Source organism: Bacillus sp. FSL M8-0166 (genome assembly GCF_038008825.1).
GTDB lineage: Bacteria > Bacillota > Bacilli > Bacillales > Bacillaceae > Bacillus > Bacillus safensis.
Genome location: NZ_JBBOZZ010000001.1, coordinates 1147558 through 1608930, shown reverse-complemented (window position 1 = coordinate 1608930; position 461373 = coordinate 1147558). Strand labels below are relative to the sequence as shown.

At 41.3% G+C, this 461373-nt stretch carries 475 protein-coding genes, 2 tRNA genes, 1 pseudogene, 8 riboswitches and 2 other annotated features (2 of these 488 cut by a window edge); of the genes and pseudogenes, 400 read left to right on the top strand and 78 right to left on the bottom strand.

Features of this window, described 5'->3' with window-relative positions:
- Together metC and NSS92_RS08560 are read left to right on the top strand one after the other, a co-directional pair.
- Window positions 1–576: the 3' end of a cystathionine beta-lyase gene (gene metC, locus NSS92_RS08565; protein ID WP_340867339.1), read on the top strand. The gene continues 603 nt to the left of window position 1, outside the view; only the last 576 of its 1179 coding nucleotides appear in the window; the start codon falls outside the window, past its left edge; the stop codon is at window positions 574–576.
- 132 nt (window positions 577–708) lie between these two features.
- Window positions 709–781 (top strand) — tRNA-Val (locus NSS92_RS08560).
- 116 nt (window positions 782–897) lie between these two features.
- Here the strand turns inward: NSS92_RS08560 and NSS92_RS19460 are convergent.
- Both NSS92_RS19460 and NSS92_RS08555 read right to left on the bottom strand, forming a co-directional pair.
- Window positions 898–1065, bottom strand: a complete 168-nt coding sequence (locus tag NSS92_RS19460) for a tyrosine-type recombinase/integrase (RefSeq protein ID WP_445661651.1) — start codon at window positions 1063–1065, stop codon at window positions 898–900.
- Between the two features lie 264 nt (window positions 1066–1329).
- Window positions 1330–2295: a hypothetical protein gene (locus tag NSS92_RS08555; RefSeq protein ID WP_340867338.1), complete on the bottom strand. Its 966-nt coding sequence runs from the start codon at window positions 2293–2295 to the stop codon at window positions 1330–1332.
- A gap of 332 nt (window positions 2296–2627) precedes the next feature.
- On the opposite strand from NSS92_RS08555, the gene NSS92_RS08550 reads away from it, so the two are divergent.
- Window positions 2628–2700: transfer RNA gene (locus tag NSS92_RS08550), tRNA-Val, on the top strand.
- 89 nt (window positions 2701–2789) lie between these two features.
- Here the strand turns inward: NSS92_RS08550 and NSS92_RS08545 are convergent.
- Window positions 2790–3212, bottom strand: coding sequence for a stress protein (locus tag NSS92_RS08545; RefSeq protein WP_340867337.1), 423 nt, complete (start codon window positions 3210–3212; stop codon window positions 2790–2792).
- Between NSS92_RS08545 and NSS92_RS08540 the strand changes: the two genes are divergently transcribed.
- The 4 genes from NSS92_RS08540 (at window position 3203) to NSS92_RS08525 (ending at window position 7238) form a co-directional block, all read left to right on the top strand.
- Complete coding sequence (locus NSS92_RS08540) at window positions 3203–4033, top strand: sialate O-acetylesterase (protein WP_340867336.1); 831 nt, start codon at window positions 3203–3205, stop codon at window positions 4031–4033. The two genes, NSS92_RS08545 and NSS92_RS08540, sit on opposite strands and share 10 nt — an antisense overlap.
- Before the next feature lie 125 nt (window positions 4034–4158).
- On the top strand, window positions 4159–4818 hold the full coding sequence (gene catA / locus NSS92_RS08535; protein ID WP_340867335.1) for a type A chloramphenicol O-acetyltransferase: 660 nt from the start codon (window positions 4159–4161) through the stop codon (window positions 4816–4818).
- A 195-nt stretch (window positions 4819–5013) separates the two neighbouring features.
- Window positions 5014–6132: a Rap family tetratricopeptide repeat protein gene (locus NSS92_RS08530; RefSeq protein WP_340867334.1), complete on the top strand. Its 1119-nt coding sequence runs from the start codon at window positions 5014–5016 to the stop codon at window positions 6130–6132.
- Between the two features lie 275 nt (window positions 6133–6407).
- A complete protein-coding gene (locus tag NSS92_RS08525; RefSeq protein WP_340867333.1) occupies window positions 6408–7238 on the top strand; it encodes an SMI1/KNR4 family protein in 831 nt (276 codons plus the stop codon).
- A 42-nt stretch (window positions 7239–7280) separates the two neighbouring features.
- Here NSS92_RS08525 and NSS92_RS08520 read toward each other — a convergent pair whose 3' ends face one another.
- Window positions 7281–7529: a DUF2651 family protein gene (locus tag NSS92_RS08520; RefSeq protein ID WP_340867332.1), complete on the bottom strand. Its 249-nt coding sequence runs from the start codon at window positions 7527–7529 to the stop codon at window positions 7281–7283.
- Window positions 7530–8067: 538 nt separating this feature from the next.
- Here NSS92_RS08520 and NSS92_RS08515 point away from each other — a divergent pair.
- Window positions 8068–8964 carry a macrolide 2'-phosphotransferase gene (locus tag NSS92_RS08515; protein WP_340867331.1) on the top strand — a complete coding sequence of 299 codons (897 nt, stop codon included), beginning with the start codon at window positions 8068–8070 and terminating at the stop codon, window positions 8962–8964.
- Window positions 8965–9216: 252 nt separating this feature from the next.
- On the opposite strand, the gene NSS92_RS08510 is transcribed toward NSS92_RS08515, so the two are convergent.
- Complete coding sequence (locus NSS92_RS08510; RefSeq protein WP_324290781.1) at window positions 9217–10122, bottom strand: LysR family transcriptional regulator; 906 nt, start codon at window positions 10120–10122, stop codon at window positions 9217–9219.
- A gap of 112 nt (window positions 10123–10234) precedes the next feature.
- Between NSS92_RS08510 and NSS92_RS08505 the strand changes: the two genes are divergently transcribed.
- From NSS92_RS08505 to NSS92_RS08485, 5 genes and pseudogenes are all read left to right on the top strand, one after another.
- A complete protein-coding gene (locus NSS92_RS08505) occupies window positions 10235–11392 on the top strand; it encodes an MFS transporter (protein ID WP_340867330.1) in 1158 nt (385 codons plus the stop codon).
- A gap of 41 nt (window positions 11393–11433) precedes the next feature.
- Window positions 11434–11853 (top strand): GNAT family N-acetyltransferase, encoded by a 420-nt coding sequence (locus NSS92_RS08500; protein WP_087977363.1) that lies wholly within the window; start codon window positions 11434–11436, stop codon window positions 11851–11853.
- Window positions 11854–11982: 129 nt separating this feature from the next.
- Window positions 11983–13115: pseudogene (locus NSS92_RS08495) on the top strand (response regulator aspartate phosphatase).
- Window positions 13105–13236: a hypothetical protein gene (locus tag NSS92_RS08490; RefSeq protein ID WP_267586051.1), complete on the top strand. Its 132-nt coding sequence runs from the start codon at window positions 13105–13107 to the stop codon at window positions 13234–13236. The pseudogene NSS92_RS08495 and the gene NSS92_RS08490 overlap by 11 nt, the downstream one beginning before the upstream one ends.
- Before the next feature lie 249 nt (window positions 13237–13485).
- Window positions 13486–13935 carry a GyrI-like domain-containing protein gene (locus tag NSS92_RS08485; protein WP_267586052.1) on the top strand — a complete coding sequence of 150 codons (450 nt, stop codon included), beginning with the start codon at window positions 13486–13488 and terminating at the stop codon, window positions 13933–13935.
- A gap of 55 nt (window positions 13936–13990) precedes the next feature.
- On the opposite strand, the gene NSS92_RS08480 is transcribed toward NSS92_RS08485, so the two are convergent.
- Window positions 13991–14338 carry a YunG family protein gene (locus tag NSS92_RS08480; RefSeq protein ID WP_340867329.1) on the bottom strand — a complete coding sequence of 116 codons (348 nt, stop codon included), beginning with the start codon at window positions 14336–14338 and terminating at the stop codon, window positions 13991–13993.
- 144 nt (window positions 14339–14482) lie between these two features.
- Between NSS92_RS08480 and NSS92_RS08475 the strand changes: the two genes are divergently transcribed.
- Together NSS92_RS08475 and alr are read left to right on the top strand one after the other, a co-directional pair.
- Entirely contained in the window at window positions 14483–15094 is a 612-nt protein-coding gene (locus NSS92_RS08475; RefSeq protein WP_340867328.1) for a GlsB/YeaQ/YmgE family stress response membrane protein, read from the top strand.
- Window positions 15095–15276: 182 nt separating this feature from the next.
- Entirely contained in the window at window positions 15277–16458 is a 1182-nt protein-coding gene (alr, locus tag NSS92_RS08470; RefSeq protein ID WP_340867327.1) for an alanine racemase, read from the top strand.
- A 69-nt stretch (window positions 16459–16527) separates the two neighbouring features.
- Here the strand turns inward: alr and NSS92_RS08465 are convergent, their stop codons facing one another.
- Window positions 16528–17640 (bottom strand): NAD(P)-dependent alcohol dehydrogenase, encoded by a 1113-nt coding sequence (locus NSS92_RS08465; protein ID WP_340867326.1) that lies wholly within the window; start codon window positions 17638–17640, stop codon window positions 16528–16530.
- A 209-nt stretch (window positions 17641–17849) separates the two neighbouring features.
- On the opposite strand from NSS92_RS08465, the gene NSS92_RS08460 reads away from it, so the two are divergent.
- The 5 genes from NSS92_RS08460 to hag (NSS92_RS08440) all read left to right on the top strand — a co-directional run bounded on the left by NSS92_RS08460 (window position 17850) and on the right by hag (NSS92_RS08440) (window position 23806).
- Window positions 17850–18470 (top strand): TetR/AcrR family transcriptional regulator, encoded by a 621-nt coding sequence (locus tag NSS92_RS08460; protein WP_024424970.1) that lies wholly within the window; start codon window positions 17850–17852, stop codon window positions 18468–18470.
- Between the two features lie 394 nt (window positions 18471–18864).
- Entirely contained in the window at window positions 18865–20346 is a 1482-nt protein-coding gene (locus tag NSS92_RS08455; protein ID WP_340867325.1) for a Kelch repeat-containing protein, read from the top strand.
- A gap of 230 nt (window positions 20347–20576) precedes the next feature.
- On the top strand, window positions 20577–21479 hold the full coding sequence (hag, locus tag NSS92_RS08450) for a flagellin Hag (protein WP_267586058.1): 903 nt from the start codon (window positions 20577–20579) through the stop codon (window positions 21477–21479).
- A gap of 266 nt (window positions 21480–21745) precedes the next feature.
- The gene (gene hag, locus NSS92_RS08445) at window positions 21746–22618 is read left to right on the top strand and encodes a flagellin Hag (protein ID WP_214755248.1); all 873 of its coding nucleotides are present in this window, start codon (window positions 21746–21748) and stop codon (window positions 22616–22618) included.
- 288 nt (window positions 22619–22906) lie between these two features.
- Window positions 22907–23806, top strand: a complete 900-nt coding sequence (gene hag / locus NSS92_RS08440) for a flagellin Hag (protein ID WP_060596062.1) — start codon at window positions 22907–22909, stop codon at window positions 23804–23806.
- A gap of 33 nt (window positions 23807–23839) precedes the next feature.
- On the opposite strand, the gene NSS92_RS08435 is transcribed toward hag (NSS92_RS08440), so the two are convergent.
- Complete coding sequence (locus NSS92_RS08435) at window positions 23840–25312, bottom strand: NAD(P)/FAD-dependent oxidoreductase (protein WP_340867324.1); 1473 nt, start codon at window positions 25310–25312, stop codon at window positions 23840–23842.
- A 216-nt stretch (window positions 25313–25528) separates the two neighbouring features.
- On the opposite strand from NSS92_RS08435, the gene NSS92_RS08430 reads away from it, so the two are divergent.
- Window positions 25529–26353 carry a methyl-accepting chemotaxis protein gene (locus NSS92_RS08430; protein ID WP_267586060.1) on the top strand — a complete coding sequence of 275 codons (825 nt, stop codon included), beginning with the start codon at window positions 25529–25531 and terminating at the stop codon, window positions 26351–26353.
- A 36-nt stretch (window positions 26354–26389) separates the two neighbouring features.
- Here NSS92_RS08430 and NSS92_RS08425 read toward each other — a convergent pair whose 3' ends face one another.
- Window positions 26390–26761: a DUF5412 domain-containing protein gene (locus NSS92_RS08425; protein WP_340867323.1), complete on the bottom strand. Its 372-nt coding sequence runs from the start codon at window positions 26759–26761 to the stop codon at window positions 26390–26392.
- A 242-nt stretch (window positions 26762–27003) separates the two neighbouring features.
- Here NSS92_RS08425 and NSS92_RS08420 point away from each other — a divergent pair, with 242 nt between their 5' ends.
- On the top strand, window positions 27004–27627 hold the full coding sequence (locus NSS92_RS08420; RefSeq protein ID WP_340867322.1) for a poly-gamma-glutamate hydrolase family protein: 624 nt from the start codon (window positions 27004–27006) through the stop codon (window positions 27625–27627).
- Between the two features lie 29 nt (window positions 27628–27656).
- Here NSS92_RS08420 and NSS92_RS08415 read toward each other — a convergent pair whose 3' ends face one another.
- Window positions 27657–28205, bottom strand: a complete 549-nt coding sequence (locus NSS92_RS08415) for an ImmA/IrrE family metallo-endopeptidase (RefSeq protein ID WP_048238591.1) — start codon at window positions 28203–28205, stop codon at window positions 27657–27659.
- Window positions 28206–28515: 310 nt separating this feature from the next.
- Between NSS92_RS08415 and NSS92_RS08410 the strand changes: the two genes are divergently transcribed.
- Window positions 28516–29415: an N-acetylmuramoyl-L-alanine amidase gene (locus NSS92_RS08410; RefSeq protein ID WP_340867321.1), complete on the top strand. Its 900-nt coding sequence runs from the start codon at window positions 28516–28518 to the stop codon at window positions 29413–29415.
- A 218-nt stretch (window positions 29416–29633) separates the two neighbouring features.
- Here the strand turns inward: NSS92_RS08410 and NSS92_RS08405 are convergent, their stop codons facing one another.
- The 5 genes from NSS92_RS08405 to NSS92_RS08385 all read right to left on the bottom strand — a co-directional run bounded on the left by NSS92_RS08405 (window position 29634) and on the right by NSS92_RS08385 (window position 32992).
- The gene (locus NSS92_RS08405; RefSeq protein WP_008358858.1) at window positions 29634–29804 is read right to left on the bottom strand and encodes a type II toxin-antitoxin system SpoIISB family antitoxin; all 171 of its coding nucleotides are present in this window, start codon (window positions 29802–29804) and stop codon (window positions 29634–29636) included.
- Window positions 29779–30549 (bottom strand): type II toxin-antitoxin system SpoIISA family toxin, encoded by a 771-nt coding sequence (locus NSS92_RS08400; protein ID WP_340867320.1) that lies wholly within the window; start codon window positions 30547–30549, stop codon window positions 29779–29781. Before NSS92_RS08400 ends, NSS92_RS08405 begins: the two co-directional genes overlap by 26 nt.
- A gap of 146 nt (window positions 30550–30695) precedes the next feature.
- Complete coding sequence (locus NSS92_RS08395; RefSeq protein ID WP_017359158.1) at window positions 30696–31694, bottom strand: inorganic phosphate transporter; 999 nt, start codon at window positions 31692–31694, stop codon at window positions 30696–30698.
- Window positions 31695–31709: 15 nt separating this feature from the next.
- Window positions 31710–32327 carry a DUF47 domain-containing protein gene (locus tag NSS92_RS08390; RefSeq protein ID WP_024426775.1) on the bottom strand — a complete coding sequence of 206 codons (618 nt, stop codon included), beginning with the start codon at window positions 32325–32327 and terminating at the stop codon, window positions 31710–31712.
- Window positions 32328–32533: 206 nt separating this feature from the next.
- A complete protein-coding gene (locus NSS92_RS08385) occupies window positions 32534–32992 on the bottom strand; it encodes an ASCH domain-containing protein (protein ID WP_267586065.1) in 459 nt (152 codons plus the stop codon).
- A 227-nt stretch (window positions 32993–33219) separates the two neighbouring features.
- Here NSS92_RS08385 and ggt point away from each other — a divergent pair, with 227 nt between their 5' ends.
- From ggt to NSS92_RS08295, 18 genes are all read left to right on the top strand, one after another.
- Window positions 33220–34971: a gamma-glutamyltransferase gene (ggt, locus tag NSS92_RS08380; RefSeq protein WP_340867319.1), complete on the top strand. Its 1752-nt coding sequence runs from the start codon at window positions 33220–33222 to the stop codon at window positions 34969–34971.
- 260 nt (window positions 34972–35231) lie between these two features.
- Window positions 35232–36269: a sulfate ABC transporter substrate-binding protein gene (locus NSS92_RS08375; RefSeq protein ID WP_340867318.1), complete on the top strand. Its 1038-nt coding sequence runs from the start codon at window positions 35232–35234 to the stop codon at window positions 36267–36269.
- A gap of 11 nt (window positions 36270–36280) precedes the next feature.
- Window positions 36281–37126, top strand: a complete 846-nt coding sequence (gene cysT, locus NSS92_RS08370) for a sulfate ABC transporter permease subunit CysT (RefSeq protein ID WP_340867317.1) — start codon at window positions 36281–36283, stop codon at window positions 37124–37126.
- A 5-nt stretch (window positions 37127–37131) separates the two neighbouring features.
- Window positions 37132–38001: a sulfate ABC transporter permease subunit CysW gene (gene cysW / locus NSS92_RS08365; RefSeq protein ID WP_340867316.1), complete on the top strand. Its 870-nt coding sequence runs from the start codon at window positions 37132–37134 to the stop codon at window positions 37999–38001.
- A gap of 15 nt (window positions 38002–38016) precedes the next feature.
- Window positions 38017–38748, top strand: a complete 732-nt coding sequence (locus NSS92_RS08360) for a sulfate/molybdate ABC transporter ATP-binding protein (protein ID WP_340867315.1) — start codon at window positions 38017–38019, stop codon at window positions 38746–38748.
- Window positions 38749–38980: 232 nt separating this feature from the next.
- Window positions 38981–39448, top strand: a complete 468-nt coding sequence (locus tag NSS92_RS08355; RefSeq protein ID WP_041105930.1) for a PTS sugar transporter subunit IIA — start codon at window positions 38981–38983, stop codon at window positions 39446–39448.
- Between the two features lie 53 nt (window positions 39449–39501).
- A complete protein-coding gene (locus NSS92_RS08350; RefSeq protein WP_024426780.1) occupies window positions 39502–40875 on the top strand; it encodes a PTS galactitol transporter subunit IIC in 1374 nt (457 codons plus the stop codon).
- 19 nt (window positions 40876–40894) lie between these two features.
- A complete protein-coding gene (locus NSS92_RS08345) occupies window positions 40895–41173 on the top strand; it encodes a PTS sugar transporter subunit IIB (protein WP_003212259.1) in 279 nt (92 codons plus the stop codon).
- 61 nt (window positions 41174–41234) lie between these two features.
- A complete protein-coding gene (locus tag NSS92_RS08340) occupies window positions 41235–41681 on the top strand; it encodes a hypothetical protein (RefSeq protein WP_340867314.1) in 447 nt (148 codons plus the stop codon).
- Complete coding sequence (locus NSS92_RS08335; RefSeq protein WP_340867313.1) at window positions 41678–42709, top strand: alcohol dehydrogenase catalytic domain-containing protein; 1032 nt, start codon at window positions 41678–41680, stop codon at window positions 42707–42709. Before NSS92_RS08340 ends, NSS92_RS08335 begins: the two co-directional genes overlap by 4 nt.
- Before the next feature lie 180 nt (window positions 42710–42889).
- Entirely contained in the window at window positions 42890–43873 is a 984-nt protein-coding gene (pdhA, locus tag NSS92_RS08330; protein ID WP_267586071.1) for a pyruvate dehydrogenase (acetyl-transferring) E1 component subunit alpha, read from the top strand.
- Between the two features lie 31 nt (window positions 43874–43904).
- A complete protein-coding gene (locus tag NSS92_RS08325; protein ID WP_267586467.1) occupies window positions 43905–44885 on the top strand; it encodes an alpha-ketoacid dehydrogenase subunit beta in 981 nt (326 codons plus the stop codon).
- A 17-nt stretch (window positions 44886–44902) separates the two neighbouring features.
- Window positions 44903–46228, top strand: coding sequence for a dihydrolipoamide acetyltransferase family protein (locus NSS92_RS08320; RefSeq protein WP_340867312.1), 1326 nt, complete (start codon window positions 44903–44905; stop codon window positions 46226–46228).
- Between the two features lie 12 nt (window positions 46229–46240).
- Complete coding sequence (gene lpdA, locus NSS92_RS08315) at window positions 46241–47623, top strand: dihydrolipoyl dehydrogenase (protein WP_340867311.1); 1383 nt, start codon at window positions 46241–46243, stop codon at window positions 47621–47623.
- Between the two features lie 25 nt (window positions 47624–47648).
- The gene (locus tag NSS92_RS08310; RefSeq protein ID WP_340867310.1) at window positions 47649–48350 is read left to right on the top strand and encodes an SDR family NAD(P)-dependent oxidoreductase; all 702 of its coding nucleotides are present in this window, start codon (window positions 47649–47651) and stop codon (window positions 48348–48350) included.
- A complete protein-coding gene (locus tag NSS92_RS08305) occupies window positions 48328–49113 on the top strand; it encodes an SDR family NAD(P)-dependent oxidoreductase (protein ID WP_340869957.1) in 786 nt (261 codons plus the stop codon). The genes NSS92_RS08310 and NSS92_RS08305 overlap by 23 nt, the downstream gene beginning before the upstream one ends.
- Before the next feature lie 93 nt (window positions 49114–49206).
- Window positions 49207–50163 (top strand): sugar-binding transcriptional regulator, encoded by a 957-nt coding sequence (locus tag NSS92_RS08300; RefSeq protein WP_024426787.1) that lies wholly within the window; start codon window positions 49207–49209, stop codon window positions 50161–50163.
- 63 nt (window positions 50164–50226) lie between these two features.
- Complete coding sequence (locus NSS92_RS08295) at window positions 50227–50556, top strand: bh protein (RefSeq protein ID WP_142944588.1); 330 nt, start codon at window positions 50227–50229, stop codon at window positions 50554–50556.
- 173 nt (window positions 50557–50729) lie between these two features.
- Here NSS92_RS08295 and NSS92_RS08290 read toward each other — a convergent pair whose 3' ends face one another.
- Window positions 50730–52055, bottom strand: coding sequence for an APC family permease (locus tag NSS92_RS08290; protein WP_267586075.1), 1326 nt, complete (start codon window positions 52053–52055; stop codon window positions 50730–50732).
- A gap of 329 nt (window positions 52056–52384) precedes the next feature.
- Between NSS92_RS08290 and NSS92_RS08285 the strand changes: the two genes are divergently transcribed.
- Window positions 52385–53341, top strand: a complete 957-nt coding sequence (locus tag NSS92_RS08285; RefSeq protein WP_340867309.1) for a ring-cleaving dioxygenase — start codon at window positions 52385–52387, stop codon at window positions 53339–53341.
- A 33-nt stretch (window positions 53342–53374) separates the two neighbouring features.
- On the opposite strand, the gene NSS92_RS08280 is transcribed toward NSS92_RS08285, so the two are convergent.
- Window positions 53375–54682: a S1C family serine protease gene (locus NSS92_RS08280; RefSeq protein WP_340867308.1), complete on the bottom strand. Its 1308-nt coding sequence runs from the start codon at window positions 54680–54682 to the stop codon at window positions 53375–53377.
- 169 nt (window positions 54683–54851) lie between these two features.
- Between NSS92_RS08280 and proG the strand changes: the two genes are divergently transcribed.
- The 10 genes from proG (at window position 54852) to NSS92_RS08230 (ending at window position 65451) form a co-directional block, all read left to right on the top strand.
- A complete protein-coding gene (gene proG, locus NSS92_RS08275; protein ID WP_267586077.1) occupies window positions 54852–55676 on the top strand; it encodes a pyrroline-5-carboxylate reductase ProG in 825 nt (274 codons plus the stop codon).
- Window positions 55677–55865: 189 nt separating this feature from the next.
- On the top strand, window positions 55866–56690 hold the full coding sequence (locus tag NSS92_RS08270; RefSeq protein ID WP_251215598.1) for a M55 family metallopeptidase: 825 nt from the start codon (window positions 55866–55868) through the stop codon (window positions 56688–56690).
- 18 nt (window positions 56691–56708) lie between these two features.
- Complete coding sequence (locus NSS92_RS08265; protein WP_041116384.1) at window positions 56709–57644, top strand: ABC transporter permease; 936 nt, start codon at window positions 56709–56711, stop codon at window positions 57642–57644.
- Window positions 57641–58603, top strand: a complete 963-nt coding sequence (locus NSS92_RS08260; RefSeq protein ID WP_024424622.1) for an ABC transporter permease — start codon at window positions 57641–57643, stop codon at window positions 58601–58603. Before NSS92_RS08265 ends, NSS92_RS08260 begins: the two co-directional genes overlap by 4 nt.
- Window positions 58604–58610: 7 nt before the next feature.
- Window positions 58611–59621 (top strand): ABC transporter ATP-binding protein, encoded by a 1011-nt coding sequence (locus NSS92_RS08255; RefSeq protein ID WP_340867307.1) that lies wholly within the window; start codon window positions 58611–58613, stop codon window positions 59619–59621.
- Complete coding sequence (locus NSS92_RS08250) at window positions 59621–61243, top strand: peptide ABC transporter substrate-binding protein (protein ID WP_340867306.1); 1623 nt, start codon at window positions 59621–59623, stop codon at window positions 61241–61243. Before NSS92_RS08255 ends, NSS92_RS08250 begins: the two co-directional genes overlap by 1 nt.
- 315 nt (window positions 61244–61558) lie before the next feature.
- Window positions 61559–62500: a S66 peptidase family protein gene (locus NSS92_RS08245; RefSeq protein ID WP_267586080.1), complete on the top strand. Its 942-nt coding sequence runs from the start codon at window positions 61559–61561 to the stop codon at window positions 62498–62500.
- Complete coding sequence (locus NSS92_RS08240) at window positions 62497–63576, top strand: mandelate racemase/muconate lactonizing enzyme family protein (protein ID WP_340867305.1); 1080 nt, start codon at window positions 62497–62499, stop codon at window positions 63574–63576. Before NSS92_RS08245 ends, NSS92_RS08240 begins: the two co-directional genes overlap by 4 nt.
- Entirely contained in the window at window positions 63576–64493 is a 918-nt protein-coding gene (locus tag NSS92_RS08235) for a C40 family peptidase (RefSeq protein WP_267586082.1), read from the top strand. Before NSS92_RS08240 ends, NSS92_RS08235 begins: the two co-directional genes overlap by 1 nt.
- Entirely contained in the window at window positions 64483–65451 is a 969-nt protein-coding gene (locus tag NSS92_RS08230) for an ABC transporter ATP-binding protein (protein ID WP_024426800.1), read from the top strand. Before NSS92_RS08235 ends, NSS92_RS08230 begins: the two co-directional genes overlap by 11 nt.
- Before the next feature lie 38 nt (window positions 65452–65489).
- On the opposite strand, the gene NSS92_RS08225 is transcribed toward NSS92_RS08230, so the two are convergent.
- The gene (locus tag NSS92_RS08225) at window positions 65490–66371 is read right to left on the bottom strand and encodes a dimethylarginine dimethylaminohydrolase family protein (protein ID WP_267586083.1); all 882 of its coding nucleotides are present in this window, start codon (window positions 66369–66371) and stop codon (window positions 65490–65492) included.
- Between the two features lie 179 nt (window positions 66372–66550).
- On the opposite strand from NSS92_RS08225, the gene NSS92_RS08220 reads away from it, so the two are divergent.
- The 5 genes from NSS92_RS08220 (at window position 66551) to NSS92_RS08200 (ending at window position 69434) form a co-directional block, all read left to right on the top strand.
- The gene (locus NSS92_RS08220; RefSeq protein WP_008346212.1) at window positions 66551–67072 is read left to right on the top strand and encodes an acyl-CoA thioesterase; all 522 of its coding nucleotides are present in this window, start codon (window positions 66551–66553) and stop codon (window positions 67070–67072) included.
- Between the two features lie 115 nt (window positions 67073–67187).
- The gene (locus NSS92_RS08215; RefSeq protein ID WP_267586084.1) at window positions 67188–67514 is read left to right on the top strand and encodes a PadR family transcriptional regulator; all 327 of its coding nucleotides are present in this window, start codon (window positions 67188–67190) and stop codon (window positions 67512–67514) included.
- A 4-nt stretch (window positions 67515–67518) separates the two neighbouring features.
- Window positions 67519–68277, top strand: a complete 759-nt coding sequence (locus tag NSS92_RS08210; protein WP_340867304.1) for an HAAS domain-containing protein — start codon at window positions 67519–67521, stop codon at window positions 68275–68277.
- 105 nt (window positions 68278–68382) lie between these two features.
- Entirely contained in the window at window positions 68383–68871 is a 489-nt protein-coding gene (locus NSS92_RS08205) for a small multi-drug export protein (protein WP_267586086.1), read from the top strand.
- A 17-nt stretch (window positions 68872–68888) separates the two neighbouring features.
- Window positions 68889–69434 (top strand): GNAT family N-acetyltransferase, encoded by a 546-nt coding sequence (locus NSS92_RS08200; protein ID WP_267586087.1) that lies wholly within the window; start codon window positions 68889–68891, stop codon window positions 69432–69434.
- A gap of 18 nt (window positions 69435–69452) precedes the next feature.
- Here NSS92_RS08200 and NSS92_RS08195 read toward each other — a convergent pair whose 3' ends face one another.
- Window positions 69453–70496 carry a bifunctional transcriptional activator/DNA repair enzyme AdaA gene (locus tag NSS92_RS08195; protein WP_267586088.1) on the bottom strand — a complete coding sequence of 348 codons (1044 nt, stop codon included), beginning with the start codon at window positions 70494–70496 and terminating at the stop codon, window positions 69453–69455.
- 246 nt (window positions 70497–70742) lie between these two features.
- A complete protein-coding gene (locus NSS92_RS08190; protein WP_267586089.1) occupies window positions 70743–70877 on the bottom strand; it encodes a YrzI family small protein in 135 nt (44 codons plus the stop codon).
- A gap of 208 nt (window positions 70878–71085) precedes the next feature.
- Window positions 71086–71195, top strand: a riboswitch (guanidine-I (ykkC/yxkD leader).
- Between the two features lie 66 nt (window positions 71196–71261).
- Between NSS92_RS08190 and NSS92_RS08185 the strand changes: the two genes are divergently transcribed.
- Both NSS92_RS08185 and NSS92_RS08180 read left to right on the top strand, forming a co-directional pair.
- Complete coding sequence (locus tag NSS92_RS08185; RefSeq protein WP_267586090.1) at window positions 71262–71591, top strand: DMT family transporter; 330 nt, start codon at window positions 71262–71264, stop codon at window positions 71589–71591.
- Window positions 71588–71902: a DMT family transporter gene (locus NSS92_RS08180; protein ID WP_087975553.1), complete on the top strand. Its 315-nt coding sequence runs from the start codon at window positions 71588–71590 to the stop codon at window positions 71900–71902. The genes NSS92_RS08185 and NSS92_RS08180 overlap by 4 nt, the downstream gene beginning before the upstream one ends.
- A 194-nt stretch (window positions 71903–72096) precedes the next feature.
- Here NSS92_RS08180 and NSS92_RS08175 read toward each other — a convergent pair whose 3' ends face one another.
- Window positions 72097–72282 carry a hypothetical protein gene (locus tag NSS92_RS08175; RefSeq protein WP_024424637.1) on the bottom strand — a complete coding sequence of 62 codons (186 nt, stop codon included), beginning with the start codon at window positions 72280–72282 and terminating at the stop codon, window positions 72097–72099.
- Window positions 72283–72443: 161 nt separating this feature from the next.
- Between NSS92_RS08175 and purU the strand changes: the two genes are divergently transcribed.
- The 6 genes from purU to NSS92_RS08145 all read left to right on the top strand — a co-directional run bounded on the left by purU (window position 72444) and on the right by NSS92_RS08145 (window position 78010).
- Window positions 72444–73346 (top strand): formyltetrahydrofolate deformylase, encoded by a 903-nt coding sequence (gene purU / locus NSS92_RS08170; RefSeq protein ID WP_024424638.1) that lies wholly within the window; start codon window positions 72444–72446, stop codon window positions 73344–73346.
- A 43-nt stretch (window positions 73347–73389) separates the two neighbouring features.
- Window positions 73390–73608: a binding site (T-box leader), on the top strand.
- Between the two features lie 55 nt (window positions 73609–73663).
- Window positions 73664–74761, top strand: coding sequence for a glutamate 5-kinase (gene proB / locus NSS92_RS08165; protein WP_041085058.1), 1098 nt, complete (start codon window positions 73664–73666; stop codon window positions 74759–74761).
- Between the two features lie 12 nt (window positions 74762–74773).
- On the top strand, window positions 74774–76021 hold the full coding sequence (locus NSS92_RS08160; protein ID WP_267586091.1) for a glutamate-5-semialdehyde dehydrogenase: 1248 nt from the start codon (window positions 74774–74776) through the stop codon (window positions 76019–76021).
- 124 nt (window positions 76022–76145) lie between these two features.
- Window positions 76146–77282, top strand: coding sequence for a Rap family tetratricopeptide repeat protein (locus NSS92_RS08155; RefSeq protein ID WP_340867303.1), 1137 nt, complete (start codon window positions 76146–76148; stop codon window positions 77280–77282).
- The gene (locus tag NSS92_RS08150) at window positions 77272–77406 is read left to right on the top strand and encodes a phosphatase (protein WP_111291289.1); all 135 of its coding nucleotides are present in this window, start codon (window positions 77272–77274) and stop codon (window positions 77404–77406) included. Before NSS92_RS08155 ends, NSS92_RS08150 begins: the two co-directional genes overlap by 11 nt.
- Window positions 77407–77581: 175 nt before the next feature.
- Window positions 77582–78010: an organic hydroperoxide resistance protein gene (locus tag NSS92_RS08145; protein ID WP_024424643.1), complete on the top strand. Its 429-nt coding sequence runs from the start codon at window positions 77582–77584 to the stop codon at window positions 78008–78010.
- A gap of 32 nt (window positions 78011–78042) precedes the next feature.
- Here NSS92_RS08145 and NSS92_RS08140 read toward each other — a convergent pair whose 3' ends face one another.
- The gene (locus NSS92_RS08140) at window positions 78043–78489 is read right to left on the bottom strand and encodes a MarR family winged helix-turn-helix transcriptional regulator (RefSeq protein WP_025092313.1); all 447 of its coding nucleotides are present in this window, start codon (window positions 78487–78489) and stop codon (window positions 78043–78045) included.
- Between the two features lie 161 nt (window positions 78490–78650).
- Here NSS92_RS08140 and NSS92_RS08135 point away from each other — a divergent pair, with 161 nt between their 5' ends.
- Entirely contained in the window at window positions 78651–79067 is a 417-nt protein-coding gene (locus NSS92_RS08135) for an organic hydroperoxide resistance protein (protein WP_340867302.1), read from the top strand.
- Between the two features lie 56 nt (window positions 79068–79123).
- On the opposite strand, the gene NSS92_RS08130 is transcribed toward NSS92_RS08135, so the two are convergent.
- The 3 genes from NSS92_RS08130 to NSS92_RS08120 all read right to left on the bottom strand — a co-directional run bounded on the left by NSS92_RS08130 (window position 79124) and on the right by NSS92_RS08120 (window position 83436).
- Entirely contained in the window at window positions 79124–79594 is a 471-nt protein-coding gene (locus tag NSS92_RS08130; protein ID WP_251215581.1) for a nucleoside deaminase, read from the bottom strand.
- 139 nt (window positions 79595–79733) lie between these two features.
- The gene (gene metE / locus NSS92_RS08125; RefSeq protein ID WP_340867301.1) at window positions 79734–82022 is read right to left on the bottom strand and encodes a 5-methyltetrahydropteroyltriglutamate--homocysteine S-methyltransferase; all 2289 of its coding nucleotides are present in this window, start codon (window positions 82020–82022) and stop codon (window positions 79734–79736) included.
- Window positions 82023–82172: 150 nt separating this feature from the next.
- A riboswitch (cobalamin riboswitch) is annotated at window positions 82173–82364 on the bottom strand.
- A gap of 112 nt (window positions 82365–82476) precedes the next feature.
- Window positions 82477–83436 carry a S8 family peptidase gene (locus tag NSS92_RS08120; protein ID WP_024424648.1) on the bottom strand — a complete coding sequence of 320 codons (960 nt, stop codon included), beginning with the start codon at window positions 83434–83436 and terminating at the stop codon, window positions 82477–82479.
- Window positions 83437–83878: 442 nt separating this feature from the next.
- Here NSS92_RS08120 and NSS92_RS08115 point away from each other — a divergent pair, with 442 nt between their 5' ends.
- The 7 genes from NSS92_RS08115 (at window position 83879) to NSS92_RS08085 (ending at window position 90070) form a co-directional block, all read left to right on the top strand.
- The gene (locus NSS92_RS08115) at window positions 83879–84565 is read left to right on the top strand and encodes a response regulator transcription factor (RefSeq protein WP_340867300.1); all 687 of its coding nucleotides are present in this window, start codon (window positions 83879–83881) and stop codon (window positions 84563–84565) included.
- Between the two features lie 3 nt (window positions 84566–84568).
- A complete protein-coding gene (locus NSS92_RS08110; RefSeq protein ID WP_340867299.1) occupies window positions 84569–85918 on the top strand; it encodes an ATP-binding protein in 1350 nt (449 codons plus the stop codon).
- Between the two features lie 66 nt (window positions 85919–85984).
- Window positions 85985–86674, top strand: coding sequence for a PepSY domain-containing protein (locus tag NSS92_RS08105; RefSeq protein WP_340867298.1), 690 nt, complete (start codon window positions 85985–85987; stop codon window positions 86672–86674).
- A 93-nt stretch (window positions 86675–86767) separates the two neighbouring features.
- A complete protein-coding gene (locus NSS92_RS08100) occupies window positions 86768–87286 on the top strand; it encodes a PepSY domain-containing protein (RefSeq protein ID WP_340867297.1) in 519 nt (172 codons plus the stop codon).
- Window positions 87287–87362: 76 nt separating this feature from the next.
- Window positions 87363–87503 (top strand): hypothetical protein, encoded by a 141-nt coding sequence (locus tag NSS92_RS08095; RefSeq protein WP_003212346.1) that lies wholly within the window; start codon window positions 87363–87365, stop codon window positions 87501–87503.
- A 130-nt stretch (window positions 87504–87633) separates the two neighbouring features.
- Window positions 87634–87798, top strand: a riboswitch (M-box (ykoK) riboswitch).
- A 208-nt stretch (window positions 87799–88006) separates the two neighbouring features.
- Window positions 88007–89365 carry a magnesium transporter gene (gene mgtE / locus NSS92_RS08090; RefSeq protein WP_142944617.1) on the top strand — a complete coding sequence of 453 codons (1359 nt, stop codon included), beginning with the start codon at window positions 88007–88009 and terminating at the stop codon, window positions 89363–89365.
- 306 nt (window positions 89366–89671) lie between these two features.
- On the top strand, window positions 89672–90070 hold the full coding sequence (locus NSS92_RS08085) for a hypothetical protein (RefSeq protein ID WP_340867296.1): 399 nt from the start codon (window positions 89672–89674) through the stop codon (window positions 90068–90070).
- Window positions 90071–90104: 34 nt separating this feature from the next.
- Here the strand turns inward: NSS92_RS08085 and NSS92_RS08080 are convergent, their stop codons facing one another.
- Window positions 90105–90434, bottom strand: a complete 330-nt coding sequence (locus NSS92_RS08080; protein WP_024424656.1) for a MerR family transcriptional regulator — start codon at window positions 90432–90434, stop codon at window positions 90105–90107.
- 192 nt (window positions 90435–90626) lie between these two features.
- Between NSS92_RS08080 and NSS92_RS08075 the strand changes: the two genes are divergently transcribed.
- The 3 genes from NSS92_RS08075 to NSS92_RS08065 all read left to right on the top strand — a co-directional run bounded on the left by NSS92_RS08075 (window position 90627) and on the right by NSS92_RS08065 (window position 91807).
- Window positions 90627–90782: a hypothetical protein gene (locus NSS92_RS08075; RefSeq protein WP_087975683.1), complete on the top strand. Its 156-nt coding sequence runs from the start codon at window positions 90627–90629 to the stop codon at window positions 90780–90782.
- A 38-nt stretch (window positions 90783–90820) separates the two neighbouring features.
- Window positions 90821–90985: a hypothetical protein gene (locus NSS92_RS08070; RefSeq protein ID WP_041106000.1), complete on the top strand. Its 165-nt coding sequence runs from the start codon at window positions 90821–90823 to the stop codon at window positions 90983–90985.
- Between the two features lie 357 nt (window positions 90986–91342).
- Window positions 91343–91807 (top strand): MarR family winged helix-turn-helix transcriptional regulator, encoded by a 465-nt coding sequence (locus NSS92_RS08065; RefSeq protein ID WP_095408317.1) that lies wholly within the window; start codon window positions 91343–91345, stop codon window positions 91805–91807.
- 234 nt (window positions 91808–92041) lie between these two features.
- On the opposite strand, the gene NSS92_RS08060 is transcribed toward NSS92_RS08065, so the two are convergent.
- A complete protein-coding gene (locus NSS92_RS08060) occupies window positions 92042–94462 on the bottom strand; it encodes a bifunctional diguanylate cyclase/phosphodiesterase (RefSeq protein ID WP_340867295.1) in 2421 nt (806 codons plus the stop codon).
- Window positions 94463–94708: 246 nt separating this feature from the next.
- Between NSS92_RS08060 and NSS92_RS08055 the strand changes: the two genes are divergently transcribed.
- From NSS92_RS08055 to NSS92_RS08040, 4 genes are all read left to right on the top strand, one after another.
- Window positions 94709–95323 carry a DedA family protein gene (locus NSS92_RS08055; protein WP_267586106.1) on the top strand — a complete coding sequence of 205 codons (615 nt, stop codon included), beginning with the start codon at window positions 94709–94711 and terminating at the stop codon, window positions 95321–95323.
- Window positions 95324–95400: 77 nt separating this feature from the next.
- A riboswitch (yybP-ykoY riboswitch) is annotated at window positions 95401–95571 on the top strand.
- A gap of 31 nt (window positions 95572–95602) precedes the next feature.
- Window positions 95603–96394 carry a TerC family protein gene (locus NSS92_RS08050; protein WP_411353395.1) on the top strand — a complete coding sequence of 264 codons (792 nt, stop codon included), beginning with the start codon at window positions 95603–95605 and terminating at the stop codon, window positions 96392–96394.
- A 215-nt stretch (window positions 96395–96609) separates the two neighbouring features.
- Window positions 96610–97365 carry an RNA polymerase sigma factor SigI gene (gene sigI, locus NSS92_RS08045; RefSeq protein ID WP_340867294.1) on the top strand — a complete coding sequence of 252 codons (756 nt, stop codon included), beginning with the start codon at window positions 96610–96612 and terminating at the stop codon, window positions 97363–97365.
- Complete coding sequence (locus tag NSS92_RS08040; RefSeq protein WP_340867293.1) at window positions 97362–98522, top strand: anti-sigma factor domain-containing protein; 1161 nt, start codon at window positions 97362–97364, stop codon at window positions 98520–98522. Before sigI ends, NSS92_RS08040 begins: the two co-directional genes overlap by 4 nt.
- A gap of 39 nt (window positions 98523–98561) precedes the next feature.
- Here NSS92_RS08040 and NSS92_RS08035 read toward each other — a convergent pair whose 3' ends face one another.
- Window positions 98562–98756, bottom strand: coding sequence for an alpha/beta-type small acid-soluble spore protein (locus NSS92_RS08035; RefSeq protein WP_024424662.1), 195 nt, complete (start codon window positions 98754–98756; stop codon window positions 98562–98564).
- Window positions 98757–98879: 123 nt separating this feature from the next.
- A complete protein-coding gene (locus NSS92_RS08030) occupies window positions 98880–99596 on the bottom strand; it encodes a DUF1836 domain-containing protein (protein WP_048238697.1) in 717 nt (238 codons plus the stop codon).
- 279 nt (window positions 99597–99875) lie between these two features.
- On the opposite strand from NSS92_RS08030, the gene htpX reads away from it, so the two are divergent.
- From htpX to NSS92_RS08005, 5 genes are all read left to right on the top strand, one after another.
- Window positions 99876–100775: a protease HtpX gene (gene htpX / locus NSS92_RS08025; protein WP_024424664.1), complete on the top strand. Its 900-nt coding sequence runs from the start codon at window positions 99876–99878 to the stop codon at window positions 100773–100775.
- Between the two features lie 144 nt (window positions 100776–100919).
- A complete protein-coding gene (locus tag NSS92_RS08020) occupies window positions 100920–102266 on the top strand; it encodes a TrkH family potassium uptake protein (RefSeq protein ID WP_142944626.1) in 1347 nt (448 codons plus the stop codon).
- Window positions 102267–102363: 97 nt separating this feature from the next.
- Window positions 102364–102882 (top strand): DUF421 domain-containing protein, encoded by a 519-nt coding sequence (locus NSS92_RS08015; protein ID WP_267586110.1) that lies wholly within the window; start codon window positions 102364–102366, stop codon window positions 102880–102882.
- Between the two features lie 6 nt (window positions 102883–102888).
- Window positions 102889–103053 (top strand): hypothetical protein, encoded by a 165-nt coding sequence (locus tag NSS92_RS08010; RefSeq protein ID WP_340867292.1) that lies wholly within the window; start codon window positions 102889–102891, stop codon window positions 103051–103053.
- Window positions 103046–103219 (top strand): hypothetical protein, encoded by a 174-nt coding sequence (locus NSS92_RS08005; protein WP_267586111.1) that lies wholly within the window; start codon window positions 103046–103048, stop codon window positions 103217–103219. Before NSS92_RS08010 ends, NSS92_RS08005 begins: the two co-directional genes overlap by 8 nt.
- A gap of 225 nt (window positions 103220–103444) precedes the next feature.
- Here NSS92_RS08005 and NSS92_RS08000 read toward each other — a convergent pair whose 3' ends face one another.
- A complete protein-coding gene (locus NSS92_RS08000) occupies window positions 103445–104464 on the bottom strand; it encodes an acyltransferase family protein (protein WP_041116436.1) in 1020 nt (339 codons plus the stop codon).
- 293 nt (window positions 104465–104757) lie between these two features.
- On the opposite strand from NSS92_RS08000, the gene NSS92_RS07995 reads away from it, so the two are divergent.
- The 3 genes from NSS92_RS07995 to NSS92_RS07985 all read left to right on the top strand — a co-directional run bounded on the left by NSS92_RS07995 (window position 104758) and on the right by NSS92_RS07985 (window position 107688).
- Window positions 104758–106968: a PAS domain-containing sensor histidine kinase gene (locus tag NSS92_RS07995; RefSeq protein ID WP_267586113.1), complete on the top strand. Its 2211-nt coding sequence runs from the start codon at window positions 104758–104760 to the stop codon at window positions 106966–106968.
- 1 nt (window position 106969) lies between these two features.
- The gene (locus NSS92_RS07990) at window positions 106970–107461 is read left to right on the top strand and encodes a methylated-DNA--[protein]-cysteine S-methyltransferase (RefSeq protein WP_267586114.1); all 492 of its coding nucleotides are present in this window, start codon (window positions 106970–106972) and stop codon (window positions 107459–107461) included.
- A gap of 89 nt (window positions 107462–107550) precedes the next feature.
- Window positions 107551–107688: a hypothetical protein gene (locus NSS92_RS07985; protein WP_185907584.1), complete on the top strand. Its 138-nt coding sequence runs from the start codon at window positions 107551–107553 to the stop codon at window positions 107686–107688.
- Between the two features lie 24 nt (window positions 107689–107712).
- Here the strand turns inward: NSS92_RS07985 and mtnA are convergent, their stop codons facing one another.
- Together mtnA and mtnK are read right to left on the bottom strand one after the other, a co-directional pair.
- Window positions 107713–108774, bottom strand: a complete 1062-nt coding sequence (mtnA, locus tag NSS92_RS07980; protein ID WP_267586115.1) for an S-methyl-5-thioribose-1-phosphate isomerase — start codon at window positions 108772–108774, stop codon at window positions 107713–107715.
- A gap of 6 nt (window positions 108775–108780) precedes the next feature.
- Window positions 108781–109974, bottom strand: a complete 1194-nt coding sequence (gene mtnK / locus NSS92_RS07975; protein WP_340867291.1) for an S-methyl-5-thioribose kinase — start codon at window positions 109972–109974, stop codon at window positions 108781–108783.
- Window positions 109975–110054: 80 nt separating this feature from the next.
- A riboswitch (SAM riboswitch) is annotated at window positions 110055–110212 on the bottom strand.
- Between the two features lie 164 nt (window positions 110213–110376).
- Between mtnK and NSS92_RS07970 the strand changes: the two genes are divergently transcribed.
- The 6 genes from NSS92_RS07970 (at window position 110377) to NSS92_RS07945 (ending at window position 115424) form a co-directional block, all read left to right on the top strand.
- A complete protein-coding gene (locus NSS92_RS07970; protein ID WP_340867290.1) occupies window positions 110377–111567 on the top strand; it encodes a pyridoxal phosphate-dependent aminotransferase in 1191 nt (396 codons plus the stop codon).
- 44 nt (window positions 111568–111611) lie between these two features.
- A riboswitch (SAM riboswitch) is annotated at window positions 111612–111713 on the top strand.
- 102 nt (window positions 111714–111815) lie between these two features.
- A complete protein-coding gene (mtnW, locus tag NSS92_RS07965; RefSeq protein WP_340867289.1) occupies window positions 111816–113036 on the top strand; it encodes a 2,3-diketo-5-methylthiopentyl-1-phosphate enolase in 1221 nt (406 codons plus the stop codon).
- Entirely contained in the window at window positions 113037–113732 is a 696-nt protein-coding gene (locus tag NSS92_RS07960; protein ID WP_267586119.1) for a 2-hydroxy-3-keto-5-methylthiopentenyl-1-phosphate phosphatase, read from the top strand.
- A complete protein-coding gene (locus tag NSS92_RS07955; protein WP_267586120.1) occupies window positions 113696–114334 on the top strand; it encodes a methylthioribulose 1-phosphate dehydratase in 639 nt (212 codons plus the stop codon). The genes NSS92_RS07960 and NSS92_RS07955 overlap by 37 nt, the downstream gene beginning before the upstream one ends.
- Before the next feature lie 16 nt (window positions 114335–114350).
- On the top strand, window positions 114351–114881 hold the full coding sequence (locus tag NSS92_RS07950) for a 1,2-dihydroxy-3-keto-5-methylthiopentene dioxygenase (protein WP_267586121.1): 531 nt from the start codon (window positions 114351–114353) through the stop codon (window positions 114879–114881).
- 300 nt (window positions 114882–115181) lie between these two features.
- The gene (locus NSS92_RS07945; RefSeq protein ID WP_034322108.1) at window positions 115182–115424 is read left to right on the top strand and encodes an aspartyl-phosphate phosphatase Spo0E family protein; all 243 of its coding nucleotides are present in this window, start codon (window positions 115182–115184) and stop codon (window positions 115422–115424) included.
- A gap of 46 nt (window positions 115425–115470) precedes the next feature.
- Here the strand turns inward: NSS92_RS07945 and NSS92_RS07940 are convergent, their stop codons facing one another.
- On the bottom strand, window positions 115471–116976 hold the full coding sequence (locus tag NSS92_RS07940) for an ATP-binding protein (protein WP_267586122.1): 1506 nt from the start codon (window positions 116974–116976) through the stop codon (window positions 115471–115473).
- 204 nt (window positions 116977–117180) lie between these two features.
- Between NSS92_RS07940 and NSS92_RS07935 the strand changes: the two genes are divergently transcribed.
- A complete protein-coding gene (locus NSS92_RS07935) occupies window positions 117181–117636 on the top strand; it encodes a MarR family winged helix-turn-helix transcriptional regulator (protein ID WP_267586123.1) in 456 nt (151 codons plus the stop codon).
- A 223-nt stretch (window positions 117637–117859) separates the two neighbouring features.
- On the opposite strand, the gene motB is transcribed toward NSS92_RS07935, so the two are convergent.
- The 3 genes from motB to NSS92_RS07920 all read right to left on the bottom strand — a co-directional run bounded on the left by motB (window position 117860) and on the right by NSS92_RS07920 (window position 121899).
- Window positions 117860–118633, bottom strand: a complete 774-nt coding sequence (gene motB / locus NSS92_RS07930; RefSeq protein ID WP_340867288.1) for a flagellar motor protein MotB — start codon at window positions 118631–118633, stop codon at window positions 117860–117862.
- Window positions 118626–119420, bottom strand: a complete 795-nt coding sequence (motA, locus tag NSS92_RS07925; RefSeq protein WP_024424680.1) for a flagellar motor stator protein MotA — start codon at window positions 119418–119420, stop codon at window positions 118626–118628. Before motA ends, motB begins: the two co-directional genes overlap by 8 nt.
- A 376-nt stretch (window positions 119421–119796) precedes the next feature.
- The gene (locus NSS92_RS07920; protein ID WP_340867287.1) at window positions 119797–121899 is read right to left on the bottom strand and encodes an ATP-dependent Clp protease ATP-binding subunit; all 2103 of its coding nucleotides are present in this window, start codon (window positions 121897–121899) and stop codon (window positions 119797–119799) included.
- A 244-nt stretch (window positions 121900–122143) separates the two neighbouring features.
- On the opposite strand from NSS92_RS07920, the gene NSS92_RS07915 reads away from it, so the two are divergent.
- From NSS92_RS07915 to queF, 5 genes are all read left to right on the top strand, one after another.
- A complete protein-coding gene (locus NSS92_RS07915; RefSeq protein ID WP_340867286.1) occupies window positions 122144–123187 on the top strand; it encodes a YkvI family membrane protein in 1044 nt (347 codons plus the stop codon).
- Between the two features lie 71 nt (window positions 123188–123258).
- Window positions 123259–123303: riboswitch (PreQ1 riboswitch) on the top strand.
- 159 nt (window positions 123304–123462) lie between these two features.
- Window positions 123463–124119, top strand: coding sequence for a 7-cyano-7-deazaguanine synthase QueC (gene queC / locus NSS92_RS07910; protein ID WP_024424683.1), 657 nt, complete (start codon window positions 123463–123465; stop codon window positions 124117–124119).
- Entirely contained in the window at window positions 124120–124560 is a 441-nt protein-coding gene (gene queD, locus NSS92_RS07905; protein WP_142944640.1) for a 6-carboxytetrahydropterin synthase QueD, read from the top strand. It begins immediately after the preceding gene.
- Window positions 124553–125284, top strand: a complete 732-nt coding sequence (queE, locus tag NSS92_RS07900; protein WP_267586128.1) for a 7-carboxy-7-deazaguanine synthase QueE — start codon at window positions 124553–124555, stop codon at window positions 125282–125284. The genes queD and queE overlap by 8 nt, the downstream gene beginning before the upstream one ends.
- 15 nt (window positions 125285–125299) lie before the next feature.
- Window positions 125300–125797 (top strand): preQ(1) synthase, encoded by a 498-nt coding sequence (gene queF / locus NSS92_RS07895; protein ID WP_003211403.1) that lies wholly within the window; start codon window positions 125300–125302, stop codon window positions 125795–125797.
- Between the two features lie 488 nt (window positions 125798–126285).
- Here the strand turns inward: queF and NSS92_RS07890 are convergent, their stop codons facing one another.
- Window positions 126286–126654 (bottom strand): winged helix-turn-helix transcriptional regulator, encoded by a 369-nt coding sequence (locus NSS92_RS07890; protein ID WP_340867285.1) that lies wholly within the window; start codon window positions 126652–126654, stop codon window positions 126286–126288.
- 167 nt (window positions 126655–126821) lie between these two features.
- Between NSS92_RS07890 and NSS92_RS07885 the strand changes: the two genes are divergently transcribed.
- Both NSS92_RS07885 and NSS92_RS07880 read left to right on the top strand, forming a co-directional pair.
- Window positions 126822–127568 carry an SDR family NAD(P)-dependent oxidoreductase gene (locus tag NSS92_RS07885; RefSeq protein WP_340867284.1) on the top strand — a complete coding sequence of 249 codons (747 nt, stop codon included), beginning with the start codon at window positions 126822–126824 and terminating at the stop codon, window positions 127566–127568.
- 401 nt (window positions 127569–127969) lie between these two features.
- On the top strand, window positions 127970–128188 hold the full coding sequence (locus tag NSS92_RS07880) for a hypothetical protein (protein ID WP_267586131.1): 219 nt from the start codon (window positions 127970–127972) through the stop codon (window positions 128186–128188).
- 124 nt (window positions 128189–128312) lie between these two features.
- Here NSS92_RS07880 and NSS92_RS07875 read toward each other — a convergent pair whose 3' ends face one another.
- On the bottom strand, window positions 128313–128501 hold the full coding sequence (locus tag NSS92_RS07875) for a YkvS family protein (RefSeq protein ID WP_003211747.1): 189 nt from the start codon (window positions 128499–128501) through the stop codon (window positions 128313–128315).
- Between the two features lie 167 nt (window positions 128502–128668).
- On the opposite strand from NSS92_RS07875, the gene NSS92_RS07870 reads away from it, so the two are divergent.
- From NSS92_RS07870 to NSS92_RS07845, 6 genes are all read left to right on the top strand, one after another.
- Complete coding sequence (locus NSS92_RS07870; RefSeq protein WP_340867283.1) at window positions 128669–128863, top strand: hypothetical protein; 195 nt, start codon at window positions 128669–128671, stop codon at window positions 128861–128863.
- Window positions 128864–129170: 307 nt separating this feature from the next.
- The gene (locus NSS92_RS07865; protein WP_267586132.1) at window positions 129171–129821 is read left to right on the top strand and encodes a cell wall hydrolase; all 651 of its coding nucleotides are present in this window, start codon (window positions 129171–129173) and stop codon (window positions 129819–129821) included.
- A 113-nt stretch (window positions 129822–129934) separates the two neighbouring features.
- The gene (locus NSS92_RS07860; protein ID WP_340867282.1) at window positions 129935–131251 is read left to right on the top strand and encodes a polysaccharide biosynthesis protein; all 1317 of its coding nucleotides are present in this window, start codon (window positions 129935–129937) and stop codon (window positions 131249–131251) included.
- A 54-nt stretch (window positions 131252–131305) separates the two neighbouring features.
- Entirely contained in the window at window positions 131306–131794 is a 489-nt protein-coding gene (stoA, locus tag NSS92_RS07855; protein ID WP_324290814.1) for an endospore biogenesis thiol-disulfide oxidoreductase StoA, read from the top strand.
- A 289-nt stretch (window positions 131795–132083) separates the two neighbouring features.
- Window positions 132084–134003 carry a heavy metal translocating P-type ATPase gene (locus NSS92_RS07850; protein WP_340867281.1) on the top strand — a complete coding sequence of 640 codons (1920 nt, stop codon included), beginning with the start codon at window positions 132084–132086 and terminating at the stop codon, window positions 134001–134003.
- Window positions 134004–134107: 104 nt separating this feature from the next.
- Window positions 134108–135202 (top strand): M24 family metallopeptidase, encoded by a 1095-nt coding sequence (locus tag NSS92_RS07845; RefSeq protein WP_267586135.1) that lies wholly within the window; start codon window positions 134108–134110, stop codon window positions 135200–135202.
- Window positions 135203–135256: 54 nt separating this feature from the next.
- On the opposite strand, the gene NSS92_RS07840 is transcribed toward NSS92_RS07845, so the two are convergent.
- On the bottom strand, window positions 135257–135400 hold the full coding sequence (locus NSS92_RS07840; RefSeq protein ID WP_162842493.1) for a hypothetical protein: 144 nt from the start codon (window positions 135398–135400) through the stop codon (window positions 135257–135259).
- A 93-nt stretch (window positions 135401–135493) separates the two neighbouring features.
- Here NSS92_RS07840 and NSS92_RS07835 point away from each other — a divergent pair, with 93 nt between their 5' ends.
- The 10 genes from NSS92_RS07835 (at window position 135494) to NSS92_RS07790 (ending at window position 147050) form a co-directional block, all read left to right on the top strand.
- Window positions 135494–136483 carry a LacI family DNA-binding transcriptional regulator gene (locus NSS92_RS07835; protein ID WP_340867280.1) on the top strand — a complete coding sequence of 330 codons (990 nt, stop codon included), beginning with the start codon at window positions 135494–135496 and terminating at the stop codon, window positions 136481–136483.
- 55 nt (window positions 136484–136538) lie between these two features.
- Window positions 136539–137393, top strand: coding sequence for a glucose PTS transporter transcription antiterminator GlcT (gene glcT / locus NSS92_RS07830; RefSeq protein ID WP_286037393.1), 855 nt, complete (start codon window positions 136539–136541; stop codon window positions 137391–137393).
- 202 nt (window positions 137394–137595) lie between these two features.
- Window positions 137596–139695: a glucose-specific PTS transporter subunit IIBC gene (gene ptsG / locus NSS92_RS07825; RefSeq protein ID WP_095408349.1), complete on the top strand. Its 2100-nt coding sequence runs from the start codon at window positions 137596–137598 to the stop codon at window positions 139693–139695.
- 93 nt (window positions 139696–139788) lie between these two features.
- Entirely contained in the window at window positions 139789–140055 is a 267-nt protein-coding gene (locus NSS92_RS07820) for a phosphocarrier protein HPr (protein ID WP_003211078.1), read from the top strand.
- On the top strand, window positions 140055–141773 hold the full coding sequence (gene ptsP / locus NSS92_RS07815; protein ID WP_340867279.1) for a phosphoenolpyruvate--protein phosphotransferase: 1719 nt from the start codon (window positions 140055–140057) through the stop codon (window positions 141771–141773). The genes NSS92_RS07820 and ptsP overlap by 1 nt, the downstream gene beginning before the upstream one ends.
- Window positions 141774–141888: 115 nt before the next feature.
- The gene (locus NSS92_RS07810; protein ID WP_003211490.1) at window positions 141889–142116 is read left to right on the top strand and encodes a transcriptional regulator SplA domain-containing protein; all 228 of its coding nucleotides are present in this window, start codon (window positions 141889–141891) and stop codon (window positions 142114–142116) included.
- Window positions 142117–142198: 82 nt separating this feature from the next.
- A complete protein-coding gene (splB, locus tag NSS92_RS07805; protein WP_267586138.1) occupies window positions 142199–143227 on the top strand; it encodes a spore photoproduct lyase in 1029 nt (342 codons plus the stop codon).
- 113 nt (window positions 143228–143340) lie between these two features.
- Window positions 143341–145302 (top strand): methyl-accepting chemotaxis protein, encoded by a 1962-nt coding sequence (locus NSS92_RS07800; RefSeq protein ID WP_340867278.1) that lies wholly within the window; start codon window positions 143341–143343, stop codon window positions 145300–145302.
- A gap of 73 nt (window positions 145303–145375) precedes the next feature.
- Entirely contained in the window at window positions 145376–146164 is a 789-nt protein-coding gene (locus tag NSS92_RS07795) for an SDR family oxidoreductase (RefSeq protein WP_340867277.1), read from the top strand.
- 13 nt (window positions 146165–146177) lie between these two features.
- Window positions 146178–147050: an NAD(P)-dependent oxidoreductase gene (locus tag NSS92_RS07790; protein WP_267586141.1), complete on the top strand. Its 873-nt coding sequence runs from the start codon at window positions 146178–146180 to the stop codon at window positions 147048–147050.
- A 110-nt stretch (window positions 147051–147160) separates the two neighbouring features.
- On the opposite strand, the gene NSS92_RS07785 is transcribed toward NSS92_RS07790, so the two are convergent.
- Window positions 147161–147961, bottom strand: a complete 801-nt coding sequence (locus tag NSS92_RS07785) for a CAP domain-containing protein (protein ID WP_340867276.1) — start codon at window positions 147959–147961, stop codon at window positions 147161–147163.
- A 337-nt stretch (window positions 147962–148298) separates the two neighbouring features.
- Between NSS92_RS07785 and NSS92_RS07780 the strand changes: the two genes are divergently transcribed.
- The gene (locus NSS92_RS07780) at window positions 148299–150425 is read left to right on the top strand and encodes a peptidoglycan D,D-transpeptidase FtsI family protein (RefSeq protein WP_267586143.1); all 2127 of its coding nucleotides are present in this window, start codon (window positions 148299–148301) and stop codon (window positions 150423–150425) included.
- A 156-nt stretch (window positions 150426–150581) separates the two neighbouring features.
- Complete coding sequence (locus NSS92_RS07775) at window positions 150582–152411, top strand: PAS domain-containing protein (protein WP_340867275.1); 1830 nt, start codon at window positions 150582–150584, stop codon at window positions 152409–152411.
- Between the two features lie 25 nt (window positions 152412–152436).
- Here NSS92_RS07775 and NSS92_RS07770 read toward each other — a convergent pair whose 3' ends face one another.
- Entirely contained in the window at window positions 152437–153606 is a 1170-nt protein-coding gene (locus tag NSS92_RS07770) for an aminotransferase A (protein ID WP_142944656.1), read from the bottom strand.
- A gap of 293 nt (window positions 153607–153899) precedes the next feature.
- On the opposite strand from NSS92_RS07770, the gene NSS92_RS07765 reads away from it, so the two are divergent.
- Complete coding sequence (locus NSS92_RS07765) at window positions 153900–154784, top strand: cation diffusion facilitator family transporter (protein WP_340867274.1); 885 nt, start codon at window positions 153900–153902, stop codon at window positions 154782–154784.
- A 59-nt stretch (window positions 154785–154843) separates the two neighbouring features.
- On the opposite strand, the gene NSS92_RS07760 is transcribed toward NSS92_RS07765, so the two are convergent.
- Window positions 154844–154996, bottom strand: coding sequence for a hypothetical protein (locus NSS92_RS07760; RefSeq protein ID WP_162842519.1), 153 nt, complete (start codon window positions 154994–154996; stop codon window positions 154844–154846).
- A 301-nt stretch (window positions 154997–155297) separates the two neighbouring features.
- Between NSS92_RS07760 and NSS92_RS07755 the strand changes: the two genes are divergently transcribed.
- From NSS92_RS07755 to NSS92_RS07745, 3 genes are all read left to right on the top strand, one after another.
- On the top strand, window positions 155298–155837 hold the full coding sequence (locus NSS92_RS07755) for an RDD family protein (RefSeq protein WP_024424707.1): 540 nt from the start codon (window positions 155298–155300) through the stop codon (window positions 155835–155837).
- A 125-nt stretch (window positions 155838–155962) separates the two neighbouring features.
- Complete coding sequence (locus tag NSS92_RS07750; RefSeq protein ID WP_340867273.1) at window positions 155963–157273, top strand: MFS transporter; 1311 nt, start codon at window positions 155963–155965, stop codon at window positions 157271–157273.
- Window positions 157274–157346: 73 nt separating this feature from the next.
- Window positions 157347–158255 carry a chemotaxis protein gene (locus NSS92_RS07745; RefSeq protein ID WP_142944660.1) on the top strand — a complete coding sequence of 303 codons (909 nt, stop codon included), beginning with the start codon at window positions 157347–157349 and terminating at the stop codon, window positions 158253–158255.
- A 36-nt stretch (window positions 158256–158291) separates the two neighbouring features.
- Here the strand turns inward: NSS92_RS07745 and NSS92_RS07740 are convergent, their stop codons facing one another.
- The gene (locus NSS92_RS07740; RefSeq protein WP_008356877.1) at window positions 158292–158753 is read right to left on the bottom strand and encodes a YkyB family protein; all 462 of its coding nucleotides are present in this window, start codon (window positions 158751–158753) and stop codon (window positions 158292–158294) included.
- A 178-nt stretch (window positions 158754–158931) separates the two neighbouring features.
- Window positions 158932–159849 carry an AraC family transcriptional regulator gene (locus NSS92_RS07735; protein ID WP_340867272.1) on the bottom strand — a complete coding sequence of 306 codons (918 nt, stop codon included), beginning with the start codon at window positions 159847–159849 and terminating at the stop codon, window positions 158932–158934.
- A 114-nt stretch (window positions 159850–159963) separates the two neighbouring features.
- On the opposite strand from NSS92_RS07735, the gene NSS92_RS07730 reads away from it, so the two are divergent.
- A complete protein-coding gene (locus NSS92_RS07730; RefSeq protein ID WP_340867271.1) occupies window positions 159964–160875 on the top strand; it encodes a DMT family transporter in 912 nt (303 codons plus the stop codon).
- Between the two features lie 136 nt (window positions 160876–161011).
- On the opposite strand, the gene NSS92_RS07725 is transcribed toward NSS92_RS07730, so the two are convergent.
- The 4 genes from NSS92_RS07725 to NSS92_RS07710 form a co-directional block, all read right to left on the bottom strand.
- Window positions 161012–161227 (bottom strand): hypothetical protein, encoded by a 216-nt coding sequence (locus NSS92_RS07725; protein ID WP_075622942.1) that lies wholly within the window; start codon window positions 161225–161227, stop codon window positions 161012–161014.
- 280 nt (window positions 161228–161507) lie between these two features.
- The gene (locus NSS92_RS07720) at window positions 161508–162785 is read right to left on the bottom strand and encodes an MFS transporter (RefSeq protein ID WP_034281582.1); all 1278 of its coding nucleotides are present in this window, start codon (window positions 162783–162785) and stop codon (window positions 161508–161510) included.
- A gap of 73 nt (window positions 162786–162858) precedes the next feature.
- Window positions 162859–163356 (bottom strand): L,D-transpeptidase family protein, encoded by a 498-nt coding sequence (locus NSS92_RS07715; RefSeq protein WP_172880053.1) that lies wholly within the window; start codon window positions 163354–163356, stop codon window positions 162859–162861.
- Between the two features lie 156 nt (window positions 163357–163512).
- On the bottom strand, window positions 163513–164370 hold the full coding sequence (locus NSS92_RS07710; protein WP_340867270.1) for a metallophosphoesterase: 858 nt from the start codon (window positions 164368–164370) through the stop codon (window positions 163513–163515).
- 138 nt (window positions 164371–164508) lie between these two features.
- Between NSS92_RS07710 and fadH the strand changes: the two genes are divergently transcribed.
- The 15 genes from fadH (at window position 164509) to NSS92_RS07635 (ending at window position 175738) form a co-directional block, all read left to right on the top strand.
- Entirely contained in the window at window positions 164509–165273 is a 765-nt protein-coding gene (fadH, locus tag NSS92_RS07705; protein ID WP_251215540.1) for a 2,4-dienoyl-CoA reductase, read from the top strand.
- Window positions 165274–165337: 64 nt separating this feature from the next.
- Window positions 165338–166558 (top strand): EAL domain-containing protein, encoded by a 1221-nt coding sequence (locus NSS92_RS07700; RefSeq protein ID WP_203129740.1) that lies wholly within the window; start codon window positions 165338–165340, stop codon window positions 166556–166558.
- Window positions 166559–166988: 430 nt separating this feature from the next.
- Window positions 166989–167885, top strand: a complete 897-nt coding sequence (locus NSS92_RS07695) for a manganese catalase family protein (RefSeq protein ID WP_034281589.1) — start codon at window positions 166989–166991, stop codon at window positions 167883–167885.
- Window positions 167886–168069: 184 nt separating this feature from the next.
- A complete protein-coding gene (locus NSS92_RS07690) occupies window positions 168070–168312 on the top strand; it encodes a YkuJ family protein (RefSeq protein ID WP_003212254.1) in 243 nt (80 codons plus the stop codon).
- A 144-nt stretch (window positions 168313–168456) separates the two neighbouring features.
- Entirely contained in the window at window positions 168457–168972 is a 516-nt protein-coding gene (locus NSS92_RS07685; RefSeq protein WP_340867269.1) for a ribonuclease H-like YkuK family protein, read from the top strand.
- A gap of 149 nt (window positions 168973–169121) precedes the next feature.
- Complete coding sequence (gene abbA / locus NSS92_RS07680; protein ID WP_003210802.1) at window positions 169122–169313, top strand: antirepressor AbbA; 192 nt, start codon at window positions 169122–169124, stop codon at window positions 169311–169313.
- A 146-nt stretch (window positions 169314–169459) separates the two neighbouring features.
- Window positions 169460–169903 (top strand): cyclic-di-AMP-binding protein CbpB, encoded by a 444-nt coding sequence (cbpB, locus tag NSS92_RS07675; protein ID WP_267586149.1) that lies wholly within the window; start codon window positions 169460–169462, stop codon window positions 169901–169903.
- A 96-nt stretch (window positions 169904–169999) separates the two neighbouring features.
- On the top strand, window positions 170000–170881 hold the full coding sequence (locus NSS92_RS07670; RefSeq protein ID WP_340867268.1) for a LysR family transcriptional regulator: 882 nt from the start codon (window positions 170000–170002) through the stop codon (window positions 170879–170881).
- 87 nt (window positions 170882–170968) lie between these two features.
- The gene (locus tag NSS92_RS07665) at window positions 170969–171391 is read left to right on the top strand and encodes a DUF4275 family protein (RefSeq protein WP_340867267.1); all 423 of its coding nucleotides are present in this window, start codon (window positions 170969–170971) and stop codon (window positions 171389–171391) included.
- A gap of 186 nt (window positions 171392–171577) precedes the next feature.
- Window positions 171578–172054 carry a flavodoxin gene (locus NSS92_RS07660; protein WP_340867266.1) on the top strand — a complete coding sequence of 159 codons (477 nt, stop codon included), beginning with the start codon at window positions 171578–171580 and terminating at the stop codon, window positions 172052–172054.
- Window positions 172044–172937, top strand: a complete 894-nt coding sequence (locus tag NSS92_RS07655) for a WD40/YVTN/BNR-like repeat-containing protein (RefSeq protein WP_142944674.1) — start codon at window positions 172044–172046, stop codon at window positions 172935–172937. The genes NSS92_RS07660 and NSS92_RS07655 overlap by 11 nt, the downstream gene beginning before the upstream one ends.
- A gap of 16 nt (window positions 172938–172953) precedes the next feature.
- Window positions 172954–173412, top strand: coding sequence for a flavodoxin (locus NSS92_RS07650; protein WP_411353397.1), 459 nt, complete (start codon window positions 172954–172956; stop codon window positions 173410–173412).
- Between the two features lie 109 nt (window positions 173413–173521).
- Window positions 173522–174232 (top strand): 2,3,4,5-tetrahydropyridine-2,6-dicarboxylate N-acetyltransferase, encoded by a 711-nt coding sequence (gene dapD, locus NSS92_RS07645; protein ID WP_060699234.1) that lies wholly within the window; start codon window positions 173522–173524, stop codon window positions 174230–174232.
- Window positions 174233–174266: 34 nt separating this feature from the next.
- Window positions 174267–175445, top strand: a complete 1179-nt coding sequence (locus tag NSS92_RS07640) for an N-acetyldiaminopimelate deacetylase (RefSeq protein ID WP_340867265.1) — start codon at window positions 174267–174269, stop codon at window positions 175443–175445.
- Window positions 175446–175495: 50 nt separating this feature from the next.
- Window positions 175496–175738 carry a YkuS family protein gene (locus NSS92_RS07635; RefSeq protein ID WP_024424725.1) on the top strand — a complete coding sequence of 81 codons (243 nt, stop codon included), beginning with the start codon at window positions 175496–175498 and terminating at the stop codon, window positions 175736–175738.
- Window positions 175739–175760: 22 nt separating this feature from the next.
- On the opposite strand, the gene NSS92_RS07630 is transcribed toward NSS92_RS07635, so the two are convergent.
- Complete coding sequence (locus tag NSS92_RS07630; RefSeq protein ID WP_095408368.1) at window positions 175761–176570, bottom strand: mechanosensitive ion channel family protein; 810 nt, start codon at window positions 176568–176570, stop codon at window positions 175761–175763.
- A 272-nt stretch (window positions 176571–176842) separates the two neighbouring features.
- On the opposite strand from NSS92_RS07630, the gene ahpA reads away from it, so the two are divergent.
- The 3 genes from ahpA (at window position 176843) to rok (ending at window position 178979) form a co-directional block, all read left to right on the top strand.
- Window positions 176843–177385 carry a biofilm-specific peroxidase AhpA gene (ahpA, locus tag NSS92_RS07625; protein ID WP_003211758.1) on the top strand — a complete coding sequence of 181 codons (543 nt, stop codon included), beginning with the start codon at window positions 176843–176845 and terminating at the stop codon, window positions 177383–177385.
- A gap of 82 nt (window positions 177386–177467) precedes the next feature.
- Window positions 177468–177926 (top strand): TlpA family protein disulfide reductase, encoded by a 459-nt coding sequence (locus NSS92_RS07620; protein WP_024424727.1) that lies wholly within the window; start codon window positions 177468–177470, stop codon window positions 177924–177926.
- 480 nt (window positions 177927–178406) lie between these two features.
- Window positions 178407–178979 (top strand): transcriptional regulator Rok, encoded by a 573-nt coding sequence (rok, locus tag NSS92_RS07615; RefSeq protein ID WP_024426871.1) that lies wholly within the window; start codon window positions 178407–178409, stop codon window positions 178977–178979.
- Window positions 178980–179025: 46 nt separating this feature from the next.
- On the opposite strand, the gene NSS92_RS07610 is transcribed toward rok, so the two are convergent.
- Window positions 179026–179943, bottom strand: coding sequence for a sigmaE regulated sporulation protein (locus tag NSS92_RS07610; RefSeq protein ID WP_267586154.1), 918 nt, complete (start codon window positions 179941–179943; stop codon window positions 179026–179028).
- Between the two features lie 84 nt (window positions 179944–180027).
- Here NSS92_RS07610 and NSS92_RS07605 point away from each other — a divergent pair, with 84 nt between their 5' ends.
- The 6 genes from NSS92_RS07605 to moaD are packed head-to-tail and all read left to right on the top strand — an operon-like array spanning window position 180028 to window position 184165.
- Entirely contained in the window at window positions 180028–180612 is a 585-nt protein-coding gene (locus tag NSS92_RS07605; RefSeq protein WP_340867264.1) for a molybdenum cofactor guanylyltransferase, read from the top strand.
- Between the two features lie 29 nt (window positions 180613–180641).
- On the top strand, window positions 180642–181658 hold the full coding sequence (locus tag NSS92_RS07600) for a thiazole biosynthesis adenylyltransferase ThiF (RefSeq protein WP_340867263.1): 1017 nt from the start codon (window positions 180642–180644) through the stop codon (window positions 181656–181658).
- A gap of 12 nt (window positions 181659–181670) precedes the next feature.
- Complete coding sequence (locus tag NSS92_RS07595) at window positions 181671–182945, top strand: molybdopterin molybdotransferase MoeA (protein WP_340867262.1); 1275 nt, start codon at window positions 181671–181673, stop codon at window positions 182943–182945.
- A complete protein-coding gene (gene mobB / locus NSS92_RS07590; RefSeq protein WP_203129749.1) occupies window positions 182927–183451 on the top strand; it encodes a molybdopterin-guanine dinucleotide biosynthesis protein B in 525 nt (174 codons plus the stop codon). The genes NSS92_RS07595 and mobB overlap by 19 nt, the downstream gene beginning before the upstream one ends.
- The gene (locus tag NSS92_RS07585) at window positions 183448–183939 is read left to right on the top strand and encodes a molybdenum cofactor biosynthesis protein MoaE (protein ID WP_267586158.1); all 492 of its coding nucleotides are present in this window, start codon (window positions 183448–183450) and stop codon (window positions 183937–183939) included. Before mobB ends, NSS92_RS07585 begins: the two co-directional genes overlap by 4 nt.
- Entirely contained in the window at window positions 183932–184165 is a 234-nt protein-coding gene (moaD, locus tag NSS92_RS07580) for a molybdopterin converting factor subunit 1 (protein ID WP_117730140.1), read from the top strand. Before NSS92_RS07585 ends, moaD begins: the two co-directional genes overlap by 8 nt.
- Before the next feature lie 47 nt (window positions 184166–184212).
- Here the strand turns inward: moaD and NSS92_RS07575 are convergent, their stop codons facing one another.
- Complete coding sequence (locus NSS92_RS07575; RefSeq protein WP_048238818.1) at window positions 184213–184590, bottom strand: Rok-like winged helix domain-containing protein; 378 nt, start codon at window positions 184588–184590, stop codon at window positions 184213–184215.
- 517 nt (window positions 184591–185107) lie between these two features.
- Between NSS92_RS07575 and NSS92_RS07570 the strand changes: the two genes are divergently transcribed.
- From NSS92_RS07570 to lepB, 8 genes are all read left to right on the top strand, one after another.
- Window positions 185108–185734 (top strand): YIP1 family protein, encoded by a 627-nt coding sequence (locus NSS92_RS07570; protein WP_340867261.1) that lies wholly within the window; start codon window positions 185108–185110, stop codon window positions 185732–185734.
- 9 nt (window positions 185735–185743) lie between these two features.
- Entirely contained in the window at window positions 185744–186850 is a 1107-nt protein-coding gene (locus NSS92_RS07565) for an efflux RND transporter periplasmic adaptor subunit (protein ID WP_340867260.1), read from the top strand.
- The gene (locus tag NSS92_RS07560) at window positions 186847–187548 is read left to right on the top strand and encodes an ABC transporter ATP-binding protein (RefSeq protein WP_203129753.1); all 702 of its coding nucleotides are present in this window, start codon (window positions 186847–186849) and stop codon (window positions 187546–187548) included. The genes NSS92_RS07565 and NSS92_RS07560 overlap by 4 nt, the downstream gene beginning before the upstream one ends.
- The gene (locus NSS92_RS07555; protein WP_203129754.1) at window positions 187535–188728 is read left to right on the top strand and encodes an ABC transporter permease; all 1194 of its coding nucleotides are present in this window, start codon (window positions 187535–187537) and stop codon (window positions 188726–188728) included. The genes NSS92_RS07560 and NSS92_RS07555 overlap by 14 nt, the downstream gene beginning before the upstream one ends.
- A gap of 319 nt (window positions 188729–189047) precedes the next feature.
- Window positions 189048–189803, top strand: a complete 756-nt coding sequence (locus NSS92_RS07550; RefSeq protein WP_340867259.1) for a DeoR/GlpR family DNA-binding transcription regulator — start codon at window positions 189048–189050, stop codon at window positions 189801–189803.
- On the top strand, window positions 189800–190711 hold the full coding sequence (pfkB, locus tag NSS92_RS07545) for a 1-phosphofructokinase (protein WP_340867258.1): 912 nt from the start codon (window positions 189800–189802) through the stop codon (window positions 190709–190711). Before NSS92_RS07550 ends, pfkB begins: the two co-directional genes overlap by 4 nt.
- 13 nt (window positions 190712–190724) lie before the next feature.
- Window positions 190725–192617, top strand: a complete 1893-nt coding sequence (locus tag NSS92_RS07540; protein WP_340867257.1) for a PTS fructose transporter subunit IIABC — start codon at window positions 190725–190727, stop codon at window positions 192615–192617.
- 210 nt (window positions 192618–192827) lie between these two features.
- A complete protein-coding gene (gene lepB, locus NSS92_RS07535; RefSeq protein WP_029706712.1) occupies window positions 192828–193400 on the top strand; it encodes a signal peptidase I in 573 nt (190 codons plus the stop codon).
- 63 nt (window positions 193401–193463) lie between these two features.
- On the opposite strand, the gene NSS92_RS07530 is transcribed toward lepB, so the two are convergent.
- On the bottom strand, window positions 193464–193739 hold the full coding sequence (locus NSS92_RS07530) for a hypothetical protein (protein WP_041084975.1): 276 nt from the start codon (window positions 193737–193739) through the stop codon (window positions 193464–193466).
- 143 nt (window positions 193740–193882) lie between these two features.
- Between NSS92_RS07530 and NSS92_RS07525 the strand changes: the two genes are divergently transcribed.
- A complete protein-coding gene (locus tag NSS92_RS07525) occupies window positions 193883–195502 on the top strand; it encodes an ABC-F family ATP-binding cassette domain-containing protein (protein ID WP_142944692.1) in 1620 nt (539 codons plus the stop codon).
- A gap of 37 nt (window positions 195503–195539) precedes the next feature.
- On the opposite strand, the gene NSS92_RS07520 is transcribed toward NSS92_RS07525, so the two are convergent.
- The 3 genes from NSS92_RS07520 to mreBH all read right to left on the bottom strand — a co-directional run bounded on the left by NSS92_RS07520 (window position 195540) and on the right by mreBH (window position 198093).
- A complete protein-coding gene (locus NSS92_RS07520) occupies window positions 195540–196772 on the bottom strand; it encodes an aminopeptidase (RefSeq protein WP_340867256.1) in 1233 nt (410 codons plus the stop codon).
- 107 nt (window positions 196773–196879) lie between these two features.
- Complete coding sequence (locus NSS92_RS07515) at window positions 196880–197011, bottom strand: protein YkpC (protein WP_003210922.1); 132 nt, start codon at window positions 197009–197011, stop codon at window positions 196880–196882.
- Between the two features lie 74 nt (window positions 197012–197085).
- Window positions 197086–198093: a rod-share determining protein MreBH gene (gene mreBH, locus NSS92_RS07510; RefSeq protein WP_142944694.1), complete on the bottom strand. Its 1008-nt coding sequence runs from the start codon at window positions 198091–198093 to the stop codon at window positions 197086–197088.
- A gap of 276 nt (window positions 198094–198369) precedes the next feature.
- Between mreBH and NSS92_RS07505 the strand changes: the two genes are divergently transcribed.
- From NSS92_RS07505 to ade, 5 genes are all read left to right on the top strand, one after another.
- Window positions 198370–198648: an AbrB/MazE/SpoVT family DNA-binding domain-containing protein gene (locus NSS92_RS07505; protein ID WP_017359400.1), complete on the top strand. Its 279-nt coding sequence runs from the start codon at window positions 198370–198372 to the stop codon at window positions 198646–198648.
- A 133-nt stretch (window positions 198649–198781) separates the two neighbouring features.
- Window positions 198782–200092, top strand: coding sequence for an ATP-binding protein (locus NSS92_RS07500; protein ID WP_340867255.1), 1311 nt, complete (start codon window positions 198782–198784; stop codon window positions 200090–200092).
- A 4-nt stretch (window positions 200093–200096) separates the two neighbouring features.
- Window positions 200097–200933 carry a gamma-glutamylcyclotransferase gene (locus NSS92_RS07495; protein WP_267586165.1) on the top strand — a complete coding sequence of 279 codons (837 nt, stop codon included), beginning with the start codon at window positions 200097–200099 and terminating at the stop codon, window positions 200931–200933.
- Window positions 200934–200970: 37 nt separating this feature from the next.
- The gene (locus NSS92_RS07490; RefSeq protein ID WP_008345123.1) at window positions 200971–201639 is read left to right on the top strand and encodes a potassium channel family protein; all 669 of its coding nucleotides are present in this window, start codon (window positions 200971–200973) and stop codon (window positions 201637–201639) included.
- A gap of 260 nt (window positions 201640–201899) precedes the next feature.
- On the top strand, window positions 201900–203630 hold the full coding sequence (ade, locus tag NSS92_RS07485; RefSeq protein WP_340867254.1) for an adenine deaminase: 1731 nt from the start codon (window positions 201900–201902) through the stop codon (window positions 203628–203630).
- 90 nt (window positions 203631–203720) lie between these two features.
- On the opposite strand, the gene rnjA is transcribed toward ade, so the two are convergent.
- Window positions 203721–205388, bottom strand: a complete 1668-nt coding sequence (gene rnjA, locus NSS92_RS07480; protein ID WP_012009818.1) for a ribonuclease J1 — start codon at window positions 205386–205388, stop codon at window positions 203721–203723.
- Between the two features lie 5 nt (window positions 205389–205393).
- On the bottom strand, window positions 205394–205603 hold the full coding sequence (locus NSS92_RS07475) for a DNA-dependent RNA polymerase subunit epsilon (protein ID WP_008345114.1): 210 nt from the start codon (window positions 205601–205603) through the stop codon (window positions 205394–205396).
- 397 nt (window positions 205604–206000) lie between these two features.
- Here NSS92_RS07475 and NSS92_RS07470 point away from each other — a divergent pair, with 397 nt between their 5' ends.
- Window positions 206001–206780, top strand: coding sequence for a Cof-type HAD-IIB family hydrolase (locus NSS92_RS07470; RefSeq protein ID WP_142944698.1), 780 nt, complete (start codon window positions 206001–206003; stop codon window positions 206778–206780).
- A 39-nt stretch (window positions 206781–206819) separates the two neighbouring features.
- Here NSS92_RS07470 and def (NSS92_RS07465) read toward each other — a convergent pair whose 3' ends face one another.
- Both def (NSS92_RS07465) and NSS92_RS07460 read right to left on the bottom strand, forming a co-directional pair.
- The gene (gene def / locus NSS92_RS07465) at window positions 206820–207377 is read right to left on the bottom strand and encodes a peptide deformylase (protein WP_024424751.1); all 558 of its coding nucleotides are present in this window, start codon (window positions 207375–207377) and stop codon (window positions 206820–206822) included.
- 111 nt (window positions 207378–207488) lie between these two features.
- Complete coding sequence (locus NSS92_RS07460) at window positions 207489–207683, bottom strand: YjcZ family sporulation protein (protein ID WP_267586469.1); 195 nt, start codon at window positions 207681–207683, stop codon at window positions 207489–207491.
- A gap of 233 nt (window positions 207684–207916) precedes the next feature.
- Between NSS92_RS07460 and NSS92_RS07455 the strand changes: the two genes are divergently transcribed.
- The 5 genes from NSS92_RS07455 (at window position 207917) to lpdA (NSS92_RS07435) (ending at window position 213958) form a co-directional block, all read left to right on the top strand.
- Entirely contained in the window at window positions 207917–208585 is a 669-nt protein-coding gene (locus NSS92_RS07455; protein ID WP_340867253.1) for a YkyA family protein, read from the top strand.
- A gap of 409 nt (window positions 208586–208994) precedes the next feature.
- Window positions 208995–210110 carry a pyruvate dehydrogenase (acetyl-transferring) E1 component subunit alpha gene (gene pdhA / locus NSS92_RS07450; RefSeq protein WP_024424754.1) on the top strand — a complete coding sequence of 372 codons (1116 nt, stop codon included), beginning with the start codon at window positions 208995–208997 and terminating at the stop codon, window positions 210108–210110.
- Between the two features lie 3 nt (window positions 210111–210113).
- The gene (gene pdhB, locus NSS92_RS07445; RefSeq protein ID WP_012009824.1) at window positions 210114–211091 is read left to right on the top strand and encodes a pyruvate dehydrogenase complex E1 component subunit beta; all 978 of its coding nucleotides are present in this window, start codon (window positions 210114–210116) and stop codon (window positions 211089–211091) included.
- Window positions 211092–211200: 109 nt separating this feature from the next.
- Window positions 211201–212541, top strand: a complete 1341-nt coding sequence (locus tag NSS92_RS07440) for a dihydrolipoamide acetyltransferase family protein (protein WP_003211261.1) — start codon at window positions 211201–211203, stop codon at window positions 212539–212541.
- Between the two features lie 4 nt (window positions 212542–212545).
- A complete protein-coding gene (gene lpdA, locus NSS92_RS07435; RefSeq protein ID WP_039178233.1) occupies window positions 212546–213958 on the top strand; it encodes a dihydrolipoyl dehydrogenase in 1413 nt (470 codons plus the stop codon).
- Between the two features lie 125 nt (window positions 213959–214083).
- Here the strand turns inward: lpdA (NSS92_RS07435) and NSS92_RS07430 are convergent, their stop codons facing one another.
- Window positions 214084–214464, bottom strand: coding sequence for a hypothetical protein (locus NSS92_RS07430; protein WP_223250976.1), 381 nt, complete (start codon window positions 214462–214464; stop codon window positions 214084–214086).
- 316 nt (window positions 214465–214780) lie between these two features.
- On the opposite strand from NSS92_RS07430, the gene NSS92_RS07425 reads away from it, so the two are divergent.
- The gene (locus NSS92_RS07425; protein ID WP_003212464.1) at window positions 214781–214900 is read left to right on the top strand and encodes a GapA-binding peptide SR1P; all 120 of its coding nucleotides are present in this window, start codon (window positions 214781–214783) and stop codon (window positions 214898–214900) included.
- Between the two features lie 43 nt (window positions 214901–214943).
- On the opposite strand, the gene NSS92_RS07420 is transcribed toward NSS92_RS07425, so the two are convergent.
- Window positions 214944–216416 carry an aminotransferase class I/II-fold pyridoxal phosphate-dependent enzyme gene (locus NSS92_RS07420; protein WP_340867252.1) on the bottom strand — a complete coding sequence of 491 codons (1473 nt, stop codon included), beginning with the start codon at window positions 216414–216416 and terminating at the stop codon, window positions 214944–214946.
- Window positions 216417–216606: 190 nt separating this feature from the next.
- Here NSS92_RS07420 and NSS92_RS07415 point away from each other — a divergent pair, with 190 nt between their 5' ends.
- Window positions 216607–216876, top strand: a complete 270-nt coding sequence (locus NSS92_RS07415; RefSeq protein ID WP_340867251.1) for a UPF0223 family protein — start codon at window positions 216607–216609, stop codon at window positions 216874–216876.
- A 227-nt stretch (window positions 216877–217103) separates the two neighbouring features.
- On the opposite strand, the gene NSS92_RS07410 is transcribed toward NSS92_RS07415, so the two are convergent.
- Window positions 217104–217739 (bottom strand): DUF1054 domain-containing protein, encoded by a 636-nt coding sequence (locus tag NSS92_RS07410; protein ID WP_340867250.1) that lies wholly within the window; start codon window positions 217737–217739, stop codon window positions 217104–217106.
- A 287-nt stretch (window positions 217740–218026) separates the two neighbouring features.
- Between NSS92_RS07410 and NSS92_RS07405 the strand changes: the two genes are divergently transcribed.
- The 6 genes from NSS92_RS07405 (at window position 218027) to NSS92_RS07380 (ending at window position 222256) form a co-directional block, all read left to right on the top strand.
- The gene (locus tag NSS92_RS07405; protein WP_340867249.1) at window positions 218027–218215 is read left to right on the top strand and encodes a hypothetical protein; all 189 of its coding nucleotides are present in this window, start codon (window positions 218027–218029) and stop codon (window positions 218213–218215) included.
- Between the two features lie 133 nt (window positions 218216–218348).
- Complete coding sequence (locus NSS92_RS07400; protein ID WP_340867248.1) at window positions 218349–219155, top strand: inositol monophosphatase family protein; 807 nt, start codon at window positions 218349–218351, stop codon at window positions 219153–219155.
- A gap of 111 nt (window positions 219156–219266) precedes the next feature.
- A complete protein-coding gene (locus NSS92_RS07395) occupies window positions 219267–221192 on the top strand; it encodes a hypothetical protein (RefSeq protein WP_340867247.1) in 1926 nt (641 codons plus the stop codon).
- On the top strand, window positions 221182–221445 hold the full coding sequence (locus tag NSS92_RS07390) for a hypothetical protein (RefSeq protein WP_340867246.1): 264 nt from the start codon (window positions 221182–221184) through the stop codon (window positions 221443–221445). Before NSS92_RS07395 ends, NSS92_RS07390 begins: the two co-directional genes overlap by 11 nt.
- The gene (locus tag NSS92_RS07385) at window positions 221445–221963 is read left to right on the top strand and encodes an RNA polymerase sigma factor (RefSeq protein ID WP_267586177.1); all 519 of its coding nucleotides are present in this window, start codon (window positions 221445–221447) and stop codon (window positions 221961–221963) included. The genes NSS92_RS07390 and NSS92_RS07385 overlap by 1 nt, the downstream gene beginning before the upstream one ends.
- Window positions 221960–222256: an anti-sigma factor family protein gene (locus NSS92_RS07380; protein WP_041117283.1), complete on the top strand. Its 297-nt coding sequence runs from the start codon at window positions 221960–221962 to the stop codon at window positions 222254–222256. Before NSS92_RS07385 ends, NSS92_RS07380 begins: the two co-directional genes overlap by 4 nt.
- Before the next feature lie 43 nt (window positions 222257–222299).
- Here the strand turns inward: NSS92_RS07380 and NSS92_RS07375 are convergent, their stop codons facing one another.
- A complete protein-coding gene (locus tag NSS92_RS07375) occupies window positions 222300–222935 on the bottom strand; it encodes a hypothetical protein (RefSeq protein WP_034281643.1) in 636 nt (211 codons plus the stop codon).
- Window positions 222936–223210: 275 nt separating this feature from the next.
- Window positions 223211–223390 carry a DUF5325 family protein gene (locus NSS92_RS07370; protein ID WP_340867245.1) on the bottom strand — a complete coding sequence of 60 codons (180 nt, stop codon included), beginning with the start codon at window positions 223388–223390 and terminating at the stop codon, window positions 223211–223213.
- Between the two features lie 113 nt (window positions 223391–223503).
- Between NSS92_RS07370 and typA the strand changes: the two genes are divergently transcribed.
- A complete protein-coding gene (typA, locus tag NSS92_RS07365) occupies window positions 223504–225342 on the top strand; it encodes a translational GTPase TypA (protein WP_095408397.1) in 1839 nt (612 codons plus the stop codon).
- A gap of 96 nt (window positions 225343–225438) precedes the next feature.
- Window positions 225439–225720 carry a YlaH-like family protein gene (locus NSS92_RS07360; protein ID WP_044334035.1) on the top strand — a complete coding sequence of 94 codons (282 nt, stop codon included), beginning with the start codon at window positions 225439–225441 and terminating at the stop codon, window positions 225718–225720.
- Window positions 225721–225751: 31 nt separating this feature from the next.
- Here NSS92_RS07360 and NSS92_RS07355 read toward each other — a convergent pair whose 3' ends face one another.
- Together NSS92_RS07355 and NSS92_RS07350 are read right to left on the bottom strand one after the other, a co-directional pair.
- Window positions 225752–225982 (bottom strand): YlaI family protein, encoded by a 231-nt coding sequence (locus tag NSS92_RS07355; protein WP_445661634.1) that lies wholly within the window; start codon window positions 225980–225982, stop codon window positions 225752–225754.
- Window positions 225983–226074: 92 nt separating this feature from the next.
- Window positions 226075–226692: a YhcN/YlaJ family sporulation lipoprotein gene (locus tag NSS92_RS07350; RefSeq protein ID WP_340867243.1), complete on the bottom strand. Its 618-nt coding sequence runs from the start codon at window positions 226690–226692 to the stop codon at window positions 226075–226077.
- A 140-nt stretch (window positions 226693–226832) separates the two neighbouring features.
- On the opposite strand from NSS92_RS07350, the gene NSS92_RS07345 reads away from it, so the two are divergent.
- A complete protein-coding gene (locus NSS92_RS07345) occupies window positions 226833–228155 on the top strand; it encodes a PhoH family protein (RefSeq protein ID WP_340869949.1) in 1323 nt (440 codons plus the stop codon).
- 15 nt (window positions 228156–228170) lie between these two features.
- On the opposite strand, the gene NSS92_RS07340 is transcribed toward NSS92_RS07345, so the two are convergent.
- Window positions 228171–228653: a hypothetical protein gene (locus NSS92_RS07340; protein ID WP_048238850.1), complete on the bottom strand. Its 483-nt coding sequence runs from the start codon at window positions 228651–228653 to the stop codon at window positions 228171–228173.
- 120 nt (window positions 228654–228773) lie between these two features.
- Here NSS92_RS07340 and glsA point away from each other — a divergent pair, with 120 nt between their 5' ends.
- The 5 genes from glsA to NSS92_RS07315 all read left to right on the top strand — a co-directional run bounded on the left by glsA (window position 228774) and on the right by NSS92_RS07315 (window position 236591).
- Window positions 228774–229703 (top strand): glutaminase A, encoded by a 930-nt coding sequence (glsA, locus tag NSS92_RS07335; protein WP_267586180.1) that lies wholly within the window; start codon window positions 228774–228776, stop codon window positions 229701–229703.
- A gap of 122 nt (window positions 229704–229825) precedes the next feature.
- Window positions 229826–230107 carry a YlaN family protein gene (locus NSS92_RS07330; RefSeq protein WP_003212509.1) on the top strand — a complete coding sequence of 94 codons (282 nt, stop codon included), beginning with the start codon at window positions 229826–229828 and terminating at the stop codon, window positions 230105–230107.
- A 210-nt stretch (window positions 230108–230317) separates the two neighbouring features.
- Window positions 230318–231529 carry a putative lipid II flippase FtsW gene (gene ftsW, locus NSS92_RS07325; protein WP_340867242.1) on the top strand — a complete coding sequence of 404 codons (1212 nt, stop codon included), beginning with the start codon at window positions 230318–230320 and terminating at the stop codon, window positions 231527–231529.
- Between the two features lie 79 nt (window positions 231530–231608).
- Complete coding sequence (gene pyc, locus NSS92_RS07320) at window positions 231609–235055, top strand: pyruvate carboxylase (protein WP_340867241.1); 3447 nt, start codon at window positions 231609–231611, stop codon at window positions 235053–235055.
- A gap of 99 nt (window positions 235056–235154) precedes the next feature.
- Window positions 235155–236591 carry a cryptochrome/photolyase family protein gene (locus NSS92_RS07315; RefSeq protein ID WP_340867240.1) on the top strand — a complete coding sequence of 479 codons (1437 nt, stop codon included), beginning with the start codon at window positions 235155–235157 and terminating at the stop codon, window positions 236589–236591.
- A 37-nt stretch (window positions 236592–236628) separates the two neighbouring features.
- Here NSS92_RS07315 and NSS92_RS07310 read toward each other — a convergent pair whose 3' ends face one another.
- A complete protein-coding gene (locus NSS92_RS07310; RefSeq protein WP_142944712.1) occupies window positions 236629–237552 on the bottom strand; it encodes a COX15/CtaA family protein in 924 nt (307 codons plus the stop codon).
- Between the two features lie 393 nt (window positions 237553–237945).
- Between NSS92_RS07310 and cyoE the strand changes: the two genes are divergently transcribed.
- The 6 genes from cyoE (at window position 237946) to ctaG (ending at window position 244117) form a co-directional block, all read left to right on the top strand.
- Window positions 237946–238863: a heme o synthase gene (cyoE, locus tag NSS92_RS07305; RefSeq protein ID WP_034281660.1), complete on the top strand. Its 918-nt coding sequence runs from the start codon at window positions 237946–237948 to the stop codon at window positions 238861–238863.
- 279 nt (window positions 238864–239142) lie between these two features.
- Window positions 239143–240210 carry a cytochrome c oxidase subunit II gene (coxB, locus tag NSS92_RS07300; protein WP_024426909.1) on the top strand — a complete coding sequence of 356 codons (1068 nt, stop codon included), beginning with the start codon at window positions 239143–239145 and terminating at the stop codon, window positions 240208–240210.
- A gap of 174 nt (window positions 240211–240384) precedes the next feature.
- Window positions 240385–242256 (top strand): cytochrome c oxidase subunit I, encoded by a 1872-nt coding sequence (gene ctaD / locus NSS92_RS07295; protein ID WP_034281664.1) that lies wholly within the window; start codon window positions 240385–240387, stop codon window positions 242254–242256.
- Window positions 242256–242876, top strand: coding sequence for a cytochrome c oxidase subunit III (gene ctaE, locus NSS92_RS07290; RefSeq protein WP_024424780.1), 621 nt, complete (start codon window positions 242256–242258; stop codon window positions 242874–242876). The genes ctaD and ctaE overlap by 1 nt, the downstream gene beginning before the upstream one ends.
- Window positions 242877–242878: 2 nt before the next feature.
- Complete coding sequence (gene ctaF / locus NSS92_RS07285; RefSeq protein ID WP_024426910.1) at window positions 242879–243208, top strand: cytochrome c oxidase subunit IVB; 330 nt, start codon at window positions 242879–242881, stop codon at window positions 243206–243208.
- A 30-nt stretch (window positions 243209–243238) separates the two neighbouring features.
- The gene (gene ctaG, locus NSS92_RS07280) at window positions 243239–244117 is read left to right on the top strand and encodes a cytochrome c oxidase assembly factor CtaG (RefSeq protein ID WP_267586184.1); all 879 of its coding nucleotides are present in this window, start codon (window positions 243239–243241) and stop codon (window positions 244115–244117) included.
- A gap of 229 nt (window positions 244118–244346) precedes the next feature.
- Here ctaG and NSS92_RS07275 read toward each other — a convergent pair whose 3' ends face one another.
- On the bottom strand, window positions 244347–244712 hold the full coding sequence (locus NSS92_RS07275; RefSeq protein ID WP_039178290.1) for a YugN family protein: 366 nt from the start codon (window positions 244710–244712) through the stop codon (window positions 244347–244349).
- Window positions 244713–244873: 161 nt separating this feature from the next.
- Between NSS92_RS07275 and NSS92_RS07270 the strand changes: the two genes are divergently transcribed.
- From NSS92_RS07270 to coaD, 9 genes are all read left to right on the top strand, one after another.
- Window positions 244874–245296 (top strand): CBS domain-containing protein, encoded by a 423-nt coding sequence (locus NSS92_RS07270; protein ID WP_034663862.1) that lies wholly within the window; start codon window positions 244874–244876, stop codon window positions 245294–245296.
- Between the two features lie 122 nt (window positions 245297–245418).
- Entirely contained in the window at window positions 245419–246462 is a 1044-nt protein-coding gene (locus NSS92_RS07265) for a CAP domain-containing protein (RefSeq protein WP_024426913.1), read from the top strand.
- Window positions 246463–246572: 110 nt separating this feature from the next.
- Window positions 246573–246986, top strand: a complete 414-nt coding sequence (locus tag NSS92_RS07260) for a YlbD family protein (protein ID WP_024424279.1) — start codon at window positions 246573–246575, stop codon at window positions 246984–246986.
- Window positions 246987–247005: 19 nt separating this feature from the next.
- Entirely contained in the window at window positions 247006–247254 is a 249-nt protein-coding gene (locus tag NSS92_RS07255; protein ID WP_039178297.1) for a YlbE-like family protein, read from the top strand.
- Between the two features lie 70 nt (window positions 247255–247324).
- On the top strand, window positions 247325–247735 hold the full coding sequence (locus NSS92_RS07250; protein WP_340867239.1) for a hypothetical protein: 411 nt from the start codon (window positions 247325–247327) through the stop codon (window positions 247733–247735).
- 57 nt (window positions 247736–247792) lie between these two features.
- Window positions 247793–248242 (top strand): YlbF family regulator, encoded by a 450-nt coding sequence (locus NSS92_RS07245; RefSeq protein WP_007499807.1) that lies wholly within the window; start codon window positions 247793–247795, stop codon window positions 248240–248242.
- 65 nt (window positions 248243–248307) lie between these two features.
- Window positions 248308–248580 (top strand): YlbG family protein, encoded by a 273-nt coding sequence (locus tag NSS92_RS07240; protein ID WP_048238857.1) that lies wholly within the window; start codon window positions 248308–248310, stop codon window positions 248578–248580.
- A gap of 310 nt (window positions 248581–248890) precedes the next feature.
- Window positions 248891–249448 (top strand): 16S rRNA (guanine(966)-N(2))-methyltransferase RsmD, encoded by a 558-nt coding sequence (gene rsmD / locus NSS92_RS07235; RefSeq protein ID WP_411353399.1) that lies wholly within the window; start codon window positions 248891–248893, stop codon window positions 249446–249448.
- Window position 249449: 1 nt separating this feature from the next.
- A complete protein-coding gene (gene coaD / locus NSS92_RS07230) occupies window positions 249450–249932 on the top strand; it encodes a pantetheine-phosphate adenylyltransferase (protein WP_024426917.1) in 483 nt (160 codons plus the stop codon).
- Between the two features lie 13 nt (window positions 249933–249945).
- Here the strand turns inward: coaD and ylbJ are convergent, their stop codons facing one another.
- Window positions 249946–251154 (bottom strand): sporulation integral membrane protein YlbJ, encoded by a 1209-nt coding sequence (ylbJ, locus tag NSS92_RS07225; RefSeq protein WP_324290791.1) that lies wholly within the window; start codon window positions 251152–251154, stop codon window positions 249946–249948.
- Between the two features lie 156 nt (window positions 251155–251310).
- On the opposite strand from ylbJ, the gene NSS92_RS07220 reads away from it, so the two are divergent.
- Together NSS92_RS07220 and NSS92_RS07215 are read left to right on the top strand one after the other, a co-directional pair.
- Window positions 251311–252090, top strand: coding sequence for a patatin-like phospholipase family protein (locus NSS92_RS07220; protein WP_340867238.1), 780 nt, complete (start codon window positions 251311–251313; stop codon window positions 252088–252090).
- 4 nt (window positions 252091–252094) lie between these two features.
- Window positions 252095–253123 (top strand): SepM family pheromone-processing serine protease, encoded by a 1029-nt coding sequence (locus NSS92_RS07215; RefSeq protein WP_340867237.1) that lies wholly within the window; start codon window positions 252095–252097, stop codon window positions 253121–253123.
- Window positions 253124–253160: 37 nt separating this feature from the next.
- Here NSS92_RS07215 and NSS92_RS07210 read toward each other — a convergent pair whose 3' ends face one another.
- Window positions 253161–254408, bottom strand: coding sequence for a nucleotidyltransferase (locus NSS92_RS07210; RefSeq protein ID WP_340867236.1), 1248 nt, complete (start codon window positions 254406–254408; stop codon window positions 253161–253163).
- 206 nt (window positions 254409–254614) lie between these two features.
- Between NSS92_RS07210 and NSS92_RS07205 the strand changes: the two genes are divergently transcribed.
- The 3 genes from NSS92_RS07205 to gerR all read left to right on the top strand — a co-directional run bounded on the left by NSS92_RS07205 (window position 254615) and on the right by gerR (window position 256007).
- Window positions 254615–255133, top strand: coding sequence for a YceD family protein (locus NSS92_RS07205; RefSeq protein WP_019743276.1), 519 nt, complete (start codon window positions 254615–254617; stop codon window positions 255131–255133).
- Between the two features lie 21 nt (window positions 255134–255154).
- Window positions 255155–255328, top strand: a complete 174-nt coding sequence (rpmF, locus tag NSS92_RS07200) for a 50S ribosomal protein L32 (RefSeq protein ID WP_008354700.1) — start codon at window positions 255155–255157, stop codon at window positions 255326–255328.
- Window positions 255329–255467: 139 nt separating this feature from the next.
- Entirely contained in the window at window positions 255468–256007 is a 540-nt protein-coding gene (gerR, locus tag NSS92_RS07195; RefSeq protein WP_267586188.1) for a sporulation-specific transcriptional regulator GerR, read from the top strand.
- Window positions 256008–256053: 46 nt separating this feature from the next.
- Here gerR and NSS92_RS07190 read toward each other — a convergent pair whose 3' ends face one another.
- Window positions 256054–256533: an N-acetyltransferase gene (locus NSS92_RS07190; protein WP_007499784.1), complete on the bottom strand. Its 480-nt coding sequence runs from the start codon at window positions 256531–256533 to the stop codon at window positions 256054–256056.
- Window positions 256534–256743: 210 nt separating this feature from the next.
- Between NSS92_RS07190 and NSS92_RS07185 the strand changes: the two genes are divergently transcribed.
- The 59 genes from NSS92_RS07185 to NSS92_RS06895 all read left to right on the top strand — a co-directional run bounded on the left by NSS92_RS07185 (window position 256744) and on the right by NSS92_RS06895 (window position 319178).
- Complete coding sequence (locus NSS92_RS07185; protein ID WP_340867235.1) at window positions 256744–257643, top strand: 2-dehydropantoate 2-reductase; 900 nt, start codon at window positions 256744–256746, stop codon at window positions 257641–257643.
- Between the two features lie 65 nt (window positions 257644–257708).
- Entirely contained in the window at window positions 257709–259328 is a 1620-nt protein-coding gene (gene bshC, locus NSS92_RS07180) for a bacillithiol biosynthesis cysteine-adding enzyme BshC (protein ID WP_340867234.1), read from the top strand.
- A gap of 128 nt (window positions 259329–259456) precedes the next feature.
- Entirely contained in the window at window positions 259457–259888 is a 432-nt protein-coding gene (gene mraZ, locus NSS92_RS07175) for a division/cell wall cluster transcriptional repressor MraZ (RefSeq protein WP_111911459.1), read from the top strand.
- 66 nt (window positions 259889–259954) lie between these two features.
- Window positions 259955–260887, top strand: coding sequence for a 16S rRNA (cytosine(1402)-N(4))-methyltransferase RsmH (rsmH, locus tag NSS92_RS07170; RefSeq protein WP_267586191.1), 933 nt, complete (start codon window positions 259955–259957; stop codon window positions 260885–260887).
- Between the two features lie 37 nt (window positions 260888–260924).
- The gene (gene ftsL / locus NSS92_RS07165) at window positions 260925–261272 is read left to right on the top strand and encodes a cell division protein FtsL (protein WP_267586192.1); all 348 of its coding nucleotides are present in this window, start codon (window positions 260925–260927) and stop codon (window positions 261270–261272) included.
- A gap of 7 nt (window positions 261273–261279) precedes the next feature.
- On the top strand, window positions 261280–263430 hold the full coding sequence (locus NSS92_RS07160) for a penicillin-binding protein (RefSeq protein ID WP_340869946.1): 2151 nt from the start codon (window positions 261280–261282) through the stop codon (window positions 263428–263430).
- A 128-nt stretch (window positions 263431–263558) separates the two neighbouring features.
- Complete coding sequence (locus NSS92_RS07155) at window positions 263559–265478, top strand: stage V sporulation protein D (RefSeq protein ID WP_267586193.1); 1920 nt, start codon at window positions 263559–263561, stop codon at window positions 265476–265478.
- 211 nt (window positions 265479–265689) lie between these two features.
- A complete protein-coding gene (locus tag NSS92_RS07150) occupies window positions 265690–267165 on the top strand; it encodes a UDP-N-acetylmuramoyl-L-alanyl-D-glutamate--2,6-diaminopimelate ligase (RefSeq protein ID WP_267586194.1) in 1476 nt (491 codons plus the stop codon).
- Window positions 267166–267300: 135 nt separating this feature from the next.
- The gene (gene mraY, locus NSS92_RS07145; protein ID WP_003211854.1) at window positions 267301–268275 is read left to right on the top strand and encodes a phospho-N-acetylmuramoyl-pentapeptide-transferase; all 975 of its coding nucleotides are present in this window, start codon (window positions 267301–267303) and stop codon (window positions 268273–268275) included.
- The gene (murD, locus tag NSS92_RS07140) at window positions 268276–269631 is read left to right on the top strand and encodes a UDP-N-acetylmuramoyl-L-alanine--D-glutamate ligase (RefSeq protein ID WP_340867233.1); all 1356 of its coding nucleotides are present in this window, start codon (window positions 268276–268278) and stop codon (window positions 269629–269631) included.
- Window positions 269632–269690: 59 nt separating this feature from the next.
- A complete protein-coding gene (spoVE, locus tag NSS92_RS07135) occupies window positions 269691–270791 on the top strand; it encodes a stage V sporulation protein E (protein ID WP_024424259.1) in 1101 nt (366 codons plus the stop codon).
- 198 nt (window positions 270792–270989) lie between these two features.
- On the top strand, window positions 270990–272084 hold the full coding sequence (gene murG, locus NSS92_RS07130; RefSeq protein WP_340867232.1) for an undecaprenyldiphospho-muramoylpentapeptide beta-N-acetylglucosaminyltransferase: 1095 nt from the start codon (window positions 270990–270992) through the stop codon (window positions 272082–272084).
- A gap of 31 nt (window positions 272085–272115) precedes the next feature.
- Window positions 272116–273027, top strand: a complete 912-nt coding sequence (gene murB / locus NSS92_RS07125) for a UDP-N-acetylmuramate dehydrogenase (protein WP_048239598.1) — start codon at window positions 272116–272118, stop codon at window positions 273025–273027.
- 126 nt (window positions 273028–273153) lie between these two features.
- Complete coding sequence (locus NSS92_RS07120; RefSeq protein ID WP_048239600.1) at window positions 273154–273933, top strand: cell division protein FtsQ/DivIB; 780 nt, start codon at window positions 273154–273156, stop codon at window positions 273931–273933.
- Window positions 273930–274619, top strand: a complete 690-nt coding sequence (locus NSS92_RS07115; protein WP_024424255.1) for a DUF881 domain-containing protein — start codon at window positions 273930–273932, stop codon at window positions 274617–274619. Before NSS92_RS07120 ends, NSS92_RS07115 begins: the two co-directional genes overlap by 4 nt.
- Before the next feature lie 20 nt (window positions 274620–274639).
- Window positions 274640–275365 carry a DUF881 domain-containing protein gene (locus NSS92_RS07110; protein ID WP_340867231.1) on the top strand — a complete coding sequence of 242 codons (726 nt, stop codon included), beginning with the start codon at window positions 274640–274642 and terminating at the stop codon, window positions 275363–275365.
- A complete protein-coding gene (locus NSS92_RS07105; RefSeq protein WP_003210988.1) occupies window positions 275365–275733 on the top strand; it encodes a small basic family protein in 369 nt (122 codons plus the stop codon). Before NSS92_RS07110 ends, NSS92_RS07105 begins: the two co-directional genes overlap by 1 nt.
- 159 nt (window positions 275734–275892) lie before the next feature.
- Window positions 275893–277215 (top strand): cell division protein FtsA, encoded by a 1323-nt coding sequence (gene ftsA, locus NSS92_RS07100; RefSeq protein WP_267586200.1) that lies wholly within the window; start codon window positions 275893–275895, stop codon window positions 277213–277215.
- A 33-nt stretch (window positions 277216–277248) separates the two neighbouring features.
- A complete protein-coding gene (ftsZ, locus tag NSS92_RS07095) occupies window positions 277249–278394 on the top strand; it encodes a cell division protein FtsZ (RefSeq protein ID WP_024424252.1) in 1146 nt (381 codons plus the stop codon).
- Between the two features lie 304 nt (window positions 278395–278698).
- A complete protein-coding gene (locus tag NSS92_RS07090; protein ID WP_340867230.1) occupies window positions 278699–283015 on the top strand; it encodes a S8 family serine peptidase in 4317 nt (1438 codons plus the stop codon).
- 250 nt (window positions 283016–283265) lie between these two features.
- Window positions 283266–284195, top strand: a complete 930-nt coding sequence (spoIIGA, locus tag NSS92_RS07085; protein ID WP_340867229.1) for a sigma-E processing peptidase SpoIIGA — start codon at window positions 283266–283268, stop codon at window positions 284193–284195.
- Between the two features lie 58 nt (window positions 284196–284253).
- The gene (sigE, locus tag NSS92_RS07080; RefSeq protein WP_007499746.1) at window positions 284254–284973 is read left to right on the top strand and encodes an RNA polymerase sporulation sigma factor SigE; all 720 of its coding nucleotides are present in this window, start codon (window positions 284254–284256) and stop codon (window positions 284971–284973) included.
- Window positions 284974–285116: 143 nt separating this feature from the next.
- Window positions 285117–285896, top strand: a complete 780-nt coding sequence (gene sigG, locus NSS92_RS07075; RefSeq protein ID WP_041084927.1) for an RNA polymerase sporulation sigma factor SigG — start codon at window positions 285117–285119, stop codon at window positions 285894–285896.
- Between the two features lie 150 nt (window positions 285897–286046).
- Window positions 286047–286985, top strand: coding sequence for a sugar-binding transcriptional regulator (locus NSS92_RS07070; RefSeq protein ID WP_340867228.1), 939 nt, complete (start codon window positions 286047–286049; stop codon window positions 286983–286985).
- A gap of 244 nt (window positions 286986–287229) precedes the next feature.
- The gene (locus NSS92_RS07065) at window positions 287230–288474 is read left to right on the top strand and encodes an NAD(P)H-dependent oxidoreductase (protein ID WP_340867227.1); all 1245 of its coding nucleotides are present in this window, start codon (window positions 287230–287232) and stop codon (window positions 288472–288474) included.
- 12 nt (window positions 288475–288486) lie between these two features.
- Window positions 288487–288918, top strand: coding sequence for a transcriptional regulator GutM (locus NSS92_RS07060; RefSeq protein ID WP_024424247.1), 432 nt, complete (start codon window positions 288487–288489; stop codon window positions 288916–288918).
- Between the two features lie 18 nt (window positions 288919–288936).
- Entirely contained in the window at window positions 288937–289467 is a 531-nt protein-coding gene (gene srlA / locus NSS92_RS07055) for a PTS glucitol/sorbitol transporter subunit IIC (protein WP_003210918.1), read from the top strand.
- A 13-nt stretch (window positions 289468–289480) separates the two neighbouring features.
- Window positions 289481–290491: a PTS glucitol/sorbitol transporter subunit IIB gene (gene srlE, locus NSS92_RS07050; protein ID WP_048239606.1), complete on the top strand. Its 1011-nt coding sequence runs from the start codon at window positions 289481–289483 to the stop codon at window positions 290489–290491.
- A 26-nt stretch (window positions 290492–290517) separates the two neighbouring features.
- Window positions 290518–290874 (top strand): PTS glucitol/sorbitol transporter subunit IIA, encoded by a 357-nt coding sequence (locus NSS92_RS07045; RefSeq protein ID WP_007499733.1) that lies wholly within the window; start codon window positions 290518–290520, stop codon window positions 290872–290874.
- A gap of 129 nt (window positions 290875–291003) precedes the next feature.
- Entirely contained in the window at window positions 291004–291780 is a 777-nt protein-coding gene (locus NSS92_RS07040; protein WP_267586203.1) for an ABC transporter ATP-binding protein, read from the top strand.
- A 79-nt stretch (window positions 291781–291859) separates the two neighbouring features.
- Window positions 291860–292096, top strand: a complete 237-nt coding sequence (locus NSS92_RS07035) for a YlmC/YmxH family sporulation protein (protein ID WP_008344958.1) — start codon at window positions 291860–291862, stop codon at window positions 292094–292096.
- 211 nt (window positions 292097–292307) lie between these two features.
- Window positions 292308–293171 (top strand): peptidoglycan editing factor PgeF, encoded by an 864-nt coding sequence (gene pgeF / locus NSS92_RS07030; protein ID WP_445661633.1) that lies wholly within the window; start codon window positions 292308–292310, stop codon window positions 293169–293171.
- 6 nt (window positions 293172–293177) lie between these two features.
- Window positions 293178–293867, top strand: a complete 690-nt coding sequence (locus NSS92_RS07025; protein WP_340867225.1) for a YggS family pyridoxal phosphate-dependent enzyme — start codon at window positions 293178–293180, stop codon at window positions 293865–293867.
- A gap of 1 nt (window position 293868) precedes the next feature.
- Window positions 293869–294327, top strand: a complete 459-nt coding sequence (gene sepF / locus NSS92_RS07020) for a cell division protein SepF (RefSeq protein WP_024424241.1) — start codon at window positions 293869–293871, stop codon at window positions 294325–294327.
- A gap of 6 nt (window positions 294328–294333) precedes the next feature.
- Entirely contained in the window at window positions 294334–294615 is a 282-nt protein-coding gene (locus NSS92_RS07015) for a YggT family protein (RefSeq protein ID WP_340867224.1), read from the top strand.
- A gap of 53 nt (window positions 294616–294668) precedes the next feature.
- The gene (locus tag NSS92_RS07010) at window positions 294669–295445 is read left to right on the top strand and encodes a YlmH family RNA-binding protein (RefSeq protein ID WP_340867223.1); all 777 of its coding nucleotides are present in this window, start codon (window positions 294669–294671) and stop codon (window positions 295443–295445) included.
- A gap of 26 nt (window positions 295446–295471) precedes the next feature.
- Window positions 295472–295966, top strand: coding sequence for a DivIVA domain-containing protein (locus NSS92_RS07005; protein ID WP_008344947.1), 495 nt, complete (start codon window positions 295472–295474; stop codon window positions 295964–295966).
- A gap of 59 nt (window positions 295967–296025) precedes the next feature.
- Window positions 296026–296263 (top strand) — a binding site (T-box leader).
- Between the two features lie 59 nt (window positions 296264–296322).
- Window positions 296323–299088 (top strand): isoleucine--tRNA ligase, encoded by a 2766-nt coding sequence (ileS, locus tag NSS92_RS07000; protein WP_340867222.1) that lies wholly within the window; start codon window positions 296323–296325, stop codon window positions 299086–299088.
- 160 nt (window positions 299089–299248) lie between these two features.
- The gene (locus NSS92_RS06995) at window positions 299249–299623 is read left to right on the top strand and encodes a TraR/DksA family transcriptional regulator (RefSeq protein ID WP_024424237.1); all 375 of its coding nucleotides are present in this window, start codon (window positions 299249–299251) and stop codon (window positions 299621–299623) included.
- A 94-nt stretch (window positions 299624–299717) separates the two neighbouring features.
- Complete coding sequence (gene lspA, locus NSS92_RS06990; protein WP_024424236.1) at window positions 299718–300185, top strand: signal peptidase II; 468 nt, start codon at window positions 299718–299720, stop codon at window positions 300183–300185.
- Complete coding sequence (locus tag NSS92_RS06985; RefSeq protein ID WP_340867221.1) at window positions 300182–301096, top strand: RluA family pseudouridine synthase; 915 nt, start codon at window positions 300182–300184, stop codon at window positions 301094–301096. Before lspA ends, NSS92_RS06985 begins: the two co-directional genes overlap by 4 nt.
- Window positions 301097–301266: 170 nt before the next feature.
- Window positions 301267–301809: a bifunctional pyr operon transcriptional regulator/uracil phosphoribosyltransferase PyrR gene (gene pyrR / locus NSS92_RS06980; protein ID WP_024424234.1), complete on the top strand. Its 543-nt coding sequence runs from the start codon at window positions 301267–301269 to the stop codon at window positions 301807–301809.
- A 155-nt stretch (window positions 301810–301964) separates the two neighbouring features.
- Complete coding sequence (locus tag NSS92_RS06975) at window positions 301965–303293, top strand: uracil-xanthine permease family protein (protein ID WP_340867220.1); 1329 nt, start codon at window positions 301965–301967, stop codon at window positions 303291–303293.
- A gap of 130 nt (window positions 303294–303423) precedes the next feature.
- The gene (locus NSS92_RS06970) at window positions 303424–304347 is read left to right on the top strand and encodes an aspartate carbamoyltransferase catalytic subunit (protein ID WP_267586208.1); all 924 of its coding nucleotides are present in this window, start codon (window positions 303424–303426) and stop codon (window positions 304345–304347) included.
- Entirely contained in the window at window positions 304331–305617 is a 1287-nt protein-coding gene (locus NSS92_RS06965; RefSeq protein WP_340867219.1) for a dihydroorotase, read from the top strand. The genes NSS92_RS06970 and NSS92_RS06965 overlap by 17 nt, the downstream gene beginning before the upstream one ends.
- Entirely contained in the window at window positions 305614–306708 is a 1095-nt protein-coding gene (locus NSS92_RS06960) for a carbamoyl phosphate synthase small subunit (protein WP_267586210.1), read from the top strand. The genes NSS92_RS06965 and NSS92_RS06960 overlap by 4 nt, the downstream gene beginning before the upstream one ends.
- Window positions 306693–309908 carry a carbamoyl-phosphate synthase (glutamine-hydrolyzing) large subunit gene (gene carB, locus NSS92_RS06955; protein ID WP_267586211.1) on the top strand — a complete coding sequence of 1072 codons (3216 nt, stop codon included), beginning with the start codon at window positions 306693–306695 and terminating at the stop codon, window positions 309906–309908. The genes NSS92_RS06960 and carB overlap by 16 nt, the downstream gene beginning before the upstream one ends.
- Window positions 309905–310681, top strand: coding sequence for a dihydroorotate dehydrogenase electron transfer subunit (locus NSS92_RS06950; protein ID WP_340867218.1), 777 nt, complete (start codon window positions 309905–309907; stop codon window positions 310679–310681). The genes carB and NSS92_RS06950 overlap by 4 nt, the downstream gene beginning before the upstream one ends.
- Window positions 310675–311607, top strand: coding sequence for a dihydroorotate dehydrogenase (locus NSS92_RS06945; protein ID WP_340867217.1), 933 nt, complete (start codon window positions 310675–310677; stop codon window positions 311605–311607). The genes NSS92_RS06950 and NSS92_RS06945 overlap by 7 nt, the downstream gene beginning before the upstream one ends.
- Window positions 311579–312283: an orotidine-5'-phosphate decarboxylase gene (pyrF, locus tag NSS92_RS06940; RefSeq protein WP_142944750.1), complete on the top strand. Its 705-nt coding sequence runs from the start codon at window positions 311579–311581 to the stop codon at window positions 312281–312283. Before NSS92_RS06945 ends, pyrF begins: the two co-directional genes overlap by 29 nt.
- A gap of 7 nt (window positions 312284–312290) precedes the next feature.
- The gene (gene pyrE, locus NSS92_RS06935) at window positions 312291–312929 is read left to right on the top strand and encodes an orotate phosphoribosyltransferase (RefSeq protein ID WP_340867216.1); all 639 of its coding nucleotides are present in this window, start codon (window positions 312291–312293) and stop codon (window positions 312927–312929) included.
- Between the two features lie 169 nt (window positions 312930–313098).
- Window positions 313099–313201: riboswitch (SAM riboswitch) on the top strand.
- A gap of 116 nt (window positions 313202–313317) precedes the next feature.
- A complete protein-coding gene (locus NSS92_RS06930) occupies window positions 313318–313422 on the top strand; it encodes a DUF2292 domain-containing protein (protein ID WP_369810469.1) in 105 nt (34 codons plus the stop codon).
- A gap of 45 nt (window positions 313423–313467) precedes the next feature.
- Window positions 313468–314169 carry a phosphoadenylyl-sulfate reductase gene (locus NSS92_RS06925; RefSeq protein WP_340867215.1) on the top strand — a complete coding sequence of 234 codons (702 nt, stop codon included), beginning with the start codon at window positions 313468–313470 and terminating at the stop codon, window positions 314167–314169.
- Between the two features lie 13 nt (window positions 314170–314182).
- Window positions 314183–315247 (top strand): inorganic phosphate transporter, encoded by a 1065-nt coding sequence (locus NSS92_RS06920; protein ID WP_267586216.1) that lies wholly within the window; start codon window positions 314183–314185, stop codon window positions 315245–315247.
- 57 nt (window positions 315248–315304) lie between these two features.
- The gene (sat, locus tag NSS92_RS06915) at window positions 315305–316441 is read left to right on the top strand and encodes a sulfate adenylyltransferase (RefSeq protein WP_340867214.1); all 1137 of its coding nucleotides are present in this window, start codon (window positions 315305–315307) and stop codon (window positions 316439–316441) included.
- A 14-nt stretch (window positions 316442–316455) separates the two neighbouring features.
- Window positions 316456–317049 carry an adenylyl-sulfate kinase gene (cysC, locus tag NSS92_RS06910; RefSeq protein ID WP_340867213.1) on the top strand — a complete coding sequence of 198 codons (594 nt, stop codon included), beginning with the start codon at window positions 316456–316458 and terminating at the stop codon, window positions 317047–317049.
- A 29-nt stretch (window positions 317050–317078) separates the two neighbouring features.
- Window positions 317079–317834: a uroporphyrinogen-III C-methyltransferase gene (gene cobA, locus NSS92_RS06905; RefSeq protein WP_095408444.1), complete on the top strand. Its 756-nt coding sequence runs from the start codon at window positions 317079–317081 to the stop codon at window positions 317832–317834.
- A gap of 74 nt (window positions 317835–317908) precedes the next feature.
- Complete coding sequence (locus tag NSS92_RS06900; RefSeq protein ID WP_340867212.1) at window positions 317909–318694, top strand: sirohydrochlorin chelatase; 786 nt, start codon at window positions 317909–317911, stop codon at window positions 318692–318694.
- Window positions 318675–319178: a precorrin-2 dehydrogenase/sirohydrochlorin ferrochelatase family protein gene (locus NSS92_RS06895; protein ID WP_340867211.1), complete on the top strand. Its 504-nt coding sequence runs from the start codon at window positions 318675–318677 to the stop codon at window positions 319176–319178. The genes NSS92_RS06900 and NSS92_RS06895 overlap by 20 nt, the downstream gene beginning before the upstream one ends.
- Window positions 319179–319217: 39 nt before the next feature.
- On the opposite strand, the gene NSS92_RS06890 is transcribed toward NSS92_RS06895, so the two are convergent.
- Window positions 319218–320927: an Rqc2 family fibronectin-binding protein gene (locus NSS92_RS06890; protein WP_340867210.1), complete on the bottom strand. Its 1710-nt coding sequence runs from the start codon at window positions 320925–320927 to the stop codon at window positions 319218–319220.
- Between the two features lie 165 nt (window positions 320928–321092).
- Here NSS92_RS06890 and NSS92_RS06885 point away from each other — a divergent pair, with 165 nt between their 5' ends.
- The 17 genes from NSS92_RS06885 (at window position 321093) to spoVM (ending at window position 338660) form a co-directional block, all read left to right on the top strand.
- The gene (locus NSS92_RS06885; protein WP_340867209.1) at window positions 321093–323768 is read left to right on the top strand and encodes a calcium-translocating P-type ATPase, SERCA-type; all 2676 of its coding nucleotides are present in this window, start codon (window positions 321093–321095) and stop codon (window positions 323766–323768) included.
- Between the two features lie 83 nt (window positions 323769–323851).
- On the top strand, window positions 323852–324727 hold the full coding sequence (locus tag NSS92_RS06880; RefSeq protein ID WP_267586224.1) for a YicC/YloC family endoribonuclease: 876 nt from the start codon (window positions 323852–323854) through the stop codon (window positions 324725–324727).
- Between the two features lie 76 nt (window positions 324728–324803).
- Entirely contained in the window at window positions 324804–325073 is a 270-nt protein-coding gene (remA, locus tag NSS92_RS06875) for an extracellular matrix/biofilm regulator RemA (RefSeq protein ID WP_008344898.1), read from the top strand.
- 9 nt (window positions 325074–325082) lie between these two features.
- Entirely contained in the window at window positions 325083–325697 is a 615-nt protein-coding gene (gene gmk / locus NSS92_RS06870; protein ID WP_024424214.1) for a guanylate kinase, read from the top strand.
- A gap of 3 nt (window positions 325698–325700) precedes the next feature.
- A complete protein-coding gene (gene rpoZ, locus NSS92_RS06865; RefSeq protein ID WP_003211647.1) occupies window positions 325701–325904 on the top strand; it encodes a DNA-directed RNA polymerase subunit omega in 204 nt (67 codons plus the stop codon).
- A 117-nt stretch (window positions 325905–326021) separates the two neighbouring features.
- On the top strand, window positions 326022–327239 hold the full coding sequence (gene coaBC, locus NSS92_RS06860) for a bifunctional phosphopantothenoylcysteine decarboxylase/phosphopantothenate--cysteine ligase CoaBC (protein WP_267586225.1): 1218 nt from the start codon (window positions 326022–326024) through the stop codon (window positions 327237–327239).
- Complete coding sequence (priA, locus tag NSS92_RS06855; protein ID WP_340867208.1) at window positions 327236–329644, top strand: primosomal protein N'; 2409 nt, start codon at window positions 327236–327238, stop codon at window positions 329642–329644. The genes coaBC and priA overlap by 4 nt, the downstream gene beginning before the upstream one ends.
- A gap of 15 nt (window positions 329645–329659) precedes the next feature.
- A complete protein-coding gene (def, locus tag NSS92_RS06850) occupies window positions 329660–330142 on the top strand; it encodes a peptide deformylase (RefSeq protein ID WP_267586227.1) in 483 nt (160 codons plus the stop codon).
- A 5-nt stretch (window positions 330143–330147) separates the two neighbouring features.
- A complete protein-coding gene (fmt, locus tag NSS92_RS06845) occupies window positions 330148–331101 on the top strand; it encodes a methionyl-tRNA formyltransferase (RefSeq protein WP_095408454.1) in 954 nt (317 codons plus the stop codon).
- Window positions 331088–332431, top strand: a complete 1344-nt coding sequence (gene rsmB / locus NSS92_RS06840) for a 16S rRNA (cytosine(967)-C(5))-methyltransferase RsmB (RefSeq protein WP_340867206.1) — start codon at window positions 331088–331090, stop codon at window positions 332429–332431. The genes fmt and rsmB overlap by 14 nt, the downstream gene beginning before the upstream one ends.
- Window positions 332432–332434: 3 nt before the next feature.
- Window positions 332435–333517 carry a 23S rRNA (adenine(2503)-C(2))-methyltransferase RlmN gene (gene rlmN / locus NSS92_RS06835; RefSeq protein ID WP_267586229.1) on the top strand — a complete coding sequence of 361 codons (1083 nt, stop codon included), beginning with the start codon at window positions 332435–332437 and terminating at the stop codon, window positions 333515–333517.
- A 3-nt stretch (window positions 333518–333520) separates the two neighbouring features.
- Window positions 333521–334291 carry a Stp1/IreP family PP2C-type Ser/Thr phosphatase gene (locus tag NSS92_RS06830; RefSeq protein WP_324290794.1) on the top strand — a complete coding sequence of 257 codons (771 nt, stop codon included), beginning with the start codon at window positions 333521–333523 and terminating at the stop codon, window positions 334289–334291.
- Window positions 334285–336240: a Stk1 family PASTA domain-containing Ser/Thr kinase gene (gene pknB, locus NSS92_RS06825; protein ID WP_340867204.1), complete on the top strand. Its 1956-nt coding sequence runs from the start codon at window positions 334285–334287 to the stop codon at window positions 336238–336240. Before NSS92_RS06830 ends, pknB begins: the two co-directional genes overlap by 7 nt.
- A 12-nt stretch (window positions 336241–336252) precedes the next feature.
- On the top strand, window positions 336253–337149 hold the full coding sequence (gene rsgA / locus NSS92_RS06820; RefSeq protein ID WP_267586231.1) for a ribosome small subunit-dependent GTPase A: 897 nt from the start codon (window positions 336253–336255) through the stop codon (window positions 337147–337149).
- Between the two features lie 3 nt (window positions 337150–337152).
- The gene (rpe, locus tag NSS92_RS06815) at window positions 337153–337803 is read left to right on the top strand and encodes a ribulose-phosphate 3-epimerase (protein ID WP_039178465.1); all 651 of its coding nucleotides are present in this window, start codon (window positions 337153–337155) and stop codon (window positions 337801–337803) included.
- 60 nt (window positions 337804–337863) lie between these two features.
- Window positions 337864–338508 carry a thiamine diphosphokinase gene (locus tag NSS92_RS06810; RefSeq protein ID WP_340867202.1) on the top strand — a complete coding sequence of 215 codons (645 nt, stop codon included), beginning with the start codon at window positions 337864–337866 and terminating at the stop codon, window positions 338506–338508.
- A gap of 71 nt (window positions 338509–338579) precedes the next feature.
- Window positions 338580–338660, top strand: coding sequence for a stage V sporulation protein SpoVM (gene spoVM / locus NSS92_RS06805; protein ID WP_008354550.1), 81 nt, complete (start codon window positions 338580–338582; stop codon window positions 338658–338660).
- Between the two features lie 69 nt (window positions 338661–338729).
- Here spoVM and rpmB read toward each other — a convergent pair whose 3' ends face one another.
- Window positions 338730–338918 (bottom strand): 50S ribosomal protein L28, encoded by a 189-nt coding sequence (gene rpmB / locus NSS92_RS06800; protein ID WP_003212514.1) that lies wholly within the window; start codon window positions 338916–338918, stop codon window positions 338730–338732.
- A gap of 271 nt (window positions 338919–339189) precedes the next feature.
- On the opposite strand from rpmB, the gene NSS92_RS06795 reads away from it, so the two are divergent.
- The 85 genes from NSS92_RS06795 (at window position 339190) to NSS92_RS06375 (ending at window position 424720) form a co-directional block, all read left to right on the top strand.
- Window positions 339190–339552: an Asp23/Gls24 family envelope stress response protein gene (locus NSS92_RS06795; RefSeq protein ID WP_008344871.1), complete on the top strand. Its 363-nt coding sequence runs from the start codon at window positions 339190–339192 to the stop codon at window positions 339550–339552.
- 15 nt (window positions 339553–339567) lie between these two features.
- The gene (locus tag NSS92_RS06790; protein WP_340867201.1) at window positions 339568–341241 is read left to right on the top strand and encodes a DAK2 domain-containing protein; all 1674 of its coding nucleotides are present in this window, start codon (window positions 339568–339570) and stop codon (window positions 341239–341241) included.
- Between the two features lie 148 nt (window positions 341242–341389).
- Window positions 341390–342052, top strand: coding sequence for an L-serine ammonia-lyase, iron-sulfur-dependent subunit beta (sdaAB, locus tag NSS92_RS06785; RefSeq protein ID WP_267586235.1), 663 nt, complete (start codon window positions 341390–341392; stop codon window positions 342050–342052).
- Between the two features lie 20 nt (window positions 342053–342072).
- On the top strand, window positions 342073–342975 hold the full coding sequence (gene sdaAA / locus NSS92_RS06780; RefSeq protein ID WP_024424200.1) for an L-serine ammonia-lyase, iron-sulfur-dependent, subunit alpha: 903 nt from the start codon (window positions 342073–342075) through the stop codon (window positions 342973–342975).
- Window positions 342953–345001, top strand: a complete 2049-nt coding sequence (gene recG / locus NSS92_RS06775; protein WP_340867200.1) for an ATP-dependent DNA helicase RecG — start codon at window positions 342953–342955, stop codon at window positions 344999–345001. Before sdaAA ends, recG begins: the two co-directional genes overlap by 23 nt.
- 112 nt (window positions 345002–345113) lie before the next feature.
- Window positions 345114–345680, top strand: a complete 567-nt coding sequence (gene fapR, locus NSS92_RS06770; RefSeq protein WP_024424199.1) for a transcription factor FapR — start codon at window positions 345114–345116, stop codon at window positions 345678–345680.
- Between the two features lie 15 nt (window positions 345681–345695).
- A complete protein-coding gene (gene plsX, locus NSS92_RS06765; RefSeq protein WP_095408464.1) occupies window positions 345696–346694 on the top strand; it encodes a phosphate acyltransferase PlsX in 999 nt (332 codons plus the stop codon).
- A gap of 15 nt (window positions 346695–346709) precedes the next feature.
- Window positions 346710–347654, top strand: coding sequence for an ACP S-malonyltransferase (gene fabD / locus NSS92_RS06760; RefSeq protein ID WP_340867199.1), 945 nt, complete (start codon window positions 346710–346712; stop codon window positions 347652–347654).
- Window positions 347654–348397 carry a 3-oxoacyl-[acyl-carrier-protein] reductase gene (gene fabG, locus NSS92_RS06755; RefSeq protein WP_048239680.1) on the top strand — a complete coding sequence of 248 codons (744 nt, stop codon included), beginning with the start codon at window positions 347654–347656 and terminating at the stop codon, window positions 348395–348397. Before fabD ends, fabG begins: the two co-directional genes overlap by 1 nt.
- Window positions 348398–348478: 81 nt before the next feature.
- Entirely contained in the window at window positions 348479–348712 is a 234-nt protein-coding gene (acpP, locus tag NSS92_RS06750) for an acyl carrier protein (RefSeq protein ID WP_034317822.1), read from the top strand.
- A 181-nt stretch (window positions 348713–348893) separates the two neighbouring features.
- Entirely contained in the window at window positions 348894–349637 is a 744-nt protein-coding gene (gene rnc / locus NSS92_RS06745; RefSeq protein WP_008344850.1) for a ribonuclease III, read from the top strand.
- A 105-nt stretch (window positions 349638–349742) separates the two neighbouring features.
- Window positions 349743–353303, top strand: a complete 3561-nt coding sequence (gene smc / locus NSS92_RS06740; protein WP_340867197.1) for a chromosome segregation protein SMC — start codon at window positions 349743–349745, stop codon at window positions 353301–353303.
- A 21-nt stretch (window positions 353304–353324) separates the two neighbouring features.
- Window positions 353325–354311 (top strand): signal recognition particle-docking protein FtsY, encoded by a 987-nt coding sequence (ftsY, locus tag NSS92_RS06735; protein ID WP_024424194.1) that lies wholly within the window; start codon window positions 353325–353327, stop codon window positions 354309–354311.
- A gap of 143 nt (window positions 354312–354454) precedes the next feature.
- Window positions 354455–354787 carry a putative DNA-binding protein gene (locus NSS92_RS06730; RefSeq protein WP_012009935.1) on the top strand — a complete coding sequence of 111 codons (333 nt, stop codon included), beginning with the start codon at window positions 354455–354457 and terminating at the stop codon, window positions 354785–354787.
- A gap of 13 nt (window positions 354788–354800) precedes the next feature.
- The gene (gene ffh, locus NSS92_RS06725; RefSeq protein ID WP_058014005.1) at window positions 354801–356141 is read left to right on the top strand and encodes a signal recognition particle protein; all 1341 of its coding nucleotides are present in this window, start codon (window positions 354801–354803) and stop codon (window positions 356139–356141) included.
- A 105-nt stretch (window positions 356142–356246) separates the two neighbouring features.
- The gene (rpsP, locus tag NSS92_RS06720) at window positions 356247–356519 is read left to right on the top strand and encodes a 30S ribosomal protein S16 (RefSeq protein ID WP_008344841.1); all 273 of its coding nucleotides are present in this window, start codon (window positions 356247–356249) and stop codon (window positions 356517–356519) included.
- Complete coding sequence (locus tag NSS92_RS06715; protein ID WP_034317804.1) at window positions 356519–356764, top strand: KH domain-containing protein; 246 nt, start codon at window positions 356519–356521, stop codon at window positions 356762–356764. The genes rpsP and NSS92_RS06715 overlap by 1 nt, the downstream gene beginning before the upstream one ends.
- A gap of 103 nt (window positions 356765–356867) precedes the next feature.
- Entirely contained in the window at window positions 356868–357254 is a 387-nt protein-coding gene (locus NSS92_RS06710; RefSeq protein ID WP_197197840.1) for a YlqD family protein, read from the top strand.
- Between the two features lie 8 nt (window positions 357255–357262).
- The gene (rimM, locus tag NSS92_RS06705; protein ID WP_267586240.1) at window positions 357263–357787 is read left to right on the top strand and encodes a ribosome maturation factor RimM; all 525 of its coding nucleotides are present in this window, start codon (window positions 357263–357265) and stop codon (window positions 357785–357787) included.
- Entirely contained in the window at window positions 357784–358518 is a 735-nt protein-coding gene (gene trmD, locus NSS92_RS06700) for a tRNA (guanosine(37)-N1)-methyltransferase TrmD (protein WP_340867195.1), read from the top strand. The genes rimM and trmD overlap by 4 nt, the downstream gene beginning before the upstream one ends.
- A 137-nt stretch (window positions 358519–358655) precedes the next feature.
- A complete protein-coding gene (rplS, locus tag NSS92_RS06695; protein ID WP_008344834.1) occupies window positions 358656–359003 on the top strand; it encodes a 50S ribosomal protein L19 in 348 nt (115 codons plus the stop codon).
- A 90-nt stretch (window positions 359004–359093) separates the two neighbouring features.
- Window positions 359094–359942, top strand: a complete 849-nt coding sequence (gene ylqF / locus NSS92_RS06690) for a ribosome biogenesis GTPase YlqF (RefSeq protein WP_024424188.1) — start codon at window positions 359094–359096, stop codon at window positions 359940–359942.
- Between the two features lie 76 nt (window positions 359943–360018).
- A complete protein-coding gene (locus tag NSS92_RS06685; protein ID WP_144470474.1) occupies window positions 360019–360783 on the top strand; it encodes a ribonuclease HII in 765 nt (254 codons plus the stop codon).
- A gap of 26 nt (window positions 360784–360809) precedes the next feature.
- Complete coding sequence (locus tag NSS92_RS06680) at window positions 360810–362549, top strand: glycosyltransferase (protein WP_340867193.1); 1740 nt, start codon at window positions 360810–360812, stop codon at window positions 362547–362549.
- Window positions 362546–362821 carry a FlhB-like flagellar biosynthesis protein gene (locus tag NSS92_RS06675; RefSeq protein ID WP_047202155.1) on the top strand — a complete coding sequence of 92 codons (276 nt, stop codon included), beginning with the start codon at window positions 362546–362548 and terminating at the stop codon, window positions 362819–362821. The genes NSS92_RS06680 and NSS92_RS06675 overlap by 4 nt, the downstream gene beginning before the upstream one ends.
- A gap of 176 nt (window positions 362822–362997) precedes the next feature.
- Window positions 362998–364158: an ADP-forming succinate--CoA ligase subunit beta gene (gene sucC, locus NSS92_RS06670; RefSeq protein WP_024426972.1), complete on the top strand. Its 1161-nt coding sequence runs from the start codon at window positions 362998–363000 to the stop codon at window positions 364156–364158.
- Window positions 364159–364180: 22 nt separating this feature from the next.
- Window positions 364181–365083: a succinate--CoA ligase subunit alpha gene (sucD, locus tag NSS92_RS06665; protein ID WP_007499624.1), complete on the top strand. Its 903-nt coding sequence runs from the start codon at window positions 364181–364183 to the stop codon at window positions 365081–365083.
- A gap of 63 nt (window positions 365084–365146) precedes the next feature.
- The gene (gene dprA, locus NSS92_RS06660; protein WP_340867191.1) at window positions 365147–366049 is read left to right on the top strand and encodes a DNA-processing protein DprA; all 903 of its coding nucleotides are present in this window, start codon (window positions 365147–365149) and stop codon (window positions 366047–366049) included.
- A 193-nt stretch (window positions 366050–366242) separates the two neighbouring features.
- The gene (topA, locus tag NSS92_RS06655; protein ID WP_340867190.1) at window positions 366243–368318 is read left to right on the top strand and encodes a type I DNA topoisomerase; all 2076 of its coding nucleotides are present in this window, start codon (window positions 366243–366245) and stop codon (window positions 368316–368318) included.
- A 70-nt stretch (window positions 368319–368388) separates the two neighbouring features.
- Window positions 368389–369693, top strand: coding sequence for an FADH(2)-oxidizing methylenetetrahydrofolate--tRNA-(uracil(54)-C(5))-methyltransferase TrmFO (trmFO, locus tag NSS92_RS06650; RefSeq protein WP_340867189.1), 1305 nt, complete (start codon window positions 368389–368391; stop codon window positions 369691–369693).
- A gap of 62 nt (window positions 369694–369755) precedes the next feature.
- Window positions 369756–370673 carry a tyrosine recombinase XerC gene (gene xerC, locus NSS92_RS06645; protein WP_340867187.1) on the top strand — a complete coding sequence of 306 codons (918 nt, stop codon included), beginning with the start codon at window positions 369756–369758 and terminating at the stop codon, window positions 370671–370673.
- 14 nt (window positions 370674–370687) lie between these two features.
- On the top strand, window positions 370688–371233 hold the full coding sequence (gene hslV / locus NSS92_RS06640; protein ID WP_024424181.1) for an ATP-dependent protease subunit HslV: 546 nt from the start codon (window positions 370688–370690) through the stop codon (window positions 371231–371233).
- 16 nt (window positions 371234–371249) lie between these two features.
- Window positions 371250–372650, top strand: coding sequence for an HslU--HslV peptidase ATPase subunit (gene hslU / locus NSS92_RS06635; RefSeq protein ID WP_041108980.1), 1401 nt, complete (start codon window positions 371250–371252; stop codon window positions 372648–372650).
- Between the two features lie 34 nt (window positions 372651–372684).
- Complete coding sequence (codY, locus tag NSS92_RS06630) at window positions 372685–373464, top strand: GTP-sensing pleiotropic transcriptional regulator CodY (RefSeq protein WP_041108981.1); 780 nt, start codon at window positions 372685–372687, stop codon at window positions 373462–373464.
- Between the two features lie 288 nt (window positions 373465–373752).
- Complete coding sequence (gene flgB, locus NSS92_RS06625) at window positions 373753–374142, top strand: flagellar basal body rod protein FlgB (protein WP_012009952.1); 390 nt, start codon at window positions 373753–373755, stop codon at window positions 374140–374142.
- The gene (gene flgC / locus NSS92_RS06620) at window positions 374142–374594 is read left to right on the top strand and encodes a flagellar basal body rod protein FlgC (RefSeq protein WP_024424179.1); all 453 of its coding nucleotides are present in this window, start codon (window positions 374142–374144) and stop codon (window positions 374592–374594) included. Before flgB ends, flgC begins: the two co-directional genes overlap by 1 nt.
- A gap of 11 nt (window positions 374595–374605) precedes the next feature.
- Window positions 374606–374923, top strand: coding sequence for a flagellar hook-basal body complex protein FliE (gene fliE, locus NSS92_RS06615; RefSeq protein WP_076839565.1), 318 nt, complete (start codon window positions 374606–374608; stop codon window positions 374921–374923).
- Window positions 374924–374972: 49 nt separating this feature from the next.
- Window positions 374973–376565, top strand: a complete 1593-nt coding sequence (fliF, locus tag NSS92_RS06610; RefSeq protein ID WP_340867185.1) for a flagellar basal-body MS-ring/collar protein FliF — start codon at window positions 374973–374975, stop codon at window positions 376563–376565.
- An 11-nt stretch (window positions 376566–376576) separates the two neighbouring features.
- Window positions 376577–377593, top strand: coding sequence for a flagellar motor switch protein FliG (fliG, locus tag NSS92_RS06605; RefSeq protein WP_034281776.1), 1017 nt, complete (start codon window positions 376577–376579; stop codon window positions 377591–377593).
- Window positions 377586–378350, top strand: a complete 765-nt coding sequence (fliH, locus tag NSS92_RS06600) for a flagellar assembly protein FliH (RefSeq protein WP_267586249.1) — start codon at window positions 377586–377588, stop codon at window positions 378348–378350. The genes fliG and fliH overlap by 8 nt, the downstream gene beginning before the upstream one ends.
- Window positions 378347–379663, top strand: coding sequence for a flagellar protein export ATPase FliI (gene fliI, locus NSS92_RS06595; RefSeq protein ID WP_041117382.1), 1317 nt, complete (start codon window positions 378347–378349; stop codon window positions 379661–379663). The genes fliH and fliI overlap by 4 nt, the downstream gene beginning before the upstream one ends.
- 8 nt (window positions 379664–379671) lie before the next feature.
- On the top strand, window positions 379672–380115 hold the full coding sequence (gene fliJ, locus NSS92_RS06590) for a flagellar export protein FliJ (RefSeq protein WP_267586250.1): 444 nt from the start codon (window positions 379672–379674) through the stop codon (window positions 380113–380115).
- A gap of 12 nt (window positions 380116–380127) precedes the next feature.
- Entirely contained in the window at window positions 380128–380829 is a 702-nt protein-coding gene (locus NSS92_RS06585) for a MotE family protein (RefSeq protein WP_340867184.1), read from the top strand.
- The gene (locus NSS92_RS06580) at window positions 380830–382158 is read left to right on the top strand and encodes a flagellar hook-length control protein FliK (protein WP_340867183.1); all 1329 of its coding nucleotides are present in this window, start codon (window positions 380830–380832) and stop codon (window positions 382156–382158) included.
- On the top strand, window positions 382158–382604 hold the full coding sequence (gene flgD, locus NSS92_RS06575) for a flagellar hook assembly protein FlgD (RefSeq protein ID WP_267586253.1): 447 nt from the start codon (window positions 382158–382160) through the stop codon (window positions 382602–382604). Before NSS92_RS06580 ends, flgD begins: the two co-directional genes overlap by 1 nt.
- A 17-nt stretch (window positions 382605–382621) precedes the next feature.
- A complete protein-coding gene (gene flgG, locus NSS92_RS06570; protein WP_024426979.1) occupies window positions 382622–383413 on the top strand; it encodes a flagellar basal body rod protein FlgG in 792 nt (263 codons plus the stop codon).
- Between the two features lie 37 nt (window positions 383414–383450).
- Window positions 383451–383666: a flagellar FlbD family protein gene (locus NSS92_RS06565; RefSeq protein ID WP_230030151.1), complete on the top strand. Its 216-nt coding sequence runs from the start codon at window positions 383451–383453 to the stop codon at window positions 383664–383666.
- On the top strand, window positions 383663–384091 hold the full coding sequence (fliL, locus tag NSS92_RS06560) for a flagellar basal body-associated protein FliL (protein WP_267586254.1): 429 nt from the start codon (window positions 383663–383665) through the stop codon (window positions 384089–384091). The genes NSS92_RS06565 and fliL overlap by 4 nt, the downstream gene beginning before the upstream one ends.
- Before the next feature lie 33 nt (window positions 384092–384124).
- Window positions 384125–385123, top strand: coding sequence for a flagellar motor switch protein FliM (gene fliM, locus NSS92_RS06555; protein WP_024424167.1), 999 nt, complete (start codon window positions 384125–384127; stop codon window positions 385121–385123).
- Window positions 385113–386237, top strand: a complete 1125-nt coding sequence (gene fliY / locus NSS92_RS06550; protein WP_267586255.1) for a flagellar motor switch phosphatase FliY — start codon at window positions 385113–385115, stop codon at window positions 386235–386237. Before fliM ends, fliY begins: the two co-directional genes overlap by 11 nt.
- Before the next feature lie 27 nt (window positions 386238–386264).
- Window positions 386265–386627, top strand: coding sequence for a response regulator (locus tag NSS92_RS06545; protein ID WP_007499584.1), 363 nt, complete (start codon window positions 386265–386267; stop codon window positions 386625–386627).
- A gap of 18 nt (window positions 386628–386645) precedes the next feature.
- Window positions 386646–387305, top strand: coding sequence for a flagella biosynthesis regulatory protein FliZ (fliZ, locus tag NSS92_RS06540; protein WP_340867182.1), 660 nt, complete (start codon window positions 386646–386648; stop codon window positions 387303–387305).
- On the top strand, window positions 387298–387963 hold the full coding sequence (gene fliP, locus NSS92_RS06535; protein WP_008354479.1) for a flagellar type III secretion system pore protein FliP: 666 nt from the start codon (window positions 387298–387300) through the stop codon (window positions 387961–387963). Before fliZ ends, fliP begins: the two co-directional genes overlap by 8 nt.
- Window positions 387964–387979: 16 nt before the next feature.
- Entirely contained in the window at window positions 387980–388249 is a 270-nt protein-coding gene (gene fliQ, locus NSS92_RS06530) for a flagellar biosynthesis protein FliQ (RefSeq protein WP_003211206.1), read from the top strand.
- Between the two features lie 6 nt (window positions 388250–388255).
- Window positions 388256–389035 (top strand): flagellar biosynthetic protein FliR, encoded by a 780-nt coding sequence (gene fliR / locus NSS92_RS06525; RefSeq protein WP_025092585.1) that lies wholly within the window; start codon window positions 388256–388258, stop codon window positions 389033–389035.
- Window positions 389032–390120, top strand: a complete 1089-nt coding sequence (gene flhB, locus NSS92_RS06520) for a flagellar biosynthesis protein FlhB (RefSeq protein ID WP_340867181.1) — start codon at window positions 389032–389034, stop codon at window positions 390118–390120. Before fliR ends, flhB begins: the two co-directional genes overlap by 4 nt.
- A gap of 29 nt (window positions 390121–390149) precedes the next feature.
- Window positions 390150–392183: a flagellar biosynthesis protein FlhA gene (gene flhA, locus NSS92_RS06515; protein ID WP_267586259.1), complete on the top strand. Its 2034-nt coding sequence runs from the start codon at window positions 390150–390152 to the stop codon at window positions 392181–392183.
- Entirely contained in the window at window positions 392183–393301 is a 1119-nt protein-coding gene (flhF, locus tag NSS92_RS06510; protein ID WP_340867180.1) for a flagellar biosynthesis protein FlhF, read from the top strand. Before flhA ends, flhF begins: the two co-directional genes overlap by 1 nt.
- Entirely contained in the window at window positions 393295–394200 is a 906-nt protein-coding gene (locus NSS92_RS06505; RefSeq protein WP_324290815.1) for a MinD/ParA family protein, read from the top strand. Before flhF ends, NSS92_RS06505 begins: the two co-directional genes overlap by 7 nt.
- Window positions 394197–395270 (top strand): protein-glutamate methylesterase/protein-glutamine glutaminase, encoded by a 1074-nt coding sequence (locus NSS92_RS06500; RefSeq protein WP_267586262.1) that lies wholly within the window; start codon window positions 394197–394199, stop codon window positions 395268–395270. The genes NSS92_RS06505 and NSS92_RS06500 overlap by 4 nt, the downstream gene beginning before the upstream one ends.
- A gap of 5 nt (window positions 395271–395275) precedes the next feature.
- Window positions 395276–397306, top strand: a complete 2031-nt coding sequence (locus NSS92_RS06495; protein ID WP_340867179.1) for a chemotaxis protein CheA — start codon at window positions 395276–395278, stop codon at window positions 397304–397306.
- A 24-nt stretch (window positions 397307–397330) separates the two neighbouring features.
- A complete protein-coding gene (locus tag NSS92_RS06490; RefSeq protein WP_024424157.1) occupies window positions 397331–397792 on the top strand; it encodes a chemotaxis protein CheW in 462 nt (153 codons plus the stop codon).
- 12 nt (window positions 397793–397804) lie between these two features.
- Window positions 397805–398431 (top strand): chemotaxis protein CheC, encoded by a 627-nt coding sequence (locus tag NSS92_RS06485; RefSeq protein ID WP_142944798.1) that lies wholly within the window; start codon window positions 397805–397807, stop codon window positions 398429–398431.
- Complete coding sequence (locus NSS92_RS06480; RefSeq protein ID WP_048239726.1) at window positions 398431–398931, top strand: chemotaxis protein CheD; 501 nt, start codon at window positions 398431–398433, stop codon at window positions 398929–398931. The genes NSS92_RS06485 and NSS92_RS06480 overlap by 1 nt, the downstream gene beginning before the upstream one ends.
- A gap of 24 nt (window positions 398932–398955) precedes the next feature.
- Window positions 398956–399723, top strand: coding sequence for a FliA/WhiG family RNA polymerase sigma factor (locus tag NSS92_RS06475; RefSeq protein WP_024424154.1), 768 nt, complete (start codon window positions 398956–398958; stop codon window positions 399721–399723).
- A gap of 21 nt (window positions 399724–399744) precedes the next feature.
- Entirely contained in the window at window positions 399745–400284 is a 540-nt protein-coding gene (locus tag NSS92_RS06470) for a hypothetical protein (protein ID WP_024424153.1), read from the top strand.
- Between the two features lie 155 nt (window positions 400285–400439).
- Window positions 400440–401174 carry a 30S ribosomal protein S2 gene (gene rpsB, locus NSS92_RS06465; RefSeq protein WP_024426991.1) on the top strand — a complete coding sequence of 245 codons (735 nt, stop codon included), beginning with the start codon at window positions 400440–400442 and terminating at the stop codon, window positions 401172–401174.
- A 90-nt stretch (window positions 401175–401264) separates the two neighbouring features.
- Window positions 401265–402146: a translation elongation factor Ts gene (gene tsf / locus NSS92_RS06460; RefSeq protein WP_340867178.1), complete on the top strand. Its 882-nt coding sequence runs from the start codon at window positions 401265–401267 to the stop codon at window positions 402144–402146.
- Window positions 402147–402280: 134 nt separating this feature from the next.
- A complete protein-coding gene (pyrH, locus tag NSS92_RS06455; RefSeq protein WP_008344767.1) occupies window positions 402281–403003 on the top strand; it encodes a UMP kinase in 723 nt (240 codons plus the stop codon).
- Window position 403004: 1 nt separating this feature from the next.
- Window positions 403005–403562, top strand: a complete 558-nt coding sequence (gene frr, locus NSS92_RS06450; protein WP_340867177.1) for a ribosome recycling factor — start codon at window positions 403005–403007, stop codon at window positions 403560–403562.
- Window positions 403563–403690: 128 nt separating this feature from the next.
- Complete coding sequence (locus NSS92_RS06445; protein WP_142944801.1) at window positions 403691–404473, top strand: isoprenyl transferase; 783 nt, start codon at window positions 403691–403693, stop codon at window positions 404471–404473.
- Between the two features lie 12 nt (window positions 404474–404485).
- A complete protein-coding gene (locus NSS92_RS06440; protein WP_024424148.1) occupies window positions 404486–405280 on the top strand; it encodes a phosphatidate cytidylyltransferase in 795 nt (264 codons plus the stop codon).
- Window positions 405281–405319: 39 nt separating this feature from the next.
- Window positions 405320–406471 (top strand): 1-deoxy-D-xylulose-5-phosphate reductoisomerase, encoded by a 1152-nt coding sequence (gene dxr, locus NSS92_RS06435; protein ID WP_340867176.1) that lies wholly within the window; start codon window positions 405320–405322, stop codon window positions 406469–406471.
- Between the two features lie 6 nt (window positions 406472–406477).
- Window positions 406478–407743 carry an RIP metalloprotease RseP gene (rseP, locus tag NSS92_RS06430; RefSeq protein WP_095285177.1) on the top strand — a complete coding sequence of 422 codons (1266 nt, stop codon included), beginning with the start codon at window positions 406478–406480 and terminating at the stop codon, window positions 407741–407743.
- A gap of 80 nt (window positions 407744–407823) precedes the next feature.
- Complete coding sequence (locus NSS92_RS06425) at window positions 407824–409521, top strand: proline--tRNA ligase (RefSeq protein WP_340867174.1); 1698 nt, start codon at window positions 407824–407826, stop codon at window positions 409519–409521.
- A gap of 73 nt (window positions 409522–409594) precedes the next feature.
- Entirely contained in the window at window positions 409595–413908 is a 4314-nt protein-coding gene (locus NSS92_RS06420; RefSeq protein ID WP_411353401.1) for a PolC-type DNA polymerase III, read from the top strand.
- A 427-nt stretch (window positions 413909–414335) separates the two neighbouring features.
- Window positions 414336–416186 (top strand): glycoside hydrolase family 9 protein, encoded by a 1851-nt coding sequence (locus NSS92_RS06415; RefSeq protein ID WP_340869936.1) that lies wholly within the window; start codon window positions 414336–414338, stop codon window positions 416184–416186.
- Between the two features lie 33 nt (window positions 416187–416219).
- Window positions 416220–418325 (top strand): glycoside hydrolase family 48 protein, encoded by a 2106-nt coding sequence (locus NSS92_RS06410; protein WP_340867173.1) that lies wholly within the window; start codon window positions 416220–416222, stop codon window positions 418323–418325.
- Between the two features lie 81 nt (window positions 418326–418406).
- Window positions 418407–419636, top strand: a complete 1230-nt coding sequence (locus NSS92_RS06405) for an endo-1,4-beta-xylanase (RefSeq protein ID WP_267586268.1) — start codon at window positions 418407–418409, stop codon at window positions 419634–419636.
- 24 nt (window positions 419637–419660) lie between these two features.
- Window positions 419661–420791 carry a glycoside hydrolase 5 family protein gene (locus NSS92_RS06400; protein ID WP_340867172.1) on the top strand — a complete coding sequence of 377 codons (1131 nt, stop codon included), beginning with the start codon at window positions 419661–419663 and terminating at the stop codon, window positions 420789–420791.
- Window positions 420792–421062: 271 nt separating this feature from the next.
- A complete protein-coding gene (locus tag NSS92_RS06395) occupies window positions 421063–421656 on the top strand; it encodes a hypothetical protein (protein ID WP_267586270.1) in 594 nt (197 codons plus the stop codon).
- Window positions 421649–421942, top strand: a complete 294-nt coding sequence (locus tag NSS92_RS06390) for a winged helix-turn-helix domain-containing protein (RefSeq protein WP_205184991.1) — start codon at window positions 421649–421651, stop codon at window positions 421940–421942. The genes NSS92_RS06395 and NSS92_RS06390 overlap by 8 nt, the downstream gene beginning before the upstream one ends.
- Window positions 421943–421963: 21 nt before the next feature.
- A complete protein-coding gene (locus NSS92_RS06385) occupies window positions 421964–422857 on the top strand; it encodes an ABC transporter ATP-binding protein (protein ID WP_340867171.1) in 894 nt (297 codons plus the stop codon).
- 256 nt (window positions 422858–423113) lie between these two features.
- Window positions 423114–423860, top strand: a complete 747-nt coding sequence (locus NSS92_RS06380; protein ID WP_267586272.1) for an ABC transporter permease — start codon at window positions 423114–423116, stop codon at window positions 423858–423860.
- Window positions 423861–424000: 140 nt separating this feature from the next.
- Window positions 424001–424720: a pentapeptide repeat-containing protein gene (locus NSS92_RS06375; protein WP_340867170.1), complete on the top strand. Its 720-nt coding sequence runs from the start codon at window positions 424001–424003 to the stop codon at window positions 424718–424720.
- A 327-nt stretch (window positions 424721–425047) separates the two neighbouring features.
- Here the strand turns inward: NSS92_RS06375 and NSS92_RS06370 are convergent, their stop codons facing one another.
- The gene (locus NSS92_RS06370) at window positions 425048–425173 is read right to left on the bottom strand and encodes a plantazolicin family TOMM peptide (protein ID WP_080701195.1); all 126 of its coding nucleotides are present in this window, start codon (window positions 425171–425173) and stop codon (window positions 425048–425050) included.
- Between the two features lie 427 nt (window positions 425174–425600).
- Here NSS92_RS06370 and NSS92_RS06365 point away from each other — a divergent pair, with 427 nt between their 5' ends.
- From NSS92_RS06365 to NSS92_RS06275, 19 genes are all read left to right on the top strand, one after another.
- Entirely contained in the window at window positions 425601–426299 is a 699-nt protein-coding gene (locus NSS92_RS06365) for a hypothetical protein (protein ID WP_340867169.1), read from the top strand.
- A 24-nt stretch (window positions 426300–426323) separates the two neighbouring features.
- Window positions 426324–427304 carry a TOMM precursor leader peptide-binding protein gene (locus NSS92_RS06360; protein ID WP_267586275.1) on the top strand — a complete coding sequence of 327 codons (981 nt, stop codon included), beginning with the start codon at window positions 426324–426326 and terminating at the stop codon, window positions 427302–427304.
- A 2-nt stretch (window positions 427305–427306) separates the two neighbouring features.
- Complete coding sequence (locus tag NSS92_RS06355) at window positions 427307–428653, top strand: YcaO-like family protein (protein WP_340867168.1); 1347 nt, start codon at window positions 427307–427309, stop codon at window positions 428651–428653.
- Between the two features lie 24 nt (window positions 428654–428677).
- Complete coding sequence (locus tag NSS92_RS06350; RefSeq protein ID WP_039178635.1) at window positions 428678–429487, top strand: SagB/ThcOx family dehydrogenase; 810 nt, start codon at window positions 428678–428680, stop codon at window positions 429485–429487.
- 4 nt (window positions 429488–429491) lie between these two features.
- Window positions 429492–430166, top strand: coding sequence for a CPBP family intramembrane glutamic endopeptidase (locus NSS92_RS06345; RefSeq protein ID WP_267586278.1), 675 nt, complete (start codon window positions 429492–429494; stop codon window positions 430164–430166).
- 25 nt (window positions 430167–430191) lie between these two features.
- Window positions 430192–430998, top strand: coding sequence for a class I SAM-dependent methyltransferase (locus tag NSS92_RS06340; protein WP_340867167.1), 807 nt, complete (start codon window positions 430192–430194; stop codon window positions 430996–430998).
- Window positions 430999–431704: 706 nt separating this feature from the next.
- Complete coding sequence (gene rimP, locus NSS92_RS06335) at window positions 431705–432178, top strand: ribosome maturation factor RimP (RefSeq protein WP_003211398.1); 474 nt, start codon at window positions 431705–431707, stop codon at window positions 432176–432178.
- 32 nt (window positions 432179–432210) lie between these two features.
- Window positions 432211–433326: a transcription termination factor NusA gene (nusA, locus tag NSS92_RS06330; RefSeq protein WP_024424140.1), complete on the top strand. Its 1116-nt coding sequence runs from the start codon at window positions 432211–432213 to the stop codon at window positions 433324–433326.
- 15 nt (window positions 433327–433341) lie between these two features.
- Entirely contained in the window at window positions 433342–433626 is a 285-nt protein-coding gene (rnpM, locus tag NSS92_RS06325) for an RNase P modulator RnpM (RefSeq protein WP_024424139.1), read from the top strand.
- Window positions 433619–433921: a YlxQ family RNA-binding protein gene (locus NSS92_RS06320; protein ID WP_024424138.1), complete on the top strand. Its 303-nt coding sequence runs from the start codon at window positions 433619–433621 to the stop codon at window positions 433919–433921. Before rnpM ends, NSS92_RS06320 begins: the two co-directional genes overlap by 8 nt.
- 19 nt (window positions 433922–433940) lie before the next feature.
- On the top strand, window positions 433941–436061 hold the full coding sequence (gene infB / locus NSS92_RS06315; protein ID WP_251215444.1) for a translation initiation factor IF-2: 2121 nt from the start codon (window positions 433941–433943) through the stop codon (window positions 436059–436061).
- The gene (locus tag NSS92_RS06310; RefSeq protein WP_024424137.1) at window positions 436058–436336 is read left to right on the top strand and encodes a DUF503 domain-containing protein; all 279 of its coding nucleotides are present in this window, start codon (window positions 436058–436060) and stop codon (window positions 436334–436336) included. The genes infB and NSS92_RS06310 overlap by 4 nt, the downstream gene beginning before the upstream one ends.
- Before the next feature lie 17 nt (window positions 436337–436353).
- Window positions 436354–436704 carry a 30S ribosome-binding factor RbfA gene (gene rbfA, locus NSS92_RS06305; protein ID WP_007499525.1) on the top strand — a complete coding sequence of 117 codons (351 nt, stop codon included), beginning with the start codon at window positions 436354–436356 and terminating at the stop codon, window positions 436702–436704.
- A gap of 68 nt (window positions 436705–436772) precedes the next feature.
- Window positions 436773–437702, top strand: coding sequence for a tRNA pseudouridine(55) synthase TruB (truB, locus tag NSS92_RS06300; protein WP_340867165.1), 930 nt, complete (start codon window positions 436773–436775; stop codon window positions 437700–437702).
- Window positions 437703–437719: 17 nt separating this feature from the next.
- Window positions 437720–438685, top strand: a complete 966-nt coding sequence (ribF, locus tag NSS92_RS06295; RefSeq protein WP_267586282.1) for a bifunctional riboflavin kinase/FAD synthetase — start codon at window positions 437720–437722, stop codon at window positions 438683–438685.
- 140 nt (window positions 438686–438825) lie between these two features.
- Entirely contained in the window at window positions 438826–439095 is a 270-nt protein-coding gene (gene rpsO / locus NSS92_RS06290) for a 30S ribosomal protein S15 (RefSeq protein WP_008354438.1), read from the top strand.
- 181 nt (window positions 439096–439276) lie between these two features.
- A complete protein-coding gene (gene pnp / locus NSS92_RS06285) occupies window positions 439277–441394 on the top strand; it encodes a polyribonucleotide nucleotidyltransferase (RefSeq protein ID WP_048239754.1) in 2118 nt (705 codons plus the stop codon).
- A 124-nt stretch (window positions 441395–441518) separates the two neighbouring features.
- Complete coding sequence (locus NSS92_RS06280) at window positions 441519–442472, top strand: polysaccharide deacetylase family protein (RefSeq protein WP_267586283.1); 954 nt, start codon at window positions 441519–441521, stop codon at window positions 442470–442472.
- A gap of 33 nt (window positions 442473–442505) precedes the next feature.
- Window positions 442506–443738, top strand: a complete 1233-nt coding sequence (locus NSS92_RS06275) for a M16 family metallopeptidase (RefSeq protein ID WP_107163675.1) — start codon at window positions 442506–442508, stop codon at window positions 443736–443738.
- 51 nt (window positions 443739–443789) lie between these two features.
- Here the strand turns inward: NSS92_RS06275 and NSS92_RS06270 are convergent, their stop codons facing one another.
- Window positions 443790–444053, bottom strand: coding sequence for an acyl carrier protein (locus tag NSS92_RS06270; RefSeq protein WP_251215440.1), 264 nt, complete (start codon window positions 444051–444053; stop codon window positions 443790–443792).
- A gap of 170 nt (window positions 444054–444223) precedes the next feature.
- Here NSS92_RS06270 and NSS92_RS06265 point away from each other — a divergent pair, with 170 nt between their 5' ends.
- The 3 genes from NSS92_RS06265 (at window position 444224) to NSS92_RS06255 (ending at window position 448802) form a co-directional block, all read left to right on the top strand.
- Window positions 444224–445144, top strand: coding sequence for an aminoglycoside phosphotransferase family protein (locus tag NSS92_RS06265; protein ID WP_340867164.1), 921 nt, complete (start codon window positions 444224–444226; stop codon window positions 445142–445144).
- A 173-nt stretch (window positions 445145–445317) separates the two neighbouring features.
- Entirely contained in the window at window positions 445318–447087 is a 1770-nt protein-coding gene (locus NSS92_RS06260) for an ABC transporter ATP-binding protein (protein ID WP_267586285.1), read from the top strand.
- Entirely contained in the window at window positions 447084–448802 is a 1719-nt protein-coding gene (locus NSS92_RS06255) for an ABC transporter ATP-binding protein (protein ID WP_340867163.1), read from the top strand. The genes NSS92_RS06260 and NSS92_RS06255 overlap by 4 nt, the downstream gene beginning before the upstream one ends.
- On the opposite strand, the gene NSS92_RS06250 is transcribed toward NSS92_RS06255, so the two are convergent.
- Entirely contained in the window at window positions 448789–449049 is a 261-nt protein-coding gene (locus NSS92_RS06250; RefSeq protein WP_185907591.1) for an acyl carrier protein, read from the bottom strand. The two genes, NSS92_RS06255 and NSS92_RS06250, sit on opposite strands and share 14 nt — an antisense overlap.
- Before the next feature lie 101 nt (window positions 449050–449150).
- Here NSS92_RS06250 and NSS92_RS06245 point away from each other — a divergent pair, with 101 nt between their 5' ends.
- Genes NSS92_RS06245 through NSS92_RS06230 form a run of 4 tightly spaced genes read left to right on the top strand, consistent with a single transcriptional unit; the run spans window position 449151 to window position 453107 of the window.
- The gene (locus NSS92_RS06245; RefSeq protein WP_340867162.1) at window positions 449151–450164 is read left to right on the top strand and encodes a hypothetical protein; all 1014 of its coding nucleotides are present in this window, start codon (window positions 449151–449153) and stop codon (window positions 450162–450164) included.
- Between the two features lie 19 nt (window positions 450165–450183).
- Window positions 450184–450762: a CYTH domain-containing protein gene (locus NSS92_RS06240; protein ID WP_267586288.1), complete on the top strand. Its 579-nt coding sequence runs from the start codon at window positions 450184–450186 to the stop codon at window positions 450760–450762.
- Between the two features lie 6 nt (window positions 450763–450768).
- Window positions 450769–451914, top strand: coding sequence for a nucleotidyltransferase domain-containing protein (locus NSS92_RS06235; protein WP_340867161.1), 1146 nt, complete (start codon window positions 450769–450771; stop codon window positions 451912–451914).
- A gap of 23 nt (window positions 451915–451937) precedes the next feature.
- Window positions 451938–453107: a hypothetical protein gene (locus NSS92_RS06230; RefSeq protein ID WP_340867160.1), complete on the top strand. Its 1170-nt coding sequence runs from the start codon at window positions 451938–451940 to the stop codon at window positions 453105–453107.
- Here NSS92_RS06230 and NSS92_RS06225 read toward each other — a convergent pair.
- A complete protein-coding gene (locus NSS92_RS06225; protein ID WP_340867158.1) occupies window positions 453104–454186 on the bottom strand; it encodes a serine hydrolase domain-containing protein in 1083 nt (360 codons plus the stop codon). The two genes, NSS92_RS06230 and NSS92_RS06225, sit on opposite strands and share 4 nt — an antisense overlap.
- Window positions 454187–454292: 106 nt before the next feature.
- Between NSS92_RS06225 and NSS92_RS06220 the strand changes: the two genes are divergently transcribed.
- The 8 genes in view from NSS92_RS06220 to NSS92_RS06185 are tightly spaced (at most 24 nt apart) and all read left to right on the top strand, a layout consistent with a single transcriptional unit that may run on beyond the window.
- Window positions 454293–455525, top strand: a complete 1233-nt coding sequence (locus tag NSS92_RS06220) for a methionine adenosyltransferase (RefSeq protein WP_340867157.1) — start codon at window positions 454293–454295, stop codon at window positions 455523–455525.
- A gap of 5 nt (window positions 455526–455530) precedes the next feature.
- Window positions 455531–456565, top strand: coding sequence for a hypothetical protein (locus NSS92_RS06215; protein WP_340867155.1), 1035 nt, complete (start codon window positions 455531–455533; stop codon window positions 456563–456565).
- A 14-nt stretch (window positions 456566–456579) separates the two neighbouring features.
- Window positions 456580–457131, top strand: a complete 552-nt coding sequence (locus NSS92_RS06210) for an AAA family ATPase (protein WP_340867154.1) — start codon at window positions 456580–456582, stop codon at window positions 457129–457131.
- Window positions 457132–457135: 4 nt separating this feature from the next.
- Complete coding sequence (locus tag NSS92_RS06205) at window positions 457136–458125, top strand: phosphotransferase enzyme family protein (protein ID WP_267586294.1); 990 nt, start codon at window positions 457136–457138, stop codon at window positions 458123–458125.
- Complete coding sequence (locus NSS92_RS06200; protein ID WP_252058071.1) at window positions 458122–458850, top strand: SDR family NAD(P)-dependent oxidoreductase; 729 nt, start codon at window positions 458122–458124, stop codon at window positions 458848–458850. The genes NSS92_RS06205 and NSS92_RS06200 overlap by 4 nt, the downstream gene beginning before the upstream one ends.
- A 14-nt stretch (window positions 458851–458864) precedes the next feature.
- On the top strand, window positions 458865–459638 hold the full coding sequence (locus tag NSS92_RS06195) for an SDR family NAD(P)-dependent oxidoreductase (RefSeq protein ID WP_340867152.1): 774 nt from the start codon (window positions 458865–458867) through the stop codon (window positions 459636–459638).
- Window positions 459639–459653: 15 nt separating this feature from the next.
- A complete protein-coding gene (locus NSS92_RS06190; RefSeq protein WP_267586296.1) occupies window positions 459654–460460 on the top strand; it encodes a histidinol-phosphatase in 807 nt (268 codons plus the stop codon).
- Between the two features lie 24 nt (window positions 460461–460484).
- Window positions 460485–461373, top strand: the 5' portion of a protein-coding gene (locus tag NSS92_RS06185) for an inositol-3-phosphate synthase (RefSeq protein WP_267586297.1). It continues 194 nt past the right edge of the window; only the first 889 of its 1083 coding nucleotides appear in the window; it begins with the start codon at window positions 460485–460487; the stop codon falls past the right edge of the window.

The window sequence follows — 461373 nt, the reverse complement described above, 5'->3', positions numbered from 1 at the left end:
TTAAGCGGCCACAGTGATGTGCTGTCAGGCTTAGCCGTGGTGAAAGATGAGAAGCTGGGAGAGGAACTCTATTCGCTGCAAAACTCCTTCGGTGCGGTCCTTGGCGTGCAGGATTGCTGGCTTGTGTTAAGAGGGTTAAAAACCCTTCAGGTCAGATTAGAAAAAGCAAGCCAAACGGCCTTTGAACTAGCTTCATTTCTAAAAGAACATCCTGCGGTGAAAAAAGTATACTATCCAGGCTTAGACGATCATCCTGGGGCACACATTCAGCGCAAGCAAGCAAGCGGAGCAGGAGCCGTTCTCTCATTTGAACTAGAAAACCAAGCGGCTGTCAAAGAATTGGTGGATGCCGTCACATTACCTGTATTCGCCGTCAGCCTCGGCGCCGTTGAATCGATTCTGTCATATCCAGCCAAAATGTCACATGCGGCTATGCCAAAAGAAGAAAGAGAAAAAAGAGGGATTACAGATGGGCTGCTTCGTTTAAGTGTCGGAGTTGAAAATGGAGAAGACCTCAAACGCGACTTCAAACAAGCACTCGATCAACTAAAGCCCGTCCTTGTGAACCAATCATAAAGAAGGAGAAAAAAAAGCCGGCACAGCCGCCGGCTTTTTGACCTTTTTTGAACAAAACCATTGACGACTTAATATGATGGTTATATAATAGAGACTGTCAGTAACAGAAAGCCCAGAACTGATACATAACCCGATTCCGTAGCTCAGCTGGGAGAGCGCTACCTTGACAGGGTAGAGGTCGCTGGTTCGAGCCCAGTCGGAATCATACCGTTAAGAAACCGTAAGTTCTTGATATATAAGGACTTACGCTTTTTTTATTTTATTCTCATATTAGTTACGGTCTATTGATCACATATTCTGTCAAAAAATTAACAGTTGTTCTTAGATTAACTTGATGTTTTCGCCTTGTTGTAATAGCAAGCTTGCATGCATATGTCTTAACTCATGGAAGCGGATTTGTGAAAGGTTTGCTTTACTAATAAGTTTATTGAATGTACTAAGTAAGTTTCTAAGATTGATTGTTTGCCCCTTACAGGTGCAAATAACAATGTCATGGTCAATTTAATTATTTCTATAAACAAGTTTGTTTGCGATATTCTTTTTTCTTTGGTGTTTAAGAGCGGAAATGGTAATAGTGTCCAAATCGATGGAACGGTTGATACTTTTATGTATATGTCAACGGGATTTGGAGGAAGGGAAAATGTCGCAAATTAATCATTCCTGTTTCTCTGTCTATTTCACAACATCCACCTTTTCTTTATGAAGCAAAAAGCTACTCTATGAGAGTAGCCAAATTGTTTTATGTCATTGAAATTATTCTGATGCTCTTTTATTAACGATTTGAGTTAAGGCTTCATCACTTAGCCTATTATTATTTGTCCCTCTCAACGTATGTCCAATTGTATCTCTGAAATTCCTAATCAAGCCCCTATTCGCTAAAGTACTCTTAATGGCATATTCTTTACGGGTTAGCCCTTCATCAGTGATTTCATTCTTTATAATAGTTTCATTCTTGGGTGGAAAGGGAACTATTTTTTTGTGTTTCTTTACGAATTTTTTCCTAACTAAAGGTGTATCATTATCGAGGTGATATTGTTTCCTCCATATATAAACCGACTTAGTAAGATATTCTTCAACAGAATACAAGTATCTCTGGACAACAATTGATTTTGGAACCAGTAACAATAGCTTATCCTTTACTATAAGTGCTCTAGTCCGTACTTGCTTCCAACTTAATGTTTCAATATCCCAAGCAACACCAATTTCGATAGGTTCAGGAGTTAATTCCAAACCATATATTTCGCTTTGTTCGATCGTATATTCAGCTAGTTTTTCCCTTAATAAGTTAGTCACAAGATCGGACATTCTATCTTCAGCAAAGTCTTTAACAAAGATGTTTAAATCTGTATAATTCGTAATCAAATCTTCGGCTAATAGACCTTGATCTATAATGTGGTTAAAAACCTCAATTAATTTTTCTGGAGAAGTCCCTTTACCTTTGGAAAATCCCCTAGACACACCTAATTTAGTTTCATTTGGTTCATGAGCGTTGATTAATAGTGCCTCTGCCCCCGCCTTATTGTCATTTCTATACAAATTGAAAATTTGATCAAAAAAACTATTGATTATTGCCGATGATTCTTGAAACCAATCCTCCTCTTGCACATCAATTTGTGAAGGATCAATATAAAGTGGTACATCTTTATCAATTAAACCATCTAAAAAGTCTAAATCACTCTGTGTAAGATCTTCAAGTTCGAAATACTGACTAAATTTCATCTTAATACCTCTTTTCTATAATTAGGCTACTAAAATAATAATTCGACAATATTCCCCAAACCCCTTCATTAAATAACAAGAAATAACAAAAAATATTTGAAGATAAGTTATATCCTTCCCTTTCCGCCATCTTTACAATTTATTTTTAAAAATAAAGGTGGACATATAGGTCGAAAATAGGGAACTTTGGTAATAAAATTAATAGATTATTAAAAAATTTATAGAAAACCTTTTACATAAAATTTAAGAAGAGAAATTTTTATGGTCACAGCTTGGTCACCGAGCTGTGACCAAATTTATAAAGTTTTAAGTTTATATTAAATAACCTCCATGATTCTGTAGCTCAGCTGGGAGAGCGCTACCTTGACAGAGTAGAGATCGCTGGTTCGAGCCCAGTCGGAATTATCAGTTAAACCTTTGCTACGCAAGGGTCAGTAGCCAGTAAGACATTTGTTTTCCTCCTAATAGAAAAAGAAACTAAAACAAATATGAAATTATTTTATTTCCTCATCCATCACTTTCTTATATTTTTCAAACTCAGAATCCTTCATTTCTCCGTTCATTTGTAATAGGAAATTCCCTTTTGAATATGTGTGAGAGAAGAACATAGATCCAGCATTGCCCAACCCATCATAATAAGATTTGGCTTGGTTAAGGTCAGTTTCATTTCCAAATTTAAAAATCCTTCCACCAGCATTTTCACCTAAAGAAGGAATGAGAATCCTTTTTCCTTCTTCTCTTATATTGCCAAATTCTTTTTGTTTAAGATCCGTTGGTTTTTCTGCTTCAAGCCCAGCACTTTTGAAAGCTTCAATAAGATTGTTTGTGGTGAGCTGTTTTTTAGTAGATGCTGCACTGCTACAAGCTGTTAACAATTTGATAAAATATTTAGTGGAGGGGGAAAGGTATGAAGTCATTTTTACTAATTGGACAATCTAATATGGCGGGTCGAGGCTTTAAGCATGAAGTGCCGCCAATTTATAATGAAAGAATCATGATGCTGCGAAATGGAAGATGGCAAATGATGACTGAACCTATTCATTTTGATAGGCCAGTAGCTGGTGTAGGACTGGCGGCTTCCTTTGCGGAGGCTTGGTGTAAGGATCATGAAGGAGAGAAGATTGGCCTTATTCCTTGTGCAGAGGGTGGCAGTTCCATTGATGAGTGGTCACAGGATGGAGCATTATTTCGTCATGCAGTAAATGAAGCTAAATTTGCAAAGGAAAATAGCGAATTGGCAGGGATATTATGGCATCAAGGAGAAAGTGACAGCCAAGATGGGAAATACAAAGAATACGATGAAAAAATACTAAGATTATTTAATGAACTAAGAGCTGAATTATCCGTACCTAACATTCCGCTTGTGATAGGAGGTTTGGGCGATTACTTGGGAAAGGCAGCATTTGGCGCAGGATGTGTGGAATATCAACTGATCAACGAGGAACTGCAAAAATATGCACATCATAACGAAAATTGTTATTATGTTACTGCCAAAGGCCTTGCATCTAACCCAGACGGAATTCACATCAATGCGATGTCCCAGAGAATATTTGGTATAAGATATTATGAAGCATTTAGAAAAAAAGAACATATACATGAGCCAATAACAAATGAAAATGAGTTAGTGAATGAATGTCATAATAGAATGAATACCTCAGCGGAGAAAACATATATAGCACTAGAAAAATTCACGTTGGGCAAGATGACTTACGAAGAGTTGCTGCAGGCTTTATCGTAGGCAAAGCTCATGGTAGACTTTGATTGGACAGTAACATGTCATATCTCTTGAAAGGATGATTGTGGTGGTGAAAGCAGATAAAGTTTCCTCCTGAATAAATGAAATTACATTCAGGAGGAGATAAAATGTTTAAACAAATAGACGAAAATTATACGAGAAAAGAGCACTTTCATCATTATATGACGTTAACCCGATGCTCATATAGCCTGGTGATCAATCTAGATATCACGAAATTGCATGTAATATTAAAAGAAAAAAAGCTAAAAGTATATCCTGTGCAAATTTATTTGTTAGCAAGAGCTGTGCAAAAAATTCCCGAGTTTCGGATGGATCAAGTGAACGATGAACTTGGTTACTGGGAGATTCTCCATCCTAGTTATACAATTCTAAATAAAGAAACAAAGACGTTTTCAAGTATTTGGACGCCTTATGACGAAAACTTTGCTCGGTTTTATAAAAGCTGTGTGGCCGACATTGAAACATTTAGCAAAAGCAGCAGCCTATTTCCGAAACCCCATATGCCAGAAAACATGTTCAATATTTCAAGTCTGCCGTGGATTGATTTTACTTCTTTTAACCTTAATGTATCTACAGATGAAACTTATTTACTGCCGATTTTTACGTTAGGCAAATTTAAGGTGGAAGAAGGAAAAATCATATTGCCAGTCGCCATTCAAGCACATCATGCTGTTTGTGACGGCTATCATGTCGGTCAATATGTGGAATATTTGAGGTGGCTTATAGAACATTGTGAAGAGTGGTTAAACGAGGCATTGTATAATTAATTTTCAAAAGGTGTAGTCATTTGATTTTTAGAAAAAGGCAGACTTTGCAGAGTCTGCTTTTTCTGTTGTGAGAAGAAATGTGTAAAATCGCGGTTACTCAATTGTTCTTTTTGCGGTTTCTTTTCGGTGCCTTGTAAACTCATGCATGTGATAATAAATGTAATATAAGGGAAATTAATGGAAGGGGAATGAGGGATGGAGAAAGTTCTTTCTTCACATGTTGGTGTGAAAATAAATGAATGGTATAAAATGATTCGGCAATTCAGTGTACCCGATGCAGAGATTTTGAAAGCTGAGGTAGAACGAGAAATTGAGCGAATGGAAGAGGATCAAGACCTGCTCATTTACTATCAATTGATGTGTTTTCGACATCAGCTTATGCTCGATTATATTAAACCTTCAGAAAAACGATCGCCTGCTGTTTCTGATTTGGTTGATAAAATCGAAAATTCAAATCATCAACTTTCTGGTATGCTGCAATACTATAATGCTTTTTTTAGAGGAATGTATGACTTTAGTAAGAAAGAATACATACAGGCTATCCAATATTATAAGATCGCTGAAAGGCAGCTCGCACTGGTTGTCGATGATATTGAGCAAGCGGAGTTCCACTTCAAGGTGGCTGAAGCCTACTATATTATGAAACAAACTCATGTTTCTATGCATCATATTATAAAAGCCTTAGACATCTATAAGCAGCATGAACAATATAAAGTTCGCCAAATACAAAGCTTGATTGTTATTGCAGGAAATTATGATGATTTCAAGCGATATGACAAGTCGTTAGAGCATCTAAATACAGCTTTTTCTATAGCAGAAGAGCTCGCCGATAATATGTTAATTGCTAAAATTCTATTGAACATAGCGAATACATATGATCGACAACAAAAGTACACTGAAGCAATCATACGCTACAGAGAAGTTTTAGACATTATTACACCACGAAGTATCGATATAAAACCAATCACCCTATTTAGTTTAAGTTGGTCGTTGTATAAGTCTAGTCAACATGATGAAGCCGCTCCACTCGTAGAAGATGGTCTTAAGTGCTCCTTAGAGATAAATGATTCGTTGTGTTTGATGTTATTTAAAGCTTTAAAAGCGATTTATATAGATGCTAATGAGAAAGCAATTCAAGAGGTGCTAAATTATTTTGATGGAAAGCAACTATATGTCTATGTAGAGGCTTTTGCTCAAAGTATAGGATTATCTTCTGAAAAAAAAGGGGACTTTGAAAAAGCTGCCGAATATTACAGAAAGGCTCTTAAAGCTCAAAATGATATTCAAAAAGGAGAGTGTCTGTATGATTATTAAAAAATTACTAGTCATTGTATCCATTGTATTGTTAAGTGTTTCAACAGTAGAAACTTTAAGAAACATTGAAACAAAATCAATTCGGAATACAACTATGGAGGAACAACAAAAATCAAATCGAAACACGACTATGATTGATCGAAATACAACCTCTGAAAACGTATAGACAAGATTAAAACAGACTTTAATAGTCTGTTTTTTTATGAAGTAGAATGAGCAAATGAACAGTTGGTCAATGTTATACTTATCTCAATAGATATAGGGAGGTCCCCACTTTGAAACCATTTTGGGAGAAAGAAGAAGAGAGTCCTTTCACGTTAGAAAAGATAGATGAGGAAAAAATTCGTGAGGCAGAGGGAACACTTGGTGTCACTTTACCTGATACATATAAAAAGCTCATTTTAGAATGGAACGGTGGCTTTACAGTTCGCAATGCTTTTCCAACCGAAAAGCCGAATTCATGGGCTGAGGATCATGTTCAATTTGACCATTTAAGAGGAATCGCCAAAGATGATGGCATCATGAATAGTCCCCAGTTAAGTGATGAATTGGAGCTGCCTGAGGGACTTGTATTCATCAGCGGAGAAGAAGATACATGGATCGCAATGGATTATCGAGAAACGAAGGAACATCCTCCTATTCACTATTTTGATTTAGAGATGGGAGTGGATTTTAAGCTGGCGGATACTTTCGATGAATTTATTGAGCAGTTATATACAGCTGAAGACGCCATGGTCGAGGTAGTAGAGATTGATGAGGAATCCTCGGATTTGTATGTCAGTAAAGAAGAGCTTGAACAAATTTTTGAAAGACAAGACCTTCGTCAGCAGAATCTTTTTAAAATGGCACATTATCCGATGGAAAAAACAGAAGAGATCGAATGGTTTTTCAATCGTATGAAACAATGCATCCAACAGATAAAAGATCAACATGTTTTGTATGAAGCAGCGACAACGATTCACTCCATCCTTCTGTTAAACCCGGAGATGCAAAGAAATGACCTTATCAATCAAGAGCTGAAAGAAATAGCGGAGTTTCTAGAAAATAGTGGTGAGCCTAATACCGCTTTTTTGGGAGAAGACATTCATCCAGTGAAAAAACGATAGTGAAAGAATAAAAGCCCCTGAAAAGGGCTTTTAAAATGTAGTTTAAGACCTCTTTTTATTTAAAGTTTTCATGATGAATAATGCGATATATGAAGCAATGAATGAGCCTAAAGTGTAAACAACTGACCACCCTAAGAAAGAGACATTAAAAAGTGTAAATGTCAGGATGAGTAAAATGATAAAGCTCACAACTGGCATGAAATAAATCTTTTGTACAATCAATGTGACGATAAAAGAAGCGATGATCATACTGACTGGAAGCAAGCCGAATGCGAATTCTAAATGAGTCATACCAATTCTCCCTTTATATGACTTAGCTACATTTGAGTTTCATAAATTATTAGACAAAAGAATTAATAACCATATCATAACATGAATAAATACAATTATTTCATTTTATGCAATTTAATAAAATGTCTGGGGTTATAAATCCTTTATTTTGTCATCTTATTGAAAGTCATATTTAAATAAAGTATAGTAACTTTATATGACAAAGAGGAGGATGGTTAAAGATGATGCATGCAGGAAGATTACGCCAGCAAACTTTGAACAATCAGTAATTTCATATGTTCAAAGGCTCTGTTTTCATCAAACGGAGTAAACGGGGTAGTCTGCACATTTTTAATGATCTTCAGCGGGAAAGTATGCAATTTCACTAGAAGACAGGCAGATAATTGTTCTGTCTTTTTTGTATGTTTTTAACATACAAAGAAAGGCATAAGTCTAGCTTTGTTTACTCTGACCACATAAAGTAGCCTTTTGTGGTTTTTTGTGATGATATTCTTGATGCCTATTGATCATGACTAAATGAGCAATTGGAGGAATGAATATGAATAGACTAGAATTAAAACAGTTAGCCAATCATCACGGATTAGAAATTTCAGAGAATACCATTAAAATAAATGAATCAGGTGTTGATTTTCGTGTCGCGCATGTCGAAGATTTACATGGTGATCAATGGATATTAAGAGTGCCTCGCAGACCTGAATCAATGAAACATACCTTACAAGAAAAAAAGACATTAGATCATATTAGAAAACAGGTTCAATTTCAGGTCCCTCAGTGGTCTATCTTTACAGAAAGTCTGATTGCTTATAAACAATTAGAGGGGGTACCGGCGGCTAGTATTGATGTGGAGAAGCAATCATATGTGTGGAGTTTTGATCAAACGAAAGTACCGCAAGCTTATTATGAATCATTAGGAAGAGTTTTAGCGAATGTACATTCCTTAGATCAACAGCCATTTAAAACGATCGGTGTGGAGATGCTCAGTGCTCATGAATTAAGAGGAACAATGAAACAGCGAATGGAACGTGTCAAATCGCAATACACCATTAACAGCGGTTTATGGGAGCGCTGGCAAGAATGGCTAGCTAAAGATTCTTTATGGCCGCCTTTCGTGGGAGTGAAGCATGGAGATTTGCATCCTGGCCACATTCTGATTGATGAAAATCAATGTGTGACGGGTGTGATTGATTGGTCTGAAGTGGGGGTTGGTGATGTATCTGCAGACTTTTTGTCGCATCAACTTCTCTTTGGGAAAGAAGGGTTAACAAAACTTATCCATGCGTATGAAAAAGCAGGCGGGAGAACTTGGCCAGGAATGGATGAACATATAATAGAACTTCTGACGACAAGTGCGATCACTGTGGCCGAGTATGCACAGAGATCAGGATTGAAAGATATGCATGAAACTGCAGCATACATGTTGGCAAACGAAAGCTAATCAATCAGAATGAATCCAAAAAAAGCCCCTAAAAAGGGCTTTTTTTAATCTAAATCATGAAAAAACTGTTTGAGTTGATCAATGAAAACTGATTTGGATTTTCCTTTTTTATAAATGAACTCGATATTGATGTTGAACAAATGATTCAGCATCTTCGTATGTGAAGTTTTCCCAGGATTGAAATTTTGCAATTGTGGGATTTGCTCGAATGTAAATATGCTGTTTGCATTCTTCATGTGTTAACCTCACTTTTTAATTTGTTCTTGATTTGAAAAAGTCTATCAGCCATTCAGATAGCTGCTGCTGTGCTTTGCTGACAAATCGATCTGCATAATAAATTAATTCCAAGTGACGGACAGGTGCTGGCTCAGCAATAGGAATCGAAACAATATTGGGCCACGTCGAATGTTGTTTTAGTAATCCTCTTGGCTGAATGGTTGCACCGATTCCCGCTTCAACCAGCTGCAATAGCGAAAACGCGGACCCAACCTCCATGACAGTGTCCAGTTCAACACCCTGTTCTTTACATACGTCATCTACTAAATCCCTTCCTAGATATCCCTTCGGATACATGACCAACGCATGCTGAGTCAGCTCTTTTAATGTCACTTCGCTCTTTTGGGCCAAATCACTTTCTGAATGAACAAATAATTCGTAGGGCTCACTTCCAAGTGGAATTTGAACGAGCCGCTTATCCGCAGGCCCTCGCAGTCCGATGCCGAGATCCACTTTATGCGAAAGGACTTCGTCACGAACGAAGATATTTGAATATGCCTTCAGATTGGTTTCGGGATAAAGTGTTTTAAATTCTACAAAAAGTGGAACCAGCTGAAAATCAAGATCGGAGGGGAGTACTGCGAGACGCACGGTTCCTCGTTTTTCTGATAATAGTTCTTTCATCGCATTTTTTGCATCTCTTTCAGCTTGAAGCATTTTCATGCCATATTGATAAAGCAGCGAACCAGCTTCGGTAGCAACGACCTTTTTGCCGATTCGATCAAAGAGCGGCATCCCAACTTCTGCTTCAAGCAGTCGAATTTGCTGGCTAAGTGTAGGCTGTGATATGCCTAGCTGCTCAGCAGCCTTTGTAAAATGCAAATGGTTGAATACAGCCATAAAATAGGTAATATGCCGGGTATCCATATGTCCACCTTTCATAAATGATAGTTTTTTTCTATCATCATAATACGATTTATTGTATTGATCAATGAATGCAGCAGATTTATACTCAAAGTAACCTTAACAAGATGAGAGAGAAAGAAGGGTATTGATGAAAAAAATATATTATTTAGCCGCTTTATTTTTAGCGGCATTAAACTTACGTCCGATCATTACTTCCGTGGCTTCCATGATGAGCATGATTCAATCAGAGCTTGGCGTAAACGCACTGACAGCTAGTCTTTTAACCACTTTGCCTGTTCTTTGTATGGGAATATTTGCTCCTGTTGCGACGATACTCAGCCGGCGGTTTGGTTTAGAAAGAACGCTGTTTTTCTCGATTCTTCTTATCACGATTGCCACCGCACTGCGTGGGACAAGCCAATCGGTTGCTATACTGCTCATGACTGCGTTTGCAGGGGGTGTAGGGATTAGCTTCGCGGGTCCTTTATTGTCTAGTTTTATTAAAAAATATTTCCCGAGAAATCCTGGTATCGTCAGTGTGTATTCAATTTCGATGACGATAGGTGCAGCGCTTGCTTCCGGCTTCACGATTCCAATTTATCTACGCAGTCAGCATCATCTTCCATTTGCATTGTCCTGCTGGGCTATTCTAGGGGTGGTTGCACTTATTCTATGGGTAGGTTTAGTTCGCAAAAATGAGCAGAGTGATCATATAACGTTGCCGTTAAAATTGCCGCTGAGAAACAAAAAGGCCATTCAATTCACCTTGTTCTTTGGCTTTATGTCTAGTATGTTTTATTCTTTGACGGCATGGATTTCACCGATTGCTCTTAGTTTCGGAAACAGTCCGCAATACGCTGCCATGCTCTTGACCATATTTACACTCATTCAGATTCCAGTGGCACTACTCGTTCCAGCGGTCGTTACTCGATTAGGAAAACCGAAATTATTTCTCGTCTTATGCAGTCTGTCTGAGCTGATTGGTCTCATCTTTCTTCTCCTGCCAATGCCGATCTTGCCAGCTGTCATTTTCCTAGGTATGGGTGCAGGTGGATTATTTCCTTTAGCGCTCATGTTACCGATTATAGAGACGCGTACTCCAGAGGAAGCCGGAACTTGGTCCGCCATGTCGCAGATGGGCGGGTATATCATGGGAGGATTCGGTCCGTTTTTCATTGGCTTGGTTTTCGATCTAAGCGGACATTTTTATGCTTCCATTGTGGCAATGCTTGTCATCGTCTCGTTAATGATTGGCGTTCAGTTATCAATGAAACTTGGTAGAAAAGAAGGAGAAGTGTCGAGTTAAATAATGCTGCTTCACATTTCAATAAAAATGGGGGAATTCTATTGCTCATTCGAGAGGCAAAAACGATCGATTATCCACAATTAAGACAAATCTATTTAGAATCCCGACGCCAGAGCTTTCACTGGCTCAATACAGAAGAACTCAATCTGCAAGATTTTGATCAAGATACGCAGGAAGAGCAAATTTTCTTAGCTGAGGAGAACAATAAAATCCTTGGATTCATTTCTCTATATGTACCAGATCGTTTTATTCACCTCTTGTTTGTACATCCAGAAGCTGCTGGTCAAGGGGCTGGCGATCTGCTGCTCAAACAAGCGATAAAAGTTTTGGGAACACCGGTCACCCTCAAATGTGTCTCCGAAAATCACAAAGCTTTATCTTTTTATCAAAAAAGAGGGTGGAAGGCTGTTGTAGAAGAAGGAGAACCTGGGGCGGAATACTGGGTGCTTATTTATGAATAGAAGTCATTTTATTTTATCATTTTCACGGCCCTTTATTGGGCCTTTTTGCGGTTTCTTTTCGGTGTCGAATGGTACATAAAATGATAATATATGTCATTATAGGGAAAATAGAGGAAGGGGTAAGGGCTGATGGAGAAAGTGCTTTCTTCTCACGTCGGTTTGAAAATCAATGAATGGTATTATCATATTCAAAGATTTAACGTACCGGACGCCGAAGCATATAAAGAGGAAATCAAATCAATGCTTGATCATATGGAAGAAAATCAAGATTTATTATTGTATTTCTCACTCATGGAGTTCAGACATAAATTAATGCTTGATTACTTGAATCCTTTAGAAAATGGGAAAGAGCGGGCCAACTTCAAGGAACTCGCAATGAAGATCAAAAGGGACCAAGAGAAATTAACAGGATTACTCGAGTATTACTTCAATTTTTTCTTCGGCATGTACGAATTTGAAAATTATGAATACCTAAATGCAATTACCTTCTATAAACGGGCAGAAAAAAAGCTGTCTCTTGTCAGTGACGATATTGAACGGGCCGAGTTCAATTACAAGATGGCTGAAATCTATTACCACATGAAACAAACCACATGTCCATGCACCATATCGCACAGGCGATAGAATGCTATCGAGAAAAAGATACATACACAGTAAGAGAAATACAATGTTCTTTTGTGATCGGATTAAACTATATAGATATGGGCTGCCCCGAAAAAGCAATACCCCATTTTCAACACGCACTAGAAAAAGCCGCCGACAACTCAACAAAACGATTAAAAGGATCAGCACTCTATAATTTAGGGTTGAGTTATTTTCATAACAATAACCTTTCAATGGCAATTAAATATTTTAATGAATCTATTCATTCGTTTAAAGAACAGGGATATGAGCATTTAAGCAAAATCCTTGATCCGCTGGTCATGTTGACAAAATCATACTTTAAAGATAATCAGAGTGATTTAGGTTTATATGCATTAAACTATGGGATCGAGTTAGCTGAAAAATTAAAGGATGATATTTTTATAAATACATTCATTATGTTGAAATCACTATATATAGATAACAATGTGAATCGTATAACAGAGTCAATGGCTTATTTGGAATCAAAGTCTTTTTTTGCAAATCTTGAAGATTTAGCGAAAGATGCAGCGAAGCATTATAATAAAGCAGGAGATATAGAACGCTCAAACGAATTTTACGAGAAGATTCTATATTTCCAACACCAAATTAAAAGGGGAGACTGTCTTTATGAAATTTAAGTCAGTAGCAACCGTATTTATAATTGTCAGTGTGTTAGGTGCTTTTAGCTATGTTTCGGCAAACGATATCCATAATGAAGCCCAAAGAGGACATACATCTAGTATCGGTTATTTTGCTTAAACTAAAAGAGCCTTTTTAATGGCTTTTTTGGTTTTCAATGTGCTAAGCCTTCAAAAAATGAATCGTAATAGAAAGGGAGCGGCCGTTGTCCGTTCTTTTTTGTTTTAAAGATTCAAATATTGAAAAATATGTATTTTCCATCATACACTACATTATTTTTAATATCCTACTGCATTATATTTTAAAGGATGTTACCGTTGTTTGTAAGGAATGATTGGCCAGTCTTCCAATACGAGTTGGAGGGAAATCATGAATTACAAAATTGAAATGTTAACGAATATGAAAATGGTGTATATGAGAAATATAGGGTCATATGGTAGCAAAGAGAATTTTGAGATGATGAAGAGATTTAAAAAATGGATCAAGCAACATCATTTAAATGATGAATTAAAGGAATATGGTATATATGGTGTTCCTCAAGATGATCCCAGAAAAATTCCAGCAGAAAAATGCAGATACGACCTCATGTTTATGACAAATAGAGATTTTTCAAAAGATCAAATGGTTCAGACTGGTCATTTTGAAGGAGGAAAGTATGTTGTGTTTACGGTGACACATACAACCGAAAAAGTGAATTTGTTTTTGAGACAATTGCCTCAAATGATCCAAAACAATCAATTAAACATGCGAAAGGCACCTATTATAGAGCGATATAGAGAAGAAGAAGGCGTGTGTGAATTCTTACTGCCTATCTTTTAAACACTTTATCAAACTGCAATGAAAACAGACCTCTTATGGTCTGTTTTCATGAATATTATATGTTTAAATATTCTACGACTCGTTCCTTTAAATAACGATACTGATCCTCATTCGTATCTTGAAATGCTTCTTCTCGATTTGAAGGTAGATCCATATAAACGATTTCCTCTGAGAATTGTGAAGAAGTAAAGTCGATTCTTATTCCATTCACTACATTGTAAAAGTGCCATCCGTTGGGTAATGCGGTCTTGTTTATTTTTCCGCCTAAAAGATCATGTACGACTAAAGAAGTGACACCACATTGTCCGTTTGCCGGGTTGTCTTTACTCCATTTTGAACTAGATTGAGAAGACCATGCTTTATAAAGAGCATCAATGATTTCGTCTGTCGTGTAGAGATTCATTATAAAAATCCTTTCTATATAAAAAGTGAAATGAATGTAGTATCTGTTTAGTCTATAGTAGATTTTTTTTCAATCAAAATCCAGATGCTATACTATGATTAAATCAATATTAACAATGAAGGGTCATGACAGGAGGAGCATGGTGTGATATTCATCATAGGCATTGTAATTGCTTTTATTGTTGCTATTTTAGGCTTTACTGTTTTCGTAAATGTAGGTAATGGGTTGGGAACGGTTTTTAGCATCATAGGCGCAATGGTCATTTTATGGATAGCAGGAAGGCTGCAAAGACAAAAAGAAAAGAATGATCCAAACATATTATTAGATAAAATGATGATGCTTTTTCAAGAAGACGGTTTTCAGGCTTCAACATACATCTTTTCACAAAATGTTGATAAAGGCTTTGCCATTGATGATGAGCGAAAGAAAATGCGCTTTATTACACATCAACCAGGCGGCTCATCTCGAAAATTCAGGTTTGAAGTCACTGAGCTTTCCTTGAAAGAGTTGAAACAAGTTGACATGTTAGAAGATGGTATACCGATTAAATATTCTACTGAGAGTGATAATAATGAAGAGATCTCGACACTTGAATTAAGATTAACTATGAATGATCAGGAATCATCAACGATTACGATCAACTTCCTGCAATTTGATGTGCCAGTTCGTAAGAGCGACGCCGAATATTTGACTGAACGAGAAAATCTGGAGGAAATTTATCATGAAATTGATTCAATGATGAAATCTGCGGATTAATGAAATGACTGTTCATAAAGAAGAAATCACAATTTGATGTGGTTTCTTTTTTTATGTCAATCAAGACAAAGCTGGTTCAGTCATTGCGGTTGAATGTTTTTCTCAAAAATGAATAAAGATAGACTAGACACGAAAACGAACATTGATATCAAAATGACTCATGTGATGAGGAGGAAACATACATGCAAAAGCTTTGCAGGGAAGTCTGGATTGAGGTTAATCTTGACGCGATAAAAAGAAATATCGAAGCCATTCAAGCGCATATTCCAAGGAAAAGTAAGATCATGGCTGTGGTGAAGGCGAATGCTTATGGACACGGTTCAGTGGAGGTAGCGCGGCAGGCATTAGAAAGCGGTGCGACAGAGCTTGCAGTTGCCAGCTTGGAAGAAGGCATTGTATTGCGAAGAGCAAAAATTGAAGCACCGATTCTGGTCCTTGGATTTACCCCGCTCGACTGTGTGAAAAGGGCTGCAGCTTGGAGAATTGATCTCTCCGGCCTACGTGAAGACTGGATTGTTCAAGCAAATGAGATCTTAGCGGAAGAAGAAAGTCAGCATCGCCTGGGGATTCATGTCAATGTCGATACGGGGATGGGACGATTAGGTGTACGGACAAAGGAAGAGTTGTTAGCAGTGGTAGAGGCGCTTGAAGAGAGTGAAAACCTGAGATGGGATGGAATATTTACGCATTTCTCCACTGCGGATGAGCCTGATCCTGATTTCACACTGTTGCAGCACAGCATTTTTATTGATTTTCTTCGTTTCTTAAAAAAACAAGGCATTACACTGCCCACGGTACATATGAACAATACAGCGGCTGCTATCGCGTTTCCTGAATTTAGCGCAGATATGATTCGGCTCGGCATCGGGCTATATGGACTGTATCCCTCGCAATACATTGAGAGTTTAGACGCTGTTAAGCTAGAGCCCGCTCTTAGTTTAAAAGCAAGGATTGCGTTCGTGAAGGAAATGGTGACTAAGCCAAGGACCGTCAGCTATGGGGCAACCTATGTAGCAAAACCTGATGAAGTCATTGCGACCATACCGATCGGTTACGCAGATGGGTACTCACGTGCTTTATCCAATCGAGGATTTATGCTTTTCCGCGGAAAACGAGTGCCGATTGCTGGCCGAGTCACAATGGATATGACCATGATCAGTTTAGGAGAAATGAAAGCAAAGCAAGGCGAGGAAGTCGTTATTTACGGCCGTCAAAAAGGCGGAGAAATTTCTGTCGATGAAATCGCCGAAATGCTCAATACGATCAACTACGAAGTCATCGCCACCTTAAGCCGCCGCGTTCCAAGATTTTACCGTCGAGGCGGGAAGATTATTAAAATATCGACGCCGGTGATGTATGTGTGAGTTCAATTTAAGCAGACTGCAAAATTCGATTAGCCCCCTTTACATGGCAAGGGGGCTAACTTTCACGACTTAAGCACGATACTCTTTATCTAAAATAAGAATTGGTTTAATCGTAGATCCATTTTTAGAATCTTCAAAGGCTTGTTCAATATCTTCTAATTCGTAGAATTTTGCTAGTTTCTCAACTGGGAATTGTCCATTTTTAAAGAACTTCACTAGTTTAGGAATAAGTAGTTGCGGAACAGCATCCCCTTCTATCACACCTTTTAATGTGAGAGCATTGAGCATTAGGTCATTTGTTACATTAAATGTTAAATCACGCTTTCCTACTGCTACTGTTGCACAAGTCCCTTTGACACGCAGGCAATGAAGGGCAGCTAGAGTGACTTCTGGTACACCAGTTGTTTCAAATGAGTAATGTGCACCTTTGCCTTCTGTTATTTCCTTAATTTTTTCAGCTGGATTCTCATGCTTACTGTTGATGATATGTGTTGCACCTAATTCTTTTGCTAACTCAAGGCGGCTATCATGTATATCAACGGCAATAATCGGATCACAGCCAGCGATTTTTGCTGCCATTAACCCACTTAAACCAACAGCGCCTGTACCGAACACTACAAAGCTTGTACCTGGTGCTGGAGCAAGTGAATTTAAGACAGTACCGCTCCCGGTCATTAAGCCGCAGCCGAATGGTCCTAAATAACGCAAATCGGTTTCTTTGTCTACTTTCACTACATTTTTCTCATCAACCGTAGCATATGTACCAAAAGACGATTGACCAAAAAATTGCGATACATCTTGATGATCATGTGTATGAAGTGGCGTTTCATTATGCTTATTACGACCAGAGAAATTCAAAGGCATCATGTTCTCACATCCACCTGCGTTCCCATCTAGACAATTATGACAATGACCACAATAAGCGAAGCCTAGTACAACGTGGTCTCCTTCTTGAACGGTTGTGACATTAGAACCTGCTTTGACTACAATGCCAGAGCCTTCATGTCCTAATACAGCAGGACGTGGGACAGGAAGCGTTCCATCTAATACTGTCGCATCAGTATGACAGACGCCAGATGCAACAATTTTGACAAGCACTTCATCTGCTTTTGGGTCATCTAGTAATAACGTTTGTTTCTCGAAATCTTTTTCATTTGTTGTGACCATCGCTTGAATTTCCATATCATGTGCCCTCACTTTGTATAGTATAATATTTAATAAAGTTAGATCAAATGTCACAAAAAATTCATTTCTTTATGACTAATTTGATTGTAGGTCGAAAGATTTTTCGTTTCAATCAGCAAAAAAACTTTTTTGTATAGGTTTTCAACACACAGGAATTTATGTATCTCTAATCAACATTTTTTAAAAAGTGTCTAAAGGAGGGGCCAATGATCAAAAAAGAGGATCGCCGTGTTGAGCGAACAAAAGAAACACTTCGGCAAACATTCAAAATACTAGTAAAAGAAAAAGGATATTCGCACGTAAAAGTAAAGGATATTGTGGAAAATGCAAACTATAATCGGACGACGTTTTATGTGCATTATGAAAGTAAAGATGAACTAGCAGCAGATTTTATTTATCGGGAAATGGAAGATTTCGAATATGAATTTTGTAAGCCGACTCGTGAAAATCCCCTGTTAGACTTAACTCGCATGAAACCAGAGGGCACCTATGTATTTCAATATATCGTCGAAAATCGCGACTATTATGATTTATTAGTTATGGAAGATCGCATCCCGCAAATACAAGAACAATTGCTTAAGAAAATACAATACATCTTCCAAAATAGAATGTCGTTTGTGAGTGATCAGTATGCAGAAATCAACGACAGTTATTTTATCCAATATCGTTCATACGGCATCTTTGGTTTTATCATTGAATGGATTAGAAATGACTACAATGCGTCCCCCTCTGAAATGGCACGCCGCATTATCAATTTATTATATAATCAATCCTCACTCATGATTGAGCTGAATGGCGATGAACCGATTATTAAACGTGATGCTTAGAACATATCTTCACCACACAATATATTTAGATGATTGAATGAATGACTTTTGATGTTGAGTCAATTGATTTATTAAATGAGAGTGAAGCCCCTAAATTTTCATTGAAGAAGATGTAAAATTATATTTTTGCATTTGAGGTACTCATGTGCTTTATCGAATTAAGAATTTAAGCTTTTGGTGCAAAAAAGATAAAGTAAGCCTGAGAGGTCTTCATTTGCGTTTATCGAAAGATATATTCAGAGAGAAAAATACAGATAAGTTTGATATATGTAGAAAGATATTAATAGAAATGTGTGCATCCTGAATTTATGATGGGACACAATTGTAAAATTTAAATGTTATTACAAATATGTCGATAAAAGGAGGGATATTTAAGATTTGGAGGAATGAAATAATGAAAAAAGGTTTATTCTTAGTGCTTTTGACTATTTTTATGATGGTCACAATTCATCCGTTAAAAGCTCATGCTGCTGAAACAAATGGGTGGACGAAGCGAGCGGACTTACCGGAAGAGCGTATCGGAGCAAGCGTAGGAGTAGTTGAGGGAAAAATATATGTATTCGGTGGAGCAAGTCAGCAGTCTAAATTCAACAATTCGACATATATGTATGATCCTAAAACTGATTTGTGGTCAGAAAAAGCAAGTATGCCTAGATTAAGAACAGGAGCTGCCTACGCAACAGTAGGTAAAAAAATCTATGTTATTGGCGGTCTTACTGATACAACTAAAACAGTTCACAAAACCATCGATGTTTATGATACGGAACTAGATCAATGGACAGAAGAACCAATTAAGATGCCTGAGAAATTTATATATACATCTTATATAACTGGTTCCTTAAGAGCAGTTACAGTTGGAGAAAAAATTTATATAGTAGCATCTTTATCAAGCTCTCAAGTAAATTTTTATTCCTATGATACGGTAAGTGGAGAGTGGGAAAGCTTAGATAATTCTCAATTAGCTCCTCGTCAGGGTAGAAGTATTTCAGAGATAAATGGAAAGTTATATATTGCTGGTGGTGAGGCTAATGTTAGCCGAGCGAATGATAAAGATATATTAGAATATGATATGGCGCTAGGGAAGTGGCAACGGTTAAAGGATGTTCAATTAAATTCTTTTGCATATGAAGCTGCTTATGTGACATACAATCATAAATTATTTACAATTGGCGGTCAGCGAATTGGAGATAGATCGAGTAAATTACTAAAACAAGTTCAGATATTTGATCCACAAACTAGTCAAGTCAAAGATTCCTTATATGAAATTCCTGAAGGTAGAGTTGGATCTGTGGCAGTTATTGCTGATGATCAATTATATGTTATTGGTGGAAGAGATTATGCTGAATCAATTGGTAGTCATTCTGTCAAAAACAATTTTAAATCTGTTATTTCTATTCCATTAAAAGATCTGCAAAAAGTGTCAAAGGATCAGGATGAAACAAAACCAGGTGATGGTTCAACAGAAGAACCAAAAGATCAGGACGGAACAAAGCCAGGTGACGACACAACCGAAGAACCGAAAGATCAGGACGGAACAAAGCCAGGTGACGGCACAACCGAAGAACCAAAGGATCAAGACGGAACAAAACCAGGTGATGGCACAACTGAAGAACCAAAGGATCAAGATGGAACAAAGCCAGGTGAAGAAGCAACAAAAGGTATACTTTCAATTACCATGATAAACGGGCTGCAAAAGGATTATCTGCTCTCAATGAAAGAAATCAACGATTTTCTTAACTGGTATAAAGAAAGAAGCTTTGGAATTGGTATGAACTTCTATGAAATCAATGATGAACACAATAAAGGTCCTTTCACAAGTAAGAAGGATTACGTCGTGTACCAAAATATCTTAATGTTTGATATCAAGCAATACTGAAATTCATAAATGATAAAGCTGCTGATAAGAGATCAGCAGCTTTAATTTTTATAAAATTGTTAAAATTAGGATTAACGTCATGAAAAAATGTGATATCTTTTAAAAAATCTGCTAAACATCCTATAACCACATCCGATAATAGAATTGTCAGGGTTGATAAGCCCTAGAATAAAGGACTTTTTTCAGACAAGGACGTCTGTCAGGTCCCACATACATGGAGGTAATAGAAAATGAGAATTAACCACAATATCGCAGCACTTAACACATTAAACCGTTTGTCTGCAAACAACGGTGCGAGCCAAAAGAACATGGAGAAACTTTCTTCTGGTCTTAAAATCAACCGTGCAGGAGATGACGCAGCAGGTCTTGCGATCTCTGAAAAAATGCGTGGACAAATCCGCGGATTAGAAATGGCGTCTAAAAACGCACAAGACGGTATCTCTCTTATCCAAACAGCTGAAGGTGCATTGACTGAAACTCACTCAATCCTTCAACGTGTTCGTGAACTAGTTGTACAAGCTGGAAACACTGGTACACAAGATGGAACTGACCTTGGTGCAATTCAAGAAGAAATCAACAATCTAGTTCAAGAAATTGGTAACGGTACTGATAAAAATGGTATCTCTGACCGTACTGAGTTCAACGGTAAAAAGTTGTTGAATGGTGATTTTGCTGATGGTACAGCTACATTAACTTTCCAAATTGGTGCAAACAAAGCTCAAAAATTAGATGTAAATATCGAAGCAATGTCTTCTGACAAACTTGGTGCTACTCAAGCAGATGGAACTCTTGTAGCTGGACAAGCGATCTCTAACCTTGATGTTACACAATTCGCTGCTCCTACACCAACACTTACATTTGATCAACAACTAGACATCGTAGATGGTGCAATCAAACAAGTTTCAGATCAACGTTCTAAACTAGGTGCGGTTCAAAACCGTCTAGAGCACACAATCAACAACCTTGGTGCTTCTGGTGAAAACTTAACAGCTGCTGAGTCTCGTATCCGTGACGTTGACATGGCGAAAGAAATGAGTGAGTTCACAAAGAACAACATTCTTTCTCAAGCGTCTCAAGCAATGCTTGCACAAGCGAACCAACAGCCACAAAACGTACTTCAATTACTACGTTAATGACAGGCCCCTTATGGGGCTTTTTTGTTCGTATTCATTAATAAAGGCTATATGATAATCATTTGAACGAATAACAGAATTGAAATCTTTATAAAACTAAATAGTGAATAAAGATATATAAAATTGATCAATAAATATGAAAGAATGTTAAACTTCCTGTGAAATAATCCGATAAAAGAATTGTCAGGGTTGATAAGCCCTAGAAACAAGGACTTTTTTCAGACAAGGATGTCTGTCAGGTCCCATATACATGGAGGTAATAGGAAATGAGAATTAACCACAATATCGCAGCACTTAACACATTAAACCGTTTGTCTGCAAACAACGGTGCGAGCCAAAAGAACATGGAGAAACTTTCTTCTGGTCTTAAAATCAATCGTGCAGGAGATGATGCAGCAGGTCTAGCAATCTCTGAAAAAATGCGTGGACAAATCCGCGGATTAGAAATGGCTTCTAAAAACGCACAAGACGGTATCTCTCTTATCCAAACAGCTGAAGGTGCATTGACTGAAACTCATGCAATTCTTCAACGTGTTCGTGAACTAGTGGTTCAAGCTGGAAATACTGGTACACAAGATGGAACTGACCTTGGTGCAATTCAAGAAGAAATCAGTAACCTTGTCAAAGAGATTGGCGGCGGTACGGATGGAAATGGTATTTCTGATCGTACTGAATTCAACGGTAAAAAATTGTTGAATGGTGACTTTGAAACAGCTACATTAACTTTCCAAATTGGTGCAAACAAAGCTCAAAAATTAGATGTAAACATCAAAGCAATGTCTGCTGATAAACTTGGAACAGACCCAGCTGATGCTACTAAAACAGTGTCTGCTATTAAAGTAACTGATTTTGCAACTACTAGCTTCGATGATCAACTAGATATCGTTGATAATGCAATTAAACAAGTTTCAGACCAACGTTCTAAACTAGGTGCGGTTCAAAACCGTCTAGAGCACACAATCAACAACCTTGGTGCTTCTGGTGAAAACTTAACAGCTGCTGAGTCTCGTATCCGTGACGTTGACATGGCGAAAGAAATGAGTGAGTTCACAAAGAACAACATTCTTTCTCAAGCGTCTCAAGCAATGCTTGCACAAGCGAACCAACAGCCACAAAACGTACTTCAATTACTACGTTAATGACAGGCCCCTTTATGGGGCTTTTTTTTATGTTGTTTTTTCTTCGAATTTCCTCCAGTCTTATGATTCTTAAATCCCTCTGATAAATCATGAAAAATGACCTTTAAATTTGGCATACTCTAGCGAAACGATCATAGTGAATGAGACTTTATCCTTATTTATTCCTTTTTTGTTAAACATATTCCATTAAGGTTCGATAAATGGATTGTAAGGCTTACAAAAAAATTCTAATTTAGAACTTTTGGATAAGGACGTCCAATTGGTTCAAACACATGGAGGTCATTTAACATGAGAATTAACCACAATATCGCAGCACTTAACACATTAAACCGTTTGTCTGCAAACAATGGGGCAGGACAAAAGAACATGGAGAAGCTTTCTTCTGGTCTTAAAATCAACCGTGCAGGAGATGACGCAGCAGGTCTAGCAATCTCTGAAAAAATGCGTGGACAAATCCGCGGATTAGAAATGGCGACGAAAAATGCACAAGACGGTATTTCTCTTATTCAAACCGCTGAGGGAGCATTGACTGAAACTCACTCAATCCTTCAACGTATTCGTGAACTAGTTGTACAAGCTGGAAACACAGGTACTCAGGATGATACAGATCTAGGTGCGATTCAAGAAGAAATTGATGCGCTAGTTCAAGAAATTGGTAACGGTACAGATAAGAACGGTATTTCTGACCGTACTGAATTCAACGGAAAGAAACTTCTTGACGGTACTTTTGCTGCTGAGCCAGAAGGCGGAGAAGCGAAGAAACTAACTTTCCAAATTGGAGCTAACGGTGCGCAGCAATTGTCGGTTCATATTGAAGCAATGTCTGCTGATAAACTTGGAGTTGAGGATAAAACAGTTTCTACTATTAAAGTAACTGATTTCGCCGAAATTGCAGCAGATGAAGAAGGTGGATTTAACGACCAATTAGCAATCATTGATGGAGCCATCAAACAAGTTTCAGATCAGCGTTCTAAACTTGGTGCAGTCCAAAACCGTCTAGAGCACACAATCAACAACCTTGGTGCTTCTGCTGAAAACTTAACAGCTGCTGAGTCTCGTATTCGTGACGTTGACATGGCGAAAGAAATGAGTGAGTTCACAAAGAACAACATTCTTTCTCAAGCGTCTCAAGCGATGCTAGCACAAGCAAACCAACAGCCACAAAACGTACTTCAATTATTACGTTAATGAAAAAGCCCCATTAAAGGGGCTTTTTTTATTTCAATTGAATGACAGCAAGTGCTCTAGACGAAAATCAGGAACCGCTTCATGGAAAAAAGCTCGGTTGTCTTCATCGTTCTTTTGATCCCATTGCTTCCACCATTCGGCGGTTTCTCCAGAGGTGTCAGCTTGAATCATGTTGTGCAGCTGTTCTAAGTTAATGATTTCTCTCGGTTCTGTTAAGAAAGAATGCATCCGGTGATACGCCTCAAGACATTCAGGCTGTTTTGTGACAATGGCGTATTGTACGTAGCGATTTAAAAATTCTTGTACGAACGTCAAGTGGGGGATGGTTGTTTCTCCTTTTAACTCGACGCCGTCCCACGCCATATCAGCAATCGCACAAAGCCACCAGCCAAGTTCACTCGCGTGCTGCATTTGTTGTAATGCGTCCTTTTCAAAGGATAGCCGCTCATTTTTTTGTGCTTGTTTGAGCATACGGTCAAGTGTTTGTGCTTCAAGAGCTGCTTTGGTCATGCCCTGTCCATGAATGGGATCTAACGTACACAAGGAATCGCCCATCACCAATAATCCACTTGGCCAATCCTGCATTTGTTCATAGTGATGTCTTACGCAAGAAGGGACTCTAAATCCTTTTGGTTTTGTAAAGGGCGTTAAATGGGTGATGGCTTCTGCTATCGCGGGATGAGTCAGTGCAGCGGTTTCTGAATCAAATTGAGCATCATCCGTTGTTGGATAATGTGAACCGCCAGCTGTAGAAAGAAGAACAGCTACTAAATCATGATCTACCCGTTCAAACAGTCCTGTTGGGATTTGTTTATGAGGCTGTCCAACTACGACCATTGATTGCAGGTATGGCGCACCTGGAGGTATTTGGTAGTATCTTGTGCTGTAGCCTAGAAACACACTTAACTCATCAGTCTGTGGTAAGGTCAATCCAGCGTCTTTCAGCCATTTTGGCAATTTAGACATTCTTCCAGACGTATCAATCACTAAGTCTGCTTTCATTTCATGAATGCTTCCAGGCTTTATTTGCCGGTCCTTCACAATGAGCCCCATGACCTGATTTGTTCCTTCTTTAAACTGAAGCGAGATGGCTTCATGTTTTTCTAAAAATTGCACACGTTCCTCTTTTAACATTCTTTGCATCAACACCCACTCTAGCATCGCGCGTCTTGTGACGGCGGTTTCTTCTGTATCAGTGAGCGTTAACTCGCCATCTTTTGTGATAAATCGAGAGGTTTGATGCATTGTATTAAATCCGTCCATTGCCAGTAACTCTTTTGTATAACCAGGGAATAGACGTTCAACGATTTGCTTGCCAAGTGGCAGCATTCTATGTGGATGAAAGGCTTGAGGAGTGCCGAGACGATTCTCAGGAGAGTCTGGCAGTTCATCCTTTTCAATCATCAATACTTGATGATAATACGTTGATAAAATTTTTGCAGCGAGCATCCCGGTGATACCTCCGCCAATGACGATTGCCCGCTCATATTTCATGCGTTGTGTCACAACATGCGCCTCCAATGAATACATAAAATGGTTACATGACCATTTCATCATATGTTGATTGATTAATTATAGCAAATTTACGTTTGAATATAGAAAGGAAAAGTATTGCTTTTTACTCGTAAATATGAAAATTTTCTTCAATTATCATTATTATTTTTAAAAGTAACTATTAATTTAAGAAGAACGACCGATAAACTATATAAGGGGGTAGAAAAATTGGATATACTACAGAGTATTGTGACAGCAGCACCTTATATGATGCAGATTTTAAAAAACGAAGTGACGATGGGTGTCATTGATCGAGAGAAATTCTTGCTGTATTTGCCATCGAAAGATGTGGATTTTCAAATTCGAGCTGGAGAACTCATTAAGCCAGATGATTTAAATATGAAAAAAGCGCTCAGAGGTGAGACATCAAGTATGTTTGTGCCTGAATCGGTTTACGGAATACCATTAAATGCAATGGGTCTGCCAATTTTTGATGAAAATCAACAAGTTATCGGCGCACTCGCTTTAGGTTTTCCGATAAAAAATCAATTAGAGCTTGAAGCATATATGGAGTCATTAAATGACATCATTCATAGTATTCAAGAAAAGGTGCATGTGGTGGCGGCGCATTCAGAGGAGCTTTCTGCGACAAGTGAGGAAATGACCTTACAAACGCAGCAAACACTTGAAAGCTCGAAAAAAACATCCGATATTACAAAAATGATTAAAGGTATTTCGAAACAGACGAGTTTGCTAGGATTGAATGCGTCAATCGAAGCAGCCAGGGCAGGAAAAGAGGGTGCTGGTTTTAGTGTTGTAGCAAGTGAGGTTCAAAAGCTTTCAAGTGAAACTTCACGTGCAACAGAAAACATCGAAAGCTCATTGCAAGGAATTTCCTCCAATATACATACATTACTTGAGAGTATGGGGCATATGAAAGGTTCATCAGCAGAGCAAGCTTTACTTGTGACAGAGTTTAGCGAAATCGTGGAACGATTGACAATCGTAAGTAAAGAAATGAAAGAATTCATGCAGCATGTAATGTCAACGTAAAAAACGAATCCAAAAGGGATTCGTTTTTTTGATGCGCTATTTTCTTTTGTTCCGATCAAAGCGATAATCGTATGTTTCTCCCTTTACCACATTTAAAAATTCATGCCCAATTTGAACAAGCTGTCCATTTTTCCATTTGATGAGGGGGTCTTTATCAGGGTATTTCCAGTAAATCGTTTTCTTTCGGTGGGTGAGTTTGTTTTCAATTTCTGCTCTAACTGCGTTCTCCTTTAGTTTCCCTCCGCTATGTTGATAGGTATTGATGATATATGTTCCGTCAGGTGATGTCATCGAGCGGATAAAGGTTCCGTGAGATACGCCTTGAAGAGAAAAGCATTTCCAGTAAATGATGCCAGCGAAGCTAAGGAATAAGATGACAAGGGTGATGGTAGTTTTCTTCTTTAACATGAATTCCTCCAGATGTAGATCACAATATTTCTAATTTATGAGAGAGAATGCAAAAAGATTCATATAGTCCAAAAGTTCTATTCTTTTCAATTATCGGTCATTTTTTCTCAAAATTCAACAGATAGCCGTAAAGATAAGGAAAATTTAAGGATGTTTCATGTCGATAGATCGTTCGAAATCCCTTTACAAAAGAATTTGAGATCAGTAGACTTATGCTCATATAGAGAAATGGGGAAGATGGAATGACGCAAATCATTGATACATATCAAAGTTATGAAGAGCTTTCCGCTCATGAAAGAGAAGGAATCGACTATCAAATTCTTCATGAGTGGAAAGGTGACCAGCTTTTAATTTTGTCCCCTCATGCCGGAGGAATTGAATCTGGCGTGAGTGAGCTCATTCATGAAATCGCAAGTGATGATTCTATGTATTTATTTGAAGGCCTTAAAGTGAAAGGCAATCATGTGCTTCACATTACAAGCACACGTTTCGATGAGCCGGTGTGCCTTTCTCTAGTGCATACCCATCACTATACGTTTGCGCTCCATGGCTACGGGGAAACAGAGGAGCTTCAAACATTAGTGGGCGGTACAGACAGAGAAAGAGCGGCAGAAACAGTGAAACGTTTAACGCTTCATGGATTTCCCGCAGTGCTGCTATCTGAATCTGATCGCTATTCTGGAACACATCCTCACAATATTAATAATCAATGTCTGACCGGAAAAAGTGTACAACTTGAAATCAGTCAGGCGCAAAGAAGAGCATTCTTTCAAGACTTCAGACGGCGCTATCGACGTGAAACGCAAAATGAGCAATTTTATCGGTACACAAATGTACTCAAGCAAGTATTAAACCTTTATGAATAAACTCCTGTTGTGCCCTATGCAGAAGAGGCTTACGTTTGATAAACAGCTTCTTTTTCCGCGACCTTTTCGGCTTTCATTAAATAAGATGTAAACTCTTGTTGGAAGCGAATGCCTGCTTTCCGCTGTTCGAATAAGGCCAGCCGCTTTTCAGCAAAAGCCCAGGTGACGTGAAATGTTTGCGCAATGTGCAAAATGGCTTGCTGCCGAAGGCTTGGAAGCTTCATTTTCAGCAGCATAAAGGTCGGTACACAAAAGTGATACATGAATTGTTTTGCCTGAAACTCTTGCAGTTCTCGAAAGAGTTTGTGCATCTTGAAATGATTGCCTGCATGCTTCAGCACATGACAAAGCTCGTGAGCAAAATCCTGCCATTGTTCCTCTGAAGATAGAGATCTGTTTAATATAATACTGTAAAGACCTTGATGCTTGATCATCATGCTGCCAGTATCCTCATAATGTACCCATACATGAAATTCAGAAGCGATCCTTTGCATGTCTCTATAAGCAGGACCGCTTATTTGTAATTTGGCATATAACCGCTTAATCTCTTCTTCTAAATGGGTTAAAAAACCAGTCATTTAAAAACCTCCAAGCAAACGTATGTTCTATTTTTGACGTAAAAGAAAAGTCCATATAGGACTAAATAGCTAATGAAGCTATTGCTTACTTTTAATATCGGCTTATTTTTAACAATTTTAACATAAAATCAAGGAAAAATGGAATTAATTCCTGTTTTTTTCTTCATTTTTGCGTTTTCCACTACTAAAAAGAGTGGATTGAATTCAAATTTTACCATAGTCTTCTCACTAAAACAAACACATGTTGTCTTACGAACGCCACCAATTGATGAGAAAGATCAATTCAATCTAGTAAAAGGGAGTGCATAACATGGTAGAAATTTATCAAGATTTTATTCCAGTTGGAAACGGAAACCGCCCGGGATACGCCATGACACCGATGTATGTGACGGTGCATAACACAGCAAACACGTCAAAAGGAGCGGATGCGAAAAGTCATGCGGCATATGTAAAACGCCCAACGACAGAGGTGAGCTGGCACTTTACAGTGGATGATCATGAAATATTCCAGCATCTGCCGTTAAATGAAAATGGCTGGCATGCAGGGGACGGACAAGGGAATGGTAACCGAAAGTCGATCGGCATTGAAATTTGTGAAAATGAAGATGGGAATTTTCAGCAAGCGGTGATACATGCGCAATGGCTCATCCAAAAGCTGTTAAAGGAACATAACATTCCACTAGCTAATGTGGTCACACATCAGCATTGGTCTGGAAAAGCATGTCCACGCTTGCTTCTCGCTACATGGGATGAATTTAAAAAAGGAATTGAAACGGCAGGAGATCCGGAGACGGTCATCACGTATGTCGTCAAAAGCGGGGATACATTAACGAGTATTGCTAAAGCTCATGACGTCACAGTTCAAGAACTACAGAAGTGGAATAACATTAGCGACCCGAACAAGATTCAAATTGGACAGGTTCTCAAAATTTATCGAAACGATGGAAAAATGATGTATGAGCTGCCAGATGGGATTTTAAAGGTGACTTCCCCTCTAACGAAAGGAGAGCACGTACGCCTCGTCCAAAAAGCGCTTGCTGCAGTTTATTTTTATCCTGATAAAACGGCTGCAGATAAAGGCATCGATGGTGTTTACGGGGAAAAAACGGCGAATGCCGTGGCACGCTTTCAGCTGGTGAACGGGCTGACAAGTGATGGGGTATACGGCCCTAAAACGAAGGAGAAGCTGCTTAAACTGTTAAATCAGTGAGTGTTTCTGTTTGTATGATTGGATGGCTGTTTCACTTTTTTCAATTAATCGCCTAGTATATGGGGAAGGCTGATATTCGGCAAACTGAACATATCTCAGTTGTTTGATTTTCTTTTTCATTTTGGCACCTCAATCGTTGCAGCGTATGGTGTATTGTATGCAAGTCTACGTAAAAATGGAATCAGGACGCGGATTTCGTTCCGCGTCCTTTAGTGTAATCAAGCCTTTTTGTTTTTATACTCATCCAGAAGCTGTTCATTCTTTTTAAAAATTCGCTCAGTATGGGGGCTTACCTTGTAATCGGCCATACTGATATGGCGTTTTTTCTTTAAAATCTTAAAAGGGTTTTTCTTGCGATTGTTGTTATCCCCTTGAAGTGCGTGGTCCATCTTCATCACCTTCCTCTTCGTCAGGCAAGATTAGGTCATAAATTGTTGTAAGTGATGTCATTAATAAATAATCGAACTCCGTGACAATTTCATCGGAGGTGAGCTTAATGACAAAGTGAGCATCTGCTACAGAAAATGGGATGAGCACCAAATGACCGAAATCATCGTAATATACTTCCTGCCTGTCAAGCTTCGCCTGAATGAGAGCCCGCTGGTCAAGTGGCCGAAGCAGGTCGTCTTTTTGTTCCTGCATATCGTATGGACAAAGCACCGCTTGAATATTCATCTTGTCGGCAAAAGAATAAATAAGCCGCTCAATTCCCTCTATATATGCCTCTACACTTCCATAATATACATGGATCGGTTCATTTTTCAATAGGTATTGGTACGTTTTTAGTTTATTGAGGTAAGAATGAAGCAAATCGTTATTTTGTTCAAGGAGTTGATGGGTGTCGGTTTCCAGCTCATGATTTCCGAGTTTCTTTATATAGGAGCTGAGAAAGATGAAAGCATCGGTTAATGCGAAAAAAACGGCAATGATCAAGTAGTGCATCCAATCGGTGAAGATCGAAGAAGGGTCATTTGTCCAGTACACAACAGCACCAGCTACATAAATCCAATACCACGTTTTACGAATGGCAAACATCTTTTCTTTTACTTTTTGTTCAAAGCGCCATACTGCAAATACATACACAGCAAGAGCACCTAGCAATAACCATACGGTCAATTGAAAAAATAATAGCATGTTCTTCTCTCCCATAGACAGATGAATACTTGTTTATTTCTATGGATATGATTGGAAAACCTGCTTCATGAAAAAATGTCCTGCAGGTAAAAGGTGTTTGAGTGTGCAGACAAATAAAAAAAGACCTGTCAGACAGGTCTTTGAGATTAGAGAATCGCATTTAACACGAAGTATATAAGAGCTCCTAGAGTTCCTGAAATCGGTAATGTGATGACCCAAGTGACAAGCATACGTTTTGCCGTACCCCAGTTTACCCCTTTGACTCTGTGTGCAGAACCTACACCTAGAATAGAAGATGAGATAACGTGAGTGGTACTAACAGGTAAGTGAATAAACGTCGCACCGAAGATAATAGCTGCACCCGTTAAGTCGGCAGATACTCCGTTTACTGGACGAATTTTCATAATTTTACCGCCGACTGTTTTGATAATCTTCCAGCCGCCAATTGAAGTACCTAGTCCCATTGCAAGCGCACAAGAGAATTGTACCCAGAAAGGAATGTCGTCTGTTGTATGCAAATTACCTGCAATTAAAGCCATCGTAATAATACCCATCGCTTTTTGCGCATCGTTTGTTCCATGGGTATACGATTGCAGTGCAGCCGTTAAAATTTGAACACGTCGGAATTGTTTATTTGTTTTTGCGAGATTGTTGTTTCTAAATATAATTTTGATAATGGTATACACGATATATCCCAATACGAAAGCCAGGATAGGTGAAAGCAAAAGTGCTTGAATGATTTTAATGAATCCCGAATAGTTTAAAGCGCCAAAACCGGCAGAGGCAATAACAGCTCCTGCAATTGATCCGATTAGTGCATGTGAAGAACTACTCGGAATCCCGTAATACCAAGTAAGCAAGTTCCATGTGATGGCGGCAATTAAAGCAGCCAAGATCACAACAGAGCCGTTTTGAAGTGTAAATGGATCTGCGATGTCTTTTGTAATGGATTTTGCCACACCTGTAAATGTCATTGCTCCTAAGAAGTTCATGAACGCTGCCATGATGATCGCATGTCTAGGCTTTAATGCTTTCGTTGAAACTGAAGTCGCAATGGCATTTGCTGTATCGTGAAACCCGTTAATGAAATCAAAAGCAAGTGCACAAATGACAATAAGTATGGTAAGGATGAGTAATGTGTCCATGTTTAACTAACCCCGTTACGCATTCTTCATAATGATTGTTTCTAGATTGTTGGCAACACTTTGACAGGAATCAGCGATTTCTTCAAGTGTTTCGTAAATTTCTTTGTATTGAATCACCTTAATTGGATCTGTTTCTTTTCCAAACAAGTTCTTTAATGATTTACGATGAAGATTGTCACAATTATGTTCAATCTCTTTGATCTTGATTGCGTGCGGATGAATATCTTTCAAGCGATTTTCAGCTAGTAAATCAATTGTGATTAAAATTTCTTTCGCACACTCTCTGATGTAGTGGCTGAATTTGTCGATATGTTCGTCAGAGCTTGTGATTGAGTAAATTTCTAATGTCGCTGAAAAATGCTCAATTCCATCTAAAACATCATCGAGGCTATTCGTCAATTGAAGAATGTCTTCACGTTCAATCGGTGTAATAAAGGCTTTGTTCAGCTCTTTAATCATGGTATGAACATGATTATCACCTTTTGTCTCATATTCCTTCAATGTGTCAGAAAATTCTTTCAGAGTGGTTTGATTTGTTACTTTATAGCTAACAAAATACTCAGCAGTTTCATCTAAATTTTTAGCAATCTCCGTTAACAAGACGGAAAACTTGTCTTTTTTCCTTTTTAACATGTAAAAACCCTCCATTGTATAAATGAGACAATGCACACATCAAATAATTATATATTCTTTTGTCGAAAAAAAACAGGTGTAGTCGAAAATTTCTTCACTTTTTCTATTTGATCTTATTCTGACCTAAAGATGTGATCTCAACACACCTTTTTCTAAAAGGGGAAAAGCAACGAAAAAAGCGGGCCATTTTTGGCACCGCTTATAGGCTAAGAAGCCGAATGAATCAGCTTAAACCGTTCACAAACAAGAAGCATATCCTCTTTGAAATCTAATCCGTATGATTGGAGTGCTTCTGTGAAAAATTCTTTATGTTCTCTATACCAATAGTCATAAGATAAATCGCCTTCACCTTCTGCTTGTGCAAATGATTCGGGGACTTCATTCATTGGCATGACATCTACATGTGTGATTTCAATGATGGCTTTTGGTTCTTCCTGGCTGTCCAAAATGACTGCATATTGTCCAGGTTTTGGAAGCGGCTCCTGTTCCTTTTCATAAAACAGGTATCCAGAACAAGTGGCTGTTTTTTTTCCTTGCTTTACAAGATCAAGCAAATGATCAGAATCTGAGCCGAATGCCCACGCTGAAACAAACGCGTCAGCAGGTGCTTTTTCTGATCTCTCTTTCCAATAATCTTCCCAAAATAATCTGCTTTTGTTGTTCACCGTTTTTCCCCCTCTTTGTTGTATTTATTATACCTTGAAGCCGAATGGTTGGAAATGATGTGTCTTTATTCCTAATGAGTAAGTGTGTCATATGTTTTGAAAATCAATGTTCGATTTGGGAAATGTAGGATGATAGGATGAAAATTTTTGAAATTTTAGAATAATCTATTGTATTCTGGTCAAGAAGTCGGTAAGGTCAAAGTAAGAATATGGAAGGGGTGTTGTTCATGAAACGCATTTCTCTAACTGTTTTGTCCATATGTCTGTTTGTTTTCTCGTTTTTTCTGCCAGTCAGCCAAGTCAATGCGAACGAATCACATGGGAGTAAAGTAGCTGTTGGTAAAGATGGTATGGTGGCTACTGCTCACCCGCTGGCATCAGAAGTAGGTGCTGATGTATTGAAGAAAGGTGGAAACGCAGTCGATGCTGCTGTTGCCATCCAGTACGCACTGAATGTGACAGAGCCAATGATGTCTGGAATTGGCGGCGGTGGTTTTATGATGGTTTATGATGGAAAGACAAAAGAAACATCCATCATCAATAGTAGAGAACGAGCACCACAAGGCGCAACACCTGACATGTTTTTAACGGATGAGGGAAAAGTCATCCCATTTGCTGAGCGGTCCACACACGGTAATGCGGTTGGTGTTCCAGGGACAGTAAAAGGCCTTGAGGCAGCATTAGATAAGTGGGGGACCCGTTCGATGAAGGAATTGATTGAGCCTTCCATTCAGCTTGCAGAGGATGGATTTGAAATCGATTCTGTTCTGGCACAAGCCATTGAAGATCATCAAGAAAAGCTGAAAAAAACGGCTGCAGCGCCAATCTTTCTTCCAGATGATCAGCCGCTCAAAGAGGGCGACCTGCTTGTGCAGCCAGGTCTTGCTAAAACATTTAAGCTCATTGCGAAAAAAGGAAGCAAAGCATTTTATGAAGGAAAAGTAGCAAAGGCACTTGCAAATACAGTCCAAGATTTTGGCGGAACGATGACAACTGATGACATTGGTCATTATGAGGTCAAGACTGACAAGCCTATCTGGGGAGACTATAAAGGATACCAGCTTGCAAGTATGCCTCCACCAAGCTCGGGCGGTGTGTTTATGCTGCAAATACTCAAAATACTAGATCACTTCAATCTATCTCAATATGACCCCAAATCATTCGAAAAATATCAGCTGCTTGCTGAAACAATGCATCTCTCCTATGCTGACCGTGCTGCATATGCAGGCGACCCCGAATTCGTAGATGTTCCACTAAAAGGACTACTAGACGATGATTACATTTCAAAAAGAGCCTCTCTCATTCAATTAGATCAAATGAACCAAAACCCGAAAGAAGGAGATCCATGGGCGTATGAGGATGAAAAAAATCCATCCCCAATTGTCCCGCAGCCAGAAGATAAAACCATTGGCGAGACCACTCATTTTACAGTTGCCGATCAGTGGGGAAATGTCGTGTCATTCACAACAACCATTGAACAGTTATTTGGTACAGGGATTCTTGTTCCGGAATATGGCTTTTTCTTAAACAATGAACTAACAGATTTTGACGCAAGACCAGGTGGAGCAAATGAAGTTCAGCCGAATAAGCGTCCATTATCCAGTATGACCCCGACCATCATATTCAAAGATAACGAGCCGGTCATGACTGTGGGCTCACCTGGAGGAACGACCATTATTGCTTCTGTTTCACAAACCATTCTGAACTTGCTTGAATACGATATGGAGCTTCAAGATGCGGTGGAAGAGCCGCGGATTTATACAAACAGTACAACTTCTTACCGATACGAAGTAGGTGTTCCTCTTGATGTGAGAACGAAGCTAAATGACATGGGTCACCGTTTTGGCAGTTCACCTATTGATATAGGAAATGTGCAAGCCTTACTCATTGATCGAAAAGCAGGGACATTTACTGGAGTAGCTGACTCCTCGAGAAATGGAACTGCTGTTGGTGTCAATTTAAAGCTATCTGCCGATTAAGACCATTTCCCGGGAAAAGAAGCGCCTCTTCAAGATGGCGTTTCTTTTTTGTTTAAATGAAAAAACAGAGTTGACACCTGTGAATAGTTTGAATAATATATAGACTAACATCAATCATACATAGCTGATCGGACAACCGAAGGCTCTTGGCAATTTGAAGTACAGGACTGTGATGTATTTCAGGTGGCTAAGGGTCTTTTTTGCGTATGAAACGGCAAGGTTGGTGTCACTATTATTTGATAACGGGGGAGCGGGATAACATGAAAAAGTGGAAATGGGTCTCTATCGTGACCATCATATTAGTCTTGGCTGTGACGAGTACTGCATGCTCAAACGCAAACGAAGCCTCAAAGCAAAAGGGAAAGGTTGAGCTGTTAAATGTTTCGTATGATCCTACACGTGAATTGTATCAGGAATACAATCAAGCCTTTCAGACATATTGGAAAGACAAAACAGGTGAGGATGTCACGATCAAGCAGTCTCACGGTGGATCAGGAAAGCAGGGAAGATCGATTATTGATGGACTCGAGGCAGATGTGGCAACACTGGCTTTAGGGTATGACATTGATGCGATTGCAGATCGCGGACTGCTTTCGAAAGATTGGCAAAAAGAATTTCCAAATCAGTCAACACCGTATACATCGACCATTGTGTTTCTTGTGAAGAAAGGGAATCCCAAAAATATTAAAGACTGGGACGACTTGATCCGGCCAGGTGTGTCCATCATTACGCCGAATCCGAAAACGTCCGGCGGTGCAAGATGGAATTACTTAGCTGCATGGGCCTATGCAGATAAAACATTTCATGGGAATGAAGAAAAAACAAAGGATTTTGTCAAAAAGCTATATGAACATGTCGAAGTCCTTGATTCAGGTGCACGTGGAGCCACAACGACCTTTGTTGAACGCGGCCTTGGGGATGTCTTAATTGCATGGGAAAATGAAGCCTATTTGACTCAGCACGAACTAGGCAAAGACAAATTTGAGATTATCACCCCATCGATTAGTATTCTAGCGGAGCCGCCCGTTGCGGTCGTTGATCAAAATGTGAAACGTAAAGGAACAGAGAAAGTGGCGAAGGCTTATTTAGATTATTTATATTCTAAAAAAGGGCAGGAAATTGCAGCGAAAAACTATTATCGCCCTAGAAATCAAGAAGTCTTAAATAAATATAAAGACCAGTTTAAAGAGATTGATATGGTGACGATTGATCAAGCGTTTGGCGGGTGGAGAAAGGCGCAGAAAAGATTTTTTGATGATGGCGGCTTATTTGATCAAATATACAGCGGACAAAAATAGGGGGCGATGTGATGAAGAAAGCACATGCAGCCGCCAATAAAAGAAAACGTATATTGCCTGGATTTGGTCTGAGCCTTGGGGTGACGCTCGTTTATGTGAGTGCGATTGTCGTCATTCCTTTATCCATGGTATTTATTTGGACGGCTTCATTAGGAGCAGAGGGGATTTGGAAGGTTTTTACCGATGCAAGAGTATTGAAGTCGCTTCAGCTGACCGTGACGACTTCCTTTGCAGCTGCTCTCATCAATGCAGGGTTTGGTGTACTGATTGCCTGGGTTCTCGCCAGGTACACATTTCCTGGAAAGAAAATCTTAGATGCTCTCATTGATTTGCCTTTTGCTCTCCCAACCGCTGTTGCGGGTATTGCCCTCACCACCCTTTATTCTCCTAATGGATGGATTGGTCAATTTCTGCATATAAAGGTGGCGTACACACCGATTGGGATTATTTTGGCACTGATTTTTATTGGCATTCCATTCGTTATCCGGACCGTTCAGCCTGTGATAGAGGGGCTGCAGCAGGAAGTGGAAGAGGCTGCGGCAATTCTTGGTGCGACAAGGAGACAGACCTTTTTTCACGTGCTGCTGCCTGCCTTGTTTCCTGCGGTGATGACTGGATTTTCACTTGCGTTTGCAAGAGCACTAGGTGAATATGGCTCTGTTGTGTTTATTGCTGGAAATATTCCGTTTAAAACAGAAATTACACCGCTGATGATCATGTCCAAGCTTGAACAGTATGATTATCATGGTGCCGCAGCGATTGCATGCTTGATGCTGCTTCTTTCGTTCTTCGTCCTGTTATTGATTCACGGCATTCAGTGGTATGTTGAGCGGAAAAAACAAGTATACGTGAGGTGAAACCATTGGAGAGAGAGCTTAGTCATCGGCACCATGTTCAGTATAAAAGTCCTGTATCCGAATCTAAAGCGGTGAAAATCCTATTGATTACGGTGGTGTATGCTTTTTTGATTTTATTTTTACTCATTCCGCTGATCGCCGTTTTTTCAAAGGCATTTGAGAAAGGGTGGAGTTCATACCTTCTGGCCATCTCACATCCAGATACACTAGCGGCGATCAAATTGACCGTTTTCATTGTCGGCGTCACCTTGCCGCTTCAAATGATCTTTGGGGTTAGTGCTGCATGGCTTATCACAAAATTTAACTTCCGCGGAAAACGTTTGTTAACGACTGTGATTGACCTCCCGTTTGCCGTTTCGCCTGTGATTGCTGGACTTGTATTTGTGCTTTTATTTGGTTCAAACGGGCTTTTAGGGCCATGGCTTATGGAGAATGGATGGAAAGTCATTTATTCTGTTCCAGGCATGATCCTAGCAACCATATTCGTTACATTTCCGTTTATTGCTAGAGAATTAATCCCGTTTATGCAGCATGAAGGCATTCATGAGGAGGAAGCATCGCTTACACTTGGTGCAAACGGATGGAAGACTTTTTTCTTTGTGACACTGCCGAATATCAAATGGGCTCTTTTTTACGGTGTCATCTTAGCCGGGGCAAGAGCGATTGGTGAATTTGGTGCCGTGTCGGTTGTATCAGGTCATATTCGAGGGATGACCAATACGATGCCGCTTCATATCGAAATTTTATACAATGAGTACCAATTTCAAGCCGCTTTTGCTGTGGCGTCCCTCATGGCGTTTGTGGCAGTCATTACTTTAATTATTAAGCAAATCATTCAGCAGAGGGATCACCGGCTTGGCAAGCGGTCAACATAAATGGAGGGATGTGCCTTGGGGATAACAGCAAAACAAATATCAAAACAATTTGGTCAGACAAAGGTTTTGCAGAACGTGGATTTATCGATAAGAAATGGTGAATTGATCTCTTTATTAGGACCATCTGGCTCTGGGAAGACGACGTTATTAAGAATCATTGCAGGTCTTGATTACGCCAATAACGGGCAGGTTTTATTCGGAGATCAGGATTACACACACGTTCCAGTACGAAAGCGGCAGATCGGTTTTGTCTTTCAGCAATATGCGCTTTTTCGAAATATGACGGTTTTTGATAATGTGGCATATGGACTGAAAATTAAACCTAGAGGAGAAAGACTGCCTAAAAAAGACATCAAAGAGCGGGTACATGAGCTTTTAGAGGTTGTTCAGCTGACGCAGTATGAGCAGCGGTATCCAGAGCAGCTGTCAGGCGGACAAAAGCAGCGTGTAGCACTAGCGCGCGCACTTGCCGTTCAGCCGAAGGCACTCCTGCTGGATGAACCCTTTGGCGCACTCGATACAAAGGTGAGGAAAGAATTAAGGCATTGGCTGAAAAAAGTTCATCGTGACTTTCAAATGACCACCATTTTTGTGACTCATGATCAAGAAGAAGCATTCGATATTTCTGATCGTGTTGTGGTGATGAATGAAGGAAGAATCGAAAAAATTGGCACAAAGGAAGAAATGGCAGTGCAGACAGACAATCTATTTGTATCTGAATTTTTAGATATAGGAAGCCACATTTAACAAGAAGTATAGAAGGGAGAGACGCAGTGATCACTGCGTCTTTTTTTTATAAGAATTCCCCTAGGAACATTGACTTATAATTTCGAATATTATAATATCTTTACAAAGGTAACAGTATTGAACATTTTTCGGAACACGAAATTGTAAGCGCTTTATAAAAGGTTCTATTCTAAAATGTTCCTTCTTTTTGTTACATGTGTTCATATTTATACCAAATGAAAGGGGTGGTTGTTTGAACAGCTTGTTTGAGTTAGATGAACAACTGATTAAGCTGCAGTTCGAAGCATCTTCGAGAGAGGAGGTGACCACATATTTAGCAGGACGGTTAGAAGCTGGAGGGTACATTAAATCGAGCTTTTTACCAGCAGTGCTTGAAAGAGAAAAAACATATCCTACAGGCCTTCCACTTGCAGCCTTTGGGGTAGCGATTCCGCATACAGATCCAGAGCATGTGAACAAACCGGCGATTAGTGTAGCTACTTTAAAGGAACCTGTTATTTTTCATAAGATGGGAAGCCCTGATGAAACAGTGCAAGCCAAAATTGTGTTTGTCCTAGCAATCTCTGAGCCTAGCAAGCAGCTTGTGATGCTGGAGAAGCTGATGACACTTTTTAGAAAAGAAGAAGTGATGACGAAGCTATCTTATATGACATCTTATGAAGAAGCGGTTGACGTGCTTCAGCAAGAACTAAACCAATAGCCATTCACGAAAATATGTAAGCGCTTTATCTGAAAAATTCAGGAGGTGGATGTATGATCAAGCAAGCCGTCGATTTTATATTAGACCTTGGACCAACTATTATGCTCCCGATTATTATGACGCTTTTCGGTATGATTTTAAGGCAGGGCTTTAAGAAATCCTTCAGGGCCGGTATTACGATCGGGATTGGATTTGTCGGTGTCAATCTTGTCATTAATTTGCTCGTGAGCGGTCTTGGACCAGCTGCGAAAGCCATGGTTAATTCCCTTGGGCTAAAGCTCGATATTTTGGATGTTGGATGGCCGATTGGAGCTGCCATATCCTTTGGTACACCCGTTGCCCCGCTCATGATTCCTCTTGTGCTTTTATTAAATGTCATCTTATTGTCCGTGAACTTTACGAAAACGCTGAATGTGGATATTTGGAACTTCTGGCATTTGATTTTCGCAGCCTCTGTTACTTACTACGCTTATCATAATATGTTCTTGGCTCTTGCTGTTGGCTTGATCGTCTCTGCGATCACGCTGAAATTAGCCGATTGGACGGCGCCGACAATCGAACACCATTTCGGATTAAAAGGCGTATCGATGGCTCATGCTGAAACGGTCAACTTTGCCCCGCTGATGTATGCGTCCAACCGCATCATTGATAAGATTCCTGGTTTAAACAAAATTCATGCTGATCCAGAAACATTGAAGAAACGCTTTGGCATCTTTGGCGAACCGCTTGTGATGGGTCTCATACTTGGTATCATTATTGGTCTTCTCGGCGGCTATGATGCAAAAGGTGTGATGACGCTCGGTATCCAAATGGCGGCAGTCCTTGTCTTAATGCCAAGAATGGTTGCGTTATTAATGGAAGGACTGATTCCAATCTCTGAGGGCGCTCGTTCTTATATTCAAAAGCGTTTCCCAGGGAAAAATGTCTATATTGGTTTAGATACAGCGATTGTTATTGGTCATCCAGCGAATATGGCGGTAGCCCTTTTAATGGTGCCGATTACGATTTTGCTCGCAGTTGTTCTGCCTTACAATGGCATGCTCCCGTTTGCTGATTTATCGGTTCTGCCATTTACAGTTGTCTGGGCAGTAGCAGCCGCTCGTGGAAATATTATTCGCGGCCTTATTAACAGTATTTTTACATTAATGATTGTCTTCTTTATCGCAACGAACCTTGCTCCGCTTGCGACAACAATGGGGAAAGCAGTCGGCTTTGATTTCCCAGAAGGGGCAAACATGATTTCAGGTATTGATCTTGGTTCTCACGTCATTCCTTGGATCATGGTGAGACTTCTTGATCCGAGCAACCCGTACTTTATTGCAGCGATCATCTGTGCACTCGCTTATGCGCTTCTATGGTACTGGGTGCGAAATGATATTAAAAAGCAGTATGCGAAAGAAATGGGCTTAGATCAGAAAGAACAATAAATGAGCTGGAGGGATTCTAATGGCAAAGAAAATATTAGTATCATGCGGAACGGCAGTTGCAACATCAACGGTTGTGGCTAAAAAAGTAGAAGAGACGTTAAAGGAAAAAGGATATGATGTCGTGGTGGAACAGTGTAAGGCATCTGAAGTCCCGCAAAAAGCGGAAGGCGCCGATTTAATTGTGACGACAACGCCTGTAAGTGATACAAAAGGGACACCTGTGATTCAAACATTATCCTTTTTAACTGGTTTTGGCATTGAAGATGATATCGAGAAAATCATCGATCATATCAAGTAGAGGGCTATTTTCTGAAGGAGCTTTCCCGGCTCCTTCTAGTGATTTGAAAGGAGGAAGTCTCATGCAGCAGCATGCTTATAGCCGAACGTCTGCAGTGTTGTCTATTTTTCTTCCAGCCGTGCTCATCTCTCTGTTTTTTCTCTGGTCTCTTTATACGTTATGGTCAGCAGGACCTGAGCCGTTAGCTGTGTTAGGCGTTTATACGCTGCCTATTCTCATGCTTTCTAGTATCACAGGACTGAACCAGCCGACAAACGTCATCATTAGTGACGATCAACTGAAGATAGGGGCTTTTGGCAGATGGCACACATATGCAGTTTCTGATATTAAAGGAAAGCTTTTTTTAAAGCCTTATCCTCATATCGGGAAAGTCTATGTCAGGGTGGGGCCAGCTCGTATATTCGGAGGGCGCTACTGGATATCCAGTGAGATGAGTGAGTACAAGCAGCTTGTTCAAACGTTGCAGGATTTTGCGAAGGGTGATGAAAAGGAGGATGCCGCTACATGAAATCAGCTGTCTTTTATTCTTCAGAGAACATTCGGTATGAGGAGCGGAACCGGCCAGTCATTGGTGATGATGAAGTTCTGTTAAAGCTGCGAGCCTGCGGCTTATGCGGAACGGATATTTATAAAGCAACGCATGAGACAGTACCTCCTGGGACGGTGCTGGGACATGAAATCGCTGGTGATATTGTCGAGACCGGCAAGCGCGTGACAAATGTCCAAACGGGAGACAGGGTCTATGTGGCGCATCATGTGCCTTGTTTCACCTGTGACTTTTGTCAAAAGGGATTTTATACGATGTGTCCGCAGTTTACAGCCACAAATGTAGAGCCGGGCGGGTTTTCAGAATATATCCGTGTACCTGCTTTGCATGTCAAGCACACGATGGGCAAGCTTCCAAAAGACGTATCGTATGAGCAAGGGGCGATGGTAGAACCGGTTGCCTGCTGTCTGCATGGGTTTGAACGAGCTCCTGTTCATCCAGGAGATTCCGTCTTGATCCTTGGAGCGGGGCAAATTGGCTGCATTCAATTGCAGCTCGCCAAATATTATTTGGCTGGGAAAGTGATGATAACAGATGTGAATGAGAACAGGCTGCTGCAAGCGAGGAGTTTAGGTGCTGACATCGCTTTTCATCCAGCAGCCGAGCCAGTGGAAAACCGGGTGATGAAAGAAACAAATGGAAAGGGAGCAGACCTCGTTATTATTTCTGTTGGGAGCAGTGCGCTTTTAAAAGAGGCGTTTCAGGCTGTAGCGCGAGGCGGGACGATTTTGGTGTTTGCTCATTTTCCAAAGGGCGATGTGGCCATTCCTGCTGAACGATTTTTCAATGATGAAGTGAAGGTAGTAGGAGCCTTTTCCTCTCATCCATATCACTATCGTGAAGCCCTTGAGCTTCTGAAAGCAAAAGTGGTCAACACTGAAAAGATGGTGACGCATCGTTATCCGTTAAGCCAGCTGCTTCAGGCGATAGAATGTGCGAGGCACCCTGAGGGTGAGAGCGTCAAAATCATGATGTATCCAGATGAATGAGTGTATGAGATTGAAAGAGAAAGAGAAGTTCTTTGGAAAAGGGCTTTGCCTTTCTCTTTTTTTCTGATAATAAATGAAAACGCTTAAAAATGAGAGAGAAATGCTTGACTTCGATGACACTTAAACGTATGATGATTACAAATGTAACATATAAGAACAAATGTAAAGGGGAGAGAAGAAATGCAAAAACAAATCACTTTGCCTGAACAGATTAGTCATGAGAAATTAGCAGATTTATATAAACAAATGTGGTTAGTGAGATATTTTGATGAAAAGGTCGATCAATTCTTTGCAAAGGGACTTATCCATGGCACCACTCATTTATGTGTTGGACAGGAAGCATCAGCTGTTGGATCGATTGCCGTATTAAAAGATAAAGATAAGATCGTCAGCACACACAGGGGACATGGTCACTGTATTGCAAAAGGGGCCGAGGTCAATAAAATGATGGCTGAATTGTTTGGACGGGAAACCGGCTATTGTAAAGGAAAAGGCGGCTCGATGCATATCGCGGACTTAGAAAAAGGAAATCTTGGGGCAAATGGAATCGTTGGCGGCGGTATCCCGCTGGCAACAGGTGCAGCGCTCACATCTAAAATGAAGCAGGAAGGTTTTGTTGTTCTTTGTTTCTTCGGAGATGGTGCCACAAATGAAGGCAGTTTCCATGAAGCTTTGAACCTTGCGTCCATTTGGGATTTACCGGTTGTGTTTATTTGTGAAAACAACCAGTACGGCATGTCTGGCCCTGTGAAAGAAATGATCAACATTGAAGATATTTCAACAAGAGCAGAAAGCTACGGAATGCCAGGAAAAACGGTTGATGGAAATGACATGGTCAAAATTATGAACACAGTAGATGAAGCAGTCAGCCGTGCGAGAGCGGGAGAAGGTCCATCACTCATTGAAATGAAAACGTACCGCTGGAAGGGTCACTCTAAGAGTGATGCGAAAAAATACCGTACACGTGAAGAAGAGACAGAGTGGAGACAAAAAGACGGAATCAAACGCTTTAAGTCTCTTTTGATTGAACTGAATGTTTTGACAGAAGAGCAGGCAGCAAGCTTACAGGAAGAAGCGAAGCAGGAAATTGAAGCGTCTGTAGAATTCGCCAAAAACAGTAAAGAACCGTCAATCGACACACTATTAGAGGATGTATACGCCTAATTAGGAGGGGAATCACGTGACAAAAACAACAGTGAGAGAGATTTCATATTTAGAAGCCGTTCGAGAGGCTATGAGTCAGGAAATGAGAGAAAACCAAGATGTCTTCATTTTAGGTGAAGATATTGGCGTATATGGAGGTGCTTTTGGGGTCACGCGCGGCATGATTGAAGAATTTGGGCCAGAGCGCGTTCGCAATACACCTATCTCAGAGGCTGCCATCGCAGGTGGGGCAGTCGGAGCGGCTTTAACCGGTATGCGTCCGATTTTAGAACTTCAATTCTCTGACTTTATTACAATCGCAATGGATCAGCTTGTGAACCAAGCAGCCAAAACGCGATACATGTTTGGAGGAAAAGGGAAGGTGCCGCTCGTTGTAAGAACGCCAGCAGGATCGGGAACGGGTGCAGCGGCGCAGCACTCACAAAGCTTAGAAGCGTGGATGGCACATATTCCAGGACTCAAAGTGGTTCAGCCTTCAACAGCCTATGATGCAAAAGGTCTTTTAAAAGCAGCGATGGATGATGACAACCCTGTCATTTTCTACGAGCACAAGCTTTTATATAAAACAATCGGTGAAGTGCCTGAAGAGCAATATTCAATTCCTCTAGGAAAAGCAGATGTGAAAAGAAGTGGGAAGGACGTCACGATAGTAGCAACAGCGATTATGGTACACAAAGCGTTAGAAGCGGCAAAGGAACTAGAAACAGAGGGAATCGATGTTGAAATCATTGACCCAAGAACACTTGTCCCATTAGATGAAGAAACCATTATCGAATCTGTGAAGAAAACAGGTAAATGTATCGTTGTTCATGAAGCGGTAAAACGAGGCGGCTATGGCGGAGAGATTGCAAGTATGATAGCGGAAAGTGAAGCCTTTGACTACTTAGATGCTCCAATTAAACGACTTGGCGGTCTTGCGGTCCCAATACCATATAACCCGACGCTGGAAAAAGCGGTCATTCCACAAGTGCCAGATATTATTGAAGCAGCAAAAGAGCTTGTGCGCTCTTAAGTAAAGGGGAGAAGATCATGCCAAAAGAGATATTTATGCCGAAGCTAAGCAGTACGATGGAAGTCGGCACCTTGCTTCAATGGTTTAAAGAAGAAGGAGATTCGGTTGAAGTCGGTGAGCCTCTTTTTGAAATTATGACAGACAAGATCAATATCGAGGTGGAAGCATATGATGATGGTATTTTTCTAAAGAAATATTATGAAGCCGATGATCAAATTTCGGTCAATGCTGTCATTGGATACATCGGAGAGGCAAATGAACAAGTGCCAAGCGAACCGCCAGCACAATCAGAGGAAGATTCACCAGACAGCAGCGAATCGGCTTCATCAGACACGGCTTCATCCAGTTCTACTGAAGCCCCAAAAACACCTAATGAAAAAGTGCGTGCCACTCCTGCGGCGAGAAAAACGGCAAAGGATCATCATGTGGCGATTCATGAGGTATCTGGCACAGGACCTAAAGGCAGAGTTCAAAAGCGGGACGTCGAGGCGGCTGTCCAATCTAATGAGAAAGATCAGCGCGTGTCACCGCTTGCAGAAAAAGTGGCTGCTCGTGAAGGAATCGATTTAGCGAATGTTGCTGGATCTGGTGCGCACGGAAAAATCATGAAGAGTGATGTAACGGCAGCAGCTGCACAAACAGCAGAGTCTTCTCCAGTGAAAACACAAAAACTAGCTGGTATGAGAAAAGTGATCGCTGATCGCATGTCACAAAGTGCCTTTACAGCACCGCACGTGACATTAACAAGTGAAATCGATATGACAAAAGCGAAAGAAATACGCAAACAGCTATTGCCAGCGATTGAAAAAGAGACAGGCTACAGACTGTCGTTCACAGAAATTATGATTCATGCGGTCAGCAACGTACTCACACGCCACCCGCATATCAATATGACATTTGAACAAAATGAGCTTCATTTCCATGATGATGTGCACATTGGTCTTGCTGTCGCTGTAAAAGATGGCTTAATGGTTCCAGTCATTTCTCATGCGAACCAAAAAGGATTAAAGGAGCTGACAAAAGAGGCAAAAGAAATCGGCCGAAACGCACGTGACCAAAAACTGCTGCCAGATCAGCTGAAAGGGTCCACTTTTACCATTAGTAACTTAGGTATGTATGCCATTGATACCTTTACCCCGATTATTAATCAGCCAGAAGTGGCGATCTTAGGGGTTGGGCGCATTCAAGAAAAACCTGTTGTGGTAGATGGAGAAATTCAGGTGCGGCCAATGATGGGCGTTAGTTTATCGTTTGATCACCGAGTGGTAGATGGCGCACCAGCGGCTGCCTTTTTAACAGACCTTAAAAAAGTGCTTGAACAACCATTTGAATTGCTAATGTAGGAGATGAATCGGATGACGAAAACGTATGATCTGACAGTCATTGGCGGAGGGCCTGGCGGGTATACTGCCGCCCTTCAAGCAGCTGAGCGTGGACGGAAGGTCGCATTGATTGAAGAGGATTTTCTAGGCGGTACTTGTTTAAATCGGGGCTGTATTCCTTCAAAGACACTGCTCAAACATGCAGAAGTCATTGAATCAATTGAGAAGGCCAAAAGCTGGGGTATTGAAACAGGTGACATGGTCCTTTCCTTCGATAAAATGAGAAAGCGCAAAGACGACGTCATTGAAAAGCTTAGAGGCGGAATTGCCTTTTTATTAAAGCAAGGAAAGATTGATGTATATAACGGCAGAGGTACAGCTGTTACAAGGCACCGGATTGAGATTGAAAAACAAGATGGTTCAGAATCGATAGAAACGAAAGAGCTCATCATTGCTACGGGATCTTCACCTGCCATTCCGCCAATACCGGGGCTTAAAGACATTCAATTTGACACAAGTGATACGATCTTTGACATCCCAGATATTCCTGCTTCTGTCGTCATCATTGGCGGCGGTGTCATTGGACTTGAGCTGGCTTGTATCTTCCAGAGTCTTCAATCAAAAGTCACGATTATCGAAGCGGCTCCGTCCATTATTCCGCAAGAAGATGAGGAAGCATCTAAGCTGCTTGAAAAAGAATTAAAGAAAAAAGGCATCCATATCGCGAAGAAAACCACTGTGACAGAGGTGACGGAAAGCGAAGGAGTCAAAGCGGTTCATGCAGCAGACGATAAAGGGGAGACGCATATCTTTACGGCTGAAAGACTGCTTGTTTGTGTAGGAAGAAGACCGAGTGTATCTGCCGTCAGCCAGCTTGACCTTCAGCTGGCTGGTCCTTTTATCAAGGTGAACGACAAGATGCAGACAAGTGTGGAAGGTGTCTATGCAGTTGGGGATGTTGCTGGCGGCTATCAGCTGGCTCATGCAGCGATGGCAGAGGCCGCTGTTGCGGTCAGTAATATTTGCGGTGTGTCTGAAAAAATGAATGCTGATATCATGCCTAGATGTATTTATACATTACCAGAGGTAGCAAGTGTCGGTCTGACTGAGAAAGAAGCAAAGGCCAAAGGACTTAACGTGCGGGCAGAACGATTTGATTTAGCGGCAAGCGGTAAAGCACTAGCGGCAGGTGATCAAACAGGCTTTATTAAATTGGTATACGATACAGTCTATGGTGAAGTGATTGGCGCGACGATGGTTGGCCCGCACGTCACAGAGATGATTTCAGAAGCTTCCTCCTTTATGTATTTAGAAGGAACAGCAGAAGAGATGGCGAAAATGATTCATCCGCATCCGACCATCTCAGAAGGTTTTTATGAAGCAGCACTTGATATCGTGAGTAAGCTGAGAAAATAATGGCCAAACAAGGGATAGGGAGGAGATGCATGTGCACGTCCAGCTTCATCAGAAAGCGGCACTTGTGACAGGTAGCACAGATGGATTTGGAGAAGCCATCTGCCTGGCTTTAGCCCGGGCAGATGCACATGTTTTTTTACACACGTTTCATGATGAATCAAAGGCTAAAACCATTCGTGAAGACATTCAAAAAATAGGCGGTCGAGCGAGTATCATTCAGAACCCGCTGGAAACACCGCGTGATGCCGCACGGATGCTGAGGCAAGTGATTGATACATGCGGTAAGCTGGATATTTTGGTCAATCAAGCAGAGCAAGGAGCGGGCACAGAGCTTGATGACGTGAGCCCTGATGAGTGGGTGGGTGAAGTGGAATCGGCTGTGAATACCGTCTTTCTTTCCAGTCAGGCCGCCGTATGGCATATGGTTGATCAGAAGCAAGGCTGCATCATTAATATATCGTCATCAGGCAGTATCACAGGTGATGGCGGGATCTCGCATGCTACATCGAATTCTATGCTGAATGCCATGACAAAAGGTTTAGCGAGAGAATTTAAAGACAAAGGCATCCGGGTGCTTGCGCTGCTGCCGCCTCCTCTCCATTTGGTTCCTGATACAGAGCAAATCAAGGAGACTGTGGCCCATATGACGGTGTTCCTCAGTACATCCTATGGTGCATTTACAGATGGCGCAGCGATTATGCTTGATGGGGGTGAGAGTGCTGGCTAATGATCAAAAACCAGTTCTCATCGTTGGTGGAGCCCAAGGGATCGGAAAAGAAATAGTTGAGCGATTTTTAAAAGAAGGGCACCAAGTCGCCGTGTCAGATATAGATGAAAAGGGACTTTCGCTCTTAAAGACACAGTATCCTCAGCTGCTGACATTTCAAGCTGACGTTTCATCGTGGGAAAGTGTTCAGCAGATGATATCAGCAGCTGAAAGAGAGCTGGGAGGCATTGTTCACCTTGTGTATTCAGCAGGAATGACAAAATCACTGCCTTTTTTAGAAGTCGATTTTTCACTTTGGAAAAAGACACTGGCTGTGAACTTATATGGTCTTTACTATTGCATCAAAGCGTTGGCACCCTATATGTGTGAGCGGCAGGAAGGCAGTGTTGTCATTATTGGATCGGGATCGGCAATAACCGGTTCAGGAGGCGGTATTCAATATTATGCATCAAAAGCAGGTGCTTTTGGATTGATGCGTTCGCTCGTAAAGGAACTAGGCTCGCATCAAATACGCATCAATGTGATTGCCCCCCGCGTAATTGAATCTCAAATGCTTGATACGCTCTATCCTACTGTAGAGGAGAAACGGCAGCTGCAATCACTCATTCCCATCGGAAGATTAGGAACACCTGAGGATATCGCAGGACTCACTTTATTTCTCACACGTCGCGAGGGGAGCTATTTGCACGGACAAATGATCCTGTTAGACGGAGGGAGAACGTATCAGCCCAAATATACTGAGGGAAAAAGAGCGGAGAGTTAATCGCTCTTTTTGTCATTTTCATAACAATTGTTCCAATTGGAAACGAATGTTTGGTATACTGGTAATCATAGTATATTAAAAGGATGATGTCACATGCTGAATTGGGAAGAAAGACGACAGCTCGTCAAAGTTGCTCATCTTTATTATACAGACGGGTGGACGCAGCAGGAAATTGCAAAAAAGCTCAATGTCTCAAGACCAGTCATTTCAAAGCTGTTACAAAAAGCAAAAGATGTGGGAATCGTTGAAGTGTACATTAAAGACGAAAGCATTCATACGGTGGAACTTGAAAAGCAGCTAGAAACAACCTTTCAATTAACAGATGCGGTCGTTGTCCCAAGTGTCGGGACAATGTCTGAGATGGTGAAGCGGGCAGTCGGTCAAGCAGGCGCCTATTATTTGTCTAAAAACATGAAAGATGCGGAGAAAATCGGCATTTCATGGGGGACGACGCTTGCTGAGCTTGTAAAAGAATATCCGTTTGAACGAAGAAACGATGTGAAGGTCATTCCTTTAGAGGGCGGAATGGGCAGGCAGGCGGTCGACATTCATGCCAATCAGCTGGCATATGAGCTGGCAAAGAAAATGAACGGCACGTGTTCCTATTTATATGCCCCTGCGATTTTAGAAACAGAAGAATTAAAAGAACGGCTTATGGCGATGCAGGACATAGAAGCTGTGCTTGAAGAAGGCAGAAATGTGGATATTGCCCTCATCGGTATTGGCAACCCGCATAAAGGGTCAACTTTAAAAACAGTCGGTTATTTAAAAGAAGAGGACTTATCTGGTTTAAGGCAATCAGGGGCTGTCGGTGATATTGGCTTTCGTTTCTTTGATGGAGAAGGAAAACCTGTCCAAGATGAACTGAATCAAAAGGTCATTGGCTTATCGCTGGAACAATTAAAGAGCGTCAAAACGGTCATCGCTGTTGTAGAAGGAACCCATAAAGCTGAGAGTATTTTAGGGGCTTTAAATGGCGGCTTCATCCAAGTACTGGTGACAGACGAACTAACGGCGGCAGCCATTTTAAAGGAAGCATCCGTCCAATAAAAGGCTGGCAGTGTTCGAATGGTATAACAAGAGCAACATCAAACGAGAAAGGAGCTGTGTATCTTGAAGAAAACCGAAATGGAAGCAAACCTACACTGTACTCGGTGCCAAGAAGAGACCCTCCACAGCATCGTTTATGTGAATGATCAGATGAAAAGCGTTGAGTGTACAGAGTGTCATCAAAAGATCAGTGTGCAAGTCGACATCATGAAAGAATTTTACAAAGAAGTATACGAGAAAATAGCGACAAAGCCAAAGCGGATGACGCAGGAATATAAGTCGAACCTGAATGGATTTATCTCAAGGCTCCCAATCCGCGTGCTTAGTAAACCATACCGGCTCATGAGATATTTAAACGAATCATACAAAGTAATCAAACAATATAAAAAATGAAGCAGAGGCCGTTTAGTGCTCTGCTTCAGCGTGTAGGAAAACCCTCGCATTCTTTGTCAGTCCTCCGTTCCTGTGCTCACGAATGTTACATTCGCTCCGCTCCGGTACTCGTCTTTCCTAGACTGCAAAGGTTTTCTATTACGCTGAGAAGAAGGAAAAAAGCAGAGCACTGTTTAGCGCTCTGCTTTATTTTGTGTTTTTTTCATATAATAATAAATAGGCAGCCCAGCCATTCCGATCAGCATGGAGATCAGGCAGCTTTTCCAATCGGTGATCATGGTGCTGATTAAAACGAATAATGAACCGATAATCGCAATGATCGGTGTCAGCGGGTAAAGTGGTACACTGTAAGCACGCTTCATTCCGCTGTTTTGTTTTCTCAGTTTAAAGACGGCGAAAAAGGCCATGACATAAAAGATGTAGATCATGAAAATCGATACCTCAGACAGCTTCTCTGGATTACTGACGATCATAAACACAATGGCGATCAAAATTTGCACAAATACAGCGATCCAAGGTGTTTTAAACGTTGGGTGAATCCGCGAAATCGCGTTGGCGAAAGGAATCTGCTTTCGTTCTGCCATCGCAAAAATCACACGTGGGAATGAAAGAACCTTGCCGTTCAAACAGCCAAAGATGCTGATGATGATCCCAATGCTAATGATTTTCCCGCCAATTGGCCCAAAGAGCATGGTAGCAGCAGTGCTTGTCGCATTTTCACCTAACTGGACGATTTGATCAGCTGGCAGCACGTGCAAAAGTGCGACATTAATAAAGAGATAACAAGCCGTCACGATTAAAATTCCGCCTGCCATCGCACGAGGCAGCAGTTTCTCAGGGTTTTTCATTTCACCCCCAAGCGCAGCAAGTAAAATCCAGCCATCATAGGCAAACAACGTAGCCAAAATCGCTGCACCGAAGTTCATTTGAGCGATACTATCGTTGACAGCCATAAAAATGTTTTCGTTACCTTTCCATATGCCAAACACAATAATAGCGGCAATTGGGACAAGCTTTCCGATAGTGGTCAGCCCCTGAACAAATCCGCCGTATTTTGTTCCCATGATGTTGATGATACATAAAAATAAAACGGTGATAATGCCGATCGTTGTAGACCATAAAGTCGAAAGAGAAAATAAATTAGCTAATAATGAACCAAAATAAAGACCAAGTGCACCAATGATGGCTGGTCCGTAAATAATAATCTGCACCCAGCCGCATAAGTAGCCCCAAAATTCACCATACACTTCTTCAAGATAGGCGTACAAACCGCCGGTTCTCGGGATTTGTGTACCAATTTCAGCGACAGTCAGTCCGCCTGCAAGGGTTAAGATTCCACCTAACAGCCAAGCGAATAATGCGATGTCTGAGCTTCCTGAATAAGAAAGGACGTTGCCTGGCTTCATAAAGACGCCTGACCCGATAATGGTCCCGATGACAAGAGATAGGGCGAAAAATAAGCCGATGTCTTGTTTTAACGCTGGTTGTTCTTTGTTCATTACACACGACCTCCTGCATCACTTTCGTACGTTACTGTGACATGTATTTTGTTCATTGTAATACGATTTTAGGAAAACAAGAATTAAAAAAATTTTCTGATTTTCGTATTTGTATTTAAAAGTGTTCATTTATTGGAGATATCAGGATGAATGTTGTGTTAAAAACGAACGATGAAAGATTATTTATGACTTAATGTTAATTTAATGACCAGAAACCGAACATCCCGTAAACGTGCAGCCAAATGGTTGACTTTTCTTGAAAAATGAACTATTTTATTCATAAGGATATTATCTCGAATTCGAGATAATTTAAAATAGGAGTGAAAATAATGAAAATCAATGGGATTCACCACGTATCTGCGTTAACAGCCAATGCTCATAAAAATGTTGATTTCTACCGCCAAATCCTTGGCTTAAAACTTGTAAAGAAAACAGTCAATCAGGATGACCCGTCTATGTATCACTTGTTTTATGGAGATGAGGTCGCTTCACCAGGAACGGAGCTAACATTCTTTGAAATTCCAATGCTTGCCCGCCGTTTGGAAGGGACAAATGCGATCACAAGCACAGGCCTTCTCGTTTCTTCTGAAGAGGCACTCACGTTTTGGGAAAAGCGGTTTGAAGATAAAGGCGTGCAGCAAGAAACAGCTTCCTTGAGAGGCGGAAGACCTGCTTTGCGTTTTAAAGACCCAGAAGGGCAGCAGCTGTTTTTAACAGTAGAACCGAATACGCAAGAGGCAGGCTCACCGCCAGTGCATGACGATATTCCGGCAGAGTTTGCGATTAGAGGTTTAGGTCCAGTTGAATTAACCGTTGCAGAAGCTGACAAGACGATCCGTGTTTTAACGGACATCCTTGGTTTCACTGAAAGAGCACGTGAACAATCAAATGATGGTGAGATCGTGACCATTTTTGAGTCAGGAAATGGCGGTGCTGGAACAGAAATTCATGTGATCGAAAAAACAGAAGGGCCTTCTGAACGTTCCGGCAGAGGAAGTGTGCATCACGTCGCATTTCGTGTGAAAGACGCAGAGGAGCTTGAAAAATGGTATGAAAAAATCTCAAAAGCAGGCTTTACGAACTCTGGTGTTGTAGAACGCTTTTACTTTAAAGCTCTTTACTTTAGAGAGCCAAATGGTATTTTATTTGAAATTTCAACAGATGGCCCTGGGTTTACAGTGGATGAAGGGGTGGACGAACTTGGTGATCAATTAGCCCTTCCGCCGTTCCTAGAGCATAAACGAGCAGAAATTGAACAAAGATTAACGCCAATTCAGTCGTCATAAAAAAAGCAGCTCATCAACTGAGCTGCTTTTTCATTAGGAACTGACCTGCTTAGATTCAGATTGTGTTAATGTGACCTGCTTTGTTTCTTGTTTTCCGTTTCGAATGAGGGTGATGCTCACGGTGTCTCCTACTTTTGCATTCGTGTATAGCTCATGACGTAATTCGCTGCCAGTTTTGATTTGTTTCCCATTGATGCCGGTAATGACATCCTCTGACTTTAAGCCAGCTTTGGCGGCAGGTGAACCTGCGGCGATATCTTTGACGTACACGCCTTGATCGAGCTGACTGCTTTTGAGTCCGAGTGTTTCTTTTTGATACACATCTGGAACTTGTTCGAGATCCAGCATGCTGATGCCGATATATGGACGTTCAATTTTTCCTTTTGTGAGAAGCTGATCAGCAATTGGTTTGACATCATTGATTGGCAACGCGAACCCAATGCCCTCAACACCTGTTTCAGATATTTTCATACTCGTGATCCCCACAACCTTTCCGTCTGTCGTCAGAAGCGGGCCGCCGCTGTTACCTGGGTTAATGGCTGCATCTGTTTGAATAACATTAATGCTGCTTTCGCCTGCTGATGTGTTCATAGAGACTGTTCGGTCGACGCCGCTGACAATGCCTTGTGTCACCGTTCTTGAAAGATCTTCACCAAGCGGGTTTCCGATTGCAATGACGGTTTCCCCAGCACGCAGTGAGGAGGAATTGCCTAATGCCGCAACCTTTGTCACATGACTGCTGCTAATTTCCACAACGGCTAAGTCAGTGAGCGGATCAGCTCCAACCAGTTTTCCTTCAATGGTTTTGCCATCGTGTAAGGATACGGTTAGTTTGTTTGCCCCTTCAATGACGTGGTTGTTTGTTAAGACATAGGCTTTATTGCCTGATTTTTTGAAAATGACTCCTGAGCCTGTACCGGTTTTTTCCTCTTGACTGCTTTTGTTTTGCGGTAATTCATCAAAAGGCGTATTGAAATCGCCAAAGCTCGTGTCTGTTTGAGTTTGCGCTTGGTAGTTTGTAATGCCGACAATAGCTGGTGATACATTTTCGACCATGCTGGAGATGCTGCCTGATGAATTTGATGTTTGGACGGCTGTTGTTTTTGACGAATTCGTGTGATTTGTCGATACTGCTTCAGTTTTCGCTGCCGAATCATTTGCAGTGCTGTCTGATGAATGCTGAGCATATGGCGAAAGAACGTAGACACCTAACGCTAATGTACCGCCCACAACACCGCTGACAAATGGCTTAAGCCAGCCGTTTGGCTTTTTCTGTTTTTGAGGTTGTTCAATTGTTTGACGTTCACGAGAAGGGTGTTTGTCATCTTTGTGCTGTGTCATTCGAATCACTCTCTTTCATTGATTTTTTCATGTATGTGTTCTAGGTGTTTTACCGTATGTGGTGGAGACTGACTTTATCGTAAGAAAAAAGTGTGGGATAAAAATGAAAACATTGTGGGAAATTGTTAAAATAAGTAGTGAATCTAAGCAAAATAGAGGAGATTAAACTGTGGAGACAATCGGAATTATTGGATATGGAAGTATGGCTGATATGATGGTGCAAAAGTGGCTGGAGAATGGGGTGCTACATGCTCATCAAATCATGATCCATACAAGAAGTGAAACGGAGCGCCTGCTTCAGCTTAAAGATAGGCACCAAGAAATCAACATTTGTTCATTAGAAGAACTTTCTGCGTCATGTGATATATTGTTTGTCTGCGTGCCGCCGCTTGCAGTACTTGATGTTCTGGATCAGCTGCCTTCTCAAGCGAGAGCGGTACATATTGTGTCAGTAGCAGCAGCTGTGACATTAGAAAAGTTACAAGCGCATACAACACAGCCAGTGTCTAGATACATCCCAACACTCACGTCAGCTGTTGGGACGGGCGTATCACTTGTTGCGCATGGTGCAGCAGCAAGACGTGAGGAAAAGGAGCGTTTGCACCGTCTGCTTTCAGCTTTTAGCATCGTCAGGGAAGTTGAGGAAGACCGGTTTGATGCGGCGAGCAATTTGACAAGCTCATCTCCTGGTTTTATCGCTGCTCTTTTTGAAGAAATGGCGAAAGCGGCTGTGAGGAATAGTGATCTTTCCTTAGAGGAAGCGAATGAATTTTTAACGTATGCCCTTTTAGGTACTGGCCAGGTCCTTGTAGAACGAGGCCTAACCTTTGCTGAAACTGTCGATAGAGTGGCGACAAAAGGGGGAATTACTGGAGAAGGTGCAGAGGTCATTCAACAGCAGGCACCTCAAATGTTTGATGATTTATTTACACAAACCATGAAGAAATATGAACAGCTGAAATCGCAGATCAACGAAGCGGATAAACACCACTAAAGACATAGTTAGTGGTGTTTTATTTGTTAAAAAAATCCTTTCTGAGAAAGTCTTTTGACCTGTATTATCTAAGTCTAAATTCCTTATTTTTAGACATTGTATTGAAAAATCAATCAAGTTCTCATATAATTTTTTAGAAAATTTAGAAAAATATACACAAATTTTATGTTTAATTAAAGGGGGATGGGAATGAAGCTCTATGTATCTGTCGATATGGAGGGGATTACTGGTCTAGCTGATCATACATTTGTTGATTCGCGCCAGCACAACTATGAGCGGGGAAGACGCATCATGACGGGTGAAGTGAATGCTTGTGTAGAAGCGCTTCTTCAGCATGGTGCAACCGACATTTTGGTCAATGACAGTCATTCTAAAATGAATAATCTTTTGATCGAAGAACTGCATGAAGAGGCAGTTCTCATATCAGGTGACGTAAAGCCTTATTCAATGGTGCAAGGATTGGATCAAACCTATGATGCAGCTGTTTTTTTAGGCTATCATGCAAGGGCATCAATGAAAGGTGTGATGTCACACAGTATGATTTTTGGGGTCAGACATTTTTACATAAATGATCATCCAATTGGGGAAATGGGCTTTAATGCGTATGTTGCAGGCTACTATGGTGTTCCAGTGATTCTTGTTTGCGGGGATGATCAAGCAGCACGTGAGGCAGAAAAGCTGATGCCTGGTGTGAAAACAGTGGCAGTAAAAGAGACCATATCAAGATCTGCTGTGAAATGCTTACCTCCTGCCAAAGTCAATAAACAAATCTCGCAGCAAGTGGAAGCCGCGATGAAACAGATTGATCAAATGAAGCCGCTGACGCCTCCTGATCAGCCGCTGCTTAAGATTGAGTTTGCCAATTATGGACAAGCTGAATGGGCGAATTTAATGCCGGGTACTGCCATCATAGAAGGAACAACGACGGTGACGTACCAAGCAGAGAATATATTAGAAGCCTATCAAGCGATGCTTGTCATGACAGAGCTTGCCGCACGTACAACATTTTGTTAAGTGAGGGGGAGACATCAGATGGCCAGCTTTTTGCTCAAGCGTTTTATTGCGATGATTGCTACGATCTTAACGATTACGACTTTAACGTTTATTTTAATGAAGGTCATCCCAGGATCGCCTTTCAATGAAGAACGAAATACAAACGAAACCGTCCAGCGAAACCTCGAAAGCTACTATCACTTAGACGAACCACTCTATGTTCAATATGTCATCTATTTAAAATCCATTGTTACCTTTGATTTTGGTCCTTCCATTAAAAAGCCTTCTGAAAGTGTCAATGATCTATTGGCGAGAGGCTTCCCAGTCTCATTAGAACTTGGTCTTATCTCAATATTGATTGCTGTCATCTCTGGCATTCTGCTAGGGGTCATGGCTGCCCTCCGGCATAATGGTTTGATTGATTACATCGCCATGACCATTGCTGTTTTCGGTATATCCATTCCAAACTTTATCTTTGCTACCCTATTAATTCAGCAGCTTGCTGTCAATTTGAAGCTCTTTCCTACAGCGATGTGGACAAGTCCAATGCATATGGTGCTGCCTACAATCGCTCTTGCTGTCGGCCCAATGGCGATTATCGCCAGGTTAACGAGATCGAGCATGATTGAAGTGCTGTCGCAAGACTATATCCGTACTGCCAAAGCAAAAGGGCTTTCTCCCTTTAAAATTGTATTTAAGCATGCGCTTCGGAATGCACTTTTACCCGTTGTGACCATTCTTGGAACACTTGTCGCAAGTATTTTAACAGGAAGTTTTGTCATTGAAAAAATATTTGCCATTCCTGGAATGGGAAAATACTTTGTCGAGAGCATTAACAACCGTGATTATCCCGTTATCATGGGAACCACTGTTTTTTACAGCATTATTTTAATCACACTTCTCTTCATTGTCGATGTGGCGTATCGTCTCCTTGATCCTAGGATTCAGCTGCATCAGAAAGGAGGAAAGGCATGAGTATACACCTTCAGCATGATCCACCGAACAGGCATCCTGAAGTGCCAGACGAATGGTTTTCTCCTCGAGAGCAAAAGAAAACGGAAGCCCATGCCATTAAAAGACCCTCTCTTTCATATTGGGCAGATACATGGAGACGGCTGAAACAAAATAAGCTTGCGATGTTTAGCCTATCGGTCCTGATTTTTCTTTTTGTCATGGCAGTCTTAGGCCCATTGCTTGCGCCAAATAGTGTGACAGAGCAGCGTCTTTCGATGCAAAACCTGCCTCCCTCGGCTGCTCACTGGTTTGGAACAGATGAGCTTGGACGAGATGTGTTCACACGCACTTGGTACGGAGCACGCATTTCGTTATTTGTGGGCGTCATGGCAGCCCTGATTGATTTTGCCATCGGTGTAATTTATGGAGGCATAGCCGGCTATAAAGGCGGACGCTATGACCATGTCATGATGCGGATTGTCGAGGTGCTCTACGGTCTTCCTTATTTACTCGTCGTCATTTTATTGATGGTGCTCATGGGACCAGGGCTTGTCACCATTATTGTAGCGCTCACTGTCACCGGATGGATTGGAATGGCAAGAATTGTGAGAGGTCAGGTTCTTCAGCTGAAAAGCCAGGAATATGTCCTTGCCTCAAAGACCTTTGGTGCCAAAAGCCTGCGGATCATTCGCCGCAACCTGCTTCCGAATACGATGGGGCCGATTATCGTCCAGATGACCTTGACTGTGCCGACCGCGATATTTGCTGAAGCGTTCCTAAGCTTTCTCGGTTTAGGTATTCAAGCGCCGTTTGCAAGCTGGGGCGTGATGGCCAATGATGCTTTGCCGACTGTGCTGTCAGACAATGGACATTGGTGGCGTTTATTTTTCCCGGCATTTTTTATTTCACTCACGATGTTTTGCTTTAACAATTTAGGTGATGGCTTGCAAGATGCGCTTGATCCAAAGATGAAGAGGTGATGGTGCTGTGAAAAAAGTTCTTCAAATCATCGATCTGCACGTCAGCTTTCGGACATACGGCGGTTCAGTTCAAGCAGTACGCGGAGTGAATGTCGATGTATATGAAAAAGAAACCTTAGCCATTGTGGGAGAATCAGGCTGCGGAAAAAGTGTGACATCACAAAGCATTATGAGGCTTCTGCCTGCATACAGCGCGCATGTCGATCAGGGAGAAATCTGGTTTCAAGACCGCAACTTGCTGTCATTATCTGAAAAAGAAATGCGCGCCATACGAGGTGTCGATATTTCGATGATCTTCCAAGATCCGATGACGGCACTGAACCCTACCTTGACAATAGGAGATCAGCTGATGGAGGCGGCGAAGGAGCATCAAAAGCTGACGAAAAAAGAAGTGAAAGAAGCCGCCATACAGATGCTTGATTTGGTCGGTATTCCGCAGCCGAAGGAGAGACTAAAGCAATATCCGCACCAATTCAGCGGGGGAATGAGGCAGCGGCTCATGATTGCTATGGCACTGATTTGTGAGCCAAAGGTGCTGATCGCAGATGAACCGACGACCGCGCTGGATGTGACCATACAGGCACAAATTTTAGAGCTGTTTAAAGAGATTCAGAGGAAAACAGGGGTTACCATTATCTTAATCACACACGACTTAGGGGTCGTAGCCCAAGTCGCCGACCGGGTAGCGGTCATGTACGGAGGGAAAATGGTTGAAGTCGGAACAAGGCAAGATATTTTTTACAGTCCGCAGCATCCTTATACAAAAGGGCTCCTGCAATCCGTTCCAAGACTTGATATGAAAGACGAACTTATTCCGATTGAAGGAAGCCCGCCTGATTTATTTGCTCCGCCAAAGGGCTGTCCGTATACCGATCGCTGCCCGGCTGTCATGAAAGTGTGTGATCATATCATGCCGCACGAAACGCAGCGGTCACCTACTCATACAGTGCATTGCTGGCTCCAGGATGAGCGAGCGAATCAAGCGATGTTATCTTCAACACAAAGGGGGAGTTTTTGATGAGGAAAAAAGGGTGGATCATCAGTATTTGTTTGTTTATCATCATGCTGCTCGCAGGATGTACAGCCAATGAGCAAGCAGGTAAAGGATCATCAAGCAATAAGAATGAAAAGAAAGTATTAACCTTAAATAACGAAAACGAACCGACGTCATTTGACCCGCCGATTGGTTTTAATAATGTATCGTGGCAAGGTCTGAATAACTTAATGGAGGGATTAACGAGACTGAATGAAAAGCACGAACCATCTCCAGCAATGGCGGAAAAATGGGAGATTTCAGAGGATGGAAAAACGTACACATTTCATTTGAGAGACGGTATCAAGTGGTCGAATGGTGATCCAGTGAAAGCGAGTGATTTTGAATATGCGTGGAAGCGTCTGCTCGATCCGAAAACAGGCTCCTCTGCATCGTTCTTAGCTTACATGATTGAAGGCGGAGAGGCATTTAACAGCGGAAAGGGAAAGAAAGAGGACGTAAAAGTCAGTGCTGAAAATGACAAAACACTAAAGGTCACACTGGCATACCCGCAGAAATCGTTCTTAAATATGACCGCAAACCCTGCCTTTTTCCCTGTCAATGAGAAGGTAGCTGAGAAGGACCCTAACTGGGCAAAGGATGCTAAAACCTTTGTTGGGAATGGACCGTTTCAGCTGACAGAATGGAAGCATGATGAGAGCTTCACTATGGAAAAAAGTGAGACGTATTGGGACAAAAAAACAGTCAAGCTGGATCAGGTAAAGTGGCTGATGATCAGTGATCGAAACACTGATTATCAAATGTATCAATCAGGAGATTTAGATACTGCCTTTGTCCCAGCAGAACAAAGTGAAAATCTGCTGAAAAATAAAGATGTGCAAATTGAAGATCAGGCCGGACTGTTCTTTTATCGTCTGAATGTGAACATGGAACCTTTTCAAAATAAGAACATTCGCAAAGCCTTTCAAATGGCGATCAATCCGCAAGATATCGTGGATTATGTAACGAAGAATAAAGAGAAGCCAGCTCGCGCCTTCGTTTCGCCGGGGATTCTAGATTCAAAGGGTGAGGATTTCAGAGAAGCTGGCGGCGATCTTGTCAAACAAGATACGAGTGAAGCTGCGAAGCTATTAGAAAAAGGGCTGAAAGAAGAGAACTATTCGAAGCTGCCGCCCGTCACATTAACATATAGCACAAAGCCTGAGAACAAGAAAAAAGCTGAAGCCATCCAGCAGCAATTAAAAGAGGCGCTGGGTGTGGACGTGAAGCTTGCAAACATGGAAGCCAATGTATTTGCAGAAGATCAAAAGGCGCTGAAATTCCAATTCTCGCAAAGTTCATTTTTAGCAGACTATGCAGATCCGATCAATTTCCTAGAGAGCTTCCAAACAGGGAATGCGATGAACCGGACTGGATGGTCAAATGACACCTATGATCAGCTGATTAAAAAGTCGAGCCAGGAAGCAGATGAACAAAAAAGAAACAGCATCCTTCATGATGCAGAGGCACTTCTCATTGAAGAAGCACCGATCATTCCAATTCATTTTTATAACCAAGTGCATTTACAAAAAGAGGGCGTGAAGGGAATTGTCCGCCACCCTGTTGGGTATATCGATTTGAAATGGGCGCAAGTAGACGGAGAGTAATTGAAGTAATGAGGAACACGGACGCTTTGAACAAAAGCGTCTCAGCGCGCGGACAAACCCTCGCATTCTTTGTCAGTCCTGCGCGCTGGTGCTCACGAATGTTAAATTCGCTCAGCAAAAGTAGCTCGTACTTTCTAGACTGCAAAGGTTTTCAGGTCACGCTGAATAGGAGACAAAGGGCTAAAATAAAGATCATTTTAGCCCTTTGTCAATAATCTGGGACGCTTTGAACCAAAGCGTCTGTTCCTTTATTCGTTCATGTTATGGAGAAGATGCCCATAGATTGAAAGAAACAAAAAGAAAGAGGGGATTGGCATGAACCAGCTGCCAGCAGCGCTTCAAACAGGGGATACGGTGGGGATTATTGCACCAGCAAGCCCGCCTGATGAATTGAATTTAGCAAAAGGGATTGCCTTTTTAGAAAGCCTCGGGCTGAAGGTGAAAAAAGGGAAGTATCTGGGCCGCCGGTACGGGTATTTAGCAGGACGTGATCATGAAAGAGTGGAAGATCTTCATGGCATGTTCCAAGATCCAGAAGTCAAAGCGGTTATTTGTGCCTGCGGAGGGTACGGAACGGGAAGACTTGCGGAAGTCATTGATTATGACCTCATTCGCCGGAATCCAAAAATCTTTTGGGGTTATAGTGACATTACGTTTTTACATACGGCCATCCAGCAGCAGACCGGTCTTGTGACCTTTCATGGTCCAATGCTTTCCTCTGATGTGGGACTTGAAGAGGTCCATCCGTATACGAAGGATACCTTTTTGCAGCTGTTCACGCCGAAGGCCTTTACGTATACGCATCACTTGTCACCTCTTCATACCTTCTACCCCGGCACCGCTTCAGGTGACATCATAGGAGGGAATCTTGCCCTCATCGTGACAACACTTGGTACACCTTTTGAAATTGATACGAAGGGGAAGCTGTTGTTCATTGAAGATATTGACGAAGAGCCTTATAAAATCGATCGCATGATGCAGCACCTCACCTCTGCTGGAAAATTGGATGATGCGGCTGGATTCATCATTGGAGATTTTCATCAATGTGAACCAAAAAAGAAAGACCAGTCCTTAACCTTGGAACAGCTATGGGAAACCTATATTGTGCCGCAAAAGAAACCTGCACTTGGCGGCTTTCGGATCGGTCATTCATCACCCAACTTTGCCATTCCAATGGGCGTGCAGGCTGCATTAGATGCGGAAGGGAAAAAACTGCACATTTCCCCAGGTGTCGCAGCGAAAGAGGCGATCAAATGAAAATCGTGGATGTTCGTACATGCAGAACGAGTGTACCGCTAAAAAAGCCTTTCAAAACCGCTTTAAGAACGGTGTATGACGCAGCATCCCTGATCGTCATCATCACATATGATCAAGGTGACGTCAGCTACGGAGAGGCAGTTCCCACATCGGTGATTACAGGAGAAACGCTGGAAAGCATCGACTATGCCATCTGTGAAATAATCAGACCCATTTTGCTCGGGGCTTCCTTGGCAGAGTATGAACAAATCTTTTCTGCTATGAACCGCGTGCTCGCATGCAACACAAGCGCAAAGGCTGCGATCGATATGGCCATTTATGATGGCTTAGCAAAACAGGCAGGACTTCCGCTTTATCAATACCTCGGCGGATATAGTCATCAGCTCGAAACCGACTATACGGTCAGTGTAAACCGCCCGCTTGAGATGGCGGAAGATGCGAAGCAATACGCAGCTGAAGGCTTTCAGACGTTAAAGATCAAAGTAGGAAAAGATGATATACACACGGATATTCAGCGGATTAAGCGGATTCGAGAAAAAGTCGGGCCGGATATTCAGATCAGGCTCGACGCAAACCAGGGCTGGACGTGGAAGGAAGCGATCACAGCCATTCGAAAAATGGAAGCGCTGAATATTGAACTAGTAGAACAGCCAGTGCCGAAAGAAGATATCGAAGGCCTGCGCCGTGTGACGGAAGCAACTGAAACATTGATTATGGCAGACGAAAGCATTTTCAGTTTTCATGATGCGATCAAGGTGCTTGAAACGAGAAGCTGCGATCTGATCAATTTAAAATTAATGAAATCAGGCGGCATAAAAGAAGCACTAAAAATCAATGCCCTAGCCGAAGCATACGGTGTTCAGTGCATGGTTGGCAGTATGATTGAGTCAAAGCTTGGTATTACAGCCGCCGCACATTTCGCTGCAAGCCAGCCGAATATCACCCGCTGCGATTTTGATGCCCCGCTTATGCTGAAAGAGGACATGATAGACGGAGGAATCGTGTACAAAGGAAAAGATATATTTTTACCGCTGCATCATGGGTTAGGCATTCAAGGGGTGAAAGGAGTCTCGTGATGATATATGAATCAAAGGTTCCAGTCGCTAACGTATGGACAGCGCCGCATTCGCCGAGAGAAATCGATCGAAAGGTACTGCAGGACTCCATCAACATCAAAGAATGGATTGACCAGCAAACATATGAAGAAAAATTGGCTTTATGTGAAGAAAATTTGATTCAATCTCAAATACTGCTCGGCGAACGAGTGATTGGATTAGAAGAGACAGATGGCTGGATGAAAGTCGTCATTCCGCAGCAAGCCAGCCGGAAACATCCAGAAGGCTATCCAGGCTATATACCTGTTGAGCAATTAAACCAAGTAACTGAGGGAAGTGCGTCAGCTGTATCTCTTATCGTTTGTCAGAAAAAAGCCACGCTATATCAAAACGGGGAACCCGATATGGAGATTAGCTTTTTAACAGAGCTGGCAGCAGTTAAAGAAACAGGTGATCAATTTCATGTTGTCACCCCAGTAGGAATAAGAGAAATCTACAAAGCGGATGTACGCCCAGTATCGCAAGCTTTCTCTATGACCGGCAAAGATGTCGTAGACGCAGGAAAACAATTTATGGGTCTTTCGTATTTATGGGGAGGCATGAGCAGCTTTGGCTATGATTGTTCAGGCTTTGCTTACAGCATGTACAAAGCGTGCGGATATCTTTTGCCGAGAGATGCAAGTGACCAAGCAGTTCAAGGAACGCCGGTTACATCAAGCCATTTAGAACAAGGCGACTTGCTGTTTTTTGCAAATGAAAACGGAAAGGGAGCGGTTCGCCATGTAGGGATCTACGCTGGGGACGGGATGATGCTTCATTCGCCTAAAACCGGCAGACAAATTGAGCTCCTTTCCCTTTCTGGCACTTCATATGAAAAGGAATGGGCAGGTGCAAGGCGGTATTTACCAAGCGAGAGGAGGAGCGATCGTGACAGTTGAACCACTTTTACAAGTAAACAACCTTAAAAAACATTTTCATCTATCTAAAGGGAGAACCTTAAAAGCGCTGGATGGTGTCTCTTTTCAGCTGAAACAAGGTGAAACCTTTGGTCTCGTTGGTGAGTCTGGCTGCGGCAAATCCACACTTGGAAAAGTGCTCATGCGTCTTTATGAACCAACAGATGGTGAAGCCTTATATGAAGGAAAAAGTCTTCACCACCTTTCTAAAAAAGAATCATTTGATTTCAACCGGCAAATGCAAATGGTCTTTCAAGATCCGTATTCCTCTTTAAATCCAAGACTGTCAGTAAAAGATATTATGCTGGAGCCAATGGAGATTCATCAGCTTTATGGCAGTCAAAAGAAAAGGATTGCCCGCGTGAAAGAACTGCTTGAAGCGGTAGGATTAAGCTATGATTTTGCCACCCGCTATCCGCACGAATTTAGCGGGGGACAGAGGCAGAGAATCGGCATTGCAAGAGCACTTGCCTTAGCGCCAAAGTTTATTGTGGCAGATGAGCCGATTTCTGCACTAGACGTCTCCGTTCAAGCGCAGGTCGTGAACCTGCTGAAGAAACTGCAAAAAGAGGAAGGATTAACATTTCTCTTTATTGCACATGACTTGTCGATGGTGAAATACATTAGTGACCGAATCGGTGTCATGTATTTAGGTCATCTCGTTGAATTGACGACGAGTGATGCACTATATCAAACACCGCTTCACCCATACACACAAGCCTTGCTGTCTGCAATCCCTATTCCAGATCCTGACGTAGAGGACAAGCGCAAAAGGTTCATTTTAAAAGGAGAAATTCCAAGTCCAGTGAACCCGCCAAGCGGCTGTGTATTTCGAACAAGATGTCCTGCCGCGATGGATGTGTGTGCTGAAAAAAAGCCGGCATTACAAGCAGTGGAAGAAGGACATGAAGTCGCCTGTCATTTATATAATAGAAAATAGGACAAGCCAGATAAAAGCCAGCAAGTAGACAAGCTGTTCTACACGCTGGCTTTTTTAGTGAATGAACGCCGAATAGGCAATGTGCAGCATCTGAAAGAGCCGCCAGATTTAATAATTTCCGAAAAGTCCACTTCAATAACGGTGTACCCGTGAGCGGTTAATAAAGCATTTGTTTCTTGGTTGCTGGGCAAGCTGATCACTTTTTTCTGCCCAATGGATAAAACATTTGGTCCAAGTGTAAATTGCTCTTGTTCACTTATTTCAATCAGCTCATAATACGTTTTGAGCAGCTGGAGATCCTTTTGCTTGAACGCTTCAGGATAAATGAATAACTCGTCATGAGACAGAATATTCATCACACAATCAAGATGCAAAATGTGAGGAGGAAGGTGAATCGGAATGATGTCGTGATCAGGCAGTTCCTTTTTGAGCTGATAGATAGCGGCTGGACTGGTTCTTTTGCTCGTGCCAACAAACACACGGTTCTGATCCACTAGCACATCGCCGCCTTCAATCGTTCCGTCTGTCAAGGTGACAGCTGACCACCCTTTTGCCTGTGCCCATTCTTTTAGGTATTGTTCTTCCCCTTGCCGAACCGGAGCGGCCATACTTGAAACAAAAAGTGTATGTCCAATCGTAAACCCAATATCCCGAGTGAAGACTTGCTCAGGGAAGCGGTCATTCGCAGGGAGCAGGATGGGCCGTACTTGATGATCTTTAAGCGTTTGGATCAATTGCTTATGCTGAGCGACTGCTTTCATTTGAGAAATATTTTCTTTCGCAAAATGTTTCTGGGTTTCATTGATAATTTGTTTGATTTCCATATAAATAGGACTGCATAAAAGAACTTCTTGTAAATCGTCATATTCACTCATGCATTGCGGCATTTTGTATAATTGCTCTGCTCTCATAGAATCCATCAAATGGCCTCCTTGTTCGTTCATAGTTCTATTATTCCTTCTTCTAGTCATGGTTGAAACATTTCCGAAAGAAAATCTCTCACATAAGACTAAAGCAAAAAGTTTAGACAAACCTAAAAGAATAGTGTTTAATAAAAGTCGTTCCGCATCCACGAAAACAGCAAGAAGGAGCTATGATGATGAGTGAAGAAAATTTCAAATACTGCAAGGAATCGAAAGTTGTTAAAACCAGCAGGGTATTCCCTCTCGATACGAATAACCACCAAACGTTATTTGGCGGGAAATTAATGAGTTATATAGATGACATTGCCTCCATCTCGGCAGCAAGACACAGCCGCAGTGAAACGGTCACAGCTTCAATGGATTCTGTTGACTTTTTAGAGCCGATTGGACAAAAGGAGTCAGTATGCTTGGAATCCTATGTCACATGGGTCGGCACGTCTTCTATGGAAGTGTTCGTCAAAGTCATTAAAGAAAACTTGATGTCTGGAGAACGTAGACTCGCAGCGACTTCATTTCTGACATTTGTCTCATTAGATGAAAACGGAAAGCCTAAACGAGTCCCGCAGGTGATGCCGGAAACAGAGGAAGAGATCATGCTTCATCAAACAGCGAAGCAGCGGGCAGAGGAAAGAAAAAGCCGCCGAAAGCATAGTAAGGCGCTTGCTGACGCACTTGGGACAGATAAACCTTGGGCGTAAAAATCACCCTTTAAGCGGTGATTTTTTTTCTAGTATGGTATCTTGCATGGCAAGATAGTGTATGGTAAGATGAAGCTATCTTGTGATGCAAGGTACTGGAATCGGAGGAACAATCATGACAACATCCACACAAATGCTAAAAGGAATTTTAGAAGGCTGCCTGCTGTCGATTATTTCTGAGGGCGAAATTTATGGGTATGAAATGACGAAGAAGCTCGCACATTATGGGTTTGATCAAATAAGTGAAGGCAGTATCTATCCGATTTTGCTGCGTATGCAAAAGGAACAGCTGGTGACCACCGTCACAAAAGAGTCAGCAAGCGGACCGAAAAGGAAATACTATACGCTCACACAAGCGGGAGAACAAGCGCTCGCAGAGTTTATTGCCCGCTGGGATGAGCTTTCAAAAAATGTAAACCGCTTATTACAAAAAGGGAAGTGAGATTATGGTATCAAAAGAAACAAGACACATTCTACTAGAGCTGAAACTTTATCTCATATCAAAGGGAAAAAATCAGGATGAAATCGATGAGCTAATGGACGAACTGACAACACATGCGGTTGAGGCTGAAAAAGACGGGAAAACAGGTGAGGATGTGTTCGGCGGAGATCCGCGGAGCTATGCTGATGAACTGGCACAAGAGCTGTCAGGAAATCATAAAGACTGGGTGCCATTTGTCAGTGCTTTCTTAATTGGATCGCTTTTTTACATGATTTTAGCAGATGCAATCAGCCAAAACTTATCCTATTCTTGGTTTGCTTTGATTGGATATCCACTCGTTTTAGCCGCCAATGTCATCATGACAATTGTGATGTTTAGAGCATCTGCCTTTCAGACAGGCGGCCGTGCATTTCTTTACTTTTGGATATTAGGAATTTTTCAGCTGACAGCGATAGTGACAATCAAACTATTGGATCAAAAGGTCGGCACACCACTACTTGTCCTTACTTCTGGCCAGAGGTGGGGCGTCATTCTGCTCATGCTACTATGCATTGTTGTATTCAATGCAATCTTAAAGGCGAATGTCGTTTCATTAATTCCGATCATCTTTTTCGGTCCGCAGCTCATATTCGAATGGATTGGCTGGACGTCACCAAGTGTGATTTTGCTGCAAAGTCTGCTATCTATTGTGATTTTAATAGGGCTTATGCTCATTGTCCTGCGCCGGGCAAATAAGAAAAATGAAAATACGAATGTAAACTGAGCACATCATATCCGATGTGCTTTTCTTTTTCTAAAAAAATGTAGAAATGGAATTGTATTTTTCATTACAATGGGGAGAGGACAAAAATGAAAAGGGGTTCTGTTTTTGGATATCGTATGGGGATATGTACTAGTTTTTGTATTGGCCGCCTTGCCTTTTTTTGAAGTGATTGGTGTCGTTCCATTCGCAATCTTAAGCGGGCTGCATCCTGTGACAACGGCTATAATTGGATTCATCGGCAACTTTCTCACAGTCTTGCTTCTCATTGTGTTTGTGGACCGGTTTAAAGCATGGTGGTTAAAGAGAAAAGAAGAGAAAGGTGATGAAAAAGGAGAGAAAAAGCAGCTGCGGGCGAGAAAAATTTGGGAACGATACGGTCTGCCTGGATTAGCGCTCATTGGTCCTTTTATCATCGGCAGTCATTTAGCGGCCTTGATGTGCATGAGCTTCGGAACGAAAAGAAGGCAAGTCGCGGTGTGGATGACCGTCAGTTTAATGATGTGGACAGCGCTGGCTGCTAGTTTAACCGGTGCGGGCTTCCATTACTTTGCCCCAGATTCAAATGGGTTGTTCGGAGATATTTTTAGCAAGTAAAAAAGGGAGGGTCATCAATGACACATCAAACAAGGACAGTGCTTGAAACAGAGCGCCTTAAACTGAGAACGATGAATGAACATGATGCGTCATTTTTATATGACGAGCTGTTCCAAGATGAAGAAGTGATGAAGTATTATCCTTCTTTGAAGGATGAACAGCAGACAAAAGAGTGGATTGCATGGAATCAAAAAAATGACCGCATGTACCACACCTCTCTATGGATCATTGAAGATAAAGAAACAAATGAACGACTTGGACAAAGCGGAATTGTCCTGCAAAATATCGAAGGACAAACGGAGCTTGAGATCGGCTATATGCTAAAGAAAGCGGCGTGGGGATATGGCTATGCTGCTGAGGCCGCAAAAGGCTGTCTTACCTATGGATTTGAAGAAATGAAGGTCAGACGGATGGTCAGCTTAATACGTCCTGAGAATGAAGCGTCGGTGAAGGTCGCTTTAAAAATGGGCATGAAAAAAGAAAAAACCATTTCAAAATGGGATCAAATCATTGATGTATACAGCATCACCCGAAACGGAGAAAACGGCTCGCTTACCGAATAAGCAGAGCCGTTTTTTCTTTTATCCACGCTGTTCTAACTGAAGCAAATATTTCTTCCGTTCAATTCCCCCGCCGTAGCCCCCAAGCTCACCACTTGTTTGAATAACCCGGTGGCAGGGAATGATAATCGCCAATTGATTGGCACCATTTGCATTACCAACGGCACGAACCAAATGCGGATCACCAAGTATCGTGGCTAGATCACGATAGGATCTTGTTTCTCCTGCTGGAATGCGTGAGAGCTGGTCCCACACCTTCATTTGAAAAGGGGTGCCATGTAAGGAAAGTGGTACAGTAAACTTGGTCAGCTTTTTCTCAAAATATAAGGCCAATTCCTTTGCTAATTGCTGATGAACGTTTGTTTCTCCAACTAAAATGCGGGCATGATGCTTCTTTCTTAATGTTTCAATTTCTTTTTCGAGTCCCCGCCTGTCCATAAATTCCAGTAAATACACATGTGTGGTATCTGTCACGCTGATCATCCGCCCGATTGGTGTGGAAATAAAATTAGCATAGAGAATGTGAATCTGCGCTTTTTTAGGTGGATTTCCCATGATTTTCGTAAATGCATCATTGAAGGCGCTTGACGATTCATAGCCGAAGGTGACCTGCTGATCGATCACTTTTTTTCCGTTCAAAATTTCTTTAAAAGCAAGTCCCATTCGGCGTGATCTTGCATATTGAACAAAGGTCATGCCGTAAATGTCTTTAAATTTTCTTCGAGCTGTGGCAGAGTGAATCCCTAATTGGCGAAAGTCCTCTTCCTTCCAGCGTTTCTCAGGATTTTTTTCTACTGCTGAAACGAGTGTTTTGACTTCTTCAGGAATGCTGTTAGGGTATGTTAATGGTGTGCAGCGCTTGCATGGGCGATACCCTGCCAGCAGTGCTTCCTCCGCTGTAAAGAAAAACTCACAGTTTTCATATTTTGGCTTTCTAGCCGTACATGTGGCATGACAGAAGATACCGGTTGTCTTAATACAGGCAAAGAATGTGCCGTCATATTGCGGATTCTTGTCAACAAGTGCTTGATAAAATTCATGTTTTTGTTCATCGGTCATCATCATATGAATCCACCTCTTGATTTTCTATAAAATGTTTTTCAGTATTGTTTGGAGTACAACGGATGATCTGTAAATGCATCAACCTAAAGTTGAACGTTCATCACATCAATCTTATTTCATTATATCAGCGGTGTGATCGTTGCCGTACCTGTGCTTTAAGGAATGCGGAATAGATCCTTCTCCTTCGTATGACAATCAAGCATCATAAACATGTCAATCTCCTCCTTTTCTCATTTTTCACGTCCTGTTTTAGTTCATAAACTTTAGTTGTTTCTGTTTCATTTCTTCATAAAATGCTTCGACTTCTTGTTCGTAAAGAATGGTCTCCATGTCCTTGTATTTCCGCTTGATCGTCAATGTCATAAAAAATAAATGAATTGTCATATACGCTCGTTTCCCTTCAGTTCGCAGCCCGCAGATCTTCTTTATCAGTTGACCTGTTTCTAACCCTTAGTATACGGCGGTCCCATAAAATTTCTTTCGAAAAATGAACAAGTATATTTGCGTGTGGCAAGCAAAGCGGTAGACCGGTATTTCGGGGTGTGATACAATTTTGACACAGAATCTGCTCTAAGCCAGATCTGCTTATCATGAATTGGTTTTCTAGGGTTCCGTGCGGGTGGCGCAGTCTGGACCGAGAGAAAACACATAGGGTCTACACAATTGACCGTATGGACACGGAGGGATAAAAGCCCGGGAGATTTGATCAAACGATCGATTTCCGGGCTTTTTTTGTTGGTTGGAATCGTTCAGAAAGGAAGGGATTAGATGAAATGGGGAAATGTCTTTATTGCGGCGATCTTTGAAGTCGGCTGGGTGATGGGGTTGAAATATGCTGACTCTTTATTGGAGTGGGCCGCAACCATCGTTTGTATTGTCGTCAGCTTTTATTTACTCCTGAAAGCCACGACTATACTGCCAGTTGGCACACTTTATGCCGTTTTCACCGGGCTCGGCACAGCAGGTACTGTCATAGTAGGTATGGTACTGGGGGAGCCGGTACAGCTAGTGAAATTACTTCTAATCATGGTGCTTTTAAGCGGTGTATTAGGGCTCAAACTAACCACAGGTGAAAAGAAAGGAGAGACTGAATCATGAGCTGGCTTTTACTCATTGGGGCAGGCATTTTAGAAATGATTTGTGTCACCATGATGAATCAATTCCAGAAAGACCGGCATGTCAAATGGATTTTATTCATTGCAGCTGGATTTTCGCTGTCCTTTCTCATGCTCTCTCTTGCGATGAATACAATTCCGATGGGAACGGCATACGCCATTTGGACTGGCATTGGAGCTGCTGGAGGAGCCATTGTCGGCATGCTGTTTTACGGTGAGTCGAAGGACGCAAAACGTATTTTCTTTATCGCACTGATTTTATCTGCGGCGGTCGGGTTAAAAATCATTGAATAAAAAAAGGCTGGCATCTGTCTGCCAGCCTCAGCATGTAGACAAACCCTCGCATTCTTTGTCAGGCCTGCGCTTGTACTCACGAATGTCAAATTCGCTCCGTTCCGGTGCTCGCCCTTCCTAGGGCTGCAAAGGTTTTTATCACGCTGAAAAAGGAGAAAAAGGGCTAAAATAAAAATCATTTTAGCCCTTTTTTGTTACATCGAATGATGATTGGAATCGTTTTCATTTTTGCGGTAAAGCTGACTCACTAGAAGAAAACAGACACCAAATGTGAGCAAAGGAATGAGTCTCTCACCGGCCATAAAAAGATAAATACCTGTGATCAGACATACGATGCCGAGCCAAAAGCTCACTTTACCAAACAAAGTCATGCTTTTCATCTCCATCACTCCTTTTGTGATAAAAGGTCTACTCACATTATATCACGCTAGGTACAGAATTGAATGAATATTCAATAAAAAACGGGCTCTCCATTGCTTTTTCTCTTTCCAGTCCAGTATAATATTTCATTAGAATGAAAACGTAAATGAGGTCATGATACATGAGAACATTGATTACAGAGAAACTTGAATTACACAGACAAAAGCACGAGCAAAAAGGCAGATTGCTTGTCAGCTGCCCGGATCAGCCTGGTATTGTATCAGCTGTTTCTTCCTTTTTATTTGAGCACGGAGCGAACATCATTGAATCCAGCCAATACACAACCGATCATGAAAGCGGCCGGTTCTTTTTAAGAATTGAATTTGATTGGAAAGACATCTCGGCGAATATGGATCAATTGAAAAATAGCTTTGAGCCAATCGCAGCATCATTTCAAATGACGTGGAGCATGTCGCGTGCAAGTGAGCTTAAAAAGCTGGCAATCTTTGTGTCAAAAGAGCTTCATTGTTTGCATGAGCTTCTGTGGGAATGGCAAAGCGGAAATTTAATGGCTGAAATCGCAGTTGTGATCAGCAATCATGAAACGGCAAAAGATACAGTAGAATCGCTTGGAATCCCATTCCATTTTGTAAAGGCGAACAAAGACATTCGCAAAGAAGCTGAAAAAGAGCAGCTCGCCTTATTAGAAGAGTACGACATTGATGTGGTTGTGCTTGCTAGATACATGCAAATTTTAACGCCTGGATTCATTGAAGAGCATCCGAACAAAATCATTAATATTCATCATTCCTTCCTGCCGGCGTTTATTGGTGCAAACCCATACAAGCGGGCATATGAGCGGGGAGTCAAATTAATTGGTGCGACTTCTCATTATGTCACCAATGATTTAGACGAAGGCCCGATCATTGAACAGGATATTGAGCGGGTAGATCACCGGGATGATGCGGAAGCCCTAAAAAATATTGGCCGGACAATTGAGCGCAGTGTGCTTGCACGTGCTGTCAAATGGCACCTTGAAGATCGAATTATTGTTCATGAGAATAAAACGATTGTCTTTAATTGACCGCTTGACTTTTCTTTAGCAATTGGTGATAATATAAAAAAATTAACGAGCGTTGAAAAGGAATAGTAAGCAGGAACTGATGCGTAAAGAGAGCAAATGATGTGCTGAAACATTTGCCGCAGACAGCTGCTGAACCTGCCCTTTGAGCCTTAGAGGAAAAATCTAAGCGCGTGCCTGGCGTTACAGGAGTTGAGTGGAATAAGCAGATCGCATGCTTATTCAATGAAGGTGGTACCACGGAAAATCCCTTTTCGTCCTTTACATAAGGAGAAAAAGGGATTTTTTTGTGCCTAAAGGTATAGCGGAGGGAATCAAGGATGAAAAAGCAAAGGATCGTCATAAAAATTGGCAGCAGTTCATTAACCGAGCAAAAAGGAGCCATTGATGAACAAAAGATGCAGGATCATGTAAGAGCCATAGCAAAGCTCAAAGAAGCAGGGCATGAAATCATTTTAATTTCGTCAGGAGCCGTTGCAGCAGGATTTGGCAGCTTAGGCTATCCATCAAGACCTGTAACCTTAAAGGGGAAACAGGCAGCTGCCGCCGTTGGTCAGGGCTTGTTAATGCAGAAATATACAGAGCTTTTTTCACAGTTTCACATGACACCTGCTCAAATGCTTTTAACACGTAATGACTTTTCAGATCGAACAAGATATCGAAATGCTTACGCAACGATGATGGAACTGCTTGAAAGAAAAATTTTGCCGATCATAAACGAAAATGATTCAGTCTCGATCGAGGAGCTTACCTTTGGGGATAATGACATGCTGTCGGCTCTTGTCAGTGGATTAATCCATGCAGACCAATTGATCATATTAACAGACATCAATGGAATTTATGATGCTAATCCAAATGAGCATCCTGAGGCGAAGCGGTTTGATGTATTGACCCACATTTCAGAAGAATTGTTTTCATATGCGAAGAGCACTGGTTCAAAGGTTGGAACAGGCGGAATGAAATCGAAGCTGTCTGCTGCACAAACGGCACTTTCACTTGGCGTGAAAGTCTTCATTGGAACAGGCACTGGGGAAGACAAGCTGCTTCGCATTCTTGCGGGGCAAGGTGACGGAACGTATATCGGTGAACAGGACTTATCAGCTGTGAACAACCGCCGTCAATGGATTCAATTCCACTCACCGGTCTCTGGAAAGATCATGATTGATGCAGGAGCGGAAGCGGCGATTTTGCATAATGGCAGAAGCCTTCTTCCGGCAGGAGTCATTGATGTCGCTGGTGACTTTTCTAAAGGAGAGGTCGTAGAAGTCGTCGGTCCAAACGGATTAGTTGGTAAAGGGCAAACCTTGTACGCATCCGATGAGCTTCTCGGCATTAAAGGAATGCGAAGTGACGAGCTTTCAAAAGAGAAGCCTGAGGTCATACACCGGGATCACTGGGTACAGCATGTACAAAACTGAGGAGGGAATACAATGAATGAAGTTCTTGAAAAAGCAAAAAAAGCAAGTGCAGCCAAAGATCAGCTGCTCCTAAAAACGACAGAACAAAAAAATGCTGCCCTGCACGCCATCGCGAGTGCACTAAAAGCATCTTCAGCTTATTTAATGGAGGAGAACCAAAAGGATGTTCAGGCTGCTGAGGAAAAGCAGTTCACGCCATCTGTCATTGACCGGATCACACTCACGGAAGAGAGAATTGCAGCAATTGCTGACGCGACCCTTCAACTCATTCAGCTAAAAGACCCAATTGGTGAAACGTTAGAAACCATTCAAAAAGAAAACGGTCTGTTCATCGAAAAGGTCCGTGTACCGCTTGGAACAGTTGGAATGATTTATGAAGCAAGACCAAACGTGACAGTAGATGCTGCGACCCTTTGCTTGAAAACTGGGAATGCTGTTATTCTGCGCGGAAGCTCATCAGCTATTCATAGTAATAAAGCAATTGTAAAGGTGATTCATGAAGCGCTTCATACGACGGATATTCCAGTAGACAGTGTGCAATTGATTGAAGATACAGGCCGTGAAACGGCGAAAACGCTGTTCACCTTAAATGATTATCTGGATGTCCTCATTCCGCGCGGCGGGAAGAATTTAATTGATCTTGTCGTGAGAGAGTCAACTGTGCCAGTGCTTGAGACAGGTGCAGGAAATTGTCATATCTACATTGATGAAACAGCGAAAAACGAAATGGCTGAGCGGATTGTGCTGAATGCCAAAACCCAAAGACCATCTGTTTGTAATGCGATCGAGAGCATTGTCATTCATGAAACTTGGGCAAAAACATATGGCGCTTCGTTATTTGAAGCCCTTCAATCAAATGGGGTAGAGATACGCGGGGATGAAGCTGTTTGCGCGCTTGCTCCTAGTGCTGCATTAGCGAAAGCAGAGGACTATGCAACGGAGTTTTTAGCACCGATTGTCAGTATTAAAATTGTAGAAAACATAGAACAAGCGATTCAGCATATTCAAACATATAGCTCTAAGCACTCTGAAGCGATCATTACGGAAAATGATGAGCATGCAGCCCTTTTCTTAACAGCTGTCGATGCTGCCGCTGTCTATCATAATGCCTCTACTCGTTTCACAGATGGCTTTGAGTTTGGCTATGGAGCGGAAATAGGTATTAGTACACAAAAACTTCATGCAAGAGGGCCAATGGGTCTGCCAGCCTTAACGTCTGAAAAATTTGTCATTCGTGGTCAAGGACAAATAAGAGAATAACGAATTCAAAAGAGAGTCTTGTGACAACAGGCTCTCTTTTTCCTTTCATTTTTGTATTTCTCCGGTCAAGTATGATAAAATATGGTAATGTTTTATATTTTGAGAAGATTGGAGAAGGCAACGTATGGCGAAAATCATTCCCTCTTCGGATATTGGAGTGAAAATCAACAAGTGGTATGAATTAATCCGCAGATTTGATTCAGAACAAGCAGAACAGTTAAAACAGGAAATTCGCACCTCTCTTGATTCAATGGAAGAAGATCAGAATTTGCTTCTCTATTTTTCTTTAATGGAATTTAGGCATGAAGTCATGCTCGATTATTTAAAGCCATTAAAGGAAGGAAAGCTTCGCGCCAACTTTTCCGAGCTTTCGAAAGAAATAGATGAGCATCAAACGCATGTCACAGGCATGCTTGAATACTACTATCATTTTTTTAGAGGCATGTATGAATTCGGACGGAGGGAGTACATTGCTGCCATATCGTCTTATCAAAAGGCAGAGCACAAGCTATCTTTTGTATCAGATGATATTGAACGTGCGGAATTTCATTTTAAAATGTCAGAAATATATTATCACATGAAACAAACACATATCTCGATGCACCACGCTAAACTAGCGCTGGATGTTTATGTTCAGCATGAACTGTATGCGCTTCGCACCATTCAGTGTGAATTTATTGTGGCCGGTAACTACGATGATATGAGAAGGCATGAAAAAGCATTACCCCATCTCGAAAGAGCACTTGCGAGATCAAGAGAGTTTCAGAATGTGCGTTTTATTGCCTCCTCTTTGTTTAATATGGGCAACAGTTATTACCGAATGGGAGACTTGGGCCGCGCACTCGAATTAATGAAAGAATCCATCTCGTTATTTGATCAAAATCAATCCGATCATCTTCGTCGATCTATAGACCCTCTTTATACAGCCGCTCAGATATTATACAAACAAGGAAAACACGAAGAAGCATTACACTACAGAGAAGAATGTATGAAGCGAGCAGAAGCTCTTCAAGATGACATTCATATACAGAAAACCATCTTTCTAGAAGCATTGTACTTAAGACAAGATGCTGAGCATATCAAACGAATTTTCCATTTTTTAGAGTCTGCCTATGCATATCCAGATATAGAGGAGCTGGCATTAGATACCGCGAAGTATTATAATGAAATGGAGGATTATGAAAAATCTTCCATGTTCTATAGGGAAGCGGAACATGCTCGAATCTATATTCAGAGAGGGGATTGTTTATATGAATTTTAAAAAATGGGCAGTCGTCTGTACAAGCATCACCATCATGGCATTGTGGCTGGCAGGAGCAAATGCCGACCCAGATAACAGAAACCACACGCTAGAACAACCGAATCCGCAGCATGATATCATCTAAAAGCCCTTATTAAAGGGCTTTTTTTACTGCCTAAACACAATTCTGAGGGACATGCTCATAAAAAGGAAACGAGGAGGAAAACTTAAAAAAGAGTATTTATTGATTGACTCTGTAATTTAAATTGTGTACAATTCAATTGTAGAAAATATTATTGGAGAGAAAGAGGGTTATATTCATGTCAGACGTTTTATTTACAGCAACGGTATCAGCTGTCGGAGGAAGAGAAGGAAAGGTTGTTTCAACAGATGGTGTACTTGAGCATGATGTAGCAATGCCTGGAACACCAAGAGCAAAAAAACTTGAAAAAGCAACAAATCCAGAGCAATTATTCGCAGCAGGCTACTCTGCATGTTTTGATTCAGCCCTTCAAATGGTAGCGAGACAAGAGCGTATTCGTTTTGAAAGTGAAGTTACAGCACATGTCAGCTTATTAAAAGACAGTTCAGATGGCGGCTTCAAACTAGGCGTTCAATTAGAAGTAAAGGGAACTGGAATTGAGCAGTCAGCATTAGAAGAACTTGTTCATAAAGCACACGGCGTTTGCCCATATTCAAAAGCAACTCAAGGAAACATCGAAGTAGAACTAGTAGCTGTTGCACAATAATAGACATCATAAAAGGCTGAGGGAATGTTCCCTCAGCCTTTTGGTTGTGTTAAATTTTGCAAAAGCTCATGCAAAGAGGCACGCAGTGTTTTTAGTTCTTCTTCCGATCTGCCTGTCCCAGTCAGCATGTGAGACGGGATCGCAGTGGCCTTTTCTTTTAGCTGTTCTCCATATTCCGTTAAACGAATTTGCACAGACCGCTCATCCTCTTTCGAACGTTCGCGGATAATGAGTCCGTTTTGCTCCATTCGTTTCAGCATGGGTGTGAGTGTACCGGAGTCTAAATAGAGAAGCTCTCCCATCGTTTTCACATTTAATGTTCCATGCTCCCACAATAAAAGCAGTGCCAAATATTGCGGATACGTAATGTTTAATTCTTCTAATAACGGTTTATACTGCTTTGTCATCTCTCGTGAACTTGCATATAACAAGAAACAAAGCTGATTTTCCAGCTTCATATGTTCAAATTCATTTGTCATGTCAGTCACCAACTATTTTTTGTCATACTTATCATTGTATAAGATTTTCTTCCTTTTTAAAATAAATACAGACGAAAAATGAAAAATTCTTCAATGTGCGATAAATGTTTGAGAAATGAATAGAACGTGAAAAGGATGAATAGATGAAGGAGGAGATGAAGATGAAACCATTATTCACAGCAAAAGTAAAGGCACAGCATGGAAGAGCTGGACATGTTCGTTCAGAAGACGGTGTGCTCGATCATAACATTGTCATGCCTAACGCAAAGAAAGATGGAGAGACTGGCACAAACCCAGAGCAATTATTTGCAGCAGGATATGCAGCTTGTTTCGGAGGAGCACTTGAACAGGTAGCGAAGAAGCAAGGGGTAGAAATAGAATCGGAAATAGAAGGCCATGTCAGTCTTTTAAAAGATGAAAGCGACGGCGGCTTTAAGCTTGGCGTAAAGCTGATTGTGTCTGCGAAAGGTCATGATCATGAGAAAGTGAAAGAGCTTGTCCATGCTGCACATGAATTCTGTCCATATTCAAAAGCAACAAGAGGGAACATTGAAGTAGAGCTTGAAGTGGCTGAATAAAAAAGTTTTCTATCACGCTGAAAAAAGAAACACCTGCTTACGAGCAGGTGTCTTTTTTAATATTCTTTCTTTTTATCATATGCTTCCCATGCTTCAAATGGCGCAAGGGTTTTTTGAGGTGTCAGCTTGTAAAATGGTATATTTCTTGATTCGTACTCTTTATTGATTTCTTCATAAATAAACGAGTCATCAAAACCAGAATCCGCTGCATCCTGATGGCCAGCGGCAAAATACACCGCTTTCGGTCTAGCCCAGTAAATAGCACCAAGGCACATCGGACAAGGCTCACAGCTTGTGTATAGAGTGCAATCTTCTAATTGGTATGTATTCAGCGTCTGGCACGCCTTTCGAATGGCTGTGACTTCAGCATGTGCGGTTGGATCATTTGTTGTTGTCACATTGTTGCTTCCCTCGGCAATAATCTGACCATCCTTGACAATGACTGCTCCAAAAGGGCCGCCAGTACCACTATTGACTCCTTCTACTGCAAGATCAATTGCGCGTTGTAAAAAATCTTCGTGATTCATTGTCTTCCTCCCTTTGTTCGACTGACTTCTCTAGTATAAACGAATCATGCTATAAAAGAAATCATCATAGTAGAAGATCGAACAGGACAATTTACGCATAAAAAACCCCTGCCATGTTCAGCAGGGGAGAGACATTCAATTATGCGTGCTGCGCCAGCTTTTTACGAGCGACTTCAGCAGCTGTGACCATGTTTTTCAAAGCAGCAATGGTTTCAGGCTCTTGTCTAGTTTTTAGACCACAATCCGGATTCACCCAGAAGCGATCTGTCGGACAAACGTTCAGCGCATCATCAATGATTTCGCTCATTTCTTCAACAGATGGAACGCGCGGGCTATGGATGTCATAAACGCCTAGTCCAAGTCCTTTCAAATACGGGTGCTTTTCTAAGTAATCGAGGAATCCGCCATGACTGCGTGAATGTTCAATTGTAATCACGTCAGCATCCAAGTCTTCGATCGTATCGACAATATCCTCGAAGTTACTGTAGCACATATGTGTATGAATTTGTGTGTCATTTTGAACAGATGATGTGGATAAACGGAATGACTCTGCTGCCCAGTTTAAATATTCTGCCCAATCACTTTCTTTGAGCGGAAGACCTTCTCTTAGCGCAGGCTCATCCACTTGGATGACTTGAATACCTGCTGCCTCTAACGCTTCTACCTCTTTACGCAAAGCGAAAGCGATTTGGAATGCAATGTCTTTACGAGAGATATCCGTTCTTGGGAATGACCAGTTTAAGATAGTGACAGGTCCTGTCAGCATTCCCTTGACTTTTTTCTCTGTTAAGCTTTGCGCGTATACCGTCTCTTTCACTGTCATTGGCTCTGTAAACTCTACATCTCCATAAATGATTGGAGGCTTCACGCAGCGTGATCCATAGGATTGCACCCAAGCAAATTTCGTAAAGGCAAATCCGGCTAGCTTTTCACCGAAGTATTCAACCATGTCTGTACGTTCAAATTCTCCATGTACGAGCACATCCAGGCCAATTTCTTCTTGAATATCAATCCATCGTTTTGTTTCTTTCTTAATAAATTCATCATACTCTGCATCTGTCCATTCATTTTTGCGCCACTTTTGACGAGCACTGCGCACTTCGGCAGACTGCGGGAAGCTGCCAATCGTTGTTGTTGGAAGAAGTGGCAGCTCAAGAGATTCGTTTTGGATACGCAGGCGTTCTTCAAAGGCTACTGGGCGTTTAAAATCCTTTGATGAAAGATTGTTGCGTTCCGCTGTTAGATCCGCATTTGTTCCTTTTGCGAACTCTTTTAAGGTAAGAAGTGCTTGTGCTGCTTCGTTAATGTCGGCATCAATGGCAGCTGCTCCTTTTGTTAAACCTTCTTTTAGCAGTGTCAATTCAGCCAGCTTTTCAGTGGCATAAGACAGTCCGTTTAATAGTTTTTCTTCAAGCTGTTCACTTGGGTGTTTGGCAACTGGCACATGCAGTAAGCTGCTTGATGGCTGCAGCCAAACTTCTTTCGGCTGAACGTCAGCGATGACTTCAGAAATAAAGGATAATCTTTCGCCAAGATCTGATCTCCAAATATTTCTTCCATCAATGACGCCTGCTGCTAAAATTTTATCTTTCGGGAAGCCGTGCTTTTTCACTTGATCAAGGTTGCGCCCTTGATCATGGACAAAATCAAGACCGATTGCTTCAACAGGATATGTGACAAGCTCTTCATACGCATCTACTGAATCAAAGTATGTTTGAAGAAGAATGTTCAAGCCAGGTACGGCTTCTTTGATCGTTTGATAGATTTCTTTTACGGCTTTTACGTCTTCACTTGAAGCTGTGACAAGTGCAGGTTCATCAATTTGAACCCATTTGACGCCGGCTTCTTCAAGTTCTTTTAAAAGCTGAATATAAAGCGGCACTAGACGCTGCTGGATTTCTTTCACTTCATTTGCTTCATAACCTTTAGAAAGTGAGACAAATGTATAAAGACCAAGTACAACAGGTTTTGTTTCAACACCAAACGCTTTTTTCACCTTTTCGAAAGCTTCAAGCGGTTTGTTGTGTGTGAGTTTAAATTCTGTGCTTTTTTCGTATTCTGGAACGATGTAGTGATAGTTTGTATTAAACCATTTTGTCATTTCACTTGAGACGGCATCTTTTGTTCCTCTTGCCATCGCGAAGTATGTATCTAGCGGGTCTTTTAAGCTGCGGAAGCGCTCTGGAATCCAATTGAACATAACAGCAGTATCCAGCACGTGATCATAGAAGGTGAAGTCTCCAGAAGGAACAACATCAATTTGTTGATCAATTTGTGTTTTAATGGCAGTTAAAAATTGTTCATCCAGTGTGCTTAAGAGGGTTTCACGGTCTGTTTGACCTTTCCAGTAAGACTCAAGTGCTTTTTTCCATTCTCTGTTTAAACCAATTCGCGGAAAGCCTAGATTACTTGTTTTAACAATTGTCAATTCCAATTCCTCCTCTAAATATAAAAAGACATTTACGCTCATGATCAAGATTGATGAGGCAAATGTCTGGTTTAAAAGACAAAATGTGTGTGCGAAATAAGGCGTGAGTATAACTAACGCTTTTCCGACATCTCCTATCAACCGTAGGGGGTTTGATGTGATAGAGCGGCTGGTATCCTGGCTGGTGAATCTGCAAGCTTTTCATCCTTCCCATCCTGATGACAGTGGATTCATGAGAAAAGCTCTCCTCACTCACAGTGGCGGGACCGCGCCGGATTTTCACCGGTCTTCCCAATTAAAATTCGACGTGTGATCGAATTACCGACTCTCAAACTATGAATTTATTGTGTTCGATTATATAACGTTCACTTCATTTCGTCAAAGTAAATTTTGAATAATTTTAATTAAAAAAATCCTGAGAAAATTCTATCTTTTCTCAGGACCTCTATTTAAGCTATAGAGATAAAAGATCTGCTTCCAATGTTTTTTCTAAAAGGACATCAGGCGCAGTTAAATATAAAAATCCATTCCCTACAAGGGCTTTCGACTGCTTTAATGGCAGGGTTCTTCTGACAAGCTGAGCATAGACCTCAGGCTCTGTCAGTTTGCGCTGGAACGCTTCTTCTTCAGCATTTTTGATAATGGCTAGTGCACCGCTTACGTGAGGGGCAGCCATTGAAGTCCCTGTGAGTCTGCCATATTTATGGTTAGGGAGAGTGGATAAAATGTCTTCTCCTGGAGCGACGAGGTCGATTTCTTTATTGGCGTTAGAAAATTCAGAGGATTCTCTTGCAAGGGAAACAGAACCGACGGCAATGACTTCATTGTATGCTGCTGGGTAGGAGAACTCTTCCGTACGCTCGTCCCCGTCCCCTTCATTTCCTGCTGCGCACACAACAAGCACACCGCTTTTTACCGCATTTTGAATGGCTTCCTGCAGGGCTGGCTCATTGCTTGGACCACCGAGAGACATGGAGATAATATCAACCTTCTGCTCTGCGGCATAGTTGATGCCGTCAATGATCCATTCATATTTTCCGCTGCCATTTTCACCGCCAAGAACTTTCACGATGAGCAGCTTGGCTTCAGGGGCAACCCCTAAAATTCCGCCATTTTGATCTGTTGCGGCAATCGTTCCTGCTACATGGGTACCATGTCCATTGTAGTCTTTTACATTTTCAGCATCTCCATCGTCATCATCGGTAAAGTTCTTCCCACCGATAATCTGATCTTTTAAGTCGGGATGCTCTGTGTCACAGCCTGTATCAAGGACAGCAATGGTTATGCCTTTTCCTTTGAAGCCACTTGACCAAAGTTCGGGTGCTTTAATCTCCTGAATACTTTCCGGCGTCTCTTTCGCTTCCATCACATTGGCTTTTACTTCATACGGAATTAAGCGAATTTCACCTTTCATAAGAAAGCCCTCCTTATTTTGTTTTCAAAGTAGATTCAGGCTGCGTAATGTTATTGTATAAAAGAAACTTTTGATCGGAAAGGGTCAATTGTAATAATTTTTCAAATAATCAATCTATTATCAAAAGTGCAGTTCTCCTCACTTATTGACGAAAGAGCTCACCTTTTGAAGAAAACTCTTGATATCATATGAAAAAGAAGGAAATGCTGCATAGTGAGGTTGCACCTGTACAGATGAAAATGGGTGAATAGAACTAAAAGAGGCAGACTAAAAAATAATGAAATCAAGTAACAAATGAGAAGAAGGCTCAAGTCAAATGTTTTTGTTCAAAAATAATTCCCTCCATAAAAAAATAGATGTGAAGATTGTGACTGTTCCAAATGAGAAAGGCAACATATAATAATGGAAAGACAAGCTTGCCTTTCAGATAGGAGAGATAGAGATGAATAAAGGGAAGATACTCGTAGTCGAAGATGAAAAGAAAATAGCAAGGGTTTTGTCACTTGAACTGGAATATGAAGGATATGAGGTGACAGTCAAAGAGACAGGAATGGACGGGCTTCAGGCTCTTGAAGAAGACAGCTTCGATTTGGTGCTGCTTGACGTCATGCTTCCAGAGTTAAGCGGGCTTGAAGTGCTGAGAAGGGTTCGAAAGACAAATACAGCGACACCTATTATTTTGATTACAGCAAGGGGAAGTGTGCCTGATAAGGTAAGCGGGCTCGATCTTGGGGCGAATGATTATATAACAAAACCTTTTGACATAGAAGAATTATTAGCACGAATTCGCGCACAGCTAAGGTTGAATATACATGCACAAGAAGAAAAGGAGACAGAGCTGAGCATAGCAGATTTAACGGTCAACGAGAAAACAAGAGAAATACAAAGGGCTGGGCAAATGCTTGAACTCACGCCGAGAGAATATGACCTGCTTGTCCACTTCCTGAACCATCAGCAGCAAGTGCTCACAAGAGATCAGCTTTTAACAGCGGTTTGGGGCTTTGATTATTTCGGTGATACAAACGTGGTAGATGTCTATATCCGTTATTTAAGGAAAAAAATCGATTACCCATTCGAAAAACAGCTGATTCACACAGTGAGAGGTGTGGGTTATGTGATGAAAGGATAAAGAATGAGATTAAAAAATAAGATTCAGCTTTATACGTCGTTGTCTTTGTTTTTAATGGTGCTCTTGTTTCATACAGCCATTTATTTTATTTTTTCGATGACCTTGACGCAAAAAGATATGTCCCGCTTGTCTGAGGTGGCTGAAAATATTGCGATTGCTTTAAAAAAATCAGAGGAAGAGGGTCTTCCGTCCTCGGAGCTGCTGAAGGCGTACCTGCCTCAAAATGGTATGATCCGTGTCGTGACAGAAACGGGAGAGTCAAAACTGACTGTCACAAAGGAGTCAACGTTTAGCTCACTGCCTTTTACATACGAATCTGGCCAGACGGCAGAAATCAAAGAATACAATAAGCATATGATTGCGTTCGCTGCTATTCCGGTCATTTGGACAAATGGTGAGATTATGTCGCTTCAAGTATATGAAGAAATCGAAAATACGGAAGAGAACTTAGCGTTATTAAAAATGATTTTAATCGCTACCGGCGTTTTGTTTATTGTGCTTTCCTATTTTGCAGGCCATGTGTTAACAAAGCAAATTGTCCGGCCGATTAGCAGAATGACGAGTACCATGAAGGCAAGTATGAAAGAGAAGGCGTTTAAACGAATTGAATTAACAGGCGATTCAAAGGATGAACTATATCAAATGGGACAAACCTTTAATGAAATGTCCGAGATTCTCGAGAAGCATTATGAAAAAGAACAGCAATTTTTGCATGATGCCTCCCATGAATTGAAGACACCGATTACCGTCATTATGAGCTACAGCAATTTACTCAAACGCTGGGGGCAAACACGTCCAGAGGTTGTAGAAGAATCCTCCCAAGCGATTCATGATGAAGCGAAAAAAATGAAAAGACTGACAGATCAATTACTGACATTGGCGAAAAACGGCCAGCCATTATACTTGGATATGAAGCCGGTTGATCTTGGTCATTTGTGCAAGCAGCTATGTCATACACTTGAAGTGGCCACCAATCGAACGATTCAATCTCATGTGCAGACAGATCAGCAGCTGATCGCAGAAGGAGACGAAGAGAAAATCAAACAGCTTTTGACTATCTTAATTGATAATGCGGTCAAATATAGCAGAGAGCCAGTTGATGTGACCTGCGGATGGGCAGGAGACAAGCCATTTATTTCAGTGATTGATCAAGGAATTGGCATAAAAGAAGAGGATCTGCCGAAAATCTTTGACCGCTTTTTCCGTGTGGATGAAGCGAGAAACAGTGAGACGGGCGGAACCGGACTCGGTCTTTCAATTGCGAAGCAAATTGCAGAAGAACATGGGGCCGAGCTGAAGGTAGACAGCCGTATCGGCGAAGGGACAGCCATGACCATTCTTTTTCAGAAATAAATGGGTCTTTTCTCATCAATTTCTCATTTCCTCCTTATAAAATAGGAAATAGGAAGGAGGCGCTGCATGTCTAGAAAAACGAAAATGGTGCTTGCGCTCGCAGGATGTCTTGTGATTCTTGCGGCCTTTGCAATGCTCATGATCCAAACCATTGATCAAAAAATATTAAGTGAAGCAGAAATGAAAAAAATGATCTCAAAAGACTACAATGGAAACATTACACATATTGATTTAATCAATCATAAACAGGACTATACAATGACGCTGGAAAATGCAAATGGCATCTATCAAATCATTGCATCTTCTGCAAGCGGTCAAATGAAAGAAATTAGACAGTTAAAAAGCTATCAGAAGCCAAATGAAAAAAATGCTGAGCTCCAGGCAGAAGAGGCGGCTGTTAAAAAGGTGAGCGGAACCGTCATTCAAAAGAAAGAGACGTCAGATCGCTTTATTTTTACCATCCAATCAAAAAAAGAATTATATCAAGTCGATATCGACAAACAATCATTTAAGGTGCTTGAAGCAGAAAAGAAAAAACCAACCTCTAAAGAAAAGAAGCTCACGAAAATCACCGTCGAGGAAGCCATCCAAATTGCCGTCAAAGAAGTTGGCGGAACAGTGGATGATGCTGATCTTGAAACATTCAGCGGTATGCTCGTATTTGAGGTGGAGCTGGATTTGCCTGACGGCAGAGAGGCAGAGGTGCTTGTGAACGCCTATACAGGAGACATTGAGGGCATTACGTACGAAAACTAATCTTTTTCTCATGATATTCTCATGTTTCTTTCCTTCCTTTATCATCTTGTTTTTTTATGATATAGAAGAAATCAAACAGAGGAGGAAATGAACATGATGAAAAAAGTACTAGTAGCTACAGCATTAACGGGAACTCTTGTCGCAGGTGGTTTCACACTTCAAGCGCAAAATACAAATCAAACAGCAAACGCCGAGCAAGTGGTGCAAAAGAAATCGTCATTTGTTTCAAAGAAACAAGCTGAAAAAGCAGCCTTAAAAGTGGTGAAAGGCTATGTGGATGATGTGGATCTTGAGCGTAAAAAAGGAAAATGGGTGTATGAGGTCGAGATTAAAAAAGGCGGCTTTGAATATAAAGTATATGTCAATGCAAAAACTGGAAAAGCGCTGAATGATCCAGTCAAAGAAAAGAAACAGAATGTGAAGATCACGAAAAAACAGGCTGAAAAAATTGCTCTTGCAAAAGTAAAAGGCACAGTCACTGATTCTGATCTAGATAAAGAAAATGGTGTGTACATTTATGAGATTGAAATTACAACACCAGGCGGCGAGGAAGTTGATTTTGAGATTTCCGCTAAAACAGGCAAAATCCTGAAGCAAGAATGGGATGATTAAGCCATGACCAAACCTTACACTTTCATGTGTAAGGTTTTTTCATTGGGACAAACTACGGGAAAGGAGGCGAGAGAATATGAAGAAAAAAGAAGAAGAGCAGACAATGGATCACGCGGAATACGTTCCGCATCCTGATGGAGAAGGATATGCTTTGTTTTTGCATGATTCCTTTCATCTCCTCTCCCAAGAGGATATGAATCAGCCGGAAGAGGAATAAAAGACATGAAAGGGCGATGGCCGAGCTGTCTATCGCTCTTTTTTGAAAAGTAAGCGAATACATAAGGATATTTGGCATCTTGCTTATTGACATCATTCCACTTTTTCTGTAATCTCAGTGTGTTAACAATATGAGACTTCGTTAGGTGAGGCTCCTGTATGGAGATACGCTGCTGCCCAAAAATGTCCAAAGACGCCAATGGGTCAACAGAAATCATCGACATAAGGTGATTTTTAATGCAGCTGGATTTTATCCTATGCCATACAGTGCTAAAGCTCTACGATTGAAGGAGCAAGTGTTTATTTTGTCATGCTTACAAAGCGCCTTCATTCGGTTGAAGGTGCTTTTTTATGAGAAAAGGAGGTGTGGGGATGGATCATCCCGATTCGAGACACATAGAGAGTATGTCAAAAGATCAGATTGACGCATCAGACAGAGGAGATCCTGACCCCCGCACATTCTAAGGGATTCGGGTATCTCCTGACTTTGGGGAGGTAACAGCGATGATACAGAACATTACGTACGATGAACTCATTTTAAGAATCATTATTTTATTAAGAGATGGCAAACGCAAAGAATTTAAAAACATTATGGAAGAACTTCAGCCATATGATATGGCCTATTTATTTAAAGAGCTTCCAGAAAAACACCGGGGCCGCTTCCTCAGCTTTTTAACAGTCGATGATGTAACGGAAATGATGGGTGAGCTTGAGCGAGAATACCAAGAAATTGTGCTTGAAAAAGTAGGGAAAGACAAAGCCACCTTCGTCACAAACAAAATGGATAACGATGACCTTGCCAACTTGTTTGATGAAATGGATGATGAGCTAAAAGATCAGCTTTTATCAAACATGGAGGCAGAGGAATCAAAGGCCGTCCAGCTTCTCATGAATTATCCTGCTGAGACAGCAGGCCGGATCATGACCAACCGGTACGTATGGATTCCTCAGCATTATACGGTTCAGGACGCAGTTGTAAAGCTGAAAAGCTTTGCTGAAATTGCAGAATCGATCAACTATTTATATGTCATTAATGATCAAAAGCAGCTTGTAGGGGTTCTGTCGTACCGCGATCTCATTTTAGGTGAACCAGATGAAAAAGTGCAGGATCTTATGTTTACAAGAGTCATTGCCGTTGGAGCCTTTCAGGATCAGGAAGAAATCGCAAAGCTGATTGAACGGTATGATTTTCTTGCCATTCCTGTTGTGGAAGAGAACAATGTCCTAGTCGGAATCGTCACAGTCGATGATATCATTGATGTCGTCATTCAAGAGGCAGGAGAAGACTATGAGAAGTTCGCTGCCTCTGGTAAAGATATTACGTTCGACACGCCCGCTTTTGTTGCGGCATACCGCCGTCTCCCATGGCTCATTTTGCTCTTATTCATTGGGCTGATTTCAGGCAGTATTTTAAATTACTTTGAAGATACCCTTCAGCAAGTCGTCGCCTTAGCCTTCTTCATGCCGATGATTGCTGGGATGACAGGGAATACAGGGACACAATCGCTTGCGGTCGTCATTAGAGGACTTTCAAAAGAAGAATTAACGAAGAAAACCATTGTGCGCCTGATTTTTAGAGAGCTTCGAACAAGTATTTACATTGGGATTGTCTGTTCCATCATTATTACAGTCGTCGCAATGGTGTGGCAGGGCAATATGATTTTAGGGTTTGTTGTCGGTTCCTCACTTCTTGCCACACTGATTATTGGAACCATGGCAGGTACGGTCGTGCCTATCATTTTACACAGATTAAACGTGGACCCGGCTATTGCATCTGGGCCGCTGATTACAACATTGAATGATATTTTATCACTGCTCATCTATTTTGGAATTGCGACAGCGTTCCTCCATACACTTATGTAGCAAGAAGACTGTAAAACATGACGTTTTACAGTCTCAGCGCGCCGACAAACCCTTGCATTCGTTGTCAGTCCTTGCGTGCCGGTGCTCACGAATGTTCAATTCGCTCCGCTCCGGTACTCGTCCTTCCTAGACTTCAAAGGTTTTCAGATCGCGCTGAAAGGTAGACAAAGGACTAAAATAAACATCATTTTAGCCTTTGTCCACAATCTAAGACTGTAAAACATGACGTTTTACAGTCTTTTTTGTATAAAGATTGCATATAGCGCTTCCATCCTTTACATTTTAAGGAGAAGGTGGGAGAGAAACATGAAGAAATTCTTATTCATTTTGATGTGTATGCTTTTGCTGAGTGCATGTCAAAGGGAGAACGAGGGGAAAGACCGGAGGCTAGTGGCTGCAGAGCATATGCTTGAAGCCATCACTGAAGGAAATAAAAGAAAAATGGAAGACATCTACGTCGAAGGTGCGGTTCCGAGCCCGAATGACATTCTGAAACTGAAAAAAGAATGGGGCATAGACACGCTTTCTTATGAGGATTTTCAATTGGAAGAAGCCAGCATTCATGTGTTCCATGCGAATTATGAAGATGCAAAAACCGGGAAGAAAAAGGCACTTGCCCTGCGGGTGAAAGAAGATCCTGAAAGAGGCGGCGTGCTGATTGACTTTGTAGGGGTTGTAGAAGGTACTGAAGCTTCCTCTAAATAAAAAGAATCGTTCAAAAGAGCGATTCTTTTTTTGTTTAACGATTTTTATACCGAAAGTGTGCGTTAATCTGGCCTTCCAGCATTTTTTTCTTAAATTGTCCGCTTTTTAGCGCTTGTTCTTTTTTCTTCATGTCTTTTAAAATTTCAGCTGTCTGCACACCGTCTTCCCGTTTGTTGGCGATGTCCATTAAACGTTCAACATCTGCAAAAGAATATTTCCGTGTGCCTCTTGTTGAGCGCTGGGGGTAGATGAGTTTACGTTCCTCATAATATCGGATTTGCCTGACGGAAAGTCCTGTTAATTCACTGACAATCCCGATTGAAATGACTTTTTTATCTTTATAAGATACATCCTCCTGCGTCATACACTCACCCCTGCAAGTCTTTTCTTCATATTATATAGAACGAGAAGTAAAAAAACCTATCGTTTGTTAGAAAATATAACACAAAAACGAAAAAAATGAAAAAAACATGGGAGGAAAGATGACAGGAAGTGTGCAACACATCTTACGACGACATATAATCATGGTGAGTTGACATAGGAGGAGGAGCATATGATGGAGCAAGCACAGATCATACGTATGGCAAAAGAAATCATCGCATTAGATGTGAAGAGGGATGAATTGCTCGAGCAATTCATGCAGGCTGCAGGTCAGAATGCACATGCGCTTCTAAGAGCCATGCAAAATGATTTGTATAAGAAGTCTTCATAAGCACCCGATCCAAATCACTTGATAGGAGGGGATAATCGGTGCGGCGTATATTAAAAGAAGCTTTAGCAAAAGAAAGACATTATTATACGAAGCAGCTATGTTCATTGGGGGTTTACAGCCCTGATGCGGCCAAGAACATGACAATTAGTGACTTAAAAAAAGAGTATCATTTCTTTTTCAACAAAACAGAGCGCTATCTGTAAAAATCCCTTGGAATGTGCGTATGTCACATAAAGGGTTCTTTTTTTGTGTTTAATATTATAGCAATATTGAATTTTGTAGAAATTTGGCGAATGAAGTGCAAGAAACTATAGGTTCTTTACAGATTATGTTAAATTGTGTCGCATCTTGATGGTTTGCTGAAAAAGCTTTTTTTCGAGATGATTATGAAAAATAAGAAGGATTTTAAAAGTTTATATCGAAAACTTATACATAACACGAATGGAGTCACTTATGTGGTTGAAAGGGTTTTCAAAAACGTACTTCTATTTTTTACGAAAGGCTCCAACTGCACCGCAAGACAGCCTTGAAGTTAAAAAAATATTATAAGAGGTAGATATGTGATGAGACTATCGTTTAATGAAGAAGAAGTAGAACGCTCAATGACGCTTTACAAGGTTTTTGCAAGAGCATTTAAAAGCGTTTCAGAACACAGTATTAGAGACAGCAAAGAGCATGGGTTTAATCCAACTGAATTTGCCGTTCTTGAATTACTGTACACAAGAGGTGCTCAAAAGCTTCAGCAAATCGGCTCAAGACTCCTGCTTGTCAGCGGGAATGTGACGTACGTAATTGACAAATTAGAACGAAATGGTTTCATTGAAAGAGAGCAGGACCCCAAGGATAAACGGTCGGTTTATGCCCATTTAACGGATAAAGGGCGAAGTTATCTTGACAAGATTTATCCGATCCACTCTCTTCGGATTGCGCGTGCATTCTCTGGTCTGACGCGTGAAGAACAAGAGCAATTGATTAGTTTATTGAAAAAAGCAGGTATTCACAGTCAGCATTTATTATTTAGATAAAACGAAAAGGTGCCATCATTGGCACCTTTTAAATTGTTGACAAAGGGCTAAAGTGATCTTTATTTTAGCCCTTTGTCTTCTTCTCAGCTCAGCGTGACAGAAAACCTTTGAAGTCTAGGAAGGACGAGTACCGGAGCGGAGCGAATTGAGCATTCGTGAGCACCGGCACGCAGGACTGACACTGAATGCGAGGGTTTGTCTGCACGCTGGAAGGTGCCATCATTGGCACCTTTTTTATGTGTCCAGCTGCGCCGGATAGGCGATGAATTTTTCAATATCGCTTGCTGGCAGCGGCTTGGCATAATAAAACCCTTGCAAGTCGTCACAGCCCTGGGCAGATAATAGCTGGGCCTGTGCAAATGTTTCAACACCTTCTGCTATCACTTCGAGAGATAATTGGTGTCCCATCGCTATAATAGCCCCTGTAATCTGTTCAGACTTTGAATCACTTAAGATATCCTCAATAAAGGATTTATCAATTTTCAGTCGATGAATAGGTAAATCCTTTAAATAGCTTAAGGAGCTGTGGCCTGTGCCGAAATCATCAATACTAATGCGGACGCCAAGCTGTTTCAGCGACGTTAACACCTGTTTTGATTGCTTGATATTGTCCATTGTCATACTTTCTGTGACTTCAAGCTCCAAGAGTGATGGTTTCAGATCGTATTTTTTCAGTGTCAGCTTGATCAAATCAATTAAGTCTTCAGAATTGAATTGTTTCGCAGATAAATTGACAGCCACAGGGATCTTTAGCCCAGCGTCATACCATATTTTTGCCTGCTTGCCAGCTGTATCAATGACCCATCTGCCAATATCGATGATCAGTCCTGATTCCTCTGCCAGCTCAATAAAAGCTTCAGGTGACTTTAAGGAACCATCGGGTGCCTTCATTCTTAAAAGGGCTTCAACCCCAGTCATTTTTCTTGTTTTGGCACTGACTTGCGGCTGGTAGTGAAGGACAAATTGTTCTCTTTGAATGGCATCCCTCAGCTCCAGCTCCCGGTTTAGCCTGTCCTCACTCAATCTTTCCATGGATTCGGTAAAGAACTCATATCGGCTTTGCTTATGTTTTTTGGATAAATACATGGCCATATCGGCTTTTCTCATCAGCTCCATCCCGTTTTTGCCATTTTGCGGAGAGATGGCGATCCCAATGCTGATTGATGTAATGAGCTGATGGTTCTGGATGAAAAAAGGACGTTCAAATTGATGGATGATATTTTTAGAAAATTGTTCGATTTTATGTGTATCATGATCCATGTGAGGAAAGATCATTAAAAATTCATCACCGCCAAGTCTTGCGATAAAGCCATTGTCCGGTAAACATTGCGTCAGTCTGTTTGCGGCAGCTTTCAGCAGTAAGTCTCCTATGTTATGACCAAGTGCATCATTAATAATTTTAAAACGATTTAAGTCCAGAAACAGAACTGCTGTTGATGTTTTTGACTTTTCTTGAGCGGAGAGAACTTCATTTAAATGATTGATGCCCTGGCGGCGGTTAGGCAGCTCTGTTAATGCATCATAATGTGCCATCACATGAATTTCTTTTTCTGCAATCCGCTGCTGCGTTAAATCTTTTAAAACAAGATAAATGCTGTCAAGTGAATCGTTCACATGAACAGGTATGTAAGTGACATGGTAATAATAAAAACGATCTGCTGCTTTCAGTTCTGCTTCGCGTGTGATGGATTTTTTTGACTGAGAAATAAATTCTTCCCACAACTCAGTCGGCATCACATATTGGCTGACATCATCACCAATCTTAGAATTGCACAACTCTAAGATTTGTTTACCAGAGTCATTTGCAGAAAGAACCTTTCGATCGACAGATAACACGATAATGCCGTCTATATTATGTTTGATAAGCGATTGAAACCGCTGTTCATTTTCTTTCAGTTGATCTGACTGCGTCATGATCCGGTGATCAATATAGGCACCAAAGATCATCAGAGTTTGGACAATAAGTGTCATCAATCCGATGAAAATCGACAGACTGAATGGCGACATTTCAAGATAGCCACCTGCAGCGGTCTGTCCATTTGAATGATAAAACATGGTAGAGGCAGCCATACCAGTATAATGCATGCCTGCTATTGCACCGCCCATCAACATTGACCCAAGGCTCTTTAAAAGATAATTCTTCCGTTTACTTTTAATGCGCTCAACACGAAAGAAGAGCTTCAATGAAAAGTAGGAGGCAGTAGCAGCAATGAAAAATGAAAGAAAAAAGAGGACTGGATCATAGCTGATTGAGACATTGGCCATTGATTCCATTCCAAGATAATGCATGCTGCAAATAGCTGAACCCATGGTGGTTGAACTAATGAGCAGCCGTCTTCTAGAGACCTGCTTTTGAATGCATATTGAAAAAGCAATCAAGGATCCGATAAATGAGACCAAAATTGATAAAATCAGTAAGGGAGTATCATATGTGATGCCAACACGCATTTGAAATGCCATCATGCCAATAAAATACATCGACCATATCCCCATTCCCATGATCATTGCACCAATGAGCAGCCATACCTTTTTTTTTGCACCGCTTGACTGTGCTACCCTGCTGGCTATATGAAGAGCTGAGTAGGAGGCGACAGCGGCGACAGCGATTGACAGAAAGACAAGCCATCCATTGTAGCTTCCTGTTAAATGGGTCATGTACGAAAACCTCCTGTATCTTAAAACAGACATATACATAATATATCGGATCGAATCGCTTCTGTGTTCACCTTTCCTTCACTTAAATAAAACAATCACCGTTTTTTTCATCCTTCTTTTATAGTAAAATCAAATTTAATGTAAAAAAACGACGAAAAGTGAATCGTTTCTTCGGTTTTATTCGTTTAATATATGGTGTGATTCTAAAAGAGATAGAATCAGTCAAATGATTATGTGTGAAAGGGATTGATAAACATCGAAGATTTTATTATTTCTTTAGCTGATGCCTTTAAGAACTTGTCATACTTTGGCATCTTCCTCGCATTATGCATTGAATTTGTACCTGCTGAAGTGGTTTTGCCTCTTGCGGGTTACTGGGTCTCAGAAGGGGACATGGCCTTTATCGGTGTTGTGGCGGCCGGCTCTATTGGCGGCGTGGCTGGCCCTTTGACCTTGTACTGGTTAGGACGTTACGGCGGCAGACCCTTTTTAAATAAATATGGAAAGTACTTTTTTATAAAACCTGAGTCGCTTGATAAATCGGATGCTTTCTTTGAAAAGCATGGCGGATTCGTCGCATTCAGCGGCCGGTTTATACCAGGGGTTAGGACGCTTATCTCCATCCCATGCGGTATTGCCAAGATGAATGTGTGGGTCTTTTGCCTGTATACGTTTTTGGCGATTACACCAATTACGTTTGTGTATGTGTATCTTGGGTTTATGCTCGGAGAGAACTGGAAAGAGGTTGGCACCATGTTAGATCCATATCTTTTACCAATTGGGATCGGTGTTGTGTTATTGTTTGTTCTCTACCTGTTTATAAAACGAAGAAAAAGAAAAACAGAAACGCCAACTGCCTAATCAATGGATCGGAGCGAAAGTCACCTGTTGACAATCCAGTGTCTATTGATTATGATATAAGTAATCTAAATATTCTAAATCCCGCCAAAGGGGAGTAGCGTCCGGTTTTTACCGGAAACAAAGTCGTCATTACATGGACTGATGTTCATCGGCTTTGTTGGCATGATTCTACATATCACATGTCTAGCAAGACCTTTGCCATTACAGGCAAAGGTCTTTTTTGCATTCATAAGCCTTTGTCTGTTGTGGGACAATAGATAAAAACAAGGAGGAATGATGATGGATGCAGCCATTATTTTAGAGTACGGGTGGGTTCTGCTCGTACTGATTGGATTAGAAGGGATTTTAGCAGCTGATAACGCGCTGGTCATGGCCGTGATGGTCAAACACCTTCCTGAAAAACAAAGGAAAAAGGCACTGTTTTACGGACTTGCAGGTGCGTTTGTCATGCGATTTGGTTCTCTGTTTCTTATTTCGTTTTTAGTGGATGTATGGCAAGTTCAAGCCATTGGCGCTATTTATCTTCTTTATATTTCCATTCACCATATTTTAAAATCGCACGTATTTAAGAAAAAGGAAACAGATACAAACATGAAACAAAGCGGTTTCTGGGCAACAGTCGTGAAAGTAGAGCTTGCCGACATTGCTTTTGCTGTAGATTCCATTTTAGCGGCCGTCGCTTTAGCTGTGACACTGCCAACAACAAGTCTTCCGCAAATCGGCGGACTCGATGGCGGTCAATTTATTGTCATTCTTTTAGGCGGTATCATTGGTCTTGTTATTATGCGATTTGCAGCAACGGTCTTTGTGAAACTGCTCAAAACAAGACCGAGCCTAGAAACAGCAGCATTTGTCATTGTTGGATGGGTTGGTGTGAAGCTCACGCTTTATACATTGTCACACCCAGCTATTGGGGTCGTATCATCTCATTTTATCCATTCAACATTATGGAAAGTCATTTTCTGGACAGTGCTTCTCGCAATTGCAGCATTTGGCTGGTTTTTATCAAGTCCATCAAGAAAAGGCGGGCAGGAAAACGAGGAGAAACAAGAGGCACGCCTGGGAGAGTAGGTTTTTTGAAAGAAATATCATTTCATTTTCATAACACGTATATTACAAATAAGGGGGAGATACCCCCTTATTTCTTTGCTTTTAGACGAAACATTGTAAAGTAGATGGTGACATACATGTCATAATTGAGTAACAGGAAATGAATTCCTCATTTCTTCCTTTGCGCTTCCCTCATAAATTAGCTATCATAAATGAGTAATATAGGGAGAACTGAGGTGAAACCATTGCTTAGCCTTTTGTTTAAAAAAGGAAAGAAAAAGCAAACATTAGAGCAGTCGGCTATCAGTATTCAACAAGGTGATATCGAGCTGCAAAATGCATTAATAGAGCAATACAAACCATTTGTCGCTAAGACGGTTTCATCCGTTTGTAAACGATATATAGATGAAAAAGATGATGAATTCAGCATAGGCTTAATTGCCTTTAATGAAGCGATAGAAAAATACTCTGCCGAAAAAGGAAACTCACTGCTTGCTTTCGCAGAATTAATTATTAAAAGAAAAGTGATCGATTATATTCGAAAAGAAGCGAGAAATGCGCCAACGGTTCAAATGGACCTGCAAGAAAGTGAGAATGGCGAATACTCTCAAAGCATGATTGAAGCAGAGCTCTCTGCAAATGAATATAGGCGTTTAATTGAACAAGAACATAGAAGAGAAGAGATTGAACATTTTAAAGAACGATTGAAAGTATATGGTCTCACGTTTCAAGAGCTGCTTGAGCATTCACCAAAGCATGCAGATGCCAGGCAGAATGCCATTAAAGTAGCTCATACACTCATTGAACACGATGAGCTGAGAACCATTTTATTTCAGAAAAAACAATTGCCCGTCAAACAGCTGGAAAAGCTAGTGGTAGTCAGCCGCAAAACGATTGAGAGAAATAGAAAATATATCATTGCGATGGCGATCATTATGACAGGTGATTATGTGTATTTGAAAGATTACCTTAAAGGGGTGCTTAATTCATGAGAAGAGGCATTATAGTAGAGAAAAACAAAAAATATGTCACGCTGCTGACCCCTGATGGACAATTTCTGCGGACAAAATATGAACAGCAAAACTATGAAATCGGCCAAGAAGTGACATTTCCAAATGAATCACGTCTCGAAAGAAAAAGAGCCGGTTTCTTTGACTTGCTTCGTTTACGTCCATTAAATGCAGGAATCCTATCAATTGCAGCGATTATTGTCGTAATTTTTACTATGATGCCATCTATCTCAAGTCAAAAAGCATATGCATATATGACAATTGACATTAACCCAAGCTTTGAGCTGAAGCTTGATCACAATTATCAAGTGATCGGTGTCACACCGCTGAATAAAGATGCGAAGCAAGTACTGGCGAGTATGAAGGATTTAGAAAAAAATGACATGACCAAAGTCGTGCAGGAAATTATAGATGACTGTGACAAAAAAGGATATGTGAACGACTCTAAAAGTATTTATATTTCAACCGTTTATGAAAACAAGCAGGACAATACATATAAAACAAACGTAAAAAGCAAAATTAACACCATTTCTGGTGAATATCAAAAACGCAATTATAAGCTGGAAACTGTGGAAAGTGACCTGGAAACAAGAGAAAAAGCTCAAAAGGCAGGCATTTCAACAGGAACATATATTAGAAATCAAGAAATGCAAGACAAAGAACATGAAGACATCAAAAAGGATGAAGATGCAGCAGAGGATGATGCTGTGAAGGAAGAAGATCCTAAGAAACATGATGAAGAGCAAACAGAAAAAGACAAACAAGAAGAAGTAAAGACAGACGATAGCGAAGAGATGCAGCCAGATCAAGAGGCTCCTGAAGCTGAGGACAAAGAGCAGAAGGAGGCAGAGAGGGAAGAGCAAGGATCTGTTCAAAAGCCTCAAAAACCTGATGATGAAAACAAAGACAACAAGATAAAGGAAGAAAAGGATCATTCTTTCGATAAAGAGCAAAAAAAAAATCACTCAACTGATCCTGATGAAAGAAGACACTGGAACGGCACACCACGTGGTGATGCAGAAAAACACGCAAAAAAAAACGGCAGGGATCAGAACAATCCATCCGCTGAAAAGCCAAAAGGGAAAGGTGCACCGTTTCCTTATCTTGAGAACCGGCATGAGCACACATATCAACAATAAAAAAACGCCAGAATAGCTCCGGCGTATTTTACCATGTCATTATTTAGATTGATTACCCATTTGTGATTGAGCCTGTTGAACGAGTCTTTTTGTGATTTCACCGCCAACAGAACCGTTTGCACGTGAGACTGTATCTGAACCGAGAGTGACGCCAAATTCTTGAGCAATCTCGTATTTAAATTGATCTAAAGCTTGTTCTACTCCAGGAACAAGAAGTTGATTTCGATTTGCCATGTCATATTCCTCCTTTCACCTCATGTTTGTTGCGCCTTCTTATTTTGAAAAAAACGGCGTGCAATTATGCTGGCAATTGCTGTACAAAAAAACCGAGGTGATGAAGGTCACCTCGGTTCTTATTTATCCCTTATTCAGCTGCAGCGTATTATACATCATTTCTTGGGCGGTACTTTGCAAATGAGAAGTAAATACAGAGAAGACGGTAGAACTGATAATGCCTTTAATCAAATTCCATTGGCTCTTCGTCAATTCTGTAAACTCGTCATGGAGCTTGTCTGTCTGCTCCTCGGTTATTTCTCGTAAATTTGTTTCCTTTAATGGAAATTGTGTATGGTGATAAATAAAATCAAGGACGTGCGCATATGCTTCATAAAAACGGATTGGACTAATAATATCATCTGTTCGATCTGTAATGGTGTTAAATAAGGCAGATAAGATCATACGAATGGCATCGAAGTCAAAAACTGATTTTAAATCCCTGACAATTAATAAAATAACGACCTGATCAATAGAGTACTTCTTGCCAAGCTCTGGATGACCAATCATATCTTTAATATCACGTTTGATCCAATTTTGAATCGCCGTCGATTTAAGAGAAGTCAGCTCACACAAGTTGCCAAGCTCAACAATTTCATTTGTAGAAAGTCCATGCTCTGATTTTTGCTTCCGCCGTTCAAGCTTCTCAAAAAAAGAAGGGATCTTTAATTCATCATAGTCATGATCCTTGCCATTTTTTACAGATAGTTTTAAAAGCTGAAGCGGAGTCAGATCTCCCTCTCCTTTTAGAGAATACAGAAGTCTCGTCATGTCAATTCTCGTTAATTTATAAGTAACCATGTTCCACCTCATTTGTACGTCAAAAACGTGATTATTGATCTAATTCAACATCATAGTCTCTTTTTGATGAAAATGCAAAATAAACTAAAAATCAGGCCGGCGCGTCACAATTTGTTCACTTTTCTGCTTGTGCAAATGTCGTAAATATTGAAGTGGCGGGGCTTTAGCCGTTATGATAAACAGAGAAAGTGATTCCTTTTTCCTTGCAATTTGAGACGTTTATTTTTATAATTTTATTAATAAGTTCATTTGAACTTAATATGACAGCGGAGGTTATGTATGGGTAAGAGAATATTTCTGTTTATATTAACGAACATTCTTGTTATCACTACGATTGGTATTGTACTGTCGGTTATTAGTGCAGCAACTGGTGTTGGTTCTTATATAGGAGCAGACGGAAGACTTAATATCCTTTATCTTCTTGTATTCAGTGCAGTTGTTGGTTTTGTTGGCTCGTTTATGTCACTTGCAATGTCTCGCTGGATGGCAAAAATGATGATGGGTGTACGTGTGTTAAATCCAGAAAAGGATTCATTAACATATGATGAGCAGCAGCTTGTTGACCGCGTGCACAGACTTTCAAGAGCAGCAGGCCTTTCTAAAATGCCTGAGGTTGGTATTTATCAATCATCTGAAGTAAATGCTTTTGCAACAGGTCCTTCAAAGAGAAGATCACTTGTTGCGGTATCAACTGGATTACTTCATGAAATGGATGATGCAGCAGTTGAAGGCGTAATCGCCCACGAAGTCGCTCACGTTGCAAATGGAGACATGGTGACGATGACGCTGCTTCAAGGGATCGTCAACACGTTTGTTGTGTTCCTTTCAAGAATTGCGGCATGGATCGCAAGCCGTTTTGTTTCACGTGAAGAGCTTGTGCCGATTGTTCACTTTATCGCTGTGATTGTCTTCCAAATCATTTTCTCTATCCTAGGAAGCCTTGTCGTGTTTGCATATTCTAGACACCGTGAATTCCATGCAGACCGCGGCGGAGCCGACCTTGCAGGTAAAGACAAAATGATTCATGCGCTTCGTTCACTTGAGGCGTACACGTCAAGAATCAAAGATGATGATCAAACAGCAGTCGCTACGCTTAAAATCAGCGGTAAACGAAAAGCTTCTCTTTTCTCAACACACCCTGATTTAAACGAAAGAATTAGAAGACTAGAAGCAAAATAAGAAAGACGAAAAGACATTCTTTGACAGGATGTCTTTTTCTTTTTGATGAAAAAGAAAATAAAGCATAAAATAGCTTTAAAATCATGTCTCTTTTCATTAAAATGATAAAGGTATTCGAAAAGATAGATAAAAGAAGGAATGACAATGAATCCTATAAAAAAGCTAATTGACCGGCTGTCAGCTTTTCAGTTGATTGCCCTTTATTATTTTCTTGCTGTGACCGTGTCGCTTATTCTTCTCAGCCTGCCAGTGGCTCATCAAGAGGGAGTAAAATGGACATTCATTGATGCCTTATTTACAGCGGTGAGTGCTGTGAGTGTCACAGGACTCACTGTTGTCGACACCTCACAAACATTTAGTGTGACAGGGATGTGGATCCTTGCGTTTGTTCTGCAAATCGGTGGAATCGGCATTATGACGCTCGGTACCTTCGTATGGCTTGTCATGCGAAAAAGAATTGGGATTAAAGAGAGAAAGCTTATCATGGCAGATCAAAACCAGAGCAATTTATCAGGAATTGTGAAACTAATGAAGCAGGTTTTATATTTAATTTTGCTGATTGAGTTTGTCGGCGGTCTGATTTTAAGCATGTATTTTCTCAAATATTACGATGTGCAAGGGGCCTTCTTACACGGCTTCTTCTCAAGTATTAGTGCGACAACCAATGGGGGCTTCGATATTACAGGAAGCTCGCTTATCCCCTACAAAGATGATTATTTCGTCCAGTTTATTACGATGCTGCTGATCATTTTTGGAGCGATTGGCTTTCCTGTGCTCGTGGAAGTGAAGGACTATTTGTTCAATCAGGACCGAAAGCACGCATCGTTCTCATTGTTTACAAAAATCACAACGATCACGTTCGGCGGCCTTGTCGTTGTTGGAGCGATTGGAATATATGCACTTGAAGCCGGGTTTAGCTTTGTAGGGAAAAGCTGGCACGAAATCTTGTTTTATTCTTTGTTCCAATCGACTGCAACAAGAAGCGGGGGGCTGACAACGTTAGATATTACACAGCTGACGGAACCGACGCTTTTATTTTTATGTATGCTCATGTTTATCGGGGCTTCCCCAAGCTCTGTAGGGGGCGGAATTCGGACAACTACGTTTGCCCTTAACTTACTTGCCTTGTTTCATTATGCTAGGGGAAATAAGTCCATTAAAATCTTCAAGAGAGAACTTCATCAAGCGGATATTAATAAATCCCTTATGGTGACCATGATGGCCTTTATTTTGGTCTTTGGTGCTACGTTCCTGTTATCCTTAACAGAGCATAATACACTTCTTGAAAATTTATTTGAAGTCTGCTCTGCTTTCGGAACAACTGGGCTGTCGCTAGGAATCACCTCAGATCTCACTGTGTTCGGTAAATGTATCATCATGGTTGTCATGTTTATTGGACGGATTGGCATTCCAAGCTTTTTATATTTAATAGGCCGAAGAGAAAGCGAAGCGAATTATCATTATCCGAAAGAGCGCGTCATTATTGGCTAAACAGCATTCAAATGGAATGCTGTTTTTTTATTTCCATTATCTAACTGGCTAAATCACATGAGATGTTCGCAATCTATAGGTAAGAGGTGAACGAGACGTGCTGGATGTAATATGGAAAGCAATTGTCATGCTGCTAGTTGGTACCTTGCTGCTGAGAATAGCAGGGCCTAAATCCATTAGTCAATTAACTGTGCAACAAACAGTGATTATGATTTCAATCGGATCGATTATTATCCAACCCTTTATTGAGCACAATTTACTTGAAACGATTTATGCCGCCACTACATTTATCATTGCACTCGTCATCATGGAAAAATTGTCTATCCGATCTGATTTCTTTGAAAAATTGGTTTCAGGGAAATCTGTGGTCATTTTGCAGGATGGAGAAATGCTTGATCACAAGCTGAAGAAAACGAGGCTCACAAGGGATGAACTCAAAATGCGTTTAAAGCAGCAAGGCATCACTGACATCAGCAGTCTCAAAAAAGCCACGCTAGAAGCCAATGGACAAATTGGCTATGAGTTAAAACCCGAGGAAAAGCCAGTAACGGTCAAGCAAATGAAGGAGCTTCTTGACCAATTAAGAGAAGAACTAAACCTGTCAAAAAAGGACTGAATGCAGATGAAAAGAAAAGTAGCGAAAAATGAAGCATTAACAAATAATATGACGCCGACAGAAAGCATGGCACATGATCAAGGACAAACTCAATTTGACGAACAATCAAGAGATCGTCAGGCAAACCGAAATTCTCATAAAGGGAAACAAGGGGGAGCATCTCGTGACTAAGAAGCATGTAAAGAGCAAAGAGTTGAAGGACCATAAAAAGCCAATGGACCCAGATATTTTAGAAGAGGAATTTGGTAGTGAGCTTGGAGATATCAACAGCAGCAAATGGATTGATACTTTGGTAAAACCAAAGAAAGATGCTGCATGTAAGCAGAATAAGAAATAAAAAAAACGATCCATTAAGGATCGTTTCAGCGTGTAGACAAACCCTCGCATTCGTTGTCAGTCCTGCGTGCCAGTGCTCACGAATGTTCAATTCGCTCCGCTCCGGTACTCGTCCTTCCTAGACTGCAAAGGTTTTCTATCACGCTGAAAAGAAGACAAAGAGCTAAAATAGAGATCATTTTAGCTCTTTGTCAACAATCTGTAACGATCCATTTAGGATCGTTTTTTATTTGATATAACTCCCTTGTCTGCCGGTGATCGTTCGCATGAGATTGGTCATTTTGAGCTCAATCACTGGCTGTGCAACGGTTTTGACAAAAGTGCTAGACAGGGTAAAGGTTAACAAAATGGTCAGCAGCAATAAAATGAGTACACTTGCTGCATTTAGTGCCCAATCATCAAACCAAGTGGTTCTTAGCAGCTTGATCACAAAGCCATGTAATAAATAAACATATAACGTTCTTGTTCCCCATTTTGTAAAGAAGAAACGGCGTGTTGGAACTAATGCAAAGAAGCTAAATGTAGCACCAAATGCAAGCAAATACCATGCCATTCGTTTCATCGCCGCAATCATTCCTTCATCTCCAAGTGAAGCATACGACTTTGAGCCAAATAAGAAGGAATAATCAAATTCATAGAAGTAGCAAAACAGGAACACAGCCATTAATACAAAAAGTGCTGCCAGCTTTCCTTTGCTTGTACGGATGAATTCAAAATGCTGCTTTTTTAAATAGAATCCAGCTAAAAACATAGGCAAAAAGACAAACGTACGTGATAAGCTGAGTGTATCGCTGATGCTGTCCACATAACCGACAAGTAAAGCAATCGATAAACTGACGATCATCGCCCAGTGGAACGGCAGTTTTGAAAAAGGAATGAGCAGCAAATTCCAAAAGAATAAACTAATTAAAAACCATAAAGACCATTGCGGATCAATTGGATTTAAATTGGCCATGCTTTGATCCTGCAAGAGATAATAGTAAACCGAATAGATCACCTGAAAGATTAAATATGGGATGATCAGCTTAACGGCGACTTTTTTCATAAAACCCGGTTTTCTAAACCCTTTTGCAAAAAAGCCAGAAACTAAAATAAAGGCGGGCATGTGAAAGGTATAAATAAACTTGTATAAATAGAGCATCCAATCATTATCATGAATGAATGATCGTAACAAATGACCAAAAACAACTAGAAAAATCAGAAGGAATTTCGCATTATCAAAATAACTATCTCGTGAAGATGCCATAACATCACCTTTCCTGCTCGATTTCAAACATAAATGTTCTAAGTGCACTGTTCCCTTATTTGCCTCATTCTAAAATACATTTTGGCTTAATTCGCTATTTGATGTGAAATTGTAGAACGGTTGTAAAAGAAGCGTAAGAAAAGTGAACCGTTATACAATCCTGTCATCCAAATGAAATAAATGAGACAGTCTTCGTGTAAAAAGTTATCTTTTTTTATGAGTCGAATGAAGGAACAATGAAAATATTGTAGAAATATTGTAGAGGAATGAGGCTGGAAAAGGAGTGTAAGAGAATGACTGAAACGCTCGATGGCAATAGGTTAACCCCTGCAGGAGATATCAGAAAATTAGAAAAAGAGAACGAATATTTGCGAACTGAGTTGATGCAGCAAAAAATGCTGTTAAATAAGACGCTAGATGCCATTTTTATATTTGATCAGCACCTCAACATCATCCAAGCCAACGAAGCAACATGCAGGCTTGTACAGACACCGAAAGAAGACCTCCTCAATAAATCCGTTCTAGATTTCCTATACGGCATCCCGAAAGATAAAATTGAATGCTCACTCGATCTATTTTTTCGAAAAGGTACGTTAAAAAGAGAAATCTCCATTCAGCTGGAAAATGGTGAAACAAAATACATTGAATTTGTCGCAGAGCACGACACCATGAATCAGCAATATATTGTGGTCATGCGAGATATTTCCTCAAAGAAAATATTAGAACGAGAACGCTCCATGAATGAGCAGCTGTTCAAAGATTTGTTTGACCGAGCCATTGACGGGATGGTCATTTTTGATCAGGATGGCTGCATGATCGATGCGAATCATTCTTTTTGTCAGAGCTTTGAGCTGCAAAAGACTGATTTAACTGATCGCTATTTACATGAATTTGTCGAAGAAGATAATCTTCCAGCCTTGCAGCACCTTTTAACGTCACTTAAAGAAACAGGGAAAGCAAAAGGAGAGCTACCTGTTACTCTACAATCTGGCCAGCACAAATTATTCGAACTCACCATTACATCAAATGTCATGAGTGGTTTTTATATGTCCATCATGCGGGATATTACAGAAAAAAGGCTGATGGAAGAGAAGTTGTTAAAAAGTGAAGAACGCTTTAGAGAAATTTTCGAAAATGCAATGGATGCCATCATCATATGGGCGGACGATGGAGAGATTGTGAAAGCCAATGAATCAGCCTGCCGAATTTTTGAATTACCAATGCACTCACTGATTGGCAAAAAACTCACCGACTTTCTCGTCAAATCTGATAAGAGATATAGACCAACAAGAAGACGCTATATCCGGAATGATGAAATAAGGGAAGAGCTTTTGTTCAAAATGGCAAATGGACAGTATAAAGAACTTGAGTTTACATCAAAGCATGCGGTATTAGAAGGCCAGCACTTAACCATTTTACGTAATGTAAGTGATCGAAAAAGAATGGAGCAGGAGCTGCGCGAAAGTGAGCTCAAATTCCGTAAAGTATTTAATGGGTCAATGGACGGCATTGTTCTTTTTGATAATCAATACCGAATCATTGAAGTCAATCCATCTGCCAGCGAGCTGCTCCAATTGAAGGACGAACATTTAACAGAAATGAATCTTTTCCACATCCTTGCCCCTTATCAAATTGAAAATTTGGCTCAGCCTGCCGAGGCGATGTCATTAGATGAAATGGACAATGAGGTTCCATTTGTACTGAACCATCCAGATCAGCGTATACTGGAATTCTCTTTTAAACGCAACATTATCCATAATATGAATTTGGCCATCTTTAGAGATGTGACAGAGCGGAAGGAATTAGAAGAGCGGGTGAGAAAATCAGATACCCTTCATGTGGTCGGAGAGCTTGCCGCTGGAATTGCTCATGAAATTAGAAACCCGATGACAGCCTTAAAAGGCTTCATTCAGCTGTTAAAAGGAAATATAGAAGGGGAGTATTCGCTCTATTTCAATGTCATCACATCAGAGCTGAAACGAATTGAATCCATCATCACCGAATTTTTGATTTTAGCGAAACCGCAAGCTATTGTATATGAAGAAAAAAATGTGGTGCAAATTGTGAAAGACACGATGGATCTTCTGCACGCACAGGCGAATCTTGGCAATGTTCAAATGCATCTCAATGTGCTGGATGAGATTCCGCTCATTTATTGTGAACAAAACCAATTAAAGCAGGTCTTTATTAACATTTTAAAAAATGCGATTGAAGTCATGCCGCGTAAAGGGAATGTCTATGTGAGTATTCAGCGGAAGGGCGAGGAGCATATTGTCATTTCACTGCGTGATGAAGGCTGCGGAATGGCAGAGGATAAGTTAAAGCGCCTAGGTGAGCCTTTTTATACAACGAAAGAAAGAGGAACTGGACTTGGTTTAATGGTTAGTTATAAAATTATTGAAGAGCATCAAGGAACTATTGAGGTAGAAAGTGAGGAAGGCGTAGGAACCGTCTTCCATCTCACGCTGCCACTAAGGCAGCAGAAACAAGAAGGAGAGCAGTAACGTGTATTATACCGTCTATCACGCACCCATCGGGGCATTATACATACTAGAAAAGGACGGTGCCATCATCGAGGTGATGTTTGATGATGAGCCGTTTTTAGCAAAAAAGCAGGCAGCCAATCTAAAACAAGCAGATACGTCTGTCTTACAAGAAGCGAAAAAGCAGTTAGATGAATATTTCAAGGGTGAGCGTCAAGTATTCGATCTCCCGCTCAAGCAAACGGGTTCTCCGTTCCAAGAGCAGGTGTGGGAAGCATTGACGGCCATTCCATATGGTCAATCAAAAAGCTATGCAGACATTGCAGAAGCGATTGGCAATCCAAAGGCTGTGAGAGCCATCGGACAAGCAAACAGAAGGAATGCATTACCTATTTTTATCCCGTGTCACAGGGTCATTGGAAAAGACCGGTCTCTAACGGGCTATGCAGGAACGAAGACAGACATGAAAGCGGTCCTGCTTGAATTAGAAGGCATCCCATTTGTTCAAAAATAAATCGATTGACCTGTTCCAAATGTTTGTCAAGCGACATATCCTTTTATTAAGCTAAAAAAGTTGGTTGAGGGAAAAAGGAGGGCGCTGGCATGTTTTGGGGCAAAAAAGATAAAATGTATGCCGTTACGTCACTTTGTGTCAAAATGAACGTTTTGACGGAAGAACAAAAAAAAGAAATCTTAACAAAAACGAATCAAGAAACAAAAAAGCGCGGTGCTCTTAAATGACAAGAACACGGCGCTTTTTTGCGATCAATGGGAGATGCTTTCGGCGAAAAGAGCATCAATCTCTTCTGCATAGTTCGATGTGATAATTCCCTTTTCTGTAATGATGCCTGAAATGAGATGATGAGGAGTGACATCAAAGGCGGGATTGAATACCTGAACATCAGGCGGTGCAATGGGGACGCCGTTTAATTCCTTTACTTCCAGCGGGTCGCGCTCTTCAATTGGAATATCTGACCCGTCGCGTGTGGATACATCAAAGGTTGAAAGCGGTGCTGCTACAAAAAATGGAATGTTAAAATGTTTGGCTAGAACGGCAAGACCTAACGTTCCAATCTTATTCGCTGTATCTCCATTACGGGCGATACGGTCAGCTCCAACAATGACAGCAGAAATTTGCTTTTCTTTCATCGTGTGGGCTGCCATGTTATCTGTAATGAGCGTCACATCCACGCCGCCTTGCATGAGCTCCCATGTTGTCAGACGAGCGCCTTGAAGAACAGGGCGTGTTTCACATGCATAAATGTGAAGATCAAGATTTTTCTTTTTGGCTAAATAAAAGGGAGCAAGGGCTGTTCCGTAACGGCTCGTTGCGATGGAGCCTGCATTACAAATGGTCATGATACGGTCACCTGATTTAAAGAGCTGAAGTGCATTTTGACCGATTTGTCTGCATGTTTCTTCATCTTCTATTTGAATTTGAATGGCTTCATGGACAAGGTCTGTTTTGGCTGCATTCACTGATGCTGCACGCTGAATGCGCTGCAGCAGCCGGTCTAGTGCCCAGGCGAGGTTCACAGCGGTTGGACGAGCACTGTTTAAATATTCTTTTATCCGAATGACTTTTTGTTTAAAAACATCCATTTCTTCTGTCTCAATGGCTTGCGCACTAAGCGCCAGTCCAAAAGCTGCTGTAATGCCAATCGCAGGCGCTCCGCGTACTTTTAATGACACAATCGCATCATACACATCTTCTTTCGTATATAAATGCTCAAATACGGTTTCGGCCGGTAATTTTTGCTGATTTAAAATGTTAATACGGTTTTCTTCCCATTCGACAGAACGGGGGACTTCAAATTCTTTTGACAAAACCCGTCACTCCTTTACAGATGGCTGGAATAATGCGACGAGGTCAGACGCTGTTTCCACTGCATGATATTGTTTAATAAATGTTTTTCCGAGTGTCAGTGCTGCTTTTTTCTGCTGAATCCGTCTAGTTGGTGATGGAATCGCATCAAGATCAGCGGCATGAGCAAGACCAATTGTTCGGCGGACAAGCTCACAGCCGGCAAAGCCTGTCGCTTCTTTTAAAATCCGGTCAAACGTTGTTTCTAAAAAGCTGTCCGATACACTAAATGCTTCAATGCTGTCCTCTTTCCAAGCTTTTGTGAACACTTCTTTGAATGTTGCCCATACATTGACGACATGGTCAAAAAGGTGCTGCTGCTCGTGTTCATTCTCGCGAGATAAAGCATTCAGGAACAGATTTGCGGTAAAGTGGCCGATATCGAATCCAAAGGGACCGTAAAACGCGAATTCTGGATCAATGATTTTCGTTTCAGTCTCATTTGCAAAAATACTGCCTGTATGAAGATCTCCATGAACCAATGTTTCAGCTGATGTCAGGAAGATACGCTTTAATTCTGCTGCTTTGGCCTGCACTTCAAGATCTGCCCAAAGCGCTTCTGCTGATTCTCTTAATTCTTCTTCGAAGTCATTTGTTTCACTATCAAAGAAAGGGTCTGTGAAGACGAGTTTTTCTGTGATATCACACAGGTCAGGGTTCGTAAATTGCTTCACAAATTGTTTTTTGATTTTAGGATTTGTAGCAAAGTCAGATGTGTAAAAAAGTGTTTTTCCTAAAAATTCTCCAACATGATCAGATAAATGCGGATATTGTTTTCCGGCAATTAGCCCTTTTCTGACGATTTCTAAGTGTGAGAGATCCTCCATGGCTGTCACTGCAAGAGCTGTATCTGAATAATAGACTGCTGGTACGAGGTGCGGCGTATATTCTGACTGCTTGATCAGGGCGGCACTTTCAATTCTTGCCCGGTCTAATGTAAGCGGCCAGCTCTCCCCAACCACCTTTGCATAAGGCAGCGCCTGCTTGATGATCAATCCTTTTTCTTGTTTGTGATCATAAATATGAAAGACGTAATTTAAATTCCCGTCACCGATTTCAGTACATGTCAAATGACTGCTTTCTTGGATCAAGCCAAGTCTAATTGCGAGTGCAACTGCCGAGCTTTCTGTTAGTTCTTCATATGATGCCGTAAGTGTAACCAATTGCTTCCCCTCCAAATCATATAAAAAAGCCTCTTTCTCCTGAGAGAAAGAGGCTTGATGGTGTGTATGCTCAAAGCCTCTCTTATCTCTCAGCACATACGTCTGATGGAATTAGCACCGTGCCCTATAAGACAATTGTCTTGGCGCGTTACTTGCTGCGCCCCACTTCACAGTGGTATTAACGGTCGGTTGCTGTTGGGGTCAAAAGGCCAAATCCCTCGCCCAACTCTCGATAAGAGAAATCAATATGTAATTGTTTCGTGTCTGTTTGCATTTCTTAATTCAAGATATTATCAGAGCTGCGCTTATCATGTCAATCTTTTTTCAAAATTGCTTTACAATTCATAAAACAATCCATTACAGTGATTGTATTGTTACGTAACTTGAATAGAAGGTGAAGAAATGGAATTCCAGCAATCAGATGTATTGAAACAATTACCGAAGCAATTTTTTGCATCCCTTGTCCAAAAAGTGCAGAAAAAAGTGAAGGAAGGGGCAGATATCATAAATTTAGGGCAGGGAAATCCTGATCAGCCAACTCCTCCGCACATTGTAAAAGCCATGCAGGAAGCGGTAGCAAAACCTGAAAATCATCAATACTCCTCATTCCGTGGAACAGCGAAATTAAAAAAGGCTGCTGCCGCTTTTTATGAAAGAGAATATGGCGTCACGCTTGATCCAAAGACGGAAATTGCGATTTTATTTGGCGGGAAAGCAGGGCTTGTTGAGCTGCCGCAATGCCTGCTGAATCCGGGTGATACGCTTCTTGTCCCTGATCCTGGTTATCCTGATTATTGGTCAGGTGCTGTGCTTGCTGGAGCGAATATGGTAACCATGCCGCTTCTTGAAAAAAATGATTTTTTACCTGACTACGATTTGCTCCCTGAGGATGATAAGAAAAAGGCAAAATTAATGTACTTAAATTACCCCAACAATCCGACGGGGGCTACGGCAAGCCGTTCATTTTTTGAAGAAACCGTTACGTTTGCGAAAGATCACAAGCTATGTGTTGTCCATGATTTTGCATATGGCGGCATTGGATTTGATGGAGAAAAGCCGCTCAGCTTTCTGCAAGTAGATGGAGCGAAGGAGACGGGAATAGAAATTTACACATTGTCTAAAACGTACAATATGGCAGGGTGGAGAGTAGGATTTGCAGCAGGAAATCCGTCTGTTATTGAAGCAATTGAGCTTTATCAGGATCATCTGTTTGTCTCCCTGTTTAAAGCCACTCAAGATGCAGCAGCGGAAGCCCTATTAAGCGATCAAACGTGCGTACAGGTGCAAAATGATCGATATGAGAAAAGGCGAAATGTGTGGATTGCTGCCTGCAAAGAAATTGGCTGGGAAGTCAGTGCACCAAAGGGATCATTTTTTGCTTGGTTAAAGGTGCCAGAAGGATATACATCTGAAGCTTTTTCTGACTTATTATTAGAGAAGGCACATGTTGTTGTAGCGCCAGGTAATGGCTTTGGTGCTCACGGTGAAGGGTATGTGCGAGTAGGACTTCTAACAAGTGAGGAGCGGTTACAAGAAGCCGCTCAGCGCATCGCTGCTTTGAAGCTGTTTGAAAAAAAGCCATTGACAACATAAAAAAATGGTGCGATAATTCAGGCAATATTTAAGAAAATTGAATATTCTTATCAAGAGTAGGCAGAGGGACTAGCCCAATGAAGCCCGGCAACCGACTTCCATGAAGCACGGTGCTAATTCTTGCAGCAAGCGCTGAGAGATAAGATTCGGATGAATGACACGAAACAACCTCTTTAAGGCGCTCATGAAGCACTTGAAGAGGTTTTTTTATTGAACATATGCATGACGCAATCGAAAGGGGATTCCTAGTGAGTGAATTACTGGCAACATACGTATTAACACATCGAGAGGATGAACAAATAAATCGAAAAGCGGAGCAGATCGCGCTTGGTTTAACAGTTGGATCATGGACGGATTTGCCGCAGCTCAAAAAGGAGCAGCTTCAAAAGCATAAAGGCCGAGTTGAAAAAGTATCAGAAAAGGCTGCTCCAGACGAAAATGGCCTTTATCAATCAGAGGTGACCATTGCTTATCCTGAGGCAAACTTTTCAGCTGATTTACCAGCTGTTTTCACGACGATTTTTGGAAAGCTCTCACTAGATGGAAAAGTGAAGCTAGTCGATATCCAATTTTCTGAAGGATTTAAAAAAAGCCTGCCAGGACCGGTATTTGGAATTGATGGCATACGAAAAAAGGTAGGCGTGTTTGATCGTCCATTATTGATGAGTATTTTTAAAGGCGTCATCGGCCGTGATATGCAGGATTTAAAAGAGCAGCTCCGTTTACAGGCACTAGGCGGGGTTGATCTCATCAAAGACGATGAAATTTTATTTGAAAGTCCATTAGCTCCTTTTGAAGAACGGATCAAAGAAGGAAAAGAGATTTTAAAAGAAACGTATGAAGAGACAGGACACCGCACGCTGTATGCTGTCAATTTAACGGGCAGAACCTTTGACCTGAAGGATCGAGCGAGAAAAGCCGCTGAACTTGGGGCAGATGCGCTCTTATTCAATGTCTTTGCTTACGGCCTGGATGTCATGCAAAGCTTAGCTGAGGACCCAGATATTCCACTGCCTATTATGGCGCATCCCGCTGTGAGTGGTGCTTTGACATCCTCTCCTGAATATGGATTCTCGCATTCTCTTCTTTTAGGCAAATTAAATCGATATGCTGGCGCTGATTTGAGCCTCTTTCCCTCACCTTATGGGTCGGTTGCACTTTCTAAAAAAGATGCCCTTGGAATCTATGAAGCTTGCGTAAAAGAGGATACAGTTCAAAAAACATTCCCTGTCCCGTCAGCAGGCATTCATCCAGGAATGGTTCCAGTATTGATCAAAGATTTTGGAATTGATCATGTGATTAACGCAGGTGGAGGCATTCACGGACATCCGCGGGGAGCCATCAGCGGAGGGAAGGCATTTCGATCAATTATTGATGCAGTGATACATGAAGAGTCAATCCGAGATAAGGCGGCTTCCTGCCAAGACTTACAAGCGGCACTTGATCTTTGGGGAAGGGTAGCAGAATAAATGAAAAAACCAATTGTCTGTTGTGATTTTGATGGAACGATTACAAAAAATGATAATATCATCCGCATCATGAAACAGTTTGCACCGAGTGAATGGACGAAGCTGAAGGATGGTGTCTTGTCAAAGGAAATCACCATTCAAGAAGGCGTCGGGCAGATGTTTCAATTACTGACAAGTGATCAGAAGGATGCCATTCAATCTTTTATTTTAGAGGATACAGAGATTCGAGAAGGATTTAAGCAATTTGTGGATGAGGTAAAAAAAGCAGATATTCCTTTCTATGTACTTAGCGGGGGGATGGACTTTTTTGTCTACCCTATCCTCGAAGGCATTGTCGATCGAGACGATATTTATTGTAATCATGCATCATTTGTGGGAGACCATATTCAGATTGAGTGGCCGCATGCCTGCGATACGCAATGTCAAAATGGCTGCGGATGCTGCAAGCCCTCGATCATTCGAAAGCTGACTCATGAGGATGACTTCATCATCATGATCGGAGATTCAGTGACCGATGTGGAGGCGGCGAAATATGCGGATCTTACGTTTGCGCGCGACTACTTGCTCAATGAATGTCAAGAACTCGGGCTCGTACATAAGGAGTACGACACATTTATTGATCTACACACGCAATTTGTTCAAATAAAGGAAGTGAAGGAATGGCAGAGGCAAAGAGCAAACGCTGGCAGGAGCTAGCAGACGTTAAACGTGAACTGGCACAAAGAGACTGGTTTTTCGGAACAAGCGGTAATTTATCGATCAAGGTGTCGGATGATCCAATCACGTTTTTGGTGACGGCAAGCGGCAAAGATAAACGAAAAGAAACAAACGAAGATTTTGTGCTAGTGAATGCGGCAGGCCAGCCTCATGATCCGAACGAGCCGCTTAGACCATCAGCTGAAACACTGCTCCACACTTACGTGTATGAACGGACGAAAGCAGGCTGCTGCCTCCATGTCCATACAATTGATAATAATGTGATGTCAGAGCTGTATGGGGATAAGGGGGAAATTCGTTTTCGAGGCAACGAAATCATCAAAGCGCTTGGTTATTGGGAAGAGGATGCAGAAGTGTCGATTCCGATTATTGAAAATCCAGCTCATATTCCGCATCTTGCAGAGCAATTTGCAAAACATCTGACACTAGAGGCGTCATCTGGTGCTGTACTCATTCGCAATCATGGCATAACTGTCTGGGGAAAAACAGCCTTTGAAGCAAAACGAGTATTAGAAGCATATGAATTTTTATTTAGCTATCACTTAAAATTAGCGCTTTATCAACAGCCGCTTGTGAGATAAAAAGGAGGAAAAACAAATGGCGACGATTTTGATTCATAACGAAGAGAACACATTACTGGAAAGCGAGCAAGAGGTAGCATCATATTTAGAAAACCAAGGGGTTATTTATGAGCATTGGGATATTGAAAAGCTGCCAAACCGTTTATCAGAAAAGTATGATTTAACCGATGAGGAAAAGGAAGAGATTTTGACTGTATTCCAAAAGGAAATCAAAAGTATTTCTGAGAAAAGAGGGTACAAAGCGCAGGATGTGATTTCATTATCTGATGCCACACCAAATCTTGATGAACTGCTCCAAAACTTTAAACGTGAGCATCATCATACAGATGACGAAGTACGTTTTATTGTAAGCGGGCACGGAATCTTTGCTATTCAAGGCAAGGATGGCATCTTTTTTGATGTGAGACTGAATCCAGGCGATTTAATTTCTGTGCCGCCAAACATTCGTCATTATTTTACACTTCAAGAGGATCGCAAAGTGGTCGCAGTTCGCATATTTGTCACAACTGAGGGCTGGGTGCCAATTTACGAGGAAGAAACGGTTTAATGTTAGAGCTGATCATTCCGCATGAGGCGGAAGATCAGCTTTTTTTCAGGAAATTAGACATAAAATGAGAAAGAAAATAGTTGATTTTGATCTTCTGCATAGGATAAAATTCTGTTTAATCAATGTGTCAGTCCTGTCCAAATTTGAAGTTTACCCCCAAATTTGATTGGGTAAAAGGTCTTTAGGCTGTAAAAAATTAAATAAAATAAGCATATTTCATTTAATTTACAAATAAAGTATAATTTTGGTGTCGGATCATTTTGAGCATAGACAGTCGAAATCATTGCGGGAGCTGAGATCATGAATATTTATGTAAGGAAAGAACAATTGCTGATGTCCATTGATGAGAAGAGAAAACAAATGGTAGAAGCTGCTCAAGTGGAAGGGTACACTGGTGAGACGACAATTAAATATAGTCAAGAACTGGACAACCTAATGAATGAATATCAGCATCTTCTTTTTCATGAGAAACAATCTGCCCCCTCCTTTCATGATCTTGTGTCTCAAATGAGTCTTCTATCTGTGAACCGTCCCTCTTATTGACATAAAAAACCGGTCTTGCATAAGCAAAACCGGCTGACATCTTCAGCTATGCTGAGTGAGCAGAAGGAAGCATAATCATGACAGTCGTTCCTTTATTCACTTCGCTATGAATATCAATTGTTCCGCCATACATTGAAATGATTCGTTTACACACGACAAGACCAAGACCTGTGCCTTTTTCCTTCGACGTAATAAAGGGGAGGAAGATGTGTTTTAACATCTCTTCTGGTATGCCTTCACCTGTATCTTTCACTTTAATGATGACATGTTCTTTTTCAGCCTCGATCACAATCTTCAAATGACCGCCGTTTGGCATCGCTTCTAAAGAGTTCTTCGCTACATTTAACACGACTTGTTTAATATGATCCTTCGTGCAATACACACCAACATCTTGAATCGTATTGATCTGCAAATCCACTTCAACATTATAAAGGTTCGCCTCAGAGAAAACGATCGGCATGATTTCACTTACAATTTCTTTTACAGAGTTATTCTGCCATTTTTCTGCCGTTGGCTTTCCTAATACAAGAAATTCACTGACGATTTGGTTGATCCGTTTAATTTCTTCCTCGATGACAGAAAAATAGAGCTGATCTTCTTCTGAATGATACTTCTTTTGCAAAAGCTGGATAAATCCGCTAATCCCTGTTAATGGGTTACGAATTTCATGTGCCGTACTTGCTGCGAGGGTTCCGATCAATTCAAGCTTCTGCGCTTCGTTTTGATGACGCTCCTGCTGAGTTTGCCGCCTTAACACGATGTATTGGACAAGTGTGAATAAAATATTTAATAAAATAAAAGCACTGGATAAAGGGATCAGCATCACAGACAGCACTTCACTTGTTGAAGCACGCTGCGGAAAGACCTCCAGCTTCCAGCTGTTTTCATCTAAATATGTAGACACGGTGCTGCCGTTTTCGGATACTGGCTGTGGACCGCTTGTAAACACGACATGTCCATTTTGATTCAGCATCTTAAAATGAAGATCAGGGTTCAATACATTCATTATATTTCTTAAATAATCAATTTGAATGGCGGCAACCAGCACATTGGTGACTTCATCGTTTTCATCCAGAACAGGCACACAAATGGAGAGAATCCGCTGTTTTGTAATTCGGCTCACATAGTTGTCTGTGATCACGGTCTGCTTGGTCACTTGAATGCGTTTAAAGTAATCTCTGAATGATAGGTTGATTTTTTCCTTTAACGGGGTGGTGCTTGCTGTTACATTTCCTTTTTTGTCTAGGAGATACAGACCTGAAAAACGAGGTTCTTGTTTATAGATTTTCTCTAGGATGTTTTGTACTTTTTTCGTCTCAAGCGGCTGGTCAAATCCCATGGCAAGGGAAGTTAATCTCGCTTCTGTTTCACTTATTAAATAATTCATTTGGTTTTTGTGAATATTTAACATAAGTGTAGCGGTTTGTTTGTTCTTTAAATCAATTTTTTCAGTTTCTTTCTCGTAGATAAAATAACTAATGATTAGGGTTGGAAGCATGACCAAAATAAGGTAAAGCCTGATCTTCTTCCAAAACCCTTTCAGTATACTCATCATTCATCGCTCCAACGTATTACCTAATAGACTTATTATAGCATTGAACCTATCTTTATTACGATGACTTGTGTGATTTTTAAAAAATTAGGTGATTCGTTCTGGTCTCATTTTCGTGCTAAAGATGGATCAAAATGTTGACATTTTACTTATTGTTTATTAATGTCACATTAGTGGGTTGCATTTCATAAAGGATGATAAAAAATGGAAAATCATAATGTTGAAAAATCATTGAAATTATTTATTGTATTATCACGTGCCTATCGCTCAATTAATCATCACATGAACAAACATATTGTGAAGCACGGGCTGAATCCAACTGAATTTGCTGTGCTGGAATTGCTGTATCATAAAGGTGATCAGCCGCTTCAGCAAATCGGTGATAAGATTTTGCTTGCAAGCGGCAGCATCACGTATGTGGTCGATAAATTGGAGAAGAAAGAACTCCTCAGTCGCAAGGCTTGTGCAGAAGACCGCAGGGTGACATTTGCGCATATTACCAAGCAGGGACGAGATTTGCTTGATGACATCTTCCCAGATCATGCGAAAGAAATTCATGAGATGATCAGCGTCCTGAGCGAAGAAGAAAAGGATGCCTGCATTGATATGCTCAAACATGTGGGGCTGCGTGCAAAGCATTTATATGATCATCAAGAATAAATAAAAAGGAAGCCGCTGGCTTCCTTTTCAGCGCGCGGACAAACCCTCGCATTCGGTGTCAGTCCTGCGTGCCGGTGCTCACGAATGCCCAATTCGCTCCGCTCCGGTATACTCGTCCTTCCTAGACTGCAAAGGTTTTCTATCACGCTAAAAGAAGACAAAGGGCTAAAATAGAGATCATTTTAGCCCTTTGTCAACAAAAAGAAGCCATCGGCTTCTTTTTTTATTTCGCTTTTTTCTCAATCGGTAAAATGAGTACTTCTACACGTCGGTTTTTACTTCTGCCTTCTGCTGTATCGTTTGAGGCAATCGGTTTGAATTCGCCGTATCCTTTTGTACTAAAGTTCTCTTGGTTTAGATTGCTGTTTTCAAGAAGAATATTTAAAAAGTTCACAGCACGAATGGCGCTTAAATACCAGTTTGATTCAAATTCTGAATTTCTGATCGGTACATTATCTGTATGTCCGCTAATGACAATGTCACGAGCGGGATTAATGACGAGCAGCTTTGAGATTTCTTTTGCTAACGGGACATCCTGAGAGCGAATAACTGCCCGCCCAGAATCAAAGAAGATACTGTCCTCAATCGTAATGAGGAGTCCTTCATCCGTAAGCTTTGTTTCGAGCTTGGATCCAAGTTTCTTATTTGCAATGAATGAATCGACCTGCTGTTTGACCTTTGTGAGAACCGCTTGGTCTCGAGCCTTTGCTTTGGCTTCTTCATCTTCTTCTTCCTCGGCTGCTTTTTTGGTCTGGTTACTGTGTTCAGTTTCTTCCGTGCTTTGCATGCTGGATTGATCCATGACACCAGTACCGCCAGTAAAAACCACATTAAAAGATTTAGCCATCTGTTCATATTTCGCCGCATCAATTGAACTAGATGCAAAAAGCACAATGAAGAGGGCGAGAAGAAGCGTCAGAAGATCGGCATAAGGGATAAGCCAAGATTCATCTACATGGTCTTCATGATCATCATGTTTTTTACGTTTCCTAGCCATTTTGATTTTCTCCTTCTTCAATGACAAGATTTGCACGTTCTTTTGCTGGTAAGTACATAAGAAGTTTTTGTTCAATGACTTTTGGAGATTGACCTTCAAGAACAGAAAGAATACCTTCGATCATAATCAGACGAAGCTTTACTTCTTCCTTTGATTTACGCTTCAGCTTGTTGGCAAATGGATGCCATAACACATATCCGGTAAAAATCCCAAGCAGTGTGGCGACGAAGGCAGCACTGATTGCATGTCCAAGTGCTTCAATATCTCCCATGTTGGCAAGTGCGGCAATAAGTCCGACAACGGCGCCAAGCACCCCTAGCGTCGGAGCGTATGTACCAGCTTGTGTAAAGATTAATGCGCCTGACTGATGTCGTTCAGACATCGCGTCGACTTCTTCTGTTAAGACGTCTCGAATAAATTCAGCACTTTGGCCGTCAACCGCCATGCTTAACCCGTTCTTTAGAAAATCATCATCGACTTCCTCAAGACTTGCTTCTAATGCCAAAAGACCTTCACGACGCGCGATTTGTGCCCAGTTTGAAAATAGAGGGATCATTTCTTGAATCGTTGGAAGCTGGCTGTCTTTGAAAATTTTGCCGAACAATTTTGGTGTTTTCTTAATTTCACTAGAAGGGAATGCGATGACAACAGCTGCAACCGTCCCAACAATGATGATTAATATAGCTGCCGGGTTGAGAAGAGCAGTTAGACTCACACCTTTCAAAACCATACCGACACCTAGTGCAATAAATGCTAAAATAATACCAATTAACGATGTTTTGTCCATTATCTCACCAAATCCTTTAACTATCTTTTTCTATAGTTAATATCGGTGTGTTCCAGAAGGGTTTTAGTCAGAATATAAAATTAAGACAGTTTCTGTGAAGAATTTTTGACGAAAGCGCTTTCTATCTGCGTAAAAAGAAACTCCCTCTCATATAAAGGGAGTCTCCATTTAATCGTTTTGAGCTGGTTCATCTAAATGAAGCAGCTCTTTTAATTTTTCTTCATACATGATTTTGACAAGATCGTAGCTCCAATTCATCATGTGATCCACCTCTTTTTCTTTTATCGTAAAGGAAAAGAGACGGGGGAGCGTCGTCGTTCAGATGGAACTTAGACGCCGCAACATGTTGGAGGTGCATATCATCCTGAAGATGTAGTTATCCTTTTTTTACGACGATCTCGTCATGTTCAACATCCACAGTAAATCCAGAAAGCTGCTCCTCTTCAAGCAAGATCTCTGTCATTTGATCTTCAATGTGCTCTTGGATGGTTCTTCGAAGTGGACGAGCACCAAAGGCAGGGTGATACCCAAGATCTGCGATTTTTTCTTTCGCTTCATTTGTGACATGGACTGTTAAATTCTGTTCTTTTAATTGCTCTGACAGCTCATTGAGCAGAAGATCAACAATCTTCACTAAATCATCTCTGTCTAATGAATCAAATTGAATGATGCTGTCAAAACGGTTCAAAAATTCTGGTTTGAAGTAGCTGCTCAGTGAATCAATGAGTGATTGTTCCTCAATCGCTTCTTCCTGATCAGACTGGAAGCCGACTTTGACCGTTTTATCTGCGCTGCCTGCGTTACTTGTCATGATGATGACTGTATCTTTAAAGCTGACCGTTCTGCCCTGGCTGTCTGTTAAGCGGCCATCTTCCATGATTTGAAGGAACATGTGCTGTACATCTGGATGTGCTTTTTCAATTTCATCCAGCAAAATGATGCTGTATGGTTTTCTGCGCACTTTTTCAGTCAGCTGGCCAGCTTCATCATGTCCAACGTAACCAGGAGGAGAACCGATGAGTTTGGACACAGAGTGTTTTTCCATGTACTCACTCATATCTAAACGAATGATCGCATCTCTTGAACCAAATAATTCTTCAGCCAGCGTTTTAGACAATTCAGTTTTCCCGACACCTGTTGGTCCAACGAAAAGGAAGGAGCCAGTCGGTCTATGTTTCGATTTTAAACCAGCTCTGCTTCTTTTAACGGCTTTCGCCACTTTGTCAACTGCATGTTCCTGCCCAATCACTCGTGCTTTTAGACGGACGTCAATTTCTTTCATTTTGGTTTGTTCGTCTGCTTGCAGTTTACCGACAGGAATGCCTGTTTTTTGTTCCACAATGGCTTGAATGTCCTCTGCTGTAACGATATGTTCTTTGTCAGTTGTTTTGTTTTGAAGTCTTGCTTCAATGGCTTCTTCTTCATCGCGAAGCTTCGCTGCTTTTTCATATTGTTCTTCTTTTAGCGCAGCTTGTTTTTCTGCGGCAATTTGCGCTAATCGGTTTGTCAGCTCATCTTCACTTGCTGCATCAATGGAGAGGTTCGCTTTTGAACCAGCTTCATCCATTAAATCAATGGCTTTATCCGGCAAATGACGATCTTGAATATACCGCGAAGATAATTGAACGCACGCTTTGACCGCTTCATCTGAATAGGTGACACCATGATAGGCCTCGTACTTATCTTGAATGCCTTTTAAGATGTCGATCGCTTCATCTTGTGTTGGCTCATCCACGATGACGGGCTGGAAGCGTCGTTCGAGTGCAGCATCTTTTTCAATTTGGCGATATTCTTTTAATGTTGTCGCACCTACTAGCTGCAGTTCGCCCCTTGCAAGGGCTGGTTTTAAGATGTTTCCAGCATCCATTGATCCTTCTGCAGATCCTGCGCCCACAAGAAGGTGGATTTCATCTACAAATAAGATGATATTTTTACGGTTTTGCAGTTCTTTAATTAACTGCTTCATTCTTTCCTCAAATTGACCTCGTACACCTGTGTTTGCGACAAGTGAAGAGACATCTAATAAATAGATTTGTTTGTTCTTTAATTTATTTGGCACATCGCCGCTCGCAATTTTCAGTGCGAGTCCTTCTGCGATCGCTGTTTTCCCAACACCTGGTTCACCAATAAGAACAGGGTTATTTTTATTTCTTCTATTTAAAATCTCAATGACTCTTGCGACTTCTTCATCACGGCCAATGACTGGATCAATTAAACCAGCATTTGCTCCATCTGTTAAGTTACGGCCAAGCTCATCGAGTAAGCCCTTTTGCTTTGGCTGCTCCCCGTTTGGAGCATGTCCTGCTGCCTGAGAGAAGAATGAACTTCCTCCAAACAGCTGAGGTCCCATTTTCATTTTTGACTGCTCCATCAAAGAGGTATAGCAGTCTTCACATAAAACCATTTGGCTCCGGGACGAATTTACTTGCATATTCAGGCGAATAGTTGCTTCATTTACTTGACAATGTTGACAACGCATTTGCCATGACCTCCTTAAAATAAAGTTTGACTTTATTTGACCAATGAATGTTAAAGAAAATGGTCTATTGTTTGACCATCTTTGACTATAGTATACTCTGACCTATTTTGACTTTCAACTGTTTTGCTCAAAGGCGAATAAAAATCCTTTTTTGCATTTAATCATGGTTTGTCCTTCTTTTCAAGGAACTTGTCTCATAGGATAAAAAAGAGACAATCGAAAGTGATGGTTGCGGAGGGGTCACATGAAACGTTCAAATGAATCCGCTTTTCAGCTTGCCTTTGTATATGTAGGAACAGTGGTTGGAGCTGGGTTTGCGACAGGAAAAGAAATCGTAGAATTTTTTGTTCGTTTTGGATGGATTGGACTATTAGGAATCCTGATTAGCGGCGTTATTTTTACTGGCCTTGGTGCAAAAATGATGCTGATTTCGAAACGAATCGAAGCAGAGTCTTATCAAGATATGAACCGTTTTTTATTTGGCACAGCTGCGAGTCGATATATTAATATTATCATGTTTTTTATTTTACTTGGTGTCACCTCAGTGATGATTTCAGGCGCAGGGGCTATTTTTGAGGAACAGCTTGGCATATCGAAGGAGTATGGGATCTTTTTGACGATCATTCTGAGCGTCATTGTACTCTTTAAAGGTTCAAAAGGGTTATTTGGTGTCAACGTGCTTGTCGTTCCAATGCTGATTTTCTTTTCATTGATCGTGTTTCTTGATTCATTTGTTTTTAGCAGCAGTGAAAGTTATGTTCTTGCGCTGCAAATGGGTGAGGGCGAGTGGATATTATCAGCAGTGTCATATGGTGCCTTTAATTTAGCACTGTCACAGGCAGTGTTAGTACCCGTCGCAAATGAAATGACCTCTGAGGCTGTCATTAAAAAGGGAGCGGTGCTTGGGGGCGTCATGCTGACACTCGTTTTGCTTGCTTGCTTTTTATCTCTTTCTTCATTAGATATGCTGGAGGCGTTTGATATTCCAATGGCCCAGGTAGTGTATCAAGTCGCAAACTCCATTCATCTCATTTATTTATTTGTCATCTTCGGTGAAGTTTTTACCTCCGTCATAGGCAATTTATACGGGCTGGAGAGACAAGTGAGGGCATATATCCGAATGAACAGCATCTATACGATATCCCTTATTCTCATATGCTGCTATGTGATCAGTAAAATTGGTTACGGTACGCTGATTTCAACGGTTTATCCGGTTTTTGGCTATGTCAGCATCTTTTTTATCCTCTTTCTTTGTCTAAAAAAAGTGCCTGCATCGCTTGATAAGTAAAGAAGGGATAGCCTGCATGAAAAATATGTGGTACACTATCCTCTGTGAAAATTGAACAAAAATCCGTGAAGACGGGAGAGGTTCTAGCAAAACCCTCTATAAAAAACTAAGGACTTGCCGTATCCTTGGATGTGGCATTTTTTATTTTTTATGGCTGGGACACCTCATACACATGTAAAGGTGTCTTTTCTTTTGAGAAAAATAGGGGTTTTCAGGAGCCTTTCAGCTGCAGTGTTGTACGGTTGTACTCATCTGCAAAAGGAGGAGAACAGAAAATGAAAAATGAAAAAGCAGTCGTTGTCTTTAGCGGGGGACAGGACAGTACGACATGTTTATTATGGGCACTGCAACAATTTGAAGAGGTAGAAACAGTGACCTTTCATTATAATCAGCGTCATCAAGAAGAAATTGATGTCGCCAAAAGAATCGCTGACAAATTAGGTGTGAAGAATCATCTATTAGATATGTCTCTTTTGAATCAGCTCGCACCTAATGCTTTAACAAGAGATGACATTGATATTGAGGAAAAAGAAGGCGAGCTTCCTTCCACATTTGTGCCAGGAAGAAACTTAGTGTTCTTATCCTTTGCCTCTATTCTTGCGTATCAAATCGGAGCAAGACATATTATCACAGGAGTTTGCGAGACAGACTTTAGCGGCTATCCAGATTGCCGTGACGAGTTTGTGAAATCTTGCAACGTCACAGTGAATTTAGCAATGGAAAAGCCATTTGTTATTCATACGCCACTGATGTGGCTGAATAAAGCAGAAACATGGAAGCTGGCAGATGAGCTCAATGCGCTTGATTTTGTGAAAAATGAAACGCTCACTTGCTATAACGGCATCATCTCTGATGGCTGCGGGGAATGTCCTGCGTGTAAGCTGCGGAAAAACGGCTATGACACTTATATGGAAATGAAGGAGGCAAAATAAATGCTTTCTCAAATCTATCCACAAACCGATCATCCATTTTCATTTGAATTGAACAAAGACATGCATGTATCAGCTGCCCATTTCATCCCGCGAGAAGATGCTGGCGCATGCAGCCGTGTTCATGGTCATACGTACACCATCAATATCACGATTGCGGGAGACGACCTAGATGACTCGGGTTTCCTTGTCAATTTCAGTACATTGAAGAAGCTCATTCATGGGCAGTACGATCACACGCTTCTTAATGATCATGAGGAATTTTCATCAAACGATCCATACGCGATGCCAACCACTGAGGTGGTGGCAAAGACCGTACATGACAAAGTCGCAGCGTATTTATCGACTTTAGCGAACAAGCCGACATGTGTTCAGGTCTTTGTCAGAGAGACACCAACAAGCTACTGCATTTACCGTCCGAAACGAGTTGAGATCAATGGCTAAAACGATTCCTGTATTAGAAATCTTTGGTCCAACCATTCAAGGAGAAGGAATGGTCATTGGACAAAAAACCATGTTTGTCAGAACGGCTGGCTGTGACTACTCGTGCAGCTGGTGTGATTCCTCTTTTACATGGGATGGCTCAGCGAAGCATGACATTCAGTGGCTTGAGGCAGAAGACATTGTCAAAGAATTAAAAAGAATAGGCGGACAGGCTTTTTCTCATGTCACCATTTCAGGAGGAAATCCGGCGCTTTTAAAACAAATGGAATCCCTCATTGATTTACTGCATGAAGAGGGGATTGATACAGCGCTTGAAACACAAGGAACGATGTATCAGGAATGGTTTTTGAAAATTGATGATTTAACCATTTCTCCTAAGCCGCCAAGCTCAAATATGAAAACTGATTTTACGAAACTAACACGTATCATAGATGAGCTGAAAAGCGGAAACAGGTTGCAGCATGCTAGCCTGAAGGTCGTGATCTTTGACGATCGTGATCTAGCCTATGCGAAGGATGTTCATGCGAAATACCCTGAGCTTCCTTTTTATTTGCAGGTAGGAAATGATGACACGACGACAGGTGATGATGCGTACTTATTGACGCATTTATTAAAGAAATATGAAGCGCTCGTAGATCAAGTCGCGCAAGATCCAGACTTAAACCGCGTAAGAGTGCTGCCGCAGCTTCACACGCTATTGTGGGGAAATAAACGAGGCGTATAGAAAGGAAGAGATGACATGACGACAAGAAAACCAGAAGAATTAGAAGGTGTCACGTTACTAGGAAACCAAGGAACCAATTATTTGTTTGATTATGCACCTCAAGTGCTTGAAACGTTCCCGAATAAACATACAAATAGAGATTATTTTGTGAAATTCAACTGCCCAGAATTTACGTCACTTTGTCCGCAAACAGGACAGCCGGATTTTGCGACGGTTTATATCAGCTATATCCCAAATGAAATCATGGTCGAAAGTAAATCACTAAAATTATATTTGTTCAGTTTCCGTAACCATGGTGACTTCCATGAGGACTGTATGAACATTATTATGAACGACCTGATTGAATTGATGGACCCAAGGTATATTGAAGTATGGGGCAAATTTACACCAAGAGGCGGTATTTCAATTGACCCGTATACGAACTACGGGAAACCTGGGACAAAGTATGAAGAAATGGCATCGTATCGTATGATGAATCATGATATGTATCCAGAAACGATTGATAATCGCTAATTATTCCGTTGTGTGAAACGAAGTGGAGTCACAGTAAAATCCGAACATTCAGTGCTAATTTTCAGCGGAAGTGTGACCCGTCACACTAAAAGTGGGAAAAGTGGCTTTACTCATGAGAATTGTATTAAAAAGTGTGACCTGAGGTGCAACCGAACGGTGACTTTTATGCAGTGAAAAATTGATAGGACAGAAGCAGATTAAGGCGTACAATTTGTACGTCTTTTCTTTTTTATCCGAAAGAAAAAATGCCTATCTAAAGATCATAGGCATTAAATATTATTTTCAATATCTTCATTTATTTTTTGGCTAAGTTTCTGAACCTTCTCTTTAACATTTGAAACAGCTCTTTTTTGAATTTCATCAAAGTTCTCCGTCCATGCCATTTCTTATTAGAACTTCACTTTCAAAATTGAATATCTCATTTATTTCTGACTGTTCTTCATCTGTGAGGTGATGGTATTGAAGTTGTTTAGCATTTACTTCAGCAGCTACATCAATTCTAACTTTAGTTGTTCTGGTTGTACAATTTCATATTCACCTTCTGCATACTCTTGCTCCGCATAATGGATTCCCCATTGACAGAGCTCCTGCAAGATAGGTTTAAGAGATTCTCCAAGTTCAGTGGATGAATATTCAACCTTCGGCGGTACTTGATTATACATCTTTCTGCTCACAAGTCCACTGGCTTCAAGCTCTCTAAGTGTTTGAATCAGCATTTTCTGAGTTATATTTGGGATAATGCGCTTTAATTCACTCGTTCTCTTTGGTCCATTCATTAAAAAGTATAATACAAGACCTTTCCATTTTCCGCCAATAACTTCCTTTGTCACTTCAAACCCACAGCTGAATTGTTTCATATCTAAAGCTCTCCATTCCACATTTATTACTTTTTAGTTACTATATCACAAAAAAGTGGGTACTTCCGATAATGTGCTTACTGAAGGATACTATATCTTGTAGGTTGTTCTTCAAGTACTTAAAGGTACTAGACATAAAATAATATTAATTCTAAGGAGTGTTAAGGATGGGGAAATTTGAAGGTAAAATAGCGCTTGTAACGGGGGGAACAAGTGGGATTGGTCTTGCTACAGCAAAAAAATTTGTAAACGAAGGTGCATATGTTTATATCACGGGACGTAGACAAAACGAACTTGATAAAGCTGTTAACCAAATTGGCAAGAACGTAACCGGTGTTCAAGGTGATATTTCTAAGCTTGAAGACTTAGACAAACTATATGACATGATAAAGCAGGAAAAAGGTAAGTTGGACATTCTTTTTGCTAATGCAGGCACCGGCAACTTCCTTCCATTAGGTGAAATTACTGAAGAGCAGGTTGATAGAACGTTCGACATTAACGTTAAAGGAACCATCTTTACTGTTCAAAAAGCGTTATCGCTATTCCCGGACAAAGTAGGTTCTATTATTGTAACGGGCTCTACTGCTGGATCAATTGGCAACCCAGCGTTTAGTGTATATGGAGCATCTAAAGCAGCATTAAGAGCACTAGTCCGCAACTGGATTCTTGACCTAAAAGGTACTGAAATCCGTGTAAATGTGGTAAGTCCAGGAGTTATTCTTACACCTGCATACGATGAGCTTTTTGGTGATGCACTTGAAGGAGCGATGGAAAATGCCAGAAATACTGTTCCAGCTGGAAAAGTTGGGACACCTGAAGAAGTAGCAAACGCTGTATCTTTCCTTGCATCAGACGAAAGCAGTTACTTGACGGGTGTTGAATTGTTCGTAGATGGCGGGCTAGCACAGGTATAATGTCACTGCGAAGGGATTACAAATCGTCCCCAAAAAAAGTTAATGGGGATTAACTTGAGTCGTATAAAAAAGTCGTTTTCCTTATGTTCTGAGTAACCACAAATGCTGCAAACTAAGTTTGATGATGGATATGTAAAATGAGAAAATAGGAAAAGACATGCCGGATGCATGTCTTTTTTTATGAGATTGAAGCGAATCGATCATAAAAAAAGAGAAGAGTCATGTCACTCTTCTCATACGAATGGGAATAGAACTTGCTAGGACGGCTGGGGGCTACCAGCTCGTAAACATATTATACATGACAGAACGTATGTTTGTAAAGAGGGATCATGCTTTTTTTGCTTATCTCAATTGATTTAAGATAAAATAGGGGCAATGAATGATAAACGGAGGCGTTTGAGTTGGCAAACAAAGAAGAGAAGACAGAGCAGCTGCTAATGGAGCTAAGGGAAGAGCTTCAAATGCTCGAACATCAAAACAAAGAACGGTATAAATGGAGTGCCTCCACATTGCTTGGAGTGATTGCCCTCTTGATTGATAAAGGAGTGATCACACCCGAGGAAGTCGAGATGTACAAGACGAAGGCGGAAATGCAAACCTTTCATACGCAAAAAGACTGATCCCCTCTTTACAAGGTATCAGTCTTTTTCATATGTGATTGTCAAAATAGCGCAAAGTTGTCAAACAAGCCAAATTTGCTTTATATATACGTATGTACCGATCGTCTGAATTGAGGATTGCAAATTAATGTACGGAGTCTTTGATGATTTTATAGTTTTTATGATTAACGACTGTTAGTGAATCCAGTTCTAAATCTCTATAGTTGTCCATAATGGTGACGTCCACAATGACAGAGTTTTCATTCACTTTTTCAACTACACCTGTTAAACCATTTCTAAATTCGATCACATTTCCAATTTTTGCAATCTTCAACCGATCCCTCTCCTTTAAAAACAGATTTCATTCCCTATTAAAAAGTATTTTGCAATATTTTCATACCAATGTAAAGGATAAAGACGTTTTTGTTTTGTTTTCGTTGTATGCTTTTCTAACGAATGGTATATTTAATATTTGATCATGGCTGAAAAGGAGCGGTTTTTTTGACTGAAGAACAAATCCTCACAATACTCAAATCTTTACGGAATGGGACGGAAAAACAAGTGACCATTCAAAAAGATGATTTTTTAACGTTTCGTTCTGTTTTGGTGAATCAAGATGATTTTAAACATTTTCGCGGGATCGCCAAACATGGTGGAGTTGTTATTTTTGAATATCTTACAGAAGCAAGAAGCTAAAGCTTTTTCTCATTGATGAGAGAAAGCTTTTTTATTTTCGTCCTTTTGTCACACTTCAAACCACTCTGATACATATGAAAAGAAAATGTAATAACCCATAATCAGGAGCATAAGGATGATGATAGGTGAAAAGGGGTCCTTTGTAAGCGCTGACAATTCCATTTTATGTGCACTCAACTAGGACATGCCATTTAATGACGGAATTTGGACAGGCATGTAAATCTTTGTGCGTGAAAATAGAATGAGCTCTTGTTAGAGTGGACAAGTATCTTACAGCCTACTTTTGATTAAAGGAGGAAAAAGGCGAATGATTAAAATTCATACAGCTCTTTTTGTCATCCTGATGCTCGTTGCAGCAATGAAGATGGACAATATACAAGAGCAGCAAGGCACATTAAGTCACGAACTTTCACAAGCACCTGTTAAACATCAGCTTTCATATATAGATCAAGATCACGATCAAGTCATCCCGGCATTTTCTGAGGAGAAGCGTCAGCCAAAAGTGAAAATGCTAAGTACGTCAACAGAAGAAAATTCTTCAAAACCGAAGCAAAAGAAAAAAGTAAAATCTGAATCGACGAATAAGGCAAGCGGCAAACAATATTCTAATGAAGAAATGGACTTGCTTTCTCGATTGGTACATGCTGAAGCGAAAGGTGAATCTTACGAAGGGAAAAAAGCGGTGGCAAGCGTCGTCTTAAACAGGGTGGAGCATCGTTCTTTTCCTGACAGCGTTAAAGGTGTGATTTATCAGCGAAATGCTTTCCAGCCAGTATCAAATGGAAGTATTCATGATAAGGCAGATCAAGATTCCATTAAAGCTGTGAAGCAGGTAGTAAAAGAGCATGACAGAACAACAAAGGCTATTTACTTTTATAATCCAAAAACGGCAACAGATCATTGGATTCGTTCCCGCAAAATTGTAGAACGCATCGGACGTCACGTATTTGCCGTATAAAGAAAAAGAGCGATCAATCAGATTGCTCTTTTTTTGTCTTCAATTATTAAAATATTTTTTGGACTTGTCTCATAGAATGTGAAAAGAATTTGCTTTAGACAAGGGGAGGCTACATGAATCGATTTGTAAAAGGGGTCATTCTGCTATCGGTCGCAGCTTTTATTGCGGAGTGTATAGAGTTTTTAGTCAATATGATTTTAGCGAGAGAGCTTGGAGAACATGGAATGGGTTTATATATGAGTATCCTTCCAATCATCATGCTTGTCCTTGTGATCGCCAGCTTAGAGCTGCCAGTCTCCATTTCTAAATTCATTGCAGAATCACATGAGCGTCTCCACAAAAGTATGCTCCGCCATGCCTTTAAAATGACGCTTGTGGTGACAAGTACAACAACAGCTATAGCAGCCATTGTACTGCCTTTCATTCCAGTGTTCCAGTCGTATCATCCGCTTATGAAAGGCTTGGTTCTGTCACTTATCCCGATTATTGCGTTTACCTCCATTGCCCGCGGCTATTTTATGGGAAAGCAGCAAATGGGCAGAATCGCTCTAGCCAATATGCTGAAGAAAACGATCCAGCTTATCTGTTTGTTTTTGTTTTTTCATTGGTATTCGTTTGATATTGAAACAGCAGTACTCATCGCCATTGGTGTCATTGTTGCGAGTGATCTTGTCGTCTTTATTTATTTATACTCCCAATACGTCATGGCGAAAAATGCTGTGAATGTCAGGTCTGTTGAATTAAGAGGGATTGATGTGCGAAAGCGCCTATTAGCTGTTTCCATTCCGACAACGGGCATGCGCATCTTTCATGCGATCGCCAATGCGGTTGAACCATTTTTAATCAAAGGTGCGCTCGTTGCAGCAGGCATTTCTGGAACACTTGCTGTTGATCATTACGGCATGCTGGCTGGTGTCGCAATGTCGATCGGTTTTTTCCCAGCGTTTATCGCTCATTCCATCATGATTGTGATGATTCCGAGTGTCTCTGAAGCCTATGCTTTAGGCCAGTATGATCTTGTGAAAAAACGTGTCAGACAGGCAATTCTCATAACGTTTGGATACGGGGTGCCGGCAGTGATGTTGATGTATTATTTTGCTTACCCGCTCACACAGCTCTTTTTTGACTCACCGCAAGCTGCTGTCTATTTACAGCTGCTTTGGCCATACTTTTTATGCCATCTGTTTGTGATGCCATTTCAAGCGTGTTTAATCGGTATGGGGCTCATCAAAGATGTGTTCCTACATAATATATGGGTGCATGTCGTCTCGTTTTCTATGGTGTATTTCCTCGGTTCAATTGAAAGCTTGAATATGATGGGGGTCATTTTAGGGATGAACACAGGCATGCTGCTTTTGACCGCACTGCATTATGCAACCATTTGTAAGGAGCTCGGCGTTTCAATGTTCCTTACATTGAAAAAAGCTTGAATGTCATCATCATCGAGAGGGCAAGCTATAAGAAAACTGGGAAGGAAGATCATGATGAATCGTAAACATCTACCCGCCAGTCTTCTGATAATGACCCTGCTGCTATTTCTAATGAGCGCAGCAGCAGAAGCAAAAGAACCCGTAATGGCACCAAGAATAGAGGCCCCGACATTAACTGGTGAAACGCAGATGGTTCCCGCAAAAGGAAAAAAGACCATTTTGCATTTTTGGACAACATGGTGCCCGTCCTGCAAGATGGAACTGCCTGCATTTGAACAAATCGTGAAAGAAAATCAGAGTGATGTTGACATATTGACCGTGAATTTACTAGGTGCTGAACAAAGTAAACATGCTGTTGCCCAATTTGTGAAAGACAGAAGGTTTACATTCCCGATCATACTAGATGAACACGGAGAAATGATGAAGAAATATCAAATCATCACCATCCCAACGACCTTTTTGATTAATGAAAAAGGAGAAGTGGTGAAAAATCATGTAGGTCCACTGACGAAAAAACAAATCAAAGAGTGGACAAATTCGTAGAACAAATCCTTTCTGTTAAAGAACCAATTCTGTTGGTTCTTTTTTGTGTTCATTTGCTTTTCATCTGAATACACTGTGCTCAGAAGAAGACGGAACGGTCTATATCAATAATGATAATTATTATCAAAAAGAAATTATAATAATTATTAATTGAAAATTGTTCAGAACCTGTTATAATGAGTTACAGACCAATAAAAAGCTTGAAATAGCAGAAAATATAGATGGAAAAAGAAACGGGCAACGATTGATAATGTGAAAACGATTATCAATTAGAGAGGAGAAAACAATCATGAATGAGAATACAGCACTTTACCAAACGACAAATCAAAAGGAATCGAAATGGTCCTTACATAAATGGGCACAGCACGGAGAATTAATGGCAGCAGGTATCTCGGGGATTCTCATTTTAATTGGATGGATTCTAAAGGATCAGAGCATGTGGAGCATTCCTCTTTTCATCCTAGCATTTGTCATAGGAGGTTTTGCAAAGGCGAAGGAAGGAATTGAAGAAACGATTTCGTCTAAGACCTTGAATGTGGAACTTTTAATGATTTTCGCAGCAATAGGCTCAGCTCTGATTGGCTATTGGGCAGAAGGCGCTATCTTAATTTTTATTTTCTCACTGAGTGGTGCGCTTGAAACGTATACGTCAAATAAAAGCAAGAAAGATTTAACAGCATTAATGAGCATTGCACCAGATGAAGCAACTTTAATTGAAGAAGATGGTACGACCATTCAAATCGCCGCTTCATCATTGACACCAGGTGACCGTATTATGATAAAAGCTGGGGAACGCATTGCAGCAGATGGTGTGATTTTAAGCGGGAGAACAAGTGTGGATGAATCTGCACTCACGGGCGAATCTGTTCCACAGGAAAAAGGGCAGGGGGAAGACGTATTTGCAGGAACAGTGAACTTAAATGGTTCTTTAACAGTAGAAGTCACTAAACATAATGAAGAAACGCTTTTCCATAAAATTATTAAACTTGTCGAATCCGCTCAAGAAAGTGTTTCACCGAGCCAAGCATTTATCGAAAAATTCGAGGGTGCCTATGTAAAAGGTGTGCTGATCACCGTCGCGATTTTAATGGTTCTGCCTCATTTTGTACTCGGCTGGAGTATGAGTGAAACCTTCTACCGGGCAATGGTGTTTATGGTCGTTGCTTCACCTTGTGCTTTAGTTGCATCCATAATGCCAGCAGCGCTGTCACTGATCTCAAATGGCGCAAGAAATGGGATGCTTGTCAAAGGAAGTGTCTTTTTAGAAAAACTAGGCACAAGCAGCATGATTGCTTTTGATAAAACGGGGACGATTACAAGCGGGAAGCCAGCTGTAGAACAAGTCGTCATGGCTAAAGGACAGGATGAATCTGCTTTTTATCAGGCACTTTATCAAATTGAGAGTCAATCAAACCACCCATTAGCGAAAGCAATTACTGATATGGCAAAAGAGCACCAAACAGAAAGATCAGTCCATGTCACCATTGAAGAAACCTCTGGATTTGGTGTGAAAGCACAATTAAATGGAGAAACGTGGCGGATTGGAAAGAAAGACTTTGCTGGTAAAGCGTCAATCGACCGCGAGATTGAAGAGACAGGTGATGACCTTTCAACGCAAGGAAACACAGTGGTCTACGTTCAAAAGGGTGAAGAAGTCGTTGGCTGCCTTGGCCTTAAGGATCAAATCAGACCTGAAGCCAAAAAAATGATTCAAGAACTAAATGATTTAGGTATCCAAACTGTCATGCTGACAGGAGATCAGCAAAAAACGGCTGAAGCCATTGCGCAGGAAGCCGGCATCCAGACCGTAGTGGCTGAATGTCTTCCAGATGAAAAGGTACATGAGGTCAATCAATTAAAAAAACAAGGTAATTCAATCATCATGGTAGGAGACGGAATCAATGATGCACCAGCGCTCGCCACAGCAGATGTTGGGGTTGCGATGGGCGGAGGCACAGACGTTGCCTTAGAAACAGCGGATCTCATCTTAATGAAGAATAATTTAAATAACCTAACAAAGATGATCCGTCTTTCAAGAAAAATGAATCGAATCATTAAGCAAAACATTATTTTCTCATTAACGGTGATCTGTCTGTTAATTTGTGCGAATTTCTTGCAAGTGCTTGATTTGCCTTTTGGCGTCATCGGGCATGAAGGAAGTACGATTTTGGTCATTTTAAATGGTCTGCGTCTGCTTCGTGCATCTTAAATCAATCATCAGGGCGCACTGGATTTATGCCAGTGCGCTTTTGTGCGAAATACAGCAAAAACTGATACAATAGACCAGTAGTAAAACGTGTGAGGAGGATCATGATGAACCGAATGAAGAGCTTGTCTTCTTGGCTTAAGAAAAAAGACATTCAAGGTGCATTTATACATACAAAGGAAAATGTGTTTTATCTATCTGGATACTTCACAGAGCCGCATGAAAGAGTGATGGGGCTGTTTGTGTTCCAAGAGGCAGAACCATTTTTTATTTTGCCTAAAATGGAAGTCGAACAGGCAAAAAATGCAGGATGGTCCGGCGATATCATTGGATATGAAGATCATGAGAATCCATTTGATTTCATTCAATCAGCGATAGAAAAACGTGGTGTTCAAGCGGCACGTCTTGCGATTGAAAAAGAATCGATTCCGCTTCAAAGAGCAGAACAGCTCCAAGCTGTCACCGGGGCAGAAACTTTCGTCCGGGCTGAAGAAGAGCTCAATCAGCTCAGACTGATTAAAGATGAATCTGAAATTGCTACATTGAAAAAAGCAGCTCAATTGGCAGATGAAGGTGTAAAGATTGGGGTTAACGCTTTAAAAGAAGGAATCACGGAAACAGAAGTGCTCGCTGTCATTGAATATGAACTAAAGAAAAAAGGCATTCAAGGCATGTCCTTTTCCACCATGGTTCTCTTTGGTGAAAAATCAGGCGAGCCTCATGGAAATCCGGGGCAGGCAGCCTTAAAAAAAGGCGATTTTGTGTTATTTGACCTTGGCGTCATTGTAGATGGATATTGTTCAGACATAACAAGAACATTCATCTATCAGGAAGCTTCTGAAAAACAAAAGGACATCTATCAAACCGTCTTAAATGCAGAAATGGCAGCACTTGAAATGAGTAAACCCGGCGTGAGAATCGGTGATCTTGATTTAAAAGCTCGCGGGCTGATCACAGAAGCAGGGTATGGTGAATATTTCCCTCATCGCCTTGGACATGGATTAGGGGTTTCTGTTCATGAGTTCCCTTCTATGAGTAAGGCAAATGACGATCTTCTGCAAGAAGGTATGGTGTATACGATTGAACCAGGAATTTATGTGCCGGGAGTCGGCGGCGTAAGAATTGAAGATGATGTTCTCATTACGGCAGATGGTCCAGTCACCTTAACCAATTATCCGAAAGAGCTGACGATCATCAAGTAATGAAAAAAATCACGATGAACGTCCAGGTCTTGGAAGCGTCATCGTGATTTTTTATCACTCTTCTCGATCCTTATCAACAAAAAAATCATCAATTGATTGAAACGGTTTGATTTTATGTTCTTTTCCTAAAGGATGTAGTGCAAAACGAGCAGAAAACAAAACAGTCATACATAATATAATCCATATGATGAAACCCATCTTGAATTCCCCTTTCCATCCAGTGATTTGTTCAGCTCACATACATCTTAAAGTATGAAACGCTTACCATATCAAGAGAAAGTAGGAGAAAAAATGGCAAACATAAGGGAGATTGCGAAAAGAGCGGACGTATCTGTGACAACCGTATCACGTGTGCTGAATCATCATCCTTATGTCAAAGAGGAAAAAAGAGAGCGTGTTCTACAAGCGATGGAGGAGCTCAAGTATACGAGAAACATTCAGGCAGTCCATTTAGCGAAGGGCTATTCGAATATGCTTGGCATTGTCCTTCCAAATATTGAACACTCTTATTTCAGCGCACTCGTCACAGGTATTGCAGAAAAAGCACAGGCGCGCGGCATGCATTTTGCTTTATTTCAAACAGGATATGATCCATTAAAAGAAAAAGAAGCGTTAATGAGCTTAAAAGAGCGCCGTGTGGATGGTTTAATATTTTGTTCAAATGCGTTAAGTGATGGACACATTCTAAAGTGGCAGGAATCAGGGCCGATTATATTTTGTCATCCTGCGCCGCACGATCAATGCTCAACCGTGTCGATTGCGCATGATCAAGCATTTAAGGAAGGCCTGCATCATTTGGCGAAATGCGGCCATCAACGAATTGCAATCGTTCTCGCCAGAACAGAAGGAGCAAATAGCGAGTCGCGCCTTCAGGCTTATCAAGACATGATGCAATCGCTCGGGCAGACCATTGATGAGAAATGGATCATCGAAGGGAAGTTATCCCTGCTTGATGGGAAGCAATTATTTGCAGAATGGAAGGAAATGAAAAATCGCCCCACAGCTTTATTCATCACAAATGACGAAGTCTCTGCAGGCTTTTTATTAGAGGCGCAGCGTCATGACATAAAAGTAGGAGAATCACCAGCCATACTCAGCTTTCAAAATAACCAATTGAGTGAGGCTTTGGGGATTTCCAGCATTCATATTCCCCTCAAACAAATGGGGCAGGAAGCGTTTGACTTGTTTGACCGGGCATTAAAGGGAGAGGAATCAGAAAAAAGAATGCTGCCATTTCGCCTGATTGAGCGAACAACAACCGTTTTGAAAAACAATCGTTGACGCACGTTTCATCTGTTTTGTACGATAAGAGGGATTGAATAAGAAGGAGGTGGGGATGTTCATGGAATCCTTCACCGTTGATAAAGCGTTAAATAATAATGTCATCATCGCAAGACACCCTTCTTTGGGCGAAGTGGTTCTGATTGGAAAAGGGATCGGCTTCGGAAAAAAATCGGGGGATGTTCTCGATCAAGACGTGTTTGAAAAGATGTTTGTGTTAAAAAACACGAAGGAACAAACAGAATATAAACAACTGCTTCATCATATTGATGAGAACATGATCGAGCTTGCCAATGACATCATTTATCATATACGAGAAAAAATGGGACAGCGCTTGAATGAGCATATTCATGTTGCACTGACTGATCATATTGCGTTTAGTTTTAAGCGGGTGCAGCAAGGCTATGATATCACGAACCCTTTTATGCTTGAGACGCAATCGTTATATCCGAAAGAATACGAGGTTGCAAAGGAAGTCGTTGAACTGATTAACGAGCGGCCAGATGTCGAAACAAAGCTGCCAGAAGGTGAAATTGGCTTTATAGCGCTCCATATTCATTCAGCTTTGACGAATCGGCCTTTATCTGAGGTGAACCGTCATTCACAGCTTATTACGCAAATGGTCCAAGTCATCGAAGATTCATTTCATATGAAAGTAGACAGAGAAAGTATTCATTATTTACGCTTATTACGCCATATTACGTTTTCAATTGAGCGTATTAAACGGGGAGAATCATTAGAGGAACCAGAAAAATTGCTTCATCTATTGAAAAATGAATATCCTTTATGCTACAATACTGCTTGGAAAATGATCAAAATTTTGCAGCATGCATTGAAAAAGCCTGTACAGGATGCTGAGGCCGTCTACCTGACACTTCATCTGTACAGATTGACAAATAAAATTTCATAGTTTCCTTGAAACGTGTAACTGATTCGATCAGGCATGAGTGACTTAAGGTAAATACAGGATAAGATCCTGTTATTTGCGCAACCTTATATCACCATGTCTTTTTTTGCGTTTGAAAGTGAAATGTAAACGGTTAATTATGAAATGTACGTCAGGGAGCATCCCAAATGTATGTTGTAAGCGAAAACAAAAGGAGGTTCAACCAGTGTTTAAATCACTTTTTGGTGTGTTGCAAAAAATTGGACGAGCACTCATGCTTCCAGTTGCGATCCTTCCTGCTGCCGGTATTTTACTAGCACTTGGGAATGCGATGCAAAATCCGCAGCTGATTGATGTAGCTCAATTTTTAAGCAATGATACAATTCAGCTTGTTGCAAGTGTCATGGAGAATGCGGGGAACATCGTCTTCTCGAATCTTCCGCTTTTATTTGCTGTAGGGGTTGCCATCGGTCTTGCCAATGGAGACGGAGTGGCAGGGATTGCCGCTATCATCGGTTACCTTGTCATGAACGTAACGATGAGTGCCGTATTAATGGCCAACGGATCTATTCCATCCGATTCAATTAAATTGGCTAAGTTCTTCAAGGAAAGCCATCCAGCATATGTGAATATGCTCGGCATACCGACCTTGTCTACCGGCGTTTTTGGCGGGATTATTGTCGGGGTATTAGCCGCTTATATGTTTAATAAATTTTACAAAATTGAGCTCCCGCAATATCTTGGCTTCTTTGCTGGTAAGCGTTTTGTTCCAATCGTCACTTCTATTTCAGCACTTATTTTAGGGCTTTTGATGCTAGTCATTTGGCCGCCAATCCAAGGTGCACTGAACTCATTTTCAACAGGACTGCTTGCAGCGAATGAGCCGCTGGCTGCCTTTGTATTCGGTGTCATTGAACGCTCATTAATTCCGTTTGGTCTGCACCACATATTCTACGCACCATTCTGGTATGAATTTTTTAGCTATAAGAGCTTATCAGGAGATATTATCCGTGGTGACCAGCGTATCTTCATGGCGCAAATCAAAGATGGTGTTCAGCTGACAGCTGGTACATTCATGACAGGGAAATATCCATTCATGATGTTCGGCCTTCCAGCAGCAGCTCTTGCGATTTACCATGAAGCAAAACCAAAGAATAAAAAGCTTGTAGCAGGAATTATGGGATCAGCGGCCCTTACTTCTTTCCTAACAGGGATCACTGAACCACTTGAATTCTCATTCTTGTTTGTTGCACCGATATTATTTGCGATTCACTGTGTATTTGCTGGATTATCCTTTATGATAATGGATATTCTAAACGTGAAAATCGGGATGACCTTCTCAGGAGGGTTAATCGACTTCTTCCTATTTGGTATCCTGCCGAATAGAACCGCTTGGTGGCTTGTCATTCCAGTAGGTCTCGTCCTTGCTGTCATTTACTACTTCGGATTTAGATTCGCCATTCGCAAATTTAATCTGAAAACGCCAGGACGCGAGGATGAAGCAGCAGACGGAGCAAGTGAGGCGAAGTCTGAAAAAGGCAATGACTTGCCTTATGAAATTCTTGAAGCAATGGGTGATCAAGAAAACATTAAGCACCTTGATGCTTGTATCACGCGTTTACGTGTCACTGTTAATGATCAGAAGAAAGTGGACAAAGACCGCTTGAAAAAGCTTGGCGCTTCAGGTGTTCTCGAAGTAGGGAACAACATCCAGGCAATCTTCGGCCCGCGCTCTGATAATTTAAAAACACAAATGCAGGACATCATTGCAGGCCGCACGCCTCGTCCAGCGAAAGACCCTTCTGCAAAAGAAGAAGTCAGCCAGCAGGTCGAAGAAGTCATTGCAAAGCCGCTTCAAAATGAACAAGGGGAAGAAATTTTTGCTTCACCAATTACAGGGGAGCTTCATCCAATTACAGATGTACCAGATCAAGTATTCTCAGGGAAAATGATGGGTGACGGTTTCGCTATCTTGCCAACAGATGGAACGGTGGTTTCACCGGTAAGAGGGAAGATCTTAAATGTGTTCCCAACGAAACACGCTATTGGCCTGCAATCTGATGGTGGACTTGAAATTTTGATCCACTTCGGAATTGATACGGTCGGCCTCAAAGGAGAAGGATTTGAAGCATTTGTACAAGAGGGAGATCAAGTAGAAATCGGTCAAAAACTTTTAGAGGTTGATATTGATAAAATTAAGACTGAAGTACCATCTTTGATGACACCAATTGTATTTACCAACTTAAGTGAAGGACAATTTATTGACCTTCAAGAATCCGGTGAAATCAAAGCTGGACAAGAAAACATCATGAAAATTTCAAAATAATTTTCATAACTGCCGTTCTTGTTAGATGACAAGCTCGGCAGTATGATATAATATTGTGGATGTATTAATTGTATAAAAAGGAGATTGATAAAAATGGCTCAACAAACATTCAAAGTAACTGCAGATTCTGGAATTCACGCACGTCCTGCAACAGTTCTTGTACAAACTGCTAGTAAATATGATGCTGATATCAACTTAGAATATAATGGTAAAACAGTGAACCTGAAATCTATTATGGGTGTAATGTCTCTAGGAATTGCGAAAGGTGCTACAATCACAATCTCTGCTTCTGGTTCTGATGAAAATGATGCACTTGCTGCGCTTAAAGACACAATGAAAAGTGAAGGCCTAGGCGAGTAATGCAACAACTGAAAGGAATCGGTGCTTCAGCAGGCGTTGCGATTGCAAAAGCATATCGTCTGGAAGAACCAGATTTAACAGTTCACCAAAAAGACATCAACGATCCAGAGACAGAAGTGAAGCGTTTTGAAGAAGCAATTCATGTTTCTAAACAAGAACTTGAAGCAATTAAAGAACATGCGCTAAAAGAGCTTGGCCAAGACAAAGCAGATATCTTTTCTGCCCACCTTCTTGTGTTAAGTGATCCTGAACTGCTAAGCCCAGTAAAGGATAAAATCAAATCTGATAAAGTAAATGCTGAATTTGCTTTAAAAGAAACAGCGACAATGTTTGTCACAATGTTTGAAGCAATGGACAATGAATACATGAAGGAACGTGCAGCGGATATTCGCGACGTCACTAAACGTGTGACTGGACATTTGCTTGGCGTTGACATTCCAAACCCAAGCATGATTTCTGAAGAAGTCATTATCATTGCTGAAGATTTAACACCTTCTGATACTGCTCAGCTGAACAGACAATTTGTCAAAGGGTTTGCGACAGATATCGGTGGTCGTACTTCTCACTCAGCGATCATGGCAAGATCTATGGAGATTCCAGCAGTTGTTGGGACAAAAGAAGCAACAAAAACGGTGAAAAACGATGATCTGATCATTGTGGATGGTATTACTGGAGACGTCATCATTCAGCCTTCTGAAGATGAAGTGAAAGCGTATCAAAAAAAGCATGAAGACTACTTAGCTCAAAAAGCGGAATGGGCGAAACTTGTTGACCAGCCAACGGTTACAAAAGACGGCGTTCATGTAGAGCTAGCTGCAAATATCGGAACACCTGAAGATGTAAAAGGTGTACTTGAAAATGGCGGCGAAGCAGTTGGATTGTACCGTACTGAATTTTTATACATGGGCAGAGAGCAGCTTCCTACAGAAGAAGAGCAGTTCGATGCGTATAAAACAGTTTTAGAGAAAATGGAAGGGAAAGCAGTGGTTGTCCGCACACTAGATATTGGTGGCGATAAAGAACTTCCTTACTTGCAGCTTCCAAAAGAAATGAACCCGTTCCTAGGCTATAGAGCCATTCGCCTTTGCCTGGAAGAACAGGAGATTTTTAGAACACAACTACGCGCTTTACTTCGTGCAAGTACATATGGAAACTTGAAAATCATGTTCCCTATGATCGCGACGTTATCAGAATTTAGAGAAGCAAAAGCCATTTTACTTGAAGAAAAAGAAGCATTGGTTGCCGCTGGTACAGACGTTTCTGATTCCATTGAAATCGGAATGATGGTAGAAATTCCATCAACGGCTGTCATCGCAGACCAATTTGCAAAAGAAGTAGATTTCTTCAGTATTGGAACGAATGATTTGATTCAATACACAATGGCTGCTGATCGAATGAACGAACGAGTGTCTTATCTTTACCAGCCTTACAACCCAGCGATTTTACGTCTTATTACGCTTGTGATCGAAGCAGCGCATAAAGAGGGTAAATGGGTCGGCATGTGCGGTGAGATGGCAGGAGATGAAATCGCAATCCCGCTTCTACTTGGATTAGGATTAGATGAATTCTCAATGAGCGCAACATCCATTCTTCCAGCTAGAACGCAGCTAAGCAAGCTTTCTAAGGAAGAAGCGGCATCATTTAAAGAGCATATTTTATCACTTAGTACAACAGAAGAAGTTGTTGATTTCGTCAAGAAAACGTTTCAACAGAACTAAGTGAATCAAAACCAGACAGGTGAAACTGTCTGGTTTTTTTGTCGAATTTTATCATATTGAGTCATATTGGGCAGTGAGAAGGGTACCCTATAATTAAAAAATGGAGGTGACCAGATTGCCTTTCTCAGACTATAAACCGGGTGATCAAGTATATGTGATTTATCGAAATCCACATGCTGCAAACGTAGCACAAATTAAAGAAGCAGAAATTGTTTCACACCCATACAATGAAGAAGAGCTTGCTCTATTTTTACTTGAAACGTACCATCCACTAGCACCTGATGATGCTGTGTTTCCAACATATGAAGAAGCAGAAGCTCTTTATCAAGATTTGTTTGAATAAGGGAGATTTTAGAAAGGATAAAAGCCATCCTGTGAGGTTAAAGTAACGGTATGAAAACCTTAATGGTAAGGATGTGCTAAACATGATCAAACCTTTCGTTCCCCAGCTTGTTTACATTGAACCCCGGGCGTTAGAGTACCCGTTAGGACGAGAGCTGAAGGAAAAGTTTGAGGGTATGGGAATCGAAATAAGAGAAACGACCTCACACAACCAGGTAAGAAATATTCCGGGAAAAAATGACCTGCAAAAGTATCGTAACGCGAAGTCAACGCTTGTCATTGGTGTAAGAAAGACGTTGAAATTTGATTCGTCTAAACCATCTGCAGAGTATGCGATCCCATTTGCGACAGGATGTATGGGTCATTGTCATTATTGCTATTTGCAAACAACAATGGGAAGTAAGCCTTACATCCGAACGTACGTCAATGTAGAAGAAATATTAGATCAGGCTGAGCAGTACATGAACGAGCGAGCGCCAGATATCACAAGATTTGAAGCATCATGTACTTCAGATATCGTAGGAATTGACCATTTGACACATACACTCAAACGAGCGATTGAATACTTCGGACAGACCGACCTTGGAAAGCTTCGCTTCGTCACGAAATTCCATCATGTCGATCATCTGTTAGATGCAAAGCATAATGGCCGGACAAGATTCCGTTTTAGTATCAATGCCGATTATGTCATTAAATATTTCGAGCCTGGCACATCACCGCTTGATCAGCGAATTGAAGCGGCTGTAAAGGTCGCAAAGGCAGGTTATCCTCTTGGTTTTATTATTGCTCCAATCTACATCCACGAAGGCTGGCAGGAAGGATATAAAGTTCTTTTTGAAAAGCTCGATGCAGCCCTTTCTGAAGATGTGAGAGACGATATCACCTTTGAGATGATTCAGCATCGCTTTACAAAACCAGCAAAGCGTGTGATTCAAAAAAACTACCCGAAATCAAAATTAGAGTTGGACGAAGAAAAAAGAAGATACAAATGGGGGAGATATGGGATAGGAAAATATATCTATCAAAAAGATGAGGAACAAGAACTAAGAAAGACTTTAGAGTCATATATAGATCAGTACTTTCCTTCTGCAAAAATTGAATATTTTACTTAAAACAAGCCTATATGGCTTGTTTTTTCTATTTAAATTTTCTTACAACTATTGAATGCGGTATCATTTTGCCGATATATAAATTAAGGTGTGAAAGTAGATGTAGGGGTGATGAGATGTTTAAGAAACTTCAAGTGAGAATAGCTGTTTTCATCTCAGTTATTTTAATTTTAACCGTGGTGGCTGTTCAAGTGGGTTCCAACTTAGTGTTAAGACCACTTATTGAACGTGATGCAAAAACCACCGCAGCAGCAACGGTAGAAAGCATGAGAGACATCATTACAGAAAAGCTTGATAATTACGGCAATACAATTAATAAACTCGCAACAAGTAAAATGACTGAAGAATTTGCGCAAAAACAAACAAAACAAACATTGGCTTTTGAAAACGATGAACTAAAAAACTTGCAGGAACAGGATAAACTCATTTCGTTTGCCTATATTGGAACAAGTGACGGTAAATTTTTCGGCTTCCCAGAGTTCGATCTTGGCGAAGGGTATGATCCATCTAAACAAGGTTGGTTTAAACAAGCAGCCGAAAAGCCCGATCAGGTCGTTTGGACAGATCCATATGTTGATGAAGCAACGAAAAAAGTGATTGTTTCAGCCACGAAGGCGATTGTCAAAGATGGAAAAGTCATTGGGGTAGCAGGACTTGATTTGAAGCTGTCCTCTATTCAAACTTATATAAATGAACAAAAGATTCCTTATAAGGGGACCGCTTTCTTAGTCGATGGCACAGGCACCCTTTTGGCGCATCCAACAGAACAAGGAAAAAACATATCAAAGGTTGCTTCTGTGAAAAAAGCGATCGACAACTCAGGTATTGATGACAGCAAAGAACTGACGGTCATATCTAAAATCAAAGTAGCCGATTGGACAGTTGGTGTCAGCTTTGAGAAAAAGAAACTGCTTTGGATCACAGAACAAATGAATCAAATAAGCATTATTATTTCTGTCATTGCCATTATTCTTGCGATGATCCTCAGCTTCTTATTGGCAAGAAGTATCACTACGCCAATCAAGCGTCTAATAGAGCATGTGCGTAAGGTGTCAGAAGGCGATTTAACAAGTACGCTTGCAGTGAAATCCCAAGATGAAATTGGTTTCCTCACGAAAAGCATTAATCAAATGACCGAGGATATCAGGGAGTTAATTGAAAAAGTGAAAGGTGCTTCAGATCAAGTTGTGAAATCAGCGGATGAAGTGACTCACATTTCAAATGAGACTTTGCTGTCTAGCGAACAGATTGCAACGGCCATTCAAGAGGTGGCAACAGGAGCGACTAAGCAGGCATCAGATGCAGAAACGATTAATGAAAAATCAGAGCATTTGTATGAGAAAGTGCGGCATATGGGTGAGCTTGCCACGCAAATGCAAACCAACTCAAAATCATCTGAAGATGCAAGCTATAAAGGGCTTGATGCACTTGGTGTGCTCGTCCAAAAATCAACACAAGCGAGTGAAGAATCGAAAAAGGTTGAGCAAATGCTGATAGACCTTGAGCATAAAACGAAAAATATTGAAAACGTCGTGACTGCCATCTCTGAGATTTCGGATCAAACGAATTTACTTGCACTGAATGCAAGCATTGAAGCAGCGAGAGCAGGAGAAAGTGGACGAGGATTTGCTGTAGTTGCAGAAGAAGTGAGAAAACTTGCTGAACAATCTGCGCAGTCAACAAAACACATTAGTGAAACCGTCAAACTCATTCAAGATGAATCGAAGAAAGCGGCTGAAGCGATGACAACAGCAAGTAAAATGAATGAGGAACAAGGTACCGCCATCAATGCAACAGGTGAGGCACTCAGCAGCATCACAATGGAAATGCAGGCACTTGTCGGTTCAATCGACATCATTCATACACAGATTAATGAAATGACAGAAGAACAGCAGAAGATGAGTGACTCCATTCAAAGCATTGCTGCCATTTCAGAAGAATCTGCTGCCTCAGCTGAGGAAGTGCATGCGTCTACAGATGAACAAGTTCAAGTGTTAGAAAGAACGAAAACCTCAACTGAAATGCTGAACGAATCAAGCCAGGCACTGCGTCAGGCGGTTGACCGATTTAAGGTATAATGAGCGGAAAGGAACCTTGCGACGTGAGCAAGGTTCTTTTTGTATGATAAAATAAACTAGAGGAGGTGTTGACATGGATGTCAATCTAACTGGAAAAAAAGCATTGGTAGCTGCAAGCAGTCAAGGTATCGGAAAAGCGATTGCCTTTGCTCTAGCAAAAGAGGGAGCAGATGTGATGCTCTCGGGAAGACATGAACAGAAGCTGAAAGAAACAGTCAACGAGCTGTCTCCACTTGTCGTCAAAGGACAGCTGACTTATCAAGTATGTGATGTATCTGACGCCGGGCAAATCAAGGCGCTTGTTCAAGCGGCGGCTGGCGATGAGAAGTGTCTAGACATTCTTGTAAACAATACAGGCGGGCCTAAAACTGGAACGCTTGACACCTTAACAGATGAAGATTGGATCGAATCATTTCAACTTCATTTACTCAGTTATATTCGATTACTAAAAGAGGCATTGCCTTATTTGAAAAAACGCGGCGCACGTGTGTTAAATATTGCGTCAATGTCAGTGAAAGAACCGATCCCGGGCTTGATGCTGTCGAATACATTTAGACCGGCCATTGCAGGCTGGACAAAAACAGCCGCTCAGGAACTTGCAAAGGATGGTATTTTGATCAATACATTAGCACCTGGAAAAATTGAAACAGACCGTGTTAAACAGCTGGAAAAGCACCGCGCACAAAGAGAGCATCGAACGGTTGAAGAAATCAAAGCACAGGCTGAACGAGCGATCCCGCTCGGCCGTTACGGACAGCCAGAGGAATTTGCAGCATATGCAGCGTTTCTTTTATCAGAAGCCAATACATATATGACAGGTCAAACACTGATCATTGATGGTGGATTGACAAAGTCTCTTTAAGGAGGAACAAGTGATGGCACAAATCAAATCAGTTGGTTTTATTGGAATCGGTGTAATGGGGCGCAGCATGGCAGGACATTTAATGGATGCAGGCTATGAAGTTCTCGTTTATACAAGAACGAAAGCAAAAGCAGAAGCATTGATTCAAAAAGGGGCATCATGGAAGCCGGAAGTAAAGGAGATCGCAGAGAGTGCAGATGCCGTCATCACAATGGTGGGGTATCCATCGGATGTAGAAGAGATCTACTTAGGTGAAGGTGGTCTTGTGGCACATGCCGCGCCTGGTACATATCTCATTGATATGACGACATCGAAGCCTCAGCTTGCAAAAGAAATTGAGTTGAAAGCGAAGGGAAGAGGTGTATTTGCATTAGATGCACCTGTATCAGGCGGAGACATAGGAGCCAAAAATGGCACGCTGGCCATTATGATCGGCGGAGAAAGGTCAGCCTATGAAGCCTGTCTGCCGCTATTTGAGCAAATGGGTGAAAACATTCAATATCAAGGACCGGCAGGAAGCGGTCAGCATACAAAAATGTGTAACCAAATTGCCATCGCAGCGGGGATGGTAGGTGTCGCAGAGGCAATGGCCTATGCCGAAAAATCAGGGCTTGATCCAGAGCAGGTGCTCAAAAGCATCACAACAGGTGCAGCCGGCAGCTGGTCCTTGTCAAACCTTGCACCAAGAATGCTGAAAGGCGATTTCGAGCCAGGGTTTTATGTGAAGCATTTTATCAAGGATATGGGCATTGCACTTGAAGAAGCAGAGCTGATGGGTGAAGAAATGCCAGGGCTCTCACTTGCGAAGTCACTTTATGAAAAGCTGAGCGAACAGGGCGAAGAAAATAGCGGGACCCAGAGTATCTATAAATTATGGGTCAAATAAAAAACTGCCCCGCCTAGGTGGGACAGATTGCAGCTTGTAAAAAAACCTCGCATTGCTGAAAAAGAAGACAAACTAAAAACCTGTCCAAATAGGGACAGGTTTTTTTGATATTATTTTCCGATGAATTGCTGCGTCCAGTAGTTGCCAGATTTCACATAGCCAACACCGATATGTGTATAGCTTTTGTTTAAAATGTTTGCTCTGTGGCCTTCACTGTTCATCCATGCTGTCACAACTTCTTGAGGGGATCTTTGACCTTGTGCAATGTTTTCACCTGCTGATTTGTAAGTGATACCGAATTGCTTCATTTGATCAAATGGAGATCCATAAGTTGGGCTTGTATGAGAGAAATAGTTTTTATCTTTCATATCTTGAGATTTTGCACGAGCAGATTTACTTAATTTAGAATCAACAGAAAGTGCCTTTAAGCCTTGTTTTGCACGCTCTTTATTTGTAAGCTCAACCACTTCTTTTTCAAATGCATTTAAGCTGCTGTCTGCTTTTGATGCCGCTGTGTCTTTTTGGTCAGCTTTTGTGTTGCTATTGTTGTTTGTGTTTTCTTTTGCTGGAGTGCTCGGTTTAGAAGCAGCTGGTTTTTTCACTGATTCTTGTTTTTGTTCTTGTTTTGCTTTGTTTACTTCTTTCACTACTTTTGTTCCTGTAACAGGTTGACCGCTTTTGATCAGTTTGTTTAATAGAGTTTCGATCTCTTTTTGATTCGACTTGCTTAGCTTGTTTACATCTGAAGAGATATGTAATTTTGCTGCTAATGTATGAAGATCAATGGCTTGATGCTGTACATTTATTACTTGTTTCAGGTTAAGCTCCTTCGCATCAGCTGAATGTCCTCCAGTGAATGTGATGAGTGCAGCAGCTGTCAGCGCTGAAAAAAAGAATGATTTCTTCTTCATATTGTAACTCCTCCTAAAATCTTTGTTTTGTTTTCTCACAAAAAATCATACCATGGACTTTTTGTTATAAACGTACCAGCATCCTCCATTGACAATGCCAGTTTGTCATTTTTGTTAAAGTCATCGTAAGAGCCGCTTCATATCAAAGGATAGGGAATTCTTCCATTTAAAGAAAACGACATAAACATACCAATATTTTAAAGTGTTAGTATATTTTTTTGCAGATTAGGGATTGACAGCTTTTTTTCACCCGTTTCGCTGTAACAACTATTACAAAAGTGTTACAATAATGAGTGGTAATTGTAAAAGATTGAAAAGGATGAGAGGAGCTACATAAGTGGGAGAGAAACAGCATCAAGGTGCTGCCGAGCAGAAAAAAATCAAGCGCCGGAACGCCTGGAGAATTAATCTCTTTTTCTTCGCTGTATTTAGTTTATTTGCTGGACTTGTGATCAAGCTAGGTGTGCTGCAAATCGTCAATGGTGAAGATTATAAAAAGCAAGCCAACCGAACAGAAGTCAAAACAGCATCATACCCGTCTCCAAGAGGAAAAATGTATGACGCGAGAGGAAGAGTCGTCGTTGATAACGAAAGTGTACCTGCCATCGTTTATACATCAGAAAGCGGTGTGAAAGCGGAGGATAAGATTAAGGTAGCAAGAAAACTTGCGACTTATATAAAAATGGATACTGATTTTTTGAGAGAGCGTGACATTCGAGATTTTTGGCTGGCGAGCCATCCGAAAGAAGCGGATAAACTCATTTCAAAAGCGGAGAAAAAAGATATCGATGCAAAGGATGTCTATCCGCTTCAAGTAGAGCGTGTCCCAAAGAAAGAAGTCAAGGCCATCGAAAAGGATGCAGAGGAAAAAGCAGTTGCAGCGATCTACCGTAGATTTACAGGCGGATATGCCTTTGAGCCCCAAATCGTGAAGGCAATGAACCCAAACGAAGAGAAAAAAGGGGACGAAAAAGTTGCTTTACTCGATGAAACGAAAGAATCAAAACAAACTTCATCCGTAAGCCTGACATATGAAGAAATTTCACTTGTCTCAGAGCATCTTGATGAACTGCCTGGTGTGAATGTCATCAATGACTGGACAAGAAAATATCCGTATGAAAAGACCCTTTATAATGTACTTGGCGGTGTGACCACACCAGAGCAAGGAATCATTAAAGAGCGTGAAGATTACTATATGGCAAGAGGCTACTCGCGAAATGACCGGGTAGGGAAGAGCTATTTAGAATATCAATACGAGGATTTTCTAAACCCAGAGAAAGCGACCGTTCAATATACACAGGTTGGCGGGAAGCTGCTCGATGAAATCAAGCGGACAGAAGGACGAAGAGGACTTGATCTTGCGCTGACATTTGATATGGAGCTGCAAAAGGAAGTCGACAAAATCGTTGAATCAGAGCTTAGATCCGCCAGTGCGAGAAACTATATGATGGATCGTGCCTTTGTCGTCATGATGGACCCTCACACAGGGGATGTTCTCGCCATGTCGGGCAAGAAAATGGACGGCAGAGACGTCACAGATTATGCGATCGGTACATTTACGACCCAGTATGAAATGGGCTCTGTTGTCAAAGGAGCCACAGTTCTTGGCGGTTATCAGGACGGGATGTCACACAACCAAACCTATTTGGATACACCGCTCTATTTTGCAGGAAGTAATGGAAAGGCGAAGCAGTCTTACAAAGTTCTTGGATGGGTTAACGACGTTCAGGCACTCCAAAAAAGTTCCAACGTCTACATGTTCCAAGTAGCGATGAGAATGGCGGGCATCAACTATCAAAAGGATGGTCCGTTACCTGCAAGGCCTGAGCACTTACAAAAAATGAGAAACTACTATGCGCAATTCGGTCTTGGTGTGAAAACGGGGATCGATCTGCCGCAGGAATCAAGCGGGATGCAGACGCATCCTAAGACGGTCGGCGGACTCTTGCTTGATGAAGCAATTGGTCAGTATGACACGTATACACCGCTTCAAGTAGCGCAATACATGTCGACGATCGCCAATGGAGGCAGCCGTATTCAGCCAAGAGTAGTGAAAAGCGTACACCTTCCAACGAAGAAGGATGAAGTAGGCCCAGTCGTAAAAAAATATGAGCCGAACGTGCTGAACACGATTAACAACTCGAAAGCGGATATTGACCGCGTAAAAACAGGACTGAAAATGGTCACATCAACAGGCGGAACTGCCGCTGGCCGGTTTGGTCAGCATGATGTCGCAGGAAAAACGGGTACAGCGCAAACCTTCTACTATGGCGCCAACCGCAGCTGGTGGGGAAATTCAACGTACAACTTAACCTTTGGAGGATATTATCCTTCTTCTAATCCAAAGGTGGCGTTTAGTGTCGTGACACCTTATGTCTCAGATAAAGATCCTGTTATTAAAAACATCCCAAGTAAAATTGTGGATAAGTACGTTGAATTACAAAAGAAATATGAAAAACAATAAACCGCAGGGAGCACAGCAGCAAAAAGTGCTCCCTTTTTGCTGAAAATATGGACGTTTCCCTCGATGGCAGAAGGAAAATACGGGTTTTCTAGCGAATCTTTTTTATACATCAATCTAAGGACAACCCTAAAAAATGAAAAGGAGGGTCGGACGACGATGGAACAACAAATGAAAGATTCGAATCAATTGTATTCGAACATCGATTTACATGCCGTTCTTTCTTCTAATGGCCGCTTTCTCTACATTTCTTCCAACTGTAAGCAGCTTTTGCTCTATGAACAAAAGGATTTACTAGGGTGTTTTTTGAAAGACTTTGTTCATACCGAAGATCAATTTCTCGTCGAAAGTTATTTTTACAATCAGCACATGCTAGAGGTTTGCCACTTTAGACTGTTAAGAAGTGATCTGACAGCTGTATGGATCGAAGCAAGCATTGATTTTGTTGCTTGCGATGGGTTAGATAGCGAATTAAGTAGAGAAATGATCCTGAAAATGAGGGTGCTGGATAATGAGCCCCAAAAAGCAGCATTTCAAGCAGCATCAAAAGTAGCAGAACAGTCGTTAGGCAGTCTGCCGGCTTTCCAAAATGTCAGTGAAGCTGAACGATTGATTGCCATGCTGCCAAATCCGTTATGTATTACGACTTTAGGGAAAATTGTGTATGCGAATGATGCGATGCTGCAATTAATGGGGGTAAGTGCAAGAGATGACATGATCGGCAAGTCCGCGTTTGATTTTATTGCTGAAGAGTACCATGATATTGTCAGAAGCCGAATAACAAGGCTGCAGCAAGGCCTTCCAGTCGGAATGATTGAACAGATATGGAAGCGTCAAGATGGGAGCAGTATTCATATTGAGGTAAAGTCATCACCGACGATTTATCAAAATCAGCGGGCAGAGCTTTTGCTGCTAGTTGACATCTCATCCCGTAAAAAATTCCAAACCGTTCTTCAAAAAAGCCGGGAGAGGTATCAGCTGCTCATTCAAAACTCCATTGATACGATTGCGGTCATCCATGATCACAAGTGGGTATTTATGAATGAATCAGGCATTAAATTATTTGAAGCCGAGCATTACGATAAATTAATAGGAAAGGATATCTTTCATCAAATCCATTCCTGTGATCAGCAAAAGGTTAAAAAGAGCTTATCACGTATTATTGAAAGAGCATCAGATTCTGAGATTGTCACGATGAGCTGTCATACGTTTAAACATAAGCTGATTTATACAGAAATGGTCTGTATCCCAACTACATTCTTTGGAGAAACAGCGGTTCAAATTATTTTAAGAGATATCTCCGAACGTAAACAGACAGAAGAGCTCATGCTCCGCTCAGAAAAATTATCGATCGCAGGTCAATTGGCGGCTGGCATTGCACATGAAATCAGAAACCCATTGACCGCCATTAAAGGCTTTTTGCAGCTCATTAAACCGAAAACAAAAGATCGCGATCAGTACTTCGAGATTGTTTTCTCTGAGCTGAGTCGAATAGAAATTATATTAAGTGAGCTGCTAATGCTGGCAAAACCACAGCAAACGGCATCGATGCAGACGCTTGATTTGAAAAAAATCATCAGCGAAGTCACGGCCTTGTTAGAAACACAAGCGAACTTAAATGGCATTTTAATGAACACAAGTGAGATAGAGGAAGGTCTTCTGATAAACGGAGATCAAAATCAGCTCAAGCAAGTGTTTATCAATTTAATCAAAAATGCCGTAGAATCCATGCCGGACGGAGGAAAGGTAGACATCACAGCCAAAGCAGAAAGTGATGGAATACTTGTCGCCATTCGTGATGAAGGGATCGGCATTCCTGAATCGGTGATGAAGCGGATTGGAGAGCCCTTTTTAACCACAAAGGAAAAAGGAACCGGACTTGGCCTCATGGTCACATTTAATATTTTAGAAAATCATAACGGGACGATTCGTGTGGATAGTCAGCCTGAAAAGGGCACCGTATTTCACATCATGTTTCCTGCAAAATAAAAACAACGGCAAGAGAGCCGTTGTTTCAATCTAGCGAATGAATGGAACGTTTTTCAAGTACAAATTGTTCTAGCCGGTCAAGTCCTTCTTTCAGCGTTTCAAGTGAATAAGCATAAGACAGGCGCACATACCCTTCGCCGAGTGGAGAGAAAGCCGAGCCTGGTACGACCGCAAGTCTTGTACTTTCTAACAGCTCCATGCAAAAATCAAAGGAACTCATCCCAAACGATTCAATGGATGGAAAAATATAAAAAGCGCCAGAAGGTTTAATCACCGGAAGCCCCATAGAAATGAGCCGATCATATACATAATCGAGTCTTTTCTTATATTGCTCTCTCATGATCAGTGCATCATCCACACCATTTGTCACAGCTTCAAGTGCCGCCTTTTGTGAGACAGCCGAGGCACAAGACACGTTATATTGATGTACTTTTAATACATGTTTAGCAATTGGAGCTGAAGCAAATAAAAATCCAATTCTCCATCCAGTCATGCTATGAGATTTAGACAGTCCATTGATGACAATGGTCTGTTCTTTTAAGAAAGAGGCAATTGAATGATGCGGCCGGTCAAATGTCAGCTCGCTGTAGATTTCATCGGATAAAATAAAGATGTCTTTTCCTTCAAGGAGCTGGGCAATTTCTTTCAATTCTTCTTCTGAAAGTGTGACACCAGTCGGGTTTGAAGGGTAAGGAAGAACCACACACTTTGTCTTTTCCGTTAACGCATCCTCAATCAGCTTGGCATTCAATTTAAAGCCAGCATTCGTTGTGTCGATATGTACGGGCATGGCACCACACATTCGAATGATCGGTTCATAGCCGGGGTATACAGGTCCAGGTAAAATGACCTCGTCGCCTTCCGTCAAAATGGTTCGAAACGCAGCATCAATTGCTTGACTTGCACCTGTCGTCACAATGATTTCTGATTCTGCATCATAATCAAGATTGACTTTCTTCTTGATATAATGCTGGATCGCTTGTCTTAGCTCTAGGAAACCAGCATTGTGAGTGTACGAGGTGAAATTCTCATCAATGGCTGTTTTGGCAGCTGTTTTGACATGATGCGGCGTATAAAAATCGGGCTGGCCTATCGTCAATGAAACGACATCCTCATATGACGATACGAGATTTGAAAATGTTCGAATGCCTGAAATTTCAATATCCTTTACTCTTGGATTCAGCAAATGCTCCATTTCTCATCACCTTAAAAATTTATGTTTTTATCCTATTTTACCATTCACTGCATAAATGTCACCTGCGAAAGGCACTGGATATCGTTATATGTAGTCTATTCTCCTATCCATCACCGCATGAGTGATATATTGAAGAAAGAGCAACATTTATTATAGCGTAACCTCAAGAGAAAATACAGGCTGTGATGAAGATGATTAGAAAACGGCAAAACTGCGTAAACTGAAAAAACGTGAGAATCAGGGTCATGGGAATTGCTTTCATAGACATACGATCTCCTAAAGGAGGACGATAAATGGAACAATCAGCGAAGACATCGAAAATCGCGTTTCTATCTGTGCTGAGCAACACTTTTGTTGTCATCTTAAAAATCATTGTGGGTCTATTAACTGGATCTGTTGCGGTGTTATCAGAAGCCATTCATTCGTTTCTCGATTTAATGGCGTCGTTTATTGCATTTATTTCTGTTCGTATTTCAAGAAAGCCAGCAGATTCTAAACATCCTTATGGACATGGAAAAGTCGAAAATATTTCTGGAACGATTGAGACCCTGCTGATTTTCGTTGCTGGCATTTGGATTATATACGAATGTGTTCACAAATTAATGCATCCAGAGCCAGTCAAACTGCCTATGCTTGGCATTGTGGTCATGCTGCTAGGCGCTCTCATCAATTTTGTAGTATCGAGGGTTGTGAACAAAGAGGCTGAGCGAGTACATTCAGTCGCCATGAAATCAAATGCACTGCATCTTTTAACGGATGTGTTTACGTCATTAGGGGTGGCATTTAGTTTATTGCTTGTGGCATTAACCGACTGGTATTTCCTAGATCCGATCATTGGAATGGTTCTGGCCCTCTTTATTATGCGTGAAGCGTTTAAACTCATGAAAGAAGCCTTCCCGCCGCTTGTTGATGCTCGTTTAACACCAGAGGAAGAACAATCAATCGAAGCAATCATTCAAGGATTTAGTCAAGAATTTATTGAATATCATGACTTTCGAACAAGGCGGTCTGGTGCCGAGGAATATATTGATTTTCATTTGATTGTAGATGGAAAGACAACGATTGAAGATGTTCACCAATTATGTGATCGAATTGAAGAGAAGATTCAGCTGGAATTTCCGCATGCACAAATCTTTATTCATGTAGAACCTGAAAGTGAAAGAAGCGCACAAACGTAAAAAAGGCGATCAACCTATTCTCAGGTTGTATTGCCTTTTTTTACGCTTCATCTATGAAATCAATATCCATAAGCAGTATCGTAGTCTTCATACCAAGAGATATAAGCTGTGTCATCATTTGACAAACCATGCTTCATATCTAAAAAATCAGCCTCGCAAATATCTTCAATTACAGTCATTTCGTTGTTCTTTAATAATACAACAGTTCCCATCATGAACACCTTTCTTTAAAAAATCCTTGACTATTGTACCATTTGAAGAATCATTGTCAACAGAAGAATGGAAACAAGACGAAAATATCACAAAATGTTAAAAAATCAGGGGGGGAAAGAACTAGAAGTGCCATGATTTTCACAAATTTTCAGTATTTATTCATATAAATCGCTTAGATCAAACTGATCTAAAATGTATGTAAAAGTGTAAAGCTCCATTGATCTTGCTATATTCATAGGATATAATAACGAATGATTATAAGAAATTTATAGAAAACATACATAATAAAGGAGAAATAGGATGGAAACCAACATAACAGAACCACACATTCAAGAAAAGAAGCATCCTGAGCTAGCAGGTGTAGGCTATCGTTTTCTTGCACACCTTTTGGACGGTATCATTATCGGAGTACCAATTGCATTTATCATGTTTATTTTGGCGTCAGTCTTTTTTATCTCAAGCCCAGAGGCAGCAATGATGATGGATGACGACAGCTATTACTATTCTTCAACCGTCATAACGGATGAGGAATGGGAAGCTATTATGGGACTGATCTTTTTCTATATAGGGGCAATCTTAATGGGTACCGTGGTGACATGGCTTTATTACGCCATCATGGAATCATCAAAATTGCAAGGAACACTTGGAAAGATGGCTCTCGGCATCAAAGTAACAAAAGTCACAGGCGAAAAGGTCACATTTGGCCGTGCAACTGGCCGCTTCTTTGCAAAAGGCTTTTTGTCTCCGATCTTATATATTGGCTATATCATTGCTTTCTTCACAGAAAAAAAACAAGCACTTCACGATTTGATTGCAAGTACCATTGTTGTGAAGAAATAATGAAAAAAAGCACCTCTGCTATATGGTAAGAGGTGCTTTTTTCATAGATCGCTTGTATGGAAGAGGGAAACAGCACATAAAATAGAATGATAGTGAAAAATGAGGCAGGGAAGGGAGACAATCGATTGAGAACAGGAAAAAAGACCGCACAGAAAAAAGGGGCAGGCTTCGGGCTGTTTTTGACAGCACCTGTGCTCGCCTGGGCGTTGTATGATTTTGCAAATACGATCTTTTCATCAAATATGATCACCATTTTCTTCCCGTTTTACTTGCAGGAAACGATCGGGGACAGTGCGAGAATGGATCAGATCGCCAGTACCTTTATTTCTTATGCAAATGCACTAGCCAGCTTTTTTCTCGTCATTTTTACACCTTTATACGGAGTGCTGATTGATCGTACAGGAAAAAAGAAACGCTACATTACGGTGTTTACGTTCATATGTATTGCTTGTACGCTTTTGATGGGGGTTTTTGCTGGGATTGATTTCTCAAGTGAATGGTTTGGGCTGCCTGTTTCTTTATTAGTCGTGGTCACCTTGTTTGTGATCGCAAAGTTTTTTTATCATTCTAGTCTTGTTTTCTATGACACCATTTTGCCCGATCTTGGGACAAAGGAAGAAATCCCGCTTATTTCTGGATTTGGCATCGCCGTCGGCTATTTAGGAACACTTGTCGGCCTCTCTGTGTATTTACTTGTCGGCAATGACCAGTTTCATGAAGCATTTATTCCGACAGCCCTTTTATTCCTTCTCTTTTTTCTACCCTTTCTCTTTTTTGTAAAAGATTCTCATCCGCTGCCTCTGCAAGAGAAAAAGGCGTCTTTTTTCAGCGGGTATAAAGAGATTATTCACACGTTTAAAGAGATGAAAAGGTACAAGCAAGCTTTTATCTTTATGATTGCTTTCTTTTTTATGAATGATGCTTTACAAACAGCGATTGCGATGATGGCTGTTTATGCCAAAATCATCATTGGCTTTACCGCTGGGCAATTTATTCTGCTCTATCTTGTGTCGACCATTTCAAGTATCATTGGCTCCTTTCTGTTTGGATATATCACAAAAGCGATAGGGGCAAAGCGATCGATTACAGTCGTGTATGTCATTTTAATTGCTGCGCTGATTCTGGCTGTGACAGCGACAACCGAATGGGTCTTCTGGATAGCGGGCAGTTTATTCGGGATTTCACTTGGCGCAAGCTGGGGAGCATCACGAATCTTGATTATTGAACTGACACCGAAGGAAAAAAGGGGACAGTTTTTTGGCCTCTTTGCATTCTCAGGGAAGGTGTCTTCCATTATCGGGCCCATCATTTATGGCTCAGTTACCCTGCTGTTTGCAGAGCACGGAAATCTCGCAAGCCGCCTTGCACTAGGGTCTTTGCTCATCCTTGCAGCGATAGGACTTGTGATTCATCAATTCGTTCGAGAGAAAGCGTAAAGAAACGTCAACTTTTTACCTATGCTGCCGATATAAAAAGTACAATCTTATATTGAAGAATAGAGGGATTTCCGTGGCTTTAAACAAACAAGAAATTTTACTTGACTCTGGTACCAATGAATTGGAAATTGTGAAGTTTGAAATTGGTTCAAATCAATTCGGCATTAACGTCATGAAAGTAAGAGAAATCATTCAGCCGGTTGAGGTGACGGTTATACCGCACTCTCACCAAGATGTAGAAGGAATGATTAGTTTACGAGGCGAGATTTTACCAGTCATCAATCTATTTTCCTTTTTTAATGTCGAGTCAGATCAGTCAGAACAAGAGAAATATATTGTGACTGAATTCAACCAACGGAAATTTGTGTTCCATACAGGAACGGTATCACAAATTCACCGCGTCAGCTGGGAAGAAATTGAGAAGCCGACTGCACTCAATCAAGGGATGGACCGTCATTTAACGGGCATCATTAAGCTTGATGAAAAAATGATTTTCCTTCCAGATTACGAAAAAATCATTTATGATATTGAATCCGCTTCTGGTGTTGATACGTATCATATGTTTGACGGTGAGAAAGACGAGAGAAGAACAGGGAAGAAACTGTATGTCGTTGAAGATTCTCCGCTTCTCATGCGTTTATTAACAAATGAATTAACCGAAGCAGGCTATAAAAACATTGTGACCTTTGAAGATGGCAAACAGGCATATGATCATGTCATGGATCTTGTCAGCAAAGGAATCAGTGTCACAGAAGAAATTGATATGATCATTACGGATATTGAAATGCCTAAAATGGATGGCCACCGGCTAACAAAACTGCTCAAGGACAATCCTTTAACAAATTCCATTCCGATTCTTATCTTCTCTTCGTTAATCACTGAAGATTTGCGTCATAAAGGGGAAACGATCGGTGCAGATGATCAAATCAGTAAACCAGAAATTCATCAGCTGATTGAAAAAGTCGATCATTTTATTATCTAAACAAAAAACCACTCGGCATGAGTGGTTTTTTTCTGTTTAAAAATAACTTTCCCCGAGTCGTTTGAAGACGGGCTTTGTGTAATGTGATTTTTGTTTTGTGGCGGCAGGTTTTTCTTTTAAACCGACATACGTTTGAAGTATTTGCTTTGCTCGGTTTAATGACATATTCGCTTTCGGATTGCGATATGATTGATTTAAATTACCTAAGTGTGGCAAAAATTCGAAGTCTTCTTTAGTTGGTGGCAGGTGAAAATAATAATCTCCAATTTCAATCAGCACGTCGGACTGTTGTTGACTATACTTGGGATTGTTAGAGAAATGTAGGCCCACTTTTCTTCCTTTACCTTCTTGCAATAGTTTTTGCAGCGCTCGTTTTTTCAAAAGGTAAAGAAACTTGGGGTTTGGTGCGGTTTTAGCATGGCGGTTAACAGTATAAATGGCTTTTGCGATGTTTTCTGCTGTAGGTTCTATGTCTTTAGTATGAGCATAATCGTCCATTTTTTCTCTCCTTTGTCTTTCGTCTTCCTGTGCTTAGTATAAATTATACGTTTTAATTAGTAAATTGCAAATAGAGTTATTGTAAAAAGCGCTCGGATGATCATCGCTCATATTTACAATAGCCATTCATGATGGGTCTAAAACACCTTCTACATTTTAGCAAACACGCTAGCTGTCATCATTTTTCCTCTACCCGTTTAATCTGGAGAGAATCCTGCTGTTTTAATTTTCTATATGCTAAAGGTGTCGTATTTTTTATTCTTTTAAACAAATTGATAAAATAGCTTGTGCTGTTGAAGCCTACTTGGTAAGCGATTTCTGTGATAGTGAGATCCGTTTCTTGAAGCAGGATGAGGCTTTGCTGAATTCTATATTCATTTACATAATGCATAGGTGATTTCTTTAAAATGTTTTTAAAGTATCTGCAGCATTCTGAGCGGCTAAGCTGTCCTGCACGAGCAATATCTTGGAGAAGGGTCTTCTCATGATAATGCTGATGAATCCAATTCAGCATGTGTTTCATCCGTTCATTTTTATCGTGTTTACGCGCATCATGTTTTTTTTGAAAGCCATTTTGTAATAAGCTTTTCCAAATGTTGATGAGCTGAATATTGAGTTCAAGTTCATAATAGACTGGAGTTTCATTAATTAATTGTTGAATGGTTTGAATACATTGATAGATATGCTTTGGCCAGTGATCTTTTCGGTTGAATATTATATAAGGTGTCTGGCTCGCATGCATATAAGGATGGACAAATGTGGTGAATAATTCATTCGCTGTGATGAAATGAGGAGAGACATTTAAACAAACATAAGTACATGCCGTCCCATTCGCATCTTTTGCCATGTGCAGGCAGCCACTGTTGATGAAAATGCCATCTCCTTGCTTCAAATATAACGTCTCTTCATTGATATGAAATTCAGCCTCACCCTCTAAAATAAAGACAAATTGAAACTCGTCATGCCAGTGAAGAGGAATATAGCCGCTTCTATGATGACGAATTTTCGTATGATAAAGAGCAATGGGCCATGTTGTCGTGGAATGCTCCGTTAATTCTTTCAGGTTGAAGTCAATCAGAAAATGATGGTTGTGCATTGATTCTCCTCAATATTCTTTTATTTTTATGTTCAATTGATATATCAATATGTAACAATGTGAACTACTATCAATTATATTATCATGATTTGTTGAGAATTGAGGAGAATGAAAATGAATAGGAGAAAGGGCATTTTACTTGTACTCATAGGCGCCATCTGCTGGGGAGTAGGAGGAACGATTTCACAAAAATTGTTTCAGCAATATGGGATTAATGTTAATTGGCTTGTGACGGTCCGGCTGCTCATCTCAGGGGGACTGCTTTTAATTGTTCATGTTATGACAAAAGAAAAAACACATCTGATCGGTGTGTGGAAAAAGAAGAGGACAGCGATGCAAATCCTTCTATTTGGACTAATGGGGATGCTGGCTGTTCAATATACTTATATGGCATCCATTCAACATGGAAATGCTGCTGTGGCAACGCTTCTGCAGTATACAGCCCCTGTCATGATTATCGTGTATTTGGTCATTCGCAGGCAGTCAGCCTTCACTAGAAAAGATATGGTCACAGTGGTATTGGCTTTAGCGGGTATGTTTTTCTTATTGACGAATGGTTCTATTTCAACATTTACCGTTCCATTTGTGGCAGTGATTTGGGGAATACTATCAGCTGTGGCGCTCTCGTTTTATACGTTATATCCAATCAGCCTGTTAAAACAATTCGACTCTCTAGTGGTTGTCGGCTGGGCGATGCTTATAGGAGGAGGCGCCCTTAGCTTGATCCATCCCCCATGGAAGGTTAATTTAACTCATTTACCTTTTGAAGCGTATGTCTATTTATTGTTTGTGGTCATATTTGGAACGATGATCGCTTTTTGGTTTTACATAGAAAGTTTGCAATACTTATCACCAAAAGAGTCGAGCTTAATTGGCAGTGTTGAGCCCCTTGCAGCAGTCGTCACGACTGTTTTCTGGTTAAAAGAGCCATTCGGTCTTTTCCAGTGGATAGGGACAGCTTGTATTGTCTATATGATTTTATTCTTGGCATTGTATCAGCCGAAAAATGAGAGCGATGGGTGTTAAACAATTGGAGGAATGATAATAAGCATTGACTGAATGAAATATAAATAAAGTGAACTATTAGTTCGTGATAACTACCTATTTATTAAAATGGGTAGTTTCTCAAATGATATTTTTTATATGATGTAAGCAGGATGAATTATTTTGTATGAATAGAATAAGCGCAATAAAAACAACCATTGAAGTCGGTTTCATTCGTCATTTGTTTTGCTTCATCAATGGCGCTTTTACCATTCATGTGCAGGCCAATTAACGTACGGCTTGCAGCATCACCTAAAAATGCACAATCTTCTGTATGTACAACAAACTGTCCTTGTTCATTTTTTGTATGAATAAAATAGTAACTTTTTAGCATTTCTTTCACCTCCAACCTGACTATCCTACTATAAAATGCTTAAAGATGTAAAGAAATTTTATTGTGAAAAACAAGAAAAAATGGATCAACAAAACGTGAGGTGCTAAATGGAAGGAGGGGTTAGTGAAGCGAGGTATATGTGATAAAAGAAAGGAATGTGTAACTTTTTGTTTATTAGTATTTATGCATGCTTCAAGCAGTTTCTATCTACATAGGAAATGACATGAAAGACGTTTCAGCCATGCAAAAAGGACTTTCCTTAAAAGAAAGTCCTTTTTCCTTATTGAACTCCCTGACCCTTTAGTTCACGCTGCACATCTAAGTCGGCAGCTTCTCTGCTGAACTTTGGCAGTGTAATGAAGTAGAAAAGGAAGACGAGTAAAATAATAAAGCCCATTCCGTAATAAATATAAGAAACATTTGTGATGAGTTTTGGAAACAATACAGCAATCAGACCTAATGTCATCGATTGAGCAAACATAGTGAGTGGATCAACCCATCCTGACACACGGCCCATTAGGCGAGGGTGGACGATTCTAGGCAGCCAGCCGCCAATGACAATGTTGACTGGGCCAATGCATGTACCAATGACAAATGATGTGACATAAAATAACCATAATGTATGGGTAGACCCAAGGACAAAAATCAGAATACCTGCGACCAGAATTGGAATCGACATGAGATATTGCATCTTTACCTTTTTAGCGAGGACAGAGCCCATTAAGCTTCCGACGAGCAGTCCTGCACCGATCGCAATTGTAAAGAAGGATGTATGCAGTTCAAAATGGTCCGGTGAAAGTCCATATTTCATTGTAAACATCGGAAGAACGGCAAATGCGCCATTGACAAGACCGAAAACAAAAAAGCCAAAAATTAAAGAAGCCAATAATTTATTTTTTAAAATATACAGAATGCCTTCTTTAAAATCTTTCAGAGACGTTTTGATGGTCATGCCTCTCCAGCCAGCTTGTCCATTTGGCTGACGCGCTTCAATTGGAATGTTACATGAACGAATCAGGATGCCTGAAATAATAAAGCTGACTAAATCAATTGTAATAGCACCGTGAAGTCCAATCGTTTTATACATAATGGCACCAATTCCAACGCCAAATACCATAAATAAACTAAACAGCATTTGATTTAAACCGGCGGCTTTTGCATATTGATCTTTATTTAAAATGGCCTGAACGAGAGAGGCTTCAGCTGGATAGAAGAACTTCGTAATGGCACTTCGAATGAACAAGATCAAGAAAATAAGTGGCAGTGAATTAAAATAAATAACGATGAATAATACAATCGTCAGCCCAGCTCGTATCCAATCACAATTCTCTGCGACTTTTTTACGATCAAAACGGTCTGCGACCACACCGACCATAAAAAAGACAAAGACGGTAGGAAGAGAATACATGAGCTCAGCCAATGTGGCGTATGCGGGCTGATGACTAAAATGGTCGAGCAAATAAAAGGCAAACGCCATATTGCCTACTGTTGTCCCCATTTGCGAAGCAAGTGCTGCGAAAAAGAGACGAACAAAATTTCTGTTTTTAAAAATATCCATAAATACGCTCCTTAACCTGAAGATCCCACTTAATATCATATAAAATTTTAATGATTCGTACAATTGATTTCTTCTACTGGCTAATGGTCACAGGTGTTCCGTTTGGAACGAGTGAAGCAAGCTCGATGACATTCTGATTATACATGCGAATGCATCCTCTAGAAACAGCTTTACCAATTGAAGACGGGTTATTCGTACCATGAATGCCGTAATGAATTTTCGAGAGGCTCAGCCAATAAGCGCCAAAGGGACCTCCTGGGTTTGGCTGTCTGTTGACAATATAATAAGAACCTGTCGGTGTCATATTTAAAATTTTCCCTGTTGCAATCGGATACGAACGAATAAGCTGTGATCCAGAAAACAAAACAAGACGTTTCGTTGAAATCGAAACAAAGATGCGGTAAGGGATCGTACTAGGATCCGGCAAACCTGGAATGATGATGACCTCATTTTGTTCCGGCTCGCGAGCTTGAAGTGACGGATTTGCAGCCTTTAAAGCAGTTGTTGTTGTTCGGAAATCAATCGCTATAGAAGCAAGGGTTTCCCCACTTTTCACCGTGTATCGCAGCACCAAAGCACACTCCTTTTACTCAAATAAAAGAAGCCATGATGCCGTCACTTGACATACTATATGGACGGAATCAGGCCCAGTAAGGTTTCTCCTAACATTTGTCACGAGAAAGACCTTTGATTATACATATGCAGGTGAGGGCGGTTTGGCTTCTGTTTACACGCGAGATGTGAAGGTGAAAAAGGTTAACTCGGGTTTGGCGAAAAATCGAAGCGGCAGCCGCGTTGTCCCAAGTCCACGGTTGACATAGATGCGGTGCTGATCGCTGCCGTATAAACCTTCTACATATGTACGGCCGTAAGGTGCTGTGAGAATCGGTCCATAGAAAGGAAGCTGTACTTGGCCGCCATGCGTATGCCCGGAAAGCTGCAAGTTAATGGGTGTTGTTGTCAGCTCTAGTGCGGCATCAGGCTCATGGACGAGCAGTAACGTAAATAAATCAGATGATACTTCCCGTTTGATCAAATCGTAATCAGGCACGCTCATCATGAGATCATCCAGTGCAGCAATCTGAATATGTGCATGATCTTTTTCTAATAGAAACACATCATTTTTACATAACGTAAATCCACAAGCCTCCATTGTTTTCTCATAAAGCTCCACGCCAAATGGTCCGTAGTCATGATTTCCGTAGATGGCGAGCTTACCGAACGGGGCATGAAGCTTATTCAAATAAGCCTTCGCTTTTTCATGCTCTTCAGTGGATGCTTGAAAATCAACGAGATCACCTGTGAACACAATGAGATCTGGAGATGCGGCATTGATTTTCTGGACGATGGCTTCTAAATCCTTTGCAGGAAATGTATCACTTAAATGAACGTCACTAAATTGGGCTATTTTAAACTGGTCAAATGAAGCTGGAAGCTGAGCATCTTGAATGGTCAGAGACACGGAATCGATCATGCGCGGCTCAATGTACCTGGCATAACCATATCCACAACTTGCAGCCAAAAAACCGAGAATACTCGCACCAGCTGCTCCTTTTAAAAATTGTCTGCGGGAAAGCTGCTTCATATAAGACTCCTTTATAAATAAAATTAAGTATAGCATCATATTTGGATAATCTCCCATATGGTGCACCGGGGGTCAATCATGATATGATAGACAATAATGAATGAATAGTCATTCAAATGACGCAAAGGGGGAGAACAAATGACGAAACAAACAGTGATTGTCACAGGGGGATCAAGCGGTATGGGGAAGGCGATGGCTGCCCATTTGGCAGCCGAAGGCTGGAATGTCGTGATTACTGGTAGAACGGAAGAGACGCTGGAAAAAGCGGCAAAAGAAATGAAGCAGAAGGGCGGATCGGTTGCTTACTTCGAAATGGATGTGCGAAACCCAGAGGATGCTGACCAAATGGTCAAGTTTGCGGTGGATACATTTGGTGATGTCGATGCCCTCATTAACAACGCAGCAGGAAATTTTTTAGTGCCAGCAGAAAAACTGTCTCCTAATGGCTGGAAGGCTGTCATTGATATTGTGTTAAATGGTACATTTTTTTGCAGCCATGCAGTGGGTAATTACTGGATTCGTCAAAAGAAAAGGGGAAGTATGATTAACATGGTCGCCACCTATGCTTGGGGTGCTGGTGTAGGAGTGGCGCATTCGGCGGCAGCAAAGGCCGGCGTGTTGTCCCTGACTCGAACACTTGCTGTTGAATGGGGGAAGCAATATCGCATTCGCGTCAATGCCATCGCACCAGGCCCAATCGAGAGAACAGGCGGTGCAGATAAACTATGGGAATCTGAAGAGGCAGCACAAAGAACAGTAGATAGTGTTCCTATTGGCAGACTGGGCACACCTGAGGAAATTGCAGCGCTTGCGAGCTTTTTATTGTCGGAGCATGCATCTTATATAAATGGAGATTGTATCACGATGGATGGGGGACAATGGCTCAACCAATCACCATTTTGATTGACGATGTAAGACCTGCTTTTGATGTGGTATAATCACACAAAGAGAGAAGCAGGTGATGAAAATGGTCGATCCATTGGATATTTTAACGAATATTGAAGATGTTTTCCCGCACTTTCAAGCAATATTCAGTGCGGAAGAGCAAAAAGTGATAGGCTATGAGATTCTAGGAAGAATGAAGCTTGAGTCAGAAACGGTCAGCCTAGGCTCCTTCTTTACGGATTCATCTATTCCTGACGAATATAAATTGGAAGTAGATCACAAAGTACTGACGCAAGCACTTGATCTTTTCACAACAGCAGATGACGATTTGCTCATTTTTATTAATCATGATGCCAATATCCTCATGCTGGATCATGGAGAAAGCTTTTTAGAACTTTTAAAGGAATATGAAGCAAGGGGCATTCAGCTTAACCGGTTTGTTATTGAGTTTGCAGAGCATACGTTTAGCGGCGACATTGAACAGCTATACCATACGTTAACGTATTATCGTACATATGGGATTAAAATCGCCGTCTCAAATATAGGAAAAGAAAGCAGTAATCTGGACCGGATTGCCTTGCTTTCACCTGATTTATTAAAAATAGATTTACAGGCATTAAAGGCATCGGCGCCATCTCCTTCCTATGAATATGTCTTGTACAGCATTTCATTGCTTGCGAGAAAAATAGGAGCTGCCTTAATTTATGAGGACATTGAAGCAAATTTCCAGCTGCAGTATGCTTGGAGAAATGGCGGGAGATATTTTCAAGGGTTCTATCTTCATGAGCCTGCGGGAGAACTAATCGACCGAAGCCACCGAAAAGATCAGCTTAGAGAAGAATTCCAGCAATTTATAGCCCATGAGAAAAAGAAGCTGCAAGCTGTCTACGAACATTCTGAAACATTTTATAAACGAATTCATCAAGCTGTCACGACTTTAAAGAAATCGTGCAGCACAAATGATGAGCTCATTCAAAAACTGGCACTTGAACTAACAGATTGCAGCTTTCGGATTTATATGTGTAATGAAGAAGGCTTTCAAATCACTGGAAATGTGTTCAAAAAAGAAGAAGAATGGCTGTTTCAGCCGGAGTATATAGAAAAAAACTGGAGCTGGCGTCCTTATTTCCTAGCAAATATTCTTCAAATGAGAATTAGCGGAAAAGGATTTTTCAGCGATATTTACAGTGATTTAGAAACCGGTGAGAGGATACGTACGTTTTCTTATCCTTTAGAGGGAGATATGTATTTGTTTATAGACCTTCCGTATGCCTATTTATATGAGCAAGATGGATTAATTTGAAGACGCGGCGTGAAGACAAACCCTCGCATTCGTTGTCAGTCCTGCGTGCCAGTGCTCACGAATGTACAATTCGCTCCGCTCCGCTCCGGTACTCATCCTTCCTAGACTTCAAAGGTTTTCTATCACGCTGAAATGTAAACAAAAGGCATTTTAGCCTTTTGTCTCAATCTGAGCAGCCTCGTAGGCTGCTTTTTTTGATAGAAAAAAGAAATAAAAAATGGTTGACAATGAAACTGATAATCATTATCATTTAGTTATAGAGAGAAGCTACTCTCTGTTCCCCAACCCCTCTATCAGATCAAGATCCAAAAAACTTGGCGCTACCCCCGCCAAGTTTTTTTTGTGCTTCAATCTTTCCTTCATGCATAGGACAGCCTAAACTCTCCATACATCTTAAGTGATGATAGTTAGACGGTAGGAGGGAAACATCATGATCAAACGTGACATGCGGCTGCTCATTGATTTGCCAAGACCAGATCACCCAGATGCAAATGGTGCCGCTGCTGTGCAAGAATTACTCGGCGGGAAATTCGGTGAAATGTCCACATTAAATAATTACATGTTTCAATCCTTTAACTTTAGAGGAAAACGAAAACTTAAACCGTTTTATGACCTCGTATCCAGTATTACGGCTGAAGAATTCGGTCATGTCGAGCTTGTGACCACAGCCATCAATCTCATGATTACAGGAACCACCCATGGCGGGGATCCAGATACAACGCCGATGAAGGCAGCTGTCGATAAACGAAATACACAGCATTTTATTCAAACAGCTCAAACAGGCTATCCGTTTGATTCAATGGCAAAACCTTGGACCGGAGAGAATGTGTTCTCAAGTGGCAACCTCATTCTTGATCTCCTCCATAATTTCTTTCTTGAATGCGGAGCTCGTACGCACAAAATGCGCGTATATGAAATGACAGACCACCCTACAGCAAGAGAGATGATCGGTTATTTACTTGTGAGGGGCGGCGTGCATATTGTGGCATACGCTAAGGCACTTGAAGTCGCTACAGGAGTAGATTTAGGGAAGATGCTGCCAATCCCAAATCTCGACAACAAATACTTTGATTCAGCGAGGAAATTTGAAGACCAGAATGTTCATACAAAGCTGTACACATTTAGTGATACGGATTACAAGGATATCAATAAAATTTGGAAAGGCAGCCACCCGATTGATGGAAAGCCGCTGACAGTCATTGAGGGAACCCCGCAAGGTGCACCTGTGCCAGATTATAGAGAATTGCCAGAAGAGTTTGCTCCGGGGATTTCTAAAGAAGATTTTGATGAAATTGCTAAACGGCTAATGAGATCTGCCGGTTTATAAAAATCATGGTGCATGAGATGAGAAAAAAGACTCAAACTAAAAAAACAGATTCTTTTTCTTTTTTTGAATTCAAGAGGAAAAATATCATCTGAGAACACTTTATGGTATGATGCTTTGTAGGACTTGTGTATAATCAATACGGGTTCATCTTGAGTTGTTTTTTTGAAAGGAGTCTTTTTTTAGAATGTCACAATTAATGGGTATCATTACAAGGCTGCAAAGTCTTCAAGAGACAGCAGAAGCTGCAAACGAGCCGGCACAGCGTTATTTCGAAGTGAACGGTGAGAAAATTTGTAGTGTTAAGTATTTCGAAAAGAATCAAACGTTTGAATTGACTGTTTTTCAACAAGGGGATAAGCCAAATACTTTCCCATTTGACAACATTGATATGATTTCGATTGAGATTTTTGAGCTTTTACAATCCTAAGCTGAATCTTATGAAATGTTTTTTCTGAGGATTCCTTCGTTTATTGCGGCAGCATACATGTATCATCATAGATGATATACAAATGGAAGATGATCAATCAGCGCATTTTTCGGATAAGAGACCATTAAAAAGGAGTTCCTTTCTGTGAATGATTCTTTTTTCTACAATCTTTCTGAAGATTATTTAGCGTTTTCTGATGTCGTCATGAGAATGAAAGACTTTATTCGAAAAGACCCTAGATCCGCCTATGTGTTATCAATTGGTACGGACTCTCAGGTCAATCAAAATGTCACAACATTTATGACTGCAATTCATCTCCACCGGATTGGCAAAGGAGCATGGGGCTGTCTCACACAACAAGTGATCAAGAGGCCTGTGCAAAGTCTTAGAGAAAAAATTTCATTAGAGACAGCGTTTAGCCAAAAGGTATGTGCAGACATCCTTGAGGGGCCTTTAACAGAACTGATGGATTTGCTTCTTCCGTTTGCTGAGGAAGGGGCAGACCTTCGTTTTGAAGCCCATCTGGATATTGGCAAAAAAGGAAGTACGAAAGAGCTGATTCAGGAAATGACCGGAATGATCACAGCTATGGGAATTGAAGCAAAAATAAAACCCGACTCATATGCAGCATTTTGCTATGCCAATCGATACACAAAATAAATTCCGTCATTTTTCTCCAAACCTTGTCGAAACGTGCGGTTGACGATTCGATTCTAGTTCCTTATTCTAGCTGTATAGAGAGGAAGCAGACATTCAAAAGCCTGCTAATCAATATAAAAGCATATATGAAACAGGGGGCCTGATGTTGAATGAGCGTCATCGAAAATCGTTTTAATGAAGAAGAGAAAAAGCTATTATTAAACGTATTGCTGAATCAGGAATATGCTGTCGAATTACTAAGCAGTGAGATCAATGATATAGAATGTGGAACAAAAAATGTCGACGACAATACGTATAAGCAATTGATCACATTGTATGACAGAGTAAGGTTTGAGAATTAATATTGATTTAACATTCTATTAGATACTCGGGGGCTGAGTATCTTTTTTATGCAGAAAAAATCTTTCGACAAATTTCGTTTTAGTTTATGCTTAATGGTAAAGGGGAATGTATGATTGATGATTGAGAGAAAAGGGGTCGAAGAAACATGATAGAGATAGAACCGACTCAATTGCTTGAGTCAACAGTAGCCGAGCATATGATTGATGCAGATAAAGTGGCACATGTTCAAATTGGAAATAACCTTGAGCATGCCCTATTGGTTCTAACAAAAACAGGATATACAGCCATACCGGTATTAGACGCTTCTTATCATTTACACGGGTTAATCGGAACGAATATGATTATGGATAAAATCTTCGGTTTAGAACGTATCGAATTCGAGAAGCTGGACCAGTTGAAGGTTGAAGATGTCATGCTGACGGATATTCCGAGACTTAAAACAACAGATCCTGTACTAAAAGGCGTTCACGCTGTGACGAATAATGGATTTGTTTGTGTAGAAAATGAGGAGCAGGTCTTTGAGGGCATTTTTACTCGACGAGTTGTATTAAAGCGCTTAAATGAGGTCATTCATTCCGCGAAAAAATGAGCTGCAGCCCAGCTTATTTTTTTTGCCTTCATAAGTTAAAATTTATATAATGAGCATATAGAATAAGAAAAACTTATAGAGAGAAAGGGGACGCCCATGCAGCTTCAGGAGTTACATATGCTTGTTGTGCTAAGTGAAGAATTGAATATGAGAAAGGCTTCAGAGCGGCTCTTTGTCTCTCAGCCTGCTTTATCTCAAAGATTGCAGACGATTGAAAAGGAATGGGGAACCAAAATCTTTTTTCGTTCTCAGAAAGGGCTCACCGTGACTTCGGCAGGTGAACAGATCATTCAATTTGCAAAAGAGGTGACGGTTGAGCAAGATCGAGTGAGAGAACGAATCGATGAACTTGAAGGGGAAATTCACGGTACACTAAAGCTTGCGGTTGCATCCATTATTGGACAGCACTGGCTGCCGAAAGTGTTAAAGCGGTATGTCGAAAAATACCCAAATGCGAAGGTGTCACTTGTGACCGGCTGGAGTAGTGAAATGCTCAAAAGCTTATATGAGGACCATGTGCACATTGGGATCATTCGCGGAAACCCTGATTGGAAGGGAACAAAGGAATATTTGATGACAGATCATTTATATTTAGTCGATTCCGTGATCAAGGACGTAGATGAATTAATCAAGACGGAGCGGCCATTTATTCAATTTAAAAGCGACAGCACATATTATCAGGAAATCCAGCACTGGTGGCACCAAAAATTTAAAGTGTCTCCAAAGCAGACGATTCTCGTGGACCAAATTGAAACATGTAAACAAATGGCCTACCACGGCATCGGCTACGCCATTTTGCCTTCTGTTACCTTATATGACCACGAAAAAAGTGTTTATAAAACACCGCTTGTTGATGTGAACGGAGAGCAAATCGGCCGTGATACATGGCTGCTAGGCTATGAAGCGTCTTTTCAATTAAAACAGGTGCAAGCTTTTGTCGGTGTGGTTAAAGAAATGCTTGAGAGCGAGGCAGTGTAAAGTACCTTATTGGAAGAAGGAAGGTGCTTTTTTAGGATAAGTGTTGTCCTTCGATTTCATACACGATTTGAGGAGCGATTTCACCAAATGAGAAACAAACAGTTCATCAAAATCAACAAACCGAAATGGGGAAATGATTTACGCGCGAGATGGCGTGATCGTTTTGCTCGTCATCTGTCAATCAAGGAACAAAAAGAGACGGCAATAGATGACTTTCTATGGCATTTATGCAGCTTTGGAATGGTTACATGCCTTGAAAAGGATGAAGCGATTGACGCATTTCTTCAACAGCCAAAGCACAAATGTACTGTTTTTTATCAATTTGTGAACGAGGCTTATCTTTTCGAAAATGCCAGCTCACTTTTAATCAATGATTTACCATATCAATCTGATGATATGGATTATAACGATATGTATGTGATGGATTGGGATGAAAAATGGACATTTGTGATGACGCATGAAACGGACTATGGACCATATTTTATTAAAATAGAAGAAATGAGCGAATGATCAATCCACGACCCTTTCAACATAAAAAAACCCGCCTTCCACCTGGAATGAGCGGGTTTTTCATTTGGTTATGCTGATCCTGATCAATGTCTTTTCATAAAAACATTTGACAATGAAAATCATTATCATTTAAAGTGTACATATAATAATTGAAAATGATTATCATTTAGATGAGGTGACCGATAGATGAAAGCACTAATTGCATTTGCGAGTATGTCTGGAAATACGGAAGATATGGCAGCGATCTTAAAGCAAACACTTGAAGGAAAAGGGATCGATACAGAGATGATGGAATTTGATGATACGAACGCAGAGGACCTTACCTCCTACGATTACGTATTCATTGGTTCTTATACTTGGGGTGATGGAGATTTGCCTTATGAAGCAGAGGATTTTTATGAAGAAGTCTCGACTCTTGAACTTAGTCACATTAAAGCAGCTGTCTTTGGATCGGGTGATTACAGCTATCCGAAGTTTTGCGAGGCTGTCCATACATTCCATGACATGCTGAAATCAACGGGTGCATCTGTTTTTCCTGAAACATTAAAAATGGAGCTTGCACCGGACACAGATGAAGATGTGGCGTGCTGTCAGGAATTTGCTGCGAGCTTTTTAACGTGGGCCGCTTTGTCTGAGAAACGAGTTGAAAATCATGTTTCATAAAGGAGCAACGGCCGTTGCTGCATCTAAAAATGGTGGATACTTTGTTGCTGTAAAACGTGAAGGTATTTTTCACTATAGTGTAGAGAGCGGATGGAAGCAGCTGTTTAAGCTCAAGCATAAAATCCATGCCATCAGCTATATTGGCCCTTATTTATTCGGTGTTGGTGAAAATGGCACAGTGATTAGATCAGGAGATGAAGGCAGTACATGGGCGTTATCTTCATTCCCAACAAATGCAGTCGTCTGGTCTATTACAGGACGCAAAGATGGGTTTGTATGTGCACATGGAAAACATAGTATCTATGTGTCAAATGATTTCGGAATTTCCTGGGAAATTATGAAGCCGTTTGCTCATGTGAATCATCCGCCGGTCATTCGTTCTTTATGTGCTGCAGGTGATCACCTTTATATTGGAACACAGATTCATGAGGTTCACGGAGGAATATGGGTGTATGACTTGCAGAGTGAACAGATTTTTCTTCTAAACAGAGAGGAGCACCGAATGACAGCTTCTATGCTGCTCTGTCATGAACATCTTCTTGTTTGTGCATTAGGTTCAAAAAAAGGCAAAAAAGGATCTGTTCAAATTTTAGATTTACATACAAATATCCTGCATGATATTCAATCACAGGCCTTTGCTAGAGAAGAATCATTTTTGGATGTATCAGAGGATAATGGCATTGTGTATGTGACCACCTCACAAGATGAACACGGATTTTCTAAAGTGTATCAGCTTGATATTGAGCAAAAAGAGCTCAAATGGTTTGATACGATCAAAGGACACGGTTTTCGTGTAGCCAATCAAAACGAAAACTTTTTCTGTGCAGGTTTATATGAAAGTAAGTTTGTCAGGCCATATGAGGAGCCTGCGTTGATTCATTGATAAGGAGGAAGAAAAAGTGACAGAAAAGGTTTTATTGGTGTATGCCACGATGTCTGGGAATACAGAAGCTATGGCAGATTTAATTGAAAAAGGTTTAACGGAAGCAGGTGCCAGCGTGGATCGGCATGAAGCGATGGATATTGATGCTGAGCTGCTCAATGATTACTCGCACATTATGTTAGGGGCGTATACATGGGGAGATGGCGATCTTCCGGATGATTTTATTGATTTATATGAAGAAATGGAAGAACTTGATTTAACGGGAAAAGCATTTGCAGTATTCGGTTCTGGCGATACATCTTACGAACATTTTTGCGGAGCTGTCGACCTAATCGAAGAAAAAGTGAAGGAGCTTGGCGGTGACATTGTCCTGCCATCAGTTAAGATTGAGCTGAATCCAGAAGGAGAGGAAGAAGATGAATTGATTTCTTTTGGCAAACAATTTGTTCAGCTTCACCAGCAAGAAGCGGGATAATCGGTCCCGCTTGTTTTATTTTCCATTGTAGAGATGACTCTTTCACTTGTCATTAAAACTCTCCTTTGGTACAGTAATGAAGTATAAATTAAGAGGAGGACATACATACATGAAACAAATGGACGCTAATGAAATTATTTCATTTATTCAAAATAGTACAAAATCAACACCTGTCAAAGTCTATATCAAAGGTGACTTAGAAGGTATTGAATTTGGTGAACATGCAAAAACATTCATCACAGGAAACACTGGAGTTGTTTTCGGTGAGTGGAGCGAAATTCAAGATGTTCTAGCATCAAACAAAGATAAAATTGAAGATGTTGTCGTGGAAAATGACCGCCGCAACTCTGCAATTCCGATGTTAGATTTGAAAAACATTAAAGCTCGTATTGAGCCAGGTGCAATCATTCGTGACCAAGTTGAAATCGGTGATAATGCAGTCATTATGATGGGTGCTTCTATTAATATCGGTTCTGTGATCGGCGAAGGTACAATGATTGACATGAACGTGGTGCTTGGCGGCCGTGCGACAGTAGGTAAGAACTGTCATATCGGTGCTGGATCTGTTCTTGCAGGTGTTATTGAGCCGCCGTCTGCTAAACCAGTTGTTGTAGAAGATGATGTTGTCATCGGTGCGAACGCTGTTGTTCTAGAAGGTGTGACAATTGGTAAAGGTGCAGTAGTAGCTGCCGGTGCGATCGTTGTGAACGATGTAGAGCCTTACACAGTTGTAGCAGGTACACCTGCAAAGAAAATCAAAGACATTGATGAAAAAACAAAAGGTAAAACTGAAATCAAACAAGAACTGCGTCAGCTTTAATTCATATAATTCGCAGCTGAAGACAAAGACGTGGATGATATATCCACGTCTTATTCGTATAGAGGAAAGGAAGCGAGTTCACTTGTTAAATCGTGAGCAATTAATATCCATTCGAAGAGATTTACACCAAATCCCTGAGCTTGGTTTCCAAGAATTTAAAACACAAGCGTATCTCATTCAGCATCTGGGCACCTATTCAAAAGATCGAGTTGAGATTGAAACGTGGCGAACTGGCCTTTTTGTAAAAGTGAAAGGAACAAATCCAACGCGCGTATTTGCTTATCGTGCAGATATGGATGGACTATCTATTCCTGAGGAAACAGGGTATCCATTTGAATCTGTGCATGAAGGAAAGATGCATGCATGTGGACATGACCTTCATATGACCATTGCACTTGGTATCATTGATCATTTCGTTCATGAACCGATTAAAGAAGATGTATTATTTATCTTCCAGCCGGCAGAAGAAGGCCCAGGCGGTGCCGAACCAATGCTTGCAAGTGATGTTCTCAAAAAATGGACACCAGACTTTATTACAGCGCTGCATATCGCACCTGAATATCCTGTTGGAACAATTGCTACAAAGCCGGGGCTGTTATTTGCCAATACGAGTGAGCTTGTAATTGATCTTGAAGGAAAAGGCGGACACGCTGCATATCCTCATTTAGCAAATGATATGGTTGTTGCTGCAAGTGCACTTGTAGGTCAGCTGCAATCGGTCATTTCGCGTAATGTCGATCCCCTTGATAGTGCAGTCATTACAGTCGGCACGATTACCGGTGGAACGGCTCAAAATATTATTGCGCAGCATGCAAAGCTTGACGGTACCATTCGCACACTTTCGCCAGAGTCTATGGACAAGGTGAGAAAACGAATTGAAGCACTGGCAAAAGGAATTGAAATTGGCTACGAATGCAAGGCAACCGTTCGATACCCTTCATCTTATTACGAAGTGGACAATTCAAAGGATTTGACAGAGGAATTTATGTCATATGTAGCCGAAGAAGGGCTTGCGAATGTGATTGAATGCAGAGAAGCGATGACAGGAGAAGATTTTGGCTACATGCTGAAAAAATATCCCGGCTTCATGTTTTGGTTAGGTGTCAATTCAGAGTACGGCCTGCACCATGCAAAACTTCAGCCTGATGAAAACGCGATTGAAACAGCTGTGAATGTCATGACGGCCTATTTTAAAAAGCAAGCTGGTGAATGAATAATCGAGCTCCCTCCTGTACACCTTATGAACAGGAGGTGTTCTTGATTATGACAAGAATTGGTGTAGAACAATCTTTATCCGATGTAGAAGAACTATTGAAGCAAAAAGGGTATGATGTTGTACGTATTCAAAATGAACAGCAAATGGATCAGTGTGACTGTTATGTAGTCACAGGACTAGATTCAAATGTTCTTGGCATTTCAGACACAACAACAAAGGCATCTGTTATTACAGCATCAGGTATGACGGCTGATGAAATTTGCCAAGAAGTAGAACAGCGTGTTCAATAAAACAAGAAAAAGAACCGGTAGATTATGATCCCGGTTCTTTTTGCTCTTTTTCTATATCGAGTACTTCTTTCATTTTTTTGCGCAAAATTCGTTCTACCCGCCATTGCTCCATTGTTTCGGTTTTCGCTATGATGCGCAGCACAAGGGAAGAAGAACCGAACGCCTCCACGCCGACAACTTGAGGACCTTCGATAATTTGAGGAGTTTCCTCCCGCACCTCATCACATGCAGCTTGAAGGGCTGTGATCATCTGATCCACATTTTCATCCGGTGACAGCTCAATATCAACGAGTGCCTGCATCGTCCCTCTTGAATGATTACTCACATTCAGTATGCTGCGATTTGGAATGAAATGAAGGGTGCCGTCAAAGCTTCGAAGCTGCGTGGTTCTTAGTCCAATTTGTTCGACAATCCCATCAAAGCCAGCGACCGTTATATATTCTCCTACATCAAATTGTTTTTCCAATAGTATAAAGAATCCGGTCACAATATCACTCACTAACCCTTGAGCGCCAAAACCGATCGCAAGTCCCACAACGCCTGCACCTGCCAGCAAAGCGGTTGGATTATAATGAAATAAGTCGAGGATCATCACAACTAGAATAAAAATCAATAAGTAGGCGAAAATATTTAAAGTCAGACTTTGCAGCGTCTGAGCTCTTGATAAAGAGACTTCATGCTTTTCAGCGAATGTTGAATAGGCGCGCTTAATCATCTTGTTTCCTATGGCTCTGATGATAAAGTAAATGGCAAAAATGGCGACTAGTTTTAGCAAAATCATACTGCTATTGAGGATAATGGAAACCCAATCTACTTGTTGAAATACTCTCATGATCTTCAAAACCTTTCTATGTATGCTCTAAAAGAGAAGCTAATCATTTGTTCCCTTATGCAAGTCATGTTAAACTTTTGATAGATGGAGCAGGAAATTGTGACAAATCGTTAATTAAATTTATTATTAATTAATATTGACTAAAAATCGCATAAGTATTATAATTGTAATTGTGAAGTTATTAACTAAATGAGAATTTTAAGATTTGATTCTCATTTTATATACAGCTAAGAAGCCTGTATAAAGATATTATTTTTTGGAGGGATTTACATATGGCAGAGCGTTTTGTAGGAAAACAAGCTCCACGTTTTGAAATGGAAGCAGTACTTGCTAACAAGGAATTTGGTAAAGTAAGTTTAGAGGAAAACATGAAGAATGACAAATGGACAGTTCTTTTCTTCTATCCAATGGATTTCACATTTGTTTGCCCAACTGAAATTACAGCAATGAGCGATCGTTATGATGAATTCGAAGATTTAGATGCAGAAATCATCGGTGTATCTACTGATACAATCCACACGCATCTTGCTTGGATCAATACAGACCGTAAAGACAATGGTCTAGGAGAATTAAAATACCCGCTAGCTGCTGATACAAACCACACAGTATCTAGAGAATACGGCGTTTTAATTGAAGAAGAAGGAATTGCTCTTCGCGGTTTATTCATCATTAACCCAGAAGGCGAACTTCAATACCAAACAGTATTCCACAACAATATCGGTCGTGATGTAGATGAGACATTACGTGTTCTTCAAGCATTACAAACTGGTGGACTTTGCCCAGCGAACTGGAAACCTGGTCAAAAAACACTTTAATTGATAGCTGAAGAAACAGGAGGGTCTAACTAATGTTAGACCTTTTTGTTTCGACACATACAATGGATGGAGGCGCTTCATAATGAAATTACGTCAACCAATGCCAGAACTAACTGGTGCAAAAGAATGGTTAAATGGAGAAGTAACAAAAGAAGATTTGATTGGTGACAAACCAACATTGATTCATTTTTGGTCAGTCAGCTGCCATCTTTGTAAAGAGGCAATGCCTCAAGTCAATCAATTCCGTGATGAATACAAGGATCAACTAAACGTTGTGGCTGTTCATATGCCTCGTTCAGAGGATGACCTAGATCTAGAAAAAATCAAAGAAGTTGCGAAAGAACATGAAATCACGCAGCCAATCTTTGTGGACAGTGATCATCATTTAACAGAAGCCTTTGAAAACGAATATGTACCCGCATATTATGTATTTGATAAAACAGGTGCTTTGCGCCACTTCCAAGCTGGCGGAAGTGGAATGAAAATGCTTGAAAAACGTGTCAACCGAGTGCTTTCTGAGTCTGAAAAGGCTGCAGAATAGGCTTTCCCCCATAAATGGGGGTTTTTTCATGGGCAAAAATAGGCGGCATATTGCACTGGACGAGTTTTTATGTAGGTGTTATTCCTAAGAAAAGAGAAAATGAGGGAGTTTATTAAAAAATATCCCTGAAACAAAAAGGCATAACGACCTATTTACATTTTAGTTTTGAAATGAAAATGTAAAGATTTTAACTTTTTACTATTCAGAACGTTTTTGCACAAAAGAAATTTCAGTTAGGTAAATAACTATATAAATCAAGTAGTATAAGCGTTTATTCAATTTTTTTACAATATTTTAAGGTTTGTCAAAAGCCTATAGTGGCAATGAAATGGGTGCCGATTTTTCCTCTTTGGCAAAATTTTAGTTGAAAATACCTATCTGTTAGCAAACTGTAAAATGATAAAAAAATAGTTGATAAAATTAGTTTTCTAATCTAATATTTACTATAGAATATTTTTTATATGATGAGGGGGAAATCCATTGTTTAATGAGAGGGAAGCGTTACGTTTACGATTGGAACAATTAAACGAGGCAGAAGTAAAGGTCATCCGTGAATATCAAATTGAGCGAGATGCGATTTATGCAAAATTAAGAGAATTAGACCGTCAAGGAACAGGTCTAGTGTCAGATACAAAAAAAGAAGTGCGTACAGAGAGAAAGACGGATTCACTGCCTGTATTAGCTGAGCTTGCTGCGCAAGAAATGAGAAGCTACCAGCAGCCGGCACAACCACAATCATCTTCTTTAGGAACAGGACAGCTAAACGGTGCACCTGTAGGTATTCCTGAAGGATCGACAAGACGCAGAAGAGGCACAGCCCGTCCTGGCTCTAAGGCAGCGAAGCTTCGTGAAGCTGCGATTAAAACGTTAAAGCGTCATAATGCAGCGATTAAAAGCTCAGAGCTTCAAAAAGAGATCGAAAAAGAGAGCGGTCTAGAAATCCCAAATATGACAACGTTTATGCAAAGTTTAATTAAAATGTACCCTGAAGTGAAGAAGCCTTATCGCGGACAGTATATTTTAGAAGGCGACATTCAAACAGAAGACGAATAAATAAAAAACTGCTGGGCGTAAAGCCAGCAGTTTTTTATTTCGAGAATTACTTCTTTTGATCAACTGTATAGACAATTTTGCGTTCCTTAGGCAGGTGATCACGCTGTTTTTTGAAGCCGTCGATTTTGACTGTCATGACTTCTCCATTACGCTGCACTGCATCGACTTGTTCCTGTAGCGTTTGAACTTGTTCGTTGAGTTTCTTCAAGATCGGTTCGATTTCTTCTGTCGTTTGCAGGATGCGGTCTCGTGAGAATGGCTGTGCATTTGTTTGTGCTGACTGGTCAATATCAGCAAAATGAGAGGCGATCCATTCTTCGCTTTCTGCTAACTGTTTTTGATAGCTTGTGAGCGTTTCGTAAAAAATCGCTTCTTTTGCTTTTTCAATTTGCAGTAATTTCTCTTGTGTTTCATAAAAACGATCTTGAAGGTGTCTGACGCCTTCCTGTAATACATGGAGCTCTGCGTTTTTATCGCCCAATATTTGCTGCAGCTTCTCAATCACAGCTGATAAAGTATTTCCTTTTTTCTCCTCTTTTGCAAGTCGTTTATCTTGATCCTCTATCCGTTCATTTAATTGTTGAGAGATTTCTTTATATTTGACAACTTTCAAATGCAGCCTGTGTTTTTCTTCGGTTTCTTTTCTTCTATGATAGGTTTCCTTTTGCAGCATCTCATGGAGAAGGACAATTTTATGTAATAATTCTGATTTGCTGTAGGAGAGATCCTGTATTTTTGAGGCAGCATCATGTTGATCATTGGTCATTTCATCCAATTGTTGTTTTAATTGCGTGAAATCCTTTTTCATCTCATGATATTCTTGAGTTAACTTCTTATTTTTAGAATACGTATATGAGGACTGTAAATCAGAGATCATTTGTTGATATTTGGCAGTTTCAGCTTTTAAGTATAAATTCTCTTGAGATAAATCATGGAATAGGGGAGAAGCATGGCGCCTGTTCATCGATAGACCCTCCTTATTCATGTTACCAATAAAGTATGCGAAAGGAGTGCGATTAGAACAACCATGTCAAAGGAGGATGAGAGGATGCACCATGTAGTAAATGTAATTTTAGCTGGAGGAGCTTCCAGACGCTTTGGAGAGCCAAAGGCAAGTCATATGTATCAAGGGAAACCATTATATGAGCATGTGAAAGAGCAGCTTTTAGAAGGGCAGACGGTCATCATTAGCCATCCATCGCTTCTTCCTTTTTTCAAAACAAGAGGTGAACAAAGTGTGTGGTTAGATGATGAAGAGGTGCGCGGATGCGGACCTCTTGCTGGCATATATACGGCGATGCATAAGCAAGAAGCAGATTGGTATTTAGTGACGGCATGTGACATGCCTTTCATACGGAAGGAAACAGCGGAATTGTTATCGTCTTATTGCAGCGAGCACGCAGACGCCATCATCCCGCTTGTTCAGGGCAGATTACAGCCCTTATTTGCGCTTTATCACCGCCGCTCTCTGCCGTTTATTCGCGCGTGTTTAAAAGAGAATCAATTTGCCGTCAAGGATTTGCTTCAAAAGCTTCATGTGCGCATTGTTTCAGAAGAAGAACTAAACGTGACATCAAACGAATTTTGTAATATCAATAAAAGAAGCGATTTACCTGAAAACGGTATGATATGATACATAAAAACGGTAAGGAGAGAACAGCATTGAATGACCGATATTCAAGACAAATCTTGTTCCCTCCGGTTGGGGAAAAAGGACAGCATGCGCTGGTTGAAAGTCATGTTCTGATCGTTGGAGCCGGTGCACTTGGAACCGCTTCTGCGGAAGGGCTTGTCCGGTCTGGCATCGGTACGTTGACGATTGTCGATCGTGATTATGTGGAATTTTCAAATTTACAGCGGCAGCAGCTGTACACGGAACAAGATGCAAAGGCACATGTACCAAAAGCAGCTGCGGCAAAAAAACGTCTCGAGCAGATCAATCATGAAGTGACCATACACGCTCTGATTGAAGATGCAGGGGCGGAGCTGTTAAGGCCGTTATTCCAGAGAGCAGATATCGTCATTGATGCAACAGATAATTTTGAGACAAGAATGGTCATGAATGATTTATCTCTAGAAACAAAGACGCCATGGATATATGGCGCTTGTGTGAGCAGTCAGGGGATGTATATGACCATATTGCCGGATAAAACGCCATGTTTATCATGTGTGTTCACGGCAATGCCTGTTGGCGGCTTGACGTGCGATACAGCGGGGATTATTTCACCTGCCGTTCAAATGGTTTCTGCTTATCAGCAAACAGAGGCACTAAAATATTTAACAGGGCATGAAGATCAAATTGAGCGGAAATTTGTCACGTTTGATCTTTGGCAGTCCACATCATTTAAAATGGATTTATCCCGCACTAAAGAGAAGAACTGTCCAACTTGCGGCACGGCAAGAACCTATCCTTATTTACATGATCAGCGTAAAAAAACGACGGTCCTTTGCGGACGTGACACCGTTCAAATTGTATCAAAGGATTTAGCAAATCTATCATTTCAGCATATAAAAGAGCGGCTCTCATCTATATGTGAGGTGGAAGTAAACGACTTCTTAATCCATGTACGCTACGAAAACTACCGAATGGTCTGTTTTAAAGGAGGACGTGTATTAATCCATGGGACAAATGATGAAAAAGAAGCCAATTCATTACTAGCAAGACTGCTAGGGATATAGGAGTGAAGTGTAATGGAAAGACGGCAGCCGATACCAGTAGAAGAGGCCATAAAGAAAGTTCACCAATACGAAAAACATGGAAAAATAGAATGGATCCCTTTAAAGGACAGCCTTGGACGGTTTATTGCAGAAGATATTTTGGCAGACCATGATGTTCCGGCATTTGATCGTTCTCCGTATGATGGATTTGCACTTCGGGCAGAAGATACAAAAGAAGCGTCAAGTGCGCATCCAGTTGAATTCGAGGTCATTGATCATATTGGTGCAGGAATGGTCTCAGCAAAAACCATCGGTCCCTTTCAGGCCATCCGTATTATGACAGGGGCAAAAATTCCAAATGGAGCAAATGTCGTCATCATGATCGAACTGACGAAGACTTTCGAAAAAGACGGCAAATCATACATGTCACTGAAAAGACCGCTGAAAAAGGGAGACAATATTTCTCGTCAAGGAGAAGAGGTGCTCAAAGGAAACGTGATGGTCAAAAAAGGAACAGACGTCACTTCTGGCGTCACGGCTCTATTGGCGACATTCGGATATGCGGTAGTACCAGTTGTCAAAAAGCCGGTGATTGGCATTATCTCAACGGGCACAGAGCTTCTTCAAGTAAGTGATGCCATGGTGGACGGCAAGATTAGAAATAGTAATCTTAGTATGGTCTATGCGCAGGTACTTGAGGCCGGGGCTGAGCCGCTTGATTTAGGCGGAGTTTCCGATGATTTTGACAAAAGTTATCATGCAGTAAAAGGAGCCATGAGTAAGGTAGACATTCTGATCACAACAGGCGGTGTGTCAGTGGGTGATTTTGACTTTCTGCCTGCCATTTATGAAAAGCTGGGAGCCAAGGTCCTGTTTAATAAAGTAGCCATGAGACCTGGAAGTGTGACGACTGTTGCTGCAATGCCGAATGGTCAATTGCTGTTTGGGCTGTCTGGAAACCCTGCAGCCTGTTTTGTGGGCTTTGAATTATTTGTGAAACCGATCATTTATAAATGGTATATGAAAGAAAATCCGTTTCCCGCTTTTGCTGAGGCGAAACTCACACATGATTTTCCAAAAGCCAATCCGTTCACTCGATTTGTCAGGGCTGCCCTTCAATTCACTGGTAGTCACATCAGTGTGACTCCTACAGGTCTTGATAAATCAAGTGCAGTGACCTCTATTGCAGAGGCTAACTGTTTCATCGTGCTGCCTGGCGGAACAAGAGGTTTTCAAGCAGGTGATCAAGTTGGTGTTCTGCTGTTTCAGCACAAAGGCGGTGGTTCCTCGTGCTGGATGACAAATTAAGCATATTACAGGTGGTCGGTTATCAAAATAGCGGCAAGACCACGTTGATCGAAAAGCTCTGTCAGCTGGCTGAACGTGAAGGGCTGAAGCTAGGCTGCTTTAAACACCATGGACATGGCGGGACACCAGATCGTCTTTTCAAAGAAAAAGATACCGATCGATATGTACAAGCAGGGGCATATGCCGCAGGTGTTGAAGGAGAGGGTGAATTTCACTTTTCGATGCAGCACATCACGTTAGAGCAGCTGCTCAGCATGTGTCAGCATCTTCCGTTAGACGCTGTGCTCATAGAGGGGTACAAACAGGCGCCTTATCGCAAAATCGTTTGTGTAAAGAATGAAGAGGAGCTTATTGACCTTTCAACTCTTTCTAATATACAAGCAGCTATTTATTTTTCTCAAGAGGATCAATTCATCAAAAATCACCCGTTTCCTGTGTTTTCAGCTTTTGATACGCGCGGGATGACATTTGCTTTTCACTTATTGAAGGGAGGCGGCACGTTTTGAGCGAACTTTTTAAAATAACAAAAACGCCTATTGAGGTAAACGAATTGATTCAGCATGTGACAAGACGAAAGGCAGGGGCGATTACGACGTTTATCGGGACGGTTAGAGAATGGACAAACGGCAAGAAAACATTGCGTTTAACGTACGAAGCATACATACCAATGGCGGAAAGCATGCTAAGGCAGATTGGACAAGAAATGAAGAATCGGTGGCCTGACACTGAAGCAGCGATTGTGCACCGGATTGGAACACTTGAGATAACGGATATTGCTGTTGCGATCGCCGTTTCGTCTCCTCATAGGAAGGCTGCCTACGAAGCCAATGAATATGCCATTGAACGAATCAAGGAAATCGTACCCATTTGGAAAAAAGAATATTGGGAAGACGGAGAGGCCTGGATAGGTGATCAGCTTGAAACGGTTTCATATCCAGAAGGTAAACCTAGTGATCTTCTACTTGCAGAGAAAGAAGGTGATCAGCATGATTAGTGTATTATTGTTCGCCGGCCTTGCTGAGAAGGCCGGTAAACAACAAATCATCATTCAAAAAGATCAAACAACGGTTGATGAGATTAAAATAGAATTACAGGAGGTATATGGTGTTGATGCTGCACAAAACGTGATGGTTGCAGTCAACGAAATATATACGAGGGAAAATGCTGAAGTGCGTAGCGGGGACACTGTTGCACTCATTCCTCCTGTAAGTGGTGGATAATAGATATTAGAGGATTTGGTTATGGCCACCCGGCTGTAACCAATTTTTTATGTGTGAAAAGTTTGTAGAGGTATTTGGGTGTGATCTTCGTAAATAAAACATCCCCTTCTTGCTTTAGAAATGTGAGGGTCGAGCTGCTGAATGAGATCATACAATTCGCTGATTCGTCTCACATTGAAATCTGTTTGGGCTTGAAGCTGTTCCTTTAATTCTTTTGTGCTCACAATGCTTCCCTTTTTCTCTTTAATAATATCTACACATCTTGCGGCGTAGTATATTTTGTCATTAGAAGGTCTGCTTTCTTTCATATCAAGTAATTTGAGCTCATGATAAATCGATTCTCTTTCCTTTCGAAAGTATTGCCATGCTTCTTGTTCCTTTTCATACAGTAAAATCAATTGCATTTTCAATTTTTCTCTTAACATTCACTTGACTCCATTTCCACTATCATTTAACCTACCTCTATTTTACATTATATGAAAAAATAACTTTTGATCAAGTAAAATCCCTTTATTTTTAATTTTTTAATATGAAAGTATTGATACTAAAGGCTTATTTGTTCTGTAAAAGAAACCAATCATAGTCCTATAAAGCCGGGATTTGTCGAAATTACTAGGATTATTTTAACAAAAAATCGTTGTGTCTATCTAAGACCATGCGAATCCAAAAGAAAAGGATATTTATTCCGAAAGACATATTGTTTACTTAATAAAATGTTTTTAAGTCAGTAAAAGCACGTTTCTTGATATGAATATGGTCGGATCATGAGGTCATTTGAAGGGTTTCATTCGTGAAAATAGAATAATAGATAAAATTTCTTCTCAATGAAAATAAGAAAATCAAATGTTCGATCACTTATTGGCAATCTTTTGATAAAATAGAAAGAAAAAGAGCGTCATTGTGCGTTTGCATACTTGCTTGACATAGAGAGGATGACATTTGATGAATGAAAACATGCAAAAACCTACGATCATTGGAGTGAGCACAAGACCATCAGAGCACCTGAAAAGAGTATGGGAACATCCAGTTGTTTGGTGGCCTTTATCTTGTGTGCTTATTTTAACAGTCGTTGTGACTTATTTGTCTGAGCTCGTAAATAAGGGAATGTGGGCAGATTTAAGTTTGCCGGTACCTGTTGTTTATGTGGTGACGCTCATTGGTCTGGTATTTGGGATTGTCATCAATGCTGCTATATATAAGTTCATCGTATTTTTAGCGAAAGGTGATGCATCATTTCGGCAGCTGTTTTCAGCAGTCCTGTTCATTTCACCCGTTACGATCATTGGGACGATTATTTCTCATTTGGCAGTAATCCTTTTTCATGTTCCAAAAGATATCACGGTTACCTCGTTAAACGCACTCATTCGAATTTCTGGTCCATGGCATGCGGTGTTAGCCAATATCGATCTATTTGTGATCTGGAATCTTGTTTTAACAGGCTTTTTATTCATCCAAGTTGGGCGTATATCACCGAGAATTTCTTGGGTGATGATAGGCGTCTTTTATATCTTATCGTTAATTTTTCAATATGTAGGAACAGCAATTAACATATCAGTAAGCTGGGGGTAGAAGGTTTTTATGAGAAAGAAAATCATCATCGGATCTATTTTAATTATTGTGATTGGACTATTTATTGGATTTAATATTGCGAAAAACCAAGCAAAGCCTGCTTCTACAGCAGCGATTAAAACAGTCAAACTCACGCCAAAAGAAATCACATCGACGGTGATGACACCCGGGACACTTTCATTCTCTGAAGAGCAGTTCATCTATGAAGAAGAGGAAAAGGGGAATTTGAAGGGAATTGCTGTGAAAGAAGGGGAAAAGGTAAAGGCTGGAACGCCGCTTCTTACATATGAAAATAAGGAACTGGAGCTTGAGGAGAAGCAGCAAGCTCTAGCCGCTGAATCAAGTACATTAAAACTAGAACAATTGCAAAATAGGCTGAGTGAATTAGAGGAGAAAAAAGCAGGCGGATCTGACGCTAATGCCAAAAGCGAGCGAGATCAGCTTCAATTAGAACTGAAAGCGGCTGAATTAGAACAAAAGCAAGCAGAGATCAGTCAAGAAAAGGTAAAGGCGCAAATAGAAGATTTAACCGTACATAGTAAAATTGATGGAACAGTGATTTCTATTGAGCAAGAGTCCGGGGCAGGCAAGCTGGAAGAAAGGCAGCCGATCATCCATATTGGTAATGAGAAAAAAATGATCGTGCGGGGTTTGATCTCAGAGTATGATGCCATAAAAATTAAAAAGAAACAAAAAGTAAAGGTATCGTCTGATGTCATTCGCGGAAAGAGCTGGCAAGGAGTCGTGAAAAAAGTGGGCGCTGTTCCTGTCCAGACAGCAGCCGAAACAACTTCGAGCGATCAAACGGTTCAATATCCTGTTGAAGTTGAAATAAAGGGAAAGAAACCTGAGGCGAAGCCGGGCTTTAAAATGATCATGGAAATTGAAACAGATAAGCGTCAAGCGCAAACGCTTCCTGAAACAGCGGTAAAAAAAGAGACTGATGGACAATACGTTTATGTTGTTCGAAAAAATGTACTGAAAAAAGTGAAAGTGGTCATAGGAGAAACGTCCGGTCATGATCTTGAAGTGACAAAAGGTGTCGAGGCAGAGGATCAAATCATTGCTCATCCAACAGATGACATGTATGACGGAATGGAAGTGAATGCTGAATGATTCAGCTTTCCAACGTGACAAAAAGCTATGAGGTCGCACACGAAACATTTGATGTATTAAGTGACATGAATCTTGTCATTGAAAAAGGCGAGTATATGTCCATTATGGGCCCGTCCGGCTCTGGAAAGTCAACGTTAATGAATATTATTGGCTGTTTAGACCGCCCGACGACAGGACACTATCATTTTCAAGGTAAAGAGCTTTCAGCAGCAAAGGATCAAGAGCTCTCGGTCATTCGAAATCAATCCATTGGATTTGTTTTTCAGCAATTTCACCTCCTGCCAAGGTTAAATGCGAGGCGCAATGTGGAACTTCCGATGATTTACGCTGGGGTCAGCCAAAAGGAAAGAAAAGAACGTGCGGAATTGGCACTTGAAAAGGTTGGTTTGGCAGATCGAATGAAACATATGCCAAGTGAGTTGTCAGGAGGACAAAAGCAAAGGGTGGCAATTGCACGAGCGATTGTCAATGAGCCTCAGCTGATTTTAGCAGATGAACCGACTGGTGCTCTCGACTCAAAAACAAGCATCTCAATTATGGAACAGTTTACACAGCTGAATGAGGAAGGGACAACGATTGTGCTTGTCACCCATGAAGAAGAAATAGCTGCGTATACAAACCGGACGGTCGTTGTGAGAGATGGCCGTCTCGTTGAAGATAGATGGATACAAGGGGACGCTATGAATGAAACTCTTTGAAAATATCAAAATAGCGCTGAACTCGGTTTTAGCTCATAAATTACGTTCTATTTTAACGATGCTTGGGATTATTATTGGTGTTGGATCGGTCATTGCAGTTGTGGCGATCGGTCAAGGCGGTGAGCAAATGTTAAAAGGATCGATTTCAGGTCCAAACAATACCATTGATATGACATATACGCCTTCTGACGAAGAGTTAAATGCAAATCCAAATGCCTTATTCGAAGCCGCATTTACTGAGGAAGACATAAAAAGCATTAGGACAATCAACGGGGTGAAGCAGGTCGCCTCCTCGACTGCACAAGGAATGCAGCTGAGATTTCAAGATACGACAGTTGATGCGACAGTTAACGGTATAAATGAAGGGTATACGAATGTACATTCATTACAAATCGCAGAAGGACAGAATTTAAGAGATATTGACTTTAGAAGCGGCAGAAGAGCTGCCCTCATCTCAGATGGCTTACAAAAAGAACTATTCAACGGACAAAAGGCATTAGGCGAACTGATTTGGATGAACGGACAGCCGGTTGAAGTCATCGGTGTTCTAGCAAAACAGAAAGGGATGTTTTCATTTGATATGAATGAAATATATGTCCCATTTGCGATGCTCACCTCCACATTTGGTATGAATGAATATGATAAGTTGTCTATTCAAGTCGCACATGCTGATCAAATGAAGGAAGTAGGAAAGAACGCGGCTGCCTTATTAAATGAAAATCATCATACAGAAGATGCTTACGAAATGATCAATATGGAAGAAATCGCAGAAGGGATCGGTCAAATAACCTCCGTTATGACAACGATTATTGGCTCAATAGCCGGAATCTCTTTACTTGTCGGCGGCATCGGTGTGATGAATATTATGCTCGTTTCTGTGACAGAGAGGACAAGAGAAATCGGTATTCGAAAGGCGATGGGAGCAACAAGGGCTCAAATTCTCGTTCAGTTTTTAATTGAGTCTGTCGTCTTAACACTCATCGGCGGGCTGATAGGGGTCGCACTTGGTTTAGGCGGTGCTTCGCTAGTTTCACTATTTGCCGGCTGGCCGTCACTCGTATCTTGGCAAGTAGTATCGGGAGGCTTACTGTTTAGTATGCTGATTGGTATTGTTTTTGGATTAATTCCTGCGAATAAAGCAGCGAGATTAGATCCCATTGAATCGCTCAGATATGAATAATTCGGAGAAGAAAAAAGCATACAAACGGTTTACATTTGCCATCATTACTCATCAAAAGCTTTTATGCAAATCGCATAAAAGCTTTTTTTAGCTCCATTGAATGAAATAAAAAATGATAGAAATGCTAATATCATGACTTTCATCTTAATGTCACATATTTTTCAGTTTACAAATGGTACATATAAAGGTAAGATGACCATGGTGAAAGATTTTGATAGTTATTGAATGTATTTGATTGTTTTGTATTGATAATGTTGAAAAAAGCGATTACAATAAAGGTGCGCGCAAAATGAATACGTTTTCAAAAAGGGGTGTTCTCATGTTAACACCGGAAAGACATCAACTCATTATCGACAGCTTAGAAGAAAATGATGTCATTAAAATACAGGACTTAACGATGATGACGGATGCGTCTGAATCTACAATTAGAAGAGATCTATCAGCCCTTGAAGAAAAAGGATTTCTGAAAAGGGTTCATGGGGGAGCAGCCAAGATATCAAGTATTCGCCTTGAACCAGATGTAATTGAGAAATCTGCCAAAAACCTTCAAGAAAAGTCATTGGTTGCAGAGGCAGCGGCATCTCTTTTAAAACAAGGCGACTGTATTTATTTAGATGCTGGTACAACCACACAGCAAATGATTGAATATATCGATCCAGATCAAGATATTGTCGTGGTGACAAACGGTGTGATGCACATTGAAGCACTCATGAGAAAAGGCATTTCCTTTTACTTGATAGGCGGATCAGTGAAACATCGAACAGGAGCCATGGTGGGAGCCGCAGCTTTGACAGCGATGGAAAATTATCGTTTTGACAAAAGCTTTATTGGGACAAACGGCATTCATCCCGAGGCGGGTTTTACAACACCTGATCCAGAAGAAGCGCTCATGAAAAAAAGAGCTATGAAACAGGCGAAAAAAACCTATATCTTATCAGATGCCTCGAAGTTTGGCGAAATATCGTTTTCAGCCTTTGCTAGTTTACAGGAAGCCACCATTATCACAAACGACGCAAAAGAGGATTCATTCGATAATTACCATGAAAAAACGGTTATAAAGGTAGTGAAAACATGATTTATACAGTTACTTTAAACCCATCAGTTGATTACATCGTACACGTGGAGAATTTTGCAGTCGGCGGTTTAAATCGTTCAACCTATGATCAAAAATATCCAGGTGGTAAAGGAATCAATGTTTCAAGGCTTTTAAAACGTCACGGTGTTGAATCAAAAGCACTTGGATTCATTGGTGGATTTACAGGCAAATATATTCAAGATTTTTTACAGAACGAACAATTACAAACAGCCTTTCACGAGGTGTCAGAAGATACAAGAATCAATGTGAAACTAAAAACAGGTGAAGAGACAGAAATCAACGGACTCGGCCCATCTATTACTGAAGCGCAGTTTGAGTCGTTTCTATCTCAATTTTCTTCATTGACTGAAGGAGATGTCGTTGTTTTAGCTGGCAGCATTCCTTCTTCATTACCTCATAACACATATGAGCGTATTGCTGAAGTTTGCAAAGAGCAAGGTGTAAGAGTTGTTCTTGATATTTCTGGTGAAGCGTTAAAAAAAGCAGCAGACATGAAACCGTTCTTAATGAAGCCAAATCATCATGAGCTGGGTGAAATGTTTGAGACGAATATTTCATCAGCAGCAGAAGCAATCCCTTATGGGAAAAAGCTGTTAGAACAAGGTGCTGAACATGTCATCGTATCCATGGCTGGAGATGGTGCCCTCTTATTCAGTAAAGAAGGAATCTATCAATCCAATGTTCCAAAAGGAACGCTCGTTAATTCAGTTGGCGCAGGGGATTCAGTCGTTGCAGGGTTTTTAGCCGGCGTTTCAAAAGGTCTTTCAATTGAAGATTCATTTAAGCTTGGTGTCACTTCAGGAAGCGCTACAGCATTTTCTGAGGAGCTTGGAACAAAAGAGCTTGTCGACACACTATTACCCCAAGTAAAAGTCACACGCATTTAAAGGAGGAGTCATCATGAAAATTACAGAACTACTCACGAAGCATACCATTAAGCTTCAATTAGACAGCCAGCAGAAAGAAGCAGTCATTGAAGAGCTGGTCACTGTTTTAGATACAGCCGGCAAGTTAAATGATAAAGAGGGCTACAAAGAAGCTGTGATCAATCGTGAAAAACAGAGCTCTACTGGTATTGGCGAAGGAATTGCCATCCCGCACGCTAAAACAGCAAGTGTAAAAGAGCCTGCCATTGCATTTGGCCGCTCGACTGCTGGTGTAGATTATGAATCGCTGGACGCGCAGCCGAGTCATCTTGTCTTTATGATTGCCGCAACTGAAGGCGCAAACAACACGCACTTAGAGGCACTTTCTCGTTTATCTACACTTCTTATGCGTAAAGAAATTCGAAAGCAGCTCCTTGAAGCGGCGACTGAAGATGAAATCATCGAGATCATCAATACACATGATCAAGACGATGAAGAAGAAGAGGAAGTTCAAGACGAGCCGGCTGCAGAAGGAAAACCTGCTAAAATTTTAGCGGTAACAGCTTGCCCGACAGGCATTGCACATACATTTATGGCAGCAGATGCTTTGAAAGAAAAAGCAAAAGAAATGGGCGTTGACATTAAAGTTGAAACAAACGGTTCTGGCGGTATTAAACATGCTCTTACAGCAAAAGAAATTGAAGAAGCGCCAGCCATCATTGTGGCAGCGGACAAGCAAGTTGAAATGGAACGCTTTAAAGGCAAACATGTCATTGAAGTACCTGTAACAGCTGGTATTCGCCGTCCGCAGGAATTGATTGAAAAAGCAATCAATCAAGATGCGCCAATTTATAAAGGTTCAGGCGGCAGTTCTTCAAAAGACGAAAATGAATCATCTGGCAAAGGAAGAAGCGGATTTTACAAGCACTTAATGAGTGGTGTAAGTAACATGCTTCCATTTGTTGTCGGAGGCGGTATCCTTGTTGCGATTTCATTCTTCTGGGGCATTAACTCAGCAGATCCTAAGGACCCTTCATTTAATTCATTTGCAGCTGTATTAAAAGGAATTGGCGGAGATAATGCGCTTGCCTTAATCGTTGCTGTATTAGCTGGATTTATTGCCATGAGTATTGCAGATCGTCCAGGTTTTGCACCAGGTATGGTCGGTGGATTTATGGCGTCAGCAGCAGGTGCAGGGTTCCTAGGCGGACTGATTGCTGGTTTCCTAGCAGGTTACATTGTTGTGCTGCTCAAAAAAGTATTCACATTCGTACCGCAGTCACTCGATGGGATCAAACCAGTTCTGCTGTATCCATTGTTCGGTATTTTCTTCACAGGCATTATCATGCATTATATTGTCAACACACCAGTGAAAATGGTGATGGACGGATTAACACATTGGCTTGAATCATTAGGTACAGGAAACCTTGTCTTAATGGGTATTATTTTAGCTGGTATGATGGCAATTGATATGGGAGGCCCAATTAACAAAGCGGCTTACACATTTGGTCTTGCAATGATTGCTGCTGGCAACTATGCACCGCATGCTGCGATTATGGCAGGCGGAATGGTTCCACCACTAGGTATTGCACTTGCAACAACGATCTTTAGAAATAAGTTCTCAAAACGTGACCGTGAAGCAGGGATTACATGTTACTTTATGGGAGCTGCCTTCATCACGGAAGGGGCGATCCCGTTTGCGGCGGCAGATCCTCTTCGTGTGATTCCTTCAGCTGTTATTGGTGCAGCAGTTGCTGGCGGATTAACAGAATTCTTTAGAGTGACGCTTCCTGCACCGCATGGCGGACTATTTGTTTTCTGGGTAACAAATCATCCAGTTCTTTATATCATCAGCATCTTAATCGGTGCCGTTGTGACAGCGATTTTACTGGGTATTTTGAAAAAACCAGTCAGGCAAGAAGCGTAATGCAGAGAGAAGCATCGTGAAAAACGGTGCTTCTTTTTGTTTAATCATCAGTGAATTAGGAAAAAATATCTAATTAGATGGTTGTCTTGTGAATTTTTAAATGACATATGATAAAGTAAAGTTATTCAATTCACGTTTCAAGTCTTTTAGCAGAAAGTCTTAGGAGGAAGCAGTATTTTGAACGAAGAAAACAAACAAAACGAAAATGAAATTCAATCTGATGCAAAGCAAGCCAAAACAGAGAAGAAAAGTTCACTGTTTGAATGGATCAAAGCCATTTTAATCGCACTTGCGCTCGTCTTGCTCATCCGTACGTTTATATTTGAACCGTATGTAGTGGAAGGAGAGTCAATGGAACCGACGCTTCATGACGGAGAAAAGCTGTTTGTCAACAAAACCATTAACTATCTCGGTGGTGTGAAACGCGGTGACATCGTGATTATTAATGGAAAAGATGGTCAGAAGATTCATTATGTCAAACGATTGATCGGCCTTCCAGGTGATACGATTGAAATGAAGGATGATACGCTTTACATTAATGGTAAAAAAGTAGATGAGCCTTATTTAAAAGAGAACAAGGCGCATGCGAAAGAGTATGAAGTGCATTTAACTGGAGATTTTGGTCCAGTGAAAGTACCGAAAAACGATTACTTTGTGATGGGGGACAACAGACTAAATTCCATGGACAGCAGAAATGGACTTGGCCTCATTGAAAAGGATCGGGTTGTCGGGACATCAGAATTTGTTTTCTTCCCATTTGGCGACATTCGACAGACAAAATAAAAGCACCTTCTCATGGGCAAGAGAAAGGTACTTGAACAAGCGACCCTTACAGAAGGGTCGTTTTTAATTTGGCGTGAGCACTGTAACGATGATCACAATCGCTAGAACAGAAGCGAACACAGATCCGGTAATGGCTAAAACGGATCGAAACAATCCGATCTTTTGGTTTTCTTTGCCCCGCTTTTGTAAAAAACGTTTGGAAAAGATGTGGACCAATGTGTAAATGAGGACAAGCCCAATATAAAGGCCAAAGTCCTTCGCATTAAAACCTGTTGCAGATAAATAAATGCCCATAAAGAAAATCAATAAACAGTATTCCATCAGTGTGAGTAATCTCAAATCGCACGAACTCCTTCAATCAATCATTCCCGTTTATTATACCATAATGGACAAAAAGCCTTCGTTCTTAGCGAGAGACGTTTCTATCAAACGTTATTCATGTTATACTTCATAATGATGAATGAGTGATGGAGGATTAATAAATGATTGCAGTAAATAATGTTAGTTTGCGCTTTGCTGATCGTAAACTATTTGAAGAAGTAAATATTAAATTCACTCCTGGCAACTGCTACGGATTAATTGGTGCCAATGGAGCTGGTAAATCAACGTTCCTAAAGATTCTTTCTGGAGAAATTGAGGCTCAAACGGGCGATGTTCATATGAGTCCTGGTGAGCGTTTAGCGATTTTAAAACAGAACCACTTTGAATACGAAGAGTTTGAAGTATTAAAAGTCGTCATGATGGGTCACAAACGTCTATATGATGTGATGCAGGAGAAAGATGCGATCTATATGAAACCTGATTTCTCAGATGAAGACGGGATTCGTGCAGCAGAGCTTGAAGGTGAGTTTGCTGAGTTAAACGGCTGGGAAGCAGAAAGTGAAGCAGCGATCTTATTAAAAGGTCTTGGCATTCCAGAGAGCCTTCAATCGAAGAAAATGTCTGAGCTTGGCGGTTCTGAAAAGGTAAAAGTACTTTTAGCTCAAGCTTTATTTGGCAAGCCTGACGTTCTTCTTCTCGATGAGCCAACGAACCACTTGGACTTACAAGCGATCCAGTGGCTGGAAGAGTTCCTCATTAACTTTGAAAATACCGTCATCGTTGTTTCGCATGATCGTCATTTCTTAAACAAAGTATGTACACATATTGCGGACCTTGATTTCGGTAAAATCCAAGTATACGTCGGTAACTATGATTTCTGGTATGAGTCCAGCCAGTTAGCGCTGAAACTCAGCCAAGATGCAAATAAGAAAAAAGAAGAACAAATTAAGCAGCTTCAAGAATTCGTTGCCCGGTTTAGTGCGAACGCTTCTAAATCGAAGCAAGCGACCTCAAGAAAGAAATTGCTTGATAAAATCTCTTTAGACGACATTAAGCCGTCTTCACGTAAATATCCGTATGTCCATTTTGCACCAGAGCGCGAAATCGGAAATGATGTTCTTCAAGTAGAAGGTCTATCAAAAACAATTGACGGCGTGAAAGTACTGGATAACGTCAGCTTTATTATGAATCGCGAAGATAAAATTGCGTTCTTAAGCCGTAATGAGCTTGCTGTGTCCACTTTATTTAAAATCCTTGCTGGTGAAATGGAGCCAGACAGCGGATCATTTAAATGGGGCGTCACAACGTCACAAGCCTTTTTCCCGAAAGACAATAGTGAATACTTTGAAGGAAACGACGTTGATCTCGTCGATTGGCTTCGTCAATATTCTCCGAATGATCAAAGCGAAAGCTTCCTGCGTGGTTTCTTAGGACGTATGCTTTTCTCTGGGGAAGAAGTGAAGAAAAAAGCAAGTGTCTTATCAGGAGGAGAAAAGGTTCGTTGTATGTTATCAAAAATGATGCTGTCTGGAGCGAATGTTTTACTGCTGGATGAGCCAACGAACCACTTAGACCTAGAATCCATTACAGCGCTGAATAACGGCCTCATGAGCTTTAAAGGAGCTATGCTCTTCTCATCTCATGACCATCAGTTTGTTGAAACAGTCGCAAACCGGATTATCGAAGTGACGCCAAATGGCATCGTCGATAAACAAACAACATATGATGAGTTCTTATCAGATCAAGACATCCAAAAAAGACTTCAAGAGCTTTACGCATAACAAAAAAAGACATCCACATTTGGATGTCTTTTTTTGATTAAATTGCCCAGTTTCCATTTCGGAAGATCGGTTCGCGTTTCCCGTCTTTTGTGATTCCGTCAATATTCATTTCCTTTGAACCAATCATGAAATCAACGTGTGTAATACTGCTGTTCACACCCGCTGCATCCAATTCTTCTCGTTTCATTTCTTTTCCGCCTTCGATATTAAATGCATATCCGCTGCCGATGGCAAGGTGGTTTGATGCATTTTCATCGTAAAGTGTATTGTAATAAAGAATATTTGAGTTAGAAATTGGTGAATCATCTGGTACGAGGGCAACCTCACCTAGATAATGAGAGCCTTCATCTGTTTCAACGAGAGATTTTAAAATATCTTCGCCTTCTTTTGCTTTCACATCCACAATCCGGCCATTTTCAAAGGTTAATGAAAATTCATCAATGATGTTTCCAGCATAACTGAGCGGCTTTGTGCTTGAGACTGTCCCGTTTACTCCGTCTTTTTTCGGTACGGTAAAGACTTCTTCTGTCGGCATGTTGGCCATGAACGAGACGCCGCGTTCACTTACGCTGCCAGCACCTACCCAAATATGCTGCTCTGGAAGCTCGATCGTTAAGTCTGTGCCCGGGGCTTCATAATGAAGCTTGTGGTAGTGGCGTTCATTGAGTATTTTGACCTTTTCGTTTAATGACGCATCGTGGTTTTTCCAAGCCTCAACAGGATCTGCTTGATCAGCGCGTGCGACTTTAAAGATTTGATCCCACAATAAAGTGACAGCCTCTTCATCTGTATGATCAGGGAAAATCTTTTTCGCCCATTCTTTTGATGCAGCACCTACGACCGTCCAAGCGACTTTGTCAGATTGAACGTATTGACGATATGTATGTAGTGCTGAACCAGCAGCCTTTTGCTGTGCAGCAATTTTTTTCGAGTCAATGCCTCGCAGAAGGTCAGGGCTTTCTGACAAGATGGTAATAAAAGCGCCGCCGCGTTTTGCGATGGTTTCCATCATCTGTGCTTCCCATTCTGGGAATTGCTCAAATACATCCTGTGGCGCATGTTCATATTTTAAACGAGTGAGAACACCATCACTCCAGCGGATATGTACGTTTTTCGCCCCGCGCTCATACGCGTGTTTCGCTACAAGACGAACAAGGTGTGCAGATTCAGTAAATGCAGACACAACCACTTCCTGCCCCTTTTGTACATTTACACCGACTTCAACGATGGTCTTAGCATATTGATCTAGTTGTTTTTCAAATGAACTCATAAAAAACCCTCCTTTAGTCATGTTCATCATATCAGATTTAAGACCGAAAAGGAAAATGGGGAGCACGCTTAAAGCCAAAATAAAAAAGCCGCTTTCGTGCGGCTTTTTTAGCGGTTCAGTTGTTTCACAGGCTGTGCATTAGAAGGCGGCATATGTGAAAACGACAGGCTCATTCCTCCTAAAATAATACCCGTTAAAATGACTGTGACAACGACCCGTTTACCTAAATCAAGCAACATGTTCTTCCTCCTTCACGTTTATCCATTTCTCACGATATGATCGAAATGACGAAAAAAGAAGTAGAACAAGAAGATTATTTTAAAGTTTTTTGCAATTTGTCGATCACTTCTAATGAACGACCTGTTCCAATTGCAACAGATTCAAGTGGATTGGCTGCAATATGGACTGGAACAACAATCTCTTGAGAAAGCCATTCTTGAATTCCATTTAAAAGAGCGCCGCCGCCAGTTAAAATAACGCCGCGGTCTACAATATCCCCGCTTAGCTCAGGAGGGCTGTCCTCTAATGTGGCACGAATCGCTTCTAAAATATGAAGAAGTGATTCTCGCATGGCACCTTGAATTTCATGAGAGACAAGTGTGATCGTTTTTGGCAGACCTGTCACAAGATCGCGCCCGCGCACTTCTAATGATTCAGGCTCATGCTCAATAAGACCATACCCAATTTCCATTTTCACCTGCTCGGCAGTCCGTTCGCCGATTAATAGGTTATATTTCTTTCTGACAAACGTAATGATATCTTCATCCAGCTGATCGCCGCCAATTCGGATCGAATGACAAGAGACAACGCCGCCAAACGAAATGATCGCAACTTCCGTTGTTCCGCCGCCAATATCGACTACAACGTTCGCAACAGGCTCGTCTACCGGGAGATCAGCACCGATCGCAGCTGCAACAGGTTCTTCAATTAAATGCACATGTTTTGCTCCGCAGTTTTTCACAGCATCGCTGATTGCGCGGCGCTCAACAGCCGTTGAACCAGAAGGTGTACATACAACGACAGTTGGCTTTCTGAAGGTAAATCCGATATTTTTTCCTGCTTTTTTCATGATTTGTTTAAGTAAATCTGTTGTCATATCATAATCAGCGATGACACCGTCTTTCATCGGACGGATCGCAACAATTTTCCCAGGTGTTTTCCCGATCATTTCTTTTGCTTCTGCTCCGACGGCAAGTACAGTCTTTGTTTCTGTATCGACTGCCACGACGGACGGTTCATTTAAAATGATTCCCTTATTTTTACTATAAACCAATATGTTAGCTGTTCCTAAATCAATTCCAATTTCGGCATTTTGAAACATGTTTTCACCCAATCTCTATTTTTGCTGTTTTAAACAATTTTACATTTAAAAGTTCAGCGGGTTGATGTCATTTGTGGGGGTTTGTGATCACCTTGAAATGAATCTGTAAAATTCAAGTATCATTTTGACAATCACAATAAATTTTCCCTTTGTTTTTTTGTTTATGAAAAAAATTTTTATAGAGGAGAAACCTTTTAAGAATCTCTTACGTCTACGATATATCAATTGGTGAAAAACAGATTGATCTTGAGCTAATGAAAGAAAGAGGGAACGAAATTGAAATCTATCGGAGTCGTAAGAAAAGTAGACGAACTAGGGCGAATTGTGATGCCAATCGAATTGAGAAGAGCACTTGATATCGCTATTAAAGACAGTATGGAATTTTTTATAGATGGAGATAAAATCGTCTTGAAAAAATATCAGCCAGAGGGTGTTTGTCTCATGACTGGTGAGATTACATCAGAGAACCATGAATATGGAAATGGTCAAATTACATTAAGCGCTGAAGGCGCAGAACTGCTGTTAAAAGAGCTGCAAGAAGCTCTTCAGCAGTAATCAAAATAGCCTGCTCTCTCCCTTTGTGCTGAGAACAGGCTATTTTTTCTAAAAAAAATGACCCATCTCCCTCAAAAAATAAGTGGAAAATGGTACAATTGACAAAGAATCTCAGGGCGGCAGGTGGAATCATTTGAACAAAACATATCAAGTGCGGATCATGTTATCTGTTCTTGCATTTATTTTAATCTTAAGCTGGGATTTCTTTTATTATCTAGGCGGCTATCAAATTAATTGGCCGCTCGATCTAGCCTTTACAGTCGTTGTGTTAGCAGGGATCTGGGTTGTCTCAGGATATGTAGACCGCTTGAATTTACTTGTGTCAGATCTAAATAAGAGAGAAAAAGAAGCACACGAACTGACAGAGCGGCTGAATCGAATTACAGATAACTTGCAAGAAATTGTCTTTGAAACAGATGAAAAAGGGCACATCATTTTCTTAAATCAAGCATGGAAACAAATGACCGGCTATGACATAGATGAATGTCTAGGTACGATGTACAATCAGTACTTTGATCAAGAAGAAAGAGTTATTCAGCATTTGTCATCTGTCATCCAAGAGCATAAGGATTCAGGGCGGATCGAGCTGCAGCTTCTTCACAAAGAGGGAAAGAAAGTATGGGGAGATGTTCATTATAAGCTCTACTTTGATGAGAAGCACCAGTTTACTGGAGGCATTGGAACAGTTGCAGATATTACAAAACAAAAGCTGGCAAAGCTTGAGCTTGAAAGATCAAATCAACAATTGCAAATGCAGGCGCAAAAGCTGGCCGTTGCAGGACAAATAGCCGCTGGAATCGCCCATGAAGTCAGAAATCCGCTGACCTCAGTAAACGGGTTTTTGCAGCTGATGAAAACACAATATCCTGAAAGAACCGATTATTTTGACATTATCTTTTCCGAAATTAAACGGATTGATTTTGTTTTAAGTGAGCTGCTTGTGCTGGCAAAGCCGCAGTCGGTCCATTTTCAAGAAGTTCAGCTTCATGGACTGTTAGAGCAGGTCATTACATTGCTAAAAACGAATGCAGTCCTTTCGAATATTGATCTTAAACAGCCATTTAAAAAGCAGGATGCCGGTGCTATATTAGCAGACGCTAACCAAATGAAGCAGCTGTTCATTAATTTAATCAAAAATGCCATTGAGGCAATGCCTGAAGGCGGAAGCATTTACATATCAACAGAAAAATTGATGAACGAATGGAAAATTACCATTCAAGATGAAGGAAAAGGGATGTCTGAAGAGGATATTCAGAAAATATATGATCCTTTCTTCTCCACGAAAACAGAAGGGACGGGGCTTGGTCTCACCATCTGTGCAGCGATTTTAAAAGATCATCATGGTAGAATGGATGTGTCCAGTGAGCTGGGAAAAGGTACAGCTTTTCATATCTATTTACCTGTGTGTCAAAAAAGCAGACAGCAGCAAGGCGAGAGGGCGTGATTTCATGACAATGAAAGCTTTATTTGTATATGGGACGCTTCTGCAGCATGAAGAGCACCATGAGACGTATATGAAAGAAAGCAGACCATTAGCTAAATCAGCTTGGATCAGTGGCAGAATCTACGATACAGGTCATGGATATCCTGCGTGCGTTCCTGAAGAAAAAAGCACAGTATATGGAGAATTGTACGAGGTAACCGCAAGCGCGTTGAATAAGATAGATTTACTTGAGGAAGGGTATGACAAGCAGGTGGTCGATGTCATCACAGACCAAGGGCCGGTGGCGGCTATTACATACACTTTACCAAAGCAGAAAGCATCATCGCTGAAGGAGATCGAGAGCGGCTGCTGGAAGGAATATAGAATATGGCAGCAGAAGCCGGCATCCTTCTATTATTTTGCCTATGGTTCCTGTATGGATGATGCAAGATTTAAGCTGGCGGAAGTCGATCATTATTTTAAACAAATCATCGGCGGCGGGGCACTGAACGGCTTTACAACTAGATTTACATTGGTGAGGCCTGATGGATCAAGAGCCGATATGGTAGAAGACGGCGGAGAAACAGAGGGCGTTTTATATGAGGTTCCTTTTGATGCCATTCGATATTTGTACAAACGAGAAGGCGTATATGAGGGCACATATCGTCCAGCTTTTGTCGATGTCAAAATAGGTGATCAAATATATGTTGACTGTTTAACCTTTCTTGTTCTTCAAAAGAGCGAAGAAATTGCTCCGCCAGGTCATTACCGCAGTGAAATTGAAAAAGGAGCAGATCTTTACTTAAGTGAAGCGTTCCGCAAAAAAATTCGCTCGCATATGGATTCATTAATCAAACCGTAGTAAAATGCATGGTAAGAGAGATAAAAGGAGTCTGAACATGAAAAAGGAATATGCAGTCATTGGTCTTGGCCGCTTTGGCGGAAGTATTTGCAAGGCGCTGAGCGAAGAAGGACTTGAAGTCATGGCCATGGATATGAATGAAGATCGAGTGAACGAATACGCGAAAATTGCCTCACATGCGGTCATTGGTGATTCGACGGACGAATCTGTTTTAAAAAATCTCGGTATCCGCAATTTTGATCATGTCATCGTTGCGATTGGTGAAAACATTCAGGCCAGTATTTTAACGACGATTATGCTGAAAGAGCTTGGCGTTAAAATGGTCACAGTAAAAGCGCAAAACGATTACCACGAAAAGGTGCTAAATAAAATTGGGGCCGATCGCATCGTTCATCCAGAACGGGACATGGGCAGACGAATTGCACATAAAATCATCTCTAACAATGTATTAGATTATCTTGAGCTTTCGGATGAGTACAGCCTCATTGAAATCGTTGCCAACAGCAGGCTTGCAGGGCATTCTCTTCTAGATCTGGATATTAGAGCGAGATATGGCATTAATATTGTGGCGATAAAACGCGGAAAAGAAGTGATTGTTTCACCCCTCGCAGATGAAATGATTCAAAAAGAAGATATTCTGATTGTCATTGGTGCAGTAGCCGATATCGGACGCTTTGAAAAACGAGAAATGCAGAACGATTATTAAACACTCCTGGGGGGGTGTTTTTTATATGATTGTGTACACACGAGGTGGACAGTGAAGAGGAAAGAAGACATGAAGAAGGGCTGTTTTGTTCTGAAATAACAGCAAAAGTCAATCATCATATTTTTCGTGCAATTACCACTATTCAGAAATAAAAATCAGTCTTTTTATCTGGTTGATTTTCTCTAAATGTCATTGACTGGGCAAACAGATTCGTTTACGATAAGAAACATTATATTGTTTACTTGGAGGAGGCAGTGTCGTTGGATAAGGAGCTTTTCAGACATCAAATTGAAGTAGCTGCAAAGAGAAAAAAAGCAGCCCTAGTGATTAAACATGCGAAGGTTATGGACGTGTTTAACCAGGAATGGATAGACGCTGATGTCGCTGTTGAAAATGGACAAATAGTAGGGATTGGAGAGTACGAGGGAGAACAGGAGCTGGATGCAGCAGGTCAAATGCTTGTACCCGGTTTTATTGATGGCCACGTTCATATCGAGTCCTCTATGGTTACCCCTGCTGAATTCTCCAAAGCTGTCGTCCCGCACGGTGTGACAACTGTCGTAACAGACCCGCATGAAATTGCCAATGTGTCAGGGATTACAGGCATCCGTTTTATGCTGGAAGAAGCGAGAAAAGCTGCCTTAAATATTTATTTCATGCTGCCATCCTGTGTACCGGCAGTCAGTTTTGAACGTTCAGGTGCTGTTTTAAAAGCGAAAGATTTAAAACCCCTTTATCAAGAGAAGGAGGTTCTTGGTCTTGCCGAGGTGATGGATTATGTCGGTGTGGAGCAGGCAGAAGAAGATATGCTTCAAAAGCTGCTTGATGCTCAAAATGAGAATAAATTGATTGATGGCCATCTAGCAGGCTTAACAGACCGTTTAATAAACGTTTACCGCACAGCGAATGTCCAAACAGATCACGAGGTGACAACGGCCGAAGAAGCCCTTGAACGTGTAAAACGAGGCATGTATGTCATGCTGAGAGAAGGCTCTGTTGCCAAAAACGTGAAAAACGTTTTACCAGCTGTGAATGAAAAGAATGCGAGACGCTTTTTCTTTTGTACCGATGATAAACATTTAGATGATTTAATGGATCAGGGAAGTATTGATGATCAAGTACGCATGTCTATAAAAGAAGGGCTGGACCCATTTTTAGCGTATCAAATGGGAAGTTTAAACGCAGCGGAGTGTTTTGGCCTCAAAACAAAGGGAGCCATTGCGCCAGGCTTTGATGCTGACTTTATGCTTGTCTCTGATCTTCATCAAGTAGACATCACCAGCGTATTTATTGCAGGAGAATTGGTGGCGCAGCATGGAGAGTACAAGCCAAGTGTCGAAAAGATTGCACCGAGTCCAGCATTATTACAATCTGTTCATGCTATAGACGTTCAAGAGCAAGATCTGGTACTGCCTATTACAGACCATCAAAAAATGAATGTCATCCGCATTATTCCGAATCAGCTAGAAACAAAATTACAACAAGTCTCTCCTTCAGAAACGAACGGGCAATTCACTAGTGATACAGAAAGAGATGTTTTAAAAATGGTGCTTGTCGAACGTCATCAAGGCTTATCTGAAATGGGGATAGGGATTGTCAGCGGCTTTGGGTTAGAAAAGGGCGCTATTGCAACAACGGTTGCGCATGATTCTCATAATTTAATTGCGGTTGGCACAAATGATGCTGATATCGTGAAAGCCATTGACGCTTTAAAAGAAGCAGGCGGCGGTTTGACAGTTGTCAAAGATGGTCAGTCTCTTCATACGCTGCCATTACCGATCTCTGGTTTATTGTCAGATCAGCCGGCACATCTAGTAAATGAGAGCCTGCATGCGCTCCATGAAGCGTTAAAAGAAACAGGTTTTACTTTAGACTTTAATCCATTTTTGACGCTGTCCTTCTTGGCACTCCCAGTTATTCCTGATGTGAAAATGACGACAAAGGGTTTGTTTGATGTCAGAAGCTTTCAGCATCTCCCAATTCAATCATAAAAAGAGAGAAACCGCATATGTATATATGCGGTTTTTTAATGAATGGTGAAAAAAGAGACACAGCCAAGCGGCTTGTGTCTCTTTTTGTGATTACACTTCCATAATAATCGGTAAGATCATTGGGCGGCGTCTTGTTTTTTCATAAAGGAAAGGTGCAAGGGTGTCAGTAATTTCGTTCTTAATTTCAGACCACTGAGTTGTCTTACGTTCCATTACTTTTTCAAGATGCTTTGAAATTAAATCCTGTGCATCGTTGATCAGGTCTCCAGATTCTCTCATGTAGACAAAACCTCTTGAGATCAAATCAGGACCAGCAGAGATTTTGAATTCTTTCATGTCCATGCTGACGACTACAATGACAAGACCCTCTTCAGAAAGAATGCGGCGGTCTCTTAAAACGATGTTTCCGATATCGCCAATACCGCTTCCGTCGATATACACGTTGCCTGATGGAATTTTGCCAGCGACACTTGCTTCGTCACCTTTCAGTGCAAGAACTTCACCGTTATCCATGATAAAGCAGTTTTCCTCAGGGATGCCGCAATCATTCGCAAGTTTGATATGCGTTTTTTGCATGCGGTATTCACCGTGAATCGGCATAAAGAATTTTGGTTTAATTAAACGGAGCATCAGCTTTTGTTCTTCTTGTCCGCCGTGACCAGATGTATGAATATTATTAAGCGAGCCATGAATGACCTCAGCGCCGGCACGATAAAGCTGGTTAATGGTGCGGCTTACGCTAATATTGTTACCTGGGATCGGTGAAGATGAGAAGACAACAGTGTCTCCAGGGTTAATGGAAATCTGGCGGTGAGTACCGTTCGCAATACGAGAAAGAGCTGCCATCGGTTCACCCTGGCTCCCAGTACAAAGAATTGTCACTTTGTTTGCTGGAAGGCGGTTGATTTCATTATGTTCAATAAACGTGTTTTTTGGACATTTAATATAGCCAAGATCTTGTCCAATATCAATAGCAGACTCCATACTGCGTCCAAATACAGCGACTTTTCTGCCGTTGGCAACAGCAGACTCAATCACTTGCTGAAGTCTGTGAATGTTTGAAGCAAACGTGGCAAAGATGATACGTCCATCGACTTTTCTAAAGATGTCATCAATGCTTTCACCTACGCGTCTTTCAGACATCGTAAATTCTGGGATTTCACTGTTTGTACTATCAGATAAAAGACAAAGAACGCCTTCTTTTCCGATCTCAGCCATTTTGGTTAAATTGGCAGGTTCGCCAACAGGAGTAAAGTCAAACTTGAAATCACCTGTATGTACGATGTTACCAGGAGGTGTCTTGACGACAATTCCATAAGAATCTGGAATACTGTGTGTCGTTCTAAAGAAAGACACAGCTGTTTTTCTAAATTTAATGGTATCTTCTTCTTCAAAAATGTGAAGTTTTGTTTGTCTCAAGAGACCATGCTCTTCCAATTTATTACGAAGTAGGCCGATTGCGAGTTTGCCGCCGTAAACTGGAATATTCACTTGCTTGAGAAGGTAAGGGATACCGCCGATGTGGTCTTCATGTCCGTGAGTGATGAAAAGACCTTTGATTTTATCTTCGTTTTTAACTAAGTACGTATAGTCAGGGATGACGTAGTCAATTCCAAGAAGCTCATCTTCAGGAAACTTAATACCAGCATCAATTAAAATGATTTCATCTTGAAATTGAACGCCATACGTGTTTTTACCGATCTCGCCTAAACCGCCGAGCGCAAAAACTGCCGCCTGATCGTTTTTAACAAATTTCATTCCTCTCATAGCTCCAATACTTTAAAATTTTCACTTTCTCGTTCATAGTCTAAAAAAGCACCGTCTACAGGCTGAATGAATTCAATGTTGTAGTTATGTTTTTTCAACTTATCGCGTACGTCTCTTTCAGAAACCGCTTCAACGTATAGTGAATCTGTGTGTTCTCTTACAGGTACCTCAGTAGTACTTGCCTGAAAAAATACCTTATATATCATCCAAATCTCTCCTTAAATACCGTATGTTACACTCGCTTATTCTATTATATTAAAAAAACGCGCATAAGAAAAGTCTCTGAGAAAAAAGGACCTTCGGCAAATGTGCGGAAGATCCCTTTAAGCAATCGATTTTTTACGAAGCATGTCCTTCCATTGTCTTCGAATTTTCTTGCGCAGACGACGTAGCATCACATGCCGCCTCCTTTCGGTTTGAAGTGAGCTTAGACAGCGTATTCCGTTCTCTCTATATACTTGTATTATATGATGTTTCCAATGAATGTTACATGGTTATATGTGGGAAATAGGCGTTTTCAAAAGGAATTGGTTTCGAAAGCGGAAATCTTTCTGTATGATGAAAGGGAGTGTATATACATAACAAAGGGCAGGAGGGCGAGATATGAATAAAAAAGTCATCTTCTTTGATATCGACGGTACTTTATATGACCATGATAAAAAAATACCTGAGTCAACGAAGCGAGCAGTTCATTTATTAAAAGAAAAAGGACATCATCTCTTTATTGCATCTGGGCGTTCTCCTTTTCTGATTCAGCCCATTTTAGAAGAATTAGGGCTTGATTCATTCATTGCTTATAACGGTCAGTATGTCATGTATGAGGGAGATGTTATTTACGGCAATCCGCTGAAGCAGGAGCTGATGGAGCGGATTTATGAGACAGCGGATCGTCATGATCATCCGCTTGTTTTTATGGGAGAAGAAACGATGAAGGCGTCTGTGCCGAATCATCCGTTTATCCATGAAGGAATCGGTACTTTAAAAACAGAACATCCTGAGCATGATTTGTCTTTCTTTAAAGAAAACGACATTTTTCAAATGCTGTTATTTTGTAAAGCAGAAGAGGAAGTGCAATATAAGGCATTCCGCGAAGAGATTGACCTTGTCAGATGGCATGAGCTGTCAACAGACGTTCTGCCAAAAGGCGGATCAAAAGCTGAAGGGATCAAACGAGTCATCGAAAGACTTCCTTACGATCAAAAGGACACCATTGCCTTTGGAGACGGACTGAACGACAGAGAAATGATTTCGTTTGCTGGAACAGGCGTTGCGATGGGAAATGCTGTGAGTGAACTGAAAGCATTGGCTGATTTTGTGACAAAGCCGGTAGATGAGGACGGCATATTCCATGCAGTGACCCATCTTGGTCTCATTGAAGAATAAAAAAAGAAGACCCTTAGATCACCGGGTCTTCTTTTTATGTTATGATCTGCCGATTGCAACAGAGTTTTCTGGTTCAGCGAATGGCTGATCCTTTTGAATATGATCATAAAACATAATGCCATTTAAATGGTCAATTTCATGCTGAAAGACAATGGCGGGGAACCCTTTTAGACGGATATCAATGTCCTCTCCTTCAAGAGTTGTAGCCTTGACCCTGATTTTTTGATATCGAGGAACAAATCCAGGGATAGCTTCATCAACAGATAAGCAGCCTTCACCAGTAGCTAAATAAGCTCTTTTGACTGAATGACTGACAATACGCGGGTTGAACAGAGCATAGCTGTATTCTTCTCCGTCTTCATCCTCACAGTGAACAGCGATCATCCGTTTACTAATATTGATTTGCGGAGCTGCCAATCCAACGCCGGGTCTTAGGCCGTATTTTTCAGCAATGTCAGCATCCTGACTGTTTTTAACGAATTCGATCATGTCAGCTAATTGCTGTTTTTCCTCTTCTGTCGGCGGGAGCTCGACCGCTTCAGCTGTTTGTCTTAAGACGGGATGTCCGTCCCTTACGATATCATCCATGGTAATCACAAAACTTCACTCCTATTTCCTTTGTATGTAAAGTATATAAAATGATACACAACATATGCAATGAAATAAAGAAGACCGGTCATATGAGACCGGTCAGAGGCTTAAACCGCCTTAGCAGCAGCCACCGCCGCCGCCTAAGAATGCTGCGCCAACGATGATTAATAGGATGAAAAGCACAACGATTAAAGCGAATGTACGTCCGCCGCCGTATCCGCATCCGTATCCACCGCCATAACTTGGGTAACAACAACCGCCGCCATATCCACCGCCGTATCCATACCCGTAACCGCCGTATCCACCATACATACTTCCATGACTATAATTAGACATACTTTTGACCTCCTTTGGAAATACACTCGGCCTCTCATAAGTGAAGGCGAAGCGTGTAATATAAACTATGTATGAATGCACTATTTGTATAGTCATGCGCCTATGGCTTGAAAAAAATCTTCTCCGCCTCATCAGGCTGACCTCTTTCCTTGTCACAAACGCCTATAAAAATTATAGTGGTATGTGGAGATGTAAAGGGGGACCTTGTGATGAGACAGATGAAAAGAAGCATGAAAGCAGGTGCTGCTTTAGCGGGGATATGTACCCTTTTGCTGGCAGGATGCGGAGGTCAAAGTCCGTTCAATGACATGCAGGATGCGATGACGAAAATGAGTGAAAAAGAAGCATCTTTCGAAAAAGAGCAAGGTACACTGCAAAGCTATGAGAAAAAAGAACAGAAGCTGTATACAAAAATGATTCAAACAACAAAGGACCATACAAAAACAGTGTCAAGCCTTTCTGATCAGGCGTTAGCATCGGCAGCGAAACGAGAAGAACATTTAAAAACAGAAAAAGACAGTATGGATCAATCGAAAAAAGAATTGAACACGGTAAAGGAATCTGCCGCACGATTGCAAGATGCGGAGTTAAAAGAGAAAGCTGATCAAACAGTTAAATCAATCGAGAAACGATATGCGTCATATGATCAGCTTTACAAGGAGTATCAAAAGGCGCTGAAACAAGATCAGCATTTGTATCAATCTTTAAAGAAAGAGGATTTAGGATATAAAGAGCTGAAGTCTAAGCTGAAGGCCGTGAATCGTTCATATAGTAAAGTCAGAAAAGAAAGTAAGAAGTTCAATCAATATACAGACCAATTGAATGAGAATAAACAAGCTTTATATAAAGCGGCAGATCAAGAGTCAAAAAAGAGCTGAAAAACAGCTCTTTTTTTATTTTTCGACAAAAACAAACATTTTCTATTGTAGTACAGCAGTACACTCTATACTAGTACAGTTCGAGTTGTTTGTTAAACAGATTGATACAGTTCACCATAAAAAGTAAAGCGAATACATTTATTTAAATAAAGCCGTTAAATCAATTGACGGACTATTTTTCTTGTTGTAAACTATTCCTTGTTAACAGAAGTTGTATTAGTTTTTTGTGAACTATCGTTAATACAGTTAGAAGGACTCAAAAACGAGTGGTCAACCAATGTTTCGACAACGATCTTAGTGGCTATTATATACAGGAGTCATATGAGTATTTTGGGTTATCCTATATCTGTATGTATAAATGGATTCACGACAAATGGACTGTTAAAAGAAAGGAAGAGGTGACTTTAGAATGGCTGCAAAAACAAAAAAAGCAATTGTTGATAGCAAAAAGCAATTTGATGCCATCAAAAAGCAGTTTGAAACGTTTCAAATTTTAAACGAAAAAGGCGAAGTCGTAAACGAAGCGGCAATGCCGGATCTTTCAGATGACCAATTAAAAGAATTAATGCGCCGTATGGTGTTTACACGTGTATTAGATCAACGTTCAATTTCATTGAACCGTCAAGGACGTCTTGGCTTCTATGCGCCAACAGCTGGACAAGAGGCTTCTCAGCTTGCAACTCACTTTGCACTTGAGAAAGAAGATTTTATTCTTCCAGGATATCGTGATGTACCACAATTAATCTGGCATGGTCTTCCGCTAACAAAAGCATTCTTGTTCTCTCGCGGACACTTTGTTGGTAACCAAATGCCTGAAGATGTGAATGCACTTTCACCGCAAATTATTATTGGTGCACAAATCATTCAAGCTGCTGGTGTAGCTCTTGGTTTGAAAAAGCGCGGTAAAAAAGCTGTTGCAATCACTTACACTGGTGACGGTGGAGCTTCACAAGGTGATTTCTACGAAGGTATTAACTTTGCAGGGGCTTACAAAGCGCCAGCGATTTTTGTTGTCCAAAACAACAGATATGCGATCTCTACACCTGTTGAAAAGCAGTCTGCTGCACAAACAATTGCACAAAAAGCAGCTGCAGCTGGTATCGTAGGCGTACAAGTTGACGGTATGGATGCATTAGCTGTTTATGCAGCAACTGCTGAAGCTCGTGAGCGCGCTGTAAATGGTGAAGGTCCAACATTAATCGAAACTCTTACATTCCGTTACGGCCCACATACAATGGCTGGTGACGATCCAACAAGATATCGTACAAAAGAAGATGAAAACGAGTGGGAGCAAAAAGATCCATTGGTACGCTACCGCAAATTCTTGGAAAACAAAGGCCTATGGTCTGAAGAAGAAGAGAATAAAGTCATCGAAGATGCAAAAGAACAAATCAAACAAGCAATCAAAGAAGCTGACGAACAGCCTAAGCAAAAAGTCACTGACTTGATTGAAAACATGTACGATGTGAAACCATTCAACTTAGTTGAACAGCTTGAAATTTACAAACAGAAGGAGTCGAAGTAAGCCATGGCGCAAATGACAATGATTCAAGCGATCACTGATGCGTTACGCACAGAACTGAAAAATGACGAAAACGTTCTCGTTTTCGGAGAAGACGTTGGTAAAAACGGCGGCGTATTCCGTGCGACTGAAGGATTGCAAAAAGAGTTTGGTGAGGATCGTGTATTCGATACTCCACTTGCTGAATCTGGTATTGGCGGTCTTGCAATTGGCCTTGGACTACAAGAATTCCGCCCAGTAATGGAAATTCAATTCTTCGGATTCGTTTACGAAGTATTAGATTCTGTTTCTGGACAAATGGCTCGTATGCGTTACCGTTCTGGCGGACGCTGGCATTCTCCAGTGACAATCCGTTCTCCATTCGGCGGGGGAGTTCACACACCTGAGCTTCACGCTGACAGCTTAGAAGGTCTTATCGCACAACAGCCTGGTATCAAGGTTGTCATTCCTTCAACGCCTTACGATGCAAAAGGATTATTAATTTCTGCAATTCGTGACAACGATCCTGTAGTATTCCTTGAGCATATGAAACTTTATCGTTCTTTCCGTCAGGAAGTTCCAGAAGAAGAGTACACAATTGAAATCGGTAAAGCTGACGTGAAACGTGAGGGTTCTGACCTTTCAATCATCACTTATGGTGCAATGGTTCACGAATCACTAAAAGCTGCTGAAGAGCTAGAAAAAGAAGGCGTTTCTGCTGAAGTTATCGACCTTCGCACAGTAAGCCCGCTTGATATTGAAACAATCATCGCTTCTGTTGAAAAAACAGGCCGTGCGATCGTTGTTCAAGAAGCACAAAAACAAGCTGGTATTGCTGCAAACGTAGTAGCTGAAATCAATGACAGAGCGATCCTTAGCTTGGAAGCACCAGTACTTCGTGTAGCTGCACCTGATACTGTATTTGCTTTCTCTCAAGCTGAGAGCGTATGGCTTCCAAACCATAAAGACGTACTTGAAACAGCGAAGAAAGTTCTTGAATTTTAATTAAATGACAGAGGGGAAAAGAATTTATTTCTCTTCCCCTTTATCAATTACATGACCGTGTAAATTTATACACAACAAGGGTTCAACAAAATCTAGGAGGCGAAAAACAGTGGCATTTGAATTTAAACTTCCGGACATCGGAGAAGGTATCCACGAAGGTGAGATCGTTAAGTGGTTTGTTAAACCAAACGACGAAATCAATGAAGATGACGTTTTAGCAGAGGTACAAAATGATAAAGCAGTTGTAGAAATTCCTTCACCTGTTAAAGGAAAAGTATTAGAATTAAAAGTTGAAGAGGGAACAGTTGCAACTGTAGGACAAACAATCATTACGTTTGATGCACCTGGTTACGAAAATCTTCAATTTAAAGGCAGCGAAGAAGAAGGCGAAGCAAAAACTGAAGCTCAAGTACAAGGTACTGCTGAAGCTGGTAACGAGCCAGAGAAGAAAGAAGTAGCACAAGAAGAAGCGGCAGCAGCAACTGGTGCAGGTGCACAAGAGCAAGTAGATGCTGATCCAAACAAACGCGTCATCGCTATGCCATCTGTACGTAAATATGCTCGTGAAAAAGGCATTGAAATTTACAAAGTTGCAGGTTCTGGTAAAAACGGACGTGTGTTAAAAGAAGATATCGACAGCTTCGTTAATGGTGGTTCTGCAGCTCAAGAAGCAGCACCTCAAGCAGCTGAAAGTGCGAAAGAAGAAGCAGCTCCTAAAGCGGCAGCAGCTCCAGTTCTTGAAGGAGAATTCCCAGAAACTCGCGAGAAAATGAGCGGAATCCGCAAAGCAATCGCGAAAGCAATGGTGAACTCTAAGCATACAGCTCCTCACGTAACATTAATGGATGAAGTTGATGTAACAAACCTTGTTGCACATCGTAAACAATTCAAACAAGTTGCAGCTGATCAAGGAATCAAGTTAACTTACTTGCCTTACGTTGTAAAAGCTCTAACTTCTGCTTTGAAAAAGTACCCAGTACTTAACACTTCTATCGATGATAAAACAGATGAAGTTGTGCAAAAGCATTACTACAACATCGGAATTGCAGCTGACACTGAAAAAGGCTTGCTAGTTCCAGTTGTGAAAAATGCAGATCGCAAAGCGATTTTCGAAGTTTCTAACGAAATCAATGAGCTTGCAACAAAAGCACGTGATGGTAAATTGGCTCCAGCTGAAATGAAAGGTGCATCTTGCACAATCACAAACATCGGTTCTGCTGGTGGACAATGGTTTACTCCAGTCATCAACCACCCAGAAGTAGCGATCCTTGGTATTGGCCGTATCGCTGAAAAAGCGGTTGTTCGTGATGGCGAAATCGTTGCAGCTCCAGTCTTAGCTCTTTCCCTAAGCTTTGACCACCGTATGATTGACGGAGCTACTGCGCAAAATGCCCTTAACCACATCAAGCGTTTATTGAATGATCCACAATTAATTTTAATGGAGGCGTAAATTCATGGTAGTAGGAGATTTCCCAATCGAAACAGATACTCTTGTCATCGGTGCAGGTCCTGGTGGATATGTAGCTGCTATTCGTGCTGCACAGCTAGGACAAAAAGTAACAATCGTTGAAAAAGGAACACTTGGCGGCGTATGTCTAAACGTCGGCTGTATCCCTTCAAAAGCATTGATCAATGCTGGACATCGTTTCGAGAATGCAAAGCATTCTGAAGACATGGGTATCAAAGCTGAAAACGTAACAGTGGATTTCACAAAAGTTCAAGAGTGGAAAGCTTCTGTTGTGAACAAATTAACAGGTGGAGTTCAAGGTCTTCTAAAAGGAAATAAAGTAGACATCGTCAAAGGTGAAGCTTATTTCGTAGACAGCAACTCTGTACGTGTAATGGATGAAAATTCAGCGCAGACTTATACATTTAAAAATGCAATTCTTGCAACTGGATCTCGTCCAATCGAATTGCCTACATTTAAATACACAGACCGCGTGATCAACTCAACTGGTGCTTTAGCGCTTAAAGAAGTACCTAAAAAGTTAGTTGTCATCGGTGGTGGATACATCGGTACTGAGCTTGGTACTGCTTATGCAAACTTCGGAACAGAAGTTGTGATCCTTGAAGGTGGAGACGAAATCCTTCCAGGTTTCGAAAAGCAAATGAGCTCATTGGTTAAACGTAACCTGAAGAAAAAAGGAAACGTTGAAATCCATACAAACGCACTTGCAAAAGGCGTTGAAGAAAAATCTGATGGTGTCACTGTTACGTTCGAAGTAAAAGGTGAAGAAAAAACAGTTGATGCTGATTACGTACTTGTGACTGTTGGTCGTCGTCCAAACACTGATGAGCTTGGTCTTGAGCAAGTTGGTGTTGAATTGACTGACCGCGGAGTTGTCAAAACAGACAAACAATGCCGTACAAGCGTATCTAACATCTATGCAATTGGTGACATCGTTGATGGACCACCACTTGCACACAAAGCTTCTTACGAAGGTAAAATTGCAGCTGAAGCAATCGCTGGAGAGCCAGCTGAAATTGATTACCTTGGTATTCCTGCTGTTGTATTCTCTGAGCCAGAACTTGCAACTGTTGGATACACTGAAGCAGAAGCAAAAGCAGAAGGAATCGAAATCGTTGCAGCGAAATTCCCATTCGCAGCGAACGGACGTGCACTTTCTCTTGATGCAACTGATGGCTTCATGAAAATGATCACTCGTAAAGAGGATGGTCTAGTGATTGGTGCACAAATCGCAGGTGTTGGCGCTTCTGATATGATTTCAGAGCTTAGCCTTGCAATCGAAGCTGGAGTGACTGCTGAAGATATCGCAATGACAATTCACGCTCACCCAACATTAGGTGAAATTACAATGGAAACGGCTGAAGTAGCAATTGGAAGCCCAATCCACATCGTAAAATAATGAACCTATGAAACCCTCTCCTTGATGGAGAGGGTTTTTTTGGCGCCCTGAACACCATATGAAAAACCCCTCATGAGGTGAGGGGTTTTTTCATATGGTTATATATAAGTGCAAGGAAAATATCATTAGTTTGTATTGACGCGGTCTAAAGCATGGCATAAGGGCGATAAGATCTCCTGTTTACTGCGGACATTTCCTTCAACCTTCACGATGACTTTTTCATCATTGACAAGTAAAATAGCTGGCAGTTCATCAACTTCATTTTTCCAGCCTTTACGATCTTCTTTCACAATCATTTTTGACATTTCCTTAGGGTATTCATTTTTTAAATCGAGGACTGCATCATAATAAGGGCTTTCTTTATCAAGGTTTTCTGCATCAGTAAAAAAGAGAATTCTCGGTTTTTGAATATGACGGACTTGGTCGGTCTGATTCGGTATGATATACGCAAATGAGCATGAACTAAGTACAAAAAGCATGGGGAATATAATGAGAAGTGTCCTCATAAAATTCAATCTATTCACCTCAAAATCATTTGGGGTTGTCCCAACATTTTTAGGAGCTTGTTCCCTGTTAGTCACTCTAGTGTATCATGTCCTTTTTGACAATTTTCGATTGTTACTCAATTGTTACAGAATTGATATGAAGAAAAATACAATTGAAACGTTCCCTCAATATGATGAGAAAAAAGCACATATTTATAAAAAATGATTAAATGTATCATACAATTAACCGTTGACAACTTAATTGTGACATCATATTATAGAGATATGAAATAGATCAAACGCTTTCATACTATGAATGAAGAAAAGGGGAATGTACGTGGGTACAATTATTTGTCAAGATTGCAATGAAACCATTGATCAATTTGAAAATGAAAAAGTGACAACGCTATACGGAACATGTGGTCACTGCCATTGCTGTGATGAAGCCTCTGAATAAATAAAAAAGCATGCAGCTCCATTTGGGGCTGCATGTTTCTTTTTTATAAAATTGGTTTTTGTTCCTTAATCACACGAATCATTTCGAGCGTTGAATCTTCAGGTCCTTGGACAGGGAGACCAATTTCAATGTTTTTATAGATATACGAAATATTTTCTTCTGTGATAATTTCACCTGGTATAAAAATCGGAATACCTGGCGGGTACACCATGACAAACTCTGCGATGATGCGGCCGACTGCTTCCTTAAACGGAACGACTTCTGTTGTAGCATAAAAGGCGTCACGCGGCGTCATAGCAAGCGATGGGATCTCAGGCAGCAGCACTTCCGTTACCGCTTGTTTGCCGCTCTCACATGTAGAGGCTGCGGCAATTTCCTGCATCGCTGTCACGAGCGTATCAATCGTCTCATCTGAATCTCCAGGGGTGACGATACATAAAATGTTGTACAGGTCAGAGAGTTCTACTTCAATTCGGTAACTTTCTCTCAGCCATTTTTCGACATCATGTCCGTTTAACCCAAGGTCTTTAATGGAGATAATTAATTTCGTTGGGTCATAATCGTAAGTAGAAGCTGAACCGAGTACTTCCTTGCCAATGCAGCTAATCCCGTCAATTTGATTCAAGCGGTCTCTCGCTGATTCAGCCAAACGAATGGCTTCATCTGCAAGTGTCTTTCCTTCTGTGGCTAATCGCTTTCTAGCGACATCAAGTGACGCTAAGAGCAAATAAGAAGTGGACGTTGTCGTCAGCATACTCAAAATCGACTGCACGCGGTCTTTTGAAACAAGCCCTTCCTTCATATTTAAAATAGAGCTCTGCGTAAGAGAGCCGCCGAGTTTATGGACACTTGTTGCTGCCATGTCGGCACCTGCCTGCATGGCAGAGAGGGGAAGCTCATCGTGAAAATGTATATGCACACCGTGTGCTTCATCGACTAGGACAGGCACATCAAATGAATGGGCAATGTCTACGATTGATTTTAAGTCTGCTGAAATACCAAAATACGTTGGATTAATGACAAGCAAACCTTTCGCATCTGGATGCTCAGTGAGCGCCTTTTTGGCTGATTCAGGTGTAATGCCGTGAGAGATGCCAAGCTCTTTGTCTATTTCTGGGTGAATAAAAACAGGAATTGCGCCAGAAAATACAATCGCGGACATAATTGATTTATGGACGTTACGCGGAACGATAATTTTATCTCCAGGTCCGCATACCGTCATCACCATGGTCATGATGGCGCCGCTTGTTCCTTGTATGGAGAAAAACGTATGATCAGCACCGAAGGCTTCAGCAGCAAGCTCCTGTGCTTCTTTAATCATCCCTCGAGGTGAATGTAAATCATCGAGAGGTTCTATATTAATGAGGTCAATGCTTAATGCATTGTCGCCAATGAATGCTCTAAATTCAGGATCCATTCCGGCTCCTTTTTTATGGCCTGGAATGTGAAATTGGACTGGATTGATTGCTGCGTGTTTTTTTAGTCCAGTGTATAAGGGTGTATCATGTTGTGACAATTGCTTTCCCACCTTCATCGAAATACCTGCTATTATTGTGCCAATTACAGCAGATTTCATTGCATAAAACAAAAGAATTATATTATGAACTGATCGGAATGTAAAGCATAAAATCAATCGGTTTCTGATCAAACAGATGCTATAATAAAAGTTCAAATCAGAAATGAGTGTTAAAGTGAGGGACAAGTAAATGGAATATCAATATCCAATGGATGTCGACTGGACAACAGAGGAAAAGATTGCGGTCATTTCGTTTTTTCAGGCTGTTGAAAAAGCCTATGAAAAAGGAATTGCTAAGCAGGAGTTACTAGATGCTTATAAACGATTTAAAGAGGTTGTGCCATCAAAAGCAGAGGAAAAAACACATTGTGCGGCGTTTGAAAAGGGAAGCGGGTATTCCCCTTATCGTGCAGTGAAAACCGCAAGAGAGGTAGAAGAGACAGCTATTATACGTATGTAAAAAACGAGCCTATAAGGGCTCGTTTTAGCGTGTAGACAAACCCTCGCATTCGGTGTCAGGTCTGCGCTCCAGTGCTCACGAATGTTTCAATTCGCTCCGCTCCGGTGCTCGTCCTTCCTAGACTGCAAAGGTTTTCTATCACGCTGAAAAGAAGACAAAGGGCTAAAATCAAGATCATTTTAGCCCTTTGTCAACAATCTGAAACGAGCCTATAAGGGCTCGTTTTTTTATACAGATTCTTTCTGTGTGAAGCGGTATAGATACGTCAGCGTGCGGAAGGCATTTTCAATTTTTGATAGAAATTCTTCATTATTCATTTGAACGACTTCCTCTCTAGGAAGCTGAATGCCGCAAAGAAGCTCGGCTTTCTTGACTGTTTGAACACGTTCAAACAGCGTTTTCAGCTGTTCGGAATCTAGTTCGCTGTGACGCATGACATCTGGTTTCATATGATCTTTAGACCAAACAAAATCTTGCGGTATTTTCTGCTGGATGGTGTCTAGCTCTTTTTCAAATAGCTGGCCGTACTCACCTTTTACTGGAGATTCATAAATGAGCGCAAACCATACAAAGACATGTGTTTTCCAAAGCCCAATTTGAAAATGAGGAAGTTTTTTATATCCTCGCTTACTGTTTGCAAAAGCAACCCACGTATCATTTGGCGGATTGACTGATCTTCTAGCATGCTTTGCGACGTGTACAAACATTTCGTCTCCTGTAATAGAAGAAAGAAGTGGTGCAAAATGTTCGCCAAGTGCCTCAAGCTTTGGACGGACTCTTTCTTTTAATACAGTCATTCGTTCATCTAAACCATCAACTGTAAATGTCTCAAAATCATCATCTCTAAAACGCATTTCACCCATGTTATGCCTCCTGTATCTTTTAGCTGATCATATTTTATCATAGCTTGGGTCAAGCTCAAAAAAAGATGCACCGTCAGATCAAAGATTGTAAAGGACGTTGTGCAGCGTTTAAAACCATTCATTTTGTGGTACATAATCAATAGGTAAAGACACAATTTTCAGAATGTCGTTGCGGTTATGCGATCGCTTCATACGATATAAGCAAGAACCATTTCTCTTATCGTTTGAATTTTTTATCAATGAAAACTGACAAGGAATGAATCATTCTCTGGAAGGGGCGTTGACCAATGAAGCAAATCGTGAAGCAGGGGTATAGACAGGAGAAGAAGAATCGCATCGCTGTGTGGAGATTAGAGGTTGATTATGAGCTTTCTACGCTTCATGAAGCCATCGAACAAAAAAATGACACCCAAATCGAACGAAGCAAACGAAAGCTTGAGCGCCTAAGAAAAGAATGGGAGCAGCTTCAAGGATAAAACAAGGTGAGGTAAAAACGAACCAATTCATCGGTTCGTTTTTGTATGAAGCTGCTTTTTTCTTGCTTTTACGTACATAATATCAGTATGCTATTACAAATAGGTCCTACATAGAAAAGAGGTTTACAATCTGATGACAAACTGGGTGGAAATTGACCGTCTTGCAAAGCTTTGGGTAAAAGAAGCAGGGAGCCGTATTAAAGCGTCCATGCAGGAAGGTCTATCAATTGAAACAAAATCAAATCCGAATGATCTTGTCACGAATATCGATAAAGAAACAGAACGTTTTTTTATTGAAAAAATACAATCGACATTTTCAGATCATCACATTTTAGGAGAAGAGGGACAAGGGGAAGAGGTGACCTCACTTGATGGGATTGTGTGGATCATTGATCCGATCGATGGCACAATGAACTTTGTCCATCAAAAACGCAATTTTGCCATTTCAATCGGGATATTTGAAAATGGTGTGGGGAAAATCGGTCTTATTTATGACGTCATTCATGACGAGCTCTACCATGCCATCAAAGGAGAAGGAGCCTATATGAATGATATCCTGCTCCCGCCATTAAATGACGTGGAGATTGAAAAAGCCATTGTGGGTATTAATCCGACATGGGCGATCGAAAGCCCTTATTTTGACGCCAAACCGTTTGCCCGTCTTGTGCGTGACGTGAGAGGGACACGAACGATTGGATCAGCTGCCCTTGAGCTTGCTTATATTGCAAGCGGAAGAAGTGACGCATATGTCACGTTAAGGCTTGCGCCGTGGGATTATGCAGCGGGCTGCGTACTACTTGATGAAGTAGGGGCTGTTTACTCAAATATTCACGGAGAACGTCTTACGTTCTTATATAAAAACAGCATAGTGGCCGGAAATCGATCCATTTGTGAAAAAATCTTGCATGATTACATAGAAGGAAGCGGAAATAAAAAATAAACGATATCACTTCATGAGAATGAAGTGATTTTTTGTTTTTCCTGAAACTTTTTGGTAAGGCGGATGTCTATACGAATGAGGCCTTAATTTCATGTAAAGGATTGTGTATGAATGTTTGATTTGTTTAGTGATTTATCGCTCCATTTTGAAAGGTATTTTATTTTAAATGAGTACAGTATCCACATTATTCAATGGTGTGTACTTGGACTATTTGTCCTTTTCATGACACTTCCCATATGGAAAGAAAAGAAGAGTGGTTATGTATTCTATGCTGGAATCGTATTAAGAGTTGTTCTGCTTGGCGGTATGACAGTTGAAATGATCCACCAAGTCCTAGCTAGACAGTATACGATCGAAACATTTGAAGTGCTGACAGATTTCATGCAATTTCTCATCTATGGGTATGTCTTGCTTGCATCATTGTATTATGTGATTACTCTTCCTTATTTAAAAAATAAAGGTATGTTTTTTGCTTTTGATTTATCTGTATTACTTCTGCCTTTATGTCAAACAGTGTTTATTGTGTTTGCTGAAAGCAAAAAGTTCTTTCTTAGCGGTGATACGGGGCTAGTATGGAGAGATATAATCACCATTTTGGCTATGGCTTGCTTTGCCGCATTGCTGCTGCACCTTTTCTTTCGCTTGTTTTGGCACTGGAAGTGGAAGGAATTGCTTTTATTCTATGGTTTGATTTTTGCAGCCTTGCTTTATATATTTTATCCTTCTATTTCGAAGTACGAGCTTCAATCTACTTTTAAATCGATTGTCATTTTAGTAGCAGCAGCAGGAAGCTTTATGACGATTTATTTGTTATCTGCTTTACTCCGGGACAAGGTGAGATTAAGGAAGTGGGGCGCTGGTTGTATAGCTGTCTTTTTTCTGCTGCTACTCAACCCGGTCATCAATATTCCTCATACCATGTTTCAATTCACTAAAACGGAACTTGCAGATACTTTCTCGGAAGAATATCGCCCTTTATCTGCAGGAAGTGCAAAAGCATTCGCTTCAAAATTTGTACCAGAGAACCAATCGCTGTATTTAAATGCTAGTCATCAGGCTATCCCTTATCATTACGTGTTTGCAGATGATCAGTATGAAGTGAATATTTCTGCGTTTACAGGTGAATTAAGCGAATTTTCTTATCGAGGTCGTGTAGAGGGAAAGGAACTGACCGATAAAGAATATAGGAAAAAAACCATCGAATTTTTCGAAAGAAGCGGGCGGTCAATCGATCTACAGCGCATTCAATTAGCTGTAAAAAAAGAGGGCGGAGAGACGGACGTTCTTCTTCTGCCAAAAATGTCTCAGAATGAAGAGGACAGTTTAGCGTTTGCCACCTGGAAAAAAGGGACGCTTCGACAAGCGCGATACGTAAACGCCATCTTTCAATTAAAGGATATAGACGGAATCCATTTAACAGAAACGGAGATAAAAAACAGGATCAACAGTATTTATAAACATTTAAACCTAAAGCCGCCAGCTTATCAAATCACAGGCATTGATGAATTTTATTTTGATTGGCAGCATGAAGTGAGGGTCACAACTAAAGATCAATCAGAGTTTCTGTTTAATGGCTCAACAAAAGAAGTTATCAGCTTTAAGCTGTCAAAAGCGATTCTTCAACAGAAAAAAGGGAACGTCAGCGATGAAGATTTGTTAAAGATCATAGGGAAAACGCCAAAAGACGTAAGGAAAGAAACAGGCACTAGTGAAAGTAAACAATATACATTTAAACGCTCCTCTCAAGTCGTCAATCTGTTTAAAGGGGATGATGTAATTGAGTTGAGAGTGCAAGTTGCTTCTTCTATCCCGCACGCAGTATCTAATCAAGATCGTGAGGAAGTCTATCAGCAAGTACTTAAAAGGTATAAACCATATACGATCTATAAAAAACAAATAAAACCTGTGAGAATGATCGACAAAGAAGGGAACATCGACATTTCATGGCTTGTCATCATACAAACCTTCGGATCAAATGAGCATAAAATCTATGAAGTGAATGGGCGAACAAAAGAGGTGCATCGTTTTGACAGATAAAGAAAAACAAGCCATCTTTCAAGACTTATATGAACTGTATCAAGAAGGGGATCTGGGAGCCGAGGCCGCCAGCTGGATGAAGGCACACGAACAGCAATTTCAGCATGTGGCCGCGGGAAGAAAGCAGTCTTCAGTGCCGATGGAAAGCCATAATGACTATGACGATTTAAAACGCATGAAAGGGTTTATTTACTCGTTATACTTCTTTTTTATCGTTTTATCGATTTGGATGACTGTGTGGTTTTATTTTTGATGTCCAGACCAGCCGACCAAATTGAAAAAATCTATGAAGATTATTTTCAGGAAATCACCAAATATTTATATCGCCGGACGGGAAATATGGAAACGGCCAAGGACCTTGCGCAAGACGTATTTATGAAGGCACTGCATGGGTTGTCCTCCTTTAAGGGACATTCTAGTATGAAAACATGGCTTTATACCATTGCGTATCACACATTTGTGAATGACTATCGCCGAAAAATAAAATGGACTTTTACGAACGTAGAAGAAATGGATTTCTTAGAGCAGCAGTCGTTCACAACACCAGAAGATTACATCGAAACACAAGCTGACATAGAAAGGCTGTGGCATCATATTCATCAGCTGAAGGATTCATATCGGGATGTCCTCATTTTAAGAGATATTCAAGAATTATCATATGAAGAAGTAGCTGAAATTTTGAATTGGACTTTATCTAAAGTCAAAACAACCCTTCATCGAGCGAGATTAGAGCTGAAGCGAATGCTACATTGTGAGGAGTTCAATAAATGAGCTGTTATTTGATTGAAGAATTGTTACCACTTTATATAGAGGGAGACACAAGTGCAGAAACAAATAAAATTGTTGCAGAGCACATACAATCCTGCGAAAGCTGCCGTCACCTTTATCACGAAATGAAAGAGCCAATAACCCTTATACAGACTCCTGATCTCGTGCCATATATAGATGAAAAGGAAGAAAAAAGAAAATTTGAAAAGCGCTACTATGGTAAGCTGCTTTATCGAGCAAGTATCGCGTTTGGTATAGGATACGTCATGATGATCATTCTTTATTGGCTGAAATAGAAAACCCCCATCTGGATGAACCAGGTGGGGGTTTTTTCTGAGCTTAGCTTAATTTTTCTTTGGCAATTTGAACTGCATCATAGAACGTTTTCAATTGCTCTTGAGGAATTTTCTTAAGCATTTGGTTGAAAACAAGTAATTCAGTAGAGCTGAATCCAAGACCTTTTGCGATTTTTGAATCAATTACAACGTTTCCTTTTTTGTCTAGAACAAGGGCATCACCAGCAAGATCAGCAATTCTGATCACTGATTTGAAAAGCTTTTCGAATTTAGCCGCTTCTTCTTTTGTAAGACCAAGTTCAACAGCTTTTGCTGCATCAAAAACCAATTTCCCTTTTTCGTTTTTAGTGATGCTTTCACTGAAAACGATTGTAAGAACAGCTGCGCGATCTAAGAATTTCTCAGCAGTCGCCGCTTCTTCTTCAGTTAGTCCGAGCTCAACAGCTTTTTTCACATCAAATGTGTAGCTGTTGTCTTCCTCAACAAATGAATTGATGAGAATGTTGATGACACGCTCGTTTTTCTCCAATAATTCTTTAATGATTTGCTGCTGTTCAAAAGGAATTCCTTTGAAAGTTGCAGCGCTTGCTTGCCCAGGAGCTACTGTTGTGAAAGTAAGAATGATAGCTAAAGCGAAAAATACAACAGAGCTGAGCGATTTGCTCAAAAACTTCTTCATGCTTCTTTTCTCTCCCTTTTCTGTTAAATTTTGTTGCAAGGAAAGCATACCATGAGAAACTTTGTGGAAGAATAGGAAAATTGTAACTTTCTGTTTGATTTTGGAGAACTATAAAAGTTCTTGTCGAAAAATGGAGGGGTTCAGATTGCTTATTTTTGTCAATTCTTCAAGATACGTTTCGTCTGATGAATGGAGCTTTCATAGGTGATTTGTCTTGTTTTTACTCAAAATAAAAAGCCTTCTACATATAGAATGTAAAAGGCTTTTAACTAATTTTATGATTGCACGTTTAATTTTCTTTTTAATGTAAATCCTGTACCCATGAAAATCATGGTGAACACGATACTTAAACATGTGCCCAGTATGTTTTTTTCTGCAAGAGATACCCCAATAAACGCCATACTGACAACTGCAAGTAATGCACATAATAATAGAAGCCATTTGATTTGTTTCATTTGTCTCCATCCCTTTTTTTAGAGTTAATATAAGTTTACAGAAAAACGATCGGCATTTAAAGGGGATTGTGATATAATATGAAAGTTATCTAATTATTTTAGGAGATGAAAATGTGAAACTTCGAAAAGACCTTCGCAACATCGCAATTATTGCCCACGTTGACCATGGTAAAACGACGCTTGTTGACCAATTGCTCCATCAAGCTGGTACTTTCCGTGCGAATGAAAATATCGCTGAGAGAGCCATGGATTCAAATGATTTAGAGCGAGAGCGCGGTATTACGATTTTAGCTAAAAATACTGCGATCCATTATAAAGATACACGCATTAATATTTTAGATACACCAGGACACGCCGATTTCGGTGGTGAAGTTGAGCGTATCATGAAAATGGTAGATGGTGTGCTTCTCGTTGTGGATGCTTATGAAGGCTGTATGCCTCAAACACGCTTTGTGCTGAAAAAAGCACTTGAGCAAAACTTAACACCAATCGTCGTCGTCAATAAAATTGACCGCGACTTTGCTCGTCCGGCTGAAGTAGTCGATGAAGTGATTGACTTGTTCATTGAATTGGATGCAACAGAAGAACAGCTTGAATTCCCAGTTGTCTATGCATCTGCAATCAATGGTACAGCAAGTAACGATGCGAGCAAGCAAGATGAAAACATGGAATCTTTGTTTGAAGCCATTGTTAACCATATTCCTTGCCCAGTTGATAACCATGAAGAGCCGCTTCAATTCCAAGTGGCACTACTTGATTACAATGATTATGTTGGCAGAATTGGAATTGGCCGTGTATTCAGAGGAACAATGGAAGTAGGACAGCAAGTGGCCTTGATGAAAATCGACGGCACAGTGAAACAATTCCGTGTAACAAAGATCTTTGGTTTCCAAGGATTAAAACGAGTGGAAATCAACGAAGCGAAAGCGGGAGATCTTGTCGCTGTATCTGGAATGGAAGACATCAACGTAGGTGAAACGGTTTGTCCGGTAGAACACCAAGAAGCACTTCCAATCCTTCGTATTGATGAGCCGACACTTCAAATGACGTTTGTTGTAAACAACAGCCCATTTGCAGGCCGTGAAGGAAAATACGTGACATCACGTAAAATCGAAGAGCGTTTAGAGCAGCAGCTTCAAACAGACGTCAGTCTTCGTGTGGATCCAACTGATTCACCTGATGCTTGGGTTGTTTCTGGGCGCGGAGAGCTTCACTTATCCATTCTCATTGAGAATATGAGACGTGAAGGATTTGAATTACAAGTATCGAAGCCAGAAGTTATTGTAAAAGAAGTTGATGGTGTTCGATGTGAGCCTGTTGAGCGCGTTCAAATTGATGTACCAGAAGAGCATACTGGCTCTGTTATGGAATCAATGGGTGCAAGAAAAGGTGAAATGATTGACATGATCAATAATGGTAACGGTCAAGTTCGCCTGATCTTTACAGTGCCATCACGTGGTTTAATTGGTTATACAACTGAATTTCTTTCATTAACTCGTGGTTTTGGTATTTTGAACCATACGTTTGACAGCTACCAGCCAATGCAGTCTGGTCAAGTTGGCGGACGCCGTCAAGGTGTACTTGTTTCAATGGAAACAGGTAAAGCGACTGCTTACGGAATCCAAGGTGTTGAAGAGCGCGGTGTGATCTTCGTTGAGCCGGGTACTGAAGTATACCAAGGGATGATCGTCGGGGAGCATAACCGTGAGAATGACCTTGTTGTGAACGTAAGCCGTATGAAACAACAAACAAACGTACGTTCAGCGACGAAAGATCAAACGGTTAGCATGAAAAAACCTCGTATTATGTCACTTGAGGAATCTCTTGAGTACTTGAATGAAGACGAATACTGTGAGGTTACACCTGAATCAATTCGTCTTAGAAAGAAAATTTTAGACAAAAACGAACGTGAGAGAGCAGCGAAGAAGAAAAAGCTAGCAGGATTATCTTAATTCCATGAAGAATTAAAAAGATAGAACCCTGAAAGATAAGGGGAGGGAATCTTTTTGAATGATCAGGAAGTAAGTGAAAATCTATCCTTTTTCGCGATGCTGTTTCGTGTCGATGAAAATCCGCAAACAGGGATGTGGCTCCTATATGGCACCATCCTTGTTTTAGCGATTATTGTTTTTAAGCTCGGCTTTGCAAGACGTTTACCGATTTTAAAAGCGCTCGTGATTTATTTGTTTTTGATTTTTGGCTGCACGTTTCTTACATTTCTAGGAATCTTCCTGCCAGTAGCGGAAGGACTGGTTGTGGCAGCTGCCATTTTGATTATTTATAAAATACGGCTGCATCGTGCGAAAAAAGAAGGAACAGTCAATACGTAAAAAAAGACCTGAACATGTGTCAGGTCTTTTTTTATGTCTTTTGTTCTTTCTTTCCTTTTTTCCTCTTTTTCTCTTTCGTCGCAGGATCTTGATAAAGAGAGAATCTGCCAGTTTTGATGCGGGCTTCTGTTTTTATTTTAATACGTTCTTGGCAGTCATCGCACATATATGTATGAATTGGCCGGTTTCTTAACCGTTTAGCAACGAGTGTATCATCATCAATGGTTTCAAGCTTTTCACATAATGAGCACTTCACTCTCATCATTTTCACCTCACTTTATTGCATTTATTATAGCATGTTTTCCAGACACTTAAAATCAGCGCTTATATCATAGGAGATATAAGCCGTTCTCATTATTTCTTCTGATTCATATGATGGTTCGATTGGTCGTTTTGATTTTTTTCTAACTGCTTTTGATCATGTTCTTTGAGCTGATTATTCGGATCATTTGTCGGGTCTTTTTCGTTACGTTCAATCTCATTTCTCGGCATCTCTGGCATCACGCGGCCGACAATGGCAGCTAGTTCATCCATAATTCCGCTTACAGGACGGCCTGCTTGAATTTCTTTGCCCATTTCTTTTAAACGGCTGACTGTATCCGGGTCAGCAACCACAACAGCATTTGCACCTTCAGGGTCATTTCTCAGCGCTTTTGCAACTGAATATTTAATGGTTTCTACTTTGCTTCTATCTAAATCATCTTTTACATCAATACCAACAACAGCATAACGGCCGATGACGATTGCCGTTGCATCATTGACATCAGCTACGTGCTCTGTCACATTGACAAGATGCTGGGCAACATCTGTGGATGGGCGGGCTTGATTTGTCTTTTTCTTCGATGAGTCTGACACCCTTACTAAGTGCTGGCGTCCATCTTGCTTGTCCATCGCTTCTGGCTTTTCCTGCTGCTCGCAAGCGCCTAACAGAATGATCGTTTGAATCATGAATAATGTTAAAAATAGTCGCATCTAAATTCCCTCCTTCACAAACTGCATGATTTATTTTATTGTTGAATTAACCTTCTAACTTTATTCATGAAAACATATATTTTAACAATCGTTTTGGGAAAGACAAGGATGAATGAAACCCCGATCAGGAGGCGAAGGACCTGAGTAAAATTTATGTATTAGACACAAATGTGTTATTACAGGATCCGAATTCAATCTTTTCATTTGAAGACAACGAGGTCGTCATTCCGGCCGTTGTGTTAGAAGAAGTAGACTCGAAAAAGAGATACATGGACGAGGTTGGGCAAAACGCCCGGCGCGTCTCACGTTTAATCGACGGTTTGAGATCGAAAGGGAAACTGCATGAAAAAATTACGCTAGAGTCAAAAGGGACGCTGCGCATCGAGCTGAATCATCGCTCTTTTCATGAGCTTCAAGAAATTTTTATTGAAAAAACGAACGATAATCGGATTTTGGCTGTCGCGAAAAATTTGAGCTTAGAGGAAGAAACAAAGCCTGACGGCCGGCCTGTCATTTTGGTCAGCAAGGATGTCTTAGTCCGGGTAAAGGCAGATGCCATAGGTCTTCAGGCAGAGGACTTCTTAAGTGACCGTGTGCTGCAAAACGAAGACATTGATAACGGCTATCATGAGCTCTATATTCCGACGGAGCAATTGAATACATTTTATAAGCAAAGTAAATTACTGGTAAATGAAGTCACAAGTGCACCGTTAAACCCTCATCAATTTGTCATTATGAAGGGGAATGAAGGCGGCTCTGCTTTAGGAATGCTTGATCAAAAAGCAGAGAACGTGAAACGGCTTATTTATGATCAAGAGCATGTTTGGGGAATCCGTCCGAAAAATGTTCAGCAGACGATGGCATTAGAGCTGCTATTGCGCCGTGATATTCCGCTCGTGACTTTGATCGGAAAAGCGGGAACTGGTAAAACACTGCTTGCACTGGCTGCCGGATTAATGCAGACAGAGGATCTCGGCATGTTTAAAAAACTGATCGTAGCCCGTTCAATTGTTCCTGTTGGTAAGGACTTAGGCTACTTGCCAGGTGAAAAGGAAGAGAAACTCAGACCATGGATGCAGCCGATCTATGACAACTTAGAATTTTTATTTAATACAAAAAAACCTGGTGAACTTGATGCGATTTTGGCGGGAATTGGTTCTATTCAAGTGGAAGCTTTAACGTATATCCGCGGAAGAAGTATCCCTGATCAATTTATAATCATTGACGAGGCGCAGAATTTAACGAAACACGAGGTGAAAACATTATTAACGCGAGTCGGAGAAGGAAGTAAAATTGTGCTGATGGGGGACCCGGAGCAGATCGATCATCCTTATTTAGACAGCTTAAATAATGGACTTACGTATGTCATTGAGCGGTTCAAAGGACAGCAAATATCTGGACATGTCAAGCTTGTCAAAGGAGAAAGGTCTGGACTTGCACAGCTTGCAGCTGATTTGCTATAGTCCAGACCCTCTGTCTTATGTAATGATGAGCTCTTTGACACCTTTTATCGGCTGAGTGAGGTTGGACTGATCCGCGAAATAAACGTGGATTGGTCCTTCTTCTGTCATAGGCTTTCCATTTTGGCTGAAGTGTGCAATACTTTCCATTGCCTGAGAAAGAGGCACAGCAATTGTCCCTGTTTCTGTGACAAATTCGCATGTATCTGCATGTTCAAGCGGTTCTGCATTTTTCAGCATATCACCTAGCTTCATTCCGAAGCTGCCTGTGACGAGTCTTTCCTTTTCGTACTTCTTCTCTGTTTTTAAAGTGGGTGGAAGTGTTTGCCCTTCTCTGATCACCCGCTCTTGGTCAAGCTCCTGATCCAGCTGATTTTCTTCATTTGCTGCGCTCTTTTCAAAAAATGAATCCATTAAAAATTTGCGGTCATCAAAAATCCAGACACTTGGATCAATGGTGATCTTGTACTTTACGTTCCCCTTAATTTGAATGATGCTCATGTTTAAGACAACCCCTTTCCACCATAAATTATAGAAGTTTTCGCCTGCTTTGTCACTTTCATAAACATGCTTCTCCTTGTACACACTAATCGTACATGAAAGATAGGGAGGATGTTGGGCATGGCATGTCGTGACAATGAAGAGCTTAAGCGATTTGTGGAGGAAGCAAAAAAAGTGGCCAAAGATGGCAAAGTAGCATCCTATATTCCCGCTCTTGCCAAAGCGGAACAGACAGATTTATCTGTGGCTGTGTACCATGTAAGTAATACTTGCCACTCGGCAGGAGATGTAGATAAACGCTTTACCCTTCAAAGTATTTCTAAAGTATTAGCCCTTGCGCTCGTGCTTTCAGAAGAAGGGCCTAAAAAAGTCTTTCAATTTGTTGGACAAGAGCCAACAGGTGATCCGTTTAATTCAATGATTAAGCTGGAAACAGCAAGTCCGAATAAGCCGCTGAATCCAATGATTAATGCAGGAGCACTTGCAGTCACAAGCTTAATAAGAGGAGCGACTCCGCAAGATCAGCTTAACCGCTTGCTTGGCTTTATTAGAGAGCTTGCAAATGACAAAAGCATTACATACTGCAAGGAAACAGCCGCATCCGAATTTGAGACATCAATGATTAACCGGGCTATGTGCTATTATATGAAGCAATATCATATTATTAGAGGGAACGTAGAAGAGGTCATGGATGTGTATACGAAACAATGTGCCATTATGATGAACAGCTTAGATTTGGCGAAAATTGCTTGTGTTTTTTCATTAGATGGCAGACATCCAGAGACGGGGCAGCAAATTCTTTCAAAAGATGTCGCTAGAATTTGTAAAACCTTTATGGTGACGTGCGGAATGTACAATGCAAGCGGGGAATTTGCCATTAATATCGGCATACCCGCTAAAAGCGGTGTTTCAGGCGGGATTATGGGAGCGGCTCCATATGATTTTGGGATCGGAATTTTCGGTCCTGCCCTGGATGAAAAAGGGAATAGTATTGCTGGAATTAAGCTGCTTGAGCTCATGAGTGAAAAATATGAGATGAGTATCTTTTAATGATGATTGTCTTCTTTTTATTTTTAAAATGCGAACTGTACAAATCTGCTTGCAATTTTGGCCGTTTCGCTTTATGATAAATAGAAGAATTAGGTACTCGCCTGGGGAACGGAGGGATACTTTTGGCGTCAGAAATTTTAGTCGATCATCGGCAAAAAGCACTGGCTTTATTAAAATTGGATGCAGATAAAATTTTAAAATTGATCCAAGTGCAAATGGACAACTTAACGATGCCGCAATGTCCTCTTTATGAAGAGGTTTTAGATACTCAAATGTTCGGATTATCGAGAGAAATTGATTTTGCTGTCCGGCTTGGATTAGTTGATCAACATGAAGGCAAGAAACTACTCGATAAACTTGAGAGAGAGCTTTCCGCACTTCATGATGCGTTCACAAAAAAATAATGATTGAAAACTCAAACTTCCACAACATAAGTTTGAGTTTTTTTGTCCTCTCATTTCTTTTGATGGATTGACGGCAAACGGACTTGATTCTTTCATGAATGACGAACAATATAAAAGAGGTAAAACGGGATCAAACGGAGAAAATGTAGTAGAATAAGAACAGCTAAGAAGATATCAAGCAGTAGAAACAGACGTTAGGAAGAGGATTATATGTTAAAGAGAATGCTAAAATCGTATGACTACTCATTATTGTTCGCCATTATCTTAATCAGCGCATTCGGTTTGGTTATGGTGTATAGCTCAAGTATGATTACATCTGTTATCAGATACGATGCCGCGCCAGATAACTTTTTTAAGAAACAGCTCTTATTTATGATTGTTGGGGCAGCCATCTTAATCTTTACGGCATTAGTTCCATATCAGCTGTTTTCAAATAAGAAATTCCAGATTGGTATGCTGCTGCTTTCAGTTTTTTCCCTCATCTATGTGTACTTTGGCGGCCATATTGCAGGGAACGCAAGAAGCTGGATCAAATTAGGCCCTTTTAGTCTTCAGCCAGCTGAATTCGTGAAGATTGTCGTCATTATCTACCTTGCTGCGGTGTATGCCAAAAAGCAGCATTATATTGATCATATTTTAAGAGGTGTTACGCCCCCGATCGTGATTGTCTCTATCCTGTGCGGATTTATCATTTTGCAGCCGGACTATGGGACAGCCTTTATCATTGGTATGATTGCCCTTGCGATGATTTTATGCTCAGGTTTTAGCGGCAAAACGCTAGCGAAGCTGCTCGCGCTATTTAGTGCAGTAATGGTCGTCGTGACCCCATTTATTATTCTTTTTTGGGATAAAATTTTCACGCAAAATCGTCTCGGACGTTTTGAGAGTTTCCAAGATCCATTTAAAGATGCAGGGGCTACTGGGCATCAATTGATTAATTCATATTATGCGATTGGATCAGGCGGCTTTTTTGGACTCGGTCTAGGGGAAAGCGTTCAAAAGTACGGGTATCTTCCAGAGCCGCACACAGACTTTATCATGGCAATTATTTCAGAAGAGCTTGGCTTTTTCGGCGTGTTTTTTGTTCTCGCTCTTCTTGGTTTCATCGTTGTGAAAGGTTTTTATATTGCGAGAAAGTGTGAAGATCCGTTTGGAAGTTTGCTTGCAATAGGAATTTCCTCCATGATTGCCATCCAAACTTGTATCAATTTAGGCGGTGTTTCAGGTCTTATTCCGATCACTGGGGTGACACTTCCGTTTATCAGCTACGGGGGATCGTCCATCATTTTACTTAGCATCTGTATGGGAATCCTGCTGAATATCAGCATGTTTACTGAATATAAAGAGCGTTACAAAAAGAAAAAATCAATGAGCAAACCATCGGTTGAAAAAAATGGATTGCAGAAAACTTTGAATCTTTAGAAAACAAAAGTGTACAGTTTTCATTTCTTCCTTTATTATAGAGTACATATAAAATTTTAAGGGATATGGAGGAGTGAGAATGTCACAGAGAACAATTCAAAAGGTTCTAGTTGCAAACAGAGGGGAAATCGCTATCAGAGTCTTCAGGGCCTGTACGGAGCTCAATTTACGTACAGTGGCCATTTATTCCAAAGAAGACTCGGGCTCTTATCATCGCTATAAAGCGGATGAAGCATATCTAGTTGGAGAAGGGAAAAAACCGATTGATGCCTACCTCGATATCGAGGGGATCATCGAAATTGCAAAACGAAATGACGTGGATGCGATTCATCCAGGCTACGGATTTTTATCCGAAAACATTCATTTTGCAAGACGATGCGAAGAGGAAGGCATTCAATTTATCGGTCCAACTTCTCAGCATTTAGATATGTTTGGAGATAAAGTAAAGGCGAGAGATGAAGCGAAAAAAGCTGGTATTCCAGTCATTCCGGGAAGTGACGGACCAGTTGATTCGGTCGAAGAAGTCGAAAAATTCGGTGAAGAATACGGTTACCCGTTTATTATTAAAGCTTCACTAGGCGGCGGCGGCCGGGGTATGCGGATTGTCAGATCAAAAGAAGAGCTGAAGGAAGCCTATGACCGTGCGAAGTCAGAGGCAAAAGCTGCTTTTGGAAATGACGAAGTATACGTTGAAAAGCTGATTGAAAATCCAAAACATATTGAAGTGCAGGTGATTGGTGACAATCACGGCAATATCATTCATTTATATGAGCGTGACTGCTCTGTTCAAAGGCGGCACCAAAAGGTCATTGAAGTGGCGCCAAGTGTGTCTCTAACAGATCAATTGCGTGAAGATATTTGCGAAGCGGCTGTTCAGCTTGCCCAGAATGTATCGTACATCAATGCTGGGACTGTAGAATTCCTTGTTGCAAATGGAGAGTTTTATTTTATTGAAGTCAATCCAAGGGTGCAGGTAGAACACACGATCACAGAAATGATCACAGGTGTCGATATCGTCCAAACCCAAATTCTTGTCGCAAAGGGGCATAACCTTCACAGCAAGGAAGTTGGTATTCCAAAGCAAGAAGATATCTTTACACATGGCTTTGCTATTCAATCAAGGGTCACAACAGAAGATCCTCTAAATGACTTTATGCCAGATACAGGAAAAATTATGGCCTACCGCTCAGGTGGGGGTTTTGGTGTACGTCTCGATACAGGGAACAGCTTCCAAGGAGCGGTCATTACACCTTATTACGATTCACTATTGGTCAAGCTGTCCACATGGGCGCTCACGTTTGATCAAGCGGCTGCTAAAATGGTTCGAAATTTACAAGAATTCAGGATTCGCGGAATTAAAACAAACATCCCATTTCTTGAAAACGTCGCTAAGCATGAAAAGTTCCTAAAAGGGGAATACGATACATCGTTTATCGATTCAACGCCAGAACTATTTATTTTCCCTAAGCAAAAAGACCGCGGAACGAAGATGCTTACTTATATTGGTAACGTTACCATTAATGGGTTCCCTGGCATTGCGGAGAAAAAGAAGCCTCATTTTGACAAGCCAAACGTACCGAAGCTTCCTCTCCATCAAGAGATTTCATCTGGGACAAAACAATTGTTAGATACGCATGGACCTGAGGGACTTGCCAATTGGGTAAAAGAACAAAGTAGCGTCCTTTTAACAGATACAACCTTTAGGGATGCGCATCAGTCTCTGCTTGCGACACGCATCAGAACACATGATTTAAAGAAAGTTGCCCAGCCAACAGCAGGTTTATGGCCAGAGCTGTTTAGTATGGAAATGTGGGGCGGCGCTACATTTGATGTTGCGTACCGTTTCTTAAAAGAAAATCCTTGGGAACGATTGAAAGAGCTTCGTCAAGAAGTGCCAAACACGCTGTTCCAAATGCTTTTAAGATCATCAAACGCTGTTGGATATACAAACTATCCGGATAATGTGATCAAAGCATTTGTAAAAGAATCAGCCGAGGCAGGGATTGACGTATTCCGTATTTTCGACAGCTTAAACTGGGTCAAAGGCATGACGCTTGCCATTGATTCTGTTCGGGAATCAGGCAAAGTGGCAGAGGCGGCCATTTGTTATACGGGGGATATTCTTGATCCATCTCGTCCAAAATACGATCTTGAGTACTATGTATCTCTTGCGAAGGAGCTTGAATCTGCCGGCGCACATATTTTAGGTATTAAAGATATGGCGGGGTTATTAAAACCGCAGGCGGCCTACGAGCTAGTCTCTGCTTTAAAAGATGAGCTTACGATCCCTATCCATCTTCATACGCATGACACGAGTGGAAATGGACTGTTCACCTATGCAAGAGCGATTGATGCAGGAGTCGATATTGTGGATGTTGCCGTCAGCTCTATGGCAGGACTCACATCGCAGCCAAGTGCAAGCTCGCTTTACTATGCTTTAGATGGGCATGAAAGAAAGCCAGACATGAACGTCCAATCTGTCGAACGCCTTTCTCAATACTGGGATTCCGTCAGAAAATACTATCGTGAGTTCGAAAGCGGCATGAATTCACCTCATACAGAAATTTATGAGCATGAAATGCCTGGCGGTCAATATAGTAACTTGCAGCAGCAGGCGAAAGGTGTCGGCCTAGGCGAGCGCTGGAACGAAGTAAAGGAAATGTACAGACGTGTGAATGATATGTTTGGTGATATTGTGAAAGTGACACCATCCTCTAAAGTAGTTGGAGATATGGCACTTTATATGGTACAAAATGATCTAACAGAAGAAGATGTTTATGAAAAAGGAGCAACACTAGACTTCCCGGATTCTGTTGTGGAATTATTTAAAGGCTATTTAGGCCAGCCGCATGGCGGATTCCCAGAAAAGCTGCAAAAGCTGATTTTAAAAGGGGAAGAGCCTCTTACTGTCAGACCTGGTGAGAAGCTGAAGCCAGTGGACTTTGAAGACATTAAGAAGCAGTTCAAAGAATCTCATGATCTGACGTTAACAGAGCAAGACGCGATTGCGTATGCCTTATATCCGAAAGTCTTTTCTGAATTTGTCCAAACAGCAGAAAGCTATGGTGACATCTCTGTTCTTGATACACCAACATTCTTCTACGGGATGAGGCTTGGAGAAGAAATTGAGGTAGAAATCGAAAAAGGAAAAACCCTTATAGTCAAACTCGTATCAATTGGTGAACCGAATCCAAATGCCACAAGAGTTCTTTACTTTGAGTTAAATGGTCAGCCGCGTGAAGTGGTGATTAAGGATGAAAGCATCAAATCCTCCGTTCAAGAAAAAATGAAGGCGGACCGTTCGAATCCAAATCACATCGCCGCATCGATGCCAGGCACTGTCATCAAAGTACTCGTGGAAAAAGGGCAGAAAATTTCACAAGGTGAGCATTTGATGATCAATGAAGCCATGAAAATGGAAACGACTGTACAAGCACCATTTTCTGCGGTCGTAGATGAAATACATGTGACAAATGGAGAACCGATTCAAACCGGTGATCTGCTAATCGTATTAAAACCTGAATAAGAAGTGAGACACATCCACCGTGATGTGTCTTTTTTTGAGCGCATTAAAATGTGCAGCAGTCAGTGAGAGTGATTACACTATAGAGTGAGGTGAAGAAGGTTGGACAAAATTGTTGTGATTTGGTTTCGCCGGGATATGCGATTAGATGATCATATCGCCTTATCAAAAGCGATCACATATGCAAAAAAACACGAGTACAAATTATTTGCTCTTTATCATCTAGATCCATTTTTTACTGAAATGGACCTCGATTTAAACAACGAACATTTTTTTCAAAACTTGGCGCATTTCATCAAGGAAGCAAGAGAATCTCAAATGTATGTTCACCTTCTCCATGACGATGTCTTGCGTGCCTTTCAGCAAGTTATTGATGTGTATGACATCAAGGCTGTCTTTTTTAATGAAGATCAAGTGGGAATCGGTCAAAGGCGTGACCATCATGTAACCGATTTTTTAGAAAAGAAGGGTATTCATGTGTCAAAATGGCAAGATACACACCTTCACGGGGCGCAAGATATTTTAAAAGCGGATGGCACTCATTATCAAGTGTTTACTCCATACTATCAATCATGGCGAAAGCGAGAAAAGCAGCCTGTGATAAAAGTTGACAAATCATTTTTCAGCAGCGCTCGTACGATTTGTGATGAGTCACTTTCGCACAAAGGGAATGACAAACTGCGCAGCATAATCATGAGATGCTCAAGGAAATTTGATCAAATCGGCTCACACAAAGCGATGAACACGCTGCATGACTTTATCCAAAAAAGACTAACACGTTACCATGAAAAACGAGATATTCCATCTGTTTTTGGAACGAGCAAGCTGTCACGCTTCTTAAAAACAGGAACCATCTCAATCCGAACGATCTTTCATGCGGTGCATGAGGAGGCGCTGTTTGAAGACGAGGGAAGAGAAACCTTTATCAAAGAGCTGGCATGGCGAGATTTTTACCATATGATTTATGCTCATTATCCAGAGATGAAAGAAAAAGAAATCAATTCGGCGTTTCAAGGGATGATATGGAATGAAGATGAGACGCTGTTTGAAGCATGGTGTAAAGGTGAAACAGGCTTTCCCCTCGTTGATGCAGGGATGAGACAGTTAAATGAGGAGGGCTGGATGCATAACCGTTTAAGAATGGTCACCGCCTCATTTTTAACAAAAGATTATTTGATTGATTGGAGAAAGGGAGAAGCGTATTATGCAAAAAAGCTTGTGGATTATGATGAGGCTTCGAATATCGGAGGATTTCAGTGGGCAGCTTCTGTTGGGACAGATGCCGTGCCGTACTTCCGTATTTTTAACCCAACGACCCAGTCGAAGCGGTTTGATCCAAGCGGGGAATATATTAGAAGATATGTACCAGAGCTAGAGCATGTTGATGAAAAATGGATTCATGAACCAAGTAAAATGCCGATAGATGAACAACTGAAATCGAGCTGTGTGCTAGGTGATACATATCCGCTGCCGACAGTTGATCACAAGGAAAGACGCAAAAAAGCCATCTCGCTATTCGAAGAAGCAAAACAACAATAAAAAATCCCCCTCTCCACATGAAAGGGGGATATAATTCTTATCTAAATGGTTCTTTGCTTTCATATTTAAACCGGGCAATAAGTAAGCAGAAGTAGCATAGTACCCCAAACAAACAAGAAATAAAGAATGAATGAGCCAGCGCATAACCAAGTGCAAGCTGAGAATAAACAGACATCACACCTGAAATGGCTTGAAGTGTAATGAGAATGGCTGAAATGATCCATCCATAATACAGCTGCTTCTGTTCTTTATAATGTTTCATGGCATGGAACATAGCGACAAATATCCAGACGAATAAAAGAAGTGCTGCTGCTCGGTGTGACATTTGGACCCACTGATTAAAATACGCTGGAAGCGCACCATCTTTTGAACAAAACGGGAAGACAGAGCAAGCAAGGCTTGACTTTGTATGTCTCACATAAGCACCCGTATACACGACGATATACGTATACGTGATCACCCCATAAATATGGAACTGCATTTTTTTGCCGATATGAAGCGGCTTCACAAGCTTTGTTTCAGATCTGGTTGCTTCAAAGACAAGAAGTGCAAGCAGTAATACTGAAGCAAATGAAATGAGTGAAATACCGAAGTGCAGTGCCATCACAAGTGCGTTAGAACCAAATACGACGGCAAGAGCTCCTAACAGCGCTTGAAGCATTAAAAATATAATGGACATGATGACCAAAAATTTAGTTTCACGGAATACTGGACTAATTTTTTTCCAGCATAACACCGCCAGTGCCAGAACAAGAATGGTGGAAACCCCTGTTGACATACGGTGACTCCATTCGATGATGGAAGCGGGGTTCATTTCAGGAAAGAAACGACCGTGGCAAAGGGGCCACTGTCTACCGCAGCCAAGACCCGAACCGGTTTTCGTAACAAGCGCACCGCCAATCAGTACGATCAGCATCACAAACGTTGTGATCACGCTCAATAGCCTTAAAGCAAATTTCATCAAATTATTTCACCTTCTCTAAAAAACTTCTGATATAAATGAAAACCTCACATGCTCTCAAGTTTAAGCCAAATGCGAGTTCTGTTGCAATTCATAATGACCAAAGTTCACAAAAAAATGATATGTTAGTTCACAAAGTTTACAGATTTAGAGTGCTTGATCTTTCTTTGACAGTCTGATAGAAATAGAGGAGAGAATATTTCATTTTGCACCGCCTTCTGAAACACACATATATCCTAATAAATTCACGAAAAGTTCACAAATAACTTCAAGTTTGTCGTTTATTATTTAATAGGATGTTTTTTTACAGCTGTTTATCTTGTATGATAGAGTTGTAATGATTTTACGTGTCATTCGTTCGTTTGAAGGTTTGGGCAAGGGAGGTTATACACATTGGCAAATTCCAAAACAGCCGCGGAAGCAGCTATTCATGGACAAATAGAAGAAACAACAGCTTGGAAAGATTTTCTTGCTCTGATTAAAATGGGCATCGTCAATTCCAATTTCATTACGACATTTACTGGAATGTGGCTTGCTTTTTATTTTACAGGTATGAGTTTTCTTGGAAATCTTGATATTGTGCTGTTAACAATGATTGGTTCTTCTCTTATTATTGCCGGTTCATGCGCGATTAATAATGCGTTTGACCGTGATATTGATATATTAATGGAAAGAACAAAAACAAGACCTACGGTTACAGGTAAAATTCAGCCGGGGCAAGCGTATGCATTTGGCATTTTGCTTGTTGTATTAGGACTCATTATGCTTCTGATGACAACCATTACATCAGCAGTGATTGGATTTATTGGAGTCTTTACTTATGCGGTTCTTTACACCATGTGGTCTAAACGCCATTACACCATCAATACAGTCATCGGAAGTGTATCTGGCGCGGTTCCGCCATTAATCGGCTGGACAGCTGTCACAGGTACAATCGACACAACGGCTTGGGTTTTATTTATGATTATGTTCATTTGGCAAATCCCTCATTTCCTGTCACTTGCGATTAAGAAAACGGAAGATTACCGTAAGGCGGGCATTCCAATGCTGCCAGTTGTTTACGGCTTTGAAGTCACAAAACGCCAAATCATCATTTGGACAGCATGTCTTCTTCCACTTCCATTTTTCTTAGGTGGATTAGGATGGCCGATTGTCGCACTTGGTACATTGCTTAATATTGGATGGCTCGTTATTGGCCTTATGGGCTTTAAAATGAAAGACATCATGAAGTGGTCAACGCTCATGTTCGTTTATTCATTAAACTATTTAACCATCTTTTTCGTAGCGATGATTATTATCACACTATTCTAGAGTGAAATACACTTTGATCACATCAAAACAATGGCTATATCTTATAACACAACATTTTCTAACAACTATGAAAGCCGCCTGATATTCAGTTCTATTTAGGCGGCTTTCTGTTTATACATAGATGGTATTTTGAGTAAAAACATCATTTTTTTATGAAAAGAGGAAATGTAAGTGCTTTTATAAGAGGCGGGGGTTATTGATGGGGGAGAAGTGATTTTATAAATAAGAGGTAAAAAGCGAAAGGCAAAGGAGATCAAGCAAAAGGGGTTGGGACAAATTATGATAAGAAAATGGCGTGTTTATTCACTGTTTCTCTTACTGACGCTCGTTTTGGCGGGCTGTGGTGAACCATACTTATCAACACTCAAGCCAGTTGGGGAAGTAGCAGATAAACAGTTTTTCCTAACGGTACTGAGTACACTCATTATGGTTCTTGTCGTCATTGTTGTATCGATCATTTTCTTTTACGTCATTATTAAATTCAAACGTTCTAAAGTGGGAGAAGATACGATTCCAAAGCAGGTGGAAGGGAACCGCAACCTGGAAATCACATGGACAGCGATTCCGATTCTTCTACTCATTATTCTCGTTGTACCTGTTGTGGCATATACGCTTGAACTAGGGGATACAAGCGCTATGGATAAGAAAAAACGAGATCCTGAAAAGACACTTGTTGTCAATGTAAGAGCCAGCTTATATTGGTGGGAATTTGAATACCCTGATTATGGGATTGTCACAAGTCAGGAATTGATCGTACCAACAGATCAAAAGGTGTACTTTAAGCTGAAAGCATCCGATGTCAAACACTCATTCTGGGTTCCGTCTGCTGGCGGTAAAATTGATACAAACACAGATAATGAGAACAAATTTTATTTAACCTTTGACTCGAAACGAACGAAAGATGCAGGGGAATATTTCTACGGGAAATGTGCGGAGCTTTGCGGGCCGTCACATGCTTTAATGGACTTTAAAGTTAAAACGCTTTCTCAAGATGAGTTCTTAGGATGGACGAAAAAAATGGCTGATTACAAGAAGCCTGAATCCACAAAGGATCTCGCTTTAGAGGGTGAAAAGCTATTTAAAGAGAAAAACTGCTTAAGCTGTCACGCAGTAGAGCCTGGTGACGAACGGCCGGAAGCAGCAAGGACAGCACCAAACCTTGCGACCTTCGGAGAGCGAACGAAAGTAGCTGGAATCAAAGACATGAACAAAGAAAATGTGAAAGCATGGCTGAAAGATCCAGAAAGCTTTAAACCAGGTAATAAGATGACAGGAACGTACCCTAAATTAAATGACTCAGAAGCAGATGCACTTTACGAGTATTTAAAAGGTCTTAAAATCGAGTAACGCCTAGAGCAGATATTCAAGAGGGTATGTGATCGATGTGAAGTATTTGTTAAGAGCTCCCGAATATGTCTCTACAACCGAGAAGCCGTCATCTGTCAGACACAGTCTGTTAAAGGATCGTTAAGATAGACATCTATATGAAAAGGGGCAAATGGGAGATAAGAGGGGGATTTCATGGTGAGTACAATAGCTAAAAAGCGGGGGTTTGGCGCTGTCTTATGGGATTACTTGACAACGGTTGACCACAAAAAAATTGCCATATTATATTTAGTGGCAGGGGGATTTTTCTTTTTGGTTGGCGGGATAGAAGCGATGTTTATCCGTATTCAGCTAGCCATCCCTGAAAGTGATTTTGTCAGTGCAGGGGTTTACAATGAAATCATGACGATGCATGGAACGACAATGATTTTCCTTGCAGCTATGCCGCTTTTATTTGCATTAATGAATGCGGTTGTACCAATTCAAATTGGTGCTCGTGACGTAGCATTTCCGTTTGTGAATTCACTTGGTTTTTGGTTATTCTTTTTCGGAGGAATATTCTTAAACCTTGGATGGTTTATGGGCGGAGCACCTGATGCAGGCTGGACTGCATACGCTTCGCTCACGCTGAATTCAGAAGGGCATGGAATGGATTTCTATATTTTAGGTTTGCAGATTGCGGGTATTGGTACGCTGATTGCCGGGATTAACTTTCTTGCAACGATTATTAATATGAGAGCGCCTGGTATGACGTATATGAGAATGCCGCTCTTTACTTGGACGACATTTGTCGCCTCCGCACTTATTTTATTCGCATTCCCGCCGCTGACAGCAGGGCTTGCGATGCTGATGCTTGATAGAATGTTTGACACGAGCTTTTTCAATCCAGAGCTTGGAGGAAATACAATCATCTGGGAGCATTTGTTCTGGATTTTCGGACACCCGGAAGTATATATCTTAATCCTGCCGGCATTCGGAATCTTCTCTGAAATCATTCCAGTGTTTGCAAGAAAAAGATTGTTTGGTTACTCGTCCATGGTGTTCGCTACTGTATTGATTGGTTTCCTTGGATTCATGGTGTGGGCGCATCACATGTTCACAACGGGGCTCGGACCTATCGCCAATGCGATCTTTGCCGTAGCGACCATGGCAATTGCGGTGCCAACAGGAATTAAAGTATTCAACTGGCTGCTCACGATATGGGGCGGTAATGTGAAGTTTACAACGCCGATGCTTTATTCTGTAGCCTTTATTCCGTCGTTCTTACTTGGAGGGGTAACCGGGGTCATGCTTGCGGCAGCTGCAGCGGATTATCAGTTCCATGATACGTATTTTGTTGTGGCGCATTTCCACTACGTCATTATCGGCGGGGTCGTATTCGGTATTTTAGCAGGTGTGCATTACTGGTGGCCGAAGATGTTTGGGAAAATACTGAATGAGAAACTTGGGAAAATTGGCTTTGTGCTGTTTTTCATCGGTTTCCATTTAACTTTCTTTATCCAGCATTTCCTCGGTCTATGGGGCATGCCGCGCCGGGTCTTTACGTTCCTGCCAGGTCAGGGTCTTGAGCTTGGGAACTTGATTAGTACGATTGGGGCACTGTTTATGTTTGTCGCTGTTGTGATCATGCTGATTAACATCATCTGGACAACAGCAAAAGGGGAGCGTGTATCGAGCGATCCTTGGGGAGATGGAAGAACACTTGAATGGGCAGTTTCTTCGCCTCCGCCAGAATACAACTTTAAACAGCTTCCGCTTGTCAGAGGACTAGATCCATTATGGATTGAAAAAATGGATGGTAAAAAAGGAATGACAGCATCTGAACCGCTCGATGATATTCACATGCCGAATAACTCCATCTTGCCTGTCATTATCTCATTCGGTCTATTTGTGTCAGCGTTTGGTTTCATGTATCGTCAAGAGCACAGCTGGGGGCTTCCGGTGATCTTCATTGGTCTTGGTATTACGTTTGCGACCATGCTGGTCAGGTCTCTGAAAGATGATCATGGATATCATATTCACAAAGAAGATTTGACCGACGACGATGATAAAGGGGTGAAAGCATAATGGAACCACAAAAAATGACGGCGGAAACCTTTCCGGCTTCTCCTGAGAAGGCCACGTTAGAAGGGAAGAATAAGTTTGTCGGGTTCTGGCTGTTTCTTGGAGGAGAAACCGTTCTGTTTGCATCGCTTTTTGCCACTTATTTGGCGCTGAAAAACTCAAATGCAGGCGGAGCAAAAACAACTGATATGTTTGACCTCACACTTGTCTTTATTGCCACAATGCTTCTATTAACGAGCAGTTTAACGAGTGTGTATGCCATGTATCATATGAAAAACTTTGCCTTTAAAAAGATGCAGCTTTGGCTTGGTATCACGGTCCTTTTAGGTGCTGGATTTTTAGGGGTTGAAATTTATGAGTTTTATCACTATGTGCATGCGTATGAATTTACGATTACCAGCTCAGCTCTTGGTTCTTCCTTCTATACACTTGTAGGAACTCACGGAGCTCACGTTGCCTTCGGACTTTGCTGGATTACCGCTCTTATGATTCGAAATATGAGACGCGGACTCGATTTATACAATGCGCCGAAATATTATGTGGCAAGTCTCTATTGGCACTTCATTGATGTTGTGTGGGTCTTCATCTTTACCGTTGTATATTTAATGGGAATGGTGGGATAAGAATGGGAAATAAAAACACAAATCAGTCCAAAGTCGATCTTGTATATCGTAAAAAGAAAAATGCCGAGGAAATGAAGCATCAGCTCATTTCCTTCGGCTTGATGATTGGATTAACATTTGTTGCGTTTTTAACGATCGCCTCAGAAGACGTTGGAAATTGGTTCGCAGTACCATTTATTTTACTGCTTGCAGGCATTCAGGTGGCTTTTCAGCTTTATTATTTTATGCACATGAACCAAAAAGGGCATGAAACACCCGCCTTGTTTCTATACTCAGGTGTGTTTGTTGCGTTTATTACCGTATTAGCCTTTTTGACCATTATATGGTGGTAAACCCGCTTTGCCCTTGAAGGAGGCGCAGCAATGGAGAACTTAGAAATATTCGGATTTCGGGCATTATGGAGCCCTTATTATTTGATTTGTATTGCGGTAGCAGCTGCTCTTTATCTGCTTCTTGTGACAAAGGGAAAGCACCGTGCGACGGTGAAAGAGAAAACGTTATTTCTGACGGGGCTTGTTCTGTTATATGCTGTGAAAGGGAGCCCAATTGATTTAATGGGGCACATTATGTTTAGTGCACATATGGCGCAAATGGCGGTGCTATATTTAGTCATCCCGCCTCTCCTTATTACAGGATTGCCTCCAGCCATTTGGGAGAGGATCATTCAAACACCAGGTATTCAAGCTGTTTTCCGTTTGTTTTCCAAACCTTTAATTGCACTGCTTGGGTTTAACGGATTGTTTTCGCTGTATCACATTCCGCTTGTGTTTGATTTTGTGAAAACAGATCCGTTTTACCACGCATTGATGACGGTGGTTATTTTTATCGCTGCCTTTTTCATGTGGTGGCCGCTTGTCCATAAAGTTCAAAGTCAGCCGCAGATCACAGGCATTTTGAAGCTTGGATATATCATGGCAGACGGGATATTGATGACTCCCGCCTGTGCACTCATCATGTTTAGTGAAGCACCGATCTATGCAACCTATTCTGATGCAGGCGCATGGATACAAGCACTGCATTTATGTGTGCCAAGTGATATGCTTGCAGGCCTTGCTCTCACTGGCCCTGATATGTTCCACACCTTGCCGCTGCTAGAGGACCAGCAGCTAGGTGCCATTTTGATGAAAATTATTCAGGAGATTGTGTACGGCTCTATTCTTGCTGTTGTCTTCTTTGACTGGGCAAGAAAAGAAAGAGCAAAAGATGCCGTACCAGATGCGCTTATTCCGAAATATGAATAAAAAAGCACAGCCAGATGGCTGTGCTTTCATCGTATGTAAGGGCTAAAAAATCATTTTAGCCCTCAGCGTGTAGATAAACCCTCGCATTCGTTGTCAGGTCTGCGCTCCGGTACTCACGAATGTCAAATTCGCTCCGTTCCGATGCTCGTCCTTCCTAGACTTCAAAGGTTTTCTATCACGCTGAAAAGAAAACAAAGGGCTAAAATAAAGATCATTTTAGCCCTTTGTTTTATGCTTCAGCCGTCATGGCTTCTAGTTTTTCTTTCAGTTGTGCAAGTGTTTTTTTGCTTGATTGGATGAGAGACTTAGGGAATTCTTCGCCTTCGCCGTATTCAACGCCATGTGGATAATAGTGTTTTCCAAGTAACGGTGTTAGAAGCTGAATGTGTGCCTTTTTGGAACCGACATCTCCTTCAGTGGCGTAGCCGGAAATCCGTAAATAAAAGGTTCCCTCTACCATGCTGTATTTTCTGTCGTACGTCACACGCTCATAATCCCATTGATCGGCTCGTACAAATCCTTCACTTTCCATAATGAAATCTAATTTATTTAAGTCAGCTGATACCTCTTCAATCCCCGTACCTTCAAACTTCACCCAAAACCCCTCCTTATAAAATTTCCCTTTACTGACAATCATAGTATGAAAGCGTTAAACTTTCAACTGTGAAAGGTATGTTCTTTTATAAGCTGGTTACAGTAATAAAGAAAATAACGGATGGAGGAATCAACGTGAAAACGAAAAAAATCAAAGATATTATGACCAAAAAAGTAGTGACATGTCAGCAGGACGACAATACGTATGAAGCAGCAGTCAAAATGAGAGATGCTGACATCGGTGCCATTCCAGTGGTTGATGGAGATCAGCTCGTTGGAATAGTGACAGACCGTGACCTTGTGCTTAGAGGCATTGCAGAAAAAAAGCCAAACTCACAGGAAGTGGGCTCGCTGATGACGAAGGAAGTACTAACAGCTGAAGAAGATGCAACGCTTGAAGAAATTGTCCGGCTTATGTCAGAGCATCAGCTCCGCCGCATTCCCGTTGTGAAAAACGGTGCATTAACAGGGATTGTCGCTCTAGGAGATTTATCAGTCGAAGATTTATCAAATGATCGTGCGGGAGATGCACTGACAGAAATCTCTCAACAGGATCAAGATCATGGACAAGGATTTCTTCATTAAGAGGGGCATATTTTAAATTCGTGTTAAATAGGCTGTATTGTCGTTGATAAATGGAGCAAGTTTTGTTTAAATGACAGTAGAAGGTACTTTTTGTACCTTGCCAATTTAACGGAGGTGTTTATTTGAAAACTGTGCTCAAAACACTCCTCATCCTCCTGATTATATCTGGAACGTACGTTCTGTTTATTCAATATGGATCTTCACCAGAAAAAGAAAACAGCAATGAACCGAAGGTGTCTAATGAAGAAACATCTAGCGATAAGCCGATCAACATCCCAAAAAAGGGACTCATGTCCTTTATGGGGAAATCTTCAAACGAAGTGCTTAAACAGCTGGGAGAACCAGATCGCATTGATCCTTCCGCATATGATTATGACTGGTGGATTTACAACCAATCGAAGAAGCACTATATTCAAGTAGGGGTAAAGGATAGTAAAGTGGTGACCTTGTTTGCTACAGGAGACGGACTGAATGTAGAACCGTTTAAAATCGGTCAAGCCACAAGTGAAGTATTTAAGAAAACGCAAATTGCACCTTACATTCATGTAGAGGATGAACAAAATTCATACCGCTTTGAATTCTCAGAAGATGATATGAATACAAGACCCACTGTGAAAGTGGGAGATGATGTGTATGTTCAGCTTTACATGGATAAGTTTGAAAGCACCCTTTCAAGTATCAGGGCCTTCAACGCAGATACATTTGTGAAACAAAAGCCGTATGAGGTGGTCTATCGAGGTCAATTGATAGAACCTGAGGCGATATCGGGCGAAAAGTGGAAAGATATCGAAGCTTCCAGTCAAAAACAAATTTTTGATATGACCAATATTATCCGTCATAAGTACAACCTGCCGATCTTAAAGTGGGATGATGAAACCTCTGAAGTGGCCTTCATGCATAGTGAGGACATGAAAGAGAATCATTATTTCTCCCATGAATCTAAAAAATACGGTACGCTGAAAGACCGGTTAGAAAGAGGCGAGGTGGGCTTTCAGCTCGCAGGTGAAAACATTGCCTATAACTATGTCGATGGACCTGCTGCGGTAGAGGGCTGGCTCAATAGTGAAGGTCACAGGAAGGCGTTATTAAATAAAGATTACACGCATCTTGGCGTAGGGGTGAAAGAAAAATATTACACCCAAAATTTCATCAAGAAAACATCTTAAACGAAAGCAGCTGCATAGTCGCAGCTGTTTTTTTCATGTTGAAAAAGAGGCTCACCAAAACAGATGCTGGTGTATATAGTATAGTAGGCATTTGTATGGGGGGTGAGGATATGACAAACAAGCAAAAACAAACATCCATTGATGAATTTAAACAATTCGTCAGACGCCATCCGAAGTTAATTCAAGAAGTGCAAACGCAAGAAAAAAGCTGGCAAAGTGTATACGAGAATTGGGTCATGTTTGGTGAGGAAGATGAAATGTGGTCACCTTACCGGCAATCGAAATCTGAAGACGCTAAAGAAGAAAAAGCCTCTAAGCCAAGTGAAGCAGGAAAAGCAGATTTTATGTCTAAAATGGTTTCTGCTGTGAAAAAAATGGACGCTGATCAAATGAATGAACAGATTAACAAAATGAGCCAGTCTATTTCCTCTTTACAAAGCTTACTCGGCCAATTTTCATCCAATGGTTCAAAGAAAGGTTCATCTGGAGGCAGTCAGCACCCGTTCTCCTTCAGGAAAGATTAAGTGAAAGGGGATGCTTCTGGTGCGAAAAGAAGTACAGGAATTTGTCATGGCCGAAGAGGATCGAATCAAATTCATAAGGCAGCGTCCTCTCTGGTACAGACAGCTGACGCGGCATCCTGAAAATCTATCGTCCTTTGAATTAGATAAAATGAACTTTTACGAAAAAACCATTCCTCATCGTGTGAGTCAGTTGAGCAATAGCGTCCAAATGGCTGAAATGATGATTCAAATGTTCCAAGCAATGCGCAATCAAAATGGAGCCGGTTGAGGCTTTTTTTGAGTTGATTAAGATGTCTATTTCCTGAGCATCCTATAAACGTAGATGAAAGGAGAATCAGATGATGAAATGGATGCTGTCAATAGGCGCATTGCTTTTTCTTGTCACCGGGTGTCAAAGTCAACATGGAGAAGAGCAAGTGATCAAGCAAGACCCAGCAGTACCAGTCATGCAGCAAACCCAAAGCGAAATGAAGCAGCAAGGCTTTTTGAAATACAAAGTGCAAGGGACGTCTGTCTATATAGAAAGTACACTTCAAGATTTTCATCTTCAGCCAGAGCGTCTGAAAAAGAACGAGAAGGCGGGATATTTTACAGTGTATGTAGACGGGAAACGTGCAGGAAATGAGTATACCGCGGCATTTGTGGTCAAGCATCTTTCAAAAGGAAAGCATAAAATGACCGTTGTGCTGAATTCTCGTCATCCAGAATATAAACAGAAAAGAGAAACATGGGATGTATTTGTCACGTAAAAGCATTTTCTGATCCATAGGTTTCGTGGTAAACTATGAATTGGAGGTGCAACATTTATGTATGCGACAATCGAATCTGTGGAGCTCCAAGAGGAAGCAAATCAATTGGCTGCCATGATTCTTCAGTCGGAGGAGGCTGAACATTACCGCAACTGCTTTAAGCGTCTCCAGCAAGACGAAGAAGCCCAACAAATTATTGCCCATTTTACAAAAGTAAAAGAGCAATATGAGGATGTGCAGCGGTTCGGCAAATACCATCCGGACTATAGAACGATCTCAAAGGAAATGCGTGAGGTCAAAAGAAAGCTAGATCTTCACGATACAGTGGTTGATTTCAAAAAAGCAGAAACAGCGATTCAATCCATCTTAGATGAGATTAGTATTGAAATCGGTCAAGCTGTATCAGCATATATTAAAGTTCCAACAGGGAACCCATATTTTGATGGTCTATCATCATGCGGCGGTGGCTGTGGATCAGGTGGCAGCTGCGGCTGTAAAGTATCTTGACGAGACTTGAATGTCTCGTCTTTTACATAATGAATGAAAAGAATTGAAAAGCGGCAGGTGAAAAGATGGAAACCAAACGTCAAGGGATGGTTGTCTGGCTGCATTCGTTAAAGCAGTCAAAAGCGCTAAGAAAATTTGGGAATGTTCACTATATTTCAAGGAAAATGAAATATGCTGTGATCTATTGTGATATGAATGATCTTGAGCGCCATATGACTAAGCTCAGCTCGTTACCATTTGTGAAACGTGTTGAGCCTTCATATAAACCTTTTATTAAATTAGAGTACGAATCCAAATTGGACAAAGCAAAAGAGTATGATTATAAGGTGGGCTTTTAAAGACACAAAAAAATCCCCGCGGCATCACCCGCGGGGTCCTTCTATTCTTAATGATTCATTAAGGAGAAGGCAAAGGGAGAGGAGAAACCGGAGGAAGAACTTATGGGGAAACGTAAGTCTTCTCCGCGGTTGGCAACAGCACCACATCAGATGCTGTTATAAGTAGTATGACCCCGGATTTCTTGATCTATACATAGAAAATGAATGAATATCAGTGCATTGTTCCTTGAGGAGTGATGTGGTAAGATAATGTTGAATTTTTTGTCATAAACAATGACCAATAGAAGCAAGCAGAAAAAGTGGTGGAAAAATGAGAGTCATCTCTGGAACGAGAAAAGGCCGCACACTTAAAGCGGTACCAGGTCAATCAACAAGACCGACGACAGATAAAGTAAAAGAATCGATATTTAATATGATCGGCCCGTATTTTGATGGCGGATGGGCCCTTGATCTATTTGCCGGAAGCGGTGGTTTAGGAATTGAAGCGCTTTCCAGAGGATTCGATCATTGCATATTCGTTGATCGAGATATGAAGGCGATTCAGACGATTAAAGGCAACCTGAATCAATTGTCGCTAATGGATCAAAGTGAAGTGTTTCGAAATGAAGCAAAGCGTGCACTCGCAGCTGTTGTGAAACGAGAGGAATCCTTTCAAGCCATTTTCCTTGATCCGCCCTATAAAGATCAACAGCTAAAAGCACTTCTTGAAATGATTGACGAGCACGCCTTGTTAACAGATGACGGTGTGATCGTGTGTGAGCATGATAAAGACGTGAAGCTGCCAGAAGAAGCAGGACAGCTTCAGATCACAAGGCAGGAACTGTATGGATTGACTGGTATTACGATCTATAGAAAGCGGGGAAATTAGCATGGGGAACATAGCCGTTTGTCCGGGCAGCTTCGATCCAGTCACATTGGGGCATTTGGATATCATCAAAAGAGGTGCAAAGATTTTTGATGAAGTGTATGTATGTGTACTAAATAATTCATCTAAAAAACCGTTATTTACTGTTGAAGAACGGTGTGAGCTTATTCGCCAAGCGACGAAGGAGCTGCCAAATATCAAAGTTGAATCCTTTCACGGCCTGCTTGTTGATTACGCGAAGCAAAAAGAAGCCAAAGTCATTTTACGCGGACTAAGAGCTGTGACGGACTTTGAGTATGAGATGCAAGGCACCTCAATGAACAAAGTGTTAGACGATGAAATTGAAACGTTTTTTATGATGACCAACAATCAATATTCCTTCTTAAGCTCCAGCATTGTCAAAGAAGTAGCGAAATATCATGGGGCAGTCAAAGATCTTGTACCAAAAGAGGTAGAAGCAGCGCTGAAGGAAAAATTTAATGGATGAGTGCACCCGGCACTCATCCATTTTTTAATTTCCGATAGTATAGTGTGATATACACAATCAAGCTGCAAAGTGTGATCAAAGGACCAGCTGTCACAAGCTGATTCCAAACCACGCTGCTGAACAGGACGACCTGCTGGCTTGCATCAAAGGCACCCGCTGGGAGAGCCATGTCTGATCGAGAGACATAAAGAGGCTTGAATAATAAAAAGGCAAAAACAGCTGCATAAATCCCGTGAAGCAAACGGGCGAAGAAAAACGGTTTAAAGCGGATATCGGTTGCCGCTAAAATGCCGGCGACTTGGGCTTGAACAGAGAACCCGCTGAATCCTAAAATAAAGCTGACGACAATGGTTTTAGCGAGAAGGGTGACTTCCTGTGACCCCGTCAGCTGGCTGCCTAATGTGATTTCAAATAAACCGGCAATCATGGCAAGGTCTAATTCTGGCGGAAGATGCAGCGTTTGCAGCATATATCCGAGCCCTATAGATAAAAGGTCTGTCACATGGACAACTGACAGCATTTTGCTAAACACAGAAAATAAGATGATAAAGCCGCCAATCATAAAGAGTGTTTGGACTGATGACATGACTGCATCACTTAAAATTTGGCCGAGCGGTCTTTTTTCTGCGAGTCTTGCTGTATGAAGAGCATTGAATGCCTCTTTAAACGGGGGGAATAAAAATTTCTTACGGCTTCTTAGGTGTGCATCATGCCGCGCTTTATATCCCCGCATCGTCACACCAACAGCAAGATTCCCTAAATAATGTGCGCTGGCGAGTACAATGCCTAAAGCTGGGTGATGAAAAAAACCAACAGCCACCGCACCGAAAATAAACAATGGATTCGATGAATTTGTAAAGGAAACGAGACGCTCTGCTTCGATTCTTGTCAACTGCCTTTCCTGCCTGAGTCTTGTTGTTAATTTTGCTCCAGAAGGAAAACCTGAAGCCATTCCCATAGCTAGGACAAATCCGCCTACACCCGGCACCCGGAAGATGGGGCGCATAAATGGCTCTAATAATACCCCGACAAATCTGACAATCCCGAAACTAATTAATAGCTCGGACAAAATAAAAAAAGGAAGCAATGATGGAAATACAACCTCCCACCACATTGCAAGTCCATTTTTCGACGCTTGCAAAGAGGCTTGTGGATGTGTAATCACAGTGGCTGTTAAAAAAATAAAAAAAGCTGCGATGAACAGAGTGTTCCATTTTTTCATGGAGATTTCGCCCCTTGCCGTTATGATCTATTGGCGAGCTCGTGATATTAGAAAAAGAAACTAGCCGAGCCTGTCTTCTATTACTATACGAGCAGTAGGGGCATGTTTAGACCTATAGATTCGTATATATGCATAGAAAGAGGAGGGTGGATTTTCATGAAGCGACCGATCATCGGGCTTGCACTAGGCTCCGGGGGTGCGAGGGGAATGGCGCATATCGGGGTATTGTCTAGTCTTGAGAAGCAAGGAATACAGGTAGATATGATTGCTGGAAGCAGTATTGGCGCACTTGTTGGGAGCTTTTATGCGGCAGGACAAGACGTAGAAAAAATGAAAAAACTTGCACTTGTCTTCAGAAGAAAGTATTATGCTGACTATACACTGCCAAAAATCGGTCTTTTAAAAGGAAATCGAATTTTGCAGCTGATTCACACGTTTACATATGGGAAAAAATTCGAAGAATTAAGAATGCCCCTTGCGGTGGTTGCCTGTGACCTCGAAACAGGGGAGAAGGTTGTGTTTAAAGAAGGGTCTGTCTCACAAGCAGTCAGAGCAAGCATCAGCATTCCAGGCGTGTTTGTTCCTCACGAAATGGGCGGCAGACAGCTGGTGGATGGAGCGGTTGTTGACCGCATTCCTGTGTCTGTTTTAAAAGAAATGGGCGCAGACCTTATCATCGCCTCGGATGTATCAAGGGTGAAAAAAACAGAAAAGGCGACGAGATTATCGGATGTGATTATGCAAAGTTTGGACATCCTTCAAAATGAATTGGTTCGTCATCAAACCATTCATGCAGATCTCATGATCCGGCCGAGGCTTGAAACATTTAGCTCTAGTTCGTTCACACAGGTTCAGGAGATGATTGCAGCTGGTGAGCTCGCCGCAGATCAACTAGCAGGTAAACTGAAAGATGTCATTGATAAATGGGAGTGTTAATCGAATGAAAAAATTGAATATTCGCTGGCTCAGCTTTTTTGTCGTTGTTCTTGTCTTATTTGGCTTAACTTTTGTCAAACTGCCGTATTACGTGACAAAGCCGGGTGATGCAACAGAGATTGCCCCTCACATTCAAGTGGACGGTGGATACGGCGAGAAGGGCAGCTTCTCTCTTATGACGATAAAAGTCGGTCCAGCCAATCCGTATACGTATTTGCTTGCGAAAATGAATAAATATGACGAGATCGTCCCAGAAGAAAATATTAAAGCGGACGGAGAGTCGGATGAAGATTATATGAAAAGGCAGCTTCAGCTGATGAAAAGCTCTCAAGAAAATGCCATGATTGCAGCGTATACAAAAGCAGGCAAAAAAGTAGATTATACGTTTAATGGGGTATATGCGAGCTACGTCATGAAAGGCATGCCTGCTTACGGTAAAATTGAAGTGGGCGACCGGATTAAAAGCGTTGATGGCAAGACGTATGATTCTGCTGATAAAATGGTTTCGTATATCAGCAGTCGAAAAGCTGGTACATCTGTCCGTTTTGTCCTTGAACGAAACGGCAAGGATATCACGCAGAAAGTGAAGTTAAAACCTTTTAAAGAAGAGCCAAATCGAGTTGGAATTGGCGTATCATTATTTACAGACCGAAATGTGAAAGTCTCGCCTTCCATTAAGGTCGATATTGAAAATATCGGCGGCCCGTCGGCAGGTTTAATGATGTCACTTGAAATTTATAACCAGCTGACGAAAGAAGACGAAACACATGGCTATGCGATTGCAGGGACTGGAACGATTGACGCTGATGGTACGGTCGGGCCAATTGGCGGAATTGATCAAAAGGTCGTTGCAGCAGATAAAGCAGGAAAAGATATCTTCTTTGCACCAAACGATAAAGGTGATCCAAATTCAGACTACAAAAATGCAGTGAAAACAGCGAAAGATATTAAAAGTGATATGAAAATCGTTCCTGTGGACACAATGCAGGACGCACTGAATTATTTAAACAAGTTAAAAGAGAAATCATCTTAAGTGAAAAAAGAGCAGCCTTCATCAAAGGCTGCTCTTTTTATCGAGATTGGAAGAGACCAGTCTCTTCATCATAGCGGATCGGTGAGGTTTTAAATTCTGCTTCTGTTAACTTTGTTTGCATTGGTTCGCTGATCGGAAGACTGAAGACGCTGGAAGCGCGAATGTCAAGATCAAGGGCAGGATGTGAAAAGGAAGACAGCTTGCTGACAAGCGGTACGTCCAATTCCTTTTTTACAATAGATAAGTATTGCTGACCTTTCTTTGACATACCAAGCAACCGAATGTATGGTGCTTGTTTTTCCTTTAGCAGCTCATGCATGACCGTTTTCTTCACCCTCATTAAAAGGTGCGTATTCATCCGCTGCAGCCTTGTCCATGTATATCGTTTTGTTTTCACAAGTGATAGATATTCCTCGTAGGAGGACGCATGTGTGATCGCCTTTTGCATGCGGTGTTCGATGCCTTCTTCAATTTCATAGATGCCTTCTAGTTCTGCTGTATCCATTGTGTGAAACACATGTTTTAAGAAGCTGAAATAGTCTTCTTGTGTATGTAAAAGATCATAAGAAGAATAATAGTCATGTAATTGCTTAAGCGAAGCTTCTGGGAGATAAGAGGCGACAGTATCAAATGAACCGTTCTCTTTTAAGGCTTTTCGGATGCTTGTTGCGCTTGCAATTTTCTGATGTTCAGGAAGCTCTTGATCATGATAACCGGATGCAATTCTTTGAGAGGTAAAGGGCTGCATGTGAGGAGATCTCTCTAAGATGGCTTTGACATAATGGAAACCTAAAATGTTATTAGGCCTAGACAGATCCAGCAAGTGTTTAGGATCAATGACCTCTTGAAACGCAGCAACAGCGGCTGCTGGATAACTAAGGCCTTCTTTGACCTTTGCTTTTGTGAAAAGATCAATTTCTTCTTTTTTCTTATGCCAAGCGTGAGCTGTTCGCTCAAATGCTTTGATGTCTCCGTCCTCACTTCCGAAAAAAAGGGAGCGGCATTTTAAAGCATCTAGAATAGACACAGCGCCGTTTGCAAAGGTTTCTGCCTTTTGCACTGCATAGATGTATGGAAGCTCGCACACGATGTCTACACCGTTTTGCAATGCCATTTTTGTTCGTGCCCATTTGGAGACGATAGCAGGCTCTCCGCGCTGGAGAAAGGATCCGCTCATGACGGCAATGGCTACATCTGAGGAGGTATGTGTTTTCGCCTGGCGAACATGATAGGCATGTCCATAATGAAATGGATTGTACTCGACAACGACTCCTGTTGCTTTCAATAGATGTTCCGCCTTTCTTGCTATGGTTAAATGGTCTATGCTACAGTAGCATAAGGGAAAAATGAAGCCCATTTTTTTCAGTGTAGGCATTCCGTGAACTGATGTCAAACAACGCTCTGACATCACAAAGGACTGTAAAGAAAAAATATTGACAAATAGCATGATGAAAGCTATAATCATGTTTGTTGCTCTTAGAGGTGATACAATTGAAATGGACAGTTTATCAGTTACATCAAAAAGCTAAAAACAGCTTCGATTTTCATGAGACGGTTGACTTAAATGAACTTACTAGCCTTCATTCAGATATACGTCGTATTTCGCCAGTAGAGGTGAAAGGGACTGGAGTGATCGAATCAAAGCAAGTCGCATTTGATTTAACCATCACAGGTGAAATGACATTGCCTTGTTCAAGAACGCTTGTTGATGTAAATTATCCATTTGCGATTTCAACGAAAGAACTATTTGTACTTCATAAGACAGACGATATAGAAGATGAAGACGTATCTGTTGTAGAAGACGATATCATCGACTTAACGCCTATAGTCAAGGAAGAAATTCTTCTTGAAGTGCCGATGCAAATCTTTTGCGACCAAACAGACGTAAAAGGTGCTGCACCACAGGAAGGGAATGACTGGGCGGTCATTTCGGAAGATGCACATCAAAACCGAATTGATCCGCGTCTGGAAGGCTTGAAGAAGCTCTTAGAAGAAAATAATGAATCTTAACTCTTTAAGGAGGTGGGAATAATGGCTGTACCTTTTAGAAGAACTTCTAAAATGAAAAAAAGATTGCGTCGTACGCATTTCAAACTACAAGTACCTGGTATGGTAGCTTGCCCAGAATGCGGTGAAATGAAAATTTCTCATCGTGTCTGCAAATCTTGCGGAACATACAAAGGCAAAGACGTAAAAAGCAACTAATGCTTGATAAAAAAGCGTAAGGGAATCTTCCCTTGCGTTTTTTTATTTGTCTATTTTTTTAGGTTTCTCTCCTGCAAATAGTCTATCTACTCTAGTAAGCGCATATGATGTGGTATTCAGATTCAGGGGGGATGATCAATTGACGATTACAAGGCAGGACGCATGGACACAAGATGAAGATTTACTTTTAGCAGAAGTCGTCTTAAGGCACATTCGAGATGGAGGAACGCAGCTTTCCGCATTTGAGGAAGTCGGGAAAGCATTGTCAAGAACAGCTGCAGCATGTGGATTCAGATGGAACTCATACGTCAGAAAACAATATCAAGCAGGCATTGAGCTGGCGAAAAAACAGCGGAAAGAACTGCGTAAAAAGATTGGAATTCATTCCTCGGGTTTACCGCAAAATACGTTAACCATAGAAGAGAAAGCATCTTCCGATCAGGCTGAATTGACCTTACGAGAAGTGATTCAGTTTTTAGAGAAGCTTGAAAAAGAACCGGCTGGCTCTGCTTATTTACGCGAAGAACTGGCGGACACGCAGCATCAACTGAAGTCGCTCACGAAAGAAAATGAACATTTGAAGCGGCAATTAAAAATGACAGAAGAAGATTACCGGGCACTCATTGGGATTGTTGAAAGAGTCAAACAGAATATCAACTTAAAAGAATATGCTAAATAAGAAAACGCCCCTCACAGAGAAAGGAGGGGCGTTTTGCCATCATTGATTATGCGGATTCACCTGTATTCTTTTGAATATGGGCAGGTTCCCAAATGAGTGGATTTTCACCTTTATCGCGTTCCATATCATATTTTACTGCTTCAAAGCCCATTTTATCCCAAAAACCAGCAGATTTGACGCGTGGATTGGTCCGGATTGGCAGTCCGAAAGATTTGGCAAAATCAACAAGTGCTTCGCCGTACCCTTTACGCTGATACCCAGGAAGCACTTCCAGCTTCCACAGCTCTAAATAATCATGATTGTGGTCAAAATACGTTGTCGTCGAGCCGTCCACTTGATAAAGGCTCATACGTGCGACCAGCTTATCTCCAAAATAAATTCCATAAAATGGAGAGTTGCTGTCATTTTCAATCATATTACTTTCAAGGTCTTCAAGCATGGATAGTTCTTGTATACCATATTCCTTAAATTGTTTAAATTCCTCTAAAGTTTTGTAATTGATTAGAAGTCGTTTTACTTGTGTCATATGATCTTCCCCCTTACACACATAATGTCGACAGTGATGTCATTGAAGGCGTTTTCATCCCATCCGCCTCAAAAAGTTTTTACACTTATTATTATAGTTTTTAAATTAAAAAAATTCAATCGTGGCGCGCTATCTGCTTTTTGCATCGCGGCATGAAACTGTTAAAATGATTGATATGATAAAGTAAACAGAAAAAGGGAAGTGCGGCAGTTGAACATTGGAATCATTGGCGGCGGTGCGATTGGTCTGCTTTGTGCCAGTTATTTATCACAGCATCATGACATCACTGTTTTGACAAGAAGAAAAGAACAGGCAGAGGAGATTCGAACATTAGGAATTAAGCGAACGGTAAAAGGAGAGACATTCCGGTCGGCTGCCGAGGCAAGGGCAGGGATTACCGGTGTATTTGATCTGCTTATTGTGACGGTGAAATATCACCATTTGCAAGAGGTACTTGATGAGCTATCGACATTACCTCGTCAGCGAATCTTATTTTTACAGAATGGAATGGCCCACTTATTAGATTTAGAAAACTGGGACACGTCGCATTCGATATATATAGGTGTCGTAGAGCACGGGGCCATGAAGGTATCAGACCATGCAGTGAACCATACAGGGATTGGTGTCATCAAGTGGGGAGCTTTTCATCCTGACGATGCAGCTGCTGTGAGAAATGCTTTGAATGAAACGCCGGCCCATTTTCAGATGATTTATACGGATGAATGGAAAAAAGTGCTGGAGGAAAAACTGCTAGTCAATGTCTGCATTAACCCGCTCACGGCTTTATTGCATGTGAAAAATGGGGAATTGATCGCAAATCCTTCATATGAATACATGATGAAATGTGCATTTGAAGAAGCATTGTCCATTCTAGGTCTGCCTGAAAAAGAGCGGCTCTGGTCACACGTCGTTTCAATTTGTAAGAAAACGGCCGCCAATCAATCGTCAATGCTTCAAGATATCGTCAAAGGCCGTGAAACTGAAAGAAAAGCCATCGTTGGCTATCTTTTAAAAAAGGCTCAAGCTCAAGAGATTCTGGCCCCGCATCTTACTTTCTTCAATCGAAACTTGGAAGTATTGGAAAAAAAGCAAACAAAATCTTTTGAGTGAGCTCATTTACATGCTATACTTTTTTCGGGAAACTAACTATTTATTGAAGAAAGGAAGTTCTAAACATGCAATTGACTGAACTTTCCATCCGAAGTCAGAATTTATTCATACGTGATTATATAGAAGAAAAAAAAGAGATGACTGCTTTTTTTGATTATGATATACATTCTGAGCACACATGGAAAAAGAGATACGACGATCTCATGGAAATGAGCTTCCCGCGCGAGGCTTTAGCGGATTATATGAGCGCATACCATGCAAAGTTTGAATCGGCAGCGATGCGTCAGAACATTGAAAAGATCCGTGACGAACGGAGTGTCATGGTAGTTGGAGGGCAGCAGGCAGGCCTACTGGCAGGACCGCTTTATACCATACATAAAATCATATCCATTATTCAGTTCGCAAAGGAAAAAGAATCAGCGCTTGGCGTTCCTGTGATTCCAGTCTTTTGGGTAGCAGGTGAGGATCATGACGTAGATGAAATTAATTTTGTCTACACATCCGGCGAAAAAGGTCCAGTCAAGCAAAAGCTGCCATTACATAACGTCAAAAAAACTGCTGCCAAAAGAACACCTCTGCATCAAGAAAAAACAGAGAAATGGCTCCGCGATGTGTTTTCAACGTATGAAGAATCTGCATATACAAATGACTTGCTTGATCAGCTTCTTCGATGTTTACGCAAATCACAAACGTTTACGGATTTCTTTGAATGGATTGTATGTGACCTTTTTGAAGAAGATGGACTGCTTCTATTTAATTCAGGAGACTTAGGCGTCAAACCACTTGAGCGTACGTTATTCAAGCACATTGTCGAGACAAATGATGCGGTCACAGCTCGCTTGAATGAAACGCAGGCTGCCATGAAACGAGCAGGATATCAGCCGATCATTGAAGCTGGTGATAATCAGGCGAACCTGTTTTACGAATATGATGAGGAGCGTTTCCTTATTGAAAAAGAGAACGGCCAGTTTTCTATATCAGAAGTGGGGCTTACATGGACAAAAGAAGAGCTTTTGCAGGAAATTGAGGAGCACCCAGAACGGTTCAGCAACAATGTGGTGACGCGTCCCTTAATGCAGGAAACCCTTCTTCCAACACTTGCTTTTATGGCAGGACACGGTGAAGTCAACTATTGGGGAGAGCTGAAAGGAATTTTTGAGCACTTTGAATTAAAGATGGCACCTGTTCTTCCAAGACTGCACGTGACCATTCTTGAAAGGCACATCGATAAGAAGTTGCCGGTCAGAGAACTTTCTGTAGAAGAAGTGCTCACAAGCGGAGTGAAAGAAAAGAAAGAGGCTCACTTTGAGCAAAGCCTTCCAGACAGCTTTGTTCAAGCCGTTGATCAGGCGAAACGTGAATTAGCGAATGTTCATGGTGTATTGAGGCAAGAAGCACTGGAGGTTGAACCAAACTTCGAGCAGCTGCTAGATAAAAATGCCAAATTTATCGAAGACCAGCTTCAATTTGTTTATCAAAAGGTAGCGCAGCGTGTGGAAGAGAAGGAAGGATATATCCTTCGAGATTTTGAACGGATTGAAAACAGCTTAAAACCATTAGATGCCCCGCAAGAAAGAATTTGGAATATCATGTACTTTTTAAACAAATATGGTCCAGAATTCTTCAAAACGTTCAAAAATCTGCCATTTTCATTTCAAAACAAGCAGCAAATTGTCAAACTTTGAAATAAAGTTTTAATGAACCCTGACTAGTTCAGGGTTTTTTTTTATGTAGAAACAGTGTAAAATAAGTTTTGTGGAGAGAAGTGGTGGATAGTGGAGAGTAAGGGTGAGAAAGTGGGGCTCTGATTATCATGTTCATGGGTGAATACCAACATACGATTGATACAAAAGGGCGCATGATCATCCCTGCTAAATTTAGAGACGGTCTCGGAGAACAGTTTGTGCTGACGAGAGGGCTTGATCAATGTTTATTTGGCTACCCTATGAGTGAGTGGAAACTAATTGAAGAGAAACTCAAAGCACTGCCGCTAACGAAAAAAGATGCACGTGCGTTTACCCGGTTCTTCTTCTCTGGCGCAGTTGAATGCGATCTGGACAAGCAGGGGCGTATTAACATCGCATCAAACCTACTCCAATATGCAAAACTCGAAAAAGAATGTGTGGTCATCGGCGTTTCAAATCGAATTGAGTTGTGGAGTAAGTCGATCTGGGAACAATATACAGAAAAGCAAGAAGATTCTTTTGCTGAAATTGCTGAAAACATGATTGGATTTGATATATAATAATCCCTTGTGCAGCAAGCTTTCTACACATTCATTTCTATTTGAAAAAGGTGGGACCATAACATCATGTTTCAACATGAGACAGTATTATTAAAAGAAACAGTTGACGGTTTAAACGTCAAAGAAGACGGTACATATGTAGACTGCACGCTAGGCGGAGCAGGTCATAGCTCATATTTACTTTCTCAACTATCAGAAAAAGGGTCATTGATTGGATTTGACCAAGACGATGCTGCACTGGATCATGCACGAGAGAAGCTCGCGGATTCTAAAGCGAACATTCTTTTCATAAAAAGCAACTTCCGATATTTAAAAGAACGTCTGAATGAACAAGGTATTACAAGCGTAGACGGTGTGATTTTTGACCTTGGGGTTTCATCTCCTCAGCTCGACACACCAGAGAGAGGCTTTAGTTATCACCATGATGCACCTCTTGACATGCGAATGGATCAAACAGCCGCATTGTCGGCAAAACAAGTGGTGAATGAATGGCCATTTGAAGATCTAGTTCGGATTTTCTACAAATATGGGGAAGAAAAATTCAGCAAGCAAATCGCACGCAAAATTGAAGAAGCTAGAAAAAAAGCGCCAATTGAAACAACAGGTGAGCTTGTCGACATTATCAAAGAAGGAATTCCCGCACCTGCAAGACGAACTGGCGGACATCCAGCAAAAAGAGTGTTTCAAGCGATCCGAATTGCCGTAAATGATGAATTGAAAGTTTTTGAAGAAGCACTAGAACAAGCAATAGAGTTACTCAATCCGAAGGGGAGAATTTCTGTCATTACATTCCATTCACTTGAAGACCGGATTTGTAAAAGTACATTTAAAGAAATGTCTTCTCTTCCAGAACTTCCGCACGGACTACCAGTGATTCCAGAAGGACTTGAACCAAAGCTGAAGCTGATCACGAGAAAACCAATCGTTGCATCAGAACAAGAGCTGGAACATAACAACCGTGCCCGTTCAGCGAAGCTCCGAATTGCAGAAAAAAAGTAATACGACACCATAGATGATGATAAAAAGGAGGTTTCTTATGAGTAATTTGGCTTACCAAAGAGAAGTAAAACAATATCAAACAGAGCAGCAAGGCCAACCGGTTGTTATTAAAAGAAGAGGTTCTATCACACTTGGTGAAAAAATCTTACTTGTCATGTTTGTCATGGCTCTTATGTGCAGCTCCATTCTCATCATTTCTAAAGCCTTTGCTGTCTATCACGCTAATATTGAAGTACAGAAATTAGAACAGCAAGTATCTTTAGAATCGAAGAAGATCACTGAGCTTCAAAAGGAAAAAGACTTGCTGAGTGAACCAGAAAGAATCATCGAAGCTGCGAAAAAAGCAGGCTTAAGCATTTCGAAAGATGTTAAGAAGGTCGATTAAGATGGCGATGCCTAAAAAGAATAAAATGATGAACAGAGGCGCGGCAATTGCGAGTATTTGCTTCGCCCTGTTTTTCTTTATCATCCTTGCACGTTTTATTTATATTCAGATTACAGGAACGGTCGATGGTCAAGTGTTAGCTGCAAAGGCAAATGAACAATATCAATCGAAGAAAACACTTGAAGCCAAAAGAGGGTCTATTTTAGACCGAAATGGGAATGTGATTGCAGAGGATACGTCTGTCTATAAGCTCATTGCGGTCATGAGCAAGAAAATGACGGTCGATCCAAAGCACCCAATGCATGTCGTCGACAAAGAAAAGACAGCAAAAGAGCTGTCAAAAGTAATTGATATGAGCGAAAGCGAAATTTTAAAGCGTCTGAATACAAAAGATGCGTTCCAAGTTGAGTTTGGTAAAGCTGGGAAAGACATCAGTTTTTCAACAAAGGAAAAAATTGAAAAGCTGAAGCTTCCAGGGATCGCTTTTGAAAAAGACACGAAGCGATATTATCCAAACGGCATGTTTGCTTCGAATCTGATCGGTTATGCAAGATTAGATGAGGCGACGAAGGACATGTCAGGCGCGATGGGACTTGAGAAGGCGCTGAACAAATATTTAAAAGAAAAAGACGGCTATGTGACATATAACAGTGACAGAAGCGGATGGGCACTTCCAAATAGTAAAGAAGACATTGTCGCTCCGAAGGATGGAAAAAACGTCACGCTGACTATCGATCAAAAAATTCAAGCGTTCCTTGAAGAAAGTATGACGCAGGTTGCCAAAAAATATAAGCCGAAGAAAATCATTGCCACAGTCGTTGACCCAAAAACGGGAAAGGTGCTCGCGATGGGACAGCGGCCAAGCTTTAATTTAAATGAATTAGACATTACGAATTATAACAATGATGTCATTTCATATGCGTTTGAGCCAGGTTCAACGATGAAAATCTTTACACTTGCTGCGGCGATCCAAGAAGGGGTCTACCAAGGCAATGATAAATATCAATCTGGTACTTATAAAGTAGGCGGCGGCCTTGTAAGAGACCACAACAACGGAAATGGCTGGGGAAAAATTGACTTTCATCAAGGGGTTCTCCGTTCGTCAAACGTAGCTTTTGCAAAGCTGGCAAAAGAAAAACTAGGCTTCACGCGATACGAACAATATTTGCAAAAATTCCATTTCTATGACAAAACAGGCATTGACTTGCCGAACGAAGCGTCTAGTAAAATCAATTACAGGTACGAATATGACAAAGCATCGACGGCTTATGGTCAAGCGTCTGCTATTACACCGATTCAACAAATCCAAGCAGCGACAGCGGTAGCGAACGGCGGAACGATGATGAAGCCATATGTCATTGATCATATTACAGACCCGAACACAAACAAAACGATTTTACAGCACGAACCAACAGTAGCTGGAAAACCAATTTCCTCTGATACAGCAAAGCAAGTCCGTGAAATTTTAGGTGAGGTTGTTTCTTCGAAGATTGGAACAGGTCAGCCTTACCAAATCAAAGGCTTTGACGTTGCTGGAAAAACAGGTACAGGACAAATTGGCGGTGCCGGCGGTTACCTCCAGGGAAGAAACGATTACGTCTTTTCATTTATGGGAATGGCGCCAAAAGATGATCCGAAGCTGCTCGTTTATGTGGCTGTACAGCAGCCGCAGCTGTCTGACACAGAAACAGGCTCTGCCCCAGTTGCACAAATCTTTAACCCAGTGATGAAAAATAGTCTGCTATATTTAAATATTGCACCAACCAAAACAGACGATAAAAAATCAGGCGAACAAAAAGTGAAACAAGAAACAATGCCTTCATTCCTAGATTTAGAAGTGAAGCAGGCGGAAACAGAAGCCAAAAATAAAAACTTAACGCCTATTGTCATCGGCGACGGCCTCTCCATTAAACGACAGTGGCCAAGTGCAGGCTCTGAATTCTCTGAAAGCCAGAAAGTCTTCTTGAAAACAGCAGGAAAAACCATGAAGATGCCTGATATGACAGGCTGGTCGAGAAGGGAAGTCCTTCAATATGCCTCCATTTCCGGTGTGCATATAGAAACAAAGGGACAAGGATATGCTGTCAAACAAAGTGTGAAAAGTGGAGCGGAGATTTCAGATAAAGTCGTCACTGTGACATTTAAAAGCCCGAATTAATTGCAAAACCTAGCAAACGACTTGCTAGGTTTTTTCTTTTGCCGAGCAGGGTAGACGAGACGTTCTACATAAGGACGGGCCTGCATATGATGGAAACAAGCCATATGTATGTAAGGAGTGAACCGGGCGTGCGAGTATCAAGTGTAACAGTGAGAAAACGATTGCTTTTCGTGCTGCTGTTTGGGGTGATCATTTTTTTCATCATAGATACTAGATTAGGATATGTACAGTTTATTATGGGCGAGAAGCTGACAAGTTTAGCAAAAGACTCATGGAGCCGGAACCTCCCGTTCGAACCAGAAAGGGGAGATATTTTGGACCGAAATGGGGTAGAGCTTGCAACGAATAAAAGTGCCCCATCTATATTGGTCGTCCCCCGGCAAATTAAAGATCCTGCAGAAACAAGCAAGAAACTGGCGGCAGTACTGAATATGTCTGAGGAGAAAGCGTACAAGCACGTCACAAAGAAAACATCAATAGAACGAATTTCTCCAGAAGGGAGAAAAGTATCTCATGAAAAAGCAAAAGAAGTCAGAGAGCTTGATTTAGATGGCGTTTATGTTGCGGAAGACAGCATCAGACACTATCCGTTCGGCAGTTTTCTTTCTCATGTGCTTGGCTTCGCTGGAATTGATAATCAAGGGTTACTTGGACTGGAAGCCTATTATGACGATGACCTAAAAGGTGAAAAAGGCTCTGTCAAGTTCTATTCCGATGCAAAAGGGCAAAAAATGCCAGATGAAGCAGATGATTATACACCGCCTAAAGATGGTCTTGATATGAAATTAACTGTCGATGCGAAAGTGCAAACCATTATAGAACGGGAATTAGACAATGCGCAGGCAAAATATAACCCAGATGGCATGATTGCGATTGCGATGAATCCGAAGAACGGTGAAGTGCTTGGGATGTCAAGCAGACCGGATTTTGATCCAGCGGACTATCAATCAGTTGACCCGAAAGTGTTTAACCGAAATTTACCGGTGTGGAGCACATATGAACCAGGTTCGACATTTAAAATTATTACACTTGCAGCAGCACTAGAAGAGAAAAAAGTCAATTTAAAACGCGATCATTTTTTTGACAGGGGATCTGTGACAGTTGATGGTGCAAGACTTAGGTGCTGGAAAAAAGGCGGACACGGATCACAGTCATTTTTAGAAGTGGTTCAAAACTCCTGTAACCCTGGCTTTGTTGAGCTAGGCGACCGTCTAGGAAAGGATAAATTATTTTCCTATATTAAAAATTTCGGGTTTGGCCAAAAAACAGGAATCGATCTTCAAGGGGAAGGGCGAGGCATTTTGTTCCCGCTGGACCGGGTTGGTCCTGTAGAGCAGGCGACAACTGCCTTTGGTCAAGGTGTATCTGTTACGCCGATACAGCAAGTGGCTGCCGTAGCAGCTGCGGTAAATGGCGGAACACTTTACACGCCGTACATTGCAAAAGAATGGATAGATCCAATCACAAAAGAGGTTGTGAAAAAGCAATCGCCGATTGCCAAAAAGAAAGTGATTTCAGCAGAAACATCAAAAGAAATCAGATATGCGCTTGAAAGTGTAGTCGCTCAAGGGACTGGCCGAAATGCATTTGTTGAAGGATATCGAGTTGGCGGAAAAACAGGGACAGCACAGAAGGTAAAGGACGGCAAGTACATGGAAAATAACCACATTGTGTCGTTTATCGGATTTGCGCCTGCTGATGATCCAAGTATCGTTGTATATGTGGCTGTAGATAACCCGAAAGGCACCATTCAATTTGGCGGGACAGTTGCTGCACCAATTGTTGGTCATATTATGCGGGACAGCCTGCCTGAGATGGGTGTGAAAAAAAGAAAAGGACAAATTGAAAAGAAGTACCAGTGGCTGGACACAAAAACCATTGAAGTACCGAATCTTGTAGGGGGATCTGTTTCAGATCTTGAATCCCTCCTGATTAACCTTAAGATCGATGCTTCTGGAACTGGCAGTAAAGTGGTGAAGCAATCACCTGCTGCCGGGACAAAGGTCAAGGAAGGCTCCACCATCAGATTATACTTAAACGATGAATAATAAAGAATGAACAGAGGGTAGCCGCACTCATTCGGCTGCCTCTTTTTGTTGAAAGAGAAGGTCTGTTTGAAAAAAAGAGCCTAAAGTGTGTTTTTTCCAAGAGAAACTTAAGGAATACGCTGGATGTATCCTTTTTTTTACGATAAAATATAGACTGTGTGTTTTTTTCACAAGACATGCACGTGAACGAATTTGAGAGGTTTGATATGAAATGAAATTACAAGAACTCCTTACATACTTTAAAAGTGAAAACAACGAATTAATAAACGAAAATCCTGATATCACTTCCATTGAAATGGATTCAAGAGAGGTGAAAAAAGGAAGCCTTTTTGTCTGTATAAAAGGCTATACAGTAGATGGACACGATTATGCTGAAAAAGCGGTGAAAAGCGGGGCTGCAGCGATTGTAGCAGAACACCCTCTTAACATAACAGATGTACCAGTCATTATTGTGAAACACTCTCAAAGAGCTCTTGCAAGAATAGCTGATGCGTTTTACGAGCAGCCAACTCATAAGCTGAATCTCATTGGGATCACAGGAACAAACGGAAAAACTTCCACAACACACATGATTGAACAAATGATGAGAAAAGCCGAAAAGAAAACAGGCTTAATCGGTACGATGTATATGAAGGTGAATGATGACATTCTCGATGTGAAAAACACCACACCTGAAAGTGTCACACTTCAGAAAACCTTTAAAAAGATGCTTGATCAAGATGTAGACACAGCCATTATGGAAGTATCATCACATGCACTGCATCTTGGCAGGGTTCATGGATGTGATTATGATATTGCCGTATTCACAAACCTTTCGCAGGACCATCTTGACTACCACAACACAATGGAAGAATATAAACATGCGAAAAGCTTGCTATTCTCACAGCTTGGCAGTGCCTTTCATCACGATAAGCCGAAGCATGCGATTTTAAATGCAGATGATGACGCTTCGAGTTATTATGAAAAAGTTACAGCTGCTGAAGTCATGACATATGGCTTAGAGCAAGAAGCAGATGTCATGGCAAAGAATATTCAAATCAAGCCGAAGGGAACTCAATTTGATTTGATCACTCCAATTGGCACAAAAAATGTGACAGTTGCCCTCATCGGAAAGTTTAATGTGTACAACATCCTAGCAGCGGTATCAGTAGGGATCGTATCTGGCTTAACATTTGAAACGATTGTGAGTGCTATTGAAGAGCTGGAGGGAGTCAAAGGCCGATTTGAACTTGTGAACTGTGATCAAGATTTCCCTGTCATCGTTGATTACGCCCATACACCTGACAGTTTAGAAAATGTCCTTACAACGTGTAGAGAATTAACAGAGGGCAAAATTTTCTGTGTGATAGGCTGCGGCGGTGACCGTGATAAAACAAAGCGTCCTCAAATGGCCCAAATCGCTGTGAAGTATGCAGATGAGCCTGTATTTACATCAGACAACCCAAGAAGCGAAGATCCTTCAGCTATTTTAAAGGATATGGAAAATGGGGTGCCAGACGCATATTATCATAGCTTTGTGAATCGTAAACAAGCCATCTTTTTTGCGATTGCCAATGCGAAAAAAGGCGATACAGTCTTAATAGCGGGTAAAGGTCATGAGACATATCAAATCGTTGGCGATCAAGTTTACGATTTTGATGATGCAAAGGTTGCTATGGACGCTATTTTAGATCTAAACAAATCTTAAAATGATGAAAAGAGTGTAATGAAATGAAGCATTTTGTACAAAAACAACATACGAAGAACGCGAATGAATACCTTAATAATGAATGCAATTTTCTGATGGAAAACGGCTTTGGAAATTCGGAAGGAGTAAAGAACGATGCTTGAACAGGTGATATTGTTTACAATCATAATGGGATTTTTAATCAGTGTTCTTTTATCCCCGATTTTTATTCCGTTTTTAAGAAGACTTAAATTTGGTCAAAGTATTAGAGAAGAAGGACCACAGTCTCACCAAAAGAAATCAGGTACTCCGACAATGGGCGGAATTATGATTATCTTTTCTATCACAATTACGACGATTGTGATGATCAACAAATTTTCTGAGATTAGTCCAGAAATGTTTTTATTGTTATTTGTCACGCTTGGCTACGGTCTATTAGGATTTTTAGATGATTATATTAAAGTAGCGATGAAACGAAACCTCGGTTTAACATCGAAGCAGAAATTAATCGGTCAAATTGTGATCGCTGTGATTTTTTATGCAGTCTTCCATTATTATCAGTTTGCAACGACGATTCGCATTCCAGGAACAGATGTCAGTTTCGATTTAGGATGGGCTTACTTTATCCTTGTCGTTTTCATGCTTGTCGGAGGTTCTAATGCCGTGAACTTAACGGATGGACTGGATGGCCTATTATCTGGAACCGCAGCTATTGCTTTTGGAGCCTTTGCTATACTGGCTTGGAATCAATCACAGTACGATGTAGCGATTTTTTCAGTAGCTGTTGCTGGAGCCGTCCTCGGGTTTCTTGTGTTTAACGCGCATCCTGCAAAAGTATTTATGGGTGATACAGGCTCGCTTGCTTTAGGCGGAGCGATTGTAGCGATTGCCATTTTAACAAAGCTTGAAATTTTGCTTGTCATTATTGGAGGAGTATTTGTTGTCGAAACGTTATCCGTTATTCTTCAAGTGATCTCCTTTAAAACAACTGGAAAAAGAATCTTTAAGATGAGTCCGCTTCACCACCACTATGAGTTAGTTGGCTGGTCTGAGTGGAGAGTAGTTGTCACCTTCTGGACAGCTGGTTTATTACTTGCTGTTTTAGGAATTTACATCGAGGTGTGGTTATAATTGAATAAGATGCAAATGTTAAAAAACGAACATGTACTAGTATTAGGTCTTGCAAAAAGCGGATATGCGGCAGCTTCAATTCTTCATGAGCATGGAGTAAATGTTACAGTAAATGACCAAAAGCCGTTTGAAGAAAATGAACCTGCTCAGCTTCTATCTGAAAAGGGGATTGATGTCATTTGTGGCAGCCATCCTCTTCGTATATTCGATGATAAAGAAATTACAATTTTAATTAAAAATCCGGGAATTCCATATGAAAATGTGATGGTTCAAGAAGCGCTTCGCCGCCAAATTCCAGTTTGGACGGAAATAGAATTAGCTTATCATTTAACCTCAGCTCCATTTATTGGGATTACTGGATCAAATGGAAAAACCACTACCACGACTTTGATTTATGAAATGCTGAAACATGACAGTCAAAAAACTTTAGTGGCAGGTAATATTGGAACAGTCGCCAGCGAAGTCGCTGCAAAGGCAGCTGGCGATGAGTGGATCGTAACAGAGCTCTCTTCTTTTCAGTTAATGGGAACAGTTGACTTCAGACCTAAAATCAGCTTAATATTAAATATTTTTGATGCACATTTAGACTATCACCACACTCGTGATGAATATGAAAAAGCAAAGCAGAAAGTTTACGCACATCAACTTGATGATGACATAGCAGTCATTAACCTCGATGATCCATCAGTCGTAAAACTGGCTGAAGCTTCAAAAGCAAAAAAAGTGTTTTTCTCCGTGAAAGAGCGAGTAGAACATGGTGCGTATATTAGAAATGGTGCGATCTACTACATGAATGAACACATCATCGATTTAAAGGATGTTGTTCTTCCTGGTGAGCATAACCAAGAAAACATTTTGGCAGCTATTTGTGTCGTGAAAAATGCAGGCTGTTCAAATGAAGCAATCGCACACGTTCTCACGACATTTAGTGGAGTAAAGCATCGTCTGCAGTTTGTAGATACAATTCAAAGCAGAAAATTCTATAACGATAGTAAAGCCACTAATATACTGGCAACAAGTAAAGCATTGTCAGCTTTTAAGCAGCCGACTATTTTATTAGCCGGCGGACTTGATCGCGGCAATGAATTTGATGAATTGAAACCTTTTATGAAAAATGTAAAAGGAATTATTACATTTGGTGAGACTGCACCAAAGTTTGTGAAGCTTGGTGAAGAACTGGGAATACATCACGTAAAACATGTCGATAATGTTGAACAAGCAGTACCTGCGGCGTTTAACATTTCTGAAGAAGAAGACGTGATTTTATTATCTCCTGCTTGTGCAAGCTGGGATCAGCATAAAACATTTGAAGAACGTGGAGACATGTTTGTAAACGCCGTGCATATGCTTAAATAAGGGCTTGTCTCTCATATGACTGACAGCCCAAATGAAATTATGCTTGGGGTGTCGGTCTCTTGACGAATAAGAAAACTTCTCCGGATTTTTTGCTTGTTGTCATTACGTTACTTTTATTGACGATTGGTTTAATTATGGTGTACAGCGCTAGTGCTGTGTGGGCATCGTATAAATTTGATGATTCGTTTTATTTTGCAAAAAGACAGCTTTTGTTTGCCGGAATCGGAGTTATCGCGATGTTTTTCATTATGCGAGTCGATTATTGGACGTGGCGGACTTGGTCAAAGATATTGATTGCTGTTTGTTTTCTCCTTTTGCTGCTTGTACTTATTCCTGGTATCGGTATGGAGAGAAATGGATCAAGAAGCTGGATCGGTGTCGGTGCGTTTAGTATTCAGCCCTCTGAATTTATGAAGCTTGCGATGATTGCGTTTCTTGCAAAATTCTTATCTGAAAAACAAAAAAATATCACATCCTTTCGTAAAGGTTTCGCACCAGCATTAGGCATTGTGTTTTCTGCATTTGCCATCATAATGCTGCAGCCAGATTTAGGAACAGGGACTGTAATGGTGGGAACCTGTATTATTATGATATTTGTTTCAGGTGCGAGAATTGCTCACTTTATATTTCTCGGTCTTTTAGGGCTCAGCGGATTTGCTGCACTTGTCTTGTCAGCGCCCTACCGTATAAAACGAATTACATCGTACTTAAATCCTTGGGAAGATCCACTAGGCAGTGGGTTTCAAATTATTCAATCCTTATACGCTGTTGGTCCAGGCGGTCTGTTCGGAATGGGTCTCGGTCAAAGTAGACAAAAATTCTTTTATTTACCTGAGCCTCAAACGGACTTCATCTTTGCGATATTGTCTGAAGAGCTCGGTTTTATAGGAGGATCACTCATTTTGCTGCTCTTTAGTGTTCTATTATGGAGAGGCATACGAATAGCACTTGGAGCCCCAGACTTATACGGAAGTTTCTTAGCAGTTGGTATTATTTCAATGGTTGCCATTCAAGTGATGATTAATATCGCAGTTGTTACTGGACTTATCCCTGTGACAGGTATCACGCTCCCATTCCTAAGTTATGGCGGATCATCACTGACATTAATGCTGATGGCAATAGGCGTACTTTTGAATGTAAGCAGGTACGCTAGATATTAATGTGCTGCTAGTTCATGAAACCATGGTGACATTTATTTTGCAAAAGTACAAAAAAATGATTTGAAGAGTAGAAATCACAGATTTTGTATTGATAACATGTTTTTTGACTCTTCTTTACAGGTTTTAACGGAGCCCTGTTGTTTAAAACAGGGTTTATACTTTGTTCAGAGCAGAAAAAAATCGAGGGGAAATGGTATAATGCGTATAGTAATCAGTGGAGGCGGAACAGGCGGACATATTTATCCGGCCTTAGCTTTTATTAAAGAAGTGAAAAGACTGCATCCTGATGTAGAATTTTTATATATTGGTACTGAAAATGGACTTGAAAAGAAAATTGTAGAAAGAGAAAATATCCCTTTCAAGTCCATAGAAATTTCAGGTTTTAAAAGAAAGCTTTCCTTTGATAATGTAAAAACGGTGATGAGATTTCTAAAAGGCGTTCAAAAAAGCAAATCTTACTTAAAGGAATTTAAGCCAGATGCGGTCATTGGAACAGGTGGTTATGTGTGCGGCCCTGTCGTTTATGCAGCTTCTAAGCTGAAAATCCCGACCATTATTCACGAACAGAACAGCCTGCCTGGTATCACAAATAAGTTTCTAGCAAGATATGTTGATAAGGTAGCCATCTGCTTTGAAGAAGCAAAGGCACATTTTCCTTCTGAAAAGGTTGTATTTACGGGAAACCCTAGAGCCTCTGAAGTCGTCTCTATAAAAGAGGGGAAATCTCTGAAAGAGTTTGGGCTGGATGAAAAGAAAAAAACGGTTCTTATTTTTGGCGGGAGCCGGGGTGCTGCTCCGATTAATAGAGCAGTCATTGATATGCAAGATGAATTAAAGGCTAAGAATTATCAGCTTTTATATATCACAGGTGAGGTTCATTATGAAAAAGTGCTGAACGAACTAAAGGAAAAAGGTTCAGCACCTAATATGATTACAAAGCCTTTCTTGCATCAAATGCCGGAGTACTTGAAATCGATTGATGTGATTGTTGCAAGAGCGGGAGCCACAACGATTGCTGAAGTGACAGCTCTTGGAATTCCAACTATTTTTATTCCAAGTCCATACGTGACGGCAAATCACCAGGAAATCAATGCAAGATCACTAGAAAAGCATGAAGCTGCAATCGTTTTAAGAGAATCAGAGCTTTCTGGAGAGAGCCTCCTTCATGCCATTGATGAAATTGCTGGTCATGAAGAAAAATTAAACGAAATGAGCCGTTTAACAAAAGAACTCGGAGTACCAGATGCGGCTGGACGTTTATATAATGTATTAAAAGAAATTACGACTACATGATGGAATGATATTAGGTAAGGCGGAGGGTAATATGGAGAACTTGAAGAATGAATTATTAGAAGCGCAAGTCGGTAAAGTGCTTGAAAATGAGCCGCTTGCAAATCATACGACAATGAAAATAGGCGGGCCGGCAGATCTATTGATCGTTCCTAAAGATATCGATGCAGTTAAAACGATCATGGATCAAGTAAAGAAACACCAGGCGGACTGGACGGTTATTGGGAGAGGGTCTAATTTACTTGTACTTGATAAAGGAATACGTGGTGTCGTCCTGAAGTTAGGCGCAGGACTTGATCACTTAACTGTAAATGATGAAGAAATTACAGTTGGCGGCGGCTATTCTGTTGTAAGGCTTGCAACGTCTCTAAGTAAGCAGGGTCTTTCGGGACTGGAATTTGCAGCTGGTATTCCAGGGTCTATTGGCGGCGCTGTTTATATGAACGCAGGTGCACACGGATCTGATATCAGTAAGATTCTTGTGAAAGCGAGAATCTTATTTGAAGATGGAAGCATCGAGTGGCTAACAAATGAGCAGATGAACTTTAGCTACAGAACGTCTGTCCTTCAAAAGGAACGACCAGGCATTGTTCTCGAGGCCGTGTTTAAGCTCAAACAGGATGATCGAGAGAAAATCACAAAGAAAATGCAGCAAAATAAAGACTATCGTAAGGAAACACAGCCTTATAATCGACCATGTGCCGGAAGTATTTTTCGAAATCCGCTGCCTGAATATGCAGGACAGCTTGTAGAAAAAGCGAATTTAAAAGGGTACCAAATTGGCGGAGCAAGAATCTCTGATATGCATGGCAACTTTATTGTGAACGCTGGTGGCGCTACTGCTCAAGACGTGCTGGACTTAATTCAGTACATCCAAAATAAAATTAAAGAAGACTACAATGTAGATATGCATACAGAAGTAGAAATTATCGGTGAAGCAAATTAAAAGCTAGTTTTTATGAATGATGGCATCACGGGAAAACAAACGGCATGAAAGAATGCCGTTTGTTTTCTCATCAAATGATGATCCAAAGGTGTGGACAAGCAGCTTTGAATGAGGTGAAGAATATACATGCGGCCTGATCATGAAAATGAAAAGATCGTCAATATAGAAGAGCGGATTCCTAAAATTAAAGAACAAAGGAAGCAGAAAGCGAATCGGAGACTAATCTCTTTTATTCTACTGTTTTTTATCATGGTTTTAATCATTATTTATTTGCAGACACCAATCAGTAAAATCTCTTCTTTAACTATTACGGGTAACGAGCATGTTCCTACAAAACAGCTTGTGAAACTTTCGCAAATTAAAGAAGGCGAAACAGAGTTTTGGAATTTAAATAAAGATTTAACAGCAGATCATATTAAGCAAAACAAACTGATTAAAAGTGTCAGTATCAAAAAACATTTTCCAAATAAGGTCAGTATTGCTGTCAAAGAATATGCCAATATTGCGTATCTTCAAAAGGGAAATCTATACTATGAGCTTCTTGAAAATGGGACAGCATTACCAGAAGAAGTCACACCAAGTCATGCAGGACCTATTTTTGTCGATTGGGACAATAAAGAGAAGCTGAAGCTAACCGTTAGATCTTTAAATAAGCTGCCAGCCTCTATTCAGGAACTCATCTCAGAAATATATTATGTGCCGACAAGCTCAAACCAGTGGCTTGTTAAATTTTATATGAATGACGGGAACACCGTGATTGCATCAATTAAAACATTCGCTGATAAAATGAAAACCTATCCTGCCATTGTAAAAGAACTTTCGCCATCTGAAAAAGGCACCATCCATATGGAAGTCGCGACGTATTTTGAAGCGTTTAAATCTAAGAAAAAGGAAGATGAACGTTGAGAGGCAAAACAGTTATATTCTCAATTGTAATGCTTGTTCTTGGTTTTCTGATTTCTTTTTCATACCAATATACTAAGCAGCATCAGGCAGATGTCATTCGAACAGAGCAATGGAAAAAAGAGTACTCCTTGAAAAGTCAGCTGACAAAGCAAGAAAAGGCGAATCAGAAACTTGAAAAAGAATTATATAGCCTTCAATCACAAGTTCAAGCTACTGAGTCCAATTTGAAAAATGAAAAAGAGCAGTATTTCAATGTATTGGAAGATGTTGAGAAATACAGGATGTTTACAGGAGAGATCGGTGTAAAAGGAAAAGGGGTAAAAGTATCCCTTGAAGATGCATCTTATATCCCGAGTGGACAAAATGTCAATAATTACATTGTTCATGAGAGCCACATTTTTCATGTGATAAACGAACTGTTTATATCAGGGGCCTCTGCCGTATCTATTAATGGACAGAGAATTACACACCAATCATACATACATTGTAACGGCCCAGTTGTCACAGTTGACGGTGTTCAGCATCCAGCGCCATTTGTTATTTCTGCTATCGGTGATCCGGCTGTGTTAATACCTGCATTAAATATTGCAGGAGGAGTGGTCGATCAGCTGACAAGTGATCACATTTCGATGACGATTGAAAAAAAGGATATTCGTATGAATCCTCTTTTAAAACACAAAGATTAAAAGTGAAAAGGTGAGTGGTGTTGAGGAAAAAGAAGCCTTTACTTAGTTTGACAGCCTTAATGGTGATATTCGGCATCATGGTCTCCATCCAATTTAATTCATTGCAAAAGCCCAAAGTACGTGATACTCGCGATGTGTGGGAGCTAAGAGAGGATTTATCTGCATCTAAAAGTAAAGAATTGGATTTACTGAAAGAAATTGATAAATACGATGAAATGCTGAAAAAGTATGGTCATCAAGGAGATCAATCAAAAGAAGCTCAACTAACAAAAACATTAAAAGATTTAAAAGAAAAGGCTGGTTTTACAGAAGTGACAGGGGAGGGAATTGAAGTTGACATCTCTCAGCTCTTCTCCAAGGATCTGACCGGAGAAGAAGTGAAAAATATCCCGCCTGATCTTCTGAAAAAGTTAATCAACGAAGCCAATATGTATGGGGCAAAACATATTTCCATTAATGACCACCGTGTGATTAATACAAGTGTGATTCGAGATATTAATGGCACGACGAAAATGGATGGCTACAGCTTAGATGGTGATGAAGTGACCATCAAGATGATCAGCGACCAGGCCGACAAATTATACAGCCGTTTAAATGTATCAGATATTGGTGATTTGTTTGCTCAGGAAAATTTTGGCTTGAGTATTAGCCAGCCGAAGCAACAAATTCAATTAAAAGGATATGACGGTGCAATTCAGTTAAACGAGTTGAAGCCTCTTGACGATGTAAAGGAGGGAAAATCTTAATGTGGCTTCCTGTACTTGGCTTAATCATAGGAGTTGCGATCGGTTTCTTAACAAATTTTACGATACCGAATGAGTATTCTAATTATCTTTCCCTCGCTGTACTTGCTGCGCTTGATACATTGATTGGTGGAATCAGGGCACATCTGCAAGGGGCATACGATGAACTAGTGTTTGTATCAGGCTTTTTCTTTAATATTATACTTGCAATAAGTTTAGCTTTTCTGGGCGTCCATCTTGGTGTAGACTTGTATTTAGTCGGAATGTTTGCTTTCGGCGTTAGATTGTTTCAAAATATAGCAGTTATTCGAAGAATTCTACTAACAAAATGGACAATTTCTAGAGAAAAAAAGAAAAAAAGTGAGTCATAAAAAAGGATATACATATGATGTAACGAATATTTTCAGTAATCCTAATAAAAAATGTTGATTTTTTAAGTTTTGTTACACACTTGTAAAAACACATTCATTGTATTGTTGTTCAGCAAATAATAGAATAGAAAGTATTGATATGTGAGGAGGTGCCATAGAATGAACAACAATGAAATTTACGTCAGCCTTGACATCGGTACATCCAATATAAAAGTCATCGTCGGAGAAATGGCGGATGATTCGCTTAACATTATAGGTGTTGGAAATGTCCCTTCAGAAGGGTTAAAAAAAGGATCGATTGTTGATATAGATGAGACAGTTCATTCTATTAGACAAGCATTTGAACAGGCTGAGAGAATGGTAGGTTTTCCTTTACAAAAGGCGATTGTCGGAATTAACGGAAACCACATTCATATTCAGAATACGAGCGGCGTGGTCGCAGTATCTAGTGAAAACAAAGAAATACATGCTGAAGATGTGAGACGTGTCTTAGATGCTGCACAGGTAGTATCTATTCCTCAAGAACATCTCGTCGTAGACGTGATCCCGAGACAATTTATCGTCGACGGAAGAGATGAGATCACTGATCCGAAAAAAATGCTTGGTGTTCGGCTAGAGGTGGATGGATCGTTAATTACAGGTTCTAAAACGATTCTACATAACTGGCTCCGATGTGTAGAAAGAGCTGGAATTGAAATTATGGATATTTGCTTGCAGCCGCTCGCATCGGGCTCAGCAGCGTTATCGAAAGATGAAAAAAATCTAGGGGTAGCTCTCGTCGATATTGGCGGCGGATCTACAACGATTTCCGTATTTGAAAACGGGCATCTCTATTCTACTCACAGTATCCCTTTGGGCGGAGAGAACATTACAAAAGATTTGTCTATAGGACTTAGAACTTCTACTGAAGAAGCTGAACGAATCAAAAAACAATTTGGGCATGCGTTTTATGATGAGGCATCAACTGAGGAAACATTTGAAGTTTCTGTCATCGGTACCGATCAAAAACAGACGTATACACAGCTTGAAGCGGCTAATATCATCGAAGCTCGTCTGGAAGAAATCTTTCTCTTTGTGGCAGAGGAATTAAGAAATATGGGTGTCCATGATTTGCCTGGCGGATTCGTTCTAACAGGTGGACAGGCAGCTATACCAGGTATCCTTTCTCTTGCACAAACGGTCTTGCAAAACAATGTTAGAATTGCAAGTCCGAATTATATTGGGGTGAGAGAGCCTCAGTATATGACAGGGGTGGGTCTGATCCACTTTGCTTATCGCAATGCAAAGATTCAGGGCAGACAGGTTGGATTCCAAATGCCGGATGAGGCGTTTCATGAAGTAGGCGCATCCATGGAGCCGGTTTCTTCTTCACCACAAGTGAAAGAAGCACAGCCAAGACCGAAAGTAAAACAAAAAGCACAAGAAGAGACAAATAAAAAACCGGGCAAAATGAAAAAACTATTTAATATGTTCTGGGAATAGAATTAGATTTTCGACGGATTAGGAGGATTCAGCATGTTGGAGTTTGAAACAAATATAGACGGCCTAGCATCAATTAAAGTAATCGGAGTAGGTGGAGGCGGAAATAACGCTGTCAACCGAATGATCGAAAATGACGTACAAGGTGTCGATTTCATTGCAGTCAATACAGATGCACAGGCGTTAAATCTATCAAAAGCAGAAACGAAAATGCAAATCGGTGCTAAGCTGACAAGAGGGCTTGGAGCAGGTGCGAATCCTGAAGTCGGTAAAAAAGCTGCTGAGGAAAGCAAAGAACAGATTGAAGAAGTATTAAAAGGCGCAGACATGGTCTTTGTTACTGCTGGTATGGGCGGTGGAACTGGTACGGGTGCTGCACCTGTCATTGCAAAAATCGCAAAAGATTCTGGTGCATTGACAGTTGGAGTCGTGACTCGTCCTTTCACATTTGAAGGAAGAAAGCGTCAGCTTCAAGCCGTCGAAGGAATTGCTTCTATGAAAGAAGCAGTTGACACATTAATCGTCATTCCAAACGATCGCTTGCTTGAAATTGTTGATAAAAACACGCCAATGCTTGAAGCATTCCGTGCAGCAGATAACGTGCTACGACAAGGTGTTCAAGGGATCTCAGATCTTATTGCTACACCAGGTTTAATTAACCTTGACTTTGCTGACGTGAAAACGATCATGTCCAATAAAGGTTCTGCTCTTATGGGTATTGGTGTCGCAACAGGTGAAAATCGTGCCGCTGAAGCTGCGAAGAAAGCCATTTCTTCACCACTTCTGGAAACGGCAATCGACGGTGCACAAGGTGTCATCATGAATATTACTGGTGGTACGAACCTAAGTCTTTATGAGGTACAAGAAGCAGCGGATATTGTTGCTTCTGCATCTGACGAAGATGTAAACATGATTTTCGGATCTGTCATTAATGATAACTTGAAGGATGAAATTGTGGTAACTGTCATCGCAACTGGATTTATTGAGCAAGAGCCAGAAGTGACAAAACCACAAAGAAATCCATTAGGACAAGGATTAAAGCAAAATCAATCCATTCCTCAAAAGCGTGAAGTAAAACGTGAGGAACATCAGCAGCCATCATCTCAACCGAGACAAAATACACAATCAAGCGATGATACGCTGGATATCCCAACGTTCTTGCGCAACCGTAATAAACGCTAATCGATTATCACTCATCCCCTTCCATTGGAAGGGGATTTTTTCATGTCTACCATAAAAAAAGAAACCTGGATCTCTTCTGATCATAAAGTATTAAATGTGTCTGGATCACTTCATTTAACATATGTATTTTGGCTTAGGGTGATTAAGTAAAAAGGATCATTTTTAAATCCTATTACAAAAAGCGACAAAATGATGAACTTTATTTGACTACATTAAATAGAACACCATGAATCTTGTCATGAACAAAAGAAAGGGAGGAGTGAGACCTACACTCTGTTTGACCATTTGAGGAGGAGGGATTTGATTGAAAGTGAAGTTTCGCAAAACCGCCGGCTATCGTTTAATGAGTCTTTTGGTGATTGGTACTTTAACGATGACAAGCTTTGGGATGGTTCAAGCAAAATCGACTTCTACCTCATATCAAGAGGAAGCTGTTTCCTCCACGAAAGCAAAAGCAAAGATCTCATCTAGATTAATGAAACAGTTTCAACAAGAAGACAAGGTGACCTTTTTAGTCAAATTGAAGGAACAAACAAATGTAAAAAAAGTGGCGAAGGATGCTGTGTCAAAAGCCAAAAAACAGAAGTTAACAGCTGCTAAAACGCAGTACACAAAAAGATCAGCTGTCGTATCAGAACTAAGAGCAACGTCTGAAGAGACGCAGGAAGCGCTGCTTGCTTATTTACAAAAGGCACAAAAGAAAAAGCAAGTGAAAGATATTCATTCGTACTATATTGTGAATGGTCTCGCTGTGACGGGAACGAAAGAAGTCATGGAAAAGGTGGCTTCCTTCCCAGAAGTAGATCAAGTGCTGCCAAATGAAATTCGTCAAATCCATCGTCCTGTTGATTTGAAGACTTCAAAGAAGAACAAACAAATCAAAGCAGCAGATGGAATCGAGTGGAATATTTCTCAAGTTCATGCCCCAGAAGCATGGGCTTTAGGTTATGACGGTACTGGTACCGTTGTGGCAAGTATTGATACAGGTGTGGAATGGGATCATCCTGCATTAAAAGAAAAATACCGCGGATTTGATCCTGCACGTCCGAATGAACCTTCTCATGAATTCAATTGGTACGATGCAACGACAGGTTCTGAAGCGCCATACGATGATTTAGAGCATGGTACACATGTAACGGGAACGATGGTTGGCTCTGAGCAAAATGGAGAGAATCAAATTGGAGTCGCACCAGGTGCAAAATGGATCGCGGTGAAAGCTTTCTCAGAAGATGGTGGATCAGATGCTGATCTGCTTGACGCAGGTGAATGGATTTTAGCTCCAAAAGATGAAAACGGAAACCCTCATCCAGAAAAGGCGCCAGATGTGGTCAATAATTCTTGGGGCGGTGGACCCGGTCTTGATGATTGGTATAAAGATGTGGTCAATGCTTGGAGAGCAGCGGACATCTTCCCAGAGTTTTCAGCTGGTAATACGGATTTATTTAACCCTGGCGGTGAGGGATCTATTGCAAATCCTGCGAACTATCAGGAAGCCTTTGCGACGGGTGCAACAGATCAAAACAACAAATTGGGTTCTTTCTCTTTGCAAGGTCCCTCTCCATATGGCGTCATGAAACCAGATATTGCGGCCCCAGGGGTAAATATTCGTTCTTCTATTCCTGGGAAAGGGTATGAAGATGGCTGGAATGGAACCTCGATGGCAGGTCCGCATGTTTCAGCTGTTGTGGCTCTTCTGCGCCAAGTACAGTCAGATCTGTCAGTTGAAGAGATCGAAGAAATTCTCATTGATACTGCAAAGCCGCTGACCGATCAGCAATTTCCGGAATCCCCTAACAATGGCTATGGGGCAGGATTAGTTGATGCAAAAGAAGCGATCAGAGCATTAACAGATGGAATTGGTACGATTGAAGGACAGGTGACAAAAGAAGGAGAAGATACAGAACCACCCGTTTTTTCTCATAAAGGACCGAATGAAATTTTTGCCTCTACACCAACACCTCTAAGCATCACAGCAGAAGATGAAGTAGCTGTGACAAATGTCTCCTTGAGCTATCAAGTGGATCAAGGAAAAAGGGAGACGCTGCAAGCAAAACGTACGGATGGAAATCATTTAAAAGGGACCTATGTTGTCCAGCTCCCAGAACTTGAGGGAGAAAACGTCACGTACCGATGGATTGTGAAAGATTTTGGAGAAAATGAAGCCGCATCAGAACCGTATACGCTTCCGATTAAAACATCCATCACGACTGGCTACTCGCAAGATTTTGAAGCTTGGCCAAGTGGATGGTTCAGTGGTGGAACAAAAGATCCTTGGCAGTGGGGGAAGCCGACCACAGGTCCGAAACAAGCCTTTACTGGAGATCATGTCTACGCGACAAACCTAGACAGTCCTTATGAAAATCAAACAGATGCTCATTTATCCATGCCGATGATTGCTGTACCTGAGTCAGGCCCCTCCTTTTTACAATATCAATACTGGCATGACCTTGAAGCGAATTATGACTATGTGCATATTCATGTGCAGCCTGAGGGGGAAGAGGCTGTCCAAGTGGCAGCTTACACAGGCAAAACAAGTGCATGGACAAAAGGAGAAGTTGACTTATCTGCCTACAAAGGTCAGAACGTGAGAGTTATTTTTCAGCTAAGAACGGATGGCAGTGTGACAAAAGACGGTTTTTATTTAGATGATGTGAAAATAACAGATCAGGCCTTGCCTCAAAAAGCAAAGAAACAACTTGGCGTCATTAAAAAAGAAAAGCCTGCACAGGAGCAGAAGAAACCCGTCGATCCGAAAAGCGCAAAGCCGGCTAAAATAAAAGAAAAACATGTCCAGATGAAAAAGGAAAAAAGCTTAGATGCTCCGTCTATCAAAGCTCTTCCGATGAAGGCAGAAATCAGTGTTCTGGAAAGCGGTAAATCCACGTACACGGATGAAGCGACAGGGAGATATCAGCTTTCTCATGGTGCAGGAGAATTTACAGTGAAAGCTGAAGCATATGGCTTTGAATCACGCACCCAAAAAGTCAATATTTCTGCAAATGATCAGGCAGAGGCAAATTTCTCCTTACAGCCACTTGAGAAACGAACGATATCTGGCACAATTGTAAGCGAAACAACGGGTGAAAAAGTAAAGGATGCCACGGTTTATCTTGTAGAGGATGCGAAAATTGAGCCGGTGAAAACAGATGAATCTGGCGAGTTTTCTCTAGAGGCATTGAGCGGTGTATATACAGTCAAAGTATTTGCGAAAGGGTTTAAAGGATATTCGTTTACAGCGGATGTGACAGAAAAGCCGCTTGAAAAATCAATCAAGCTGGAACCTTTCATCGGTTTTGCTGGCGAAATTGGCTACGATGATGGTACAGCTGAAAATGCGCGGGCATTCTATGATCCTGGCAATGGCTGGGCGGTGAAATTTTCATTAGAAAAGGGGAAGAAACAAGCGCAAGTTACAGGGGGGCTTTTCCGTTTCTGGACAACAGAGTGGCCAGCCCCTGGCGGGAATGAATTTGCGGTTGAAGTGTATGATGCTTCTGGGAAGGACGGCGCTCCAGGTGAGAAACTTGCTGGACCTTTCAAAGCGAATGCGCTGCGTAATGGAGAATGGACAAAAGTAGATTTAGAAGATCAAGCTATTACGGTGGATGGAGATTTCTATCTTGTCTATATTCAAACGAAAAAGAATACGGAATCTCCAGGCCTTGCAACAGATGAAGATGGACCAAATGCTGAAAGAAGCTGGCAGCTGACAAGCGGTGCCTTTTCTCCTTCTCCAAAAGAAGAGGGAAATTATATGATTCGTGCGCTTGTCCAATATGAAGCAGCTGTACCAGAAATAACATCTCCAAAAGCAGGAACGATCACGAACAAAGATGAACTGGAGATTGAAGGCAAAGCCTCTCCAGGGCTTGATGTAGCGATCTATCAAAACGATGAAGAGGTTGCCAAAGTGAAAGCAGATCAATCAGGAGTTTTCAAAGAGAAGGTCACAGTTTCAAGCGGAGAGCATGTATTCACGGCTGCCACTGTTACGGATAAAGGCACAACGAAAAAATCCAAATCAGTAAAGGTGATCATTGATCAAACAGCTCCAGCGTTGACGATAGATACACCGAAAAAAGGGGAAAAAACGAATAAAGAATCGCTCACTGTAGAAGGAAGGGTAACGGATGATCATCTTGATCAAGTCACTGTAAATGGAAAAAAGGCAGCCATAAAAGACGGGAAATATTCTGCAAGAATCCTGCTTGAGAACGGGAAAAATACGATCAAAGTAACAGCGAAAGATGCGGCAGGAAACAAAACGACTAAAAAAGTCGATATCGATGTTCAATACGAAGCACCTGAGATTTCTAAGCTGACACCAGCAGAGAATGTCAATCTATCATCAGGTGAGTCTGTTAAAATTTCATTTAACAGCAGAGAAAAGCTAGACGCAACGTTTGTCATTCACATGCCGCTGACAAACGCAAGGTCAAAGTTGCAAAATACAACAGAACTTCCGCTTCGCGAGATAGCAAAGGGAACATATGAAGGCTACTGGACAGCTACTTCTACCGCTAAAGCAAAAGGTGCAGTCATTGAAGTGATTGTTCGGGATGATTATGGAAATGTCACACGACAAAAGGCTTTAGGCATATTAAATATCAATGAAAAATAATCCTTAAAAAAAGGCACGACTCCTTGGAGCGTGTCTTTTTCGTTTCGAATAATTGTTTGAAAGCTTGTCCGGGAGCACATTCTCTTGCTTTGCGCTCTCATTCCTCGACAAAAACAATAACAATCCACCAAAAGTTCTCTATCATCCCCAACAAGAATTGACAGACTTCCATCTCTTGACTGTTTTATACTGGTACAAACAAGTGCAAGTACTGCTTTTGATTCTTTGTTTCAGATGAAAGGAGCAGAAGGTGGTCATTTATTTAGATGTGATTTGGCTGTTAAACTTTTGTTTTGATCTCTTGCTTCTCTTACTCACTGCATTTATTCTCAAACGACAAGTAAAAAAAAGGCGATATATGTTAGGAGCTCTGATTGGATCGAGCATTGTTCTCATGCTCTTTACACCATTTGCAATGGTTGTGTCACACCCTTTAGGCAAACTGCTTTTTTCTGTCTTGATCGTGCTTGCAACCTTTGGGTTTCAAAGATTTCGTTCCTTTTTTCAAAACCTGTTTGCTTTTTACTTTGTAACATTTTTGATGGGAGGAGGCATGATCGGGGTTCATTCCTTTTTACAAACCAATACTGTTATTCAAGACGGGCTGCTGATTTCACAAAATGATGGATTTGGTGATCCCATTAGCTGGCTTTTCGTTTTAACCGGCTTTCCTGCGATTTGGCTGTTTTCAAAGAAAAGATTAGGAGAGGTCGGTGCGAAAAAAAGACAATTTGATGAACAAGTACTTGTGGAGATACACATTCAAGGAGAGACCATCCGCTTAAAGGGACTCGTCGATTCCGGCAATCAACTGTATGACCCTATGACGAAAACACCTGTGATGATCGTTCAGGCAGATGAGCTCATGTCCATTTGCGGAGAGCCATTTATAGAGCTTATGAAGCAGTCTCATCCTGTTGAAGTCATGCAAAAGCTCGATGATCGATTTCCGCTTCTTGATCGTTTACGACTTGTTCCATATCGAGCGGTCGGTCATGATCACGGGTTTCTACTATGCTTAAAACCAGATACGGTCATCGTTTATTCAAAAACGCATATGATCCAGCCAGCCAAGTGTTTTGTAGGCATGAGTCTGAGCGGTTTATCAGCAGATCAGGAATTTCAATCCATCATTCATCCAGATATGTTAGACGGAAAAATCATCCAAGGGGTGTCTTAAGTTTTGGTGATGTCTTTTATCTTACGAGGTCAACTTGACATTTAGAAGGGAGAAGAAGATGAAAAAATTAAAATTTAAACTCACTTACTACTGGTATAAACTCCTCATGAAGCTAGGTCTAAAGAGTGATGAGATTTATTATATTGGTGGTAGTGAGGCGCTGCCGCCTCCATTATCAAAGGATGAAGAGCAGGAACTGCTTGTCAAATTACCAAAAGGTGATCAAACAGCAAGGGCCATCCTGATCGAAAGAAATTTGCGGTTGGTGGTCTATATCGCAAGAAAATTTGAAAATACAGGGATTAATATTGAGGATTTAATTAGTATTGGAACCATTGGCCTGATTAAGGCAGTCAATACATTTAACCCAGAAAAAAAGATCAAGCTTGCGACATATGCTTCGAGATGTATTGAAAATGAGATTTTGATGTATTTGCGCCGAAATAATAAAATTCGTTCAGAAGTGTCGTTTGATGAGCCGCTCAACATTGATTGGGACGGAAATGAACTGCTTTTATCAGACGTACTTGGAACAGATGATGATATTATCACGCGGGATATTGAAGCAAATGTAGATAAAAAACTTTTGAAAAAAGCACTGGAGCAATTAAATGACCGCGAAAAGCAGATCATGGAGCTCAGGTTCGGTTTGGTTGGCGGTGAAGAAAAAACCCAAAAAGATGTCGCTGATATGCTAGGCATTTCCCAGTCGTATATTTCAAGGCTTGAAAAAAGAATTATTAAACGATTACAAAAAGAATTTAACAAAATGGTCTAAAAAAAATTTTTAAAATGCTCTGTCCCTTTGCTGTCAAAGGAATCAACTTCTTTTCTCATGATTCTCGTCATCACTCGTGCATATTTTTCCATCCCAAGGAGATACTGAACTTTGTACAACAGCTCCTGTAGGGAGGGAAAAAAGTGTCCAGAAATAAAGTGGAAATCTGCGGAGTCGACACCTCCAAACTGCCTGTTCTGAAAAATGATGAGATGAGAAAATTGTTCAGACAGCTGCAAGATGAGGGTGACGATACAGCAAGAGAAAAGCTAGTCAATGGCAATTTGCGGTTGGTTTTAAGTGTGATTCAGCGTTTTAACAACAGAGGCGAGTATGTGGATGATCTCTTCCAAGTAGGCTGTATCGGATTAATGAAATCAATTGATAATTTTGATTTAAGCCACAATGTCAGATTTTCAACTTATGCGGTCCCTATGATCATAGGAGAAATCCGTCGATACTTGCGTGATAACAACCCGATTCGGGTGTCTCGTTCACTAAGAGATATTGCCTATAAAGCGCTTCAAGTCCGCGAGAGGCTGATTAGTGAGACAAGCAAGGAGCCAACGGCAGAAGACATTGCCAAAGTGCTGGAAGTGCCTCATGAGGAAATTGTCTTTGCCCTAGATGCGATTCAAGATCCTGTATCTTTGTTTGAACCGATCTATAATGACGGAGGAGATCCGATTTATGTGATGGATCAAATTAGTGATGATCGGAACAAAGACACACAATGGGTAGAGGAATTGGCCTTAAAAGAGGGAATGCGCCGATTGAATGATCGAGAAAAAATGATTCTCCGCAAACGCTTCTTCCAAGGAAAAACGCAAATGGAAGTCGCTGAAGAGATCGGAATTTCTCAAGCACAAGTCTCAAGACTTGAAAAAGCAGCCATCAAACAAATGAATAAAAACATCTTTTAAAGCCGCACTTCATGTGCGGCTTTTTTCATTCTTGTGAGAGAGCACGCCTCTAGTATTGACTCGGTCATTTTTTTCATTTAATCTGTTTTTAACAAATGTTATTTTAGATATCATTTGTTAGGGAACACTTAAGCGGAAAGAAGGGTTATTATGTCATTCCATGATGAAAGAAGGCTGCTCATAAAGGTTGCGCATATGTATTATGAAGAAGGCGCCACTCAATCTAACATTGCAGAAGCTGTTGGGGTTAGCCGTTCACTCATATCAAAATATTTGGCAAAAGCACGTGAAGCAGGCATCGTGGAAATCATTATTCATGATGAAGTGAATCAACAATATGGATCATTAGAAAGAAAAATAGAGCGGAAATATGGACTGCGAGAAGTCGTTTGTGTGGAAACGCTCAGCCAAGAAACAACTAAAAGCCGAATCGGCGCTGCGGCGGCAGGCTTTTTATTAAAAGTTATGAAGGATGGACAAGTCATCGGTTTTTCCTCAGGAACCACTTTGCATGAAATGGCAAAAGCGCTTACGTCAGTTCAGCACTATCCATCCGTGACATTTGTTCCACTTGTCGGGGGTGTGGGAAACGAAGATGTTGATATCCATGCCAACTATATTATTGCGAGGTGCACAGAGGCACTTAAATCTAAATGTGAGTTTTTACATGTGCCTGTCATGCTTGATACGAAAGAAGCGAAGGATGTACTGATCCGGCAGCCGTCAATCAAAAAAGTCATTGAACTAGGGGAATCATCTAATATTGCGGTTGTAGGGATTGGCGGGGTTCCGCAGCATTCAACGATGGTGAAATCTTATATGACAAGCGGTGAGGAGGATATTCTTCAAGCGAAGGATGTAGCGGGTGACATTTGCTATAACTTTATTGATCACCAAGGGGAAGTGTATCCCCACCCATGGAACGACCGGGTAATGGGCATAAGCCCGCAAAAGCTGAAGGAAATCCCGCTTGTCATTGGTGTCGCTGGAGGAGAAGAAAAAATTGAAGCGATCCGTGCAGCATTAGAAGGTGGATTAATTCATGTATTAATTACGGATGAGCGAACAGGAGATGCCTTATTAAAGTAACTACCTAATATGATTAGGTAGTTTTTTTGAGTCTTTAGACTCAAAAAGATTGAAAATTTTATCGATTTTAGCTTGACACAAAGTTGACACATCATATAAACTAAGTTCATAACAAATGATAAATAAAATAACAAATGTTACAAGAAGCAGATTTTTGTTAATTTTTATAACATTTGTTAAAAGTTTCAGATTATTTTTCTAGCAATCTACCCGAGAAGCAAGAAAACCTGAAAGGATGATTTAGATGTCAATCTATCAACAGTTGTTAACTCGAGAACGCAGTGGAGATCCAATCAAAGTAGGAATTATTGGGGCAGGCCAAATGGGCTTTGGACTCATTTCACAAATTTCTAAAATTCCAGGCATGATTGTAGCAGGTGTTTGTGATATTCACCTTAGTGCAGCAGAGAAGGCAGCGAATTTTTACAAGCAGCATGCGAAGCCGCATCAAATGGTCGTCACAAATGATTATAGAGAAGTGATTCAATCAGATTTTGTGGAAGTTGTCGTAGATGCAACAGGAGTTCCAGAGGTTGGAGCAAACATTTCTTTGGAAGCGCTTAATTCAAAAAAACATCTCGTTCTTTTAAATGTAGAAGTTGATATTACCATCGGTTTGGTGATGCATAAATTATTCACAAATGCAGGTCTTGTTTACTCTGGATCGGCTGGAGACGAACCGGCAGCAACACTAGAATTATATGAATTTGCAAAAACAATGGGACTTGAGGTGCTCGTTGCTGGGAAAGGCAAGAACAACCCATTCTTTCCAGAGGCAAATCCAGATACGTGTAAAGCAGAAGCAGATAGTAAACATATGAGTGCACATATGCTGGCGGCCTTCCAAGACGGAACTAAAACAATGGCAGAAATGAACTTATTAAGTAACGCGACAGGGCTTTTGCCAGATAAGGTCGGCATGCATGGAGTCGAAGCAAATTTAGAGAATGTAGCAGATAAGTTGAATCAAAAACAACAAGGCGGCGTGCTCGATAACTTCGGAGTCGTTGAATATGTAAATGGGCTGGCACCAGGCGTATTTGTCATCGTCAAGAGTGATCTAGAGCCAGTAGATGAAGAGCTTCGTTACTTAAAAGTTGGAAAAGGTCCACACTATACGCTTTACCGTCCTTTCCACTTAGCGAGTCTTGAAACACCTGTTACGATCGCAAAAGCGGTCTTACAGCATGATTCATCGATCCACCCAATTGGTGTACCGGTGTCAGAAACAGTCGCTGTTGCGAAAAGAGATATTAAAGCAGGGGAATCACTTGACGGAATTGGCGGATACTCCGTAAGAGGTGTACTTGAAACGCATCAAGACATGAAAACGAACGGTCACATTCCGATTGGCTTAATCAGTGGAAAAGTCATAGCGAAAAAAGACATCAAATTAGGGCAATTCCTCACTCATGATGATGTAGAGCTTGATTCAAACACAACCGTCTGGAAGCTGCGTTCATTACAAGATCACTTATTTCAATCATAAGGGCGTGAAGCTATGGAAAAATTAGCAATCGTACTTTGTATCATTCTCATTGTGCAGTATGGGTTATCTTTTATTCAAATCAAGTATTACCGCAAAAGCATGGACTCACTAATTGATGACTACAGAGGGAAACAGGGATATCACTTATTTTCAGGAATGGAACGGCGCAAAGTTGGCCCTGGGGCCATTGCGCTCATCATTGTGGATGAATCGTATATCATTCAAAAATGCCATGTGCTTGGCGGCGTGTCGATCTTATCTAAATTTAAAGAAGTCCCTGCATATGAAGGCAAGCATGTAGGGGCTGTGCTGGACGAGCACCACATGATGAAGAAAACGTTGAAAAAGCGTAAAAAGGCGCCAGCAGTCATGCAAGCACTTTCCATGGCGGCTGAGCAGGCACTTGTCTCGATTTCGAAAAAAAATATAACAAATGTGAACTAAAGAAAGGGGAGATGAAACATGGAATGGATTCAATGGTTTGGAGAGCACTTTATCGGAATGTTTGAAGCCGGCGGAAAGCAATTCATGGGTCTTGTTACAGGTATCGTTCCAACGCTTGTTGTGTTACTTACTTTCACTTATGCTGTCATGAAATTTATTGGAGAAGAGCGAGTGAATAGAGCCATTCAGTTTGCAGCGAAATATACCATTTTGCGCTACACGTTAATGCCGATCTTATCTGTTCTTATTTTGACAAACCCAATGGCTTATACGTTTGGCCGCTTCTTACCTGAAAAACAAAAACCAGCATTCTATGATTCAGCTGTTTCATTTGTTCATCCGGTGACATCACTGTTCCCGTATGCCAACGCAGGAGAACTATTTGTCTACTTAGGAATTGCGAACGGGATTAAAGAAGCTGGATATTCAATGTCAGAGCTTGCTGTTCGTTACTTTTTAGTCGGGATCGTCGTTATTTTACTACGCGGAATCATTACTGAATGGATTACAAAATATTTAGCAGGAAAAATGAAAGCGAATTCACAATAGGGGAGGGTTAGACATGACAAACCACAAAGTATTTGTTGCAAAAGGTGCTGGCGGATGGGGAGAAGGCTTAGAACTTGAACCAACTGGTAAAAGAAGAAAGGTTGTTTCCATTACAGGGGGAGGCATTCACCCGGTTGCACGTAAAATTGCAGAAATGACAGGGACAGAAGCATGTGACGGCTTTAAAAACTCTATACCAGAAGATGAAATGATGTGTGTTGTCATTGACTGCGGGGGAACAGCGCGAATCGGACTTTATCCAATGAAACGTATTCCTACTGTAGATGTTTTGGCATCCTCTCCTTCTGGACCGCTTGCTAAACATATTACAGAAGATATCTTTGTATCAGGCGTAACAGAAAAAGATATTTCCTTTGCAGAAGCATCTGACGGTGAGGCGAAAGCAGAAGGCGAGGAAAACAGTGAGTCGATTGACAAAGAGAATTTCAAAGAGACGTATGCAAAGCTGAAAGAGGAAAATATCGAGCGGCAGGAAAAAGGCAATTTCCTGATGAGATTCTCACGCGGAATCGGGAAAGTCACCGGTACATTCTATCAGGCTGGCCGTGATTCTGTTGATATGCTTTTGAAAAACATTATTCCATTCATGGCATTTGTCAGTATGTTAATTGGAATTATCAATTATACAAAAATCGGTGATCTGATTGCCCATTTTCTATCACCTTTGGCAGGATCTCTTTGGGGGCTCTTACTGCTCGTTGTGGTCTGTACACTGCCGTTCCTATCACCTGTCTTAGGGCCTGGAGCAGTCATTGCCCAAGTCATCGGTGTTCTGATTGGTAGTCAAATCGCACTAGGAAACATTCCGCCTCAATTTGCACTTCCTGCACTATTTGCCATCAACGGTCAAGTAGGGTGTGATTTTATTCCAGTGGGGCTCTCACTTGGTGAAGCGAAGCCGGAAACTGTACAATATGGGGTACCAGCTGTTTTGTATAGCCGTCTCATTACAGGGGTTCTATCTGTTGTGATCGCATACGTTGCCAGCTTCGGTATGTATTAAACGTATTAAAGGAGGAATCGAGATACATGGTAACACAATCTGTCGTAAAAGAAATAGGGATCTTAGTCCCGCAATTTAAAGAAGATAAGCTGATTGTATTATTTGGACCCGCAGCGCCGCAGGAATTAAGAGATATGTCTGTCATTCATGAGTTCGAACATCTAGAAGAAGAGCCGTTGAAGCTAGGCGGAACCATTCAAGTGGGCGATCAAACGTACACGATCACAGCCCTCGGCAATAAAGCAAATGACAACTTTAAAGAGCTCGGCCATATTTCGATCTACTTCCAAGAGCCGTTTGATGATGTATTACCAGGAGCTGTTTTTGCATCCCCGCATACGTTTCCTGATATAAAAGAAGGCGTACGAATTGAAATTTCGTAACAATGGAAAAAAGCTGTTCCTAACAAGGAGCAGCTTTTTTATATGAGGTTTACCAGAAAGAGCATTTACGATATGCTGTAAACATTCATTATTTGTATATTCAGAATTTTTACTCAGGGGGAAGTTATGGTGTCACTTCAATTGAAGAATGTTTCATTAAAACGAAATGGGAAATGGCTGCTGCAGTCTATTGACTGGCAGGTGAACAAGCAGGAAAACTGGGTGCTTTACGGTTTAAATGGTGCGGGGAAAACCGCTTTATTAAATATGCTCTGCTCCTATTATTTCCCCACGTCAGGCGAGATGACAGTGCTGGGACATGTCTTTGGCAAGGAGGCTCTTGGTGAAAAGCTCAGGAGGAAAATTGGTCTCATCTCAGCGGGACTTGAAAAGAAATTGCATAGAGACGATAATGCTTTTGAAATTGTTCTTAGCGGCGCATTTGCTTCTATCGGGCTTTATGAAACCCCGACGGATGAAATGAGAGAGAAAGCCATTGATCTATTAAAAGCATTTGGTTCATTCAAATATGCCAACAGAACATATGAAACACTCTCGCAGGGGGAGAAGCAAAAAGTCTTGATTGCGAGGGCTTTAATGAATGATCCGCAGCTCTTGATTTTAGATGAACCTGTGACGGGGCTTGATTTTTTAGCAAGAGAGCAAGTGCTTGAGACGATCTCATTTATTGCAGCAAAGCCTGATGCGCCTACTTTGCTCTATACGACCCATCATGCAGAGGAGATTCTGCCTGTTTTTCAGCACACCTTATTATTAAAAGATGGATCTGTTTTTGATCAAGGAGAAACGAAAGAAATGATGACAAGCGTCTTGCTTTCTTCTTTTTTTGAATGTCCGGTAGATGTCATGTGGAGAAATGGCCGTCCGCATTTAAGCAAATTGTAGATAAAAGAAACTATTGGTCTGCGTCCCTGCTTTTCCATCATACATATTATAGTAGAAAACGAAAGGCGGGGAAGGACAGATGATCAGTATTTCTGAATTCCAAATCAAGGATGTCGTCGATGTATCCAGCGGAAAAAAACTAGGTACCATTGGGGACATTGATATTAATGTCACAAGCGGCAAAATACAAGCGATTATTATAGGCGGCACAGGTAAAATGATGGGATTTTTCGGAAAAGAAGAGGAAATGATCGTCCCTTGGCGAAATATAGTAAAAATTGGCGAAGATGTGATACTTGTCCGATTGTCTTCTTAATTCATATAACTCCTCAATGAATCATTCAATTTTTCCTTAAAACAGGCTCTCCATTCTCAGCAAACAATGTCTTTTTCGGGTAAAAAGATTACGTTTTCATATCAATTTGTAAAAAAACCTGCAGAAAGGGCACATTTGAGTGTAATATTTAATGAATCCCACTAACTGTCTATGCATGTCTTGTGGTAAAATAGGAGCGAAATAAAGAGAGATGAATGAAAGGTGGGAGGCAGCTTTGACACACAAATATGACCCCTTTCAGCAGAAATCACCATATGCAATGACCATTCATGATTGGACGAACATGACATGTTCTGGTAGAGAGGTATTGGCCGGGTTTACAACAAAAAATGGCGGTTTCAGCCTTACTCCATATCAATCATTGAACACTGGACTCCACGTAGGAGATGATGCTTCTAGTGTTCAAATGAATCGTCAAGTCATAGCAGATGCTGCTGCTGTGCCGCTCTCTGATTGGGTGTTTGCAGACCAAACACACGAGGATCGCATCCTGAAAGTCACCAAGGAACAAAGAGGAAGAGGAAGTCTTCATTATCATGAGGCACTGCCTGGTACAGATGGTTTATATACGTCTGAGACGAACATGATGCTCGCTCTTTGTTTCGCTGATTGTGTTCCGCTTTATTTTCTAGCTCCACAAAAGGGATTAATTGGAACGGCTCATGCCGGCTGGAAAGGAACCGTTAAGCAAATTGGTGCAAAGATGGTTGATGTATGGGTCAGCCAAGAAGGTGCCAAGGCCGATCATATTCAAGTCGTCATTGGACCATCCATTGGCAGCTGCTGCTACATAGTCGATGACGCAGTCATGGATCAAGTGAAACAGCTTCCTTTTTCAACAGAGGATGTGTATTCTGAGATTTCACAAGGACAATATAAAATTGATTTGAAAACATTAAACAAAAACGTATTGCTTCATGCAGGAATAAAAGAAGAAAACATACATGTCAGTTCGATGTGCACAAGCTGCAATGATCAGCTTTTCTTCTCACACCGTCGTGATCAAGGGAAAACAGGACGTATGATGTCTTTTGTCGGGTTTAAGGAGGCATAAGTGCAATTGAATGTACGAGAGAATCTCAGACAAATAAATGAACAAATAAACGAAGCATGTAAAAGAGCCGGTAGACATCCAGCAGATGTATCGGTCGTTGCTGTGACAAAGTATGTCTCAATTGAACGAGCACAAGAAGCCAAAGAAGCTGGAATTATGCACTTTGGTGAAAATCGTGACCAAGGGTTACTTGAAAAGCAGGCGGCCATAACCGATGAAAACATTAGCTGGCACTTCATCGGCAGTTTACAAACACGAAAAGTGAAATCTGTCATTCAGACAATTGACTACTTACATTCGCTCGACAGGATGTCTCTTGCGAATGAAATTGAAAAAAGAGCGGATCACACAGTTCGCTGTTTTGTACAAGTGAACACATCACTTGAGGAGTCAAAACACGGCTTGCAAAGTGAAGACGTCATTCCATTTGTGAAGCAGCTCGCTGATTTCAAACAGATTGAAATTGCTGGACTGATGACGATGGCTCCATTTACAGATGATCACACTGTGATTCGAAACTGTTTTAAAACATTAAAAAACCTTCAAGAAGAAGTAAAACATCTTAACCAAGTAAATGCACCTTGTCAGCATTTATCGATGGGCATGTCAAATGATTTTGAAATCGCAATTGAAGAAGGTGCGACATTCGTTCGGATTGGCTCTTCACTTGTTGGAAATGAAACAGGAGGTGCGTGACATGAGCATAAAAAATAAGTTTAAAAGCTTTTTCACTCTCGACGATGAAGAGTATGAGTACGAATATATTGATGAAGAAAGAGAACCCGTTCAAGAAGAAAAAGGAACGAAGGACAAAGCAGCATTTCAAGATCGTCCACAGACAGGAAAACAAAATGTCGTCAGCTTGCAAAGCGTGCAGAAATCCTCTAAAGTGGTGTTAAGTGAGCCGCGTGTTTATGCAGAAGCGCAGGAGATTGCAGACCATATTAAAAACAGACGTGCAGTCGTCGTGAATTTGCAGCGTATTCAGCATGATCAAGCAAAGCGAATCATTGACTTCTTAAGCGGAACCGTTTATGCAATCGGTGGAGACATCCAGCGTATTGGCTCGAATATATTCCTCTGCACACCTGATAATGTAGATGTATCTGGTACAATATCAGAACTTTTAACAGAGGAAGAACCTCAGAGGTGGTAAATCATAGTGATTCTAAATTTCATTTTTAATATTTTAGGAACGGTATTAACGATTTACTCATTCGCGATTATTATTTACATTTTTATGTCATGGGTGCCATCTGCAAGAGAAACTGTGTTTGGCCGTTTTCTGACAAATATTTGCGAACCGTATTTAGAACCATTTCGTAAAATTATTCCGCCAATCGGCATGATTGACATCTCGCCGATTGTGGCATTGCTTGTGATTCGTTTTGCATCAACATATGGACTATCTGGTCTTTACAATATGATTGTGCGCTTCATGTAAACAGGCTGCCGGGCTTGGCATTGCCAGGCTCTTTTACATAAGAGGGGAACAAAATGAGCGATATCTATCAGCATTTTAGAAAAGACGAACAGCCATTTGTCGACCAAGTGCTAGGCTGGAAAAAAATCGCACTCGACCAATATCGAATGAAATTGACAGACTTCCTTGATCCGCGTGAGCAATTTATTACTGAGTCCGTCATCCAGCATGCTGAAGAACTTGGGATCATGTTCTTTGGCGGGTATGAGGGAGCGGAGCGCAAAAGAGCCCTCATTTATCCTGATTATTTAGAACCGTCTATTCAAGATGTTGAGCTGTCTTATTTTCAGGTGAACTATGCGAAAAAGTTTATTTCCTTAGAACACCCGAAGCTTCTCGGCTCATTGATTGGGACAGGCTTGAAGCGTCAAAAATTCGGAGATCTATTATTTTCAGAGGAAGATGTGCAGTTTATTTGTACAAGTGATGTCGCCGATTTTGTGCGGGCGCAGCTGACACATGTCGGCAGAGCATCCGTTTCATTAGAGGAAATCACGCAGGCAGAAATAAAGCCAGTGATGACGAAGACTGATATCAAAGAAGATACCATTTCTTCACTTCGGCTTGATGCTGTATGTGCTGCTGTCAGCCGTCAGTCTCGGCAAAAAGCACAGCTTTTAGTCAAAAATGGACTTGTCAAAGTCAATTGGAAAGTCACTGAGGACCCTTCCTTTACAATCGGTGAAGGCGATCAGCTCTCCGTTCGGGGATTTGGCCGCTTTTGCCTCAAAACGATTGATGGGAAGACCAAAAAAGATAAATTCAAAGTAACATTTGAGCTTATGACATAACGAACTTGAATCTGGAGGTGGCGAGGTTGCCATTAACACCTAATGATATTCATAATAAAACGTTCACAAAAAGCTTTCGCGGCTATGACGAAGATGAAGTAAACGAGTTTTTAAGCCAAGTACGTAAAGACTACGAGATCGTACTCCGTAAAAAGAACGAGCTTGAAGACAAAGTAAACGAGCTTGACGAAAGACTAGGTCATTTTGCAACAATTGAAGAGACATTAAACAAATCGATTCTTGTAGCGCAGGAAGCAGCAGAAGACGTAAAACGTCATTCTGATAAAGAAGCAAAATTGATTATTCGTGAAGCAGAGAAAAATGCAGACCGTATTATCAACGAAGCGCTGTCAAAATCAAGAAAAATTGCAATGGAAATCGAAGAGCTGAAGAAGCAGTCGAAGGTCTTTAGAACTCGCTTCCAAATGCTCATCGAAGCGCAGCTTGATCTTCTTAAAAATGACGATTGGGATCATTTACTGGAATATGAAGTAGACGCTGTCTTTGACGAAAAAGAATAAGCGCATCATCTTGACATGACGTGCTCATGTTGCATATAATACCATCATAAATTAACAAGAGATAAACGTTTGAAAGGGACACTCGCAGCTGTCACATGCGTAATAAAGCGAATCAGGGATGGTGGAAGCCTGACATTACGAGACGCTGCAATGAGATCACCCCTTTAGTTCCTTTTCTGAAATATATGAGTAAGAAAAGGCGTCTGATCACGTTACGATTTTAGAGTGGATAAGCGGCTCTTTCATATCGCTTGTCTAAAAGGGTGGTACCGCGAGACAAGCCTTCTCGTCCCTTATGGGATGAGAGGGCTTTTTTTATTTTTTTTTAATCAGAATTTGCATGTGGAGGAATGGGTATGAACTACAAAGACACCTTATTAATGCCGAAAACAGAATTCCCGATGAGAGGGAACTTGCCGAACAAAGAGCCTGAAATCCAAGAGGAGTGGGCAGAGAAAGACATCTATCAAATGGTTTTAGAGCGGACAAAAGGACGCCCGACGTTTATTTTGCATGATGGACCTCCATATGCGAATGGTGACATTCATATGGGGCATGCACTCAATAAAATCCTAAAAGATTTTATCGTCCGTTTTAAATCAATGAACGGGTACCACGCACCGTACGTACCGGGCTGGGATACTCACGGCTTACCAATTGAAACAGCTCTCACTAAAAATAAAAAAGTCAAACGCAAAGAAATGTCTACAGCAGAATTCCGCAAACTATGCGAGGAGTATGCTTGGAAGCAAATTGAAGGTCAGCGCAACCAGTTTAAGCGATTAGGCGTCAGAGCAGACTGGGACAATCCATATGTCACATTAAAGCCTGAATACGAAGCGCAGCAAATTCTTGTCTTTGGTGAAATGGCGAAGAGAGGCTATATCTATAAAGGACTAAAGCCTGTTAACTGGTCTCCTTCAAGTGAATCAGCCCTCGCTGAAGCGGAAATTGAATATAAAGACAAACGTTCACCATCGATTTATGTTTCGTTTAAAGTAAAAGATGGCAAAGGCGTTCTTGAAAACGGCGAACAATTCATTATCTGGACAACAACTCCTTGGACGCTTCCTGCAAACCTTGGCATTTGTGTTCATCCAAACTTAGAGTACAGCGTTCTTCAAGTGGGTGCTGAGCGATTTGTCGTTGCATCTGAACTGGTTGAACAAGTGGCAAAAACACTCGGCTTTGAAGAGTATGAAGTCGTGAAAACGCTAAAAGGAAAAGAATTAGACAACATCGTTGCAGAGCATCCGATCTATGGTAGAGATTCTCTTGTGATGCTTGGCGATCACGTGACAACTGATGCAGGAACAGGCTGTGTTCACACAGCACCAGGTCACGGGGAAGATGACTTTATTGTCAGTATGAAATACGGTCTTGATGTGCTCTGTCCAGTAGATGAAAAAGGTGTGATGACAGATGAGGCGCCTGGTTTTGAAGGATTATTCTACGAGGATGCCAATAAAGCCATCACAGAACAGCTTGAAGCAAAAGGCGCGCTGAAAAAGCTCGACTTTATCACGCACTCCTATCCGCATGACTGGAGAACGAAAAAACCAACGATTTATCGTGCGACAGCTCAGTGGTTTGCATCCATTAAAGATTTTAGAGAAGCGTTATTAGACAATATTAAAGAAACGAAATGGGTTCCAGCATGGGGCGAAACACGCCTGTTCAATATGGTGCGTGACAGAGGTGACTGGTGCATTTCAAGACAGCGTGTATGGGGCGTTCCAATTCCGGTCTTTTATGCGGAAAATGGGGAGCCGATCATCACGGACGAAACCATTCAGCATGTATCTCAATTATTTAGAGAGCATGGCTCGAATATTTGGTTTGAAAAAGAAGCGAAAGAGCTATTGCCAGAAGGCTTTACACATCCAGGCAGCCCGAATGGTGAATTCACTAAAGAGCAGGACATCATGGATGTATGGTTTGATTCCGGTTCTTCTCACCAAGCTGTTTTAGAAGAAAGAGATGACCTAGTCCGTCCGGCAGATCTTTACCTTGAAGGCTCTGACCAATATCGCGGCTGGTTTAACTCCTCCTTATCAACAGCAGTTGCTGTCACTGGAAAAGCACCATATAAAGGTGTCCTAAGCCACGGCTTTACGCTTGATAAAGAAGGACGTAAGATGAGTAAATCATTAGGCAATACGATTGACCCAACGAAGGTCGCGAAGCAGCTTGGTGCAGAGATTCTTAGACTTTGGGTATCTTCTGTCAACTATCAAGCCGATCATCCAGTGTCTGATGATATTTTGAAACAAGTTGCAGAAGTCTATCGTAAGATCCGTAACACCTTCCGCTTCCTGCATGGAAACCTATTTGACTTTGACCCAGCAGTTAATGCCGTGCCAGTAGAAGAGCTTCGCGAAGTGGATCAATACATCTTGATCAAATTAAACAAATTGATTGATAAAGTGAAAAAAGCTTATGATGATTACGAATTTGCGGTCGTCTATCATGCGATTCACAATTTCTGTACGATTGAGCTCAGCTCTTTCTATCTCGATTTTGCAAAGGATGTCGTCTACATTGAGCATGCCGATCATCCAGACCGCCGCAGCATGCAGACTGTCTTCTACGAAACATTAATGGCATTAGTGAAGCTGACTGCACCAATTCTTCCGCATACAGCAGATGAATTATGGAGCCACTTAAGCTTTGTTGAAGAGCCAAGTGTTCAGTTAACAGATATGCCAGAAGGTGCGCTAGTTCCTCAGGCTGAAGCGACAGAAGCGAAGTTTGACCGCTTTATGGAGGTACGTGACGATGTGCTAAAAGCGCTGGAGATTGCGCGTAACGAGAAAGTCATCGGACGTTCACTTGAAGCAAGTGTGACGCTTTATGCGACAGATGAAGTGAAAAACCTTCTTGCATCCATTAAAGAAGATGTGAAGCAGCTCTTTATCATCTCTGAATTAACGGTAGAAGATGAGCAGCATGCAGATACATCAGCGCCTGAATATACATCAGGACGAATTGTGGTTCAAAAAGCAGAAGGAGAACTGTGCGAGCGTTCCCGTATTATTTCAAAAGACGTTGGTGCAAATCCGAAATACCCAACATTGTCACTTAAAAATGCTGAAATCGTGGAGAAATATTACCAGAATTAACAGCGCGATATCACCAACTAGCGCCCCGTCATATGCGGGGCGTTTTCTTTTATGAGAAAATGACAGCGTTTAGAACGAGAGGAAAAATCTTATGGCTTTAAAGTGAGCAGGCGGGGTAACAATATGATTATCACGACAGGGCAGGAGTTGAAATAGCGACATGAATGGCGATCTAGAGACGATTTACACGGAACTCCTTCAAATGAAAGAAGAGCTGCAATCCAAACTGTTTGAATACGCATCATTTCGTTCACCCGCTGAGCATGTCACATTGAATGAGGTCAAAACGACCACACTTCTTTATCACATCAAAGAAGAGCTGCAAGATGTGTCTCTCGCTATTGCAAAAATCGAACAAGGAACCTATGGCATATGTGAGGCGACAGGAGATGTGATTCCGCTTGAACAAATGAGTATTCTTCCTACCGCCCGCACGGCTGACGACTTTTTATATCATAAGCAATACGAGAAAAAAGCATTCACTCCTTATCCTTACGAATCAAATGATTCTCATTTTGAAGCCTTCCACATGTAGGGAGGTTTTTGTCTGTCAACTAAAGTTTCTTTACTCCTACCTGTTTTCTTGATAAAATGCTTAAAGATCAAAGTATGAAGATGGAGGAACGTGTGTGTTCTATTACATAATCGCATTCGTTATCATTTGTTTAGATCAATTAACAAAATGGCTCATTGTTAAAAATATGATGCTCGGTGATTCTGTTCCAGTAATTGATGGATTCTTTTATATCACGTCTCACCGAAATTCAGGAGCCGCATGGGGAATTCTCCAAGGGCAAATGTGGTTTTTCTATGTGATCACACTCGTTGTTATTGCGGGAATTGTTTATTACTTGCAAAAACATGGACAAAAGGACAAGCTGCTGGGAGTAGCGCTGGCCTTAATGCTTGGCGGAGCGATTGGAAACTTTATCGACCGTATTTTCCGTCAGGAAGTGGTAGATTTTGCTCATTTCGTATTTGGGGATTATCACTACCCAATCTTTAATATTGCAGATTCTTCTCTCTGTGTAGGAGTTATTCTGCTCTTCATTCAAATGCTGTTAGATGGAAAGAAAAATAAGGAGTCAACTACATGAATCAAGTAAATATTGCCGTTTCAGAAGAACAAACGAGTGAACGGCTAGATAAATTTCTAAGCACGACAGAACCAGAATGGTCAAGAACCCAAGTCCAGCAATGGGTAAAAGATGGGCTGATCGAAGTAAACGGGAAACAAGTAAAGGCCAATTACAAAGTACAAGCTGGAGATCAAATCAAAGTGGACATTCCAGATCCAGAAGAGCTAGATGTAGAAGCAGAACCAATGGATCTTGATATTTATTATGAGGATGCAGATGTGTTAGTCGTAAATAAACCACGAGGAATGGTCGTTCATCCAGCGCCGGGTCATGTATCAGGAACGCTTGTAAATGGTCTGATGGCACATTGCAAGGACTTATCAGGGATTAACGGTGTGATGCGTCCTGGAATTGTCCACCGAATTGATAAAGATACGTCTGGGCTGTTAATGGTCGCGAAAAACGATATGGCACATGAGTCACTCGTCAATCAGCTGGTGGCTAAGACCGTCACAAGAAAGTATACGGCCGTTGTCCACGGCATTATCCAGCATGATACAGGTACAATCGATGCGCCAATTGGCAGAGACAAAAAAGACCGCCAAAGCATGACGGTTACAAAAGAAAATGCAAAACAGGCCGTCACTCACTTTGATGTGATTGAACGCTTTAAAGATTTCACAGTTGTCGAGTGCCGTCTTGAAACAGGAAGAACACACCAAATTCGTGTTCATATGAAATATATCGGCTACCCTCTTGCAGGAGATCCGAAATATGGACCGAGAAAAACAGTCGATTTTAATGGACAGCTGCTGCATGCAGGTGTTTTAGGATTTGATCATCCTAGAACAGGAGAATATATTGAGTTCACAGCACCAATTCCAGCTGATATGCGGGGCTTTATCGATGCATTAAGAAATAACGATTGACAGGCCGTTCTTTTTCTGAAATAATAAACGAAGAAATTGAGATTCTTTAAAACAGTCCAGAGAGGCTGAGAAGGATAACGGATCAATTTGTGCAAGAGTATGCACAAATGAACGCCCCTCTCTGCCCTTTGCAGAAGGGGCTTTTTATTTGTCAAAAAGAGGTGTAAAAGATGGAACAAAAAGCAGTCATTCTTGATGAACAAGCGATCAGGCGAGCGCTTACCCGAATTGCACATGAAATGATTGAGCGCAACAAAGGGATGAAGGATGTCATCCTTGCCGGGATCAAGACAAGAGGCATACATCTTGCAAAGCGCCTTGCAGAGCGCATCGAGCAAATTGAAGGAAATCCAGTCACTGTGGGTGAACTTGATATTACGCTATACCGTGATGACCTGACAAAAAAGACAGACAACCAAGACCCGCTTGTAAAGGGTGCAGACATACCAGCTGACATTAATGACAAAACACTCATTGTCGTTGACGATGTCCTGTTTACAGGCAGAACCGTCAGAGCAGCTATGGATGCCCTTGTGGATGTAGGAAGACCATCTTCCATTCAGCTGGCTGTGCTCGTCGACCGGGGACACCGGGAGCTGCCGATTCGAGCGGATTATATCGGGAAAAACATTCCGACGTCAAAAGCAGAGACAGTCATGGTTCAGCTCAATGAAGTAGATCAAAACGACCTTGTCGCTATATATGAAAAATAACCTTTTTAAATGCATTCCAGAGAGTTTGCAAAGAGGGCAATAACAGAGACACCGAGCACACGGCTAACATGGCGTGTCTGGTTTTTCTAGGCCTCTTTGCGCATACTCGCAAAGAGGCTTTTTTAATGAAAAAGGACACATCTAGGAGGAAAATCATGAGTCAGCAAAAAGCCAATTTAGGCATTCGAGATATCCCAAAACCATTCACATGGCTGTCACTTAGCCTTCAGCATTTGTTTGCGATGTTTGGTGCGACCATTCTTGTACCAAAAATCATTGATATGAGTCCAGCCGTCGCGCTCATCTCAAGCGGTGTGGGAACGATTGTTTACTTAATCATCACAAGAGGACAAATTCCCGCGTATCTTGGATCGTCCTTTGCCTTCATCGCCCCCATACTGAATGTTAAAGCAACGGGCGGCCCTGGAGCCGCAATGGTTGGTGCCTTCATGGCGGGTGTCGCTTATGCGCTCATCGCACTGTTCATTAAATGGCTCGGCACAGGCTGGCTGATGAAGCTTCTGCCGCCGGTTGTCGTAGGACCAGTCATTATGGTCATCGGACTTGGACTCGCTGGAACAGCAGTCAACATGGCGATGTATGTTGATCCGAATGCCACCGAGCTTGTTTACAGCCTCAAGCACTTAATGGTCGCTGGCTTCACACTGGCTGTCACCATTATCAGTATGATTTTCCTAAGAGGATTCCTTAGCTTAATCCCAGTATTAATCGGCATTATCAGCGGCTATCTCTTTGCCTTAACACAAGGTATTGTGAACTTCCAGCCGGTCATTGACGCAAAATGGTTTGCTGTACCAGACTTCGTCGTGCCATTTGTCGACTATACACCTGCTGTGACATTAAGCATTCTCACAGTGATGGTGCCGGTTGCCTTTGTCACAATGTCTGAGCATATCGGCCACCAAGTGGTGTTAAGTAAGGTCGTAGGACAAGATTTTATTAATAAACCAGGTCTTCACCGCTCCATTTTAGGAGACAGTGCGGCGACGATCTTCGCTTCACTTATTGGCGGACCACCAACAACAACTTATGGAGAGAACATTGGCGTACTTGCCATTACAAGAGTGTTCAGTATCTTCGTCATCGGCGGGGCAGCGGTGTTTGCGATCTGCTTCGGTTTTGTAGGAAAAATTTCAGCATTAATCAGTACAGTGCCGTCCGCGGTGATGGGAGGCGTTTCGTTCCTGCTATTTGGAATCATTGCCTCAAGCGGCCTGAGAATCCTGATTGATCATAAAGTGAATTTTGAAGAAAAGCGTAATCTCATTATTGCATCAGTCATCCTAGTCATCGGAATTGGCGGGGCATTCATTGAGGTGAAACAAATCAATCTCACTCTATCTGGAATGGCACTTGCTGCGATTACAGGTGTCCTGTTAAACCTGATCCTGCCGCATCAAAAAGCAGAAGATGACGAGTCAAATGAATCAAATACAGAAAACCTTTTAAAAGAAGTCCAGTGAGGCTGACAAGGGTTCTAAAATGAGCAGAATGCACGAAAGTGCCGCTGCTTCTTTTGGAGAACCCTAAGCTGCCGAGGCTTAGGGTTTTTTTGAACCTGAAAGTGATGAAAAACTAGAGGGGGAAGAAAAAATGAATGATTTATCGACAATGAGCAGCTTATCAAAAGAAGAGATTTTACAGCTGATTGAAGAAGCAGCTGCACTCAAAAAGGGGAAACAAGAACATGGATTAGCCGGAGAATTTGTGGCAAACCTCTTCTTTGAACCAAGCACAAGAACACGTTTTAGCTTCGAAGTAGCCGAAAAGAAACTAGGGATGAATGTCCTGAGCTTAGATGCGGCAAGCACCTCCGTTCAAAAAGGCGAAACACTTTACGATACGGTAAAAACACTCGAATCAATCGGAGTAAAGGCATGTGTGATCAGGGACAGCACCGATGAATATTATAACGAGCTCATCGGGAAGGTTGGAATTCCCATCATCAATGCAGGAGATGGCTGCGGACAGCATCCAACCCAATCACTGCTTGACCTCATGACCATCTTTGAAGAGTTTGGCGGCTTTGAAGGCTTAACGATTTCGATTCATGGAGACATCAAACATAGCAGGGTGGCAAGATCAAATGCTGAGGTTCTCTCAAGGCTGGGAGCGACAGTCCTCTTTTCAGGGCCTGCTTCCTTCCAGGATGAACAAAACCCTCACGGAACGTATGTCCAAGTAGATGAAGCCATCGCACAATCTGATGTGGTGATGCTGCTTAGAATCCAGCATGAACGGCACGCTGAAAAAATGGGCAGCGAAGATTACTTAACAACTTATGGATTAACAGTAGACAGAGCAAACAAAATGAAAGAACGCGCGATTATTATGCATCCAGCACCAGTAAACAGAGGTGTTGAAATAGATGATTCATTAGTAGAGTCCAAGCAGTCAAGGATTTTCAAACAAATGGAAAATGGTGTTTATATCCGAATGGCCGTATTAAAAAGAGCTTTTCAAAATAGCACATTACATCAAAAAGGGAGAGATTCTGTCTATGTCATATCTCATTAAAAACGGTTTTATCTTAACAAGCACAGGTGAAAGAGTGCAGCAGGATATTAGGGTAAAAGGAAAAGTGATTCAAGCGATTGGTCACCTAGAAAGAGAAGACGGAGAAGAGGTTATTGATGCAGCAGGGCTATTTGTGTCACCAGGCTTGATCGATCTGCATGTGCATTTAAGAGAGCCAGGCGGAGAGAAAAAGGAAACGATTGAAACAGGCTCTAAAGCAGCCGCAAGAGGCGGATATACGACGATTGCAGCGATGCCGAATACAAGGCCGGTTCCAGATACAAAAGAGCAAATGGAATGGCTCATGAACCGAATCGAAGAGACCTCATCTGTGAGAGTGCTGCCATACGCCTCCATCACAACGAGACAAATTGGGGAAGAAATGACGGATTTTGCAGCACTAAAAGAAGCAGGCGCCTTTGCCTTTACAGATGACGGTGTCGGCATCCAAACAGCAGGCATGATGTACGAAGCGATGAAAAAGGCAGCTAGTCTTGATCAAGCGATTGTGGCGCACTGTGAAGATAACTCGCTCATTTACGGCGGATGTGTTCATGAAGGAGAATTTTCAAAAGCAAATGGGTTAAACGGAATACCGTCAATCTGTGAATCGGTGCATATTGCAAGAGATGTTCTTTTAGCAGAAGCAGCGAACTGTCATTATCATGTATGTCATATCAGTACGAAAGAATCTGTGCGGGTCGTTCGCGATGCAAAAAAAGCAGGCATCCGTGTGACGGCTGAGGTGTCACCGCATCATCTTCTGTTGTGTGATACGGACATTCCAGGTCTTGATACAAACTATAAAATGAACCCGCCGCTCAGAGGAAAAGAGGATCGCGAGGCATTGATCGAGGGACTGTTAGATGGAACGATTGATTTCATCGCAACAGACCATGCGCCGCATACAGAAGAAGAAAAGAACGAAACCATGCAGCGTGCCCCATTTGGAATTGTGGGACTTGAAACAGCGTTCCCCCTTCTGTATACACGATTTGTCAAAACAGGCGAATGGACATTAAAAGAACTCGTTGATTATATGACAATCAAACCAGTAGAAGCATTTTCTCTTCCATACGGAAAGCTTGAAGAAGGGCACATAGCTGATATCACACTCATTGATTTAAACAAAGAAATGGCAATCGATAAAAAAAGCTTCTTATCTAAAGGGCAAAATACACCGTTTGACAAATTGACTGTATCAGGATGGCCGGTCATGACACTTGCATCTGGGAAAGTCGTTTATGAAGAGGGGAGACTAGTAAAATGAAGAGACGCTTAGTGCTAGAAAACGGAACAGTATTCGAAGGAACAGGCTTTGGCAGCTTAGAACCATCAGTCGGAGAAGTCGTCTTTAATACAGGGATGACGGGCTATCAAGAAATTTTATCTGATCCATCATACTGCGGACAAATTGTCACACTGACTTACCCGCTTATCGGCAACTATGGCATTAACCGTGATGATTTTGAATCGATCACACCGTTTGTAAAAGGGCTGATTGTGAAAGAGCTTTGTGAAAAGCCCTCAAACTGGCGCTCTTCATACTCACTCGATGAATATTTAAAAATAAAAAACATTCCGGGGCTGAGCGGAATCGATACACGAAAACTGACTAGAATGATTCGAAGTGCAGGCACTTTAAGAGGAGCGTTTGCAGGACCTGATGAACAAGTGGAAGACGTTGTCCGCCGCCTTCAAACAATGCAGCTGCCAACTGATCAAGTGAGTCAAGTATCTGTGAAAAATGCGTACCCAAGCCCAGGCAGAGGAAAAAGAATTGTCCTTGTCGATTTCGGCATGAAGCACGGCATTTTGCGCGAGCTCAATAAACGTGACTGCGACGTCATTGTGGTGCCATACAACATCACTGCAGATGAAGTGCTGCAGCTAAAACCTGATGGCATCATGCTTTCAAACGGACCTGGAGATCCTGTGGATGTACCGGAAGCCGTTGAGATGATTCAGCAATTGATTGGAAAGGTGCCACTCTTTGGTATTTGCCTCGGACATCAGTTATTTGCTCTAGCGTGCGGTGCAAGTACAGAAAAAATGAAATTTGGTCACAGAGGGTCAAACCATCCGGTGAAAGAACTAGCAACTGGCAAGGTGACACTAACGTCTCAAAACCATGGCTACACGGTTAGCAGGATTAACGAAGACGTGCTCGAAGTCACACATATTGCCCTAAACGACAATACGATTGAAGGATTAAAACATAAAGAAGCACCAGCATTCACTGTTCAGTACCACCCAGAAGCATCACCGGGTCCAGAAGATGCGAACTACTTATTTGACCAGTTCATGGAAATGATTCATACGACTGAGAAAGAAGGGGAAGAAGTATGCCAAAACGCGTAGACATCAAAAAGATTTTAGTAATCGGATCAGGTCCTATCATCATCGGTCAGGCAGCGGAGTTTGACTATGCAGGCACACAGGCTTGCTTAGCGCTAAAAGAAGAGGGCTATGAAGTCGTTCTTGTGAACTCTAACCCTGCGACCATCATGACAGATACAGAAATGGCCGACAAGGTATACATCGAACCGCTCACGCCAGAATTTTTAACACGAATCATTCGAAAAGAACGCCCCGATGCGATCTTACCAACGCTTGGCGGGCAAACTGGATTAAATCTAGCAGTTGAATTATCAGACCTTGGTGTATTAGCTGAATGCGGCGTTGAAGTGCTCGGTACAAAGCTGTCAGCAATCCAAAAAGCAGAAGATAGAGATTTATTCCGTAATTTGATGAATGAACTAAATGAGCCTGTACCAGAAAGTGAAATCATTCATAACCTGGAAGAAGCGATGGCGTTCACAGATCAGATCGGTTTCCCTGTCATCGTCAGACCTGCCTATACATTAGGCGGAACGGGCGGCGGAATTTGTACAAACGAGCAAGAACTGAAGGAAATCGTTGAAAACGGTCTGAAGCTAAGCCCAGTTACACAATGCTTACTTGAAAAAAGCATTGCCGGCTTTAAAGAAATTGAATATGAAGTCATGCGAGACAGCGGTGACCATGCAATCGTTGTTTGTAACATGGAAAACTTTGATCCTGTCGGCATTCATACAGGTGACAGTATTGTTGTAGCACCAAGCCAAACGTTAAGTGATCGTGAATATCAGCTGCTTCGCAATGTGTCGCTAAAGCTGATCCGTGCACTTGGCATTGAAGGCGGCTGTAACGTACAGCTGGCACTTGATCCCAACAGCTTTCAATACTATATCATCGAAGTAAACCCGCGTGTGAGCCGTTCTTCAGCGCTTGCGTCGAAAGCGACAGGCTATCCAATTGCCAAATTGGCAGCGAAAATTGCTGTCGGCTTAACGCTTGATGAAATGATGAATCCAGTCACAGGTAAAACCTATGCAGCCTTCGAGCCGGCACTTGACTATATCGTTTCTAAAATACCGCGCTGGCCGTTCGATAAATTTGAATCTGCCAACAGACGTCTTGGTACGCAAATGAAGGCAACTGGTGAAGTCATGGCGATCGGCCGCACATTAGAAGAGTCTCTTCTAAAGGCTGTCCGTTCACTTGAAGCCGATGTGCATCACATTGAATTAAAAGATGAAGCAGACATCACAAATGAAGTGCTTGAAAAGCGGATTATCAAAGCGGGAGACGAACGATTATTTTATATCGCTGAGGCGCTTAGAAGAGGCTATACAGTCGAACAAATACATGAATTCTCAAAAATTGATTACTTCTTCCTTCATAAGCTGGAAGGCATCATCGCTTTTGAGAAGACATTAAAAGAAAACAAAGGCAATACAGACGTATTAAAAGAAGCGAAAGAAAAAGGTTTCTCAGATATCTACATTAGCCGCGAGTGGAATATGAACGAAGCGGATGTCTACAAGCTAAGACAAGAAGCAGGCATTGTACCTGTATACAAAATGGTGGATACATGTGCGGCAGAATTTGAATCAGAGACACCATATTTCTACAGCACGTATGAAGATGAAAATGAATCAGAACGTACAGACAAGAAAAGCGTCATCGTATTAGGTTCAGGTCCTATCCGAATTGGACAAGGAGTTGAATTTGATTATGCGACCGTTCACTCTGTGTGGGCAATTAAACAAGCAGGGTATGAAGCGATCATTATTAACAACAACCCTGAAACGGTCTCAACAGACTTTAGTATTTCAGATAAGCTTTACTTTGAACCACTCACTGTAGAAGATGTCATGCACATCATCGACCTTGAACAGCCAGAAGGAGTCGTTGTTCAGTTCGGCGGGCAAACGGCGATCAACTTAGCAGATGAATTATCAAATAGAGGGGTTAAAATTCTTGGTACTTCTCTAGAAGATCTAGACCGCGCAGAAAACCGGGACAAGTTTGAACAAACGTTAGAAACACTCGGCGTGCCGCAGCCTAAAGGGAAAACAGCAACGTCTGTGCCTGAAGCTGTAGCGATTGCAAATCAAATCGGCTACCCAGTCCTTGTCCGTCCTTCCTATGTATTAGGCGGCCGCGCGATGGAAATTGTGTATCAAGAAGCTGAGCTTCTTCACTACATGGAGAATGCGGTGAAAGTCAATCCGCAGCATCCAGTGTTAATTGACAAGTATTTGACAGGAAAAGAAATTGAAGTAGATGCCGTGTCTGATGGAGAAACTGTCGTCATACCAGGCATTATGGAACACATTGAAAGAGCCGGGGTTCACTCTGGTGACTCGATTGCGGTCTATCCGCCGCAAACATTGTCTGAGAATATCAAAGCGAAGATCGCAGAATACACGATCAAGCTTGCAAAAGGACTCAACATTATTGGGCTTTTGAACATACAATTTGTCCTATCAAAAGGTGAAGTGTATGTACTTGAAGTGAACCCGAGATCAAGCCGGACGGTTCCTTTCTTAAGTAAAATTACAGGCATCCCGATGGCCAACCTTGCAACAAAAGTCATCTTAGGAGACAAGCTCAAAAATTATGGCTACGAAGAAGGGCTTCACACAGAGCAAGAAGGGGTGTACGTCAAAGTTCCAGTCTTCTCTTTTGCTAAATTAAGAAGAGTGGATATTACACTCGGGCCTGAAATGAAATCAACAGGTGAAGTCATGGGGAAAGATGTCACGATCGAAAAAGCCCTATATAAAGGATTGATTGCATCAGGCATTCAAATTCCTAAAGACGGAACAGTTCTTCTGACAGTGGCTGATAAGGATAAAGAAGAAGGACTTGAGATCGCAAGAAGATTCCATTCGATCGGCTATCATATTTTAGCGACAGAAGGAACGGCGAATTACTTAAAACAAGCCTCCATTCCATCAAGTGTGGTCGGCAAAATCGGAGAAGAAGGCAAAAATCTTCTCGATGTCATTCGCAACGGGGAAGCCCAATTTGTGATCAACACATTAACAAAAGGAAAACAGCCGGCAAGAGACGGCTTTAGAATTAGACGTGAATCTGTTGAAAACGGAGTGGCTTGCTTAACGTCACTAGATACAGCAGAAGCCATTTTAAGAGTGCTTGAGAGCATGACATTTAGAGCGGATGAAATGCCAGAAGTGAAAACGAATGCTGAGGTGACAGTAACGATATGAAAAAAGCATACTTGACGGTCGTCTCGAACCGAGAGATCGCTGATCATATTTACGAAATGACATTAAAAGGTGACCTTGTGGACTCCTTTCAAACGGCTGGACAATTTCTTCATCTAAAGGTCAGTGAATCCATGACACCGCTGCTGAGAAGACCGATCAGTATTGCCAACATTCATGCCGAGCAAAAAGAAGCAACCATCATTTACCGCGCAGATGGAGAGGGCACAAAGCTCCTCTCCCAAAAGCGAGAGGGAGAATCAGTCGATGTATTAGGGCCGCTTGGAAACGGGTATGATCCTTCAGTCGTCAAGCCCGGAGAGACGGCATTACTAGTCGGCGGCGGAATTGGCGTACCGCCTCTATATGAGCTGTCCAAGCGTTTAACGAAAAAAGGCGTCATTGTAAAGCATGTCCTCGGTTTTCAATCGAAAAAGGATGTATTTTACGAGGAGAAATTTCAAGCACTCGGCGATACGTTTATTGCAACAGTTGATGGCACATACGGTGCTAAAGGCTTTGTAACAGATGTGATAAAAGAGCAAAATTTGAGCTTTGATGTGCTGCTTTCCTGCGGTCCGACACCTATGCTAAAAGCGCTGAAAGACACGTATCCTGATAAGCCCGTCTACATTTCGATGGAAGAACGAATGGGCTGCGGGATTGGTGCCTGCTTTGCATGTGTCTGCCATACCGACCAACTCGACAAACCTTACGTCAAAGTGTGTCTTGATGGACCTGTTTTTAAAGCAGAGGAGGTGGCATTGTCATGCTAAACGTTGAGTTACCGGGATTATCTTTAAAGAATCCAATTATCCCTGCATCAGGCTGCTTTGGATTCGGAAGAGAATTTGCATCCTTATATGACCTATCATTGCTGGGCGGTATCATGATCAAAGCCACAACCCTTGAACCGAGATTTGGCAATCCCACGCCAAGGGTAGCCGAGACAGGAGCCGGTATGCTCAATGCAATCGGCCTTCAAAACCCAGGTCTAAAAGGCGTGCTTGAAAATGAGCTGCCTTGGCTTGAGCAGTATGATACGCCTATAATTGCGAATGTTGCTGGCTCACAGGTTGAAGATTATGTTGAAGTAGCCAAGCAAATCAGCCAAGCAAAAAATGTTCATGCCCTTGAACTGAATATTTCTTGCCCAAATGTTAAAACAGGCGGGATCGCCTTTGGTACAGATCCAAATATGGCGGCGTCATTGACAAAAGCAGTCAAGGAAGTCTCTTCCGTGCCTGTCTATGTCAAGCTGTCACCTAATGTAGCCAATATTGTGGAGATTGCTCAAGCGATTGAAGCTGCAGGAGCGGATGGACTCACCATGATTAACACATTAATTGGTATGCGTTTAGATTTAAAAACGGGGAAACCCATCCTTGCCAATAAAACAGGCGGATTATCAGGACCAGCTGTCAAACCTGTCGCTGTGCGAATGGTGCATGAGGTGAGTCAAGCGGTTTCTATTCCGATTATCGGGATGGGCGGAGTGCAAAATGCTGAAGATGTACTTGAATTTTTACTAGCAGGTGCAAGTGCAGTAGCTGTCGGTACAGCCAATTTTGTGAATCCATTTATTTGCCCGGAGATCATTGAAGAGCTGCCAAATGTGTTAGCAGCATATGGCTATTCATCTGTAGAGGAATGCATCGGAAGGAGCTGGAAACATGAAGCACTTGCCCATCATCGCGCTTGATTTTCCATCAGGGCAGGAGGCGCTTGCCTTTTTAGACCCCTTTGAGGGGAAACCATTATTTGTGAAGGTCGGCATGGAGCTGTTTTACCAAGAAGGACCTGCCATCCTTGATGCGCTGAAAGAAAAAAATTGCCGCATTTTTCTCGATTTAAAATTACATGACATTCCAACAACGGTGCAAAAAGCGATGAACCGGCTTGCCGCACTTGGCGTTGATTTGGTCAATGTGCATGCTGCTGGCGGGAAACGAATGATGCAGGCTGCGTTAGAGGGACTTGAAAGCGGGACTCCTGCTGGACAAAGCCGCCCGGGTATTATTGCAGTGACCCAGCTGACTAGTACGTCGGAAGACATGATGAGAAGCGAGTTACTCATTGACCGTCCGCTGCAAGAGACTGTTATCCGGTACGGACAATTAGCATATGAAAGTGGACTAGACGGTGTTGTTTGCTCTGTTCATGAATCTAAAGCACTTCATGAACATATCTCACCATCTTTTCTCACTGTAACGCCAGGTATTCGCTTACCGAATGATCAAACCGATGACCAACAGCGTGTGGCGACACCTGCCTATGCAAAAGAGCAAGGTGTTTCACAAATCGTTGTCGGAAGATCGATCACAAAAGCTGAAAAACCAATAGAAGCTTATCATCAAATTTTGAAAGAGTGGGAGTGACTGCCAGATGAAATCAAAAATCGCGAAACATCTATTACAAATCAAAGCGGTCTCATTAAAACCAGACGAACCGTTTACATGGGCGAGCGGTATAAAATCACCGATCTATTGTGATAACCGCCTGACATTGTCATATCCAGAAGTCAGACACGACATTGCTGAAGGTCTAAAGGATTTGATTCTCACTCATTTCAAGGGAGCAGAGGTTGTCGCGGGTACTGCAACAGCAGGCATTCCGCATGCAGCATTAGCGGCAGACCGCTTGAACATCCCGATGTGTTATGTCAGAAGTAAGCCGAAAGCACATGGAAAAGGAAATCAAATTGAAGGGGCCATATCGAAAGGCCAAAAGGTTGTCGTCGTCGAAGACCTTATTTCCACAGGAGGCAGTGTACTGGAAGTGGTCGCTGCTCTTCAAGCTGAGGGCTGCGAGGTACTAGGGGTTGCCGCGATCTTCACATATGGACTGCCAAAAGCAGCGGCAGCTTTTCAAGAAAAAAATATTCCATATGTCACCCTAACAGACTATGACACATTGACAGACGTGGCACTTGAAATGAAAGCGATTGAGCCTTCCGCTATGAACAAATTAAAACGCTGGAGACAAGATCCTTCCTCTGAATCTTGGATGGAAGAAACGATCTGAAAAATCAAAGTCAAATTGTCAACAATTTAAAAAGCTGTGCCTGCCCGCACGGCTTTTTCATTTGGGTAAAAATAGTAAAATAGACTCAAATTTTAATAAAAACTAATCCTATCAATAAAGTCGGGTTGACTTTTGTTTGAATTGTGTTAATATTTAAGACAAATTGAAACTCTTATCCAGAGAGGTGGAGGGACTGGCCCGATGAAACCCGGCAACCTGCGATTCGCAAGGTGCTACTTCCTGCAAAATGATTCTATTTTGAAAGATAAGGAAATCGTGAGCTTCCTCATCTTTCTTTCGGACTGAAAGAAAGTTTTTTTATTTTAACGGTGAGGAGGAAGAGGAGATGGAAGTGAAACAAAATCAGGATGAGGACTTAGTAAAGCATATGCAAGAACTGATTGGGGATATGAAATTCGGTTCAATTACGTTAATTGTTCAGGACGGTCAAGTGATTCAAGTGGAAAAAAACGAAAAAATTAGATTGAAGTAGTGCGGAAAATAGCAATATGAGCGGTACTCCGGAAGGGGAGAAATCATGTTAACTTATGAAAATTGGCAAGAGCCGTCCATTACATTTCAAGAGGATGATTTGTATAAAGGAGCCCTGTCTGTACTGAAATGGGCGTACGGTCATTATGGTGACCAGCTCGTGTATGCGTGCAGCTTTGGCATCGAGGGCATCGTCCTGATTGATCTTATTGCAAAAGTAAAAAAAGATGCGAGAATTGTCTTTTTAGATACAGGTCTGCATTTTAAAGAAACTTACGCCACAATTGATGCGGTAAAGGAAAGATACCCGGGTTTAGACATTGTACTGAAAACGCCTGAGCTGACAGTTGAACAGCAAAATGAGCAGCACGGTGATGAATTATGGAAAACAAATCCTCAAAGCTGCTGCCATATGCGTAAGGTCATTCCTTTGCAAGAAGCCCTCTCTGGTTATCCAGCATGGCTTTCCGGTTTAAGAAGAGAGCAGTCACCAAAACGAGCAGGGACGAATTTCTTAAATAAGGATGAAAAATTCAAATCAGTGAAAGTATGTCCGCTCATCCATTGGACGTGGAAGGACATATGGAGATATGCATCTAGAGAGGAACTTACTTATAATCCGCTGCATGACCAAGGATATCCAAGTATCGGATGTGCACCATGTACACAGCCAGCATTTACTGCAGATGATCTGCGTTCTGGCAGATGGTCAGGAACAGCAAAGACAGAGTGCGGATTACATGAGTAAGGGAGCATAATGTATGGAAATCGCCGCAATTTTATTTAGTCTATTCTTTGCTTTAAACATAGGCGCAAGCGGAGCAGCTGCTTCTATGGGCATTGCGTATGGATCAGGTGCCATTCAAAAGCCTATTTATGCGCTCAGCGTTTGTGCAGTTGGGATTTTAGCAGGTTCAGTGATTGGCGGCGGTGAGGTCGTCAAAACGATCAGCTCTGGTATTATGCCAGAATCAGTCATTACACTTGAAATCGTTTGTATTATCATTGGTTCTGCTGCACTATCACTTTTCATAGCGAATCTGATGGCGATTCCTTTATCAACAAGCGAGGTCACAGTAGGGGCTGTGGTTGGTGTGGCAGTCGCGTATAAAGTATTGTTTGTGAAATCCATTTTAGTGATTGTGGCATTTTGGGTCATCATCCCGCTTTTCGCCTTTCTTTTTACCTTTGCTATCGTCAAAATCATCAGAATGTTCCCTAAACGAAAGCTGTCTAAAAAAGGCACAGCTATTTTATCTGTCGTATTAATCCTTAGTGGATTTTTAGAAGCATTTTCAGCCGGCATGAACAATGTGGCAAATGCAGTCGGCCCGCTCGTCGCCTCAGGCGTTTTGTCAGTTGGGCAGGGAACACTTTACGGCGGAATCTTCGTTGCGGTAGGGGCCCTCTTGCTAGGCAGAAGAGTACTGGAAACAAACGGAAAGAAAATCACACGCTATCAAACGGGCGAAGGGATTTTACTTTCGAGTACCGGTGCCGGGCTTGTCATCGTCAGCTCTATTTTTGGGCTGCCAGTTCCGCTTACGCAAATCACCTCCTCGTCTATTATCGGGCTCGGAATGGCGAAAGGCGGGCCTAATATTTTTCACAAACATGTTGTGAAAAAAATGCTGAAAGTGTGGGTGGTGTCACCCTTCTTATCACTCAGCCTATCGTATTTGCTTGTGAGTCTTTTCTTAAAAGGAGACTATTACTCTATCTTTATCATGATGAGTGTACTGCTTGCCTCACTTGGTGCACTGAGTCTGATGAAGGCAGTCAAAAATGAAAGCAGCTCTATTCATGAACAGGGCGGCGGGATTTAACCACAAATCCGACTATTAACATCTAATAAATATGAACATTGAGAGGAAGATGAACAAATGAGTTTAACACCACATGGTGGCGTATTAATTAATCGAGTAAATGAAGAATATGATCTCAGCACGGCTGCGAAGGAAATTGAACTAGATGCGATCGCCTTTGCGGACCTTGAACTCATTGCAATTGGCGGATATAGTCCAATTGAAGGGTTTTTAACAAAAGCTGATTATGAAGCAGTTGTAAGCAGTATGCGGCTAGCAAGTGGTGTCGTTTGGTCTCTTCCTATTACACTGCCAGTGACAAAAGAAAAGGCAGCGGAAATCCAACAAGGCGATATCGTGCGCTTATCCTACAATGGAACTGTATATGGGGTCATTGAAGTAGAGGATCAATACACACCAGATAAGGAAAAAGAAGCGGTGAATGTCTATAAAACAGATGACCGCAATCATCCAGGCGTGAAAAAATTATTTGAACGCGGCGATACTTACATTGGCGGAAAAATTACACTGACGAAACGCAGTGAAAAACCATTCCCTCAATTTACGTATGAGCCAGAAGAAACAAGACGTCATTTTAAAGAAAACGGCTGGAAAACCATTGTTGGTTTCCAAACGAGAAACCCTGTTCATCGTGCTCATGAATATATTCAAAAAACAGCATTAGAAACAGTCGATGGTTTATTTTTAAATCCGCTTGTCGGTGAAACAAAATCTGACGATATCCCGGCAGATGTGAGAATGAAAAGCTATCAAGTGTTATTGAACGGTTATTATCCAAAAGACCGCGTCTTTTTAGGTGTTTTTCCTGCTGCAATGCGTTATGCTGGACCAAAGGAAGCCATTTTTCATGCGCTTGTGCGTAAAAATTATGGCTGCACCCATTTTATTGTCGGAAGAGATCATGCAGGTGTTGGTGACTATTACGGCACATACGAGGCGCAGGAACTCTTTGATCAATTTACAGGCGAAGAAATCGGCATTACCCCATTAAAATTTGAACACAGCTTCTACTGTAATACATGTGAAGCGATGGCCACACCAAAAACGTGTCCTCACGATAAAAGCGAGCATGTCATTCTTTCAGGTACAAAGGTTCGAACGATGCTGAGAAATGGTGAATTACCACCAAGCACGTTCAGCCGAAAAGAAGTCATTGAAACATTAATCGAAGGATTAAAAACGACAGTATCTTAATGGGAGGGTATGACATGAGCAACGAACATATCGTGTGGCATGATTCATCTATTACAAAAAAAGAATATCAACAGAAAAACAATCATACGAGCGGCATTATCTGGCTTACAGGTCTAAGCGGGTCAGGTAAATCAACGATCGCAAATGCAGCCGCTAGAGAGCTGTTTGAACAAGGCTACCAAGTTACAGTTCTTGATGGCGATAACGTGCGGCACGGACTCAATAAAGATCTAGGGTTTTCAGATGATGACAGAAAAGAGAACATCCGCCGAATCGGAGAAGTGGCGAAATTATTTGTGGAGCAAGGAACGATTGTCATCACTGCTTTTATTTCTCCATTTCAAGAAGACCGCCACATTGTCAGACAGTTAGTCGAAGATGGAGAATTTCACGAAGTGTTTGTCAAATGTGATTTGAACGTGTGTGAAGAGCGTGATCCAAAAGGGTTATATAAAAAGGCCAGAAACGGTGAAATTCCATTTTTCACTGGAATTGATTCACCGTATGAAGAGCCCGCTGCGCCTGAGCTCGTATTAGATACAGGTGAATTATCCCGTGAGGAATCCAAACAGCGTCTTGTTAATTATGTAAAAGGAACAACGAAATAATCGCCTGATGGCAGGGGGAGAAAAGCAAGATGGGGAAAGTATACATTGTGGGTGCTGGACCCGGGGACCCAGATTTAATTACATTAAAGGCCCATAAGGCTATTCAGCAGGCAGATGTCATCTTATATGATCGTCTTGTCAATCAAGAAATACTCGCCCACGCCAAACCGGAGGCGGAATTGATTTATTGCGGCAAACTGCCAAATCATCATACAATGAGACAGGAAGCCATCAATGAAGCGCTTGTGGCTCATGCAAAGGAAGGGAACGTTGTCGTTCGGCTGAAAGGCGGCGACCCCTTTGTCTTTGGCCGTGGCGGTGAAGAAATCGAATGCTTAGCTGAGCACGGAATTCCGTATGAGGTCGTCCCGGGAATTACTTCTGGGATTGCAGCGGCTGCTTATGCGGGCATCCCTGTGACGCATCGTGAATTCAGCTCAAATGTGGCTTTTGTCACGGGTCACTATCAAAAGGATGAACATTTTGAAGAAAAGTGGGAGGCGCTGGCTACAGGGATTGATACTCTTGTGATTTATATGGGTGTCAAAAACGTGGAGAGAGTGCAGCGCCTGCTTTTGAAAAATGGACGGGACCCTGAAACACCCGCTGCATTTATACACTGGGGAACCACAACGAGGCAAAAGACAACTTGCTGTACTGTGGCGACACTGTCTGAAACCGTTGAAAAAGAAGGGATCGAGCATCCAAGTTTAATTGTTGTTGGAGATGTCGTTCATTTTCATCAAAAGCTGAACTGGTTTGAACCCGCATTAATCGAGAATTGAGAATGATAGAGAAAAGACACGTACATACATCGTGTCTTTTCGTCTGATGAAAACAAGTGAGAGGGAGGAGCCGCATGAAACAAGCTGTCCTTTATGTTGGGCATGGAAGCCGAGTAAAAGAAGCACAAGATAAGGCCATTTCTTTTATGAAAAGCTGTATGCCGTTAGTGAAAGCAGATATACAAGAAATTTGTTTTTTAGAGCTGACGGACCCTTCTATAGAAGAAGGGTTTGAGGCCTGTGTGTACAAAGGAGCGACACACATTGCCATCGTCCCGCTCCTCCTTTTAACTGCCATGCATGCCAAATCGGATATCCCGGTCGAAATTGAGAAAGTGCACACACGTTTCCCGCAAGTGAAGGTCACATATGGAAAGCCAATCGGTGTGAATCAAGAAGTAACAAAAGCTGTTGCCGCAAGAATTGAAGAAGCAGGATATCAAGGCGAGCGCGCGCGGATTCTTTTAATTGGCCGCGGGAGTTCTGATCCAGATGTGAAGCGAGATGTGTTTGGCATTGCAGGCGATGTCCGAAGCCTGCTTCCTCATGCAGAGGTTCTTCCGTGTTTTATTACAGCATGTGAGCCAAATTATCGAGATGTTCTCGCGCAGTTATCAGCAGATGACGATGGGCCTGTCTATATCGTTCCTTACTTGCTGTTTACTGGGATTTTAATGAAAGAAATTGAAAATGAAGCCGCTCAGGCGAGAAAGCAGCTGAAAGATGTCCGGGTATGCCGGTATATTGGCTTTCATCCGCATGTCAAAGCGGCTTATATTGAACGCGTGCAAGAAACCATTTTAAACAAAGACGATGCGTTTCGTTTCCGAGGAGAAAGCCATGCTTCCAGTCCATCTTGATTTAACCAATAAACAAGTGGTCATCGCCGGCGGCGGATCGGTGGCGTTAAGAAGAGCAAAGGCGCTGTGCACGGAGCCTTGCCATATAACCGTTGTGAGTCCTGATATTTCTGAAGAGATGGCATGCCTCATTGATACATATGCGCTCAATTGGAAGGAAAAGAAGGTAGACGCTGAAGATTTGAAGGATGCATTTTTCATTGTAGCTGCTACAAACGACCCTTCGGCAAATGAATGGATTGCACAAACAGCACAGCCTCACCAGCTCGTAAATTGTGTGAGCCAATCTGAGCTCGGCAATGTCATTGTGCCGAAGGTTGTCAAAGCAGGAAAAGTGACGATTTCAGTCTCTACAAGCGGTGCAAGCCCCGCCCGGACAAAGCAGCTGGCTGCGGCAATTGAATCCTTGCTTGAACAAGAGGATATTGACGCACTTGATGCCCTTTACATCGAAAGAAAAAAACGACAAAGAAAAAGCCGATAAAATCGGGGACTGACCCTCGATTTTATCGGCTTTTTTTATTTATTTTCTCAGCTTGAGCACAAGATCTTCGTCAGGCGTGACAAATAATGTTTGCTGCTGATCATACGTAACAAAGCCAGGCTTTGCTCCGTTTGGTTTTTTCACATGCCGGATTTTTGTATAGTCGACAGGAACGGAGCTGGACTCTTTTGCCTTCGAGAAGTAGGCGGCAATTTGAGCTGCTTCAAGCAGCGTTTGTTCATCAGGTGCTTGGTGACGGATGACGACATGTGATCCAGGAATATCCTTTGTATGCAGCCAAATGTCATCACGAGCAGCTGCCTTTGTAGTCAAATACTCGTTTTGTTTGTTATTTTTTCCGACTAAAATTGGAATGCCTTGGGACGACTCATATGTTTCGAGCTGAATGGCCGCCGGTTTTTTCTTTTTGGCGTTGCGCTTTTGTTTGGCGCGTAAATATTTTCCTTCAACAAGCTCTTCTCTCATTTCCTCTAAATCCTTCGGCGAAGCAGAGGACAGCTGCTGAATCAGCTCTTCAAAATAAGCAATCTCTTCATATGTCCGCTTAATTTGTTCATTTACAGCTTCTACAGCATTTTTTGCCTTTTGATATTTTGTAAAGTATGCCTGTGCATTTTCAGAAGGGGTTTTGTTAGTTTTGAGCGGAATCGTGATTTCTCCGCCGTCTTCATCGTAATAATTGATGACAGTCGCTTCTTTATCCCCTTTTTTAATCGCGTATAAATTGGCTGTTAACAGCTCACCATAGAGCTGATATTTGTGTGCATCTTGAGATTCTTCAAGGGTTCTTGTTAGCTTTTTAAGCTTGTTTTCATTTTTCTTTTTTTCATTTACAACAAACCGTTCAAGGTCCGCTGCCTGCTGTTTGACTCTGTCTCTCTCAGCTTTTCCAAAATAAAAACGGTCAAGCAGCTGGCTGAGTGAGTCGAATGTCTTCATCTCGCCATGGACATGCTGAAGCTCTAATAAATAGAAATACTCTTTCCCGTCTTTTCTTGTGAGCTGCGGGGTAAAAGAATGCATGCGAATGAGCTTGAACATGTCGAGCAGTGTATTTGGAATTGTTTCTTGATTGGCAAGGCCGGCCCGGTGTACTGCTTCCTTTGCAAACAGCGGGGAAACCCCAGAGAAGGTATCGACAATTTGATTCGCGATCTTTCCTTCTTGAAAGCGTAAATGCTTCAAAATATCATCCTTTGTCACTTCAAAAGGATTCAATTTTTGCTGCGCAGGCGGCAGTAGGTATTCATGACCAGGGAGCACCGTTCGATAGCTGTTCACAGATGGAGAAAGGTGTTTTAAACCATCAATGATCTGCTGAGTTCCATCTTCTACAAGAATCAAATTACTATGACGTCCCATGATTTCAATGTAAAGTTTACGCGTCTGTTCATCGCCGATTTCGTTTCGGCTTCGCACGTGAAGCACGATGACCCGGTCAAATCCAATCTGTTCAAAACGTTCTATGAAGCCGCCCTCAAGATGCTTTCTGAGGAGCATACAAAACATTGGCGGCTCGCTTGGATTGTCGTATTGATGCTCTGTGAGCTGCACTCTCGCATAGCTCGGATGAGCCGATAAAAGGAGCTTATGACTTTGCCCGTTTGCCCGAATATGAAAAATCAGCTCGTGTTTATATGGCTGATGGATTTTTGAAATCCTCCCGCCAGTTAATGTCTCTTGCAATTCATTTGTCATACCATATGTAAAAATGCCGTCAAATGACATGTTGGATACACCCTCTTCTTTCACACAGATCTACTGAAAGAACCTTCCGTTTTCTCGTTCTTTAGGCAGTCTTATTATTATAGCATGATTTAGGACGAGTCTGAATAAACTGGCTTATAGAACACTGCATATGAGAGAGAACAAAAGAGGAGTGGACGAGGTCAAATGAATTGGCATGAACTGAACCAAACCGATTTATTAAAAACAATGAATACATCGATAGGTGACGGACTGTCAGAAAAAGATGTACAAAAGCGGCTTGAAAAACACGGGCCTAATGAATTGCAGGAAGGAAAAAAGGCGTCGGCTCTGATCATTTTTTTAGCACAGTTTAAAGATTTCATGGTGTTAATCTTGCTTGCAGCAACAATCATTTCTGCCTTTTTAGGAGAATACATTGATGCTGTTGCGATTGTAGCCATTGTTTTGATTAATGGTGTACTCGGCTTTTATCAAGAACGCCGGGCGGAGAAATCCCTTCAAGCGTTAAAAGAATTATCAACTCCACACGTGTATGCAAGGAGAAATAATGAATGGGTCAAGATCCCGTCTAAACATCTCGTGCCAGGAGATATTGTGAAATTTTCAAGCGGAGACCGGATTGGGGCAGATATTAGATTACTAGAAACAAAGAGCTTAGAAATCGAGGAGTCTGCTCTCACTGGCGAGTCCATCCCAGCGGTCAAACACGCAAGTCCGCTTTCAAGCAGCCATGTCTCGCTCGGAGATTTGACGAACATGGCCTTTATGGGGACGCTTGTCACTAGAGGCAGCGGCGTAGGGGTTGTCATTGGTACAGGGATGAATACGGCGATGGGACAAATTGCCGGCATGCTGGATGCAGCAGGTAATATGGAAACGCCGCTGCAAAGACGACTCGAGCAGCTTGGGAAAATTCTGATTGTGGCTGCTTTATTTTTAACGGTGCTCGTTGTTGTTCTCGGTGTTGTGCAAGGACATGAATTGTATCATATGTTCCTAGCGGGAGTATCTCTTGCTGTTGCGGCGATTCCAGAAGGCCTGCCGGCGATTGTCACTGTGGCACTTTCCCTAGGGGTGCAGCGGATGATCAAACAAAAATCGATTGTCAGAAAGCTCCCGGCGGTGGAAACACTCGGCTGCGCGTCAATCATTTGCTCAGATAAAACAGGAACGATGACGCAAAATAAAATGACCGTCACCCATGTATGGGCAGAGGGAAAAACGTGGAATATTTCTGGCACAGGCTACGAGCCATCCGGTGACTTTACCTTAAACGGAGAAATCGTCCATGCCGACAAGCACCCAAGCCTGCAAAAGGTGTTATTATACGGGGCGCTTTGTAATACATCGACCATCGTTGAAAAAGACGGGGAGATGAGGCTTGATGGCGATCCGACAGAGGGGGCGCTTCTCACCGCAGCACGTAAAGCGGGTTTTACAGAGCAATTCATCGAAGCTGGATTTCATGTCATTGAGGAGTTTCCTTTTGACTCAGAAAGAAAGATGATGTCAGTCGTCGTTGAAACGAATCAAAAAGAGCGGTATGTTATTGCAAAAGGTGCGCCGGATGTACTACTGAACCGTTCAAGTCATATCATGCACGGCGGGCGCACAGCTTCTTTTTCAGCCACTCACAGGCAAGAAACAGAAGCTGCGATTCAAGGCTTAGCAAGACAGGCGCTTAGAACCATTGCCATTGCCTATAAAAAAGTTGGTCTGACAGACAAAATCACCTCTGTACAGCAGGCTGAAACCGATTTAACATTTATCGGGTTAGAGGGCATGATCGATCCACCGCGTCCTGAAGTCAGACGAGCGATTAAAGAGTGCCGGGATGCTGGGATTAAAACGGTCATGATTACAGGGGACCACGTGGAAACGGCCAAAGCGATCGCCAAAGACTTAAGCCTTTTACCGAAGCAAGGACAGGTGCTTGACGGGAAGGCGCTTGATCAGATGAGCGACAAAGAACTTGAGCAAACGGCTGAAAATGTATACGTCTTTGCCCGGGTTTCCCCTGAGCATAAACTGAGAATTGTCAAAGCCTATCAAAAAAATGGTCATGTTGTGGCGATGACAGGTGACGGGGTCAATGATGCGCCTGCCATCAAACAAGCAGATATCGGCATCTCCATGGGCATCACTGGAACCGACGTAGCCAAAGAAGCATCTTCTCTTATTTTACTTGATGACAACTTTGCGACCATTAAATCCGCCATTAAAGAAGGCCGGAATATTTATGAAAACATTCGTAAGTTTGTCCGCTATTTGCTGGCATCAAATGTCGGGGAAATTTTGGTCATGCTGTTTGCGATGCTCCTTGCGCTGCCGCTGCCGCTCGTTCCTATACAAATCTTATGGGTAAACCTTGTCACAGATGGTCTCCCGGCTATGGCACTTGGCATGGATAAGCCAGAAGGCGATGTCATGAAGAGAAAGCCGCGGAATATGAAAGAAGGTATTTTTGCAAGAGGGCTTGGCTGGAAGGTCATCTCAAGAGGATTCCTCATCGGGCTTGCGACCCTTTTGGCATTTATATTTGTGTATCACCGCGATCCAAACAACCTGCAATATGCACAGACTGTCGCATTTAGTACGCTTGTTTTGGCGCAGCTCATTCATGTATTTGACTGCCGCAGTGAACGGTCCATTTTTGAACGTAATCCATTTGGGAACCTTTATTTGATCGGTGCGGTTTTGTCATCACTTTTACTCATGTTTGTGGTCATTTATTACCCGCCGCTTCAGCCGATTTTCAAAACGGTCGCGATTGCACCAATTGATTGGCTGCTGATCATCGGGATGTCTGCACTGCCAACTTTTTTACTGGCAGGATCACTTTTGACAAGAAAAAAATAATTGATTATGGTATAATTTTGAGGTAATAGTGTCTGCTATTACCTTTTTCATTTTATTAATATGAAAGAATTGGGTGTTTTGACATGATACGCAGTATGACGGGATTCGGCCAAGCGAGTAAAACGGATGGCGAGCTGACAGTGTCAGTTGAGCTAAAATCGGTCAATCACCGTTTTAAAGAGGTTCATGCCCGTTTGCCGAGGCCGCTTTTATATTTCGAAGATACATTAAAAAAGATCATTCTTCGTCACGTGCAGCGCGGTCGAATTGAGCTGTTTGTTACGATTGAAGGCGGTAAACTAGCAAGCCGGTCCTTACAGATCGACTGGCCGCTGCTTGATGAATACATGAAAGCCGCAAAAGACCTTGAGGAACGCTATCACATTTCAGGCATTCAGCATGCACATGACTTACTCGGGCTGGAGCTTGCCGTTCAGGTGGAAGAGTCAGCCAGCCGAAATGAACAGTTAGAGCAGCTGCTGATGGAAGCTTGCGAGGCTGCTGTCAAGGAGCTTTGCTTCATGAGAGAGCAAGAGGGAGCATCACTTCAAAAAGACTGTGAAATGAGGCTTTCTGAACTAGAGGCCTATACAGAAGAAATCAAAGTCTTTGCACCAGAGGTTGTGAGTCAGTACAAAGAACGATTGAACCAGCGATTGCAAGAATGGATCGGAGAAGCGCTTGACGAAAGCAGACTGACAACTGAGGCTGCCATCTTTGCTGACCGGTGTGACATTACAGAAGAGATTACGAGATTAAAAAGTCATTTTCAGCAGTTCCAGCAAATCTTGCTGCAAGGCGGTGCTGCCGGACGAAAACTTGACTTCCTTGTACAGGAGCTCAACCGTGAAGTGAACACCATTGGATCAAAAGCGAACCATCACCATTTAACAAAGCTGGTGGTTGAAATGAAAAGTGCTATTGAAAAAATAAAAGAACAAGTGCAAAATATAGAATAGTCATTGTGTATGCTGTTTACAGTGCGTCTCTTTCGGCGAGACTAGAGACGTTTATATTACAGGGGGACGAAAGAAGATGACCATAAAGTTGATCAATATCGGATTTGGAAACATCATTTCAGCGAATCGGATGATTTCGATCGTCAGTCCGGAATCAGCACCGATTAAACGAATGATACAAGACGCAAGAGATCGAGGCATGCTCATAGATGCTACATACGGAAGAAGAACCCGTGCTGTTGTCATTATGGACAGTGACCATGTCATCTTATCTGCCGTTCAGCCTGAGACTGTCGCGCAAAGACTTTCTGTAAAAGAAGAAATCATAGATGAAGGGCAGGGGTAATACGCCATTATGAAAGAAAGAGGACTTTTAATCGTTCTCTCTGGACCTTCGGGAGTTGGAAAAGGAACGGTCAGACAAGCCATTTTCTCCCAGGAAGATACGAAATTTGAATACTCTATTTCTGTAACGACGCGCAAACCGCGTGAGGGTGAAAGAAATGGTGTCGATTATTTCTTTAAAACCAGGGAAGAATTTGAACATATGATTGAAAACAAAAAGCTGTTAGAATGGGCAGAGTACGTCGGGAATTACTACGGCACGCCTGTTGACTATGTAGAACAGACATTAAGCGAAGGAAAAGATGTTTTCCTTGAAATTGAAGTGCAAGGCGCACTTCAAGTAAGAGAAGCATTCCCGGAAGGTCTTTTTATTTTCCTTGCACCGCCTAGTCTTTCAGAACTTCAAAACCGTATCATTACTCGCGGTACAGAATCTGAGGAGCTCATTCGAAACCGAATGGCCGCTGCGAAAGAAGAAATTGAAATGATGGATGCTTACGACTATGTCGTTGAAAACGATGATGTCGAGCTTGCTTGTGAAAGAATCAAAGCGATCGTCCTTGCAGAACACCTGCGCAGAGACAGAGTCGCACCAAGATATAAAAAAATGCTGGGGGTAGAATAAACCATGTTAGATCCTTCAATTGACTCATTGATGAACAAACTTGATTCAAAATATACACTTGTAACAGTGTCTGCACGCCGTGCACGTGAAATGCAGATCCATCAAGATCAGCAGATTGAAAACACAAAGTCTTACAAATTCGTAGGCAAAGCACTAGAAGAAATCGACGCTGGTCTTTTGACATTTGAAAAAGAGGATCAAGAATAACACATCGCTTCTGCTATGCAGATACGATACGTTCAAAAAAGTCAAAACTATGATTGGTTTTGACTTTTTTGAATTGTAGACGAATTTGTGAAAAAGGCCGTTAAGGGGGACAAACAAATGTTACAGTCAAAAAATATTTTGCTCGGTGTCAGCGGAGGAATCGCCGTATATAAAGCAGCAGCACTTACTAGTAAACTCGTACAAGCAGGCGCAAATGTAAGAGTGATTATGACGGAATCTGCTCGTGAGTTTGTGTCTCCGCTTACCTTCCAAGCACTGTCTCGGCATGAGGTATATGTGGATACATTCAAAGAAAACAATCCAAAAGTCATTGCGCATATTGACGTAGCTGACTGGGCCGATCTCATTCTTGTTGCCCCTGCAACAGCACATACGATTGGTAAAATGGCCGCTGGACTTGCAGATGATATGCTCACGACGACTTTGCTTGCTTCAACAGCGCCTGTATGGATCGCACCAGCGATGAATGTGCATATGTACGATCACCCGGCAGTGAAACGGAACATTCGCACATTATATGAAGACGGCTACCGGTTTATTGAGCCGAGTGAAGGTTATTTAGCCTGCGGGTACATTGGAAAAGGGCGATTAGAAGAGCCTGAAAAAATTGTTGAACACATCCGTGCTTTTTTTGAAGAACCAAAAAGCTTACCGCTCTCAGGTAAAAAAGTCGTGGTGACAGCAGGTCCTACACGTGAAGTGATCGATCCTGTCCGGTTCTTTACAAATCGTTCTAGTGGAAAAATGGGCTATGCGATTGCAGAGGCTGCTCAGCAAATGGGGGCTGATGTTACGCTGATTTCTGGACCTGTTTCTTTAACTGCACCTGACCATGTACATGTAGTGCACGTTGAATCAGCTGAGGAGATGTATGAAGCTGCGCTAGATGTATACGGGGAATCTGATCTTGTCATTAAATCAGCAGCTGTAGCCGATTACACCCCTGTCACAACATATGCTCATAAAATGAAAAAACAGGATGGCGCTCTGGACATTGAATTCACCCGGACAAAAGATATTTTAAAAGAGCTGGGAAAAAGAAAAGAGCATCAAGTGCTGGTCGGTTTTGCTGCTGAAACGCAGGATGTAGAATATTATGCGAAAAAGAAAATTGAATCCAAGCATCTAGATATGATTGTGGCCAATAACGTCACTAAAGAAGGTGCAGGCTTTGGCACAGATACAAATGTGGCAGCGTTGATCAAAGCAGATGGAACGAAAAAAGAGCTGCCGATGATGAGCAAAAAAGACCTCGCTTTTGAAATTTTAAAGGAGGCAATACTGCTGCTTCCAAAAGAGCGTGATCGAGCATGATTGCTGAAGTCATCGTAGATGTCACAACGAAAGCCATTGACCGGCCATTTGATTACCGTGTACCAGATCGATTCAAAGATCTCGTCAAAGCGGGAATGAGGGTGGTCGTTCCTTTTGGCCCGCGGAAGATTCAAGGGTTTGTGACAAAAGTCAAAGATGAAACAGACATCAAGACAGGAAGCATCAAAGAAATAGTCGATTTATTTGATTTATCACCTGTTCTGACAGATGAGCTATTGGAGCTTTCCCACTGGCTGACGGAAAAAACATTGTCCTATCATATTACGGCACTTCAATCGATGCTGCCCGCAGCCATGAAGGCAAAGTATGAAAAAGAAATACAGGTGCTATCAGAGGAAGAACTTCCGCAGTCATTGAAAGAGCTTTTCGGTCAGCGAGAAAGCATTCTTTATGCTGACATCCCGGCCGAACAATTAAAACAGATTCAAAAGCATGTCCAAAAAGGTCATCTAGAGGTGAGATACCATGTCTCGCAAAAATCTGGAAAGAAAAAGGTCCGCATGCTCCAGTTGGCTGTATCGAAAGAAAAACTTGAAGAAAAACAGCAGCAGCTAAAGAAAAATGCGGTGAAACAAAAGGCACTAATCTCCTATTTGCTTCAAGCGGGAGAGACAACCTATTTAGCAAAAGACTTGCAGCAGCAAACAGGCGCAAGTTCTCAAACGCTTAAAACCTTTATTCAAGAAGGGCTGTTAACAGAAAGCTATGAAGAGGTCTATCGAGATCCTTATCGTGACCGGGAGTTTACACCATCTGCTTCACTTGATCTCACGCCTGAGCAAAGAGAGGCGGCAAAACATATTCATCAAGCAGTCAGTGAGGACCAGCACGAAACCTTTCTGCTGCACGGGGTGACAGGAAGTGGCAAAACGGAGATTTACTTGCAGACAATTGATCATGTTCTTCAAAAAGGAAAAGAAGCGATCGTTTTAGTTCCTGAAATCTCGTTAACCCCTCAAATGGTGCAGCGATTTAAAGAACGATTTGGCTCAAATGTGGCCGTTCTTCACAGCGGCTTATCGACAGGAGAAAAATATGATGAATGGCGGAAAATCCACCGCAAGGAAGTCAAGCTTGTTGTTGGCGCAAGATCTGCTGTTTTCGCACCATTTGAAAATTTAGGCATGATTATTATAGATGAAGAGCACGAATCCTCTTATAAACAAGAAGAAATGCCTCGTTACCATGCCAAGGATGTCGCCATTGAACGAGCAGGACGGCATCAATGTCCAGTCGTATTAGGCAGTGCAACACCTTCTCTTGAAACCTATGCACGTGCGAAAAAAGGCGTCTATACATTGCTGTCGCTCAAGCACCGCGTCAACCAGCAGCAGATGCCGCAAGTTTCGTTAATTGATATGAGAGAAGAACTAAGAAATGGCAACCGCTCCATGTTTTCAGAAGAATTAATGATCAGGTTAAAAGAGGTGCTTGAAAGAAAAGAACAAGCCGTTTTATTCCTGAACAAAAGAGGCTATTCATCCTTTGTGATGTGCCGTGATTGCGGATATGTGGAGCAATGTCCTCATTGTGAAATTTCTCTCACCTATCACCGCTATCAAAAACGGCTGAAGTGTCATTATTGTGGACACGAAGCACCAGTACCTGCTGAATGCCCAGAATGCCACAGTGAGCATATTCGCTATTTTGGGACTGGGACGCAGCGAGTAGAAGAAGAACTGACAAAGGTATTGCCTGAGGCGCGTGTGATCCGAATGGATGTGGATACAACGTCTCGAAAGGGTGCTCACGAAAAGCTGCTCACGTCTTTTGGTCATAAAGAAGCGGACATTTTGCTCGGCACGCAGATGATTGCAAAGGGGCTGGATTTCCCAGATGTCACACTTGTTGGTGTTCTCAGTGCGGATACATCCCTTCACATCCCTGATTTCCGTTCAAGTGAAAAAACATTTCAGCTTCTCACGCAGGTCAGCGGCAGGGCAGGGCGCCATGAAAAAGCGGGCTCGGTTATTATTCAATCGTATACACCTTCTCACTATAGTATTGAATTAACGAAACAGCATGACTACGAAGCCTTTTATGAACAGGAGATGCTGCATCGCCGACACCAGTCCTATCCGCCGTATTACTTTTTGGCGATGGTGACAGTGTCACACGAAGAAGTGACGAAGGCAGCACATGTCACTGATCAAATTGTCCAGTTCCTAAAAATGAACTGTGCACCGAATACTCGAATCCTTGGTCCGGCTGCATCGCCAATCGCTAAGATCAAAGATAGATATCGCTATCAATGCGTGATAAAATACAAAAGGGAAAATGAACTGGCAAGTTTACTACGGAAAATACAAGACCATTATCAAAAGGAAATGGAACAAAAACAATTGATGATTTCAATAGATATGAATCCATATATGATGATGTAAAACGGAGGGCTATAAGTGGCAGTAAAACCAATAGTCATACATCCGGCAGAAGTGCTTGAACAAAAGACAGAGCGTGTCGATACGTTCGATAAAAAGCTTAAAAAACTGCTGGATGATATGTATGATACAATGCTTGAGCTGGATGGAGTTGGACTAGCAGCACCACAAATCGGTATTTCAAAAAGAATCGCTGTTGTAGATATCGGAGAAGAATCTGGCAGAATTGACTTAGTGAACCCCGAGGTGCTTGAAGTAGAAGGAAGTCAAACTGATATTGAAGGCTGCCTGAGCTTTCCATCTTTATACGGCACTGTAGAGAGACCGAGCTATGTGAAGGTAAAAGCCTTTGATAAGAAAGGCAAACCATTTACAATAGAAGCAGACGGATTTTTAGCAAGAGCTTTATTGCACGAAATTGATCATTTAGACGGCATATTATTTACGTCCAAAATCATTGAAACCTATACAGAAAAAGAACTTGCGGAAATGGAAGGGTGAAGAAAATGGCACGTATCGTATTTATGGGAACCCCTGATTTCTCAGTACCTGTGCTGCAAACACTTATAACAGAAGGATACGAAGTTGTAGGGGTTGTCACGCAGCCAGACCGCCCGAAAGGAAGAAAACGAGTGCTCACACCGCCTCCTGTGAAAGTGGAAGCCTTAAAGCACGGCATTCCTGTGTTGCAGCCTGAAAAGGTACGCCTTGATGAAGAAATTGATAAGGTGCTTGCATTACAGCCGGATTTAATCGTCACCGCAGCATTTGGACAAATTCTACCAAAGCGGTTACTCGATGAACCTAAGTTTGGCTGTATCAATGTTCATGCCTCGCTGCTGCCAGAACTAAGAGGCGGCGCGCCGATCCATTATGCGATCCTTCAAGGCAAAAAGAAAACAGGCGTTACCATCATGTACATGGTGGAAAGACTCGATGCAGGTGACATGATCAGTAAAGTAGAAGTAGAAATCGATGAATTAGACAATGTCGGAACATTGCATGACAAATTAAGTGCAGCTGGTGCCGCACTGCTAAAAGATACGGTGCCAAATGTTCTGAGCGGGTCTATTTCCCCGATTCCGCAAAATGAAGAAGCCGCCACATACGCACCAAATATTAAGCGGGAGCAAGAAAGATTAGACTGGACAAAAACCGGTGAAGAGCTTTACAACCAAGTTCGCGGCTTAAATCCATGGCCAGTTGCCTATACTGAATGGAACGGCGCTCATCTAAAAGTATGGGAAGCGAAAAAGGTTCCGCTTCAAGCGCAAGAAGAACCCGGGAAAGTGATTGAGCTTCAAAAAGAAGGTCCGGTCATTGGAACTGGGAATGAGCAAGGCCTTTTATTAACAGGTGTGCAGCCAGCTGGTAAGAAAAAAATGAGCGGCGAAGACTTTTTAAGAGGCGCAAATATCGAAATTGGACAGAAATTAGGGTTAATGAATGAAGAAAAGTAATGTGAGAGAAGTAGCGCTGGACGCTTTAATCAAACTCGAACAAAACCAAGCTTACAGTAATTTGCTTTTGCAGTCAGTCATGAAAGATAAAGACTTAGCTGATCAGGACAAACCGCTGTTAACAGAGCTTGTGTATGGTACACTGCAAAATAAGCTGGCATTAGATTATATGCTGACGCCCTTTGTGAAAAAACCGCAAAAGGTGGCTCCGTGGGTGATGCAGCTTTTACGGATGTCTCTTTATCAAATGGTTTACCTCGAAAAAATCCCAGATCGTGCAGCGATTCATGAAGCTGTCGAGCTAACGAAAAAACGCGGGCACAAAGGGATTTCTTCACTTGTGAACGGTGTTCTTCGTTCCGTACAAAGAGAAGGCGTTCCGGCATTTGATGCGATCAAAGATCCCGTAAAACGGCTTTCCATTGAGACAAGCCACCCATTATGGCTTGTGCAGGAATGGGTTCAGGCGTACGGATTTGAAGCGGCAGAAAGCATGTGCCGCATTCATTTAGTACCGCCAAAGCAAACCCTTCGCGTCAATCGAATGAAAACTGACCGCACGGCACTGCAGCAAAAACTAATGGATGCAGGCATCGAAACGGAGCTTGGCGACTTATCACAAGATGCACTCAAGCTCATGAAAGGGTCCATCGTCTCAACGCCTTCTTTTCAAGAAGGCTATGTTACGATACAAGATGAAAGCTCCATGCTTGTCGCAAGAGCACTCGACCCTCAGCCGGGAGAAACGGTGCTTGACGCCTGTGCGGCTCCTGGCGGAAAATCAACACATATTGCAGAACGTATGAATGATGAGGGCAAAATTGTTTCACTTGACTTACATGAACACAAAGTGAAACTCATCAAACAAGCAGCAAAACGTCTGAACCTTACTCACATTGAGGCAAAAGCACTTGATGCAAGGAAAGCGGCAGACTATTACAGCAAGGCTTCGTTTGACCGTATTCTCATTGATGCGCCGTGTTCCGGTTTTGGCGTCATTAGACGAAAACCAGATATGAAATATACAAAGTCTCCAGAAGACTCAGCAAGGCTTGCAGCTATCCAGCAGGCCATTTTGAAGGAAGCGGCCCCGCTTTTAAAATCGGGCGGAACCCTTGTATACAGTACGTGTACAATGGACCCAACAGAAAATCAACAAGTGATTCATGCGTTTTTACAAGAACACCAAGACTTCGAACCCGATCTATCTCTTAATGAACGGCTGCCTGACCAGGTTGCTCCGTTTGTTCAAAACGGAAGTGTACAAATTCTTCCTCATTATTTCGGAACAGATGGTTTCTTTATTTGCAGCATGAGAAAGAAGGGATAAAAAATGACAGAACAAAAAGTAAGAAAAGAACTGAAGACAGATATGCCGTCGATCTACTCATTTGAGCTTCACGAAATGAAAGAATGGTTAAAAGAACAAGGCGAAAAGCCTTTCCGCGCAGCTCAAATTTTCGAGTGGCTTTATGAGAAACGTGTGACATCCTTTGACGATATGTCTAACCTTTCAAAGGATTTAAGAGAGAAATTAAAAGATCAATTTGCGATCACCACATTAAAAACCGTGATCAAACAAACGTCTCAAGACGGAACGATCAAGTTTTTATTTGAATTACATGATGGATATACGATTGAAACAGTGCTGATGCGTCACGAATACGGCAACTCTGTCTGTGTCACAACTCAGGTTGGCTGCCGAATTGGCTGTACATTCTGTGCATCTACACTTGGCGGGTTAAAACGAAACCTTGAAGCAGGAGAAATCGTTGCTCAAGTATTGAAAGTGCAGCAGGCACTTGACGAAACAGATGAGAGAGTCAGCTCGGTTGTCATCATGGGAATTGGCGAACCGTTTGATAACTTTGACGAAATGCTTGCCTTCCTTAAAATCATCAACCATGACAACGGCTTAAATATTGGTGCGCGTCATATTACAGTGTCGACAAGCGGAATCATTCCAAAGATCTATCAATTCGCTGATGAGCAAATGCAAATCAATTTTGCTGTCTCCCTGCATGCACCAAACACAGAGATCAGAAGCCGTCTGATGCCGATCAATAAGGCATATAAGCTGCCAAAATTAATGGAAGCCATTGAATACTACATTCAAAAAACAGGAAGACGTGTCAGCTTTGAATACGGTCTGTTTGGCGGAGTAAATGATCAAGTGCATCATGCAGAAGAGCTTGCAGACTTATTAAAAGGAATCAAGTGCCACGTGAACCTCATTCCGGTGAACTATGTACCGGAAAGGGATTATGTAAGAACACCGAGAGAACAAATCTTCCTATTTGAAAAAACGCTGAAAGAACGCGGCGTAAACGTAACGATTAGACGAGAGCAAGGCCATGACATTGATGCTGCTTGCGGTCAGCTAAGAGCGAAGGAGCGTCAGGAAGAGACGAGGTGACGAATGTTGATAAGGGCAGCCTTTCAAACCGATACAGGAAAAGTCCGTCAGCATAATGAAGATGATGCAGGTATTTTTGAAGCAAAAGAAGACACCCTTCTAGCTGTTGTAGCAGATGGAATGGGAGGTCATCTTGCTGGTGATGTCGCCAGCAGGATGGCCGTCTCTTCTTTAAAAGAATACTGGGAAGAAACATCTTCAATTCCAGCAAAACCAGCAGAGCAAGAAAGCTGGTTAATCTCAAAAATTAGTGACATTAATGATCAAGTATATGAACATGCGAAAAACAATGAGGAGTGCCAAGGAATGGGGACAACCATTGTTTGTGCGCTCGTTCATTTGCAAACGGTCACAATTGCCCATATTGGAGACAGCCGCTGCTACTTGTTAAGAGAAGGAGCACTGACCCAGCTAACGGATGACCATTCACTTGTAAATGAGCTTGTGAAAACAGGTGAAATTTCTAAAGAGGATGCAGAATATCATCCAAGAAAAAATGTGCTCACGAAAGCACTAGGAACAGATAAACACGTTCAAATTGATGCACGTACCTTTGAAGTGGACCCAGGAGATCAAATCCTGCTTTGCTCAGATGGTTTATCAAATAAAGTAGAAGAAGAGAATTTGATTCATATTTTAACGCAAACAACCGCACCAGATGAAAAAGTAACAGCGTTAATCCAAACAGCGAATGACAACGGCGGTGAAGATAACATTACAGCAGTATTGTTAGAAATCTCCTCCCAGCCAGAGGAGGGTGACAGCAAGTGTTGATCGGAAAACGGATCAGCGGCCGTTATCAGATTCTTCGCGTCATAGGCGGAGGCGGAATGGCAAACGTTTATTTGGCGGAGGATATGATTTTAGATCGCGAAGTCGCGATTAAAATTTTGCGCTTTGACTTTGCAAGCGATGATGATTTTATTAGACGTTTCCGGCGTGAAGCGCAATCAGCCGCAAGCTTAGATCATTCAAATATTGTCAGCATCTACGATGTAGGGGAAGAAGATGACATTTATTATATTGTCATGGAATATGTCGAGGGGATGACGCTGAAAGAATACATACACGCCAATGGCCCGCTTCATCCGAAAGAAGCCGTTCGCATTATGGAGCAAGTCGTTGCGGCGATGGAAGAAGCCCATGCAAAACAGCTCGTCCACCGGGACATTAAGCCTCACAATATATTAATAGACAACATGGGGAATATTAAAGTCACTGATTTTGGGATTGCCATTGCACTCAGCTCAGCGACCATCACCCACACAAATTCGGTCCTAGGATCCGTGCACTATTTGTCTCCAGAACAAGCACGCGGAGGTCTTGCGACAAAAAAGTCAGACATCTATTCACTTGGAATTGTGCTCTATGAACTCATTTCTGGACGCATGCCATTTGAAGGAGAATCAGCTGTCAGTGTTGCGCTGAAGCATTTGCAATCAGAGCCGCCATCTGTGAGAAGGTGGAATCCTTCTGTTCCACAAAGCGTGGAAAACATCATTTTAAAGGCGATGGCCAAAGATCCATTTTATCGATATGAAGATGCATCTGAAATGCAAAAAGATTTACAAACTGCTTTCGACCCTTCAAGACTAAAAGAAAAACGCTTTGTCATTGAAGAGGATCATGAAGCAACGAAAGCGATCCCAATCATTCAAGATCATCAAGTCGATCAAGACAATGAAAAAACAGCTGTCCATCCGGTGAAAAAACCGAAGAAAAAAGAGAAACAAAAGCCGAAAAAGAAACGAAAAAAATGGCCTTGGATTGTGGCATCCATCCTGTTTATTCTGACTGCTGCGACCATTTTAGCCATCACTGTGTTTCCGGGACTGCTCTTTCCAAAAGATGTTGAGGTCACTGATGTATCTGGCATGACGATTGAAAAAGCAGAGGACACCTTGAAGAAAGCTGGCTTTACCGTCGCCTCTGAACCAATTGAGATCGCTGATGAAAAAATTGAAAAAGGGCTTGTCGTCAAAACAGACCCGAAAATCGGCACAAAGGTAAAAGAAGGAACCGAGATTCAGCTTTATCAAAGTACGGGCAAGGAAAAGACCGAATTACCTGATGTAACAGGTGAAAAGATCGATAAAGCAAAAGAATTATTAGAGAAAAAAGGGTTTAAGCAAGTTGTTGTGGAGGAAGTAAATGATAATGACACCGAATCTGGGATTGTCATGGAACAGAAACCTTCAGCGAGTACTGAGCTTGTGGCAGCAGATGAAGAAGTGACGTTGACGGTCAGCATAGGTCCTGCCGATATTACATTGCGGGATTTAACGACATATAGTAAACAGGCTGCATCGAATTATTTAGAGGATAACGGATTAAAGCTTGATGAAAAAGAAGCGTATTCTGACGATGTGCCAAAAGGTGAGGTGATGAAGCAGGAACCAGGAGCTGGTACTGCTGTTAAACCAGGTGATACGGTTAAGATCACCTTCTCACTTGGACCGAAAGAAAAACCGGCTAAAACGGTGACTGAAAAGATTGCCATCCCGTATGAACCAGTAACAGAAGGGCAAGAGATGACCGTTCAGATTTCCATTGACGATGCTGAGCATAGCATTTCTGATTCATATGAAACCTTTAACATCACTGCACCAACTGAACGGACCATTAAATTTAAGATTGAACCAGGTCAAAAAGGATACTATCAAGTGACAGTTGATGATAAGGTCGTAAGCTCTAAAACGATCGAATACCCTGACGATGAATAAAGGAGTGACTTTATGCCTGAGGGCAAAATTATTAAAGCATTAAGCGGATTTTATTATGTGCTCGATGAGTCTCTAGAAATTGGAAAAGTGATTCAGTGCAGAGCGAGAGGCATTTTTCGGAAAAACAAAATCACACCTCTTGTTGGAGATTATGTCGTATATCAAGCGGACAACGATAAAGAAGGCTACTTATTAGAAGTAAAAGAGCGGACAAACGAACTTATTCGTCCGCCTATTAGTAACGTCGATCAAGCGGTGCTCGTTTTCTCTGCGACAGAACCGACCTTTAGCACATCGCTTTTAGACAGATTTCTAGTTCTTGTGGAAGCAAATGATATTGAGCCGATTATCTGTATCACAAAAGTGGACTTATTGAAAACAGATCAAGAGCGTGAAAGTATTCAAGGCTATGCAGAGGACTACCGGCGAATTGGGTATGATGTTCATTTAACATCCACGATTGAGGGAGACGGAATTGAAAAGCTGACCCCGCATTTTCACAATAAAATCACTGTATTTGCCGGTCAGTCTGGTGTAGGCAAGTCCTCCCTTTTAAATGCGATGAGTCCTGATTTGGCGCTGAAAACCAATGATATCTCATCCCATCTTGGAAGAGGGAAGCATACGACAAGACATGTCGAACTCATTCGTACAGCAGAAGGGCTCATTGCAGATACACCTGGCTTTAGCTCACTCGAATTTACCGGCATCGAAGCAGAAGATTTAGGTCTTTACTTTTTAGAAATCAAAGAGCGGAGTGCTGATTGTAAGTTTAGAGGCTGCCTGCACGTGAAAGAGCCTGGCTGTGCGGTAAAAGATGCGGTTGAACAAGAGCAAATCAGAGAGTATCGCTATCAGCATTATTTAGAGTTTTTAACTGAAATCAAAGACAGAAAGCCGAGGTACTAAATCATGGTTTATATTGCCCCTTCCATTTTATCAGCAGATTTCGCCAATTTGGAGAAAGATATCCGTGATGTGGAACAAGGCGGAGCGGATTACATTCATATCGATGTGATGGACGGTCATTTTGTACCGAATATCACATTTGGGCCGAATGTTGTGGAAGCGATCAGACCGCATACAAAGCTGCCGCTCGATGTTCACTTAATGATTGAGCAGCCAGACCGGTATATTCCTGCATTCGCAAAAGCAGGTGCTGACATTATTTCTGTCCATGTAGAGGCTTGTCCGCACTTGCATAGAACGATACAGCACATAAAAGAACAAGGTGTAAAAGCAGGCGTCGTCTTGAACCCGCACACACCTGTTTCTCAGATTGAGCATGTATTAGAGGATGTAGACCTTGTCTTATTCATGACGGTGAATCCCGGTTTTGGCGGACAGGCTTTTATTCCATCTGTCCTCACGAAGGTAAAAGAAGTGAAGACACTTAGTGAACAAAAGGGCTTATCAGACTTACTTATAGAAATAGACGGCGGTGTCAATGTAGAGACTGCAAAGAGCTGTAAAGAGGCAGGCGCTAACTTACTTGTGGCCGGCTCAGCGGTATACGGTAAAGACAACCGCGCAGCAGCCATTCAGGCCATTCGAGAAGCGTAAAAAAAGGAACCAAAGTCACTCTGATCTTTGGTTCTTTTTACATGGAGAGGAGCGTATATCATGCACATACATATCGTAGCCGGCGGTCCTTTTGAATACATCCCGCCCCTTGAACATGAAGTATCACAGGACGATATTCTCTGGGTTGGTGTAGACCGGGGGACGCTCTTTTTACTAGAGCACGGCATCATGCCTGCCAAGGCTTTTGGTGATTTTGACAGTGTGACAGAAGAAGAGCTTTGCGAGCTGAAAAAGAAATTGCCTGCCTTGAATGTATTTCAGGCTGAAAAGGATGAAACCGATTTAGAGCTTGCGCTGAACTGGGCCATGCGCCAGCATCCAGCGCATATTCACATTTACGGCATTACAGGAGGAAGGGCTGATCACTTTCTAGGAAATATTCACCTTCTATATAAAGGCATTCAGCACAAGCAGAACATCACTCTTGTAGATAAGCAAAATATCATTCAAATGTTTGGACCTGGTACATACGAAATAAAAGAAGACCCTGATAAAAAATATGTGTCGTTTCTGCCCTTTGGTACATCGGTTGAAAAGCTGACATTAAAAGGTTTCAAATATCCTCTGAAAAATTGTCATATTGAGCCTGGTTCCACACTATGTATTAGTAACGAACTCATCCACTCAAATGGTACTTTTTCTTTTCATGAAGGCATATTAATAATGGTAAGAAGCAAAGATTGACCAACCTATCAATGTGGATGGCTGATTAAGCTCAATTGTGCTGCAAGCGGTACTTTTAGGAGGGGGACAAAATGAAATTTTATACAATCAAACTGCCTAGATTTCTTGGCGGCATTGTCCGTGCGATGCTTGGTTCATTTAAAAAAGATTAATGAGTAATCTCCTTTATTTCCACATAAAAACGCCTGCTACAGTTTATTGTAGCAGGCGTTTACTCTTGCTTATACACGCTCAACTTTACCAGATTTCAAAGCTCGAGCTGATACATATACTCTTTTAGGCTTACCGTCCACTAGAATACGAACTTTTTGAAGGTTCGCGCCCCATGTACGTTTTGTAGAGTTCATTGCGTGAGAACGGTTGTTCCCAGCTTTTGTTTTTCTGCCTGTAATAACGCATTTACGTGCCATTTGTTTCCCTCCTAACTGCGAAAACATCATCATATTCTTCATATACGTACTTAGAGATGCCTCAAGATACTTTAATAATTTACCACAGCTTCAAGGGGTTTGCAAGGATTGTTTACTCCTCTTTCAAGAAAAATACCTTGACATCTTGATAAAAAATCAAGGCTATAGTATAAGTAGGATTGGGTCGGATTGAATGATTTCTTTTAAAAAGAAGGGTCTTATAGTAAAATAGTGATAACTCAGGGCAATTTCTCAAAAAGGGGGAACCAATGTGTCCATTGAACTTAGAACGAAATACGGACAAATTGATATATCAAATGAAGTCATTGCAATGGTGGCAGGAGGCGCTGCGATCGATTGCTATGGTATTGTTGGCATGGCGTCCAAAAATCAAATTAAGGACGGCTTGACGGATATTCTCCGTAAAGAGAACTTCAGCCGGGGTGTTCTTGTGCGTCAAAAAGAAGACCGCATTCATATTGATATGTACATCATCGTCAGCTACGGTACAAAAATATCAGAAGTCGCACATAATGTTCAAACGAAAGTCAAATATACCATTCATCACACAATTGGACTTTCTGTTGACTCGGTCAACATTTATGTACAAGGAGTAAAAGTTACGAACCCGTAGTAAGGAGGAAATATATTGTCTATTAGAAATCTTGATGGCCGCTCATTTGCAAAAATGATTCTTGCAGGTGCTCACCATCTTTCTCAAAACGCACAAATTGTTGATGCGTTAAATGTTTTTCCAGTGCCAGACGGAGACACGGGAACAAATATGAATTTGTCGATGACTTCAGGGGCTAAAGCAGTTGAAGAAACAAATACCGATCATATTGGGAAGGTCGGCGTGGCCCTGTCAAAAGGGTTATTGATGGGCGCAAGAGGAAACTCTGGTGTGATCCTGTCACAGCTCTTTAGAGGTTTCAGTAAACATATTGAACAAAAAGAAACGATTGATGCAAAAGAATTTGCTCTTGCCTTACAGGCGGGTGTTGATACAGCATATAAAGCCGTGATGAAACCGATTGAAGGAACCATCTTAACGGTTGCAAAAGATGCAGCAAAGAAAGCGGTTGCTGTTTCAGCAGCAGAAGATCAAATTGACCGCGTTCTAGAGTTAACAATTGAGGAAGCAAGAGCATCACTTGATCGAACGCCAGATCTGCTTCCTGTCTTAAAAGAAGTGGGTGTTGTCGATAGTGGAGGTAAAGGACTTCTATGCGTATATGAAGGTTTCCTTGCTTCATTAAGAGGAGAAGAGCTTCCTCCTAAAGCCGCTTCTTTACCAACGCTAAAAGAACTCGTTAGTGCGGAGCATCATAAAAGTGCGCAAAGCCATATGAACACAGAAGATATCGAATTTGGCTACTGTACTGAATTTATGGTGAAATTTGAAGAAGACAAACAGTCCTTTGATGAGAATGCCTTCAGAGAAGACTTAAGTGAATTCGGAGATTCACTTCTTGTGGTGTCTGACGATACACTGGCGAAAGTTCATATTCATGCAGAGCAGCCAGGAGATGTCTTATCCTATGCACAGCGCTACGGCAGCTTGATTAATATGAAAATTGAAAACATGAGAGAGCAGCATAGCTCAATCGTGAACGAAGAAAGAGAACACGCGCCTGCTGCACCAAAAGCACCTGCTGCTGAAAAACAGCGCTTTGGCGTCGTCAGTGTCGCAATGGGAGAAGGAATTGCTGACTTGTTCAAAAGCATCGGAGCTTCCGTCGTCATTGAAGGCGGGCAGACGATGAATCCGAGCACAGAAGACATTGTCACAGCAATAGAAAGCGTACATGCCGAAACCGTCTTTATCTTACCTAATAATTCTAATATTGTCATGGCAGCTAAACAGGCGGCAACTGTCTCAAGTCGTGAGGTCGTTGTCATTCCGACGAAGACCGTTCCTCAAGGAATGTCGGCACTTCTTTCTCTCAATGAAGCAGCTACAAATGAAGACAACGAAAGAGCGATGCTAGAAGCAATTGACCATGTGAAAAGCGGGCAAATTACCTTTGCAGTGAGAGATACTCAAATTGATGGAATCGATATTGCGAAAGGTGACTATATGGGTCTGTTCAACGGGAAAATCACCTTAACAGCGAAAAATCAATTAGATGCAGCAAAAGAACTTCTCACCAAAATGGTGACAGAAGATGATGAGATTGTCACAATCATTAAAGGGGAAGATGCATCATCCGATGAGATGGATGCGTTACAAGCCTTTATTGAAGAAACATTTGAAGATGTAGAAGTTGAAGTCCACGATGGAAAACAGCCGCTTTATTCATATATTTTGGCGGTTGAATAACGAAAGAAGGGCAAATAAAGCCCTTCTTCTTCTTTTGCAATTTTTTACTAGCGATTCAACGGTGAAATGAGTTGCGGGAAACGAATGAATCCATTAGTCTAAAGAAAGAACCAAACCATACGCGAGTGGTTATGAGAGGGGAAGACCTATGAAATTTAGAAGTGTGTTTGATATTATTGGACCCGTCATGATTGGTCCATCAAGTTCGCACACAGCGGGTGCGGCTCGTATCGGAAGAGTAGCTCGCAGCTTATTTGGAAGAGAACCGAAACGAATTGTCGTTTCATTTTATGGTTCCTTTAAAGATACGTATAAAGGACACGGTACAGATGTCGCCATTATCGGCGGTGTTCTTGACTTTGATACATTTGATGAACGAATAAAAACAGCGATCGATATTGCAAAAAGCAAAGAGATCGATATTGAATTTAAAGAAGAAGAGGCAGTGCCGGCGCATCCGAATACAGCAAAAGTAGAGATTTCTGATGCGAACGGAAGCCTTGAATTAATCGGGATTTCCATCGGCGGAGGTAAAATTGAAATCACAGAATTAAATGGCTTTGAGCTCAGGCTTTCAGGGAACCATCCAGCCATTCTTGTGGTTCATAACGATCGCTACGGGACGATTGCGGCAGTTGCCAATGTCTTAGCGAAATTCGCCATCAACATCGGTCATATGGAAGTGGCGCGTAAAGATGTTGGGCAAGAGGCACTGATGACCATTGAAGTGGATCAAAATATTGACCCAGCTGTCCTATCAGAGCTTGAAACGCTGCCAAACATTATTCGAGTCACACAAATTGCAGAGTAACAACAAGGAGGTTATGAATGATGTTTAAAAACGTCAAAGAACTCGTGCAGCTAACAGAAGAACGGAATACCTCCATTTCAGAGATAATGATTGTGCAAGAAATGGAAGTGACAGGGAAGTCACGTGAAGAAATTTTCTCCCAGATGTACCGCAACCTAGAAGTGATGGAGCAGGCCGTTGAAAACGGGCTGAAAGGTGTGAAATCATTATCAGGGTTAACAGGCGGAGATGCGGTCAAACTTCAAGCCTATATCGCATCAGGCAAAACGCTGTCTGGTCATACGATATTAGATGCTGTCAGTAAAGCAGTTGCAACAAATGAAGTCAATGCCGCAATGGGAACCATTTGTGCAACGCCTACAGCAGGCTCAGCAGGTGTTGTACCAGGTACTTTATTTGCAGTAAAAGAAACGTTAAAACCAACAAAGGAACAAATGGTCAGATTCCTATTTACTTCTGGCGCATTTGGTTTTGTTGTGGCGAATAACGCCAGCATTTCCGGTGCAGCAGGCGGCTGTCAGGCAGAGGTAGGTTCTGCATCAGGTATGGCGGCAGCAGCTATTGTCGAAATGGCAGGCGGGACACCGCAGCAATCTGCAGAAGCGATGGCGATTACACTGAAAAATATGCTTGGACTTGTTTGTGATCCTGTAGCGGGACTTGTCGAGGTACCTTGCGTGAAACGAAATGCAATGGGTGCATCTAACGCTATGATCGCAGCAGACATGGCTCTTGCCGGCATCACAAGCCGCATTCCATGTGATGAAGTCATTGATGCGATGTACAAAATCGGTCAAACGATGCCAACGGCTCTTCGCGAAACAGCCCAAGGCGGACTCGCTGCGACACCGACAGCAAGAGAGCTTGAAAAGAAGATTTTCGGAGGTGTGACCTCATCTCGTGATACAGAAACTGCAAGATAGTGTCTCTGTCCTGAAGGGGATTGGAGAGGAAACCGAAAAAACACTCAATGAACTTGGAATTTACACAGTAGCCGATTTACTCGGCTACTTTCCTTATCGATATGATGACTATGAGCTTCGTAACTTAGAAGAAGTCAAGCATGACGAACGTGTCACAGTTGAAGGGAAAGTACATAGTGAGCCCGTTCTCACCTACTATGGCAAAAAACGAAGCAGGCTGACATTCAGGCTGCTTGTCGGGCGTCTTCTCATCACAGCAATTTGCTTCAATCGCCCTTATTTAAAAAGAAGCCTTGTGTTAGGTGATACGGTATCCGTCACTGGCAAATGGGATAAAAACCGTCAATCTATTATGGTACAGGAATTTAAAAAAGGGACGCACGAGCAAGATGGCAGTATTGAGCCCGTTTATTCAGTAAAAGAAAATGTGACCGTGAAAATGATGAGACGCTTTGTGAAGCAAGCCTTGTCACTTTATGCAGACAAAGCTGAAGATCCATTGCCAACGCAGCTTGTCTCTGCCTATAAACTCATGTCCTATCAGGAAGCATTAAAAACCATTCATCTCCCAGAAACAAGAGATTCGCTCAAGCAAGCAAGACGCCGTTTTGTGTACGAGGAATTCCTCATCTTTCAGCTGAAGATGCAGGCGATTAGAAAGAAAGAACGAGAAAAAACATCAGGCATCCAGCATCCGTTTTCCAAAGAGGCAGTTTTTGAGTTTGTTGACAGCCTGCCATTTCCGCTGACGAAGGCACAATCAAGAGTGCTTGATGAAATCATGTCGGACATGGCGTCTCCATATCGAATGAACCGGCTACTCCAAGGAGATGTAGGTTCAGGGAAAACAGCTGTTGCAGCCATTGCGCTTTATGCCGCTCATTTATCAGGCTTTCAAGGTGCATTAATGGTCCCAACAGAAATTTTGGCAGAACAGCATGCCGATTCGCTTTACCAGCTGTTTGAAAAATGGGGGCTGAATATCGCCCTTTTGACGAGCTCTGTGAAAGGAAAGCGACGCAGAGAATTACTGGAACGTTTAAAAGAAGGCGAGATTGACATATTAGTCGGCACGCACGCACTCATTCAAGACGAAGTCGAATTTCAGCAGCTCGGTCTTGTCATCACAGATGAGCAGCACCGGTTTGGAGTTGAGCAGCGGAAAAAACTAAGAAGCAAGGGGCAGGATCCAGATGTCTTGTTTATGACTGCCACACCTATTCCGCGAACACTTGCGATCACTGTCTTTGGAGAAATGGACGTCTCCGTCATTGATGAATTGCCAGCGGGCAGAAAACAAATCGAAACGTATTGGGTGAAGCATGACATGCTTGAGAGAATTCTTGCTTTTGTGGATAAAGAGCTGAGAAAAGGAAGACAGGCATATATCATTTGTCCGCTCATTGAAGAATCAGACAAGCTGGATGTCCAAAATGCGCTTGATGTCCATAGCATGCTCACTGAGGCGTACCGCGGTAAGTGGTCGATTGGCTTAATGCATGGGAAGCTGGCGAGTGATGAAAAAGATCAGGTCATGAGAGCCTTTACCGCAAATGAAGTACAAATTCTCGTTTCAACCACAGTCGTTGAAGTCGGGGTCAATGTGCCGAATGCAACCATCATGGTCATTTATGATGCAGACCGCTTCGGACTGTCTCAGCTTCATCAGCTAAGAGGCCGGGTCGGACGAGGAGAGCATCAATCATTTTGTATTTTAATGGCTGATCCAAAATCCGAAACGGGGAAAGAGCGGATGCGGATCATGTCCGAAACAACCGATGGCTTTGAACTGTCTGAAAAGGACTTAGAACTAAGAGGACCCGGCGATTTCTTTGGTAAAAAACAAAGCGGGATGCCAGAATTTAAAGTAGCAGATATGGTCCATGACTATAGAGCACTGGAAACGGCTAGAAAAGATGCGGCAGACCTTGTCCAATCGGACGCTTTTTGGACTGATCCTGAATACAAAGAACTCCGGCAAACACTGATAGACAGCGGTGTGCTGGGCGGAGATAAATTAAGCTGATCAAACGCTGGAGGAATTTTCTTGTCTTTTTGAAACAAGGATTGATTTATCATCTATGAGATTATATACTACTATTAGTACCTAGTCATAAATGTACGGATGGTGTCTGCATATGAAACTAAATAAAAAAGAACGTCAAAAGCTTCTCCAGCAAACGATCAGCTCGACTCCATTCATTACTGATGAAGAATTGGCAAGTAAATTCGGTGTCAGCATACAAACGGTTCGTCTTGATCGTTTAGAGCTGTCGATCCCTGAATTACGCGAAAGAATTAAGCATGTGGCCGAAAAGACATTAGAGGATGAAGTAAAGTCACTTCCACTGGATGAAGTGATTGGAGAAATGATTGATGTAGAGCTTGATGACCAAGCCATTTCCATTTTAGAAGTGAGAAAAGAGCATGTATTCAGCCGAAACCAAATTGCCAGGGGACATCATCTCTTCGCCCAGGCAAATTCGCTGGCAGTTGCCGTCATCGACGATGAACTGGCTTTGACAGCAAAAGCGAATATCAGGTTTACAAGGCAGGTTAAACAAGGCGAAAGAGTTGTCTCTAAAGCCAAAGTAGCCTCACATGATAAAGAAAAAGGAAGAACCGTAGTTGAAGTAAACAGCTATGTTGGTGAGGAAGTTGTCTTCTCAGGTGACTTCGTCATGTATCGCTCAAAACAAAAGTAAAAGGTGGCACGTAATATGAGAATTGCAGTCGATGCAATGGGGGGAGATCATGCCCCTAAAGCCATTATTGACGGTGTGCAAAAAAGCTTAACAGCATTTTCAGATATCGAGATTACACTTGTCGGCGATGAAAGCAAAATCAAACCATACATAACAAACAACGATCGTATCACGATTTTAGATGCAAAAGAAGTGATTGAACCGACGGATGAACCAGTGCGTGCAGTTAGACGTAAAAAGGATTCATCTATGGTGAAAATGGCGCAGGAAGTATCCGAAGGACGAGCAGATGCCTGCATCTCAGCAGGAAATACTGGAGCCCTCATGACAGCTGGACTGTTTATCGTAGGCAGAATTGACGGTATTGACAGACCGGCACTTGCCCCAACTTTGCCAACACTGGATGGCAGCGGCTTCTTATTACTAGATGTTGGTGCCAACGTTGATGCTAAACCAGAACATCTCGTGCAATATGCCATGATGGGATCAATCTACGCAGAGCGTGTTTTCCCAAAGAGCAATCCGCGTGTTGGACTGTTAAATGTAGGAACAGAAGATAAAAAAGGCAACGATTTAACGAAAAAAACCTTTGAATTATTAAAAGCATCAGACTTGAATTTCGTAGGAAATGTAGAGTCTCGTGACTTATTAGAAGGTGTTGCTGATGTTGTTGTCACAGATGGTTTCACAGGAAATATTGCGCTTAAAACAATTGAAGGCACAGCCCTTTCTGTATTTAAAATGCTGAAAGAAACATTAACATCCAGTTTTACAGCAAAAATAGCAGCAGGCATGATGAAGCCGAAATTAATGCAGATGAAATCTAAAATGGATTACTCCGAATATGGCGGTGCCGCATTATTTGGTTTAAAGGCACCTGTCATTAAAGCGCACGGCTCCTCTGATGAAAATGCCATTTTCCATGCAATTCGTCAGGCACGTGATATCGTAGAAAAAGACGTTTCAGCCATCATTCATCAAGAAGTCCAAAAAGAAACGACGAATGAGTCTTAATGGAGGTAAAGCAGCATGACTAAAATTGCATTTTTATTCCCTGGCCAAGGCTCTCAAAAAATTGGCATGGGAAAAGATTTATTTGACCAAGAAGCAGTATCTAAAGCTGTTTTTGAAGAAGCAGACAAGACCCTCGGGTTTGACTTATCTTCTATGATTTTTGAAGGGGATGCAGAAGAACTGACGCTCACCTTTAACGCGCAGCCAGCTCTTTTAACGACAAGCATCGCCATCTTAAAGAAATTTGAAGAGAGCGGAATTAAAGCAGATTATGCAGCAGGACACAGTCTTGGTGAATACACTGCCCTCGTTGCAGCAGGCGCATTTTCGTTTAAAGATGCTGTTTATGCAGTCAGAAAGCGCGGAGAGTTAATGAACGAAGCTGTCCCAGCAGGAGAAGGCGCCATGGCAGCGATTCTCGGCTTAGACAAAGCGGCACTTTTAGAAGTGACAGAAGAAGTGACAGAAAGCGGTCATCTTGTAGAACTCGCTAACTTAAACTGTCCTGGTCAAATCGTGATTTCTGGTACAGCAAAAGGGGTAGAACTTGCTTCAGAGAAAGCGAAAGAAAAAGGTGCAAAACGTGCAATTGCCCTTGAAGTGAGCGGACCTTTCCATTCTGCATTAATGAAACCAGCCGCTGAAAAATTTACAGATGTTCTGTCAAAGCTTGACATTACGGATGCGAAAACACCGGTCATCTCAAATGTAACAGCAGACATCGTGACATCTCGTGAGGACATTGAGACTAAGCTCATTGAACAACTGTATTCTCCAGTTCGTTTTGAAGAAAGTGTGGAACGCCTCATTGATTTAGGTGTGACAACATTTATTGAAATTGGTCCTGGCAAAGTGCTTTCAGGTCTTGTGAAAAAAGTGAATCGCCGCCTGACGACGATTTCCGTTTCAGATCAAGAAACAATTGAAGCAGCCATTCAAACATTGAAGGGGGATTCTTGATGCTTACAAATAAAACAGCCGTTGTAACAGGAGCATCACGCGGGATTGGCCGTTCCATCGCGATTGATCTAGCGAAAAGTGGTGCAAATGTTGTCGTGAACTATTCTGGAAACGAAGCAAAAGCAAATGAAGTCGTAGATGAAATCAAAGCACTCGGCCAGCAGGCATTTGCTGTGAAAGCTGATGTCTCAAATGCTGAAGAAGTACAAGCCATGATGAAACAAGCGATTGATACCTTTGGTTCAATTGACATTCTTGTGAATAATGCAGGGATCACAAAGGACAACCTGCTCATGAGAATGAAAGAGAATGAATGGGATGATGTCATTAACATAAACTTAAAAGGTGTCTTTAACTGTACAAAAGCCGTGACACGTCAAATGATGAAGCAGCGAAACGGAAGAATCATCAATTTGGCTTCAGTCGTTGGTGTGTGTGGTAACCCTGGACAAGCAAACTATGTTGCAGCAAAAGCTGGCGTCATCGGATTAACGAAAACAACAGCAAAAGAGCTGGCAACCCGTCATATTACAGTTAATGCAGTAGCACCAGGCTTTATTTCAACAGATATGACAGACAAGCTTGATGAAAATGTACAGACGGAAATGCTCAAGCAAATTCCGCTCGCACGCTTTGGTGCACCTGAAGATATTAGCAACGTCGTTGTCTTTTTAGCTTCAGAAGGAGCAGGTTATATTACAGGCCAAACCATCCAAGTAGATGGCGGGATGGTCATGTCCTAAGAAATATCAAAATTTCATTAGGTTTTCTCTAGTTTTTTAAAAACAATTCAACTATAATACTTTGAGGGGAGGTGAAAGGCAATGGCAGACGTATTAGAGCGTGTAACAAAAATTATTGTAGACCGCCTTGGCGTTGATGAGGCTGACGTGAAAATGGAAGCTTCATTTAAAGAAGATTTAGGCGCTGATTCCCTTGATGTAGTTGAGCTAGTTATGGAACTTGAAGATGAGTTCGATATGGAAATTTCTGACGAAGATGCTGAAAAAATTGCAACAGTCGGTGACGCTGTGAACTACATAAATAACCAGCAATAAGTGTAACAAAGTCCCGTCTACTTTTGACGGGACTTTGAAAATTTATGTTAGTTTCAACACATTCAGCTGATCAATTGTCAGCCTTTTTCAGATGCTGGGAGCAATGTTTCCCTGCATGTAGAAAGAGAGACTCCATATAATCAGTATCCTTAAAGGCGATTACGCCTACCTGGAGGTTGCTATGCCAAAACAATATAAAGACAAACAGAAACAGAGCAAAAAACTAGAGCAATTTAGAGAATTCCAGCAGCGCATTTCTGTACACTTCAAAAATGAAAAGCTTCTATATCAAGCCTTTACCCATTCCTCTTATGTGAATGAACACCGGAAAAAGCCATACGAGGATAATGAAAGACTTGAATTTTTAGGAGATGCTGTTTTAGAATTGACCATCTCTCAATTCTTATTTGCAAAGTATCCAGCGATGAGCGAGGGAGATTTAACGAAACTAAGAGCGGCGATCGTATGTGAACCGTCACTTGTATCACTAGCGCATGAGCTGTCCTTCGGAGACCTTGTACTTTTAGGAAAAGGCGAAGAAATGACAGGCGGCAGAAAACGCCCAGCACTCTTAGCGGACGTATTCGAGGCGTTTATCGGTGCACTTTATTTAGATCAGGGGCTTGAGCCAGTTGAACGCTTCCTAGAAGCGTACGTCTATCCGAAAATTAACGATGGAGCATTCTCGCACGTCATGGACTTTAAAAGCCAGCTGCAAGAATTTGTACAGCGCGATGGAAAAGGTGTGCTTGAATATCGCATCCTGCATGAAAAAGGGCCTGCACATAACCGGGAATTTGAAGCAAATGTATCCCTTCGAGGTGAAGTGCTCGGAATTGGAAATGGACGCTCTAAAAAAGAAGCAGAACAGCACGCTGCACAGGAAGCACTTGCTAAATTGCAGAAACATCATATGAACCAATAAAATCCCCCTCGTTATTCAGGGGGATTTCACTCTGTTTTCCATCATCTTTTTTCACTTCATATGGTAAGATGATAGTACTTTAAATACATAAGGAGGATCACTCTCATGTTCCTCAAACGTTTAGACGTGATAGGATTCAAATCATTTGCACAGCGAGTGACCGTGGACTTTGTTAAAGGGGTCACAGCTGTTGTTGGACCAAACGGAAGCGGCAAAAGTAATATTACCGATGCCATCCGCTGGGTACTTGGAGAACAATCAGCGAAAAGCCTGCGCGGAGGAAAAATGGAAGATATCATCTTTGCAGGAAGTGACTCAAGGAAAAGAGTCAATCTAGCAGAGGTGACTTTAACGTTAGATAACGAAGATCACTTTTTACCGATCGATTTTCACGAAGTCAGTGTGACAAGAAGGGTCTATCGCTCAGGAGAAAGTGAATTTCTCATAAACAATCAATCTGTCCGCTTAAAGGATATTATTGATCTTTTCATGGATTCAGGTCTTGGAAAGGAAGCTTTTTCAATCATCAGCCAAGGAAAGGTAGAGGAAATTCTATCAAGTAAGGCAGAAGAGAGAAGAAGCATCTTTGAAGAAGCGGCTGGTGTTTTGAAATATAAAACAAGAAAGAAAAAAGCCGAGAATAAACTGTTTGAAACGCAGGACAACTTAAACCGAGTAGAAGATATTCTGCATGAACTAGAAGACCAAGTAGAACCATTAAGAATGCAGGCCTCCATTGCAAAGGACTATTTGCAAAAAAAAGAAGAGCTTGAAAATGTGGAAATTGCCTTAACTGTCCATGACATTGAAGCACTTCATGAAAAATGGACAACACTTGGTGAAGCAGTCGAGCGCTTCAAACAAGATGAAATGAAGCAGTCTACAGATATCCAAGCAAAAGAAGCCAAAATTGAAGAGTCGAGAGACCGCATTCAAGCGCTTGACGAATCAATTAATGACCTGCAAGAAGTTCTTCTTTTCACAAGTGAGGAATTAGAAAAGCTTGAAGGGAAAAAAGAAGTGCTAAAAGAGCGGAAAAAAAATGCCGCTGCAAACCAAGGACAGCTTGAAGAAACGCTCGTTCGCTTAACTGAAAAGCAGGCGCTGTTAACCGAAAAGATTGAGCAGCAGAAAATCACGCGTGACAGTCTGCAAAAAGAAGTACACCAGCTAAAAGATGAAGTGAAAACAAAGCAGCATCAACTGTCGCTTCATAGTGAAGATGTGGAAGGTCAAATTGAACAGCTGAAAAGCGATTATTTTGATCTGCTCAATGAACAGGCTTCCATCCGTAATGAACGTAAATTACTAGAAGAACAGCAGCGCCAAGCAGCGATGCAGCTAGAGCGGCTGACGCAAAATAACCAAAAACATATCGAAGAACGAGTGTCTGTTAAAGAAAAGAAAACAGAAGCTGAGCAGCAGCTTTCAGCACTGGAAGAAGACATTCTGGCTCAAGTAAAACGTTTTAGAGAAGCAGAACAAAAGCTTGAGCAAATAAAGCGTCAATACGAGAAAAAAGAAACGGCTCTTTACCAAGCCTATCAATACGTACAGCAGGCAAAATCAAAAAAAGAGATGCTTGAATCCATGCAGGAAGACTTCTCAGGCTTTTTCCAAGGAGTGAAAGAGGTCTTAAAGGCAAAAGAACGGTTAGGCGGTATTCACGGTGCCATTGCAGAGCTGATTCAAACGGATCAGCAGCATGAGACAGCGATTGAAATTGCGCTAGGTGCAGCCACGCAGCACGTCGTCACAGAAAATGAAGCAGCTGCGAGACAAGCGATTGGATACTTGAAGCAGCATTCCTTTGGACGTGCAACCTTCCTGCCAATGAACGTGATCAAAGAAAGAACCATTCAGCTCAGAGATGTTCAAACAGCAGAGCAGCACGCTGCATTTATCGGCGTAGCGAGTCACCTCGTTTCTTTTGATGAAAAGTATCAAAAGGTGATTCAGAACTTGCTTGGAACTGTGCTGATCGTTAGAGACTTAAAAGGCGCCAATGAACTGGCAAAAATGCTTGGACATCGTTACCGCATCGTGACCCTTGAGGGAGATGTCGTAAACCCCGGCGGTTCCATGACCGGTGGCGGCGTAAAGAAAAAGAACAACTCTCTTCTTTCAAGAAACCGGGAGATCGAAACGTTAACAAAGCAGCTCGTTGAAATGGAAGAGAAAACAACGATCCTTGAAAAAGAAACAAAAGAAACGAAGCAATCAATCGGAGCAAACGAAAGCCAATTAAACGAACTGCGTCAGCGCGGCGAAACGCTTCGTGAAAAGCAGCAAGATCTCAAAGGGAAGCTATACGAACTGCAAGTTGCAGAAAAAAATATCAATGCTCACCTTGAACTCTATGATCAAGAAAAAGAAGAATTGCAGCAGCGTTCTACTGAACTCGCGGATAAGGACAAAAAGCAGGTCTCTCTTGAAGCCTCTATAGGTGAAAAATTGACGGCTCTTGATCAAGAGATCAATACATTAACAAAGCGTAAGCAGACGCAAAGCTCAACGAAAGAAACCATTTCTGCAGAATTAACAGAGCTGAAAATCTCGCTTGCCAAAAAAGAGCAGTCCTTAGCGAATGAACAAGAAAAGCTTTCGAGCTTAATGGCTGAATTAGAAGAAGCTGAACAGACGCTGATGGAAACAAAAGAAGATCTGTCACTCTTAACAAGTGAAATGTCATCTAGTTCAAGCGGAGCCGAACAACTGGAAGAAGCGGCAAAAGAGAAGCTGGAAAACAAAAACAAAACAACCGCACTCATTTCAGAGCGTCGTAAGCAGCGTCTCGCTCTTTCTGAAACATTAGAATTCGCTGAACGTGAACTTAAAGAACAAAAGCGTTTGTATAAGCAGCTCACCACAAGCTTAAAAGATGAGGAGATTAAGCTTGGCCGTATGGAAGTCGAGCTCGATAACCTGATCGCTTATTTGAACGAAGAATATGCCCTTTCGTTTGAAGGAGCAAAAGAGATGTATCAGTTGACGTTATCGCCAGATGAAGCAAGAAAACGAGTGAAGCTGATCAAACTAGCGATTGAAGAACTTGGATCAGTGAACTTAGGCAGCATTGACGAGTATGAACGTGTGAATGAACGCTATCTCTTCTTAACAGAACAGCGAAATGATCTGACAGAAGCGAAAAATACATTATTCCAAGTCATCGAAGAAATGGACCAAGAGATGACAAAGCGTTTCTCTGAAACATTCTCTCAAATCCGCGGGCACTTTGAATCTGTTTTCCAAGCATTATTTGGCGGCGGAAGAGCAGATCTTAAGCTGACAGATCCAAATGACTTACTCAATTCTGGCGTTGATATTGTCGCGCAGCCGCCAGGGAAAAAACTACAAAACTTAAGCCTGCTTTCTGGAGGAGAGAGAGCCTTAACAGCGATCGCTTTACTATTCTCTATTTTAAAAGTGAGACCTGTTCCATTCTGCGTATTAGATGAGGTAGAAGCGGCGCTTGATGAAGCAAATGTTTTCCGTTTTGCGCAATATTTAAAGAAATACAGTGAGGAAACACAGTTCATTGTCATTACGCACCGTAAAGGAACAATGGAAGAAGCAGATGTGCTCTACGGCGTGACGATGCAGGAATCAGGTGTCTCTAAGCTTGTATCTGTCAAACTAGAAGAAACGAAAGAGCTTGTCCAGTAATTAAAGGAGGTTTTTGAACCAATGAGCTTTTTTAAGAAATTAAAAGAAAAATTTACGCAGCAAACCGATTCAGTATCAGAAAAGTTTAAAGACGGACTCGAAAAAACGAGAAACTCCTTCCAAGGAAAAGTAAATGAACTAATTTCCCGCTACCGCAAAGTCGATGAAGACTTTTTTGAAGAGCTGGAAGAGGTTCTGATCGGCGCTGATGTCGGTTTCACAACTGTGATGGAACTGATTGATGAGCTGAAAAAAGAAGTGAAATTAAGAAACATTCAAGACCCAAGTGAAGTACAAGCAGTGATTTCTGAAAAACTGGTTGACATCTACAATAGCGGAGAGGAACAAATCTCTGCGCTGAACATTGAAGATGGGCGTTTGAATATCATTTTATTTGTAGGCGTCAACGGTGTTGGGAAAACAACGACTATCGGCAAGCTTGCAAACAAGCTGAAAAATGAAGGGAAATCCGTCATTTTAGCAGCAGGTGATACGTTCCGTGCCGGTGCCATCGAGCAGCTTGAAGTGTGGGGAGAACGTTCAGGTGTTCCTGTCGTCAAACAAACGGCAGGCTCTGATCCAGCAGCGGTGATCTATGATGCCGTTCAATCAGCAAAAGCGAAAAATGCGGATGTCCTCATCTGCGATACAGCAGGAAGACTTCAAAACAAAGTCAACTTGATGAAAGAGCTGGAGAAGGTCAAGAGAGTCATTGAGCGCGAGGTTCCGGATGCACCTCATGAAGTATTGCTCGCTCTTGATGCGACAACGGGTCAAAACGCCATGGCACAAGCCAAGGAATTTTCTAAAGCGACAAATGTCACAGGGATTGCTTTAACAAAGCTTGACGGTACTGCAAAAGGCGGGATCGTTCTTGCGATTCGAAATGAGCTGAACATTCCCGTGAAACTTGTCGGTTTAGGGGAAAAAGTGGACGATCTGCAAGAATTTGATGCAGAATCGTATGTGTATGGATTATTCTCAGACGTGATTGATCAACAAGACTAACAAAAAAATGCCGGCAAAACTGCTGGCATTTTTATTTATATGCCGCTTCATGAAGTGACAAGATAAAAACTTGACACATAGAAGAGAACCGTGTAAACTTAGTTGATGTAAAGGGAATGAACTTAACAAAGGGGAGAGAGCCCATGACGCTTGAAAAAACAACGAGAATGAATTACTTGTTTGACTTCTATCAATCGTTGTTGACCGCAAAGCAAAAGAGCTACATGTCGCTTTACTACCTAGACGATTTTTCCCTCGGTGAAATTGCGGATGAATATGAAGTATCAAGGCAGGCTGTTTATGATAATATTAAACGGACTGAAGCGATGCTTGAACAATATGAAGAAAAGCTGCTCTTGTTTAAGAAATTTAAAGAGCGTAAAGAACTTCTCAAAAAAATGAGAGAGCTTGTAGCTGATTCTGCGCAAACGGAAGAAGCAGAAGCTTTAATTGAATCGCTTGAGAAATTAGATTAGGAGGCGGCACAGTATGGCATTTGAAGGATTAGCCGACCGACTGCAGCAGACGATTTCAAAAATCCGCGGCAAAGGAAAAGTGTCAGAACAAGATGTAAAAGAAATGATGCGCGAGGTACGCCTTGCCCTTCTTGAAGCTGACGTCAATTTTAAAGTAGTCAAAGACTTTGTGAAAAAAGTAAGTGAGCGGGCAGTTGGACAAGAGGTCATGAAAAGCCTTACCCCTGGACAACAGGTCATTAAAGTTGTAAAAGAAGAACTCACTGAATTAATGGGCGGAGAAGAGAGTAAGATCGCTGTAGCGAAAAAATCTCCAACAGTCATTATGATGGTTGGTCTTCAAGGGGCAGGTAAAACAACCACAACTGGGAAGCTTGCCAATTTACTTCGCAAAAAACATAATCGCAAACCGATGATGGTAGCTGCAGATATTTACAGACCAGCAGCGATCCAGCAGCTTCAAACGCTTGGGAAACAGCTTGATATGCCGGTGTTTTCATTAGGTGATCAAGTCAGCCCTGTGGAAATTGCCAAACAGGCAATTGAAAAAGCGAAAGAAGAACACCATGATTATGTCATTTTAGATACAGCAGGACGTCTTCATATTGATGAAGAATTGATGGATGAACTTCAGAAAGTAAAAGAAGTAGCGAGTCCAGAAGAGATTTTCCTAGTTGTTGACTCTATGACAGGTCAAGATGCTGTCAATGTCGCAAAAAGCTTTAATGAACAGCTTGGTTTAACGGGTGTCGTTCTAACAAAACTAGACGGTGACACAAGAGGCGGTGCAGCACTTTCTATTCGAGCTGTCACCAATACGCCGATTAAATTCGCTGCTCTAGGAGAAAAGCTTGATGCGATTGAACCATTCCATCCGGAGCGGATGGCATCAAGAATTCTTGGCATGGGAGATGTGCTCACGCTTATTGAAAAAGCACAGGCAAACGTCGACCAAGATAAAGCGAAAGAGCTTGAGCAAAAAATGCGGACAATGAGCTTCACGCTCGATGATTTCCTCGAACAGCTTGGCCAAGTTCGGAATATGGGTCCACTTGATGAACTGATCCAAATGATGCCGGGAGCCGGTAAAATGAAAGGGCTCAAAAACGTCCAAGTAGACGAAAAGCAGCTCAATCATATCGAAGCGATCATTAAATCAATGACGACCGAGGAAAAAGAACAGCCAGAGGTCATCAATGCAAGCCGCAGAAAACGGATTGCAAAGGGAAGCGGAACATCTGTACAGGAAGTCAATCGCCTTTTAAAGCAATTTGATGAAATGAAAAAGATGATGAAGCAAATGACCAACATGTCCAAAGGAAAGAAAAAGGGCTTTAAATTACCATTTATGTAATTGGTTATACATGATAAAACCGTTGTTAAGAAAAAACACTTTACAAACCCTTTTATCATTGTTAATATACTATCTTGTTGAAATATTTTCGGAGGTGCTAGTAAAATGGCAGTAAAAATTCGTTTAAAACGTATGGGAGCAAAAAAATCTCCTTTCTATCGTATTGTTGTAGCAGATTCTCGTTCACCACGTGACGGTCGTTTCATCGAAACAGTTGGAACTTACAACCCAGTGGTATCACCAGCTGAGGTGAAAATCAACGAAGAATTAGCGCTTAAATGGCTTCAAAATGGTGCGAAACCATCTGATACAGTTCGCAACCTTTTCTCAAGCCAAGGAATTCTTGAAAAATTTCATAATGCGAAAAACAGCAAATAATGAATGAGCTGTCCTTGGAAGAATTGATTGTGTCCATCGTCGAGCCACTTGTTGATTTCCCTGAAGATATTCACGTATCTTCATTAAAAAAAGATGAGCAGGTGATTTACACACTGTCTGTCAATGCTGAAGATACCGGAAAAGTGATCGGAAAGCAGGGACGTACAGCAAAAGCGATACGAACAGTCATTTTTGCAGCAAGTGCAGAGTCTTCTAAGAAAGTTCAACTTGAGATTGCTGACTAAAAAGGGAGAGGGCTTAGGACCTCCCCTTTTTTTACACGTTTAAATCTATTTTTCGTTATACTGTAGAGGACAAATGCCTTCGGATAGGGGGACAAAAAGGAAGATGCAGATCATTCAACATGTCACCGTGATGCAAGTATTAACTGAAAGCAGTAAGGACAAACTGTTAACGACTTTTTTGGAGAAAAAAGAAAGACTAGAACGTGAATGCAATCAACTATATTTTCAACTAAAAAAACATGAAAAAGAACCACATCAGCAAGAAGCCATCCCTCAATTTCAAAAAGCGATCGATAAAAGGCAAGAGAAGATCCGGCAAATTGATTTTCAAGTAGAGCAGCTGCATATTTTGCCGCTTGGAAGTGAAATGAAAGAAACAGAAGTGGATGCACTGGTTGAAGTCAAAATAGGTGATAAATGGGATGACAAGATGCAAGATAATGTCATCGTCGTGAAAGACGGCATCATTGTGGAAATACGTCAGGGGTGATTGAGAACATGGAGCTAGAATGGTTGAATGTTGGAAAGATCGTCAATACACACGGAGTGCGCGGAGAAGTACGCGTTGTGTCAAAGACGGATTTCCCAGAAGAGCGCTACAAAAAGGGAAGCGTCCTCTATATTTTTAAGCAAGGTCAAAGCGAGCCGCTGAAAGTGACTGTCGCATCACATCGGCAGCACAAACAGTTTGATTTGCTCACATTTGAAGAAATAAACTCATTAAATGAAGCAGAGCATTTGAAAGAATCAATCTTAAAGGTAGAAAAAGAACATCTCGGGTCATTAGACGAAGGAGAATTTTATTTCCACCAAATCATTGGCTGTGAAGTATACGATGAAGAGGACAAGCTTATCGGCCAAATCAAAGAAATCTTAACACCAGGGGCAAATGATGTGTGGGTGGTAGGAAGAAAAGGCAAAAAAGATGCCTTGATTCCTTATATTCCATCTGTCGTTAAAAACATCGATATCTCATCCAAAACCGTACACATTGAAGTGATGGAAGGACTCATTGACGAATGAAAATCGACTTCTTAACCCTTTTTCCTGAAATGTTCGAAGGTGTGCTCCACTCATCGATCTTAAAAAAAGCACAGGAGAAAGAAGCTGTCTCATTTCATGTCGTCAATTTTAGAGAGTATTCGGATCATAAGCATAAAATAGTGGATGACTATCCGTATGGCGGCGGTGCTGGTATGGTACTGAAAGCACAGCCTGTATTTGATGCGGTAGAAGATTTAACGAAGAAAGCAAGCACGAAGCCCCGAGTTATTCTTGTCTGTCCTCAAGGGGAAAGATATACACAAAAAAAGGCAGAAGAACTTGCAAAAGAAGAGCATCTTATGTTCATTTGCGGCCACTATGAAGGCTACGATGAGCGCATCAGGGAGCATCTTGTCACAGATGAGATCTCAATCGGAGATTTCGTCCTCACAGGCGGAGAGCTGCCAGCGATGATGATTGCAGACAGTGTGGTCAGGCTTTTGCCTCATGTGCTTGGAAAAGAAGCGTCTCACATCGAAGATTCATTCAGTACAGGTCTGCTTGAGCACCCGCACTATACAAGGCCAGCGGATTATAAAGGACTAAAAGTGCCAGATGTGCTCCTCTCTGGAAATCACGCCAAAATTGAAGAGTGGCGGCGCAAAGAATCCTTGAAGCGAACCTATACAAGACGGCCAGATTTGATCGATTCGTGCAAAACATTAACGGATGAAGAAAAAAGATGGCTTTGGCAGCTTCATAATGACTAGATTGTATTGCACACAGCATAGAGGTATGGTATGATACTACTTGTGACTTGGACGGCTTGCCGATTCAAGTTTGAAAACGATGTTCCGCTGCAATGAAGAAAGAGGACATGAGCATCTGTTGGAAGGAGTTGAAAACGATGCAACAATTGATTGAAGAAATCACAAAAGAACAATTACGCACTGATCTTCCTGCGTTCCGTCCTGGTGACACTTTACGTGTACACGTTAAAGTTGTCGAGGGTACTCGTGAGCGTATCCAGATCTTTGAAGGTGTTGTAATTAAGCGTCGTGGTGGTGGAATCAGCGAAACTTTCACAGTTCGTAAGATCTCTTACGGTGTAGGCGTTGAGCGTACATTCCCTGTACACACACCAAAAATCGCTAAGATCGAAGTTGTACGTCACGGTAAGGTACGTCGTGCGAAACTTTACTACCTACGTGAACTTCGCGGTAAAGCGGCTCGTATCAAAGAAATCAGACGATAATGATATCAAAGGAAAGAGCTTGTTACCTGTAACAGGCTCTTTTTTTGTACAATGTATAGAGATAACAGGTAGAAGAAAGAAGGTGCACATATGACGATTCAATGGTTTCCAGGCCATATGGCAAAAGCAAGACGTGAAGTCACAGAAAAATTAAAGCTCATCGACATCGTATTTGAATTAACCGATGCAAGAATTCCGATGTCCTCTAGAAACCCAATGATCGAAGAAATCCTTCAAAACAAACCCAAAATCATGCTCTTAAACAAAGCAGATAAAGCAGATCCTCGTATGACAAAGGAGTGGCAGGCGCATTTTGAGCAGCAAGGCGTTCGGTCACTTGCCATTAACTCTGTCGATGGACAAGGGTTAAATCAGATCATCACGACTTCAAAAGAAATTTTAAAAGAAAAATTCGACCGCATGAAAGCAAAAGGCGTCAAACCACGTGCCATTCGAGCACTGATTATCGGGATTCCCAACGTCGGAAAATCGACCTTAATCAATCGTTTAGCAAAAAAGAACATTGCCAAAACAGGAGACCGGCCTGGTATTACGACATCACAGCAATGGGTGAAGGTAGGGAAAGAACTAGAACTGCTCGATACCCCTGGAATCCTCTGGCCGAAATTTGAAGATGAGCAAGTAGGACTTAGACTTGCTGTAACTGGAGCGATCAAAGATTCGATCATCAACTTACAGGATGTCGCTGTGTATGCACTTCGTTTTCTAGAAGAGAACTACCCAGAGCGATTAAAAAAACGCTATGACCTAGCGGAGATACCTGAAGATACGGTTGAGCTGTTTGATGCAATTGGTACTAAGCGCGGCTGTCTAATGAGCGGGGGATTCATAAACTATGACAAAACCACCGAAATCATTATTCGGGATATTCGAACAGAAAAATTTGGTCCCCTCACTTTTGAGAAGCCTGAAAGCTAAAAGACACGCAGCTCATGCGGGTCTTTATTTTTTGCGAAAAACTGCCGATATAAAGAAGGAGGCTGTGAAAAAGCCTATGTACACGGTGAAACAAATAAAAGAACTAATAGAAAAGCATGCAGGCGACGAGTCTTACATTCGCGAGCTTGTTAAAGATGATACGAGAAAAAGTGTCCAAAAACTTATAGAAAAGTGGCACAAAGAGAGAGAAAAGCAGCAAGCACTTCGCGCAGCATGGCATGACATGCTGCAATTTGAAAACAAAGCAAAGGCGCAGGGATACACATGTATTGCTGGAATAGATGAAGCAGGAAGAGGACCGCTCGCCGGCCCAGTTGTGGCAGCAGCCGTTATATTAAAGGAAGATACAGTCCTGCTCGGTTTAAACGACTCAAAGCAATTATCTGAGAAAAAAAGATTGGCTTATTATGATTTAATTCAAAAAGAAGCACTTGATATCGGAATCGGCATTGTTGATGCGGCTACGATAGATGAAATCAATATTTATGAAGCATCAAGACTGGCGATGGTGAGAGCTGTGGAGCAGTTAACTCATACACCTGATTATCTACTCATAGATGCCATGACACTGCCGCTTTCTACTCACCAAGAGAATATCATCAAAGGGGATGCAAAAAGTGCATCCATTGCAGCAGGTGCATGTATTGCGAAGGTGACAAGGGATCAGATGATGGAAGAGTACGGTCGTAAGTATCCTGAGTATCAATTTGAAAAACATAAAGGGTACGGAACGAAAGAGCACCTGGCTGCGATTCAAACACATGGTGCTACCCCAATCCACCGATTATCGTTTGCACCGGTGAAATCTGTTATATCATAAATTTTAATCTAAGGAGGCTGCCTGTGATGACAAGAGTTGAGGAAATACATACAGCATTGAATAGCCGGCTGAATACAGCCGAATCGGTTCCATTAAACACCGAAGGGAAGGATAATGTTCATCGGCTGATTCTCGGCAAGGTACTAAAAATGCTTGGAGATGATACAGCCCTTGTTCAAATAGGCTCAACGAAAATAAAAGCACAGCTGGCGGCACAGCTTAAAGCAGACGCATTTTATTGGTTCCAATTTGAACAAGAGGGTGGAGGCAGCCTCAATAAACTAAGACCCGTTCAGCAATTTGATCAAGATCCTAAGACATTAAAGGATGCAGCAGCCAAACTATTAGAAGGTCTCTCACTGAAAAATGGGCTTGAAAACATGCTGACAGCTACAGCTTTTTTAAAGGAAAAGCCGGTCATCAACGAAGGAGAGTTAAAAACGGCAGTGAAGTGGATCGAACAGCTTCAAGGAGCTGATGTGAAGAAAGGGCTCCAGTCACTTCTCTTTGCTTTAAAGAAAGATTTACCGATCCAGCAAGGGGTGCTTCAATCTATTTTAGCCGTAAAATCATCCTCTGCCCTTCATCAGGATATAACAGCGCTATTAAATCAATTAACACAGCTTCCGAAGCACACAGACGCCACACAGACCCTTACACAAGCCGTTCGTTCAGTCGTAGATGCAGAGACAGCCGTCCATGCAGAAAAGCTCTTATCGGTCCTTCTAGCAGCAAGAGAAGGCGAGGCGAAGCAAGGCCGCAATTTACCAGTAACGACTCAGCTCAATCCGTCTCAGCAAAAAGAAAATAGCCATGCCTCAATCGTTCAAGAGCGTCAGCCGTCCCAAGTTGTTCAGACAAACGTGCAGCAGTCAACAAGTCCAAAAGAAGAGCTGCAAATCCCGCTTCAGCAAATTGAGCGGATACTGGCAAGTTTGATGAAACAAGGTGCAGACGGTCAGCAAGAGCCCAACTTAAAACAGATCACAGCATTGCTGCAAGGGCTCCAGCAGGCAGGATCTCAGCCTGACGCAAAAGCAGCTGTGCTTCAAAAAGAGTTTCCCTTCCTGTCAAAAAGAGAGGCAAAAGCTTTGGCCCAGGTGGTGCAGCAGACTGAACCAACATTAAGCAATAAAACTGATGTGCTCGATTTACTTATGACGATGAAAAAGGCAATAGGTGTACGTGATGAAATCGGTATGCTGAAACTGCTCGAAAAAGGCAGCCAGGATGTCAAAAGTCAGGAGCTGCACCAATTAAAGCTTGTGCTAAATGATATGAAGCAGGCGGATTTACCAGAGCACGTTAAAAAAGAAGTGGATCAATTGTTTCATAGATTAAATGGGCAGTTATTTGTGCAGCAGGAGAACCAAACCGTCAGTCAAATGATGGTTTCCTATCCTCTTTTCTCAAAACATAGTGTTCAAGATTTAACCTTTATTCTAAAGGGACATAAGAAAAAAGATGGCTCTATTGATATTTCTCAATGCCGCCTCATGTTTTACTTGAACATGGAAAACCTTGAAGAAACTTTAATAGACTGTACGATTCAGCAAAAGGTCATGTCAATTACTGTCGAGACAGCCCATGAACTGCAAGGAACCATTAATCCGATGATTCCGGCTGTTCGGGAGAATTTAAATGCTCTAGGATACAGTTTGACGGGAATTACAGCAAAAAAGAGACAAGAGCCAGTAGATCCGTCTCAATTTCTAGATGAACACTTTCATAAAATCAGCGAGAAAGGGCTGGACTTACGAGTATGAAGGATTCAAAACCGCTTAGAAGAGCGGTCGCTCTGCATTACGATGAAGAAAAACAAAAGGCGCCAAAAGTCGTTGCAACAGGTAGCGGCTATGTGGCAGATCATATTATTGAAGAAGCAAAAAAGTCGGGAGTCCCTATCCAGGAAGACCGTAATTTAGTCGAACTCATGCGCCACTTAACACTAGATGAGGAGATCCCTGAAGCATTATACGATACTGTAGCAGAAATTTTTTCGTTTATCTACAAGTTAGATCAAAAAATGAAAAAATAAGGTAAAATGAGTGATTTGGCTGAAAAATTTATATTTTTAATAAAATAAAAGTTTGAATGTTTAGAAGGATTTTACGATTTTACATAGAACCCTAGACATTCTCTTTTTTATTCTTTAAAATGAAAGCGCAGTCTATTTTATAATTTTTGTTTCTACATATGTTGGGAGGATGGGAAATGAATATCCATGAGTACCAAGGAAAAGAAATCCTAAGAAAATATGGGGTTTCAGTTCCAAATGGTAAAGTAGCATTTACACCTGATGAAGCAGTGAAAGCATCAGAAGAGCTAGGGAGCTCTGTATATGTCGTAAAAGCACAGATTCATGCAGGCGGCCGTGGTAAAGCAGGCGGGGTAAAAATTGCAAAAACGAAAGATGAAGTGAAAGGGTTTGCAGAGGAATTACTCGGCAAGACACTTGTCACACATCAAACAGGGCCTGAAGGGCGCGAAATAAAACGCTTACTTATTGAAGAAGGCTGCGATATTCAAAAGGAATACTATGTTGGACTAGTTTTGGACAGAGCGACATCAAGAATTGTATTGATGGCATCTGAAGAAGGCGGTACTGAAATTGAAGAAGTAGCAGAAAAAACGCCAGAAAAAATCGTCAAAGTGGTCATCGACCCAGCGATTGGCCTGCAAGGCTATCAGGCAAGAGAAGTAGCATTTAAAATTAATATTCCAACAAAATTAGTTGGCCAAGCTGTTAAGTTTATGACAAGCCTTTACAATGCGTTTATTGAAAAAGATTGTTCAATTGCTGAGATTAATCCACTTGTTGTAACAGGCGATGGAAAAGTCATGGCACTTGATGCAAAATTAAACTTTGATAGCAATGCCTTATATAGACAAAAAGATATATTAGAATACCGTGACCTTGATGAAGAGGATCCAAAAGAAATTGAAGCATCTAAATATGACTTAAGCTACATTTCTCTAGATGGAAATATTGGCTGTATGGTCAATGGAGCAGGTCTTGCGATGTCTACAATGGATATCATCAAGCATTACGGCGGGGACCCTGCAAACTTCCTAGATGTTGGCGGCGGTGCAACAGCTGAAAAAGTAACGGAAGCATTTAAAATCATCTTATCTGATCAAAATGTCAAAGGGATTTTCGTGAACATTTTTGGCGGCATCATGAAATGTGATGTGATTGCAGAAGGTGTTGTTGAAGCGACGAAACAAGTCGGGTTAACATTACCACTTGTTGTACGTCTTGAAGGAACAAACGTTGAATTAGGGAAGAAAATCCTGAGTGATTCAGGCTTAAATATCACTTCTGCTGAGTCTATGGCTGACGGGGCAGAAAAGATTGTATCTTTAGTCAAGTAGAGCAGAAAGGCAGGGAACCTAAATGAGTGTATTTATTAATAAAAATACGAGAGTAATTGTTCAGGGGATTACCGGTTCGACCGCATTGTTCCATACAAAACAAATGATTGAGTACGGAACAAATATTGTTGGTGGTGTCACACCTGGAAAAGGTGGAACTGAAGTAGAAGGAGTTCCTGTATTTAATACTGTATCTGAGGCAGTTCAGACAACTGGAGCGAACGCTTCTGTTATCTATGTACCAGCACCATTTGCGGCAGATGCCATTTTAGAGGCTGTTGACGCTGAAGTTGATCTCGTCATTTGTATCACAGAACATATTCCTGTGCTTGACATGGTCAAAGTGAAACGGTATATGGAAGGGAAAAAGACAAGACTAGTTGGACCAAACTGCCCAGGTGTCATCACACCTGAAGAATGTAAAATTGGTATCATGCCTGGCTACATTCATAAAAAAGGTCATGTGGGTGTTGTTTCTCGTTCTGGAACGCTTACATATGAAGCGGTACATCAGCTTTCAGAAGCTGGCGTTGGTCAATCGACAGCTGTAGGAATCGGGGGGGACCCGGTAAATGGGACAAACTTTATTGATGTATTAAAAGCATTCAATGAAGACCCTGAAACGCATGCTGTGATTATGATCGGTGAAATCGGCGGTACGGCTGAAGAAGAAGCAGCTGAATGGGTAAAAGCAAATATGACTAAACCAGTCGTTGGCTTTATTGGCGGTAAAACAGCGCCTCCAGGAAAACGTATGGGACATGCTGGTGCCATTATTTCTGGTGGTAAAGGAACAGCTGATGAAAAGGTAAAAACAATGCGTGAATGTGGAATTGAAGTGGCAGAAACACCATCTGTCATGGGAGAAACGTTGATTAAAGTATTAAAAGAGAAGAATCTCTTCGAAGCTTGTAAAACGCATTAATGACACAAGAAGACTTGTTCTTTGGCAAGTCTTCTTCTTTCTATCTTAAACTGGAGGAATGGTATGTACAACGTGTCCGAAAGAATGATTTTTCACCGCTTAAAAGGCCTCATCTCACCCTCATTATTAACAAAATGGTGGAAAGTCGATCCTGAACTATATATAAATGAAGAAACACATCATTTTAAACAGGATCGAGCATTACAAACGATCGACTTTACCCGCTTAAAACAAGCTGAAGAAAATGAATTCCCCATTTTTCAACACATCGTTCAAGCCTATTTAAAGCAAAACATTCACATGATTCCCATCACATCACCCTTATATCCCAGCACACTAAAAAATATTTATGATCCTCCCCCTGTGTTATTCCTAAAAGGAAACGTATCATATTTAAATGAAGAAAAAAGTTTAGGTGTAGTCGGCACAAGAGTTCCATCATCTTATGGAGAAGCATGTGTGAAGAAAATTGTTGGTGAGCTTGTAAAGGGAGATTGGATGATTGTCAGTGGTTTAGCTAAAGGGATAGATGGACTTGCACATAAAGAGTGCATCAGGAAAAAAGGAAAAACGATCGGCATTATAGCAGGCGGCTTTCAGCATTTATACCCAAAAGAGCATGAGCAAATGGCTCAATACATGGGCGAGCATCATTTGCTTTTGTCAGAGCATCCGCCATATGTCAAACCAGAAAAGTGGCATTTTCCAATGAGAAATCGTTTAATTAGTGCATTGACGAAAGGAACCATCGTGATTCAGTGCAAAGAAAAGAGCGGTTCTCTTATAACAGCCTATCAAGCGCTTGAGCAAGGAAAAGAGGTATTTGCGGTTGCCGGATCCATCTTTGATCCTAATTCCACAGGTCCGGCAAGACTCATTCAGCAGGGAGCAAAGCTTGTTCATTCCACAAAGGATATTTTAGAGGAATTCTCCTTCCGCAGTGTTCAATATACTGAACTCTCATAAAAATATCGTTTGACAAAAGACATCGGAATATTTAATAATAGTGAGGATTTAAGTTTACACTTTGTTTTTCGTGTTTATAATGATGTTCATCATAAAGAATTTTTAATGATTGCCTGTTAGATAGGTGCAATTAACATAAATATGAATTGTGAAATGTATAAAGAGAGAACACCTCTTAAGGGGGATTTTGAGTATGGCTGATTATTTAGTCATCGTTGAGTCGCCAGCAAAGGCGAAAACGATTGAGCGTTATTTAGGAAAAAAGTATAAAGTAAAAGCTTCAATGGGGCACGTAAGGGATTTACCGAAAAGTCAGCTCGGTGTTGACACTGAGCATGACTTCGAACCGAGATATATTACGATTCGCGGGAAAGGCCCAGTTTTAAAAGAATTAAAAACAGCGGCGAAAAAAGCAAAAAAAGTCTATCTCGCAGCTGACCCCGATAGAGAGGGAGAAGCAATTGCTTGGCATTTAGCACACAGCCTTGACCTTGACCTCTCTTCTGACTGCCGCGTTGTTTTTAACGAGATTACAAAGGATGCCATTAAGGATTCCTTTAAGCATCCACGTATGATCAATATGGACTTAGTTGATGCGCAGCAGGCAAGACGGATCTTGGATCGTCTCGTTGGGTATAAAATCAGTCCGATTTTATGGAAGAAAGTGAAAAAAGGCTTAAGTGCCGGACGTGTTCAATCAGTTGCACTCCGCCTCATTATTGATCGCGAGAATGAAATTAATGAATTTAAACCAGAAGAATACTGGACAATTGACGGTACATTCCTTAAAGGAAAAGAAAGCTTCGAAGCGAGTTTCTTTGGGCTCAATGGCAAAAAACATCCATTGAAAACAAAAGAAGATGTAAAAGAAATCCTTTCGAAATTAAAAGGAAGCGAATTCTCTGTAGAGAAAGTAACGAAAAAAGAGCGGAAACGTAATCCAGCCGTTCCGTTTACGACTTCTACTTTACAGCAGGAAGCTGCAAGAAAATTAAACTTCCGTGCGAAAAAGACGATGATGATTGCACAGCAATTATATGAAGGAATTGATCTTGGTAAAGAAGGTACAGTCGGTCTCATTACATATATGAGAACGGACTCAACACGTATTTCCAATACGGCGATTGAAGAAGTATCTGCTTTCATTGATCAGACGTACGGCAAGAATTTCTTAAACACAACAAAACGACCGGCCAAAAAGAATGAAAATGCACAAGATGCTCACGAAGCCATCCGCCCGACTTCTACGTTAAGAAAACCGGCAGATGTCAAGCACGTGCTAAGCCGCGATCAGCTTCGCCTGTATAAATTGATTTGGGAACGATTCGTGGCAAGCCAAATGGCGCCGGCTGTTCTTGATACAATGAGTGTGGACCTTGATCATAACGGTCTTACTTTCCGTGCGAATGGCAGTAAAGTAAAATTCCCTGGGTTTATGAAGGTTTATGTGGAAGGAAAGGACGACCAGCTAGAGGAAAAGGACAAAATGCTTCCTGATCTGAAAGAAGGGGATACAGTTCTTTCAAAAGATATCGAACCTGAACAGCACTTCACACAGCCGCCTCCGCGTTACACTGAGGCAAGATTGGTCAAAACACTTGAAGAGCTCGGTATAGGCCGTCCATCTACGTATGCACCAACATTAGATACGATTCAAAAGCGCGGCTATGTCGCACTTGATAATAAACGATTTACACCGACAGAGCTTGGAGAGATTGTACTCAACTTAATCATTGAATTCTTCCCTGAAATCATTAACGTTGAATTTACAGCGAAAATGGAAAAGGAACTTGATAGCGTTGAAGAAGGTACGATCGAATGGGTTCGTATTATCGACAGCTTCTATCAAGACTTTGCAAAACGGGTAGAAAAAGCTGAAGCGGAGATGCAAGAAGTTGAGATTGAGCCGGAATACGCCGGAGTTGATTGTGAAGAGTGCGGACATCCGATGGTGTACAAAATGGGTCGATACGGTAAGTTCATGGCGTGCTCTAACTTTCCTGACTGCCGTAACACAAAACCAATTGTCAAAGATATCGGTGTCAAATGCCCGACATGTCATGAAGGAAACATTGTTGAACGAAAATCGAAGAAACGCCGCATTTTTTACGGCTGTGATCGTTTTCCAGAGTGTGAATTCGTCTCTTGGGACAAACCAATTGAAAGAAAGTGTCCAAAATGCGAAAATATGCTTGTAGAGAAAAAGCTGAAAAAAGGTGTTCAAGTTCAATGTGTGAACTGTGATTATAAAGAGGAACAGCAAAAATAGCGGTGAGCAGCATTGTTCACCTGCTTTTTTATGTCATCAAACAGACCTTACAAAATAGGAGAGTTGTACAATGAGTCAATTTGTAAATGTGATCGGAGCCGGTTTAGCTGGAAGTGAAGCAGCATGGCAAATCGCTAAACGAGGAATTAAAGTCAATTTATATGAAATGAGACCAGTGAAACAAACGCCGGCTCACCACACAGATAAATTTGCGGAGCTTGTATGCAGCAACTCACTGCGTGCGAATGCTTTGACGAATGCAGTAGGTGTATTAAAGGAAGAAATGCGTCATTTAGATTCAGCCATTATCGCAGCAGCAGATGAAAGCTCAGTTCCTGCTGGCGGCGCGCTTGCAGTAGACCGTCATGAATTTGCAGCAAACGTGACAGACCGTGTGAAAAATCATCCGCATGTTACTGTCTTTCAAGAAGAGGTGCAGAGCATTCCAGAAGGTCCGACAATTATCGCGACTGGCCCGCTGACATCTGAAGCACTTTCCAAAGAATTAAAATCGTTAACAGGAGAAGAATATCTCTATTTCTACGATGCAGCAGCACCTATTCTAGAGAAAGACAGCATTGATATGGATAAGGTGTACTTGAAATCACGCTATGACAAAGGAGAAGCCGCTTATTTAAACTGTCCAATGACAGAAGAGGAATTCGATCGTTTTTATGAGGCGCTCATTTCTGCTGAAACTGTGCCATTAAAAGAGTTTGAAAAAGAAATCTTCTTTGAAGGCTGTATGCCAATTGAAGTCATGGCGAAAAGAGGAAAGAAAACAATGCTGTTTGGTCCGATGAAGCCAGTAGGACTTGAAGATCCGAAAACAGGAAAAAGACCTTACGCAGTTGTTCAATTAAGACAGGATGATGCAGCAGGGACTTTATATAACATCGTTGGCTTCCAGACACATCTAAAGTGGGGCGATCAAAAGGAAGTATTCCGTTTGATTCCAGGTCTTGAAGAAGCGGAGATTGTTCGTTATGGCGTGATGCACCGTAATACATTTATTAACTCGCCAAGCCTTTTAAGACCGACTTATCAGTTTAAAAATAGAGATGACCTATTCTTTGCCGGACAAATGACAGGTGTTGAAGGGTATGTCGAGTCCGCAGCGTCGGGACTTGTGGCTGGCATTAACGCCGCTCGTTTTGTCAAAGGAGAAGAGCTTGTGACACTTCCTGAGGAAACGGCGATTGGCAGTATGGCTCACTACATCACATCGACAAACAAGAAAAGCTTCCAGCCGATGAATGCGAATTTTGGTTTGCTGAAAGATCTAGGAGTTCGAATTAAAAACAAACAAGAACGTTATGCAGAGTACGCTAAGCGCGCAATCGAAACTATTCAAACTATTTCGAAATCTCTGTAGTAAAACATTGCACGGAAAGCCAGATATGTGATACCATTTAAAAGCCTTAAAGAGGTGTAAAAATGACGAATAAACAGCGTCTTGTCCACTTATTCATTGAATATCTGCAAATTGAAAAGAACTATTCAGCTTTAACGGTCTCAGGATATAAAGAAGCCATTGAAGAGTTTGTCAGATTTATGAACATTCAAGGAATAGACGGTTTTGAAGAGGTATCCTATCAAGATACGAGAATTTATTTAACAGAAGCTTATGAAAAAGGCCTGACAAGAAGAACGATTAGTAAGAAAGTCTCTGCGCTTCGCAGCTTTTATAAATTTTTATTAAGAGAACAGCTTGTGAAAGAAAATCCTTTTTTACTCGTTAGCTTACCAAAACAGGATAAGCGGATTCCTTCATTTTTGTATGAAGAGGAACTAAAAGAGCTTTTTACAGTTTCTGATGTCAGCACACCGCTTGGGCAAAGAAATCAAGCCATTTTAGAACTTCTTTATGCAACAGGTATGAGGGTCAGTGAGTTATGTTCATTAAAAGAATCTGATCTTGATTTATCGATGGATACAGTGCTTGTTCATGGGAAAGGCAGCAAGCAGCGGTATGTTCCTTTCGGGTCATATGCTCATGAAGCGCTCATTACTTATTTAGAGGATGGAAGGCAGAAGCTGAAAGCTAAGGGGGAAGACCGCGCTGATGCACATGTGTTTTTGAATCAGCGCGGGACGCCTCTTACAGACCGAGGTGTTCGTTTCATTCTCACTGAATTAATGAAAAAGGCGTCAGGTACATTACATATCCATCCTCACATGTTGAGGCACACCTTTGCCACGCATCTCTTAAACGAGGGAGCGGATTTGAGAAGTGTTCAAGAACTTCTCGGTCATTCAAATTTATCATCTACACAGGTGTACACGCATGTATCAAAAGATTCTTTAAGAAACACGTACATGTCTCATCACCCAAGGGCTTTTAAACGATCCTAAAAGGAGGTTTTTTCATGTCATCATTTCATGCAACAACCATCTTTGCCGTTCAACATAAAGGAAAAAGTGCTATGGCTGGCGACGGTCAAGTCACTTTCGGGCAGGCTGTCGTGATGAAACACACAGCAAAAAAAGTGCGCCGTCTTTTCGGAGGCAAGGTGCTTGCAGGTTTTGCAGGTTCAGTAGCAGATGCTTTTACACTCTTTGAAAAGTTTGAAACAAAGCTTGAAGAATATGGTGGTAACCTAAAGCGGGCAGCCGTAGAACTAGCGAAGGAATGGCGAAGTGACAAGATGCTAAGGCAGCTTGAGGCTATGCTCATCGTCATGAATAAAGAAAGTATTTTGCTCGTCTCTGGAACTGGAGAGGTCATTGAACCAGATGATGGGATTTTGGCAATTGGCTCAGGCGGCAACTATGCGCTTAGCGCCGGGAGAGCACTCAAAACCCATGCAGGTGATCATCTCTCAGCGAGAGAAATTGCAAAGGCCGCTCTTGAAACAGCCGGAGAAATCTGTGTCTACACGAACGATCAAATCACTTTAGAAGAGCTTGAATAGAAAGGACATGAGACGTATGGAGAAAAAGCCGTTCACCCCAAGAGAGATAGTTGAAAAGCTTGATCAATACATCATTGGTCAGCTTGATGCGAAAAAAGCAGTGGCGGTGGCTTTAAGAAACCGTTACAGAAGAAGTCTTTTACATGATAAGCTAAAGGATGAAGTCGTTCCTAAAAACATTTTAATGATCGGCCCAACAGGTGTGGGGAAAACAGAAATTGCCCGCAGAATTGCTCGAATTTCTGGTGCGCCTTTTATTAAAGTGGAAGCGACGAAGTTTACTGAAGTGGGTTATGTCGGCCGTGACGTAGAGTCCATGGTGAGAGATTTAGTTGAAACAGCGATTAGACTTGTCAAAGAAGAAAAGATGAAAGATGTTCAAGAAGAAGCAGAAAAACAAGCAAATAAACGTCTTGTTCATTTACTTGTTCCTGGTAAGAAAAAGAGCCAGTCTGTGAAAAATCCTTTTGAGATGCTGTTTGGCGCCTCTGATGAAGATGACCGTGATCGTGATCATTCAAATGAAGAAGTGGAACTCGAATCGACAAGAAAGCGAATCGCTCATCAGCTGGCTATGGGAGAACTTGAAGATCATTACGTCACGATCGAAGTAGAAGAACAGCAGCCTTCCATGTTTGATATGCTTCAAGGCTCGGGTATGGAGCAAATGGGTATGAACATGCAGGATGCGCTTGGCAATCTCATGCCTAAAAAGAAAAAACGCAGAAAGCTGACTGTCAGAGAAGCAAGAAAGGCGTTAACGGCTGAGGAAGCTTCAAAACTGATTGATATGGATGAAGTCAGTCAGGAAGCGGTCTACAAAGCAGAGCAGCAAGGAATTATTTTTATCGATGAAATCGACAAAATCGCCAAAAGCGGCGGTGCATCATCTGCAGATGTTTCTCGTGAAGGGGTTCAGCGTGATATTTTACCGATTGTAGAAGGTTCAACTGTGATGACGAAATATGGTGCTGTAAAAACAGATCATGTGCTTTTTGTTGCAGCAGGTGCATTCCATATGGCAAAGCCATCAGATTTGATTCCAGAGCTTCAGGGGCGCTTCCCAATTCGTGTAGAATTAGATAAATTAAGTATAGAAGACTTTGTGAAAATCTTAACGGAACCAGATAATGCATTATTAAAGCAATATAAAGCTTTACTTGAAACAGAAGGTATATCTCTTGAATTTTCTGACGATGCTATTCATAAGATTGCCGAAGTGGCTTATCATGTCAATCAGGAGACAGATAACATCGGTGCAAGAAGGCTTCATACCATACTTGAGAAGCTGCTTGAAGAGCTTTCATTTGAGGCGCCTGATATTACGATGGAGACAGTGACCATTACCCCTCAGTATGTCGAAGAGAAGCTAGGAAAGATTGCAAATAACAAAGATTTAAGTCAATTTATACTGTAACAAATGAATAAAGTAATCTAGGAGGATCATTATTATGGCGTTACTACAAAAAACAAGGATTATTAACTCAATGCTGCAAGATGCAGCGGGGAAACCAGTTAATTTCAAAGAAATGGCAGAAACATTGAGAGATGTCATTGATTCAAACATTTTCGTATTAAGCAGAAGGGGAAAGCTTCTTGGCTATTCCATTAATCAACAGATCGAAAATGCACGTATGAAAAAAATGCTTGAAGATCGTCAGTTCCCTGAAGAATATACAAAGAGTCTATTCAATGTCCCTGAAACGTCTTCAAACCTTGATATTAACAGTGAATATACAGCTTTCCCGATTGAAAACCGTGACTTATTCCAATCAGGTTTAACAACAATTGTTCCAATTATCGGTGGAGGAGATCGTTTAGGTACGTTAATCCTGTCCCGCTTGCAAGATACATTCAAAGATGATGATTTAATTCTTGCTGAATACGGGGCAACAGTTGTTGGAATGGAGATTCTTCGCGAGAAAGCAGAGGAAATTGAAGAAGAAGCAAGAAGTAAAGCGGTTGTCCAAATGGCCATTAGTTCTCTTTCATATAGTGAACTTGAAGCGATTGAGCACATTTTTGAAGAGCTGGATGGAAACGAAGGTCTTCTCGTTGCAAGTAAAATTGCAGATCGTGTAGGGATTACTCGTTCAGTGATCGTAAACGCCTTACGTAAGTTAGAAAGTGCAGGCGTGATCGAATCTCGTTCTCTTGGAATGAAGGGAACGTACATCAAAGTGTTAAACAACAAATTTTTAATTGAACTCGAAAATTTAAAATCTCATTAATCAAAAACCCTTTTTGGCCGAAATAAATGCTGAAAAGGGTTTTTTTATGCGAAAAAATGAGGATTTGTCCGAAAAATGACACTCTTTTTTCCAAGAAACCCCTTACAAATCTGTAGTTCTTTGAATCTAGGTCTTTATACCTATTCGTAAAATAGATATATATTACGAGTTTTTTTTACATATACATCATAGACTTTAATCCTATTATTTCTTACAATGAACATATGGTTTTACAAATCTCGACATGATTAAATGGAATGAAATACATATGATTGGAGGTATATGGTTTTGGATATATTTTCTGGAACGATCAGCAATCTTGAGAATGCCTTGGGAAGAGCGAATGTTAAGCAAAAAGTCATAAGCAATAATATCGCAAATATAGACACACCGAACTACAAGTCGAAAAACGTCGCATTCCATGACATGCTAAATGATGCGTCAATCAAATTAGATGCTAAAAAAACATACCAAGGTCACATTGATTTTTCAAAAACAGGGTCTAATTATTCAGTTGTTTCAAGCAACCGTACTTCATATCAAGAAAACGGAAATAATGTCGATATTGATCAAGAGATGAGTGAACTCGCTAAAAACCAAATTCAGTATAATGCGCTGGTGGAAAGAATGAGCGGGAAATTCAATTCTCTTAAAACAGTTTTGACAGGAGGTAAGTGATGTCGATCTTTTCAGGAGTGAACGCTTCGGCCTCAGCATTAACGGCACAGAGGCTCAGAATGGACGTTGTATCCTCAAACCTTGCAAATATGGATACAACAAGAGCTAAACAGGTTGATGGCAACTGGGAGCCTTATAGACGTAAGCTTGTCACATTACAGCCGTCAGGTGAATCATTTTCATCTATATTGAACTCAAGTATGAATTCGAGCGGCAAATTAGGAAACGGCGTCAAAGTAACAAAGATTACTGAAGACGAAACTCCATTCAACCTTCAATATGATCCTACAAATCCCGATGCCAATGAAAATGGATATGTTCAAACACCAAATGTCGATCCATTAAAAGAAATGGTCGACCTCATCAGCAGCTCAAGATCATATGAAGCAAACGTGACTGCTCTAAATGCGAACAAAAGCATGCTGATGAAAGCTTTAGAAATAGGAAAGTAAGGTGAAAACAATTGGTTAATGCAATATCTCCTTTCCAGCTTCAAACCGCTCAGCAAGCCAGTGAATTGACGAATGCATCGCCCGTTCAGGCGGCTGCACCTAAAAGTCAAACGAATTTCTCTGATGTGCTGAAGAATTCCATTGAGGCATTAAATCAATCACAGCTGAAATCAGACCAGTATACAAATGCGCTTGCACAAGGAAAAGATGTCAATCTCGATGAAGTCATGATTGCTTCACAAAAAGCGAGTGTCACACTCACAGCTGCAACAGAGTTTCGAAATAAAGCAGTCGAAGCGTACCAAGAGATTATGAGAATGCAGATGTAGGAGGTGCTGGTGGACAAAAAAAGACTGAATGGAATGACCGGGGGTTAAGATGAATCGTACTTTAATGCAATTAAGAACAAGAACAGTTGAGTTTTGGCGAAATCGATCAAAATTACAAAAAATACTCATGATTGGCGGCGTTGCTGCCCTAGCAATCATTATTACGGTTGTTAGCATCTTTGCTTCTTCTGAAAAAATGGTTCCGCTGTTTAGAGACTTGTCTGAGGCAGAAGCTGGACAAATCAAACAGGAACTAGATGGCAAAAACGTTAAATCGGAACTTGCAAACAATGGAACAACGATTCTCGTTCCAGAAAAGCAAGCAGACTCTTTAAAAGTAACACTCGCATCTGAAGGGCTCCCTAAGACAGGCAACATTGATTATTCCTTCTTTGCAAACAATTCAGGCTTCGGTTTAACAGATAATGAATTTGATGTTCTGAAAGTAGACGCAACTCAGACAGAACTATCCAATCTGATCAACACAATTGATGGGATTAAAGATTCAAAAGTTATGATTAACCTGCCAAAAGATTCCGTTTTTGTTGGAGAAGAGCAAAGTAATGCATCAGCATCCATTGTGCTGCAAGTTGAGCCGGGCTACACACTCACGCCGCAGCAAGTAAAAGGCCTTTATCATCTTATTTCAAAAAGTGTGCCGAATTTAAAAACAGAAAACATTGTCATTATGGACCAAGATTCCAACTACTACGACTTAAACACCAGCTCCGATTCCTATGCAAGTGGAATGGATGCACAGCAGCAGAAAAAAGAGGAAATCGAAAAGAACCTTCAAAGAAAAATTCAGCAGCTGCTCGGAACAATGATGGGTCAAGATAAAGTGGCTGTATCGGTCACAACAGACATTGATTTTACTGAAGAAAAAAGAAAAGAAGACCTTGTAGAACCTGTTGATAAAGAAAACATGCAGGGAATTGCTGTCAGCGCTGAAAAGATTGCTGAAACATATTCAGGCAATGGCGCAGCAGCTGGAGGCACTGCTGGAACAGGTGACGATGATGTCACAAATTATCAAGGTGCCGATGGAGCGAATGGAAGCGGAGATTACGAAAAGAGCGAAGATCGTATCAATTATGAGGTCAACCGCATTCATAAAGATATCAAAGAAAGTCCTTATAAAATCAGAGATGTTGGCATTCAAGCATTGGTCGAACCACCAACTGCAAACGATGTAAACTCTTTAACAGCTGAAAGACAAGATGATATCAAAAAGATTCTTTCAACGATCATTAGCACATCGATTGATAAAGAATACACAAATGGTCAAGCGCTCACTCAAGCAGACTTAGATAACAAAATCGTTTTATCTGTATCAAAATTAGACGGTAAACAGCAAACTGCGGCAGATAACCCTTCAAATAATATTCCAATCTGGGTTTATATTGTAGGCGGTGTGCTCCTACTTGCAATTATCGCTCTTATCATTCTTCTTGTACGCAAGCGTAGAAAAGATGAGGAAGAAGAGTTTGAGTTTGATGAACGTACACCAATCGATGTTCCTGATATCGACACTGAACCAGAAACAGAAGAAATGGTGAGAAAAAATCAGCTTGAAAAAATGGCAAAAGAAAAACCAGAAGACTTTGCTAAATTGCTACGCAGCTGGCTGTCCGAGGATTAGGAGGAATACACATGTCGAGAAAAGATCCAAATCGACTAACAGGCAGACAAAAAGCAGCAATCCTAATGATTTCCTTAGGGCTAGACGTGTCAGCATCTGTATACAAACATCTGTCTGAAGACGAAATAGAAAAATTAACATTAGAAATTTCCAATGTACGAAGTGTAGATACTGCTAAAAAAGATGAAGTCATCGAAGAGTTTCACAGCATTGCCATCGCGCAGGACTACATATCGCAGGGCGGTCTTATGTACGCAAGACAAGTGCTTGAAAAAGCGCTTGGTGAGGACAAAGCGGACAGCATCTTAAACCGATTAACATCCTCCCTTCAAGTGAAACCATTTGATTTTGCTCGAAAGGCTGACCCAGAACAAATTTTAAACTTTATCCAGCATGAGCATCCACAAACGATTGCACTTATCCTTTCCTACCTGGATCCAGTGCAGGCTGGGCAAATTTTATCTGAGTTAGGCGAGGAAGTACAAACTGAGGTTGCGAGACGTATTGCCTTAATGGACCGCACATCTCCAGAGATCATCAATGAGGTGGAGCGTATTCTTGAACAAAAGCTCTCTTCAACCTTTACGCAGGACTATACGCAAACGGGCGGAGTCGAAGCGGTTGTGGAAGTGCTAAATGGTGTAGACCGTGCTACTGAGAAGACCATTTTAGACACACTTGAAATTCAAGATCCAGAGCTTGCTGATGAAATTAAGAAACGTATGTTTGTCTTTGAAGATATTGTCACTCTTGACAGCAGAGCGATTCAGCGCGTCATCAGAGATGTTGAAAATGATGACTTATTGCTCGCACTCAAAGTGGCAAGCGAAGAGGTCAAAGAAATTGTCTTCCGCAACATGTCACAGCGGATGGTCGAAACATTCAAAGAAGAAATGGAGTTTATGGGGCCTGTCCGGCTTAGAGATGTCGAGGAAGCACAAACCCGTATTGTCAGCATCGTAAGACGACTTGAGGAAGCTGGAGAAATCGTCATAGCTCGAGGCGGAGGAGACGATATCATTGTCTAGGATTATCAAACATGAAACATCTGTTATTCCTGAACAAGGACGGCAAACGATTCCTTTACAGCAAGTAGAGTTTAAAAGAGAACATCACGAAGAAGTGCTTGTCAATGAAACCGAAGCATCGCAGCTAGTACTCAGTGATGCAGAAGATCAAGCGAGCCGCATATTAGAACAAGCAAACAGTGAGCTGGAAAAAACAATGGCTGAAATCAATCAGCGCAGAACTGATTTTGAAGAAGAAAGAATGCAGCTCATTGAAGAAGCGAAACAAGCAGGTTATCAAGACGGCTTCCAAAAGGGCGAAGCAGATGCGAATATGCAGTACCAAGCTATTCTTGATCAAGCAAATGACATCGTTAGTCTTGCAAGACAGGACTACGAAGAAAAAATTGAAAGCTCTGCTGAGCAAATTGTGGAACTCGCTTTTGAACTCGCCAAACGCGTTTGGTGTGCAGCTGAGGACACAAAAGATCAATTTTTGTCACTTGTGAAGCAGGTCATTACAGAAGTGAAAGAATATGACGATATTTCCATCTATGTTGACCCTGAACATTACGAGCATGTGATGGAATATAAAGACGAATTGATTAGAATCCTTCAAAAGGATACACACCTTGCCATTTACTCGGATGAAAAAGCGCCAAAAGGAACTTGTTACGTAGAAACAAGTTTTGGAAAAGTGGAAGCGAGTGTTGATACCCAAATGAATCAGTTGAAAGAAAAATTATTAGAAGTCATTGATTCAGGTGATCACAAATGAAAATGGATGTGTTAAAAGAAACGATTGAAACCGCCGATCCTTATAAACGATTTGGTAAAGTCAATCGAGTGGTTGGGCTGATGATTGAATCTAAGGGGCCGGAGAGTTCGATCGGTGATGTGTGTCTCATTCATAAAAAAGGGAGCAAGCACCATCCGATAAAAGCAGAGGTCGTAGGATTTAGAGATGAAAACATTCTGCTCATGCCTTATGTAGAAGCATCCAATATTTCACCAGGAAGTCTTGTAGAAGCGACCGGTGAGTCGCTGAAGGTCAAAGTAGGGACTGGATTAATTGGTGAAGTCGTTGATGCCTTCGGTCATCCGCTTGATGGCAGTATGCTTCCAAAGGGACTTGCACCTGTTTCCACAGATCAGTCACCTCCAAATCCAATGGACAGGCCGCCTATTCGAGAAAAGATGGGTGTTGGTGTTAGAGTCATCGACAGTCTGCTCACAGTTGGCACTGGTCAAAGGATCGGGATTTTTGCCGGAAGTGGTGTTGGAAAAAGTACCTTAATGGGAATGATTGCAAAGCAGACAGAAGCAGACCTCAATGTGATTGCTCTTGTAGGAGAGCGTGGCCGTGAAGTTCGTGAGTTTATTGAAAAGGATTTAGGTGCTGAAGGACTGAAGCGATCAATTGTTGTCGTTGCAACTTCTGACCAGCCTGCACTAACGAGACTGAAAGCTGCGTATACCGCAACAGCCATTGCGGAGTATTTCAGGGACAGAGGCAAAAATGTCATGTTCATGATGGATTCTGTTACGAGGGTTGCCATGGCGCAAAGGGAAATAGGTCTTGCAACTGGCGAGCCGCCAACAACAAAAGGATATACACCTTCAGTGTTCGCTATACTGCCAAAATTACTCGAACGAACAGGGACAAATCAGCTTGGTTCCATCACAGCATTTTACACAGTGCTTGTTGATGGGGACGATATGAATGAGCCGATCGCTGATACAGTGAGGGGGATCCTGGATGGCCACATTGTACTTGATCGTGCTTTAGCCAACAAAGGACAATTTCCCGCTGTTAATATTCTGAAAAGTATCAGCCGTGTCATGAGCAATATCGCAAGTCATGATCACAAGGAAGCGGCTAACCGGTTCCGCCAGCTATTATCCACTTATCAAAACGCTGAAGACCTCATTAATATTGGAGCATATAAAAAAGGCTCCTCCAAAGATATTGATGAGGCCATGCAGGCTTACCCTCATCTGATTTCATTTTTGAAGCAGGATGTAGAAGAGGCTGTATCTATTGAAGACAGCGTGAGTTTATTGCTCAGTTTGATGAATAGAGAGGATTGACAAAAACAGTGAGATATCAATACAAATTTCAAAAGCTCTTAGAACTGAAAGAAAGTGAAAAAGACAAGTCACTCGCAGCGTACCAACAATCCGTTTCGGCATTTGAGCAAGTCGCTGAAAAACTCTATGAAAATATGAGTAAAAAAGAGCTAATGGAAAAAAGCAAAGAAGAAAAGCTGAGAAATGGAATGAGTGTTCAAGAAATGCGTCATTACCAGCAATTTGTGACCAACTTAGATAGCACCATTCAGCATTATCAGCAGCTTGTGATCATGAAACGTCATCAAATGAATGAAAAACAATCTGATTTAACTGAAAAAAACATTGAGTTTAAAAAGTTTGAAAAAATGAAAGAAAAGCAATTTGAAAAGTTCTCCCTTGAACATAAGGCAATTGAAATGAAAGAAATGGATGATATCTCTATCAGCCAATTCATGTTTCAAGGACATTAGGAGTCGAGATGAATGCCTAAAAAGGAAAAAACGAAGGAATCAGGCGGCGGGAAATTTCAATTGATCTTGTTTATTGTCATCATCCCATTGATTGTGCTTGTGATTGTAACTGGCACGATCCTTTATATGGCAGGTTTTGATCTAAAAAAACCGCTCCAAAACATTCCAGGGATCAGCAGTTTGGTTGGTTCAGATGACACCTCAAAAACGTCATCTTCACAAAGTGATCAAGGCGATGCAGAGCTGAAAGATCTGAAAAAGACCATTAAAGAGCAAAAGAATGAGCTCGAAATTGCACAAAAAGATTTGAAAACAAGTGATGAAGAGATTAAAAGACTGAATCAAAAAATCAACTCACTTGAAAAAACATCTGAAAATGATGCAAAGAATACGTCAGCCAATGACAGCTCATCGAATGACAGCTCATCAAATAACACGTCAGGTAATAGCTCAGCAGGGACGTCCTCTGATGCAGCGGCATCCTCTAATCAGCAGACAAAAGGAAAGGTCGCCAGCATTTATGAAAGCATGGACCCAGGGAAATCCGCCAAAATTTTATCAGAATTAAGTGATAAAGAGGCGTTAAAAATCCTTGAAGAGCTGAGCAAAAATAAACTGACAGACATATTAGCAAAACTGACACCTCAGAAGGCAGCAACGTTTACAAAAGAGCTTGCCAAAAAAGAAGAAAGTGAAAATGGGGGTGGACAATAAGTGAAGCTATTGGATATTGGAGCCTTACAGCAATCTTCTCAAGGTCTCTCGGGGCTAAAGGGAGACGGCGCGGTATCTGCACGCGGTTTGTTTAAACAATTGCTTAGCGGAGCAGGTGCTCAAAGCGGCCCTGTTCATGCTGAGACAGCCGCTGCTGCCTCTCTTTCTATCAATGATGCGATGCAAATCATTGAAAAATGGATGCAATCACCTGAAGAAGGAATGAGCGCAGACCTTCTAAGTGCGCTTCAAACACTACAAGGTCAACCACTTGAATCATCCGATCTCAAATCGCTTGAAGAGTTATTTCAAAAAATGGAATCTACCATTTACGGTGATCAAGCTGAAAAACCAGGTTCTGAACATAGTGAACAGCTCATACAAGTCCACTTTTTCATCTATCAGTTGCTTAATCAACAGCCGCTGAATTTTGATGCAAAGCTTGTGCAGGATATCGAGGAAAAAGGTCAAGACTTTATCCACTTTCTTTCGAAAAACGGGGTAGATGAAAAACTCATTCAGCAAGTAAAAGAGCAGTTCTTCTCGCAGGGGTCAGCGCCCAAGGTGAATTCGATGACTCAAAGTGAGCTAAAGCACTTTAATCAGTTAATCGACCATATGATGGCGAATGCGAAAGGATCTGACAAAGAGTGGAAAATTTCACTGGGAGAATTGAAGGAACTAGTCTCTCCAAAACAAGAATCTACTCTCGCTTCTCCGGCAAAAGGGAATGCATCTCTTGAGTGGCTCATCAAAAAAGAAGTCGTTAAAGGACAAAGCACTGCTGCACCAGCTTCTGAAAAAATAATGACCCATACTCTTTTGCCAGGTCATAAGCAGTTTTTCCAACTTCAGTCAGCGGCTCCTGTTCAGCAGACACAAACGACTGATGAAAAGCCAGGAACGGTTGATCAGCAAATTCTAAACACGTGGAAGCAAATGAAATTCACGCCGTTTGGCAATTCAAGCGGACGCTTTACCGTTCGATTAAATCCAGAAAATCTTGGATTCATTACCATTCAGCTAACGAAGCAAAACGGTATGTATGCGAGTAAAATTACAGCTTCGACGCAGGCAGCGAAAGAGCTGTTAGAGCATCATCTGCCGCAGCTCAAGCAGGCACTTCCAAATATGTCGGTTCAAGTGGACCGTTTTCATATACCGCTTCAATCAAATGAGCAGCCGTTATTTGGACAACAATTTAACGAAGAAAACAAGCAGCAGCAGTCAAAAGGACAGAATTCCCAGCAGACTGATGAACAGGAAGCAGAATTCCAAGATGTACTGGATGCTCTTGTTGGGTCAGATGAAGAAGAGGAGGAGATCTAATGGCAACAGTTGATGCTACAAATAGAATAGCCGCACAAACAGACACTTCTTCAAAAGCAGAAAAGAAAACAGATACGCTTGGCAAAGATCAATTCTTGAAAATTTTGCTCACGCAGCTTCAAAACCAAGATCCGACAAACCCGCTTGATGACCGTGAGTTTGTCACGCAGCTTGCGACATTTTCATCTTTAGAACAGCAAACCAATATGAACGATTCGATCACCAAACTGAATCAGCTCATGTCTACATTTGTTGCACACCAAGATCCGTTTACGACGTATGTAGGCTGGATTGGTAAAGAAGTATCGGGCAAGTTGGATGATAAAGAGATATCGGGCACTGTGAAGTCTGTTAAAAACATAGACAATGAATACTTACTTGTTTTAGAAGATGGAACGAAAATCAGCCCTTGGGATGTTACAGCAGTTGGAGAAAAAACGAAGTAATTCGAGGAGGAAAATAAATGTTACGCTCACTTTACTCAGGAATTAGCGGAATGAAAAACTTCCAATCAAAATTAGATGTGGTAGCCAACAACGTAGCCAACGTCAATACACACGGATACAAAAAAAGCCGTATCACGTTTAAAGATATGGTCAGCCAAACCATTGGAAGTTCAGGTGGACCAACGAACAACTCCGGTTCAATCAACTCAAAACAAATTGGTTTAGGATCATCTTTATCTTCTATTGATAAAATCATGTCAGCGGGATCTTCTCAAAATACAAATGAACCTTACGACTTCTATATCAATGGAGATGGGTTTTTCCGTATTGAAAGTCAAGGAGAAATTCTTTATACAAGAACAGGGAATTTCGACACTGATTCAGAGGGAAGCTTAGTCACCCCTGATGGAAATTATCTACTTGGAATGAATGGACAAAAGATAACGATTCCAGATGGCGTTTCAAGTGTAAGTGTTGGTCCAGATGGAACGGTTTCGGTTGTTGAAAACAACGTATCTAGAAATGTTGGGCAGATTTCACTCGTATCGTTCCGTAACGCAGGAGGATTAGACAAAGTTGGTGACAACCTTTACCGCCAAACGTTAAGCTCAGGTGCACCAAGTAATCCTATCGTACCTGGTGAAGAAGGAACTGGCGTGATCCAAACAGGGAAACTTGAAATGTCAAACGTTGATTTAACAGATGAGTTTACTGAAATGATTATCGCGCAGCGCGGATTCCAATCGAATGCAAAGACGATCACAACATCTGATGAAATCCTGCAAGAGCTTGTGAATCTGAAACGATAGGAGGTAGGGGGAGCGGATGCTCGCTTCTCTGCTTAATATGATTGAAGTGACAAGATTAAATGGCAAAGGATTTATGCTGAACGCTCTCCATATCGAGCAAATCGAAAGCTTTCCAGACACGACCATTACTTTGGCCAATGGAAAGAAATTCGTTGTGAAAGAAGATGAAGTGCAGCTTCAAGAGAAAATCATTTCTTTCTACAGAAAAATCCAAGTCATTTCATTGAACCAAGGAATAGAGGAATTTGAATGAAGAAGAAATTAGTCGTAGTAATGCTAATCATGATTATTGCCATCGTCGGAATTGGTGCAGGCATCTTTTTTCTGCTGAATGGGTCAGACGAAGCAAAAGCCGAAAAAGAGCCAACAGCAGATGAAGTCGTAAAAGCTTCTGTTGAAATTCCTGAGATTATCACCAATTTAAAGTCTGAAGGAAATGCTGTCAAACTTGTCCTGAATATTGAAACGGACTCTGAAAAAGCAAAATCAGAGCTTGAGAAAAGAAGTTTCCAAGTAAAAGATGCTGTAATCGACATTTTATCTGACACGAATGCAGATGAACTTGATGGCAAAAAAGGCAGAGAACATTTTAAAATACAAGTCAAAAACAAAGTGAATAACTATTTGCAAGATGGCAAGGTGAAAGAAGTATATATAACCTCCTTTAATCTGCAATAGAGGCGATTAATTGAACACGATGGAGGTGAAGAAATGTCAGGAGAAGTGCTTTCCCAGAATGAGATCGACGCATTATTATCCGCCATCTCAACAGGCGAAATGGATGCAGAAGAGCTGAAAAAAGAGGAAACGACGAAAAAAGTGAAGGTGTATGACTTTAAACGTGCACTGCGTTTTTCAAAAGACCAGATTCGAAGTTTAACAAGGATTCATGATAACTTCGCTAGACTGCTCACCACGCATTTTTCAGCGCAGCTAAGATCATATATTCAAATTACTGTCAGCTCGGTTGACCAAGTACCATACGAAGAATTTATTCGTTCGATTCCTAATATGACATTATTAAACTTATTTTATGTCAGCCCGCTTGAAGGAAGAATCATGCTTGAAGTGAACCCAACAATCGGCTATGCGATGATGGACAGGCTGATGGGCGGGATTGGCATTAGTCATAATAAGACAGAATCACTTACAGAAATTGAAACAAAGATTATCTCAAATATGTTTGAGGGAGCTTTGGAAAATTACAGAGAAGCGTGGCAGTCCATAACCGACATCGAGCCTGAAATGGCAGATTTCGAGGTAAATCCCCAGTTTGTTCAAATGGTGTCACCAAACGAAACAGTTGTCGTCATTTCTCTTAATACACAAATTGGCGAGGTAAGCGGGGTTATTAACCTATGTATTCCTCACGTTGTATTAGAGCCTATTATTCCGAAGCTGTCTGTACACTACTGGATGCAGTCTGAACGAAATGAACCAAAACAGCAAGAAACAAAGGCCATTGAAAAACGGATTATGAAGGCAAAAATACCGGTAGTCGCAGAGCTGGGACAATCGGAAATGACGGTGGAAGAGTTTTTGAATTTGGAAATTGGTGATTGTATTGCCTTGGACAAACCAGTAAATGCGCCTCTTACTGTTATGGTCGGAAATAAACCGAAATTCTTGGGACAGGCCGGCCGCGTGAATCGGAAACAGGCGATTCAAATTCTAGATCACGACATAAGAGGTGAAGAAGATGGAGAATAACGGAAGTAAATTATCACAAGACGAAATCGATGCGCTCCTTAAAGGAGGCAGCAATGACGATATAGAGCCTGATACAATCCTTTCTGCAATGGAGCAAGATGCCATTGGAGAAATCGGAAATATTTCATTCGGCAGCTCTGCAACAGCACTTTCAACCCTATTAAATCAAAAAGTGGAGATTACAACTCCAACTGTTACTGTGATTCAAAAAAGTATGCTGAATGAGGAATTTCCTCATCCGTATGTCGCTATCGAAGTGAATTATACGGAAGGCTTCAGCGCAAGTAACCTGCTTGTCGTCCAGCAAACAGATGCAGCAGTCATTGCGGACTTAATGATGGGCGGAGACGGGACAAATGCTGACCCTTCTTTAAGCGAGATTCACTTAAGTGCAGTACAAGAAGCAATGAACCAAATGATGGGTTCTGCTGCGACATCCATGTCGACTGTCTTTAATAAAAAGATTGATATTTCTCCGCCGCGCGTCGAATTACTTGATGTGAAAGAAGGAGAAGGGACAGACCGCATTCCAGCTGAAGAAATGCTTGTCAAAGTATCCTTCAGATTAAAAATAGGTGAACTCATCGATTCAAATATTATGCAGCTTTATCCTATTACATTTGCGAAGGATTTAATCGCAGAATTAACAGATCCTGCGCAAGAAGAAGAGCTGGTTCAAGAAGCTCAAGTGAGTGCACCTGAACCTCAGCCGGCAGCAACGCAAACGCAGTCTGCCCCAGCGCAGCAAGCAGCACCGCCGAAAAGACAGGCGAAGCCGAAGCCGGCAGCACCTGTAAATGTGGCGCCAGTTGAATTTGAATCGTTCAGTGAGCCTCAGCATACAACAAGCCAACTTGGAAACCTTGATATGCTGATGGACATTCCGCTTTCCATTACGGTGGAACTTGGAAGAACTCAGCGCAGTGTGAAAGAAGTTCTTGAGCTTTCAGCTGGAAGTATTATTGAACTGGACAAACTTGCTGGTGAGCCAGTAGACATTCTAGTTAACAAACGAATCGTCGCCAAAGGGGAAGTCGTTGTCATTGATGAGAACTTTGGTGTTCGTGTGACTGATATTTTAAGTCAGTCAGAAAGACTTTCTAATTTAAAATAAACAAACATATAGGGAGAGAATAAGTAAATGGCTACTAAGGTATTAATCGTAGATGATGCAGCATTCATGAGAATGATGATCAAGGATATTCTTGTAAAAAACGGATTTGATGTAGTAGGAGAAGCAGAAAACGGCGCACAAGCAGTTGAAAAATATAAAGAAACATCTCCTGATCTTGTCACAATGGATATCACAATGCCAGAAATGGACGGAATCACAGCACTAAAAGAAATTAAACAAATCGATGCTTCTGCAAAAATCATCATGTGTTCTGCTATGGGACAGCAGTCAATGGTTATTGATGCGATCCAAGCAGGTGCAAAAGACTTTATCGTGAAGCCATTCCAGGCAGACCGTGTACTTGAAGCAATTAATAAAACGTTAGGCTAAAAAAGGGTGTAAGATTTGTTGAAAAAACGTTTGATATGTATAGCAATGATCAGTTTTATGCTTTTCTTGACGATGCAGCCTGCCTCACTGTTTGCCGAAACGAAAGATCCTGAGAATGGCACAGTGAATGACTGGCTCAAAGATGAGAATGAAAGCAAAAAGGATACAGAGAAGAAAACCACTGACAATCAAACGAATCCGGCAGAAGAAGTTCCCTCTTCTTCTGTCTCCATTATGGATTTTGTCAAAATGATTGGTGCCTTACTTTTTGTCATCCTGCTTATTTATGGTTTAGTGAGATTTGTTGGTAAGCAAAACCGCTTACTCAAACCATTTCGCTATGTTGAAAATATCGGCGGAACGACAGTCGGACAAAACCGTTCAGTCCAGCTGATCAAAGTGGGCAAACGAGTATTAGTTGTCGGCGTAGCAGACTCAATCCAGCTGCTAAAAGAAATTGATGATGAACAAGAATGTGAAGCGATCGTGAAACAATATGAAGAAGCGATGGAAAGCAAAACCGATTTACCAAAAATGGTTCAAAAATTCACATCGCAGATAAAGAAACATGATCAGCCGACCACTTCTTCTTTTTCAGCCAATTTAAAGGCGCAGCTAGCCGAATTGAAAAAGACCCAATCAGAAGTCAGAAAGAAAGGCCCGAAACAAAATGAATGAGTTTATCGATTTATTTAATTCCAGCGGTGCAGGAAATATCAGCACATCTGTCCGTCTTCTTTTACTTTTAACTGTGTTTTCGGTTGCACCGGGCATTCTCATTTTAATGACGTGTTTTACACGGATTGTGATTGTTCTTTCATTCGTCAGAACATCACTTGCAACCAACTCAATGCCGCCAAACCAAGTGCTTGTTGGACTTGCGTTGTTTCTCACATTTTTTATCATGGCACCCACGTTCTCACAGATTAATAAAGAGGCGCTGACGCCCCTTTTAAATGACGACATCACGTTAAATCAGGCATATGAAAAAGCCGAAGTGCCTATTAAAGAGTTTATGAGTAAACATACAAGACAAAAAGATTTGGCTTTATTTCTTAGCTACGCAAAAATGGATACACCTGAATCGATTAAAGATATTCCTTTAACGGCGATGGTTCCCGCTTTTGCCATTTCAGAATTAAAGACGGCATTTCAAATTGGTTTCATGATCTTTATTCCATTTTTAATTATTGACATGGTGGTCGCAAGTGTTCTGATGTCAATGGGAATGATGATGCTTCCGCCGGTTATGATATCGCTCCCTTTCAAAATCTTGTTATTTGTTTTAGTCGATGGATGGTATTTGATAGTTAAATCTTTGCTGCAAAGCTTTTAGAGTAGGTGCTTAAAACATGAGTTCAGAATTTGTCATTACGATGGCTGAAAGATCAGTGTATGTAGTATTGCTTGTGAGTGGGCCGCTTCTAGCGCTCGCACTCATTGTGGGACTGATTGTCAGTGTGTTTCAGGCGACAACCCAAATTCAAGAACAGACGCTTGCGTTTATTCCTAAGATTGTTGCAGTACTCATTGGACTTGTTGTGTTTGGTCCATGGATGCTTTCAACAATCGTGTCCTTTACGACAGAGCTGTTCTCGAATTTAGATCGATTTGCAGGTTAACCAGCGATGTCAATTATAGAATTATTCCCTGCTTTTCTTTTAGTTTTTATTCGGATCACCGCTTTTTTTGTGACAGTACCGCTTTTAGCGCATAGAACGATCCCGGCTGTACACAGAGTTGGATTCTCACTGTTTTTAGCTGTCATTAGTTTTAGCACCATAAAAGAACCGCCAGCACTCGACATAGACGGTCTTTATATGATGCTTGCGGTGAAAGAAGCGATGGTCGGCCTGCTGCTTGGGCTGATTGCATACATCATGGTGTCCGCTGTTCAAATTGCCGGCTCATTCATTGATTTTCAAATGGGTTTTGCGATTGCCAATATTATTGATCCGCAAACAGGGGCGCAAACGCCGCTGATGGGACAGTTTTTTTATACGGTCACATTGCTGTTGATGCTGGCAACAAACGCACATCATCTGCTGCTTGATGGAATCTATTACAGCTTTCAATACATTGCAGTTGATCAATATGCGCTGAATTTCGGCAGTGAATCCTTTGCTTACTTTATCGCAAAGAGCTTCAACCAAATGTTTATCATAGCCTTTCAAATCTCGGCACCTGTAGTGGCAAGTCTATTTTTAGTCGATTTGGCACTGGGGATTGTGGCACGTACAGTTCCGCAAATGAACGTATTTGTGGTCGGACTTCCTATTAAAATCGGTGTGAGTTTTATTATGATCATCATCTGTATGGGCGTCATCTTCGGGGTTGTCCAAAATACATTTGAAACGATTGTACTCACCATGAGGAATTTCTTAGCATTGGTCGGTGGTTCGTCATGATGACAAGGCTTAGACTAGACTTGCAATTTTTCGCAGGTGAAAAAACAGAAAAAGCAACGCCGAAAAAAAGGCGGGATTCACGTAAAAAAGGACAGGTTGCCAAAAGTACCGACGTCAATACAGCCATCTCATTTCTATTAATCTTTTTATCATTCTTTTTTATTGGGCCTTTTATGAAAGAGCGGATTATCGCGCTCATTGAACGTTTTTATTCAACAACTATGCTAATGAAGGTTAGCACATCTAATATTCATCAACTATTCTTGGAATTGCTTCAGGAAACAGGGCTCCTCCTCATGCCAATCCTTGGTGTTGGTATGCTGGCGGGCATTCTCAGTAACTATTTACAAGTCGGCTTTCTCTTTTCACCAGAAGTGATCAAACCGAAATTAGAAAAGCTTGACCCAATCAAAGGATTTAAACGGATATACAGTATTCGAGCCCTCGTAGAGCTATTAAAATCGATTTTGAAAATTGGCTTTGTTGGCTTTGCCACATTTATTGCTCTTTGGATGCACTTTGATGAAATTCTGCGTCTTCCTTTATTAACAGCAGAGGAAACCCTTCATTTCGTCGCAAATATGACCTTGATTATGGGGCTGTATGCTGCTGGTGCTCTTCTGATCTTAGCAGGGCTTGATTATATGTATCAGAAATTTGATTATGAAAAAAACTTGCGGATGTCCAAACAAGACATCAAAGATGAGTATAAAAAATCAGAGGGTGACCCGCTCATAAAATCAAAGATTAAACAGCGTCAGCGGGAAATGGCCATGAGACGGATGATGCAGGAAGTCCCAAAAGCGGACGTCATCATTACAAACCCAACCCACTATGCCATTGCTTTAAAGTATGACGAAGAAAAAATGGACGCGCCCTTTGTTGTCGCAAAGGGAACCGATATTTTGGCTTTGAAAATTAGAACGATTGCGAAAGAGCACGATATCATGACCGTAGAAAACCGGCCGCTCGCTCGTGCACTATATGATCAGGTCGACATCGACCAAGCGGTGCCAGAAGAATATTTTAAGGCGATCGCAGAAATTTTAGCTTACGTCTATAAAACGAAACAAAAGATTTTATGAATTTTTGGTTTTAAAAGGAGAGAACAGGCATGTCAGCAAGAGATTTATCTGTTATATTCAGTGTTATTTTAATTGTGGCGATGCTGGTCATACCGTTTCCGCCAATGCTATTAAGTATTTTAATCATTATTAATATTTCTCTTGCGCTTATCGTGCTTCTCACCACTATGAACATGCAAGAACCACTGGAATTTTCAATTTTTCCATCATTGCTTTTGCTCTTAACACTGTTTCGTTTAGGGCTTAACATCTCTACAACACGTTCTATTCTTTCAACAGGAGATGCTGGAAAGGTTGTAGAAACGTTCGGTTCATTTGTTGTTGGAGGAAATATCATCGTTGGTCTCGTTGTTTTCCTTATTCTGATCATCATTCAGTTTATTGTTATTACTAAAGGGGCTGAGCGTGTATCAGAGGTTGCGGCAAGATTTACACTTGATGCGATGCCAGGTAAACAAATGAGTATTGACGCTGATTTAAATGCAGGAATGCTGACAGAAAGTGAAGCAAGAAACCGCCGTGAAAAAGTAGCGAGGGAAGCAGACTTTTATGGAGCGATGGACGGTGCCAGTAAGTTCGTTAAAGGGGACGCCATCGCTGGTATTATCATCGTTATCATCAATATTATATTTGGAATTATTATTGGGATGCTTCAGCAAGGCATGTCGATTCAAGAATCAGCTTCCCACTTTACCCTGTTAACAGTAGGGGACGGAATTGTTTCTCAAATTCCGGCACTCCTCATCTCAACGGCAACAGGGATTGTCGTGACGAGAGCAGCTTCTAACGGAAACCTTGGATCAGACATTACGAGTCAGCTCTTTGCCTTCCCAGCCATGCTTTATGTCACAGCAGGAACGATCTTCCTTCTTGGTTTGTTTACGCCAATCGGCGTACTTTTAACTGGGCCAATTGCAGGTTTAATAGCACTTGGCGCATATATGATGTCGAAAAACAAACAAGACCAAGAAGAAATTGAAGAGGTACTGGAGGAACAGGCAGAGGTAGAAGAGATGAAAAGTCCAGAAAGCGTCATTCATCTCCTGCAAATGGATGCCATTGAATTTGAATTTGGCTACGGCCTCATTCCGCTCGCTGATGCAAATCAGGGCGGTGACCTGTTAGACCGAATTGTGATGATCCGAAGGCAGCTTGCCCTCGAACTTGGTCTTGTCATTCCAGTCGTCCGAATCCGGGACAATATCGCACTGAACCCAAATGAATACCGGTTGAAAATTAAAGGGAACGAAGTAGCAAAAGGGGAGCTGCTGCTTGATCACTACTTAGCGATGTCCCCAACGCCTGATGATGATCCGATTGAAGGAATTGAAACAATCGAACCATCCTTTGGCCTGCCGGCTAAATGGATATCAGAAGCAGAAAAAGATCAAGCCGAGATGCTAGGCTATACGGTTGTGGACCCAGCATCGGTTGTGTCTACTCACATTACAGAGAAAATTAGACAAAACACACATGAATTGCTCGGACGCCAAGAAACGAAGCAATTAATCGATCATCTGAAAGAAAGTTATCCTGTCTTAGTAGATGAGGTAACGCCAAATCCGCTGGCAGTCGGTGATATTCAAAAAGTACTGGCGAAGCTGCTGAAAGAAAAGGTCTCTATCCGAAACCTTGTCACCATTTTTGAGACGCTTGCAGACTACGGAAAATTAACGACTGATACAGATTTATTAACAGAGTATGTCAGACAGGCGCTCGCAAGACAGATTACCGCACAGTATGCAAGAGAAAATGAATCATTGAAAGTCGTGACATGCTCAGGCCGAGTCGAAAAAGTAATTGCAGATAGCGTTCAGCAGACAGAGCATGGCAACTACTTATCGTTAGATCCAGAATCCTCTGAAAGTGTGATTCAATCAGTGGCGAGAGAAATTGAACAGCTTTCGCTTCGTCAGGAAACGCCGGTTCTATTATGCTCACCTCCTATAAGAATGTACGTTAAGCAGTTGTTAGAAAGATATTTCCCAGATTTACCGGTACTATCTTATAACGAACTAGAAGCGAATGTGGAAGTACAGAGCATCGGAGTGGTGGATATCTAATGAAAATGAAAAAAATCACAGCAAATTCTATGCAGGAGGCAACGATTCAAATTAGGCAGCAGCTTGGGAAAGATGCCGTTATTTTAAATTCTAAAACCGTTGTCAAACGCAAACTGTTCGGGTTAAAGAAGCAGCAAATGGTCGAAGTGATTGCAGTGCTGGATCAAGATTTCGAGGAAAGAGCTGGTAAAGGTTTAAACCCTGCGCCGCCTCTTCCAGTGTTACCAAAAAAGGAACAAGTTCAAAAGCTGCCCGAAGAGCCATCCTTTGCTCCCAAGGCGGCGAAACAAGCGCCTTCTCATGCTCAGCCTTTAGAATATGTGAGGAATGAACGGCATGCGGGTATTCTGCCTGATCCTCTCATAGCAATCGATCAAAAGCTAAAGGATCAAGGTCTTGATGATGCTATTCGAGACGAATGCCTGAAGGGTCTTTTAACAAAGGGCGCAGTTAAAGATGATCACATAAATAAAGAGCTTGAACAACTGCTGACAGATATGCTGCCAGCGCAAACCTCTGATGAGCCGATGATTTCGTCAAAATACATTGTACTGTTCGGTTCAACCGGAGCTGGTAAAACGACAACGATTGCAAAGCTGGCCGCTAAAACAGCCATTCAGCAGCAAAAGAAGATTGCTTTTATTACAACCGATACGTACCGGATTGCAGCAATCGAACAGCTGAAAACTTATGCTGAACTGCTGAATGCACCGCTTGAAGTTTGTTATTCGAGAGAGGATTTTGTAAAAGCCCAAGAGACCTTTAAAGAGTATGATCATATTTTCATCGATACAGCAGGCCGTAACTTTAAAGAAGAAGCGTATATCAAAGAGCTGACCGACATTATTCCATTTGATGAGAGCATTCAAAGTTTTCTCGTGATGAGTGCCACATCGAAGTATCAAGACATGAAAGCCATGGTCAAACGTTTTGAACACGTTCCAATCGATCAATTCATTTTTACAAAAGTAGATGAAACGGACACGATGGGAACCATTTTTCAAATCATTGCAGACTCTCAAATCAAACTTGGTTTTTTAACAAATGGCCAAAATGTGCCTGAGGATATTCTTGAAGGCTCTCCTCTTGAACTAACAAGGATGGTTTTACAATCATGAAGCCCGACCAAGCAGAAGGGTTAAGAAAACTAGTTCAGCAGAGTCAAATGATCACACCGGCTCCTCTTAACGTCAGCGGACAGGCAAAAACCATTGCCGTCATGAGCGGTAAAGGCGGGGTAGGTAAATCGAATTTGACACTGAATATGGCACTGTCTATCGCAAGTACAGGCAAAAGAGTGTTAGTGATCGATCTTGATTTTGGGATGGGGAATATTGATATTTTACTAGGGAAAACATCGACTAGTTCTATATTAGATGTTCTCGTCAGAAAAAAATCCTTCCAAGCAGCCATGACAAAAGGAACGGATAACCTATATTACATTTCTGGCGGAAGCGGACTTGAACAGCTGTTTTCTTTAGATAAAGATCAATGGTCGTTCTTTTTGGAAGAGATGGAAAGAATGATGCAGGGCTTTGATTGTATTTTCTTTGATATGGGTGCTGGCTTGTCAAAAGATCAGCTGCCTTTTGTCTTATCAGCAGGAGAAGTGGTCGTTGTGACTACGCCAGAGCCAACATCCATCATGGATGCCTACAGCGCGATTAAACACTTAGCCATTCATCAGTTTGAACGGTCTGTGCAAATCATAGTCAACCGGTGTAAAAGCCCGTCAGAAGGGTCTGAAACCTACCGGAAATTAGCAGGAGTGGTCACATCTTTTCTTCACAGAAAACTTGTATTTGCTGGTGCTGTGCCTGATGATCCTGCGGTTCCTAAAGCAGTATCAGAACAAATTCCATTTTATATGAAGCAGCCTCATTCAAGGCTGAGTAAAACGATTAAGATGCTGGCAGAAACACTATATCATCAGCAGATAAGAGAGGCACGGAGAGAACAGCATACGTTTATAGATAAGTTGTCCTCTTTTTTTAAAAGGAGGAAGGTGGACTCATGATCAGAGTGCTAGTAGTAGATGACTCGGCCTTTATGAGAAAGCTCATTAGTGATTTTTTAAGTGCCGAGCAAGAAATAGAAGTCGTCGGAACGGCGCGAAATGGGGAAGATGCCTTAAAACGGATCAAGGAACTGAATCCAGATGTTGTCACATTAGATGTGGAAATGCCTGTTTTAAATGGAACAGAAGCATTAAAACAAATTCTGGCTGAACACGACCTTGCCGTGATTATGGTGTCAAGCCAGACAAAGCAAGGTAAAGATTTAACCATCCATTGCTTAGAACTCGGTGCTTTCGACTTTGTGACAAAGCCTTCGGGAAGTATTTCTCTCGATTTGCACAAAGTGAGGGGGCAAATTGTAGAGCGGGTACTTGCAGCAGGACTGTCAAGGAAACGTACTGAAGAGAGGGTGTCTCCTAAGCCAGTGATAAAGCCGCCAAGTCCAGTGGCTGCACTTCGCCCGCAATCAGTAAAAGGAGGCTCACTCCGAAAGATTATTACTATCGGAACATCTACGGGAGGGCCAAGGGCACTTCAACGAGTCGTAACGAAGCTGCCTAAGGACATAGAGGCACCTATATTGATTGTGCAGCATATGCCGGCAGGATTCACGGCATCACTTGCTACCAGGTTAGATCATTTATCACAAATTACAATTAAAGAAGCACAAGACGGAGACATCGCGAAAAATGGAGTGGCTTACATAGCTCCTGGTGGAATGAATATGTCACTTCATGACCAAGGGGGGTCACTCGTCATTAGGCTGTCCCCTGAAGACACGGAAAGCCGGCACAAACCATCTGTTAACTATTTATTTGAATCCATCAGCAGCATAAAAGGTTACGAGAAAATCGCTGTCATTATGACAGGTATGGGCAGTGACGGTACTGAAGGTGTCAAAAAAATGGTCGCAAGCGGTCATACGAAAGTCATTGCAGAAAAAGAAGAATCATGTGTTGTTTTCGGAATGCCTAAATCAGTCATTAAAGCAGGCCTTGCACATGAAACAAGGCATGTGGATGACATCGCACATGCAATTATAAGCTCCATGAAAAAAGAGAGGGCGTGAACACGTTGGATGTAAACCAATACTTAGATATCTTTTTAGATGAAAGCAGAGAACACTTACAAACTTGTAATGAAAAACTTCTTGATTTAGAAAAGAACCCAACCGACTTGCAGCTAGTGAATGATATATTCAGAGCGGCTCATACATTGAAAGGCATGAGTGCAACGATGGGCTTTGACGATATGGCTCACCTAACGCATCACTTAGAAAACATGTTTGATGCTATCCGTAATGAACAAATGATTGTCACTCCTGAGTCAATGGATACGATGTTCGAAGCACTCGATCACCTTGAAGCAATGGTTCAATCGATTGCAGAAGGCGGAGACGGGAAACGTGATGTCACAGAGATTAGTAAAAAGCTAGATGTGACAGGAAGCCATGCTGAGGCAGCTTCTAGCGTTGAAACAGCGGATGCATCAGCTGCTGCCGCTAATGACTTAGATTATAACGAATTTGAACGAACGGTTCTTGATGAAGCGAGAGAGCAAGGCTTCAAATGCTATGAACTCAACGTGACATTAAGCGAAGCGTGCTTACTAAAAGCCGTTCGTGTCTATATGATTTTTGAAAGACTAAATGAAGCAGGCGAGGTTGTCAAAACCGTTCCAAATGCAGAACTATTAGAATCAGAAGATTTTGAATCTGAATTCAGCATTTCTTATCTTTCTAAACAGCCGATGGACGAAGTGCAGAAAATCGTCACGTCAATCTCAGAGGTTGAGAAGGTTGAAATCTCTGAAGTCTCCGCATTTGAAGAAGCAGCTCCGGCTCAAAAACAAGAGGCGCAGCCTGAACAGAAAAAAGAAGAAGTATCCGTTCCTGCTGCGAAAGCGCCAGCAAATGATGCGCCAAAAGCAAATGGCAATAACGGTGCAGCTGCCGGCGGAACGAAAACAATTCGTGTCAACATCGACCGTCTAGATTCTCTTATGAACCTATTTGAAGAACTTGTGATTGATAGAGGCCGATTAGAACAGATTGCTAAAGAACTAGAAAATAACGAACTCACAGACACAGTCGAAAGAATGACACGTATTTCTGGAGACCTGCAATCAATCATCCTGAACATGAGAATGGTACCTGTTGAAACTGTGTTTAACAGATTCCCGCGTATGATTCGTCAATTGACGAAAGAGCTTAATAAGAAAATTGAACTTATTATTGAGGGTGCTGAGACAGAGCTTGATCGAACAGTGATCGACGAGATTGGAGATCCCCTCTTGCACTTACTTAGAAACAGTCTAGATCACGGGATTGAATCACCAGAAGAACGTGTGAAAAAAGGCAAGCCGGAAAAAGGTACGGTTCTATTAAAAGCGTATCATAGCGGAAACCATGTCTTCATTGAAGTAGAAGATGATGGAGGCGGTATTAACCGTAAAAAGGTGCTTGAAAAAGCGTTAGAGCGCGGGGTTATTACAGAAAGAGAAGCAGAAACGCTTGAAGATCATCAAATTGATTCATTGATCTTTGCAGCAGGATTCTCTACAGCTGATACGATTTCTGACATCTCAGGCCGTGGTGTAGGTCTTGACGTTGTGAAAAACAAGCTGGAATCACTAGGCGGATCTGTGAGCATTAACTCAACAGAAGGACAGGGCTCACTATTCTCAATCCAGCTTCCGCTTACATTATCGATTATTTCCGTTCTTCTTGTAAAACTAGAAGAGGAAACTTTTGCGATTCCGATTTCTTCTATTATTGAAACGGCAGTCATTAAGAAAAGTGACATCCTTCAAACGCATGATCGTGAAGTGATTGATTTCCGCGGATTTATCGTACCGGTCGTGTACTTGAAGAAACAATTCCACGTACCAAATGCGAATGAATTAGAGGAAGAACTGCACATCATTGTTGTTCGTAAAGGAGACAAGCTGACAGCATTTGTGGTCGATTCATTTATTGGTCAGCAAGAGGTTGTATTAAAATCACTAGGAGATTATCTGCCAAACGTATTTGCGATATCCGGCGCAACCATCCTAGGTGACGGTCAAGTTGCACTCATCGTTGACTGTAATGCACTGATCAAGTAAAAAACAATAGAGGAGCGGTCTGAAATGAGTACAGATATCAAAACTGGCGAAAAGATGATTGTGTTTATCGTAAACAAAAAAGAATACGCCATTTCAGTATCAGAAGTAAAGTCCATTGAAAAATGGCAGCAGCCGACAAGAGTTCCTGGCGTTGCCCCTTATATATGCGGTGTTATTAATTTACGCGGTGTCGTGACCCCTGTCATTGACCTGAGAGTCAGACTTGGTTCCACTGACAACGAGATTACAGATGAAACAAGAATGATCATTGTACAAGTTGGCGACATTGAAGTCGGCTGGATTGTTGATGAAGCAAATGATGTGATTACCGTCCATCAGGAAGAAGTAGAATCTTCTCCTGAATCAGCTGAAAAAGAAGGACAGTCATGGGTGACAGGTATCATTAAGCATGATCAGCGTCTTTTCAATATCATTCATGCCGGTGCTGTCCTCGACAAGAGCGTTCAAGGTGCACCTGTTCATTAAGGGGGATGTGAAATGAGCATTTTCAACGAAATTAAAGATGAACAGCTAGATATTTTAGGAGAGGTTGGGAATATCGGGGCAGGCCACGCAGCGTCTGCTCTTGCCAACCTATTGGATCGCAAAATAGATATGGCTGTTCCTTTTGTCAAGGTTCTCTCGTTTGAAGATTTAATGGAATTCTTTGGGGGTGCAGATCTTCCCGTTGCAAGCATTTTCCTGCGAATGGAAGGGGATTTATCCGGTTCAATCTTTTTCATTATGCCGTTTGAGCAAGCGGAGCAATTTGTAAGAGAGCTTGTCCAGGACCCGGCATTTGATATTGATACGATTCATGAACATGAGATGGGAACGTCAGCACTTCATGAGCTGGGAAATATTTTAGCGGGCTCTTATTTATCAGCCCTTGCCGATTTAACAAAATTGCAGCTTTACCCAAGTGTTCCAGATGTCACGCTCGATATGTTCGGGGCTGTCATTAGTGAAGGGTTAATGCAATTCAGTCCTCTTGGCGATCAGGCGATTGTGATTGATACATCTATTTTTGATGATCAAAATAAGCAAGAGCTGAAAGGAAATATGTTTCTATTACCAGACTTTGAATCGTTTGAAAAACTATTCAAAGCATTAGGTAACCTATAATGAACGTGCAAATTCCGGCAGTTGTAAAGGTTGGTATTGCGGATGTTCAGCTTGTCAAAACACCGGACCGCATTCGGACATCCGGTCTCGGTTCTTGCGTAGGGCTTGTCTTGTTTGATCAAGAGAAAAAGCTGGCAGGCCTTGTCCATGTTATGCTTCCAGACTCCTCCCTTTCAAAAGGGGCGGTGGAGAACTTGGCTAAATATGCAGATACAGGTGTCAAGCATACAATTGATCTGCTCCTAAAAGCAGGCGCACGCAAACATGCGCTAAAGGCAAAACTTGCTGGCGGGGCGGAAATGTTTAAGTTTAAGTCAACCAATGATCTTATGAGAATTGGACCTAGAAACGTTTCAGCTGTGAAAGAACATCTATCTCTTCATCATATCCCGATTATTAGTGAGGATACAGGCGGAAACAATGGCCGTACGATTGAATTTGATCCGCTTACGGCAGAGCTTGAGATCCGCACTGTGAAGCAAGGCATTATGAAGATATAACTAAGGAAGTATAGGGGGATAAAGATGCAATCCTTAAATTACGAAGATCAGGCGCTATGGGCTAGATGGAAAGAGTGGAAAGACCCAGCTGCTGGAGATGATCTTATGCGCCGCTATATGCCGCTCGTCACATATCATGTTGGAAGAATTTCCATCGGTCTCCCGAAGTCAGTGCATAAAGAAGACTTGATCAGTCTAGGGATGCTCGGTTTATATGATGCCCTTGAAAAATTTGACCCTGGAAGAGATCTGAAGTTTGATACATATGCATCCTTCAGAATCCGCGGGGCCATCATCGACGGTCTTCGTAAAGAGGACTGGCTGCCTCGTACATCAAGAGAAAAAACAAAAAAAGTAGAAGCGGCTATTGAAAAGCTTGAACAGCGTTATTTGCGTAATGTGACGCCAACAGAGGTGGCTGAGGAACTCGGCATGAGTGAACAGGATGTCGTCACAACGATGAATGAAGGGTTCTTTGCAAATCTGCTCTCAATTGATGAGAAGCTGCATGATCAAGAAGACGGAGAAAACGTTCAAGTCATGATTCGCGACGAGAAGTCTGTGACTCCTGAAGAGAAAATGCTGAAAGATGAATTAATTGAACAGCTTTCTGAAAAAATCACAGAGCTTTCAGAAAAAGAAAAGCTCGTGATCAGTCTTTTCTATAAAGAAGAACTGACATTAACGGAAATCGGTCAAGTGCTCAATTTATCTACTTCGCGCATTTCGCAAATTCATTCAAAGGCCTTGTTCAAGCTTAAGCATCTGCTTGATAAAGCCATTCAATCTTAAAGAGTTAGTGAGTGAAAAAATATGTTATGGCTGATTAGCTTCATGCTTCATGCTGCACTTATTTATTTTGTGATCATTTTATATACGAGAATGAATTCGCTGAAGGCAACAGAACAAAAGCAGCGAGAACTTCTAGAAGAAACGGAAAATACCCTGGCTGCATTTTTGATGGAAGTCAAAGAAGAGAATGACAAACTATCAAAAGTGGCAGCCGCTTCCCCTGATTTTTCTGCTGAAGAGCTGAAATCGGATCTTCAGACACCAAAGCAGCCACAACCACCAATTGAATCCCAGCAATCGGTCGAAAGTGAAGATCCAGTACCAGAGCACCTGTCAGCTCTCCTTAGCGAAGTTGAGGTGCAGGAAGAGAAGGTAAATGAACCCGTTCCACAACTTGAAACAGAGGCTTCTCTGCCTTCTAAAAGTGAAATAGAAGAAACATTCGAGGACCAAGTGAAGACCTTATATGATGAAGGGCGATCACTAGAAGAAATAGCGAAAGAAATGAAAACTGGCAAGACAGAAATCGAGCTTTTATTAAAATTTAGCGGAAAGCTGTAAAGGATTCTTGATTGTCAGTCCATCATGTGTTATATTATTTCTTGGTGTTAAATACACACGCTTAATGATTCGTATGAAGGTGCTGCCGTGGCGCAGTTTTATGTGAACATGACTTAAGCGGAGGAAAAAAAACCATTATATTAGGAGGCAACAAAATGTCAGTTATTTCTATGAAACAATTGCTAGAAGCTGGTGTTCACTTCGGTCACCAAACTCGCCGTTGGAACCCAAAAATGAAGCGTTACATCTTTACAGAGCGTAACGGCATCTACATCATCGACCTTCAAAAAACGGTGAAAAAAGTAGAAGAAGCTTACAACTTCACTAAAAACCTTGCTGCTGACGGAGGAAAAATCCTTTTCGTTGGTACGAAAAAGCAAGCACAAGATTCAGTGAAAGAAGAAGCAATCCGTTCTGGTATGTTCTATGTGAACCAACGCTGGCTTGGTGGAACTTTAACAAACTTTGAAACAATCCAAAAACGTATTAAACGTTTAAAAGATATTGAAAAAATGCAAGAAAACGGTACGTTCGAAGTTCTTCCTAAGAAAGAAGTCGTTCAACTGAAAAAAGAATTAGAGCGTCTTGAAAAATTCCTAGGCGGAATCAAAGACATGAAGAGTCTTCCGGATGCACTTTTCATTATCGACCCTCGTAAAGAGCGTATTGCAGTTGCAGAAGCTCGTAAATTGAATATCCCAATCATCGGTATCGTTGACACAAACTGTGATCCAGACGAAATTGATGTTGTGATCCCTGCAAACGATGATGCAATCCGTGCTGTAAAACTTCTAACTGCTAAAATGGCAGATGCGATTCTTGAGTCTAAACAAGGCGAAGAAGAAGCTGTTGTAGAAGAAACGACAGAAACTGAAACAACAACTGCGTAACCTATTCAAAAGGTGATAAGAGGGAAATGCCTTTTATCACCTTTTTTTCACCTAGTAATCCGTGTTTAACATAGAAGGAGGAAATGTAAAATGGCAATTACTGCTCAATTAGTTAAAGAACTGCGTCAAAAAACTGGTGCAGGTATGATGGACTGTAAAAAAGCGTTAACAGAAACTGATGGTGACATCGAGAAAGCAATCGACCTTCTAAGAGAAAAAGGAATCGCAAAAGCTGCGAAAAAAGCAGACCGTATTGCGGCAGAAGGATTAACTCTTATCAAAACTGACGGCAACACAGGCGTAATCCTAGAAGTGAACTCTGAGACTGATTTCGTTGCGAAAAACGAAGGATTCCAAGCACTTCTTAACGAACTTGCTGATCATTTGCTTGCTGCTAAACCTGCAACAATTGAAGAAGCTCATGCTTCTAAAATGGAAAACGGTTCAACAGTTGAAGAGCATATCACATCTGCAATTGCGAAAATCGGAGAGAAAATCACTCTACGCCGTTTCTCTGTCATCACGAAAGAAGATAATGCTGCATTCGGTTCTTACCTTCACATGGGCGGACGTATCGGTGTGTTAGCTGTTCTTAACGGAACAACTGACGAAGATCTTGCAAGAGACATTGCAATGCACGTTGCAGCTGTAAACCCTAAATACATTTCTCGTGACCAAGTGTCAGAAGAAGAAGCAAACCGTGAGCGTGAAGTATTAACACAGCAAGCGCTTCAAGAAGGAAAGCCTGAAAACATCGTAGCTAAAATGGTAGAAGGCCGTCTAAACAAATTCTTCGAAGAAATTTGCTTACTTGACCAAGCGTTCGTTAAAAACCCAGATGAAAAGGTGAAACAAGTTGTAGCAGCGAAAAACGCAACTGTTCAAACTTATGTTCGCTATGAAGTGGGCGAAGGTATCGAAAAGCGTCAAGACAACTTTGCTGAAGAAGTTATGAGCCAAGTGAAAAAATAATGTTTGAAAAGCTCTCTGGGGCTTTTTTAGGGAGCACAAGCACTGTGTTCCCTATTTTTTAGAGGATATTGATTTACAAAAGGCAGTTTCTTACGCATAATAAGAGACGGTATAGTATACACTTGGAGGTTATCATGAGCAAACCGAAATATAATCGCATTGTACTGAAGCTAAGTGGCGAAGCACTAGCGGGTGATGCTGGAAATGGAATTAACCCAACTGTCATTCAATCAATTGCAAAGCAAGTAAAAGAAATTGCAGAGCTTGATGTTGAAGTTGCAGTCGTTGTAGGCGGAGGAAACCTTTGGCGCGGGAAGACAGGCAGTGATCTAGGAATGGACCGTGCAACAGCAGACTACATGGGGATGCTGGCAACAGTGATGAATTCACTGGCGTTGCAGGACAGCCTAGAAACGCTTGGCATTCAGTCTAGAGTGCAAACCTCTATTGAAATGAGACAGGTTGCAGAGCCATACATAAGAAGAAAAGCGATCCGTCATCTTGAAAAGAAACGTGTCGTCATTTTTGCTGCTGGAACAGGGAACCCTTATTTCTCTACAGATACTACGGCAGCACTTCGAGCAGCAGAAATAGAAGCAGATGTCATTTTAATGGCAAAAAATAATGTAGATGGTGTCTACAGTGCTGATCCTCGTACAGATGCGGATGCAGTAAAATATGATAAGCTTTCATATCTTGATGTACTTAAAGAAGGGCTTGCTGTAATGGATTCTACTGCGTCCTCATTATGTATGGACAATGACATTCCATTAATCGTATTCTCCATTATGGAAGAAGGAAATATTAAACGTGCCGTAAACGGCGAATCAATCGGAACGATCGTGAGGGGGAAATAACGTGTCAAAAGAAGTGTTGAACCAAACGAAAGAAAAAATGGAAAAAGCCGTACAAGCATACGGACGTGAGCTTGCAACTGTTCGTGCAGGCCGTGCAAATGCTTCACTGCTTGATAAAGTGACAGTTGATTATTACGGTGCACAAACACCACTTAACCAAATTGCGTCAATCACAGTGCCAGAAGCACGTATGCTGATTATCACTCCTTACGATAAAACAGCAATCGGTGATGTCGAAAAAGCGATCCAAAAGTCTGATCTTGGCATCACGCCAACAAGTGACGGAAATGTGATCCGCATTGCGATTCCTGCGCTGACAGAAGAAAGACGTAAAGAGCTTGTGAAAGTAGTAAAAAAATATTCAGAAGAAGCAAAAGTGGCTGTTCGTAACGTGCGTCGTGATGCAAACGATGATTTGAAAAAGCTTGAGAAAAATGGGGAGATCACTGAAGATGAATTAAGATCATCAACAGAGGATGTTCAAAAATTGACAGATGAATATGTCGCTAAAATTGATGACGTGACGAAAGATAAAGAAAAAGAAATCATGGAAGTTTAAGAAAAAACTATGTACAATAGATAATAGTGAAAAGACCCTCTTCATGTTTACAGGGGGTTTTTTTGTTAATACTGTTGATGACTATATTTTAGCGGGAACGCAACCTTTTTGGGTGATGGAGGAATCTCATGCTCAATATACTCAAAAATTGGAAGAATCAGCAAACAGCAGCTTCCAACTTAGAAAGCCTGACAAAAGAAGACATATTAAATGGAGAAATTCCTGAACATATCGCCATTATCATGGATGGGAACGGAAGATGGGCGAAAAAACGTGCTCTTCCACGGGTAGCAGGTCATCATGAAGGAATGAAAGTCGTCAAGCGCATGACAAAGCTTGCAAATGAGCTGAATGTCAAAGTGCTGACTTTGTATGCTTTCTCTACGGAAAATTGGAAACGTCCAAAACTAGAAGTAGACTTTTTAATGAAACTTCCTGAAGAATTTTTAAACATCTACCTGCCTGAACTCATCGAAGAAAATGTCCGTGTGCGTTTAACAGGTGATCCAGACGGCCTCCCGCAGCATACGAAAAAAGCGGTAGAGAACGCAGTAAAGAGTACGGCGAACAACGACGGACTCATTTTAAACTTTGCGCTCAACTATGGAGGGCGCACAGAAATCGTCTCCGCATGCAGACAAATTTCTGAAAAGGTCAAAGAAGGTAAGCTTCAAGCAGAAGACATCACAGAAGAGATGTTTTCAGCTTATTTAATGACAGAATCTCTTCAAGATCCGGATTTGCTCATTCGCACGAGTGGAGAAATTAGATTAAGCAACTTTATGCTTTGGCAAATTGCGTACAGCGAGTTTGTCTTTACGGATGTGCTTTGGCCTGACTTTTCTGATGAGCACCTTATAGGCGCTATCGGAGAGTATCAGCGCCGCGGCCGGAGGTTCGGTGGAATTTAGAGGGTGGTGCAGATGAAACAAAGAATTTTGACGGGTGTTTTGGCAGCTGCAGTCTTTTTGCTTGCTGTTATATATGGACAGATGCCATTTACCCTGCTGATTTATTTAATGGGAAGTGTCGCTCTCTTTGAGCTTTTAAGAATGAAAAAGATCTCGATTTTCAGCTTTCCTGGTATTGTCAGCTTAATATTGCTTTGGCTTTTAATGGGCGGAGACAACAGCTTCTTCCCAAACGTAGACGCATCAAAAATGCAGATTGCTTTATTTGCAGTCTTAATACTTTTAACTTATACAGTTTTGAGCAAAAACTCTTTCACATTCGATGAGGTTGCTTTTGTTGTATTAGCCACATTATATATTGGCGTTAGTTTCTATTATTTTATCCAAATTAGAGGCTTATATGGCATGAGTGCCATCTTCTTCGCAGCAGTGATTATTTGGTCTACTGACTCAGGAGCCTACTTTATTGGGAAATCTATGGGGAAACGAAAGCTTTGGCCAGAAATCAGCCCAAACAAAACAGTAGAAGGATTTATCGGCGGAATCGTCACAGCGGTCGTGTTGTCACTTGTGTTTCAGGCGGTTACAGGATTTTTGCCATCATATCTGCTTGTGATGTTTATTACTCTTTTACTCAGTATCTTTGGACAGCTTGGCGACCTTGTGGAATCTGCTTTAAAGCGTCATTATCACGTGAAGGATTCAGGGACAATTCTCCCTGGTCATGGCGGGATTTTGGACAGGTTTGACAGCTTTTTATTCGTTCTGCCGTTTTTATACTTACTGCTCGCAACGTTTGCCAGCTAACCTCATAGAAACTTATTGAACGAGAGAAGGAGTGGCAATTTGAAATATATTTCGCTATTAGGCGCAACAGGATCAATTGGAGAACAAACGTTAGATGTGATCAGGCAGCACCCGGACAAGTTTAAGCTGAAAGCCATGACATTTGGCAGGAATATAGCAAAGGCGATTCCGATCATTGAGCGCTTTCAGCCTGAATTCGTCGGCTGTGTAGACGAAGAAACCTATCACACACTAAAGAATCATTCATTTGCATACAATGTGAAGCTGGCTGCTGGTGATGAAGCCAATATCGAGGCAGCGACCTATGATGCAGTGGACGTTGTGGTCAATGCACTTGTAGGCAGTGTTGGACTTGTTCCAACATTAAAGGCCATTGAACAAAAAAAGACGATTGCACTCGCAAATAAGGAAACACTTGTGACAGCTGGTCATATAGTAAAAGAGTACGCCAAAACATATGATGTACCTTTACTTCCTGTCGATAGTGAGCATTCCGCTATTTTTCAATGCCTGCAAGGTGAACAAGCTAAAAACATTGAACGCTTAATCGTGACAGCTTCAGGTGGTAGTTTCCGAGATAAAAAACGAACTGAACTTGAAGGTGTTACGGTTGAAGAAGCACTGAACCATCCGAACTGGTCGATGGGAGCGAAAATCACCATTGATTCAGCGACGATGATGAATAAAGGGCTCGAGGTGATCGAGGCGCATTGGTTGTTTGATATCCCTTATGAACAAATTGATGTGCTGCTACATAAAGAGAGCATTATCCATTCGATGGTCGAATTTCACGACAAAAGCGTCATGGCTCAGTTAGGGACACCTGACATGAGAGTACCTATTCAATATGCACTCACATACCCTGACAGGGCGCCGTTACAAGAAGCGAAATCATTGAACCTTTGGGAGATCGGACAATTGAATTTCCAAAAAGCGGATTTTGACAGGTATCGCTGCTTACATTTTGCTTATGAATCAGGTAAAATAGGAGGGACAATGCCTGCTGTACTCAATGCAGCAAATGAAATGGCAGTCGATGCATTTCTGAAAGGCAAAGTAACGTTCCTGCAAATTGAAGAATTGATTGAAAAGGCACTAATTAGACATCATGTGATTTCAACGCCTAGTTTGCAAGATATCCATGAAGTGGACAAAGATACACGAGACTTTGTTCAATCAATCCTCACATAAGGTGGTATGTTCGTGAATACAGTGATTGCGTTTATTATTATTTTTGGAACGCTCGTTTTTTTCCACGAGCTTGGCCATTTAATTATGGCGCAGCGCGCGGGGATTTTATGCCGCGAGTTCGCAATTGGTTTTGGGCCGAAGATTTTCTCCTTTAAACGAAAAGAAACCGTTTATACCATTAGACTTCTTCCTATTGGCGGATTTGTTAAAATGGCTGGAGAAGACCCTGAAGTCATAGAAATTAAACCAGGTCATACAGTGGGGCTCTTATTCAATGAGCAAAATGAAGTAGAAAAGATCATTTTAAATGATAAAGAAAAATATCCTGATGCACTTGTCATCGAAGTTGAGCAGATTGATTTAGATCATGCCATGAGAATCTCAGGATATGAAGCTGGAAATGAAGATATTCTGACTGGCTACAATGTTAGTCAAACAAGTTTCTATATTGCAGATGGTGAAGAAATTCAAATCGCACCATACAATCGTCAATTCGGTTCAAAAACGGTATGGCAGCGAATTAAAGCCATCGCAGCTGGACCGATCATGAACTTTATTCTGGCGTATGTGATTTTGGTTGCTTTGGGCTTTATTCAAGGGGTAACCGTTGATGATCCTGTACTCGGTAAGCTCACGAAAGACGGCCGAGCGGCGGAGGCTGGACTCATGCAGGGAGATCACATCGTGTCCATTAACGGCGACAAAATGAATTCTTGGACAGACGTCGTTCAAACAGTTCAAAAGAACCCTGAGAAAAAAATGAATGTCGTCATTGACCGAGACGGCAAAGAAAGCACTGTGCAGGTTGTACCAGAAGCTGTGAAAGCTGACGGAAAAAGCATTGGCCGTTTCGGATCTTATCCGCCAACGGAAAATGGATTCTTGAAAGTCATTTCATCTTCAGGAACAACTGTCATTTCAACGGCAGGTCTGATCTTAACGAACTTGCAAAAAATTGTCACAGGACAATTTTCACTGGACATGTTAGCAGGTCCTGTTGGAATTTATGACATGACAGGAGAAGTAGCCAAACAAGGTGTGTTAACATTAATGCAGTTTGCGGCGTTCCTCAGTATCAACCTAGGCATCGTGAATTTATTACCGATTCCTGCACTAGACGGAGGACGTTTACTATTCTTATTTGTTGAAGCCATTCGCGGTAAACCAATTAATCGTGAGAAAGAAGCACTTGTTGTCTTTATCGGTGTTGCTTTCCTCATGCTGTTAATGTTAGTGGTAACGTGGAATGACATTCAGCGGTTATTTTTATAAAAACCATTCTCTCTTGTTTCTCATTCCGGGAAACAAGAGTTTTTGTGAGAAGTCCTATTTCATAAATGAGGTGTAACGACATGAGACAATCCCTGACTTTCATTCCAACTCTTCGAGAGGTGCCGGCAGATGCTGAGGCAAAAAGTCATCAACTCTTAGTAAGAGCTGGGTTTATTAGACAAAATACAAGTGGAATCTATCATTATCTGCCGCTTGCGCATAAAGTCATTCAGCATATTCAATCCATCGTCCGCAAGGAAATGGAAAAGGCAGGCGCAGCTGAACTGTTAATGCCAGTGCTGCAGCAGGCAGAAATGTGGCAAGAGTCAGGAAGATGGTATACATACGGTCCAGAACTGATGCGTATGAAGGATCGCCATGGCCGTGAATTTGCGCTTGGCCCAACCCACGAAGAAGTGATCACATCACTAGTACGCAGCGAAGTGAAATCGTATAAGAAGCTTCCTTTAACTCTATATCAAATTCAATCAAAATTCCGTGATGAACAGAGGCCACGCTTTGGACTGCTGCGCGGACGTGAATTTATTATGAAGGATGCATACTCATTCCATTCTTCACCAGAAAGCCTTGATGAAACATACAACAAAATGTTTACGGCCTACTCTAATGTGTTCTCAAAAGTGGGTCTCAATTTTAGACCAGTCATTGCAGATTCAGGGGCAATGGGCGGAAAAGATACGCATGAGTTCATGGCGCTCTCAGAAGTCGGAGAGGATACCATCGCTTATTCTGATACTTCCTCATATGCTGCGAATATCGAAATGGCTGAGGCTGTATATCACGGAGAAGAAGCAAATCCTGCGGACTTCAAAGAGCTTGAAAAAGTCCACACGCCGCAGGTGAAAACCATTCAAGATGTGGCTGGATTTTTAGAAGTTCACCCTTCTGCTTGCATTAAATCTGTTTTGTTTAAAGCAGATGATGCGTATGTTCTGATCCTTACTAGAGGCGATCATGAAGTAAATGATGTGAAAGTGAAAAACTTGGTAGGAGCACAGCTTGTCGAGCTTGCTTCACGCGAAGAAGTGCTAGAAGTCATTGGAACTGAGCCTGGATTTGTTGGACCTGTTAAATTGGAAGCAGAAGTCGATATTTATGCGGACCTTGCTGTGAAGGGAATGACAAATGCAGTCGCTGGTGCAAACGAAGCGGATTATCACTATGTCAATGTCAATCCTGCACGTGATGTGTCAGTGAAAGAATTTACAGATCTTCGCTTGATTCAAGAAGGAGACGTTTCTCCAGATGGAGAAGGCACCATTCAGTTTGCAAAAGGGATTGAAGTAGGACAAGTCTTTAAACTGGGCACTCGTTATTCTGAGTCAATGGATGCTACGTACCTCGATGAGAATGGTCGTGCGCAGCCTATGATTATGGGCTGCTATGGCATCGGCATCTCTAGAACGCTTTCAGCGATTGTTGAACAGCATCACGATGAGAAAGGAATCATTTGGCCGGAAACAGTGGCGCCATATGACCTTCACCTCCTTGCATTAAATATGAAAAACGATGCGCAAAAAGAACTGGCTGAAACGTTGTACGATCGCTTAGAAGATGAAGGCTTCGACGTACTGTTCGATGACCGCCAGGAGCGAGCAGGAGTGAAATTTGCAGACAGTGATTTAATTGGACTGCCAATTCGCATTAGCTGCGGAAAACGTTCAGAAGAAGGTATTGTTGAAGTGAAGTTTAGAAAATCAGGTGAATCACATGAAGTATCTGTTGATGATCTGATTTCGTTTATACGCCAAGCATAAAACGAACAAAAAAATGAAGGTACCTCCTGTAGAAAAGAGGTACCTTTCTGATTGACAAAAGGAGGGTCCTGTCTTGGATGAACAATTACCGATCACACGGCGGCAATTTCATATATTACTCAATCAGATTCAAATGACAGATGATGACCTCAGTCGTTACTTTGAAGAAGGGGAAATCGTCAAATTAACGGTGCATAAGGCGACGAAAACATGGCATTTCCTTTTTAAATTTAAGGCGCTTTTGCCTTACAAAGTATACGCCATGTTTCTCAGCAGGCTGACAAATGCATTTTCTCATATTGCACAAATCACTTGTACGATTGAAGTGAATGATCCGCACATATCTGAAGAACTCGTGCAATCGTACTGGTCACATTGTGTGGAAGAACTTCAAGGGATTTCTCCCCCAATCATCAGTTTGCTTCAGCAGCAAAAACCATCGCTGTCTGGACATAAAATCATCATTAAAACGAAAAGCGAAACAGAGGCACTCGCTATTAAGAAGAAGTACAGCCCAATGCTCCAGGCTGCATTTAAACAAGTGGGCTTTCCAGAGCTGCAATTCGATACAGAAATTTTTGTATCAGATCAAGAGATTCAGAAGTTCAGAGAACAAAAGCTTGCTGAAGATCAAGAAAGAGCCATGCAAGCCCTCACTGAGATGGAGAAGAAAGAAAGTGAGGAGCAGGATGAAGCTCCGTCTGGCCCTTTGATGATTGGCTATCAAATCAAAGACAATGAAGAAATTCGTACGCTTGATAGTATCATGGACGAGGAAAGAAGAATTACCGTTCAAGGCTACGTATTCGATGCAGAAACGCGTGAGCTGAAAAGCGGGAGAACGCTTTGTATCTTTAAGATCACAGATTATACAAACAGTATTTTGATCAAAATGTTTGCAAGAGAAAAAGAAGATGCTCAGCTGATGAAATCATTGAAAAAAGGCATGTGGGTGAAAGCAAGAGGAAGCATTCAAAATGATACATTTGTCAGAGATCTTGTCATGATCGCCAATGATGTGAATGAAATGAAACCGCAGCTGAAAGAAGATACAGCACCTGAGGGTGAAAAGCGTGTGGAGCTTCATTTACATTCCCCTATGAGCCAAATGGATGCTGTCACTGGCATTGGCAGGCTTGTTGAACAAGCAAAAAAATGGGGACATGAAGCAATTGCCCTGACCGATCATGCCGTTGTACAATCCTTCCCTGATGCGTATGCAGCAAGTAAAAAGCATGGCATCAAAATGATGTACGGTGTGGAAATCAACTTAGTTGATGATGGTGTACCGATTGCATATAACCCAGAGCACCGCTTGTTAGAGGATGCGACGTATGTCGTATTTGACGTTGAGACAACTGGACTTTCAGCCGTTTATGATACGATCATTGAGCTGGCAGCAGTGAAAATAAAAGGCGGGGAAATTATTGACCGCTTTGAAGCATTTGCAAATCCCCATCACCCGTTATCAGCGACAACCATCGAATTAACAGGTATCACCGATGATATGGTGAGAGATGCACCAGATGTTGTCGACGTTGTGCGGGATTTCAAAGAATGGATTGGACAAGATATCCTTGTTGCGCACAATGCGAGCTTTGATATGGGCTTTTTAAATGCAGCGTATAAACGCCTGTTAAAAACAGATAAAGCGTCAAACCCTGTCATTGATACACTTGAACTTGGCCGATTCCTTTACCCAGAATTTAAAAATCACCGGCTGAACACCCTTTGTAAAAAGTTCGATATTGAACTGACGCAGCATCACCGGGCGATCTATGATGCAGAGGCGACAGGCTATCTCATGCTGAAGATGCTAAAAGATGCGGCTGAAAAAGAGATTGCCTATCACGATCAATTGAATGAAAACATGGGGCAGTCGAATGCGTACCAGCGCTCACGTCCTTACCATGCGACTTTGATTGCTCAAAATGAGACAGGACTTAAGAATTTATTTAAGCTTGTTTCACTTTCTCATATTCATTATTTCTACCGGGTCCCGCGTATTCCGCGCTCACAGCTTGAGAAATATCGAGAAGGTTTAATTGTTGGGTCTGCTTGTGATAAGGGTGAGGTATTTGAAGGAATGATGCAAAAGTCACCTGATGAGGTGGAAGACATTGCAGCATTTTATGATTATTTAGAGGTACATCCGCCAGAAGTGTATCAGCACCTGCTGCAGCTTGAGCTTGTTCGAGATGAACGTGCGTTAAAAGAAATCATCACAAACATTGTAAGGCTCGGCGAAAAGCTGAATAAACCAGTTGTAGCGACTGGAAATGTACATTACCTGCATCCAGAGGACAAAATTTATCGTAAAATCTTAATTTCATCACAGGGTGGAGCGAATCCGCTGAACCGCCATGAACTGCCAAAAGTTCATTTTAGAACGACAGATGAAATGCTCGAAGCGTTCTCCTTCCTAGGAGACGAAAAAGCGAAAGAGATCGTCGTAACGAATACGCAAAAAGTATCTGAGATGGTCGAAAGCATTAAACCTATCAAAGATGATCTTTACACACCAAAAATTGAAGGTGCAGATGAAGAAATACGGGAAATGAGCTATCAAATGGCGCGCAGCATCTACGGAGATGACCTGCCGAAAATCGTAGAAGACCGCATTGAGAAAGAATTAAAAAGTATTATCGGTCATGGCTTCGCCGTTATTTACTTAATCTCTCATAAGCTCGTAAAAAAATCACTTGATGATGGATATCTTGTTGGTTCAAGGGGATCTGTCGGCTCATCTCTTGTTGCGACATTAACAGAGATTACTGAAGTGAATCCACTTGCACCTCATTATGTATGCCCAAGCTGTAAGCACTCTGAGTTCTTTAATGACGGATCTGTTGGTTCAGGCTTTGACCTTCCTGATAAAGACTGTCCAGAATGTGGTACGCCGTATAAAAAAGACGGACATGATATTCCGTTTGAAACGTTCCTAGGTTTTAAAGGAGACAAAGTCCCTGATATTGACTTGAACTTCTCAGGTGAATATCAGCCGATAGCGCATAACTATACGAAAGAGTTGTTCGGGGAAGAATATGTATACCGAGCGGGTACGATTGGTACCGTTGCAGAAAAAACAGCATATGGTTACGTGAAAGGCTATGCAGGAGATCATAACCTTCATATGAGAGGCGCTGAAATCGACCGGCTTGTACAAGGCTGTACAGGGGTAAAACGGACAACGGGCCAGCATCCAGGCGGGATTATCGTTGTGCCTGATTATATGGACATTTACGATTTCTCACCTATTCAATACCCAGCAGATGCGACAGGTTCCGATTGGAAGACGACACATTTTGATTTCCATTCCATCCACGATAACTTGCTCAAGCTGGATATTCTTGGGCACGATGATCCAACGGTCATTCGTATGCTTCAAGATTTAAGCGGAATCGATCCAAAAACGATTCCAACAGATGACCCTGAAGTGATGAAGATTTTCCAAGGGACAGAGCCTCTAGGTGTAACAGAAGAGCAAATAGGCTGTAAAACAGGTACACTCGGTATCCCGGAATTTGGGACAAGATTTGTTCGGCAAATGCTAGAGGATACAAAACCAACGACCTTCTCAGAGCTTGTTCAGATTTCTGGACTATCACACGGTACGGATGTATGGCTTGGAAACGCGCAAGAGCTCATTCACAATAAAACGTGTGAACTAAGTGAAGTGATTGGGTGCCGTGATGATATTATGGTCTATCTCATCTATCAGGGCTTAGAGCCGTCACTCGCCTTTAAAATCATGGAATCTGTTCGTAAAGGAAAGGGGCTTCCTCCTGAATGGGAAGAAGAAATGAAGAATAATAATGTACCAAACTGGTATATTGATTCTTGTAAAAAAATTAAATACATGTTCCCTAAAGCCCACGCGGCTGCTTATGTATTAATGGCTGTTCGTATTGCTTATTTCAAGGTGCATCATGCACTTCTGTACTATGCGGCTTACTTTACCGTTCGTGCGGATGACTTTGATATAGAAACGATGACAAAAGGATCGAATGCGATTCGAGCCGTTATGGATGACATTAACTCAAAAGGTCTAGATGCATCACCGAAAGAAAAGAACCTATTAACTGTACTAGAGCTTGCCCTTGAAATGTGTGAAAGAGGCTACCATTTCAAAAAAGTGGACCTCTACCGCTCAAGTGCAACAGAGTTTATCATTGATGGAGATGGTTTAATTCCGCCATTCAACTCAATCCCTGGACTCGGAACAAACGTTGCGTTAAATATTGTTCGCGCGCGGCAAGATGGGGAATTCCTTTCAAAAGAAGATTTACAAAAACGTGGAAAAGTGTCGAAGACTATCCTTGAATATTTAGATCGTCAAGGCTGTTTAGAAGCACTTCCTGATCAAAACCAGCTTTCTTTATTTTAATTTGATGAAAAAGAGCGCCCTACTAAATGGGCGTTCTTTTTTCTATATACAATAATATTATTATGTTAACTAATAAAGATTTTTCATCAACTGGAATTATTTTCTTATTCATTCATATATCTTGATTTAGCGTGATGTTTTAAGAGAAGAGATTGTATGTCATTCTTTCTACCCAAATAGAGCTCAAAAGAGAATTTCGCCGTCTGAAATGTTCTCAAGCGACATATGATCATTCTGGGTACAGTCAGAAGGAGAATCAAGAGAAAACCTTCGATGAGCGTAAAGCTGATTGCTGTTTACTATGCTTATTTTTGAAACATATTTGATTCTTTTCAAAACTGTACAGATCACGAAACGAAGTATAAAAAGGAGGCGGTTCGTCTATTGATCAATGTTTCACTAAAAAGAAGGGGTGAGCAATAGAGAAATGGCATCTTACAACTATGTAGAGGTTCTGCAAAAATCCATGCTGTTTTATGAAGCGCAGCGGTCAGGCCGGCTTCCGGAAAGTAATCGTCTTAACTGGCGGGGAGATTCTGGACTAGAGGATGGGAAGGATGTTGGGCATGACTTAACTGGCGGCTGGTATGATGCAGGAGATCATGTGAAATTTGGACTTCCGATGGCTTATTCAGCAGCCGTGCTTGCGTGGACAGTATATGAATACCGAGAAGCTTATGAAGAGGCGGAGCTGCTTGATGAGATACTAGATCAAATCAAGTGGGCAACGGATTATTTCTTGAAAGCACATACAGGACCGAATGAATTTTGGGCGCAAGTAGGTGATGGAAACGCCGATCATGCTTGGTGGGGGCCAGCAGAAGTGATGCCGATGAACCGGCCAGCTTTTAAAATTGATGAACATTGTCCTGGAACAGAAGTAGCTGCACAAACTGCGGCGGCTTTAGCAGCAGGTTCTATCATTTTTAAAGAAACAGATGCGTCTTATGCAGCAAAGCTTTTGACGCATGCCAAACAGCTATATGCATTTGCTGACAGGTATCGCGGCAAATATACAGATTGTGTCACCAATGCGCAGCCATTTTACAACTCCTGGAGCGGCTATGTTGACGAACTTATTTGGGGCGGAATCTGGCTGTACTTGGCAACAAATGAAGAAACTTATTTAAACCAAGCATTAAAAGCGGTAGAGGAATGGCCGAAGGATTGGGATTATACGTTTACCATGTCATGGGACAATACTTTTTTTGCTTCACAAATCTTACTTGCAAGAATCACGAAAGAGAACAGATTTATAGAATCGACTGAGCGTAACCTTGATTACTGGACTACAGGTCTTGTTCAAAATGGAAAAGTAGAAAGAATCACCTATACGCCTGGCGGTTTGGCATGGCTGGATCAATGGGGTTCACTTCGTTATGCCGCCAACGCAGCATTTTTAGCCTTTGTTTATGCTGATTGGGTAACTGATCAAGAAAAGAAGAATCGATACCAATCGTTTGCGATCAAGCAAACTCACTATATGCTAGGCGATAATCCGCTGAATAGAAGCTATGTCGTTGGTTTTGGCCAGAATCCGCCGAAGCACCCGCACCACCGTACTGCACATGGCTCATGGTCGAACCAGCTGACAAATCCTCCAGTTCATCGGCACACACTTTATGGAGCGCTTGTTGGAGGTCCTGATGCACAGGATCAATATGAAGATGACATCTCGGATTATGTATCAAACGAGGTGGCGACTGATTATAATGCCGCCTTTACTGGAAATATTGCCAAAATGGTGCAGTTGTTTGGTCAAGGGCAATCAAAGCTGCCCAATTTCCCGCCTAAAGAACAAGTGGAGGATGAGTTTTTTGTAGAAGCAGCTGTGATGCATAACGATACAATATCTACTCAAGTGAAAGCAGTGCTGTACAACCGGTCCGGCTGGCCGGCAAGAAGCAGTCAAACACTGTCCTTTAGATATTACGTCAATCTGAGTGAGGTTTTTGCAAAGGGATTCACTGAAAAGGATATTCAAGTGACAGCAGCCTACAATGAAGGCGCTTCCTTATCACCTTTAAAGATATATGACGAATCAGCCCGCGTCTATTTTGCTGAAATCGATTTTACGGGCGTTGCTATTTTTCCTGGAGGAGAATCTGAGCATAAGAAGGAAATACAATTTCGATTATCTGCTCCAAATGGATCGAATATATGGGATGCCTCAAATGATTTTTCCTATCAAGGGTTAACATCCAATATGCAAAAAACAACGAAGATTCCTGTCTTTGACAATGGTGTTTTAGTATTTGGCACACTTCCAGACAAATAAAAAAACAATGATTTTATTGAAAGGGTGAAGGACTTGTCAAACAAAGAACGGTTTTTAACGCTTTATCATCAAATCAAAAGCGATGCGAATGGATATTTTTCACCAGAAGGAATTCCGTATCATTCAATCGAGACGCTCATTTGTGAAGCGCCTGATTATGGGCATATGACAACCTCAGAAGCGTATAGTTATTGGCTGTGGCTTGAGGTGCTGTACGGACATTACACAGGGGATTGGAGCAAATTAGAGGCAGCTTGGGACAATATGGAGAAGTACATCATCCCAGTCAATGAAGATGGAAATGATGAACAGCCGCATATGAACGCCTACAATCCGTCCAGCCCAGCCACATACGCAGCAGAGAAACCATTTCCGGATCAATACCCAAGCCAGCTGACCGGTGCTCGTCCTGCTGGTCAAGATCCAATTGATAGTGAATTGAAATCAACCTATGGAACGAATGAAACGTATTTAATGCACTGGCTCCTTGATGTAGATAACTGGTATGGCTATGGAAACTTGCTCAACCCATCACATAAAGCCGCATATGTGAACACATTCCAGCGCGGGCCGCAGGAATCTGTATGGGAGTCCATTCCTCATCCATCACAAGACGATAAATCTTTTGGCAAGCCGAATGAAGGCTTTATGAGCTTGTTCACAAAAGAAAATCAAGCTCCAGCTGCTCAGTGGCGCTATACGAATGCAACGGATGCTGATGCACGTGCGATACAAGCGATGTATTGGGCAAAGGAGCTCGGCTATAATCAGTCAGCTTACCTTGATAAAGCGAAAAAAATGGGGGATTTCCTCCGTTACGGCATGTACGATAAATATTTTCAAACGATTGGAAGCGGGAAGCAGGGGAATCCGTATCCTGGAAACGGAAAGGGCGGCTGTCATTACTTAATGGCATGGTATACCTCTTGGGGCGGAGGACTTGGGGATAATGCAAACTGGTCATGGCGTATTGGGGCGAGCCATTGTCATCAGGGATATCAAAACCCTGTTGCCGCTTATGCTTTATCCTCTGATAATGGAGGCTTAAAACCATCTTCAGCTACCGGGGCAAGCGATTGGGAAAAAACATTAAAGAGACAGCTTGAATTTTACGTATGGCTTCAATCGAAAGAGGGAGCCATAGCAGGAGGCGCAACAAATAGCTGGAATGGAGACTATAGCGCTTATCCGGCGGGAAGAAGTACTTTTTATGATATGGCATATGAAGATGCGCCTGTTTACCTTGACCCGCCATCAAATAACTGGTTTGGGATGCAGGCGTGGCCAATGGAGCGCGTAGCAGAGCTTTATTATATTTTTGTAAAAGATGGCGACAAAACATCTGAAAATGTTCAAATGGCCAAATCTGTCATGACAAAATGGGTCAGCTATGCATTAGATTACATTTTTATCGGCAGCCGTCCTGTGTCGGATGAAGAGGGTTATTTCTTAGATGACCAAGGACAAAGAATTCTAGGGGGAACGAATGTTTCGGTTGCTACAACAAGTGCACCTGGAGAGTTTTGGCTTCCTGGAAATATTGCTTGGAGCGGACAGCCTGATACTTGGAATGGGTTCCAGTCTGCAACAGGAAATCCAAATTTAACCGCTGTAACAAAAGATCCGACTCAGGATACGGGCGTATTGGGAAGTCTTGCCAAAGCTTTGATATTCTTTGCTGCAGCCACAAAGCTGGAAACAGGTGATTATACAGCGCTTGGTGAAAGAGCGAAAAATGCAGCCGCGCAGCTCTTAGAGGTTGCATGGAATTACAATGATGGCGTGGGCATTGTGACCGAGGAAGAAAGAGAAGATTATGATCGTTTCTTTAGAAAAGAAGTGTATTTCCCAAATGGATGGAACGGGACATTTGGTCAAGGAAATCAGATTCCTGGAGCCAGCACCATTCCTTCTGATCCGCAGCGGGGAGGTAACGGAGTCTATACGAGTTTTGCAGATCTTCGTCCAGACATTAAAAAAGATCCTGCATGGTCTTCACTCGAGAGCAAATATCAGGCTTCATTTAATGAGACAACGGGCAAATGGGAAAATGGGGCACCGGTTTTCACTTATCACCGCTTCTGGTCTCAAGTGGATATGGCCACTGCCTATGCTGAATATCATCGTCTGATCAACTAAGAGGTCAAAATCAAGCTGTCGGCTTCTAGCCGGCAGTTTGAATAGGTAATATCAATTCAATGAAGATAAGGGTGATTTTACATGGTCAAAGAAAGAAGTTTTCTTCATCAATCATTCAACAGGAGTGAAAATGGTCAGGAAAATCTGTTGTGGAAAAAAGAAGCGGATGATCGAATCTCAGAGCATAGACAAAGAGATCTTGTGATCAACGTGACAAACGGCGATAAAAAGCCAATAGCAGGTATAGAGGTTGAAATTAAGCAAATCAGGCATGAATTCGCATTTGGTTCAGCGATGAATGACCAAGTGTTATTTAATCAACAATATGCTGATTTTTTCGTGAAGTATTTTAATTGGGCTGTTTTTGAAAATGAGGCAAAATGGTATGCGAATGAGCCACAAAGAGGGAAAATCACCTATGAAAAAGCAGATGCGATGCTGAATTTTGCAGATCGACATCAACTTCCAGTGAGGGGGCACGCTTTATTTTGGGAGGTAGAGGATGCGAATCCAAGCTGGCTGAGGTCACTGCCGAATCACGAAGTATATGAAGCCATGAAAAACCGGCTTGAGCATGCGGGCAATCACTTTAAGGGGAAATTCCGTCATTGGGATGTAAACAATGAAATGATGCATGGTTCTTTTTTTAAAGATCGCTTTGGGAAAAATATTTGGAAGTGGATGTATGAAGAAACGAAAAAAATAGACCCTCAAGCACTATTGTTTGTGAATGATTATAATGTGATCTCATATGGTGAGCACCATGCCTATAAAGCGCATATCAATGAACTGCTTCAGTTAGGCGCACCTATTGAGGCGATTGGGGTTCAAGGCCATTTTGAAGAACGGGTAGATCCAGTCATTGTCAAAGAGAGACTCGATGTGCTTGCTGAGCTTGGTCTTCCAATATGGGTCACAGAGTACGACTCTGTTCACCCTGACCCTAATAGAAGAGCGGATAACCTGGAAGCTTTATATCGCGTCGCATTTAGTCATCCAGCCGTAAAAGGAGTACTGATGTGGGGATTTTGGGCAGGTGCCCATTGGAGAGGTGAACATGCAGCCATCGTGAATTATGATTGGTCTTTAAATGAAGCAGGAAGACGTTATGAAAAGCTTCTAAATGAGTGGACGACCCAAAGAGTTGAAAAAACAGATGCTAATGGCCATGTGATATGTCCAGCATTTCACGGAACATATGAGATTCGAATCGGTAAAGAAAGTAAAATGTTGAAACAGCAGACGATTGAACTTGATTCAAATGAACAAACACCGTTTCAACTAGACGTGATCCTGCCTCAAGAAGTATAGAGATGGATTGTGAGGAGAATGTAAATGAAAAAGTGGGCTCAAAGAGTGTCTTGCTTCATACTTATAGCCGCTATATGGTCTGGCTGGTTTTCGCTTACGATGAAGGCCGCCGCTTATGTGCAGACGTCTGGTACACAATTTACGCTGAACAATCAACCATTTTACTTCGCCGGCACAAATAATTACTATTTCCATTACAAATCTAAAAAAATGGTAGATGCTGTGTTCGATGATATGAAAGCAATGAATTTAAAGGTCATACGGATTTGGGGCTTTCACGACGGGGCCCCTCAAGAAAACTCAGTCTTACAATCTAGTCCAGGGGTCTATGACGAATCGGGATTTCAAAAACTAGATTATGCCATTTATAAAGCAGGAAAGGAAGGAATAAAGCTTGTCATTCCACTAGTGAACAATTGGGATGACTTTGGCGGTATGAATCAATACGTAAAGTGGTTCGGGGCAGGATCACATGATGCCTTCTATACAGATCCTCGTATTCAAAATGCTTACAAAAATTATGTGCGCTATGTATTAGAAAGAACCAATACGTATACAGGTGTTCAATATAAAGACGATCCGGCTATTATGACTTGGGAGTTAGCAAATGAGCCGCGTGTGCAGTCAGATCCAACGGGAAATGTACTAGTCAAATGGGCAGATGAAATGAGTAAATGGATCAAATCGCTGGATCGTCACCATCTTGTTGCAGTAGGAGATGAAGGGTTCTTTCGCATACCAGGGCATGAAGATTGGTTTTACAGAGGCGGAGAAGGCGTCGATTGGGACCGTTTGACGGCTCTTCCTCATATCGATTATGGGACCTATCATCTGTACCCAGATCACTGGAACAAGTCTGCTGTCTGGGGAGTGAAATGGATTGAAGACCATATCACCCGCGGGAACTCAATCGGAAAACCAGTTGTATTAGAAGAGTTTGGCTATCAAAATCAATCAGCCCGTCCCGACGTATATCAAAGCTGGCTGTCAGCGGTTGAGCAGCTCGGAGGGGCAGGCAGTCAATTTTGGATTTTAACAAGCATTCAGGACGATGATTCTCTCTATCCGGATTATGACGGTTTCCGCATCATAAAAGGGAGCAGGGAGGCAGCACTTATCAGTGAACATGCGAAAAGAATGAATGAAAAGAACTGATTTTCCAAATAGAATATGAGAATGCTTGTTTATCATCTTCTCTATATTTAAATATCTTGAAATATGAAACGGTTATGAGACCAACCATTGAAAAAGGTTTTCAGAAAGAAGCAACAAGCAGAAGGTATTTATGAGATTGTTGAGGAAGGAGGTGGTTATATTTATTTTTTATCTTAATTCATAAAAAAGATATTTCCAATAACTTGACTAAATGGAAATTTAATTCTATACTCTGTATCACAGAGTTCTTTGTGGAAGAGGAGTTTATTTTATGACTAATGAAAAATTCAATAATTCAGAAATATTAGAGAATTTATCTCATATCAAGACCATTACAAACTATAAAACAGAGTATTGTAAACAAACCAGTATTTATTTTATTATTTGGGGCCTCATTTGGATAATGGGATATTCAATACCTTTACTTTTTGCTCATTCAATAACTACAGCTGTCTTTTGGCTTATTTTAGGCATTGCGGGCTGGGTTATCACTTTAACTACATATTTTAAACAAAAGAAAATGATACCGATGCCCTTGTTTTTAAGAACTCAATTGCAATACACATGGCTTGGTCTGGGAATCATTTTAGGTATCTTTATTTTTTTAATATGTGTTGGTTTATTACCATATACATTAAATAATTTACCCTTTTATGTTGTTTTATTGGTTTCTATCATGTATTTACTCTTAGGTATTGTTCTGGCTAAAGAGATCTTTATTATGGGGTTCTGGCTAAGTGTTTTAGGTGTAACTACATTTTTATTATTTCCTAGTTTAATGAACATTATCTTCGCTTTTATTGGTGGAGGAAGTTTGTTATTAACTGGTGTGATTTTAAAAAGAAAAGGACAAGGAAATGAGTAATGTCAATAGTTTAAATGATTTAATCCATCCAAAAGTTCGATTAGGGATTATGAGTTTATTAATGATTTATGAAAAATGTGATTTTAGCTTCTTAAAAGGTTCTTTATCTGTAACAGACGGTAATTTGGGTTCGCATTTAAAAAAATTAGAGGATGCAGGCTATGTGCTAATCACAAAGACCTTTGTGGATAAAAAACCAAAAACAATCGTTAGTATAACAGATTTGGGAGAGCACGCCTACAAAGAATATTTGAGTGTGATTGAAGCCATTTTAAAAAATAAATGAGATGGAAGGAAAGGGTGCCGAATGTTGAAAATAGAAAACGTCAGTAAAAAATACGGGACTACCCAAGCGTTAAACAGTATTACATTAACGATTCCAGAAGGAGTTTGTTATGGATTAATAGGTCCAAATGGGTCTGGTAAATCAACCTTGATGAAAATTATATCTCACATCATAAAATCTTATGAAGGCAGAGTTGAGCATGTTGGTGAGTCTAAAAGTGCGCTCGGCTACATCCCGCAAGACATCAGCTTAGAAGAAAAGTTAACAGCTAAAGTAAATATGGAGTTTTTTGGACAAATTTATGGTTTAAAAGGGAAAAGATTAGATGAAAGAGTAGAAAAAACACTAAAAGATGTTGGATTGTGGGAAAGAGCAAATGATATAGTTGAAAGCTTTTCAGGAGGAATGAAACGTCGTTTGAATATTGGCTGCGCTCTAATGCACGCTCCTAAGTTAATTCTTTTAGATGAACCGACAGTGGGGGTAGATCCTCAATCAAGACGTTATATTTTCGACATCATTAACAAATTGAAGGAAGAGGGAAGAACTATTATCTATGTTAGTCATTATATGGAGGAAATAGAGAGTTTATGTGATTATGTGGCTTTCATTGATAAAGGGAAAATTGTTGAAGAAGGAAAAATAGGTGAGCTTTTGAATCGTTACGCAGAAACATCTGTCTTTTTTGAATCTATGATTCCTAATAAAACATTAACTAGTCTCGGATATGATTTTGTTACTCATCAAGGTGGAGTGTTAGTTAAAACTACAAAACCATTAGATACTTTAGAAGATTTGGCTAAACTGAGTAAAAAGGAATCATTGGTTCCCCAACAATTATCTTTGTACAGACCGAGACTTGAAGATGTCTTTTTTCAATTAACAGGAACAGATTTACGTGATCAATTACAATAAAAATGTCTTTATGAATGAAAATCACTCTCGTATTTCAATGAAAATAACTTAGAAGAGTGACTGATGTAGAAAGAGCATAAATCTAACGAACACAATTAATTTGTGTGTAACGTAGATTTAAAATCATAAGTAATTAGTCAACATTATTTGACTAATTCTAATTCGTCACATCCATAAATGGTAAAATAAATAAAAAATGTGATTATTTAAGAGTTGTATAGAATAGAATCAAATTAATGTAACGGGAGTGATGTTTATGTGGCCATTAGTCCGCATCGAATCTATAAAACAGGTGAAAGATCGATCATTGTTGTTCTGGACCATTTTATTACCAGTTGCTTCAATTATTCTTTTAATAGAATTATTTACAGCAGGTAGTTCTCAAGCACAAAAAACATTGGTTGCTTCTCAATCAGTGACAGGGATGAGCGTGTTTTTCTCCACATTTGTCATTATTTCAATTGTCATTAGTTTTGTAAAAGATCGTGAGAAAGGAATTGTGGCAAGGCTAGCAAGTACTCCTTTACAGCCGCATCATTTTTTTCTTGGAAAGTGCGTTCCGTTCTTTATCATCATTTTATTTCAAGTTTTGTTGTTAACCATTTTAGGGGTTTATTTATATGGTATTGAAATAACACAATACAGCTCGTATTTCTTAGTAGTTGTCCTATTATCAATGCAAGTGACTTCATGGGGAGTTGCCATCGCCGCATTTGCTAAAACTGAGAATACAGGCCTAGTGATGACAAACATGATTGCTTTAGGGACAGCAGTTGCTTGTGGTTTATGGACTCCATTTGATCAATTACCTGGTTATCTCAAAATAATTGGTATGCTCTTCCCGCAGTATTGGGCACATCAAGGCTTAGTGCAATCAGTATCAACACTACCCGGGGGAGAGAATTTGATCTTAGTAACAGTAGTCCTTATAGGCTATACACTGTTAGGATTTATTCTTTCGTTGGTTGGCTATAAAAAATATATAAAGAGAGCCAGAGGCTAGCCTCTAAAAATTCCAGCTAAATGTTATGCACATAAACTTTAAATTTATTTTAATGATTTATCTAAACTTCAAGGTCTATTTATAAAACGCTTACTGCAAAATCAATGCATGTATGCAGTCTGTAAAAAAGGAGTGAGGCAATGTTAAGTGAAGAGTTAGAACTGTATGTTGAAAGTTGTTTTCGGCCATATAAAAAAGACAAAACATATGAAGAAAAGAAAAAAGAATTATTAGAGCTGCTTGGAAATATTAAATTAAAACTCGAAAATGATGGAATAAAAGATGCAGAAGTTCAGGATATGCTTATTGAAAAGTTGAAATCAGGTGAAATAAGCATTGATCATAATACATTAGTTATTGATGATCATAACCGCGTAGAGCATGTGAAAAAAATATTTGTTAATGCTGATTTAGATTGGTTAACATTTATAAATATTAAATATAAGTTGTGCGATTTTAAGGGGCTATCGATTGTACAAAAAGTGATGAATCATTCAGAGTTTAATGGGTGTTATCTAAGAAAAGTTAATATTAGTCATTCTGAAATTTCCTTATCTACCTTTGAAAAGAGTGATTTGACTCGATCTCATTTTGAACATTGTGAGATAACGAATTCATCTTTATATGGCTGTCATTTACCCAATGTAAGTATTCATGAATCATCTTTAATAAATGTTTCATTTGAAAATTGTTATTTAAAAAACATTTCTTTTGAGAATTCTAAATTAATCAATGTTAATTTTAAATCATGTACGATTAAAAAAATAAATTTTATTGGAGTAACAATGGATAAAATGACTTATCATATTTTAGAAGGAGAAGGGGCTGATTTAAGCGGTGTGGAAGTAATCGATATTTAATATAGCAGGGGCTATTGAGAAAAATCTCAATAGCCTTTTATTTTTGTTTTATCCACTATCTCTTTATCACCTTTTAGTAACATGATATGCGAGTCTGGTTCATATAAAGAGAAATAGTCATATAGAGAATTTAAATTGAAGTACAAGTATGAGCTTAATTATTTGATGAAGCTTTATAAATGCGAGTTAAATGCAAGGTTTTCGTTAAGGAAATTAAATGTGGAAAATTTCTATTCAAATAAAAGATGCCCACACACCTAGCTAAGTCTGCTTCGCTAGGTGTGCGAGCGATCTTTTAATCATATATTACGAAAAAACTAAAGTTGATTAGAAAGTTGAAGAACTTGAGATGATTGTTGTGCAAGTGCAGCGCGCAGCCATTGGTTCGAATAAATGTTGACCTTCCCCATGTACCTTAGCAGCCAAAGCAGTTGGGATTGTAATTTTAGTCATCTTTAGACCTCCTTATTTAAAATTTATCAACATAGATATGTAGTTGATATATTACATATGATGGTTCATAAGTCTTTATTTGTCAATATCTAAGTTTGAAAGTTTTATATTTTCTGAAAAGTTCGTTGATACCACTGAAAAAATGTGGTTTAATATGACTATGGAAAATAATACTATATTTAAAATTTTATGTATTTGAAGGTTTTATATGGTCTTTATGTTATTTTTTGATTAAAGGTTGGTGTTAATTTGGATCAAATATTTTGGGTATTTAGATATTAAGTTAATTAAATGTATGAAAAAAGTTGAGGTTACTATGTTATGAAGAACTCAAATAGAAGATTACTATTTCTATTGTAAGTTTGATTAATTTAGATTTTCAATATTCACTGATAATCAGGAAAGAGAAAAGAGGGAGGTGCTCTTTATGAGTATTCATTATGTCGGTATTAGAGAACCAATAAAAGCCTATTTAGAGAAGATGAAAGTTGAGTATGAAGACTACCCTGTTCAAATAATTGATTTGGGAGGAGCTGTTAGTTATGACAAAGAATACTTTATAAATAATACTGATTTTCAAACGGAAACAATTATTTTATCTAATAGGAGGCACACTGTCGAGGATGAACTAGGTTCTCTTGAAAGTGAATTATTGAAAATCTATCAAAATAGTATACTTTATAGGACTTCACCGCTTGATATCAATATAGAACTTTATAGAGGGTGGGCAGGTGCTACTGGAAAATTAATAACTGCATTTTCTCCCGAGGGAGTTAATTGGATCAATACAAAAGATGTTGTAAAGGCATGTTTGATCCCTAAAAAAGATGTTAGGAATCGCGCTGGAAAAGCATATGATTTAACAGGACCAGAGTTAGTAAGTATGAGTAGGCTGAAGGATATCTTCGAAGAGGATTTAGACATGAAAATAGAATTATATTGTAAAAGTAAAGAAGAGGTCATATCAATTTTGTCCCAGAACAATATGCCTTTAGACGTATTAGAATGGTTAGTCGGATTTCAAGAAAATTCTTCTTCAAAACATTTACAGCCATTTACGAACACGCTAGAACAAATAATTGGTCACCCCCCAAATCTGGCACAATTATCTAAAAATACAAATTAGTTATTCTTAAAGGAGGAATAATATATGTTTGTCAAAGACCAAGAAATGACGAGGTATAAATTAGCACCACACATTACACTAGGCAAACTAGAAGACAGTTTGATTGGGTTAAAAGCGCAAACTGTCACCAAAATTGAAGGTGACGGAATTATTGAATTTATTCAAGAAATTTCTAATTATCTCACGAAAGATAATGGGGTTTCAATTAAAGAGCTAGAGGAGAATTTCGAAGTAGAGAGTGATCAATTAAAACATGTCCTCGAATTTTTAGTGACGAATGGAATGTGTGTTAAGACGGATATGACCTTTGATTTGACTGCGCTTTTGTCTTATGAGAGAGCCGGTGGCCAAGTATTAGTTGAAGATATACTAGATCGTTTAAAAACAGGAATTGTTGAAGTTATTACGCGAGATCATAATCCAGTTGCTGTTGAATTCATTCGTCATTTGCAAGAGGCAGGTTTACATGTAGTACTTAAAGGAGAATTAAATAAGCTACCAGATATCAGGGTTGCTATTGGTAACTCTCATTTAGATCCAATTTTTGAAGAAATAAATGATCTAGCATTAGAAGACCACATACCTTGGTTAAGCATTGTGCCATATGATGGACAGACATCTTGGGTAGGTCCATTTTTCATACCACATCAATCAGCTTGTTTACATTGCTATAACCTTCGAAAATCAGCAAACTTTTCTGATGAAGTTTTGCGTTCAGACTTAATGAAAATTAAACCTGTGAACCCTGAAAAGAAGCCGGTTTATCATATGCCGATTCATTTAGTTCAAGTCGGAATTGCAAGTAATTTAATTTTAGAATGGCTCACATTAAAAGATTACGCACCAAGTGCAACACCAGGCGGATTCACAACAATTAATTTAGATGATAAAGGTGTCTCATTTAATCATCACCGTGTTTATAGAGTACCAAGATGCCCAAAGTGTTCTCCAGCTGCAGATACCGGTTTTCCTCAAGTGTGGTTTCATGGTGAGGTGAATAATTAATTATGGCTAATAAATGGACAACGTTAGAAGAGTCATGGGAAATACTTGACCAATTGGCAGATCCTTATGTTGGGATAGTCCGTAGAGAGTATAGAAAACTCAGAGACGTTGATGATATATGGGGTCATTCATATGGAGCGCATGGTACAGACAGTAATATTTTATTTGGGGTACCTTCTAATTCTTATAATGGAGGAGGATCTGCTAATCCAGCTGCAGCCAGATTAGCAGCTATAGGTGAGACGGTAGAAAGATATAGTGCCGCTTATTTACCTTTAAACTCTGATGTTGTATGTTTTGGTACTCAAAAGGACCTAATCAATGAAGGGAAATCAGTAATTGGCTTTGATAAGTGGGAGATGTATGCTGAAACTCAATATGAAGACCCGAATTTTCCTCATAATATATGGAATGAAGATACAAAATTATGGTGGAGAAAAGGTCATATTGCTGAAAATAATGAAGAAGTTTGGACGCCTGCTCAATTAATTCATATTGCAAACTATACTGAGTGGCCAGGAGACCCCAATATTGGTCATGCAACTAGTAATGGACTAGCTTGTGGTATTACATATCAAGAAGCGGCAATCTCAGGTTTATTTGAAACAATTGAAAGAGATGCATTTATGCTTACTTGGTATAACAAGTTAAGTTTACCGAAAATCGATATTAATTCTTCACCTAGATTAAAACATTTCTATGAAAGGTATATTAAACCTACTTCTCTTGATTTGCATTTAATAGACATGACCATTTTTTCTGGTGTTCCTACTATTTTGGCAGTGATAAGAAATCCTCATACAGATTTAGCTCCATTTGCTATTGGCGCTGCCTCTGCTCATTCAATTGAAAGAGCATGTGAGAAAGCTGCAATAGAGGGAATGTATACAAGAACTTGGGTAAAAACAGAACAACGGTTAGGAAACGCCTTAGTGGATGTAGATTATCATCGTGATATCAACAGTTTTGAAGATCATATTAAACTCTATGCGGGAACAGCTATTGTGAAAGAAGCTGATTTCTTAACAGCGAGTGAAAAATTAGTGGACGTTAAAGACTATGCACCGTTTGATGATAGTTCCCCAGACATTTTATGGACTAACCTTGTCAGTCATTTATCAAAACAAGGATATCATGTGGCAACTTTTGATTTAACCAGCCCTGATATAAAAGATGCTGGTGCCTATGTCGTAAAATCAATTGTTCCTGGATATAAACCAATTGACGTTCTATATAGAGGTAGAATGTTGGGTGGAGAACGAATTTTAAAACATTCTTATCATTTAGGTTTAGTAGATAAACCTTTTAAGTTAGAAAAGCTGAATCCAATACCGCATCCATTTCCTTAATTTCGTAGAAAGGTGATTAAATATATGAATAGTATTGAAAGACATGCTACTAATTTGGCTGATGTTGTTTATGGAAACGAAGCATTACGGTTTGATGATCCTTCTGAAAATTGGTTTGAGGCAACAAAAATCTATAGAGGTTCAATGGCATGGGACGCACCTGGTGTTGCAGGGCTGCTACGATCTCAAACTTTGCAAAAGATTGCAACACATGCAAGTAAAAGATTTGATGACCTACCTTTAATTTCACTACCTAAACCATTAAATACAAATATATCTTTAGACGATGTCATTAAGGGACGAAGAAGTGCAGATTATTTTAGCGGGGGGAGTGTTTCATTAGAACAACTCTCAACAGTTTTACAGAAGAGTTATGGATTGGTAGAGCGCAAAGAAGGACCTAGACGCCCTATACCATCTGGTGGAGCACTCTATCCTCTAGATCTATTTATTGTAGCAAGCAAAGTGGATTCTTTAGACAAAGGTGTTTATCATTTCGATCCGTATAGAAAAGGATTGACTAAAATGGGAGATTACTCTGAAAAAGAATTTGAGAAAATAATGTTACAAGAAGAATCCGTGCAAGATTTTGCATTTGCTGTAGTCATTTCAGCTAATTTTTGGCGTTCTCGATTTAAGTATGGACATCGTTCTTATCGCTTCGTTTTTATGGAGGCAGGACATGTCATGCAAAATATGATCCTTCTATCTACTGCACAGAAGATTAATAGTCGACCGTTCGGAGGGTTTATCGATGATGAATTAATGGAATTGATCGGTGGATTTAATGGAGTAGATGATGCCCCAATTTATACATTGATTGCGGGTACTTAAATAAATGATTTCAATGGTAGCAGCTCTAGGGATCCTCATTCATTTTTTGGGTCCCTTAAGCTCTAAAATGGTGATCAAAATCAAGAGAGATAAGCCTATACCCGATCGAAAGTTAATAACATATATCACTCCTCAGAGGAGCTATGATGGATTCACGATTATCGGAGCTTCTATATGCTGTGGAGCATATTCTCAAGAGCTCCTAGTTGAAATTTCAAATAATAAAAATGTTTACGGTATTTTATTCTTCTTTTTATTAGGTGTCCTATTACCGTCAGTTCTATGGAAATTAAAAAACAAAGTTGTTGTATTTAAAGGCAGATATGTTGTCAATGTTGATTCAATCGTTTTTCTTCCATTAACGGCTCTATCAGAAGAATTGATTTGGCGGTTCTTTCTTCCTTTATTATTACTAACAAATTTTGTGGAATCTGTAGCGGTATCAATCTGTATCAGTTCAATAGGATTTGTCTTGCTACATATACCAATAGGCGGTGTTAAGTCTATTGCTTATATGTCGCTTTTTACATTAATTACTGTTATTTCATACTTAACGTTTGGTATTCTAGCAGCGATAGCATTTCATATTTCACATAATCTGTTCATTCATTTTTTTCAACCTCTCAAAATAAAGAACTTCAAAACGAAACCTCCCGTATTATCTGAAACTGATTGGTGAGGCTTTTATAAAGGTGGTAAACCCTGTGATAATACAAGAAAAGATGAAAGAGCTTAAAGGAAAAAGAGCTCTGGCTCAGTCATGGTTTTTGGATCCAGAAAAAAGAAAAATAAGTTCAAATTATGATAATCGAGAAACACCATTTACTCGATTTCTATCAGCCCAAACTTTCATTTCTTATTATCAACTAACATTCAAAAAAAACCCTGTCTCTATTTTAGATATAGGATGTGGACAAGGGCAGATGCTTGAGTATTTATCTAAGCAATTACCTCTAGCTGATTTGACTGGAATTGATTCCTCTGAAGAAGCTATACATTGTGCAAATAAATTGAATATAAAAGCTGATTTTATTTGTACGGATATCAAAAATTTTTCATCACATGCGAAAAGTTATGATGTGATTTTAATACATCTGTGTTTTGGGCTATTTGAAGATCCTTTAGCATTATTAGAACAGGTACTTCCTTATTTATCAAATGAATCTATTATTTATATAGTTGATTTAAATCGAGATAGTATCGAAAGTGGATTGAGTTCAGTTCAGAACAAAGAAGAAGAACGGTATTTATATGATCAATATCACGCTTCATTGACATTATCTGAGTTCGAACAATTACTCACCTATATTACCAAACCTAGAAAAGATATGATGTATAAGATTGGTACTTCTATAATTGGAGGATTTAGCCCATTTAGTATGGAATTTTTATCGTTAATAGGAAATGAAACTTTACAACAAACGTTAAGACAGGTTCCAGACGAATATAGCAGTTCAGAACAGAAGACACCTTTACTTTTACATGCATGGCTTATTAAACAGTCTGGATAAAATAACTCCATGTAAAGATGGTTCTTTCTTTATGTATAATGTGAAGGTTATCCGTTTGCTCTTCGTGAAGTTCAATGTGAATGATCTCTAAATTGCTATGCGCTAAAAAGTTAGAAGGTTTTTTTGAAGTGAGGGAGCGAAGGTAAAGAAATTAAAATTAAACTGCTTATTTCTTTAAGGTTGATGCACTTACCCATTAGGGAATTCTGAAAAAGCTGAAAGTGAAGGCTGTTTACTGATACACTCTTTTCTTCTATATGAATAACCACTCTGTGTCATACAGAATGCTTTTTCGACATAGAAATGACTTAGTGTAGATGTTACTTTCTTTCATAGGGAGCTCTGTTCTTCGCTCATAGTATGCAGCTGCATGATTACCAGCCCGTTCTGTTCAGAGTGGCTTTCTGTTTATATATAAGGAAGAGAGAGGTATTAATGGCAGTGAATATGCTGCAGTAATCGATGAACGAGTACCTATTATAAGGAGGAACTTCATTTGCATAAAAAAATTGGATATGGTATAGTTTTTATGGAAATGCTAACGATTACCGAGACAAGAGTGGGGAAACCCGCTCTTTTGTATTGAACAGGCAATTTTTGTCTCGACATTATTCATCCGTTTTCTGCTCCCCCTGCTCACATAAAGCAGGGTTTTTATGCAGAATGATTGATAAGAGCGTTTATCGAAAGCACAAGGAGGAAGAGAATGAGCAAAAAAGTAGTGGATGTCGTAAGCGAAATGGTACAGCCAATTTTAGATGGCTTACAGCTTGAACTCGTTGATGTTGAATTTGTCAAAGAGGGTCAAAACTGGTTCCTTCGCGTGTTTATTGACTCTGATAAAGGCGTCGATATCGAAGAATGTGCCAAAGTGAGCGAAGCCTTGAGCGAAAAGCTTGATGAGGCAGATCCGATTAGCCAAAACTACTTTCTTGAAGTGTCCTCTCCTGGAGCGGAGCGCCCATTAAAGAAAAAAGCTGATTTTGAAAAAGCACTTGGAAAAAATGTTTTCATGAAAACATATGAACCAATTGATGGTGAAAAAGCATTTGAAGGTGAGCTTACAAGCTTTGATGGTGAGATTGCAACAGTGACAGTGAAGATCAAGACAAGAAAGAAAGAGATCAATATTCCATACGAAAAAATAGCTAACGCAAGATTAGCAGTTTCGTTCAATTAACCTTTTCATTGATATAAGGGGGAACCATAAAAATGAGTAGTGAGTTGTTAGATGCCCTGACTGTTCTTGAGAAAGAGAAGGGTATTAGTAAAGAAATTATAATTGAAGCGATAGAAGCTGCACTCATTTCTGCATATAAGCGTAATTTTAATCAAGCACAAAATGTTCGTGTTGATTTAAACCGCGAAACGGGAACGATTCGTGTGTTCGCAAGAAAAGATGTTGTAGATGAAGTGTATGATTCTCGCCTTGAAATCTCTGTAGATGATGCAGCCAATATTAACCCGAATTACATGGTTGGTGACGTCGTTGAGATTGAAGTCACACCAAAAGACTTCGGACGCATTGCAGCTCAGACAGCGAAACAAGTTGTGACGCAGCGAGTGAGAGAAGCAGAGCGCGGTGTGATCTACACTGAGTTCATCGACCGCGAGGAAGACATTATGACGGGAATCGTTCAGCGAATTGACAGTAAATTTATTTACGTGTCACTTGGCAAAATCGAAGCCCTTCTTCCTGTCAATGAACAAATGCCAAATGAGGAATACAAACCACATGACCGCATTAAAGTGTTCATTACAAAAGTAGAAAAAACAACTAAAGGACCGCAAATTTATGTGTCTAGAACACATCCAGGTCTTTTAAAGCGTTTATTTGAAATTGAAGTGCCAGAAATTTATGATGGTACTGTAGAGCTTAAATCGGTTGCTAGAGAAGCTGGAGACCGTTCTAAAATATCTGTTCGTACAGATGATCCTGATGTTGATCCAGTTGGCTCATGTGTTGGACCAAAAGGCCAGCGTGTACAAGCAATTGTCAATGAGCTGAAAGGCGAAAAAATTGATATTGTCCATTGGTCGAATGACCCGGTTGAATTTGTTGCCAATGCGCTGAGTCCATCAAAAGTACTTGATGTCATTGTGAATGAAGAAGACAAGGCGACAACTGTCATTGTCCCTGATTATCAGCTGTCATTAGCGATTGGTAAAAGAGGTCAAAATGCCCGTCTTGCAGCGAAGCTGACCAGCTGGAAAATCGACATTAAAAGCGAAACAGATGCAAGGGAACTCGGTATTTTCCCAAGAACTGAAGACTCTGAATCTCTTTTCTTAGAGGCTGAACCAGTAGCTGAGGAATCTGACGAATAAGAGGTGATATAAAAGGTGAAAAGCCGAAAAAAAATCCCGCTTAGAAAATGCGTCGTGACGGGAGAAATGAAACCAAAGAAAGAACTGATCCGTGTTGTTCGTTCTAAAGAAGGAGAAGTGTCTGTTGACGCTACCGGAAAAATGAACGGACGCGGAGCTTACCTTTCTCTCGATAAAGAAACTATTCTTGCGGCAAAGAACAAACGCAGTTTACAGCAGCAATTTCAGACACAGATTGACGAACACATATTTGAAGAATTACTAGAACTAGCTGAAAAGGTGAAAAAGCCTAATGAATGAATCTGAATGGTATCCTTTGCTTGGTCTAGCAAATCGAGCTCGTAAAGTCGTGTCAGGAGAAGATCTGGTGATCAAAGAAATTAGACATGCGCGTGCTAAGCTGGTTCTTCTTGCAGCAGATGCCTCATCTAACACAGAGAAAAAGGTATCTGACAAATGCAAATTTTATAATGTTCCGGTTAGAAAAGTTGAAGACCGTTCCGTTCTCGGACGTTCTATTGGGAAAGAAGCTCGCGTAGTTGTCGCTGTCACTGACCAAGGCTTCGCTAAGAAGCTCATAAGCTTGCTCGATTAATTTATTTGGGGGTGAACGAATGGCTAAAGTGAGAGTATATGAATACGCAAAAGCCATAGATGTTTCAAGTAAAGATATTATAGCAGCGCTTAAGGATATGAACGTTGAAGTGAACAACCACATGGCGACGCTTGAAGACGACACTGTGAAAAAGCTAGACGCTATCTATAAAAAAGCCAAAGCAAAAGAGACAGCTAACGAGAAACCCGCAGAACAAAAAAAACAATCATCTAACAAAAACAATGATAGAAAGAAGAATGACGTGCAGAATAATCAATTTAATAAAAACAAAAAAAACAACAACCAAAATAAAAACAAAAACAAACGCGGTGGAAATAACAAACCGCAGCATCAGCAAGCTAGACCTGTGAAGCCTAAAAAAGAGCTTCCTGAAAAAATTGAATTTACAAATTCAATGACTGTCGGCCAGCTGGCTGATGAGCTTGGAAAAGAATCAGCTGAAATCATTAAAAAACTGATGATGCTTGGTGTCATGGCAACGATCAACCAAGAACTTGATAAAGATACAGTTGAATTAATCGCTTCTGAATATGGTGTTCCAGTTGAGGAAGTCATCATTTTAGAAGAAACTGAACTTGAAAAGTATGAAGTTGAAGATAAAGAAGAAGATATGCAAGTACGCCCTCCAGTTGTGACGATCATGGGACACGTTGACCACGGGAAAACAACTCTTCTTGACAGCATTCGTAAGACAAAAGTCGTCGAAGGCGAAGCAGGTGGAATCACGCAGCATATCGGTGCATACCAAATTGAAGAAAACGGCAAAAAAATTACGTTCCTTGATACACCTGGACACGCAGCATTTACAACGATGCGTGCACGTGGTGCCGAAGTAACGGATACGACAATTCTAGTCGTTGCAGCAGATGATGGTGTCATGCCGCAAACAATTGAAGCGATTAACCATGCGAAAGCGGCAGAAGTGCCAATCATTGTCGCTGTCAACAAAATTGACAAACCAACAGCGAACCCTGACCGTGTGATGCAGGAATTAACTGAGCATGGTCTTGTACCAGAAGCTTGGGGCGGCGAAACCATTTTCGTTCCACTATCTGCGAAAACAGGTGAAGGCATTGACGAATTGATCGAAATGATCCTTCTTGTCAGTGAAGTAGCAGAACTGAAAGCCAACCCAAATCGTGCGGCAAAAGGGACTGTCATCGAGGCTGAGCTTGATAAAGGAAGAGGTTCTGTTGCAACCCTTCTTGTTCAAACAGGTACACTTCAAGTAGGTGACCCAATCGTTGTCGGAAATACATTTGGCCGTGTACGTGCAATGGTCAATGACATCGGCCGCCGCGTGAAAACAGCAGGACCATCTACACCTGTTGAAATCACTGGTTTAAACGATGTACCAAATGCAGGGGATCAGTTCCTCGTATTCAAAGATGAAAAAACAGCTCGTCAAGTCGGTGAGGCGCGTGCTTCTAAGCAGCTGGATGAACAGCGTTCAGACAAAGCGAAATTATCTCTAGACGACCTATTTGAGCAAATCAAACAAGGTGACGTAAAAGATATCAACTTGATCGTGAAAGCAGACGTACAAGGTTCTGCTGAAGCATTAACGGCAGCTCTTCAAAAAATTGAAGTCGAAGGCGTAAAAGTGAAAATCATCCATACGGGTGTTGGAGCGATTACGGAATCAGATATCATTTTAGCAAGTGCTTCTAATGCCATCGTGATCGGCTTTAACGTACGCCCTGATGGAAATGCGAAGAGCACAGCTGAGACTGAGAACGTAGATATCCGCTTGCACCGCATTATTTATAAAGTCATCGATGAAATTGAAGCTGCGATGAAAGGGATGCTTGACCCTGAATATGAAGAAAAAGTCATCGGTCAAGTTGAAGTTCGTCAAACGTTCAAAGTATCTAAAATCGGTACAATCGCTGGCGGCTATGTGACTGAAGGAACGATTACAAGAGATAGCGGAATCCGCTTAATCCGTGACGGCGTCGTTATTTTTGAAGGCGAAGTTGACGTGTTAAAACGATTTAAAGATGATGTGAAAGAAGTTTCACAAGGCTATGAATGTGGTATTACCATTAAGAAATACAATGATATCCGTGAAGGCGATGTTCTGGAATCATTCGTTATGCAAGAAATCGAAAGAAAATGATCGGTTATACCGAATGTGAGTGCATGATCTATGATGCATCCTCACTGAAGGAAAAACGTGCGGTTCTTCAGCGTATATTGACAAGAACGCGTCATAAATTCAATGTAACCATTGCTGAAATGGATTACCAGGATACATGGCAGCGTACATCAATCGGAATCGCCGTGATTTCCTCATCTCGGGTTCAAGTGGAAAAGGAGCTTCAGCGTGTATTAAGCTTTATCGATTCTTTTCCTGAAATTGAACGAACGATCACGAAAACTGAGTGGTTTTAATTAGAGGTGATAAGATCATGAGTATGAGAGCAACCCGTGTGGGTGAGCAAATGAAAAAAGAATTGGGTGACATCTTAGGCAGAAAGCTAAAAGATCCAAGAATCGGCTTTTTGACTGTAACCGATGTCGAAGTATCCGGTGATTTGCAAATTGCCAAAGTCTACATTTCTGTTCTTGGCGACGAGAAGAAAAGAGAGGAAACCTTAAAAGGCCTTGCAAAGGCTAAAGGGTATATCCGCTCTGAAATTGGCAATCGAATCAGACTTCGCAAAACACCAGAACTGCACTTTGAATTCGATGAATCCGTGGATTACGGAAACCGAATTGAAAGCCTGATTGCTGAATTAAACACAAAAGATCACGAATAAGACGTTGAAATAAGGATAGGCGATGATCGTCTGTCCTTTTTCATCGTTTATGAAAGGAGAGAACGCAGATGATAAATGGTGTTCTTTTATTACATAAAGAAAGAGGCATGACCTCTCACGACTGTGTGTTTAAAATAAGAAAGATTTTGCACACAAAAAAAGTTGGACATACAGGCACCCTCGACCCAGAGGTTTCAGGTGTTCTGCCTATTTGTATCGGAAGAGCAACGAAGATTGTAGAATACTTAACAGATAAATCGAAAACGTATGATGCAGAAATCACGATTGGCTTTTCTACAACAACAGAAGACCAAACAGGTGAGATCGTAGAAGAGAAAAAGGTGGAAAAGCCGATCTCAGAAAAAGAAATTGATGCGGCGCTGAAGCAGTTTGAAGGAACCATTGAACAAATTCCTCCCATGTTTTCTGCTGTGAAAATTGGCGGGAAAAAGCTCTATGAATATGCAAGAGAAGGCATTGAAATTGAGCGGCCGAGCCGTGAAATTACCATTCACCGTATAAAGCGGACAACACCTGTCACATATGAGAATGGTAGCGTGTCATTTAGATTCACCGTTCAATGCTCAAAGGGAACGTATGTGAGAACTTTAGCGGTTGATATCGGGAAGAAACTAGGGTTTCCAGCCCACATGTCACATCTCATTCGTACAGGGTCTGGCGATTTTATACTTGATGAATGTATCACGCTGGATGAGCTGCGAGATATAAGCGAGGAAGGAACTGTAGATGAGCACCTTGTCCCGATTGAGCGTGCGCTCAATCATTTGCCGAAATGGGAGATAAATGATACATTAGCAAGTAAAGTGGAAAACGGTGCAGTCCTGCCAATGCCTGATGAATTTGCTCATTTCGCAGAGGAGGATCGTGTCGCTGTATTTGCTCCTTCAGGTCGTTGTCTGGCGATATATATGAAGCACCCGACCAAACAGAACCTGATGAAGCCGGCGAAGATCTTATCTCAGGACAAGCAATCTTAAAGAAAAGGTGACATCTCGTGAAGACTATACATATTTCACACCCACATACATTGAATCAAAAGAATCAAGTCCCGTCTGTCATGGCTTTGGGCTACTTTGACGGTGTTCACCTCGGGCATCAAAAAGTCATTGACGAAGCAAAAAGCATTGCGAAAAAAGAAGGATTGGCCTTAGCGGTTATGACCTTTCATCCGCATCCATCACATGTTTTGCAAAAGGCACGGGAACCAAAAGACTTAATTACACCGCTTGAGGATAAAATTGATTTCATCGAACAGCTGGGCGCTGACTATTTATACATCGTGCAATTCAGCGAGAGTTTTGCAGCACTATCTCCTCAAGAGTTTGTGGATCAATATTTGGATGAACTGAATGTGAAGCACGCAGTAGCGGGGTTTGATTTTACGTTTGGCCGTTTTGGTGCAGGCACAATGGAAACGTTCGATGAATACGGAAAAGGCCGTATCACGGCAACCATTGTACCTAAGCTGTCCAATCAAGACCGAAAAGTCAGCTCCACTCTCATCCGTTCCGCATTAAAAAATGGGGATGTTGAATATGTGAGCGAGCTATTAGGAAAACCTTATCAGCTTCGCGGTATTGTCATCCATGGAGACAAACGTGGACGGACGATCGGTTTTCCGACAGCTAATGTCGGCTTATCTGCTGAATACATTATTCCGCCAACAGGGGTATATGCAGTAAGAGCAGAAGTGAAAGGCAAAGAATATGACGGCGTTTGTAACGTTGGCTATAAACCAACATTTTATGAAAAGCGTCCTGATCAGCCTGCCATTGAAGTAAACCTTTTTGATTTTAACGAAGAAATATATGGCCAGCCGATTAAATTACAATGGTTCAAGCGCATTCGCAGTGAACGAAAATTTAACGGAATCCAGGAGCTGACGGCTCAAATCAGTCAAGATAAAGAAGAAGCGATTCAGTTTTTTCAAGATCAGCTCAATCAAACAAAAAAATCATAGAAAAACTGCTCTACCATTTGCAAATTCAGCATATTTTTAGTATGATTATTCCTGTAGCTTTAAAACCACTTACTTGGCAGGCCGACTTCACCGACGGTTGCGAGGTAGATGGGGCTAACATGATTTGGAGGTGAAACAGGATGGCTATTACTCAAGAGCGTAAAACGCAATTAATTAATGAGTTCAAAACACACGAATCTGATACTGGATCTCCAGAAGTTCAGATCGCTGTCCTAACAGAATCAATTAACAACTTGAACGAGCATTTACGTACTCATAAGAAAGATCACCACTCACGTCGCGGTCTTTTGAAAATGGTAGGTAGACGTCGTAATCTTCTTACGTATCTACGTAATAAAGACGTAACTCGTTACCGTGAGTTAATTAACAAACTAGGCTTACGTCGATAATCGTAAAAAGCGGGAGGATTCCCGCTTTTTTATCGTATAATCACTAATATTTTATGGTTAAAATGTTGAAAGAATGGCAAAAACCCTTCTACATACAGCTTTCACATTGATATGTGAAAATCATTTTGTTCATAATAAGAACTAACTAAAACTTTACGATAAGAGAGGAGTTTATCTCAGAATGGGACAAGAGAAACATGTCTTCACCATAGACTGGGCTGGACGTCAACTGACAGTTGAAACTGGCCAGCTTGCAAAGCAAGCAAACGGAGCGGTCCTCGTACGCTACGGAGATACGGCTGTGCTTAGCTCAGCAACAGCTTCTAAAGAACCAAAACCACTTGATTTCTTCCCGCTCACTGTGAACTACGAAGAAAGACTATACGCAGTAGGTAAAATTCCTGGCGGCTTCATTAAAAGAGAAGGCCGTCCAAGTGAAAAGGCGATCCTTGCGAGCCGCTTAATTGACAGACCAATTCGTCCGCTGTTTGCAGATGGATTTAGAAACGAAGTACAAGTCATTAGTATCGTCATGAGTGTGGATCAAGATTGCTCATCTGAAATGGCTGCAATGTTTGGCTCATCTTTAGCTTTATGTGTGTCTGACATTCCATTTGAGGGACCAATCGCCGGCGTTACAGTAGGACGAGTGGATGGAAAGCTGATCATTAACCCAAATGTGGAGCAGCTTGAACAAAGTGACATCAATCTTGTGGTTGCCGGAACAAAAGATGCAATCAACATGGTAGAAGCTGGTGCTGATGAAGTACCGGAAGAAACAATGCTTGAAGCAATCATGTACGGTCACCAAGAGATCAAACGCTTAATCGAATTCCAAGAAGAAATTGTGAAGGCAGTCGGTAAAGAAAAAATCGATATTCCTTTATATGAAGTAGATCAAACGTTAGCAGACGAAGTAAAAGCACTTGCTGAAGCTGACTTGCTGAAAGCGATTCAAGTACATGAGAAGCATGCGCGTGAGGATGCAATCAGTGCTGTGAAAAAAGCTGTAGTTGAGAAGTTTGAAGCAGAAGAACGTGACGAAGCGACGATTAAACAAGCGAAAGATGTATTAAACAAGCTTGTCAAAAACGAAGTTCGCCGTCTAATCACTGAAGAGAAAGTACGTCCAGATGGACGCGGCGTAGATCAAATCCGTCCACTTTCTTCAGAAGTAGGACTCCTGCCAAGAACGCACGGTTCAGGCCTATTTACAAGAGGACAAACACAGGCGCTCAGTATTTGTACATTAGGTGCACTTGGCGATGTGCAAATTCTTGATGGTCTAGGTGTTGAAGAATCAAAACGCTTTATGCACCATTACAACTTCCCGCAATTCAGTGTTGGTGAGACAGGTCCAATGCGCGGTCCAGGCCGTCGTGAGATCGGACATGGCGCACTAGGTGAACGTGCACTAGAACCAGTCATTCCATCCGAAAAAGATTTCCCTTATACGGTTCGCCTCGTTTCAGAGGTATTAGAATCAAACGGATCTACTTCACAAGCAAGTATTTGCGCAAGCACACTTGCGATGATGGATGCAGGTGTTCCAATTAAAGCACCAGTTGCAGGAATTGCAATGGGACTTGTGAAATCTGGTGAATACTACACAGTGCTGACAGACATTCAAGGAATGGAAGATGCACTTGGAGATATGGACTTTAAAGTTGCAGGTACATCAAAAGGTGTAACAGCACTTCAAATGGACATCAAAATCGATGGGCTATCAAAAGACATTTTAGAAGAGGCTCTTCAACAAGCGAAAAAAGGAAGAATGGAAATCCTAGACAGCATGCTGTCAACGATTCCTGCTTCTAGAGGAGAATTGTCTCGTTATGCACCAAAAATCTTAACGATGACGATCAATCCAGATAAAATTCGCGATGTCATTGGACCAAGCGGTAAACAAATCAATAAAATCATTGAAGATACCGGTGTGAAAATTGATATTGAACAAGATGGTACAATCTTTATTTCTTCTACAGAAGAAGATATGAACCAAAAAGCGAAGAAAATCATTGAAGATCTTGTGAGAGAAGTTGAAGTAGGACAGCTTTACCTAGGTAAAGTCAAACGCATTGAAAAATTCGGTGCCTTCCTTGAAATCTTCAGCGGAAAAGATGGACTTGTTCATATTTCTGAGCTTGCGCTTGAGCGTGTGGGCAAAGTAGAAGATGTCGTGAAAATTGGCGATGAATTACTTGTCAAAGTCACTGAAATCGATAAACAAGGCCGTGTGAACCTTTCTCGCAAAGCTGTTTTACGTGAAGAAAAGGAAAAAGAAGAAAAGCAGTCTTAATGAGATCAAATAAAATGTGTTAGAAGCCAGGTATCCGTGCCAGGCTTCTTTCTTTTCTTGCGCTAACAATAGTTCTAGCTTGTTTCTCCCCATCATAATTTGTGGTAAAGGGGAGGGACAACCATTGAAAAAAACGTTACCATTCATTGTGTTTGTATTTTTACTGCTCGTGTCATATCAAACGATGAAGCAGCCGGCTGCTGTTACATATATTGAATCAATGAAAGAGCATGCCGAGGTTGCATCTGTTTCAAAAGATATTTTATATCAGGAGATTGAATCGAAGTCTTCTGACTATGAAGTAAAGGCGCAAAATGCTAAGATTGATAAAGTGTGGAAAAAGATGCCTGGCTTAAATGGACAGACAGTCGATATCGATGCTTCTTACGAAAAAATGAAGAAACAAGGAACATTCGATGAAAAGCTGCTCGTGCTGAAAGAAACAAAGCCATCTACTCATTTACATGAGCTTGGTGCTGAGCCCATTTATAAGGGGCATCCAGATAAAAAAATGAACGCATTCCTGATCAATGTGGCTTGGGGTGACGAGCATTTAATCAACATGTTAAAGACGCTGGAAAAGCATCAAGTCAAAGCGACCTTTTTCTTAGAAGGCAAATGGGTGAAAAAAAGCACAGAGCTTGCTAAAAAAATCGTGGCAGATGGTCATGAAATTGGAAATCATTCATACAATCACCCAGATATGCGCACACTGACAAGAGAACGAGCATTAGAGCAGATAACGAAAACAAATCGCCAAATTGAAGAATCCCTTGGGAAGAAACCAAAATGGTTTGCGCCTCCAAGCGGCAGCTTTAAAGATGAAACAGTCAAGCTTGCCAAACAAGAAGGCATGGAAACCATTATGTGGACAGTAGACACCATCGACTGGCAAAAACCATCACCGGCTATTTTACAAAAGCGGGTGCTTGGGAAAATTCACAATGGGGCGATGATATTAATGCATCCAACAGATGCAACGGCGAAAAGTCTTGACACACTTATCACTCAAATCAAGGAAAGAGGATATGAATTAGGGACGGTTTCTGACCTCCTAAGTGAAAAAAGACATCCGTGATGCGATCTGTTTGTTGAATAGGAGGAGCAAAACTTGGTCAAAACGTATACATGCCAAAATGGAGTAAGAATTGTACTCGAAAACAATCCCACTGTAAGGTCTGTCGCAATTGGCGTCTGGATTGGAACAGGCTCTAGACATGAGACACCTGAAATTAATGGGATCTCACACTTTTTAGAGCATATGTTCTTTAAAGGGACAAAGACAAGATCTGCACGTGATATCGCAGAATCCTTTGACCGCATTGGTGGTCAGGTGAATGCCTTTACATCAAAAGAATACACTTGCTACTATGCAAAGGTGCTTGACTCACATGCTGGCTACGCCCTCGATGTATTAAGCGACATGTTCTTTCACTCAGCTTTTGATGAAGAAGAGCTGAAAAAAGAAAAAAATGTGGTGTACGAAGAAATTAAAATGTATGAGGATACACCTGATGACATCGTTCATGATTTATTAAGCAAAGCCATTTATGGTGATCATTCATTAGGATATCCGATTTTAGGAACAGAGGAAACACTCTCTACCTTTAACGGAGACTCACTTAGAAAATACATGGATGAATTCTATACCCCGGACCGCGTCGTGATCTCAGTTGCAGGGAACGTAGATGAGACCTTTATTCGAGAGGTTGAAAAGCTATTCGGCTCTTATGAAGGAAAAGGGAAAAAGCAGCCTGTAGAAGCTCCAGCATTTCATTATGACAAGCTCACACGCAAAAAGGAAACAGAACAAGCGCACCTATGCCTGGGCTTTAATGGCCTTCCAGCTGGAGATAAGGGCATCTATGACTTAATCGTCTTAAATAATGTTCTTGGCGGAAGCATGAGCAGTAGATTATTCCAAGATGTAAGAGAGGACAAAGGACTTGCTTATTCTGTCTTCAGCTATCACAGTTCATTTGCAGATAATGGAATGCTGACGATTTATGGCGGAACTGGAGCGAAGCAGCTAAACCTGCTTTCTGAAACCATCTTACAAACATTAGACGTCTTAAAGCGTGAGGGAATCACGCAGAAAGAACTAGAGAACTCTAAGGAGCAAATGAAAGGCAACCTTATGCTCAGCCTTGAAAGCACAAACAGCAAAATGAGCCGAAACGGTAAAAATGAACTGCTCCTTGGCAAACATCGGACCCTCGATGAAATTATTGACGAAATCAACCATGTCACTTTAGACGGCGTGAATAATTTATCTAAACGCATTTTTACAGAAGATTATGCGCTCTCACTTATTAGTCCGACGGGTGATGTACCTTCTGCTTAAACAAAAAAGGCATGTCTTTTGAAGAGATGCCTTTTTTTCATGCAAAAATGATTAATCAGCTAACTTGTTTTGCAGCTGATGGACAATTTTATTGATTGTCGAAAAGTGTTCTGTCAGTAATTCCTCATCTGCAAATTGAATATCAAAAACCTCTTCTAATTCCAAAATGAGTGAAACTGCTTTAATTGAATCGAGACCGTGATTTGTTAATTCTTCATCTGCACCAATAGAAACCTTGCTGCTATCATCCAAAGAACGCAGAACCAAATCTTTTACTTGACTTGAAAGTGAAAGGACATCCGTCGTTTTATTCATCTGCAACGCTCCCTTTTACAAATTTTCTACCATTTACATAAATTAACTATATTAGAATGGAAAAACATTGTAAAGCAGTTTCGACATAAATAGGAATTGTTGATCATTCTATTCAAATGAAATATTTGGTAGAGTGAGAAGAAAAGAGACTGGGAAGGATGAATCAATCCATGAATAAAACAGACCTTATGCAGCACATTCCCTTATTAAAAGAAGCAGTCAGCATAGACCAGATTGATAAAGGGTATTCTCGGGATGAAAAATGGGTCATGACTACGGTATCAGGTGAAAAATATGTCCTTCGATTCACAGATCAAGACCAGTATGACAAAATAAAGACGCAGTTTGAACTGCTATATGAATTAAGACGTCACTGTGTTCAGTGTGCTGATCCAGTGAACATCGGTGTTCTAGAAGCAAAACAGCAAGTGTACTATATTTTATCGTTTATAGAAGGCCAGGAAGCAAAAGAAATCATGAGTCAGTTAACTGAAGAAAAGCAGTATGCTATCGGGTTAAGTGCAGGTCAGGATTTACGAAATATGCATAGATATCCGGCACCTTCACACATCGAACCTTGGGAAGATCGTGTCATTAAAAAGCATCATCGATATTTAACTGCTTATCGAGAAAGCGGCATCTCCCTTGAAGGGGATGAAAAAGTGGCTCAGTTTATAGCAAAACACTTACATATTGTGAAAGGCAGACCTAATCAATTTCAGCACGATGATTTTCATTTAGGGAACATTATTGTAAACAATAATAAATATGCAGGTGTCATTGATTTTAACAATTTTGATTGGGGAGATCCCATTCACGATTTTTATAAAGTAGCTCTTTTCAGCAGAGAAACAAGTGAAGCCTTTTCGGCTGGTCAAATCAATGGATATTTTGATGGGAACATTCCAGATGATTTTTGGCTGCTTTACTCTGTTTATGTCGCAATGAGTATCTTTTCATCGATTATGTGGGTCATTAAATTTGATCCGGGTCAAATGGATGAGATGATTGAAAGACTAGAAAATGTGCTAAAAGATCATGATTATTTTAATCAAATAGTGCCCCAGTGGTATGCGCGTATCACTAGATAACAGTGAAATATAGGACGTTTAGGCAGTGATGGAAGTCACTGCCTTTTTTGTTATAATGATACAAATTACACATTGTCATGACTAAAAACATTTTATATAATCCAAACAAGGATAGAAAAAGATGTAAAAAAATTCCGTTTTTTGTTGAAAAAGAGCAAAAGGCTGGTGGTGGATTGAAACAAATCGACAAGGATTCAAAGCAGTTATGGCGTGTTTATTTATGGACACTTTCATTCTTAAAGCCTTATACAGGTAAAGTGATTCTAGTTATTATGAGTGGTTTCGTTATTACCTTGAGCGAGCTCATCATACCTAAATTTATTCAATATTTTATTGAGACCATTTTGCCAGCAAAAGACTTTTCAAAAATGAATGGTTTATTGTTAGGACTGACTGGCTTAATTGTACTCGGTATTATACTGACAGCGGCACGAAATTTATGGCAAAGAAAATTAATTGAACAAGCCTCAAGAGATTCACAATTTGCTGCCTTCCAGCAAATTCGTCAACTTGGTTTTTCATACTACGAACAACATTCTGTTAGTGAAACACTCTCCTTTGTTAACACACAGACACGAGCTGTACAAGAAATTTACAGACGATACTTCCCACAATTTATCAATCAGACATTATTTATCGCCATCTCACTTTACTTTATGATCAACATTTCTATTTTTCTCACACTAATCATCATTCCAAGTTTTATTCTCTACTATGTCTTTGGACCATGGCTTGAAAAAAAGGCAACGATCTACGGTAGACAAAGTGCGGAAGGTTTTCGCACGCTGCAAACAAAATTATACGAAAGTCTTGCTTCGATGGAAGAGCTTAGAATTTTGGGCTATATGAAATGGGATATGGAACGGATTCAAACATTGCATGAAAAAGTGCGCCAAGATCATGAAAAAAATGTTTTTTTCGCCTATTTACGAGGAAGCAACCGCAGGCTGACTTATTATATTGGCGCTCTTGCCACTTTTGGTATCGGTATCCACCTTGTAAAGACTGGACAGCTAACGACAGGTGGTTTTGTGGCATATATACTATATTATTTTTCAGCGATGCATATGCTTACTTCCATTGTCACACTTTTAACAGAACAACGGATATTAACCTTTCAAATTGAACCTTTATATCATTTTATGAAAAAAACACCTGATATTAGAGAGCCTCAGCAGCCGGTGCACCTTGATCATGCAGAAGGCGATATCGTCTTTCATGACGTCGATTTTCATTATCCCAATCATCCTCCTTTATTAAAAGGGATGAATCTACATATTCGGCAGGGTGAAAAAGTAGCGCTGGTCGGTACGAGCGGCGGAGGGAAAACATCGCTTCTTAAGCTAATTGGACGCTTTTATGATCCCTCTTCAGGGATGATTACAATGAATGGAGTTGATTTGCGCCGTTTACCTACTAGTCAAATAAGAGATGCGATGGGATTTGTTTTTCAAGAAACGTTCTTATTTAATATGAGTGTAAAGGACAATATTCGTTTTGGAGATACAAGTCTTTCAGATCAACAGATCATTGAAGCCGCAAAAAAAGCAGACTGTGATTCATTTATAAGAGAATTAGAAGATGGATACGACACCATACTCGGGGAAAGGGGATTAAAACTTTCTGGCGGGCAAAAACAAAAGATAGCTATTGCCAGGCTATTTGCTAAGAATCCAAGTGTTGTATTACTCGACGAAGCCACAGCATCTCTTGACAATGTCAGTGAACAAAAAGTCCAGCAGGCATTACACCAAACATTTAAGAAGTCTACTGTCATTGCAGTTGCTCATCGTTTATCAACGGTCAGACATTTTGACAGAATTATCTTTATAGAAGATGGTTGTGTGTTAGAGGCTGGACAATTTCATGAATTGATGAGGAAAAAGGGGCATTTTTATCAATTGGCGTCTGACCGCTCAGAAAAGGAGGCAGGTGTAACATGAGAAAAAATTGGCTGTTTCTTTTGATCACAAGGCAAAAATGGATGCTTATCCTTGCTCTTTTACTCGTTTTGATTGAAGCAGCAGCTAATTTAGCCATGATAGGACTGCAAAAGTGGCTCATTGATGATGTTCTTTTGAATAGTGGTATCAGTCAACATTTCTCCCAGATCTTGATGCTGTTTGCCATTATATTTCTTGTATATGTTGTGATGTTTGTTGCCAGTCCATATGTGATGCATAAAAACTATCTGACCATCCACCATTCATTGCAGAAAATGATGTTAGATCAGCTTCAGCAAGTATCCATGAGATCATATAAAACTCACCCAGTTAGTTTTTATTTACACAAGCTTAATCAAGATGTAAAGACAGTTGCTGTTACGGCTGCTTTACATATACCGAAAATTGTACAAACGATTTTTATGGCCGTTGTTTTATCTATCATTTTACTATCTGTGAGTTCTGTCTTATTTTTCTTGCTTCTCTTTGCAAGCGCTTGTTACTTTATTGTCGGTAAAAAAATGGCGAAAACGGCAACAAACATAGCAAAAGATGTGCAGGAGAGAAAATCAGACCTATTCGTGCATGTAGAAGAAGGAATTTCTTCTACAAGGGAAGTTGTCGCATTTGATCGACGCAAGTGGGAAATCGGTTTGTATGAAAAGCTATTTAACAAAATGATGGATCGTGTCATGAAGGAGGGAAAGTTTCAAAACAAGCTTCTTTTTTTAACAGAGCCATTGAAATGGTTTGGGATACTATCAGTTCTAGTGTTTGGCACATATCAAGTAGCAGCAGGAAGCATGTCCATCGGTTTATTTGTCGTCATTTACCAATATGCATCTCAATTAATGAAGAGTTATCAAGAGTTATTCCAGTATGTCTTTGAATTTTTCCAGCAGCGTGCATCTGTTCATCGAATCGCAGAAGTGCTGCAAATGGAAAACGAAGAGAAAGGAACAAAACGAATAGATGCTGTAGAAGACGTGGTATTTGAAGATGTTTGCTTTTCTTATGAACAAACATCTAAAGGCGCTTTAGACGGCTTGAATCTTCATATTCCAAAGGGAAGGAAAGTGGCGATTGTTGGAGCGAGCGGCAGCGGGAAATCGACGATCTCAAAGCTTACACTTGGACTTTACCGGCCAGATAGCGGGGGAATTTTAGTGCATGGGGTTGATCTATCAGAGATCAAGCCATCTCATTTATTAAAGCGAATAGCCGTTGTCCCGCAAGAACCCTATTTTTTCCCAGACACGATACGCCTGAATTTAATCATGGGATTAAATGATGTGACCGAAGAACAACTTGAACAGGCTTGTGAAGTTGCACAAATTCTTTCCTTCATCAAAGGGCTTGAAAAAGGTTTTGACACAGTCATTGGAGAGAGGGGGATTTCCCTCTCAGGAGGACAAAGACAGCGTTTAGCTATCGCCAGAGCGCTTTTAAAACAGGCTGATTTACTGATATTAGATGAGGCGACCTCCGCGCTAGATCGGCAGACAGAAAGGAAGGTTCAAAAAGGGATAGACGATGCCAAAGGGGGCGGCACCTTGCTTGTGATTGCACACAGATTATCGACCATACAAAATGCAGATATGATCTATGTACTTGAAGGCGGTGCTGTTCAAAGCTGCGGTACTCATGAGGAGCTGATGGAAGCCTCCTCGCATTACCGCTCTTTATTTAAGGCCCAGGTGATTACAGCGTCTTAGTCAGTTTGTTTTTAACCAAAGTGAAGAGTCGATCTAAGGTGCGGAAGTGGTCCGGATGTAATTCTTCGTCTTCAAAGGCAATATGAAAGGTGTCCTCTAATGAAATAACAAAAGAGACGATTTGGACAGAATTTAATCCTAAAGCTTTTAAACTATCATCCCGACTTGGCTGCTCATTGAGAGACAACTTATTCATGACAAGCTGGACAATTTTTTCTTCAACTTCAGTTAGTGTCAATTCATTCATGTCGCGGCTCCTTTCTAAGAGATTGATATATGTTACATTTTGGTTGATTAAGGAAAAAAATGCAATTGTTTTTATAAATCTATCATAAGGGGTGGCATTCATTGTCATATGTAAGCTATCAAAAAAATGATGTTCGTGTCGTATTAGGTGCAGATGAATCAGTTCAGAATTTAGTTAAAAGTAAAGTGCATCCCTATATTGATTGCAGCAAAATAACAGAAAAACATGAAGGTGACGTTTGGACGATTTTAACAAGTAAATATGCACAAGAAATTCAAAAAGAAATACCGCTTGAAGAAGTCTTTTACGAAACGAAGATGGAGCCCCGCTGCCGCTACCTGTATGACGGAGAGAAAAAAGTCATTGTGATAGATGAACCAAAAGATGTCAGATGGGCAGCCCAGCATGCGCTTCGGTTAATAAGAGTTTTGCTTCGCCTTTTGTGTTATCAGGATGGACTCATCTATTTGCATGGGGGCATGATGGAGATGAATCAAAAGGGAATTGCCCTAGTAGGCGGATCAAGGGCAGGGAAAACGTCCACCATCTTATCCTTATTATCATTAACCGATGCCCGATATATCACAAACGATGATATAGGTGTTTCATATACGAACACCGAGTACACAGGAACTGGCTGGCCGAGATCTATGAGTATTCGGAAAGATTCGTTTGAAGCCATTGAAAAGCTAGGTACCCCATACAGACTCCAAACATCGAGTCATCCATTTAACGAGGATGATAAAAGCTATCATTTTGTATATCCAGAGGAGTTAGAAAAATGGTTTTCACGTGAAGTCAAAACAATGGGAAAAATCGATGTGATTGTGTTTCCTGAATTTTTACCTCACGGGCAAACTGGTGCAGAACTTTCGAAAATGACTCCAGAGGAAGCAGCGGAACGTTTGAAGCAGCATGCAGTCATTAATCCTGGAAGACATAATGAATTCTTATTACCGTATTTCACATTGCCAACACCCGAAGAGCTAGAACCATTCCTTAACGCACTAGCGGAAAAGGTGCCTTGTTACTCATTAAAGCAGGCATTTACTTCTTTAGAGAAAGGCACTGTCCTGATTCAAGAGCTTCTTGAACAATCCGACATGGTCGTGTAAGACTTTTTGGAGGTGAGTTATGGTTGAGCAGGAGTACAAATATTTGTTGTCACAAGCGGATTTTCAGCACATATATGACATGTTCATTCAAAGTCATACCCCTACTTATGTACTTAATTTCAATTACTATTACGACACACCAGATTTTTTATTAAAGCGATTTGGTTATACCGTACGTATCCGTCAAATCAGCGGCAAACTAACACTTGAAATCAAACGCCCCAGTCAAACGTCTGGCTATAAAAGAGTAAGAGAAGAAACGTCATTACCTATTGAGGAGTTACCGCAAAAACTAGATGTACAGAACATCATGACGTCTTTACCGATTACAATCACTCAACAGCCAGAATTGTTAGGGCTATTGGTCACTGAGCGAACAACCTTTCACATTGAGAAAGGCATCAAAATCGATTTGGATCAAAGCAGCTATCTTGGCATCACAGATTATGAACTGGAAATTGAATATGAGAGTGAAAAAGCATATGAGGCAGATCAATTGTTTCATACACTAACTGATGATTTGGACATGCCAGACAATCGAAAAGGGAAGCGCTCTCGATTTATCACTAGATTTCAATCGTTTTACGGGAAGGAGTAGTCAAACATGCGGGCTGTTTTGGATCAATCCACTCTCTCAAACGAGCAGAGGCTGTTATTACTTAGCTCACGTATTCAATTAAATGAACAAGAAGAAGAGTCTATTAGAGCTCTATTGAAAGATGGCATCGATATGCCTAAATTAATTGGACTGGCATCAAGACATAAGGTGCTTCAGCTGATTACGCCTCATTTGATTCGCCTTGATGATGAAAAAAGCATGACGACAACATACAAATTTTTGCTTCACTATCACTATATAGGAAATCGGCAAAAAAATGTGGAGAGATTCAAAGAATTCAAGCGTCTTTTACAAACATTCCGAAATGCAAAGCTGAAAGCGGTCCCCCTTAAAGGTGCCATTTTAACCCCGCTTGTGTACAAAGATTATGGACTGCGAATGATGTCAGACCTTGATTTCTTAATTCATCCAGATGATCGAAAGAGTGCCTCTTCATTGCTCAAGAAGGAAGGGTTTATCATCGGGAAATATGACTGGGCAGCCGATCAGGAAATACCGATTGAAAGAGAAGAAGAAATGATGTGGAGAATGAATGCCGGGAATCTTTATTCACATATTAAACGAAGCGGAGAAGATTTTTTAAAGGTACACCGAGTCGATTTCTCTTATGATGTTGAGTTGAAAAAAAACTACGAAGCAACAAATGCCTTGCTGGATGCTGCTGAAGAAAAGCCCTTTTTTCAAACAGACGTCTATTTGCTTCAGCCGTTAGATTTTCTTATCCATCTTGCCTTTCATCTATATAAGGAGGCAACAAACGTACAATATGTCTACTTACATGCAGATCTTAATTTGATTAAGTTTTGTGATGTAAGGGAGTACGTCATGTTTGCTGAAGAGCAAAATCAGCTTGATTGGCATGCTTTGCAAGAAAGAGCGAAGGAATTAGGGGCCGAGAAAGCACTTTTTTACACGTTTACGTTTTTAGATTTATTGTACCAAACGAACTATGTAGACCAATTGAAGCAGCTAGACATGAGTGACCAATCATTCTTAGAAGCCTATGGAGAGAATGATTTCGGTTCTTTGAAAATATGGAAAAAATCCTTTATTGAACGTTTTTTCAGCTTGGATAATCGCGATGAGCTTGAAGAGGAACCAGCTATACAGCTATTTCCTGAAAGGCAATAGCAAATTAAAGAGGAGGATTCGATATGGATATAAAAGCGCTTTTTGAAAAGCCGAAGAACGATTTTCCTTATGAAAAATCATTTGTGTTTGCAGGTATTCATTTTCATATTCTATCAATGGAATTGCTGGCGATTGAAGATATTGAACATTATATTCCAAAAGAATTGGATCGCTGCGAGGGAGATATCCCTTCACAGATTGAAATACGGTTTATCATTGATCCGGAGCTTGAACAGTCTGTTCGCAGTGCTTGCTTTCAAAAGGGTGAAACCATTACAGCAAAAAGGAAGTTTACCTACAAACGATTAAAATTAGACGATCAAGTATTATTTGCCTCACATGAAGGTGACGAGCCGCACAGTGTGGCGGTCAATAAAGGTCGTTATGCTGTGATTGGAAAAAACAATAATGAATCTGCGATACGCTGTCCACTGCGAATCGTTCGAGAAATTGCCCTTAGAACATTAGAAAATCAAGGTGGATGTTTTACGCATGCAGCAGCTGTCTCTTTTGAAGATGGCCAAAAAGGAGCGCTCATTATCGGCGATAAAGGTGCCGGGAAGTCAACCACTATGTGGCAGTTTTTGCATCATGGAGGAGCAGATTTTATCACAAACGATCGTTCCATTTCAGTGCTTGAAGATCAGGAACTTACTGTGTATGGTTGGCCGATGTGCTTGGCGCTTGGAGTAGGGACTGTTCAAGCCACAACAAATATACAGGAACTGAAAAACAAAAAATTCAGCCGGTCTCAAGATAAAAGAATATGGGATGAAACCATATCAACAGAGGAAGAGGCAAAAGAAAAATGGGCGAGCGGCTGTAAGTTTGAAATTACACCAAAAGAAGCTGCTGAAATGACAGGAACAACGATTAGAAGCTCTACGAAAGTAGATATGGTGATTTTTCCCTCACTCAAAATAGGTTCTGGTGAGATTAGGCTTGTGCCGGTAAAAAAAGATGATCAAAGAGCAAAAGAAATTATGGCAGCAAATATAAGAGAACCAGAAGATCCAGACTATTTAAAAGGCTGGCTCGGACTTCGGCATGTGTCAGATACCTTTCTTGGGCAAAAGGCATCTGAGCTTATCCATCACTTGTTTAACATGCCATGCTTTTATTTAGAGGGTGATCCGCGTCACCTGCAAGAAGCAATTCCAGATCTGTTAAACAAAAAAGTCAGTTCGATTTAAAGAGACGATTGTCTAAACATTCGTTTGAGCCGGTCTTCACGTTTTTTCATTTGCTCGTGATCTGCTGGCAGCAAAATTTGAAAGAGCATTTCGGCAATTGGCCGTGCGAGCCTTTCGTCAGAGTTCATTAGAATGCAAACACCTAATTTTCTCTTTGGAATGAATCCAATATAGGAGGTGAACCCTTTAATTTCTCCGCTATGTTCAGCCAAGGTGAATCCGTTAAAAGGTCTCAAAAACCATGAAATGCCGGCACCTCTGCTGAAATCTTCTTCAACCATAACGGGGCTTTGCATTTCTTTTAGCGAATGCTGTTGAAGCAGGCTGTTTGCACCGTATTGAGCTTGAATGAATTGAATCAGATCATCTGCTGTGGAGATTAGTCCGCTTGAACCATCCTCCCAAGATGGTGTTTCAGCACTTGGATAGGATACGCCGGACAGGCCTGAGGAAGAAACTGTATACCCTTTGGCTGTGGATGCTGTTTCAATAAATCCAGTTTGCTTCAAATCGAGCGGTTTTAGTATATGGGTGTGCACTAATTCTCTATATGGCTGATGACTCACTTTTTCTAGCACTTTACTTAATATAGAGTAGCCAAGACTAGAATAATTGATGATAGACCAAGGCGGTGTGAAAATAGTGAGAATTTCAATACACTGAGCTAGAGTCATATCTCGTAAATGAATGACTTTGTCGAGTGCTTTGGGCAGGCCTGAGATATGAGAAGCAATCATTCGGAAAGTGAGTGGAATTGGTTCAGACAAGTGACTTTTTATGAAAGAAAGTAATGGTTCGTAAGTATGAATGGGTTCATCGAGTTGAATGAATCCTTCCTCTCGCAATTTCATCATAACCATTGCAGTAAAAGGCTTAGTCACAGAACCAATTCGAAAGGTTGTGTCTTTTGTAACAGGGGTGCCGCTTTCAATATCAGCGAGGCCCTCATGCCAAGACCAAATGTGCTCATCTTCATGAGAAATACAAATGGAACAGCCGGGAATTTGATGTTGTTCCAATAATTTCCTAATGTCGGTGGTTGTATCTTGCAGACGCTGCAGAATCGATTCATTGATCAAAATAGACACCTCTTTCATACAGAATATATATATATTACCAAATGTTTCATGTTGTTTTAAGATGAACGATCAATATTTTTATATTTTAAAAGAGAGCGGGCGATAGATGATGAAAACAATTCAAAAAACCATTCTTGATATTTTAAAAGGTGATGGCCAAGATATAGAACAAATTCCATATGAGCTTGTGGAACGTAAAGGTGTAGGACATCCAGATACGATGTGTGACGCCATAGCAGAAAGAGCTTCTCAATACTATTCTCAATATTGCATGGAGCATTTCGGCAGAGTGGCACACCACTGGTTTGACAAAGTCATGCTTCTTGGCGGAGATGCTGATGTCACGTATGGGAAAGGGACAATGGTCAAACCGTATCAAGTTGTGTTTGCTGGAAAAGGGGCATACGCATACGGCGATGAGCCCATTCCTCTTAAACAGATTCTTTTCGATGCGGCAAAGGATGTGTTATCAGAGGTGACAACAGGATTTGATCCTGAAGAACATCTCGTCATTGACTGCCGAATCGTTGATCATCAGGGGGCAGGACGCAAAAATTCACGATATCGTCCGATGGTTGAAACGGACATGATTGAAATCGGTGATCCAAAGCTTGTGTCAAACGACTGTAACTTACTGCATGCTCATGCGCCATTAAGCCGTCTTGAGAAGCTGGTTCTTTATACAGAGCGTTATGTGAATGGCCCAGAATTTAAAAAGGTCAATCCAGATACCGGCTGGGATGTAAAAATATTTGGAAGCAGACGTCATGAAGATTTTAAACTCATTGTGAACATGCCATTTCTAGCTAAAGATATTCATAGTCTTGAGGAGTATTTTGCCCGCAAAAAAGAATGCCAAGATCAAATCGCTCGCTATATTCATGAAACGTTAGGCCTCACGCCTGATCTCATGCTGAACGCAACAGATCGCAATGGCCGTCCGTACTTAACGGCGCTAGGTTCTGTAGCAGATACCGGCGATGTAGGAGTTGTTGGAAGAGGAAATAGATTAAATGGACTGATCACCCCAATGCGGTCTATGAGTATTGAAGCACCGGCTGGGAAAAATCCGCTTGATCATACAGGAAAATTATATGGGGTGCTCGCACAACGGCTGGCAGATCAAATTTTTGAGACGATTCAAAAGCCAACAGAAGTGCATATCTTTACTTCAAAAGAGGCACCGCTCCACAATCCTGATGAAATTTCCGTTCGTATTCAGCAGTGGGATGGAAATGAAGTGGATAGAAAAAGAATTGAAGACCTCGTCATGAATGCGGTTCATTCAATGGGCGATGTGACAACAGATTTAATTTTTAAAGGCGTGACAATGTGGTAAAAAGGATGAAAGAAAGAGTCATTGAAGCCGTACATGCATGTATTCATACAAAAGAACCTATGGCAGTGACCATTCATCCCTATGAAATTGAAAAACAACAACAATTGAACCAACACCATCTTCTGTTGATGCTAAAGCCTGAATTAACAAGCATCAATAAAGGTGTACAGCTTGATCTCATACTAGATGAACTTCTCCACCGATTAGATGATCGTGATGTAGAAATAGGAGCCATGCGCGTTATATCATCCTTATATTTGAAAGAAAAGAAAATAATTGAAAATCAATATGGGATGCTAAATAAAATTTCTAAAAACGGTCTGAGTGAAGTGTCAGATGCAGCAAAAAAGATGCTGGCTTTGAAATACCCAGAGTTTAAAAAGAAGGAACATTTCATATATGGAGGCCATCAATTTTTACAAAAGTACAAAGAGCTCACGCCGTATGGTTTAGAGCTTTTAACCCGAAACGTCAAGGTAGACAAGCTGGGTGCGGGCACATACGCCATAGAGGCCGAGGTGGATGGAGAAAAAATGCTTCTGCTCAATTCATTCCACCCTTGTCAAATAGAGTGGTTCACTGCACCTGCAAAGTCTATTATCGTCATTGAATGTTTTTCAAAGCAGCCAATGAGGATGTTGAGAGAAGATTTCATCGGTGCAACGGACCCTAAAGAGGCTAAAGCGGGTTCTTTTAAACACATGCTGCTGTCAGAGCAAAAACGGTTTGGTTTATCTAACGTGTGTACTCGGTTTAATGGCATTCACCTGTCACCGGGTCCTGTAGAAGCGATGGCGGGAATGATTCACTATTTTAGTACACCTGATACAAGACTGACTCCCGCGCATACACTTTTTGGCCAGCTGTTAAAGGAAAATAGCTTTTCGGCGGAAGCATTAGATCTATTATGTAAAGATGTGTCCATTCATTCAAGCGAAACGCCCGTATTTGAATTAACAGAAAACCTAAATTGGGATGAAGCGCTTGATCTGCTAGTAAAAGTGAGAAACGACATTCAAAAGCATGAACGTGTTCTATAACGGAGGGAAACAACTTGGACAATAAAGGAGCTAGCCAGCGAATTTGGATTGTCGGTCCGCCTGGATCTGGAAAAACAACCCTTGCACATCAATTGAAGCAGGAGTTAACGTTACCTCACTATGAGCTCGATGCCCTATTCTGGCAAGCGAACTGGAAAAAAACAGATAGGACGGTGTTTATCGATAACGTCCATGAAATTATCAAACAAAAGAAATGGGTCGTTGATGGTCAATATTCATCTGTTCACCACATTTTGGCTGAATATGCTGATACGATCATTTGGCTTGATGTAAAGAGAAGACAGACATTCCCCCGTCTCATGAAAAGGACATTCAAACGGCTCATCACAAGGGAGAAACTTTGGAATGGAAATAAGGAGCGAATGGGTAACGCGCTCCAATTTTTCTCATATGCCTTTCAAGTCTATCCAGAGGTGATTCATCAAAACGAAAAGCTTTTTCATAAATTAAAAGAAGAATCTCATGTGAAATGCCTGCGCATAGACAAACGGGACGATGCAGACCAGGTGCTGATGAAAATCAAAAACCTTGAGAAAAAGGGGTGAGGACATGACGACACTAGATGATGCTAATAATGTCCTGAAATATTGGTTTTCGGAACAGCCGATTCGCTTAACACCTTTAAACGGAAGAAGCCCTAATGAAGGATGGCTTGTCGAAACGATCAAAAACCGTTTTGTCTTAAAAAAATGTGCGAGAAATCATGATGCAAAGTGGCTTCAATATTTAGAGGAATTAACAGATGCTCTGCTTGATCATGGCTTCCCGATTCAACCTATGATGGAGGCAGAAGACCGTCGTAAGACCATTTTATTCAAAGAACACTTTTGGCAGCTGCGGCCCTATTTCGAAGGAAGACCATATGAAATGGGAAATCGTTCAGATGAACAAGAAGCCATCCGGGTATTAAAACAGCTTCATTCATTGAAGAACTTACCGAAAGGGCCTGTGAATCCAAACTGCGAATTGAAGAACTGGATTACTTCTCCGGACGAAACGCTCGGCAAGACGGCTTACGCCCTAAAAAAGGTTGTTTCTTCTAAAAAGGCTGCTGCTTTGCTCAAAGTGTATGAACGGGAACTAATGAATATCATCACGCTGCTAAACCCTAGTATATATGAAGCATTACCTCATGCTGTTACACATGGTGACTTTCATTCTGGCAACCTGTTAATTCGTAACAAAAAGCTTGCCATGGTTCTTGACTTTGATACAGCAGGTTTTAGACCGCGCATATATGATGCAGCCATATCTGCTTTTTTGTTAACGAGAATCAAGAGAGGAACGTTTCAACTAGATATTGTGAAAACGATTCAATTTTTAAAGGCATATGCAGATGACTTATCCGAATATGAATGGCGTTCTATATCTGCTTTTATCAGACTTTTATATATTCCAACAGGGCGGTATTTAACACTGCTGCATACCTATACACCTCACTTACTGAACTGGTATATTGATTGGTCTTTCGAAGCACTAGAATCTGCATCGAACCAGCTGAAGGAAGATTGGTATCTCCAAAAGGAGATGAGAATATGAAGGTCGCTGTTGTCACTGGTGGAAATAGGGGCATAGGCAAAGAAGTATGCAGACAGCTTGCGCAGTGCGGAATGCTTGTTATTTTAACTGCACGGCAGCTTGAAAGTGCCAAAATAGCTGCGTCTGAAATGACTGAGCATGTTGTGCCATTTCAGCTGGATGTAACAAATGAAGAATCGGTTGAACGTTTCTCGGCATTTATGAAAGATTCGTTCGGGAGAGTGGATGTGCTCATTAATAATGCCGGTGTCTTTCATGACAATATAAAGGATCACACCTTTCCATCTTTTCTAGATCTTCCTGTATCGACACTCCAAGAAACGATGAATGTGAATGTGTATGGTGCAGTCAGAATGACCAAGGCCGTTTTCCCTTACATGAAAGAGGCTGGATATGGACGAATTGTCAATGTATCTAGCGGTATGGGAAGGCTCTCTGCGATCTACGCTTCTGGCGATGTCAGGCGTGACGGAAAAAGCGGTCCTTACTACCGGATGTCAAAAGCGGCGCTGCATGTTCTCACAAAAGTCACAGCTTTAGAGGGGGCACCCTATTCTATCCTTGCGAATGCAGTGTGTCCCGGCTGGGTACAAACGGACATGGGGACATCAGAGGCTGTTAAAACCATACAGGAAGGTGCATCAGGAATCGTGTGGGCGGCACAGCTGCCCCGAGATGGACCAACAGGAGAATTGTTGAGAGACGGGCAAAGACTTCAGTGGTAAGAGGAGGCAGCTACATGCGAGGTATGAAAGGAAAGACGGTTATTGTGACAGGCGGGGCTCAGGGGATTGGATATGCGGTCGCAGAACGAGCCGCACAAGAAGGTGCACAAGTCGCCATTGCTGATCATCATGTAGATTACGGAATTGCGGCAGAAAAACAGCTCAAAGCAAATGAATATGATGTTTTGTTTATAGAGGCTGATATTGCTGATGAAGCATCAATTGTTTCAATGATAGAAAAAACAGCCAATCATTTTGGAAAAATTGACATGCTGGTGAATTGTGCAGCCGTTTTTATCATGCGGGGTCTTGAAGCAACCGTTGAAGAATGGCGGCGCATCATGGATTTGAATATTATGGGACAAGCTCTTTGTGTCAAACACACTGCGCCTTACATGGAGAAAATCGGAAAAGGATCGATTGTAAATATTGCCTCTATTTCAGGCCACATTGCCCAGCCAAAATATTTAACATATAACGCGACAAAAGCAGCTGTTGTCAATATGACGCGGTGCATGGCAATGGATTTGGTGGATGCAGGTATTCGTGTAAACGCAGTGAATCCAGGCACGGTATGGAACAAAAATAACGAGCGGTTCCATTTAGAAGAGCTTGGATTGACAAGAGAGCAAGCAAATCAGCATCCTGATATTGGCGGGATGCACATGTTGAAACGAACCGCTGATCCAGAAGAGATCGCATCTGCTGTCATCTTCCTTCTTTCAGATGAAGCGAGTTTTATTACAGGAGAAAATTTGATGGTTGACGGCGGCTATACTGCCATGTAGAGGAGTAAAAATTGCATGAAATTTGATCTTCACACACATCATCAACGCTGTGGTCATGCGGAAGGGAACATCAGAGAATATATCGATGAGGCTGTTAAATTAGGTCTGGATTTTATTGGAATATCGGATCACTCCCCGTTCTTTGGTGAAGAGGCTGACCACTTTAAACCATGGGTAGCGATGGCTAAAACTGAATTTCAATCATATATAGAGGAAGTCCTGCAGTTGAAAAAGGAATATGACGGAAAAATTCACGTGCTGTTAGGTGTCGAATCTGACTATTTTCCAGAACACGAGGCCCTATACCGAGACGTGTATCGACATTATCCATTTGATTATATCATTGGCTCGGTTCATGTCAGTAATGGATATGACCTATTTAACCGGAAACGATGGGAACGAATCACAGAGCAGCAAGCCATCATTGAAAAAGAAACGTATTATCAGTTGATTAAAATGTCTGCTGAGAGTCGAATGTTCGACGTTTTAGGCCATATTGACGCCTTAAAAGGTTTTTATCCAGAGATTGCTCATCTCAAAACAGAAGCTGTCGATGATGCACTGCAAGCAATTGCGGAGAGTGGTTCTGTCATTGAAGTGAATACCTCTGGCAAAACAAAAGACTGCGGCGGCTGGTATCCATCATTGGATCTATTAGAGCGAGCCAAATTTTATGGTGTGGATGTCACGTTTGGCTCAGATGCACATCAGCCAGCCCGAGTAGCAGATGATTGGCTGAAAGTAAAACAGACGCTGAAGGAACTAGGTTACAAGGATTGGTATATATTCCAATCTCGTCAAAAGCGAAAATTGGCTCTATAAATTCTAAAAAAAGGGGTTATGAAAATGACAAAAGTTCGCGTAGCAATTGCAGGAGTAGGATCATGCGCTTCAAGTATCGTTCAATTTGTAGAATTGGCAAAGGAAAAGATGGATACGCTCTCCGGTGTTATGCATGATGTCATTGGAGGTTATCACTTGTCTGATGTGGAATTTGTTGCAGCTTTTGAAGTAGATCAAAATAAAGTAGGAAAAGACTTATCAGAGGCTATTTTTACTAAACCAACGGCTGCAGTAAAACATATTGATGTTCCGTTTTTCCAATTACCGGTTGAAGCAGGTCCTTTATGTGATGGTCTTGAAGGAGATTTGTCCAACTGCATTCAGCCGCATGAACATTCATTAAAAATGAACACACATGATGTGACGCAAAGATTAAAGGAAGTTCAGGCAGATGTACTAGTGTGCTTCTTACCGACGGGTTCGTTTGAAGCAGTCCGAGTATACGCAGAGGCGTGTGCACACGCGCAAACTGCCTTTATTAATGCAACACCTGAACCGGTGGCAAATGATCCTGAATTTGTCAAAATGTTTGAAGAGTCGAATACCCCGCTCCTTGGAGATGACTTAAGAAGTCATTTAGGTGCCACAACACTGCATACAGCGTTAATTGAGCTATTAAAATCCCGAGGGATTGACATTACCAATACGTACCAATTGAATGTCGGAGGCAATACAGACTTTTTAAACCTTGCCAACCCAATGAGATCAACGAGTAAACAAAAATCGAAGAGAAAAGCATTATTTGCCTCTGGTATTGATGCCAGCGAAGTGGCAGCAGGTCCAAATGGCTATGTCAGCTACTTAGGGGATCATAAAGTCTGCTTCCTGCGTTTGGAGGGAAATTCTGTTTTAGATTCAGACATTTCGCTTGAAATCCGTTTACAAGTAGAAG

Excerpts from the sequence above, each read along its gene's own strand:
- NSS92_RS06200 (WP_252058071.1), top strand. The coding sequence starts at position 458,122 with ATGAAGGTCGCTGTTGTCACTGGTGGAAATAGGGGCATAGGCAAAGAA.
- ftsW (WP_340867242.1), top strand. The coding sequence starts at position 230,318 with ATGTTAAAGAGAATGCTAAAATCGTATGACTACTCATTATTGTTCGCC.
- lpdA (WP_340867311.1), top strand. The coding sequence starts at position 46,241 with ATGACGAAAACGTATGATCTGACAGTCATTGGCGGAGGGCCTGGCGGG.
- xerC (WP_340867187.1), top strand. The coding sequence starts at position 369,756 with ATGACGAATAAACAGCGTCTTGTCCACTTATTCATTGAATATCTGCAA.
- NSS92_RS08030 (WP_048238697.1), bottom strand. The coding sequence starts at position 99,596 with ATGGTTACTTATAAATTAACGAGAATTGACATGACGAGACTTCTGTAT.
- rimM (WP_267586240.1), top strand. The coding sequence starts at position 357,263 with ATGGAGCTAGAATGGTTGAATGTTGGAAAGATCGTCAATACACACGGA.
- pyrF (WP_142944750.1), top strand. The coding sequence starts at position 311,579 with ATGAAGCACTTGCCCATCATCGCGCTTGATTTTCCATCAGGGCAGGAG.
- rpsO (WP_008354438.1), top strand. The coding sequence starts at position 438,826 with ATGGCTATTACTCAAGAGCGTAAAACGCAATTAATTAATGAGTTCAAA.
- NSS92_RS07885 (WP_340867284.1), top strand. The coding sequence starts at position 126,822 with ATGGGGAAATTTGAAGGTAAAATAGCGCTTGTAACGGGGGGAACAAGT.
- NSS92_RS07995 (WP_267586113.1), top strand. The coding sequence starts at position 104,758 with ATGACTGAAACGCTCGATGGCAATAGGTTAACCCCTGCAGGAGATATC.
- motB (WP_340867288.1), bottom strand. The coding sequence starts at position 118,633 with ATGGCTAGGAAACGTAAAAAACATGATGATCATGAAGACCATGTAGAT.
- rnc (WP_008344850.1), top strand. The coding sequence starts at position 348,894 with ATGCCAAAACAATATAAAGACAAACAGAAACAGAGCAAAAAACTAGAG.
- NSS92_RS07945 (WP_034322108.1), top strand. The coding sequence starts at position 115,182 with ATGAATATTTATGTAAGGAAAGAACAATTGCTGATGTCCATTGATGAG.
- NSS92_RS08080 (WP_024424656.1), bottom strand. The coding sequence starts at position 90,434 with ATGACGCAGGAGGATGTATCTTATAAAGATAAAAAAGTCATTTCAATC.
- NSS92_RS06415 (WP_340869936.1), top strand. The coding sequence starts at position 414,336 with ATGGCATCTTACAACTATGTAGAGGTTCTGCAAAAATCCATGCTGTTT.
- ffh (WP_058014005.1), top strand. The coding sequence starts at position 354,801 with ATGGCATTTGAAGGATTAGCCGACCGACTGCAGCAGACGATTTCAAAA.
- queC (WP_024424683.1), top strand. The coding sequence starts at position 123,463 with ATGAAAAATGAAAAAGCAGTCGTTGTCTTTAGCGGGGGACAGGACAGT.
- NSS92_RS08115 (WP_340867300.1), top strand. The coding sequence starts at position 83,879 with ATGAATAAAGGGAAGATACTCGTAGTCGAAGATGAAAAGAAAATAGCA.
- srlA (WP_003210918.1), top strand. The coding sequence starts at position 288,937 with ATGGAATGGATTCAATGGTTTGGAGAGCACTTTATCGGAATGTTTGAA.
- NSS92_RS08075 (WP_087975683.1), top strand. The coding sequence starts at position 90,627 with ATGGAGCAAGCACAGATCATACGTATGGCAAAAGAAATCATCGCATTA.
- cysC (WP_340867213.1), top strand. The coding sequence starts at position 316,456 with ATGAGCAACGAACATATCGTGTGGCATGATTCATCTATTACAAAAAAA.
- NSS92_RS06355 (WP_340867168.1), top strand. The coding sequence starts at position 427,307 with ATGGCTAATAAATGGACAACGTTAGAAGAGTCATGGGAAATACTTGAC.
- NSS92_RS07820 (WP_003211078.1), top strand. The coding sequence starts at position 139,789 with ATGGCTCAACAAACATTCAAAGTAACTGCAGATTCTGGAATTCACGCA.
- NSS92_RS06445 (WP_142944801.1), top strand. The coding sequence starts at position 403,691 with ATGCTCAATATACTCAAAAATTGGAAGAATCAGCAAACAGCAGCTTCC.
- rpoZ (WP_003211647.1), top strand. The coding sequence starts at position 325,701 with ATGTTAGATCCTTCAATTGACTCATTGATGAACAAACTTGATTCAAAA.
- NSS92_RS07935 (WP_267586123.1), top strand. The coding sequence starts at position 117,181 with ATGGAAAATCATAATGTTGAAAAATCATTGAAATTATTTATTGTATTA.
- NSS92_RS08100 (WP_340867297.1), top strand. The coding sequence starts at position 86,768 with ATGATGAAAAAAGTACTAGTAGCTACAGCATTAACGGGAACTCTTGTC.
- proB (WP_041085058.1), top strand. The coding sequence starts at position 73,664 with ATGAAAAAGCAAAGGATCGTCATAAAAATTGGCAGCAGTTCATTAACC.
- NSS92_RS07795 (WP_340867277.1), top strand. The coding sequence starts at position 145,376 with ATGGATGTCAATCTAACTGGAAAAAAAGCATTGGTAGCTGCAAGCAGT.
- NSS92_RS07350 (WP_340867243.1), bottom strand. The coding sequence starts at position 226,692 with ATGCGACTATTTTTAACATTATTCATGATTCAAACGATCATTCTGTTA.
- NSS92_RS07540 (WP_340867257.1), top strand. The coding sequence starts at position 190,725 with ATGAAAATTACAGAACTACTCACGAAGCATACCATTAAGCTTCAATTA.
- NSS92_RS08010 (WP_340867292.1), top strand. The coding sequence starts at position 102,889 with ATGAAAAGAAAAGTAGCGAAAAATGAAGCATTAACAAATAATATGACG.
- ylbJ (WP_324290791.1), bottom strand. The coding sequence starts at position 251,154 with ATGAAAAAATGGAACACTCTGTTCATCGCAGCTTTTTTTATTTTTTTA.
- NSS92_RS08540 (WP_340867336.1), top strand. The coding sequence starts at position 3,203 with ATGAAGTCATTTTTACTAATTGGACAATCTAATATGGCGGGTCGAGGC.
- NSS92_RS07845 (WP_267586135.1), top strand. The coding sequence starts at position 134,108 with ATGAACCGAATGAAGAGCTTGTCTTCTTGGCTTAAGAAAAAAGACATT.
- NSS92_RS06235 (WP_340867161.1), top strand. The coding sequence starts at position 450,769 with ATGCGGGCTGTTTTGGATCAATCCACTCTCTCAAACGAGCAGAGGCTG.
- NSS92_RS08175 (WP_024424637.1), bottom strand. The coding sequence starts at position 72,282 with ATGAAAAGCATGACTTTGTTTGGTAAAGTGAGCTTTTGGCTCGGCATC.
- NSS92_RS08395 (WP_017359158.1), bottom strand. The coding sequence starts at position 31,694 with ATGGACACATTACTCATCCTTACCATACTTATTGTCATTTGTGCACTT.
- mraY (WP_003211854.1), top strand. The coding sequence starts at position 267,301 with ATGCTTGAACAGGTGATATTGTTTACAATCATAATGGGATTTTTAATC.
- purU (WP_024424638.1), top strand. The coding sequence starts at position 72,444 with ATGAGAACATTGATTACAGAGAAACTTGAATTACACAGACAAAAGCAC.
- mreBH (WP_142944694.1), bottom strand. The coding sequence starts at position 198,093 with ATGTTTCAAAATGCCGAAATTGGAATTGATTTAGGAACAGCTAACATA.
- cysT (WP_340867317.1), top strand. The coding sequence starts at position 36,281 with ATGAAGAAAGCACATGCAGCCGCCAATAAAAGAAAACGTATATTGCCT.
- NSS92_RS06320 (WP_024424138.1), top strand. The coding sequence starts at position 433,619 with ATGAATGAATCTGAATGGTATCCTTTGCTTGGTCTAGCAAATCGAGCT.
- remA (WP_008344898.1), top strand. The coding sequence starts at position 324,804 with ATGACCATAAAGTTGATCAATATCGGATTTGGAAACATCATTTCAGCG.
- NSS92_RS08415 (WP_048238591.1), bottom strand. The coding sequence starts at position 28,205 with ATGACTGGTTTTTTAACCCATTTAGAAGAAGAGATTAAGCGGTTATAT.
- NSS92_RS07970 (WP_340867290.1), top strand. The coding sequence starts at position 110,377 with ATGGAATTCCAGCAATCAGATGTATTGAAACAATTACCGAAGCAATTT.
- NSS92_RS06480 (WP_048239726.1), top strand. The coding sequence starts at position 398,431 with ATGAACGTGCAAATTCCGGCAGTTGTAAAGGTTGGTATTGCGGATGTT.
- NSS92_RS07735 (WP_340867272.1), bottom strand. The coding sequence starts at position 159,849 with ATGCACAACCATCATTTTCTGATTGACTTCAACCTGAAAGAATTAACG.
- priA (WP_340867208.1), top strand. The coding sequence starts at position 327,236 with ATGATTGCTGAAGTCATCGTAGATGTCACAACGAAAGCCATTGACCGG.
- NSS92_RS08545 (WP_340867337.1), bottom strand. The coding sequence starts at position 3,212 with ATGACTTCATACCTTTCCCCCTCCACTAAATATTTTATCAAATTGTTA.
- rsgA (WP_267586231.1), top strand. The coding sequence starts at position 336,253 with ATGCCTGAGGGCAAAATTATTAAAGCATTAAGCGGATTTTATTATGTG.
- codY (WP_041108981.1), top strand. The coding sequence starts at position 372,685 with ATGGCGTTACTACAAAAAACAAGGATTATTAACTCAATGCTGCAAGAT.
- NSS92_RS08285 (WP_340867309.1), top strand. The coding sequence starts at position 52,385 with ATGAAAATCAATGGGATTCACCACGTATCTGCGTTAACAGCCAATGCT.
- NSS92_RS06240 (WP_267586288.1), top strand. The coding sequence starts at position 450,184 with ATGGTTGAGCAGGAGTACAAATATTTGTTGTCACAAGCGGATTTTCAG.
- fliF (WP_340867185.1), top strand. The coding sequence starts at position 374,973 with ATGAATCGTACTTTAATGCAATTAAGAACAAGAACAGTTGAGTTTTGG.
- pyrR (WP_024424234.1), top strand. The coding sequence starts at position 301,267 with ATGGAACAAAAAGCAGTCATTCTTGATGAACAAGCGATCAGGCGAGCG.
- NSS92_RS07835 (WP_340867280.1), top strand. The coding sequence starts at position 135,494 with ATGGCAAACATAAGGGAGATTGCGAAAAGAGCGGACGTATCTGTGACA.
- NSS92_RS07635 (WP_024424725.1), top strand. The coding sequence starts at position 175,496 with ATGACAAGAATTGGTGTAGAACAATCTTTATCCGATGTAGAAGAACTA.
- NSS92_RS08485 (WP_267586052.1), top strand. The coding sequence starts at position 13,486 with ATGAATTACAAAATTGAAATGTTAACGAATATGAAAATGGTGTATATG.
- catA (WP_340867335.1), top strand. The coding sequence starts at position 4,159 with ATGTTTAAACAAATAGACGAAAATTATACGAGAAAAGAGCACTTTCAT.
- ftsL (WP_267586192.1), top strand. The coding sequence starts at position 260,925 with ATGAGTAATTTGGCTTACCAAAGAGAAGTAAAACAATATCAAACAGAG.
- NSS92_RS08300 (WP_024426787.1), top strand. The coding sequence starts at position 49,207 with ATGCTGAATTGGGAAGAAAGACGACAGCTCGTCAAAGTTGCTCATCTT.
- flhB (WP_340867181.1), top strand. The coding sequence starts at position 389,032 with ATGATGACAAGGCTTAGACTAGACTTGCAATTTTTCGCAGGTGAAAAA.
- NSS92_RS08270 (WP_251215598.1), top strand. The coding sequence starts at position 55,866 with ATGAAGCTCTATGTATCTGTCGATATGGAGGGGATTACTGGTCTAGCT.
- NSS92_RS08220 (WP_008346212.1), top strand. The coding sequence starts at position 66,551 with ATGAGTGAAGAAAATTTCAAATACTGCAAGGAATCGAAAGTTGTTAAA.
- NSS92_RS07670 (WP_340867268.1), top strand. The coding sequence starts at position 170,000 with ATGCAGCTTCAGGAGTTACATATGCTTGTTGTGCTAAGTGAAGAATTG.
- NSS92_RS06310 (WP_024424137.1), top strand. The coding sequence starts at position 436,058 with ATGATCGGTTATACCGAATGTGAGTGCATGATCTATGATGCATCCTCA.
- NSS92_RS06890 (WP_340867210.1), bottom strand. The coding sequence starts at position 320,927 with ATGTCATTTGACGGCATTTTTACATATGGTATGACAAATGAATTGCAA.
- rpsP (WP_008344841.1), top strand. The coding sequence starts at position 356,247 with ATGGCAGTAAAAATTCGTTTAAAACGTATGGGAGCAAAAAAATCTCCT.
- NSS92_RS08480 (WP_340867329.1), bottom strand. The coding sequence starts at position 14,338 with ATGAATCTCTACACGACAGACGAAATCATTGATGCTCTTTATAAAGCA.
- NSS92_RS07045 (WP_007499733.1), top strand. The coding sequence starts at position 290,518 with ATGGTAACACAATCTGTCGTAAAAGAAATAGGGATCTTAGTCCCGCAA.
- NSS92_RS08305 (WP_340869957.1), top strand. The coding sequence starts at position 48,328 with ATGGGGGTGAGAGTGCTGGCTAATGATCAAAAACCAGTTCTCATCGTT.
- NSS92_RS07800 (WP_340867278.1), top strand. The coding sequence starts at position 143,341 with ATGTTTAAGAAACTTCAAGTGAGAATAGCTGTTTTCATCTCAGTTATT.
- srlE (WP_048239606.1), top strand. The coding sequence starts at position 289,481 with ATGACAAACCACAAAGTATTTGTTGCAAAAGGTGCTGGCGGATGGGGA.
- NSS92_RS06500 (WP_267586262.1), top strand. The coding sequence starts at position 394,197 with ATGATCAGAGTGCTAGTAGTAGATGACTCGGCCTTTATGAGAAAGCTC.
- NSS92_RS07620 (WP_024424727.1), top strand. The coding sequence starts at position 177,468 with ATGAAATTACGTCAACCAATGCCAGAACTAACTGGTGCAAAAGAATGG.
- murB (WP_048239598.1), top strand. The coding sequence starts at position 272,116 with ATGGAGAACTTGAAGAATGAATTATTAGAAGCGCAAGTCGGTAAAGTG.
- trmFO (WP_340867189.1), top strand. The coding sequence starts at position 368,389 with ATGAGTCAATTTGTAAATGTGATCGGAGCCGGTTTAGCTGGAAGTGAA.
- NSS92_RS06375 (WP_340867170.1), top strand. The coding sequence starts at position 424,001 with ATGTTAAGTGAAGAGTTAGAACTGTATGTTGAAAGTTGTTTTCGGCCA.
- ahpA (WP_003211758.1), top strand. The coding sequence starts at position 176,843 with ATGGCAGAGCGTTTTGTAGGAAAACAAGCTCCACGTTTTGAAATGGAA.
- sdaAA (WP_024424200.1), top strand. The coding sequence starts at position 342,073 with ATGTTTAAAAACGTCAAAGAACTCGTGCAGCTAACAGAAGAACGGAAT.
- ylqF (WP_024424188.1), top strand. The coding sequence starts at position 359,094 with ATGACGATTCAATGGTTTCCAGGCCATATGGCAAAAGCAAGACGTGAA.
- NSS92_RS08250 (WP_340867306.1), top strand. The coding sequence starts at position 59,621 with ATGAGGAAAAAAGGGTGGATCATCAGTATTTGTTTGTTTATCATCATG.
- NSS92_RS07360 (WP_044334035.1), top strand. The coding sequence starts at position 225,439 with ATGCTGTTTCGTGTCGATGAAAATCCGCAAACAGGGATGTGGCTCCTA.
- NSS92_RS07690 (WP_003212254.1), top strand. The coding sequence starts at position 168,070 with ATGTCACAATTAATGGGTATCATTACAAGGCTGCAAAGTCTTCAAGAG.
- NSS92_RS08405 (WP_008358858.1), bottom strand. The coding sequence starts at position 29,804 with ATGGACCACGCACTTCAAGGGGATAACAACAATCGCAAGAAAAACCCT.
- NSS92_RS07890 (WP_340867285.1), bottom strand. The coding sequence starts at position 126,654 with ATGAAACAATTCAGCTGTGGGTTTGAAGTGACAAAGGAAGTTATTGGC.
- rplS (WP_008344834.1), top strand. The coding sequence starts at position 358,656 with ATGCAACAATTGATTGAAGAAATCACAAAAGAACAATTACGCACTGAT.
- NSS92_RS07150 (WP_267586194.1), top strand. The coding sequence starts at position 265,690 with ATGAAATTACAAGAACTCCTTACATACTTTAAAAGTGAAAACAACGAA.
- NSS92_RS07630 (WP_095408368.1), bottom strand. The coding sequence starts at position 176,570 with ATGAGAGTATTTCAACAAGTAGATTGGGTTTCCATTATCCTCAATAGC.
- queE (WP_267586128.1), top strand. The coding sequence starts at position 124,553 with ATGGCTAAAACGATTCCTGTATTAGAAATCTTTGGTCCAACCATTCAA.
- ftsZ (WP_024424252.1), top strand. The coding sequence starts at position 277,249 with ATGTTGGAGTTTGAAACAAATATAGACGGCCTAGCATCAATTAAAGTA.
- NSS92_RS07575 (WP_048238818.1), bottom strand. The coding sequence starts at position 184,590 with ATGTTAAGAGAAAAATTGAAAATGCAATTGATTTTACTGTATGAAAAG.
- bshC (WP_340867234.1), top strand. The coding sequence starts at position 257,709 with ATGCAATTGACTGAACTTTCCATCCGAAGTCAGAATTTATTCATACGT.
- NSS92_RS08490 (WP_267586051.1), top strand. The coding sequence starts at position 13,105 with ATGAAATTTAAGTCAGTAGCAACCGTATTTATAATTGTCAGTGTGTTA.
- coaBC (WP_267586225.1), top strand. The coding sequence starts at position 326,022 with ATGTTACAGTCAAAAAATATTTTGCTCGGTGTCAGCGGAGGAATCGCC.
- murG (WP_340867232.1), top strand. The coding sequence starts at position 270,990 with ATGCGTATAGTAATCAGTGGAGGCGGAACAGGCGGACATATTTATCCG.
- pyc (WP_340867241.1), top strand. The coding sequence starts at position 231,609 with ATGTCACAGAGAACAATTCAAAAGGTTCTAGTTGCAAACAGAGGGGAA.
- pyrE (WP_340867216.1), top strand. The coding sequence starts at position 312,291 with ATGAAATCAAAAATCGCGAAACATCTATTACAAATCAAAGCGGTCTCA.
- NSS92_RS07520 (WP_340867256.1), bottom strand. The coding sequence starts at position 196,772 with ATGAGTTCATTTGAAAAACAACTAGATCAATATGCTAAGACCATCGTT.
- NSS92_RS07120 (WP_048239600.1), top strand. The coding sequence starts at position 273,154 with ATGCGGCCTGATCATGAAAATGAAAAGATCGTCAATATAGAAGAGCGG.
- NSS92_RS08335 (WP_340867313.1), top strand. The coding sequence starts at position 41,678 with ATGAAATCAGCTGTCTTTTATTCTTCAGAGAACATTCGGTATGAGGAG.
- NSS92_RS06680 (WP_340867193.1), top strand. The coding sequence starts at position 360,810 with ATGACAAGAGTTGAGGAAATACATACAGCATTGAATAGCCGGCTGAAT.
- NSS92_RS07065 (WP_340867227.1), top strand. The coding sequence starts at position 287,230 with ATGTCAATCTATCAACAGTTGTTAACTCGAGAACGCAGTGGAGATCCA.
- mgtE (WP_142944617.1), top strand. The coding sequence starts at position 88,007 with ATGATACAGAACATTACGTACGATGAACTCATTTTAAGAATCATTATT.
- NSS92_RS06255 (WP_340867163.1), top strand. The coding sequence starts at position 447,084 with ATGAGAAAAAATTGGCTGTTTCTTTTGATCACAAGGCAAAAATGGATG.
- tsf (WP_340867178.1), top strand. The coding sequence starts at position 401,265 with ATGGCAATTACTGCTCAATTAGTTAAAGAACTGCGTCAAAAAACTGGT.
- hag (WP_214755248.1), top strand. The coding sequence starts at position 21,746 with ATGAGAATTAACCACAATATCGCAGCACTTAACACATTAAACCGTTTG.
- hslV (WP_024424181.1), top strand. The coding sequence starts at position 370,688 with ATGTCATCATTTCATGCAACAACCATCTTTGCCGTTCAACATAAAGGA.
- rpsB (WP_024426991.1), top strand. The coding sequence starts at position 400,440 with ATGTCAGTTATTTCTATGAAACAATTGCTAGAAGCTGGTGTTCACTTC.
- NSS92_RS07070 (WP_340867228.1), top strand. The coding sequence starts at position 286,047 with ATGTCATTCCATGATGAAAGAAGGCTGCTCATAAAGGTTGCGCATATG.
- NSS92_RS07495 (WP_267586165.1), top strand. The coding sequence starts at position 200,097 with ATGACAATGAAAGCTTTATTTGTATATGGGACGCTTCTGCAGCATGAA.
- pnp (WP_048239754.1), top strand. The coding sequence starts at position 439,277 with ATGGGACAAGAGAAACATGTCTTCACCATAGACTGGGCTGGACGTCAA.
- NSS92_RS06920 (WP_267586216.1), top strand. The coding sequence starts at position 314,183 with ATGGAAATCGCCGCAATTTTATTTAGTCTATTCTTTGCTTTAAACATA.
- rlmN (WP_267586229.1), top strand. The coding sequence starts at position 332,435 with ATGACAGAACAAAAAGTAAGAAAAGAACTGAAGACAGATATGCCGTCG.
- pdhA (WP_267586071.1), top strand. The coding sequence starts at position 42,890 with ATGCAAAAACAAATCACTTTGCCTGAACAGATTAGTCATGAGAAATTA.
- NSS92_RS06475 (WP_024424154.1), top strand. The coding sequence starts at position 398,956 with ATGCAATCCTTAAATTACGAAGATCAGGCGCTATGGGCTAGATGGAAA.
- NSS92_RS06425 (WP_340867174.1), top strand. The coding sequence starts at position 407,824 with ATGAGACAATCCCTGACTTTCATTCCAACTCTTCGAGAGGTGCCGGCA.
- NSS92_RS06230 (WP_340867160.1), top strand. The coding sequence starts at position 451,938 with ATGGATATAAAAGCGCTTTTTGAAAAGCCGAAGAACGATTTTCCTTAT.
- NSS92_RS06250 (WP_185907591.1), bottom strand. The coding sequence starts at position 449,049 with ATGAATGAATTGACACTAACTGAAGTTGAAGAAAAAATTGTCCAGCTT.
- hag (WP_267586058.1), top strand. The coding sequence starts at position 20,577 with ATGAGAATTAACCACAATATCGCAGCACTTAACACATTAAACCGTTTG.
- NSS92_RS08085 (WP_340867296.1), top strand. The coding sequence starts at position 89,672 with ATGAAGAAATTCTTATTCATTTTGATGTGTATGCTTTTGCTGAGTGCA.
- NSS92_RS07010 (WP_340867223.1), top strand. The coding sequence starts at position 294,669 with ATGAGCGATATCTATCAGCATTTTAGAAAAGACGAACAGCCATTTGTC.
- glsA (WP_267586180.1), top strand. The coding sequence starts at position 228,774 with ATGGCATGTCGTGACAATGAAGAGCTTAAGCGATTTGTGGAGGAAGCA.
- NSS92_RS07035 (WP_008344958.1), top strand. The coding sequence starts at position 291,860 with ATGATCAGTATTTCTGAATTCCAAATCAAGGATGTCGTCGATGTATCC.
- NSS92_RS06925 (WP_340867215.1), top strand. The coding sequence starts at position 313,468 with ATGTTAACTTATGAAAATTGGCAAGAGCCGTCCATTACATTTCAAGAG.
- NSS92_RS07770 (WP_142944656.1), bottom strand. The coding sequence starts at position 153,606 with ATGGAGCATTTGCTGAATCCAAGAGTAAAGGATATTGAAATTTCAGGC.
- rpe (WP_039178465.1), top strand. The coding sequence starts at position 337,153 with ATGGTTTATATTGCCCCTTCCATTTTATCAGCAGATTTCGCCAATTTG.
- NSS92_RS06215 (WP_340867155.1), top strand. The coding sequence starts at position 455,531 with ATGAAAGAAAGAGTCATTGAAGCCGTACATGCATGTATTCATACAAAA.
- NSS92_RS08190 (WP_267586089.1), bottom strand. The coding sequence starts at position 70,877 with ATGACAATTCATTTATTTTTTATGACATTGACGATCAAGCGGAAATAC.
- NSS92_RS06395 (WP_267586270.1), top strand. The coding sequence starts at position 421,063 with ATGACTAATGAAAAATTCAATAATTCAGAAATATTAGAGAATTTATCT.
- NSS92_RS08555 (WP_340867338.1), bottom strand. The coding sequence starts at position 2,295 with ATGAAATTTAGTCAGTATTTCGAACTTGAAGATCTTACACAGAGTGAT.
- NSS92_RS07765 (WP_340867274.1), top strand. The coding sequence starts at position 153,900 with ATGGAACAATCAGCGAAGACATCGAAAATCGCGTTTCTATCTGTGCTG.
- plsX (WP_095408464.1), top strand. The coding sequence starts at position 345,696 with ATGAGAATTGCAGTCGATGCAATGGGGGGAGATCATGCCCCTAAAGCC.
- NSS92_RS06370 (WP_080701195.1), bottom strand. The coding sequence starts at position 425,173 with ATGACTAAAATTACAATCCCAACTGCTTTGGCTGCTAAGGTACATGGG.
- NSS92_RS07710 (WP_340867270.1), bottom strand. The coding sequence starts at position 164,370 with ATGAAGCAGCTTTCCCGCAGACAATTTTTAAAAGGAGCAGCTGGTGCG.
- ftsY (WP_024424194.1), top strand. The coding sequence starts at position 353,325 with ATGAGCTTTTTTAAGAAATTAAAAGAAAAATTTACGCAGCAAACCGAT.
- fabD (WP_340867199.1), top strand. The coding sequence starts at position 346,710 with ATGACTAAAATTGCATTTTTATTCCCTGGCCAAGGCTCTCAAAAAATT.
- NSS92_RS07490 (WP_008345123.1), top strand. The coding sequence starts at position 200,971 with ATGAAAAAGGAATATGCAGTCATTGGTCTTGGCCGCTTTGGCGGAAGT.
- flhA (WP_267586259.1), top strand. The coding sequence starts at position 390,150 with ATGTCAGCAAGAGATTTATCTGTTATATTCAGTGTTATTTTAATTGTG.
- NSS92_RS07470 (WP_142944698.1), top strand. The coding sequence starts at position 206,001 with ATGAATAAAAAAGTCATCTTCTTTGATATCGACGGTACTTTATATGAC.
- NSS92_RS07730 (WP_340867271.1), top strand. The coding sequence starts at position 159,964 with ATGAATAGGAGAAAGGGCATTTTACTTGTACTCATAGGCGCCATCTGC.
- queD (WP_142944640.1), top strand. The coding sequence starts at position 124,120 with ATGCTTTCTCAAATCTATCCACAAACCGATCATCCATTTTCATTTGAA.
- NSS92_RS07240 (WP_048238857.1), top strand. The coding sequence starts at position 248,308 with ATGGAAACCAAACGTCAAGGGATGGTTGTCTGGCTGCATTCGTTAAAG.
- NSS92_RS08455 (WP_340867325.1), top strand. The coding sequence starts at position 18,865 with ATGAAAAAAGGTTTATTCTTAGTGCTTTTGACTATTTTTATGATGGTC.
- NSS92_RS08130 (WP_251215581.1), bottom strand. The coding sequence starts at position 79,594 with ATGAATCACGAAGATTTTTTACAACGCGCAATTGATCTTGCAGTAGAA.
- ctaF (WP_024426910.1), top strand. The coding sequence starts at position 242,879 with ATGGGAAATAAAAACACAAATCAGTCCAAAGTCGATCTTGTATATCGT.
- NSS92_RS06585 (WP_340867184.1), top strand. The coding sequence starts at position 380,128 with ATGCCTAAAAAGGAAAAAACGAAGGAATCAGGCGGCGGGAAATTTCAA.
- NSS92_RS08425 (WP_340867323.1), bottom strand. The coding sequence starts at position 26,761 with ATGTTAAAGAAGAAAACTACCATCACCCTTGTCATCTTATTCCTTAGC.
- flgC (WP_024424179.1), top strand. The coding sequence starts at position 374,142 with ATGTCGATCTTTTCAGGAGTGAACGCTTCGGCCTCAGCATTAACGGCA.
- NSS92_RS08530 (WP_340867334.1), top strand. The coding sequence starts at position 5,014 with ATGGAGAAAGTTCTTTCTTCACATGTTGGTGTGAAAATAAATGAATGG.
- NSS92_RS08210 (WP_340867304.1), top strand. The coding sequence starts at position 67,519 with ATGGTATCAAAAGAAACAAGACACATTCTACTAGAGCTGAAACTTTAT.
- NSS92_RS06945 (WP_340867217.1), top strand. The coding sequence starts at position 310,675 with ATGCTAAACGTTGAGTTACCGGGATTATCTTTAAAGAATCCAATTATC.
- rseP (WP_095285177.1), top strand. The coding sequence starts at position 406,478 with ATGTTCGTGAATACAGTGATTGCGTTTATTATTATTTTTGGAACGCTC.
- NSS92_RS07060 (WP_024424247.1), top strand. The coding sequence starts at position 288,487 with ATGGAAAAATTAGCAATCGTACTTTGTATCATTCTCATTGTGCAGTAT.
- NSS92_RS06265 (WP_340867164.1), top strand. The coding sequence starts at position 444,224 with ATGAATAAAACAGACCTTATGCAGCACATTCCCTTATTAAAAGAAGCA.
- NSS92_RS07220 (WP_340867238.1), top strand. The coding sequence starts at position 251,311 with ATGAAGCGACCGATCATCGGGCTTGCACTAGGCTCCGGGGGTGCGAGG.
- NSS92_RS07985 (WP_185907584.1), top strand. The coding sequence starts at position 107,551 with ATGTTTTGGGGCAAAAAAGATAAAATGTATGCCGTTACGTCACTTTGT.
- NSS92_RS06830 (WP_324290794.1), top strand. The coding sequence starts at position 333,521 with ATGTTGATAAGGGCAGCCTTTCAAACCGATACAGGAAAAGTCCGTCAG.
- NSS92_RS08135 (WP_340867302.1), top strand. The coding sequence starts at position 78,651 with ATGAAACCATTATTCACAGCAAAAGTAAAGGCACAGCATGGAAGAGCT.
- NSS92_RS07525 (WP_142944692.1), top strand. The coding sequence starts at position 193,883 with ATGATTGCAGTAAATAATGTTAGTTTGCGCTTTGCTGATCGTAAACTA.
- NSS92_RS06715 (WP_034317804.1), top strand. The coding sequence starts at position 356,519 with ATGAATGAGCTGTCCTTGGAAGAATTGATTGTGTCCATCGTCGAGCCA.
- NSS92_RS08410 (WP_340867321.1), top strand. The coding sequence starts at position 28,516 with ATGGTAGAAATTTATCAAGATTTTATTCCAGTTGGAAACGGAAACCGC.
- rsmH (WP_267586191.1), top strand. The coding sequence starts at position 259,955 with ATGTTTCAACATGAGACAGTATTATTAAAAGAAACAGTTGACGGTTTA.
- NSS92_RS08245 (WP_267586080.1), top strand. The coding sequence starts at position 61,559 with ATGAACCAGCTGCCAGCAGCGCTTCAAACAGGGGATACGGTGGGGATT.
- abbA (WP_003210802.1), top strand. The coding sequence starts at position 169,122 with ATGAGCGTCATCGAAAATCGTTTTAATGAAGAAGAGAAAAAGCTATTA.
- NSS92_RS08000 (WP_041116436.1), bottom strand. The coding sequence starts at position 104,464 with ATGGCATCTTCACGAGATAGTTATTTTGATAATGCGAAATTCCTTCTG.
- trmD (WP_340867195.1), top strand. The coding sequence starts at position 357,784 with ATGAAAATCGACTTCTTAACCCTTTTTCCTGAAATGTTCGAAGGTGTG.
- queF (WP_003211403.1), top strand. The coding sequence starts at position 125,300 with ATGACGACAAGAAAACCAGAAGAATTAGAAGGTGTCACGTTACTAGGA.
- NSS92_RS07245 (WP_007499807.1), top strand. The coding sequence starts at position 247,793 with ATGTATGCGACAATCGAATCTGTGGAGCTCCAAGAGGAAGCAAATCAA.
- NSS92_RS07555 (WP_203129754.1), top strand. The coding sequence starts at position 187,535 with ATGAAACTCTTTGAAAATATCAAAATAGCGCTGAACTCGGTTTTAGCT.
- sucC (WP_024426972.1), top strand. The coding sequence starts at position 362,998 with ATGAATATCCATGAGTACCAAGGAAAAGAAATCCTAAGAAAATATGGG.
- fabG (WP_048239680.1), top strand. The coding sequence starts at position 347,654 with ATGCTTACAAATAAAACAGCCGTTGTAACAGGAGCATCACGCGGGATT.
- NSS92_RS07655 (WP_142944674.1), top strand. The coding sequence starts at position 172,044 with ATGTTTCATAAAGGAGCAACGGCCGTTGCTGCATCTAAAAATGGTGGA.
- NSS92_RS07310 (WP_142944712.1), bottom strand. The coding sequence starts at position 237,552 with ATGAAATTTGCTTTAAGGCTATTGAGCGTGATCACAACGTTTGTGATG.
- NSS92_RS06950 (WP_340867218.1), top strand. The coding sequence starts at position 309,905 with ATGAAAAAAGCATACTTGACGGTCGTCTCGAACCGAGAGATCGCTGAT.
- NSS92_RS08290 (WP_267586075.1), bottom strand. The coding sequence starts at position 52,055 with ATGAACAAAGAACAACCAGCGTTAAAACAAGACATCGGCTTATTTTTC.
- NSS92_RS06365 (WP_340867169.1), top strand. The coding sequence starts at position 425,601 with ATGAGTATTCATTATGTCGGTATTAGAGAACCAATAAAAGCCTATTTA.
- dapD (WP_060699234.1), top strand. The coding sequence starts at position 173,522 with ATGAAACAAATGGACGCTAATGAAATTATTTCATTTATTCAAAATAGT.
- NSS92_RS06545 (WP_007499584.1), top strand. The coding sequence starts at position 386,265 with ATGGCTACTAAGGTATTAATCGTAGATGATGCAGCATTCATGAGAATG.
- NSS92_RS06895 (WP_340867211.1), top strand. The coding sequence starts at position 318,675 with ATGCTTCCAGTCCATCTTGATTTAACCAATAAACAAGTGGTCATCGCC.
- NSS92_RS08145 (WP_024424643.1), top strand. The coding sequence starts at position 77,582 with ATGTCAGACGTTTTATTTACAGCAACGGTATCAGCTGTCGGAGGAAGA.
- dprA (WP_340867191.1), top strand. The coding sequence starts at position 365,147 with ATGTACAACGTGTCCGAAAGAATGATTTTTCACCGCTTAAAAGGCCTC.
- NSS92_RS07515 (WP_003210922.1), bottom strand. The coding sequence starts at position 197,011 with ATGTTGCTTGATTTAGGTAAACGGGTCGTTGTCACAGTCATTTTAACG.
- coxB (WP_024426909.1), top strand. The coding sequence starts at position 239,143 with ATGATAAGAAAATGGCGTGTTTATTCACTGTTTCTCTTACTGACGCTC.
- NSS92_RS08110 (WP_340867299.1), top strand. The coding sequence starts at position 84,569 with ATGAGATTAAAAAATAAGATTCAGCTTTATACGTCGTTGTCTTTGTTT.
- flgG (WP_024426979.1), top strand. The coding sequence starts at position 382,622 with ATGTTACGCTCACTTTACTCAGGAATTAGCGGAATGAAAAACTTCCAA.
- NSS92_RS07760 (WP_162842519.1), bottom strand. The coding sequence starts at position 154,996 with ATGGGAACTGTTGTATTATTAAAGAACAACGAAATGACTGTAATTGAA.
- NSS92_RS08215 (WP_267586084.1), top strand. The coding sequence starts at position 67,188 with ATGACAACATCCACACAAATGCTAAAAGGAATTTTAGAAGGCTGCCTG.
- NSS92_RS07355 (WP_445661634.1), bottom strand. The coding sequence starts at position 225,982 with ATGAGAGTGAAGTGCTCATTATGTGAAAAGCTTGAAACCATTGATGAT.
- pdhA (WP_024424754.1), top strand. The coding sequence starts at position 208,995 with ATGGCTGCAAAAACAAAAAAAGCAATTGTTGATAGCAAAAAGCAATTT.
- NSS92_RS07695 (WP_034281589.1), top strand. The coding sequence starts at position 166,989 with ATGATCAAACGTGACATGCGGCTGCTCATTGATTTGCCAAGACCAGAT.
- NSS92_RS07850 (WP_340867281.1), top strand. The coding sequence starts at position 132,084 with ATGAATGAGAATACAGCACTTTACCAAACGACAAATCAAAAGGAATCG.
- rimP (WP_003211398.1), top strand. The coding sequence starts at position 431,705 with ATGAGCAAAAAAGTAGTGGATGTCGTAAGCGAAATGGTACAGCCAATT.
- NSS92_RS08465 (WP_340867326.1), bottom strand. The coding sequence starts at position 17,640 with ATGGAAATTCAAGCGATGGTCACAACAAATGAAAAAGATTTCGAGAAA.
- NSS92_RS06400 (WP_340867172.1), top strand. The coding sequence starts at position 419,661 with ATGAAAAAGTGGGCTCAAAGAGTGTCTTGCTTCATACTTATAGCCGCT.
- NSS92_RS06220 (WP_340867157.1), top strand. The coding sequence starts at position 454,293 with ATGATGAAAACAATTCAAAAAACCATTCTTGATATTTTAAAAGGTGAT.
- NSS92_RS07455 (WP_340867253.1), top strand. The coding sequence starts at position 207,917 with ATGAGACAGATGAAAAGAAGCATGAAAGCAGGTGCTGCTTTAGCGGGG.
- NSS92_RS08095 (WP_003212346.1), top strand. The coding sequence starts at position 87,363 with ATGAAGAAAAAAGAAGAAGAGCAGACAATGGATCACGCGGAATACGTT.
- NSS92_RS08280 (WP_340867308.1), bottom strand. The coding sequence starts at position 54,682 with ATGACACAGCACAAAGATGACAAACACCCTTCTCGTGAACGTCAAACA.
- NSS92_RS07920 (WP_340867287.1), bottom strand. The coding sequence starts at position 121,899 with ATGCGTTGTCAACATTGTCAAGTAAATGAAGCAACTATTCGCCTGAAT.
- NSS92_RS08200 (WP_267586087.1), top strand. The coding sequence starts at position 68,889 with ATGACACATCAAACAAGGACAGTGCTTGAAACAGAGCGCCTTAAACTG.
- rpmB (WP_003212514.1), bottom strand. The coding sequence starts at position 338,918 with ATGGCACGTAAATGCGTTATTACAGGCAGAAAAACAAAAGCTGGGAAC.
- NSS92_RS07955 (WP_267586120.1), top strand. The coding sequence starts at position 113,696 with ATGGCAGAGGCAAAGAGCAAACGCTGGCAGGAGCTAGCAGACGTTAAA.
- flgD (WP_267586253.1), top strand. The coding sequence starts at position 382,158 with ATGGCAACAGTTGATGCTACAAATAGAATAGCCGCACAAACAGACACT.
- NSS92_RS08150 (WP_111291289.1), top strand. The coding sequence starts at position 77,272 with ATGAATTTTAAAAAATGGGCAGTCGTCTGTACAAGCATCACCATCATG.
- NSS92_RS08320 (WP_340867312.1), top strand. The coding sequence starts at position 44,903 with ATGCCAAAAGAGATATTTATGCCGAAGCTAAGCAGTACGATGGAAGTC.
- infB (WP_251215444.1), top strand. The coding sequence starts at position 433,941 with ATGGCTAAAGTGAGAGTATATGAATACGCAAAAGCCATAGATGTTTCA.
- NSS92_RS07610 (WP_267586154.1), bottom strand. The coding sequence starts at position 179,943 with ATGAACAGGCGCCATGCTTCTCCCCTATTCCATGATTTATCTCAAGAG.
- NSS92_RS06405 (WP_267586268.1), top strand. The coding sequence starts at position 418,407 with ATGGTCAAAGAAAGAAGTTTTCTTCATCAATCATTCAACAGGAGTGAA.
- NSS92_RS06685 (WP_144470474.1), top strand. The coding sequence starts at position 360,019 with ATGTACACGGTGAAACAAATAAAAGAACTAATAGAAAAGCATGCAGGC.
- nusA (WP_024424140.1), top strand. The coding sequence starts at position 432,211 with ATGAGTAGTGAGTTGTTAGATGCCCTGACTGTTCTTGAGAAAGAGAAG.
- NSS92_RS06390 (WP_205184991.1), top strand. The coding sequence starts at position 421,649 with ATGAGTAATGTCAATAGTTTAAATGATTTAATCCATCCAAAAGTTCGA.
- NSS92_RS08020 (WP_142944626.1), top strand. The coding sequence starts at position 100,920 with ATGAATCCTATAAAAAAGCTAATTGACCGGCTGTCAGCTTTTCAGTTG.
- ctaD (WP_034281664.1), top strand. The coding sequence starts at position 240,385 with ATGGTGAGTACAATAGCTAAAAAGCGGGGGTTTGGCGCTGTCTTATGG.
- rpmF (WP_008354700.1), top strand. The coding sequence starts at position 255,155 with ATGGCTGTACCTTTTAGAAGAACTTCTAAAATGAAAAAAAGATTGCGT.
- NSS92_RS06710 (WP_197197840.1), top strand. The coding sequence starts at position 356,868 with ATGCAGATCATTCAACATGTCACCGTGATGCAAGTATTAACTGAAAGC.
- ptsP (WP_340867279.1), top strand. The coding sequence starts at position 140,055 with ATGCAACAACTGAAAGGAATCGGTGCTTCAGCAGGCGTTGCGATTGCA.
- NSS92_RS07565 (WP_340867260.1), top strand. The coding sequence starts at position 185,744 with ATGAGAAAGAAAATCATCATCGGATCTATTTTAATTATTGTGATTGGA.
- NSS92_RS07660 (WP_340867266.1), top strand. The coding sequence starts at position 171,578 with ATGAAAGCACTAATTGCATTTGCGAGTATGTCTGGAAATACGGAAGAT.
- NSS92_RS06965 (WP_340867219.1), top strand. The coding sequence starts at position 304,331 with ATGTCATATCTCATTAAAAACGGTTTTATCTTAACAAGCACAGGTGAA.
- NSS92_RS06885 (WP_340867209.1), top strand. The coding sequence starts at position 321,093 with ATGAATTGGCATGAACTGAACCAAACCGATTTATTAAAAACAATGAAT.
- NSS92_RS07570 (WP_340867261.1), top strand. The coding sequence starts at position 185,108 with ATGAATGAAAACATGCAAAAACCTACGATCATTGGAGTGAGCACAAGA.
- NSS92_RS07475 (WP_008345114.1), bottom strand. The coding sequence starts at position 205,603 with ATGATATATAAGGTATTTTTTCAGGCAAGTACTACTGAGGTACCTGTA.
- pdhB (WP_012009824.1), top strand. The coding sequence starts at position 210,114 with ATGGCGCAAATGACAATGATTCAAGCGATCACTGATGCGTTACGCACA.
- NSS92_RS07375 (WP_034281643.1), bottom strand. The coding sequence starts at position 222,935 with ATGAAGAAGTTTTTGAGCAAATCGCTCAGCTCTGTTGTATTTTTCGCT.
- fliR (WP_025092585.1), top strand. The coding sequence starts at position 388,256 with ATGTCAATTATAGAATTATTCCCTGCTTTTCTTTTAGTTTTTATTCGG.
- NSS92_RS06440 (WP_024424148.1), top strand. The coding sequence starts at position 404,486 with ATGAAACAAAGAATTTTGACGGGTGTTTTGGCAGCTGCAGTCTTTTTG.
- glcT (WP_286037393.1), top strand. The coding sequence starts at position 136,539 with ATGTTCATGGAATCCTTCACCGTTGATAAAGCGTTAAATAATAATGTC.
- NSS92_RS07725 (WP_075622942.1), bottom strand. The coding sequence starts at position 161,227 with ATGCTAAAAAGTTACTATTTTATTCATACAAAAAATGAACAAGGACAG.
- lpdA (WP_039178233.1), top strand. The coding sequence starts at position 212,546 with ATGGTAGTAGGAGATTTCCCAATCGAAACAGATACTCTTGTCATCGGT.
- NSS92_RS07595 (WP_340867262.1), top strand. The coding sequence starts at position 181,671 with ATGGAAAGACGGCAGCCGATACCAGTAGAAGAGGCCATAAAGAAAGTT.
- NSS92_RS07865 (WP_267586132.1), top strand. The coding sequence starts at position 129,171 with ATGATTAAAATTCATACAGCTCTTTTTGTCATCCTGATGCTCGTTGCA.
- NSS92_RS08050 (WP_411353395.1), top strand. The coding sequence starts at position 95,603 with ATGGATGCAGCCATTATTTTAGAGTACGGGTGGGTTCTGCTCGTACTG.
- NSS92_RS08390 (WP_024426775.1), bottom strand. The coding sequence starts at position 32,327 with ATGTTAAAAAGGAAAAAAGACAAGTTTTCCGTCTTGTTAACGGAGATT.
- NSS92_RS06490 (WP_024424157.1), top strand. The coding sequence starts at position 397,331 with ATGAGTACAGATATCAAAACTGGCGAAAAGATGATTGTGTTTATCGTA.
- NSS92_RS08375 (WP_340867318.1), top strand. The coding sequence starts at position 35,232 with ATGAAAAAGTGGAAATGGGTCTCTATCGTGACCATCATATTAGTCTTG.
- NSS92_RS07640 (WP_340867265.1), top strand. The coding sequence starts at position 174,267 with ATGATATATCCACGTCTTATTCGTATAGAGGAAAGGAAGCGAGTTCAC.
- NSS92_RS07720 (WP_034281582.1), bottom strand. The coding sequence starts at position 162,785 with ATGGATATTTTTAAAAACAGAAATTTTGTTCGTCTCTTTTTCGCAGCA.
- NSS92_RS08460 (WP_024424970.1), top strand. The coding sequence starts at position 17,850 with ATGATCAAAAAAGAGGATCGCCGTGTTGAGCGAACAAAAGAAACACTT.
- rbfA (WP_007499525.1), top strand. The coding sequence starts at position 436,354 with ATGAGTATGAGAGCAACCCGTGTGGGTGAGCAAATGAAAAAAGAATTG.
- NSS92_RS07190 (WP_007499784.1), bottom strand. The coding sequence starts at position 256,533 with ATGACACAAGTAAAACGACTTCTAATCAATTACAAAACTTTAGAGGAA.
- NSS92_RS06485 (WP_142944798.1), top strand. The coding sequence starts at position 397,805 with ATGAGCATTTTCAACGAAATTAAAGATGAACAGCTAGATATTTTAGGA.
- motA (WP_024424680.1), bottom strand. The coding sequence starts at position 119,420 with ATGGACAAAACATCGTTAATTGGTATTATTTTAGCATTTATTGCACTA.
- NSS92_RS07560 (WP_203129753.1), top strand. The coding sequence starts at position 186,847 with ATGATTCAGCTTTCCAACGTGACAAAAAGCTATGAGGTCGCACACGAA.
- NSS92_RS08040 (WP_340867293.1), top strand. The coding sequence starts at position 97,362 with ATGAGAAGAGGCATTATAGTAGAGAAAAACAAAAAATATGTCACGCTG.
- NSS92_RS07370 (WP_340867245.1), bottom strand. The coding sequence starts at position 223,390 with ATGAAACAAATCAAATGGCTTCTATTATTATGTGCATTACTTGCAGTT.
- NSS92_RS08060 (WP_340867295.1), bottom strand. The coding sequence starts at position 94,462 with ATGACCCATTTAACAGGAAGCTACAATGGATGGCTTGTCTTTCTGTCA.
- NSS92_RS06350 (WP_039178635.1), top strand. The coding sequence starts at position 428,678 with ATGAATAGTATTGAAAGACATGCTACTAATTTGGCTGATGTTGTTTAT.
- NSS92_RS07260 (WP_024424279.1), top strand. The coding sequence starts at position 246,573 with ATGACAAACAAGCAAAAACAAACATCCATTGATGAATTTAAACAATTC.
- NSS92_RS07740 (WP_008356877.1), bottom strand. The coding sequence starts at position 158,753 with ATGGACGATTATGCTCATACTAAAGACATAGAACCTACAGCAGAAAAC.
- NSS92_RS07400 (WP_340867248.1), top strand. The coding sequence starts at position 218,349 with ATGACAAACTGGGTGGAAATTGACCGTCTTGCAAAGCTTTGGGTAAAA.
- NSS92_RS08195 (WP_267586088.1), bottom strand. The coding sequence starts at position 70,496 with ATGATGATGACCGATGAACAAAAACATGAATTTTATCAAGCACTTGTT.
- NSS92_RS08505 (WP_340867330.1), top strand. The coding sequence starts at position 10,235 with ATGAAAAAAATATATTATTTAGCCGCTTTATTTTTAGCGGCATTAAAC.
- coaD (WP_024426917.1), top strand. The coding sequence starts at position 249,450 with ATGGGGAACATAGCCGTTTGTCCGGGCAGCTTCGATCCAGTCACATTG.
- NSS92_RS06470 (WP_024424153.1), top strand. The coding sequence starts at position 399,745 with ATGTTATGGCTGATTAGCTTCATGCTTCATGCTGCACTTATTTATTTT.
- fliM (WP_024424167.1), top strand. The coding sequence starts at position 384,125 with ATGTCAGGAGAAGTGCTTTCCCAGAATGAGATCGACGCATTATTATCC.
- pgeF (WP_445661633.1), top strand. The coding sequence starts at position 292,308 with ATGAATGAAAGGTGGGAGGCAGCTTTGACACACAAATATGACCCCTTT.
- mraZ (WP_111911459.1), top strand. The coding sequence starts at position 259,457 with ATGTTCATGGGTGAATACCAACATACGATTGATACAAAAGGGCGCATG.
- sucD (WP_007499624.1), top strand. The coding sequence starts at position 364,181 with ATGAGTGTATTTATTAATAAAAATACGAGAGTAATTGTTCAGGGGATT.
- NSS92_RS06930 (WP_369810469.1), top strand. The coding sequence starts at position 313,318 with ATGCAAGAACTGATTGGGGATATGAAATTCGGTTCAATTACGTTAATT.
- fadH (WP_251215540.1), top strand. The coding sequence starts at position 164,509 with ATGACGAAACAAACAGTGATTGTCACAGGGGGATCAAGCGGTATGGGG.
- NSS92_RS08155 (WP_340867303.1), top strand. The coding sequence starts at position 76,146 with ATGGCGAAAATCATTCCCTCTTCGGATATTGGAGTGAAAATCAACAAG.
- NSS92_RS06880 (WP_267586224.1), top strand. The coding sequence starts at position 323,852 with ATGATACGCAGTATGACGGGATTCGGCCAAGCGAGTAAAACGGATGGC.
- NSS92_RS07270 (WP_034663862.1), top strand. The coding sequence starts at position 244,874 with ATGACCAAAAAAGTAGTGACATGTCAGCAGGACGACAATACGTATGAA.
- sdaAB (WP_267586235.1), top strand. The coding sequence starts at position 341,390 with ATGAAATTTAGAAGTGTGTTTGATATTATTGGACCCGTCATGATTGGT.
- NSS92_RS07605 (WP_340867264.1), top strand. The coding sequence starts at position 180,028 with ATGCACCATGTAGTAAATGTAATTTTAGCTGGAGGAGCTTCCAGACGC.
- NSS92_RS06970 (WP_267586208.1), top strand. The coding sequence starts at position 303,424 with ATGAATGATTTATCGACAATGAGCAGCTTATCAAAAGAAGAGATTTTA.
- NSS92_RS08310 (WP_340867310.1), top strand. The coding sequence starts at position 47,649 with ATGCATGTGCACGTCCAGCTTCATCAGAAAGCGGCACTTGTGACAGGT.
- NSS92_RS07840 (WP_162842493.1), bottom strand. The coding sequence starts at position 135,400 with ATGGGTTTCATCATATGGATTATATTATGTATGACTGTTTTGTTTTCT.
- NSS92_RS07380 (WP_041117283.1), top strand. The coding sequence starts at position 221,960 with ATGAGCTGTTATTTGATTGAAGAATTGTTACCACTTTATATAGAGGGA.
- ctaE (WP_024424780.1), top strand. The coding sequence starts at position 242,256 with ATGGAACCACAAAAAATGACGGCGGAAACCTTTCCGGCTTCTCCTGAG.
- NSS92_RS06730 (WP_012009935.1), top strand. The coding sequence starts at position 354,455 with ATGACGCTTGAAAAAACAACGAGAATGAATTACTTGTTTGACTTCTAT.
- NSS92_RS07550 (WP_340867259.1), top strand. The coding sequence starts at position 189,048 with ATGTTAACACCGGAAAGACATCAACTCATTATCGACAGCTTAGAAGAA.
- spoVM (WP_008354550.1), top strand. The coding sequence starts at position 338,580 with ATGAAATTTTATACAATCAAACTGCCTAGATTTCTTGGCGGCATTGTC.
- gmk (WP_024424214.1), top strand. The coding sequence starts at position 325,083 with ATGAAAGAAAGAGGACTTTTAATCGTTCTCTCTGGACCTTCGGGAGTT.
- NSS92_RS06195 (WP_340867152.1), top strand. The coding sequence starts at position 458,865 with ATGCGAGGTATGAAAGGAAAGACGGTTATTGTGACAGGCGGGGCTCAG.
- rnjA (WP_012009818.1), bottom strand. The coding sequence starts at position 205,388 with ATGAAATTTGTTAAAAACGATCAGGCGGCAGTTTTTGCGCTCGGCGGT.
- rsmD (WP_411353399.1), top strand. The coding sequence starts at position 248,891 with ATGAGAGTCATCTCTGGAACGAGAAAAGGCCGCACACTTAAAGCGGTA.
- NSS92_RS06565 (WP_230030151.1), top strand. The coding sequence starts at position 383,451 with ATGATTGAAGTGACAAGATTAAATGGCAAAGGATTTATGCTGAACGCT.
- NSS92_RS06345 (WP_267586278.1), top strand. The coding sequence starts at position 429,492 with ATGATTTCAATGGTAGCAGCTCTAGGGATCCTCATTCATTTTTTGGGT.
- NSS92_RS08345 (WP_003212259.1), top strand. The coding sequence starts at position 40,895 with ATGGCAAAGAAAATATTAGTATCATGCGGAACGGCAGTTGCAACATCA.
- NSS92_RS07340 (WP_048238850.1), bottom strand. The coding sequence starts at position 228,653 with ATGAGCATCATTCAAATTAAGGGGAACGTAAAGTACAAGATCACCATT.
- fliP (WP_008354479.1), top strand. The coding sequence starts at position 387,298 with ATGAATGAGTTTATCGATTTATTTAATTCCAGCGGTGCAGGAAATATC.
- acpP (WP_034317822.1), top strand. The coding sequence starts at position 348,479 with ATGGCAGACGTATTAGAGCGTGTAACAAAAATTATTGTAGACCGCCTT.
- NSS92_RS07940 (WP_267586122.1), bottom strand. The coding sequence starts at position 116,976 with ATGAGTATACTGAAAGGGTTTTGGAAGAAGATCAGGCTTTACCTTATT.
- fliQ (WP_003211206.1), top strand. The coding sequence starts at position 387,980 with ATGAGTTCAGAATTTGTCATTACGATGGCTGAAAGATCAGTGTATGTA.
- sat (WP_340867214.1), top strand. The coding sequence starts at position 315,305 with ATGAGTTTAACACCACATGGTGGCGTATTAATTAATCGAGTAAATGAA.
- flhF (WP_340867180.1), top strand. The coding sequence starts at position 392,183 with ATGAAAATGAAAAAAATCACAGCAAATTCTATGCAGGAGGCAACGATT.
- cbpB (WP_267586149.1), top strand. The coding sequence starts at position 169,460 with ATGATAGAGATAGAACCGACTCAATTGCTTGAGTCAACAGTAGCCGAG.
- NSS92_RS07960 (WP_267586119.1), top strand. The coding sequence starts at position 113,037 with ATGAAAAAACCAATTGTCTGTTGTGATTTTGATGGAACGATTACAAAA.
- NSS92_RS06380 (WP_267586272.1), top strand. The coding sequence starts at position 423,114 with ATGTGGCCATTAGTCCGCATCGAATCTATAAAACAGGTGAAAGATCGA.
- NSS92_RS06190 (WP_267586296.1), top strand. The coding sequence starts at position 459,654 with ATGAAATTTGATCTTCACACACATCATCAACGCTGTGGTCATGCGGAA.
- NSS92_RS07415 (WP_340867251.1), top strand. The coding sequence starts at position 216,607 with ATGGAATATCAATATCCAATGGATGTCGACTGGACAACAGAGGAAAAG.
- NSS92_RS08350 (WP_024426780.1), top strand. The coding sequence starts at position 39,502 with ATGATCAAGCAAGCCGTCGATTTTATATTAGACCTTGGACCAACTATT.
- hslU (WP_041108980.1), top strand. The coding sequence starts at position 371,250 with ATGGAGAAAAAGCCGTTCACCCCAAGAGAGATAGTTGAAAAGCTTGAT.
- pyrH (WP_008344767.1), top strand. The coding sequence starts at position 402,281 with ATGAGCAAACCGAAATATAATCGCATTGTACTGAAGCTAAGTGGCGAA.
- NSS92_RS07950 (WP_267586121.1), top strand. The coding sequence starts at position 114,351 with ATGGCGACGATTTTGATTCATAACGAAGAGAACACATTACTGGAAAGC.
- NSS92_RS08420 (WP_340867322.1), top strand. The coding sequence starts at position 27,004 with ATGACGCAAATCATTGATACATATCAAAGTTATGAAGAGCTTTCCGCT.
- fmt (WP_095408454.1), top strand. The coding sequence starts at position 330,148 with ATGGCACGTATCGTATTTATGGGAACCCCTGATTTCTCAGTACCTGTG.
- NSS92_RS07665 (WP_340867267.1), top strand. The coding sequence starts at position 170,969 with ATGAGAAACAAACAGTTCATCAAAATCAACAAACCGAAATGGGGAAAT.
- NSS92_RS06985 (WP_340867221.1), top strand. The coding sequence starts at position 300,182 with ATGAATCAAGTAAATATTGCCGTTTCAGAAGAACAAACGAGTGAACGG.
- NSS92_RS08240 (WP_340867305.1), top strand. The coding sequence starts at position 62,497 with ATGAAAATCGTGGATGTTCGTACATGCAGAACGAGTGTACCGCTAAAA.
- NSS92_RS07105 (WP_003210988.1), top strand. The coding sequence starts at position 275,365 with ATGTGGCTTCCTGTACTTGGCTTAATCATAGGAGTTGCGATCGGTTTC.
- ileS (WP_340867222.1), top strand. The coding sequence starts at position 296,323 with ATGAACTACAAAGACACCTTATTAATGCCGAAAACAGAATTCCCGATG.
- carB (WP_267586211.1), top strand. The coding sequence starts at position 306,693 with ATGCCAAAACGCGTAGACATCAAAAAGATTTTAGTAATCGGATCAGGT.
- NSS92_RS07395 (WP_340867247.1), top strand. The coding sequence starts at position 219,267 with ATGTTTGATTTGTTTAGTGATTTATCGCTCCATTTTGAAAGGTATTTT.
- NSS92_RS08510 (WP_324290781.1), bottom strand. The coding sequence starts at position 10,122 with ATGAAAGGTGGACATATGGATACCCGGCATATTACCTATTTTATGGCT.
- moaD (WP_117730140.1), top strand. The coding sequence starts at position 183,932 with ATGATTAGTGTATTATTGTTCGCCGGCCTTGCTGAGAAGGCCGGTAAA.
- NSS92_RS07790 (WP_267586141.1), top strand. The coding sequence starts at position 146,178 with ATGGCACAAATCAAATCAGTTGGTTTTATTGGAATCGGTGTAATGGGG.
- NSS92_RS08105 (WP_340867298.1), top strand. The coding sequence starts at position 85,985 with ATGTCTAGAAAAACGAAAATGGTGCTTGCGCTCGCAGGATGTCTTGTG.
- truB (WP_340867165.1), top strand. The coding sequence starts at position 436,773 with ATGATAAATGGTGTTCTTTTATTACATAAAGAAAGAGGCATGACCTCT.
- NSS92_RS08035 (WP_024424662.1), bottom strand. The coding sequence starts at position 98,756 with ATGGCAAATCGAAATCAACTTCTTGTTCCTGGAGTAGAACAAGCTTTA.
- NSS92_RS07700 (WP_203129740.1), top strand. The coding sequence starts at position 165,338 with ATGGTCGATCCATTGGATATTTTAACGAATATTGAAGATGTTTTCCCG.
- fliY (WP_267586255.1), top strand. The coding sequence starts at position 385,113 with ATGGAGAATAACGGAAGTAAATTATCACAAGACGAAATCGATGCGCTC.
- NSS92_RS08235 (WP_267586082.1), top strand. The coding sequence starts at position 63,576 with ATGATATATGAATCAAAGGTTCCAGTCGCTAACGTATGGACAGCGCCG.
- pfkB (WP_340867258.1), top strand. The coding sequence starts at position 189,800 with ATGATTTATACAGTTACTTTAAACCCATCAGTTGATTACATCGTACAC.
- NSS92_RS07405 (WP_340867249.1), top strand. The coding sequence starts at position 218,027 with ATGAAGCAAATCGTGAAGCAGGGGTATAGACAGGAGAAGAAGAATCGC.
- smc (WP_340867197.1), top strand. The coding sequence starts at position 349,743 with ATGTTCCTCAAACGTTTAGACGTGATAGGATTCAAATCATTTGCACAG.
- NSS92_RS06385 (WP_340867171.1), top strand. The coding sequence starts at position 421,964 with ATGTTGAAAATAGAAAACGTCAGTAAAAAATACGGGACTACCCAAGCG.
- NSS92_RS08160 (WP_267586091.1), top strand. The coding sequence starts at position 74,774 with ATGAATGAAGTTCTTGAAAAAGCAAAAAAAGCAAGTGCAGCCAAAGAT.
- fliG (WP_034281776.1), top strand. The coding sequence starts at position 376,577 with ATGTCGAGAAAAGATCCAAATCGACTAACAGGCAGACAAAAAGCAGCA.
- ggt (WP_340867319.1), top strand. The coding sequence starts at position 33,220 with ATGAAACGCATTTCTCTAACTGTTTTGTCCATATGTCTGTTTGTTTTC.
- NSS92_RS08260 (WP_024424622.1), top strand. The coding sequence starts at position 57,641 with ATGAGTATACACCTTCAGCATGATCCACCGAACAGGCATCCTGAAGTG.
- NSS92_RS08140 (WP_025092313.1), bottom strand. The coding sequence starts at position 78,489 with ATGACAAATGAATTTGAACATATGAAGCTGGAAAATCAGCTTTGTTTC.
- alr (WP_340867327.1), top strand. The coding sequence starts at position 15,277 with ATGCAAAAGCTTTGCAGGGAAGTCTGGATTGAGGTTAATCTTGACGCG.
- sepF (WP_024424241.1), top strand. The coding sequence starts at position 293,869 with ATGAGCATAAAAAATAAGTTTAAAAGCTTTTTCACTCTCGACGATGAA.
- NSS92_RS08400 (WP_340867320.1), bottom strand. The coding sequence starts at position 30,549 with ATGCTATTATTTTTTCAATTGACCGTATGGTTATTGCTAGGTGCTCTT.
- NSS92_RS07775 (WP_340867275.1), top strand. The coding sequence starts at position 150,582 with ATGGAACAACAAATGAAAGATTCGAATCAATTGTATTCGAACATCGAT.
- NSS92_RS08120 (WP_024424648.1), bottom strand. The coding sequence starts at position 83,436 with ATGAAAGGTGAAATTCGCTTAATTCCGTATGAAGTAAAAGCCAATGTG.
- NSS92_RS07430 (WP_223250976.1), bottom strand. The coding sequence starts at position 214,464 with ATGAGGACACTTCTCATTATATTCCCCATGCTTTTTGTACTTAGTTCA.
- NSS92_RS08225 (WP_267586083.1), bottom strand. The coding sequence starts at position 66,371 with ATGGATTCTATGAGAGCAGAGCAATTATACAAAATGCCGCAATGCATG.
- NSS92_RS06205 (WP_267586294.1), top strand. The coding sequence starts at position 457,136 with ATGACGACACTAGATGATGCTAATAATGTCCTGAAATATTGGTTTTCG.
- ftsA (WP_267586200.1), top strand. The coding sequence starts at position 275,893 with ATGAACAACAATGAAATTTACGTCAGCCTTGACATCGGTACATCCAAT.
- NSS92_RS08180 (WP_087975553.1), top strand. The coding sequence starts at position 71,588 with ATGAGCTGGCTTTTACTCATTGGGGCAGGCATTTTAGAAATGATTTGT.
- NSS92_RS08520 (WP_340867332.1), bottom strand. The coding sequence starts at position 7,529 with ATGACTCATTTAGAATTCGCATTCGGCTTGCTTCCAGTCAGTATGATC.
- NSS92_RS08185 (WP_267586090.1), top strand. The coding sequence starts at position 71,262 with ATGAAATGGGGAAATGTCTTTATTGCGGCGATCTTTGAAGTCGGCTGG.
- stoA (WP_324290814.1), top strand. The coding sequence starts at position 131,306 with ATGAATCGTAAACATCTACCCGCCAGTCTTCTGATAATGACCCTGCTG.
- fliI (WP_041117382.1), top strand. The coding sequence starts at position 378,347 with ATGAAAATGGATGTGTTAAAAGAAACGATTGAAACCGCCGATCCTTAT.
- NSS92_RS08340 (WP_340867314.1), top strand. The coding sequence starts at position 41,235 with ATGCAGCAGCATGCTTATAGCCGAACGTCTGCAGTGTTGTCTATTTTT.
- NSS92_RS06960 (WP_267586210.1), top strand. The coding sequence starts at position 305,614 with ATGAAGAGACGCTTAGTGCTAGAAAACGGAACAGTATTCGAAGGAACA.
- NSS92_RS07215 (WP_340867237.1), top strand. The coding sequence starts at position 252,095 with ATGAAAAAATTGAATATTCGCTGGCTCAGCTTTTTTGTCGTTGTTCTT.
- fapR (WP_024424199.1), top strand. The coding sequence starts at position 345,114 with ATGAAACTAAATAAAAAAGAACGTCAAAAGCTTCTCCAGCAAACGATC.
- NSS92_RS07915 (WP_340867286.1), top strand. The coding sequence starts at position 122,144 with ATGAAACGTTCAAATGAATCCGCTTTTCAGCTTGCCTTTGTATATGTA.
- NSS92_RS07860 (WP_340867282.1), top strand. The coding sequence starts at position 129,935 with ATGAATCGATTTGTAAAAGGGGTCATTCTGCTATCGGTCGCAGCTTTT.
- cobA (WP_095408444.1), top strand. The coding sequence starts at position 317,079 with ATGGGGAAAGTATACATTGTGGGTGCTGGACCCGGGGACCCAGATTTA.
- NSS92_RS06270 (WP_251215440.1), bottom strand. The coding sequence starts at position 444,053 with ATGAATAAAACGACGGATGTCCTTTCACTTTCAAGTCAAGTAAAAGAT.
- ctaG (WP_267586184.1), top strand. The coding sequence starts at position 243,239 with ATGGAGAACTTAGAAATATTCGGATTTCGGGCATTATGGAGCCCTTAT.
- rsmB (WP_340867206.1), top strand. The coding sequence starts at position 331,088 with ATGAAGAAAAGTAATGTGAGAGAAGTAGCGCTGGACGCTTTAATCAAA.
- NSS92_RS07755 (WP_024424707.1), top strand. The coding sequence starts at position 155,298 with ATGGAAACCAACATAACAGAACCACACATTCAAGAAAAGAAGCATCCT.
- NSS92_RS07160 (WP_340869946.1), top strand. The coding sequence starts at position 261,280 with ATGCCTAAAAAGAATAAAATGATGAACAGAGGCGCGGCAATTGCGAGT.
- NSS92_RS07410 (WP_340867250.1), bottom strand. The coding sequence starts at position 217,739 with ATGGGTGAAATGCGTTTTAGAGATGATGATTTTGAGACATTTACAGTT.
- NSS92_RS06900 (WP_340867212.1), top strand. The coding sequence starts at position 317,909 with ATGAAACAAGCTGTCCTTTATGTTGGGCATGGAAGCCGAGTAAAAGAA.
- topA (WP_340867190.1), top strand. The coding sequence starts at position 366,243 with ATGGCTGATTATTTAGTCATCGTTGAGTCGCCAGCAAAGGCGAAAACG.
- htpX (WP_024424664.1), top strand. The coding sequence starts at position 99,876 with ATGGGTAAGAGAATATTTCTGTTTATATTAACGAACATTCTTGTTATC.
- NSS92_RS06810 (WP_340867202.1), top strand. The coding sequence starts at position 337,864 with ATGCACATACATATCGTAGCCGGCGGTCCTTTTGAATACATCCCGCCC.
- fliL (WP_267586254.1), top strand. The coding sequence starts at position 383,663 with ATGAAGAAGAAATTAGTCGTAGTAATGCTAATCATGATTATTGCCATC.
- NSS92_RS07385 (WP_267586177.1), top strand. The coding sequence starts at position 221,445 with ATGTCCAGACCAGCCGACCAAATTGAAAAAATCTATGAAGATTATTTT.
- NSS92_RS07460 (WP_267586469.1), bottom strand. The coding sequence starts at position 207,683 with ATGTATGGTGGATACGGCGGTTACGGGTATGGATACGGCGGTGGATAT.
- NSS92_RS08515 (WP_340867331.1), top strand. The coding sequence starts at position 8,068 with ATGAATAGACTAGAATTAAAACAGTTAGCCAATCATCACGGATTAGAA.
- NSS92_RS06995 (WP_024424237.1), top strand. The coding sequence starts at position 299,249 with ATGAATGGCGATCTAGAGACGATTTACACGGAACTCCTTCAAATGAAA.
- hag (WP_060596062.1), top strand. The coding sequence starts at position 22,907 with ATGAGAATTAACCACAATATCGCAGCACTTAACACATTAAACCGTTTG.
- NSS92_RS08265 (WP_041116384.1), top strand. The coding sequence starts at position 56,709 with ATGGCCAGCTTTTTGCTCAAGCGTTTTATTGCGATGATTGCTACGATC.
- NSS92_RS06975 (WP_340867220.1), top strand. The coding sequence starts at position 301,965 with ATGAGTCAGCAAAAAGCCAATTTAGGCATTCGAGATATCCCAAAACCA.
- NSS92_RS06675 (WP_047202155.1), top strand. The coding sequence starts at position 362,546 with ATGAAGGATTCAAAACCGCTTAGAAGAGCGGTCGCTCTGCATTACGAT.
- NSS92_RS07785 (WP_340867276.1), bottom strand. The coding sequence starts at position 147,961 with ATGAAGAAGAAATCATTCTTTTTTTCAGCGCTGACAGCTGCTGCACTC.
- splB (WP_267586138.1), top strand. The coding sequence starts at position 142,199 with ATGATCAAACCTTTCGTTCCCCAGCTTGTTTACATTGAACCCCGGGCG.
- sigE (WP_007499746.1), top strand. The coding sequence starts at position 284,254 with ATGAAAAAATTAAAATTTAAACTCACTTACTACTGGTATAAACTCCTC.
- NSS92_RS06360 (WP_267586275.1), top strand. The coding sequence starts at position 426,324 with ATGTTTGTCAAAGACCAAGAAATGACGAGGTATAAATTAGCACCACAC.
- NSS92_RS07250 (WP_340867239.1), top strand. The coding sequence starts at position 247,325 with ATGATGAAATGGATGCTGTCAATAGGCGCATTGCTTTTTCTTGTCACC.